415 protein-coding genes, 11 tRNA genes, 3 rRNA genes and 5 pseudogenes (2 of these 434 cut by a window edge) are annotated in these 459,329 nt (G+C 60.9%); 176 read left to right on the forward strand and 258 right to left on the reverse strand.

Annotation, left to right across the window (positions count from 1 at the left end; genetic code table 11):
* Positions 1-699, reverse strand: partial view of a hypothetical protein gene (locus ACA046_RS22430; protein ID WP_497674997.1) — the 5' portion only. The gene continues 543 nt to the left of window position 1, outside the view; 699 of the gene's 1,242 nt are visible here — the first part of the coding sequence; its start codon is at positions 697-699; its stop codon lies off the left edge, out of view.
* Positions 700-945: 246 nt separating this feature from the next.
* Positions 946-1,686 (reverse strand): AraC family transcriptional regulator, encoded by a 741-nt coding sequence (locus ACA046_RS22435; protein ID WP_497674998.1) that lies wholly within the window; start codon positions 1,684-1,686, stop codon positions 946-948.
* A 161-nt stretch (positions 1,687-1,847) separates the two neighbouring features.
* Between ACA046_RS22435 and ACA046_RS22440 the strand changes: the two genes are divergently transcribed.
* The 5 genes from ACA046_RS22440 to ACA046_RS22460 all read left to right on the forward strand — a co-directional run bounded on the left by ACA046_RS22440 (position 1,848) and on the right by ACA046_RS22460 (position 6,718).
* Entirely contained in the window at positions 1,848-2,648 is an 801-nt protein-coding gene (locus tag ACA046_RS22440; RefSeq protein ID WP_010166680.1) for a glucose 1-dehydrogenase, read from the forward strand.
* Complete coding sequence (locus tag ACA046_RS22445; protein WP_497674999.1) at positions 2,641-4,467, forward strand: glycoside hydrolase family 15 protein; 1,827 nt, start codon at positions 2,641-2,643, stop codon at positions 4,465-4,467. Before ACA046_RS22440 ends, ACA046_RS22445 begins: the two co-directional genes overlap by 8 nt.
* Positions 4,468-4,665: 198 nt before the next feature.
* Entirely contained in the window at positions 4,666-5,127 is a 462-nt protein-coding gene (locus ACA046_RS22450; RefSeq protein WP_497675000.1) for a cysteine hydrolase family protein, read from the forward strand.
* A gap of 411 nt (positions 5,128-5,538) precedes the next feature.
* Positions 5,539-5,727: a VOC family protein gene (locus ACA046_RS22455; protein WP_497675001.1), complete on the forward strand. Its 189-nt coding sequence runs from the start codon at positions 5,539-5,541 to the stop codon at positions 5,725-5,727.
* 82 nt (positions 5,728-5,809) lie between these two features.
* Positions 5,810-6,718, forward strand: coding sequence for an alpha/beta fold hydrolase (locus ACA046_RS22460; RefSeq protein ID WP_459022557.1), 909 nt, complete (start codon positions 5,810-5,812; stop codon positions 6,716-6,718).
* Here the strand turns inward: ACA046_RS22460 and ACA046_RS22465 are convergent.
* From ACA046_RS22465 to ACA046_RS22475, 3 genes are all read right to left on the reverse strand, one after another.
* Entirely contained in the window at positions 6,696-8,891 is a 2,196-nt protein-coding gene (locus tag ACA046_RS22465) for an ATP-binding protein (protein WP_497675002.1), read from the reverse strand. The genes ACA046_RS22460 and ACA046_RS22465 overlap by 23 nt on opposite strands.
* The gene (locus ACA046_RS22470) at positions 8,888-9,475 is read right to left on the reverse strand and encodes a biliverdin-producing heme oxygenase (RefSeq protein ID WP_497675003.1); all 588 of its coding nucleotides are present in this window, start codon (positions 9,473-9,475) and stop codon (positions 8,888-8,890) included. The genes ACA046_RS22465 and ACA046_RS22470 overlap by 4 nt, the downstream gene beginning before the upstream one ends.
* A 129-nt stretch (positions 9,476-9,604) precedes the next feature.
* On the reverse strand, positions 9,605-10,573 hold the full coding sequence (locus tag ACA046_RS22475; protein ID WP_497675004.1) for a GlxA family transcriptional regulator: 969 nt from the start codon (positions 10,571-10,573) through the stop codon (positions 9,605-9,607).
* A 90-nt stretch (positions 10,574-10,663) separates the two neighbouring features.
* On the opposite strand from ACA046_RS22475, the gene inhA reads away from it, so the two are divergent.
* Positions 10,664-11,344 carry an isonitrile hydratase gene (inhA, locus tag ACA046_RS22480; RefSeq protein ID WP_497675005.1) on the forward strand — a complete coding sequence of 227 codons (681 nt, stop codon included), beginning with the start codon at positions 10,664-10,666 and terminating at the stop codon, positions 11,342-11,344.
* Here inhA and ACA046_RS22485 read toward each other — a convergent pair.
* Positions 11,341-11,682, reverse strand: a complete 342-nt coding sequence (locus ACA046_RS22485) for an antibiotic biosynthesis monooxygenase family protein (protein WP_093207817.1) — start codon at positions 11,680-11,682, stop codon at positions 11,341-11,343. The genes inhA and ACA046_RS22485 overlap by 4 nt on opposite strands.
* Positions 11,683-11,709: 27 nt before the next feature.
* Positions 11,710-12,339 carry a LysE family translocator gene (locus tag ACA046_RS22490; protein ID WP_459022568.1) on the reverse strand — a complete coding sequence of 210 codons (630 nt, stop codon included), beginning with the start codon at positions 12,337-12,339 and terminating at the stop codon, positions 11,710-11,712.
* 94 nt (positions 12,340-12,433) lie between these two features.
* Here ACA046_RS22490 and ACA046_RS22495 point away from each other — a divergent pair, with 94 nt between their 5' ends.
* The 14 genes from ACA046_RS22495 (at position 12,434) to ACA046_RS22560 (ending at position 30,219) form a co-directional block, all read left to right on the forward strand.
* Positions 12,434-13,759 carry an aminotransferase-like domain-containing protein gene (locus tag ACA046_RS22495; protein ID WP_497675006.1) on the forward strand — a complete coding sequence of 442 codons (1,326 nt, stop codon included), beginning with the start codon at positions 12,434-12,436 and terminating at the stop codon, positions 13,757-13,759.
* Between the two features lie 303 nt (positions 13,760-14,062).
* Positions 14,063-14,365, forward strand: a complete 303-nt coding sequence (locus ACA046_RS22500) for a DUF6124 family protein (RefSeq protein ID WP_459022572.1) — start codon at positions 14,063-14,065, stop codon at positions 14,363-14,365.
* Positions 14,366-14,852: 487 nt separating this feature from the next.
* A complete protein-coding gene (locus tag ACA046_RS22505) occupies positions 14,853-16,292 on the forward strand; it encodes an undecaprenyl-phosphate glucose phosphotransferase (RefSeq protein ID WP_497675007.1) in 1,440 nt (479 codons plus the stop codon).
* Entirely contained in the window at positions 16,292-17,752 is a 1,461-nt protein-coding gene (locus tag ACA046_RS22510; protein ID WP_497675008.1) for a mannose-1-phosphate guanylyltransferase/mannose-6-phosphate isomerase, read from the forward strand. The genes ACA046_RS22505 and ACA046_RS22510 overlap by 1 nt, the downstream gene beginning before the upstream one ends.
* Complete coding sequence (locus tag ACA046_RS22515) at positions 17,752-18,663, forward strand: glycosyltransferase family 2 protein (protein WP_063028458.1); 912 nt, start codon at positions 17,752-17,754, stop codon at positions 18,661-18,663. The genes ACA046_RS22510 and ACA046_RS22515 overlap by 1 nt, the downstream gene beginning before the upstream one ends.
* Before the next feature lie 29 nt (positions 18,664-18,692).
* Complete coding sequence (locus ACA046_RS22520) at positions 18,693-19,457, forward strand: polysaccharide biosynthesis/export family protein (RefSeq protein WP_076014315.1); 765 nt, start codon at positions 18,693-18,695, stop codon at positions 19,455-19,457.
* 14 nt (positions 19,458-19,471) lie between these two features.
* Positions 19,472-21,463, forward strand: coding sequence for a GumC family protein (locus ACA046_RS22525; protein WP_497675009.1), 1,992 nt, complete (start codon positions 19,472-19,474; stop codon positions 21,461-21,463).
* On the forward strand, positions 21,463-22,653 hold the full coding sequence (locus ACA046_RS22530; RefSeq protein WP_497675010.1) for a glycosyltransferase: 1,191 nt from the start codon (positions 21,463-21,465) through the stop codon (positions 22,651-22,653). Before ACA046_RS22525 ends, ACA046_RS22530 begins: the two co-directional genes overlap by 1 nt.
* Entirely contained in the window at positions 22,643-23,971 is a 1,329-nt protein-coding gene (locus ACA046_RS22535; protein ID WP_497675011.1) for a GH39 family glycosyl hydrolase, read from the forward strand. The genes ACA046_RS22530 and ACA046_RS22535 overlap by 11 nt, the downstream gene beginning before the upstream one ends.
* An 8-nt stretch (positions 23,972-23,979) precedes the next feature.
* On the forward strand, positions 23,980-25,197 hold the full coding sequence (locus ACA046_RS22540) for a glycosyltransferase family 4 protein (RefSeq protein ID WP_497675012.1): 1,218 nt from the start codon (positions 23,980-23,982) through the stop codon (positions 25,195-25,197).
* The gene (locus ACA046_RS22545; protein ID WP_497675013.1) at positions 25,188-26,291 is read left to right on the forward strand and encodes a glycosyltransferase family 4 protein; all 1,104 of its coding nucleotides are present in this window, start codon (positions 25,188-25,190) and stop codon (positions 26,289-26,291) included. Before ACA046_RS22540 ends, ACA046_RS22545 begins: the two co-directional genes overlap by 10 nt.
* Before the next feature lie 2 nt (positions 26,292-26,293).
* Positions 26,294-27,721 (forward strand): O-antigen ligase family protein, encoded by a 1,428-nt coding sequence (locus ACA046_RS22550; RefSeq protein ID WP_497677124.1) that lies wholly within the window; start codon positions 26,294-26,296, stop codon positions 27,719-27,721.
* 2 nt (positions 27,722-27,723) lie between these two features.
* Positions 27,724-29,139, forward strand: a complete 1,416-nt coding sequence (gene murJ / locus ACA046_RS22555) for a murein biosynthesis integral membrane protein MurJ (RefSeq protein ID WP_459022587.1) — start codon at positions 27,724-27,726, stop codon at positions 29,137-29,139.
* A 15-nt stretch (positions 29,140-29,154) separates the two neighbouring features.
* Positions 29,155-30,219 carry an acyltransferase family protein gene (locus ACA046_RS22560; RefSeq protein ID WP_497675014.1) on the forward strand — a complete coding sequence of 355 codons (1,065 nt, stop codon included), beginning with the start codon at positions 29,155-29,157 and terminating at the stop codon, positions 30,217-30,219.
* Positions 30,220-30,331: 112 nt separating this feature from the next.
* On the opposite strand, the gene ACA046_RS22565 is transcribed toward ACA046_RS22560, so the two are convergent.
* On the reverse strand, positions 30,332-30,913 hold the full coding sequence (locus ACA046_RS22565; RefSeq protein ID WP_497675015.1) for a DUF4174 domain-containing protein: 582 nt from the start codon (positions 30,911-30,913) through the stop codon (positions 30,332-30,334).
* A 164-nt stretch (positions 30,914-31,077) separates the two neighbouring features.
* Positions 31,078-31,698, reverse strand: a complete 621-nt coding sequence (locus tag ACA046_RS22570; RefSeq protein WP_497675016.1) for a glutathione S-transferase N-terminal domain-containing protein — start codon at positions 31,696-31,698, stop codon at positions 31,078-31,080.
* Positions 31,699-31,768: 70 nt separating this feature from the next.
* Here ACA046_RS22570 and ACA046_RS22575 point away from each other — a divergent pair, with 70 nt between their 5' ends.
* Positions 31,769-31,984 carry an AbrB/MazE/SpoVT family DNA-binding domain-containing protein gene (locus tag ACA046_RS22575; protein WP_003208231.1) on the forward strand — a complete coding sequence of 72 codons (216 nt, stop codon included), beginning with the start codon at positions 31,769-31,771 and terminating at the stop codon, positions 31,982-31,984.
* On the opposite strand, the gene ACA046_RS22580 is transcribed toward ACA046_RS22575, so the two are convergent.
* On the reverse strand, positions 31,981-32,559 hold the full coding sequence (locus ACA046_RS22580) for a GNAT family N-acetyltransferase (RefSeq protein WP_459022594.1): 579 nt from the start codon (positions 32,557-32,559) through the stop codon (positions 31,981-31,983). The genes ACA046_RS22575 and ACA046_RS22580 overlap by 4 nt on opposite strands.
* A gap of 72 nt (positions 32,560-32,631) precedes the next feature.
* Positions 32,632-34,989, reverse strand: a complete 2,358-nt coding sequence (locus tag ACA046_RS22585) for a DNA polymerase II (RefSeq protein WP_497675017.1) — start codon at positions 34,987-34,989, stop codon at positions 32,632-32,634.
* A gap of 75 nt (positions 34,990-35,064) precedes the next feature.
* On the opposite strand from ACA046_RS22585, the gene ACA046_RS22590 reads away from it, so the two are divergent.
* The 6 genes from ACA046_RS22590 to ACA046_RS22615 all read left to right on the forward strand — a co-directional run bounded on the left by ACA046_RS22590 (position 35,065) and on the right by ACA046_RS22615 (position 40,631).
* A complete protein-coding gene (locus ACA046_RS22590; protein WP_459022598.1) occupies positions 35,065-35,250 on the forward strand; it encodes a hypothetical protein in 186 nt (61 codons plus the stop codon).
* A gap of 31 nt (positions 35,251-35,281) precedes the next feature.
* A complete protein-coding gene (locus ACA046_RS22595) occupies positions 35,282-36,163 on the forward strand; it encodes a LysR family transcriptional regulator (RefSeq protein ID WP_497675018.1) in 882 nt (293 codons plus the stop codon).
* Between the two features lie 120 nt (positions 36,164-36,283).
* Positions 36,284-37,390, forward strand: coding sequence for a tartrate dehydrogenase (locus ACA046_RS22600; protein ID WP_459022602.1), 1,107 nt, complete (start codon positions 36,284-36,286; stop codon positions 37,388-37,390).
* Between the two features lie 2 nt (positions 37,391-37,392).
* Positions 37,393-38,841, forward strand: a complete 1,449-nt coding sequence (locus tag ACA046_RS22605) for an aldehyde dehydrogenase family protein (RefSeq protein WP_497675019.1) — start codon at positions 37,393-37,395, stop codon at positions 38,839-38,841.
* A 32-nt stretch (positions 38,842-38,873) separates the two neighbouring features.
* On the forward strand, positions 38,874-39,632 hold the full coding sequence (locus tag ACA046_RS22610) for an SDR family oxidoreductase (protein WP_497675020.1): 759 nt from the start codon (positions 38,874-38,876) through the stop codon (positions 39,630-39,632).
* A gap of 27 nt (positions 39,633-39,659) precedes the next feature.
* A complete protein-coding gene (locus ACA046_RS22615) occupies positions 39,660-40,631 on the forward strand; it encodes a cyclase family protein (RefSeq protein WP_459022606.1) in 972 nt (323 codons plus the stop codon).
* A 9-nt stretch (positions 40,632-40,640) separates the two neighbouring features.
* On the opposite strand, the gene ACA046_RS22620 is transcribed toward ACA046_RS22615, so the two are convergent.
* The 5 genes from ACA046_RS22620 to ACA046_RS22640 all read right to left on the reverse strand — a co-directional run bounded on the left by ACA046_RS22620 (position 40,641) and on the right by ACA046_RS22640 (position 46,182).
* Entirely contained in the window at positions 40,641-40,955 is a 315-nt protein-coding gene (locus tag ACA046_RS22620; RefSeq protein ID WP_167665721.1) for a protealysin inhibitor emfourin, read from the reverse strand.
* 10 nt (positions 40,956-40,965) lie between these two features.
* On the reverse strand, positions 40,966-42,000 hold the full coding sequence (locus tag ACA046_RS22625) for a M4 family metallopeptidase (RefSeq protein ID WP_497675021.1): 1,035 nt from the start codon (positions 41,998-42,000) through the stop codon (positions 40,966-40,968).
* Positions 42,001-42,117: 117 nt separating this feature from the next.
* The gene (locus ACA046_RS22630) at positions 42,118-42,585 is read right to left on the reverse strand and encodes an SRPBCC family protein (protein ID WP_459022610.1); all 468 of its coding nucleotides are present in this window, start codon (positions 42,583-42,585) and stop codon (positions 42,118-42,120) included.
* Between the two features lie 92 nt (positions 42,586-42,677).
* A complete protein-coding gene (gene mrdA, locus ACA046_RS22635; RefSeq protein ID WP_076014338.1) occupies positions 42,678-44,570 on the reverse strand; it encodes a penicillin-binding protein 2 in 1,893 nt (630 codons plus the stop codon).
* Between the two features lie 196 nt (positions 44,571-44,766).
* Positions 44,767-46,182: an aldehyde dehydrogenase family protein gene (locus ACA046_RS22640; protein WP_497675022.1), complete on the reverse strand. Its 1,416-nt coding sequence runs from the start codon at positions 46,180-46,182 to the stop codon at positions 44,767-44,769.
* Between the two features lie 101 nt (positions 46,183-46,283).
* Here ACA046_RS22640 and ACA046_RS22645 point away from each other — a divergent pair, with 101 nt between their 5' ends.
* A complete protein-coding gene (locus ACA046_RS22645; RefSeq protein WP_459022614.1) occupies positions 46,284-47,174 on the forward strand; it encodes a LysR family transcriptional regulator in 891 nt (296 codons plus the stop codon).
* Between the two features lie 77 nt (positions 47,175-47,251).
* On the opposite strand, the gene rrf is transcribed toward ACA046_RS22645, so the two are convergent.
* The 5 genes from rrf to ACA046_RS22670 all read right to left on the reverse strand — a co-directional run bounded on the left by rrf (position 47,252) and on the right by ACA046_RS22670 (position 52,485).
* A 5S ribosomal RNA gene (gene rrf / locus ACA046_RS22650) occupies positions 47,252-47,367 on the reverse strand.
* 173 nt (positions 47,368-47,540) lie between these two features.
* A 23S ribosomal RNA gene (locus tag ACA046_RS22655) occupies positions 47,541-50,434 on the reverse strand.
* Between the two features lie 248 nt (positions 50,435-50,682).
* Positions 50,683-50,758, reverse strand: a tRNA-Ala gene (locus ACA046_RS22660).
* A 30-nt stretch (positions 50,759-50,788) separates the two neighbouring features.
* Positions 50,789-50,865, reverse strand: a tRNA-Ile gene (locus ACA046_RS22665).
* 83 nt (positions 50,866-50,948) lie between these two features.
* Positions 50,949-52,485, reverse strand: a 16S ribosomal RNA gene (locus tag ACA046_RS22670).
* Together the 16S, 23S and 5S rRNA genes with 2 tRNA genes alongside form the textbook arrangement of a ribosomal RNA operon.
* Before the next feature lie 698 nt (positions 52,486-53,183).
* On the opposite strand from ACA046_RS22670, the gene rhtA reads away from it, so the two are divergent.
* Positions 53,184-54,071 carry a threonine/homoserine exporter RhtA gene (gene rhtA / locus ACA046_RS22675; RefSeq protein ID WP_459022616.1) on the forward strand — a complete coding sequence of 296 codons (888 nt, stop codon included), beginning with the start codon at positions 53,184-53,186 and terminating at the stop codon, positions 54,069-54,071.
* A 167-nt stretch (positions 54,072-54,238) separates the two neighbouring features.
* The gene (locus tag ACA046_RS22680; RefSeq protein WP_076016657.1) at positions 54,239-54,520 is read left to right on the forward strand and encodes a hypothetical protein; all 282 of its coding nucleotides are present in this window, start codon (positions 54,239-54,241) and stop codon (positions 54,518-54,520) included.
* A gap of 12 nt (positions 54,521-54,532) precedes the next feature.
* Here the strand turns inward: ACA046_RS22680 and ACA046_RS22685 are convergent, their stop codons facing one another.
* The gene (locus ACA046_RS22685; protein ID WP_497677125.1) at positions 54,533-55,093 is read right to left on the reverse strand and encodes a TetR/AcrR family transcriptional regulator; all 561 of its coding nucleotides are present in this window, start codon (positions 55,091-55,093) and stop codon (positions 54,533-54,535) included.
* An 87-nt stretch (positions 55,094-55,180) separates the two neighbouring features.
* On the opposite strand from ACA046_RS22685, the gene ACA046_RS22690 reads away from it, so the two are divergent.
* Together ACA046_RS22690 and ACA046_RS22695 are read left to right on the forward strand one after the other, a co-directional pair.
* Complete coding sequence (locus tag ACA046_RS22690) at positions 55,181-55,912, forward strand: SDR family oxidoreductase (protein WP_076016655.1); 732 nt, start codon at positions 55,181-55,183, stop codon at positions 55,910-55,912.
* Between the two features lie 35 nt (positions 55,913-55,947).
* Complete coding sequence (locus tag ACA046_RS22695) at positions 55,948-56,538, forward strand: 2-hydroxychromene-2-carboxylate isomerase (protein ID WP_497675023.1); 591 nt, start codon at positions 55,948-55,950, stop codon at positions 56,536-56,538.
* Here ACA046_RS22695 and ACA046_RS22700 read toward each other — a convergent pair.
* Entirely contained in the window at positions 56,535-57,530 is a 996-nt protein-coding gene (locus ACA046_RS22700) for a zinc-dependent alcohol dehydrogenase family protein (protein ID WP_497675024.1), read from the reverse strand. The two genes, ACA046_RS22695 and ACA046_RS22700, sit on opposite strands and share 4 nt — an antisense overlap.
* 115 nt (positions 57,531-57,645) lie before the next feature.
* On the opposite strand from ACA046_RS22700, the gene ACA046_RS22705 reads away from it, so the two are divergent.
* Positions 57,646-58,554 carry a LysR family transcriptional regulator gene (locus tag ACA046_RS22705; RefSeq protein WP_497675025.1) on the forward strand — a complete coding sequence of 303 codons (909 nt, stop codon included), beginning with the start codon at positions 57,646-57,648 and terminating at the stop codon, positions 58,552-58,554.
* Here the strand turns inward: ACA046_RS22705 and ACA046_RS22710 are convergent.
* The 3 genes from ACA046_RS22710 to ACA046_RS22720 all read right to left on the reverse strand — a co-directional run bounded on the left by ACA046_RS22710 (position 58,547) and on the right by ACA046_RS22720 (position 62,050).
* A complete protein-coding gene (locus ACA046_RS22710; RefSeq protein WP_497675026.1) occupies positions 58,547-60,355 on the reverse strand; it encodes an aminopeptidase P family protein in 1,809 nt (602 codons plus the stop codon). The two genes, ACA046_RS22705 and ACA046_RS22710, sit on opposite strands and share 8 nt — an antisense overlap.
* A gap of 36 nt (positions 60,356-60,391) precedes the next feature.
* Positions 60,392-61,552 carry a cysteine desulfurase family protein gene (locus ACA046_RS22715; protein WP_076016650.1) on the reverse strand — a complete coding sequence of 387 codons (1,161 nt, stop codon included), beginning with the start codon at positions 61,550-61,552 and terminating at the stop codon, positions 60,392-60,394.
* Between the two features lie 228 nt (positions 61,553-61,780).
* The gene (locus tag ACA046_RS22720) at positions 61,781-62,050 is read right to left on the reverse strand and encodes a hypothetical protein (RefSeq protein WP_497675027.1); all 270 of its coding nucleotides are present in this window, start codon (positions 62,048-62,050) and stop codon (positions 61,781-61,783) included.
* Between the two features lie 397 nt (positions 62,051-62,447).
* Here ACA046_RS22720 and msuE point away from each other — a divergent pair, with 397 nt between their 5' ends.
* The 4 genes from msuE to ACA046_RS22740 are packed head-to-tail and all read left to right on the forward strand — an operon-like array spanning position 62,448 to position 66,516.
* Positions 62,448-63,011, forward strand: coding sequence for an FMN reductase (msuE, locus tag ACA046_RS22725; protein WP_017476818.1), 564 nt, complete (start codon positions 62,448-62,450; stop codon positions 63,009-63,011).
* A 9-nt stretch (positions 63,012-63,020) separates the two neighbouring features.
* Positions 63,021-64,166 carry an FMNH2-dependent alkanesulfonate monooxygenase gene (ssuD, locus tag ACA046_RS22730; RefSeq protein ID WP_459022631.1) on the forward strand — a complete coding sequence of 382 codons (1,146 nt, stop codon included), beginning with the start codon at positions 63,021-63,023 and terminating at the stop codon, positions 64,164-64,166.
* Positions 64,167-64,213: 47 nt separating this feature from the next.
* Positions 64,214-65,401 (forward strand): acyl-CoA dehydrogenase family protein, encoded by a 1,188-nt coding sequence (locus ACA046_RS22735; RefSeq protein WP_497675028.1) that lies wholly within the window; start codon positions 64,214-64,216, stop codon positions 65,399-65,401.
* An 11-nt stretch (positions 65,402-65,412) separates the two neighbouring features.
* Positions 65,413-66,516 carry a sigma-54 interaction domain-containing protein gene (locus tag ACA046_RS22740; RefSeq protein ID WP_076016647.1) on the forward strand — a complete coding sequence of 368 codons (1,104 nt, stop codon included), beginning with the start codon at positions 65,413-65,415 and terminating at the stop codon, positions 66,514-66,516.
* On the opposite strand, the gene ACA046_RS22745 is transcribed toward ACA046_RS22740, so the two are convergent.
* Positions 66,508-66,870, reverse strand: a complete 363-nt coding sequence (locus ACA046_RS22745) for an antibiotic biosynthesis monooxygenase (RefSeq protein WP_258346997.1) — start codon at positions 66,868-66,870, stop codon at positions 66,508-66,510. The genes ACA046_RS22740 and ACA046_RS22745 overlap by 9 nt on opposite strands.
* 90 nt (positions 66,871-66,960) lie before the next feature.
* On the opposite strand from ACA046_RS22745, the gene soxR reads away from it, so the two are divergent.
* The 5 genes from soxR (at position 66,961) to ACA046_RS22770 (ending at position 71,481) form a co-directional block, all read left to right on the forward strand.
* Complete coding sequence (gene soxR / locus ACA046_RS22750; protein WP_497675029.1) at positions 66,961-67,401, forward strand: redox-sensitive transcriptional activator SoxR; 441 nt, start codon at positions 66,961-66,963, stop codon at positions 67,399-67,401.
* A 90-nt stretch (positions 67,402-67,491) separates the two neighbouring features.
* Positions 67,492-67,953, forward strand: coding sequence for a VOC family protein (locus ACA046_RS22755; RefSeq protein WP_497675030.1), 462 nt, complete (start codon positions 67,492-67,494; stop codon positions 67,951-67,953).
* A gap of 258 nt (positions 67,954-68,211) precedes the next feature.
* Positions 68,212-69,087, forward strand: a complete 876-nt coding sequence (locus tag ACA046_RS22760; protein ID WP_497675031.1) for an alpha/beta fold hydrolase — start codon at positions 68,212-68,214, stop codon at positions 69,085-69,087.
* Positions 69,088-69,185: 98 nt separating this feature from the next.
* Complete coding sequence (gene dctA, locus ACA046_RS22765; RefSeq protein WP_003207293.1) at positions 69,186-70,490, forward strand: C4-dicarboxylate transporter DctA; 1,305 nt, start codon at positions 69,186-69,188, stop codon at positions 70,488-70,490.
* A 76-nt stretch (positions 70,491-70,566) separates the two neighbouring features.
* Positions 70,567-71,481 carry a LysR substrate-binding domain-containing protein gene (locus tag ACA046_RS22770; protein ID WP_201124923.1) on the forward strand — a complete coding sequence of 305 codons (915 nt, stop codon included), beginning with the start codon at positions 70,567-70,569 and terminating at the stop codon, positions 71,479-71,481.
* On the opposite strand, the gene ACA046_RS22775 is transcribed toward ACA046_RS22770, so the two are convergent.
* The 3 genes from ACA046_RS22775 to leuC all read right to left on the reverse strand — a co-directional run bounded on the left by ACA046_RS22775 (position 71,462) and on the right by leuC (position 74,919).
* Positions 71,462-72,697, reverse strand: coding sequence for an MFS transporter (locus tag ACA046_RS22775; RefSeq protein ID WP_497675032.1), 1,236 nt, complete (start codon positions 72,695-72,697; stop codon positions 71,462-71,464). The genes ACA046_RS22770 and ACA046_RS22775 overlap by 20 nt on opposite strands.
* 189 nt (positions 72,698-72,886) lie before the next feature.
* Complete coding sequence (gene leuD, locus ACA046_RS22780; RefSeq protein WP_459022641.1) at positions 72,887-73,501, reverse strand: 3-isopropylmalate dehydratase small subunit; 615 nt, start codon at positions 73,499-73,501, stop codon at positions 72,887-72,889.
* On the reverse strand, positions 73,498-74,919 hold the full coding sequence (gene leuC, locus ACA046_RS22785; RefSeq protein WP_497675033.1) for a 3-isopropylmalate dehydratase large subunit: 1,422 nt from the start codon (positions 74,917-74,919) through the stop codon (positions 73,498-73,500). The genes leuD and leuC overlap by 4 nt, the downstream gene beginning before the upstream one ends.
* 251 nt (positions 74,920-75,170) lie before the next feature.
* Here leuC and ACA046_RS22790 point away from each other — a divergent pair, with 251 nt between their 5' ends.
* From ACA046_RS22790 to ACA046_RS22825, 8 genes are read left to right on the forward strand one after another with little or no spacing between them, the layout of a single operon-like run.
* Positions 75,171-76,373 (forward strand): PepSY-associated TM helix domain-containing protein, encoded by a 1,203-nt coding sequence (locus ACA046_RS22790; protein WP_459022643.1) that lies wholly within the window; start codon positions 75,171-75,173, stop codon positions 76,371-76,373.
* A complete protein-coding gene (locus ACA046_RS22795; protein ID WP_459022644.1) occupies positions 76,370-76,909 on the forward strand; it encodes a PA2404 family protein in 540 nt (179 codons plus the stop codon). The genes ACA046_RS22790 and ACA046_RS22795 overlap by 4 nt, the downstream gene beginning before the upstream one ends.
* Positions 76,906-77,235, forward strand: coding sequence for a hypothetical protein (locus tag ACA046_RS22800; protein WP_459022645.1), 330 nt, complete (start codon positions 76,906-76,908; stop codon positions 77,233-77,235). The genes ACA046_RS22795 and ACA046_RS22800 overlap by 4 nt, the downstream gene beginning before the upstream one ends.
* A complete protein-coding gene (locus ACA046_RS22805) occupies positions 77,232-77,792 on the forward strand; it encodes a DUF6162 family protein (RefSeq protein WP_497675034.1) in 561 nt (186 codons plus the stop codon). The genes ACA046_RS22800 and ACA046_RS22805 overlap by 4 nt, the downstream gene beginning before the upstream one ends.
* A 25-nt stretch (positions 77,793-77,817) precedes the next feature.
* Positions 77,818-78,738, forward strand: coding sequence for a metal ABC transporter substrate-binding protein (locus ACA046_RS22810; RefSeq protein ID WP_459022647.1), 921 nt, complete (start codon positions 77,818-77,820; stop codon positions 78,736-78,738).
* On the forward strand, positions 78,735-79,481 hold the full coding sequence (locus ACA046_RS22815) for a metal ABC transporter ATP-binding protein (RefSeq protein WP_497675035.1): 747 nt from the start codon (positions 78,735-78,737) through the stop codon (positions 79,479-79,481). The genes ACA046_RS22810 and ACA046_RS22815 overlap by 4 nt, the downstream gene beginning before the upstream one ends.
* The gene (locus tag ACA046_RS22820; protein ID WP_497675036.1) at positions 79,478-80,377 is read left to right on the forward strand and encodes a metal ABC transporter permease; all 900 of its coding nucleotides are present in this window, start codon (positions 79,478-79,480) and stop codon (positions 80,375-80,377) included. The genes ACA046_RS22815 and ACA046_RS22820 overlap by 4 nt, the downstream gene beginning before the upstream one ends.
* On the forward strand, positions 80,377-81,324 hold the full coding sequence (locus tag ACA046_RS22825) for a metal ABC transporter solute-binding protein, Zn/Mn family (RefSeq protein WP_497675037.1): 948 nt from the start codon (positions 80,377-80,379) through the stop codon (positions 81,322-81,324). The genes ACA046_RS22820 and ACA046_RS22825 overlap by 1 nt, the downstream gene beginning before the upstream one ends.
* A gap of 149 nt (positions 81,325-81,473) precedes the next feature.
* Here the strand turns inward: ACA046_RS22825 and ACA046_RS22830 are convergent, their stop codons facing one another.
* The 5 genes from ACA046_RS22830 to ACA046_RS22850 all read right to left on the reverse strand — a co-directional run bounded on the left by ACA046_RS22830 (position 81,474) and on the right by ACA046_RS22850 (position 86,249).
* Entirely contained in the window at positions 81,474-81,698 is a 225-nt protein-coding gene (locus tag ACA046_RS22830) for an MbtH family protein (protein WP_003209001.1), read from the reverse strand.
* Positions 81,699-81,778: 80 nt separating this feature from the next.
* Positions 81,779-83,179, reverse strand: coding sequence for an aspartate aminotransferase family protein (locus ACA046_RS22835; protein WP_497675038.1), 1,401 nt, complete (start codon positions 83,177-83,179; stop codon positions 81,779-81,781).
* Between the two features lie 180 nt (positions 83,180-83,359).
* Positions 83,360-84,127: an N-acetylmuramoyl-L-alanine amidase gene (locus ACA046_RS22840; RefSeq protein ID WP_497675039.1), complete on the reverse strand. Its 768-nt coding sequence runs from the start codon at positions 84,125-84,127 to the stop codon at positions 83,360-83,362.
* A 122-nt stretch (positions 84,128-84,249) separates the two neighbouring features.
* Entirely contained in the window at positions 84,250-85,569 is a 1,320-nt protein-coding gene (locus ACA046_RS22845; protein WP_497675040.1) for an ATP-binding protein, read from the reverse strand.
* Positions 85,569-86,249, reverse strand: coding sequence for a response regulator (locus ACA046_RS22850; RefSeq protein WP_003209011.1), 681 nt, complete (start codon positions 86,247-86,249; stop codon positions 85,569-85,571). Before ACA046_RS22850 ends, ACA046_RS22845 begins: the two co-directional genes overlap by 1 nt.
* Positions 86,250-86,424: 175 nt before the next feature.
* Here ACA046_RS22850 and dsbD point away from each other — a divergent pair, with 175 nt between their 5' ends.
* From dsbD to ACA046_RS22870, 4 genes are all read left to right on the forward strand, one after another.
* Entirely contained in the window at positions 86,425-88,155 is a 1,731-nt protein-coding gene (gene dsbD, locus ACA046_RS22855) for a protein-disulfide reductase DsbD (protein ID WP_459022659.1), read from the forward strand.
* A complete protein-coding gene (locus ACA046_RS22860) occupies positions 88,155-89,024 on the forward strand; it encodes a TlpA family protein disulfide reductase (protein ID WP_497675041.1) in 870 nt (289 codons plus the stop codon). The genes dsbD and ACA046_RS22860 overlap by 1 nt, the downstream gene beginning before the upstream one ends.
* Positions 89,000-89,761, forward strand: coding sequence for a thiol:disulfide interchange protein DsbG (gene dsbG, locus ACA046_RS22865; protein ID WP_076015323.1), 762 nt, complete (start codon positions 89,000-89,002; stop codon positions 89,759-89,761). Before ACA046_RS22860 ends, dsbG begins: the two co-directional genes overlap by 25 nt.
* A gap of 848 nt (positions 89,762-90,609) precedes the next feature.
* Positions 90,610-91,737, forward strand: a complete 1,128-nt coding sequence (locus ACA046_RS22870; protein ID WP_497675042.1) for an IS481 family transposase — start codon at positions 90,610-90,612, stop codon at positions 91,735-91,737.
* 125 nt (positions 91,738-91,862) lie between these two features.
* Here the strand turns inward: ACA046_RS22870 and ACA046_RS22875 are convergent, their stop codons facing one another.
* Positions 91,863-104,807, reverse strand: coding sequence for a non-ribosomal peptide synthetase (locus ACA046_RS22875; protein WP_497675043.1), 12,945 nt, complete (start codon positions 104,805-104,807; stop codon positions 91,863-91,865).
* Positions 104,808-104,868: 61 nt separating this feature from the next.
* A complete protein-coding gene (locus tag ACA046_RS22880) occupies positions 104,869-105,627 on the reverse strand; it encodes a thioesterase II family protein (protein ID WP_497675044.1) in 759 nt (252 codons plus the stop codon).
* A gap of 277 nt (positions 105,628-105,904) precedes the next feature.
* Between ACA046_RS22880 and ACA046_RS22885 the strand changes: the two genes are divergently transcribed.
* Positions 105,905-106,456, forward strand: coding sequence for an RNA polymerase factor sigma-70 (locus ACA046_RS22885; protein WP_076953019.1), 552 nt, complete (start codon positions 105,905-105,907; stop codon positions 106,454-106,456).
* 916 nt (positions 106,457-107,372) lie between these two features.
* Positions 107,373-108,623, forward strand: coding sequence for an IS256 family transposase (locus ACA046_RS22890; protein WP_497674398.1), 1,251 nt, complete (start codon positions 107,373-107,375; stop codon positions 108,621-108,623).
* A gap of 73 nt (positions 108,624-108,696) precedes the next feature.
* Here the strand turns inward: ACA046_RS22890 and ACA046_RS22895 are convergent, their stop codons facing one another.
* The 3 genes from ACA046_RS22895 to ACA046_RS22905 all read right to left on the reverse strand — a co-directional run bounded on the left by ACA046_RS22895 (position 108,697) and on the right by ACA046_RS22905 (position 111,288).
* Complete coding sequence (locus ACA046_RS22895) at positions 108,697-109,710, reverse strand: GNAT family N-acetyltransferase (RefSeq protein WP_497675045.1); 1,014 nt, start codon at positions 109,708-109,710, stop codon at positions 108,697-108,699.
* Between the two features lie 66 nt (positions 109,711-109,776).
* A complete protein-coding gene (locus tag ACA046_RS22900; protein ID WP_459022668.1) occupies positions 109,777-110,565 on the reverse strand; it encodes a substrate-binding periplasmic protein in 789 nt (262 codons plus the stop codon).
* Positions 110,566-110,664: 99 nt separating this feature from the next.
* Positions 110,665-111,288 carry a TetR/AcrR family transcriptional regulator gene (locus ACA046_RS22905; RefSeq protein WP_167663524.1) on the reverse strand — a complete coding sequence of 208 codons (624 nt, stop codon included), beginning with the start codon at positions 111,286-111,288 and terminating at the stop codon, positions 110,665-110,667.
* A 154-nt stretch (positions 111,289-111,442) separates the two neighbouring features.
* Between ACA046_RS22905 and ACA046_RS22910 the strand changes: the two genes are divergently transcribed.
* The 8 genes from ACA046_RS22910 to ppnP all read left to right on the forward strand — a co-directional run bounded on the left by ACA046_RS22910 (position 111,443) and on the right by ppnP (position 121,373).
* A complete protein-coding gene (locus ACA046_RS22910; protein WP_497675046.1) occupies positions 111,443-113,221 on the forward strand; it encodes an acyclic terpene utilization AtuA family protein in 1,779 nt (592 codons plus the stop codon).
* Between the two features lie 12 nt (positions 113,222-113,233).
* A complete protein-coding gene (locus ACA046_RS22915; protein ID WP_497675047.1) occupies positions 113,234-114,106 on the forward strand; it encodes an SDR family oxidoreductase in 873 nt (290 codons plus the stop codon).
* A 3-nt stretch (positions 114,107-114,109) separates the two neighbouring features.
* A complete protein-coding gene (gene atuC, locus ACA046_RS22920; protein WP_497675048.1) occupies positions 114,110-115,726 on the forward strand; it encodes a geranyl-CoA carboxylase subunit beta in 1,617 nt (538 codons plus the stop codon).
* Between the two features lie 21 nt (positions 115,727-115,747).
* On the forward strand, positions 115,748-116,905 hold the full coding sequence (gene atuD / locus ACA046_RS22925; RefSeq protein ID WP_497675049.1) for a citronellyl-CoA dehydrogenase: 1,158 nt from the start codon (positions 115,748-115,750) through the stop codon (positions 116,903-116,905).
* On the forward strand, positions 116,902-117,675 hold the full coding sequence (locus tag ACA046_RS22930; protein WP_497675050.1) for an enoyl-CoA hydratase/isomerase family protein: 774 nt from the start codon (positions 116,902-116,904) through the stop codon (positions 117,673-117,675). The genes atuD and ACA046_RS22930 overlap by 4 nt, the downstream gene beginning before the upstream one ends.
* An 817-nt stretch (positions 117,676-118,492) precedes the next feature.
* Positions 118,493-120,427 (forward strand): acetyl/propionyl/methylcrotonyl-CoA carboxylase subunit alpha, encoded by a 1,935-nt coding sequence (locus ACA046_RS22935; RefSeq protein ID WP_497675051.1) that lies wholly within the window; start codon positions 118,493-118,495, stop codon positions 120,425-120,427.
* A gap of 71 nt (positions 120,428-120,498) precedes the next feature.
* Positions 120,499-121,041 (forward strand): 3'-5' exonuclease, encoded by a 543-nt coding sequence (locus tag ACA046_RS22940; RefSeq protein ID WP_459022684.1) that lies wholly within the window; start codon positions 120,499-120,501, stop codon positions 121,039-121,041.
* A 47-nt stretch (positions 121,042-121,088) separates the two neighbouring features.
* Positions 121,089-121,373: a pyrimidine/purine nucleoside phosphorylase gene (ppnP, locus tag ACA046_RS22945; RefSeq protein ID WP_014337306.1), complete on the forward strand. Its 285-nt coding sequence runs from the start codon at positions 121,089-121,091 to the stop codon at positions 121,371-121,373.
* A 65-nt stretch (positions 121,374-121,438) separates the two neighbouring features.
* Here the strand turns inward: ppnP and ACA046_RS22950 are convergent, their stop codons facing one another.
* Together ACA046_RS22950 and ACA046_RS22955 are read right to left on the reverse strand one after the other, a co-directional pair.
* Entirely contained in the window at positions 121,439-122,245 is an 807-nt protein-coding gene (locus ACA046_RS22950; RefSeq protein ID WP_497675052.1) for an MOSC domain-containing protein, read from the reverse strand.
* Positions 122,246-122,284: 39 nt separating this feature from the next.
* A complete protein-coding gene (locus ACA046_RS22955) occupies positions 122,285-123,220 on the reverse strand; it encodes a chemotaxis protein CheV (RefSeq protein WP_497675053.1) in 936 nt (311 codons plus the stop codon).
* A 551-nt stretch (positions 123,221-123,771) separates the two neighbouring features.
* Between ACA046_RS22955 and ACA046_RS22960 the strand changes: the two genes are divergently transcribed.
* The 3 genes from ACA046_RS22960 to ACA046_RS22970 all read left to right on the forward strand — a co-directional run bounded on the left by ACA046_RS22960 (position 123,772) and on the right by ACA046_RS22970 (position 126,088).
* Positions 123,772-124,218 (forward strand): hypothetical protein, encoded by a 447-nt coding sequence (locus ACA046_RS22960; RefSeq protein WP_497677126.1) that lies wholly within the window; start codon positions 123,772-123,774, stop codon positions 124,216-124,218.
* Between the two features lie 320 nt (positions 124,219-124,538).
* Positions 124,539-125,432 carry a sensor histidine kinase gene (locus tag ACA046_RS22965; RefSeq protein WP_497675054.1) on the forward strand — a complete coding sequence of 298 codons (894 nt, stop codon included), beginning with the start codon at positions 124,539-124,541 and terminating at the stop codon, positions 125,430-125,432.
* Complete coding sequence (locus ACA046_RS22970; protein ID WP_497675055.1) at positions 125,429-126,088, forward strand: response regulator transcription factor; 660 nt, start codon at positions 125,429-125,431, stop codon at positions 126,086-126,088. The genes ACA046_RS22965 and ACA046_RS22970 overlap by 4 nt, the downstream gene beginning before the upstream one ends.
* Here the strand turns inward: ACA046_RS22970 and yegS are convergent.
* Entirely contained in the window at positions 126,072-126,974 is a 903-nt protein-coding gene (gene yegS / locus ACA046_RS22975; protein WP_459022693.1) for a lipid kinase YegS, read from the reverse strand. The two genes, ACA046_RS22970 and yegS, sit on opposite strands and share 17 nt — an antisense overlap.
* Before the next feature lie 175 nt (positions 126,975-127,149).
* Between yegS and ACA046_RS22980 the strand changes: the two genes are divergently transcribed.
* The 3 genes from ACA046_RS22980 to ACA046_RS22990 all read left to right on the forward strand — a co-directional run bounded on the left by ACA046_RS22980 (position 127,150) and on the right by ACA046_RS22990 (position 130,956).
* Positions 127,150-127,326 (forward strand): hypothetical protein, encoded by a 177-nt coding sequence (locus ACA046_RS22980; RefSeq protein ID WP_167663519.1) that lies wholly within the window; start codon positions 127,150-127,152, stop codon positions 127,324-127,326.
* Positions 127,327-127,398: 72 nt separating this feature from the next.
* Positions 127,399-129,558: a mechanosensitive ion channel family protein gene (locus tag ACA046_RS22985; RefSeq protein WP_497675056.1), complete on the forward strand. Its 2,160-nt coding sequence runs from the start codon at positions 127,399-127,401 to the stop codon at positions 129,556-129,558.
* A gap of 51 nt (positions 129,559-129,609) precedes the next feature.
* Complete coding sequence (locus ACA046_RS22990) at positions 129,610-130,956, forward strand: amidohydrolase (protein WP_497675057.1); 1,347 nt, start codon at positions 129,610-129,612, stop codon at positions 130,954-130,956.
* Between the two features lie 866 nt (positions 130,957-131,822).
* On the opposite strand, the gene ACA046_RS22995 is transcribed toward ACA046_RS22990, so the two are convergent.
* Positions 131,823-132,536, reverse strand: coding sequence for a UTRA domain-containing protein (locus ACA046_RS22995; RefSeq protein WP_010166446.1), 714 nt, complete (start codon positions 132,534-132,536; stop codon positions 131,823-131,825).
* 351 nt (positions 132,537-132,887) lie between these two features.
* On the opposite strand from ACA046_RS22995, the gene ACA046_RS23000 reads away from it, so the two are divergent.
* The 6 genes from ACA046_RS23000 to ACA046_RS23025 all read left to right on the forward strand — a co-directional run bounded on the left by ACA046_RS23000 (position 132,888) and on the right by ACA046_RS23025 (position 138,280).
* A complete protein-coding gene (locus ACA046_RS23000) occupies positions 132,888-133,955 on the forward strand; it encodes an ABC transporter substrate-binding protein (protein WP_076015304.1) in 1,068 nt (355 codons plus the stop codon).
* A gap of 220 nt (positions 133,956-134,175) precedes the next feature.
* On the forward strand, positions 134,176-134,982 hold the full coding sequence (locus tag ACA046_RS23005; RefSeq protein ID WP_459022701.1) for an alkaline phosphatase family protein: 807 nt from the start codon (positions 134,176-134,178) through the stop codon (positions 134,980-134,982).
* Entirely contained in the window at positions 134,961-135,824 is an 864-nt protein-coding gene (locus ACA046_RS23010; RefSeq protein ID WP_167663516.1) for an ABC transporter permease, read from the forward strand. Before ACA046_RS23005 ends, ACA046_RS23010 begins: the two co-directional genes overlap by 22 nt.
* Positions 135,811-136,611 (forward strand): ABC transporter permease, encoded by an 801-nt coding sequence (locus ACA046_RS23015; protein WP_497675058.1) that lies wholly within the window; start codon positions 135,811-135,813, stop codon positions 136,609-136,611. Before ACA046_RS23010 ends, ACA046_RS23015 begins: the two co-directional genes overlap by 14 nt.
* Positions 136,608-137,597, forward strand: a complete 990-nt coding sequence (locus ACA046_RS23020) for an ABC transporter ATP-binding protein (RefSeq protein WP_003219745.1) — start codon at positions 136,608-136,610, stop codon at positions 137,595-137,597. Before ACA046_RS23015 ends, ACA046_RS23020 begins: the two co-directional genes overlap by 4 nt.
* A gap of 29 nt (positions 137,598-137,626) precedes the next feature.
* Positions 137,627-138,280: an HAD family hydrolase gene (locus ACA046_RS23025; protein ID WP_497675059.1), complete on the forward strand. Its 654-nt coding sequence runs from the start codon at positions 137,627-137,629 to the stop codon at positions 138,278-138,280.
* 836 nt (positions 138,281-139,116) lie between these two features.
* On the opposite strand, the gene ACA046_RS23030 is transcribed toward ACA046_RS23025, so the two are convergent.
* Entirely contained in the window at positions 139,117-140,079 is a 963-nt protein-coding gene (locus ACA046_RS23030; protein WP_497675060.1) for a zinc-binding dehydrogenase, read from the reverse strand.
* 138 nt (positions 140,080-140,217) lie between these two features.
* On the opposite strand from ACA046_RS23030, the gene ACA046_RS23035 reads away from it, so the two are divergent.
* Together ACA046_RS23035 and ACA046_RS23040 are read left to right on the forward strand one after the other, a co-directional pair.
* Positions 140,218-142,299, forward strand: coding sequence for a carboxy terminal-processing peptidase (locus ACA046_RS23035; RefSeq protein ID WP_173860379.1), 2,082 nt, complete (start codon positions 140,218-140,220; stop codon positions 142,297-142,299).
* A gap of 112 nt (positions 142,300-142,411) precedes the next feature.
* Positions 142,412-144,190: a bifunctional diguanylate cyclase/phosphodiesterase gene (locus tag ACA046_RS23040; protein WP_497675061.1), complete on the forward strand. Its 1,779-nt coding sequence runs from the start codon at positions 142,412-142,414 to the stop codon at positions 144,188-144,190.
* 1 nt (position 144,191) lies between these two features.
* Here the strand turns inward: ACA046_RS23040 and ACA046_RS23045 are convergent, their stop codons facing one another.
* The 5 genes from ACA046_RS23045 to bamJ form a co-directional block, all read right to left on the reverse strand.
* Positions 144,192-144,578, reverse strand: a complete 387-nt coding sequence (locus tag ACA046_RS23045) for a tetratricopeptide repeat protein (protein WP_076015297.1) — start codon at positions 144,576-144,578, stop codon at positions 144,192-144,194.
* On the reverse strand, positions 144,578-144,949 hold the full coding sequence (locus ACA046_RS23050) for a hypothetical protein (protein WP_010166435.1): 372 nt from the start codon (positions 144,947-144,949) through the stop codon (positions 144,578-144,580). Before ACA046_RS23050 ends, ACA046_RS23045 begins: the two co-directional genes overlap by 1 nt.
* Entirely contained in the window at positions 144,946-145,284 is a 339-nt protein-coding gene (locus tag ACA046_RS23055) for a helix-turn-helix domain-containing protein (RefSeq protein WP_497675062.1), read from the reverse strand. Before ACA046_RS23055 ends, ACA046_RS23050 begins: the two co-directional genes overlap by 4 nt.
* A 97-nt stretch (positions 145,285-145,381) precedes the next feature.
* The gene (locus ACA046_RS23060) at positions 145,382-145,837 is read right to left on the reverse strand and encodes a YkvA family protein (RefSeq protein ID WP_076015295.1); all 456 of its coding nucleotides are present in this window, start codon (positions 145,835-145,837) and stop codon (positions 145,382-145,384) included.
* A 321-nt stretch (positions 145,838-146,158) separates the two neighbouring features.
* Positions 146,159-146,899, reverse strand: coding sequence for a BamJ family beta-barrel-assembly machinery protein (gene bamJ, locus ACA046_RS23065; protein WP_167663547.1), 741 nt, complete (start codon positions 146,897-146,899; stop codon positions 146,159-146,161).
* Positions 146,900-147,145: 246 nt separating this feature from the next.
* Here bamJ and ACA046_RS23070 point away from each other — a divergent pair, with 246 nt between their 5' ends.
* From ACA046_RS23070 to ACA046_RS23105, 8 genes are all read left to right on the forward strand, one after another.
* Positions 147,146-148,957, forward strand: coding sequence for a di-heme-cytochrome C peroxidase (locus ACA046_RS23070; RefSeq protein WP_497675063.1), 1,812 nt, complete (start codon positions 147,146-147,148; stop codon positions 148,955-148,957).
* Between the two features lie 31 nt (positions 148,958-148,988).
* Entirely contained in the window at positions 148,989-150,119 is a 1,131-nt protein-coding gene (locus tag ACA046_RS23075; protein WP_497675064.1) for a catalase family protein, read from the forward strand.
* Between the two features lie 1,287 nt (positions 150,120-151,406).
* A complete protein-coding gene (gene kdpF, locus ACA046_RS23080) occupies positions 151,407-151,505 on the forward strand; it encodes a K(+)-transporting ATPase subunit F (protein ID WP_003219423.1) in 99 nt (32 codons plus the stop codon).
* Between the two features lie 107 nt (positions 151,506-151,612).
* Positions 151,613-153,319, forward strand: coding sequence for a potassium-transporting ATPase subunit KdpA (gene kdpA / locus ACA046_RS23085; RefSeq protein ID WP_497675065.1), 1,707 nt, complete (start codon positions 151,613-151,615; stop codon positions 153,317-153,319).
* 10 nt (positions 153,320-153,329) lie between these two features.
* A complete protein-coding gene (gene kdpC / locus ACA046_RS23090; protein WP_459022724.1) occupies positions 153,330-153,989 on the forward strand; it encodes a K(+)-transporting ATPase subunit C in 660 nt (219 codons plus the stop codon).
* Positions 153,990-154,000: 11 nt separating this feature from the next.
* Positions 154,001-156,073 carry a potassium-transporting ATPase subunit KdpB gene (gene kdpB / locus ACA046_RS23095; RefSeq protein WP_459022726.1) on the forward strand — a complete coding sequence of 691 codons (2,073 nt, stop codon included), beginning with the start codon at positions 154,001-154,003 and terminating at the stop codon, positions 156,071-156,073.
* A gap of 130 nt (positions 156,074-156,203) precedes the next feature.
* Positions 156,204-158,855 carry a DUF4118 domain-containing protein gene (locus ACA046_RS23100; protein WP_318302754.1) on the forward strand — a complete coding sequence of 884 codons (2,652 nt, stop codon included), beginning with the start codon at positions 156,204-156,206 and terminating at the stop codon, positions 158,853-158,855.
* The gene (locus tag ACA046_RS23105) at positions 158,852-159,544 is read left to right on the forward strand and encodes a response regulator (protein WP_003219430.1); all 693 of its coding nucleotides are present in this window, start codon (positions 158,852-158,854) and stop codon (positions 159,542-159,544) included. Before ACA046_RS23100 ends, ACA046_RS23105 begins: the two co-directional genes overlap by 4 nt.
* Here the strand turns inward: ACA046_RS23105 and ACA046_RS23110 are convergent.
* Positions 159,504-160,427, reverse strand: coding sequence for a LysR family transcriptional regulator (locus tag ACA046_RS23110; protein ID WP_497675066.1), 924 nt, complete (start codon positions 160,425-160,427; stop codon positions 159,504-159,506). The genes ACA046_RS23105 and ACA046_RS23110 overlap by 41 nt on opposite strands.
* Positions 160,428-160,532: 105 nt before the next feature.
* Between ACA046_RS23110 and ACA046_RS23115 the strand changes: the two genes are divergently transcribed.
* Positions 160,533-162,071, forward strand: a complete 1,539-nt coding sequence (locus ACA046_RS23115; RefSeq protein ID WP_497675067.1) for an MFS transporter — start codon at positions 160,533-160,535, stop codon at positions 162,069-162,071.
* Positions 162,046-162,816 (forward strand): APH(3')-II family aminoglycoside O-phosphotransferase, encoded by a 771-nt coding sequence (locus tag ACA046_RS23120; RefSeq protein WP_497675068.1) that lies wholly within the window; start codon positions 162,046-162,048, stop codon positions 162,814-162,816. Before ACA046_RS23115 ends, ACA046_RS23120 begins: the two co-directional genes overlap by 26 nt.
* Positions 162,817-162,900: 84 nt before the next feature.
* Here the strand turns inward: ACA046_RS23120 and ACA046_RS23125 are convergent.
* Positions 162,901-162,977 (reverse strand) — tRNA-Asp (locus ACA046_RS23125).
* A 19-nt stretch (positions 162,978-162,996) separates the two neighbouring features.
* Positions 162,997-163,072: transfer RNA gene (locus ACA046_RS23130), tRNA-Val, on the reverse strand.
* A 201-nt stretch (positions 163,073-163,273) separates the two neighbouring features.
* On the opposite strand from ACA046_RS23130, the gene ACA046_RS23135 reads away from it, so the two are divergent.
* From ACA046_RS23135 to ACA046_RS23145, 3 genes are all read left to right on the forward strand, one after another.
* The gene (locus tag ACA046_RS23135; RefSeq protein WP_497675069.1) at positions 163,274-163,792 is read left to right on the forward strand and encodes a sigma-70 family RNA polymerase sigma factor; all 519 of its coding nucleotides are present in this window, start codon (positions 163,274-163,276) and stop codon (positions 163,790-163,792) included.
* Between the two features lie 7 nt (positions 163,793-163,799).
* Positions 163,800-164,780: a FecR family protein gene (locus ACA046_RS23140; RefSeq protein ID WP_497675070.1), complete on the forward strand. Its 981-nt coding sequence runs from the start codon at positions 163,800-163,802 to the stop codon at positions 164,778-164,780.
* 77 nt (positions 164,781-164,857) lie between these two features.
* Entirely contained in the window at positions 164,858-167,281 is a 2,424-nt protein-coding gene (locus tag ACA046_RS23145) for a TonB-dependent siderophore receptor (protein WP_459022739.1), read from the forward strand.
* Between the two features lie 147 nt (positions 167,282-167,428).
* Here the strand turns inward: ACA046_RS23145 and ACA046_RS23150 are convergent.
* Positions 167,429-167,505, reverse strand: a tRNA-Asp gene (locus ACA046_RS23150).
* Between the two features lie 19 nt (positions 167,506-167,524).
* Positions 167,525-167,600, reverse strand: a tRNA-Val gene (locus tag ACA046_RS23155).
* A gap of 161 nt (positions 167,601-167,761) precedes the next feature.
* Here ACA046_RS23155 and rdgC point away from each other — a divergent pair.
* The 3 genes from rdgC to sugE all read left to right on the forward strand — a co-directional run bounded on the left by rdgC (position 167,762) and on the right by sugE (position 170,223).
* Positions 167,762-168,682 (forward strand): recombination-associated protein RdgC, encoded by a 921-nt coding sequence (gene rdgC / locus ACA046_RS23160; RefSeq protein ID WP_008430455.1) that lies wholly within the window; start codon positions 167,762-167,764, stop codon positions 168,680-168,682.
* A 155-nt stretch (positions 168,683-168,837) separates the two neighbouring features.
* On the forward strand, positions 168,838-169,803 hold the full coding sequence (locus tag ACA046_RS23165) for a bile acid:sodium symporter family protein (RefSeq protein ID WP_459022741.1): 966 nt from the start codon (positions 168,838-168,840) through the stop codon (positions 169,801-169,803).
* Between the two features lie 105 nt (positions 169,804-169,908).
* Positions 169,909-170,223, forward strand: a complete 315-nt coding sequence (sugE, locus tag ACA046_RS23170; protein WP_003190128.1) for a quaternary ammonium compound efflux SMR transporter SugE — start codon at positions 169,909-169,911, stop codon at positions 170,221-170,223.
* Positions 170,224-170,310: 87 nt separating this feature from the next.
* Here sugE and ACA046_RS23175 read toward each other — a convergent pair whose 3' ends face one another.
* The 4 genes from ACA046_RS23175 to ACA046_RS23190 all read right to left on the reverse strand — a co-directional run bounded on the left by ACA046_RS23175 (position 170,311) and on the right by ACA046_RS23190 (position 175,062).
* A complete protein-coding gene (locus ACA046_RS23175) occupies positions 170,311-172,185 on the reverse strand; it encodes an MFS transporter (RefSeq protein ID WP_459022744.1) in 1,875 nt (624 codons plus the stop codon).
* 69 nt (positions 172,186-172,254) lie between these two features.
* Positions 172,255-173,409: a TDT family transporter gene (locus ACA046_RS23180; protein WP_076015277.1), complete on the reverse strand. Its 1,155-nt coding sequence runs from the start codon at positions 173,407-173,409 to the stop codon at positions 172,255-172,257.
* Between the two features lie 106 nt (positions 173,410-173,515).
* Positions 173,516-173,827 carry a cupin domain-containing protein gene (locus tag ACA046_RS23185; protein WP_076015276.1) on the reverse strand — a complete coding sequence of 104 codons (312 nt, stop codon included), beginning with the start codon at positions 173,825-173,827 and terminating at the stop codon, positions 173,516-173,518.
* A 41-nt stretch (positions 173,828-173,868) separates the two neighbouring features.
* Entirely contained in the window at positions 173,869-175,062 is a 1,194-nt protein-coding gene (locus ACA046_RS23190; RefSeq protein WP_497675071.1) for an MFS transporter, read from the reverse strand.
* A gap of 91 nt (positions 175,063-175,153) precedes the next feature.
* Between ACA046_RS23190 and ACA046_RS23195 the strand changes: the two genes are divergently transcribed.
* On the forward strand, positions 175,154-175,699 hold the full coding sequence (locus ACA046_RS23195; RefSeq protein WP_497675072.1) for a TetR/AcrR family transcriptional regulator: 546 nt from the start codon (positions 175,154-175,156) through the stop codon (positions 175,697-175,699).
* 831 nt (positions 175,700-176,530) lie between these two features.
* On the opposite strand, the gene ACA046_RS23200 is transcribed toward ACA046_RS23195, so the two are convergent.
* The 4 genes from ACA046_RS23200 to ACA046_RS23215 form a co-directional block, all read right to left on the reverse strand.
* Positions 176,531-177,310, reverse strand: coding sequence for an ABC transporter permease (locus tag ACA046_RS23200; protein WP_003217229.1), 780 nt, complete (start codon positions 177,308-177,310; stop codon positions 176,531-176,533).
* Entirely contained in the window at positions 177,307-178,239 is a 933-nt protein-coding gene (locus tag ACA046_RS23205; protein WP_076015272.1) for an ABC transporter ATP-binding protein, read from the reverse strand. The genes ACA046_RS23200 and ACA046_RS23205 overlap by 4 nt, the downstream gene beginning before the upstream one ends.
* Before the next feature lie 135 nt (positions 178,240-178,374).
* A complete protein-coding gene (locus ACA046_RS23210) occupies positions 178,375-178,998 on the reverse strand; it encodes a glutathione S-transferase family protein (RefSeq protein WP_497675073.1) in 624 nt (207 codons plus the stop codon).
* A gap of 57 nt (positions 178,999-179,055) precedes the next feature.
* Complete coding sequence (locus tag ACA046_RS23215; RefSeq protein ID WP_497675074.1) at positions 179,056-179,715, reverse strand: transglutaminase-like domain-containing protein; 660 nt, start codon at positions 179,713-179,715, stop codon at positions 179,056-179,058.
* Positions 179,716-179,907: 192 nt separating this feature from the next.
* On the opposite strand from ACA046_RS23215, the gene ACA046_RS23220 reads away from it, so the two are divergent.
* The gene (locus ACA046_RS23220) at positions 179,908-182,355 is read left to right on the forward strand and encodes an acyl-CoA dehydrogenase (RefSeq protein ID WP_497675075.1); all 2,448 of its coding nucleotides are present in this window, start codon (positions 179,908-179,910) and stop codon (positions 182,353-182,355) included.
* A gap of 74 nt (positions 182,356-182,429) precedes the next feature.
* Positions 182,430-182,837: a PA2817 family protein gene (locus tag ACA046_RS23225; protein ID WP_003217220.1), complete on the forward strand. Its 408-nt coding sequence runs from the start codon at positions 182,430-182,432 to the stop codon at positions 182,835-182,837.
* Between the two features lie 106 nt (positions 182,838-182,943).
* On the opposite strand, the gene ACA046_RS23230 is transcribed toward ACA046_RS23225, so the two are convergent.
* Positions 182,944-183,876: a LysR family transcriptional regulator gene (locus ACA046_RS23230; RefSeq protein ID WP_459022756.1), complete on the reverse strand. Its 933-nt coding sequence runs from the start codon at positions 183,874-183,876 to the stop codon at positions 182,944-182,946.
* Between the two features lie 90 nt (positions 183,877-183,966).
* Here ACA046_RS23230 and ACA046_RS23235 point away from each other — a divergent pair, with 90 nt between their 5' ends.
* On the forward strand, positions 183,967-184,593 hold the full coding sequence (locus ACA046_RS23235) for an alanyl-tRNA editing protein (protein ID WP_497675076.1): 627 nt from the start codon (positions 183,967-183,969) through the stop codon (positions 184,591-184,593).
* Positions 184,594-184,773: 180 nt separating this feature from the next.
* Here ACA046_RS23235 and ACA046_RS23240 read toward each other — a convergent pair whose 3' ends face one another.
* Entirely contained in the window at positions 184,774-186,342 is a 1,569-nt protein-coding gene (locus tag ACA046_RS23240; protein WP_497675077.1) for an alkaline phosphatase D family protein, read from the reverse strand.
* Positions 186,342-186,896 (reverse strand): GNAT family N-acetyltransferase, encoded by a 555-nt coding sequence (locus tag ACA046_RS23245; protein WP_497675078.1) that lies wholly within the window; start codon positions 186,894-186,896, stop codon positions 186,342-186,344. Before ACA046_RS23245 ends, ACA046_RS23240 begins: the two co-directional genes overlap by 1 nt.
* A 189-nt stretch (positions 186,897-187,085) precedes the next feature.
* Between ACA046_RS23245 and ACA046_RS23250 the strand changes: the two genes are divergently transcribed.
* The 7 genes and pseudogenes from ACA046_RS23250 (at position 187,086) to ACA046_RS23280 (ending at position 193,463) form a co-directional block, all read left to right on the forward strand.
* Complete coding sequence (locus ACA046_RS23250) at positions 187,086-187,493, forward strand: ExbD/TolR family protein (RefSeq protein WP_017480231.1); 408 nt, start codon at positions 187,086-187,088, stop codon at positions 187,491-187,493.
* 2 nt (positions 187,494-187,495) lie between these two features.
* Positions 187,496-188,230 (forward strand): energy transducer TonB family protein, encoded by a 735-nt coding sequence (locus tag ACA046_RS23255; RefSeq protein ID WP_497675079.1) that lies wholly within the window; start codon positions 187,496-187,498, stop codon positions 188,228-188,230.
* Between the two features lie 24 nt (positions 188,231-188,254).
* Positions 188,255-190,536: pseudogene (locus ACA046_RS23260) on the forward strand (TonB-dependent receptor).
* 17 nt (positions 190,537-190,553) lie between these two features.
* Complete coding sequence (locus ACA046_RS23265) at positions 190,554-191,201, forward strand: MotA/TolQ/ExbB proton channel family protein (RefSeq protein WP_459022767.1); 648 nt, start codon at positions 190,554-190,556, stop codon at positions 191,199-191,201.
* Between the two features lie 58 nt (positions 191,202-191,259).
* Positions 191,260-192,477, forward strand: a complete 1,218-nt coding sequence (locus tag ACA046_RS23270) for a phospholipase D-like domain-containing protein (protein WP_497675080.1) — start codon at positions 191,260-191,262, stop codon at positions 192,475-192,477.
* A 117-nt stretch (positions 192,478-192,594) separates the two neighbouring features.
* The gene (locus ACA046_RS23275; RefSeq protein WP_497675081.1) at positions 192,595-192,921 is read left to right on the forward strand and encodes a hypothetical protein; all 327 of its coding nucleotides are present in this window, start codon (positions 192,595-192,597) and stop codon (positions 192,919-192,921) included.
* Positions 192,918-193,463, forward strand: a complete 546-nt coding sequence (locus ACA046_RS23280) for a hypothetical protein (protein WP_497675082.1) — start codon at positions 192,918-192,920, stop codon at positions 193,461-193,463. The genes ACA046_RS23275 and ACA046_RS23280 overlap by 4 nt, the downstream gene beginning before the upstream one ends.
* A 99-nt stretch (positions 193,464-193,562) precedes the next feature.
* On the opposite strand, the gene ACA046_RS23285 is transcribed toward ACA046_RS23280, so the two are convergent.
* The 4 genes from ACA046_RS23285 to ACA046_RS23300 form a co-directional block, all read right to left on the reverse strand.
* Positions 193,563-193,638 (reverse strand) — tRNA-Gly (locus tag ACA046_RS23285).
* 3 nt (positions 193,639-193,641) lie between these two features.
* A tRNA-Glu gene (locus ACA046_RS23290) sits at positions 193,642-193,717 on the reverse strand.
* A 104-nt stretch (positions 193,718-193,821) separates the two neighbouring features.
* Positions 193,822-193,897 (reverse strand) — tRNA-Gly (locus ACA046_RS23295).
* A gap of 3 nt (positions 193,898-193,900) precedes the next feature.
* A tRNA-Glu gene (locus ACA046_RS23300) sits at positions 193,901-193,976 on the reverse strand.
* A 370-nt stretch (positions 193,977-194,346) separates the two neighbouring features.
* Between ACA046_RS23300 and ACA046_RS23305 the strand changes: the two genes are divergently transcribed.
* Both ACA046_RS23305 and ACA046_RS23310 read left to right on the forward strand, forming a co-directional pair.
* Complete coding sequence (locus ACA046_RS23305) at positions 194,347-195,105, forward strand: hypothetical protein (RefSeq protein WP_459022775.1); 759 nt, start codon at positions 194,347-194,349, stop codon at positions 195,103-195,105.
* A gap of 122 nt (positions 195,106-195,227) precedes the next feature.
* Complete coding sequence (locus ACA046_RS23310) at positions 195,228-196,040, forward strand: alpha/beta fold hydrolase (protein WP_497675083.1); 813 nt, start codon at positions 195,228-195,230, stop codon at positions 196,038-196,040.
* 36 nt (positions 196,041-196,076) lie between these two features.
* Here the strand turns inward: ACA046_RS23310 and ACA046_RS23315 are convergent, their stop codons facing one another.
* The 4 genes and pseudogenes from ACA046_RS23315 to ACA046_RS23330 form a co-directional block, all read right to left on the reverse strand.
* Entirely contained in the window at positions 196,077-196,958 is an 882-nt protein-coding gene (locus tag ACA046_RS23315; protein WP_497677127.1) for a methyl-accepting chemotaxis protein, read from the reverse strand.
* A pseudogene (locus ACA046_RS23320) lies at positions 196,938-198,044 on the reverse strand (HAMP domain-containing protein); the annotation flags it as partial. The gene ACA046_RS23315 and the pseudogene ACA046_RS23320, both read right to left, overlap by 21 nt.
* A 115-nt stretch (positions 198,045-198,159) precedes the next feature.
* A complete protein-coding gene (locus ACA046_RS23325) occupies positions 198,160-199,584 on the reverse strand; it encodes an aminotransferase-like domain-containing protein (protein WP_459022779.1) in 1,425 nt (474 codons plus the stop codon).
* A 203-nt stretch (positions 199,585-199,787) separates the two neighbouring features.
* Positions 199,788-200,549: an SDR family oxidoreductase gene (locus ACA046_RS23330; RefSeq protein WP_497675084.1), complete on the reverse strand. Its 762-nt coding sequence runs from the start codon at positions 200,547-200,549 to the stop codon at positions 199,788-199,790.
* A 227-nt stretch (positions 200,550-200,776) separates the two neighbouring features.
* On the opposite strand from ACA046_RS23330, the gene ACA046_RS23335 reads away from it, so the two are divergent.
* Positions 200,777-201,784: an NADP-dependent oxidoreductase gene (locus tag ACA046_RS23335; RefSeq protein WP_017480213.1), complete on the forward strand. Its 1,008-nt coding sequence runs from the start codon at positions 200,777-200,779 to the stop codon at positions 201,782-201,784.
* Between the two features lie 139 nt (positions 201,785-201,923).
* Here the strand turns inward: ACA046_RS23335 and pyrF are convergent, their stop codons facing one another.
* Positions 201,924-202,622, reverse strand: coding sequence for an orotidine-5'-phosphate decarboxylase (gene pyrF, locus ACA046_RS23340; RefSeq protein WP_076015252.1), 699 nt, complete (start codon positions 202,620-202,622; stop codon positions 201,924-201,926).
* Between the two features lie 290 nt (positions 202,623-202,912).
* On the opposite strand from pyrF, the gene ACA046_RS23345 reads away from it, so the two are divergent.
* Together ACA046_RS23345 and ACA046_RS23350 are read left to right on the forward strand one after the other, a co-directional pair.
* A complete protein-coding gene (locus ACA046_RS23345) occupies positions 202,913-203,677 on the forward strand; it encodes a response regulator (RefSeq protein ID WP_076015347.1) in 765 nt (254 codons plus the stop codon).
* Positions 203,677-204,714 carry a sensor histidine kinase gene (locus tag ACA046_RS23350; RefSeq protein WP_459022784.1) on the forward strand — a complete coding sequence of 346 codons (1,038 nt, stop codon included), beginning with the start codon at positions 203,677-203,679 and terminating at the stop codon, positions 204,712-204,714. The genes ACA046_RS23345 and ACA046_RS23350 overlap by 1 nt, the downstream gene beginning before the upstream one ends.
* 28 nt (positions 204,715-204,742) lie before the next feature.
* On the opposite strand, the gene ACA046_RS23355 is transcribed toward ACA046_RS23350, so the two are convergent.
* The 9 genes from ACA046_RS23355 to ACA046_RS23395 all read right to left on the reverse strand — a co-directional run bounded on the left by ACA046_RS23355 (position 204,743) and on the right by ACA046_RS23395 (position 213,494).
* Complete coding sequence (locus tag ACA046_RS23355; protein ID WP_459022786.1) at positions 204,743-205,807, reverse strand: AI-2E family transporter; 1,065 nt, start codon at positions 205,805-205,807, stop codon at positions 204,743-204,745.
* 73 nt (positions 205,808-205,880) lie between these two features.
* On the reverse strand, positions 205,881-206,699 hold the full coding sequence (locus tag ACA046_RS23360; RefSeq protein ID WP_459022788.1) for a DUF4892 domain-containing protein: 819 nt from the start codon (positions 206,697-206,699) through the stop codon (positions 205,881-205,883).
* A gap of 102 nt (positions 206,700-206,801) precedes the next feature.
* On the reverse strand, positions 206,802-207,656 hold the full coding sequence (locus ACA046_RS23365; RefSeq protein ID WP_459022790.1) for an alpha/beta hydrolase: 855 nt from the start codon (positions 207,654-207,656) through the stop codon (positions 206,802-206,804).
* Complete coding sequence (locus ACA046_RS23370; RefSeq protein ID WP_076015247.1) at positions 207,653-208,462, reverse strand: alpha/beta fold hydrolase; 810 nt, start codon at positions 208,460-208,462, stop codon at positions 207,653-207,655. Before ACA046_RS23370 ends, ACA046_RS23365 begins: the two co-directional genes overlap by 4 nt.
* 98 nt (positions 208,463-208,560) lie before the next feature.
* Positions 208,561-209,004 carry a hotdog fold thioesterase gene (locus ACA046_RS23375; protein WP_076015246.1) on the reverse strand — a complete coding sequence of 148 codons (444 nt, stop codon included), beginning with the start codon at positions 209,002-209,004 and terminating at the stop codon, positions 208,561-208,563.
* A 31-nt stretch (positions 209,005-209,035) separates the two neighbouring features.
* Entirely contained in the window at positions 209,036-210,703 is a 1,668-nt protein-coding gene (locus ACA046_RS23380; RefSeq protein WP_497675085.1) for an AMP-binding protein, read from the reverse strand.
* Between the two features lie 961 nt (positions 210,704-211,664).
* The gene (gene sixA, locus ACA046_RS23385; protein WP_076015244.1) at positions 211,665-212,114 is read right to left on the reverse strand and encodes a phosphohistidine phosphatase SixA; all 450 of its coding nucleotides are present in this window, start codon (positions 212,112-212,114) and stop codon (positions 211,665-211,667) included.
* Positions 212,111-212,458, reverse strand: a complete 348-nt coding sequence (locus ACA046_RS23390) for a DUF4389 domain-containing protein (protein WP_063028225.1) — start codon at positions 212,456-212,458, stop codon at positions 212,111-212,113. Before ACA046_RS23390 ends, sixA begins: the two co-directional genes overlap by 4 nt.
* A gap of 10 nt (positions 212,459-212,468) precedes the next feature.
* Entirely contained in the window at positions 212,469-213,494 is a 1,026-nt protein-coding gene (locus tag ACA046_RS23395; RefSeq protein WP_459022799.1) for an NAD(P)H-dependent glycerol-3-phosphate dehydrogenase, read from the reverse strand.
* 195 nt (positions 213,495-213,689) lie between these two features.
* Here ACA046_RS23395 and ACA046_RS23400 point away from each other — a divergent pair, with 195 nt between their 5' ends.
* The 5 genes from ACA046_RS23400 to fabB all read left to right on the forward strand — a co-directional run bounded on the left by ACA046_RS23400 (position 213,690) and on the right by fabB (position 220,648).
* Positions 213,690-215,822, forward strand: a complete 2,133-nt coding sequence (locus ACA046_RS23400) for a TonB-dependent receptor plug domain-containing protein (RefSeq protein WP_497675086.1) — start codon at positions 213,690-213,692, stop codon at positions 215,820-215,822.
* Between the two features lie 20 nt (positions 215,823-215,842).
* Entirely contained in the window at positions 215,843-216,754 is a 912-nt protein-coding gene (locus ACA046_RS23405) for an ABC transporter substrate-binding protein (protein ID WP_459022801.1), read from the forward strand.
* Positions 216,751-218,652 carry an ATP-binding protein gene (locus ACA046_RS23410; RefSeq protein ID WP_076015240.1) on the forward strand — a complete coding sequence of 634 codons (1,902 nt, stop codon included), beginning with the start codon at positions 216,751-216,753 and terminating at the stop codon, positions 218,650-218,652. The genes ACA046_RS23405 and ACA046_RS23410 overlap by 4 nt, the downstream gene beginning before the upstream one ends.
* A gap of 248 nt (positions 218,653-218,900) precedes the next feature.
* Positions 218,901-219,416 carry a 3-hydroxyacyl-[acyl-carrier-protein] dehydratase FabA gene (gene fabA / locus ACA046_RS23415; protein ID WP_003210552.1) on the forward strand — a complete coding sequence of 172 codons (516 nt, stop codon included), beginning with the start codon at positions 218,901-218,903 and terminating at the stop codon, positions 219,414-219,416.
* Between the two features lie 11 nt (positions 219,417-219,427).
* Positions 219,428-220,648, forward strand: coding sequence for a beta-ketoacyl-ACP synthase I (fabB, locus tag ACA046_RS23420; protein ID WP_003210553.1), 1,221 nt, complete (start codon positions 219,428-219,430; stop codon positions 220,646-220,648).
* A gap of 894 nt (positions 220,649-221,542) precedes the next feature.
* Here the strand turns inward: fabB and ACA046_RS23425 are convergent.
* The 4 genes and pseudogenes from ACA046_RS23425 to ACA046_RS23440 all read right to left on the reverse strand — a co-directional run bounded on the left by ACA046_RS23425 (position 221,543) and on the right by ACA046_RS23440 (position 224,840).
* Positions 221,543-222,406 carry a methyl-accepting chemotaxis protein gene (locus tag ACA046_RS23425; RefSeq protein ID WP_404942412.1) on the reverse strand — a complete coding sequence of 288 codons (864 nt, stop codon included), beginning with the start codon at positions 222,404-222,406 and terminating at the stop codon, positions 221,543-221,545.
* Positions 222,398-223,168, reverse strand: a pseudogene (locus ACA046_RS23430) (MCP four helix bundle domain-containing protein); the annotation flags it as partial. The gene ACA046_RS23425 and the pseudogene ACA046_RS23430, both read right to left, overlap by 9 nt.
* 135 nt (positions 223,169-223,303) lie before the next feature.
* Positions 223,304-223,768, reverse strand: a complete 465-nt coding sequence (locus tag ACA046_RS23435) for a DUF3859 domain-containing protein (protein WP_459022805.1) — start codon at positions 223,766-223,768, stop codon at positions 223,304-223,306.
* Positions 223,769-223,835: 67 nt separating this feature from the next.
* Positions 223,836-224,840, reverse strand: coding sequence for an amidohydrolase family protein (locus ACA046_RS23440; protein WP_497675087.1), 1,005 nt, complete (start codon positions 224,838-224,840; stop codon positions 223,836-223,838).
* 140 nt (positions 224,841-224,980) lie between these two features.
* Here ACA046_RS23440 and ACA046_RS23445 point away from each other — a divergent pair, with 140 nt between their 5' ends.
* Positions 224,981-225,397 carry an OsmC family protein gene (locus tag ACA046_RS23445; RefSeq protein WP_017477540.1) on the forward strand — a complete coding sequence of 139 codons (417 nt, stop codon included), beginning with the start codon at positions 224,981-224,983 and terminating at the stop codon, positions 225,395-225,397.
* Between the two features lie 64 nt (positions 225,398-225,461).
* Positions 225,462-226,334, forward strand: coding sequence for a pirin family protein (locus ACA046_RS23450; protein WP_497675088.1), 873 nt, complete (start codon positions 225,462-225,464; stop codon positions 226,332-226,334).
* A 135-nt stretch (positions 226,335-226,469) separates the two neighbouring features.
* Here ACA046_RS23450 and ACA046_RS23455 read toward each other — a convergent pair whose 3' ends face one another.
* The 4 genes from ACA046_RS23455 to ACA046_RS23470 form a co-directional block, all read right to left on the reverse strand.
* Entirely contained in the window at positions 226,470-227,198 is a 729-nt protein-coding gene (locus ACA046_RS23455; RefSeq protein WP_459022811.1) for a dienelactone hydrolase family protein, read from the reverse strand.
* A 66-nt stretch (positions 227,199-227,264) separates the two neighbouring features.
* On the reverse strand, positions 227,265-229,169 hold the full coding sequence (htpG, locus tag ACA046_RS23460; RefSeq protein ID WP_003210561.1) for a molecular chaperone HtpG: 1,905 nt from the start codon (positions 229,167-229,169) through the stop codon (positions 227,265-227,267).
* Between the two features lie 89 nt (positions 229,170-229,258).
* Positions 229,259-229,711: a PaaI family thioesterase gene (locus tag ACA046_RS23465; protein WP_497675089.1), complete on the reverse strand. Its 453-nt coding sequence runs from the start codon at positions 229,709-229,711 to the stop codon at positions 229,259-229,261.
* The gene (locus ACA046_RS23470; RefSeq protein ID WP_497675090.1) at positions 229,708-230,184 is read right to left on the reverse strand and encodes a PaaI family thioesterase; all 477 of its coding nucleotides are present in this window, start codon (positions 230,182-230,184) and stop codon (positions 229,708-229,710) included. Before ACA046_RS23470 ends, ACA046_RS23465 begins: the two co-directional genes overlap by 4 nt.
* Before the next feature lie 157 nt (positions 230,185-230,341).
* Between ACA046_RS23470 and ACA046_RS23475 the strand changes: the two genes are divergently transcribed.
* A complete protein-coding gene (locus ACA046_RS23475; protein ID WP_010166269.1) occupies positions 230,342-230,584 on the forward strand; it encodes a hypothetical protein in 243 nt (80 codons plus the stop codon).
* Positions 230,585-230,954: 370 nt separating this feature from the next.
* On the forward strand, positions 230,955-234,113 hold the full coding sequence (locus tag ACA046_RS23480; protein ID WP_497675091.1) for a dermonecrotic toxin domain-containing protein: 3,159 nt from the start codon (positions 230,955-230,957) through the stop codon (positions 234,111-234,113).
* An 86-nt stretch (positions 234,114-234,199) separates the two neighbouring features.
* On the opposite strand, the gene brnQ is transcribed toward ACA046_RS23480, so the two are convergent.
* The 10 genes from brnQ to sdhC all read right to left on the reverse strand — a co-directional run bounded on the left by brnQ (position 234,200) and on the right by sdhC (position 247,238).
* Positions 234,200-235,513: a branched-chain amino acid transport system II carrier protein gene (gene brnQ / locus ACA046_RS23485; RefSeq protein WP_167663599.1), complete on the reverse strand. Its 1,314-nt coding sequence runs from the start codon at positions 235,511-235,513 to the stop codon at positions 234,200-234,202.
* Between the two features lie 328 nt (positions 235,514-235,841).
* Positions 235,842-236,723: a succinate--CoA ligase subunit alpha gene (sucD, locus tag ACA046_RS23490; RefSeq protein ID WP_076015228.1), complete on the reverse strand. Its 882-nt coding sequence runs from the start codon at positions 236,721-236,723 to the stop codon at positions 235,842-235,844.
* On the reverse strand, positions 236,723-237,889 hold the full coding sequence (gene sucC / locus ACA046_RS23495) for an ADP-forming succinate--CoA ligase subunit beta (protein ID WP_003210567.1): 1,167 nt from the start codon (positions 237,887-237,889) through the stop codon (positions 236,723-236,725). Before sucC ends, sucD begins: the two co-directional genes overlap by 1 nt.
* Before the next feature lie 214 nt (positions 237,890-238,103).
* Positions 238,104-239,540, reverse strand: a complete 1,437-nt coding sequence (gene lpdA, locus ACA046_RS23500; RefSeq protein ID WP_497675092.1) for a dihydrolipoyl dehydrogenase — start codon at positions 239,538-239,540, stop codon at positions 238,104-238,106.
* Between the two features lie 95 nt (positions 239,541-239,635).
* On the reverse strand, positions 239,636-240,868 hold the full coding sequence (gene odhB / locus ACA046_RS23505) for a 2-oxoglutarate dehydrogenase complex dihydrolipoyllysine-residue succinyltransferase (protein ID WP_497675093.1): 1,233 nt from the start codon (positions 240,866-240,868) through the stop codon (positions 239,636-239,638).
* A 44-nt stretch (positions 240,869-240,912) separates the two neighbouring features.
* Complete coding sequence (locus tag ACA046_RS23510) at positions 240,913-243,744, reverse strand: 2-oxoglutarate dehydrogenase E1 component (RefSeq protein WP_459022825.1); 2,832 nt, start codon at positions 243,742-243,744, stop codon at positions 240,913-240,915.
* A 262-nt stretch (positions 243,745-244,006) separates the two neighbouring features.
* Positions 244,007-244,711, reverse strand: a complete 705-nt coding sequence (locus ACA046_RS23515) for a succinate dehydrogenase iron-sulfur subunit (protein ID WP_076015224.1) — start codon at positions 244,709-244,711, stop codon at positions 244,007-244,009.
* An 11-nt stretch (positions 244,712-244,722) separates the two neighbouring features.
* Positions 244,723-246,498, reverse strand: coding sequence for a succinate dehydrogenase flavoprotein subunit (gene sdhA / locus ACA046_RS23520; protein ID WP_076015223.1), 1,776 nt, complete (start codon positions 246,496-246,498; stop codon positions 244,723-244,725).
* A gap of 3 nt (positions 246,499-246,501) precedes the next feature.
* Positions 246,502-246,870: a succinate dehydrogenase, hydrophobic membrane anchor protein gene (gene sdhD, locus ACA046_RS23525; RefSeq protein WP_003210573.1), complete on the reverse strand. Its 369-nt coding sequence runs from the start codon at positions 246,868-246,870 to the stop codon at positions 246,502-246,504.
* Positions 246,864-247,238 (reverse strand): succinate dehydrogenase, cytochrome b556 subunit, encoded by a 375-nt coding sequence (gene sdhC, locus ACA046_RS23530; protein ID WP_008433998.1) that lies wholly within the window; start codon positions 247,236-247,238, stop codon positions 246,864-246,866. The genes sdhD and sdhC overlap by 7 nt, the downstream gene beginning before the upstream one ends.
* Positions 247,239-247,601: 363 nt before the next feature.
* On the opposite strand from sdhC, the gene gltA reads away from it, so the two are divergent.
* Positions 247,602-248,891 (forward strand): citrate synthase, encoded by a 1,290-nt coding sequence (gltA, locus tag ACA046_RS23535; protein WP_003210575.1) that lies wholly within the window; start codon positions 247,602-247,604, stop codon positions 248,889-248,891.
* 163 nt (positions 248,892-249,054) lie between these two features.
* Here gltA and ACA046_RS23540 read toward each other — a convergent pair whose 3' ends face one another.
* On the reverse strand, positions 249,055-250,713 hold the full coding sequence (locus tag ACA046_RS23540; protein WP_076015222.1) for a cation acetate symporter: 1,659 nt from the start codon (positions 250,711-250,713) through the stop codon (positions 249,055-249,057).
* On the reverse strand, positions 250,710-251,021 hold the full coding sequence (locus ACA046_RS23545) for a DUF485 domain-containing protein (protein WP_076015221.1): 312 nt from the start codon (positions 251,019-251,021) through the stop codon (positions 250,710-250,712). The genes ACA046_RS23540 and ACA046_RS23545 overlap by 4 nt, the downstream gene beginning before the upstream one ends.
* On the opposite strand from ACA046_RS23545, the gene ACA046_RS23550 reads away from it, so the two are divergent.
* Positions 251,008-251,268, forward strand: a complete 261-nt coding sequence (locus tag ACA046_RS23550) for a hypothetical protein (protein WP_143503581.1) — start codon at positions 251,008-251,010, stop codon at positions 251,266-251,268. The genes ACA046_RS23545 and ACA046_RS23550 overlap by 14 nt on opposite strands.
* Here the strand turns inward: ACA046_RS23550 and ACA046_RS23555 are convergent.
* Positions 251,261-252,112, reverse strand: coding sequence for a glycine betaine ABC transporter substrate-binding protein (locus ACA046_RS23555; protein WP_076015220.1), 852 nt, complete (start codon positions 252,110-252,112; stop codon positions 251,261-251,263). The two genes, ACA046_RS23550 and ACA046_RS23555, sit on opposite strands and share 8 nt — an antisense overlap.
* 330 nt (positions 252,113-252,442) lie before the next feature.
* Here ACA046_RS23555 and ACA046_RS23560 point away from each other — a divergent pair, with 330 nt between their 5' ends.
* Positions 252,443-253,996 (forward strand): glycoside hydrolase family 17 protein, encoded by a 1,554-nt coding sequence (locus ACA046_RS23560; RefSeq protein WP_459022832.1) that lies wholly within the window; start codon positions 252,443-252,445, stop codon positions 253,994-253,996.
* A 125-nt stretch (positions 253,997-254,121) separates the two neighbouring features.
* On the opposite strand, the gene ACA046_RS23565 is transcribed toward ACA046_RS23560, so the two are convergent.
* Positions 254,122-254,490, reverse strand: a complete 369-nt coding sequence (locus ACA046_RS23565; RefSeq protein ID WP_076015219.1) for a hypothetical protein — start codon at positions 254,488-254,490, stop codon at positions 254,122-254,124.
* A 236-nt stretch (positions 254,491-254,726) separates the two neighbouring features.
* On the opposite strand from ACA046_RS23565, the gene ACA046_RS23570 reads away from it, so the two are divergent.
* Together ACA046_RS23570 and ACA046_RS23575 are read left to right on the forward strand one after the other, a co-directional pair.
* Positions 254,727-256,025, forward strand: coding sequence for a serine protein kinase PrkA (locus tag ACA046_RS23570; RefSeq protein WP_010166231.1), 1,299 nt, complete (start codon positions 254,727-254,729; stop codon positions 256,023-256,025).
* Positions 256,018-256,806 (forward strand): MlaA family lipoprotein, encoded by a 789-nt coding sequence (locus ACA046_RS23575; RefSeq protein ID WP_003210582.1) that lies wholly within the window; start codon positions 256,018-256,020, stop codon positions 256,804-256,806. The genes ACA046_RS23570 and ACA046_RS23575 overlap by 8 nt, the downstream gene beginning before the upstream one ends.
* 30 nt (positions 256,807-256,836) lie before the next feature.
* On the opposite strand, the gene ACA046_RS23580 is transcribed toward ACA046_RS23575, so the two are convergent.
* From ACA046_RS23580 to ACA046_RS23610, 7 genes are all read right to left on the reverse strand, one after another.
* Positions 256,837-258,828 carry an FUSC family protein gene (locus ACA046_RS23580; RefSeq protein WP_497675094.1) on the reverse strand — a complete coding sequence of 664 codons (1,992 nt, stop codon included), beginning with the start codon at positions 258,826-258,828 and terminating at the stop codon, positions 256,837-256,839.
* Positions 258,829-258,899: 71 nt separating this feature from the next.
* Positions 258,900-259,883 carry a GlxA family transcriptional regulator gene (locus ACA046_RS23585; protein ID WP_497675095.1) on the reverse strand — a complete coding sequence of 328 codons (984 nt, stop codon included), beginning with the start codon at positions 259,881-259,883 and terminating at the stop codon, positions 258,900-258,902.
* Positions 259,884-259,917: 34 nt separating this feature from the next.
* Positions 259,918-260,823, reverse strand: coding sequence for a DUF808 domain-containing protein (locus ACA046_RS23590; RefSeq protein ID WP_318303436.1), 906 nt, complete (start codon positions 260,821-260,823; stop codon positions 259,918-259,920).
* Between the two features lie 67 nt (positions 260,824-260,890).
* Positions 260,891-262,312 (reverse strand): efflux transporter outer membrane subunit, encoded by a 1,422-nt coding sequence (locus ACA046_RS23595; protein WP_497675096.1) that lies wholly within the window; start codon positions 262,310-262,312, stop codon positions 260,891-260,893.
* Complete coding sequence (locus tag ACA046_RS23600; protein WP_497677128.1) at positions 262,309-265,434, reverse strand: efflux RND transporter permease subunit; 3,126 nt, start codon at positions 265,432-265,434, stop codon at positions 262,309-262,311. Before ACA046_RS23600 ends, ACA046_RS23595 begins: the two co-directional genes overlap by 4 nt.
* A 5-nt stretch (positions 265,435-265,439) precedes the next feature.
* Positions 265,440-268,502: an efflux RND transporter permease subunit gene (locus tag ACA046_RS23605; protein WP_497675097.1), complete on the reverse strand. Its 3,063-nt coding sequence runs from the start codon at positions 268,500-268,502 to the stop codon at positions 265,440-265,442.
* 13 nt (positions 268,503-268,515) lie between these two features.
* Positions 268,516-269,643: an efflux RND transporter periplasmic adaptor subunit gene (locus ACA046_RS23610; RefSeq protein ID WP_497677129.1), complete on the reverse strand. Its 1,128-nt coding sequence runs from the start codon at positions 269,641-269,643 to the stop codon at positions 268,516-268,518.
* A 240-nt stretch (positions 269,644-269,883) separates the two neighbouring features.
* Here ACA046_RS23610 and ACA046_RS23615 point away from each other — a divergent pair, with 240 nt between their 5' ends.
* Together ACA046_RS23615 and ACA046_RS23620 are read left to right on the forward strand one after the other, a co-directional pair.
* The gene (locus tag ACA046_RS23615; protein ID WP_459022844.1) at positions 269,884-270,489 is read left to right on the forward strand and encodes a TetR/AcrR family transcriptional regulator; all 606 of its coding nucleotides are present in this window, start codon (positions 269,884-269,886) and stop codon (positions 270,487-270,489) included.
* Between the two features lie 194 nt (positions 270,490-270,683).
* On the forward strand, positions 270,684-271,142 hold the full coding sequence (locus ACA046_RS23620) for an REP-associated tyrosine transposase (protein WP_497675098.1): 459 nt from the start codon (positions 270,684-270,686) through the stop codon (positions 271,140-271,142).
* Between the two features lie 126 nt (positions 271,143-271,268).
* Here the strand turns inward: ACA046_RS23620 and ACA046_RS23625 are convergent, their stop codons facing one another.
* Complete coding sequence (locus ACA046_RS23625; protein WP_093207568.1) at positions 271,269-271,709, reverse strand: GlcG/HbpS family heme-binding protein; 441 nt, start codon at positions 271,707-271,709, stop codon at positions 271,269-271,271.
* A 267-nt stretch (positions 271,710-271,976) separates the two neighbouring features.
* On the opposite strand from ACA046_RS23625, the gene gcl reads away from it, so the two are divergent.
* From gcl to ACA046_RS23665, 8 genes are all read left to right on the forward strand, one after another.
* Entirely contained in the window at positions 271,977-273,752 is a 1,776-nt protein-coding gene (gene gcl, locus ACA046_RS23630; protein WP_076015203.1) for a glyoxylate carboligase, read from the forward strand.
* A gap of 10 nt (positions 273,753-273,762) precedes the next feature.
* On the forward strand, positions 273,763-274,545 hold the full coding sequence (gene hyi / locus ACA046_RS23635) for a hydroxypyruvate isomerase (RefSeq protein ID WP_497675099.1): 783 nt from the start codon (positions 273,763-273,765) through the stop codon (positions 274,543-274,545).
* A gap of 175 nt (positions 274,546-274,720) precedes the next feature.
* Positions 274,721-275,611 carry a 2-hydroxy-3-oxopropionate reductase gene (locus tag ACA046_RS23640; RefSeq protein ID WP_459022851.1) on the forward strand — a complete coding sequence of 297 codons (891 nt, stop codon included), beginning with the start codon at positions 274,721-274,723 and terminating at the stop codon, positions 275,609-275,611.
* A gap of 178 nt (positions 275,612-275,789) precedes the next feature.
* Positions 275,790-277,085: a glycerate kinase type-2 family protein gene (locus tag ACA046_RS23645; RefSeq protein WP_459022853.1), complete on the forward strand. Its 1,296-nt coding sequence runs from the start codon at positions 275,790-275,792 to the stop codon at positions 277,083-277,085.
* Entirely contained in the window at positions 277,075-278,490 is a 1,416-nt protein-coding gene (gene pyk, locus ACA046_RS23650) for a pyruvate kinase (protein ID WP_076015200.1), read from the forward strand. The genes ACA046_RS23645 and pyk overlap by 11 nt, the downstream gene beginning before the upstream one ends.
* 200 nt (positions 278,491-278,690) lie before the next feature.
* On the forward strand, positions 278,691-279,566 hold the full coding sequence (locus tag ACA046_RS23655) for an urea transporter (RefSeq protein ID WP_497675100.1): 876 nt from the start codon (positions 278,691-278,693) through the stop codon (positions 279,564-279,566).
* A gap of 31 nt (positions 279,567-279,597) precedes the next feature.
* Positions 279,598-280,422 (forward strand): ion transporter, encoded by an 825-nt coding sequence (locus tag ACA046_RS23660; protein ID WP_076015198.1) that lies wholly within the window; start codon positions 279,598-279,600, stop codon positions 280,420-280,422.
* Between the two features lie 106 nt (positions 280,423-280,528).
* On the forward strand, positions 280,529-281,533 hold the full coding sequence (locus ACA046_RS23665; protein ID WP_076015197.1) for a sulfate ABC transporter substrate-binding protein: 1,005 nt from the start codon (positions 280,529-280,531) through the stop codon (positions 281,531-281,533).
* A 141-nt stretch (positions 281,534-281,674) separates the two neighbouring features.
* Here the strand turns inward: ACA046_RS23665 and ACA046_RS23670 are convergent, their stop codons facing one another.
* Positions 281,675-282,289, reverse strand: coding sequence for a DUF5666 domain-containing protein (locus ACA046_RS23670; RefSeq protein WP_497675101.1), 615 nt, complete (start codon positions 282,287-282,289; stop codon positions 281,675-281,677).
* Positions 282,290-282,467: 178 nt separating this feature from the next.
* Between ACA046_RS23670 and ACA046_RS23675 the strand changes: the two genes are divergently transcribed.
* Positions 282,468-283,664 (forward strand): MFS transporter, encoded by a 1,197-nt coding sequence (locus ACA046_RS23675; RefSeq protein ID WP_497675102.1) that lies wholly within the window; start codon positions 282,468-282,470, stop codon positions 283,662-283,664.
* Here ACA046_RS23675 and ACA046_RS23680 read toward each other — a convergent pair whose 3' ends face one another.
* Genes ACA046_RS23680 through ACA046_RS23690 form a run of 3 tightly spaced genes read right to left on the reverse strand, consistent with a single transcriptional unit; the run spans position 283,665 to position 285,483 of the window.
* Positions 283,665-284,069 (reverse strand): type II toxin-antitoxin system HicB family antitoxin, encoded by a 405-nt coding sequence (locus ACA046_RS23680; protein WP_318301834.1) that lies wholly within the window; start codon positions 284,067-284,069, stop codon positions 283,665-283,667.
* 21 nt (positions 284,070-284,090) lie between these two features.
* Positions 284,091-284,279: a type II toxin-antitoxin system HicA family toxin gene (locus tag ACA046_RS23685; RefSeq protein WP_459022860.1), complete on the reverse strand. Its 189-nt coding sequence runs from the start codon at positions 284,277-284,279 to the stop codon at positions 284,091-284,093.
* 52 nt (positions 284,280-284,331) lie between these two features.
* On the reverse strand, positions 284,332-285,483 hold the full coding sequence (locus tag ACA046_RS23690) for a cytochrome P450 (RefSeq protein ID WP_497675103.1): 1,152 nt from the start codon (positions 285,481-285,483) through the stop codon (positions 284,332-284,334).
* 74 nt (positions 285,484-285,557) lie between these two features.
* Here ACA046_RS23690 and ACA046_RS23695 point away from each other — a divergent pair, with 74 nt between their 5' ends.
* Entirely contained in the window at positions 285,558-286,265 is a 708-nt protein-coding gene (locus ACA046_RS23695) for an ArsR/SmtB family transcription factor (RefSeq protein WP_497675104.1), read from the forward strand.
* Here ACA046_RS23695 and ACA046_RS23700 read toward each other — a convergent pair.
* The 14 genes from ACA046_RS23700 to phnC all read right to left on the reverse strand — a co-directional run bounded on the left by ACA046_RS23700 (position 286,241) and on the right by phnC (position 298,508).
* The gene (locus ACA046_RS23700) at positions 286,241-287,719 is read right to left on the reverse strand and encodes a M10 family metallopeptidase C-terminal domain-containing protein (protein ID WP_497675105.1); all 1,479 of its coding nucleotides are present in this window, start codon (positions 287,717-287,719) and stop codon (positions 286,241-286,243) included. The two genes, ACA046_RS23695 and ACA046_RS23700, sit on opposite strands and share 25 nt — an antisense overlap.
* A gap of 346 nt (positions 287,720-288,065) precedes the next feature.
* On the reverse strand, positions 288,066-288,815 hold the full coding sequence (gene phnP / locus ACA046_RS23705) for a phosphonate metabolism protein PhnP (protein WP_497675106.1): 750 nt from the start codon (positions 288,813-288,815) through the stop codon (positions 288,066-288,068).
* Positions 288,806-289,369: a phosphonate metabolism protein/1,5-bisphosphokinase (PRPP-forming) PhnN gene (phnN, locus tag ACA046_RS23710; RefSeq protein ID WP_459022870.1), complete on the reverse strand. Its 564-nt coding sequence runs from the start codon at positions 289,367-289,369 to the stop codon at positions 288,806-288,808. Before phnN ends, phnP begins: the two co-directional genes overlap by 10 nt.
* On the reverse strand, positions 289,369-290,517 hold the full coding sequence (locus ACA046_RS23715) for an alpha-D-ribose 1-methylphosphonate 5-triphosphate diphosphatase (protein ID WP_497675107.1): 1,149 nt from the start codon (positions 290,515-290,517) through the stop codon (positions 289,369-289,371). The genes phnN and ACA046_RS23715 overlap by 1 nt, the downstream gene beginning before the upstream one ends.
* Complete coding sequence (phnL, locus tag ACA046_RS23720; protein WP_459029375.1) at positions 290,507-291,226, reverse strand: phosphonate C-P lyase system protein PhnL; 720 nt, start codon at positions 291,224-291,226, stop codon at positions 290,507-290,509. The genes ACA046_RS23715 and phnL overlap by 11 nt, the downstream gene beginning before the upstream one ends.
* Entirely contained in the window at positions 291,226-292,035 is an 810-nt protein-coding gene (gene phnK, locus ACA046_RS23725) for a phosphonate C-P lyase system protein PhnK (RefSeq protein WP_459029377.1), read from the reverse strand. Before phnK ends, phnL begins: the two co-directional genes overlap by 1 nt.
* On the reverse strand, positions 291,996-292,862 hold the full coding sequence (locus ACA046_RS23730) for an alpha-D-ribose 1-methylphosphonate 5-phosphate C-P-lyase PhnJ (protein ID WP_063028151.1): 867 nt from the start codon (positions 292,860-292,862) through the stop codon (positions 291,996-291,998). The genes phnK and ACA046_RS23730 overlap by 40 nt, the downstream gene beginning before the upstream one ends.
* Positions 292,855-293,931 (reverse strand): carbon-phosphorus lyase complex subunit, encoded by a 1,077-nt coding sequence (locus ACA046_RS23735; RefSeq protein WP_497675108.1) that lies wholly within the window; start codon positions 293,929-293,931, stop codon positions 292,855-292,857. The genes ACA046_RS23730 and ACA046_RS23735 overlap by 8 nt, the downstream gene beginning before the upstream one ends.
* Positions 293,931-294,521: a phosphonate C-P lyase system protein PhnH gene (phnH, locus tag ACA046_RS23740; RefSeq protein ID WP_063028147.1), complete on the reverse strand. Its 591-nt coding sequence runs from the start codon at positions 294,519-294,521 to the stop codon at positions 293,931-293,933. Before phnH ends, ACA046_RS23735 begins: the two co-directional genes overlap by 1 nt.
* Positions 294,521-294,958: a phosphonate C-P lyase system protein PhnG gene (gene phnG / locus ACA046_RS23745; protein ID WP_318301840.1), complete on the reverse strand. Its 438-nt coding sequence runs from the start codon at positions 294,956-294,958 to the stop codon at positions 294,521-294,523. The genes phnH and phnG overlap by 1 nt, the downstream gene beginning before the upstream one ends.
* Positions 294,959-294,969: 11 nt before the next feature.
* Positions 294,970-295,674, reverse strand: coding sequence for a phosphonate metabolism transcriptional regulator PhnF (gene phnF, locus ACA046_RS23750; protein WP_497675109.1), 705 nt, complete (start codon positions 295,672-295,674; stop codon positions 294,970-294,972).
* 36 nt (positions 295,675-295,710) lie between these two features.
* The gene (phnE, locus tag ACA046_RS23755) at positions 295,711-296,493 is read right to left on the reverse strand and encodes a phosphonate ABC transporter, permease protein PhnE (RefSeq protein WP_003210621.1); all 783 of its coding nucleotides are present in this window, start codon (positions 296,491-296,493) and stop codon (positions 295,711-295,713) included.
* Positions 296,494-296,641: 148 nt separating this feature from the next.
* Positions 296,642-297,643, reverse strand: a complete 1,002-nt coding sequence (gene phnD / locus ACA046_RS23760; protein WP_497675110.1) for a phosphonate ABC transporter substrate-binding protein — start codon at positions 297,641-297,643, stop codon at positions 296,642-296,644.
* 31 nt (positions 297,644-297,674) lie between these two features.
* Positions 297,675-298,508: a phosphonate ABC transporter ATP-binding protein gene (gene phnC, locus ACA046_RS23765; RefSeq protein ID WP_497675111.1), complete on the reverse strand. Its 834-nt coding sequence runs from the start codon at positions 298,506-298,508 to the stop codon at positions 297,675-297,677.
* 368 nt (positions 298,509-298,876) lie between these two features.
* On the opposite strand from phnC, the gene ACA046_RS23770 reads away from it, so the two are divergent.
* From ACA046_RS23770 to ACA046_RS23780, 3 genes are all read left to right on the forward strand, one after another.
* Entirely contained in the window at positions 298,877-299,299 is a 423-nt protein-coding gene (locus tag ACA046_RS23770) for an NUDIX hydrolase (RefSeq protein ID WP_497677130.1), read from the forward strand.
* A 298-nt stretch (positions 299,300-299,597) separates the two neighbouring features.
* Positions 299,598-299,951 (forward strand): DUF6124 family protein, encoded by a 354-nt coding sequence (locus ACA046_RS23775; RefSeq protein WP_087694315.1) that lies wholly within the window; start codon positions 299,598-299,600, stop codon positions 299,949-299,951.
* Positions 299,952-300,409: 458 nt separating this feature from the next.
* Complete coding sequence (locus tag ACA046_RS23780) at positions 300,410-300,868, forward strand: HIT family protein (protein WP_459022883.1); 459 nt, start codon at positions 300,410-300,412, stop codon at positions 300,866-300,868.
* A 43-nt stretch (positions 300,869-300,911) separates the two neighbouring features.
* Here the strand turns inward: ACA046_RS23780 and ACA046_RS23785 are convergent, their stop codons facing one another.
* The 10 genes from ACA046_RS23785 to ccmA form a co-directional block, all read right to left on the reverse strand.
* A complete protein-coding gene (locus ACA046_RS23785) occupies positions 300,912-301,316 on the reverse strand; it encodes a hypothetical protein (RefSeq protein WP_459022885.1) in 405 nt (134 codons plus the stop codon).
* A gap of 15 nt (positions 301,317-301,331) precedes the next feature.
* Entirely contained in the window at positions 301,332-302,525 is a 1,194-nt protein-coding gene (gene ccmI, locus ACA046_RS23790) for a c-type cytochrome biogenesis protein CcmI (RefSeq protein WP_497675112.1), read from the reverse strand.
* A complete protein-coding gene (locus ACA046_RS23795; RefSeq protein ID WP_010166149.1) occupies positions 302,518-302,991 on the reverse strand; it encodes a cytochrome c-type biogenesis protein in 474 nt (157 codons plus the stop codon). Before ACA046_RS23795 ends, ccmI begins: the two co-directional genes overlap by 8 nt.
* Positions 302,988-303,524: a DsbE family thiol:disulfide interchange protein gene (locus ACA046_RS23800; RefSeq protein ID WP_497675113.1), complete on the reverse strand. Its 537-nt coding sequence runs from the start codon at positions 303,522-303,524 to the stop codon at positions 302,988-302,990. The genes ACA046_RS23795 and ACA046_RS23800 overlap by 4 nt, the downstream gene beginning before the upstream one ends.
* A complete protein-coding gene (locus ACA046_RS23805; protein ID WP_497675114.1) occupies positions 303,521-305,509 on the reverse strand; it encodes a heme lyase CcmF/NrfE family subunit in 1,989 nt (662 codons plus the stop codon). Before ACA046_RS23805 ends, ACA046_RS23800 begins: the two co-directional genes overlap by 4 nt.
* 3 nt (positions 305,510-305,512) lie before the next feature.
* Positions 305,513-305,968, reverse strand: coding sequence for a cytochrome c maturation protein CcmE (ccmE, locus tag ACA046_RS23810; protein WP_008434786.1), 456 nt, complete (start codon positions 305,966-305,968; stop codon positions 305,513-305,515).
* Complete coding sequence (ccmD, locus tag ACA046_RS23815) at positions 305,965-306,141, reverse strand: heme exporter protein CcmD (protein WP_008434788.1); 177 nt, start codon at positions 306,139-306,141, stop codon at positions 305,965-305,967. The genes ccmE and ccmD overlap by 4 nt, the downstream gene beginning before the upstream one ends.
* Positions 306,138-306,893 carry a heme ABC transporter permease gene (locus ACA046_RS23820; RefSeq protein WP_008434790.1) on the reverse strand — a complete coding sequence of 252 codons (756 nt, stop codon included), beginning with the start codon at positions 306,891-306,893 and terminating at the stop codon, positions 306,138-306,140. Before ACA046_RS23820 ends, ccmD begins: the two co-directional genes overlap by 4 nt.
* An 85-nt stretch (positions 306,894-306,978) precedes the next feature.
* Entirely contained in the window at positions 306,979-307,647 is a 669-nt protein-coding gene (ccmB, locus tag ACA046_RS23825) for a heme exporter protein CcmB (RefSeq protein ID WP_497675115.1), read from the reverse strand.
* Positions 307,644-308,225 (reverse strand): cytochrome c biogenesis heme-transporting ATPase CcmA, encoded by a 582-nt coding sequence (gene ccmA, locus ACA046_RS23830; RefSeq protein ID WP_497677131.1) that lies wholly within the window; start codon positions 308,223-308,225, stop codon positions 307,644-307,646. The genes ccmB and ccmA overlap by 4 nt, the downstream gene beginning before the upstream one ends.
* A gap of 252 nt (positions 308,226-308,477) precedes the next feature.
* On the opposite strand from ccmA, the gene fliK reads away from it, so the two are divergent.
* From fliK to ACA046_RS23850, 4 genes are all read left to right on the forward strand, one after another.
* Positions 308,478-310,061, forward strand: coding sequence for a flagellar hook-length control protein FliK (fliK, locus tag ACA046_RS23835; protein WP_497675116.1), 1,584 nt, complete (start codon positions 308,478-308,480; stop codon positions 310,059-310,061).
* A complete protein-coding gene (locus ACA046_RS23840) occupies positions 310,058-310,387 on the forward strand; it encodes an EscU/YscU/HrcU family type III secretion system export apparatus switch protein (RefSeq protein ID WP_003210638.1) in 330 nt (109 codons plus the stop codon). The genes fliK and ACA046_RS23840 overlap by 4 nt, the downstream gene beginning before the upstream one ends.
* A 163-nt stretch (positions 310,388-310,550) precedes the next feature.
* Positions 310,551-310,931: a Rap1a/Tai family immunity protein gene (locus tag ACA046_RS23845; protein ID WP_497675117.1), complete on the forward strand. Its 381-nt coding sequence runs from the start codon at positions 310,551-310,553 to the stop codon at positions 310,929-310,931.
* Positions 310,932-311,015: 84 nt separating this feature from the next.
* The gene (locus ACA046_RS23850) at positions 311,016-312,179 is read left to right on the forward strand and encodes an ATP-binding protein (RefSeq protein ID WP_459022902.1); all 1,164 of its coding nucleotides are present in this window, start codon (positions 311,016-311,018) and stop codon (positions 312,177-312,179) included.
* Between the two features lie 33 nt (positions 312,180-312,212).
* On the opposite strand, the gene ACA046_RS23855 is transcribed toward ACA046_RS23850, so the two are convergent.
* From ACA046_RS23855 to flhA, 14 genes are all read right to left on the reverse strand, one after another.
* On the reverse strand, positions 312,213-312,608 hold the full coding sequence (locus ACA046_RS23855) for a DUF2802 domain-containing protein (protein ID WP_076015167.1): 396 nt from the start codon (positions 312,606-312,608) through the stop codon (positions 312,213-312,215).
* The gene (locus ACA046_RS23860) at positions 312,609-313,094 is read right to left on the reverse strand and encodes a chemotaxis protein CheW (RefSeq protein ID WP_003210641.1); all 486 of its coding nucleotides are present in this window, start codon (positions 313,092-313,094) and stop codon (positions 312,609-312,611) included.
* Between the two features lie 73 nt (positions 313,095-313,167).
* Positions 313,168-313,983: a CheW domain-containing protein gene (locus ACA046_RS23865; protein WP_076015166.1), complete on the reverse strand. Its 816-nt coding sequence runs from the start codon at positions 313,981-313,983 to the stop codon at positions 313,168-313,170.
* Positions 313,984-314,125: 142 nt separating this feature from the next.
* Positions 314,126-314,914, reverse strand: a complete 789-nt coding sequence (locus ACA046_RS23870) for a ParA family protein (protein ID WP_076015165.1) — start codon at positions 314,912-314,914, stop codon at positions 314,126-314,128.
* Between the two features lie 51 nt (positions 314,915-314,965).
* Complete coding sequence (gene motD, locus ACA046_RS23875; RefSeq protein ID WP_076015164.1) at positions 314,966-315,853, reverse strand: flagellar motor protein MotD; 888 nt, start codon at positions 315,851-315,853, stop codon at positions 314,966-314,968.
* A 142-nt stretch (positions 315,854-315,995) separates the two neighbouring features.
* Positions 315,996-316,736: a flagellar motor protein gene (locus ACA046_RS23880; RefSeq protein WP_010166125.1), complete on the reverse strand. Its 741-nt coding sequence runs from the start codon at positions 316,734-316,736 to the stop codon at positions 315,996-315,998.
* Positions 316,736-317,857 carry a protein-glutamate methylesterase/protein-glutamine glutaminase gene (locus tag ACA046_RS23885; RefSeq protein ID WP_258347150.1) on the reverse strand — a complete coding sequence of 374 codons (1,122 nt, stop codon included), beginning with the start codon at positions 317,855-317,857 and terminating at the stop codon, positions 316,736-316,738. Before ACA046_RS23885 ends, ACA046_RS23880 begins: the two co-directional genes overlap by 1 nt.
* A gap of 49 nt (positions 317,858-317,906) precedes the next feature.
* Positions 317,907-320,129, reverse strand: a complete 2,223-nt coding sequence (locus ACA046_RS23890) for a chemotaxis protein CheA (RefSeq protein WP_459022910.1) — start codon at positions 320,127-320,129, stop codon at positions 317,907-317,909.
* 11 nt (positions 320,130-320,140) lie between these two features.
* Complete coding sequence (locus ACA046_RS23895; RefSeq protein WP_063028114.1) at positions 320,141-320,929, reverse strand: protein phosphatase CheZ; 789 nt, start codon at positions 320,927-320,929, stop codon at positions 320,141-320,143.
* 18 nt (positions 320,930-320,947) lie between these two features.
* Positions 320,948-321,322 carry a chemotaxis response regulator CheY gene (locus ACA046_RS23900; RefSeq protein WP_005790040.1) on the reverse strand — a complete coding sequence of 125 codons (375 nt, stop codon included), beginning with the start codon at positions 321,320-321,322 and terminating at the stop codon, positions 320,948-320,950.
* Positions 321,323-321,492: 170 nt separating this feature from the next.
* Positions 321,493-322,233, reverse strand: coding sequence for an RNA polymerase sigma factor FliA (gene fliA / locus ACA046_RS23905; RefSeq protein ID WP_010166121.1), 741 nt, complete (start codon positions 322,231-322,233; stop codon positions 321,493-321,495).
* On the reverse strand, positions 322,230-323,063 hold the full coding sequence (gene fleN / locus ACA046_RS23910) for a flagellar synthesis regulator FleN (protein WP_003192912.1): 834 nt from the start codon (positions 323,061-323,063) through the stop codon (positions 322,230-322,232). Before fleN ends, fliA begins: the two co-directional genes overlap by 4 nt.
* 120 nt (positions 323,064-323,183) lie before the next feature.
* On the reverse strand, positions 323,184-324,500 hold the full coding sequence (gene flhF, locus ACA046_RS23915; protein WP_017477470.1) for a flagellar biosynthesis GTPase FlhF: 1,317 nt from the start codon (positions 324,498-324,500) through the stop codon (positions 323,184-323,186).
* 11 nt (positions 324,501-324,511) lie between these two features.
* Complete coding sequence (flhA, locus tag ACA046_RS23920) at positions 324,512-326,626, reverse strand: flagellar biosynthesis protein FlhA (RefSeq protein WP_218585839.1); 2,115 nt, start codon at positions 326,624-326,626, stop codon at positions 324,512-324,514.
* A 452-nt stretch (positions 326,627-327,078) separates the two neighbouring features.
* Here flhA and ACA046_RS23925 point away from each other — a divergent pair, with 452 nt between their 5' ends.
* Positions 327,079-327,381: a DUF6124 family protein gene (locus ACA046_RS23925; protein ID WP_497675118.1), complete on the forward strand. Its 303-nt coding sequence runs from the start codon at positions 327,079-327,081 to the stop codon at positions 327,379-327,381.
* Positions 327,382-327,841: 460 nt separating this feature from the next.
* Here the strand turns inward: ACA046_RS23925 and flhB are convergent, their stop codons facing one another.
* From flhB to ACA046_RS24100, 35 genes are all read right to left on the reverse strand, one after another.
* The gene (gene flhB / locus ACA046_RS23930) at positions 327,842-328,978 is read right to left on the reverse strand and encodes a flagellar biosynthesis protein FlhB (protein WP_093207489.1); all 1,137 of its coding nucleotides are present in this window, start codon (positions 328,976-328,978) and stop codon (positions 327,842-327,844) included.
* A 3-nt stretch (positions 328,979-328,981) separates the two neighbouring features.
* Positions 328,982-329,758: a flagellar biosynthetic protein FliR gene (gene fliR / locus ACA046_RS23935; RefSeq protein WP_076015158.1), complete on the reverse strand. Its 777-nt coding sequence runs from the start codon at positions 329,756-329,758 to the stop codon at positions 328,982-328,984.
* 13 nt (positions 329,759-329,771) lie between these two features.
* Complete coding sequence (gene fliQ / locus ACA046_RS23940; RefSeq protein WP_003214552.1) at positions 329,772-330,041, reverse strand: flagellar biosynthesis protein FliQ; 270 nt, start codon at positions 330,039-330,041, stop codon at positions 329,772-329,774.
* Positions 330,042-330,044: 3 nt separating this feature from the next.
* Positions 330,045-330,788: a flagellar type III secretion system pore protein FliP gene (fliP, locus tag ACA046_RS23945; protein ID WP_003214554.1), complete on the reverse strand. Its 744-nt coding sequence runs from the start codon at positions 330,786-330,788 to the stop codon at positions 330,045-330,047.
* Positions 330,788-331,222 carry a flagellar biosynthetic protein FliO gene (fliO, locus tag ACA046_RS23950; protein WP_167663644.1) on the reverse strand — a complete coding sequence of 145 codons (435 nt, stop codon included), beginning with the start codon at positions 331,220-331,222 and terminating at the stop codon, positions 330,788-330,790. Before fliO ends, fliP begins: the two co-directional genes overlap by 1 nt.
* Position 331,223: 1 nt before the next feature.
* Complete coding sequence (gene fliN / locus ACA046_RS23955; RefSeq protein WP_063028102.1) at positions 331,224-331,691, reverse strand: flagellar motor switch protein FliN; 468 nt, start codon at positions 331,689-331,691, stop codon at positions 331,224-331,226.
* 34 nt (positions 331,692-331,725) lie between these two features.
* Positions 331,726-332,694 carry a flagellar motor switch protein FliM gene (gene fliM / locus ACA046_RS23960; protein WP_010166091.1) on the reverse strand — a complete coding sequence of 323 codons (969 nt, stop codon included), beginning with the start codon at positions 332,692-332,694 and terminating at the stop codon, positions 331,726-331,728.
* Positions 332,695-332,703: 9 nt separating this feature from the next.
* Complete coding sequence (gene fliL / locus ACA046_RS23965) at positions 332,704-333,204, reverse strand: flagellar basal body-associated protein FliL (RefSeq protein ID WP_459022918.1); 501 nt, start codon at positions 333,202-333,204, stop codon at positions 332,704-332,706.
* Between the two features lie 223 nt (positions 333,205-333,427).
* Positions 333,428-334,798, reverse strand: a complete 1,371-nt coding sequence (locus ACA046_RS23970; RefSeq protein WP_497675119.1) for a flagellar hook-length control protein FliK — start codon at positions 334,796-334,798, stop codon at positions 333,428-333,430.
* Positions 334,799-335,729: 931 nt separating this feature from the next.
* Entirely contained in the window at positions 335,730-336,077 is a 348-nt protein-coding gene (locus tag ACA046_RS23975; protein ID WP_076015153.1) for an Hpt domain-containing protein, read from the reverse strand.
* Positions 336,078-336,107: 30 nt separating this feature from the next.
* Positions 336,108-337,826, reverse strand: coding sequence for an ATP-binding SpoIIE family protein phosphatase (locus tag ACA046_RS23980; protein ID WP_459022924.1), 1,719 nt, complete (start codon positions 337,824-337,826; stop codon positions 336,108-336,110).
* Positions 337,823-338,128 (reverse strand): STAS domain-containing protein, encoded by a 306-nt coding sequence (locus ACA046_RS23985; protein WP_076015151.1) that lies wholly within the window; start codon positions 338,126-338,128, stop codon positions 337,823-337,825. Before ACA046_RS23985 ends, ACA046_RS23980 begins: the two co-directional genes overlap by 4 nt.
* 186 nt (positions 338,129-338,314) lie before the next feature.
* Positions 338,315-338,764, reverse strand: a complete 450-nt coding sequence (gene fliJ / locus ACA046_RS23990; protein WP_076015150.1) for a flagellar export protein FliJ — start codon at positions 338,762-338,764, stop codon at positions 338,315-338,317.
* 3 nt (positions 338,765-338,767) lie between these two features.
* Positions 338,768-340,126: a flagellar protein export ATPase FliI gene (gene fliI, locus ACA046_RS23995; RefSeq protein WP_167663648.1), complete on the reverse strand. Its 1,359-nt coding sequence runs from the start codon at positions 340,124-340,126 to the stop codon at positions 338,768-338,770.
* The gene (fliH, locus tag ACA046_RS24000; RefSeq protein WP_076015148.1) at positions 340,116-340,880 is read right to left on the reverse strand and encodes a flagellar assembly protein FliH; all 765 of its coding nucleotides are present in this window, start codon (positions 340,878-340,880) and stop codon (positions 340,116-340,118) included. The genes fliI and fliH overlap by 11 nt, the downstream gene beginning before the upstream one ends.
* A 10-nt stretch (positions 340,881-340,890) precedes the next feature.
* On the reverse strand, positions 340,891-341,910 hold the full coding sequence (gene fliG, locus ACA046_RS24005; RefSeq protein WP_017477457.1) for a flagellar motor switch protein FliG: 1,020 nt from the start codon (positions 341,908-341,910) through the stop codon (positions 340,891-340,893).
* A complete protein-coding gene (gene fliF / locus ACA046_RS24010; RefSeq protein ID WP_076015147.1) occupies positions 341,903-343,678 on the reverse strand; it encodes a flagellar basal-body MS-ring/collar protein FliF in 1,776 nt (591 codons plus the stop codon). Before fliF ends, fliG begins: the two co-directional genes overlap by 8 nt.
* 14 nt (positions 343,679-343,692) lie before the next feature.
* Positions 343,693-344,025 carry a flagellar hook-basal body complex protein FliE gene (gene fliE / locus ACA046_RS24015; protein WP_497675120.1) on the reverse strand — a complete coding sequence of 111 codons (333 nt, stop codon included), beginning with the start codon at positions 344,023-344,025 and terminating at the stop codon, positions 343,693-343,695.
* 130 nt (positions 344,026-344,155) lie between these two features.
* Positions 344,156-345,538 carry a sigma-54-dependent transcriptional regulator gene (locus ACA046_RS24020; protein WP_076015145.1) on the reverse strand — a complete coding sequence of 461 codons (1,383 nt, stop codon included), beginning with the start codon at positions 345,536-345,538 and terminating at the stop codon, positions 344,156-344,158.
* Positions 345,539-345,544: 6 nt separating this feature from the next.
* Positions 345,545-346,756: a sensor histidine kinase gene (locus tag ACA046_RS24025; RefSeq protein ID WP_318301521.1), complete on the reverse strand. Its 1,212-nt coding sequence runs from the start codon at positions 346,754-346,756 to the stop codon at positions 345,545-345,547.
* A gap of 110 nt (positions 346,757-346,866) precedes the next feature.
* A complete protein-coding gene (locus ACA046_RS24030; protein ID WP_497675121.1) occupies positions 346,867-348,342 on the reverse strand; it encodes a sigma-54 dependent transcriptional regulator in 1,476 nt (491 codons plus the stop codon).
* A 170-nt stretch (positions 348,343-348,512) separates the two neighbouring features.
* Positions 348,513-348,809, reverse strand: coding sequence for a flagellar protein FliT (fliT, locus tag ACA046_RS24035; protein ID WP_076015143.1), 297 nt, complete (start codon positions 348,807-348,809; stop codon positions 348,513-348,515).
* 24 nt (positions 348,810-348,833) lie between these two features.
* A complete protein-coding gene (gene fliS, locus ACA046_RS24040; RefSeq protein ID WP_076015142.1) occupies positions 348,834-349,223 on the reverse strand; it encodes a flagellar export chaperone FliS in 390 nt (129 codons plus the stop codon).
* Positions 349,224-349,366: 143 nt separating this feature from the next.
* A complete protein-coding gene (gene fliD / locus ACA046_RS24045) occupies positions 349,367-350,767 on the reverse strand; it encodes a flagellar filament capping protein FliD (protein WP_459022933.1) in 1,401 nt (466 codons plus the stop codon).
* An 80-nt stretch (positions 350,768-350,847) separates the two neighbouring features.
* Entirely contained in the window at positions 350,848-351,210 is a 363-nt protein-coding gene (locus ACA046_RS24050) for a flagellar protein FlaG (protein ID WP_459022935.1), read from the reverse strand.
* Positions 351,211-351,285: 75 nt separating this feature from the next.
* Positions 351,286-352,731, reverse strand: coding sequence for a flagellin N-terminal helical domain-containing protein (locus tag ACA046_RS24055; protein WP_459022937.1), 1,446 nt, complete (start codon positions 352,729-352,731; stop codon positions 351,286-351,288).
* 266 nt (positions 352,732-352,997) lie between these two features.
* On the reverse strand, positions 352,998-353,927 hold the full coding sequence (locus tag ACA046_RS24060) for a ketoacyl-ACP synthase III (RefSeq protein ID WP_076015138.1): 930 nt from the start codon (positions 353,925-353,927) through the stop codon (positions 352,998-353,000).
* Between the two features lie 301 nt (positions 353,928-354,228).
* On the reverse strand, positions 354,229-355,812 hold the full coding sequence (locus tag ACA046_RS24065) for a flagellar hook-associated protein 3 (protein WP_497675122.1): 1,584 nt from the start codon (positions 355,810-355,812) through the stop codon (positions 354,229-354,231).
* A 14-nt stretch (positions 355,813-355,826) separates the two neighbouring features.
* Positions 355,827-357,860, reverse strand: coding sequence for a flagellar hook-associated protein FlgK (gene flgK / locus ACA046_RS24070; RefSeq protein ID WP_459022943.1), 2,034 nt, complete (start codon positions 357,858-357,860; stop codon positions 355,827-355,829).
* A 10-nt stretch (positions 357,861-357,870) separates the two neighbouring features.
* Positions 357,871-359,133, reverse strand: coding sequence for a flagellar assembly peptidoglycan hydrolase FlgJ (flgJ, locus tag ACA046_RS24075; RefSeq protein WP_497675123.1), 1,263 nt, complete (start codon positions 359,131-359,133; stop codon positions 357,871-357,873).
* Between the two features lie 4 nt (positions 359,134-359,137).
* On the reverse strand, positions 359,138-360,226 hold the full coding sequence (locus tag ACA046_RS24080; RefSeq protein WP_032899355.1) for a flagellar basal body P-ring protein FlgI: 1,089 nt from the start codon (positions 360,224-360,226) through the stop codon (positions 359,138-359,140).
* 27 nt (positions 360,227-360,253) lie between these two features.
* A complete protein-coding gene (gene flgH / locus ACA046_RS24085; RefSeq protein WP_076015134.1) occupies positions 360,254-360,949 on the reverse strand; it encodes a flagellar basal body L-ring protein FlgH in 696 nt (231 codons plus the stop codon).
* Between the two features lie 53 nt (positions 360,950-361,002).
* Positions 361,003-361,788 carry a flagellar basal-body rod protein FlgG gene (gene flgG / locus ACA046_RS24090; protein ID WP_017477441.1) on the reverse strand — a complete coding sequence of 262 codons (786 nt, stop codon included), beginning with the start codon at positions 361,786-361,788 and terminating at the stop codon, positions 361,003-361,005.
* A gap of 62 nt (positions 361,789-361,850) precedes the next feature.
* A complete protein-coding gene (locus tag ACA046_RS24095; protein WP_076015133.1) occupies positions 361,851-362,591 on the reverse strand; it encodes a flagellar basal body rod protein FlgF in 741 nt (246 codons plus the stop codon).
* 306 nt (positions 362,592-362,897) lie between these two features.
* Complete coding sequence (locus tag ACA046_RS24100; RefSeq protein ID WP_497675124.1) at positions 362,898-364,463, reverse strand: sigma-54-dependent transcriptional regulator; 1,566 nt, start codon at positions 364,461-364,463, stop codon at positions 362,898-362,900.
* 265 nt (positions 364,464-364,728) lie between these two features.
* On the opposite strand from ACA046_RS24100, the gene phhA reads away from it, so the two are divergent.
* The 3 genes from phhA to ACA046_RS24115 all read left to right on the forward strand — a co-directional run bounded on the left by phhA (position 364,729) and on the right by ACA046_RS24115 (position 367,178).
* Positions 364,729-365,520 carry a phenylalanine 4-monooxygenase gene (gene phhA, locus ACA046_RS24105; protein ID WP_063028067.1) on the forward strand — a complete coding sequence of 264 codons (792 nt, stop codon included), beginning with the start codon at positions 364,729-364,731 and terminating at the stop codon, positions 365,518-365,520.
* A gap of 105 nt (positions 365,521-365,625) precedes the next feature.
* Complete coding sequence (locus ACA046_RS24110; RefSeq protein WP_003214616.1) at positions 365,626-365,982, forward strand: 4a-hydroxytetrahydrobiopterin dehydratase; 357 nt, start codon at positions 365,626-365,628, stop codon at positions 365,980-365,982.
* Complete coding sequence (locus tag ACA046_RS24115) at positions 365,982-367,178, forward strand: amino acid aminotransferase (RefSeq protein WP_497675125.1); 1,197 nt, start codon at positions 365,982-365,984, stop codon at positions 367,176-367,178. Before ACA046_RS24110 ends, ACA046_RS24115 begins: the two co-directional genes overlap by 1 nt.
* A 141-nt stretch (positions 367,179-367,319) precedes the next feature.
* On the opposite strand, the gene ACA046_RS24120 is transcribed toward ACA046_RS24115, so the two are convergent.
* Complete coding sequence (locus ACA046_RS24120; RefSeq protein ID WP_003214618.1) at positions 367,320-368,129, reverse strand: UDP-2,3-diacylglucosamine diphosphatase; 810 nt, start codon at positions 368,127-368,129, stop codon at positions 367,320-367,322.
* 133 nt (positions 368,130-368,262) lie between these two features.
* On the opposite strand from ACA046_RS24120, the gene ACA046_RS24125 reads away from it, so the two are divergent.
* Positions 368,263-369,030 (forward strand): helix-turn-helix transcriptional regulator, encoded by a 768-nt coding sequence (locus ACA046_RS24125; RefSeq protein WP_497675126.1) that lies wholly within the window; start codon positions 368,263-368,265, stop codon positions 369,028-369,030.
* A 206-nt stretch (positions 369,031-369,236) separates the two neighbouring features.
* Positions 369,237-370,127 carry a DMT family transporter gene (locus tag ACA046_RS24130; RefSeq protein WP_497675127.1) on the forward strand — a complete coding sequence of 297 codons (891 nt, stop codon included), beginning with the start codon at positions 369,237-369,239 and terminating at the stop codon, positions 370,125-370,127.
* On the opposite strand, the gene ACA046_RS24135 is transcribed toward ACA046_RS24130, so the two are convergent.
* Positions 370,121-370,408 carry an Rdx family protein gene (locus tag ACA046_RS24135; RefSeq protein WP_167663663.1) on the reverse strand — a complete coding sequence of 96 codons (288 nt, stop codon included), beginning with the start codon at positions 370,406-370,408 and terminating at the stop codon, positions 370,121-370,123. The two genes, ACA046_RS24130 and ACA046_RS24135, sit on opposite strands and share 7 nt — an antisense overlap.
* Positions 370,409-370,491: 83 nt before the next feature.
* On the opposite strand from ACA046_RS24135, the gene ACA046_RS24140 reads away from it, so the two are divergent.
* On the forward strand, positions 370,492-372,681 hold the full coding sequence (locus tag ACA046_RS24140) for a patatin-like phospholipase family protein (RefSeq protein ID WP_497677132.1): 2,190 nt from the start codon (positions 370,492-370,494) through the stop codon (positions 372,679-372,681).
* A gap of 297 nt (positions 372,682-372,978) precedes the next feature.
* Here ACA046_RS24140 and ACA046_RS24145 read toward each other — a convergent pair whose 3' ends face one another.
* On the reverse strand, positions 372,979-373,413 hold the full coding sequence (locus ACA046_RS24145) for a MarR family transcriptional regulator (protein WP_076015125.1): 435 nt from the start codon (positions 373,411-373,413) through the stop codon (positions 372,979-372,981).
* Between the two features lie 121 nt (positions 373,414-373,534).
* Positions 373,535-375,661, reverse strand: coding sequence for a DNA helicase RecQ (gene recQ, locus ACA046_RS24150; protein WP_497675128.1), 2,127 nt, complete (start codon positions 375,659-375,661; stop codon positions 373,535-373,537).
* Between the two features lie 330 nt (positions 375,662-375,991).
* Here recQ and ACA046_RS24155 point away from each other — a divergent pair, with 330 nt between their 5' ends.
* Entirely contained in the window at positions 375,992-376,579 is a 588-nt protein-coding gene (locus tag ACA046_RS24155; RefSeq protein ID WP_017477430.1) for a UPF0149 family protein, read from the forward strand.
* Positions 376,580-376,599: 20 nt separating this feature from the next.
* On the forward strand, positions 376,600-376,983 hold the full coding sequence (locus ACA046_RS24160) for a YbaN family protein (RefSeq protein ID WP_459022962.1): 384 nt from the start codon (positions 376,600-376,602) through the stop codon (positions 376,981-376,983).
* A gap of 155 nt (positions 376,984-377,138) precedes the next feature.
* Here ACA046_RS24160 and ACA046_RS24165 read toward each other — a convergent pair whose 3' ends face one another.
* Positions 377,139-377,825: an HAD-IA family hydrolase gene (locus ACA046_RS24165; protein WP_177043010.1), complete on the reverse strand. Its 687-nt coding sequence runs from the start codon at positions 377,823-377,825 to the stop codon at positions 377,139-377,141.
* A 136-nt stretch (positions 377,826-377,961) separates the two neighbouring features.
* On the opposite strand from ACA046_RS24165, the gene ACA046_RS24170 reads away from it, so the two are divergent.
* On the forward strand, positions 377,962-378,318 hold the full coding sequence (locus tag ACA046_RS24170) for a DUF2784 domain-containing protein (RefSeq protein WP_497675129.1): 357 nt from the start codon (positions 377,962-377,964) through the stop codon (positions 378,316-378,318).
* Here the strand turns inward: ACA046_RS24170 and ACA046_RS24175 are convergent.
* Positions 378,305-379,274: pseudogene (locus tag ACA046_RS24175) on the reverse strand (SDR family oxidoreductase). The gene ACA046_RS24170 and the pseudogene ACA046_RS24175 sit on opposite strands and share 14 nt — an antisense overlap.
* A 96-nt stretch (positions 379,275-379,370) precedes the next feature.
* Here ACA046_RS24175 and ACA046_RS24180 point away from each other — a divergent pair.
* The 5 genes and pseudogenes from ACA046_RS24180 to ACA046_RS24200 all read left to right on the forward strand — a co-directional run bounded on the left by ACA046_RS24180 (position 379,371) and on the right by ACA046_RS24200 (position 382,251).
* Complete coding sequence (locus ACA046_RS24180) at positions 379,371-380,255, forward strand: LysR family transcriptional regulator (RefSeq protein WP_497675130.1); 885 nt, start codon at positions 379,371-379,373, stop codon at positions 380,253-380,255.
* A 54-nt stretch (positions 380,256-380,309) separates the two neighbouring features.
* On the forward strand, positions 380,310-380,888 hold the full coding sequence (locus ACA046_RS24185; RefSeq protein ID WP_318302185.1) for a DUF4337 domain-containing protein: 579 nt from the start codon (positions 380,310-380,312) through the stop codon (positions 380,886-380,888).
* Between the two features lie 78 nt (positions 380,889-380,966).
* A pseudogene (locus ACA046_RS24190) lies at positions 380,967-381,122 on the forward strand (M24 family metallopeptidase); the annotation flags it as partial.
* 30 nt (positions 381,123-381,152) lie between these two features.
* Entirely contained in the window at positions 381,153-381,506 is a 354-nt protein-coding gene (locus tag ACA046_RS24195) for a gamma-glutamylcyclotransferase family protein (protein ID WP_497675131.1), read from the forward strand.
* Between the two features lie 67 nt (positions 381,507-381,573).
* Positions 381,574-382,251 (forward strand): T6SS immunity protein Tli3 family protein, encoded by a 678-nt coding sequence (locus tag ACA046_RS24200; protein WP_497675132.1) that lies wholly within the window; start codon positions 381,574-381,576, stop codon positions 382,249-382,251.
* A gap of 75 nt (positions 382,252-382,326) precedes the next feature.
* On the opposite strand, the gene ACA046_RS24205 is transcribed toward ACA046_RS24200, so the two are convergent.
* Positions 382,327-382,416 (reverse strand) — tRNA-Ser (locus tag ACA046_RS24205).
* Positions 382,417-382,749: 333 nt separating this feature from the next.
* Here ACA046_RS24205 and ACA046_RS24210 point away from each other — a divergent pair.
* From ACA046_RS24210 to ACA046_RS24220, 3 genes are all read left to right on the forward strand, one after another.
* Positions 382,750-383,439 carry a crotonase/enoyl-CoA hydratase family protein gene (locus ACA046_RS24210; protein WP_459022974.1) on the forward strand — a complete coding sequence of 230 codons (690 nt, stop codon included), beginning with the start codon at positions 382,750-382,752 and terminating at the stop codon, positions 383,437-383,439.
* Between the two features lie 215 nt (positions 383,440-383,654).
* On the forward strand, positions 383,655-384,410 hold the full coding sequence (locus ACA046_RS24215) for a lysophospholipid acyltransferase family protein (RefSeq protein WP_497675133.1): 756 nt from the start codon (positions 383,655-383,657) through the stop codon (positions 384,408-384,410).
* Between the two features lie 128 nt (positions 384,411-384,538).
* Positions 384,539-385,510 carry a magnesium and cobalt transport protein CorA gene (locus tag ACA046_RS24220; protein ID WP_459022978.1) on the forward strand — a complete coding sequence of 324 codons (972 nt, stop codon included), beginning with the start codon at positions 384,539-384,541 and terminating at the stop codon, positions 385,508-385,510.
* Positions 385,511-385,640: 130 nt separating this feature from the next.
* On the opposite strand, the gene ACA046_RS24225 is transcribed toward ACA046_RS24220, so the two are convergent.
* The 3 genes from ACA046_RS24225 to ACA046_RS24235 all read right to left on the reverse strand — a co-directional run bounded on the left by ACA046_RS24225 (position 385,641) and on the right by ACA046_RS24235 (position 389,831).
* Complete coding sequence (locus ACA046_RS24225) at positions 385,641-386,369, reverse strand: amidotransferase (protein WP_008434897.1); 729 nt, start codon at positions 386,367-386,369, stop codon at positions 385,641-385,643.
* 92 nt (positions 386,370-386,461) lie between these two features.
* Positions 386,462-388,609 carry a 3-hydroxyacyl-CoA dehydrogenase NAD-binding domain-containing protein gene (locus ACA046_RS24230; protein ID WP_497675134.1) on the reverse strand — a complete coding sequence of 716 codons (2,148 nt, stop codon included), beginning with the start codon at positions 388,607-388,609 and terminating at the stop codon, positions 386,462-386,464.
* Between the two features lie 16 nt (positions 388,610-388,625).
* Positions 388,626-389,831 (reverse strand): acetyl-CoA C-acetyltransferase, encoded by a 1,206-nt coding sequence (locus tag ACA046_RS24235; protein ID WP_497675135.1) that lies wholly within the window; start codon positions 389,829-389,831, stop codon positions 388,626-388,628.
* A 681-nt stretch (positions 389,832-390,512) separates the two neighbouring features.
* Here ACA046_RS24235 and ACA046_RS24240 point away from each other — a divergent pair.
* The gene (locus ACA046_RS24240) at positions 390,513-391,316 is read left to right on the forward strand and encodes a c-type cytochrome (protein WP_497675136.1); all 804 of its coding nucleotides are present in this window, start codon (positions 390,513-390,515) and stop codon (positions 391,314-391,316) included.
* A 208-nt stretch (positions 391,317-391,524) separates the two neighbouring features.
* Here the strand turns inward: ACA046_RS24240 and ACA046_RS24245 are convergent, their stop codons facing one another.
* The 14 genes from ACA046_RS24245 to ACA046_RS24310 all read right to left on the reverse strand — a co-directional run bounded on the left by ACA046_RS24245 (position 391,525) and on the right by ACA046_RS24310 (position 403,240).
* Positions 391,525-392,328: a transglutaminase family protein gene (locus ACA046_RS24245; RefSeq protein ID WP_318302142.1), complete on the reverse strand. Its 804-nt coding sequence runs from the start codon at positions 392,326-392,328 to the stop codon at positions 391,525-391,527.
* Positions 392,325-393,275, reverse strand: coding sequence for an alpha-E domain-containing protein (locus ACA046_RS24250; protein WP_063027996.1), 951 nt, complete (start codon positions 393,273-393,275; stop codon positions 392,325-392,327). Before ACA046_RS24250 ends, ACA046_RS24245 begins: the two co-directional genes overlap by 4 nt.
* Before the next feature lie 3 nt (positions 393,276-393,278).
* Complete coding sequence (locus ACA046_RS24255; RefSeq protein WP_076015106.1) at positions 393,279-394,688, reverse strand: circularly permuted type 2 ATP-grasp protein; 1,410 nt, start codon at positions 394,686-394,688, stop codon at positions 393,279-393,281.
* Positions 394,689-395,125: 437 nt separating this feature from the next.
* Positions 395,126-395,467, reverse strand: coding sequence for a ribonuclease E inhibitor RraB (locus tag ACA046_RS24260; RefSeq protein ID WP_003193463.1), 342 nt, complete (start codon positions 395,465-395,467; stop codon positions 395,126-395,128).
* Between the two features lie 213 nt (positions 395,468-395,680).
* Positions 395,681-395,941, reverse strand: a complete 261-nt coding sequence (locus ACA046_RS24265) for a hypothetical protein (protein WP_076015104.1) — start codon at positions 395,939-395,941, stop codon at positions 395,681-395,683.
* 79 nt (positions 395,942-396,020) lie between these two features.
* Positions 396,021-396,626, reverse strand: a complete 606-nt coding sequence (locus ACA046_RS24270) for an START domain-containing protein (protein WP_063027992.1) — start codon at positions 396,624-396,626, stop codon at positions 396,021-396,023.
* A gap of 44 nt (positions 396,627-396,670) precedes the next feature.
* Positions 396,671-396,925: a YkgJ family cysteine cluster protein gene (locus ACA046_RS24275; protein ID WP_076015102.1), complete on the reverse strand. Its 255-nt coding sequence runs from the start codon at positions 396,923-396,925 to the stop codon at positions 396,671-396,673.
* A gap of 162 nt (positions 396,926-397,087) precedes the next feature.
* On the reverse strand, positions 397,088-397,588 hold the full coding sequence (locus ACA046_RS24280) for a translation initiation factor 2 (RefSeq protein ID WP_497677133.1): 501 nt from the start codon (positions 397,586-397,588) through the stop codon (positions 397,088-397,090).
* Between the two features lie 104 nt (positions 397,589-397,692).
* The gene (locus ACA046_RS24285) at positions 397,693-399,132 is read right to left on the reverse strand and encodes an aminotransferase-like domain-containing protein (RefSeq protein ID WP_076015100.1); all 1,440 of its coding nucleotides are present in this window, start codon (positions 399,130-399,132) and stop codon (positions 397,693-397,695) included.
* 347 nt (positions 399,133-399,479) lie between these two features.
* The gene (locus tag ACA046_RS24290; RefSeq protein WP_497675137.1) at positions 399,480-400,292 is read right to left on the reverse strand and encodes an OmpA family protein; all 813 of its coding nucleotides are present in this window, start codon (positions 400,290-400,292) and stop codon (positions 399,480-399,482) included.
* Positions 400,289-400,651, reverse strand: a complete 363-nt coding sequence (locus ACA046_RS24295) for a DUF4398 domain-containing protein (RefSeq protein WP_258347194.1) — start codon at positions 400,649-400,651, stop codon at positions 400,289-400,291. The genes ACA046_RS24290 and ACA046_RS24295 overlap by 4 nt, the downstream gene beginning before the upstream one ends.
* Before the next feature lie 9 nt (positions 400,652-400,660).
* Positions 400,661-401,476, reverse strand: a complete 816-nt coding sequence (locus ACA046_RS24300) for a substrate-binding periplasmic protein (RefSeq protein ID WP_497675138.1) — start codon at positions 401,474-401,476, stop codon at positions 400,661-400,663.
* 82 nt (positions 401,477-401,558) lie between these two features.
* The gene (locus ACA046_RS24305) at positions 401,559-402,488 is read right to left on the reverse strand and encodes an electron transfer flavoprotein subunit alpha/FixB family protein (protein ID WP_169385996.1); all 930 of its coding nucleotides are present in this window, start codon (positions 402,486-402,488) and stop codon (positions 401,559-401,561) included.
* A 2-nt stretch (positions 402,489-402,490) separates the two neighbouring features.
* Positions 402,491-403,240, reverse strand: coding sequence for an electron transfer flavoprotein subunit beta/FixA family protein (locus ACA046_RS24310; protein ID WP_076015096.1), 750 nt, complete (start codon positions 403,238-403,240; stop codon positions 402,491-402,493).
* Positions 403,241-403,793: 553 nt separating this feature from the next.
* On the opposite strand from ACA046_RS24310, the gene ACA046_RS24315 reads away from it, so the two are divergent.
* Positions 403,794-405,458, forward strand: coding sequence for an electron transfer flavoprotein-ubiquinone oxidoreductase (locus ACA046_RS24315; RefSeq protein ID WP_497675139.1), 1,665 nt, complete (start codon positions 403,794-403,796; stop codon positions 405,456-405,458).
* A gap of 172 nt (positions 405,459-405,630) precedes the next feature.
* On the opposite strand, the gene ACA046_RS24320 is transcribed toward ACA046_RS24315, so the two are convergent.
* On the reverse strand, positions 405,631-406,521 hold the full coding sequence (locus ACA046_RS24320) for an AraC family transcriptional regulator (protein WP_004371227.1): 891 nt from the start codon (positions 406,519-406,521) through the stop codon (positions 405,631-405,633).
* A gap of 181 nt (positions 406,522-406,702) precedes the next feature.
* Between ACA046_RS24320 and ACA046_RS24325 the strand changes: the two genes are divergently transcribed.
* Positions 406,703-407,755 (forward strand): NAD(P)-dependent alcohol dehydrogenase, encoded by a 1,053-nt coding sequence (locus ACA046_RS24325; protein ID WP_167663949.1) that lies wholly within the window; start codon positions 406,703-406,705, stop codon positions 407,753-407,755.
* Positions 407,756-407,866: 111 nt separating this feature from the next.
* Here ACA046_RS24325 and ACA046_RS24330 read toward each other — a convergent pair whose 3' ends face one another.
* The 6 genes from ACA046_RS24330 to ACA046_RS24355 form a co-directional block, all read right to left on the reverse strand.
* Positions 407,867-408,670, reverse strand: a complete 804-nt coding sequence (locus ACA046_RS24330; protein WP_258347197.1) for an IclR family transcriptional regulator — start codon at positions 408,668-408,670, stop codon at positions 407,867-407,869.
* Positions 408,671-408,913: 243 nt separating this feature from the next.
* The gene (gene araH, locus ACA046_RS24335) at positions 408,914-409,879 is read right to left on the reverse strand and encodes an L-arabinose ABC transporter permease AraH (RefSeq protein WP_497675140.1); all 966 of its coding nucleotides are present in this window, start codon (positions 409,877-409,879) and stop codon (positions 408,914-408,916) included.
* An 18-nt stretch (positions 409,880-409,897) separates the two neighbouring features.
* Positions 409,898-411,406 (reverse strand): L-arabinose ABC transporter ATP-binding protein AraG, encoded by a 1,509-nt coding sequence (araG, locus tag ACA046_RS24340; RefSeq protein WP_421525384.1) that lies wholly within the window; start codon positions 411,404-411,406, stop codon positions 409,898-409,900.
* Positions 411,403-412,383 carry a substrate-binding domain-containing protein gene (locus ACA046_RS24345; RefSeq protein WP_497675141.1) on the reverse strand — a complete coding sequence of 327 codons (981 nt, stop codon included), beginning with the start codon at positions 412,381-412,383 and terminating at the stop codon, positions 411,403-411,405. Before ACA046_RS24345 ends, araG begins: the two co-directional genes overlap by 4 nt.
* Positions 412,384-412,414: 31 nt before the next feature.
* Complete coding sequence (locus tag ACA046_RS24350; protein ID WP_459023002.1) at positions 412,415-413,236, reverse strand: SDR family oxidoreductase; 822 nt, start codon at positions 413,234-413,236, stop codon at positions 412,415-412,417.
* A gap of 149 nt (positions 413,237-413,385) precedes the next feature.
* Entirely contained in the window at positions 413,386-413,865 is a 480-nt protein-coding gene (locus ACA046_RS24355; protein ID WP_010165922.1) for a GNAT family N-acetyltransferase, read from the reverse strand.
* A 112-nt stretch (positions 413,866-413,977) separates the two neighbouring features.
* Here ACA046_RS24355 and ACA046_RS24360 point away from each other — a divergent pair, with 112 nt between their 5' ends.
* From ACA046_RS24360 to ACA046_RS24380, 5 genes are all read left to right on the forward strand, one after another.
* Positions 413,978-414,637 carry an HD domain-containing protein gene (locus tag ACA046_RS24360; RefSeq protein ID WP_497675142.1) on the forward strand — a complete coding sequence of 220 codons (660 nt, stop codon included), beginning with the start codon at positions 413,978-413,980 and terminating at the stop codon, positions 414,635-414,637.
* A gap of 85 nt (positions 414,638-414,722) precedes the next feature.
* Positions 414,723-415,916, forward strand: coding sequence for an MFS transporter (locus tag ACA046_RS24365; protein ID WP_459023005.1), 1,194 nt, complete (start codon positions 414,723-414,725; stop codon positions 415,914-415,916).
* Positions 415,917-416,001: 85 nt separating this feature from the next.
* Positions 416,002-416,349: a hypothetical protein gene (locus ACA046_RS24370; RefSeq protein WP_010165919.1), complete on the forward strand. Its 348-nt coding sequence runs from the start codon at positions 416,002-416,004 to the stop codon at positions 416,347-416,349.
* 48 nt (positions 416,350-416,397) lie between these two features.
* The gene (locus ACA046_RS24375; RefSeq protein WP_017475797.1) at positions 416,398-416,664 is read left to right on the forward strand and encodes a hypothetical protein; all 267 of its coding nucleotides are present in this window, start codon (positions 416,398-416,400) and stop codon (positions 416,662-416,664) included.
* Positions 416,665-416,720: 56 nt separating this feature from the next.
* Positions 416,721-417,101 (forward strand): Rho termination factor N-terminal domain-containing protein, encoded by a 381-nt coding sequence (locus tag ACA046_RS24380; RefSeq protein WP_497675143.1) that lies wholly within the window; start codon positions 416,721-416,723, stop codon positions 417,099-417,101.
* A 128-nt stretch (positions 417,102-417,229) separates the two neighbouring features.
* Here ACA046_RS24380 and ACA046_RS24385 read toward each other — a convergent pair whose 3' ends face one another.
* The 21 genes from ACA046_RS24385 to ACA046_RS24485 form a co-directional block, all read right to left on the reverse strand.
* Positions 417,230-417,958 (reverse strand): class I SAM-dependent methyltransferase, encoded by a 729-nt coding sequence (locus ACA046_RS24385; RefSeq protein WP_497675144.1) that lies wholly within the window; start codon positions 417,956-417,958, stop codon positions 417,230-417,232.
* Positions 417,959-417,996: 38 nt separating this feature from the next.
* Positions 417,997-418,917: a PfkB family carbohydrate kinase gene (locus ACA046_RS24390; RefSeq protein WP_497675145.1), complete on the reverse strand. Its 921-nt coding sequence runs from the start codon at positions 418,915-418,917 to the stop codon at positions 417,997-417,999.
* The gene (locus ACA046_RS24395; protein ID WP_063027958.1) at positions 418,910-420,376 is read right to left on the reverse strand and encodes a purine-cytosine permease family protein; all 1,467 of its coding nucleotides are present in this window, start codon (positions 420,374-420,376) and stop codon (positions 418,910-418,912) included. Before ACA046_RS24395 ends, ACA046_RS24390 begins: the two co-directional genes overlap by 8 nt.
* A gap of 198 nt (positions 420,377-420,574) precedes the next feature.
* Positions 420,575-421,576 carry an ADP-ribosylglycohydrolase family protein gene (locus ACA046_RS24400; protein WP_497675146.1) on the reverse strand — a complete coding sequence of 334 codons (1,002 nt, stop codon included), beginning with the start codon at positions 421,574-421,576 and terminating at the stop codon, positions 420,575-420,577.
* Entirely contained in the window at positions 421,573-422,286 is a 714-nt protein-coding gene (locus ACA046_RS24405; protein WP_459023014.1) for a GntR family transcriptional regulator, read from the reverse strand. The genes ACA046_RS24400 and ACA046_RS24405 overlap by 4 nt, the downstream gene beginning before the upstream one ends.
* Before the next feature lie 70 nt (positions 422,287-422,356).
* Positions 422,357-422,917: a DUF1285 domain-containing protein gene (locus tag ACA046_RS24410; RefSeq protein ID WP_497675147.1), complete on the reverse strand. Its 561-nt coding sequence runs from the start codon at positions 422,915-422,917 to the stop codon at positions 422,357-422,359.
* Positions 422,918-422,934: 17 nt separating this feature from the next.
* Entirely contained in the window at positions 422,935-423,540 is a 606-nt protein-coding gene (locus ACA046_RS24415) for a DUF4823 domain-containing protein (RefSeq protein WP_063027950.1), read from the reverse strand.
* 75 nt (positions 423,541-423,615) lie between these two features.
* Entirely contained in the window at positions 423,616-424,584 is a 969-nt protein-coding gene (locus tag ACA046_RS24420; RefSeq protein ID WP_076015080.1) for a GTP 3',8-cyclase MoaA, read from the reverse strand.
* 139 nt (positions 424,585-424,723) lie between these two features.
* Entirely contained in the window at positions 424,724-425,377 is a 654-nt protein-coding gene (locus ACA046_RS24425; RefSeq protein ID WP_076015079.1) for a TetR/AcrR family transcriptional regulator, read from the reverse strand.
* 437 nt (positions 425,378-425,814) lie between these two features.
* A complete protein-coding gene (locus ACA046_RS24430; protein WP_017475806.1) occupies positions 425,815-426,600 on the reverse strand; it encodes a TatD family hydrolase in 786 nt (261 codons plus the stop codon).
* Between the two features lie 63 nt (positions 426,601-426,663).
* Positions 426,664-427,653: a DNA polymerase III subunit delta' gene (locus tag ACA046_RS24435; protein ID WP_459023018.1), complete on the reverse strand. Its 990-nt coding sequence runs from the start codon at positions 427,651-427,653 to the stop codon at positions 426,664-426,666.
* Positions 427,646-428,278 (reverse strand): dTMP kinase, encoded by a 633-nt coding sequence (gene tmk, locus ACA046_RS24440; protein ID WP_167663691.1) that lies wholly within the window; start codon positions 428,276-428,278, stop codon positions 427,646-427,648. Before tmk ends, ACA046_RS24435 begins: the two co-directional genes overlap by 8 nt.
* 19 nt (positions 428,279-428,297) lie before the next feature.
* A complete protein-coding gene (gene mltG, locus ACA046_RS24445) occupies positions 428,298-429,422 on the reverse strand; it encodes an endolytic transglycosylase MltG (RefSeq protein ID WP_167663692.1) in 1,125 nt (374 codons plus the stop codon).
* Between the two features lies 1 nt (position 429,423).
* Positions 429,424-430,239, reverse strand: coding sequence for an aminodeoxychorismate lyase (pabC, locus tag ACA046_RS24450; protein ID WP_459023023.1), 816 nt, complete (start codon positions 430,237-430,239; stop codon positions 429,424-429,426).
* Complete coding sequence (fabF, locus tag ACA046_RS24455; protein WP_076015073.1) at positions 430,239-431,483, reverse strand: beta-ketoacyl-ACP synthase II; 1,245 nt, start codon at positions 431,481-431,483, stop codon at positions 430,239-430,241. The genes pabC and fabF overlap by 1 nt, the downstream gene beginning before the upstream one ends.
* A gap of 110 nt (positions 431,484-431,593) precedes the next feature.
* Positions 431,594-431,830 carry an acyl carrier protein gene (gene acpP, locus ACA046_RS24460; RefSeq protein WP_010165887.1) on the reverse strand — a complete coding sequence of 79 codons (237 nt, stop codon included), beginning with the start codon at positions 431,828-431,830 and terminating at the stop codon, positions 431,594-431,596.
* 192 nt (positions 431,831-432,022) lie between these two features.
* Positions 432,023-432,766: a 3-oxoacyl-ACP reductase FabG gene (fabG, locus tag ACA046_RS24465; protein ID WP_076015072.1), complete on the reverse strand. Its 744-nt coding sequence runs from the start codon at positions 432,764-432,766 to the stop codon at positions 432,023-432,025.
* A 31-nt stretch (positions 432,767-432,797) separates the two neighbouring features.
* The gene (fabD, locus tag ACA046_RS24470; RefSeq protein WP_497675148.1) at positions 432,798-433,736 is read right to left on the reverse strand and encodes an ACP S-malonyltransferase; all 939 of its coding nucleotides are present in this window, start codon (positions 433,734-433,736) and stop codon (positions 432,798-432,800) included.
* Positions 433,737-433,862: 126 nt separating this feature from the next.
* A complete protein-coding gene (gene plsX / locus ACA046_RS24475; RefSeq protein WP_497675149.1) occupies positions 433,863-434,873 on the reverse strand; it encodes a phosphate acyltransferase PlsX in 1,011 nt (336 codons plus the stop codon).
* 4 nt (positions 434,874-434,877) lie between these two features.
* Positions 434,878-435,060, reverse strand: coding sequence for a 50S ribosomal protein L32 (gene rpmF, locus ACA046_RS24480; RefSeq protein ID WP_004371305.1), 183 nt, complete (start codon positions 435,058-435,060; stop codon positions 434,878-434,880).
* 13 nt (positions 435,061-435,073) lie between these two features.
* The gene (locus ACA046_RS24485) at positions 435,074-435,601 is read right to left on the reverse strand and encodes a YceD family protein (RefSeq protein WP_017475815.1); all 528 of its coding nucleotides are present in this window, start codon (positions 435,599-435,601) and stop codon (positions 435,074-435,076) included.
* Positions 435,602-435,706: 105 nt separating this feature from the next.
* Between ACA046_RS24485 and ACA046_RS24490 the strand changes: the two genes are divergently transcribed.
* A complete protein-coding gene (locus ACA046_RS24490) occupies positions 435,707-436,285 on the forward strand; it encodes a Maf family protein (RefSeq protein WP_459023031.1) in 579 nt (192 codons plus the stop codon).
* A 129-nt stretch (positions 436,286-436,414) separates the two neighbouring features.
* On the opposite strand, the gene ACA046_RS24495 is transcribed toward ACA046_RS24490, so the two are convergent.
* The 3 genes from ACA046_RS24495 to rluC are packed head-to-tail and all read right to left on the reverse strand — an operon-like array spanning position 436,415 to position 439,037.
* Complete coding sequence (locus tag ACA046_RS24495; protein WP_497675150.1) at positions 436,415-437,407, reverse strand: S49 family peptidase; 993 nt, start codon at positions 437,405-437,407, stop codon at positions 436,415-436,417.
* Positions 437,408-437,428: 21 nt separating this feature from the next.
* Positions 437,429-438,091, reverse strand: a complete 663-nt coding sequence (locus tag ACA046_RS24500; protein WP_459023035.1) for an HAD-IA family hydrolase — start codon at positions 438,089-438,091, stop codon at positions 437,429-437,431.
* Positions 438,078-439,037 (reverse strand): 23S rRNA pseudouridine(955/2504/2580) synthase RluC, encoded by a 960-nt coding sequence (gene rluC / locus ACA046_RS24505; RefSeq protein ID WP_076015065.1) that lies wholly within the window; start codon positions 439,035-439,037, stop codon positions 438,078-438,080. Before rluC ends, ACA046_RS24500 begins: the two co-directional genes overlap by 14 nt.
* A 747-nt stretch (positions 439,038-439,784) precedes the next feature.
* Here rluC and rne point away from each other — a divergent pair.
* On the forward strand, positions 439,785-443,033 hold the full coding sequence (rne, locus tag ACA046_RS24510; protein ID WP_497675151.1) for a ribonuclease E: 3,249 nt from the start codon (positions 439,785-439,787) through the stop codon (positions 443,031-443,033).
* Positions 443,034-443,100: 67 nt separating this feature from the next.
* Here the strand turns inward: rne and ACA046_RS24515 are convergent, their stop codons facing one another.
* The 10 genes from ACA046_RS24515 to ACA046_RS24560 form a co-directional block, all read right to left on the reverse strand.
* Complete coding sequence (locus ACA046_RS24515; RefSeq protein WP_497675152.1) at positions 443,101-443,688, reverse strand: nucleotidyltransferase family protein; 588 nt, start codon at positions 443,686-443,688, stop codon at positions 443,101-443,103.
* Entirely contained in the window at positions 443,685-444,671 is a 987-nt protein-coding gene (locus tag ACA046_RS24520; protein ID WP_497675153.1) for an XdhC family protein, read from the reverse strand. Before ACA046_RS24520 ends, ACA046_RS24515 begins: the two co-directional genes overlap by 4 nt.
* Before the next feature lie 150 nt (positions 444,672-444,821).
* Entirely contained in the window at positions 444,822-445,841 is a 1,020-nt protein-coding gene (gene murB, locus ACA046_RS24525) for a UDP-N-acetylmuramate dehydrogenase (protein WP_497675154.1), read from the reverse strand.
* Entirely contained in the window at positions 445,838-446,302 is a 465-nt protein-coding gene (locus tag ACA046_RS24530) for a low molecular weight protein-tyrosine-phosphatase (RefSeq protein ID WP_010165863.1), read from the reverse strand. Before ACA046_RS24530 ends, murB begins: the two co-directional genes overlap by 4 nt.
* Positions 446,302-447,066 (reverse strand): 3-deoxy-manno-octulosonate cytidylyltransferase, encoded by a 765-nt coding sequence (gene kdsB, locus ACA046_RS24535; RefSeq protein WP_497675155.1) that lies wholly within the window; start codon positions 447,064-447,066, stop codon positions 446,302-446,304. Before kdsB ends, ACA046_RS24530 begins: the two co-directional genes overlap by 1 nt.
* Positions 447,063-447,248, reverse strand: a complete 186-nt coding sequence (locus ACA046_RS24540) for a Trm112 family protein (RefSeq protein WP_003174668.1) — start codon at positions 447,246-447,248, stop codon at positions 447,063-447,065. Before ACA046_RS24540 ends, kdsB begins: the two co-directional genes overlap by 4 nt.
* Positions 447,249-447,272: 24 nt before the next feature.
* Positions 447,273-448,283, reverse strand: a complete 1,011-nt coding sequence (gene lpxK / locus ACA046_RS24545; protein ID WP_497675156.1) for a tetraacyldisaccharide 4'-kinase — start codon at positions 448,281-448,283, stop codon at positions 447,273-447,275.
* Positions 448,283-448,711: a flagellar polar localization protein PocB gene (gene pocB, locus ACA046_RS24550; RefSeq protein WP_004371361.1), complete on the reverse strand. Its 429-nt coding sequence runs from the start codon at positions 448,709-448,711 to the stop codon at positions 448,283-448,285. The genes lpxK and pocB overlap by 1 nt, the downstream gene beginning before the upstream one ends.
* A complete protein-coding gene (gene pocA / locus ACA046_RS24555; protein WP_063033914.1) occupies positions 448,708-449,343 on the reverse strand; it encodes a flagellar polar localization protein PocA in 636 nt (211 codons plus the stop codon). The genes pocB and pocA overlap by 4 nt, the downstream gene beginning before the upstream one ends.
* Before the next feature lie 31 nt (positions 449,344-449,374).
* The gene (locus tag ACA046_RS24560) at positions 449,375-451,666 is read right to left on the reverse strand and encodes a DNA internalization-related competence protein ComEC/Rec2 (protein WP_497677134.1); all 2,292 of its coding nucleotides are present in this window, start codon (positions 451,664-451,666) and stop codon (positions 449,375-449,377) included.
* A 147-nt stretch (positions 451,667-451,813) separates the two neighbouring features.
* Between ACA046_RS24560 and ACA046_RS24565 the strand changes: the two genes are divergently transcribed.
* Positions 451,814-452,329: a DUF2062 domain-containing protein gene (locus ACA046_RS24565; protein WP_076015057.1), complete on the forward strand. Its 516-nt coding sequence runs from the start codon at positions 451,814-451,816 to the stop codon at positions 452,327-452,329.
* Between the two features lie 3 nt (positions 452,330-452,332).
* Here the strand turns inward: ACA046_RS24565 and ACA046_RS24570 are convergent, their stop codons facing one another.
* Together ACA046_RS24570 and ACA046_RS24575 are read right to left on the reverse strand one after the other, a co-directional pair.
* Complete coding sequence (locus ACA046_RS24570; RefSeq protein WP_497675157.1) at positions 452,333-453,706, reverse strand: sensor histidine kinase; 1,374 nt, start codon at positions 453,704-453,706, stop codon at positions 452,333-452,335.
* Positions 453,693-454,421 carry a response regulator transcription factor gene (locus tag ACA046_RS24575; RefSeq protein ID WP_459023053.1) on the reverse strand — a complete coding sequence of 243 codons (729 nt, stop codon included), beginning with the start codon at positions 454,419-454,421 and terminating at the stop codon, positions 453,693-453,695. Before ACA046_RS24575 ends, ACA046_RS24570 begins: the two co-directional genes overlap by 14 nt.
* A 205-nt stretch (positions 454,422-454,626) precedes the next feature.
* On the opposite strand from ACA046_RS24575, the gene ACA046_RS24580 reads away from it, so the two are divergent.
* From ACA046_RS24580 to ACA046_RS24595, 4 genes are all read left to right on the forward strand, one after another.
* A complete protein-coding gene (locus ACA046_RS24580) occupies positions 454,627-457,380 on the forward strand; it encodes a response regulator (RefSeq protein ID WP_076015054.1) in 2,754 nt (917 codons plus the stop codon).
* 160 nt (positions 457,381-457,540) lie between these two features.
* The gene (locus ACA046_RS24585) at positions 457,541-458,530 is read left to right on the forward strand and encodes a 2-hydroxyacid dehydrogenase (protein WP_497675158.1); all 990 of its coding nucleotides are present in this window, start codon (positions 457,541-457,543) and stop codon (positions 458,528-458,530) included.
* A 71-nt stretch (positions 458,531-458,601) separates the two neighbouring features.
* The gene (locus tag ACA046_RS24590; protein WP_004371378.1) at positions 458,602-459,042 is read left to right on the forward strand and encodes a hypothetical protein; all 441 of its coding nucleotides are present in this window, start codon (positions 458,602-458,604) and stop codon (positions 459,040-459,042) included.
* On the forward strand, positions 459,039-459,329 hold the 5' portion of the coding sequence (locus ACA046_RS24595; protein WP_167663706.1) for an META domain-containing protein. It continues 114 nt past the right edge of the window; 291 of the gene's 405 nt are visible here — the first part of the coding sequence; the start codon lies at positions 459,039-459,041; its stop codon lies off the right edge, out of view. The genes ACA046_RS24590 and ACA046_RS24595 overlap by 4 nt, the downstream gene beginning before the upstream one ends.

Genomic DNA, 459,329 nt, shown 5'->3' on the forward strand with positions numbered 1-459,329 from the left:
CAGCGCCAGCGAGGTCACGCTGAAAGCCGCCCCGGTCTTTTCAGCGACTTTCGCAGTAGAATTCCCGGCACTATTGGGACAGTTGAGCGCGATCATGAGATTGCCTGATGCCGGCAGATTTACATCGACGGCGGCACAGCCGTCTCCCCAATCCGATACACGCTGCGGCGCACCTGTACCTGCTGGGTAAAACACCACAGTGCCTTGGCGGCTCGCGTTAAAACTTGACCCGACAACATCGCCTTGGCCGTTGATAGCAGTGCCTGTGGTGTCAACGTCCTTGGGGCGAAGCAGGGGAATCAGAAGTGTGGCAGGCAAAGAATCCAGCTTGAGCGGTGTGGTGGTTGGAGACACCGAGCTCCACACGACTGCAAAGGAGGCATTGTTGGCATCCGAGCAATCCCCCACTGCTTGCCCCGAATGCGCAAGCCCCCATACCGAGCAAGGCTGCCCACTGACCAGCGTCGCCAAGGGTGATTGAGCACCGTGGGCAGCGCCATCTCCGACCCAAGGTACATTATTGGCGGTGGTGCTGGCGGGCGTACAGTTGCCGACGGTCATACCACTGTTATTGATACTCGCCGGCGTGCACTGGGCACCTGCCGACGATGAAAACGCAACCCATGTCGCGGCCTGGACGCCCCCCAAACCCACAATCGAGAGACCGCTGACCAGTAAAAATCCATGTAGATGATTCATCTTCGATCCTTCCCTGAAAATAACTTTTAGGACTCATCCTGCTTGCCGCTGCGTTTACTAATGCCGCACAAACGAGATATTTACTACTGTCATTTCTAACAGGTACTAAACGAGTTAAACCGTGATTTTCTGGCCCCTCTTTCCCGATTAACCACTCTGGATCGGCCCCTCCGGCATCCCGCTGATTGCTCTGCACTAGCCCAACGAACTCAAAAAAGCGACTAACGGCAACCAGCGCATTGGTTATCAAACCGGCCGAAAATGACTCGGCGGATAGCCCAACGACTTGCGAAACATCGCACTGAACGCACTCGGGCTCTGATAACCATGCTCCAGCGCCACCTCTAGAATCGACACGCCCTGGGCCAGCAGTTTCAAGCTCAAGGCCAACCGCGCGCGCTTGCGCCATTCACCGAAACTCATGCCCAACTCGCGCTGGAACACCCGGCTCAGGGTGCGGGCGCTCATGTTCAGGCTGTCGGCCCAGGATTCAAGGCTGCTGTCATCAGACGGGTTGCGGATGAAATGCGTGCACAGCCTGGCTAGCCGTGCTTCGCCGGGCACCGGCACGTGCATCGCCACCACCGGCGCGGCGAGCAGTTCCATGCGGATCAACTCGATCATGGCCTGCAAACGCGGGCTGTGGTGCCCGGCAATCTGCGTGGCGGCGACGATCAGCTCCCGCAGCAACGCCGACACTTCGATCACCTGGCAGGTGCGCCCCAGCCCCGGCTCGGCCTCGGGCATCAGGAACAGCGTGCGCATATGCACTTCGCCGGCCATGCGGATCTCGTGCGGGGTTCCGGCCGGCACCCACAGCGCATGCCCGGACGGCACCAGCCAACTGCCCTGGGCGGTGCTGACCACCATCACCCCGGACACCCCGTGGATCAGCTGCGCCTGGGCATGGCAATGGGGATGCACCACGTCGTCGTTGCGGTAGTTGTCGGCATAGGCTTCAAGCCAGGGGCGGGTTTGGCGGTTCATCGGCTCAGGTCTCGCATCAATCAGGCGTTGATTCTAGCGAAAAATCCGGTGGCAAAAACGATAGATATAGACAGCCATCGTCGCATTCCAGACAGCCGGTGAACTTGTGGCCCACGCCATCAGTCAGCTAATTGGGCACTCTGAAAAAGGTTGGGTGGGCGATGCGCATTTCGTTGGAGCAACAAGTGGCGCTGGTAACCGGCGCAAGTTCCGGGATCGGCGCGGGGGCCGCCAAGGCCCTGGCGGAGGCTGGAGCTGCCGTGGTGCTGAACTACAACGCCCAGGCGGCGCCGGCTGAAGCACTGGCGGCGCAGATCAATGCCAACGGCGGTCGGGCGATTGCAATTGGCGCCGATGTGTCGAAAGAGGCGGATGTCGAGCGCCTGTTTGCCCAAACCCTTGAGGCGTTTGGGCACCTGGACATTCTGGTGGCCAACTCGGGCATGCAGAAAGACGCCGCTGCCGTCGACATGACCCTCGACGACTGGAACGCGGTGATCGGCGTTAACCTCACCGGCCAGTTCCTCTGCGCCCGCGCCGCCTTGCGCATCTTCAATCGCCAGGGCATCCGCGAAGGCGTTTCCCGGGCCGCCGGGAAGATTATCCACATGAGTTCGGTGCATCAGGTGATTCCCTGGGCCGGGCACGTGAATTACGCCGCGTCCAAGGGCGGTGTGGAAATGCTGATGCGCACCCTGGCCCAGGAAGTCAGCCAGCAGCGCATCCGCATCAACGGCGTTGCGCCGGGGGCGATTCGCACGGCCATCAACCGCGCCGCCACCGAAGGCGCGGCCGAGGTGGAGCTACTCAAGTTGATTCCCTATGGCCGCGTGGGTGACGTCGAAGATGTCGCCAATGCGGTGGTGTGGCTGGCCAGTGATGCCTCCGACTACGTGGTGGGCAGCACCTTGTTTATTGACGGCGGCATGAGCCTTTATCCGGAGTTTCGTGGCAATGGTTGATCTGAAAAACGAACCACAAAGTGCCATCGATGCCCACGGCATCATCGGCGACATGCGCAGCGCGGCGCTGGTGAATGACAAGGGCAGCATCGATTTTTTCTGCTGGCCGGAGTTCGACAGCCCGTCCATCTTTTGCTCGTTGCTGGACTCCCCCGCCGCCGGGATCTTCCAGCTCACCCCGGACTTGCCCGAGGCCCGCCGCGAACAGATCTACCTGCCGGACACCAACGTGCTGCAAACCCGCTGGTTGAGTAATGACGCGGTGGTGGAAATTACTGACTTCTTGACCGTCAGTGAAGAAGTTGACGACCTGCCGATCCTGATTCGCCGGGTGCGGGTGGTCAGCGGCAAGGCGAGCATCCATATGCGCTGCGCAGTGCGTCATGACTACGCCCGCGCCCAGACCCGGGCCACTCAAGATGACGGCGACGTGTTGTTTGAGGCCGCAGACCAACCCGGCCTGCGCCTGACCAGCAGCCACGCCCTGCAGCTGGATGGCGACGCTGCCGTAGCATGCTTTGAACTGGGCCAGGAAGAAGGCGCCGAATTTGTCCTCGGCGGGCTGGAAGATCCCCGAGTCAAAAACGACTGCACCGACCTGTGCCTGGATCGCACCCTGAAGTTCTGGCGCGGCTGGATTTCCCAATCCAACTACCGTGGGCGCTGGCGCGAGATGGTCAATCGTTCGGCCCTGGCCTTGAAGCTTTTGACCTCGCGCAAACACGGTGCAATCCTCGCCGCTGCCACCTTCGGCCTGCCGGAAACCCCCGGCGGCGAGCGCAACTGGGACTACCGCTACACCTGGATCCGCGATGCCTCGTTTACCGTCTACGCGTTTATGCGCCTGGGGTTTATCGAGGAAGCCAACGGCTACATGCGCTGGTTGAAAGGCCGCGTGGGTGACTGCTGCGATCAGCCGATGAAGATCAACATTCTGTACGGCATCGACGGCCGCCAGGAACTGCCGGAAACCGAGCTGAGCCACCTCAGCGGCCACGGTGGCGCGCAACCGGTGCGCATCGGCAACGAGGCCTACGACCAGGTGCAACTGGACATCTACGGTGAGCTGATGGACGCCGTATACCTGGTCAACAAATACGGTGAAGCCATCTCCCACGAGGGCTGGAAACACACGGTGGAAGTGGCCGACCAGGTCTGCGAAACCTGGAACCACAAAGACGTCGGCATCTGGGAAATGCGCGGCGAGCAGCATCACTTCCTGCATTCGCGGCTGATGTGCTGGGTGGCCCTGGACCGGGCGATTCGCCTGGCGTCAAAACGCTCGCTGCCGGCGCCGTTTGCCCGCTGGGACCAGACCCGCCAGGCGATTTACGCGGATATCTGGAGCAACTTCTGGAACGAAGAACGCGGGCACTTTGTGCAGCATATCGGCAGCACGGCTCTGGACGGCTCAATGCTGTTGATGCCGCTGGTGCGCTTCGTTGCGGCAACAGACCCGCGCTGGTTATCGACACTGGAAGCGATCCAGAAAAGCCTGGTGCGCGATGGGATGGTTTATCGCTACCGCAACGACGACAGCCAGATTGACGGCTTGCAAGGCACCGAAGGCGCGTTTGCGGCGTGCTCGTTCTGGTACGTGGAATGCCTGGCCCGGGCCGGGCAAGTGGAGAAGGCGCATCTGGAGTTTGAACAGTTGCTGCGCTACGCGAACCCGCTGGGGTTGTATGCCGAAGAGTTTGATAACCAGGCGCGGCATTTGGGCAATACGCCACAGGCGTTGAGCCATTTGGCGCTGATCAGCGCGGCAACGTTTCTGGACCGGAAGTTGAGTGGGGTGAAGACAGTTTGGCAGCCTTGAACCCGAGCACAATCTGAAGGCAAATGAGTAACCCTGTAGGAGCTGGCTTGCCTGCGAAAGCGGTGTCTCAGTCATTGATGTATGAGCTGATCCACCGCCATCGCAGGCAAGCCAGCTCCCACATAGACCGAGCCAGACTTGGAGACGAGGTGTACCCGGTGCACAATGCGTGGTCCTTCGATCCCTGCCAGGATTCCAATGCACCAGGTTCTGCTGATCATCGACGTACAACCCTCCTTCGCCCCGCCCGATTGGCTGGTGGGCGGCATCAACGCCCTGCTGGGCCGCATGCCTTCAGTGGCCACCATAGAGCGCCACGACGAAAGCATCACCCCGTTCGCTCGCCAACTCGGCTGGCAACCGGCACCTGACGACGACAGCCTGATCGCCGCCGATCATGTCTTCATCAAACACGGCTACGCCCCGACGCCCGAGACCATCAGCCACCTGAAAAGCCTCGCGCCAGACCGGGTGTTGGTGTGTGGCATCCAGACTGACACCTGTGTGCTGGCGGCCGGGTTTGCGTTGTTTGACGCTGGCTTGCAGCCAACGCTGATCAGCGATTTGACTGTGGGTTCGTCACTGGATCGCTCGGGGAAACTGGGCGCGGATTTGTGGCGGCATCACTTCAAACACGTCATCACCCACGCAGAGATTTAAGTCAGCGCCTCACTGTGGCGAGGGAGCTTGCTCCCGCTGGGTCGCGAAGCGGCCCCAAAAAGCTCATCGCCATCCAACTCAAAGAACACAGTCAACAAAACCTGGGGCTGCTGCGCAGCCCAACGGGAGCAAGCTCCCTCGCCACAGGGTATTTGGCAAAAAACACAAGATATGTGTATATCGGTCCCACCGTTTACGACACCGCTAAATATTCAAGGAAGGAATATGACCGCAATACCTGTGGCGAGGGAGCTTGCTCCCGCTGGGTCGCGAAGCGGCCCCAAAAAGCTCAACGCCATCTAACTCAAAGAACACAGTCAACAAAACCTGGGGCTGCTGCGCAGCCCGACGGGAGCAAGCTCCCTCGCCACAGGTTATTGGGCAAACATCATCGTTACCACAAGGCGCGTATTGATCGGCGCTCTGCCGACGCATTACTCGGCGTCACTGCCGGCCTGGTCGCCGACGGAAACATCAGTCACGTTAGGCGCCACGTTGTATCGCGGGCCAATGGAAATCCAAGGCGGCGAGTGGATGTGCCAGGTGCGCGACCCGTGGGGCAACTGCATCGGCTTGCGCCAGGCCGGTCTAGACAAGTAAAACAACTGCAGCCTTTCTGACGATGCTCAGTAACCCGCTTGGTCTACAGTTCCAACACTTTCCCTCCACCCTCGGAGCCTCCATGCCCACCCTTCACATCCGCACGCCCATGCTCGATATCGCCTACGAAGCCCATGGCCCGGAAGGCGGCGAGGTGGTGATTCTGCTGCACGGTTTCCCTTATGACCCTCGCGGCTACGACGAGATCGCCCCGGTAATCGCCGAACGTGGCTGCCGGGTTCTGGTGCCGTACCTGCGGGGTTATGGCCCGACGCGTTTTATCAACGATCAGGTGATGCGCTCCGGCCAACAAGCGGCGCTGGCCAAGGATTTGCTGGATTTCATGGATGCCCTCTCCATCGATAAAGCCACGTTGGTGGGCTATGACTGGGGCGGACGCGCGGCGTGTATCGTTGCGGCGCTATGGCCTGAACGGGTGCGGGGCCTGGTGACGGGCGATGGCTACAACATTCAGGATATTGCTGCGTCGGCCAAGCCTCGGGCGCCGGAAACAGAGCATCGGCTGTGGTATCAGTTTTACCTTCACACCCAACGTGGTGTCGACGGGTTGACCGCCAACCGGCGTGAGTTCTGCCAGTTGCTGTGGGCGCTCTGGTCACCGTCGTGGGCCGAGGGACCAAGCCTGTATGGCAAGACGGCACCTTCGTTTGATAACCCGGATTTTGTCGAGGTGGTGGTCCACTCTTACCGTCATCGCTTCATGTACGCGCCGGGTGATCCGGCACTGGAAAGCATCGAGCAGGCGCTGGTGCAGCCACCACCGATTTCGGTGCCGAGCATCTCGTTGTGCGGCGCCGATGACGGCGTAGGCCCGGCCCCGGTTGAAGATGACGACCTGGAAAATTTCAGCGGATTTTATCGGCGCGAGGTGTTGGCCGGCGTGGGCCACAACATTCCCCAGGAAGCGCCCCAGACGACCCTCGAGGCGATCTTCGAATTGCTGGACCTCAACCCCCAGCAGAGATTCTGAAGCTGAACACGCTGCCCTGCCCCAGCACGCTTTCAGCCCACAAAGTGCCGCCGTGGGCCTCGATGATGCCGTGGGAAATATACAACCCCAGCCCACTGCCGGTGGGGTTGCCCTCGCGGGAGGTCCAGTAGCGATCGAAGATATACGGCAGTTGCGCCGGCTGGATGCCGATGCCGTTGTCACACACCCGAAACAACACCTCGTCCCCCGCCGCCTCGGCAATCACCTCGATCACGCCGCCCACCGGGGTGAACTTCAGGGCGTTGCCCAGCAGGTTGGAAAACACCTGGAACAATCGCTCCGGGTCGGCCTGCACACACAGCCCCGCAGCAGAGCGCCAGGTCAGGTCCACACCCTTGGCGGCCGCCAGTGGCTGCCACATCGAGCAGATCTGCTCCTGGGTCGCTGCCACATCGAGCTGTTGCAGCGAAACGCTGTAGCGCCCGGCCTCGATGCGCGAGATATCGATCAAGTCTTCCAACAGCGTGTTCATGCGGGAAGTAGCGTTTTGCATGGTTTCAATCGCGGAGGAGAGCCGCCGGTTAGCCTTGCTGTCATCGGCGGGCACCATGCTGCGCATCATGCCGCATTGCATCAGCAGGATCGTCAGCGGGCTGCGCAGGTCATGGGAGACCACCGCCACCAGTTCATCACGCGCCTGTACAGCTTTATGTTCGCGCTGAACCTGGCGTGCGAGGTCGTGTTCCAGGGCATTGCGCCGCAGGCTCTCCACCGCATGCAACTCCGACAGCGACCAATACAGCGCGTTGCCATCGACCTGCTGTTTCCACAGTTCAAACGACAGGCGCGGGCTCAAGGTCGTGGCGCCCGGTTCCCGATGTTTGACCGGCTGGCCGCTCCACTCCACCGTGGACTTGACCTCCGGACGAAACCACATCACCGCGTTGTCCACTGGCTTGGGCAGACAGAATGCCAACAGGCCGCTGGCGTGGGCCTGATAAGCCGCCGCCGGCGGGAAATCCACAGACAATTGATGGCTGTGCACCACGCCTTTGCCCTGCCCGCGAACCCATTGGTACAACCCGTGGATCTCAACACGTGTGGGGCAAACACCGAACACATGCAGGCGCTCCTCCACCAGTATCGCCAGGCCACCGGCGGCGGTCAGGTCCAGCAGCGTTTGCGCATGCGGCAACAGGCTTTCCATCACATCGCACTGGACCGCCGTCATGGCAGAGACCAACGCTTCGACCATGGCGGCCTTGTCGCGTTGTTGGCGGCGCTCCTGCTGTTCCTGGAGCAAGGTGATCTGCATCGACAACAGCTGGCCGATGCTGGTGCAGGCGGTGCGCAGTTCATGGGGCACGCGCAACGGCTCACGATGACCACAGGTGATCAGGCCCCAAAGCTGGTCGTCCTTGAGCAGCGAAATGCTCATGGAGGAACGCACACCCATGTTCTTCAGATAGTGGCAGTGCACCGGCGACACGCTGCGCAATACGGCGAAGCTGAGGTCCAGGGGCTGGCCGGTGTCGGGGCGCAGGGCCGGCAGGATTGGCACCGGCTGGTAATCGGCGTCGGGAATCACCCGGATCCAGTTCAGCCGGTACAACTCCCGGGCTTGGGGCGGGATGTCAGACGCGGGAAAACACAAGCCCAGATACGGTTGCATGCCGTCGCTGAGGCTCTCGCCAATGACTTTGCCATGGCCTTCCTGCTCGAAGCGGTACAAGGTGACCCGGTCATACCCGGTGAGGCTGCGAATCTCGGTGACGCTGGTCTGGTACAAGCCCTCGAGCGACTTGGCCGATTGCAAGCGGCGCAACGTGCGAGCGAGTTGCCCGACGGCGCGGTGCTCAAGGGTCATGGCCCGCTCCAACTCCAGAAACAGCAGGCCCTGATGACGATGCAGAAGGATGTCGTAGGCATAGCCATCAAGCGTCAGTTGGTGCATCTCATCTTCATCAGCGTCCAGGTCCGCCAGGGCATGGCTCACCTGCGCCGCAGCCTCGCTGCCAAGCACATTGGCCAGCGCCTGGCCCGATGCGCTCTGCGCGCCCAGGCCCAACGCAACGGTCAGGTTGCTGCTGGCTTGCAGTACCTCAAGCGCCGGCTCGCTCAGCGTCAACAACAACCCGTGAGGCTGGATCGAGCCCGGAATATGGATGGGTTCGCTGGCGCAATCGTCGATCAGCGTATCGACCGGGCTCATCGCAATACCCCACAGTGGGCAAGCCACTGCTCGAAATACAGGAAGGTCGACTCGGCGACCTTCACCGCCTCCAAACGGTCGACCGGGGTTTGCAACGGGTAAAGACAATCAAGGAAGCGCTGCCACAGTGCGCTGGTTTGCGCTCCGTACACATTCATGAACGCGCCGCCGTTGGTGGAGCCCACGCCAATCTTGATCTCGATCAGGTCCCGCAACACCTGGCCGCCGAGGGTTGCGCCTTCCAGCACGTAGAGGGCGCCCAAGGCCTGGGCCACGTTGGTGATGGCGGGCAGTTCAGGGCATATCGGCAAGGCGTCGATCTGCGGGTTTTCCAGGCCCAGCGCCCGCAAATCAGCCTGCAAGTACGGGGTTTTGCTGCGCCGCCCCCATTCCAGGTCAGGGATGATTTCACCCCACGGCGCCAGGGCTCGCTCCAGCGGTTGATAGAAACCGTAGTAGGCGCCCATCAGCTCGCGATAAAGCGCCAGGTCCATGCGGGAAAACGGCAGCCGGGTATCGAGGCGTCGATGCAGCGCAGCGGTCGCCGCGCGTAATTCGACAAGGACAGGAGGTAGTGAATTCATGGGTGTGCGTACGCCGGAAGGGTCGAAACCGCGACGTAGAGGCCTAGGATCAAGACACTGCGCAATGGACTATGAGTAACATAGCACCTTGGTACAAAACCTTACCCATTCGTTCAAACAGGCTCAACTTCAACCGGGTGAGGAAAAACGTTCGCGATACGCCTGGGGCGTGATCGACACCGCCCGCAGGAAGCTGCGGCGCATGGTTTCTTCGCAGCCAAAGCCGCAGTGCACGGCAATACGTTTGATCGACGCGCTGCTGTCGGCCAGTTGCCGGCGGGCGGTCTCCACGCGGATCAACTCGACCGCCCGCGCGGGCGTCTGGCCGGTTTCGGCGCGGTAGTGGCGCACGAAACTGCGCTCGCTCATGCCCGCCTGGGCGGCCAGTGTGGCGATGTTCAAATCGAGGGTCAGGTGTTCGGCGATCCAGGCGTGCAACTCTGCAAAACGGCTGCCGCCCTTTTGCAGGGACAAGGTCACGCTGAACTGCGATTGCCCACCGGGGCGCTTGAGAAACACCACCAGGTGCCGCGCCACTTCCAGGGCCACGGCGCGGCCCAGGTCCTCTTCCACCAGCGCCAGGCACAAGTCGATGCCGGCAGTCACGCCGGCCGAGGTCCACAGGTTGCCCTGCTGGATGAAAATCGGATTGGCCTCCACCGTCAGTTGTGGGTATTTGCGCGCGAGTTCTTCGCAACGGGTCCAGTGGGTCACCACGCGGCGGCCGTCGAGCAAACCACTGGCGGCCAGCAGAAAGGCGCCGGTGCACACCGAGGCGATGCGCCTTGACTGGGTGGCTTTTTGGCGAACCCAGTCCACCAACGCCGAGTCTTCGGCGGCGCCGTATACGCCCCAGCCGCCGGCGATCACCAGCGTGTCGCACGGCGCGTCGGCGGCCGGCAGCGGCTCGGCCATCAGCGCCAGGCCCGCCGAGGTCATCACCGGCTCGGCCTGCGCGGCAATCACACTGACCGCATAGGGTAATGGCAAACCCTGCTGACGTGCCAGGTCATTGGCCGAAGCAAACACCTGCAAGGGCCCGGTGACGTCGAGCACCTGCACATTGGGGAACGCGAGTACGTTGATGATTCTGGGCATGATTGGCGTAATTCGTGGGCTCAATGGCGTATACGCCAAAGCCTAGGTGACTAGAGTGAAGCCGTCCATCCCTTTATCAGGCGTATTCCCATGACCTTGCAGATCGGCTTTTTGTTGTTCCCTGGCATCCAGCAACTGGACCTCACCGGCCCCTACGACGTGTTGGGATCGCTGCCGGACGTGAAACTGCACCTGGTGTGGAAGGACCTGGCGCCGGTCACCTCCAGCACTGGGTTAGTGTTTACCCCGAGCACCACCTACGACGAGTGCCCGACGCTGGATGTGATCTGCGTGCCCGGCGGAGCCGGGGTTGGGGCGCTGATGGAAGATGAGCAAACCCTGGCGTTTCTCAAGGTGCAGTCCCAGACCGCACGTTACGTGACATCGGTGTGCACCGGCTCTCTGGTGCTGGGCGCAGCGGGCTTGTTGCGCGGGCGTCGGGCAACCACTCACTGGGCCTACCACGACCTGCTCGCCCCGCTGGGCGCGATCCCGGTGCAGGAGCGCGTGGTGCGTGACGGCAACCTGTTGACCGGTGGCGGGATTACCGCCGGGATCGACTTTGCCCTGACCCTGGCAGCCGAGTTGTACAGCGAAGCGGCGGCGCAACTGGTGCAGTTGCAGATTGAATATGCCCCGGCACCGCCGTTCAATGCAGGCCGGCCGGAAACCGCGCCGCCGCATGTGCTGGAGGAAGCCCGCAAACGCACCGCCGAGTCGCGCAAGACACGAGGTGAAATCGTGGCACGCGCGGCTGCACGGCTGGGTTAAGCATTCGCATGCCCGTGGCGGTCGGCGGGCACCAGATGCCCGATCGTTCCGTCCCCGTAGGCCCGCTCCACTTTGGAAATCACCACGTGATAGCCGCCGTACCACCGGCGGTACAGGCGCTTGGCTTCCAGGTGGGTCGGGTGGCTGGCAAAGGCGCGGATTGACGCTTCATCACGCCAGTAATAACTGGCGTTGATCAAACGCCCATCCGCCGAGCGCCACGACTCGGCCCCCACGTATCCCGGCAGCCTTGCCGCCAGTGCGTCGATCAAATCCGTGAGGCGCTGGAACTCGTCATCCCGTTCACCAGGCTTGTAGATAAAGGCTGCGATGTACATGGGTAACGTCCTTTTATAAGTGGGATTTCACGTCGGGCGAGACATCAATGCCAACCGTATGGCCAGCACCATCAGCACGCTCGCCAGGCCCCATTTCTGTAAGCCTGCGCTGCCCGATTTGCCGGCAAAAAACCGGCTGAGCGCCCCGCCGAAGATCCCCAGCACGGCATGAAAGACACCGCTGATCAATGTCAGGATGATCCCCAGCACCACCAGTTGCAGCGCGATGGGCCCCGCCTTGGGGCTGACGAACTGCGGCAGGAACACCATGAAAAACAGCAACGCCTTGGGGTTGAGCAAACTGTTGAGCATCGCCCGCACAAACACCCGGCCCAACGGCACGCGGGTGACGTGGGCCGGGTCCAGGGCGGGCGTTTTTTGCAGGGTCTTGAACACCAGCCACAACAGGTACAGCACCCCGGCGTAGCGAATCAGGTCAAAGGCCGGCGGCCAACTAGCGACCAGTGCGGTCACGCCGGTCGCGGTCAATGCCGTGAGCAGCAGGTCCGCCACACTGATGCCCAACCCGGATGCCACCCCGCCACGCCAACCATAGGTCACACCGTGGCTGATGACGAAAGCCATGTTCGGCCCCGGGGATAACAACAGCAGCAGGACTGCGCCAGAGAAAACAGCCAGGGTTGCGAGGTCGATCATGCTCAAGCCATCCACCGGGAAAGCCTGTAGATTAATGAGCTCACCTGATACAAACAAAAAATTGATCTAGATACGCTTTACACGGGAACACGCCATGGCTCAGGTCCGCTACAAACTGATCGTCGATGAACTGGCCACGCGGATTCGCGCCGGAAAATTGCCGCCGGGCACCCAGTTGCCGACCGTGCGCAGCCTGATGAACAGCCATCGCATTGCTCTGGCGACGGCGTTGCGGGTGTACAGCGAGCTGGAGGCCAGTGGTCTGGTAGTAAGCGAGCCAGGGCGCGGCACGTTTGTGCGCGACACCACCCTGCTGCGAGGCATGGGCCTGGTTCAACAACCGCTGCAACCAGGCACCGTGGACCTGAGCCTGAACTACCCTTCGCTGCCCGGCCAGGCCGAAATGCTGCGAGACGGTTTGCGCGCCATCGCCGCCTCGGGCGACCTCGATGCCCTGCTGCATTCTGCCCCTCAGGGTGGCCGCGCCCATGAGCGGCAGACGGCAGCGCGGCACCTGCGTAATCGGCAGATTCGCGTGGGTGGCGAGCAGGTGCTGATCGTCAACGGGGCGCAGCAAGGTCTCTCTGTCAGCCTGATGGCGTTGCTGCAACCGGGGGATGTGTTGGCGGTTGATGCGCTGACGTATCCCGGGTTGAAAACCCTGGCCCAGTCCCAGCGCATAGACCTGGAGCCTCTGCCGCAACCCGCTGGCCATACTGATCTGGATGCGCTGGAGGCCTTGTGCAAACGGCGCCCGGTGCGGGCGTTTTACTGCATGCCCACCCTGCACAATCCGCTGGGCACGGTGATGAGCGAAACCGACCGCCAACGCCTTGCAGCGTTGGGTGAGCGCTACGATTTTCTACTGATCGAAGACGGTGCCTACGCCTTTCTCGCAGAGCCCGCCCCCAAGCCGTTGTTCACCTATGCGCCGTTGCGCACGGTGTACGTGTCCGGCCTGTCGAAGAGCGTAGCGTCGGGGTTGCGGGTAGGGTTTATCGTGGCGCCCAAAGCGTGGGTACCGGCGCTGGAGCAAGCGATTCGCGTCTCGACCTGGAGCACACCGACGCTCACGGTGAACCTGGCGTGCCGTTGGATCGAGTCCGGCGCGGTGGATACGCTGGAGCAACAGAAGCGTCAGGATGCTCGCCAACGCCAGGCGCTGGCCCGGGAGGTATTGCGAGGGTGTGAGGTGATTGCGCATCCGGCGTCGTATTACCTGTGGCTGGTGTTGCCGGAAGGTCTACGGGCGGATGCTGTGGTGGCTGCGCTGGAGGGCCAGGGTGTGCGGGTCACCAGTGCCGAGCCGTTTGCCTGTACGGCCCATGTGCCGCATGCGTTGCGGGTGGCGTTGGGGTCGATTGATTTGGCGACGTTGAGATTAGCCTTGGGGAAAATTCGCGAGGCAATTCGGATATGAATAAAGGGCCAGCAGGGTAAATCCCTTTAATTTGCGGGACGTTTCCGAGACAATCTTTCGGCCTTGTGCCTGTCGGAACCGGTGGCTAGTCTTCGCCCCTTCACTGCTCATCAGTGAACGGGTTTAGTCGCCCGAACCTTCACAAGGCGCATGGTTTCATCATGAGGTTTTATGGTGGCTGTGCGCAGGGCACCTTCGGGTGCGCCGGATTTTCCTTGTGGCCGGTCGACTAACCTGCGTACAGCCGCCACCCATCGTTTAGTCGCGATGGGGCCGGCTCCTGGTCTCATAAGGAGTTACACCATGAACAGATCTGTCCCCGACCCACCCAGCGACCTGCTGAAAAACCGCGCCGCGTTCAATCGCGCACTCGAACACTACCTGCCCTCCCAGGGCTTCCACACGGTAAACGAAGACCTGAGCTTCGAAGACTCCCTGCTCTACACCGCCAGCCTGCTCAGCAGCGCCTCGGCCACCGCCCTCGACTGCGGCGAACTGCTGCAAAGCCCCGAGCGGGCGAAGTTATTGGCGGTGTGGCATTTGCTGGAAATAGCCAAGACCACCGTCGACCGGTCGATTGAGTGCTTGCACTTGCGCAAGGCTTAGCAACATCCGAACTGACCGACATTTTTGAAAAGCGATCTTCAAGCTTAGTACCGCACCGATGTGGTGACGGACTCACGTCCTCACCACTCGTCGCTTGTCCCCGAAAAACCCCGCGTCCTACCTCCGTCAAAAAAAGGTTTTCCTCCCCGGCAGGAAATTTCCCAAATTTGTTCCTACACTCCAAAACGCCAGCATTTTGTTCTCGAAAAACCCGAGAGCTCGACCAAGACAGTCAACAATCTGTCACGTCGACGAGTAGATAATGTGTCTAGACCGATACCCTTATAAAAAAGTCAAAACCTTGACGAATAGGGAAAAGAGAACCATCATTTAGCCATTACCCCGCAAATTCCCTGCAAATAGATAGGTAATTGCGTATTACCCAGCGAAGCAAGCCGTTCGTCTGGCGCCACTTATAAAGCAAGCCCTGCCTTTATGGATGAGCAGCCAAACAAGGAAGCCCTGGTGTGCAATGAGGGATGTTTTTATGCGCGAGAAGTCGTCAGTCGACAGCCTGTTTTTGACCCGGGCCGGTTTTATTGAGTTTTTCGTTGTTTTCGTAAAGTTGATGCACGGTCTCACCGCCGTTTTGCCAGCGCTGATCCTCGTGTTTTATCCAGAACCGATGGCCTCCGAGTTGCGCGCGCACTTTCTCGGCTTGCTGCTGTTCTTCGCGATCCTGACGATTATTCTGTTCCAGGCCATGGGGGTTTACTCCGAGGAGTTGTTCAGCAACCGCCTGCGGTTTCGCACCATGCTGGTGGCCTGGTCTTCAGCGTTTTGCATCCTGCTGTTCATGTACCAGATTCTGCTGATGTTCCCGCAGTTAAGCCCGCGCAACCTGGCGTTCTGGTTTATCACGAGCCTGGGGCTGTTCGGGCTGGAACGGATCTTGATGCTGCGCCTGTTCCGCAACCTGATGGCCAACGGCAAATACTTGCAGCGTACGGTGATCCTTGGCTTCACCGACACCGCCGTGCACGTGGCCGACCACTTGCAACGCAACGGTGATATCCGCTCCGGCCTGATCGGTTTTATCGACGACCGCACCGAGCGCATCCCCAAGGAACTGAGCAACCTGCCGCTGCTGGGCAACACACGCGACCTGGAAAAACTGATCCGCTCCGAGCAGGTCAACCAGGTGATGATCACCCTGCCCTGGGCCGCCGAACAGCGCATCAACGGGCTGGTGAAGCGCCTGCGGCAGATGTCGGTCAACGTCATGCTGGTGCCCGACATGGCCGCCCTGCGTTATGGCCACAGCCGCATCACCGATGTCGGCGGCATCCTGATGTTCAACACCTCCCATGTGCCGCTGCGGGGTTGGTCGCCGTTTATCAAACGCTGCGAAGACCTGATTCTGGCGACCCTGGGCCTGGTGGCGTTGTCGCCGATCATGCTGATCACGGCGATTGCCATCAAGCTCGACTCCAAGGGCCCGGTGCTGTTTCGCCAGAACCGTTTTGGCTACAACGACAACGTGATCCGGGTGTTCAAGTTCCGCTCGATGTACGCCGAGATGAGCGACTTCAACGCCGACCGCCAGACCACCCGTGGCGACCCGCGTATCACCCGCGTGGGCCGGTTTATTCGCAAGACCAGCATCGATGAGCTGCCGCAGTTGTTCAACGTGCTGCTGGGCAACATGTCGATGGTCGGCCCGCGCCCCCACGCCACCGCGACCAAGGCCGCCGGCGTGCCCTACGAAGTCGCCGTCAGTGAGTACAGCTCGCGGCACCGGGTGAAACCGGGCATCACGGGCTGGGCGCAAATCAACGGCTATCGTGGTGAAACCGACACCCTGTTCAAGATTCAGAAACGCGTTGAGTACGACCTGGAATACATCTCGAAGTGGTCGGTGTGGTTCGACTTGTACATCGTTTTCATGACGGTCCCAGCCGTCCTTTCGACCAAGGAAGTCTATTGATGAACACCCTCAACGGCTTGATTCCCTGCATTATTTCCGGTGGCTCGGGCACCCGGCTGTGGCCGGTGTCGCGGCAGAACATGCCCAAGCCCTTCATGCGCATGCGTGACGACCAGAGCCTGTTGCAGAAGACCTTCCTGCGGGCCAGTCACTTGCCAGGCGTGGAAAGCGTGCTGACGGTGACCAACCGCGAGATGCTGTTTCGCACCCTTGATGACTACCGCGTGGTCAACAAGACCCACCTGGCCCTCGACCTGCTGCTGGAGCCATTCGGGCGCAACACCGCCGCTGCGATCGCCGTGGCCGCCCTGCACGTGCAGGAGAATTTCGGCGGCGAGGCGCAGTTGCTGGTGATGCCCGCCGACCACCTGATTCTCGATGAAAGCGCCTTCGCCGATGCCGTCACCCAGGCCCGCGAATTGGCAGAGGCCGGCTACCTGGTGACTTTCGGCATCCAGCCCGACCACCCTGAAACCGGCTTCGGCTATATCGAACAAGGCGATGCACTGGGCCAGGGTTTCCGGGTCAAGCGTTTCGTCGAGAAGCCCGACCTGGCCACCGCCCAGGGGTATCTGGACGGCGGCAAGCACCTGTGGAATGCCGGGATGTTCTGCTTCAAGGCGACCACGTTGCTGGACGAACTTGCGTTGCACGCCCCCGCCGTACTGGACGCCGCGAAAGCCGCCCTCGACCACAGCCACAGCCTGAATAACAACAACTGCCGCCAGCGCGAATTGAACGCTGAAGGCTTCGGGTCTGCGCCGGATATCTCGATCGACGTGGCGCTGATGGAAAAATCCGCGCAAGTGGCCGTGGTGCCCTGTGACATCGGCTGGAGTGATATCGGTTCCTGGGACGCAGTGCGCCAGCTCACCCCGAGCGACGCCAATGGCAACCAAATCAACGGTGAAGCCATCCTGCACGACGTGCACAACTGCTACATCGACTCGCCCAAGCGCGTATTGGGCGCGGTGGGCGTGAGCGACCTGATCATCGTCGACACCCCGGACGCGATCCTGATTGCCGACGCCAACCGCAGCCAGGATGTGCGCTACATCGTCGCCGAGCTCAAGCGCCAGAACCATCCGGCATTCAGCCTGCACCGCACCGTTACCCGGCCGTGGGGCACCTACACCGTGCTGGAAGAAAGCAGCCGCTTCAAGATCAAGCGCATCGTGGTCAAGCCACGCGCCTCGCTGTCGTTGCAGATGCACCATCACCGCAGCGAACACTGGGTAGTGGTCAGCGGCGCGGCGATGATTACCAACGGCGACCGTGAATTCCTGATCAACGCCAACGAGTCCACCTACATTCCGGCCGGGCACAAACACCGTTTGACCAACCCCGGCATCATCGACCTGGTGATGATCGAAGTGCAGAGCGGCGAGTACCTGGGGGAAGACGACATCGTGCGCTTTGACGACATTTACGGCCGGGCTCCGGCCGAAGTGAAAAGCTGATGCGTACCGCCCTGATCATCCCGACCCGCAACGCGGCCAGCCACCTCGACCGGCTGCTGCCGGCGCTGCGCATGCAAACCCTGCAACCGGACGAAACCCTGGTGGTCGACAGCGCCTCCAGCGATGACACCGTGGCGCGTTTTCGCGAGTTCGGCGTACGGGTCGAAGTGATCGATGCCAAGGATTTCAACCATGGCGGCACGCGCCGCTGGGCCAGCGAGCAAGTCGACGGCGACGCGCTGATCGTGATGACTCAGGATGCGATCCCTGCCGAACCCGAGACCTTCGCCAACCTGGTGGGCGAGCTGGAACTGGACCCGCTCAACGGCGTTGCGTACGGCCGCCAACTGCCGCACCCGGATGCCGGTGTGCTGGGCGCCCAGTCACGCCACTTCAACTACCCGCCGCAAAGCCGCAGCAAAAGCCTGGCGGATGCGCCTGAGTTGGGGATCAAGACCTGCTTCAGTTCGGATTCTTTTTCGGTGTACCGGCGCAGCGCCCTGCAAGCCGTCGGTGGCTTCCCCGCGGATGTGATCGGCAGCGAGGACGCCTACGTCGCCGCCCGCATGCTGCTGGAAGGCTACAAGGTGCGCTACGCCGCCACCGCGCTGGTCTATCACTCCCACGATTACCGTCTCATGGATGAGTTTCACCGCTACTTCGACATTGGCGTTTTCTACGGCCGCGAGCCGTGGATTCGCCAGGCTTTTGGCGATGCCGGCGGTGAAGGTAAACGCTATGTACTGGCCGAGCTTCGAGCGTTACGCGAAGCCGGTGCATTGCACCGCGTACCCGAAGTACTGGTGCGCAGCGCGTTCAAATTGCTCGGCTACCGGCTGGGCCATCTGGAGCGCCAGCTCCCCCTCGCCCTCAAGCGGCGCATCAGCATGTTCCCCGGTTATTGGAGGTGAGCATCATGACCTACAGGAAGACCCTTTTGATGAAACGAACCTTGCTCGTCCTGGCCATGATGGCATTGGCCGCCTGCAATACGCCCGCGCGGATCGTCGCGCCCGATGGCAAGACCGTGAACGAGGGCAAGCAGGCCCTCGATCGCATGGCCCAGTTGCCGCCGGCGGTGGAGCGGATCCGTATCGGCGACCAGCTGCGGATCGTCCGCGATGCCGGGGAAATGCCGACCCTCTCGGCGTTCAACGTCAGCACGATTTATGAGCTGACGCTGTACACCGTGCAGAACGACGGCAAGATCAACTACCCCTTCCTGGGCCCGATCCAGGTGGCGCGGCGCACGCCGGCGGAAGTCGCCGCCGAGCTGAGCCAGAAACTCGCGCCGGTGTATCGCGAGCCTCGGGTGACGGTGAATATCAACCAGGCGCCGGGTAACACGGTGATCGTCGGCGGCGCGGTGTTCAACCCGTCGGCGATCTCCATCGCCACGGCCCCGACCATGGAGCAGGCGATTCTCGGTGCCGGCGGCGTCAGCCCGGTGGGCAACGCGAGCATGGTCGCCCTGTTGCGTGAAGATGGCCAAGGTATCTATCACGCTTACTTCCTGGATTTCAGCCAGTACCTGAAGAACGGCGCACTGGGCCGCAAGCCCGTGGCGCTGCAACGCGGTGACGTGGTGTTTGTACCCAAGTCCAACGTCGGCGAACGGATCCAAGGCGTGGACACTTACCTGAACCAGCTGATTCCCTTCACCAAATCCATTGGTGTGGGCTACAGCTACACCACGAACCACTAAAGGAGCGACATCCCATGATCGAGATCCGTTCTTTTCGTGATCTTCTGCGCCTGTTCTTCATCTTCAAGCACGAGTTCAAACTGGCGGCGATTGCCGCGCTGGTGATCATTTTGCTGGGGGCGTTCCTGCTGCCGGCCAAGTATGAATCCACCGCGCGGTTGCTGGTAAAACCGGGCCGTGACTCGACGATGCCGATCGAGGTCAACAACCGTCAGCCGATCGTCATGCCGAGCACTCAGCGCGACCCGATTGTCGACGAAGAGCGCTTGCTGACCGGGCGCCCCATCGTACGTGCCGTGGCCGAGCATTACCTGGAGGTGATGGACAAGATGCAGCCGCCGGAAGGCGTGTGGAAACGCACCAAGTGGTACGTCAAAAAAGGCATCAGCGCCGTGTTTGACGGTGTGCGAGTGGTGCTGGAAACCGTCGGCATCGTCGAAGAAACCACCCCGGTGGAACGCCTGGCGAAAAGCCTGGAGAAGAACTTCGAAGTGACCCACGCCGTCGGCTCTACCGTGATGGACATCAGCTTCCGCTGGGATGATCCGCAAATCGCCCAGGCGGTGGTCAAGGATTGGGTCGAGACGTACATCGACGAGCGCACCCAGGCGTTGGGCCGCAAGAGCCTGTACGCGTTCTACGAAGGCCAGGTGTCTTCAAGCGCTGCCCAGATCAAGAGCTACAAGGACCAGATCCTCACGCACTTGAACCAGATCGGCGCATCGAGCATCACTGACCGCCTGGAAGACTTGTCCGAGCGGATCAACGTGCTGCGTGGCGAAGTGTTCAACTCCACCCGCCTGATTGCCTCGTCTGACAGCGCCATCGAAAGCACCCGCAATCAACTCAAGGGCCAGCCCAAAGAGGTGACCACGGTTCGCCAGATCGCGCTGAACCCGCAGCAACAAGACTTGCGTCGCCTGCTGAACCAGAAGCTCCTGGAAAAAGCCGACATGATGCGTACCTACACGGATAACGCGCCGCCGGTCAAAGCCCTGGACGCCTCGATCCGTGCCATGCAGGCTCAGGTCGCCGGTGAAAGCGACACGGTGCAAAGCTCGGAAAACCGTGCGCCAAACACCCTGGAAATCCACCTGCAACGGGTACTGCTGGATGAGACCAGCAACAACCTGGCGCTGCGCACTCAACTGACGCAACAGCAAAAGCAACTGACGGAACTGGAAGCGCAACGCAAGGACGCCCTGGCTATTGAGCCGGAACTGGCGCGCCTGGCCCGTGAGCTGAGCGGCACCGAGAAAAACTACGCGCTGTATGTCGACAGCCTGGAGAAATCGCGGATCGACCGTGAACTGGACAAGAGCCAAATCAGTAACATCGCGGTGATCGAAGAAGCCACCCTCAACCCTGGGCGCGTCTTCCCGAAAACCCTGTTGATGCTGTTGCTGGCAATCCCGTTCTCCATCGTGGTCGGGCTGCTGGTGATCTACCTGTGCTACCTGCTGGATCAGCGGATCCACGACGGCGGCCTGGTGGAAGGCAAATTCGGCCTGCCACTGTGGACCACCCTGCCGGAACTGGACACCAGTACCGCGCAAAGCACCAACGCCTTCAACGCGAGCATTTATCGCTTGTATGGCTTGCTGCCGCTGGAGCGTATTGCCGAGCAGGGCCTGACCCTGGGGCTGACCTCCGCGCGACACGGTGAAGGGGTGAGTTTTGTGGTCGAGCAGTTGCGCCAGTTGCTGGAAGAGAACGGCGTGCGGGTACGGGTCGGCGGGATTGAGCCGGCCGTTCCGGGCCAAGTGGTGTTGCTGGATGCCTCGGCGCTGCTGGACAACCGTGACGCGTTCATCAACCTGCGTCGTGCCGACCTGATTGCGCTGGTCGTGGAAGCGCAAAAAAGCACGGTACCGGTGGTGGAACATGCTCTGTCGATCCTCACCACGGCGTTCGGCAAGGTCGATGGCATCATCATCAACCGCCGCAAGTTCGAGGTGCCGGTCAAGGTGCTGAAAACCATCGCCAAATACCGGGGTTCGTTCTGATGCGCATCGCCCTGCTCGCTCCCCTGCCGCCGGAAAAGAATGGGATCGCCGACTACGCGAACCATTTCAAGACGGCACTGGAGCAACTGGGCGTCGAGGTGGCTACGCCCTTGACGGGCGTGGTCAGCAGCACGGCGTCGATCAAACAGGCGATTGCCGGTTTCGACTGGCAACGTGTTGACCTGGTCCACGCCGAGCTGGGCGGTGGGCGCCTGGGGGAATTTTTGGCCCTGCGCGAATTGCGCAAGGCCTACCCTGCGCTGCCACTGACTGCCACGGTGCATGACCCGGAACGCATGGTCTGGCGGCGCGAGCAATTGCCCTTTCCGCTGAACCTGCTGGAATCCTTGCCCAGCCCATTGCCGCAAGCGGCGGTGGTGCTGGCCGATCCCTTGACCCTGCGCGAAGAACGGCACGTCGCCCAGGGCCTGACCCGGCTGGTGACCCTCACCCGCCTGGGCGCCGACTGCCTGACGGCGCGCATGCAATTGCCCGCCGGCAAGGTGGCGGTGATCAACCACGCCAACCTGGATATCCCGCCCGTGGCCTTGCCGCCACTGGACACGCTGCACCTGCTGTACTTTGGTTTTATCTACCGTGGCAAAGGCATCGAAGACCTGTTGCAGGCATTGGCCGCCGTCTTTGAAAAAGCCCCCGAATTGCGTGACCGTGTGCGCCTGACCCTGGCCGGTGGCACTGCCGCCGAAATGGCGTTTGGCGTGGGCGGCAATTACCTGGAGCAGTTGAACAGCCAGATCGCCGAACTCGGCCTGGCCGGCTCCATCGACTGGCGGCTGAATTTGCCGGCCAGCGACATCCCGCAGACGATCCAGGCGCACCATGTGATGGTGCTGCCGTATCGCGAATCGAAAAAGCTCGGCCTGTTGGGCCGCCAGCGCGGCACCAGCGGTGCCTTGTCGTGGGCTGCCGCCTGCGGGCGCGGCGCGATCACCTCCGATGCCCGGGCGTTTGCCGAAGAAGTCGCCAGCGGCAATGGCGCCATCTATCCGCAAGGCGATGTAGCTGCCTTGAGCGAACAACTGTTGCTGCTCGCACGCAACCCGCAAAAGGCCCAGGACTGGGCCGAACGCGCCGCAGCAATGGGTCGTGAACGCCTGTGGCCGTTGACCGCGCAGAAGTTCGCGAAGCTGTTTAGTGACGCCATTGCAGGAGGCAACCATGGCACGTAAACGGACTTACCTGGCGACCCTCGTGGTCGTCGCCGCACTGGGCCTGACCGCCTTTCTCTGGGGCCGCCCGGCGGATGCCGAGAGCCATGTGCTCAAGGGCAGCAAAGAGATCGTGTGGAAAGATTTTCTGGGGGTGAACGCGCAGTTCCTGTGGTTCAGCCCCGAGCGTTATCAGAAGCAGATCGACCGCCTCAAGGCCCTGGGCCTGGAATGGGTGCGCCTGGACCTGCATTGGGACCAGCTGGAAACCGCCGAGAACCAGTACAACGTCGCGACCCTCGATGAGCTGGTGAACAAGCTGCAGCAGAACCAGATCAAGTCGGTGTTCTACCTGGTGGGCTCGGCGAAGTTCGCCACCACCGCGCCGGCCTCTTCGCCCTATCAGGACCAGTTCCCGCCCAAGGACCCGGGCATCTTCGCCAACCGCATGGCATTGCTGGCCCAGCGTTACCCCAGCGTGGACGCATGGCAGGTGTGGAACGAGCCGAACCTGTTGGGTTTCTGGCGCCCCGTCGCCGACCCGGCCGGCTATGCGAACCTCTTGCAAGTCACCGCTGCCGCGCTGCGGGTGGTGAACCCGAACAAACCGGTGGTGACCGCCGGCATGGCGTTCTTCAGCGAAATGCCCAACGGCCAGAATATGCTCGACGGGCTGCTGCAACTGGGCCTGCCGAGCCTGAACACCGTGGTGTCTTATCACCCCTACACCCAATTGCCCGAAGGCAACGACCCGTCGAACCTGGACTTTGTCGCCAAAACCAGCGCGTTCAACCAGAAACTGCGGGCCGCCGGGGTCAAAACCCTGTGGAGCACCGAGTGGGGCTGGTCGACCTATAAAGGCCCGAAAGAGCTGCAGGACTTCATCACGCCTCAAGGCCAGGCCGACTACATCGTGCGCCGCATCGCACTGATGAGCGCGCTGGATTTCGACAAGATTTTCCTGTTCACCCTGAGTGACCTGGACCAGCGCGCCAGCGTGCGCGACCAGAGTTATGGCTTGCTCGACATCGACACCAATCCCAAGCCGTCGTATACCGCCTTGAAGAATTTCCTGCAGGTGAGCGGGCCCAAATTGACCCCGGGCGATCCGCCCACCGCCGACCAATTGCCCGACGGTCTGTTCAGCATCGGCTGGACCCGTGCAGATGGGCGCAAGGTCTGGTTCTTCTGGTCGGCCCGTGGCGGCAACGCGCACTTGCCGGGCATGACCACCGCCACCTTGTACGACCCATTGCGCAGCACCGAAACACCGTTGAGTGGCACCAATGGACTGGATGTACCGGTCAAGCCCAACCTGCAAATTCTGTTATGGGATTGAAGCCACCCATGCGCATCCTCTGGATCCTGCCCTACTCGCCTTGGCCCGCTACCAGCGGTGGCAAGACGCGCCAGTTTCATTTGCTGCGCAGCCTGGCTGCGCGCGGGCACCGGATCACCTTGCTGTTGCATGACAAACAGGCGGTATCGCTGACGGATCGCCAGGTGCTGGAAGCCTTTCTGGAACAGCTGATCATCCTGCCGCGCCGCCCGCTGCGCAGCCTGAAAACCCTGCTGGCCGGGCTGTTTGCACCCTATCCGCTGCTGGCCAGTGTGAATGGTTTGTCGGGTGAACTGCAGGACACCTTCGAGCGATTGCTGACCGAGCATTGGGACGTGGTGCAGATCGAACACACCTACACCTTCCAGCCTTACGAAGCTGCGTTGGCCCGTCGCTCCCAGCCGTTTGTGCTGACCGAACACAATGTGGAATCGTCCCTCGGCGCCGCGACTTACGACCGCCTGCCCGGCTGGGCGCTGCCGTTTATTCGCTACGATCAATGGCGCTACGGCCGCTGGGAACGTCGGGTGATGCGCCAGGCCGCGCAAGTGGTCGCGGTGACTGACGCCGATGCCCAGACCCTGGCGCAGATTGCCGGCAAACCGGTGCCGGTGGTGGTCAACGGTGTGGATTGCGCGCACTTCGCCGCCGCCCGCCCTGACCCCGCAACCCGCCGCGTGCTGTTTCTCGGCAACTACGAATACGCACCCAACGTGGATGCCATCGAGTGGGCACTGGATGAAATCCTGCCGAAGGTCTGGGCCCGCTGCCCCGACGCACGCATGAGTGTCTGCGGCTTCGGCATGCCGGAAAGCTGGCGCGAACGCTGGAAGGACGGGCGCATCGAGTGGCAAGGTTTTGTGCCCAACCTGCTGGCCCTGCAATCGAGCTGCTCGGTATTTTTGGCGCCGTTGCGCCATGGTGGAGGCTCCAAGCTGAAGGTCCTCGAGGCCCTCGCCGCCGGCCTGCCGCTGGTGAGTACCGACCAGGGCGTGTCCGGGCTGGATGTGGTGGAAGGCCTGGACTACCTCGGCGGCCAGACCGCCGACAGCCTGGCCGACGCCGTGGTGCGCCTGCTGCAACAGCCTGAAACCGCAGCGCCGATGGGCGAAGCCGGTCGCGCCTATGTGCGCCGCGCCCATGACTGGAGCGTCGCTGCCAGCCAGCTGGAGCAGGTGTACGCCCAACTGTCGCCCCTGAACCAAAAGGAGCCGGCATGCGCGTAGGCCTCGATTACCGTACCGTCGGCACCTCGCCGCAATCAGGCATCAGTCGCCAGGTATACGCCCTGGAAGATGCCCTGCTTGCCATGCCCGGCATCGAGCTGGAGCGCTTTACCGTCGCGCCGCTGGGGGATGAACTGCGCCTGAATGCCCATTGCCCGGACTGGGGCTGCGCCAAGACCGCCATGCATCAACCCCATCAGCGCCTGCGTTTCGAGGCGGGATTCTTGCCCAAGGCCCTGCGCGATGAGCGCATTGATGTGTACATCAGCACCTTCAATATGGGCCTGCCGCTGCCGCCCAAACCCAAAGGCCTGCGTACCGTGGTGCTGTTGCATGACTTGTTTCAGATCACCCTGGACAACTACCACGCGAATCGCCTGAAGGCGATGATCTACAAGGCCAGCGATCGCCTGTCGATCACCTATGCGGTGCACACGGCAGACCGGGTGTGGACGCCTTCGCAGTACAGTGCCGATGAAACGGCGCGGCTGTTTCCCAAGGCGGCCGGCAAGATTCGTGTGTTGCCCAATCAGGTGGTCGGTTTTGTCGGCTTGCCGGCAGACCTCTCGGCCCGGCAACTGCCCGAGCGCTATTGGCTGCTGGTGGGCACCCGGGAATTGCGCAAGAACGTGCCATTCCTGGTGGACGCCTGGCAGCAGGCGCGCAGCCAATCGCCGAGCGTGCCGGAACTGGTGCTGGTGGGCAGCCTGGAGCATTTGCCCGAAGCACAGCGCAACTACCCCGGGATACGCGCGTTGAGCGGCGTCTCCGATGCCGAGCTGCACGGGCTCTATCGCAACGCCTCGCGCCTGTGGCAGCCTTCTTATGCCGAAGGCTTTGGTTTGCCGGTGATTGAAGCCCTGAGCGTCGGCACCCCGGTCGCGGTAGCCAGCGGTACCTCGCTGGACGAAATAACCCCGCCCCTGGCGCCACGGTTTTCACCCACCGACGGTGCGGCGCTGGTGCAATTGATGCTGCACCTGGCCGACCAACCCGTCGAACAACCACCTGAACAGTTACGCAGCTGGGCCGAACGTTTCAACCACCAGGCCTACCGTCGGCGCCTGGCCGAACTGATCGAGGAATTGAATTGAGAATCTCACTGGGTAGCCTCGTCGCCATTGTCTTCGGCCTGCTGTTTGGTGGGTTGATCCTGTTCCTTTCCCCGGCCAAGGCCGTGCTGGCGGTGATCGGCCTGGCCGCTGCCGTGACGATTTTGCGGTTCCCGTTCTGGGGGCTGCTGCTGTTCGCCCTGGTGGCAACGTTCATGCCCTACTCCACGCTTAACCTGGGGATTCGCAGTACGGTCAGTGAGGCGTTGATTGCGCTGACGTGGGCCGCAGTGATCTGGCACGGCTTCCTCTCGCGCCTGCCGGCTGCGCCACCGCTGTCCCGGCGCCCTACCGACCGCATGTTGATGTGGTTGATGATCTTCACAGTGGTGCCGTTTATCGTCGGCCAGGTGAGCATCACCGCCGAGGCCAGCGGCCTGGCGAACTGGTTGCGTTGGTTGCTGAACCTGTCGGTGCTGTTCCTCGCCGCCAAGCTGCTGGTTGAGCAGAAGAACCGCGAAGCGCTGGTGATTGCGCTGTTGCTGGGCACACTGGCGATGCTGGTGATGTCCATCGGCGTGTTTATCCGCTCGCGCTCGGCCTCGGGCATGCTGCCGATCCTGACCCTGATGAATTACGGCAGCCTCGACACCCTGTCCCTGGGCCTGGGCGCCATGGCCTCGCGGATGGGTTCGCCGTGGATGCACCCCAACGCCACCGGCGGGATCATGGCGTTGCTGCTGCCGTTGGCGTTCTGCTACGGCATCACCAACACCGGCTGGAAACGCGGCCTCGGCCTGGGCGTTGCCTGCCTGGGCGCGGCGGCCTTGCTGTTGGCCAGTAGCCGGGGCGCGATGGTCAGCCTGGCGTTGGTGCTGATCTGGATGGCGTCGCGGCGGGTGCCCTACACCGGGCGCTTGCTGATGATCGGCGTGGCATTGGCCGTGGCGCTGGTGCTGTCGTATCCACCGTTGCAGGAACGTCTGGCGACGATCTTTTCGACCCAGAACGCGAGTACCGAAGTGCGCCTGGACGAATACCGGATGTTCCCCCAGGCCGTGGCCAGTTACCCGCTGGGCATTGGCTTCAAGGTTGACCCGCCGGTGCCGGGCACGCACTTGCTGGGGATCTCCAACCTGTGGCTGAACTTCGTCTACAAGACCGGCGTGATCAGCATGCTGCTGTTTATCGCGGTGACCTGGCGCTGGTGGCGTGAGTCCAGGCCGGAAATCGGCCCGATCCGCCTGACCAAGGACAACGCGATCTGGCTGGGCAGCACGGCGGGGATTCTGTCGGCACTGGTCAGCGGCTTTTTTGACCACTACTTCAGTTTCGCCCTGGTGATGATTGCGCTGTTCTGGCTGATGGTGGGCATCAACGTGCTGGAGGCGCGGCGACTGTTTCCGGCGCGGCTGCCACAGGCGAAGACCGTGTCATATCGCAAGCCCGTGCTCGATAGCGTCGGACCCTAGGCATGCTCGGATCGGCGTTCTGGTTGACCCTGGCAACCCTGCTGGGACTGTGCCTCGGGTTTGCCCGTGAGTGGTTGTTGGTGGCCGCGTGGGGCGCGGGCGAGCGCAGTGATGCGTTCCTGATTGCGCTGTTTTTGCCCGAAGCCTTGCGTATGTCACTGGCCGGTGGCGTGCTGAGCGCCGCCGCCCTGCCGCTGTACCTGCAACGCAAGGACGGCGAGCGCCTGGACTGGCTGGCGGTGTTGTTCCCGGCGCTGCTGTTGATTGCGCTGGTGACCAGCCTGCTGTTGACGCTACTGGCGCCGTGGCTGGTGCAACTGCTCGGCCCGGGCCTCGCGGCAACGGCCACCAGCCTTGCCAGCAGCAACTTGCAGATCCTCGCCTGGAGCGTGCCGGGCTTGATGCTGCATGCGTTGTTCAGTATTCCGTTGCAGGCCAGCGAGCGCTTTGTGGTCGCGGGGCTCGGTTCGTTGCTGTTCAACCTGCCGCCGGTGACCTACCTGGCCCTCGCCGGCACCGCCACGCAACCGCACTCGCTGGCGTTGGCCTGCCTCACGGGTAGTTTGCTGATGCCGCTGGCGCTGTTGCCGTCGATGGTGCGCCTGGGCTGGCGGCCCTGGCGGCTACGGGCTTCGACCCTGGAATTGCGCGAGCTGGGCGGGCGCATCGGCCCATTGCTGCTGAGCAATGGCGCCAGCCAGGGTTTGGCATTGATTGAACGGTTGGTGGCGTCGTTGCTGGGCGAAGGCGCGGTGACCTGGGTCAACCTGGCCCGCAAGCTGATGAACTTGCCACTGATTGCGCTGATGAGCCTCAACCAGGTGCTGCTGGGCATGATGAGCCGGCGCCAGGGCGACGAGCGCCTGGCCCTGCTCAAGCGCGGCCTGGAAACCGCCAGCCTGCTGACCCTGCCCGCAGGCGTTGGCCTGGTGGCCGCAGCGCCGAGCCTGGTGGCGTTGCTGCTGCCCAAGCAGTCGGTGGATTCGCCGTTGCCGCTGCTGCTGGCCTGGTTTGCCGTGCCGCTGGTGTTCGGCGCCTGGAACGCCCTGTTGGCGCGTTATGCCTACGCCGCCGGCGACACCCGCCAACCGCTGCGCTGCGAGTTGCTGGGCAGCCTGGTGAACGTGTTGCTGCTGGGTGTGCTGCCGTTTGTGTTTGGCCTGGCGGGTATCCCGCTGGCCGCCCTCGCCGGCGTGCTGTGCACCGCGTTGCTGCTGATGCAACGCCAGGCCTTGCTCGGCGCCCTGCCCTGGAAGGGGCACTGGTTGCTGAGTGGGCTGGTGATGAGCGTGGCGGCGTTGGTGTTGTTTCGGGTTCAAGGTATTTGGCTGCAGTTGGGGTTGAGCACCCTGGCTGGGGCCGTGGTGTTGCTGGGCATGGGCCTGTGGCTCAAGCCGTGGCGCAAGGCAGATTTATAGAGTGGGAGCAGTCAGGTGAAAAAACGCTGGATTCAAATGGATATTGCCAAGGGCATTGGCATCCTGATCATCGTGTTCGGGCATGGTTGGTTCGTGGAGCACTCCCCGGATTTGCTGTACCCGATACTCGCGGTCTTTATCCTGCCGCTGTTCTTCTTCCTGTCCGGAGTGTTCTTCAAGCCCGAGCAGCCCTTCGTTGAAATGGCGGTGCGCAAGGCCGATGCCCTGCTCAAGCCGTTCTTTACCACGATGCTGGCATACGTGTTGGTGCGCGATATCCTGCGCGGCCAGCCGCTGCTGCCCGACATTGGCGGCGTGCTGTACGCCTCGGTGGATACCCTGCCCTGGCAGGCCTTGTGGTTTCTGCCGCACTTCTGGGCGGCAATGCTGTTTGGCTGGGTGATGCTGCGGCTGATGCAACGCCTGGGCCTGTCACTGGTGTGGAGTTGCGTGGTGGTGGGCGTGCAATTGCTGCTGGGGGTCTGGACCCTGGACTGGTTCTGGCAGGTACCGATCACCGTTGGCGGCCACACCTGGACGATGCCGGGGCTGCCCTTCAGCCTGGATGTCACGTTGATCAGCAGTACCTATTTCATCCTCGGTTACCTGCTGCGGGACGTCCTGCGCAAACACCAGAGCTCACTGCTGAGCATGGTGGTGGCGCTGGTGGTGTACTTCGCGATTTTCATCCCGACCTGGGACACCATGGACCTGGCCCAACGGCGCTATGACCATTGGTTGTGGACCAGTGCACTGGCGGTGATCGGTGTGTACATCTGCTGGGCGCTGGCCGGGTTGATGATGACCTCCGCGGTATTGACCCGCGCCATGACCTACATCGGCCAATCGACCCTGATCCTGTTGATTTTCCATGGCGAGATCCAGCACAAGACCATCGCCCTGCTGCAGCACCTGGGCCTGCCGGATGTGGCGGCGGCGTTTATCGGGCTGGTGGTGGCAGTGGTGGTGCCGTTGATGATCGGCGAGGTGATCAAGCGGGTGGCGTTCCTGCGGTTCTTCTACTTCCCGTTCCCGGTGCGCAAGGCGCCGGCGGTGGCCGGAGAAAAGCCTGGAGTTTGAGGCCTGATGTGGGAGCTGTCGAGCTTTAGCGAGGCTGCTATGGCATCACCGCGGTGTGCCTGAATTACCGAGGTGATGCTATCGCAGGCAAGCAGCTCCTACAGAAAAACGCTCAATCATCCAGTGCCGGTTGTGGCGCTGGATGCTTGGTGTTTTTGCCCGCCTTGGCGCCAGGCTTGCCAGCTGCAGGGGTAGCCGGTTCCGGTTCGGCCGGGGCGGCAAGCTCCTTTTCAGCCTGGGGCATCTGATCAATCGCGCTGAAGAAATCCGCCAGGTTGAGGGTATCCGGTGGCACGGTCTTCTCGAGTTTTTTCTCGCCGTCCTTGCCCACCAGAATCACTTTGGTACCACTGCCGGCACCCAACTTGAGTGCCCGGATCAGCGCATTGGTTTCAGGCGGGGCGAGCTTCTTGTTGTCCTTCGCCTCCTTGGCGAACTTCTCGCCTTCGGCGCCGATGCTGCCGAAGGACACGGTGTAGAGCACCATGCTGCGCTCTTCAAAGGACTGCTTGTTGGCAGGCTCTTCCAGCTGTTTCTTGAGGGTGGCCAACGTTGGGTTGCCGGAGTCGAGTTCCACCACCACCAACGGGCGTGACTTGCCCAGGTCCTGCTTGAGCGGATTGAGATCATCCGCGGCCAGCAGCGGCCCCGTAAAAGCCATCAAGGTAGCCAGGGTCAGCGACCGGATGAGCATGCACACCTCCTTTGAATTCCATGCAGGGTTCTTGAGTTTCATGTCTGCGACAGTCAAATTCAAGGATGATTCCTACGCCAGCTTCAGAAAGCGTAGGTCAGCACGCCCGCGACGCAAGGCGTTTAGCCACCTTGGGCCTCATTGTTTCTTCTGATTGCTAAGGCTTACAGCGGCCAATGCCGGGCAAATACTGGCGCCACGATGGGGTCGGCATCCACCTGCGCCAGCATCCGGGCAAACTCAGGCCGCGACTGTTGTATCGCCTCGCGTCCTCCCGCCCAGCGCGACACGGCCGCGGCCATGATCCCCAATGCATTTGGAGCCTGCTGCGGGGTGACCAGTTGGTCGGCGAATTGATCGGCAAACACTTCCCAGGCCCCATGCAGGCGGCGACGGGTGCCGCTGATCAACTGTCCATGCTCCTGCGCATCGGCGCTGTCAGTCCAGCGTTCCGGGTAGTCGATGATGCCAATCGCCGAATAACAGTTGGCGGCGATGTACACCAGGCCGCGAATGACTTGGGCGGGCTCCTCGGGCAGCAACGCCGAGGCGGGAAACTGCAGGCCCAGGTGAATCAGGATCGCCGCGCTTTCGGTCAACACGCTGCCGTCCGGCTGTTGCAGGGTGGGGATTTGCTTGAGCGGGTTGATCTGCGCCAGAGCCTCGCTGCCTGCGCTGTCTTCCCAGGAGCAGGCGTCGACCTGGCGCCACTCGACACCGCAACGCTGCAGGGCGATTTCGATGATGCACGAGCCGGTGCCTTGGGTTCCGTAAAGGGTGTGCACAGTGCTGAGCCTCCTGGCAGTGGATTGAGGTGTTAGGCTAGGCCGTTCAATCGTTCAACGGGAAGCCATCATGCACAGCAAACGCGTCACGATCGAAGACTGGGACGGCGACGGCGCCATTCGCCTGCCGGACGAAGCCTTGCAGGAATTAGGGCTGGATGTGGGCGACACGCTGTACATCGTCGAGACCTACGTAGGCACACAAAAAGGCTTTGTGTTGTCGACCACACCGAAAATTGCCGACCGGATGGATGAGCTGGTGGAAGAGCTGAGCCACAAGCCCTAGCGAGCCAGCCTGGCCAGCAACCCCGCCTTCACCTGCGGCCATTCCGGATCAATGATGCTGAAGCGCACCGAGTTGCGCTTGCGGCCATCGGGCATGATGCGCTCGTGGCGCACGATGCCTTCCTGTACCGCACCGAGGCGCAGGATCGCGGCCCGGGATTTTTCATTCAGTTCATCCGTCGTGAATTGCACCCGCACGCACTCCATCACTTCAAACGCGTGGGTCAGCAGCAACAGCTTGGCCTCAGTGTTGACCCCGGATTTCTGCACCGACTGGCTGATATACGTGTGGCCGATCTCCAGCTTGCGGTTGACCCGGTCAACCTTCCAGAACCGTGTGCTGCCCACCACCTCACCGGTGTCGCGGCGCACGATGACAAACGGCATCATGGTGCCCGCCTCCCGCCCGGCCAGGGCGATGTCCACGTACTTATCGACGGTGTCGGGACCCGGCACGTTGGTCACCTTGAGGTTCCACAGCTGCCCGTCGGCGGCGGCCTGTACCAAGGCGGCCGAGTGTTCGCGTTGCAGGGGGCGGAGTTCGACCGTGGTGCCGGTCAGGATGATTTCAGTCATGGGAGTGCTGCGCCGTCTGGTGGTCGTCAGTGGCCAAGATTGCAGGCTCTCGCCACTGCAAGGCAAGCCGTTTTAGAACAAGCCCATCTGGCCACCTACCAGGGTGCTGAAGTCGTCGTTTACAAACGGCAGGATCGCATCCGCCACCGGTTGCAGTTGCCGGGTGACGTAGTGGTCGTAGTCGATCGGTGCCTGGCGCACTTCCAGCGGTTCGGGTCCGTTGACGCTGATCACGTAGCTGATCCAGCCACCGTTCTGGTACTGGCGCGGGCGACCCTGGCGGTCGTTGTATTCGTCGGCCAGCCGCGCGGCACGCACGTGGGGCGGCACGTTGCGTTCGTAGTCGCCCAATTGCCGGCGCAGGCGTTTGCGGTAGATCAGCAATTCGTCGAGTTCACCGCTCAAGGTGCGACGTACGTAGTCGCGTACGTAGTCTTGATGAGGCTGGCGGTGGAAGATCCGCTGGTAGAGCTCCTGCTGGAATTGCCGGGCCAGGGGCGACCAGTCGCTGCGCACGGTTTCCAGGCCTTTGTAGATCATCTCTTCGCTGCCGTCGGCACGGGTGACCAGCCCGGCGTAGCGCTTCTTGCTGCCCTCTTCCGCGCCGCGAATGGTCGGCATCAGGAAGCGGCTGAAGTGGGTTTCGTATTGCAGTTCCAGGGCGCTTTGCAGGCCGAACTCATTCTGCAGGCGTTCACGCCACCAGGTGTTGACGTGCTGCACCAGGTCCAGGCCGATGCGCGTGGCGTCTTCCTGGGAGTGGGCGCTGCCGAGCCAGACGAAGGTGGAGTCGGTGTCGCCGTAGATCACTTCATAACCCCGGGCTTCAACCAGTTCGCGGGTCTGGCGCATGATCTGGTGGCCACGCAAGGTGATGGACGACGCCAGCCGCGTGTCGAAGAAGCGGCAACCGCTGGAACCGAGCACGCCGTAGAAGGCGTTCATGATGATTTTCAGTGCCTGTGACAGCGGCGCGTTGTGTTCGCGCTTGGCCACTTCGCGGCCTTCGGAAACCCGCGCGACAATCGACGGCAGGCAATGCCGGGTGCGGGAAAACCGCGCCCCGCGAAAGCCTTCCACTGACTCGCTGTCTTCGGGGTGACGCAGGCCTTCGATCAGGCCCACCGGGTCGATCAGAAAACTGCGGATGATCGACGGGTAAAGGCTTTTGTAGTCGAGTACCAGCACGGATTCGTAGAGGCCCGGGCGCGAGTCCATGACAAACCCGCCGGGGCTGGCCTGGGGTGGTTTGTCTCCCAGGTTCGGCGCGACGAAACCCTGGCGATGCATCAGCGGCATGTACAGGTGAGTGAAGGCTGCCACCGAACCACCGTTGCGGTCCGCTGGCAGGCCGGTGACGCTGGCTCGTTCGAGGAGGAATTTCAACAGCTCGGTCTTCTCGAAAATCCGCGTGACCAGCTCGCAGTCCTTGAGGTTATAGCGCGCCAGCGCGGGCTTGTCCTCGGCGAACATGCGGTTGATTTCGTCCATGCGCTGGTACGGCGTGGAGATCGATTTACCTTCGCCAAGCAAGGTCTGTGCGACGTTTTCCAGGCTGAAGGATTCGAAACTCCAGGTGGCCGAACGCAAGGCTTCGATGCCATCGATGATCAGCCGCCCGGCTGCCGCGGCGAAGTAGTGGTTGCGGCTGCCGTGTTCGCGCCAGCCCATGGCGTCGCCGCCACGGCCCAGCAGCAGCGGCACGTTCAAGCGTTGCGCATGCTCGTGCAGGACACGCAGGTCGAACTGCACCAGGTTCCAGCCGATGATCGCGTCGGGGTCATGGGTGGCGAGCCACAGGTTCAGGCGTTCGAGGAGTTCGGCGCGGGTGTCGCAGTAGTCGAGCTTGAAGTCCACTGCGTCAGTTTTGTTGGGCGGGCCGAGCATGTACACCTGGCGCTCGCCGCAACCTTCCAGGGCGATGGAATACAGGTCGCCCTGGGCGGTGGTCTCGATGTCCAGCGACACCAGCTTGAGTGGCGGGCGGTAATCCGGCGCGGGTTTCATCTGCGCCTCCACCAGCATGCCGCCCTCGCCCGCCGTACCGCCAAACCACACTGGCGCGGTGATGAAGCGTTCCATCATGTAGCGATCGGGTGGGCGCACATCGCCTTCGTAGACGTCGATGCCGGCTTTGCGCAGGCGCTTTTCCAGGTCCATCAATTGGCGATGTTGTTTGGTGTAGAGACCCAGCACCGTGCGATGGTGGAAGTCGCAGAGTGCCAGGTCGCGCAATTCGATGCCGCGCTCGCCTTTGAGCTGCAGCTCAGCCGGCTTGCGATGGGCCTGGGGGATGAACATCACGGAGGTCTGCACCGGCAAGCGCACAAACCTTGGGCCCTGATCGGTGGCCAGCCAGAAACTGACCTCCGTGCCCGCCGGGGTGTCGCGCCAATGCCGGGTCAGGACAAACCCCTGCTGTAAATCCACCTTGCCGCACCTCAAGAATCGCTTTCAGGGCGTGATTCTACTCGGCCTGTGACAAGGCGCGGCGATTTAACAGAAATGGCCTGCCTCAACGACAACTGGACCGCTTATAACGCCGGCGGCGCCAGGAGCGGGTGGTCGGAGGGTACGCCTAAGGGGCGGGGCCTCGGCGGTTACCTGACCCAGGGTGACCCACGCGCGGCCAAGTTGTCGGCCAACATCGACTTCTACCCCAGGTTGGACACCAAGGTCACAACTGCGTAGTTTCCCAACCACTGCGCACAAGGACTCCGGCATGTCCCCCGACCTCACTTCCATCGAGCTGTTCCTCAAGGCGGTCAAGCTGGGCAACCTGTCCCGGGCGGCCGAGCACTCCCATCTCTCCCTCTCTGCCGCCAGCCGGCGCCTGTCGCTGCTGGAGCAGCACTTCAAGGTCGCCCTGCTGACCCGCACCTCCACCGGCGTTTCGCCGACGGCGGCCGGGGACGTGTTGGCCCAGCATGCGCAGTCGATCCTTCGGGCAGTGGACAGCATGCACGCCGACCTCGCCGACTACGCCAAGGGCGCCACCGGACGCGTGTGCCTGTACGCCAACAGTTCGGCGATGAGCCAGGAACTGCCGCGCCAGCTGACCCAGTGGAACACGCTGCACCCGGGCATCCGCCTGGACATTCGCGAGGAGCGCAGCCGGGAAATTCTCCAGGCCGTGCGCGACGGCGTGGCAGATGTCGGTATCGTCACGACCCGGCCCAGCGAAGAGTTGCGCTTTGTACCCTACTGCCAGGACCGCCTGTGCCTGATCGTGCCCCATGATCATCCGTTGAAAATGCGCCATGCGCGCTTCGAGGATTTGCTCGGTTATGACTTCGTCGGGCTGGAAGACAACGCCGCCATCACGCCGTTGATTACCGAAGCCGCCGCTGCGATTGGCATGCCGTTGCGGTTGCGGATGCAGGTGCGCAGTTTCGAAGCGGTGTGCCGCTTGATCGCTGCCGGCCAGGGCGTGGGCGTGCTGCCACAGGGCGCGGTGCAGATTTTCCGCAAGGAGATGGCCTTGCGCTTTATCGAAATCGACGACAACTGGGCCGACCGCCAGATGTACCTGTGCATGCGCAAGGAACAGCCTTCGCTGACCAGCCTGGCGTTGTTCGACTACCTGAGCGCTAACCCTGCATAAACCTTCGGCCTTCGAATTTTGCGAAGGCCGATTCCACAATGAGCAATTCCCCTGCTGTAACAGCTGTGCCAAAAATGCCCTCGCCAGACCTTCCTATAAAAACAAGACAGGAGACACGGCGTGTCCCAATCCCACACCCGCCCCACCCATCGCATCGCCGTGATTCCCGGCGACGGCATCGGCCGCGAAGTGGTGCCCGAAGGCCTGCGGGTACTTGAGGCCGTCAGCCGGCGGTTCGGTATTCACTTTCACTTCGACCACTTTGCCTGGTGCAGCGAGCATTACCTGGCCCACGGTACGATGATGCCCGACGACTGGGCCGAACAGATTGGCGGCCATGACGCGATCTTCTTCGGCGCTGTCGGCGCGCCGGACATCATTGCCGACCACACCGCCGTGTGGGAGTCGCTGCTGAAGATCCGCCGCCAGTTCGATCAATACGTGAATATCCGCCCGGTGCGTCTGATGCCTGGCGTGCCCTGTCCGCTGGCCGGCCGCGTGCCGGGTGACATCGACTTTATCGTGGTGCGGGAAAACACCGAAGGCGAATACTCCAGTGTCGGCGGGCGCATGTGGGAAGGCACCTCGCGGGAAATCGCAGTGCAAGAGTCGATCTTCTCCCGGGAAGGCGTGGACCGCGTGGTGGATTACGCCTTCAAACTGGCGCAACAGCGGCCCCGGAAAAACCTGGTGGCGGCGACCAAATCCAATGGCATCTCCATCACCATGCCGTTCTGGGACGAGCGGGTGAACGAGATCGCCCGGCGCTACCCGGACGTGAAGACGGCCAAGTTTCATATCGACATTCTGTGTGCGCACTTCGTGCAGCACCCCGAATGGTTCGATGTGGTGGTGGCCTCCAACCTGTTCGGCGACATCCTTTCCGACCTTGGCCCGGCGTGCACCGGCACCATCGGCATTGCGCCGTCGGCCAACCTGAATCCGCAGCGGCATTACCCTTCGCTGTTCGAGCCGGTGCACGGCTCGGCGCCGGACATCGCCGGGCTGGGGGTGGCCAATCCTATCGGGCAGATCTGGTCGGCCGCACTGATGATCGAGCACTTGGGCGACGGTCATCCGCTTTACCAGGAAGCTGCGGCGGCGATCGTATCCGCCATCGAAACCGTGCTTGCCGAAGGCCCGCGCACCCGCGAAATGGGCGGCAACGCCAGCACCGTCGAAGTGGGCCGCGCCATCGCCGAATGCATCGCAGGGAACAGGAGTTGAACATGACCAACGCACATTACATCGCCAATCAATGGCTGGCATCGACCTCGTTGGAAGACATTCCAGTGATCGACCCGAGCACCGGCGAAACCTACTCGAGCATCGCCCCTGGCACGGCCGCCGATATCGATGCGGCGATCCGCGCGGCGCGCCTGGCACTCGGGGAAACCTTCGATGGGCCGTGGGGTACGTTATCTGCCGTGGAGCGCAGCCGCCTGCTGGCGAAGCTCGGCGTGGCAGTGTTGGACCATCATGAAGAACTGGCGCAGATCGAAGCGCGGGACACCGGCAAGGCATTGAAAGTCGCCCGCGCTGATGCCACTGCCCTCGCCCGCTACTTCGAGTACTACGCCGGTGCCGCCGACAAACTGCACGGCGAAACCCTGCCGTATCAGGCGGGCTACACCGTATTGACCGTACGCGAACCTCATGGCGTGACCGGGCATATCATCCCGTGGAATTACCCGATGCAGATTTTCGGGCGCAGCGTCGGCGCTTCGTTGGCGGCGGGCAATGCGTGTGTGGTCAAGCCGGCGGAAGATGCCAGCCTGTCGTTACTGCGCCTGGCGGAGATTGCTGCCGAGGTGGGCTTTCCGGCTGGCGCGATCAATGTGGTGACCGGTTATGGCTATGAAGCGGGCGCGGCGTTGTGCGCACACCCGGGCATCGATCACATCTCGTTTACCGGTTCCACTGCCACCGGCACCGCCGTATCGAAAGCCGCCGCCGAGCGCCACTGCCCGGTGACGTTGGAACTGGGCGGCAAGTCGCCGCAACTGGTGTTCGCCGATGCCGATCTGGAGGAAGCGTTGCCGGTGCTGGTCAATTCCATCATTCAGAACTGCGGGCAAACCTGCTCAGCCGGCAGCCGCTTGCTAGTGGAACGCAGCATCTACGAAAGCCTGCTCGCGCGCCTCAGCCAGCGTTTTTCCGAGTTGCGTGCCGGGCCTTCTGCGCTGGACCTGGACATGGGCCCGCTGATCAATCAGAAGCAGCAACGCCTGGTGCGGGAGTTTATTCGCGAGGCCGAACTGGCCGGGATCACCGTCGCCGCACGTGGCACGGTGGTGGCCGAGGCTGGCAGCGGCGGGTATTTCCAGGAGGCGGTGCTGTTTCGCGATGTGCCGCCAGACAGCCGCCTGGCGCAACAGGAAGTGTTCGGCCCGGTGCTGGCCGTGATGCCTTTCGACGATGAAGCCGAAGCGATTCGCCTGGCCAATGGCACCGAGTTCGGCCTGGTGGCCGGCGTGTGGACCCGCGACGGCGCGCGGCAAATGCGCCTGGCGCGCACGCTGCGTTGTGGCCAGGTATTCATCAACAACTACGGAGCCGGTGGCGGCGTCGAACTGCCATTCGGCGGCGTGAAGGCCAGCGGTTATGGCCGGGAAAAAGGCTTCGAAGCGCTGCTGGGCTTTACCACCTTGAAGACCATTGCGATCAAACACGGTTGATTCCTCACAACAACAAGAACGGAGAACACACCATGCGTTTAGCCAATAAAGTCGCGATCGTCACCGGCGCCGGTTCGGGTTTTGGCGAGGGCATCGCCAAGACGTTTGCCCGCCAGGGCGCCAAGGTCATCGTTGCGGACACGAACGCCGTGGGCGGTCAGCGAGTGGTCAATGAGATTGCCGAAAGCGGCGGCCATGCGCACTTTATCGAGGTCAACGTGGCCAACGATGAAAGCATGGGCGCGCTGCTACGCGGCACACTGGAGCAATTCGGTGGGCTGGACATCGTCATCAACAACGCCGGTACCACCCACCGTAACCGGCCGATGCTGGAGGTCGATGAGGCTGAGTTCGACCGGGTATTTGCGGTCAACGTCAAAAGCATCTTCTTGAGCGCCAAGCATTTTGTGCCGCACTTTCGCGGCCAGGGCGGCGGCGTGTTCGTCAACATTGCCTCGACGGCAGCGATCCGCCCACGCCCGGGACTGGTCTGGTATAACGGCAGCAAGGGCGCAGTGGTGGTCATGAGCAAGACCATGGCGGCAGAGTTGGGGCCGGACAATATCCGCGTCAACTGCGTGAATCCGGTAGTCGGTGCCACAGCATTGCTCAGCGAATTCATGGGCGTGCCGGACACCCCGGAAAACCGCCAGAAGTTCATGTCGACCATTCCCCTGGGGCGCTTTTCCACCCCGCAAGATGTGGCCAACGCCTGCCTGTACCTGGCGTCGGACGAAGCGGCGTTCATCACCGGCACCTGCCTGGAAGTCGATGGCGGCCGCTGCGTGTAACTCACTTTCACAGGGACCGGAATTGCTATGTGTGATCTTCATAATAAGAACGAGCCGAACACCCGGAAATTGCTTGAAGGCCTGCCAAAGAATTGGGGTAAATGGGGACCGGACGACGAAGTCGGTGCCCTCAATTACCTGACTGAAGCCGAAGTGCTGCGCGGCGTCGCCTCGGTACGCCAGGGCAAGACCTTTACCTTGCAAGTGCAGATCGGTCACCCCGACGGCGACCCGATGTGGCCGGCGCGCAACCCGTCGATGCGCTTCAACACCCTCGACCACAGCCATTACCACTTCGGCAAACAGCCGCACATGACCGGTGGCGCGGCGTACTCCGACGACGTGATCTTCATGCAACTGCAAGGCTCGACGCAGTACGACGCCCTCGGCCACGCCTGGTACGACAATCAACTGTGGAACGGCTACGACGCGCAGACTACCGTCGGCGGCATGGCCAAGGCCAGCGTGCTGGCCATCGCCGAACGCGGCGTTGTGGGCCGCGCCGTGCTGATCGACATGGCCCGCCATCGCGGCAAGAAATGCCTGGGTCGCGGCGAAACCTTTAACCACCTGGACTTGCTCGACGCCGCCAAGGCCCAGGGCGTGACCATTGAAAAGCGCGACATCCTGATCATCCGCACCGGTTCCATGGGTGCGTTTTATGAGCTGGGCAAGACCGAGTTCTTCAAAGACCTGATGGAGCCAGGGCTGACCTACAGCCGCGAGCTGGTGGAGTGGTTCCATGAAATGGAAATCCCCAACCTGGTGACCGATACCATCGCCAACGAAGTGATCACCGACCCGGTGTCCGGGGTGCAGATTCCGCTGCATTGCGCGCTGATGCGCAACCTGGGAATCGCCTTTACCGAGATTGTGTTGCTGGAGGAACTGGCCGCCGATTGCGCGGATGACGGCCAGTGGAAGTTCCTCTACACCGCCGCCCCGTTGAAGATTGTCGGGGGCAGCGGCGCGCCGGTGAATCCGGTGGTGATCAAGTAGACCGAAAGATCAGACCTGGCCTTTGTCCCACAGCCGGACTAACTCTCCAGGTGCCAGGTCTTCCGGCACCTGGAGCAGTAACCGGTCATCGCGATCATCCTGGCGAAAACGCACTTCGATTTGATAGAAGCGCTGGTCGCCCCTTCCTGACTCAGCCGAGGCCAGCGGCAGGCAACCATTGAGCAGCGTGAAGATCTGTTCGCGTTCATCCAGGTTGCACTGGGCAAACTCGATCTCTCGCGGCCGGCTCAGCATCGCTGTCACCCCGCCTTGGCGGGACAGACGCACCGTGGCATCGCTGCCCAAGGGTGGTAGCTGTTTCATCACATCCTCCTCATCCAGGACTCACGCCTACCGCGGCCCAGGCTTCCTCCACGGCCTTGGCCTGGGTCGCACCGAAACGTTCGCGGGCATGGGCGACGGTCAAGGCGGCAAAGCCTTGGAAGTCCGCATCGTTATCGAGTTTTCCATCGCACAGGGTGTCATACCAGACTTGCCCAGCCTGCTCCCAGGCCGAGCCGCCCAAGGCGGTCGCCGCCAGGTAAAACGCGCGGTTGGGGATCCCGGAGTTCAAGTGCACGCCACCATTGTCATCCTGGGTGACGACGAAATCCCGCATATGCGCGGGCTGCGGGTCCTTGCCCAGCACCGGGTCGTCATAGGCGGTGCCGGGATGGGACATGGAGCGCAGGCCCTTGCCCTGAACCTTGTCGGTAAGCAAATCCGCGCCGATGAGCCAGTCCGCCTGCTCGGCCGTGTGCTTGAGTACGTATTGCCGGGTAAGTACGCCGAACACGTCGGAGATTGATTCGTTGAGCGCCCCGGACTGATTGCGGTAAACCAGGCCGGCTTCGCTCTCGATGATGCCGTGGGTCAGTTCGTGGGCGACCACGTCCAGGGACCGGGTAAAGCGCTGGAACACCTCACCGTCACCGTCGCCGAAGACCATTTGCGCGCCGTTCCAGAAGGCGTTGTCGTAGCCTTCCCCATAATGCACGGTGCCGACGAGGGCTAAACCACGATTGTCGATAGAGTCGCGTCCGTAAACCTGCCAGAAAAAATCGTGGGTCGCGCCCAAGGCGTCATATGCCTCATCTACCGCCGCATCGCCGCTGGCCCGCTGCCCTTCGCCGCGCACCAGGTCACCGGGGAGCACCGTCAGGTGGCCGGCATCGTAGAGGTTGCGTTGCAACGCGCCGGCGATTGGCGCCACCGGAGCCGGGCCAGGCTTGCCCGGGTTGGGCCGCAACTGGCGAACGTGCGTCAGGGTATTCAGGGCTCGCGAGCGCTGCCACTCGGAACCATGGTCGATCAGCCGATGGAGAATGTAGGGCGGGATAAATCCCGGGCATGAACCTTGACTGGGCATGGGCGTTCTCCTTGTCAGATAGCGGTCTGGGTTGACCAGGGCGTGCTGGTAACCTACACCGATACCCTGGAAATCAGCACCGCCCACGAGAGCTGATGATTGCGGCATCCCATCCGCTTACGGCTGATGGGGGTTCGCCAGGTAGTTTTCGATGTTGTTCATCTGATCGTCCCAGCCTCGGGAGTTCTTCTTGTAGGCTTTCTGGCGGCGAGCGTCCGGGATCGCGTCAAAACCTGACTCCACCACCCGCAACAAGATACCTTCGGCGTGATCCTCAAGGGTGAACTCCACCAAGGTGGGCGTTTCGGTGTCGTAATCGACATCCTTGTCTACGGCGTAGGGATGCCAACTGAAAGAGAAGCGCGTTTGCGGCTCAAGGCGCTCGATTTTCGCCTTCCAGACCACATGCTCGTAACCGGGGTAAGTGATTTGGGCTTCAATGGCCCGGCCCTGGGCAAACTGCTTGCCCTTGAGAGCGATGCCAAACCAACTGCCGAATTGCTCGGCGTCGGTCAGTGCTTCCCAGACGCGTTGACGTGGAGCGTTGAGCAGGACTTTACGTTTGATTTCATTTGATTCGTGCATGAGACACCTCCTGTATTGACAGTAGGCGACATCGACCAATGCGCAACCTTTAAAAAAGGATGGGGCATGACCAGCGTCATGCCCTCGTGACCTCAGACGTGAGGATCACCCGGCGCCTTGCTTGGCGTCGCGTATTGCGGCTTCAAATGGCCTTCCTGATCAAGCAGCCAGGCGTCCATGATCTGGCGCACCACCGGGCCCGCCACCCGGCCACCGGCCTCGCCGTTTTCAATCATCACCGAAATCACGATCCGCGGGTGCTCCGCCGGGGCGAAGCCAACGAACAAGGCGTTGTCGCGGTTGCGTTCCAGGGTCTTGAGACGGTTGTAACGCTCGCCCTGCTTGATCGCCACCACCTGTGCGGTACCACTCTTGCCGGCAATCCGGTATTGCGCGCCGGCTGCAGCCGCCCGGGCGATACCTCGTGGGTCGTGCATGACCAGTTGCATGCCGTGGTTGACCTGTTCCCAGTCGCGCGGGTCTTTGAGGACAACGTTGGGCATCGGGTTTTCATCCACTGGCGCCACGCCATTGATGGTCTTGGCCAGGTGCGGGCGGTTCCACACGCCTTTGTTGGCGATCAGCGCAGTGGCCTGAGCCAGTTGCAGCGGGGTGACCTGCATGTAGCCCTGGCCGATGCCGAGGATCACGGTTTCACCCGGGAACCACGGTTGGCGTCGGGTGGCGCGCTTCCAGGCCTGGGACGGCATCAAGCCGGCCGACTCTTCGAACATGTCGAGGGACACTTTCTGCCCGAGGCCGAACTCGGCCAGGTAGTCGTGCAGGCGGTCGATGCCCAGCTTGTGGGCAAGGTCGTAGAAGTAGGTGTCGTTGGAGCGCATGATCGCCGCGTCCATGTCCACCCAGCCGTCGCCGCTGTGGTTCCAGTTGCGGTATTTGTGGTCGAAGTCCGGGAGTTGGTAATAGCCGGGGTCGAACACGCGGGTCTGGGCGGTGACCACACCGCTGTCGAGGCCGGCGATGGCCACTTCCGGCTTGATCGTCGAGCCCGGTGCGTAGAGCCCGCGCAGCACGCGGTTGAACAGCGGACGGTCGAGGGAGTCGTGAAGCGCTGCATATTCCTTGAAGCTGATACCGGTGACGAACAGGTTCGGGTCAAAGCTTGGTTTGCTGACCATTGCCAGGACTTCGCCAGTTGCCGGATCGAGAGCGACCACCGAGCCACGCCGGTCGCCGAGGGCTTCTTCGGCCGCTTCCTGGAGTTTGACGTCCAGGCTCAAAACGATGTTTTTGCCGGGGATCGGGTCGGTGTGCTTGAGCACTCGCAGGACGCGGCCCTGGGCGTTGGTTTCAACTTCTTCATAGCCCACGTGGCCATGCAGCTCGGACTCGTAGAAACGCTCGATCCCGGTTTTACCGATGGACTGCGTGCCCCGGTATTCCACAGAGTCGAGGGCCTTGGATTCTTTTTCGTTGATCCGGCCTACGTAGCCAATGGAGTGGGCAAAGTGCGCACCCAGCGGGTAATGGCGGACAAATTGCGGCTCGACATCCACGCCCGGCAGGCGGAATTCGTTGACGGCCAGCACGGCGATCTGTTCTTCGGTCAGCTCGTAAAACAGCGTGACGGGTACAAAGGGATGACGCGCCTGCTTGAGCGCTTTATCAAATACGCCGCGGTCTTCGGCGGGCAGATGCAGGAGGCTGACGATGGCGTCCAGCTCACCCTTGAGATCAGTGGTGCGCTCGCGGGTGATCGTCAAGTTGTAGCTGGGGCGATTGTCGGCAAGTACTACGCCATTGCGGTCATAGATCAGACCGCGCGTCGGGGTAATCGGTAGGACGTGGACGCGATTGTTCTCGGAAATGGTGGAGTGATAGTCGTACTGCACCACCTGCAGGAAGTACATCCGGCCTACCAGTGCGCAGGTGATACCCACTACCAGCAGCGCGCAGGCCAACAGCCGCTTGTTGACCAGGCGGTTTTCTTTTTCGTGATCCTTGATCGGTATCGGTTCAGGCATTTCTACAGCATCTCGTTGAATAAGGTCGACGCCGCTTCCTGCGGAGGAGAAATCAGTCCTTGTGAAAATGTGCTGCACCATACCAAAAATGCAGAAACACTTTGCATCGATTTCCCTGAACGGTGTGCTTATGGGGTCTGTTCATGCACTTTGGTTTGGCTGGTTGACCTTATTCATACGTTTTCATGCTGAGGAATCAGCTGAGGATCGATTTGGGTTCCAGGAAGGCTTCCAGGCCGAATGTGCCGTACTCGCGGCCAATGCCCGATTGTTTAAAGCCGCCAAACGGTGCGAGTGGCTCATGGGCGAGGGTATTGATCAGGACCCGCCCTGCGTCGATACGGCTGGCTAGCCTGCGGGCACGTTCGGGATTTGATGACAGGATGTACGCGTGGAGGCCGTAGGGCGTGTCGTTGGCGATGGCCAGTGCTTCTTCCTCGGTTGCATAGGTAATGATCGATAGCACCGGACCGAAAATCTCCTCACGGGCGATGGTCATTTGATTGGTCACGCGGCTGAATATGGTGGGTCTTACGAACCAGCCCGCCGTGATGCCTTCTGGCAGACCGGGGCCTCCCGCTAGCAGGTGAGCGCCCTCCTCGATCCCGATCTGAATGTAGCGTTGCACGCGCTCCCATTGTTTAAGGCTGACCGTGGGGCCCACGGCCGTGGCTGGATCACGAGGATTACCGGCTTGTACTTTGGTCACTTCCTCGATCATCAGCGCTTCGATTTCAGCCAGGCGACTTTCAGGTATCAGGATTCGGGTGCCGGCGATGCAGGCCTGGCCACTGTTCATGAAGCCTGCCTGGAGAGCCATGGGCACGGCCACCTTGAGGTCCGCATCATCGAGAACCAACACCGGTGATTTGCCGCCCAGCTCCAGGGTGATGCGTTTCAGTGTCTCGGCTCCGGTACGCAGGACTGTTTTGCCGACAGCGGTCGAGCCGGTGAAGGACACTTTTGCGATGTCAGGATGGGAGCTCAACACGGTGCCTACGGTTTCGCCACGACCGGTGACGATGTTGAACACTCCAGGAGGTAAATCCGCTTCATGGAGTGCGCGGGTGACTATGGAGGTCTGGATTGCGCTCATTTCGCTGGGTTTGATCACCGCGGTACAGCCGGCGGCCAGCGCAGCAGCGAGCTTGCCGCAGATAAAACCGGCGTTGCTGTTCCAGGGGGTGATCAACCCGGCCACACCCAAGGGCTGCATGACCACCTCGGCAATACCGATGCGTCGGGAGAAGTTGTAGTTCTCGAGTACAGAAGCAGCATCCTGCAGGACGCTGGCCGCGTGCTTGGCCATCCATCGCGCACGGGAAACCGGAGCACCATACTCCTCGATAATCGCGTCGGTGAGTTCGTCCTCAATGGATTCAACGGCAGCGTGCATGCGTTTTAGATAGCCGATGCGTACGTCTTTCGAGCTGTGGGAAAACTTGATAAACGCTCGTTTGGCGGCAGCGATGGCATCCAGAGCGTCCTGTTCATTTGCCAACCGAACCTGGCCGATACTCTGGCCTGTGGCGGGATTGAACAGGTCAAAAAGCTCTTCGCCATGGGGAGTTACAAAAGCGCCGTTGATGTAAATCTGGTTGATGCGTTGCATAGGTCCTCCGGGACGCTGAGCTAGTGCGTCATACGGTAAGTCACTATGATTGAGCTGATAAGCCGTACAAATCGGCATGAGTTGATGAGTGATCAAGGACAATGAACACATCCGGACTGAATGAACTGGAAGCCGTATTGGCAGTGGCGCGGCATCGAAGTTTTCGTGCGGCGGCGACTGAGTTGAATGTGTCGACGTCGGCGCTGAGTCACTCTATTGCAGGGCTTGAAGCGCGGATGGGGGTGAGGCTGTTCAATCGCACAACGCGCAGTGTGTCTTTATCTGAAGTGGGCGCAGAGTTTGTCGAGACAATTACGCCGGCACTCTTGAGCATCCGCACAGCCTTGGAACAGGCGGGAAATCGCAGCGCAGAACCCAGCGGTACCTTGCGCCTGAATACCTCGGCGGGTGCCGCAAAGCAGGTGATGCCGCTGCTGCTGGAATATCTGCGGCGTTATCCGCGGATGAAACTGGATATCGTCACTGAAGGGCGCCTGGTGGATATCGTTGCGCAGGGGTTTGATGCAGGGATTCGTCTAGGTGACACGGTTCCTCAAGACATGATCGCGGTCGATATCAGCCAGGCTCAGCGTTTTGCGGTATTGGGCAGCCCGGAGTATTTTGCCAATCACCCAGTCCCCGTCAGCCCCATAGATCTGCGGGCCCATCAGTGTATTCGCAGCCGAATGCCTAGCGGTGCGATCTACCACTGGGAGTTTGAGCGTCATGGCGAAGCTATTGCCGTAGAGGTGCACGGGGCTTTGACCCTGGATAATCCGACGTTGATGCTTGAGGCAGCCAGGGCGGGGCTGGGCTTGACCTATCTTACGGAATGGAATGCAGCTGATGATTTGGCGAAAGGCGCGTTAGTGCGCGTACTGGAGGAATGGACACCGTCTTTTGACTGTTTACGTCTCTACTATCCAGGTAGGCGTCATGTGCCGGCCGGGTTGAGGGCACTGATTGAGTTGATTAGGGAGAAAGGATTTTAAACGGCATTTCGTTAAGTTTCCGACCGCCCAAAACAAAACCCCTGATTGCGTTAGCAATCAGGGGTTTCGGAATTTAATCTTGACGATGACCTACTCTCACATGGGGAAACCCCACACTACCATCGGCGATGCATCGTTTCACTGCTGAGTTCGGGATGGGATCAGGTGGTTCCAATGCTCTATGGTCGTCAAGAAATTCGGGTACTGAGTCGTGACCGGTTGGTCTCGCTTCAGCAAATTGGGTATGTGATAGCTTTGGTGTTTTGTGAGCATCTCGAACTTTCGGTTCGTTTCGTCTTCACACACCGCAATCTGATGCTTCTACTTGTTTCCAAGTCAGGAGTAGTCAAATTGCTTGGGTGTTATATGGTCAAGCCTCACGGGCAATTAGTATTGGTTAGCTCAACGCCTCACAGCGCTTACACACCCAACCTATCAACGTCGTAGTCTTCGACGGCCCTTCAGGGAACTCAAGGTTCCAGTGAGATCTCATCTTGAGGCTAGTTTCCCGCTTAGATGCTTTCAGCGGTTATCTATTCCGAACATAGCTACCCGGCAATGCCACTGGCGTGACAACCGGAACACCAGAGGTTCGTCCACTCCGGTCCTCTCGTACTAGGAGCAGCCCCTCTCAAATCTCAAACGTCCACGGCAGATAGGGACCGAACTGTCTCACGACGTTCTAAACCCAGCTCGCGTACCACTTTAAATGGCGAACAGCCATACCCTTGGGACCGGCTTCAGCCCCAGGATGTGATGAGCCGACATCGAGGTGCCAAACACCGCCGTCGATATGAACTCTTGGGCGGTATCAGCCTGTTATCCCCGGAGTACCTTTTATCCGTTGAGCGATGGCCCTTCCATACAGAACCACCGGATCACTAAGACCTACTTTCGTACCTGCTCGACGTGTCTGTCTCGCAGTCAAGCGCGCTTTTGCCTTTATACTCTACGACCGATTTCCGACCGGTCTGAGCGCACCTTCGTACTCCTCCGTTACTCTTTAGGAGGAGACCGCCCCAGTCAAACTACCCACCATACACTGTCCTCGATCCGGATAACGGACCTGAGTTAGAACCTCAAAGTTGCCAGGGTGGTATTTCAAGGTTGGCTCCACGCGAACTGGCGTCCACGCTTCAAAGCCTCCCACCTATCCTACACAAGCAAATTCAAAGTCCAGTGCAAAGCTATAGTAAAGGTTCACGGGGTCTTTCCGTCTAGCCGCGGATACACTGCATCTTCACAGCGATTTCAATTTCACTGAGTCTCGGGTGGAGACAGCGCCGCCATCGTTACGCCATTCGTGCAGGTCGGAACTTACCCGACAAGGAATTTCGCTACCTTAGGACCGTTATAGTTACGGCCGCCGTTTACCGGGGCTTCGATCAAGAGCTTCGCGTTAGCTAACCCCATCAATTAACCTTCCGGCACCGGGCAGGCGTCACACCCTATACGTCCACTTTCGTGTTTGCAGAGTGCTGTGTTTTTAATAAACAGTCGCAGCGGCCTGGTATCTTCGACCGGCATGAGCTTACGGAGCAAGTCCTTCACCCTCACCGGCGCACCTTCTCCCGAAGTTACGGTGCCATTTTGCCTAGTTCCTTCACCCGAGTTCTCTCAAGCGCCTTGGTATTCTCTACCCAACCACCTGTGTCGGTTTGGGGTACGGTTCCTGGTTACCTGAAGCTTAGAAGCTTTTCTTGGAAGCATGGCATCAACCACTTCGTGTTCTAAAAGAACACTCGTCATCAGCTCTCGGCCTTAGAATCCCGGATTTACCTAAGATTCCAGCCTACCACCTTAAACTTGGACAACCAACGCCAAGCTGGCCTAGCCTTCTCCGTCCCTCCATCGCAATAACCAGAAGTACAGGAATATTAACCTGTTTTCCATCGACTACGCTTTTCAGCCTCGCCTTAGGGACCGACTAACCCTGCGTCGATTAACGTTGCGCAGGAAACCTTGGTCTTTCGGCGTGGGTGTTTTTCACACCCATTATCGTTACTCATGTCAGCATTCGCACTTCTGATACCTCCAGCAAGCTTCTCAACTCACCTTCACAGGCTTACAGAACGCTCCTCTACCGCATCACCCGAAGGTGATACCCGTAGCTTCGGTGTATGGTTTGAGCCCCGTTACATCTTCCGCGCAGGCCGACTCGACTAGTGAGCTATTACGCTTTCTTTAAAGGGTGGCTGCTTCTAAGCCAACCTCCTAGCTGTCTAAGCCTTCCCACATCGTTTCCCACTTAACCATAACTTTGGGACCTTAGCTGACGGTCTGGGTTGTTTCCCTTTTCACGACGGACGTTAGCACCCGCCGTGTGTCTCCCATGCTCGGCACTTGTAGGTATTCGGAGTTTGCATCGGTTTGGTAAGTCGGGATGACCCCCTAGCCGAAACAGTGCTCTACCCCCTACAGTGATACATGAGGCGCTACCTAAATAGCTTTCGAGGAGAACCAGCTATCTCCGAGCTTGATTAGCCTTTCACTCCGATCCACAGGTCATCCGCTAACTTTTCAACGGTAGTCGGTTCGGTCCTCCAGTTAGTGTTACCCAACCTTCAACCTGCCCATGGATAGATCGCCCGGTTTCGGGTCTATTCCCAGCGACTAGACGCCCTATTAAGACTCGCTTTCGCTACGCCTCCCCTATTCGGTTAAGCTCGCCACTGAAAATAAGTCGCTGACCCATTATACAAAAGGTACGCAGTCACCCAACAAAGTGGGCTCCCACTGCTTGTACGCATACGGTTTCAGGATCTATTTCACTCCCCTCTCCGGGGTTCTTTTCGCCTTTCCCTCACGGTACTAGTTCACTATCGGTCAGTCAGTAGTATTTAGCCTTGGAGGATGGTCCCCCCATATTCAGACAAAGTTTCTCGTGCTCCGTCCTACTCGATTTCATGACTAAGAGATTTTCGCGTACAGGGCTATCACCCACTATGGCCGCACTTTCCAGAGCGTTCCGCTAATCTCAAAGCCACTTAAGGGCTAGTCCCCGTTCGCTCGCCACTACTAAGGGAATCTCGGTTGATTTCTTTTCCTCAGGGTACTTAGATGTTTCAGTTCCCCTGGTTCGCTCCATACACCTATGTATTCAGTGTAAGGTAACCATCTTATGATGGCTGGGTTCCCCCATTCAGACATCTCCGGATCAAAGTCTGTTTGCCGACTCCCCGAAGCTTTTCGCAGGCTACCACGTCTTTCATCGCCTCTGACTGCCAAGGCATCCACCGTATGCGCTTCTTCACTTGACCATATAACCCCAAGCAATCTGGTTATACTGTGAAGACGACATTCGCCGAAAATTCGATAATACTCAATTAAGAGCAACTCACAAATTTTACCTTAGCCTGATCCGTTACCAGTGAAAGTAACGTTCAGTCTATCTTTCTATCACATACCCAAATTTTTAAAGAACGATCTAATCAAAGACTAGAAATCAACATTCACCATCACAACGATGGAATGCTCATTTCTAAGCTTTACATGACAGAAGCAGTAGTGGTGGAGCCAAACGGGATCGAACCGTTGACCTCCTGCGTGCAAGGCAGGCGCTCTCCCAGCTGAGCTATGGCCCCGTATTTCTACAGGCGTTTCCCACACAAAATTGGTGGGTCTGGGCAGATTCGAACTGCCGACCTCACCCTTATCAGGGGTGCGCTCTAACCAACTGAGCTACAGACCCAATTTCGGGCTGCTTCTTTATCGTCTTCTTCAATGAATCAAGCAATTCGTGTGGGAACTTATGGAGCAGCTGATGTCGTCGATTAAGGAGGTGATCCAGCCGCAGGTTCCCCTACGGCTACCTTGTTACGACTTCACCCCAGTCATGAATCACACCGTGGTAACCGTCCTCCCGAAGGTTAGACTAGCTACTTCTGGTGCAACCCACTCCCATGGTGTGACGGGCGGTGTGTACAAGGCCCGGGAACGTATTCACCGCGACATTCTGATTCGCGATTACTAGCGATTCCGACTTCACGCAGTCGAGTTGCAGACTGCGATCCGGACTACGATCGGTTTTCTGGGATTAGCTCCACCTCGCGGCTTGGCAACCCTCTGTACCGACCATTGTAGCACGTGTGTAGCCCAGGCCGTAAGGGCCATGATGACTTGACGTCATCCCCACCTTCCTCCGGTTTGTCACCGGCAGTCTCCTTAGAGTGCCCACCATTACGTGCTGGTAACTAAGGACAAGGGTTGCGCTCGTTACGGGACTTAACCCAACATCTCACGACACGAGCTGACGACAGCCATGCAGCACCTGTCTCAATGTTCCCGAAGGCACCAATCTATCTCTAGAAAGTTCATTGGATGTCAAGGCCTGGTAAGGTTCTTCGCGTTGCTTCGAATTAAACCACATGCTCCACCGCTTGTGCGGGCCCCCGTCAATTCATTTGAGTTTTAACCTTGCGGCCGTACTCCCCAGGCGGTCAACTTAATGCGTTAGCTGCGCCACTAAGAGCTCAAGGCTCCCAACGGCTAGTTGACATCGTTTACGGCGTGGACTACCAGGGTATCTAATCCTGTTTGCTCCCCACGCTTTCGCACCTCAGTGTCAGTATCAGTCCAGGTGGTCGCCTTCGCCACTGGTGTTCCTTCCTATATCTACGCATTTCACCGCTACACAGGAAATTCCACCACCCTCTACCATACTCTAGCTCGTCAGTTTTGAATGCAGTTCCCAGGTTGAGCCCGGGGATTTCACATCCAACTTAACGAACCACCTACGCGCGCTTTACGCCCAGTAATTCCGATTAACGCTTGCACCCTCTGTATTACCGCGGCTGCTGGCACAGAGTTAGCCGGTGCTTATTCTGTCGGTAACGTCAAAACAGCAAAGTATTAATTTACTGCCCTTCCTCCCAACTTAAAGTGCTTTACAATCCGAAGACCTTCTTCACACACGCGGCATGGCTGGATCAGGCTTTCGCCCATTGTCCAATATTCCCCACTGCTGCCTCCCGTAGGAGTCTGGACCGTGTCTCAGTTCCAGTGTGACTGATCATCCTCTCAGACCAGTTACGGATCGTCGCCTTGGTGAGCCATTACCCCACCAACTAGCTAATCCGACCTAGGCTCATCTGATAGCGCAAGGCCCGAAGGTCCCCTGCTTTCTCCCGTAGGACGTATGCGGTATTAGCGTCCGTTTCCGAACGTTATCCCCCACTACCAGGCAGATTCCTAGGCATTACTCACCCGTCCGCCGCTCTCAAGAGAAGCAAGCTTCTCTCTACCGCTCGACTTGCATGTGTTAGGCCTGCCGCCAGCGTTCAATCTGAGCCATGATCAAACTCTTCAGTTCAAACATCTTTGGGTTTTTAAGAAACCCTAAACTTGGCTCAGCAATCGTTGGTTACATCTTTGATTTCTCGCGGAGTAACTTGTGATGCTGATAATCTTGTTGACTATCAGTCTGACTCCACAAGCACCCACACGAATTGCTTGATTCAGTTGTTAAAGAGCGGTTGGTTAAGATCTTTCGTCTCAACCGAGGCGCGCATTCTACAGCAGCCTCTGTTGCTGTCAAGCGGTTTTTTTAAGAAGTTTTCAAAGTTTCCTTTGTAACTTCAACCACTTGCGCTTCCGATCTCTCGTTAGCGGGAGGCGAATTCTACAGCGTTACACGCTGCTGTCAACACCTCTTTTTCTCCGCTTTCGACCGAGAAGATCGAACCGTTAATAGGGCTAAACAACACGTCCTTACTAACTCCTTCTGGGCTTCGATGATCTGAAGCAGCTCGCTATCGAAACCTACATAACTCTTTGTTTACCAAGGAGTTTTCCGTTTCGACTGCGCCGGAAGTGGGGCGAATTATAGACTTCCAGAATCTGCCGTCAACCCTTAATTCAGCTTTTCTATCAATCAATCCCGACAACCAGAAAATCCACCTATATATAGAGGAATACCGGGCAGGTTGAGCAATATATTGCTCATTGCTGAACAGTTAAGCATCATAGCCACTTCTGCTTCTTTAAATACGACCTTGGACGAACACCCTAATGACCACTTCAACCCGTAGCCTGGCCTCGGCATTATTTCCAGTCGGCCTGCTACTCATTGCCATGGCCTCCATTCAATCAGGCGCATCACTCGCCAAAAGCATGTTCCCCATTGTGGGTGCCCAAGGTACCACCACCCTGCGCCTGATTTTCGCCAGCGTGATCATGCTGCTTCTATTACGTCCCTGGCGCGCCAAGCTCACAGCCAAGTCCCTCCAGACCGTGGTCGTTTACGGAATGGCCTTGGGCGGGATGAACTTCCTCTTCTATATGTCACTGCGGACCGTTCCACTGGGCATCGCAGTAGCCCTGGAGTTCACCGGCCCACTGGCCGTCGCTATTTATGCTTCGCGGCGGGCCGTGGACTTTCTCTGGATAGCCTTGGCCATCATTGGCCTTCTGCTGCTGATCCCCATGGGAGAAGCCAGCAACGGCATTGACCTGACAGGCGCCGCTTACGCACTGGGCGCAGGTGTGTGCTGGGCGCTCTATATTTTGTTCGGCCAAAAGGCCGGCGCTGACAACGGCGTACAAACCGCCGCGCTGGGTGTAATGATTGCCGCACTATTTGTCGCGCCGATCGGAATTGTCCACGCGGGCGCGGCATTACTCACTCCCTCCCTGATCCCGATTGCCATTGGTGTCGCCATTTTATCCACCGCCCTGCCCTACACCCTGGAGATGGTCGCCCTGACTCGCCTGCCCGCCCGCACATTCGGAACCTTGATGAGTATCGAGCCCGCGTTCGGCGCACTGTCCGGCCTGTTTTTCCTTCAAGAACACTTGTCCCTGGCGCAGTGGCTGGCGATCACCTGCATCATCCTGGCCTCCGTTGGCGCAACCCTGACCATGCGTAACGAATCAAAGCCACTCGTTCCTGCCGATTGATTCAGGATTTGACGTAGCTCTGGCATTTGCCGCTCAATTAGGCCATGTTTAGACCGTAACCCAGTGTCAGTCATGGAGAATTTAGATAAGGACATCATGAACGCTACAGTCGAGAGCGAGCAAAGCCAGCTTCGTGCTGTTAAGCGAGGCGGCTATTAAGGATAGGAATGAAGCGAATTTTGATGCTGTTGATGATTGTGGCGATTGCAGGTTGTGCCGCAACCACCAAGACCGAAGTGAAACGGGGAAAAAAGGGCCTGCATATCAACTGCTCGGGACTGTCCTCCTCCTGGGACAAGTGCTATGCCAGCGCAGCTAATTCATGTGGAGCCAAAGGCTATAAGGTCATTGCCAAGTCAGGCGACAACGCCGAAGACCCGGGCGACTACCCGTTCGGCCTCAACCCCGCCGGCTACACCAGCCGAAGCATGATTGTCATCTGCAAGTAGCTGTCGACGCTCTCATAGCTTCGCCAGCTGTTGACTGAGTACATCGTAGTTCGATGACAGGACCTGCGCCTGCACCTGTGGGTTGACCATCATCCGTGCCACTACCAGGGCGCCGATGCATTGCGACAGAATCGACCACGCCAGGTCCTCGCTGCCCAACGTTGCAGCCCAGCCCGCCTGCAATCGGCAAATCCACTCCTGCGCCTGTTGCCGTACCGCCACATCAGACCGCGCAATCTCCGCTCCCAGGCTCGGCAACGCACAGCCCGCTTCCGACTGCTCCACATGGGCCATGCTCAAATAGAACTTCAGACAGCGATCCAGCCGTTCCCGACTCTGCACACCATTGCCATTCAAGCGCTCAAGGCTATGGCTCAACTCACGTTCGACAATCGAGCTGAACAGCTCGTCCTTCGAGGCGAAGTGGCTATAAAACGCACCGCCACTCAAGCCAATGGCTTTCATCAAGCCATCCACCCCGACACTGGCAAACCCTTCTTTCTTCGCCAAGGCCGCGCTGCTATCCAGCAGCTTCTCTCTGGTTTCCTGCTTATGACTGGCCGAATATCGCATCACTTCCCTCTCTGTTGGCAGCTTGACGCATGTCGGATCGTAGCATAACGTTCGTTTGGCTAACGATCGTTTACCAAAGGATCTCCCATGACGAACAACAAGAAAATCGTACTGGTAGTGGGTGCCGGCGATGCCACAGGTGGCGCCATCGCCAAGCGCTTCGCCCGAGAGGGTTACGTCGCCTGCGTGACCCGCCGCAGCGCCGATAAGCTGCAACCTCTAGTGGAAAGCATCCAGGCAGCAGGCGGTGAGGCGCATGGCTTTGCCTGCGATGCCCGCAAGGAAGAGGACGTAATCGCCCTGATCGAACAGATTGAAACCGAGCTGGGGCCCATCGAAGCCTTCGTCTTCAACATCGGCGCCAACGTGCCGTGCAGCATCCTGGAAGAAACCGCCCGCAAGTACTTCAAGATTTGGGAGATGGCCTGTTTCTCAGGCTTCCTCAACGCCAGGGAAGTAGCCAAGCGCATGGTCACCCGTAATCGCGGGACCATCCTGTTTACCGGTGCCACCGCCGGCCTGCGTGGCGCCGCCGGCTTTGCTGCATTTGCTGGAGCCAAACACGGGATCCGCGCGCTGGCGCAAAGCATGGCCCGCGAACTGGGCCCGCGAAATATCCACGTCGCCCACGTAGTCGTCGATGGCGCCATCGACACCGACTTCATCCGCGACAACTTCCCGCAAAAGTACGCCCTCAAGGATCAGGACGGCATTCTCAACCCTGAGCACATCGCCGATAACTATTGGTACCTGCATAGCCAGCCGCGGGACGCCTGGACCTTCGAGCTGGACCTGCGCCCTTGGAATGAACCCTGGTAAGCACGCCTCATAACAATAAACAGCGAGTACACAGCATGAGTAAAACCGTGGAGTTTTTTTTCGATCTCGGCAGCCCTGCCACCTATTTGGCCTATACCCAGCTTCCAGCTCTGTGCGCGGCAAGCGGCGCCCATCTGATGTATAAACCAATGCTGCTGGGCGGCGTATTCAAGGCCACCGGCAATGCGTCACCGGCCACCGTTCCCGCCAAAGGCCGCTACATGTTCCAGGACTTGGCGCGCTATGCCCAGCGCTACAACGTCCCGCTCAAGTTCAATCCGCACTTTCCCATCAACACCTTGCTGCTGATGCGTGCAGTCACCGGCATTCAGATGCACCAGCCCGAGCGCTTTCTCGATTTTATCGACTGCCTGTTTCGCGCGCTTTGGGTAGACGGCCGTCACTTGGGAGACCCGGCCGTAGTAGCCGCAGTACTCGCTGAACGCGGCTTCGACCACGAACACGTCCTGGCGTTGACCAATGACGACGTCGTAAAAGCCGCCCTCAAGGACAACACCGAGCATGCCATCCAGCGTGGCGTATTCGGAGCCCCGACCATGTTCGTCGGCAACCAGCTGTTCTTCGGCCAGGATCGACTGGAGTTTGTACGCGAAGCGCTGAGCTAAATTTCAATCACCAAACGCCCTTTAGCGCTGCCCGCGAGTAACTCGTACGCGGCGTGTGCCGTATGCAGGTCGAAATGACGCGCATCAAGGATCGGCTTGAGCTTCCCGGCGTCGATCAAGCGCGCCGTCTCGGCAAGTATGTGCCCGTGGTGCTCGCGCCCCTTGCCCGTCAGCATCGGCAGAAGGGTAAACACCCCGGAATACGTTGCTCCGCGAAACGACAACGGCGCCAGTCGATGGGAGCCCCAACCAAGACAACTCAGCACATGACCGAAATAGGTCCTCGCCGCCCGGAAGGACGCATCCAGTGTCGGCCCACCCACCGTGTCGTAAACAATGTCAAAACCCTCGCCCGCTGTGTGCGAAGCCACGTACTCCTCAACGCTCATCTGTTGATAGTCGATAAACGTCGCGCCGAGCCCTTCAATCAACGCCCGTTGCCTGCCCGAACCGGTCGCAAACACCTCTGCGCCAAACGCGTTAGCCAATTGCGCCGCGACATGTCCTACACCGCCCGCACCACCCTGAATCAAAACTTTATGCCCGGGCCCTACATGGGCACGGTCCACCAACCCTTCCCATGCAGTAATCAGCACAAGCGGCAATGCCGCCGCCTCACGCATGCTTAGTGTCACAGGCTTTCTCGCCAACAGAAGCGCATCAACCACCGCAAATTCCGCCAAAGAACCCTGGATACCTCCAACTCCGGTTGCCAAGGCGTAAACCTCATCGCCCACTTTCCACTCGCAGACATCCGGGCCAACCCCCTCAACAATCCCCGCCAAGTCCAAGCCCATCACTGCCGGCAGCGGCTGACGGGCATGGGCCGCCTCACCGGCACGTATTTTCCCATCCAGCGGGTTGAGTCCACTGGCCTTGATCCTTACCAGAACCTCACCGGCACTCGGTATTGGCCGTGGAATCGTGACCAACCGTAACGGCCCATTCGCCACATCCACCATCAGAGCCTGCATTTGAGTTGTATCAGTCATGGTCGTGATCTCGGTTCATCAGGAAGTGAACGCCATGATGTCCCGGCCCATTCATGCCGATAAGGCGCAAAATCGCTATAGTGACCATGCTAATAAGGCATGAATTGGTAGCCCCATGGATAAGCTCAACGCAATGGCCATTTTCGTCCGGGTGATCGAGCGCGGGAGTTTTTCTGCGGTAGCCCGGGAGCTGCAGACCACTCAGCCAACCATCAGTAAAGTACTGCGTGCCCTGGAAACCGAACTGGGAGGCAAGCTGATTTCCCGCAGCACTCGCAAACTCTCCCTGACGGATGAAGGACAGCGCTACTACGGGCACTGCCGCCAAATCCTCGCGGCGGTGGATGCCGCGGAGCACAGCTTCCAATCCGGCAAGGAAGCGGTTGCCGGGCCGTTACGCATCGGCTCATCGGTCAGCTTCGGACGCCTGCACATTGCTTCGCGCCTGGCGGGATTTCTCGAACGATACCCGCAGGTAAACATCGACCTGCAACTCAACGATCAGAATCAGGACCTGGTCAGCGAAGGTCTGGACGTTACCCTGCGCATCGGCGAGCTACGCGACAGCGGCCTGATCGCCCGGCAGATCAGCACCACCCACCGAGTCACCCTCGCCAGCCCGGCCTATCTGGCCCGACACCCTGCACCGCAAACCCCGCAAGATCTGGCCCAGCACAATTGCCTGCTCTTCAACTTGCTCAGCAGTCAGAACCAATGGGTTTACGAAAAGGACGGGATGCGACACAGCGTCAAGATCATGGGCAACGCCCAGAGCAATAACTCCGAGGCCGTACGCGAGATGGTATTGGCGGGGCTCGGCATTGCGCTGTCGCCCCTGTGGTTGTTCTTTGATGACCTGACGGCCGGCCGAGTGGTTGCCGTACTACAGGACTACACCCCGCAGTCGCTTCCGATTCACGCCGTTTCGGCGCCGAATCGTCGCCAGTCCGCCCGGGTCAAAGCCTTTATCGACTACATGGCCGATGCCTTGACCCAGGCGCCCGAGCTGCAGCCCCTCAGATAGCGGCTGTACGCACCTGCAACCATTCCAGTGCCGCGCCACTGAGCAGCGGGCTCAGGCGCTCACGGACTTGCGCATGGTAGTCGTTGAACCACTGGCACTCTTCCACCGTCAGCAGCGAAGGCTCCAGGCAGCGGGTATCGATCGGGCACAGGGTGAGTGTCTCGAACTTGAGGAACTCGCCAAACTCGGTCTTGCCCGCTTCACGGTTCAACACCAGGTTCTCGATGCGTACGCCCCAACGGCCCGGACGGTAAGTGCCCGGTTCGATGGACGTAATCATGCCCGCCTGCATCGCCGTTTGCGGCGCAGCGACGGCTTGGTAGGCGATCACCTGCGGACCTTCATGCACATTTAGGAAATAACCTACGCCATGGCCGGTACCGTGGCCGTAGTCCACGCCTTCAGCCCAGATCGGAGCGCGAGCGATGGAGTCCAGCAGCGGCGAAAGAATCCCCTTGGGGAAATGCGCGCGGGACAACGCGATCACACCCTTGAGCACACGCGTGCAATCGCGCTTCTGCTCTTCGCTTGGCGTGCCGATAGGCACCATCCGCGTGATATCGGTCGTGCCGCCCAGGTACTGGCCACCCGAGTCGATCAGCAGCAAACCATCGCCTTCGATCAGCGCGTGCTCTTCTTCAGTCGCGTGATAGTGCGGCATCGCACCGTTGGCGTTGAACGCGGCAATCGTATTGAAGCTCAACGACACATAACCCGGACGACGGGTACGGGCCGCGGTCAGGTGTTCATCAATGGTCAGCTCGGTGATGCGTTCGCGACCCAACGCGCTGTCGAGCCAGGCGAAGAATTCGCACAGGGCCGCACCATCCTGCTCCATGGCCTGACGAATATGCTCGGCGTCCGCCAGGCTTTTGCGCGACTTGGCCAAGGTAGTAGGGTTCAGGCCTTCGATCAGCGTCACGCCACTGCCGAGGTTTTCCAGCAAGCCAGCGGTCACCCGTGCCGGGTCGACTTGCACACTGGCGCCCGAAGGAATGTCCTTCAAAGCCGCCGCAACGTCGCTGTAATCCCGCAGGGTCACGCCATCCTGTTCCAGCACGGCGCGAAGCTCGGCGTCGACCTTGCTCAAGGCCACAAACAACGTCGCCTGCTGCTGGCCAATCAAGGCAAAGGATACAAACACCGGGTTGAACGAAACGTCACCGCCGCGCAGGTTAAACAGCCAGGCAATGTCGTCCAGGGTCGCGATGAAATGCCAGTCGGCGCCTTTCTCCTGCAGGCTGGAACGCAAGGCGGCGAGTTTTTCGCCACGGCTCACGGTGGCCTGCGGCGGCAAATGCTGATAGATCGGCTGGTTCGGCAACGTCGGACGGTCTTGCCAGACTTCATTCAACAGGTCGATGTCCGTACGCAAGCGTGCACCACGTGCCTCCAGCTTGCTGCCCAAGGTACGTGCCGATGCAACGGCCATGACCGCGCCATCCACAGCCACCACACCGCCTTCCGGCGTCTGTTCCGCCAGCCACTCCAGCGGTCCGGGCTGGCCGGGTTGCAGCTTGACCAACTCGATACCACTGCCTTTGAGTTCCTTGGTCGCCTGTTCCCAGTAACGGCTGTCGGCCCACACACCGGCAAAATCAGCGGTGACAATCAGCGTGCCCACCGACCCATGAAAACCCGACAACCACTGACGGCCCTGCCAGTAACCCGGCAGGTATTCGGACAAATGCGGGTCGGCCGACGGCACCAACAGGGCATGAATACCCTCGCGGCTCATCAGTTCGCGGGTGCGCGCCAGGCGCTGGGGAACCGTTCCATGGGTCAAAGGCTGTGTGCTCATCGTGTCTCCTGCTAACCACTAATAATTGTTATGGGGTCAAACGGCCCAGAAAGCCGGTGCGCTGGCCAGTGCGGCCTTGATCAGCTGAACCGCCTGATCGATGTCCTGCTCGGTGGTAAACCGCCCGAGGCTCAAGCGTATGGTGCGACCTGCGCTGCGGGCATCATGGCCCAGTGCCAGAAGCACATGGGACGGTGCATTGCTCGCCGAATTGCAGGCCGAAGTAGCCGAGAAGGCAATGCCCGCGCTCAACGCGGCGGAATTGAACTCACCCTCGCTGAACGTCAGGCTCAAGGTATGGGGAATACGTTGGGTAAGACTGCCATTGAGGCGCACCCCGGCAATCGTATTCAGCTGTTCCAGCAAGCGCTCGCGCAGGGCAACAATGGTCGCCTTTTCTTCAGCAAAGGACGCTGCCGCCAGTGCGAACGCCGTGCCCATGCCGGCGATCTGGTGAGTCGCCAGGGTTCCGGAACGCAAGCCGCCTTCATGGCCACCGCCGTGAATCTGCGCCAGCACTTTCTGCTGCGCACGTGGGCCGACGTACAGCGCGCCAATGCCCTTGGGGCCATAGAGTTTGTGGGCGGAAAATGACATCAGGTCCACCGGCCACTCAGCCAGGTCAATCGCGACCTTACCGGCGCCCTGCGCCGCATCCACATGAAACAAAGCACCGTGTTCACGCACTCGCGCGCCAATCGCCTGGATATCGTTGAGGGTGCCCAGCTCGTTGTTCACCAGCATCAGCGATACCAGGAAGGTGTCCTCACGCAACGCTTCGCTCACCGCCTCGACGCTGATCAAACCCTCGGCGTCCGGCACCAGGTACGTCACCGCAACCCCGGCTTCCTGCAGCTGGCGGGCGGTGTCGAGCGTGGCCTTGTGTTCAATCTGGCTGGTGATGATATGCCCACCGGCCACGCCCCGCGCCTGGGCGACGCCCTTGATGGCGAGGTTGTTGGACTCGGTGGCACCGGAGGTCCAGACGATCTGTGCCGGCTCCGCGCCAACCAGTTCGGCCACTTGGCCCCGCGCCTGCTCAACCGTTTGCCGGGCCTGTTGGCCGAACGCATGGGAACTGGACGCAGGGTTACCGAAGTTGGCGTTGAAGCCCAGGCACTCGACCATCACCTGGATGACCCGCTCATCCACCGGCGTGGTGGCGGCGTAGTCGAAATACAGCGGACGTTTATTCATGACGTTAAAGACTCGCAGAGCATGTTCCCGAGAACAACGTCTCAGGGGCAGCGATCAGGAAGGAAGATGGTTTACCTGATTCAGTGCCGTTAAAGAAAGACCACTTTATTTAAAAGTGCGTAGGAACGCTCCTGAAATTCAGCTTAACAGGCTCCGGGAAACGGATGGCAAACAAAAAGCCCGAGGTTCCTGTGGGAAACCTCGGGCTTTTCAGACCTCGCCACTGACTCAACCGGGGCGACCGTGCAGCGTCATGCCGCGCTCGGCATTCATTTCACCCTGACGGTCGAAACCGAAGGTTTTCTGTGGCAGGCCGGTCAGCTCGGCTTTCTTCTGTTGGTATTCATCAAACGACAGGCCTCGACGGCTCAGGGCTTCCAGCGCCAGCTCCTTGCTCTCCTCAGCCGAGTAGGCACGCAGTTCAGGCGACGAATGTGTCGCGCAACCGGCAAGGACTGAGGTGACAAGCAATACGGAAATGGCGAGAAAACGGTTCATGGCGAAGGTCCTGCGAAACGGGTTGAAGTCAATGAGCACAGGCTACTCCCGCCCCTGCACGGTGAAAAATCATCAGCCGTGATAGTCGCTATCAACCTTCGCGACCCCCGTGATAGTCAATCCGCATATTCCATACAGATCTATAAATATGGAAATACGTTCATTTACGGAATAAACACAACCCTCTATAAATGGCTTCAACGCTCACGCCACTGTTCGCCTGGAAACTGTTGCCCAGGCAACAGTCATTCAACAAAACACCAGGCAGACAACACCGTCATTTTCCAACACCTGGCCCACAACCCGCGCCAGTCAAGGCCTGCGCAGCTTGGTACAGCTCTTGCTCAAGCCCTGCTACTGCTCTTGCCCTGAGCCACTGTTGAAAAAGGAACTGTTGATGACCCGTCCACTGAATGTCGTTGCCCTCTCCGGCGGAACCTGGCGCCCGTCCCGCACCCTGGTGTTGACCCAGGCGGTGCTGGCCGAACTGGCCAATCAATTGCCGATCCAGACCACCCTGATTGAACTGGGCGACATTGCCCGGCCACTGGGCGGCGCACTGTCCCGCCAGGAATTGCCCGCCGATGTCGAGGCGCAACTGCACGCCATCGAACAGGCCGACCTGCTGATCGTCGCCGCGCCGGTGTATCGCGGTTCCTACCCTGGCCTGCTCAAGCACCTGTTCGACCTGGTCGACCTCAACGCCCTGATCAACACCCCGGTGTTACTGGCGGCCACCGGCGGCAGTGAACGCCACGCGCTGGTACTCGATCACCAGCTGCGCCCGCTGTTCAGTTTCTTCCAGGCCCTGACTTTGCCGATCGGCGTGTACGCCACTGAGGCCGACTTCACCGACTACCAAATAACCAGTGAGCCCTTGAAGGCCCGCATTCGCCTTGCTGCAGAACGCGCCGCGCCGTTGTTTGCCGCGCATCCCACCTCTCTGCTGAAAATCGCTTAAGGATTTGTCATGGATGTTTTCTGGTTTCTGCCTACACACGGTGACGGCCATTACCTGGGCACCACCCAAGGCGCTCGCCCGGTCACCCTCAACTATTTGAAACAAGTCGCCCAAGCCGCAGACAACCTCGGCTACCACGGCGTGCTGATCCCCACCGGCCGCTCCTGCGAAGACTCCTGGGTGATCGCCTCGGCGCTGGTGCCTTTGACCGAGCGCCTGCGCTACTTGGTAGCGATTCGCCCGGGGATCATTTCGCCGACCGTCTCCGCACGCATGGCCGCCACCCTAGACCGCCTGTCCAATGGCCGCCTGTTGATCAACGTGGTGACCGGCGGCGACCCCGACGAAAACCGCGGCGACGGCAGTTTCCTCGATCACAGCGAACGCTACGAAGTGACCGACGAATTCCTCAAGATCTGGCGCCGCGTGTTGCAGGGAGAATCGGTGGACTTCGAAGGCAAACACCTGCGGGTGCAGAACGCCAAGGCACTTTACCCACCGGTGCAGAAGCCGTATCCACCGCTGTACTTCGGCGGTTCCTCCGACGCCGCCCACGACCTCGCCGCCGAACAAGTCGACGTGTACCTGACCTGGGGTGAACCACCGGCTGCCGTCGCCGAAAAACTCGCCGATGTGCGTGAGCGCGCCGCCCGCCACGGGCGCACCGTCAAATTCGGGATTCGCCTGCATGTGATCGTGCGCGAAACCGAAGAAGACGCCTGGAAGGCCGCCGCCAAACTCATCGAACACATCAGCGACGAAACCATCGCCGCCGCGCAAAAATCCTTCTCGCGCTTTGACTCCGAAGGCCAGCGGCGCATGGCTGCGCTGCACGATGGGCGCCGCGACAACCTGGAAATCGCCCCTAACCTGTGGGCTGGCGTCGGCCTGGTGCGTGGTGGCGCGGGCACGGCCTTGGTGGGCAACCCCCGGCAAGTCGCCGAGCGGATCAAGGAATACGCGGACCTGGGCATCGAAAGCTTCATCTTCTCCGGCTACCCGCACCTGGAAGAGGCGTATCGCTTTGCCGAACTGGTGTTCCCGCTGCTGCCGGAACCCTACGCGAGCCTGGCCGGGCGCGGCGTCACCAACCTCACCGGACCGTTCGGCGAAATGATTGCCAACGATGTCCTGCCGGCAAAAGCCAAGGCCTGACTTGCCGTCTGCCGGGGTACGCCCCGGCACACCATGAGGAATCCCGCGTGACAGCCAAACCCAACAGCGTCCTGCCCTCACCGTTGCAGACAGCCAAACTGCTGGCCGCCGAATTCGCCCTCACCGCCGTCGAACGCGACGAGCGCGGCGGCACACCCAAGACCGAACGTGACGCCCTGCGCCAAAGCGGCTTGCTGGCCCTGAGCATCCCCACCCAATACGGCGGCCTCGGCGCCCGGTGGAGCGAGACCCTGGAGATCGTGCGCGAATTCGCCAAGGTCGACAGCTCCATCGCCCACGTCTTCGGCTTTCATCACCTGATGCTCGCCACCGTGCGGCTGTTCTCCCGCCCGGAGCAATGGCAACCCTGGTTCGAACAGACCGCGCGCAAAAACTGGTTCTGGGGCAACGCCCTCAACCCGCTGGACACGCGCACGGTGGTCAAGGCCTTCGGCGGCTGGCGCGAGTTTTCCGGCAAGAAAAGCTTCTGTTCAGGCGCCAGCGACTCGGAAATGCTGATCGCCTCGGCAGTGGATGAAAGTGCCGGCGGCAAGCTGCTGATCGCGGCCATCCCCAGCGGGCGCAGCGGCATCACCTTGCACAATGACTGGAACAACATTGGCCAACGCCAGACCGACAGCGGCAGCGCCAGCTTCGAACGGGTACGCGTGGAGGAGTCGGAATTACTCCTCGATCCCGGCCCGCTGAGCACACCCTTCGCCTGCCTGCGCCCACTGATCGCCCAGTTGACCTTCACCCACATGTTCCTCGGCATCGCCGAAGGCGCTTTCGAAGAGGCAAGAAATTACACCCTGACCGAAACCCGGCCCTGGCATAAATCCACGGTGCAGGACATTCGCCAGGACCCGTACGTGCTCAACCACTACGGCGAATTCTGGGTCGCCCTTGAAGGCGTGCGCCTGCTGGTAAAGCGTGCCGCCGAGCTGCTGGACCAGGCCTGGGCCAAGGGCCACAGCCTCAGCGAAAGCGAGCGCGGCGAACTGGCCATTGCCATCGCCACGGCCAAGGTCGCCGCCACCCGCAACGGCCTGGAACTGTGCAGCCGCCTGTTCGAAGTCACCGGCGCGCGTTCCACCCACGCCTCCCTGCGCCTGGACCGGCACTGGCGCAACCTGCGCACACAAACCTTGCACGACCCGGTGGACTACAAACTCCAAGAACTGGGGGACTGGGCGTTGAACCAGTCCCTGCCGACTCCCACGTTCTACTCCTAGAAGAGGTGCCCATGCAGCTTTTAACCCTACCGCCCTCGCCCGCGCTTGCGACCTCGATCCGCGCCACCGCTCAGGTCTTCGAAGACCCGAAATCCCAGGCGCTGCTGGCGCACATCCAGCAAGTCGCGCCCAGCGAAGCCAGCGTGCTGATCATCGGCGAAACCGGCACCGGTAAAGAGCTGGTGGCGCGCCATATCCACAATCTCAGCGCGCGGCGCAACCGACCGTTCGTGGCGGTAAACTGCGGCGCGTTTTCCGAATCCCTGGTGGAAGCCGAGCTGTTCGGCCATGAAAAAGGCGCCTTCACCGGCGCCCTCGGCGCCAAGGCCGGCTGGTTCGAGGAGGCCGATGGCGGCACCTTGTTCCTCGATGAAATCGGTGATTTGCCGATGGCCATTCAGGTCAAGCTGCTGCGAGTGCTCCAGGAGCGCGAAGTGGTGCGCCTGGGCTCACGCAAAAGCATTCCCATCGACGTGCGGGTATTGGCGGCCACCAACGTTCAATTGGAAAAAGCCATCAACGCCGGGCATTTCCGCGAAGACCTGTACTACCGCCTCGACGTGGTCAGCCTCGAACTCAGCCCATTGCGGGATCGGCCCGGCGATATCCTGCCACTGACCCGACACTTTATCGAAGCCTACAGCCAGCGCCTGGGTTACGGCCCGATCACCATCAGCCGCGAGGCCGAGCAGAAACTCAAAAGCTACAGCTGGCCGGGCAATATCCGCGAGCTGGAAAACGTGATTCATCACACCCTGCTGATCTGCCGCAACGGCGTGATCGAACGCGACGACCTGCGTCTGTCGAACATGCGCATCGAGCGTCAGGACGACAGCCAGCACGGCATCGACAACAGCGCTGAAGCCCTGCTGGAACGCGCCTTTCAAAAACTCTTCGAGGAACAGGCCGGGGCCTTGCATGAAAAGGTCGAGGATGCGCTGCTACGCGCCGCCTACCGCTTCAGCCATTACAATCAGGTGCACACCGCCAACCTGCTGGGCTTGAGCCGCAACGTGACGCGTACGCGCTTGATCAAGATCGGCGAGCTGGCAGTGAACAAGCGCCGCCCCGGCGAGAACGTGCAGGGCGAGCGCATGTTGCACCTGTCAATTTAGTCGGCAGTGCAAAGCGTTGTCATGGCTGCGCTCGATACTGCGCAGCACCTGAAACGAACCAAAGGTCACCGCCGTGGCCTGGTGGGCGCGTATCAGCGTCCAGAAATCTTCCTCACCGTGCTCAAAACACTTGAAGGCCGCCTCACCGTCCTCGCGGGAGCGCCATTGCAAGTAGCTGAGCACCCGGCGTCCATCATCGCTGACCTGCACGCTGGCATTGATAAAGCCGCCATGGCCCTGGGCCAAACGCTCGCTTTGGGATGACAGGGCGGCTACCAACGCGGATTGCTGCTGAGGTTCGATCTGGAACTCGACCATCTGGGTAAAACTCAGACTCTTCTCTAATACCTGCATGAACAATCCCCTCTCACTGTAGGCACAATCTTGCGATTCGATGCCACGCAGGGTAAAACCTCTAGTTAAGTCAAGGTCAAGGGCTATTTCATGGTCACCAAAGAACTCACCGTCGGCCAATTGGCGGCTCGCAGCGGCGTGGCCGTCACCGCCCTGCACTTCTACGAAACCAAGGGCTTGATCAAGAGCAGCCGCAACGCCGGCAATCAAAGGCGCTACTCGCGGGACGTGTTGCGCCGGGTGGTGGTAATCAAGATTGCCCAGCGTTTGGGCATCCCCCTGGCGACGATCCATGAGGCGCTGCAAACCCTACCCGATGGCCGCACGCCTAACGCTGCCGACTGGGAGCGCCTGTCTGCAATGTGGCGCGAAGACCTGGACCAGCGCATCGACAAGCTGATGCTGCTGCGGGACAAACTCAATGGCTGCATTGGCTGCGGGTGTCTGTCGCTGGAGGCGTGCCCGCTGCGCAATCACGACGACGTACTTGGTGAACGCGGGCCTGGCGCTCAGCTGTTGGAGCCCAGCTAGACGCCCCTCGTCGGCATAGCCCAAACCCTTGATTGGCGTGGCCTATAGTGAAAAGGCCGTCCCTCCATAACCACAATCAAGGAGAACGATATGAGCGTTAAACCCATTCCCGAGGGCTATCACAGCATCACGCCGTACCTGGGTATCGAAAAAGCCGCTGAAGCCATCGAGTTCTACAAGAAAGCCTTCGGCGCCACCGAAGTCATGCGCCTGGACATGCCCGACGGCAAGATCGGCCATGCCGAACTGCGCATTGGCGATTCGGCGATCATGATGGCCTCACCCTGTGGCGAGATGTCTTTTGGCAGCCCGGGAAAAGAACATCCCAGCGTGTGCCTGCATCTGTATGTGCAGGACGTCGACCAACAGTTCGCCCAGGCGATCAAGGCTGGCGGCACGGCGATCTCAGAACCCAAGGATCAGTTTTACGGTGACCGCTCAGGGACGCTGAAAGACCCGTTCGGGCATGTGTGGTTTTTGGCCACGCGCAAGGAGGATTTGACCGAGGCGCAGGTTCGCCAGCGTGCCGAGGAGATGTTCAAACAAGGCTAGAACCTTGCATAAACCCCGTGGCGAGGGGGCTTGTCCCCCGTTGGGCTGCGCAGCAGCCCCCAAAAAAAGCGGGAGCGCTTCGCACTCCAACGGGGGACAAGCCCCCTCGCCACAGGTAAGCCTGACCTCAGCAAAAGCCTGACCAGAGCCAGAAAGCCGGCTTCAACACACTTCATGAACAACCCCTCCACGCTTTCCCCCTTGCCCCGAGCGCCGTGTGATTTCAGGATGCAGGCAATCATCACAAGGAGTCATTCCATGTTCGCCGGATTCCAAAAAGACCAGCGCCACGTCAACGGTGTGGACATCTGCTACCGCAAAGGCGGCACAGGTCCTGGCCTGCTCCTGCTGCACGGGCACCCGCAGACCCACGTCATCTGGCACAAGGTCGCCGAGCAACTGGCCGAACACTTCACCGTGGTCGCCGCCGACCTGCGCGGTTACGGCGACAGCAGCAAACCCGCCGCCAATGACCAGCACACCCACTATTCCAAACGCGAAATGGCCCGCGACGGCGTCGAGCTGATGAAGGCCGTGGGCTTCGATGAGTTCTCGGTATTGGCTCACGACCGTGGTGCCCGCGTCGCCCATCGCCTGGCCCTGGATCACCCCAAGGCTGTACAGCGCATGGTCCTGCTGGACATCGCACCGACCCTGTCCATGTACGCCCAGACTGACGAAGCCTTCGCCCGCGCGTACTGGCACTGGTTCTTCCTGATCCGCCCGGCGCCCTTGCCCGAGAGCCTGATCGAAGGTAACCCTGAGCTATACCTGCGCAGCGTCATGGGCAGCCGCAGTGCCGGGCTCAAGCCGTTCACCGACGAAGCCTTCGCCGAATACCTGCGCTGCCTGAAACTGCCCGGCACCGCCACCGGCATCTGCGAAGACTACCGCGCCGCTGCCGGCATCGACCTTGAGCACGACCGCGCCGATATCGACAAAGGCAATCACCTGGAACTGCCGTTGCTGGTGATGTGGGGCGCCGAAGGCACCGTCGGCCGCTGCTTCGAACCCCTCAAGGAATGGCAGAAAGTCGCTACCGACGTACGTGGCAAGGCCCTGCCGGCCGGCCACTATATCGCTGAAGAAGTCCCTGAGCTGTTGCTCGGCGAAGTCCTGACCTTCCTTCGCTGAGCCTTTATGCACCGCTGATCTGACCGCTCCCGCCCCGCAGGCTTGAAACAGCCTGCGACGGGAGCTGCTTGCCCAAAAAACGTCTCGAGATAATAAAAATGACAATCAGAAAACTGCTGGGAACCCTGTATGTGCAGGTGATCATCGCCATTGTGCTGGGCGTGCTGATCGGCAACCACTGGCCCCAGGTGGGCATCGACCTCAAGCCGTTGGGCGACGGCTTTATCAAGCTGATCAAGATGATCATCGGCCCGATCATCTTCTGCACGGTGGTCTCCGGCATCACCAGCATGCACGACGTAAAGCAGGTGGGCCGCGTGGGTGGCAAGGCGTTGCTGTACTTCGAGATCGTCTCCAGCATCGCCCTCGTAATCGGCATCCTCGCTGCGCACCTGCTGCACCCGGGCGTGGGTTTCAACATCGACGTGAAGACCCTCGACACCTCGGCCATCGCCGGTTTCGTCGGCCAGGCCGAACACGGCGAAGGCGTCACCGGGTTCCTGATGCATGTGATCCCGACGACCTTCTTCGACGCTTTCTCCAAAGGCGAAATCCTGCCGGTACTGTTTGTATCGGTGCTGTTTGGCCTCGGGCTGGTGATGATCGGCGAGAAGGGCCGGCCCCTGGTGGGCGTGATCAACCAGGCCAGCGAAGTGTTCTTCCGTATCGTCGGCATGATCAGCCGCGTCGCACCAATCGGTGCGTTCGGGGCGATCGCCTTCACCATCGGTAAATACGGCCTGGGCTCGCTGCTGCCGCTGTTGAAACTGGTGGGCACGTTCTACGTCACCGCGTTTTTCTTCGTCGCCGTGGTGCTGGGCAGCATTGCCCGGTATGTGGGGTTCAGCATCTTCAAGCTGCTGACCTACATCAAGGCCGAGCTATTGATCGTGCTGGGCACCAGCTCATCCGAATCGGCCCTGCCGCAACTGATCCAGAAACTCGAAAGCCTCGGCGCATCCAAAGGCGTGGTGGGGATCGTGGTGCCCACCGGCTACACCTTCAACCTGGATGGCACCAACATCTATATGACCCTGGCGGTGCTGTTCCTGGCCCAGGCGACCAATATCGACCTGACGCTGGAGCAACAACTGACACTGCTGGCGGTGGCGATGCTCACCTCCAAAGGCGCGGGTGCGGTGGTGGGTGCAGGTTTTGTCGCGCTGGCCGCGAGCCTCGCGGTGGTGCCCACGGTGCCGGTGGCGGCGATGGTGCTGATCCTGGGTGTCGACCGCTTCATGGCCGAGTGCCGTTCGCTGACCAATATCATCGGCAACGCCGTGGCTGCGCTGGTGGTGGCCGCCTGGGAAGGTGAACTGGACCGCGAGAAAATGGCCCCCATCGCCCTCAAGCATGGCCGCCATGCGCGGGCCGCCGCACAGGCGAAGATCGCTGCCGAGTGAGCGCACCACCGGGCGGACCTTATGGCTTGCCCATCCGGTGCTATTCTGGCGGCTCATGCCGCCACGCCTGCTTCTGATGACTAACAAGAAAGATACCGTGCCCCTACCTGAAGACCTGCGGGTATTCCTGACTGTGATCCGCAAGGCCGGCTTTGCTGCGGCTGCCGATGAGCTGGGGTTATCCCCGGCCTATGTCAGCAAGCGTATCCAGATTCTCGAAACCACCCTTGCCACTCGCCTGCTGCACCGCACCAGCCGCCGCATTGCCCTGACCGAGGACGGTGAACGGGTGCAGCGCTGGGCCGTACGTATTCTCGAAGATTTCCAGCAGCTGTCCGACGAGCTTTCCGACGCCCACGACAGCCCCCGTGGCCATCTGCACTTGTGCAGCAGCTTTGGCTTCGGCCGCAACCATGTGGCGCCGGCCCTGTCGTTGCTGGCCGAACAGTACCCGGACCTGGAAATCCGCCTGGACCTGTTCGACCGGGTGGTGGATATCGTCAGCGAGGGTTTCGACCTGGAGATCCGCGTAGGCGATGACATTCCCGGCCAACACATCGGCCGCCGGCTGGTGAGCAACCGCCGGGTGCTGTGTGCGGCGCCCGCCTACCTCGAACGCCGTGGCACACCGCAGCACTTGAGTGACCTGGAACAGCACGATTGCCTGGTGCTCAAGGAGCGGGACAACGCGTTTGGCATCTGGCACCTGGAGCGTGATGGCGTGCAGGACAGCGTGCGTGTGCGCGGGCCGCTGTCATCCAACAATGGCGAAATTGTTTTGCAATGGGCCCTCGACGGGCGCGGGGTGTTGCTGCGTTCGATGTGGGATGTGAAGCCGCTGCTGGAACAAGGGAAACTGGTGCAGGTGCTGCACGACTACACCCAGAGCGCCAACGTGTGGGCGGTGTACCCGACGCGGTTGGCGTACTCCGGGAAGTTGCGGGCGTGTGTGGAGTTTTTGCAGGAGCACTTCAAGGGGTTGTCGATCTGACGCCCCGGTGAGCCCTGAATCCCATCCATAACCCCATGACCACCAGGGCGCTTAACGGCAGCCCATGGAACAACACAATCACCTGGGCCGGCGTCCACGTCAGGTAGAACGGCCCGACCACCAGCATGCCCACGCCGAAGCCGGCCATCTGGATCAGGGTCAATAAACTGAACAGCGGCAGGCGCAGGCTATCGGGCTCATTCTGGGCCCGGGAGATAAGGGCCACCTCGGACACACCGTCCCCCAGCCCGGCCCACACCACCAGCATCAATGCCAGCCAAAGCTCGGTTTGCTGGAAGGTCAGGATAAAGCCGCTGGACATCAGCGCTACGCCGGCCATGAACAGGCGCTCCATGCCTGGGTTGCCACGGTTTTTTAAAACCGCACTGGCCAGGCGCGCGCCGACGAACTTGCCACAGGCCCACACCGCCAGCAGATAACCCATGACGGTTTTTGCGGTATCGGGAGAAATGTACTGGGACAGGACCGGCCAGCCGACGTTATGGGCGGCGCTGCCAAGCGTATCGAGCATGCTGATCAGCAACATGGCGGCCAACACCGGCGCGCCCCGTAGTCCTTTCTTCAGCTCATGCCATTCCGCCGAGAGCCCCCGATGCACGGCAATGGCGGCGGAGTAAAGCCCGCGCAGCGGCAGAATCAGGCAAGCAGCGACGACATAGGTGCCGATGTTGACGGCAAACACCGCTTCAAATCCACCGGTGGCGATCAACAGTCCGGACAGCAAACTGCCGAAGACCGCACCGGTAGCGGCTGCTGAAGTAATCCACGCATTGGTGGAAACGCGGTGCTCCAGCGCGACCCAGGTCGGCAACTGACTGTTGAGGCCAATGGCAAACAGCGAATTGCACAAGCCGATCCCGAAGGCGATGAAGGGCAGAACGCTGAGCTGATGGGCCGGGATCAACAGCAGCAGCGGCGTCAGCAGCAGCGCCCGGGCAAGGTCCAGCCCGGCTAATGTGCCACGCCCGGCAAAGCGCCTGAAAAATGGAATGCCAAACAGGCTCGCGACAATACCGCCGGTGACGCGGCATGCCAGGAAGAAACTGACAAACACCACGCTTTGGCTGAGCCAATAGACGTAGGTGGACAAGGCCACCATGTTGAGGAACGCGCCGAAATCCGAAACGCCCCTGGCGAAGATTATCAGCCGGGCGTTTCGGGTCGAAAGCGCGAACTCGGGATTGCGGTTACACACGCTGAAATTCCTTTTTCCGTGACGGGCCAACCTCCTTGTCGCGCCCCACTTAAGCCCACAGGTCTTGAAGTGTCAACTTGTAGGCGCTGAATCACCGCGGTGCACCTGCGAGAACGCAGCGCCTGCATCGCAGCCTCGCTAAAGCTCGACAGCTCCCACGATTAATCCTGCTTGCCTTGAGTAAGGTCGTCAGTTGAGCCAGGGATTGGCCGCCAGGTGCTCGCGCTCAAACGACTTGATCTGCTCGCTGCGCTGCAACGTCGTGCCAATGGCATCCAGCCCCAGCAACAACGCTGTCTTGCGCAACGTATCAATCTGGAACGCAATCACCTGCCCGTCCGCCAATCGAATCTCCTGCGCCTCAAGGTCCACGCTGATCTGCGCCTGCTCGGGCTGGCTGACGGTCTGCCCCAATCGCTGCAACACCGCCTCCTCCAACGTGATCAACAACACCCCGTTGCGCTGGCAGTTGTCATAGAAAATCCCGGCAAAGCTGCTGCCGATCAGCGCGCGAATGCCCATCTGCTTCAAGCCCCACACCGCATGCTCCCGGCTGGAACCACAGCCAAAATTCGGCCCCACCACCATAAAGCTCGCGCCCTGCCAGGCTGACTGGTTCAACACAAACTCCGGATTTGGTTCGCCCGACGCCAAAAAGCGCAAATCAAAGAACAAACCGCGATCCAGCCCGTTACGGTCGATGCCCTTGAGAAACTGCTTGGGCATGATCACGTCGGTGTCGATATTGGCCGCGAGCATCGGCGCGGCCCTGCCGGTGATCCGGGTGAAAGGTTGCAGGCTCATGTGCGGTCTCCAAAGTGGCGAATGTCCGTCAGGCGGCCGGTGATGGCGGCGGCTGCAACCATGGCCGGGCTCATCAGATGTGTGCGGGCTCCCGCACCCTGGCGGCCTTCGAAGTTGCGGTTGGTGCTGGAGGCGCAGCGGTCGCCCGCCTCCAGCACGTCGTCGTTCATTGCCAGGCACATCGAGCACCCGGACTGACGCCATTCAAACCCGGCCTCGATAAAGATCGCAGCAAGGCCTTCGGCTTCGGCCTGGTCACGCACTTCGGTGGAACCCGGCACGATCATCGCCCGCACATGGTCGGCCACGTGCTTGCCGCGCACCACGCTGGCGGCGTCGCGCAGGTCTTCGATGCGGGCGTTGGTGCAGGAGCCGATAAACGCGTGGCTGATGACGATCTCGCTCAGCGGCATGCCAGCTTCCAGGCCCATGTAGTTCAAGGCGCGGCGCATGTCCTGGCGCAGGATCAGGTCGCTGACGTCATGCGGGTCTGGCACGCGGGCGCCGATGGGCGCGGCCTGGTCGGGGCTGGTGCCCCAGGTGACCATCGGCTCCAGGCCGGTGGCGTCCAGTTGCACTTCGAGGTCGAACACCGCATCGGCATCCGAGTGCAGTTGGCGCCAGCCCACCAGAGCGTGCTCCCACAACTCGCCCTTCGGCGCGCGGGGTTTGCCCTTGAGGTAGGTGAACACTTTTTCGTCCGGCGCCATGAAGGCGCCGCGGGCGCCCGCTTCCACCGCCATGTTGCAGATGGTCATGCGCGCCTCGACGCTCAGGGCATCGATGGTCGAACCGCAGAACTCAATGGCGTAGCCGGTGGCTCCCGAAGCGCCGATCTTGCCGATCAGCGCCATGATCACGTCTTTGGAAGTCAAACCGTGGGCCAGTTCGCCGTCCACGGTCACGCGCATGCTTTTCAGGCGCTTGTAGACCAGGGTTTGCGAGGCCAGCAAATGCTCGATTTCCGAGGTGCCAATGCCAAAGCCGAACGCGCCCAAGGCTCCGTAAGTGGTGGTGTGGCTGTCGCCGGCGGCGATCACCATGCCCGGCAGGATAAAACCCTGCTCCGGGGCGATCACATGTTCGATGCCCTGGCGCTTGTCGAGAATATCCAGCAGCTCAATCCCGAAGTCACGGCAGTTTTCCGCCAGGTACGACACTTGGCGTGCGCCGCCCGCATCCGGCATGGTCGCGATGCGCTTGGGCGTGGTGGGGTTCACATGGTCGACCACCGCCAGCGCCGTGCCGGGGCGCCATACGCCACGCCCCGCCTCGCGCAAGCCGCTGAAGGCTTGCGGGCTGGTGTATTCATTGATCACCTGGCGGTCGATGTACAGCAGCACATGGCCCTGGTCATCCAGGCGGCACACCGTGTGGGAGTCAATGTGTTTGTCGTAGAGGGTTCTGGCAGAAGTCATTATTGGGCTCGCTCAACGGTATGACCCCATCATAGGCAGCGCCCCCGCCCCATCAATCCCGCCTTGGTGATGACTCGGAACATGTTTCGTGTTGCATGAATGAGTATCTGAAACATTTACTTTCATATCCGCCTTAGGGTTTTGCGTTTCTCATCCGTCTTAACTTAGATACAGCCGCTCGCGTCAGCAAAAGCTACGGGCGGCGTTTTCCGGGCCTTTACTGCCCCCCTCCGATCAAGACCCTCATTCACATGTCGAAGAAGTCACGCTCAAAACTCTGGTTTCTCGTGCACAGCTGGCTGGCATTGCCCATCTGGTTCTTTGTGCTGATCGTCTGCGTCACTGGCACCCTGGCGGTGGTCAGCCAGGAAATCGTCTGGCTAGCCAACCCGGACATCCGCGCCAGCAAGCCGTCGGACGATGCCGAACTGCTCAGCTACGAACAAGTCATCGAGGCCATGAACCGCGCCGAGCCGCAGACCATCGTCAAATCCCTGAGCCGCCCCGACGAGTCGCATTTCGCCCTGACCTCGAACGTGGCCTATCCCGACGGACGAACCGTAGAAGTGTTTGTCAACCCCTACACCGGGGTGATCCAGGGGATCGCCCCGGCGTTCGACTTCCAACAATTCACCCGCGCACTGCACGGCTGGTGGCTGGTGCCGTTCACCAACGGTTTCAGTTGGGGCTGGTACCTGGTCTCGTTGCTGGGTTTGCCGCTGCTGGCCTCGCTGGTTACGGGCCTGGTGGTCTACAAGCGTTTCTGGAAAGGCTTTTTCAAGCCGACCCTGCGTTTCAACCATGGCGCGCGAATCTTCTGGGGTGACTTTCACCGATTGAGCGGGATCTGGTCGATCTGGTTTATTGCAGTCATTTCCATAACCGGCACCTGGTTTCTGATTCAGGCGATTCTCTTCGATAACCAGATCTCGATTTCCAGTGAACCAATTGTCCCGGTGATCACCCGGGACAAGGTGCCACTGTCCAGCACGGGCGTGCGCGCGCCGATGATTCCTCTAGACGAGGCAATCGACATCGCCACCCAGCGCATTCCAGGCCTGGAAGCCAGTTTCGTCAGCCTGCCGGCGACGGCCTATAGCCATTTGATGATTGGTGGCCGGGGCTGGTACCCACTGATGTACCAAACCGCGCAAATCAACCCTTACAACGGCGAAATCGCCGCCTCGCACCTGCTGTCCGACCGCTCCGGCCTGGAGTTCGTCACCGAATCCATGCGCCCGCTGCACACCGGGGATTTTGGCGGACTGTGGATCAAGATGATCTGGTTTTTCTTCGGTCTGGTACTGAGCATGATGGTCTTGAGCGGTCTGCTGATCTGGAGCAAACGCACAGCGCTGGCCACGCTCAACGCACTCAAGCGTAGCGCCAAGGTGCGCCGGCAACCGCTGGAAAATCCGCTTGGACAGGCTGAAACCACGGAGGGCAACCGATGAACAAGGCCACGACGATTAACCCGCCCTCTCCCCTGCATGCCTTCTGGCTAAGGTGGCGCTTCCACATCAATATCCTGCTGATTTTGGTGCCCCTGGGCTTTATGCCCAAGTACTTTGCCGACGCCGCGCTGTTTCGCGGTGACAGCGGTCTTGGCGAGCGGGAGATAGGCGAAGTGCAGGTCGGCCCGTGGAGCGTGAAGCTCGCCGAACTGCGTAACGAGGCCCCGCGCCCCGACCCGGCGGGGCCGATGAAATCCTTCAATGCCGCCCTGTGCGCCACTTGCATCGACCAGGTCAAGGCGACCTACCTGCGCATCGGCAAGCCTCGCAGCCTGCGGGCCGCCGGGGTGATCTTCTTCGGCACACCGTATCGCATGGGCGCCATGCTGCCGATCCCCGAACGCACCCCACTGGACGCCGAAGTGTGGATCACCATGGAAGGCTGGGACGGCGCCATGCACCAGGCTTCCATTCCCTTGAGCCAGGCATCGCCGGCCACCATCGACTGGCTGAAAAAACGAGGAGTTAAACCATGACTTTGCCGCAACTGGCCCGCACCGTTGGCGCGCTGATCCTCAGTGCCGGCTTCAGCACCGTTGCCCTGGCCCACAACCCGATGTGCGAATGCAAGGAAATCCCCGGCGAGCAGATCCAGTGCACCGGCGGTTTCTCCGATGGCAGCGGCGCCCCCGGCGTGACCCTGGACGTGATCGGCTACGACGAGACCATCCTGGTGCCCGGCAAGCTGGGTGAAGACTCGAAGCTGACCTTCAAGAAACCCTCCGCCGAGTTCTACGTATTGTTTGATGCGGGCCCCGGCCACGTTGTGGAAATCGACCAAGCGGATATCCAGCCCCAATGAGCCGTACAACCCAAGTCGTGCGCCCTGCCGGTGCCGGCCACGAAACCCTGTATGTCCTGCTGTTGTGCCTGATCATCCTCGCCGTTGCCGGCACCGTGGTGGCCATGCGCGGTGAAAGCCAGGAGATCGCCGCCGTGCCCAGCCACCAACTAGACGCCCGCCGCGACCTCAGCGCCGCCGAGCAAGGCATCTATGCCGACCTGCGGGTGACCCTGGATGAAATCCACTTGCTGCAGGAGGAACACAGCGCCCTGCCGACGCCTGAACAGCTGGCCGAAGAGGGATTCGCGCCCTTCGCCCAGGACGCCAGCTCGGTGAGCCGCGGCGACCACCGCTGGCAGTTGCTGGACGCGGCCTACCTGGGCCTGAGCCAGACACCGGACCTCAGCGGTTCGTTGTTGATGCGCATCCGTGGTGCCGAGCCGGATATCTGGCTCAACCGCAGCGCCAACCTCACCGCCCCCACCGACCTCACTGACCAGGCGCTGATCAGCGCGGGCTGGCAGCAAGTGGTCGCGCAATTCGATGCCGGTGTCACCCGCCAGCATCGTCATTGAATTCACGCTGTAGCGAGAGAAGACCATGTCTATTTCATCTCCATTATTACGCCTGGTGCTGGTCGGCCTGATTACCGTGCTGCTGGCCCCATTCGCGAGTGCCGACCCTGCCAAACGCCTGCGCATCGGCATCACCCTGCATCCTTATTACAGCTACGTGGCCAATATCGTCGGGGACAAAGCTGAAGTCGTGCCGTTGATTCCGGCCGGCTTCAACCCCCACGCCTACGAGCCCCGTGCCGAAGACATCAAGCGCATTGGCACCCTGGATGTGATCGTGCTCAATGGTGTCGGCCATGACGATTTCGCCGACCGCATGATCGCCACCAGTGAGCGCCCGGACATCCCGGTGATCGAAGCCAACGCCAACGTGCCGCTGCTGGCCGCCACCGGCAACGCCGCGCGCGGTGCCGGCAAGGTGGTCAACCCGCACACCTTCCTGTCCATCAGCGCCTCGATTGCCCAGGTGAACAACATTGCCCGGGAACTGGGCAAACTCGACCCGGACAACGCCAAGACCTACACCCAGAACGCCCGCGCCTACGGCAAGCGCCTGCGCCAGATGCGCGCCGACGCCCTGGCCAAACTCACCAGCGCACCCAACCCCGACCTGCGGGTGGCTACGGTGCACGCGGCGTATGACTACCTGCTGCGGGAGTTCGGCCTGGAAGTCACTGCCGTGGTGGAGCCGGCCCATGGGATCGAGCCGAGCCCCAGCCAGTTGAAGAAAACCATCGACCAACTGCGGGAGCTGGACGTGAAAGTGATTTTCTCGGAGATGGACTTCCCGTCCAGCTACGTCGACACCATCCAGCGTGAATCCGGGGTGAAGCTGTACCCGCTGTCGCACATCTCCTATGGCGACTACAGCCCTGAAAAGTACGAAGTGGAAATGACCGGCAACCTCAATACCGTGGTGCGGGCGATTCAGGAGTCCGGGGCATGACGGCGGCTGAACACTTGAGCGTGGCCAGCGTTGGCCCGACCCTCGACTTCAAAAATGTGGCACTGACCCTGGGCCGTACCGTGATCCTCGACGCGGTGAGCTTCCAGGTCCAGCCCGGCAGTATTCATGCGCTGGTGGGGCCCAACGGCGGCGGAAAAAGCTCGCTGATCAAGACCTTGCTGGGGCAAACGCCGCACCAGGGCCAATTGAGCCTGCACTGGCCGGAGGCACCCGGCACCATCGGCTACGTGCCCCAGGCGCTGGAGTTCGACCGGGGCTTGCCGATGACTGTCGACGATTTCATGGCTGCGATGTGCCAGCGGCGTCCGGCCTTTCTCGGGTTGTCCAAACACTACGCTGCCGCGATTGGCGACGCACTGGAGCGGGTCGGCATGCAGGACAAGCGCAAACGGCGCATGGGTGCCCTGTCGGGTGGTGAACGCCAGCGCGTTCTGCTGGCACAAGGCTTGATCCCGGCGCCGCAATTGCTGGTGCTGGACGAACCGATGTCGGCGCTGGATGAAGCCGGTATCCAGGTGTTCGAGCGCTTGCTGAGCGACTGGCGCCAGGCCGGGATCACCGTGCTGTGGATCGAACACGATCTGGAAGCCGTCGGCCGCCTGGCTGACCGCGTCACCGGGCTGAACCGCCGCGTGCTGTTCGACGCCACGCCCAAGGAGGCGCTGACCCCGGACCGCCTGCTGACCCTGTTCTCCACCCACCCACGGAGCCCGGCCTTATGAGCTACGAAGCCTTTCGCTTGATGGTCCAGGGCTGGGCGTCTTCCGGGTATTTACCGGAAGCACTGGCCTATGGGTTTGTGGTCAACGCGCTGCTGGCCGGGCTGCTGATCGGCCCGGTGCTGGGCGGTTTGGGCACCCTGGTGGTGGTCAAGCGCTTTGCGTTCTTTTCCGAAGCCGTGGGCCATGCCGCACTGACCGGCGTGGCCGTGGGCATTCTGCTGGGTGAACCCTACACCGGGCCTTACGGCAGCCTGTTTGGCTACTGCCTGTTGTTCGGGATCCTGCTCAACTACTTGCGCAACCGCACCGGCCTGGCGCCGGACACCTTGATCGGCGTGTTCCTGTCGGTGTCCCTGGCCCTGGGCGCGAGCCTGCTGCTGATTCTGGCGGGCAAGATCAACGTGCACATCCTTGAAAACGTGCTGTTCGGCTCGGTGCTGACAGTGAACGGCAATGACCTGCTGGTGCTGGCGATTGTCGGCTCACTGGTGATGGCCCTGGCCCTGCCGCTGTACAACCGCATCATGCTGGCCAGCTTCAACCCGCAACTGGCGGCGGTGCGCGGGGTAGCGGTGAAAACCCTGGATTATCTGTTCGTGATCCTGGTGACGCTGATCACCGTTGCGGCAGTCAAGGTCATCGGCGCGATCCTGGTGGGTGCGTTGCTGGTGATTCCGGCGGCCGCCGCACGCCTGTTGAGCCAGTCGCTCAAGGGGTTCTTCTGGATCTCGGTGGTGATTGCCACCGTCAGCACCCTGTGCGGGATCCTGCTGCCAATCATCTTCGACCTGCCGATTCCGTCCGGTGCCGCAATCATTCTGGTAGCTGGTATCGCCTTCGCCCTCGCCGCCATCGCTCGCGGCACGCTCCCCAGCCTGAAAGGGAATCTTGGATAATGCGCCCGATTTTTCGACCACTGCTGCTGGCCCTGGCAATCGCCACACCGGCGTTCGCTGCCGACGGCGTCAAGCCGTTGCAGATCACCGCCAACCAAGGCGTTGGCCATGCCGCCCTGAACAAGGCCCACGGGTTAAAGCCGGTGAAAGTACTCGCCGCACTGCCGATTACTTACGGCCTGGCGCAGGTGCTGCTCAAAGGCACCGATGTGCAACTTGAACGCGCGGCACCGGCCAACCTGCCCGGCTCGCGGCAAGTCGCCTATTTCACCGGGCGCGGTGCGCAGGCATTGAACACCCTGGCGCTGGACGCCGACGCGGCCATCGGCCTGCGCTCGTTGTGGCCGGATGACCCGCTGTATCCGGTGGCCCGGCGCAGCAATATCCGCATCATAGAAGTCGACGCTGCCCGCCCGGTGGACGGTGGTTTACCGGGGATTGCCGTGCAGCCGGGCGCCATCGACGGTTTGAACAGCCAGCCGTGGCAAGCGAGCAACAACATGGGACGCATGGCCGATGTGATGGCCGCCGACCTGAGCCGCCTGGCACCCGAGGCCAAGCCGCAGATCGAGGCCAACCTGGCCGGCCTCAAGCAACGCCTGCTCAAGCTCACGGCCGACAGCGAGGCGCGACTGGCCAAGGCCGACAACCTGACGGTGGTCAGCCTGAGCGATCACTTTGGTTACCTCGTCAGTGGCTTGAATCTGGAGCTGGTCAGCACCGATGCGCGGGCTGATACCGAATGGACACCCGAGGCGTTGCAACAACTGACTGCAAGCTTGAAGGAAAATGAAGTAGCCGTGGTGTTGCATCATCGCCAGCCAAGCGATGCAGTGCAGGCAGCTGTTGCGGCGGGCGGGACGAAGTTGCTGGTGCTGGGCACCGATGGCGGCGACCCGGTGGCAGAGCTGGAAGGCAATGTGGATCAGGTGATCAAGGCCCTTTAACGCGCCTCTCACAGGCGAAACACAGTAAATGTGGGAGCGGGCTTGCTCGCGAAAGCGGTGTGACAGTCAATACAGACAGTGACTGACACGACGCCTTCGCGAGCAAGCCCGCTCCCACATTGGGTTCTATGTGATGCCCGAGACCTGGCTCAGCCCGCCAACGCCTGGCTGTCCATCTTCTGGCGCAGGCTCAACGGACGCATGTCGGTCCACACTTCTTCGATGTAGGCCAGGCACTCTTTCTTCATCCCGCTCTTGCCCACGGTGCGCCAGCCTTCCGGCACGGCCTTGTAGTCGGGCCAGATGGAATATTGTTCTTCATGGTTGACCACTACCTGAAACAGGATGTCTTCGCGGTCGAATACTGAGGTCATTGCTGTTCTCCGTCGGTGTAAGGCTGGCTGCGCACCACGCACAGCTGATGTAAGAAAGAACGTGCCAGCCCGGTAAAAAATTAGAGGCTGGCGACCGCTGCCGCCAGGGCGCGACCAAATATCTCGGCCACACGGTCGATTTCTGCGGCGGTAATCACCAGCGGCGGCAGGAAACGCACAACGCTGCCATGGCGCCCGCCCAGTTCGAGAATCAACCCGCGCTTGAGGCATTCGCGCTGTACCAGTGGCGCCAGGTGGCGATGCACCGGCGGGTGGCCCTGGGTATCAGGCACACCGGCGGGGTCCACCAGTTCCACCCCGAGCATAAGCCCACGGCCACGAATGTCCCCCAACTGCGGGAAGTCGCGCTGCAGGATGCGCAGGTGTTCGCCGAGGCGCTCGCCCATCGCCGCCGCGTGGGCGGGAATGTCGTGATCCTTGAGGTAGCGCATCACCGCCGACCCGGCGGCCATGGCCATCTGATTGCCACGGAAGGTCCCGGCATGGGCGCCTGGCAACCAGGTGTCGAGCCAGTCGCGATACACCACCACCGCCAGCGGCAGGCTGCCGCCGATAGCTTTGGACAGCACCACCACGTCCGGGACGATGCCGGCGTGTTCGAAAGCAAACATCTTGCCGGTACGACCAAAGCCGCTCTGGATTTCGTCAACGATCAGCGCCACACCGGCTTGTTCGGTAACACGGCGCAGGCCACGCAGCCAGTCGAGATCGGCCGGGATCACGCCGCCCTCGCCCTGCACCACTTCAACAATCACTGCTGCCGGCAGCAAAACACCGGCCTCGGGGTCGTTGAGCAGGTTTTCCAGGTAATGCAGGTTGACCTTGACCCCTTCCGCCCCACCCAGCCCGAACGGGCAACGGTAGTCGTAGGGAAACGGCAGGAATTGCACGCCATTACTGAGCAAGGCACCCAGCGGCTTTTTCGGCCCCAGGCTGCCCATCAGGCTCAGGGCGCCCTGGCTCATGCCGTGATAACCGCCCTGGAATGACAACACCGTGCTGCGGCCGGTGGCGGTGCGCACCAGTTTCAGCGCGGCTTCTACCGCATCGGTACCGGTTGGGCCGCAGAACTGGATCTTGGCTTCCCGCGCCAACGCCGGCGGCAACAGGCCGAACAGGTCCTGCACAAACTGATCCTTGACCGGCGTGGTCAGGTCCAGGGTGTGCAACGGCAATTCATCGCTCAACACCTGGCGAATGGCCTCGATCACCACCGGGTGGTTATGCCCCAGCGCCAGCGTGCCGGCACCGGCCAGGCAGTCGATAAAGCTGCGGCCTTCGACGTCCTCGACGTAGATCCCGCGGGCGCGCTTGAGCGCCAGGGGAATGCGCCGTGGGTAGCTGCGGGCATTGGATTCCTGCTGGCGCTGGCGGGCCAGCAGCGGGGTTTCGTCGAACTGGTAGAGCGTTTCCGCAGGGACCGCTTGGGTCTCTTCAATACGGCTGGTAGCGACTGACATTTCCAGATCCCTCAATACGCTGATGATGGTGACCAAACTGCCAACCCGTTGGCGTCTGGCCCAAGGGCAACGCACGGATTTCCTGTTCTGGAAACGCATCAGCGAGGGGAGGATTTACACCCACAGAGTTAAAACCCACATTTACGCCAGTCTATCCCCACAGGAATGTGGGAAATACCCTCATAGTCCTGTGTACTTTTCATTCAAGGCATACAGAATCGCGCAGGTCTGCGCATCCAGCCGCCCGCTGTAGTCAGAGGGCCGAAAATGCATCTGGAACGCACGGACACGCTGCTGGAAACCCAGGCGATTTTTCGCCGGGGCATAACCGTAGCGCTGGAACGCCCGCTCCACTTCAACCTCTGGCGGCAGGCCGATGTCGAACCGGCGTTGATAGGCCATCTTGGCCACCTCTTCATACCAGGCCCCCACGCCCGCCTCGAACAGGCAGCGCCATGGCAAGCGGGGGCCGGGGTCGCTCTTGCGCCAATAGGAAATGTCGGAATGCCCGAGGATGTCGGTAGGACCGATCGCCGGGTAACGCCCCTGAATGTCGCGAATCAGGGCAATCAACACGTCGATCTGTTCAGGGCCATACGCGGGAAAGGTAAACACACCGGCTTCATCCCGGGCCTGATTGACAATTTCAATCCCGATCGAGCGGCTATTCAGGTTCTCGCGCCCGGCCCAGTGGCTGGCGCCGGCATGCCAGGCGCGCTGCGCTTCATGCACCAGGCGGAACACCCGCAGTTCGTCGTAGCCGGCGGCGCGGTAGCTGGCGTCATGGGGATCAGGCAACAGGTAGTGCGCACTGACACCGTCACGGGTCAGCGTACGCAATGACGAAGCAAAAGGCGCGGCGGTGTAATGCACAATCACCTGGCGCACGGCTTCGCCATTGCGCTGGTTAAAGTCTTTTGCGGGAAACGTGGAATCGATGACCAACATAGGCGCTGTCCTTTTCAACACAGGCTGAGTCATTCAGCCCGTTCAAACACAAAAAAATGACCGCCATCCTGAAGCGTTACGCTTGAAGATGGCGGTAGCTATTTGTGCCGTGAAAAGAAGGTTCAGCGACGCAACGGCATGCCCAGGTCGACGCGCATGCCATCTGCCTGGCTGTCGAACTTCAAGGAGCACGAGCAGCGCTGCACGATTGCCTGGACAATCGCCAGCCCCAGGCCGCATCCCGGGCTGTTGCCGTTGCGCCAGAAGCGCTGGGTCAAGTGTTGCAAGTCTTCACTGGAAATCGGCGCGCCGTGGTCGCGCACCCGGAACACCACATTATCGCCAGTGCTGGACACACTCAGTTCCACCCGGGTGTCAGGCGGGGTGTGGCGCAAGGCGTTGTCCAGCAGGTTGCGCAAGGCGGCGACGGCCAGGCCCACCGGCATTTCCACCGGTTTGTCGGACAGGCCATCTGCCAGGATCAGGTCAATGCGCTGATTTTCGCCGCCATTGGCGTCCTGGATCGCCAGTTGTGCAACTTGTTCGGCACTCGATTGCAGGCCGTCATCAAACGACAGGCTGCCTTCGACCCGCGCCAGCAGCAGTAACTGCTCAAGTGTGCGGTGCAAGCGATCGGCGCCTTCTTCGGCGTGGGCCAGGGACTGGTCACGGGCAGCGCCTTCGGTCATGCGCGCCACTTGCAGGTGGGTCTTGATCGCCGTCAACGGGCTGCGCAACTCGTGGGCCGCATCGCCGGTCAAGCGGCGTTCGCGCTCGATGGTCTTGGCGATGCGTTGCAGCAGTTGGTTCTGAGTGTCGAGCAGCGGTTTAAGCTCGCTGGGCAGCGGGCTGATCTGCAAGGGTTCGAGGGAGTCGGCACTGCGGCGCATCAAGGCGTCACGCATGCGGTTGAGCGGCAACAGGCTTTGGCCGATCCCCAGCCACAACAGGCATAGGCAGCCCAACAGCGCCACACCCACCGGCACCGAAGCCGCCAGCAGGATCGACAGGTTCAAGGCTTCACGCTCCACCTGCCGGTCGGCGGTGGTGATAAACAAATCGCCACGGGACAGGGTGAAGCTGCGCCAGCCCACGCCATCAATCATCTGGTCGCGAAAGCCGCTCTTGCGCGACTCCAGGCCCTGGTCCGGCGTGGTGTGGCTGCGGGCGAGGACCACCCCGCGCACCGAGCTGACCTGGCACGCCATACCACCCGGTACATTCAGTTGTTCGGCGCTGAAGTGCGCGCCCTCACCCGTGCTGGAAAGGCCCGGCATCTGCTCCATCAGCCCGGCAACCATGCGCGCCGACGCGACCAGGCGCTGATCGAGGGAGAACATCATCTGGTTGCGCAAGTCGTTGAGCATCCACGCGGCCGCCAGGACCCAGATCAGCACAAAGGCCGCGCCGAGCTTGAAGGTCAGCCGCAGGCGCAGGCTCATCACGAAGCGTCCTCTCCACCGTCAGCCGGGCCCAGGCGATAGCCAAGGCCACGCACGGTCTCGACGATGCCATTACCGAGTTTGCGCCGCAGGTGGTGGATGTGCACGTTGAGGGCGTTGCTTTCCAGTTCGTCGTTAAGCCCGTAGACGCTGTCTTTGAGCTGCTCGCTGGACAGCACCCGGCCGCGGTTTTGCAGCAAGGCCTGCAACAACGCCTGCTCGCGGCGGGACAGGTCAACCGACTCGCCACCCAGCAACGTTTCGCGGCTGCTGGGGTTGTAGGTCAGCCGCCCGTGTTCGATCAGGTTGACGCTGCGCCCGGCCACCCGACGCAACAAGGTGTGCAGGCGCGCGGCGAGTTCCCGCAGGTCGAAGGGCTTGAGCAGGTAATCGTCGGCACCGGCCTGCAGGCCGTCGACGCGGTTGGTCACCGAGTCCCTCGCGGTGAGGATCAGCACCGGAATCTCCAGGCCCTGGCTGCGCAATTGCTGCAACAGCTTCAAGCCGTCTTCATCCGGCAGGCCGAGGTCGAGTACCATCACGTCGAACTCCGCGACCTTGAGCATCGCCCGGGCAGCGGCGGCGGTGCCGACGCGCTCGACGGTCAGCCCTTGGGCGCTGAGCCCGGCAACAATGCCGCTGGCGATCAGCTCGTCGTCTTCACAGACCAGTACGTGCATGGTGAACCCTTTGCAAAATGTGAGGGTGATTAAAAAGGCAGTGGATTAAGCGCGCATTATGCCGCCAGCACGCGTAAACCCGGATAATCCCTACTGTCTAGGATAGACCGGTTAATCATCGGTTAATCAACACCACACATTGTGTGTCCCACTTGCTTCGAACTAAGGCTTGATCATGCGGCATCTGTTTATCTTTCTGCTGGTAGTGTTTGCTGGATTCGCCCAGGCCGCGCCGGGCAACAATCCGTTCGAGACCAAACCCGACTTCCTCCCGGTGGGCAAAGCCTTCACCTTTACCTCCGAGCGTCTGGCCTCCGGCGAAACCCAGCTGTATTGGCAGATTGCCGACGGTTACTACCTGTACCAGCAGCGCATGAAATTCGATGGCCTGGCCGAGAAGCCGACGCTGCCTCAAGGCGAAGCCCACAGCGACGAGTTCTTCGGTGAGCAGCAAGTCTATCGCCAGGGCCTGGAAGTGAAGATTCCCGCCGGTGCCACCGGCCAGCTCAAGCTCGGCTGGCAAGGCTGCGCCGATGCCGGCCTGTGCTACCCGCCGCAATCGATCACCGTTGACCTGGGTGGCAACCCCGCCGTAGCCGCTACCGGCCAGGCCCAGGACCAAAGCCTGGCGAGCGGCCTGCAACAGCGCAGCCTGGGCTGGAGCCTGCTGGTGTTCTTCGGCCTGGGCCTGCTGCTGGCCTTTGCCCCGTGTTCCTTGCCGATGCTCCCGATTCTCGCCGGCCTTGTGGTAGGCAGCGGCGCCAGCCCACGGCGCGGCTTTGCCCTGGCCGCCAGCTACGTGGTGTGCATGGCGCTGGTGTACGCCGCCCTCGGCGTATTGGCCGCACTGCTCGGCGGCAACCTCGCCGCCCTGCTGCAAACGCCGTGGATCCTCGGCAGCTTCGCCGCGTTGTTTGTGATCCTGGCCCTGCCGATGTTCGGCTTCTTTGAACTGCAACTACCGGCCTTCCTGCGGGACCGCCTCGACAACGTCAGCCGCAACCAGAGCGGCGGCAGCCTGGTGGGTGCCGGGGTGCTTGGCGCCTTGTCCGGATTGCTGGTGGGCCCGTGCATGACCGCGCCCCTGGCCGGCGCCCTGCTCTACATCGCCCAAAGCGGCAATGCCCTGCACGGCGGCTTGATCCTGTTTGCCATGGGTATTGGCATCGGCGTGCCACTGTTGCTGCTGGTGACCGTGGGCAACCGCTTCCTGCCCAAGCCCGGCACCTGGATGAACATCCTCAAGGGCATCTTCGGTTTCCTGTTCCTCGCCACCGCCGTGCTGATGATTCGCCCGGTGGTCGGTGAAACCCTGTGGCTTGGCTTGTGGGGTGTGCTGGCACTGATCATGGCTTATTGTGGCTGGCGCCTGGCCCAGGATTTCGGGCGCACCGCCATGCTGTTCGGTGCCGGCTCGCTGGTGCTCGGCCTCTGGGGCAGCGTATTGGTGATCGGCGCGGCCGGCGGCAGCGACGACCTGTGGCAACCGCTGAAGGTCTACAGCGGCTCGCGGGTGGCCGGTGCCCCCAGCGCCCACGACGCCTTCATGACCATCAACGACCCGGCCGTATTGCAAAGCCAACTCGACAGCGCCAAGGCCCAGGGCCAATGGGTGCTGGTGGACTATTACGCCGACTGGTGCGTGTCGTGCAAGATCATGGAAAAACAGGTGTTCGGCAAACCCGAAGTCATGGACGCCCTCAAGGAGGTGCGCCTGCTGCGCCTCGACGTCACCGCCGACAACACCGCCAGCCGCGAGCTGCTGGGCCGCTATAAAGTCCCCGGCCCGCCGAGCTTCGTCTGGATCGGCCCCGACGGTGAAGAGCGCCGCGCCCAGCGCATCACCGGCGAAGTCGACGCCGCCGCCTTCCTGCAACGCTGGACCCAAGCCCGGGAAGCCCTCTGATGCTGACACTGACCATCGGCACCTTCGCCATCGCCCTGAACCACTTGCTGCTGATCACGGCGTTGATCCTCGCCACCCTGGTGGGCTGGCGGGTGGCCAAGCGCGGCGGCGAGAACCCGGAGTCGGTGCTGTTCACCCTGTTTCTGGTGGGCATGCTCGCCGCACGCGTCAGCTTCGTGCTGATGTACTGGTCGTATTACCAGAATGACCCGCTGCAAATCGTCGACCTGCGGGACGGCGGCTTTCTCGCCTGGCCCGGCGTCATCGCGCTGATCCTTGGCGCCCTGATCTACGGCTGGCGCCGCCCGCTGCTGCGCAAGCCACTGAGCGCCAGCGTGATCACCGGCCTCGCGTTCTGGGCCCTGACCAGTTTGTCGTTGACCCTCTACGAAAAAGGCACGCACCTGCCGGACATCACCCTGCGCAACGCCAATGGCGAAACCGTGCAACTGGCCGACTACAAGGGCGGCCCGCTGGTGATCAATCTCTGGGCCACCTGGTGCCCGCCGTGCCGGCGCGAAATGCCGGTACTGGAAAGTGCCCAGCGCCAACGCCCGGACGTGACCTTCCTGTTCGTCAACCAGGCCGAAAGCATGCAAAGCGTCGCCACCTACCTCGCAACCCAAGGCCTGAACCTGGACAACGTGCTGTTCGACGCCAGCGGCCGCCTCGGCCAGGCCGTCGGCTCCATGGCTTTGCCTACCACCCTGTTTTACCAACCGGACGGTCGCCTGATCAACAGCCACCTGGGCGAGTTGTCCCAAGCCAGCCTGGCCCGCGCCATGGAGCGCTTCGAACCGATCAACGCTAAACCGGCCCAGCCGGCTACCACAAGGAATTCGCCATGCTCCGCCTCCGCCACCTGCTGACCCTGTTACCCCTGACACTGGCTGCCACCCTCGTCCAGGCTGAAGACTGGCCGGCGCCGATCAAGAACATTGAAGCCAAGGGTGCCAAGATTATCGGCAAGTTCGATGCCCCCAGCGGCCTCACGGGTTATGCGGCGCAATACCAGAACCGTGGCATGGCGTTGTACCTGACTGCCGACGGTAAAAGTGTGATCGCCGGCAACCTGTACGACGCCGACGGCAATGACCTGAGCACTGCGCCCCTGGAAAAGCTGGTGTATGCGCCGATGGCCAAGGAGGTCTGGGCCAAGATGGAACACAGCAACTGGATCCAGGATGGCAACAAGGATGCGCCGCGCATCGTTTACCTGTTCAGTGATCCGAACTGCCCGTACTGCAATATGTTCTGGGAACAGGCGCGGCCATGGGTGAAGTCGGGCAAGGTGCAGCTGCGGCATATCATGGTGGGGATTATTCGTGAGGACAGCCCGGGCAAGTCGGCGGCGCTGTTGGCAGCCAAGGATCCGCAGCAGGCGTTGGAAGCCCATGAGTCAGCCGGTAAAGGCAGCAAGTTGCAAGCGCTGGAGAAGATTCCGGCGGCTATCCAGGCAAAGCTTGATTCGAATATGAAGCTGATGGATGAGCTGGAGTTGTCGGCCACGCCGGCGATTTTCTATCTGGATGACAAGGGTGGGTTGCAGCAACAGCAAGGGGCGCCTTCGCCGGATAAGCTGGTGAAGATTCTGGGGCCGAAATAGTTTTTGGTTGAGTGATCGGGGGGGGGCATATCCGTTATTTGGGTGATGGCTGGTATTGGTTCCGCTCTTACAGCGGCTCACTTTTGAAAAGCGCAAAAGTAAGCAAATCGCTCTTGCCCCACCACTCGGCACCTCGCTAATGCTCGGTGTGCCCTCAGCTCCGACAGCACGAAGCGGGCCGCCGCGACGGGGCGTCCCTGCCCCGTCGCGGCTAAACCGGCGTCCTGCCGGTTTACCCGCTCCGTACTGCCTACGTTCGGCCAGCGTGGTTTAACGGGGCGCCTAAGATCAAGATCAAAAGCAGATCAACAGCACAGCGGCCTACCGGCCGGCTTGAGTGTGGTGAAGCAACAGCCAAATCAAAAGCTAAAGCGGGCACGGTTCAAATGTGGGAGCGGGCTTGCTCGCGAAGGTCGTTAACGATGACGTTGGCATCCTGACTCAACGCGGCGCCCTCAGGTTTTTCGCGAGCAAGCCCGCTCCTACAGAAAACAGAAAAGCAGCTTTGCTTTTGCTCTTAACACTCAAGCCGGCCGGTAGGCCGCTGTGCTCTTGCTTTTGATCTTGATCTGACTGCCCCATTCAGCCCGAGGCCGAACGCAGGCAGTGCGGAGCGGGTAAACCGGCAGGACGCCGGTTTACCCGCTCCGGGCCATGGATGGCCCGTCGCGGCGGCCCGCTTCGCGGTGCCGGAGTGAGGGAACGCCGAGCCCTAGCGAGGCGCCGACAGGCGGGGCAGAGCGTTTTGGTTACTTTTGCGCTTTTTGTACGGACCGGACACATGGTTGACGGGTGTACGGGGACATGGTGGACACTTTTCGGCGAGCTAACTACGCCGGAAAACCATCATGCCCTGGAATACGAGAGACGCCATGAGCCTGAAAAAAGAGTTCGTTGCCTTAGCCCGGCAACCCGGCAGCAATAAACGAGAACTGTGTCGACGGTTCGGTATCAGTCCCCAAACCGCGTACAAGTGGCTCGGTCGCTACGAAGAACAAGGCCAGCAAGGTCTGCTGGAGAAATCCCGCAGGCCAGCCACTAGCCCAAAACTTACCGAGCCCGCGCTGGAGACTGAAGTCTTGGCAATTAGGCGGGAGCATCCAGCCTGGGGCGGCCGCACGATCAGCAATCTGTTAGATAAGCGTATCGCTCCTAGCACTGTCACCAATGTCTTACATCGCCATGGTTTGGTTCAAACGGTCCCGAAAGAGTTACAGGCAGCAAGGTTGAGGTTTGAACACGACGCGCCCAATGATCTTTGGCAGATGGATTTCAAAGGGCATTTCCCAACGCAACAAGGCCGATGCCATCCGCTAACTGTTTTGGACGACCATTCTCGTTTCAACTTGGCAATCAAAGCCTGTGCCAACGAGCGCACAGCCACGGTACAGGAGCAGTTGATCGCGGTTTTTCGGCGCTACGGTTTACCAGCTCGCATCAACGTCGATAACGGGCCCCCATGGGGCTCTCCGCGTAATCAGGGGGAGATCACGGAACTGAGTATCTGGCTTGTTCGCCTAGGTATCAGAGTAAGTTTCAGTCGGCCTTTCCACCCTCAAACCAATGGAAAGATCGAACGATTTCATCGGTCACTCAAGGCTGAAGTGCTCAACGGCCGCCATTTTCGGACGCTTGCAGAGGCGCAAACAAATCTCGATCAATGGCGAGAGGTTTATAACCATCAACGCCCTCATCAAGCCCTGGGTTACAAGGTTCCAATGGACCGATACCGAGAAAGCCCCTGGGCTTATCCGGAGACGCTTTTGGCGTTTGAGTACGGGCCGGACGATTTAAAGGCCAAGGTTTATCACAGCCGATTTAAGTTTCAGAAGCGCTATTTCAGGATCGCCAAAGGCCTGGCCGGACATCACATCGCACTACGTCCCAACACTGAAAGTGACGGGCTATTTGACGTCTATTTCTGCCATCATTTTTTGCGAACGATCGACGTGAAACAGCCTGATTACGGTTCATAATGTGTCAACCATGTCCCCGCACATGTGTCCGGTCCGTACACGCTTTTGCAAAGTGACCCGCTGTAAGAGCGGAACCCTCAGCGGCCGTTACCCAAACAACGGATATGCACGCAACCCCATCCGCCCTACAACCCCTCCAACTCCGCCATCAAATCACTCAGCCGATCCACTTTCTCCGCACTGATCTCATTCGCCGCAAGCCCGTCGATATACCCCGCCAACTCCTCCACCGTGCTGCACTCGAACATCGCCCGCAACGGCACATCCCGCTGCAGCGTCTTCTGCACCCGTGAAGCAATCTGCGTGGCCAGCAACGAATGCCCGCCCAGCTCAAAGAAATTATCCTGCACCCCCACGCGCTCAACTTTCAGCACCTCGGCCCAAATCCCGGCCAATGTCTGCTCCAGCTCATTACGCGGCGCCAGATAATCCTGGCTGTGCAACTGACCAATCTCCAAAGCAGGCAAAGCCTTGCGATCCAGCTTGCCGTTGGCATTCAGCGGCAAACGCTCAAGCCACAGCCAATGCAGCGGCACCATGTACTCCGGCAGCTCCGCACGCAGGCGTTGCTTGATCCGATCAAGGCGCTCGCCTGGATTCAACAGCGCATCCGCCGCCACCAGGTACCCCACCAGATGCTTACCGTTGACCCCCTCCTGCACGCCCACCGCCGCATCCCGCACTTCCGGTTGCTCGTGCAGGCGCGCTTCGATTTCCCCGAGCTCAATCCGGTATCCGCGAATCTTCACCTGATGGTCGATACGCCCGACGTACTCCAACACACCATCGCTGCGCCGACGCGCCAGGTCGCCGGTGCGATACAACCGCTCCCCCGCCACACCAAACGGATTCGGCACAAACACCTGGGCCGTGCGCAGCGGGTCACTGACATAACCACGACCCACGCCGGTCCCCGCGACGCACAACTCGCCGACCGCACCTTGGGGCACCAATTCCAGCGCACCATCCAGCAGGTACAACCGGTTGTTGTCAGTCGGCGTGCCAATCGGCAGGTAAGTGCCACGGGTCGACGCCAGGTCGACGCGGAAGAACGCCACGTCATCCGAGCATTCCGCCGGGCCATACGCATTGACCAGGCCAATCTCCGGATAGCGCAACAACCACTGATGCGCCAGCTCCGGGGGCATGGCTTCGCCGGTCGGCAGCATCCAGCGCAAGCCGTCCAGGGTCATGCGTTCCTGGGCAAGCATGCCCTGGATCAGAGACGGCACGCTTTCCAGCACGGTGATGCCTTGGGCCTGGACATGCGCCAGCAAGCCTTGCGGATCATGGGCAATCGTATTCGGCACAATATCTACCCGCGCGCCGAACAGCGGCGCGGCGAGGAACTGCCACACTGAAATATCGAAACTTTGCGAGGCGGTTTGAGCGATCACATCGTGCTCAGTCAGCTGCAGATACGGCACCTTGCTCAGCTGGTTATTGAGCATGCCGCGCTGCTCCACCATCACGCCCTTGGGCAAGCCGGTAGAGCCGGAGGTGTAGATCACGTAGGCAAGGTTGTCCGCTGCGCTGTAGATCCCGGGGTTTTCCTCAGACCCGGCCAAGGCGTCCCAAACCAGTAGCTTCGGCCGACCGGAGCAGGCGAACTCTTCCAGCAGCAACTGCGCCTGTTCACGGCACGCCTCGGTGCACACCAGCAGCGGCGTGCGGCTCAGGTCGATAATCCGGCTCAAGCGCTGCGTCGGCAGCCCCGGGTCCAACGGCAAGTAAGCGGCACCGGCCTTGAAGCTGCCGATGATCATGCCCAGCAAATCCAGATTACGTTCGGCCAGCAACGCCACCGGTTGATCCGGCCCGACACCGGCCGCGATCAATGCATGGCCCAGGCGGTTACCGCGCCGGTTCAGTTCGGCATAGCTCCATTGCTGATCCAGGCAACTGGCAGCAATCCGCTGTGGATGCTGCTGCACCTGGGCTTCGAACAGCTCAACATAGCTGCGCTCCAGCGGATATTCATGCTCGCTCTGGTTGCAGCCTTCCACCAGGAACTCACGTTCCTGCTCGCCAATCAGCGGCAAGTCGGCCATGTCGCCATGGAAGCCCTGCACCAGCGCCAGCAGCAGGCGCTTGAATTCGCCGAGCATGCCTTGCACGGTGGTTTCATCGAAGTAACGCTGGTCGTAGGACAGGTGCAGGCCCAGGTCATCGCCCGGATAGCACACGGCGGTCAGCGGGAAGTTGGTGTGGGTACGCCCGGAATCCGAGGTGGCATTCAGGCTTTGCGCACGGTCCAGCACCGAGACTTCCACCGGGGCGTTTTCGAACACAAAGAGGCTGTCGAATAGCGGATGGCCCTTGGGCAGTTCGCTGTTCTCCTGGATGGTCACCAGCGGCAGGTATTCGTACTCACGCAGTTGCATGTTGCTGTCGAGCAGGCCACTCAACCACTGGCGTACGCTGCACGTCTGATCGTCCTCCGGCAGCTTGACCCGCAAGGCGATGCTGTTGATAAACAGCCCGACGGTGCGCTGCATCTCGGGCATTTCCACCGGGCGCCCGGCCACGGTGACGCCGAACAGCACGTCGCGATCGCCACTCAAGCGCCGTAGCACCAGGGCCCACGCCGCCTGGGCGAAGGTGTTCACCGTCAGTTGATGGGCCTGGGCCAGCTCGCGCAATTGCGCGCCGTCGCACACATCCAAGCGGGTGTAGCAGTCGCCCACCACCATGCCGCCGCTATGGCCTGCATGTTCCCGCAGGAACGGCCGGTCACTCGGAATCGGCGTGGTGCGTTCAAACCCTTGCAGGTTCTGCTGCCACCACTGGCGCGCCTCGGCGAGGTTCTGGCGTTGCAGCCAGGCGATGTAGTCGCGATAACGCGGTGGCGTCGCCAACTGCGCGTCGCGGCCTTCGCCGAGGGCCGTGTAGATGTCGAAGAAATCGTTCATCAGCAGCGAGCGGCACCAGGCATCGATCAGGATGTGGTGATTGCTCATCATGAACCAGTAGCAGGCTTCGCCCACGCGGATCAGCCGCAGGTGGAACGGTGCCTGATTGAGCAGATCGAAGCCGGCCTCACGCTCGCTTTTCAGCAACGCTTGCAGACGCGGTTCCTGTTCGCTCTCCGGCTCCTGGCTCCAGTCGAGGTACTCGATCGGCGTGCTGCCGGGCTTGTGGATAACCTGCAGCATGTCTTCGCCGACGTTCCAGCAGAACGAGGCGCGTAACGCTTCGTGACGGGCAATCACCGCCTGCCAGGCCTGGGCGAAACGCTCGGGGTCCAGGGCGCTGTTGATGCGGTAGCGGTCCTGCATGTAGTAGAGACCGGTGCCCGGTTCCAGCAAGGTGTGCAGCAGCAAGCCTTCCTGCATCGGGGTCAGCGGGTACACGTCTTCGATGGCATTGGCCGGCACCGGCAGCGCGTCGAGTTGCCCTTGGGTGAGGTGCGCCAGCGGGAAGTCCGACGGCGTGAGACCGCCCGCGTCTTCCTTGAGGCAATGCTCGATCAGGCTTTGCAGTTCCGCCAGGTAGGCGTCCGCCAGTTCAGCGATGGTCTGGCTGTCGTGACGTTTGCGGCTGAAGGTCCAGCGCAGAACCAGTTCGCCGCCGTACACCTGGCTGTCGACGCTCAGCTCGTTGGGCAGCGGCGCGTCCGGGTCATGGGCGATCCCGGCGGATTCGTCCAGCGGGTGAAAGAGTGCGTCAGCGCCAAAGCTCTGGTCGAACTGACCGAGGTAGTTGAAGGTGATACTGGCGCTCGGCAACGCGGCCATGGTCTGGCGACACAGGTCGTCAGCCAGGTAGCGCAGCACGCCGTAACCCAACCCTTTGTGGGGCACGCCGCGCAGTTGCTCCTTGATCGCCTTGATCGAGGCGCCTTGCCCGGCGGCTTCTTCGATATGCAGCGGGGTCAGGCGCAACGGGTAGGCGCTGGTGAACCAGCCGACGCTGCGGGTCAGGTCGATCTCGTCGAACAGGGTTTCGCGGCCGTGGCCTTCCAGCTGGATGAGTGCCGATTCATGGCCACTCCAGCGGCACAAGACTCGGGCCAGGGCGGTCAGCAGCAAGTCGTTGACCTGGGTGCGGTAAGCACTCGGCGCCTGTTGCAACAGCTGGCGGGTACGCTCGGCATCCAGGCGCACGCTGACGGTATCGGCGTCGCGATTGCGCAGCGAACCTTGCGGACGATCCACCGGCAGTTCAGCGGCGGGACCGGCCAACTGCTGCTGCCACACGTCCAGTTCTTCACGCAGGGATTCGCTGCCGGCATAGGCCTGCAAGCGTGCCGCCCAATCGCGCAGGGCACTGGTCTTGGCCGGCAAGCTGACGGGTTGGCCGTCGCTCAACTGGCGATACACGGTCTGCAGATCTTCCAGCAACACCCGCCAGGAAACCCCATCCACCACCAGGTGATGGATCGCGATCAGCAGCCGGCGCTGGCCTTGCGGGCCGTCCACCAGCAGCGCGCGCATCAGCGGGCCGTGGGCGAGGTTGAGGCTGCGTTGAGTGTCGGTGAACAGCGCGCTGCACTGCTCCATATCCGCCACCTGGGCTTGCAACAGCAGGCCGCCTTCCGGCACCGCCAAATGCTCGGCGTGCCACTGGGCGTCGCGCCGGGTGAAGCTCAGGCGCAGGGCGTCGTGGTGTTCCAGCACCGCCAGCAGCGCCTGTTCCAGGCGATGGGGTTCGAGGGCCTCAACCGGCTCCAGCAGCAGCGCCTGGTTCCAGTGTTGGCGCTCGGGGATGTCGGTGTCGAAAAACCAGTGCTGGATCGGGGTCAGCGCGGATGCGCCAGTCAGCACGCCTTGTTCGGCGATAACCTGCTCGGTGCGGGTCGCCACAGCGGCCAAGGTTTGCACGGTCTGGTGCTGGAACAAGTCACGCGGGCTGAAATGAATCCCTGCCTGCCGCGCGCGGCTGACCACCTGGATAGACAGAATCGAGTCGCCGCCCAGCTCAAAGAAGTTATCGTCGAGGCCCACCTGCTGCACGTTCAATACCGCGCACCAGATCGCCGCCAGGGTTTGCTCCAGTTCGTTACGCGGCGCCACGTACTGTTGGCGATTCGCCTCGGGATCCGGCTGCGGCAAGGCGCGGCGGTCGAGTTTGCCGTTGGCAGTCAGCGGCATGCTGTCGAGCACGATCAGGTGCGCGGGCACCATGTAGTCCGGCAGCTGCGCTTTCAAATGCGCCTTGAGGGATTCACGCAGTGCACCGTGTTCTTCGTTGCTGACCAGATAGGCCACCAACTGTTTGCCGCTCGGTGAATCCAGCGCCAACACCACCGCTTCACGCACCGACTCGTGTTCCAGCAGGCGGGTTTCAATTTCCCCCAGCTCGATGCGGAACCCGCGAATCTTCACTTGATGGTCAATACGGCCAAGGTACTCCACCAGGCCATCGGCACGCTGGCGCACCAGGTCGCCGGTGCGATACAGACGACCGCCGTTCGTGGCAAACGGGTCCGCGACAAACCGCTCCGCCGTCATCCCCGGACGCTGGTGATAACCCTGTGCCAGGCCGGCACCGCCGACGTACAGCTCACCCGTCGCGCCCTGCGGCACCAACGCCAGGTCCGCATCCAGAATATAGGCCACACGCGCGCCGATGATGCTGCCGATCGGCACGCTGCCGGCGCCCTCTTCCAGTGTTTCCGGAGCAAGACTGGCGAGTGGCATCACCACCGTTTCAGTCGGGCCATAGGCGTTGAAAAACAGCGCCGGCTTGAACGCAGCGCGGATACGCTGCAAGTGCTCGCCGGTCAAGGCTTCGCCGCCGGTGATGCACATGCGCACCGGCAAGGTCTGGTTTTGCGTGGCCAGCCATTGCGCCAACTGGCTGCCGTAGCTCGGGGTGAAACCGAGGATGTTGATGCGGTGCTGACGAATCAGCCCACAGATTTCTTCCGCGTCCCATTGGCCCTGGGCACGCAACACAACCTGGGCGCCGCTGAGCAACGGCACCAGCAAGCGCTCGGTGGCGGCATCGAAGTTGATGGAATAGAAGTGCAGCTCGCAGTCATCCGGGCGCATGCCGAAGCGTTCGATCACCGCCTGGCAATGCATGGCGATTTCACCGTGGGACACCACCACGCCCTTGGGCTTACCGGTGGAACCTGAGGTGTAGATCAGATAGGCCTGATGTTGCGGCAGGCTGATGAAAGGCAACTCGCTGGCCGAGTAGTCGACCAGGGTCGGCAGGTCATCTTCCAGGCACCAGCGGCCGACGCTGGCGGGCAGCTCGCCCAACGCGTCGAACATCGCAGCGTCGCTGAGCAACAGGCCGATGCCACTGTCTTCGATCATGTAGTGCAGGCGGTCCAGCGGGTATTCCGGGTCCAGCGGCACATAGGCGCCGCCGGCCTTGAGGATCGCCAGCAGGCCGACCACCATCTCCAGCGAACGTGGCAGCGCCAGGCCAACCCGCACCTGCGGGCCCACGCCACGCTCGCGGAGCATCCAGGCCAGGCGATTGGCGCGGCCGTCGAGTTCGCTGTAGCTCAGGGTCTGCCCGGCGAAGGTCAACGCCGGGGCATCCGGGCGGGCCAGGGCCTGCTCGCTGAACAGGTGGTGAATGCACTGGTCGAGACTATGCTCGCCGGCCTCCATGCCAAGGCTATCTTGCAACGAGCGTTGCTCGGCCGCTTCCAGCAACGGCAACTCACTCAGGCGCTGTTGCGGATCGGCAAGCAAGGCTTCCAGCAGGTTTTGCCAATGGGCGGCCATGCGCGCAATGCGCGGCTCGTCGAACAGGTCGGTGCTGTAGGTCAGGCAGCAACCCAGGCGATGGTCGAGGTCGGTGACTTCCAGGTTGAGGTCGAACTTGGTGGCGCGGGCATCGTTGGCCAGGTACTCGACGGTCATCCCGGCCAATGTACGGCTCTGCTGGAACTCCCAGCGTTGCACGTTGCACATCACCTGGAACAGCGGGTTGTACGCCGCGCTGCGGGGTGGTTGCAGGGCTTCTACCAAGTGGTCGAACGGCAGGTCTTGATGGGACTGGCCTTCGATCACGGTGTGGCGAACCTGGTCGAACAATTCGCCGACGCTCATCTGCCCGTTGAGCTGGCAGCGCAGCACCTGGGTGTTGAGGAACGCGCCAATCAGCCCTTCGCTTTCCGGACGAATCCGGTTGGCGACTGGCGCACCGATACGCAGGTCGGTCTGGCCGCTGTAGCGGTACAGCAATACCGCGAGGGTGGCGGTCATGGTCATGAACAGGGTCAGACCGCGTTCGGCGTTGAAGGCCCGCACGCGGGCGGCGAGGTCATCGCTCAAATCGAAACGGAACAGCTCGCCCTGGTGACTTTGCACCGGTGGTCGCGGACGGTCGCCCGGTAGTTCCAGCAGCGGGTGTTCGGTACCCAGTTGCGCGGTCCAGTAATCCAGTTGGCGCTGGCGCTCGCCGGATTCCAGCCACTGGCGCTGCCACACGCTGTAGTCGAGGTACTGCACCGGCAGCGGTGCCAACGGCGATTCGCGGTCGTCGATAAAGGCTTCGTACAGGGCGCTGAGTTCACGGGCAAAGATATCCATGGCCCAGCCTTCGGTGACGATGTGGTGCAGGGTCAGCACCAGGTAATGTTCCTGCTCGCCGGCCTTGACCAGGCAGGCGCGCAGCAGTGGGCCGGTCTCCAGATTGAACGGCGTGTGAGCTTCATGATCGGCCAGTTGCTGCACACGCTGCTGGCGCTCGGGCTCACTGAACGTCGAGAAATCCTGCCAATCCATGCGCACGCCGGTTTGCGCCGCAACCTTCTGCTGCGCCACGCCATTGATGCTCGGGAAAGTCGTGCGCAGGGTTTCATGACGCATGATCAAGGCCTGCAACGCCGCCTCGAAACGCCCCACGTCCAGCACCCCGCGAAAGCGCGCCATGCCGCCGACGTTATACGCCGGGCTGTCGGGTTCCATCTGCCAGAGGAACCACATGCGCTGCTGGGAATAGGACAGCGGCACCGGTTGGCTGCGGTCGACCTTGCCGATTGCCAGTTGTTGGTTGCGCTGGCCCGAGGCCTGGATCAGGCTGACTTGCTCGGCGAAAGCCCCCAACTCGCTGGCTTCGAACAAGGTGCGCAATGGCAGTTCGACGTCGCAGGCCTGGCGGGTGCGGGAGATGATTTGCGTGGCCAGCAACGAATGGCCGCCGAGGGCGAAGAAGTCGTCCCGCAGGCCGACGCGTGGCAGGGCCAGGACTTCGCGCCAGATCGCGGCGATTTGCTGCTCCAGCGCTGTTTCGGGTTCAACGTGCTCACGCACCTGCCACACCGGCTCCGGCAAGGCACGGCGATCCAGTTTGCCGCTGGGACTCAGGGGCATCGCGTCCAGGCGCATCAATTGCGCCGGGACCATGTACTCCGGCAGCTCGGCGGCCAGGGCGGTTTTTACATCCTGCTCATCCAGCGGTTCGTTGGCGGTGTAGTAACCGATCAACTGCGCACCGGCAGCGGTTTCACGCACCAGCACCACCGCTTGGGCGATGCCATCAAGGGCCAATAGACGGGCTTCGATTTCTTCAGGCTCGACACGGAAGCCCCGCAGTTTGACCTGCTGATCCAGGCGTCCGAGGTATTCCAGCGCACCGTCGGCGCTCCAGCGCACGCGGTCACCGGTGCGATACAGGCGTGCGCCCGCCTCGCCCAACGGGTCGGCGACAAACCGTTCAGCGGTCAGCCCCGCACGCCCGAGGTAACCCCGGGCCAGGCCGATACCGCCGATGCACAGCTCACCCGGCACACCTGCCGGCAGTGGGTTGAACTGATCATCCAGCACCCGGCAAATCACATTGCCCAGCGGACGGCCAATCGGCGAACGCTCGCCGTCCTCCGCCTGGCACTGCCAGTGCGTCACGTTGATCGCGGTTTCAGTCGGGCCGTAGCGGTTGTGCAACTGCACTGCCGGCAACTGCGCCAACACCCGGTTGCGCAGCTCGGCAGGCAGCGCTTCACCGCCGGAGAACAAACGACGCAGGCTGGTGCATTCGGCGGCCAATGGCTCGTCGACAAACAGCTGCAACAACGGCGGCACAAAGTGCAGCGTGGTCACGCCGTGCTCCTGCACCAACTGGGCAATGCGATGCGGGTCGCGATGCTCGCCGGGGCCGGCCAGTACCAGGCGGCAACCGGTGATCAGCGGCCAGAAACACTCCCACACCGAGACGTCGAAACTGATGGGCGCCTTTTGCATCAGCACATCGGTTTCATCCAGCTTGTAGGTAGCCTGCATCCACAGCAGACGCTCGGCCAGCGCGGCATGGGTGTTGCCCACGCCCTTGGGCTGGCCGGTGGAGCCGGAGGTGTAGATCACGTAGGCGAGGTTGTCGCCGTTCAGGTGCAGGCCCGGCGCGTGGGTCGGCCAGCTTTCCAGCTTGAGGCTGTCCATGGCGATGACGCAGACGCCTTCAGCCGTGGGCAGTTGCTCCAGCAGCGAAGTCTGGGTCAACAGCAGTTGCACGCCGCTGTCCTTGAGCATGTAGGCCACGCGTTCTGCCGGGTAGTCCGGATCCAGCGGCACATAGGCACCGCCGGCCTTGATGATTGCCAGCAGGCCGATCAGCAGTTGCGGCGAACGCTCGGCGGCGATGGCCACGCACACGTCCGGGCCGACGCCCTTGTCCCGCAGGTAATGGGCCAGGCGGTTGGCCTGGGTGTGCAGTTGGGCGAAGGTCAGGCTGCCGTCCTGCCACACCAGTGCGGTGCGTTCCGAGACCTGTTGGTTGAGTTGTTCCGGCAGCCAGCTCTGCGCCGGTGTGCACGGCGCGGCGCTCCACTGGCGTTGCTGGGTGTGTTCGTCGGTGTGCAGCAGCTTCAGGTCACCGATGGCCTGTTGCGGTTGCTCGCAGATGGCTTGCAGCAGGTTGATGAAGTGTTCGGCCAGCCGCTCGATGGTGGCGGCGTCGAACAGTTCGTCGGCGTAGTCGAAGGACAGGCTCAGGCGGCCGTTGCGGTCTTCTTCCGAGTGCAGTTGCAGGTCGAACTTGGCTTCGCGGCTGTGCCACGCCAACTCGTCGGCAAGCAGGCCCGGCAGGCGGCGCAAGGCACTGAGGTCGCGTTGCTGATGGTTGAACATCACCTGGAACAGGCCCTGCTCCCGGGCTTGCGGGAAGGCTTCCAGCAGTTGCTCGAACGGCAAGTCCTGATGGGCCTGGGCGTCCAAGGCAGCGGTTCGCGTCGCGGTCAGCAAGTCGGCGAATGGCAGGCGCGCATCCAGTTCGGCACGCAGCACGAGGGTGTTGATAAAGAACCCGATCAGGCCTTGGGTTTCCTGGCGCGGACGGTTGGCGTTGGGCACTCCGATGCGGATATCGCGTTGGCCGCTGTAGCGATAGAGCAGGCTCTGGAACGCTGCGAGCAACAGCATGAACGGCGTGGATTCGTGGGTTTGGGCGGTTTTGCGAATAGCTTCGCTGAGGCTCGCGTTCACCCGCACGCTGTGGCGTGAAGCACTGCGCAGATGCTGCGCCGAGCGCGGGTGATCGGTGGCCAGGCTCAGGGTTGGGTGGTCGTCCCCCAGCTGTGCTTTCCAGTAAGCCAGTTGCCGCTGGCCCTCGCCTTCGGCCAGCCACTGGCGCTGCCAGCTGCCGTAGTCGGCGTATTGCAGGGCCAGCGCCGGCAACTCCAGGGCTTGGCCTTGGGACGCGGCGGCGTACAAGCGGGAGAATTCGTCGATCAACACGTTGAGCGACCAGCCGTCCGCGATGATGTGGTGCATCGTCACCAGCAGTTGGTGGTCTTCGTCATCCAGGCGCACCAGCGTTACCCACAGCAGCGGGCCTTTCTCCAGGTCGAACTGGGTGCGGGCTTCGTCTTCGCGGATCTGGTTGGCCCGGGCATCGCGCTCGGCGGCGGGCAGGTCGCTGAGGTCGATGACTTGCAGGTCGAAATCGGCCTTGGCGTCGACCCGCTGGAAGCCTTGGCCATCGCGTTCAAAGAAGCGCGTACGCAGGGCCTCGTGGCGCTGGATCAGTTGCTGGAAGCTTGCGCGCACCGCGTCTTCATCCAGCTCGCCGCGCAACCGCAGGGCGCCGGGGATGGTGTAGGCGCTGCTCTGCGGGTCGAGTTGCCAGGTGATCCACAGGCGGTTCTGCGCGAGGGATTGCGGCAGGTCTTCCTGGCGTGACAGTGCATGGATCGCGCCTTGGGCCACGCCGCCGTCCTGCTGCAATTGCGCGACGCTGGTGGCGAAGGCAGCCAGGGTTGGCGCTTCGAACAACAGGCGCAGGTTCAGCTCCAGGCCGAGGGTTTCCCGCAGGCGGGCGACGACCTGGGTGGTGCTGATGGAGTTGCCGCCCAGCAGGAAGAAGTGATCGTCGGCGGCGACCTGCGTCACCTGCAATTGCTCGCACCAGATCGCGGCAATCTGGTTTTGCAGTTCGGATTGCAGGGCAGCATCGCCGACCGGCGCCTGCACGCCGGGGAACTGCGCATAACTGTCGAGGCTGCCATCCGCCAACCGTGTGCGGCAGGCCGAACGCTGCACCTTGCCGCTGGAAGTTTTCGGCAAGCCGCCGGGGTTGAGCAATATCACCACGCTCGGCGCTTCCTGGCAGGCCTCGGCCACTGCTTGGCGAATCGCCTTGATCAGCGCTTCAGGCGGCAGGATTTTCTGCACGCTGCGGCTGATTTCGGCGGCGATGCCGATGCCTTCCAGGCCCTGGTCATTTACCGCAAACGCGGCGACCCGACCCTTGCGCACCACTTCCACTTCACGCTCGATGGCTTGCTCGATGTCTTGGGGATACAGGTTGTGGCCCCGCACGATCAGCAGGTCTTTCAAGCGACCGGTGATGAACACTTCACCTTCGCGAATAAACCCCAGGTCGCCGGTCCGCAGCCAGGTACGGCCTTCATGCTGGACGAAGGTCTTGGCGGTGGCTTCAGGGTTGCGCCAGTAGCCGTGGGCGATGCTCGGGCCGGTGGCCCAGATTTCACCGACGGCATTGTCAGGGAGCGTCGCCAGGGTGGCGGGGTCGGCAATCAGCACCGCGTGTTCGGGCTGGCTGGTGCCGCAACTCATGATCGCCGCGCCCTGCCCTGGCTCGGCGCGATTGGCGGCAAGAGCCTGTTCGTCCAGGCACAGGGCCGGGATGCCGTGGCCACGGGTGCCGCCGGCAACGAACAAGGTGGCCTCCGCCAGGCCATAGGATGCGAAGAAATTATTCGAGGTAAAACCGCAGGCGGCGAACTTCTCGGCAAAGCGTTCCAGGGTGTCGAGGCGGATCGGCTCGGAGCCGGAATACGCCACGCGCCACTTGCTCAAATCCAGGCGATCCAATGCCGATTCACTGACTCGCTCGCTGCACAGCCGATAGGCAAAATCCGGCCCGCCGCTGATGGTGCCACCGTATTCGCTGATCGCTTCCAGCCAGCGCAATGGCCGGCCGAGGAAGTACGCCGGCGACATCAACACACACGGCACACCACTGAAGATCGGTTGCAGCAGGCCGCCGATCAGGCCCATGTCGTGGTACAGCGGCAGCCAGCTGACGATCACGTCGTCGGGGTTCAGGTCGATGCCGAAGCCCCGGCGAATCAGCAGCTCGTTGGCTACCAGGTTGCCGTGGGTGACTTGCACGCCCTTGGGCAACGCAGTGGAACCGGAGGTGTATTGCAGGAAGGCGATGTCATCGTCTTGCAAATTGGGCGCGAGCCAATTGCTCGCGATCTCGGCCTGAAGGCTGTCGACGCACAGCAACTGCGGTGCACCTTCGAGTTGCAGCAGCGAATCACCGAGGCTGGCGGTAGTCAGCAGCAACCGTGGCTCGGCGTCCGCGATGATCGACAACAGGCGCTCCTGATGATGGCGGCGGGTGGACTCAGGCGGGTAAGCCGGCACCGCAATGACCCCGGCATACAGGCAGCCAAAGAACGCCGCGACATAATCCGGCCCGCTGGGAAACAACAGTACCGCGCGGTCGCCCAGGTTTGCGTTGGCCTGCAAGGCGGCGGCGATGGTGCGGGCGCGCAGGTCGAGGTCGCGGTAACTGAGGACGACGCTTTGCTCGGCCGTCTCGGCCAGGAAGCGCAACGCCAGTTGATCCGGGGTTTGTGCGGCGCGGCGCTGAAGGGACTGGACCAGGGTGCGGGGAAGTTCGAAGGCGTCCATCATGGGGTTCCTGCCTGAAATCGGCTTACTGGGAAATCGGGGAATGTGTGGCGGAGGGGCTTGTTCAGCCGGCGGCCCGGGCCATCTGCCGCGCGGCGTCATTGCGCCAGCGGGCCAAGTGTTCGTCGGCGTAACGCCGCACACAGCGCAGTACAGAACTCTCGTGCTGCATCAGGAAGAAGTGGTGACCGTCGAACATGTCGAGGGAGAAACCGCTGGCGGTGTCTTGCTGCCAGTCCAGCAGTTGGTCGGCACGCACACTGTCCTGCTTGCCGCCAAAGACATGGATCGGCAGGGGCAGCGGCTCGCGCTCGCCATACTCGAAACTGCCGCAAAGAAGGAAGTCGGCCCGCAGGATCGGCAACATCAACTGCATCAGTTCGGCATTGGCCAACACCTCTTCGCCGGTGCCCTTGAGTTCACGCAGGCGGGCGATCAGTTGCTCGTCGTTTTTCTCGATGGCGTATTCGCTGACATCGCGACGGGCCGGGCCGGCGGTACCCGACGCAAACAGCGCCAACGGCTGCGGCACACCGCGCTCACGCAGGGCATGGGCCAGCTCGAACGCCAGCAGACCGCCGAGGCTGTGGCCGAACAAGGCGTAAGGCTCGTCCAGTTCCGCGCTGATCTCATCAGCCAGTTGCGCGGCCAATGCCTTGATATCGCGCTGCAACGGCTCGTCCATGCGCATGCCGCGCCCCGGCAGTTCCAGCGGCCGCACCTGCAACCACTCGGGCAGCGCCCGCCGCCAACGGCTGTAGACCATGGCGCTAGCGCCGGAATACGGCAGGCAAAACAGGCGTAATCGAGCCGGCGTGTTCATTTCAGACCACTCCCGCTCACACGATAAAAACCCATTTTGTCCTCCTCCAGGCGCTGATCCTTGGCCGGTTTGTTAACTGGCCTGTCACCCATGAGAACGGATGGCACCTGGAAATAATTAGTCAGCGAGACGCGGTTCACACCTATCGATAAAGCATAAGATTAGTTCGTCTTCTCATTTGACAATCATTATCATTAAGCATAATTTGTTGCCCGATGTGTAGGAGGCCTCAGCAAGGACGCCCTCCCCCAACCTCTTTTGCAGCAAGGTGATTTCCATGACGGAACAAGTATCCACAGGCAGGTGCGACTCACCCCTACTCCAGGCTTTCGTCGACAATCGACTGATCCTGGTCAAGATCGCAGCACGCATTACCGGCTGCCGCTCCCGCGCCGAAGACGTGGTGCAAGACGCGTACTTCCGGTTGCAATCGGCACCCACCATTACGTCGTCGTTCAAGGCGCAGCTGAGTTACCTGTTTCAGATCGTGCGTAACCTGGCCATTGATCACTACCGTAAGCAGGCGCTTGAGTTGAAATACTCCGGCACTGAAGAGGAAGGCTTGAATGTGGTTATTCACGGGGCTTCGCCTGAGACATCGCACATCAACTTTTCGACGCTGGAAAATATCGCGGATGCGTTGACGGAGTTGCCTCAACGCACGCGCTATGCGTTTGAGATGTACCGGTTGCATGGGGTGCCGCAGAAGGATATTGCCAAGGAGCTGGGGGTTTCGCCGACGCTCGTGAACTTCATGATTCGGGATGCGCTGGTGCATTGCCGGAAGGTTTCCGGGACTCATAGCGACACGTTTGCGCGGCGGGTTTGATTGGCTCTGCTGCTGGGTGAATATCCGTTATTTGGGTGATGGCCGCCTATGGTTCCGCTCTTACAGCGGCTCACTTTTGAACAGCGCAAAAGTAAGAAAAACGCTCTTGCCCCACCACTCGGCACCTCGCTTAGGCTCGGTGTGCCCTCACTCCGGCAGCACGAAGCGGGCCGCCGCGACGGGGCGTCCCTGCCCCGTCGCGGCTAAACCGGCGTCCTGCCGGTTTACCCGCTCCGTACTGCCTACGTTCGGCCAGCGTGGTTTAACGGGGCGCCTAAGATCAAGATCAAAAGCAGATCAAGGGCACAGCGGCCTACAGGCCGGCTTGAGTGTGGTGAAGCAACAGCAACAGCAACAGCAAGATCAGAAGCTAAAGCGGGCACGGTCCAAATGTGGGAGCGGGCTTGCTCGCGAAGGTCGTTAACGATGACGCGGGCATCCTGAATGAACGCGGCGCCCTCAGGTTTTTCGCGAGCAAGCCCGCTCCCACAGAAAAGCAGCCCTGCTTTCGCTCTGGATCTTGCCTCTGCTTCTAACACTCAAGCCGGCCGGTAGGCCGCTGTGCTCTTGCTTTTGATCTGCTTTTGATCTGACTGCCCCATTCAGCCCGAGGCCGAACGCAGGTATTGCGGAGCGGGTAAACCGGCAGGACGCCGGTTTAGCCGCGCCGGGCCATGGATGGCCCGTCGCGGCGGCCCGCGGAGTAATGCCGGAGTGAGGGAACACCGAGCCTAAGCGAGGTGCCGACAGGCGGGGCAGAGCGTTTTGGTTACTTTTGACTGGGCCGGCATTCCGGCTTTTCAAAAGTGACCCGCTGTAAGAGCGGAACCATAGGAGGCCGTGACCTAAATAACGGATATGCCCGGGGGTGTCAGAAATTTTGTGTTCGGGCATACCATGAGCAAGAGGTGCATGTATGCCAACCAAAAAGAAACCACCGCTGCGTGAACTACCAAAAATCCCGAAAGAGCTGCTCGAGCAGTTCGCTGACGGCATGATGACCGCCGAGGCCATCGAAGACGCCTCAGCGGCTTTCAAGAAGGCTCTGATCGAGCGAGCCTTGAATGCCGAGCTCGGCCATCACCTGGGCTATCCGCCGGGCGCGCAGCGCCCAGAGGATGAAACCAACCAGCGTAATGGCAAAAGCGGCAAGACGGTTCTCACGGGCGATGGGCCGCTCCGGCTGGATATTCCGCGTGACCGGGACGGCAGTTTTTCGCCCATTCTGATCCCCAAGCACGAACGCCGTTACACCGGTTTCGATGACAAGATCATCGCTATGTACGCCCGCGGCATGACGGTCAGAGAGATCCGCGCGTTTCTCTCCGAGCAGTACGGTACGGACGTTTCGCCTGATTTCATCAGCTCGGTGACCGACGAGGTCATGGCTGAGATCGGCGCATGGCAACAGCGGCCCTTGGAGCCGATGTATCCGGTTATTTTCTTCGATGCCCTGCGGGTCAAAATCCGCGAAGAAGGACTGGTGCGTAATAAGGCGATCTACTTGGCACTGGGTGTTCTGCCTGACGGCACACGGGATATTCTCGGCATTTGGATCGAAAATACCGAGGGCGCCAAGTTCTGGATGAAGGTGTTCAACGACCTCAAAACACGCGGTATTGAAGATGTACTGATCGCCGTGACAGATGGACTCAAAGGCATGCCAGAAGCCCTTGGCGCTGTCTTTCCAGCGACGACACTGCAAACCTGCATTGTTCATCTGATCCGTAACAGCCTTGATTACGCAGCGTGGGATAAGCGTCGCGAACTGGCCAAGGCGCTCAAGCCGATCTACCAGGCGGTCACCGCCGAAGCGGCTGAACAGGCGCTGGACGCGTTTGAAACCGGGCCCTGGGGCAAGCAATACCCGACGGTAGTGGCTGCTTGGCGAAGGGCCTGGGATCGAGTCATTCCATTTTTCGTCTTCCCGCCAGCAATCCGAAAAGTGATCTACACCACCAACGCCATCGAGAGCATCAACGCTCAGCTACGAAAGATCATCAAGACTCGCGGCCACTTCCCGACCGACGATGCGGCAACCAAACTGATCTGGCTCGGGCTGCGAAATATCACTGCAAACTGGGGCTCGGCGGCCCATGACTGGAAAAGTGCGATGAATCAATTTGCGATTCTGTACGGAGATCGATTTATCAGGCCAACCTGGTAAAAGCACGGCCTGCCTGACTGCAGGCCGTTACCGGCCCGCACACAAAAAAACTGACAGTCCCATATGCCCCCGATCAAATCAACCCACACCGCTCAAAAAACCGCTCCCGCCCCAGGATCATCAACGCCGCCCGCTTATGCGGAAAATCAAACTCCTTCTCACAGTGGAAACACTGATTCTGCATATGCCCAATCATCCGCCCGTTATCCGCCCGAGGCTCCGCCACCACACGCTGCGTACGCGGATCATCAAGAAACAGGTAATGCACCAACGCCGACAACCAACTCGCAACCTTATGCGGCCCCCGGTGATGCTCCTCACCCACCAGCATATGAATCCCGCGATCGTAATCCGCCACCTCATAGAACGGCGCAATCCGATCCTCCTTGGCCCAATACGCCTCGAAATACGCAAACGGCTCATCGTCGAAACACCCGATCAACGTCAACGCATGGGGATCCGCGTCCAGCTTGTCCAGATACTCCCGATGCTGCTCCAGGCTGCCGGTCTCCTGCCAGAAATTCGCCACCCGCACACTGTTCTGCCAACGATTGAATCGCGCCAGATCAACATCAATCTCAACCGTGCGCAGCGAAATCCAAGCCCCCAACCGCGCATCAAACCGCCGATAAACCTCACCCCGAGGCTTCGGCGCTCGAGCGGGATGGCGCTTGCCACCACTGATCACCATCTGCTGCGGATAAGTCCCTGTGAGCGACTGCCCCAACCACGGTTGCGGCAACTGCCAAAACAACGTGCGCTCACAATAAAACTGCCCGGCAACCTCGGTCGCCACCAGCAACCCACTGCGCAACGCATCCTCCGGCGCATGCTCAAGCCGCCAGGCCAGCCGTTGACGCTCAGGCTCTTTGGCAAACAACCAGTAACAGGCCGCCCACAAAGCACGGGCAGCCGGCACACGGTCGGGCTCCTGCAAATGCACCAGCAGCTCATCACCCCATTCAAGGCGCAAACGAATCAGCGGCTGCCCCTCAAGGGTCAGGCTCAGACGGCTGTCAGTTTCATCAGCATTCAGGGCAGGCCCCGCCGGCAACGGCAGGATAGACAGGTCATTCAGATTGGACATGGGATGGGCTCACGAATCGTCGACAGTTCAACAAGTGACGTGAGCCAGGGGCAAAAATTTAGACGATCACGGCACCGGCATCACATCGATGCGGTAAGGCTCGAAGATCTTCAGCAACTGGCCATTGTCCCGCAGTTGCTTGAGCAGCCCGGCGAACACCGGCCCCGTGATCGGCGCCTTGGGCCGCAGCAGCGCGAAATGGTGGTACACCTGGTCAATCCGCTCAGACACCAGGAACTGCCCCGCCGTCTCGGTGTTGCGCACCAGGAAATCGCTGAGGTAGGAGCGTGTTACCAATGCAATGTCGGCGCGGCCCCGGGCGACCATCAACAGGTTGCTGTCGTGGGAATAGGTCAAGGTGGCGTTGAAGTGCTCCGCCATATTCCTGGGGTCGGGGTTGAAGTTCGCGAACGCGTAGTGATAGCCGCTGAACACCGCCAGGCGCTTGCCGGTCAGGTCAGTGAAGTACGATTGGTCGCGGCCGGGCTCACGCTGGGCGACGAAGATTTCCGCGTCTTCCAGGCCCATGTCGACCGCCGTGTGGGGGATGTCCTGCCAACCCCATGCCGGATTTTCGAAGATCGCCATATCCACCCGGCCTTGCTGGAAATCGCGAAAGCGCCGGGGGATCGAGGTGGGCACCAGCACAAACTGGTAATCGGTTTGCAGGGCATTCAAGGCTTCCAGCAATTGCGGCAGCAACCCGGTGTCGGCGCCCTGCTCCGGGCGCACGGTGTAGGGTGGAAAATGCGCAGCCCCCACCCTCACCAACTGAGCGGCCGAAGCCGGCATCAGCCACAGTGTGCCAAGTGCCAATATTGAGAGTCCTGCAGCCAATCGCCAGGGCGAAAACATCAAGGCACACACCGTCGAAAACATTGATCCCGCTAAGCTAGGCGTTTTTGTCTATCGAGACAACTTTCCGCCACACAATTAATAGCTTGCACGAACGGGCTAGTCAGCTTTCAAAACCATTAGCAAGGCTTCGTCGGCCAGTTGCTCCAGGGTCATGCTGCCCTGGGCGCGAAACCAGGTGGTGGTCCAGGACAAGGCGCCAGTCAGGAAGCGCCGGGTGATAAACACATCGCCCCGGATATAACCGACGTTTTTCGCCTCCCCTAGCACCTGCAACCAGATGTCTTCGTAGATATCGCGCAAGGCCAGTACCTGGGCCTGGCCCTCGGCCGACAGTGACCGCCATTCATACACCAGCACCGCCATCGCCTCACCACTGCCGCCCATGATCGACTGCAATTCGCAGCGAATCAGCGCCAGCACCCGCTCGCGCACGTTGTTCGCCTCGGCCAGGGACGCCCGCATCAGGGCGGTGTTGTAGTGGATGGTTTCCTCCATCACCGCCCGCAGGATTTCGTCCTTGCTCTTGAAGTGATGAAAGATGCTGCCGGACTGGATCCCGACCGCGCCGGCCAGGTCACGCACGGTGGTGCGCTCAAAGCCTTTATTGCGAAACAGGTGGGCCGCGGTTTGCAGCAACTTGCCACGGGCACTGTCGGGGTCGGTCAATTGGCCGGCGTCGACCATGGTGCGCATCACCCGCAGGGCTTTTTGCTCATCCATGCTGCTCTCCTTAACTTCTGGTTACGTCTTGGGCGGCAATTTAGGCCGTGGCAGCCAACCAAGCAAGCGCTTGGGGCAAAGTTGTGACCAGAGTTTACAAACCAAGCGCTTGCTTGGTAGTCTCGGAACCAGCCAACCAGAGGAAGGACGCCCCATGAACAAGACGGTACGCATCGGCTGCGCCAGCGCCTTCTGGGGCGACACCTGCACCGCCGCTGCGCAGTTGGTACAGGGCGGCGCGCTGGATTACCTGGTGTTCGACTACTTGGCAGAAGTCACGATGTCGATCCTCGCCGGGGCACGGATGAAAGATCCCCAGGCCGGCTATGCCACGGATTTCGTCGAGGTGCTGACGCCGCTGCTGGCCGATATCCAGCGCCAGGGCATCCGCGTGATCAGCAATGCCGGCGGCATCAACCCCCAGGCCTGCGCCGTCGCGTTGCAGGCGGCCTGCGACCAGGCGCAAATCCCGTTGAAGATCGCCGTGCTGCTGGGGGATGACCTGCAACCGCAGTTCAAGCAACTGCACGGCATCACCGACATGTTCAGCGGCGCGCCTTTGCCGGCGATGTGCGTGTCCACCAACGCCTACCTCGGCGCGCCCGGCATCGTACAGGCGCTGAAGCTGGGCGCTGATATCGTCATCACCGGCCGTGTAGTCGACAGCGCGGTGGTCAGCGCGGCGCTGGTGCATGAATTCGCGTGGTCCTGGCAGGACTACGACCGCCTGGCCCAGGCGGCATTGGCCGGGCATATCATCGAATGTGGCGCCCAGTGCACCGGCGGCAACTTCACCGATTGGCGCGAGGTGCCGGACTACGAACACATCGGTTTCCCGATTGTGGAGGTCAATGCCGACGGCCAGTTCACCGTCAGCAAGGTCGACGGCACCGGCGGGCTGATCAGCGAACTGAGCGTCGCCGAGCAACTGCTGTATGAAATCGGCGACCCGCGCGCCTACCTGTTGCCCGACGTGATCTGCGACTTCAGCCACGTAAAGCTCCAGCAACAAGGCAAAAACCGCGTGCACCTGCACGGCGCCAAAGGCCTGCCGCCCACCGATCAGTACAAGGTCAGCGCCACTTACCCGGACGGCTTTCGCTGCACCGCCAGTTGCCTGATTGCCGGGATCGACGCGGTGGCCAAGGCCGAGCGGGTCAGCCAGGCGATCATCAACAAGACCTCAGAGCTGTTCAGCCAGCGCGGCTGGGCGCCCTACACCGACGTCAACATCGAACTGTTGGGCAGCGAAGCCACCTACGGCCCCCACGCCCAACGCCAGGACTGCCGCGAAGTGGTGGTGAAACTGGCGGTGCGTCACCCGAGCAAACAGGCGCTGGTGCTGTTCGCCCGGGAGATCGCCCAGGCGGCCACCGGCATGGCGCCAGGGCTCACCGGGATCGTCGGCGGGCGGCCCACGGTGTATCCGCTGATTCGGCTGTTTTCGTTCCTGATCGATAAAAGCGCCTGCCAATTGCAGGTCGATTTTCTTGGCGAGCGGCATGCCTGCGAACTGCCTGGCACCGAACCGCTGAACACTCCCATCGCCTTGATCGACCCACCCAAACCCCAAGGCCGCGCCGACGCCAACGTGCCGCTGATCAAACTGGCCGTGGCCCGCTCTGGCGACAAGGGCAACCACAGCAACATCGGCGTGATCGCCCGCGAGCCCGAATACCTGCCGTGGATCGCCGAAGCGCTGACGCCCGAAGTGATCGTCGACTGGATGAGCCACGTGCTCGACCCGATCCACGGCCGTGTCGAGCGCTGGTACTTGCCCGGCAGCCATAGCCTGAACTTCCTGCTGGAAAACGCCTTGGGCGGCGGCGGGATCGCCAGCCTGCGCATCGACCCCCAAGGCAAGGCCTTCGCCCAGCAACTGCTGGAAATACCGATTGCCGTGCCGCAGCACATTGCCGATCAATTCACTTAAAGGACCCACGCCGTGGCCTTCGACTCGATCTTCAAAGCCGACTTGTTCCAGGGGCAGACCATCATCGTTACCGGCGGCGGCAGTGGCATTGGCCGCTGCACTGCCCACGAGCTGGCAGCCCTCGGCGCCCATGTGATCCTGGTGGGTCGCAAGCCGGAAAAACTGCAAACGGTCGCGGCGGAGATCAGTGAAGACGGCGGCCGCGCCAGCTGGCAGGCCTGCGATATTCGTGATGAAGAAGCGGTCAAGGCGCTGGTCAGCCAGATCCTCCAGGAGCACGGCCCGGTTCATGGCCTGGTGAACAACGCTGGCGGCCAGTACCCCTCGCCGCTCGCGTCGATCAATCAGAAGGGCTTTGAAACGGTGTTGCGCACCAACCTGGTGGGCGGCTTCCTGATGGCCCGGGAATTGTTCAACCAGTGCATGAGCAAGCACGGCGGGTCCATCGTCAACATGCTCGCCGACATGTGGGGCGGCATGCCGGGCATGGGCCACTCCGGCGCGGCACGTTCGGGCATGGACAACTTCACCAAGACCGCTGCCTTCGAATGGGGTTACGCCGGGGTGCGGGTCAACGCCGTGGCGCCCGGCTGGATTGCATCGAGCGGCATGGACACTTACGAAGGCGCGTTCAAGGCGGTGATCCCGACCTTGCGCGAGCATGTACCGCTAAAACGCATCGGCACCGAATCGGAAGTCAGCGCGGCGATTGTGTTTTTACTCAGCCCCGCCGCCGCGTTCGTCAGCGGCAGCACCTTGCGCATCGACGGCGCCGCCAGCCTCGGCAGCCGCGCCTGGCCGCTGCACAAGGCGCAACCGCCGAATGCGTCCTTTAACGGTTTCCACCGGGCGTACTTGCCGGACGTGCTCAAGGAGGAGAAATAAGCCATGCCGGTGATCGACTCGCAACTCGACGCCCACAGCCCGCAATTCGCGCAGAACCGCGAAGCACTGCTCACAGGCGTCAATCAACTGCGCCAGCTGGAGCAAAATCTGTTGAGCAAGGCGGCTGAAGCCAAGGCCAAGTTCGACAAGCGCGGGCAACTGCTGCCACGGGAACGCCTGAATTTACTGCTGGACCCTGGCGCGCCGTTCCTCGAGCTGGCGAGCCTGGCCGGCTACAAACTGCACGACGACAAGGACGGCAGCGCTGCCGGTGGCGGGTTGATCGCCGGCATCGGCTACGTCAGCGGCGTGCGCATGCTGGTGGTGGCCAACAACAGCGCGATCAAGGGCGGAACCATTTCCCCCTCGGGCCTGAAAAAATCCCTGCGCCTGCAACAGATCGCCATGGAAAACAAACTGCCGGTGGTGACGCTCGCAGAAAGCGGCGGCGCCAACCTCAACTACGCCGCCGAGATTTTCGTCGAAGGCGCACGCAGCTTTGCCAACCAGGCGCGGATGTCGGCCATGGGTTTGCCGCAGATCACCGTGGTGCATGGCTCGGCCACGGCGGGCGGTGCGTATCAGCCGGGGCTTTCGGATTACGTAGTGGTGGTGCGCGGCAAGGCCAAGCTGTTTTTGGCCGGCCCACCGCTGCTCAAGGCCGCCACCGGCGAAGTCGCCACCGATGAAGAACTGGGCGGCGCCGAGATGCACGCGCAAACCGCCGGCACTGCCGAATACCTGGCGGAAAACGACGCTGACGGTGTGCGCATCGTGCGTGAGATCGTCAGCCTGTTGCCGTGGGATGACCGCTTGCCGCCTCTGCCAAAGCGCGCTTATAGCGAGCCGCTCTACCCGATTGAAGAGCTGCTGGGGCTGATCCCCGACGACCCGAAAAAGCCCTACGACGTGCGCGAAATCCTCGCGCGACTGGCGGATGGTTCCAACTTCCTGGAGTTCAAGGGCGAGTTCGATCCGCACACCGTCTGCGGCCATTTGCATATCCAGGGCCGTGCCTGTGGTTTCATCGGCAACAACGGGCCGATCACACCGAAGGGCGCGAGCAAGGCCGCGCAATTTATCCAACTGTGCGACCAGAGCCTGACGCCACTGCTGTTCTTCCACAACACCACCGGTTTCATGGTGGGCACCGAGTCGGAGCAGCAAGGCGTGATCAAGCATGGCGCGAAGATGATCCAGGCGGTGGCCAATGCCCGGGTGCCGAAATTGACCATCGTCGTCGGTGGTTCCTACGGTGCCGGCAACTACGCGATGTGCGGCCGCGGCCTCGACCCGCGTTTCATCTTCGCCTGGCCCAACAGCCGCACCGCCGTGATGGGCGGCGCCCAGGCGGGCAAGGTGCTGCGGATCGTCACCGAAGCCAAGCAATTGAAAGACGGCCTGGTGCCCGACCCCAAGGTGCTCGACATGCTCGAACAGGTCACCGCACAGAAACTCGACAGCCAGTCCACCGCCCTCTACGGCAGCGCAAACCTGTGGGACGACGGGCTGATTGATCCACGGGATACACGAACCTTGCTCGGGTTTCTGCTGGACATCTGCCAGGAGGCCGAGGTACGGCAATTGCAGCCCAACAGCTTTGGTGTGGCGCGGTTTTAACCCTTCAGGAGAACAATAAAAATGATCTTCACCCAGGAACACGAAGAACTGCGTCGCACCGTCCGAGGCTTTGTCGAGCGCGAGATCAATCCGCACGTCGATGAATGGGAAAAGGCCGGACGCTTCCCGATCCACGAGATTTTCCGCAAGGCCGGCGACCTCGGACTGCTAGGTATTTCCAAGCCGGAAAAATTCGGCGGCATGGGCCTCGAGTACAGCTACTCCATCGTCGCCGCCGAAGAGTTCGGCAGCATCCGTTGCGGCGGCATCCCGATGTCCATCGGCGTGCAAACCGACATGTGCACCCCGGCCCTGGCCCGTTTCGGCTCCGATGAGTTACGCGAAGAGTTCCTGCGCCCGGCCATCAGCGGCGAGCAAGTGGGCTGCATTGGCGTCTCGGAAACCGGCGCCGGCTCCGACGTAGCCGGGCTGAAAACCCATGCCCGCAAGGACGGCACCGACTATGTGATCAACGGCAGCAAGATGTGGATCACCAACTCACCGAGCGCCGACTTTATCTGCCTGCTGGCCAACACCTCCGACGACAAGCCGCACATCAACAAGTCGCTGATCATGGTGCCGATGAACACCCCGGGTATCAGCGTCAGCCCGCCCCTGGAAAAGCTCGGCATGCACAGCTCGGAAACCGCCCAAGTGTTTTTCGACGACGTGCGCATCCCCCAGCGCAACCGCATCGGCCATGAAGGCGCGGGGTTCATGATGCAGATGCTGCAGTTCCAGGAAGAGCGACTGTTTGGCGCGGCCAATATGGTCAAGGGCCTGGAGTACTGCATCGACAGCACCATCGAGTACTGCAAGGAGCGCAAGACCTTCGGCAAGCCGTTGATCGACAACCAGGTGATCCACTTTCGCCTGGCCGAACTGTCTACCGAAATCGAATGCCTGCGGGCCTTGGTGTACCAGGCCACCGAGCAGTACATCAAGGGCCAGGACGTGACGCGACTGGCCTCCATGGCCAAGCTAAAGGCCGGTCGCCTGGGCCGGGAAGTGAGTGACAGTTGCCTGCAATATTGGGGTGGCATGGGGTTCATGTGGGACAACCCGGTGGCCCGGGCTTATCGGGATGTGCGGCTGGTGTCGATTGGTGGTGGGGCGGACGAGATCATGCTGGGGATCATCTGCAAATTGATGGGCACCTTGCCGGGGAAAAAGTCGTGAATACGTTGTTGCTGGAGCCGCATAACGGGGTGTTGCATGTGACGCTCAATCGGCCTGACAGCCGGAATGCCATGAGCCTTGAGATGGTGACCGAGTTGCGGGCGGTACTGGCCGATGTGTCAGGGGACAAAGCCTTGCGGGCGGTGGTCATCAGTGGCACCGGTGGGCATTTTTCGGCGGGTGGGGATGTGAAGGACATGGCTCGCGCCGGGGCCACCGGTGGGTTGCAGGCGTTGAATCGGGCGTTTGGCACACTGCTGCAGGAAGTTGAGGCGTTGCCGCAGGTGGTGATTGTGGTGCTCCAGGGGGCGGTGCTGGGGGGCGGGTTGGGGTTGGTGTGTGTCAGTGATGTGGCGATTGCGGATCATCAGGCGCAGTTTGGGTTGCCGGAGACCAGCCTTGGGTTGTTGCCGGCGCAGATTGCGCCGTTTGTGGTGAAGCGTATCGGGTTGACTCAGGCGCGGCGGTTGGCTTTGACGGCGGCGCGGTTTGATGGGGTTGAGGCGCTGCGGTTGGGCTTGGTGCATTTTGTGGAGCACGATCCGCAGGCGTTGGCGGAGCGGGTGGATGAGGTGTTGGGGCAGGTTTTGCGTTGTGCTCCGGGGGCTAATGCGCGGACCAAGGCGTTGGTCTTGGCCAGTGATGAGCAGGCTTTGGGGCCGTTGCTGGACCAGGCGGCTGAGTGGTTTGCCGAGGCGGTTAGCGGAGAAGAAGGGATTGAGGGGACTCAGGCTTTTGTGCAGAAGCGCAAGCCGCGGTGGGCGCGATGAATTGGGGGCATATCCGTTTCTGCGGTTATGGCCGCTATTGGTTCCGCTCTTACAGCGGCTCACTTTTGAACAGCGCAAAAGTAAGCAAAACGCTCTTGCCCCACCACTCGGCACCTCGCCTAGGCTCGGTGTGCCCGCACTCCGGCTTTGGACCGTGGGCCGCCGCGATGGGCCATCCTTGGCCCAGCGCGGCTAACCCGGCGTCCTGCCGGGTTACCCACGCTCCAAAGCCTGCGTTCGGCCAGCGTGGTTTAACGGGGCGCCTAAGATCAAGATCAACAGCAGATCAAGGGCACAGCGGCCTACAGGCCGGCTTGAGTGTGGTGAAGCAAAAGCAAAATCAGAAGCTAAAGCGGGCACGGTTCAAAATGTGGGAGCGGGCTTGCTCGCGAAGGTCGTTAACGATGACGCTGGCATCCTGGATGAACGCGGCGGTCTCAGGTTTTTCGCGAGCAAGCTCGCTCCTACAGAGAAGGAAGCCGGCCGGTAGGCCGCTGTGCTTTTGCTTTTGATTTTGATCTGACTGCCCCATTCAGCCCGAGGCCGAACGCAGGCAGTGCGGAGCGGGTAAACCGGCAGGACGCCGGTTTAGCCGCTCCGGGCCATGGATGGCCCGTCGCGGCGGCCCGCTTCGCGGTGCCGGAGTGAGGGAACGCCGAGCCACAGCGAGGCGCCGACAGGCGGGGCAGAGCGTTTTGGTTACTTTTGACTGGGCCGGCATTCCGGCTTTTCAAAAGTGACCCGCTGTAAGAGCGGAACCATAAGCGGCCGTTACCAAAGAAACGGATATGTACCCGACAAGCCAAGGGACACCACCATGCCGATGTTCAACAAAATTCTCATAGCCAACCGTGGCGAAATCGCCTGCCGCATCCAGCGCACCGCCCAAACCCTGGGCTACCGCACGGTAGCGATCTACAGCGACCCCGACGCCAACGCCCTGCACGTCCAGATGGCCGACGAAGCCGTCAACATCGGCCCGGCCCCGGTCAACCAGTCCTACCTGAACATCGAAGCCATCCTCAACGCAGCCCACCGCACCGGAGCCGACGCCATCCACCCCGGCTACGGCTTCCTCTCCGAAAACCCCGACTTCGCCCGAGCCTGCGCAAACGCCGGCCTGACCTTCATCGGCCCCAGCCCCGAAGCCATCGAATTGATGGGCAGCAAACGCCTTTCAAAAGTCGCCATGCTCAACGCCGGCGTCCCCTGCATCAAAGGCTACCAAGGCCCCGACCAGGACGACCCAACCCTGCAACAGCAAGCCGACCAAATCGGCTACCCGCTGATGATCAAGGCCAGCGCCGGCGGCGGCGGTCGCGGCATGCGCCTGGTGCACAGCCCCGACACCCTGCTGGAACACCTGCGCACCGCCCGCTCCGAAGCACAAAACGCCTTCGGCAGCGCCGAACTGATCCTCGAACAAGCCCTGATAGACCCCCGCCACGTCGAAATCCAACTGTTCGGCGACACCCACGGCAACCTGATCTACCTCGGCGAACGCGACTGCTCGATCCAGCGCCGCCATCAGAAAGTCATCGAAGAAGCCCCCTGCCCCGTCATGACCTTTGAGCTGCGCCAAGCCATGGGCGAAGCCGCCCTCAAGGCCGCCCGCGCCGTGAATTACGTCGGCGCCGGCACCGTCGAATTCCTCCTCGACCGCAACGGCAACTTCTACTTCCTGGAAATGAACACTCGCCTCCAGGTCGAACACCCCGTCACCGAACTGATCACCGGCCTCGACCTCGTCGCCTGGCAACTGCAGATCGCCGCCGGCCAGCCGCTTCCCCTGAGTCAGGACCAAGTAACCCTGAGCGGCCACGCCATGGAAGTACGCCTGTACGCCGAAGACCCGGCCCAGGGTTTCCTGCCACAAACCGGCGATGTGCTGCGCTGGGAACCGGCGGCCGGTGTGCGCATCGACCATGGCGTGCTCGAAGGCCAGCGCATCACCCCGTTCTACGACCCGATGCTGGGCAAGATCATCGCCCACGGCGCCACCCGCGAAGAGGCTCGGCGCAAGCTGGTCAGGGCCGTGGAAGACTGCGTGCTGCTCGGCGTATCCACCAACCAGCGCCTGCTGGCCAGCCTGCTCAAGCATCCAGACTTCATCGCCGGCGAGTTCAGCACCGGCTTTATCGCCGAGCATTTCAGCGACATCGCCCGAACCCACGCGACCAACGACGAACTGGCCCTGGCCGCCGCGCTGCTTTACCAACACAGCGCCAGCACTCACACCCAGCCGCTATCCGGCTGGCGCAACAACGCCAGCGTGCCATGGCGTTATCAGTTGGCCGACCAGGATGAGCCACGGGCAATCAGCCTGAGTGTGCTGGCGGACAATTGCCTGCAAGTCGAGATTGATCAGCACGCCATCGAAATACGCGACCTCAGCATCGACGGACGCTGGGCCATAGCCGTGGTCAACGGCATTCGCCGCCGCATCGCCTATCACTTGCAGGGCACACAGCTTTGGCTGCCCGGCATATGCATCACCAACCGAACCCAAACCGTTGCCAGCCGCCAGGCCGAGGCCAGTAACGGCATGGTCAAGGCGCCGATGGATGGGGCGATTGTTGAAGTTCAGGTCAGCGAAGGCGATTCGGTCAGCAAGGGCCAGCTTTTGCTGGTGCTGGAAGCGATGAAAATGGAGCACCCACTCAAGGCCGGCATGAGTGGTGTGGTCAAGCGAATCCAGGCCGTTGCAGGAGATCAGGTCAGGAGCCGTCAGATTTTGCTGGAGATCGAGTAACTGCTGGGCGGAACTAGCAGGCTTGGCTACGCTCTATCCCCATCAGGACGGGAAGAGTACGGGAACCTGCGATGCCTCATTGGCTGATTATTGATCTTGAAGCCACAACGGATGAAGGCGGCTGGCCCGTGACCGAGATGGAAATCATCGAAATCGGTGTGAGCCTGGTCAACCGCCGGGGCCGTGAACTGGACCATTTCCAGCGTTTCGTGCGGCCGTTGCGCAGGCCGTTGCTGACGCCGTTCTGCCGCCAGTTGACCCACATCACCCAAGCGAATATCGATGCTGCCGCACCGTTGATTGAGGTGTGGCCACTGTTCGAACGCTGGCTCGGTCAACACCAGGCACGCCTGGAAGGCTGGGCGAGTTGGGGCGATTACGACCGCCAGCAACTGGAACTGGAGTGGCAGCGCCATGGCTTGAGCAGCGTGCTGGGCCAGACGCCCCACGTGAACCTCAAGCAGCGCTTCGCCAAGGCCCGGCGCCTGGACAAGCCGCTGGGGCTCAATGGCGCGCTGCAACTGGCCGGCATGCAGTTCCATGGCCAGCAGCACCGGGCGCTGGAAGACGCGCGCAATACCGCACGGCTGCTGCCGTTGATTTTGCCCGTGTAGAAGGCATACTGGCCGACCTTTCTTGACCCTTTTCCGAGGATTCGCCCATGTTTAAAGTCAACGAGTACTTCGACGGTACCGTCAAGTCGATCGCTTTCGGCACTGCAGAAGGTCCGGCGACCATCGGCGTCATGGCCCCGGGTGAATACGAATTCGGCACCGCCCAGCGTGAAATCATGCACGTGGTGTCGGGCGCGCTGACCGTCAAGCTGCCAGACAGCACAGACTGGGAAACCTTCGAAGCCGGTAGCCAGTTCAACGTGCCTGCCAACAGCAAGTTCCAGCTGAAGGTAGCGGTCGACACGGCTTACCTGTGCGAATACCGCGGCTGATCTTTGCGCCGGCCATAAAAAATGCCCGTCTCGCAAGAGACGGGCATTTTTCATTTCAGCGCGGCTTACTCCAGGATCGTCACCGGCATGCCGACTTCCAGACGACCCACACCATCGTTGACCAGGTTCTGCCCAAACATCACATCACCCTCTCGCTCGCGGTAGGTTTTGAGGGTGGCCAGCGGTTCGCGGTCGGCGCTGCGTTCGCCGCTCGCCGGGTCGATGGTGGTCAGGATGCAGCGTGAGCAGGACTTGACCACGCGAAACTCCACGTCGCCAATCCGTACCCGCTTCCAACCGTCTTCGGCAAACGCTTCGCTGCCCTCGATCACCAGGTTGGGACGAAAACGCAGCATTTCCATCGGCCGGCCGACCCGCTGCGACAAGTCATCCAGCGACGCCTGGCCGATCAGCAGCAATGGAAAACCATCGGCAAACGCGACCTTGTCATCGTCATTGCCGTAACCGGCCTCGGTAGTCCGCGCACGTGCCAACGGTACCTGCACCAGGCGCGTGGGTTTGCCGATGAACTCGCTGACCCAGGCGCCCGCTTCATCACCGGCGTCGGGCACGCGCAAGGTGTCGCGCCAGATGGTCACGCCGCGCAACTCGGCATCGCTGCCGGGCAGTGGCACGTCGAGGGCGGGTTGGCCTTCGGCGCTCAAGGTCAGGCCACCGGCACTGTTCCACAGCGCCGACAGCTGGCTCATTTTGGCCACGGCCCGCTGGGTCAGGAACCGCCCGCTGGCCTCGTCCACCAGCATCCAGCGTCGATCCCCGTCGAGCCCCAGCTTGTCCAGGCCAATCTGCTGCAAGGTTTCACCCTTGCCGGACTTCAAGGGGTATCGGTACAACGCGCTGAGACGAAGCATGGGCCTGCATTCCTGAGGGGCAAAGCCGTCACCCTAAGCTCAAGCCGGTACTTCGTCCAGCATCAGGCGCTGACGCACCACGTCCACCAACTTGTCGGGCTGGAACTTGGAGAGGAAGTTGTCGCAGCCGACCTTCTTCACCATCGAATCGTTGAAGCTGCCGGACAACGACGTGTGCAGCACCACGTACAGGCCACGCAGGCGCGGGTCGTTGCGAATCTCAGTGGTCAGGCGGTAGCCGTCCATCTCGGGCATTTCGGCATCGGTAAAGATCATCAACAGCTTGTCGGTCATCACTTGGCCGCTGTCGGCCCAACCCTTGAGCAGGTTCAGGGCCTTGAGGCCATCACTGGCGATGTGCATCTTCACCCCCAGTTGGCCGAGGGTGTCACGCAGTTGCGAGAGAGCGACGTTGGAGTCATCCACCAGCAGCACTTCACGGCCGCGGGCGCGCTCCAGTACCGGGTCTTCGAGTTTCTCGCGGGAAACCTTGGCGTTGTAGGGCACGATTTCGGCGAGGACTTTTTCCACGTCGATGATTTCCACCAACTGGTCATCGACCTTGCTGATGGCTGTCAGGTAATGCTGGCGCCCGGCACTCGCCGGGGGTGGCAGGATCGCCTCCCAGTTCATGTTGACGATCCGGTCGACGCCGCCCACCAGGAATGCCTGCACCGAACGGTTGTACTCGGTGACGATAATGGTGCTGTTGGGCCCCGGAATCAGCGGGCGCATGCCAATCGCCTGGGACAGGTCGATCACCGGCAGCGTCTGGCCACGCAGGTTGACCACGCCGCAAACAAACGGATGGCGCTGGGGCATCAGGGTCAACTTGGGCAGTTGCAGCACTTCCTGCACCTTGAACACGTTGATCGCGAACAACTGCCGCCCGGCCAGGCGAAACATGAGGATCTCCAGGCGATTCTCACCCACCAATTGTGTGCGTTGATCTACCGTGTCGAGAATGCCGGCCATTAAAGACTCCTGGGTTTAGCGGATGGATAGTGCGGGTCACTGAAGCAGGTTATCGGCGGCAAACGCCGGACCTTGACCCCCATTAAAATGCCATGCAAATCCATTGATGTCACACTGACATCATGCTTTACTGAGCCAGCTTCAACACAACACCCATCACCGCCGTCGCGTGACCGCAAAGTCAGCGCGAGGTTCCCCTATGTAAGGGATTCCCCTATCCACAATCAGGACCAACCTGATATTCGCGATATCTAATAGCCATTAATGTGACGCCATTCTCATTGCATGAATGGAGTCAGGCTTTTGTTGGCTATCGCAAGCCCACGGCCCACGGGTCGTCCTAAGACTTACGTCTTGGCAACCAAAGAAGTTGTGCGGATGCCCTTGAGCAATCAGGGGGGTTCAAACGATCGCGGCGATCAATCAAATAAAAGTCCTACTGGAAAGTCGGAAGCAACCTACAGATATTCGTCATATTTCAGCAGTACTTTGAAGCCATTCACCCGGTGCGACATCTCATTATCCGACCGTATGTTTTGGAGACTTGCATGATGAACGACGGCACAGAGTGGCAACTTGCACTTCCCGAGTTTCTCCTGGAGGCGGAAATGCTGCTGGCCAAGTCCCAGGAGTGCTTGAGCCACCTGCATTTGATCCGTAACGACAGCGACGCGATCGACTGCATGAAAAGCAGCCTGATCAAGCTCGCCGAAAAATCCGACGCCCTTGCCCTACGGGCCATTGGCGAGTTCTCCCGGCATGTACAGTACTTGATCAGCAATGCTGCCAGCCCACTGCAACTGCATGACCAGGCGCTGGATGCGCTGAATGCGTGCCTCACATTGCTGGCCTGGCAACTGGAGTTGATCGACGCAAAAACCGGCAAACTCAGCCTGGATGAAACCGAACAAACCGTGCTGATTGCCACCGTCGTTCAACACATCCCGCAAAGCGACTTTGGCTACACACAACAGCATCACAGGCCTTACGCGATTTGAGCCTTCTTCGCATTTACTCGACAAAAATGTCGCATTCAATCGCTGACTTATCCAAAAACGACAGCCACAACTAATCATGCATGACGTCGTCGTTAGCAGAAAAATATCAATAAGCCACTAACGACAATACCGATACAAAACAACTTCAATGATACAACTCCCCCACTCTTTGAACTCCGGGACTGCCTCCCGGGGCGTTGCCATGATTAATACGCCTCATCAAGCTCGGCGAAAGGCGACCAACGGTAATAGTGGTGGTACCATGCCCCGCTCGAAGTGACTCAACTTCATGATGCATATAAACGTGAAATGCGCCTCCTATGTACGCCAGCCTGAAGTCACTCATCGCAAGGTCCGTGTCCCGAAGCAATGCACGCAGGATGACCCTCGCGCTATGCCTGTGCGCGTGCCTGCTCAGCCTGTGGGCTTATGCACGCTCGGCCGATCTGCCTCTGGCCTTGCTGCTATTGAACCTGGCCACCCTGTTGGTGGTGGGCCTGCAACAGTGGCGCTCACGCAAGTCCATCAAGTTCCAGCCCCAGGAACTGGCCGAACGCCTGTTGCAGGTTCAGGAAAACGAACGTCATCGCCTGAGCCGTGAATTGCACGACGATATCGGCCAACTGTTGACCGCCGCCAAGCTGCAAAGTGAATGGCTCAAACGCCGCCTGCCGGAAGACCTGCAAGGCCATTGCTCAGTGCTGTGCAACACCCTGAACGAAACCCTGGCCAAGGTGCAGGACGTGTCGGCCATCCTCAATCCCCGGCAGTTGGCGAGCCTGGGGTTGGAGGCGAGCCTGCGGGCGCACCTGCTCAAGACACTGGAAAACACCCGCGTGAGCTGGAGCCTGGAATGCCATCAACGGCTGACCGGCATCCCGGAAGAAATGGCCGTTGCCGCCTTTCGCATTACTCAGGAAGCCGTCACCAACATGCTGCGCCATGCCCAGGCACGCAACCTGCTGGTACGCCTGCAACGCCTGCCCGAAGGCCTTTCACTGTTTATCAGCGATGACGGCCTGGGCTTTTCGCCCGCCATCAACCCCGCCCAGGAAGGCCAGCGGGGCATGGCCGGGATGTCCGAGCGGATTGATCAACTGGGCGGCACATTGTCCGTCAATAGCCAGCCAGGCTTTGGCACACGGATCGAAGCGCTTTTCCCCTGGGCGCCCCGCGCCCTCGAACGGGCCAACCCCCATAAGGTTCTAGAGTGACGTGCAATTTACTCCTGGTGGATGACCACTCCCTGATCAGGGCCGGCGTGCGTGCGCTGGTCATGGATATTCCCGGCTACACGGTGATCGGCGAGGCGAACGACGGCGCCCAGTTGCTGGAGCGATTCGACGCGCTGCAACCCGACATCGTGCTGCTTGACCTGTCGATGAAGCACACCGGTGGGCTCGATGCCTTGAAGAGCCTCAAGCAGGCCTATCCAAAGAGCAAAGTGCTGATCCTCTCGATGCACACCGACCCGGAACTGATCATGTGCGCCCTGGAGTCCGGCGCCCATGGCTACCTGCTCAAGGACACCACCGCCAATGAGCTGGAGCACGCGCTGCTGGCCTTGCGCAACAACGAACGCTACCTGAGCCCGGCCATCGCCCACACGGTGATCAACCAGGCGCTGGTCCGCAATCAGGCCCAGGCCAATCCACCGCCCCACAGCCACAACCTGACCGCGCGCCAACTGGAAATCCTGCGCTTGATCGTGCGCGGCAAGTCCACCCGGGAAATCGCCAATGGCCTGGGCTTGAGCATCAAGACCGTGGAAGCCCACCGCTCGCAAATCATGAAGCGCTTGCAGATTTTCGATGTGGCGGGCCTGGTGTTGTTCGCGGTGCGCGAACAGATCATCAGTCTGGACGATTAGTCAGCAACGGCGAATCCGCCGGCAAATGCACCCGAAGCGCCTGGGGCAAGGCCGAAAAGTGCAAGTCATCACCCTGGAGCGGCTCGCCGTCGAGGTTGATCGCCAGCCCCTCGGCCACCTTGATTTCGACCCACGGCAAGCGCGCCCGCACAAACATGTTGTCCAGGCCCCAGCCGTCGGTCATCAGGCTACGCAGGGTGCCGACCACTTCCTGAGGCGCCGGCAGAATGCTGATATCCAGCAAACCATCATCGGCCAGGGCATCGGGGCACAGCACATGGCCGCCGCCGGCCTGGCGCCCGTTGCCGATGCCCAAGGCCAGCAGCTCGCCGCGCCAGTGGAAGTCGGGGCCCTGCAATTCACCGTAGGCCGCACGCAACTCGCTGAAACGTGACAGGCCGGTAAACAGATACGCTGCGCCGCCAAGGACCTTCTTCAGGTCTTCGGAGGTGTTGGCGGTGACTTGGCTACCAAATCCGCCGGTGGCCATATTAAGGAAGATCTGCCCACCCACTTCGCCCAGGTCGATGGCACGGGCCGGCACGTCCAGCAGGTCCAACGCCTGCTCAGGCTCCAGCGGCACACCGGCGGCACGGGCAAAATCGTTGGCGGTGCCGAGGGGCATCAGCACCAGGCTGGCCTCGGTCTTGGCCCGGGCCATGGCCTCGGCCACATCCCGCAGCGTGCCGTCACCGCCGCCGGCAATCAGCCGCGTGTAGCCATCGGCGAGGGCCTGATCGACAAACCGCTGGGCATCGCCGCCCTCCCATGTCACCCGCACGGCCAACTCCCAACCCTGCTCGCGCTTGCCCTGCACTGCCGCCCGCACCTCGTCGTTGAGGGCTTGTTTGCCGTGCAGAATCAACAGTGCCTTGGGTGTGCTCATGGATGAATGCTCCTGGGTTTAAGGTTCCTGGGGATGTTGACCGTGGCCAATCGAAAAAAAGCCATTGGTTTTGGAAATTAACCGGGGTTTGTGGCGTTTCTGACACGGATCAACTCGCATTTCGCGAAATCCGCCTAGACTTGCACCCATTCTTACCCGACAAGGCCGTCGCACCATGATCACCATGTCCGCCTTCCACTCCATGCTCATCCCGATCCTGACCGGCATGATACTCCTGGCCGTAGGCTTCAACTTTCGCGACAAAGCCATCGGCGTATTCGGCATGTGGATCGGCATGCTGCTGATCCTCGGCACCGTGGTTTACAAGATCCTCGCCAAACTCGCGGAATGACAATCTCACTCGCATTGCACTTGACGGCCTCGTACACTCGGCCAATTCGTCGTTTTTAAGGTTGACCGCCTCGTGCTTGCCCGTCTGTTTGCCCTGCCCTGTTGCCTGTTTTTCTGCCTGCTGACTTTGCTGCCCATGGCGCCTGCCCACGCCGTGAGCCTGCCGGGCCTGCTGGGCAGCACTAACAAAACCCAACCACAAGCCGACGTCCCGTTGGGCCAGTCACTGGACGAGGTGATCAAGACCCTGGAAAACGACCAGCAGCGCACCAAGCTGCTGAGCGACCTGAAAAAGCTCCGGGAAACCACACAAAAAGCCCAGCCCGCCGCCGAATTGGGTGTACTCGGTTTGATCGGCGGCACCCTGTCCAGCCTGGAGCAACAGTTCTCCGGCGCCGACAGCCCGATCAATCGCTGGTCCAACGAGTTTGACCTGGCCAAGGACGAACTCACTGCATTGATGCTGCCGGCCAGCGAATGGCTACCGATCATCTTTGCGTTTGCCATGATCCTGATGCTCTGGAGCCTGCTGGCCGCCGTACTGATCTGGCTCAGCCACCGGGTGCGCGAGCGCTTCGGCCTGACCGAAGAACTGCCCCAACACCCCAAGACCTGGGACCTGTTGCGCTTCGCCCTGCGCAAGCTCGGGCCATGGCTGATCGCGTTGGTGATCACCGTCTACATGAGCTACGCGCTGCCATCGTCCCTGGGCAAATCCCTGGCGATGGTGCTGGCCTACGCGCTGGTAGTGGGCACCTGCTTCTCGGCGATCTGCGTGGTCGCGTTTTCCGTGCTGGACGGCCCGCACCGTCACCGCGCGCTGTACATCCTGCGCCACCAGGCCTTTCGCCCGTTGTGGCTGATCGGCAGCTTTGCCGCCTTTGGCGAAGCCGTCAGCGACCCGCGCCTGGCCGAGAGCCTGGGCCAGCATTTGTCCCATGTCGCCGCGACCATCGCCAATGTCATGGCCGCGCTGTCCACCGGCGTGTTCATCCTGCGTTTCCGCCGGCCCATTGCGCACCTGATCCGCAACCAGCCGCTGTCCCGCCGCCTGACCCGCCGCGCCTTGAGCGATACCATCGAAATCGTCGGCACGTTCTGGTACCTGCCGGCGTTGCTGCTGGTGGGCATCTCGCTGTTCGCCACTTTCGTCTCCGCCGGCGACACCAGCACCGCCCTGCGCCAATCACTGTTGTGCACAGTGTTGCTGGTGCTGTGCATGGTGATCAACGGCTTGGTGCGCCGCCATTCACTCAAGCCTCAGCGTGGGCACAAGCGCCATGCGCTGTACTCCGATCGCCTGAAAAGCTTCGTCTACACCCTCGCCCACCTGGTGGTGTGGCTGGTGTTTATCGAACTGGGCCTGCGGGTCTGGGGGCTGTCGCTGATCCGGTTTACCGAAGGCGACGGCCATGAAATCAGCGTCAAGCTGTTCGGTCTTGCCGGCACGTTATTGTTCGCCTGGCTGATCTGGATCCTCAGCGACACCGCCATCCACCACGCCCTCACCCGCTCGCGCAAAGGCTTGGCCAATGCGCGTGCGCAGACGATGATGCCGTTGATTCGCAACGTGCTGTTCGTGACCATCTTCATCATTGCCGCCATCGTCGCCCTGGCGAACATGGGCATGAACGTCACGCCACTGCTGGCCGGTGCCGGTGTGATCGGTTTGGCCATCGGTTTTGGTGCACAGTCGCTGGTGGCGGATTTGATCACCGGCCTGTTCATCATTATCGAAGACTCCCTGGCGATTGATGACTATGTGGATGTCGGCGGCCACCTGGGTACGGTCGAAGGCTTGACCATCCGTACGGTGCGCCTGCGGGACATCGACGGGATCGTGCATACGATCCCGTTCAGTGAGATCAAAAGCATCAAGAACTACTCCCGGGAATTCGGCTACGCGATCTTCCGGGTAGCGATTCCGTACAACATGGAAATCGACGACGCCATCAAGCTGATGCGCGACGTCGGGCAGAAGATGCGCAACGATCCGTTGCAGCGGCGCAATATCTGGTCGCCGCTGGAGATTCAGGGTGTAGAAAGTTTCGAGTCCGGCAGTGCGATTCTTCGCGCCCGCTTCAAGACCGCGCCGATCAAGCAGTGGGAGGTTTCGCGGGCGTTCAACTTGTCGCTCAAGCGTCACCTCGATGAAGCCGGGCTGGACCTGGCCACCCCGCGCTTGAGCGTGCAAGTGGTGACGGCGGCGGGAGGCGTGCAGGAGAAAGAATAAGCGCTGCCCGGACGACGTCAGGATCAACAACAATAATCATGGAGAGTCCTTATGCGTTTGACCGGTCTTACACACCAATGGGTATTCGGCCTGCTGTGGGGTGTCGCCAGCAGCGCGGTCATCGCCGCCAGCAGCGGCCAGGACAGTGCCCGCGAAGAAATCGCTGCCCAGGCGAAAGTGCTGGAACCAGCCTTGCTGGAAACCCGGCGCGACATCCACGCCCATCCTGAACTGGGCAACACCGAAAAGCGCACCGCAGAACTGGTGGCCAAGCAATTGCGGGAGATGGGGCTGGAGGTCAAGACCGGCGTCGCCCGCACGGGTGTCGTCGCGATCCTCAAAGGCGCCCTGCCCGGCCCGACCGTCGCCTTGCGCGCCGACATGGACGCGCTGCCGGTCAAGGAAGTGTCCGGCCTGCCCTTTGCCTCGAAGGCCAAGGGCGTGTACCTCGACAAAGAAGTCGACGTGATGCACGCCTGTGGCCACGACGCCCACACGGCCATCCTGCTGAGCACGGCGAAAATCCTGACCGGCCTGCGTGATCGTCTGCCGGGCACCGTGGTGTTTTATTTCCAGCCGGCTGAAGAAGGCCCGAGCGACTTTATCCCCGATGGCAAGAACACCTGGGGCGCGAAGATGATGGTGCAGGAAGGGGTGATGAAATCGCCCAAGCCGGATGCGGTATTTGGGCTGCACGTCTGGGCGGGTGTGCCTGCGGGGCAGATCGCGTATCGGCCGGGGCCTACCCTGGCGAGTTCGGATGACCTGCGGATCAAGATCCTGGGCAAACAGACCCATGCGGGGAGGCCGTGGGACGGGATTGATCCGATTACCGTGGGGGCGCAGGCCATCGTTGGGTTGCAGACGGTGGTGAGTCGGCGTACCGACATTTCTTCGTTTCCGGCGGTGGTGAGTATTGGCACCATCAATGGGGGGACGCGGTACAACATCATTCCTGAGTCGGTGGATATGAGTGGGACCATTCGCTCTTACGACTATGGCATTCGCCAGAAACTGCATGCGGATGTGCGGCAGACCGTCGAGAAAATCGCCGAGAGTGGTGGGGCGAAGGCTGAGGTTTCGATTATTGAGAAGTATGATCCGACCATCAATAACCCGGCGCTGACCGAGAAGATGCTGCCGAGTTTGCATTGGGCGGCGAAGGGTGATGTGGTCAACGCCCCGCTGGTAGGTGGCGCTGAGGACTTCTCGTTTTATGCCAAGGAGGCACCGGGGTTGTTTGTGTTTTTGGGGGTGACGCCGAGGGATCAGGATATGAGTAAGGCGGCGCCCAATCATAATCCGGGGTTCTTTGTGGATGAGTCGGCGCTGGTGGTTGGGGTTAGGACGCTGGCTTCGTTGGCGACGGATTATTTGTATGCCAATGCGGCGCCTTGAGGGGAGCATATCCGTTATTTAGGTAACGGCCACTTATGGTTCCGCTCTTACAGCGGCTCACTTTTGAACAGCGCAAAAGTAAGCAAAACGCTCTTGCCCCACCACTCGGCACCTCGCCTAGGCTCGGTGTGCCCTCAGCTCCGGCAGCACGAAGCGGGCCGCCGCGACGGGGCGTCCCTGCCCCGTCGCGGCTAAACCGGCGTCCTGCCGGTTTACCCGCTCCGTACTGCCTACGTTCGGCCAGCGTGGTTTAACGGGGCGCCTAAGATCAAAATCAAGATCAAAAGCCAGAGCACAGCGGCCTACAGGCCGGCTTGAGTGTGGTGAAGCAACAGCAACAGCAACAGCAACAGCAACAGCAAAACCAGAAGCGGGCACGGTCCAAATGTGGGAGCGGGCTTGCTCGCGAAGATCGTTAACGATGACGTGGGCATTCTGGATGAACGCGGCGTTCTCAGGTTTTTCGCGAGCAAGCCCGCTCCCACAGAAAAGCAGCCCTGCTTTCGCTCTGGATCTTGCCTCTGCTTCTAACACTCAAGCCGGCCGGGAGGCCGCTGTGCTCTTGCTTTTGATCTTGATCTGACTGCCCCATTCAGCCCGAGGCCGAACGCAGGTATTGCGGAGCGGGTAAACCGGCAGGACGCCGGTTTAGCCGCGCCGGGCCATGGATGGCCCGTCGCGGCGGCCCGCGGAGTAATGCCGGAGTGAGGGAACACCGAGCCTAGGCGAGGTGCCGACAGGCGGGGCAGAGCGTTTTGGTTACTTTTGACTGGGCCGGCATTCCGGCTTTTCAAAAGTGACCCGCTGTAAGAGCGGAACCCTAAGCGGCCGTGACCTAAACAACGGATATGTACACAGAAAACCCGTCAAACCACATCCACCCCCACATGAATCGCATCATGCCGCCAAAACTCCAGATCACAATCAATCAACCGCTCATGCTGATCATAATTAACCCGAGCAATCCGCAACCCCGGGCTCCCCACCGACACCCTCAACGCCGCAGCCGCCTCAACCTGTAATGACGTCGGCACAATCTCAAACCGCACCCGCCCGTAATGCAAGTCATACACCCGCGCATACAACTCCGTAATCGACTGATTCAAATCACACTCCAGAATCCCCGGAAAATACTGCGGGTTCAGATAGTGCTCCACATACAACACCAACCGCCCATCAATCCTGCGCCCCCGGCAAATCTGAATCACGCTGGACAACGCCGGCAACTGCAACCACGCACACACCGCCGCCGAAGCCGGCTGCAACCGCGCCGAAATCACCTCAGTCGACGGCACCCGCCCCTGCGCACTCACCATCGCGTGAAAGTGACTGCGCTGCATCAGGTTATAGGCCAGCCTCGGAGGCGAAACAAACCACCCCCGCCGCTCCTCGCGATAAATCTGCCCTTGGGCCTCAAGTTGTAACAAGGCTTCCCGCACCGTAATCCGGGTGGTACCAAACAACTCGCTCAGCTTGCGCTCGGCTGGCAGTTTACTGGCAGGCGCCAACAACCCATGGTCGATCTGCTCTTGCAGCGCCAGGCCAATGGTTGTCACCGCCTTGGTTGCCTCATCACGCATCAACGTTACCTATCTGGACTAGACCAGCACTATTCAGGTGCACAAAACGCCCGCTAAACGCGCCTCTGCTATTGCGTGCAAGCCTAGGCATTGCACATGACCGACAGATGACAGCGCCGCGCGACGTCTTGCCACAAGACCTGCAATACATCGGCCAAGTCCAAGGCTTCCGGGCCGTTTGGCATGGTCTACGCTTACCCGGCAACCCCTCGTCCAGGCCAACAAAAAACGACATCGACATGAAACTGTCATCCCCCGCGCCTAAATTGGCTCGTGTATTGCTGACCTAGACCAACACCTTCGCAATCGTTCATAAAAACGCAGCGTTGAAAACGCCCAAAGGAGCTTCGGATGAAACAGCTTTTCCTGGCATCACTGTTAGGCTCGACCATTGCCATGTGCACCGCCGCCATGGCTGCTGATACCGATTTGAAAACGCTCGAAGCCGCCGCGAAAGCGGAAGGCGCCGTCAACAGCGTCGGCATGCCCGATGACTGGGCCAACTGGAAAGGCACCTGGGAAGACTTGGCCAAGATCTATGGCCTCAAGCACATCGACACCGACATGAGTTCGGCCCAGGAAGTCGCCAAGTTCGCGGCAGAAAAAGACAACGCCAGCGCCGACATCGGCGACGTTGGTGCAGCCTTCGGCCCGATCGCGGTGAAACAGGGCGTAGTGCAACCGTACAAACCGACTACCTGGGCACAAGTCCCGGATTGGGCGAAAGACAAAGACGGTAACTGGGCACTGGCCTACACCGGCACCATCGCCTTTATCGTCAACAAAAAGCTGCTGCACGGCTCCGAAGCCCCAAAAAGCTGGGCTGACCTGAAGACCGGCAAATACAAGGTTTCCATCGGTGACGTGAGCACCGCCGCCCAGGCTGCCAACGGCGTACTCGCCGCTGCACTGGCCAACGGTGGTGACGAGAAGAACATTCAGCCTGCATTGCTGATGTTCGCCGACATCGCCAAGCAAGGCCGCCTTTCGCTGGCCAACCCGACCATCGCCACCATGGAAAAAGGCGAAGTGGAAGTGGGCGTGGTCTGGGACTTCAACGGCCTGAGCTACAAAGCCAAGATGGCCAACCCGGACGACTACGTGGTGCTGATCCCGTCGGACGGCTCGGTGATTTCCGGCTACACCACCATCATCAACAAATACGCCAAGCACCCGAACGCCGCCAAGCTGACCCGCGAATACATCTTCAGCGATGCCGGCCAGACCAACCTGGCCCGTGGCAACGCGCGGCCGATTCGTGCCGAGCACCTGACCTTGCCAGCCGACGTACAGGCCAAGCTGCTGCCTAACGAGCAGTACAAGAAAGTAACGCCGATCAAAGACGCCGACGCTTGGGAGAAGACCTCCAAGGCACTGCCGCAGAAGTGGCAGGAAGAAGTCATCATCAATATGCAATAAGGCTGTAACCCACATTGGAGATCCGCTGGAGATCCAATGTGTGAGCGGGCTTGGGTGGGAGCGGGCTTGCTCGCGAAAGCGCAGTGTCAGTCAATACATGTGTGACTGACCCACCGTCTTCGCGAGCAAGCCCGCTCCCACAAAAGCCCACTCCCACACTTAACTGCGTTCCCTCAGGGGAAATTGAGTCAAGCCTATTTGTTGCGGAGCCCCAGCCCCTATGAAGCACAACGTCATCCTTGTCGTGCTCGACGGCCTGAATCACGAGGTTGCCCGACACGCCATGGGGCACTTGCAGGCCTACGTCGGCGCAGGACGCGCAGCACTGTACAAACTGGAATGTGAACTGCCGGCCCTGTCCCGGCCTCTGTACGAATGCATCCTCACCGGCGTCCCGCCGATCGAAAGCGGCATCGTCCACAACAACGTCTCGCGCCTGTCCAACCAGCGCAGCATTTTCCATTACGCCACCGACGCCGGATTATCCACCGCGGCGGCGGCTTATCACTGGGTCAGCGAGTTGTATAACCGCAGTCCCTTCATCGCCGCCCGCGATCGTCATACCAACGACCCGGCGCTGCCGATCCAGCACGGGCATTTCTACTGGAATGACCATTACCCGGACTCGCACCTGTTTGCCGACGCCGAAAGCCTGCGCCTCAGACACGCGCCGAATTTCCTGGTGGTGCACCCGATGAACATCGACGACGCCGGCCACAAGCACGGCCTCGACACCCCGCAGTACCGCAACAGCGCACGCTCGGCCGACATCATCCTCGCCGACTACCTGCAAGGCTGGCTCGACGCCGGTTACCAGGTGCTGGTGACGGCCGACCACGGCATGAACAACGACCGTTCCCACAACGGCCTGCTGCCGGAAGAACGGGAAGTGCCACTGTTTGTGCTGGGTGATGCCTTCAGCTTCGACGCCCACGCCACGCCCAAGCAAACCGAGCTGTGCGGCACCGTCTGCGAGCTGCTGGGTGTGCCCCACGACAAACCTGTATGCCGGGAGCTGTTGAAGTGAATTCAGTGATCCGCGGCAAATGGCTGGCGGCCTTGTGCCTGGTGCCCTTCGCCCTCTTCTTTATCGTGTTCGAGATCGCCCCGCTGGTGTGGGTGATGATCAGCAGCGTCCAGTCGGAAGAGTTCGGCTGGGGCCTGGCCAACTTCAGCAAAATCTTCAGTTCGAAGTTCTACCTGCAGGCAATCCAGTACAGCCTGGAGATCAGTTTCTACTCCAGCGTATTCGGGATCATCATCGCAGTGCTGGGCAGCTACTCGCTGCGCCGGGTGGACGGACGGCTGCGCAATTTCGTGACCGCATTCGCCAACATGACCAGCAACTTTGCCGGCGTGCCATTGGCCTTCGCGTTCATCATCCTGCTGGGGTTCAACGGCAGTATCACCATCATGCTCAAGCAGGCCGGGATCATTCAGGACTTCAACCTGTACTCCAAGACCGGCCTGATCATCCTTTATACCTATTTCCAGATTCCCCTCGGCGTGTTGCTGCTCTACCCGGCCTTTGACGCGTTGCGCGAAGACTGGCGCGAATCCGCTTCATTGCTCGGCGCGGACGGTTGGCAGTACTGGCGGCATATCGGTTTGCCGGTGCTGACCCCGGCGCTGCTGGGCACCTTCGTGATCCTGCTGGCCAACGCCCTCGGCGCCTACGCCACGGTGTACGCGCTGACTACCGGCAACTTCAACGTGCTGCCGATCCGCATCGCGGCGATGGTCTCCGGCGACATCTCCCTGGACCCGAACATGGCCAGCGCCCTGGCCGTGGTGCTGGTGGCGCTGATGACCGTGGTGACCGTGGTCCATCAACTGCTGCTCAAGAGGAGCTACCATGTCTCGCGCTGAACCTGGCTCGGCCGCCCTCTACCACCGCGTAGTGGTGTACCTGTTGTTTGCGATCCTGGTGCTGCCGTTGCTCGGCACCCTGGTCTACTCCATCGCCAGCAGTTGGTCGGCGACCATCCTGCCGTCCGGGTTTACCTTCAAGTGGTACACCCAGCTGTGGAGTGACCCGCGTTTCCTGAATGCCTTCGGCCAGTCATTGCTGGTGTGCGTCGGCGCGCTGATCTTGTCAGTGGTGCTGATCCTGCCGCTGCTGTTTGTGGTGCATTACCACTTTCCGAAACTCGATGCGCTGATGAACATTCTGATCCTGCTGCCCTTCGCGGTGCCGCCGGTGGTGTCGTCGGTGGGGCTGTTGCAGCTCTACGGGTCGGGACCGTTTGCGATGGTGGGTACGCCGTGGATCCTGATCGGTTGCTACTTCACCGTGGCGCTGCCGTTCATGTACCGGGCGATCACCAACAACCTGCAAGCGATCAACCTGCGGGACCTGATGGACGCTGCCCAACTGCTCGGCGCCAGTACCTTCCAGGCCGCGTTCCTGGTGGTACTGCCCAACCTGCGCAAGGGCTTGATGGTGGCGTTGCTGCTGTCGTTCTCGTTCCTGTTCGGCGAGTTCGTGTTCGCCAACATCCTGGTGGGCACCCGCTACGAAACCCTGCAGGTGTACCTCAACAACATGCGTAACAGCAGCGGCCACTTCACCAGTGCCCTGGTGATCTCCTATTTCTTCTTTGTGCTGGTGCTGACCTGGGCCGCCAACATCTTGAACAAGGACAAAAGCCAATGAGCTTCGTCAGCGTCCAACACCTGCAAAAAGGCTACGCCGGCACGCCGGTGTTCAGTGACATCAACTGCGAAATCGCCAAGGGCGAATTCGTCACCCTGCTCGGCCCGTCGGGTTGCGGCAAGTCGACCTTGCTGCGCTGCATCGCCGGCCTGACCTCGGTAGATAGCGGGAAAATCCTGCTGGATGGCCAGGACATCGTCCCGCTGAGCCCGCAGAAACGCCATATCGGCATGGTGTTCCAGAGCTACGCGCTGTTCCCCAACATGACCGTGGAACAGAACGTCGCCTTCGGCCTGCGCATGCAGAAGGTCAATGCCGACGACAGCCACAAACGTGTGCAGGAAGTGCTGCAACTGGTGGAGCTGAAAGAACTCGCCGGACGCTACCCGCACCAGATGTCCGGCGGCCAGTGCCAGCGCGTGGCCCTCGCCCGCTCTCTGGTGACGCGCCCGCGCCTGTTGTTGCTGGATGAACCGCTGTCGGCCCTTGATGCACGGATTCGCAAGCACCTGCGCGAACAGATTCGCCAGATCCAGCGCGAGCTGGGCCTGACCACCATCTTCGTGACCCATGATCAGGAAGAAGCCCTGACCATGTCCGACCGGATCTTCCTGATGAACCAGGGCAAGATCGTGCAGAGCGGCGATGCCGAGACCCTCTACACCGCGCCGGTGGATGTGTTCGCCGCCGGTTTTATCGGCAACTACAACCTGCTGGATGCCGATAAGGCCAGCAAACTGTTGCAGCGCCCGATCACCGGGCGCATCGCCATTCGCCCGGAAGCCATCGAACTCAGCCGCAGCGGCGAGCTCGACGCATTGGTGCGCAGCCACAGCCTGTTGGGCAACGTGATTCGCTACCGCATCGAAGCCCGTGGGGTGGAACTGGTGGTCGATGTACTCAACCGTTCGGCCGACGATTTGCACCCGGACGGTCAGCGATTGGCACTTTCCATCGACCCAAGTGCGTTGTGTGAAGTAGCCTGACGCACGATTTATTTGAGAGAGCGTGACTGATGGCATTGGTAATTTTTGATCTGGACGACACCCTGATCCACGGCGACTGCGCCACCCTGTGGAGCGAGCAGATGGGCCGCCTGGCCTGGGTGGATGGCGAGTCGTTCATGCGCAAGAACGACGAACTGATGGCGGCCTACAGCCGCGGCGAGCTGGCCATGGAGGACTATATGGACTTCAGCCTGGAGCCGATGATCGGGCGCACGCCGGAAGAGATCGAACACCTTGTAGAGCCGTGGGTGGAAGATGTTATCGAGCCGCTGATCTACAGCGAAGCCACCCGGACCATCGCCCAGCACCGCAAGAACGGCGACCGGATTCTGGTGATCTCGGCGTCGGGGACGCACTTGGTCAAGCCGATTGCGGCGCGTATTGGCATCGATGAAGTGCTGGGGATCGAGCTGGACGTTGCGCATGGGGTGTACAGCGGCAAGACCACCGGTGTACTGACGTACCGCGAAGGCAAGATCACCCGGCTGATGGAATGGCTGGAGCAGGAAGGCGAGCACCTTGATGGGGCGTACTTCTACTCGGATTCGCGCAATGATTTGCCGCTGTTGCTGAAGGTGGAGAACCCGCAGGTGGTGAATCCGGACCCGGTGTTGCGGGCGCATGCTGAAAAGGCTGGGTGGCCGATTCATCATTGGGTCTGACGTTTTGCGCTGGTTTGAGGTGAGTACATATCCGTTGTTTAGGTAACGGCCGCTTATGGTTCCGCTCTTACAGCGGCTCACTTTTGAACAGCGCAAAAGTAAGCAAAACGCTCTGCCCCGCCTGTCGGCGCCTCGCTGTGGCTCGGCGTTCCCTCACTCCGGCACCGCGAAGCGGGCCGCCGCGACGGGCCATCCATGGCCCGGCGCGGCTAAACCGGCGTCCTGCCGGTTTACCCGCTCCGCACTGCCTGCGTTCGGCCTCGGGCTGAATGGGGCAGTCAGATCAAAATCAAAAGCAAAAGCACAGCGGCCTCCCGGCCGGCTTCCTTCTCTGTAGGAGCGAGCTTGCTCGCGAAAAACCTGAGACCGCCGCGTTCATCCAGAATGCCAGCGTCATCGTTAACGACCTTCGCGAGCAAGCCCGCTCCCACATTTGGACCGTGCCCGCTTTTGATTTGGTTTGTGCCTTTGCTTCACCACACTCAAGCCGGCCTGTAGGCCGCTGTGCTCTTGATCTGCTTTTGATCTTGATCTTAGGCGCCCCGTTAAACCACGCTGGCCGAACGCAGGCTTTGGAGCGTGGGTAACCTGGCAGGACGCCAGGTTAGCCGTCCTGGGCCAGGGATGGCCCATCGCGGCGGCCCACGCTCCAAAGCCGGAGTGAGGGCACACCGAGCATTAGCGAGGTGCCGAGTGGTGGGGCAAGAGCGTTTTGCTTACTTTTGCGCTGTTCAAAAGTGAGCCGCTGTAAGAGCGGAACCATAGGCCGCCGTTACCTAAATAACGGATATACACACAGCCCAACTCCCCCCCAAACACAAATGATGCATCTGAAATCAGGTCAGACTCTCGTCAATCACCAACACCAGCTTCCCGGAAATCTGATTAGTCGCCAGTTCCGCAAACGCAGCCTCGGCATCCTTGATCGCAAAAGTCTTGGCCAATTGCGGACTCAAACGGCCCTCAGCAAACAACGGCCAAACATGCTGGCTCAAGTCACTGAACAGGTCAGCCTTGAACTGATCATCCCGGCTACGCAACGTCGACCCCAACACCTGCACACGCTTGGCCAACACCTGCGCCAAATCGATCTGCGCCTCACGGCCGCCCATCAAGCCAATCAACACCCAGCGCCCATCACGCGCCGCGAGCTTGAGATTCAACGCAGCATAGCTCCCGCCCACCGGGTCAAGAATCACATCGAACGGTCCGAAATCACTCAGCCCCTCGATGCCGTCAGTACGTACCACACCCCCCTGAGCCCCCAGCGTTTCACAGTACGCCAGGCGATCCGCCGACCCCACACTGACCCAGCAAGGGCTACCAAACGCCTTGCACAACTGAATCGCCGCCGACCCCACGCCGCTGGCGCCAGCATGCAACAGCACCTTCTCACCAGGCTTGAGGCCCGCCAACTGGAACAGATTCAGCCACGCGGTGCTGTACACCTCGGGCAACCCGGCAGCTTCCACCAGCGAAACGCCCTCCGGCACCGGCAGCACATGCCGCGCATCCACTACCACTTCTTCAGCCATCCCGCCGCCAGCCAGCAGGGCGCAAACGCGATCACCTACTTGCCACGACGAACCAGCACCGACTTCGCTGATCACCCCGGAACACTCCAGGCCCAGCACCTGACTAGCTCCTGGAGGCGGTGGATAGAGCCCTGACCGCTGTAATAAATCGGCCCGATTCAGGCCCGCAGCCGCCACACGAATGCGAACTTGGCCTACATCACATGTAGGACTCGGCTCATCTTGCCACTCCACATGACCTTCAACGCCTTGCAATGCTTTCACAGTGCCTCCATAGTGAGTCTGGACTGAGCCCGTTGCTGTAGCGCCGGGCTTTTTGCATTATGCGACCGGCCCATATGGAACCGGCGACTTCAAAGACGGCCTAATATGCGTTATCAATTGCCCCCGCGTCGAATCAGCATGAAGCATTTGTTCCCCAGCACCGCCCTCGCTCTTTTTATTGGTATCGGCCTTCTGCCGCTATCGAGCAATACGTTCGCAGCCAACAGCTGGGACAATCTTCAGCCTGATCGCGATGAGGTGATTGCCAGCCTTAACGTCGTTGAGTTGCTCAAGCGCCACCATTACAGCAAGCCGCCGCTGGACGACGCTCGCTCGGTGATCATTTACGACAGCTACCTCAAGCTGTTGGATCCCTCGCGCAGCTATTTCCTGGCCAGCGACATCACCGAGTTCGACAAGTGGAAGACGCAGTTCGACGACTTCCTCAAGAGCGGTGATTTGCAGCCCGGCTTCACCATCTACAAGCGTTACCTGGACCGCGTCAAAGCGCGTCTGGACTTCGCCATTGGTGAGCTGAACAAGGGCGTCGACAAGCTCGACTTCACCAAGAAAGAGACCTTGCTGGTTGACCGCAAGGACGCTCCTTGGCTGACCACCGAAGCCGAACTGGACGACCTGTGGCGCAAACGCGTCAAGGATGAAGTCCTGCGTTTGAAGATCGCCGGCAAAGAGCCGAAGGCCATTCAGGAACTGTTGACCAAGCGCTACAAGAATCAGCTGGCACGTCTGGATCAGACCCGTGCCGAAGATATCTTCCAGGCCTACATCAACACCTTCGCAATGTCCTACGACCCGCACACCAATTATCTGTCCCCAGATAACGCGGAAAATTTCGATATCAACATGAGTCTGTCGCTGGAAGGCATCGGTGCCGTCCTGCAAAGCGATAACGACCAGGTGAAAATCGTGCGTCTGGTGCCGGCAGGTCCTGCCGACAAGACCAAGCAGGTTGCTCCGGCCGACAAGATCATCGGTGTGGCCCAGGCCGACAAAGAGATGGTCGACGTGGTCGGCTGGCGTCTCGATGAAGTGGTCAAGCTGATCCGTGGTCCGAAAGGCAGCGTGGTGCGCCTGGAAGTGATTCCGCACACCAACGCGCCGAACGACCAGACCAGCAAGATCGTGTCCATCACCCGTGAAGCGGTGAAGCTCGAAGACCAGGCCGTCCAAAAGCAAGTCCTCAACCTCAAGCAGGATGGCAAGGACTACAAGCTGGGCGTGGTTGTGATCCCGGCGTTCTACCTGGACTTCAAAGCGTTCCGCGCCGGTGATCCGGACTACAAGAGCACCACTCGCGACGTTAAGAAAATCCTGACAGAACTGCAGAAGGAAAAAGTCGACGGCGTGGTCATCGACCTGCGCAACAACGGCGGCGGCTCCCTGCAGGAAGCCACCGAGCTGACCAGCCTGTTTATCGACAAGGGTCCGACCGTACTGGTGCGTAACGCTGACGGCCGTGTAGACGTGCTGGAAGACGAGAACCCGGGGGCCTTCTACAAAGGGCCGATGGCGTTGCTGGTCAACCGCCTCTCGGCATCGGCTTCGGAGATTTTCGCCGGCGCGATGCAGGACTACCACCGGGCGCTGATTATCGGCGGCCAGACCTTCGGCAAAGGCACCGTGCAGACCATCCAGCCGCTGAACCATGGCGAGCTGAAACTGACCCTGGCCAAGTTCTACCGGGTTTCCGGGCAGAGCACCCAGCATCAGGGCGTACTGCCCGATATCGATTTCCCGTCGATCATCGACACCAAGGAAATCGGCGAGAGCGCCCTGCCCGAGGCCATGCCGTGGGACACCATCCGTCCTGCGATCAAGCCGGCGGTAGACCCGTTCAAACCGTACGTGGCGCAGTTGAAAACTGATCACGATACCCGCTCCGCCAAGGATGCCGAGTTCATCTTCATCCGCGACAAACTGGCCCTGGCCAAGAAGTTGATGGAAGAGAAAACCGTCAGCCTGAACGAAGCCGACCGTCGTGCGCAGCACACCGACATCGAGAATCAGCAACTGGTGCTGGAGAACGCCCGCCGCAAGGCCAAAGGCGAAGCTCCACTCAAGGAACTGAAGAAAGAAGACGAAGACGCGATCGCCGCCGAGCCTGATAAAACCAAGCCGGAAGATGATGCCTACCTGAGCGAGACCGGGCGGATCCTGCTGGATTACTTGAAAATCAGTAAGACGGTGGCCAAGCAGTAAATGATGGCAATTTAATGTGAACGCTCCCCGGAGTGTCATCAAATAGACATCATTCTGTCGTGAAATGAAGGACCTGCCCAAGCAGGTCCTTTTTTTTCGACCCGAGAAAATCATGACCATGACCGAACAGCTGAATGCATTGGGCTCAATCCTGGCTCAAGGCAGTTTGCACAGCCTGTTCCAACCGATCATTTCCCTGTCCGAACGCCGCGTCGTCGGTTACGAAGCCCTCAGTCGCGGCCCGTCCAACAGCCCACTGCACTCGCCTATCGCGCTGTTCTCCGTGGCCCGCCACGCCGGGCGCCTCAGCGAGCTGGAGATGGTCTGCCGGGAAAGTGCCTGCCGACGGTTCAGCGACCAGAAGCTGCCGGGCAAGCTGTTCCTTAACGTCTCGCCCGAATCCCTGCTGGAAACCGCGCACCAGCCCGGCCGTACCCTGCAACTGCTCAGCGACTTCGGCATCCCGCCCAGCCAGGTGGTGATCGAACTGACCGAGCAAACCCCGACCGACGATTTCCAACTGCTGCAAACCGCGCTGCATCATTACCGCGCCATGGGCTTTTCGATTGCCCTGGATGACCTGGGCGCCGGCTATTCCAGCCTGCGTCTATGGTCGGAATTGCGCCCGGACTACGTGAAGATCGACCGGCATTTTATCGACGGCATCCACCAGGACGCCCTCAAGCGCGAGTTTGTCGGCTCGATCCTGCAAATCGCCAAGGCCTCCCGGGCCCAGGTCATCGCCGAAGGCATCGAATTGCCGGAAGAGTTGGCGGTGCTCACCGAGATGGGCGTCGACCTGGTGCAGGGCTACCTGCTCTGCCGCCCCCAGGAACATCCGCCGCAGGAAGCCCGGCTGATGCTGCCAAAGCCGGACAGCGCCAACGTCGCGCTGAATGACGAAGGCAGCGACCTCAGCGCCCTGCTCAACGAACAACCGGCGGTGGGCCAGCACACCGCCACGGCGCAGGTGCTGGAAGCTTTCCGGCGCCAGGCCAACCTCAACTCCCTGGCGGTGCTGGATGAGCGTGGCCATCCAATCGGCATCGTGCACCGGCACTCGTTGTCGGACGCCCTGCTCAAGCCGTTTGCTACCGACCTGTTCGCCCGCAAGCCCATCAGCCGTTTGATGAGTGATGACTTCCTCGCCGTGGAACTGAGCCAGTCCTTGCAGCAAGTCAGCCGCCTGCTCACCAGTCGCGCACGCCAGCGCATCGAGGAAGATTTCATCATCACCCTCAACGGTGATTACCTGGGGCTGGGCCGGGTAATCGACGTGCTCAAGCTGATTACCGAGCTGAAAATCCAGCAGGCGCGCTACGCCAACCCGCTGACCTTGCTGCCGGGCAACGTACCAATCCAGCAGTGCCTGACGCGGTTGTTGCAGCAACAGCGTGAGTCAGTGATCTGCTACGTGGATATCGACAGTTTCAAGCCATTCAACGATATCTACGGCTATGGCCGCGGCGATGAAGTGCTGCTGTGCCTCGCGCAATGCCTGAACGACCGGGTAGACCCCAGCCGCGACTTTGTCGGGCATATCGGCGGGGATGATTTTTTGCTGGTGTTGGGGCCGCAGGATTGGCGCAAACGGCTTAACCAGCTGCTGGACGACTTCCACACTCAATGCCGGCGCTTCTATCGCAGCGAGCATCTGGACGCGGGCTGTTTCGTTGCACTGAACCGCCAGGGTGTGCGCCAGGAGTTTGCGTTGCTGTCGCTGTCCATCGGCGTGGTGCATTTGTATCCACAGGCCTGTGGACAACTCGATGCCAGCCAATTGGCAGAACTGGCCTCGCAAGCCAAGCACCACGCGAAGAACGTGGCGGGCTACAGCATTCATGTGATCGACAGTCTGGAGTTGGGCCAGGCAGAACCGGAGCCGCTCTAGATCAGAGTTGTTCCAGGCGAATCTGCGCCAGCGGGTGCCCGGCTCGGGCGGCGATTTTCCACCAGCGTGCCGCTTCCAGCGGATCCGGCGCCTTGCCAAGGCTGCCCGCGAGGCTCAACACCCCAATCTGGTACGCAGCCTTGCCATCTCCGGCCTGAGCCGCCAGGCGCAACAGCCGCACGCCCTCTTCACGGGCGCCGAGGCCCTTGCCACGAAATGTCAGGATATGTCCGTAGAAACTCTGTGCCCCTACGTCGCCCAGATTGGCCATGCGTGCAAACTGACCTTCAAGCCATTGCCAGCAACGAGGCTGCCGCATGAACCAGGACCAATGAAACAATTTGCGCGCCAGCCAATAACTGACATACGCCTTAAGCTTCCAAAACACTAAGCCTCCGCTGACTCGGGATAATCGTACTCAAACACCCGCACCACCTCCGATGCGTGCCACGACGCTGCTGCCACGCCATCGGACGGCCCGCAGAAGCGTCCAAGACGCTCCACACATTCAAAGAAACCGGTACGTGGCAGACGGCTGGCGCCCTGGCTAATCACCAGGGAACTGCGCAGCGGTTGGTCGGCCTTGGCATCCAGCGCCGCCAGGTGTTCCAGCGCGGCCGTCAGGGTCTGCATGGCCGGCGTGGGAAATTGCAGACGCTCCAGCAATGCGCGGTAGGTCAAGAGATGGCGCTGTCGGCGCGCCTGATCAAGTTCGTTGATTAACCCATCCCAATGCTGACGGCTGATGCGTACGCTCACGTTTCGTCCCTCCAACCTGCGACGCCCAGTTCCCAGGCCAGGCTGCGGCGGATGGCTGCGTCCGGCTGGCGTTCACCACTTTCGATCAAGCCCAGGTAAGACGGGCTGATGCCCACTGTGCGCGCCAGAGCCTCGATGGCCAGGCCCTTGGCGTCGCGCAGGCTTCGCAGCTGCTCCAGGGGGCGTAGATCGGGTTCGGCAGCGGTTTGGCTAAGGGTCGAAGCAGGAGGTGTGGGCTGTTGCTGCCCGGCGGCTTTTAACAGCGCCTGATACTGAGCCCATGGCAGAACCGCATATTCGGGTTCGCCATCCTTTCTAATTATCTGAATATCCATGAATGCCCCGTAGGATCACAACACTTACTTCGTAAGTACTTTCCTTAGGAGTGTAATCCTAACAGCCACAAAGAGCGCAGGGGGATATTCGCAAGCTTCAGTTTTTTTTCAGGTGTTCCTGCTCAAGCAACAGAGGCGTCGCTGGCAGGCGCTCAACCACCGCGAGCTTCTCCGGGACCTGACGCTCGCGCCAGGCGCGAAAAGCGCTCAGCTCACCGTTCAGGGTCTTCATGACCCACGCCAGCACGGCAATGTCGTCGAGCATGCCGAACACCGGGATAAAGTCCGGGATCGCGTCAATCGGGCTGAGGAAGTACATCAGCCCCGCCACCACCGAAATCAGCGCCTTGGGGCTGATGGCCCGGTACTCGCCGCGCCAGTAGGCCAGGCACAAGGCCTGGAGCAGTTTGAGGTCGTCCTTGAGCTTGCCCAAGCGGTTGCCCTGGCTCGAGCCTTTGGCGGCAACGGCGAACAGCAATGTAGGCAAGCGCCCTCGGCCAAGCAGGCGGGCGGCCATGGGCAGGAAACGGGTGAAATTAAACGGTGCTTTCATCGTCACTCCAGTTCCAGACGACAGAAAAGGTTATCCACACAAATTGTGGATAACCTTGTGAACAGAGCCTATTTTCCAGGCTGAAAGCCACGTAATACAAGGCCTACAGTCAGATCGGGCGTTTTTTGCGCACATAAAAAAAACCCAAGAATTCATTGACTTGGAGATAATCTGCGTCTACCCGTACTCAGGTCTTTTATCAGACTGCTCTAGACCGCGTGGGTTCGGTTGATTTTGGCCGGGATCCAAATGGAAAAGTTATGCACAGGCCAGAAACAACAACGCCCCGTCGAGACGGGGCGTTGTGTGTTCAGGCGCTGATTACTTCTTGGCAGCCGGTGCAGCCGGTGCGTCAGGTGCTTCAGCCTTGGACGGGTCCTTGATGGCCAGCAGTTCCAGGTCGAATACCAGCACGGAGTTGGCTGGAATCGCCGGGCTCGGGCTCTGGGCACCGTAGGCCAGGTCGGACGGGATGTACAACTCGACCTTCTCGCCAACGTGCATCAGTTGCAGGCCTTCGACCCAACCTGGAATCACGCCGCTGACCGGCAGGTCAATCGGGCTACCGCGATCCACGGAGCTGTCAAAGGTGGTGCCGTTGGTGAGCTTGCCGGTGTAGTGAACAGTCACTACGTCGGTAGGCTTGGGTTGAGCACCGTCAGCTTTCTTCACGATCTTGTATTGCAGACCGGAAGCAGTGGTGACAACGCCGTCTTTCTTGGCGTTCTCTTCGAGGAATTTCTTGCCGGCGGTTGCCGACTCTTCGCTCATCTTGGCCATACGCTCTTCAGCACGTTTTTGCAGTGCGGCGAAGGCTTCGACCAGCTCGTCGTCTTTCAGCTTCTGTTCTTTCTTGCCGACGGCATCTTCGATGCCTTGGGCTACGGCTTTGGAGTCCAGGTCATCCATGCCTTCTTGAGCAAGGCTTTTGCCCATGTTCAGGCCGATACCGTAGGAAGCTTTTTGCGCCGGGGTTTTCAGCTCTACGCTGGTTTGCGAATCACAACCCGCAAGTACCAGGCTAACCAGGGCCACCGCCGCCGCCAACCGATGCTGTTTCATGCTATTTCCTTGTTCGTGTGCCAAAAGGGCATTCGAGTAAAGTCGCGAGCTTATCAGGCGGCCACGACCAATGGCTACCGGCATGTGAGCAGGAAATTTCTGATAAGTTCACGTGTTTAAAAGCATTTTCATTCAATCCACGACCCTGCAACGGACAGCTGGAGCGCTGGAACCAAGCTCATGGCCACTTGCCGCACTGCTGGCCTGATGGCATAAGAACGCTAGAACTCGACAAGGATAGTTATCTTGCGCATTTTTTCCCGTGTTTTGCTGATGATTTTCATACTGCTGGGCCTGATCCTGGCGGTGGTGCTCTATTACGTGGTCAACCCGAAGCTGCCGGTTTACGTGCCGGTGGAACAGGTGCATTACCAGGATCAATGGAGCGCCGCAGATCGCCAGACGTATTACTTCACGCCCCAGGGCACCCAGGTCAAGGGCCTGCGCTATGACTGGTTCACTGCGCTGGAACTGCCGTTCTCCGAACAGCGTTTCGCCACACCCGAATACCTGGCGCGCTTCGGTTTCCTGGTAGACCCCAATCAAGTGCCCACCGCGCAAAACCCCGGCAACCTGCCGGTGGGTTTCGCCCGGCATAAAAACGCTGGCAGCAATGATGAGTTCCTCGACATCACGTGCGCCGCCTGCCACACCGGCCAGTTGAACTTCAAAGGCCAGGGCCTGCGGGTCGACGGTGGCCCGGCGCAACATGTGCTGCCGTCCAGCGTACCGACCCTGCGCGGCGGCAGCTTCGGCCAGGCAATGGTCGCCAGTTTGGCCTCGACCTACTACAACCCTTGGAAATTCGAGCGCTTTGCCCACACCGTGCTGGGCCACGACTACAACGACCAGAACGCCGCGCAACTGCGCCAGGACTTCAAGAAGTCCCTGAACAACTTTCTGAAAGTCGCCTGGAACGACACCCACCGCGGCCTCTACCCCACCGAAGAAGGCCCGGGCCGCACCGATGCCTTTGGCCGTATCGCCAACGCCAGCTTCGGCGACGCCATTTCCCCCGACAACTACCGCATCGCCAATGCACCGGTGGACTATCCGCAACTGTGGGACATCTGGACCTTCGACTGGGTGCAATGGAACGGCTCGGCCCAGCAACCCATGGCCCGCAATATCGGCGAAGCCCTGGGCGTCGGCGCCACCCTGGACTTCTTCGACAGCGCCGGCCAGCCTCTCAAGGGCGATGCGCGCTACGCCTCCAGCGTGCGGGTACGTGACCTGAACACCATCGAAGAAACCCTGCAACGGCTCAAGCCACCCACCTGGCCTGAAGACCTGTTCGGCGCCATCGACAAACCGTTGGCGGCCCAAGGCCGCGCGTTGTTCACCGAAAACTGCGCCGGCTGCCACGTACCGGCAGTTTCCCAAGTCGATGGCCGCCCGGTGCGCCAGTTGAAAATGCTCCCGGTGGAAGTCATCGGCACCGACCCCACTACCGCCAACAATATCGCTGACCACCGCTTCGACCTCAGCGCCCTGCAATGGGACCCGGCGGAGTTGGCGAAAATGAACGTCGAACTGCACCCCACCCCCACCGAGCCGCTGGACCTGCGCGGCATTTCTTCAGCCAAAGGCTTGGCGTACATCACCGCCTTTGTCGAAGACCACGCCTACCGTGCAGCCGGCGTGACACCTGCCGAACGTCCGCGCCTGGACGGCTTCGGCCTGCCCATTGGCGTGCGCGAATTGCGTGCCTACAAGGCACGGCCACTGGCCGGGGTATGGGCGACACCGCCGTTCCTGCACAACGGTTCGGTGCCGACGATCTATCAATTGCTCTCGCCTCAGGACGAGCGCAGCCCGACCTTCTATAAAGGCACCTTCGAATACGACCCGCGCCACCTGGGCTATCAAACCGCGGCGTTCCCCAACGCGTTCCTGTTCGATACGCGCATCACCGGCAACCACAACAGTGGCCACGAATTCCGTGCCGGGCAGCGTGGCAACGGGGTAATCGGCCGAGGCTTGCTGCCTCAGGAACGCTGGGCGCTGCTGGAATATTTGAAAGTGCTGGGTGGCCCGCTGGAACAGCAGCTGCCCTGACTCAACCGACTTCGCAGAAAAGGATTTTTAAATGCTCGCTCGACTTTGGCTGCGCCTCGGCGCGTTTCTTGGCAAGACCCTGTTGTGGCTGTTGGGCCTGGGCCTGCTGGGCTGGTTGCTGTCCACCCTGTGGTTCGCCTGGCAACACAGCGGCCCGGTGTCGCCGGATGAACAGATTCCACCGGGTGAAGCCGCCATGACCCAGGGCATCATCCAGACCGCGGTGCGCATCGTCGACCAACATCGCGAAGGCACGCGTTACCTGCGGGATGCGCATGCCAAGGCCCATGGCTGTGTAAAGGCCGAGGTCAGCGTACTGCCGGACCTCGACCCTGCATTGCGCCAGGGGGTGTTCGCGGAGCCCGGCAAGACTTGGCAGGCGATGATGCGCTTGTCCAACGGCAATGCGTATCCGCAGTTCGACAGCATCCGGGATGCCCGTGGCATGGCGATCAAATTGCTGGATGTGCCGGGCAAGCAACTGCTCGCGGATCAGCAGACGCGGGGTGAGCAGGACTTTGTGATGTTCAGCCATCCGAACTTTTTTGTCAGTGATGTGGCGGAGTATGCGCAGAACGTTTCGGCTCAGGCGGATGGCAAGAAGGTCCTGGCGTTCTTCCCCGGGGTGGATCCGCGCAGTTGGCAGGTGCGGCATCTGTTTATCGCGCTGGCGACGTTGGCACCGCCGCCGGTGAGTCCTACGCAGACGACTTATTTCTCGGTGTCGCCGTATAAGTTCGGGGCGGCGAATGCGAAGTTTCGGGTGGCGCCGGATCCCCAGGGCTGTCCTGCGTATGTGCTGCCTAAACAGAATCAGGACCTGCCGAACTTTTTGCGCAGTGCGTTGAATCAGCAACTGTCGACAGACCGGGTGGCGGCGTGTTTTGTGTTGCAGATTCAGCGGCAGAATCAGCAGAAATTTATGCCGATCGAGGACACCAGCATTGAGTGGAAAGAGAGTGATGCGCCGTTTGAGACGGTGGCCAAGGTGGTGATTCCGGCGCAGGATTTTGATACGCCAGCGTTGAATCTGGCTTGTGATAATCAGTCGTTTAATCCGTGGTTTGGAGTGGAGGCGCATCGGCCGATTGGGGGGATTAATCGGTTGCGTAAGGCGGTGTATGAGGCGGTCAGTGATTATCGGCATAGCCGGAATTTGTAGCTCTGCGGTGTTGGGTGCATATCCGTTGCTGCGGTCAGGGCTGCTATTGGTTCCGCTCTTACAGCGGGTCACTTTTGGAAAAGAGCCCCAAAAGTAACCAAAAGGGCTCTTGCCCCACCACTCGGCACCTCGCTTGGGCTCGGTGTGCCCTCACTCCGGCTTTGGAGCGTGGGCCGCCGCGATGGGCCATCCTTGGCCCAGCGCGGCTAACCCGGCGTCCTGCCGGGTTGCCCACGCTCCAAAGCCTGCGTTCGGCCAGCGTGGTTTAACGGGGCGCCTAAGATCAAGATCACAAGCAGATCAACAGCACAGCGGCCTACCGGCCGGCTTGAGTGTGGTGGAGCAACAGCAACAGCCAAATCAAAAGCTAAAGCGGGCACGGTCCAAATGTGGGAGCGGGCTTGCTCGCGAAGGTCGTTAACGATGACGCGGGCATCCTGAATGAACGCGGCGCTCTCAGGTTTTTCGCGAGCAAGCCCGCTCCCACAGAAAAGCAGCTCTGCTTTCGCTCTGGATCTGGCCTCTGCTTCTAACACTCAAGCCGGCCGGGAGGCCGCTGTGCTCTTGCTTTTGATCTTGATCTGACTGCCCCATTCATCCCGAGGACGAACGCAGGTATTGCGGAGCGGGTAAACCGGCAGGACGCCGGTTTAGCCGCGCCGGGCCATGGATGGCCCGTCGCGGCGGCCCGCGGAGTAATGCCGGAGTGAGGGAACACCGAGCCTAAGCGAGGTGCCGACAGGCGGGGCAGAGCGTTTTGGTTACTTTTGCGCTTTTCAAAAGTGACCCGCTGTAAGAGCGGAACCCTAAGTGGCCGTTACCTAAAAAACGGATATACACACAACAGCCACGTAAAGATTCCGTATAGATTCAACCCCAGCCATAACGTTTATGTCGTCTCTATTGAGCAACTAATCCCCCCTCCACTACTGTGAACTCCACACCAATCACTCCCGTAGGAAGTCATCGTGGAAAGTTCAACTTTAGGCATGATCGTCCTCTCAATGATCGCCCTGTTCGGCGCCGCCGCCTTCTGCTTCGAACAACTCGCCACCCGCGAATCAAAGAAAAAGAAAGCCAAATAAGCTGATCATCAAAAGCAGCAGAACCCCAGACTTTCAAGGGATACCCCGCCCCCGGGCTATCCCTTGTTTTCGTTCGTCCACCACAAAACTATCTATACACCGTCTCAATACCCAAACCCGCAATCAGTGCCCGAACTTGATACCCAACCTCTTAACCTCCCCGCGTCCGCAATCGCGGCTTATTAATCAGGGGAGTTCCACCGTGCTCACACTCAAGTTCATCTATATCGCCAGCGGCTTATGCGCCGTCGGGCTGTTCGCTTATCTGGGCTATGCCCTCATTCGCGCCGAAAAGTTCTAGGGAGCCCGCCATGTACGACGTGATTTTTGTAGGCCTCTCCCTGGTGTTTTTCGCCACGACAGCCATGGCCATTGTCGCCATGGGCAAGATTTGAACGGAGCCTCGACATGCTAAGCACTTTGCTGGAATTTGCGCTGGTCCTGGGGTTGATGACCGGGCTCGCCGTGCTGATGGGCAAGTGGCTGACCCGGGTGTTTACCGGAACCCGCCACGCCCTGCCGGAACGTTATACCTATCGCCTGCTGGGCATCGACCCGCTGGAAACCATGGGCTGGGCCCGCTACGGTTCGGCCCTGCTGTTGTCGAACGCGGCGATGATGCTGCTCGGCTATATCATCCTGCGGCTGCAAGCCGTCATGCCGATCAACCCACTCGGGCTGGCCGCGCAAACCCCGGACCTGGCGTTCAACACCGCCGCGTCCTTTATCACCAACACCAACTGGCAGGCGTACTCGGGCGAAACCAGCCTGTCGAACTTCAGCCAGATGGCGGTGATTACGTTCCTGATGTTTGTCGGCGCCACCTCGGGCGTGGTCGCCGCTGCGGGTTTTATCCGTGGCTTGAGCCGCTCAAGCTCGGCGGATATCGGCAACTTCTGGGTCGACTTCACTCGCACCCTGTACCGCGTGATGCTGCCGCTGTGCGTGGGCATGGCCCTGGTATATGTGTGGCAAGGCATGCCGCAGACCTTTTCCTCCCAAGCCTTGGCCACAACGCTTGAAGGCGCGCAGCAACAACTGATTGTCGGCGCCGTGGCGAGCTTTGAATCGATCAAGCATATCGGCACCAACGGCGGCGGTTTCTTCAGCATGAACGCCGCGCACCCGTTCGAAAACCCGACGCCGCTGACCAACACCCTGCACATCCTCAGTATGTTGCTGATCCCTTCAGCACTGACTTACACCTTCGGCAGCATGCTGCTGCAACGCCGTCAGGGGTGGGTGTTTTTCGGCACCTTCCTGGTGATGTTCATCGGTTTCCTCGCACTGGTGTATGGCGCCGAGCAAAACGGCAACCCGCTGCTGACCCAGGCCGGTGCCAACCAGACGCTCTCCATCGAGCAAAGCGGCGGCAATATGGAAGGCAAGGAGCTGCGTTTCGGCATCGCCGACAGCAGTCTGTTTATCGCCACCACCACCGCGGCCACCACCGGTTCGGTCAACGCGATGCACGACTCATTGACCCCCATGGGCGGCTTCGTGCCCCTGGCGCAGATGATGCTCAACTGCGTGTTCGGCGGCGACGGTGTGGGCTTTATCAACCTGATCCAGTACGCGCTGCTGACGGTGTTTCTGGTGGGCATGATGATCGGCCGCAGCCCGGAATTCCTCGGCAAGAAGATCGAGGCCCGGGAGATGAAACTGGTGATGCTCTCGGTGCTCGCGCACCCCATCAGCATCCTCGGTTTCACCGCCCTCGCCGCCCTGTGGCCCGACACCATGGCCAGCCTGAATAACCTCGGCCCCCACGGTTTCAGCGAGGTGCTCTACGCCTACACCTCGGGCACCGCCAACAACGGTTCGGCGTTCGCCGGGCTGAACGCCAACACGCCGTTTTTCAACACCACCATTGGCCTCGCGATGCTGGTCGGGCGCTTCTTCACCATGCTGCCGATGCTCGCCGTGGCCGGTTCCCTGGCGATGAAAAAGACCGTGCCTGCCGGTGCCGGGACCATTCCCACCGCAACCCCGCTGTTCATGGTGCTGGTGGTGTTTGTGGTGCTGGTAGTCGGCGGACTGACTTTCCTGCCGGCGCTCGCGCTCGGCCCGCTGGTGGAGCAACTGCAGTTGCTGTCCGGCCAGACGTACAACTAAGGACACGTTGATGACGACTCAATCGATATTCAAAGGGCTGTTGCGCCCGGTGCTGGTTTCGGCGGTGTTTTTCATGGCGCTGACCGGCCTCGCCTACCCTATCTTCACCACCTTTGCCGCGCAGTTGCTGTTCCCGTTCCAGGCCCAGGGTTCGCTGATTGAACGCGACGGCCTGGTGATCGGCTCGGCGTTGATCGGCCAGGACTTCACCAAGCCCGGCTACTTCCACGGCCGCCCGAGCATGACCCTCGGCGCAGACCCGCAAGACCCGAGCAAAAGCGTGTCGCAGCCTTACAACGCCGGCTCCAGCGGCGCCAGCAACCTGGGCCCTACCAGCCAGAAACTGGTAGACCAGGTCGCAGCCCGAGTTAAAGCCTACCGTCAGGACAACGGCCTCACCGCCGACGCCCAGGTGCCGGTGGATGCGGTCACCGCTTCCGCCTCTGGCCTGGACCCGCATATCTCCGTGGCCAACGCGCGCATCCAACTGGCCCGGGTCGCCCGCCTGCGGCAGATCCCCGAAGCCGAACTGCTGCAACTGGTGAATGAAAACACCGCCGCCCGCACCCTCGGTTTGCTCGGCGAACCACGAGTCAATGTGCTGCAACTCAACCTTGCGCTGGACGCCCGCCTGCCTTCGCGCCAGCCCCCCATTGCGGCCAGTGAGTAAGAGATTCCCCCATGATCAAGAATGCTCGTTTACCTCTGTTTGATCGCGCCATCGTGCTCACCGCTTGCGGGGATGCGTTCAAGAAACTGCTGCCCCAGGCGCAGTGGAAAAACCCGGTGATGTTCGTGGTGTACCTGGGCAGCCTCCTCACCACGCTGCTGTGGTTCCAGTCCCTCAGCGGCCAGGGTGAAGCCCCCAGCGGGTTTATCCTGAGCATCAGCTTGTGGCTGTGGTTCACCGTGCTGTTCGCCAACTTCGCCGAGGCCCTCGCCGAGGGTCGCAGCCGCGCCCAGGCCGCCAGCCTGCGGGGGATGAAACGCCAGACCCTGGCCAAACTGCTGCAGCAACCCAAGCACGGCGCGGCGTGGCTGCCGACCGAAGCGACGCTGTTGCGCAAGGACCAGGTGGTGCTGATCGAAGCCGGCGACCTGGTGCCGCTCGATGGCGTAGTGATCGAAGGCGTGGCCTCGGTGGATGAAAGCGCAATCACCGGCGAATCAGCACCGGTGATCCGCGAAGCCGGCGGCGACTTTTCCTCGGTCACCGGCGGCACGCGGGTGTTGTCGGACTGGCTGGTGGTGCGCATCAGCGTCAACCCGGGTGAGTCGTTCCTCGACCGCATGATCTCGATGGTCGAATCCGCCAAGCGTCAGAAAACGCCCAACGAAGTCGCGCTGACGATTTTGCTGGTGGGCCTGACATTGTTGTTCCTGCTGGTGATCGCGACGCTGAGCCCATACTCGATCTTCGCCGTGGCCATGAGCGGCAGCGGCAGTGTGATCAGCGCCACGGTATTGGTGGCGTTGCTGGTGTGCCTGATCCCCACCACTATCGGCGGCCTGCTCTCGGCCATCGGCGTGGCAGGTATGAGCCGCATGATGTCGGCCAATGTGATCGCCACCTCTGGCCGTGCGGTAGAGGCGGCGGGCGACATCGATGTATTGCTGCTGGACAAGACCGGCACCATCACCCTGGGCAATCGCCAGGCCAGCAGTTTTCTGCCGGCGCCGGGCATCAAGGAAGCCGACCTGGCCGACGCTGCACAACTGGCGTCCCTGGCCGATGAAACCCCGGAAGGCCGCAGCATTGTGGTGCTGGCCAAGCAGAAGTTCGACATCCGTGCGCGGGACATCAATGCCCTCGGCGCAAGCTTTGTGCACTTCACCGCGCAGACTCGCATGAGCGGCGTCGACCTGCCCGAAGGCCGTGGTATTCGCAAGGGCGCCGCGGATGCCATCCGCAGTCATATCGAAGCGTTGGGCGGGAGTTTTCCGGCAGCGTTGCAGGCCAAGGTCGACGAAGTGTCGCGACGCGGCAGCACCCCGCTGGTGGTGTCCGACGGTTCAAAAGCACTCGGCGTGGTAGAGCTAAAGGACGTGGTCAAGGGCGGCATCAAGGAGCGCTTCGCCGAACTGCGGCGCATGGGCATCAAGACCGTGATGATCACCGGCGACAACCGCCTGACCGCCGCCGCGATTGCGGTGGAAGCCGGCGTGGATGACTTCCTCGCCGAGGCGCGCCCGGAAGACAAGCTGCAACTGATCCGCGACTACCAGGCCCAGGGCAAGCTCGTGGCCATGACCGGCGACGGCACCAACGACGCCCCGGCACTGGCCCAGGCCGACGTGGCAGTGGCGATGAACAGCGGCACCCAGGCGGCGAAAGAAGCCGGCAACATGGTCGACCTCGACAGCAACCCGACCAAGCTGATCGAAGTGGTCGAGGTGGGCAAGCAGATGCTGATGACCCGTGGCGCACTGACCACCTTCAGCGTGGCGAATGACGTAGCGAAGTACTTCGCGATCATCCCGGCGGCGTTTGTCGCGACCTATCCGCAGCTCGGCGCGCTGAACGTGATGCACCTGACCAGCCCCAACTCGGCGATTCTCAGCGCGGTGATTTTCAACGCGTTGATCATCGTGGCGCTGATTCCTCTGGCCCTGCGCGGCGTGACGTACCGGGCGATTGGCGCGGCGGCGTTGCTCAATCGCAACCTGCTGATCTATGGCCTGGGCGGGGTGCTGGTGCCGTTTGCCGGGATCAAGCTGATTGACATGGTGCTGACCGGGTTAGGTCTCGTGTAGCACCCGATCCACTGTAGGAGCGAGCTTGCTCGCGAAGGGCGTCAACGATAACGCGGGAAACCTGACACCCAACGGCGCTCTCCGGTTTTTCGCGAGCAAGCTCGCTCCTACAGTCCACTTGAGGAATGACATGCCCGCATTAAACGAAGAACGCCCCGACCCCGACGCCCTCCTCGCCCGGGTCCAGCAGGAAGAACAGGCCGCCTTGCGCGGCAAATTGCGTATCTACTTCGGCTCCAACGCCGGCGTGGGCAAGACCTGCGCCATGCTCGATGCGGCGCAACGGGAAGTCAGCCTGGGCCGCGACGTACTCGCCGGCGTGGTGGAAACCCACGGCCGCCAGGAAACCGCCGAGCTGCTCAACGGCCTCGAACAACTGCCCCGGGCCCACCGTGTGCACCGCGACTTTGCCCTCACCGAATTCGACCTCGACGCCGCCCTGCAACGCCATCCCGCCGTGGTGCTGGTGGATGAACTGGCCCACAGCAATGTGCCCGGCTCACGCCACCCGAAACGCTGGCAAGACGTGGAAGAACTGCTCAGCGCCGGCATCGATGTGTGGACCACCCTCAACGTCCAGCACCTGGAAAGCCTTAACGATCTGGTCAGCGGGATCATCGGCATTCGCGTACGGGAAACCGTACCGGACCATGTGTTCGACAACGCCCACGAAGTGGTCGTCGTGGACCTGCCGCCGGATGATCTGCTGCAACGCTTGAAGGACGGCAAGGTGTACCTGGGCCCCCAAGCCGAGCGCGCATCGCGGCATTTTTTCCGCAAGGGCAACCTGTTGGCCCTGCGGGAACTGGCCCTGCGCCGCACCGCCGACCGGGTCGACACGCAGATGCGCGTGTACCGTCGCGAACAATCGATCAAGACCCTCTGGCCCGCCCGCGAGCGGTTGCTGGTAGGCGTGGCCGGTGACGCCGGTGATGAGCGCCTGGTGCGTGAAGCCGCACGCCTGGCGCAAAAGCTTGAGGCGGACTGGATCGTGGTGCACGTCGCCTCCGCCCAGGGGCGCGGCGCCAAGCGTTACCTCACGGCGATGAAAACCCTGGCCCTGGCCAGCGAGTTTGGCGCCGACACCGCAACATTGCCGGGCATGGACGTCGCCGAAGCGCTGGCCGCCTGCGCCCGGGAACACAACGCCAATCGCCTTGTGCTCGGCCATCATCCGCGCCGGGCATGGCGGTTCTGGCACCAGTCGGTGGGCGACCGGATCAGCCGGCACCATCCGCAGATCGACCAGATCGTGATTGCCCACGGCGTGTTGCCGGGCACTGTTCCTGCCATTGAAAAACCCACGCCAGCGCCCGGCAGAACCCTGGCCTACCTCTGGGCCACCCTCGCCTGTTTCACCGCCAGCGCCATCGCCTCGCTGCTGCTGCAAGTGTTCGAGTTGGCCAACGTGGTGATGCTGTTCCTGCTCACGGTGGTGCTGGTGGCCCTGCGTTTTGGACGCGGCCCCGGCGTGTGGGCGGCGATGCTGGCGGTGCTGTGTTTCGACTTCTTTTTCGTCCAGCCGCGTTACTCATTTACCGTCAACGACACCCAGTATTTCTTCACCTTCGCGCTGATGCTCGGCATCGCCCTGATCACCGGGCAACTCACCGCGCGCCTGCGCCACGAAGCGCGCACCGCCGCCGCTCGAGAACGCCGCGCAACCTCACTGGCACGCCTGGCCCGGGACCTGTCGGCGGCGTTGACCGTGGAGCAAATCAGCGAAGTGGCGCTGCGCACCTTCAGCGGCGTGTTCGAAGCACGGGTCGGCCTGGCCTTGCCGGACGCCGCCGATGGTGTGCACAGCGTGGGGGCGGGCGGGTTGCCGATCGACGACAGCATCGCCCAATGGACCTACGACCACGGCCAATCCGCCGGCCAGGGCACCGACACCTTATCCGCCGCCAAGGGGTGCTACCTGCCGCTCAAGGCGCCGATGCGCGTGCGCGGCGTGCTGGTGCTGGAACTGGCGCAAAGCGAACGCCTCAACGAGCCCGAAGAACGCCGCCTGCTGGAAGCTTGCATGAGCCAACTGGCGATTGCCCTGGAGCGCGTGCACTTTGTCGAAGTGGCGCAAAGCACGTTGGTGCAGATGGAAGGCGAGAAGATGCGCAACACCTTGCTCGCGGCGATTTCCCACGACTTGCGCACGCCCCTGACCACACTGATCGGCGCCGCCGACACCGCCCTGCCCCATGCACCGCCGGGCCCGCTGACCGAGTTGCTGCACGGTATTCATGAGCAGGCGACCTCAATGCAACGCCTGATCGAAAACCTGCTGGACATGGCCCGCATGCAAGAGCGCGGCGTGCGGCTCAACCGGCAATGGCATTTGCTGGAAGAGATCGTCGGCAGCGCCCTGCGCCAGTTGCGTGAACCACTGGCCCGGCATGTGCTGCACACGACGCTGGATCCGCAATTGCCGCTGGTGGAAGTCGACGCGCTGTTGATCGAACGGGTGTTGGTCAACCTGCTGGATAACGCCGCCAAGTACACCCCGCCGGGCACGGTCATTACCGTGGCCGCCCGCGCCGTTTCGGACAGCATCCTGCTGGAAGTCAGCGACACCGGCACGGGCAGCGCGCCGGCCAATCTGTTCGAACCGTTTGCCCGTGGCCAGCAGGAATCCTCGGTCGCCGGGATCGGCCTGGGGCTGGCCCTGGCCAAACGCATCGTCGAAGCCCACGGCGGGCGCATCGAAGCCAAACCCGGCCGCGAGTGCGGCATGCATTTCGTCATCACTTTACCGGCGGGCACCCCGCCCCCAATGGACGCCCTATGAGCACTGCACGCATTCTGATTGTTGAAGACGAGGCCAATATCCGCCGTTTTGTCGGCATTGCCCTGCAGGATGAGGGCTTCCAGGTGTTCGAGGCCGACAGCGTCAAGCGAGCGTTGATCCACGCCTCCAGCCGCCAGCCAGACCTGGTAATCGTCGACCTCGGCCTGCCGGACGGCGACGGCAAACAGTTGATCAGCGAGCTGCGGGGTTGGCTGGCGGTACCGATCCTGGTGTTGTCGGCGCGGGATCGCGAAGAGGAAAAAGTCGCCGCACTGGACGCCGGCGCCGATGACTACCTGACCAAGCCCTTCGGCGTGCCCGAGTTGCTCGCGCGCATCCGTGCGCAACTGCGTCGGCACGGGCAAACCGGCACCGTGGCGGCCACCAGCAAGGTGGCGTTTGGTGATATCGAAGTGGACCTGGCGACCCATGAAGTGTGGCGCCAAGGCCTGCCGGTGCACCTGACGCCCATCGAATACCGCCTGCTGTGCGCGATGATTCGCGGGCAGAGTCGGGTGCTCACCCATCGGCAGTTATTGCTCGAAGTGTGGGGCCTGGATTACGTGGACCGCGCCCACTATCTGCGGGTGCATATGGCGCATCTGCGGCAGAAGCTGGAGGCCGACCCAGCCCAGCCGCAGTACTTCATTACCGAGTTGCAGGTGGGCTACCGACTGGTGGGCTTGTGAACAGGTGCGCGGCAGCGAAGTCGACAAACACGCGGATCTTCGGCGAGAGATGCCGGCTGGACGGCCACAGCGCCCAGAACTGCCCCTGGTCGTCGGAATGGCCGTCGAGCACGGTTTCCAGCTGGCCTTGGGCGAGTGCTTCGCGCGCCAGGAAGTCCGGCACGTAGGCAATGCCATGGCCGTCCATCGCGGCCCGGAGCATGGCTTCCATGTTGTTCAAGGTCAGGGCGGTGGGCAGGCGCAACTGGGTAATGGCCGGGTTGGCGGATAAGGTCCAGTCCAAGATTTTTCCGGTGGTGGCGAAGCGGTAACGCAAACACGGGTGATGCTCCAAATCGCTCAGGGACTCTGGCCGACCGTTGGCCCGCAGGTACTCGGGTGATGCACACAGCACAAACCTGAACGGTCCCAGTTTGCGGGCCATCAGGGTCGAGTCCGCCAGGCCGCCGCTGCGGATGACCACGTCGAAGCCCTCTTCGATCACGTCCACCAGGTGGTCGTTGAAGTCCAGCTCCAGCTCGATCTCCGGGTAGGCTTTGCGGAACGCCATCATGTGGGGAAAGAGGAAGCGATAGCCGATGGTGGGCAGGCTGACCCGCAGCTTGCCCCGAGGCGCCTGCATCGCATGGGAAAGCATGGCGCGGGCGTCTTGCAAATCATCGAGAATTTTCCGACACCGTTCGTAGAACAGCAGGCCTTCGGCGGTGAGGCTGACCTTGCGCGTGCTGCGGTGCAACAGCCGAACATTCAGTGACGCCTCAAGCTTGGCGACATTCTTGCCCACCGCCGACGCGGAAATCCCCATTGCCCGGGCCGCACCGGTGAAGCTCAGGGCCTCTGCCGTTTTGACGAAGGCGATCACGCCGCTCAGGTTATCGGTCACGTCATTGCATCCATCAAGTCCGTTATGAACGGAATGTAAGCCCGTTTATCTGTGATTGCATCCTGATTAGAGTCTTTTAATTTTCAGACTCGCGGGAATGCCCCTATGAACACGACAACCGAATCTGCGCCCGCCCATGGCCGATATTCCATCCTGGCCGCGATTTGCCTGGCTGCCCTGGTATTGCCCATGAGCTTTACCGGTGGCGCCGTCGCCACGCCTTTTATCGGCCAGGCATTTGCCGCCCAGCCCAGCCAACTGGCGTGGATCACCAACGCGTTCATGCTGAGTTTCGGCAGCCTGTTGATGGCCGCCGGCACCCTCGCCGACCTGTATGGGAGAAAGCGTCTTTTTTTGTGGGGCATGGCGCTGTTTACCGTGGTCTCCTTGCTGCTGGCAGTGGCACCGGGAATTTTCTGGCTGGATGTGTTGCGTGGTGTGCAGGGCGTCGCGGCAGCCACGGCACTGGCCAGTGGCTGTGCGGCGCTGGCCCAGGAGTTTGACGGCCATGCCCGTACCCGTGCCTTCAGTTTGCTGGGCACTACGTTTGGTGCAGGCTTGGCGTTTGGGCCATTGCTGTCGGGGGTGCTGATCGAACACTGGGGCTGGCGCTCGATTTTTCTCGGCAACGCGCTATTGGCCGGTATTTCGCTGCTGTTTGCCGCGCCCAAAATGCGCGAAAGCCGCGACCCGCAAGCGCTGCGGCTGGACACATCAGGCGTACTGACGTTTTCCGCGATGCTGGTGGCCCTGACCACGGCGGTGATCCTCGCCCCGGAGCACGGCTGGTCATCGCTGATGGTTGAATCTCTGCTGATAGCGGCGGCAGTGTTTTTGCTGGTGTTTATCCTCGTCGAAAATCACTCAAGCCAACCGATGCTGGAGCTGCGGCTGTTTCGCTTCCCGCGCTTTATTGGCGTGCAGCTCCTGCCGATCGGCACCTGTTACTGCTACATCGTGTTGATCGTGTTGCTGCCCCTGCGGTTTATCGGCGTGGAAGGCGCAAGCGCGCTGGACGCGGGTTTGATGATGCTCGCGTTGTCGGCACCGATGCTGGTGGTGCCGATGATCGCCGCATCGCTGACGCGCTGGCTGTCGGCAGGTGTGTTGTGTGCCATTGGCTTGCTGATCGCAGCGGCGGGCCTGTGGGGATTAAGCCTGGCCGACCAGCCTGGGCAGACTGTCGCTGCGATGCTGGTCATCGGGATCGGCACCGGGCTGCCGTGGGGCTTGATGGATGGCTTGGCGATCAGCGTGGTACCCAAAGAGCGCGCGGGAATGGCGGCGGGGATTTTCAATACCACCCGCGTGGCCAGCGAAGGCGTGGCGCTGGCGATCACGATGGCGGTATTGGGCGCATTGGTTGCGCACCACTTGCGCGGGAGCGCAGCGGCGGATGTTTCGGTGATTGCCCAAGCGCTGGTGATGGGCGATGTCCTGCAGGCCGGCACGACGATTCCGCTGGCGCAATTGCGCGCGGCCTACACGGCCGGGTTCAACACATTGCTCCAACTACTGGCCGGTTTCACGCTGGTAACGGCCTTGGTGGTCTTGGTGTTTTTACGGCGCCAGGATGCGGTGGATGGAAGCAATATGAAGAAAATGGAAGAATGCGCGCATGACTATTCCAAAAAAATGGCGTGACCAATTCCCCAACGCACTCATCGAGCCACAGACCATCGGCGAGTCGGGAGCCGACGTCTTCCGCCTGCGCTGCGGCAACGGTGAGGACCTGTTCCTGAAATCCGAGCCCATCGGCCCACTCGCCGAATTGCCCGACGAGATCAAGCGGCTGCGCTGGCTCCAGCAATCGAACTTGCCTGGGCCTGCCGTGCTGGATGTGCTCACGGAAAACCATCGCCACTGGCTGCTGATGAGCGCCGTCCCGGGGCAGGATCTGGCCAGCGCCAGCGACCTATCTGCGCCGCAGGTCATCCGCCTGGTGGCGAGCGCACTGCGCAGCCTGCACCAGGTGTCGATTGCACAGTGCCCGTTCGACCACTCACTGGAACACCGTATTGCGGCCGCCGGTAATCGCGTGAACGCAGGGCTGGTTGACGAGACCGACTTCGACGATGAACGCCTGGGCCGAACCGCCACGGATGTATTCGCCGAACTGCTGTCGACGCGCCCCGCCGCCCATGACCTGGTGGTGACCCACGGCGATGCCTGCCTGCCAAACTTCATGGCTGAGGGCGATCACTTCAGTGGTTTCATCGATTGCGGCCGCCTGGGCATCAGTGACCGTTATCAGGACCTTGCACTGGCCACCCGTAGCATCGAGCGCAATCTCGGAGCGGCCTGGGTGGCGCCGTTCTTCGAGCAGTACGGCGTCGAACCCGATGAGCAGCGCATCGCGTTCTACTGCTTGCTGGACGAGTTTTTCTAAACCCAAACCCCAGACAGCCAAAAGCCCGCTCAATGAGCGGGCTTTCCGTGGTACCTGGCGTTCAGCGTTCCAGGTGACCGAATATGGCGCAGCGGACGGGACTCGAACCCGCGACCCCCGGCGTGACAGGCCGGTATTCTAACCGACTGAACTACCGCTGCGCGTAACACTGGAAGCGAATGGTGGGTGATGACGGGATCGAACCGCCGACATTCTGCTTGTAAGGCAGACGCTCTCCCAGCTGAGCTAATCACCCTTCACTTTCGGTGTGGGGCGCATTCTATAGCAATTTTTCGTAATGTCATGATTTAAATGCAATTTATTTAAAATATTTTGCCTTCGACCCTGCGAACCCCGCAAAACCGGCGTTTTGCGCGCAAACGCGAGTCTATTGCGTTTGCACAAGCCTTGGCCCCACAATTAACAATTATTCTCAATAACACCTGAGCCGCGCCTTATGCCTGTGGGTGAACCGCCGTTCCAACGGGAGATTACCGAGCTGTACAGCGAGCATCACGGCTGGCTGTTCACTTGGTTGCGCCGAAAACTGGGTTGTACCCACAACGCCGCCGACGTGGCGCAGGACACCTTTGCACGGATTCTGCACGCACGGGAGTCGGTGACCGGCATCCGCGAGCCCCGCGCCTATTTAAGCACCACCGCCAGGCGGCTGATCATCGACCAGGCCCGGCGCAAGCAGATTGAGCACGCCTACCTTCAGGAACTGATGCTGACGGTGGAAACCCTGGAGGGTTTTCAGTCGCCGGAACAGATCCACACCACCCTGGAAGCCCTTGAGCACATCGCCTTCATTCTTGAAGGCATGCACGACAATGTGCGTCAGGCGTTTGTGCTGTATTACCTCGAAGACCTGACCCAGCAGCAAATCGCCCGCCACCTGAAATTGTCGGAACGTACGGTACGCAAGTATTTGATCCAGGCCCTGCTGCATTGCAGCCACAGCGTGGATATCTGAACCGCACATGCCCGCCTCCCGCCAACAGATCGACGAACAAGCCGCCGAATGGATGATTCGTCTGCACGAAGGCGAATTGACCGAGGCCCAGCGGCAGGCGTTCGAGCGCTGGAAGCAGCAAAGCCCGCAACACGCGGCTTCAGCGGCGCGCATGGAAGACGTGATTGCGCGAGTGCAGGCCCTGCGTGGGCGAAAAGCACCGGCCCGGGCGGCCTTGAGCGCGGCCTTTCCTCGGCAGGGGAAAGCCCGCAAAAATTACGTCCGCGCGTTGGTATTGGCCTGCAGCCTGGCCCTTCCCGCCGCGGCGCTGCTCTACAGCCCTTACCCGCAACAGTGGATGGCCGATGTGCACAACGGCCCCGGCGAATGGAAAACCCTGCGCCTGGCAGACGGCTCCACGCTGACCTTGAACGGCATCAGTGCGGCGAACCTGTATTTCGACAGCCGGCAGCGGCGCATTGAACTGCTGCAAGGCGAGATCCTGGTGGAAGTGGCCCACGACGGCGACCGTCCGTTTGTGGTGCAGACGGCCCAGGGCTCCCTGCGTGCGCTGGGTACGCGGTTTGTGGTCAGGCGCGAAGGTGATGTCACCGTACTGAGCATGCTCGAATCCCGCGTTGCCGCCCAAAGCGCGAATGGCCAGCAGACGCTGGAAGTGGACGCAGGCTCGCAGGCGCGGCTCAGCAAGGATGCCGTGCGCCTCTCCGGCAGCATCGATACGGCGAGCATCAATGGGGCCTGGCGCCGCCATCAACTGGTGGTGGACAACCGGCCGTTGCCGGAAGTGCTGGATGAGATCGCCCGCCACCGCTCGGGCCACTTGCAGTTTGATCGAGCCGCACTGGCAAATCTCAAGGTCTCGGCGGTACTTCCCCTGGGTGACACCGACCGCACCTTGCAGATGCTGGCTCAAACCCTGCCGATCAAGCTGAAAACCTTTACCCCATGGCTGATAATTGTCAGCCCGGATACCGAGAGCAAAAAATAATTATTCGCATTGCTTCCGCTTTTTTTCGGGTTGCCCGTCAAGGAAGGTATATCGATGACTAAAGGACTGCCCTCACCATGCCCTTCCCTTCCAAGCCTCGCAGACGCCTGCTGAGCAGCGCGCCGCTGACCCTCACACTGCTCGCGACGACGCTGCTCAATACCCACTTGGCCCAGGCCGACACGGTAAACGTTGCGGCCCAAGCCTACGACATACCTGCAGGGCCGCTGGGCGCCACACTCAACCAGTTCGCCCAGCAAGCGGGCGTGGCCATTGTGTTCCAGTCCCAGAACCTGCAGGGGCTGAATGGGCCGGGGTTGAAAGGCACTTATAGCGTGGACGCAGGGTTCGACAGGCTGTTACAGGGCAGCGGCTACCGCGTGATCAAAAGTGATCAGGTGTACGCGCTGGAAGCTAACCCCGCGGCTACCGACGCCATGGAACTGGGCCCGACGCAGGTAAGCGCCAACCAGTTGGGCAACGTCACCGAAGGCACTGATTCCTACACCCCAGGCAGCATCGCGACGGCGACGCGGCTGGTGCTGACTCCCAAGGAAACCCCGCAATCGGTGACCGTCGTCACCCGCAAACACATGGATGACTTCGGTCTGAATAACGTCGACGACGTGATGCGCCACACCCCGGGCATCACCGTTTCGGCCTTCGACACCGACCGCACCAACTACTACGCCCGCGGTTTCTCCATCAACAACTTCCAGTACGATGGCATTCCTTCCACCGCGCGCAACGTCGCCTATTCAGCGGGTAATACCCTGAGCGACATGGCGATCTATGATCGGGTCGAAGTGCTTAAAGGCGCCACGGGTCTGCTCACCGGTGCCGGCTCGCTGGGCGCCACGATCAATCTGGTGCGCAAGAAACCCACGGCTGACTTCCAGGGCCATGCCAGCCTCGGCGCGGGCTCCTGGGACAACTATCGCAGCGAACTGGACGTCAGCGGCCCGATGACCGAAAGCGGCAACGTGCGTGGCCGGGCCGTCGCGGCGTATCAGGACAAGCGCTCGTTCATGGACCGTTACTCGCGCAAAAGCCCGGTGTACTACGGCATCATGGAATTCGACCTGTCCCCAGACACGATGCTGACCGTGGGCGGCGATTATCAGGACAGCCTGCCCACCGCCTCAAGCTGGTCCGGCAGCTTCCCGCTGATCAACGCCAATGGCGATCGCAATAGCGTAAAGCGCTCGTTTAACAACGCGGCCAATTGGAGCAGTTGGGAGCAATACACCCGCACCGCCTTCGCCATGCTCGAGCATGACTTGGGTAATGGCTGGGTCACCAAGTTGCAACTGGATCACAAGATCAACGGCTACCATGCACTGATGGGCTCGATCCAGGGCGATGAGCCACGGGCAGATGGCACCGCACATATCACTTCGGGCAAATACACCGGGGAGACTGTCAGCGACTCCGCCGACCTGTATGCCAGCGGCCCGTTCAGCTTGGGCGGCCGCGAGCATGAGCTGGTGGTGGGCGGCTCCATCGGCATTTCGGACTGGAACGGCAAGGGTTACTGGAACCTCACCCCCAACATGGTGGACTTCAATAACTGGCACGGCCACGCCACACAACCCGATTGGGGCGCGCCGCAGCAATATATCGACGACACCATTCGCCAGACCGGCGCCTATATGACCACGCGCCTGAACCTGGCCGATGACCTGAAGCTGCTGCTCGGTGGCCGCGTGGTCAATTACCACCTGACCGGCAATAACCCGTCCTACCGCGAGACCGGACGCTTCGTACCGTATGTCGGCGTGGTGTACGACCTGAATGACACCTACTCGGTCTACGCCAGCTACACCGATATCTTCATGCCCCAGGAGAACTACAACCGCGACCGGCAAAACCAGTTGCTTGAGCCGGACGAAGGCCAAAACTACGAGCTGGGCATGAAGGCTGATTTCTTCGACGGACGCCTGAACGCCAGCGCGGCGTACTTCGAGATCCATGAAAACAACCGCGCCGTTTCCGACGACGACTACAACAACCTGAAACCTACGCCGCAGAACTATGCCTACAAAGGCACGAAGGCCGTCACCAAGGGCTACGAGCTTGAAGTGTCCGGCGAGTTGAGCCCGGGCTGGCAGATTCAGGCCGGCTACACCCACAAGGTGGTGCGTGACGACCAGGACCTGAAGATTTCCACGTTCGAGCCTGAAGACCAGGTCAAGCTGTACACCACTTATAAGCTCAAAGGCGACCTGGACAAGCTGACCGTCGGCGGTGGCGTGCGCTGGCAAAGCGTGGGTTGGCAGGACATCTACAACAACCCCCATGGCGGTTATGAAGAATTCTCCCAAGAGGCATACTGGCTGGTGGACCTGATGACCCGCTACCAGATCACCAAGAACGTGTCGGCGACGCTGAACGTCAACAACATCTTCGACAAGTCCTACTACACCAACATCGGTTTCTATAACTCCGCGGCTTATGGTGAGCCGCGCAACTTTATGGTCACCACCCGCTGGGATTTCTAAACCCAATAAAAAACGCCCCCGATCACTGCACATGATCGGGGGCGTTTTTTAGACCGGCGGTTTTAGCAAACCCCAGACAGCAAAAAGCCCGCTCAATGAGCGGGCTTCCTGTGGTACCTGGCGTTCAGCGTTCCAGGTGACCGAATATGGCGCAGCGGACGGGACTCGAACCCGCGACCCCCGGCGTGACAGGCCGGTATTCTAACCGACTGAACTACCGCTGCGCGTAACACTGGAAGCGAATGGTGGGTGATGACGGGATCGAACCGCCGACATTCTGCTTGTAAGGCAGACGCTCTCCCAGCTGAGCTAATCACCCTTCACTTTCGGTGTGGCGCGCATTCTACGGAGCGACCCATGGTCTGGCAAGCACTTTCTTAAATAATTTTTTTCAGGCCTTCCAATGGCTTAGCGAGGGTTGGCCTATGACGCCATGAGGAGAATAATGCCCCCCTTTGTATATAAGGAGAGACTCACCCCATGTGGTTCAAAAACCTGCTTATCTATCGCCTGACCCAAGATCTGCCTGTTGATGCCGAGGCGTTGGAAACTGCACTGGCCACCAAACTGGCGCGCCCTTGTGCAAGCCAGGAGTTGACCACTTACGGTTTCGTCGCCCCTTTCGGTAAAGGCGAAGACGCGCCACTGGTGCACGTCAGCGGTGATTTCCTGCTGATCGCTGCGCGCAAGGAAGAACGTATCCTGCCGGGCAGCGTGGTGCGTGATGCGGTGAAGGAAAAGGTCGAAGAGATCGAAGCCGAGCAAATGCGCAAGGTCTACAAAAAGGAACGCGACCAGATCAAGGATGAAATCATCCAGGCCTTCCTGCCGCGTGCGTTTATCCGTCGCTCGTCGACCTTTGCCGCCATCGCGCCGAAACAGGGCCTGATCCTGGTGAACTCCGCCAGCCCGAAACGCGCCGAAGACCTGCTGTCCACCCTGCGTGAAGTGATCGGCACCCTGCCGGTACGTCCGCTGACCGTGAAAACCGCGCCAACCGCGATCATGACCGACTGGGTCACCACCCAGAAGCCGGCCGATGACTTCTTCGTCCTCGACGAATGCGAACTGCGCGACACCCACGAAGACGGCGGCATCGTGCGCTGCAAACGCCAGGACCTGACCGGCGAAGAGATCCAGCTGCACCTGACCACCGGCAAAGTCGTGACCCAATTGTCCCTGGCCTGGCAGGACAAGCTGTCCTTCATGCTGGACGACAAAATGACCGTCAAGCGCCTGAAGTTCGAAGACCTGCTGCAGGATCAGGCGGAACAGGACGGCGGCGACGAAGCACTGGGCCAACAGGACGCCAGCTTTACCCTGATGATGCTGACGTTTGGCGACTTCCTGCCGGCGTTGGTGGAAGCACTGGGTGGCGAAGAGACCCCACAAGGCATCTAAAGCCTTGTGAAGATCAAATTGTGGGAGCGGGCTTGCTCGCGAAGGCGGTGTGTCAGCCAAGAAGGTATCAACTGACAGGACGCCTTCGCGAGCAAGCCCGCTCCCACATTTGATCGCATTTGCACTTCCAAAATCGAATAACAAGGACCAACCCCATGCGCGCACTCGCCACCTTGAGCCGTTTTGTCGGCAATACCTTCGCCTACTGGGTGCTGATTTTTGCCGTGGTTGCGTTCCTGCAACCCGACTGGTTTATCGGCCTGAAAGGCGCCATCGTGCCGCTGTTGGGCCTGGTGATGTTCGGCATGGGGCTGACCCTCAAACTTGAAGATTTCGCTGAAGTCGCGCGCCACCCGTGGCGCGTGGCATTGGGTGTGGTCGCGCATTTCGTGATCATGCCCGGCGTGGCCTGGCTGCTGTGCCAGGTCTTTCACCTGCCACCGGAAATTGCCGTGGGCGTGATCCTCGTCGGCTGTTGCCCGAGCGGCACGTCCTCCAACGTCATGACCTGGCTGGCCCGGGGCGACCTGGCCCTGTCGGTGGCCATCGCCGCCGTCACCACCCTCCTCGCCCCGCTGCTGACGCCCGCGCTGATCTGGCTGCTGGCCTCGGCCTGGTTGCCGGTGTCGTTCATGGAGTTGTTCTGGTCGATCCTGCAAGTGGTGCTGTTGCCGATCGTGCTCGGTGTGGTGGCGCAGCGGTTGCTAGGCGCCCGGGTACGGCACGCGGTGGAGGTATTGCCGCTGGTGTCGGTGGTCAGCATCGTGGCGATCGTGGCCGCCGTGGTGGCGGCCAGCCAGGCGAAGATTGCCGAGTCGGGCCTGCTGATCATGGCGGTGGTGATCCTGCATAACACCTTTGGTTTCCTGCTGGGCTACTTCACCGGCCGCGTGTTCGGCCTGCCGCTGGCGCAACGCAAATCCCTGTCGCTGGAAGTGGGCATGCAGAACTCCGGCCTGGGCGCCGCGTTGGCGAGTGCGCATTTTTCGCCGCTGGCTGCGGTGCCGAGTGCGCTGTTCAGCGTCTGGCACAATATTTCCGGGGCTTTGTTATCGACGTACTTCCGGCGGATGAGCGAAAAGGAAGATCGCGAACTGTTGGCGAGCAAGTCCGAAACTTGATCACCTGATCAATATTCGGCACTCTACCGGGCTTCGCGGGGACGACCTCGCGACGCAATCAAGCGATTAATCCGGGGACGACCCCACCTTGGAAGGGAGGTCATCATGTCCTGGATCATTCTGTTTTTTGCCGGACTGTTTGAAGTCGGCTGGGCCGTCGGACTGAAGTACACCGACGGTTTCAGCAAGCCACTGCCCACGGCCCTGACGATTGCCGCCATGGCCGTCAGCCTCGGGCTACTGGGGCTGGCCATGAAGGAACTGCCACTGGGTACCGCCTATGCCATCTGGACCGGAGTCGGTGCGGTGGGCACGGTGATTGCCGGGATTATCCTGTTCGGGGAATCCATGGCGTTGTTTCGCCTGGCCAGTGTGGCGTTGATTATCTGCGGGCTCATTGGGCTCAAGATCAGCGCTTAGGCCACTACCGCCTTCGCGGGCAAGCCCGCTCCCACATTTGTGTGGGAGCGGGCTTGCTCGCGAAGAGGCCCTCAAACACACCAAAAACTACCTGACACCCCCGCGCAATTCCCCCACCAACCCATGCAACGCCTCAGGCGTCGCCGCCTCCACCGTCACCGGCGCACCGGCCACCAAGGTCACCCGCGACCAGATCCGGTGAAAGAAACCCTTGTTTGGGTCACGACTGAAGAAACTCCCCCACAACCCCTGCAACGCCATCGGAATCACCGGCACCGGCGTCTCTCCAAGAATCCGCGTCACGCCGCTTCGGAATTCGTTCATCTCGCCATCGGAAGTCAGCTTGCCTTCCGGAAAGATGCACACCAGTTCACCGTCTTTCAGATAGTGAGCAATCCGCTGGAACGCCTTTTCGTAGATCTGAATGTCCTCATGCCGTCCGGCAATCGGAATCGCTCCGGCGGTACGGAAGATGAAGTTCAGCACCGGCAGACGGTAGATCTTGTAGTACATGACAAAGCGAATCGGCCGACGCACCGAACCGGCAATCAACAGCGCGTCGACAAACGACACGTGATTGCACACCAGCAATGCCGCGCCCTCGTCCGGGATCAGCTCAAGGTTTTTATGCTCGACCCGGTACATGGAGTGGCCGAGCAGCCAGATCATGAAACGCATGGTGAATTCGGGCACGATCTTGAAGATGTAGGTGTTGACTGCGATGTTCAGCAGCGACACCACCAGGAACAACTCGGGGATCGTCAGCTTGGCCATGCTCAGCAAGACGATCGACACAATCGCCGAGACCACCATGAACAACGCATTGAGGATGTTGTTGGCCGCGATCACCCGCGCCCGCTCGTTCTCGGCGGTACGCGACTGGATCAGTGCGTACAGCGGCACGATATAGAAACCGCCGAATACGCCGAGGCCGAGGATATCGAACAACACCCACCACGCCTGGCCGTAGCTCAGCACGGCGATCCAGTCATTCGCCTGGACGTTCTGCGGGAAGCCGCCGGAATGCCACCACAGCAGCAGGCCGAACACGGTCAAACCGAACGAGCCGAACGGCACCAGGCCGATCTCGACTTTGCGCCCGGAGAGCTTCTCGCACAGCATCGAACCCAGGGCGATGCCCACCGAGAACACCGTGAGGATCAGCGTGACCACGGTTTCGTCGCCGTACATCCATTCCTTGGCGTAGGCCGGGATTTGCGTCAGGTAGATCGCGCCGACAAACCAGAACCACGAGTTGCCGACAATCGAGCGCGACACCGCCGGCGTCTGCCCCAGGCCCAGCTTGAGGGTGGCCCAGGACTGGCTGAAGATGTTCCAGTTCAGGCGCATCTCGGGGCTGGAAGCCGCCGCGCGGGGAATGCTGCGGCTGGCCAGGTAACCCAGCACCGCGATGCCGACGATGGCGGTGGAGACTACCGGCGCGTAATGGGTGGAAGACATCATGATCCCGGCGCCGATAGTGCCGGCCAGAATCGCGAGGAACGTGCCCATCTCCACCAGGCCGTTGCCGCCCACCAGCTCATCTTCGTGCAACGCCTGGGGCATGATCGAGTACTTCACCGGCCCGAACAGGGCCGAGTGGGTGCCCATGGCAAACAGCGCCAGCAGCATCAGTTCCAGGTGGTTGAACATGAAGCCCACCGCGCCCACCGACATGATCACGATCTCGCCGATCTTGATCAGCCGGATCAGCGCGTCCTTGTTGAACTTCTCGCCAAACTGCCCGGCCAGGGCCGAGAACAGGAAGAACGGCAGGATAAACAGCAAGGCGCAGAGGTTGACCCAGATCGAGCGGTCGCCCTCGATGCTCAGCTTGTAGAGAATCGCCAGGATCAACGACTGCTTGAAGATATTGTCGTTGAACGCCCCAAGAGACTGGGTAATGAAGAACGGCAGGAAACGCCGTTTGCGCAGCAATGTGAATTGCGAGGGGTGGCTCATCGTCCGTGTTCCTGCGTGGCCTGAAGACTGTTATTGGTTTTTCCAGGCCACGACTTTACCTAATCCCGCTTACTTATTCGCTAGTCCTGCAATGCACGGCGATACAAAAAGCTCACCTTTATAGGCACCTTGCACCGTGCGCTTGGCAACGATCAGCCACATCAGCGCCAGCGCCGCCACCAGCACACTGCCGACGATACTGAAGAAACCCAGGTGCAAGGTGCTCGCCAGTTTCAGCGTGGCCAGCGAGTACACGCCCAACGGGAAGGTAAAACCCCACCAGCCAAGGTTGAACGGAATGCCGGCCCGCAGGTAACGCACGGTGATCAGCACCGCGATCAACATCCACCACAAGCCGAATCCCCACAGGGTGATCCCAGCCACCAGGCCAATGCCGTTGGCCATCTCGCCAACACCGGGCAAGCCATTTGCCGCAAAGATGGCCGGTGCATCACCGCCCAACACCAGCATGCCCAAAGCGCCGGTGCCGATGGGGCCGAGGGCCAGCCAGCTCGACGCGGCCATATTGGCGTGGGGCAGTTTATGCAAGGCCATGCGCAGCATCAGGATGGTCAGGATGCTGAACGCCACCGGCAGGGAAAACGCCCACAACACGTAGCTGGTCACCAGCATCACCAGTTGCGAATGGGCATCGGCCAGGTGCGGCGCCAGCAGGCCACCACTGGCAGCGGCGACTTCAGCAGCCACCACCGGCAACAGCCATACGGCGGTCATCTGGTCGATGCTGTGTTCCTGGCGGGTGAACATCATGAACGGGATCAACACCCCGCAGGCCAGGGCCATCGCCACGTCCAGCCACCACAGCACCTCGGCCAGCTGTACCACGCCATCGCCCCAGCGCGGTAGGCCGAATACCAGGAAGCCATTGATGATGGTCGCCAGGCCCATGGGAATGGTGCCGAAGAACATCGACACCGTGGAGTGCCCGAAAATACGCCGTGCCTCGTGGAAAAACATTACCCAGCGCGCCGCGTACAGCACGCTGAACAACACAAACAGGCCGATGGTAAACAGCCACAGCCCTTCGGCGACGGCATGCAGCCCTGGCACGCTGACCGGCAATTGCGCCAGCGCCAACGCCAGCACTCCGGTGCCCATGGTGGCGGCAAACCAGTTGGGGGTGAACTGTCGAATCACTTCCCGGGGACGGGTCAGGTGACTGAAAGGTTTCAAGCTGCTGTGAAGGGTATTGGGGCAAGTCATGGTGAATTCCTCTTCCTCGCATGAGGTTGAGACCATGGTAGAACCCAATCGAATATCTATATAACGGGTAATATCTCTAACTGTTATCTGTTTTGTAGATATACAGTCAAACACTGCCTTCGGATTCAATCACCAGAATCCGTGCCGGGCCCTGTGGATGGGCCACATGCTCGGTGCCGACGCTGGCGTAGAAGATGTCACCGACGTGCAGCAAGACGATCTGCTCGGTGCCGTTTTCGCGATAGTGCATCTGCACCTGGCCGTCGAGCACTACGAACACTTCTTCCCCGTCATTGACGTGCCAGCGGTACGGCTGGTCGGTCCAGTGCAACCGGGTGGTGATGCCGTTCATGTTGGCGATGTCCAGCGCCTCCCAGGCGCGGCTGCCGGTGAAGTCCTTGCTGCGGATGATCTTCATGTGTGAATCCCAAGGCGTACGGGTGGCGGATTATTACCGAATCAATTGCCCGCCGTCGCCCTGCTCCGCGCCAAATCCTGCAATAGCAACGCCACCAACGCGCCGAGCGCCAATACGATCAGCACCACGCCGTAACCGTCGGTGGTGGCGATCAAGCCGAAGGTGCGCGTCAAGTTGCCCGCCAACAGCGACGGCACGCAAAACGCCAGGTAACTCAGCACATAGAACGCCGACATCAAGCCGGCCCGCTCATGGGGCAAGGCCAACGGTAAAACGCTGCGCAGTGCGCCGAGGAATCCCGAACCAAAGCCTGCGCCAGCGATCAGCGTGGCCATGAAGAACAACGGTAGGCTGGCGCTATGGACGGCCGTAAGAATCAGTGCAACCCCCACCGCCAACAACACGGCGCCCAACCTCAGGACCTTGTCTGCGGGGCGGTTGCGCAGGCTGAAAATCATCACCGCCCCGCTCAGCGTCAACACCGCGACCAGCCCGCCGCCGATCAGGTTCGAGGTGGACCCAGTCGCTGCCCGCACCAGCGAGGGCGCCAGGGACAGGTAAAAACCGCCCATGGCCCACACCGCCACATCTACCGGCAACGAGATCCACAGCGCACGACGCGCCTGGGGCGGCACATGCAAGGTGGGCCACAGTGAGGCCAGTGCGCCTGGAATCCGGCTCACCGTTTCCGGCAGGCGCCAGACGTAGAGTGCCTGCAGCATCATCAACACGAGCAGGGTCCAGTAAATCAACGTGGTCGGCATTGGCGCGAACTCCACCAGCAGGCTGCAGCCCATAGCGCCACAGGCCATGCCCAACAAAGGCGCTACGCTGTTGATCAGCGGGCCTTGCTGGCGGTCGGTGTCGAGCAGCGCGGCGCCCAATACGGCGGTGGCCATACCGGTGGCAAAGCCTTGTACAGTGCGAGCGGCAATCAGCCAGCCAACGCTGTCGGCATTGATAAACAGCAACATCGCCAGCATATCGAGGAGCAGCGCGGCAAAAATCACCGGCTTGCGCCCCAGGTGGTCCGACAGTGAACCCACGGTCAGCAGGGCAGCCAGCAGGCTCAAGGCGTAGACGCCGAACACCAGGGTCAGCATTGCCGCCGAAAAATGCAGGCCTTCCTGATAGAGGTGGTACAACGGCGTCGGCGCGCTGGAGGCGGCGAGGAACGTGAGCAAGGTGATCGCGAGAAACACCAGGCTGGAACGATGGGAAGTAACGCTGGACATGGGCACGCTCCGCTAAAGCTAATATTTTGCTTTTGCGGAGTGTGCTACTGGATGGCGCTTAAAGCAAATTCTTTGTGTTAAGGTTTTACGCATGGCGATAAAAGAAGGGCTCCGCCCGGGGGGCCGTAGTGCCCGGGTTCAGGAATCAGTGCATTCGGCGGTGCGTGAATTGCTCGACGAGCAGGACCGTTCCAGCGTGACCGTGCCGCAGATAGCCACGCGCGCCGGGGTCACGCCCTCGACCATCTACCGCCGTTGGGGTGACCTTGCTGCGCTGTTGGCGGATGTCGCCATGGCTCGTCTGCGACCGGACAGTGAGCCGGCTGACACTGGCAGCCTGCGCGGAGACCTGCGGGCCTGGGGTGAGCAATATCGCGATGAAATGAGCTCGGATCTTGGCCGGGAGATGATGCGCGATGTGCAATGCAGCCAGGCGCCGGGGTATTGCGTGGGGATCCTTACCGGGCAGTTGGAGACGATCCTGGAACGTTACTCCATCGACGCCGGCACTTTGCCCAGCGTGGATCGGCTGATTAATCTGATCGTCGCGCCCACTGTGTTTCGCAGTTTGTTTTCTACTGTACCGTTGGAGGTTGAGGAGCTGCATGAGCTGATTGAGTTGGCGTTGGGGGGGTGAGGTGGTTTTTGGGTTTGGGTGTATATCCGTTGCTGCGGTAACGGCCGCCTATGGTTCCGCTCTTACAGCGGCTCACTTTTGAAAAGCGCAAAAGTAAGCAAAACGCTTTTGCCCCACCACTCGGCACCTCGCCTAGGCTCGGTGTGCCCTCACTCCGGCTTTGGACCGTGGGCCGCCGTCATGGGCCATCCCTGGCCCAGGACGGCTAACCTGGCGTCCTGCCAGGTTACCCACGCTCCAAAGCCTGCGTTCGGCCAGCGTGGTTTAACGGGGCGCCTAAGATCAAGATCAAAAGCAGATCAAGAGCACAGCGGCCTACAGGCCGGCTTGAGTGTGGTGAAGCAAAGGCACAAACCAAATCAAAAGCGGGCACGGTCCAAATGTGGGAGCGGGCTTGCTCGCGAAGGTCGTTAACGATGACGCTGGCATTCTGGATGAACGCGGCGGTCTCAGGTTTTTCGCGAGCAAGCTCGCTCCTACAGAGAAGGAAGCCGGCCGGGAGGCCGCTGTGCTTTTGCTTTTGATTTTGATCTGACTGCCCCATTCAGCCCGAGGCCGAACGCAGGCAGTGCGGAGCGGGTAAACCGGCAGGACGCCGGTTTAGCCGCGCCGGGCCATGGATGGCCCGTCGCGGCGGCCCGCTTCGCGGTGCCGGAGTGAGGGAACACCGAGCCTAGGCGAGGTGCCGACAGGCGGGGCAGAGCGTTTTGGTTACTTTTGACTGGGCCGGCATTCCGGCTTTTCAAAAGTGACCCGCTGTAAGAGCGGAACCCTAAGCGGCCGTTACCGAAGAAACGGATATGTACTCCCCCAAAAACGCAAAATCAACGCTTAGGTGCGCATCCCACGCCCACTCACCAGCAACCGCGCACACCCCACATACAGCACCACAGTCGCCACCAGCATAAACGTGATCGCCACACTGATCTTGATATCCGAAACGCCCAAGATGCCATACCGAAACGCGTTAACCATATGCAACACCGGGTTAGCCAACGACACCGTCTGCCAGAACGGCGGCAGCAACGTGATCGAATAAAACACCCCACCCAGGTACGTCAACGGCGTCAGCACAAACGTCGGAATAATCGAAATATCATCAAAGTTGCGCGCAAACACCGCGTTGATGAAGCCCAGCAACGAAAAGATCGTCGCCGTCAGCACCACCACCAGCAAAGTGATCCCCAGGTGATGCACCTGCAAATGGGTAAAGAACAACGACAGCAACGTCACAATCACCCCAACCATCAACCCGCGCAGCACGCCGCCCAGGGTGTAGCCGATCAGAATCGTATGAGGCGACACCGGCGACACCATCAATTCCTCGATGGAACGCTGGAACTTGCTGCCAAAGAAACTCGACACCACGTTGCCATAGGAGTTAGTGATCACCGACATCATGATCAACCCCGGCACGATGTATTCCATATAGGTGAAACCACCCATATCACCAATCTGCCGACCAATCAGGTTGCCGAAGATCACAAAGTACAAAACCATGGTGATCGCCGGCGGCAGCAGGGTCTGCGGCCAGATTCGGGTGAAGCGCTTCACTTCGCGGTAGACGATGGTCTGCAGCGCGACAAGGTTGGGTTGCAGTTCCGAACTCATACCGCCACCTTCGCCAGATTTTTCTCCACCAGGGACACGAACAACTCCTCAAGGCGATTGGTTTTGTTACGCAGGCTCAGCACTTCGATGTTCTGGGTGGCCAACTGGCCGAACAACGCGGTGATGCCCACGGCTTTGTCTACCTGGACTTCCAGGGTGTGGCTGTCCACCAGGCGATTCGGGTAGCCGATCAGCTGGGGCGCAACCGTCATGTCGTTTTTCAGGTCGAGCAGGAAGGTCTCGACGTGCAACTGGCTCAGCAGTGAACGCATGCTGGTGTTTTCGACGATGGTGCCGTGGTCGATGATGCCGATGTTGCGGCACAGCTGCTCAGCCTCTTCCAGGTAGTGGGTGGTGAGGATGATGGTGATGCCTTTCTGGTTCAGCTCGGTGAGGAAGGTCCACATCGAGCGACGCAGTTCGATGTCCACACCCGCCGTCGGTTCGTCGAGGATCAGCAGGCGCGGTTCGTGAACCAGGGCGCGGGCGATCATCAGACGGCGCTTCATGCCGCCGGACAGGGAGCGTGAAGGCACGTCGCGCTTGTCCCACAACCCCAGTTGCGTGAGGTATTGCTCGGCACGTTCCTTGGCGATCTTCGGCGGGATGCCGTAGTAACCGGCTTGGGTCACAACGATGTCGAAGGTCTTTTCGAACTGGTTGAAGTTGAACTCCTGGGGCACCACACCAATGCTGCGCTTGAGCGCCGCCGGGGATTTATCCAGGTCGTGGCCAAAGATATTCACCGTGCCGCTGGTCTTGTTGACCAGGGTCGAGAGAATACCGATGGTGGTGGATTTGCCGGCGCCGTTGGGGCCGAGCAAGGCGAAGAAATCACCTTCGGCGACGTCCAGATCGATACCACTCAGGGCCTGGAAACCGTTGCCGTAGGTTTTGGTTAGCTGCCGGATGGACAGAGCGGAACTCATATCTGATTACGCACCAAAGAAGAGGAATAGAATTGTTACATGAGGGCAGACCGCACGGAATACAACGGCTGCGCGTGACAAGCATGGTGCTTGTCCGCGCCGCACAAGTACAGTCACCCGTATTAATAGTGGGTATCAGGTCAACGCGGTCATGACCGATTTTTGATAGGCCAGGCGCTGGCGCAGGCGCTGGTACCAGTCCTCCAGATTCGGCATCGACGGGCGCTCGATGGGCATTTCGAACCAGGCATAAATGAAGCTGCCCAAGGGAATGTCGCCCATGCCGATCTCGCTGCCGGACAGGTACGGTTGCGTGTCCAGGGCCTGCTCCACGGTTTGCAGCACGTCGATACAGGTTTGGCGCCCGGCGTGGATGGTGTCCCAGTTCTGCTTTTCAGAAGGGGTACGCAGTACGCCCCAGAACACGGTCTTGAAGGGTTCGGCCAGGGTCGAGGTGGTCCAGTCCATCCACTTTTCAGCGTTGGCGCGGGCTTGCAGGTCGCCGGGGTACCAATTCGAATCCGGTGCATGTTTGGCAGCCAGATAGCGCACGATGGTGTTGGATTCCCACAGCACAAAGTCGCCATCTTCAATCATCGGCACGCGGCCATTGGGGTTCAACGCGCGGTACTGCGGCGTGTCGACCACACCAAAAGCCCCGCCCGCATCAATTGCCTCATAGTCCAGGCCGAGTTCCTCGGCGCACCACAGTGCTTTCCTGACATTTGACGAATTTTTACGACCCCAGATTTTCAGCATGACCGCCCCGATTTTGAAAAAGATGGTTGGATGAATGCCGGGGCAGCATACGCCGGATCACGTCCGGCTTAAATCACTCTGCATGTCCCCCAGCAACATCGGCATCTGCTCGCCAAACAGGTGTGGGTAACATTTTTGAATGTGGGCAAAGAAGAATTCTTCGGGCACCTCGGCGAACTGCCCATGGTCCACCACATACTCCATGGAGCGCTGGCCCTTGCGGTTGAAGGCGTGGAAGACACTGTCGTGGATGCCGTCGAACTCCAGGGGCGGCACGTCGAACAGTTCACACAGTTGCTGGTTGAACGCGGGCGTGGCCTTGACCCAACGGCCGTCCAGATATAGCTCGGTGTAGCCGTGCATGGCAAATACGTCACTTCTGAGCAGTTCAATCAAACGCGGCGTCGAGAGGTGGTTGCGCACGTCAGCCAGGCCGATGCGTGCCGGAATCCCGCAGTGCCTTGCACATGCCGCCAACAGCGTCGCCTTGGGCACGCAATAACTCTCGCCGGCCGCCAGGGCGAAGCTGCCGCTGAGGGTTTGCGGGTCGCGGCTGAACGTGTAGGGGTTGTAGCGCACCGCCTCGCGAACGGCGTAGTAAAGACTGACTGCCTGGTCACGGGGCGCGGCACTCGAACCGCGATGTTTTTCGGCGAACTCCACCACCGCAGGGTGGTCACTATCGATGAAGCGGCCGGGATTCAAGTACGCATTCATGAGGTTAATCTCAGATAGCAAACCCTGAGTCTAACCACAGGCCTGCACCTGGGATAACGACGATTCGGCCAATTGTCGGCGCCTGGTGCTGATCATTGCCGGCACACCACGTAACACCCTCGTCACCCCGCTTGTTCGGATGCCGACTAAGCTCTGAGGTGATTTCGCATCTGGTTTCACGGAGGATTGAATATGCTGTTGTTGTGGATACTGGTTCTGGTGGTGGGCATTGCCTACCTGGCGCACCGGCGCATCGCGCCCCTGCCCGCCATCGGCGTGGTCGCCGTCTACCTATTGGCGATGGGCGCCTTCAGCCACGCACCAGGCTGGTTGCTGCTGATCTTCTGGGTGCTGATCGCCGTGGTGGCCGCCCCGCTGCTGCTGCCTGACCTGCGTCGCAAGTACTTCACCGCGCCGCTGTTCAACTGGTTCCAGAAAGTCCTGCCGCCGATGTCCGAGACCGAGCGCGACGCCATCGACGCCGGCACCGTGTGGTGGGACGGCGAGCTGTTCAGCGGCCGCCCCGACTGGGACAAGCTGCTGGCTTATCCCAAGGCGCAACTGACCGAAGAAGAACAAGCCTTCATCGACGGTCCCACCGAAGAACTCTGCGCCATGGTCACCGACTGGGAAATCGGCCAGGCCATGGACCTACCGCCTGCCGCCTGGGAACACATCAAGCAGCATGGCTTTTTTGCGCTGATCATCCCCAAGGAGTTCGGCGGCAAGGGCTTCTCCGCCTACGCCCACTCCCAGGTCGCGATGAAGCTGGCGACCCGCAGCGGCGACCTCGCCTCCACGGTCATGGTGCCCAACTCCCTCGGCCCCGCCGAATTGCTGCTGCACTACGGCACCGATGAACAACGCAACCATTACCTGCCACGCCTGGCCCGTGGCGACGATATCCCGTGTTTTGCCCTGACCGGTCCGCTGGCCGGCTCCGACGCCGGCTCCATGCCCGACACCGGGGTAATCTGCAAAGGCGAATGGGAAGGCAAGGAAACCCTCGGCCTGCGCCTGAACTGGGAAAAACGCTACATCACCCTCGGCCCGGTGGCGACCTTGCTTGGCCTGGCCTTCAAGGCCCACGACCCGGACCATCTGTTGGGCGACAAAGAAGACCTCGGCATCAGCCTCGCGCTGATCCCCACCGACACACCGGGCGTTGAAATTGGCCGCCGTCACCTGCCACTGGGTGCCGCGTTCATGAACGGCCCCAACTCCGGCAAGGACGTGTTCATTCCCCTGGAGTTCCTGATCGGTGGCCAGGAAATGCTCGGCAAGGGCTGGATGATGCTGATGAACTGCCTGTCGGTAGGCCGTTCGATTTCCCTGCCAGCAGTTGGCACCGGCGCGGCCAAGTTCACCAGCCTGGTGACCGGTCAATATGCCCAGGTGCGCGAGCAGTTCAACGTACCGCTGGCGGCCTTTGAAGGCATCCAGGAAGCCCTGGCCCGCATCGGCGGTAACGCGTGGCTGATGGACAGCGCGCGAATGCTCACCGCCAATGCCGTCGACCTGGGGGAAAAACCCTCGGTGCTGTCGGCGATCCTCAAGTACCACCTGACCGAACGCGGCCGCGAGTGCATCAGCCATGCAATGGATGTGCACGGCGGCAAGGGCATCATCATGGGGCCCAACAACTACCTGGGCCGCAGCTGGCAAGGCGCGCCGATCTTCATCACCGTGGAAGGCGCGAATATCCTCTCGCGCAACCTGATGATCTTCGGCCAGGGTGCGATTCGTTGCCATCCGTTCGTACTCAAGGAAATGGCCCTGGCCGGTCGCGAAGACCATGACCAGGCCCTTAAGGAATTCGACGGACTGCTGCTGCAGCACATCGGGTTTGCCGTGAGCAACGCCGCCAGCACCCTGGTGTTGAACCTCGGTTTCGGCCACTTCGAAAAAGCCCCGGGCAACCGCTTGAGCCAGGGCTACTTCCGCGCACTCAACCGTCAGGCCGCTGCGTTCGCAATGCTGGCTGACCTGAGCATGATGCTGCTGGGCGGCGAATTGAAACGTCGCGAACGCCTGTCGGCGCGCCTCGGTGACGTGCTGAGCCATATGTACCTGGCGTCGGCGGCGCTCAAGCGTTATCACGACCTGGATTCGCCAGACCACCTGGAACCGCTGTTCGCCTGGGCCATGGAAGAAAGCCTGGGCCACTCCGAGCGTGCACTGGACGAACTGCTGACCAACTTCCCGAGCAAGGCGCTGGGTTGCCTGTTGCGGGTGATCGTGTTCCCGCTCGGTCGTCGCCATAAGGGCCCGTCCGATGCGCTGGATGCAGAAGTGGCCGCGGTGATTGGTCGCGCCAAGGGTGACCCGGCCCTGGAAGCAGTGCTGGCGGGCTGCTATCGCCCACAGTCCGCAGAAGATCCGGTGGGCGCCCTGCAACATGCCTACGACCTGTTGGCCGACAGCCATCTATTGCAGAAAAAACTCCACGAAGGCCTCAAGAGCGGCCAGGTCAAACCGACCGCAGGCGAACATGCGATCGACGCCGCGCTGCATGCCGGCGTGCTGCAACCGGCCGAGGCGCAAACCCTGCGTGACGCCGAAGCAGCGCGACGCAAGGTGATCGACGTGGATGATTTCAGCAAGGAAGAGCTGAGCCAGGCTGAGGGAAAAGTCCGCTGAGTCCAGCGGTCATATAAAAACGGGCGCTTGAGCTATATACTCTCGCGCCCGTTTTGCTCTTGAGGACTTATCTCGTGTCCAATGTCGTTGCCGATCATCTCGTCTTGCTCGACCACCTGCGCAGCATCCTGGTTGCCGTCGGCGAAGCCGAACAGGTTCCCGAGGAAAGCCACCTTCTGTTCCTGGAGCGCTTCGATGAACTGCGCGCCCTGCTGCCGATCGACCCGATCGAAAGCCAGTACCTGGGCCAGGACATGATGAGCCAGGTCATCCTGCGCTACCCGCAAATTGCTCACCTGGTGCCGCGCGACCTGCTGTGGTTCTTCGGTGGCGACTGCCTGCACTTCATGCCCGATGACGAGCTGGACCTGTACCAGGCCCTGGAAGAGCGTCGCTTCGAAGCTGAACAGAACGACGAACCGTTCGACTGGAACCAGGAAAAGCAGTTGTTGGCCATGTCCAATGACCAGCCCAAGCACTAACACGGGCCGACTGTAGGAGCGAGCTTGCTCGCGAAGGACTCAAAGGCGCCGCGTGCATTCAGGATGCACGCGTTATCGTTAACGTCCATCGCGAGCAAGCTCGCTCCTACAGTTTCTTCAGCGTCGGCTCTTTAGCCATGCACTCCACCAAATAATCAATAAACACCCGCAACTTCGGCGGCAGATACCGCGTCGGCGAATGCAGCAACCAGGCATCCCCGTGGTACGACGCAATAAAATCCCACCCCGGCAACACCTGCACCACCTCCCCCGCTTCCAGCGCATGCCGCGCCGTGAAATACGGCAAGCTGCCAATTCCCACATGTTGCAACACCGCATCCAGCCGCACCCCGGTGTGATTGGCCGCATACCGCCCGCGCACCCCGACTGTCACCGCCTTGCTGCCCTGGCGAAACTTCCAGCGCGCATCCCCCGGCGTCTCGCCCAGGTAGATGCAACTGTGCTCCAGCAAATCATGGGGATGCTGCGGCGTACCATGCTCGGCCAGGTACTGCGGTGTGGCGCAGATCAAATGCTCGATTGGCAGCAATTGCCGCCCCACCAGGCCCGGCGGCGGGCTGTCGGTGATGCGGATGCTCAGGTCGACATTGTCATCAATCAGGTCAACATGCCGGTCCTCAAGGATCAATTGCACATCGACCTTGGGATAACGCCGCAAAAACTCCGGCATATGCGGATGCACCACAAAACGCCCCACCGCCTTGGGCACGCTGACCCGCACCAACCCTTCAGCTTCATGGGTGTACTGCCCGCTGATTTCCATTACCGAACGCGCGGCGCTGACCATTTCCTGGCAGCGCTTGAACACCTCTTCGCCGCCTTCACTGAGGCGCAACTTGCGTGTGGTGCGTTGCAGCAGGCGAGTCGCCAGGGCTTTTTCCAGGCGCGAGATGCTGCGGCTCACGGAGGAAGGCGATGCACCCAACTGTCGCGCGGCTTCTGAGAAGCTGCCGGTTTCCACCACCTTGACGAAAATCGCCATTTCACCGAGCAGTGGCAAGGGAAGATTGATGCTCATGACGCACAAGTCCATTGAGATTTGAACGGATTATCACCCATTGGCGCACTTCTTATACTGCCGGATAGAAACCCTGATGCGGATGTAGAGATGACCCAGCGCCTGTTTTTTACCCATGACCACCTGAATGCCGAACTTGAAGTGCTGGGATGCACGCCTTTTGATAACCAATTTGCAGTGACCCTGCACTCAACGATCTTCCACCCCCAAGGTGGCGGCCAGCCTTGCGACACCGGCTGGCTGGGAGAAAGCCAGGTGTTGAAGGTCGTGCAGGAAGGCGATCGCATCGTGCATTACGTCGACCGCCCCGTAGCACCCGGCGCGATACAGGCACGCGTCGATGAAGACCGCCGCACCCTGCACACGCGCCTGCACTCGGCCGGGCACCTGATCGGCAATGCCGGCGAAACCTTGGGCTGGATGCCGATCAAGGCCCATCACTGGCCGGGCGAAGGCAAGATCACCTTTATTCGCGGTACTTCGGCTCAAGCCATGGACGCCGAGGTGATTCAGCGGCAAGTCGACCAATGGATCGCCGCCAACCTGCCACGCCATATGGCACTGGATGAGGGCACGCGGGAAGTGGGTTTTGGCGAGCTGCCGGCGTATGCCTGCGGCGGTACGCATGTGCAGGCATTGGGGGATGTGGGCCAGATAAAGATCCTGGCCCTTTCGGAAAAAAAAGGGGCACTGTCGGTGCGATACAGCCTGGATTGAGAAACATCTTCTGGCTGGCAAACAACCTGTGGCGAGGGGCCTTGTCCCCCGTTGGGCTGCGCAGCGGCCCCAGAAGGCAATCAGCTTCTCCTCAGGAAGAGCTCGACATGAGATTTTCGGGGCCGCTTCGCAGCCCAACGGGGGACAAGCCCCCTCGCCACAAAAGCCCTCCTCAGCTAGTCAAACCGCAATCGCTCCCGCCCTGCCCGGCTCCACCACAAACGACTTGAGGGTCGAGACGCTGGCATTCGGATCCTTCGGATCGGAAATCACCCGGAAGTGCGTCAGCATGCTCTTTTCCTCAAGCGCCACCGACACATAGCCGCGCTGGCGGCTGTCGAAAAAATTCACATGGGGATTGAGGGGCAGGATCGCACTGAACGCCTTAAACGGCGGCCCGTCAGAGGTCACCGACGTGCCGACAAACTCGGTAGCGACCACCGGCGAATCCAGATTCCCTCCGTCAGCGTGCAGGTCCGTCGCCCAGAACGAGTGAATATCGCCGCCCCAGAACACCGGGTTATTCACCTTCCTGCGCACCATCGAAGCGAGCATCCGTTCACGGTTGGCCATGTAACCATCCCAGCCATCGGTCCAGCGGCCGGGCTTGTGGTTGGTCAGGTCTCGTTGTGTGAGCGGCGCGACCAACAGGTCCTGGGCGATCACGTTCCATTGTGCCCGGGACTCGGCAAAGCCCTGATCCAGCCACGCTTCCTGCTCCCAGCCGAGCATGGTGCGGCGGGGATCGCGCAGGTCGGCACAGGTATTCGCGGCGACATGCCCCTTGTGGCTGCCATTGGCCAGAATGCACGGCTGCTCGGAACGGTACTGGCGACCGTCCAGCACGTGGAAACGCGCTAGTCGGCCGTAATCCAAACGCCGATAAATGCGCATGTCCGGCCCTTGCGGCAAGCTGCTCAAACGCAGCGGCATATGTTCATAGAACGCCTGGTAGGCCGCCGCCCTCTGCTTGAGAAAACTCGCCACCGGGATGTTCGGGTCCTGGGACCACTGACTCGCGTAGTCGTTTTGCACCTCATGATCGTCCCAGGTGACCACACTCGGCGCCGCGGCATGCAGTGCCTGCAAATCCGGATCGGTCTTGTACAGGGCGTAACGGTTGCGGTAATCCACCAGGTTCAGCGCATTGCCGCTGCCGTGGGGGCGAATGATCTTGCCGGAGTCGGCCGCGTAGGAACTGTCGTAGATGTAATCACCGAGAAAAAACACCAGGTCGGGCTGCTCGGCCGCCAAGTGACGATAGGCGCTGAAGTAGCCTCGCTCCCAATGGGAGCAGGAGACAAAACCCAATTGCGCCGACGCCATGGCATACACCGCCGGGGCCGTGCGCGACTGCCCCACCGGGCTCTGCGCACCGAGGCCTTCGAACTGGTACCAGTACGGTCGACCCGCTTCCAGCCCGGCGACTTCCACATGCACCGAATGGGCGAAACGCTCGCTGGCCATTACCTCGCCCTGGCGCACAATCCGCGTCATCGCCGCATCACTGGCCACCTTCCAGCGCACCGGCACTGCTCGGTTCAATCCGCCGCGACCGTCTGCGGCATTGAACAACGGCGCGAGGCGCGTCCAGATCACGAAACCATCGGGCAACGGATCGCCTGAGGCCACACCGAGGGTGAAGGGATAGTCGATGCCTGCACTGCGGGCAAAAGGACTGAGGATCGAAAACGCGGTGGCAACTGCAAGCCCGCCCAGTACGCGACGGCGGTCGTGATCGACGCTCATCAACCGCGCTCCGTCCAGTCGGCACTCACCAGGCCATACAACAACATGTCCTCGTGGACCCCGTTCTTGAGGAAGGCGCCCTTCATGCACCCTTCGTAACCCAAGCCGATTTTTTCCATGACCCGAGCGGACCCTTTATTACGGGCAAAGCACTGGCTGCCCACACGCTGCAGCGCCAATTCGCTAAACCCAAACGCCATGATCTGAGTCGCTGCTTCGGCGGCATACCCCTGACGTCGACGATGCGCGGCCACCCAATACCCGAGGTGTCCACTCCTATGAGCCGCAGACAACCTGAGGCTGATCACGCCGATCAATTCGCCGGTTTCCCGCAGATGAATACCCAGTCCCAGTGAATGACCCGAGCGGTAATTCTCTGCCTGCCCGTCAATAAAGGCGTGTGCAACTTCCAAGGTGTAAGGCGATGGAATCGCAGCCGTGTTGTTCGCAATATCGGGACCGTTGGCCAGCACCGACAACGTCTCGGCCTGCTCCTTTTGCAGAGGCTTCAACAGCAGGCGCGGGGTAGATAAATGCGGCAGTGCAATGCTCATGCAGAGGGACTCGCGAAATAAATTCTCCAAGAATGTACTCGCGTCGTGTCAGTTTCATTACGTAGATAAATAGACCCGCGAGTTGTCTGTAAGACGCGTCCTAGAGCCTTAAAAGCTTAAATTAAAGTTAACCATTCGGTCATTTTTGGTTGCTAGCGTGTCGCCCCTAATCAACGGCGAGGTAGCGGAATGAGAACTTGGGATGAACCCAAAAAGCGCAAGGCACACATCGAACTGATCCCGATGATCGACGTGATGATGTTCCTGTTGGTGTTTTTTGTACTGGTGAGTTTGAACGTGATTCCGGCCCTGGGCATGAAGACTCAGTTGCCGAGCGCCAGCAGTTCACAACAGCTCAAGCCGCAAAATAAATTCATCCTGACCCTGGGTCTGGAAGGCCAGCTGCAGCTCGATGGCAAAGACATGAGCGTCGAGGCGTTGGTGCCGGCACTCAAGGCTGCCGAGAAGCCTGACACCAAGTCGACGATCATCGTCAACAGTGACAAAGGCGTCGAAGTTTCTCGCCTGGTCGAGGTGATGGACACCCTGCGCGTGGGTGGCTTTACCTCTGTCTCCATCGCTACGAAAAAGTCCTGATCATGTACGCCTTGTTTCGTGCGCGTCGGCTGCTGGGCAGTGTCCCGGCCCTGATCGCCCTGGTGCTGATTGCACTGGGTATCCAGTCCCAACCCCTGAAGATCCAGCCGCAGTACGACGAGTCTGCGGTTGAACTTGCCCTGGTGGAGCCCGAGCCGGAAGTGGTCCCCGAGCCCGTGATGGAGCAAGAGCCACCGCCGCCGGTGATCGAAGACGAAGAGGCCGAACCCGCCCCACCGCCTCCGCCACCCAAACCGGTGCCAAAGCCACTGCCAAAACCTGAGCCCAAGCCGAAACCCGTGCCCAAGCCCGTGGTCGCCAAACCGACGCCTGTGCCTGCACCCGCGCCGGTCGCCGCCAAGCCCGTGCAAGCCGCTCCCGCGCCCACGCCGGCACCCGCAGCACCGCCCGCACCGCCGAAAGTCGACGGCCAGGCACTGGAAGGCGGCTACCTCAAGGGTTTGCGCAACGAGCTGGACACCTACAAGCAATACCCCACCGGGCGCCAGGCGTCCCTCGAGCGCCCGAGTGGCGAGGTGGTGGTCTGGTTAATGGTGGACCGTCAAGGCCGCGTTCTCGACTCCGGGATCCAGACCCCAGGGCCGAGCATGCTGCTCAACCGGGCCGCCACCAACAGCCTGCGCCGTATCAAGCAGGTGAAACCGTTCCCCGAACAAGCCTTCAGTGGACGTAACGAGCAGCGCTTCACCGCCACCTTCAACTACAGCGTGCAATAAGCACACACCACCAGGACGACAGTGATGAAGTTCACCCGGATTCACCTGGCACTCGTTGCCGCGACGAGCATGACCCATGGAGTGGTCATGGCAGACACCAGCGACAGTGACGTCGGGACCATTGGGGTACAGGGCAAGGCAACCGCGGGGGGCGGTTACATGGTCCAGGAGGAGAGCGCCAAGGGCCGCTCGACCATCACCAAGGAAGCGCTGGACAAACAGACGGCCACCGGCAACGCCATCGACAAGCTCAAGTACACCCCGGGCCTGAACATCTCCAGTGAAGACAACACCGGCCTCTCGGGTTTCCGCTTCACCATGCGCGGCATGAACTCCGACCAGGTGGGCATGTCGGTGGACGGCATGCCGATCAACGACTCCGGCAACTATGCGTTGTACTCCAACCTATTGGGCGACCCGGAAAACATCGACCAGATCTTCGTGACCCAAGGCTCGTCGGAAGCCGACGGCCCGCACATCGGTTCCAGCGGCGGCAACATCGGCATCGTGACCATTCGCCCCACCAGGAAACCGGTGCCTTCGTCAAGCAAGTGGTCGGCAGCAACGCCACCCGCAAGACCTTTGCCCGCCTCAACACCGGTGAAGTCAACGGCCTGAGCAACTGGCTGTCGGCCTCCCACACCGAAGGCCAGATGTGGCGCGGTTCGGGTGCCGTGCGCGCAGACAAGGTGGAGTGGAACAGCTTCTTCGACGCCGGCAACGGCAACACCGCCAACCTGATCCTCAAGTACCACGAGCAGGACAACAACAGTTACAGCCAGTTGACCAAGTCGCAGTTCCAGCAGTACGGCCGCAAGTACGATCCGTACCCGGCGACACCGGCGGTGGGTTCCAACGGCAAGATCAGCAGCTACTACGACCTGGCGCAGAACCCGTTCCAGACCTTTACCGCCGTGCTCAACACCCAGTACAAACTGAGCGACAACCTGTCCCTCTCGGTGATCCCGTATTACTACTACGGCAACGGCAGCGGCGTGGGCTCCTCCGCCTATGCGCTGAACAGCGGCTCGAACAAGGGCGGTGTTTTCGACCTCGGTAACCTGCCGACGCAGGCCCAATACAACGCCGACGGTTCCGCAACCACCGGCGTCTACTACCGCCCTTCGCGCACCCAGACCTGGCGCCCGGGCATCACCACCAAGCTGAACTGGGACCTGGGCGACCACAGCCTGCAATTCGGCTACTGGTACGAACGCGCCCGCCAAAGCCAGACCCAACCGTTCATTGCCCTGAAGAACAATGGCAAGCCGAGCGACACCTGGCCGGACGGCAACTCGGTGGTCGACGCCAATGGCAACACCGTCCAGGGTCGCGACCGCTACACCGTCACTCCGGCACAGAAAGTCTGGGCCCAGGACACCTGGTACATCAACTCGGACTGGACGCTGATCGCAGGCATTGCCTACATGAATGTCGAGCGTGAAGGCACCAACCACGGCAGCCTCACCGAGCAACCGGGCAAGGCCAACCAGACCTACAACAAACTGCTGCCCAACGCCGGCCTGAAGTACCAGATCGACGAGCGTGACCAGCTGTTCTACAGCCTGTCGCGCAACATGCGGATTCCACAGAACTACGTGCTGTACGACAAAGGCGTCGGCTCCCTCGACTCCAAGCCGGAACTCAGCTGGAACCAGGAACTGGGCTGGCGCTACACCGGCGAAGACAGCACCCTCGCCGCCACCCTGTTCTACATGCAGTTCAAGAATCGCCAGCTCACCTCCCTGGACAGCAATGGTGATTCAGCCGACATCAACGCCGGCACCGTCATCAACAAAGGCCTGGAGCTGGAGTGGAGCGGCAAGCTGCCGCACAACTTCAACTACTACACCTCCTACACCTACACCAGCTCCAAGCAGCAGGATGACCTGACCGTCTACAGCGGCGGCAAGCCGATCGTGCTGCCTACCAGCGGCAAGCAATTCGCCAACGTGCCGACGAACATGCTGGCAGCCAACGTCGGCTATGACGACGGGCGCTTCTACGGCACCTTCGGCGGCAAGTTCACCAGCAAGCTCTATGGCGACCTGACCAACGACGAAGCCATCTCCGCCCGCACCATTTTCAACCTCGGCGCCGGTATCTACCTGCCGGTGGACAAGAAAGTCGTCAAGGACGCAACCCTGCGCCTGAACGTCGACAACCTGTTCGACAAGAAGTACCTGGACGGCGTGTACACCACCAAGACCAACGCGGCGAGCTACAGCGGGTTCCGCGATGGCGACCCGGCTTACATCGTTGGCCTGGACCGCACCGTCACCGTTTCCCTGGAAGCCAATTTCTAACTGCGAGGCTCAGCATCATGGACATGAACCTGCTTCACCAAATCACCTTTTATGTGATGTACGCCGCACTGGCAATTGCAATCTTCATCACCATCGAACGTGGCATCTACTTCGCCTACGTGCGCCGTCAGGCACGTGCGTTGACTGAAGTGCTGGGCGCCAATGTGCACAGCGAGCGCGACCTGCCGGAAACCCTGACCCGCCGTGACAGCCTGCCGCTGAGCATGGTGCTGCCGATCCTGGCGCAGAAGGCTTCCCATGGTTCGCGCAAGGACCTGGACGACGAGATCGAAACCCAGTACCTCAAGACCCGCGCGCCGCTGTCCCGCAGCCTGTGGATCATCGAAACCATCACCACCGCCGCGCCACTGCTCGGCCTGCTGGGCACCATTCTCGGCATCATCGACACTTTCAAGGCGCTGGCCACTGCCGGCGTGTCCGACCCGGGGCAGATTTCCGGTGGTATCGGTACGGCCCTGTTCGCCACGGGTTTGGGTATCGCCATCGCGCTGTTCTGCGTGGTGTTCCACAACTTCTTCCAGGACAGCCTGGAGCGCATCAACGACCAGCTGAAAATCCTGCTGATCCGCGCTGCAACCGGTGCCCGCGTACAGGGTGAAGTGCCGCACCTGGTGCCGGCGCCGCTGCACAGCCGCACTGCGTGAATTTCCCGGGGCGGGCGCATCATGCGCCCGCCCTTTCTTTTTGCCCGATGAGACGCCTATGTCCATATCGTTAAAGTTACGTATCGCCGGCCTTGCAGGCCTGCTCCTCAGTCCGCTTGCCCAGGCGGACTTTTTAATTCCGGGGTTTGAGTTGGTGCATACCGTGCCGGTGGACACGCAACTGGGAACGGCGGACCTGCGCCAGCCCGGCCCGGTATGGATCGGGCTGTTTGACGGCGCGAAAAGCCGCATCGACATCGGCCAGTTCTACGCGGCAGATCATCCTGGCTCGGTGATGGACAAGGTGATTGAACACCTGGAAGCCGCCGGTAAACGCGGGGTGAAGATTCGCTTCCTGCTGGAAGAAAAAGGCGTGCGGCTGTCGGAAGCTTCCACCTTGGACCGCTTGCGGGCGATTCCCAATTTGACCTTCCGCATCCTGCCCTATGGCAAGCTGAGTGGCGGGATCATCCACGCGAAATACATGGTGGTGGACGGCAAGCAGGCGTTTATCGGCAGCCAGAACTTCGACTGGCGTTCGCTGGAGCATATCCACGAAACCGGGCTGTTGATCAGTGATGCAACCGTCGTGGCGCAGACCCAGGCGATTTTTGAACAGGACTGGCAGGCCCAGGCAGCGTTGGCCGCCAACAAGCCTGTCGCCCTGCCCGCCGCGGGCGCTACACCGGCGCGCACCGGCAACTACCTGGTGGCCAGCCCCCAACGCTACAACCCGCCGGGCGTGGGTGATTCACAGCTGGAGCTGCCACGCCTGCTGGGCGAGGCGAAAAAGGAAGTGCGTGTACAACTGCTGGACTACGCGCCGCTCTCCTATGGGCCCGACAGAACCCGCCCTTATTACGCGGTGATCGACAACGCCGTGCGTGCGGCAGCGGCGCGCGGGGTGTCGATCAAGTTGATGGTGTCCAACTGGAACACCGAAGCGCTGGAATTGCCGTACCTGAAAAGCCTGGCCGTGCTGCCGAATGTCGAGGTCAAGATCGTTACGTTGCCCGAGGCCAAGCAGGGATTTATTCCTTATGCGCGGGTGATTCACAGCAAAACCATGGAGATCGATGGGCAAGTGGCCTGGGTGGGGACCAGTAACTGGCTGGGCGGCTATTTCGATAACTCGCGCAACCTGGAAGTGGTGATGCGCAGTGAAGCGATGGCCAAGCGTGTGGGAGATTTACACGAGCAGCTGTGGGACGGGCCGTATGCCAAGGCACTGGAAGTGACGAGCGAGTACCCGGAGCCGCATCCGGGCAAGTCGTGAACCGTTGCCCGCAAAGAGCATGACTTTGCGGGCAATGTCACATTGCCAGATATGAATGTTGCACTTTTTCGCCTTTGCGCTGACCAACCCTGCATAACTCATGGATGGAGAGCAGGGATGAACAACATACGCAATGGACTGTACGGAGCCGCGCTGCTTTTGGCGGCCATCGGGCTGACAGGTTGTGCCAACTCCATGACCTCCACCGGTGTGCCGGGCGTGAAGATGGGCGACAGCTATGAGCAGGTACTCGCCGTGGTCAGCCGCGATAATACGGTGACCAAGAAGATCGACGGGGAGGGATTCCGGGCTGAGGGTTACTCACAGGCGTTCAGGGATTGTCGCAGCACCTATTTTATTTTCCAGGGCGCCGACGGCTTGCAGATGGTTAGTCATGAGCCCGCGCCGAATCTGTCGGTCAGCCAGAACTGCCGCCAGCCATGAGCACTTTACGCGTAATTCCCGCCCTGTTCCTCGTGCTCCTCAGCGGCTGCGGCCAGGTGTATAACATCCGCTCCCTCAACACCGCCTACACGGCGCCGCCATCCACCGAGACGGCGCACGTGCGCGTGATCAGCGACGGCATGGTGCGCGCGGTGCCAGGGCATGATTGCCTGGACTGGAACGTCCCCGGCGCCGGCGTGATGGTGTCGGCCAAATCCGGCTTCTCCGACCGCAATGGCGCAAGCCTCGGTATGCCGGGGCCGACTTACACCTGGGACGGTGCGGTGTCGTCCGAACTGGTGATTCCGGCGAACATGCCCATCGCCTTTCACTACCTGGGGCTGCCGCAAGCTGGCCGGCAATGTTTCAACACCATGACCTTTATCCCCAAGCCCGGCATGGATTATATGGTGCGCGCGTCCCTGTCCCGCAGTTGCGCGTTCGAGTTGGCCGAGTTGCCGAAGGGCGCTGAACGGTGGAACCCGATTGAACCGACGCCGTCGGGAAGGCTGTCCATGTGCCACGCGATGGATAACTTCTAACGGCCCAGGCGCAACGTGGGATGGGGCGTTGCGCCCCAGCCCATAAAAAATCCACAAACAAAAACGCCGATCATTGCTGATCGGCGCTTTCGTTAAATATGGAGCGGGAAACGAGACTCGAACTCGCGACCCCGACCTTGGCAAGGTCGTGCTCTACCAACTGAGCTATTCCCGCAAATGGCGTCCCCTAGGGGACTCGAACCCCTGTTACCGCCGTGAAAGGGCGGTGTCCTAGGCCACTAGACGAAGGGGACACGCTACTGAAACAAATGGTGTGTATTTCAGTGCCCAGAGATTAAATCCGAAGATTATGCCCTGGTTTCACTCAGTGCCGCCCGAGAGCAACACTGCTTAAATTTGGAGCGGGAAACGAGACTCGAACTCGCGACCCCGACCTTGGCAAGGTCGTGCTCTACCAACTGAGCTATTCCCGCATATGGCGTCCCCTAGGGGACTCGAACCCCTGTTACCGCCGTGAAAGGGCGGTGTCCTAGGCCACTAGACGAAGGGGACACACGTACAACATTCACTCCCTACCGCGTTTCGCTGTGTGCTTTACGCTGTAAGTGGCGCGCATTCTATGGATGGATTGGGAGGTCGTCAACCCCCAAGGATAAATTTATTTAAATCAATGACTTCGCCGTGGTTTACGGGGGTTGCAAGGGTTTCTCGCCGTCCAAGCTTTGGCGCCTATATTCTGGCGTTCCACAAGGCGCTATAGTTGGCAACAGCAAATGATGGCAATGTGCATCCATGCAGGGACTGCCCAGCTATATAGAAGAAACTACTGACGCAACTGGTCGCTCAGTCCTATCCGGCCACTGCACCAGTCACTACACTTCAACGCAAACCCCATAAAGAGGTCACACCGGTGACACCACTCATGATCACCCTGCTGGTAATAGCCGGGATCGTAATACTGATCGCCATTGGCTACATGAACCACGTGGTGGAAAACAATAAACTGGAAAAGAACCGGACCCGGATCGAACTCAATGACCGGCTGCGTCGCTGCGGTGAAATCACCGAGACCTTTCCAGGCCAATTGATGACGCCGCGACTCAAGTTGCTGCTGACCCGCCTGGAGCTCAACGTCAACCAGCGCCTGTTGAACCTGGACAAGTCGAATGCGTCGCTCAAGGCACGCATCACCGAGCTCAACGCACTGGTGGCCCAGGGCGAATCGATTCCGGTGAACAACCCGCCCGGCCCGATCCAGACCGAAGCCAAGGCCAAGGATGTACGGTTCCTGCTGGAAGCCCTGCATGGCCAGGTAACTCGCGCGGCCCAGGACGGTTTCCTGCCGACCAATGAAGCCAAGCACTGGATCAAGGAAATCCGCCACATCCTGGTGCTGTTGCACATCGAGTTCTTCAACAACCTGGGCCAGCACGCGCTGCAACAGGGCCAGCCGGGCCAGGCACGCCTGGCGTTCGAACGCGGCGTGCAGTACCTGCGCAAACAGCCAGAGCCCGTGGTGTACAGCCAGCAACTGCAATTGCTGGAGAAACAACTGGCGCGCGCCAACTCCATGGTGCTGACCAACCTCGAGCCGGCTGAAGACGAGGTCAACGAATTGACCCAAGGCTTGAAAGAGGTGGATGCGGACGCGGACTGGAAGAAGAAAGCCATCTACGACTGATCCCCGGCCATTGTGGTGGGCGGTAAACCCGCTCGCCACATGCCATCACTCTGCATCTATCCCCCTCCCGCCGAATAGCGTAAAAAAGGCCCCCTCTCTCCGTTAACGAAAAGGGCCTCGCCATGCCTGTCGTGATCATCGATGGACAACCGCTGCACTACCTCGACCAGGGCACCGGCCCCGCCGTTCTCCTCGGTTCCAGCTACCTGTGGGACAGCCAGATGTGGGCGCCGCAGATAGAAGCCCTTTCGCAACAATACCGAGTGATCGTCCCCGAGTTATGGGGCCACGGCGAGTCCGGCCCACTGCCTGCAAACACCGCATCCCTGGACGACCTCGCACGCCAGCACCTGGCCCTGCTGGATCATCTGGACATCGCCCAAGTCAACCTCGTAGGTTTGTCGGTCGGCGGCATGTGGGGCGCACGCCTGGTGCTGCTGGCACCCGAGCGGGTCAACAGCCTGGTGCTGATGGACACGCACCTGGGTGCCGAGCCGGAAGCCACTCGCCAGTACTACTTCTCGCTGTTCAAGATGATCGAAGATGCCGGTGCCATTCCGGAACCGCTGCTGGACGTGGTGGCGCCGATCTTCTTCCGCCCCGGCATCGACCGGGAATCGGCCTTGTACCAGGGCTTTCGCAACGCACTGAAGGCCTTCCCCAAAGAGCGCCTGCTGCAAAGCATCGTGCCCCTGGGCCGGATAATCTTCAGCCGCGCCGATGTGCTGGAGCAGCTGTCGCGCCTAAACGCTGACACCACCCTGGTGATGTGTGGGGAGCAAGACAAGCCACGCCCACCTGCCGAATCAGAAGAAATGGCAACCTTGATCGGCTGCACGCTGACGTTGATTCCGGAAGCAGGGCATATTTCCAGCCGGGAAAACCCCGACTACGTCAACGAGGCGCTGCTGACTTTCCTGGTCAACAACGCCTGACGGCCCTGCCCTTTGATCGCCGCAGGCTTGCGGTGATCAAAGGCGGAAGTGCCCGACCATCCCTTTAAGCTCCGTACCCAACTGCGCCAGCTCAATGCTCGACGCCGCGTTGCCCTGCATGCTCAACGCCGATTGATCGGCACTGGCACGGATGCTGGTGACGCTGCGGTTGATTTCCTCGGCCACCGAACTTTGCTCTTCGGCCGCCGCGGCAATCTGCTGGTTCATCTGCTGGATCAGTGACACCGCCGCCGCAATGCTGCCCAGGGCACTTTCAGTCTCCAGGGCATCACTGACCGCCAGCTTCACCAGTTCGCCACTCTGTTTGATCTGCTGCACCGAAGACTGTGCCGCGCTGCGCAAGGTGCTGACCAGTCGCTCGATCTCCTCGGTCGATTGCTGGGTACGCTTGGCCAGTGCCCGAACTTCATCGGCCACCACCGCAAAACCACGGCCCTGCTCGCCCGCACGGGCCGCCTCGATGGCCGCATTCAGGGCGAGCAAGTTGGTTTGTTCGGCCACGCTTTTGATCACCTCGAGTACCGTGCCGATATTCTGGATTTCCGCACTCAGGCTTTCGATGCTGGTACTGGCAGAGGTCGCAGAACTGGCCAGCAATTCGATGCGCTGCAAGCTCTGGCGCACCACCTGCTGGCCGCTGTCGACCTTGTCATCTGCGGTCTGCGCAGCCTGGGCCGCTTCTTCGGCGTTGCGCGCCACGTCGTGCACGGTGGCGGTCATCTGGTTCATGGCCGTAGCCACCTGCTCGGTCTCTTCCTTCTGGCTGCTGACCTCGATGTTGGTCTGCTCGGTTACGCTGGACAGCGAATGAGCCGAGCTGGCCAGTTGCTCGATACCCGCCTGCAACCCGCTGACCATGTTGCTCAAGCCGCTGCTCATCTGCTGCATCGCGAGCATCAACTGGCCCATTTCGTCCCGACGGCTGACTTCCATGCGCCCACTGAGATCACCGGCGGCGATCTGCTGGGCCACTGCAATCACACGGCGCAGCGGCGCCACAATCAACCGGGTAATGATCCACGCGGCAATCAGCCCCACCAGCAACGCCAACGCGGAGGAGCCAATGATCAGCAATGCGCTTTTCTTCAACTGTGCCTGCATCGACAGGTCTTCTGCGTCATAGGCCTGATTGACCCGCGTGACCACCTCGGCAGCACGCTCGTGCAGTTGCTTATAGACGACCTTTTCCTGGGCCAGCAGGCCGGTGTACTCGCCGAGTTTTTCGCTGAAGGCCGCGATATGCCCGGACACCTCGTTGAGCACGGTTTGATAACCGGAATCCTTGACCGTGGTTTTCAATTGCTCGACCTGGGCCAGGGCCTGGTCGGCCTGCTCGATCTTGCCTTGCTCGGTGTTCTCGTCATCGCCCTTGCGGCTTTGATCCAGACGCACGTGCGCTTCGTTCATGGCTTGCAGCATCAGGCGCGATACCTGGCTGACCTGCCCCGCCTGCTCGATAAATTCGGCGCCTTCCTTGCCCTGGCTTTCCTTGAGGCCATAGGCGCCGTCGTCCGCCAGCCCGGCCTGCAACACATCGAGGTTGTTGGCGACACTGGAGACCGACCAACTGGCCATTTCCAGGGCCAGGTCCTTGGTCTGGGTCAGCTCGACAAACTCATCGAACGCCTTGCGGTAGGCCGCCAACGCCTGCTCGACGTCGGTCATCACCGGGACGTTGGCGGGCGACTGGCCCTTGAGAATCGTGGCCTGGGCGGCCAATGCGTCGACGCTTTCGTGCAAGGCATCCACCGACTTGGGGTCAGCATGCAGCGCGTAGTCCTGCTCGATCAAGCGCACCTTGAGCAGGTCGCTGTTGAGCGCCGACATGGCTTTAAGGCCCTCGAAACGCTGGCCAACGGTTTGCAGCGACCACACGCCAATCGCGGCCACCAGCGCCGTCAACAGCAACACCAAGGCAAAGCCCAAGCCCAGTTTCTTTGCCATACCGAGGTTGGCAAAACGTCGTTGCACGGCAGAAATCATTGCACTTGAGTCCTCTTGCAATGGCGGGTGCCATCAAGCCCGGTTTCGATGCAGCGAGATTCGCAACCCCGGGGCACTGAACACAAGCGTTTGGCGCCACAATAATGGCAAAAAGCTACATCCTCGTCGTTTTCAGAATGGTAGAGGTCGATCCTGCCGGGCCCATGGCCTTGAACAGCGCGAGGGCGCGCTGATCAGAAGCATAGGCCACGTTGATGCGCAGCCAGTCACTGTGTTCACCCGTCGGGCTGAAAAGCGCCCCTGGCGACAGCAACACCCCAAGCCGACGAGCCTGCGCGTGCAGCGTCGAACAGTCACCCACGCCAGGCCGCGCCCACACAAACATGCCACCCGCCGGCACCGCAAACACCTCCCACTCCTCGTCTTCCAGCACCTGCAAGGTGACGGCCATTTCGGAGCTCAAGCGCCTACGCAGGCGTTGCACCCACTTGCGGTAGGCACCATTGGCCAGCAATGTGGCCACGACCGCCTCGGCGAACCGCGAGGTGCCGATACCGGTCATGGTCTTGACCTTGGATAACTGCGCGATGATCGCCCCGCTGGCCGTGAGGTAGCCCACGCGCAAAGCGCTGCTGAGGGTCTTGGAAAAACTCGAGATATAGATCACCCGGTCCTCGTGGGGCAACGCCGACAGCCGGGTACAGCTGGCATGTTGCAGATCGCCATAGACGTCTTCTTCGACAATGAAGAAGTCCCGGGAATGAGCCAATTGCAACAAGCGCTCGGCCACCGCCAGGGACAGGCTGGTGCCGGTGGGGTTGTGATACAGGCTGTTGATGAACAGACACTTGGGCCGATGCCCGTGCAACAGCGCCTCCAGTGCAGGCATGTCCGGACCACTGCGTGTGCGCGGCACTTCCAGCAGCTTGATACCGTGAAAGGCCAGCTGGCGGTACAGGTTGCCGTAGCCCGGGCTTTCCACCACCACGGTGTCGCCAGCCTTGAGCAGTGTGCGGATCAGCAGGTCCTGGGCATGGCTCGCGCCCTGAGTGATAAGGATATGGTCGATCCGGGCCGCCACATGAATGTGGGCCAGTCGCTTGAGCAACTGTTCGCGCAGCGCCGGCAGGCCCAGCGGCGTGCTGTAGTTGAAGACGGCGGCGGTATCGGTGCGGGTGACTTCACGAATCGCGTAGCTGATGTCGTCGCTTTCGCGCCAGGTGTCCGGCAGCCAGCCGCATCCCAGTTTCAGTCCACCCAGTTGATTATCGACGAAGGCGCCCCACCCGGACTCGGCGCCCTCATACCATTGGTTTTCGCAACGAAGGCCGCGCTCGGCGGGAGGCTGGGCCACACAGAAACCCGCGCCTTGCCTTGATGCCAGCACGCCTTGGGCAACCATCCGCTCAAACGCCTCGATCACGCTGGACTGGCTGAGCAGGTTCTCGTGGGCCAACTGCCGAACCGAAGGCAACCGCGTCCCGGGCCTGGCTCCGCTCTCGCGAATCCAGGCGGCCAACGCGCTGACGATTTGCTGCACTACCGGTACAAGGGCTTGTCGATCGATCCCTAAATCCATGAGCCACTCACTTAAACTGTTGTCATTTAACCCAAACCAGTTAAGCACAGAAGCCCAATGACAGCCGTGGTGAAGATTTATTAAATCATTGATTTAATTAGATTATTTACCTACTGATACACATTCGACCAAGGCATCTGGCCATCTGCGGAAAAGCCTCACAGCGCGGCCAACGCTTTTCTGAATGGCATCAGCGTCAGTTCCTAAATGGCAGTCGCGCCACCGTCCACCGCCAATGCCTGGCCTGTGGTAAACGCAGCACCGTCGCTGCACAGGTAAAGCACCGCGCTGGCGATTTCCTCGACCTTGCCGATACGCCCGACCGGGTGCATGGCGGCGGCAAACTCCGCTTTGCGCGGGTCGGCCTCATAGGCACGGCGGAACATATCGGTGTCGATCACCGCCGGGCACACCGCGTTGACGCGGATTTTCTTTTTCGCGTATTCGATCGCCGCCGACTTGGTCAGGCCGATTACCGCGTGTTTGGACGCGGCATAGATGCTCATCTTCGGCGCCGCCCCCAGCCCCGCCACCGAGGCCGTGTTGACGATGGCACCACCGCCCTGGGCCAGCAGCAACGGCAATTGATACTTCATGCACAGCCACACACCTTTGACGTTGACCCCCATGATTGCGTCGAACTCATCCAGGCTGCCATCGGCCAACTTGCCCTTTTCGATCTCAATCCCGGCGTTGTTGAAGGCATAGTCCAACCGACCATAGGTGGCCACGGTCTGCTGCATCAACTGCTGTACGTCCGCTTCGAGGGTGACATTGCAGCGTACAAACACCGCTTCGCCACCGGCCTGATGAATCAGCGCCACAGTGCCCTCGCCGCACGCCGCGTCCAGGTCGGCGACTACGACCTTCAAGCCTTCAGCGGCGAACGCCAGCGCAGTGGCGCGGCCAATGCCCGCGGCCGCGCCGGTCACCAGGGCTACCTGGCCGGAAAATGTCATGCTCATGGTGATGTCCTTCGATGGGGATGCTCGATGACCCCAGTCTAGCCAGAGCCGCCCCGGGCACGTCAGCACTATCAAACGCCCGGTTGGGGAACCATGAGCCGCAGTGATAACGACACCGGCGTCACTATCATTGCAGTGGATCGACGGGCATTCGCAGGTGCCGCGCACCTTGCCGGTGCGGCTCGAAGGGTCTATCACTCAAGGTCCACTTCTCAAGAGTCCCTGCCATGACTGCCCAGACCAACCGCCAATTCCTGCTCGCCAAACGCCCGGTCGGCGCTGCCACGCGGGACACCTTCACCTACCAGGAAGTACCGGTGGGCACGCCCCAGGACGGGCAGGTGCTGGTGCACAACGAATACCTGTCCCTGGACCCGGCCATGCGTGGCTGGATGAACGAGGGCAAATCCTACATTCCGCCGGTAGGTATCGGCGAAGTCATGCGCGCTTTGGGCGTAGGGAAGGTCATCGCGTCGAACAATCCGAAATTTGCCGTGGGGGACTACGTCAACGGTGCCTTGGGTGTGCAGGATTATTTCGTCGGCGAGCCACGGGGTTTCTACAAGGTCGATCCGAAACTCGCACCGCTGCCGCGCTACTTGTCGGCACTGGGGATGACTGGCATGACCGCCTACTTTGCCCTGCTGGACACCGGCGCACCCAAGGCCGGAGATACCGTGGTGATTTCCGGCGCGGCCGGTGCAGTGGGCAGCATTGCCGGGCAGATCGCCAAGATCAAAGGCTGCCGCGTGGTGGGCATTGCCGGCGGCGCCGACAAATGCAAGTTCCTGGTGGATGAGTTGGGTTTTGATGCGGCCATCGACTACAAGAACGAAGACGTGCACGCCGGCCTCAAACGCGAGTGCCCGAAAGGTGTGGACGTGTATTTCGATAACGTCGGCGGTGACATTCTCGACGCCGTGCTCAGCCGCCTGGCATTGAAAGCGCGCGTGGTGATCTGCGGTGCCATCAGCCAGTACAACAACAAGGAAGCCGTCAAAGGGCCGGCCAATTACCTGTCATTGCTGGTCAATCGTGCACGTATGGAAGGGTTTGTGGTGATGGATCACGCGGCGAATTTTGCCGCTGCCGGGCAGGAAATGGCCGGGTGGATGGCTCAGGGCAAGCTCAAGAGCAAGGAAGATATCGTCGAAGGACTGGAGACGTTCCCGGAAACGTTGATGAAACTGTTCAACGGCGAGAACTTTGGGAAGTTGGTACTGAAAGTCAGCTGACGCACCGCAGATCGTTCTGCACACACGGTTAATGTGGGAGCCGGGCTTGCCCGCGATGCAGGCGACTCGGTGTTTCAGTGATACCGAGGCGATGCTATCGCAGGCAAGCTAGCTCCCACAGAGACCGTGGCTGCTTTAGTCAGGCGATCTCGGCAACCACCGCCGCCAGCGCCTTGGCCGGGTCGGCCGCCTGGCTGATCGGGCGACCGATCACCAGGTAATCGGAACCGGCGTCCAACGCCTGGCGCGGCGTCAGGATGCGACGCTGGTCGTCCTGGGCGCTGCCCGCCGGACGAATCCCCGGGGTCACCAGTTGCAGCGACGGGTGGGCGGTCTTCAACGCCTGAGCTTCCAGCGCCGAGCACACCAGGCCGTCCATACCCGCCTTTTGCGCCAGGGCGGCGAGGCGCAGCACTTGTTCCTGTGGCTCGATATCCAGGCCGATGCCGGCCAGGTCTTCACGTTCCATGCTGGTCAGCACGGTGACGCCAATCAACAATGGCTTGGGGCCGGTGCGCTGATCGAGCACTTCACGGCACGCGGCCATCATGCGCAAACCGCCGGAGCAGTGCACATTGACCATCCACACGCCCATTTCGGCGGCGGCCTTGACCGCCATCGCGGTGGTGTTGGGGATGTCGTGGAATTTCAGGTCGAGGAACACCTCGAAGCCTTTGTCACGCAAGGTGCCGACAATTTCTGCCGCACAACTGGTGAACAATTCCTTGCCGACCTTGACCCGGCAAAGCTTGGGGTCCAACTGGTCAGCCAGCTTCAGTGCGGCGTCACGGGTGGGGTAATCCAGGGCGACGATGATAGGAGTCTGGCAGACGGACATTGGAATGGGCTCTCAGGCAAGTCGAAATCGGCGCGGATTGTAGCGCAAGCAGCGCGTTTGCGGGATCCGATGATCGGTAATTCGCGATTTAGCCGCCAGATTGCGGGCTCCCTGGCAATTGTGTCGAAACCGATACATTCCCGACATGCCTGCAATACCCCCGAAGATTAGCCTCGCACACGTGAACCACCGTACAGAACTTCCAGCCCCGGGGCTGGGCGCCTATGCTGAACGCAACAACCTCGCCGCCGATCTTCGGCCCGGCGGCCCACCAGGTAGATGATCGCACCATGCAAACCCTGACTCCTGCGCTGAATGACGATCAAAAAGGCTCGCTTGTGGGTGAAGACAAGCGCTGGAACACCCGCGCGCTGATCGTCGACGACGACGTGCCGATCCGCGAACTGCTGATCGATTACCTGGCGCGCTTCAATATCCTCGCCAGCGGCGTGACCGATGGCGCCGCCATGCGCCAGGCCATGCAAGCCGAAACCTTCGACGTGGTGGTGCTCGACCTGATGTTGCCCGGTGAAGACGGCTTGTCACTGTGCCGCTGGCTGCGAGCTGAGTCGGACATCCCGATCCTGATGCTCACTGCCCGCTGCGAACCCACCGACCGCATCATCGGTCTGGAACTGGGAGCCGACGATTACATGTCCAAGCCCTTCGAGCCTCGCGAGCTGGTGGCGCGTATCCAGACCATCCTGCGTCGCGTGCGGGATGATCGCACCGAGCAACGGGCGAATATCCGCTTCGACAACTGGCGCCTCAACAGCGTGCTGCGCCAACTGGTGGCCGACGATGGCCTGGTGGTGCCGCTGTCCAACGCCGAATTCCGCTTGCTGTGGGTGTTTATCGAGCGCCCGCGCCGGGTGCTGAGCCGCGAGCAATTGCTGGATGCGGCCCGTGGCCGTTCCATCGAAGCGTTTGATCGCAGCATTGACCTGCTGGTCTCGCGCCTGCGCCAAAAACTCGGGGATGATCCCAAGGCTCCGCAGTTGATCAAGACCGTACGCGGTGAAGGCTACCTGTTCGACGCCCGGGATATCGGCTGATGCGCAACGCCTTCAACACCCTGTTCGGGCGGCTGTTCGGTGTGTTGCTGGTGGCGATTGTGTTGGCCCACGCGCTGGCATTTTTCTGGTTTCACCACTATGGCCCGCCGCCGCCACCGCCACACGAAACCTTCATCGAGGAACCGGACGGCACCCTGACGCCAATGCCCAAGGCGCATCGCCGTCCCTGGTTCGGCGGGCCTGTGGTGCCGCTGACGTTTCAGTTTTTCTCGCTGATCATCGCGGCCTGGTATGGCGCCAAGTTACTCAGCCGGCCGATCCAGCGCCTGAGCGCCGCAGCCGAACGCCTGAGCCTGGACCTCGACAGCCCACCGCTGAACGAGTCCGGCCCACGGGAAGCACGGCAGGCGGCGTCGACCTTTAACCTGATGCAAAAGCGCATCCGCGAACAGGTCACCCAGCGTGCGCGGATGCTCGGCGCCGTGTCCCATGACCTGCGCACCCCGTTGTCACGGCTCAAGCTACGCCTGGAACAGATCGAAGACACCAAGCTGCAGGGCCAGATGCGCCAGGACCTGGATGACATGATCGGCATGCTCGACGCCACCCTGAGCTACCTGCACGAACAACGCACCAGTGAAACCCGGCATTGGCTGGATGTGCAGGCGCTGGTGGAATCCCTGAGTGAAAACGCCCAGGACCGCGGCTCCGACGTGCAATGCAGTGGTGAATGTGTGCCGCTGCAGGTGCAACCGATGGCCCTGCGTTCGAGCCTGAACAACCTGATCGACAACGCCTTGCGCTATGCCGGCACCGCGCGCATCGAACTGGCGGACAGCCCGCAGGCGCTGGTGATCAAGGTGATCGACCATGGCCCGGGGATTGCGACGGATAAACGCGAGGCGGTGTTTGAGCCGTTTTATCGGCTGGAAGGCTCGCGCAATCGTAACTCCGGCGGCGTGGGGTTAGGGATGACGATTTCCAAGGAAGCGGTTGAACGCCTCGGTGGACGGCTGAGCCTGGAGGAAACGCCGGGCGGTGGCCTGACGGCAGTGATGTGGCTGCCGAGGGCGTAGGAATGATCCCTACGCCCTGCATGAACCCTTACTGCCCGGCTTTATCCTCCCGCCGTACCTGAGCCTGGCTGGCGCTCCAGTCCGTCAGCAAGCTATACGCCACCGCGAGCAATGTCGGGCCGATAAACAGACCGATGAAGCCAAACGCAATCAACCCGCCAAACACCCCCAGCAACACGATCACCAGCGGCAGGTTGCCGCCACGGCTGATCAGGTACGGCTTGAGCACGTTGTCCACGCCGCTGATGATGAACGTGCCCCACACGCCCAGGAATACCGCATAGGTGTAGTCGCCCTTCCACGCCAGCCATGCGGTGGCCGGGATCCAGATCAGCGGTGGGCCCATGGGAATCAGGCTCAGCAGGAACGTTACTATGCCCAGCACCAATGCCCCCGGCACCCCGGCAATCCAGAAGCCGATCAGCGCCAGCAGGGCTTGGGCGGCAGCGGTGCCGATCACACCGTTGACCACCCGCTGCACCGTGCCCGCGACCAGTTCGATGTAGTAACCCGCACGATCGCCGATCAACCGCTCCAGCAGACGATGGACAAACATCGCCAGACGCGGCCCGTCACGGTAGAAAAAGAACACAAATACAAGGCTCAGGGTCAGCTCCAGAATCCCGCCGCCAATCTGCGCGCTTCGGGCCAGCAACCAGTTGCCCACCTGCCCCAGGTACGGCTTGAGGGTGACCATCAACGCCGCGCCCTGCTGGTCGATGCTGTCCCACATCGCCACCAACCGCTCGCCGACAAAAGGAATTGAGCCGAGCCAGGTAGGTGCCTCGGGCAAACCATCCACCTGGATATCCTTGATCAAGCCAACGGCGTCGCGCACATGGTCAGCCAGGTTGAACCCCAGCCATACCAGCGGCAACGCCACCAAGAGCATCCAGACCAGGGTCAGGATTCCGGCAGCCAGGGATTCGCGTCCACCCAGCCAGCGGGTGAGCAGGCGCATCACCGGCCAACTGGCAAACGCCAGCACCGCGCCCCAGAACAGCGCCGACCAGAACGGCGCCATCACCCAGAAGCTGGCACCAAACAACACCAGCAGCAGGATCTGCACCAGCAGGCGATCGTTATTGAGCATGTGGTTTCTCGAAAAGAAGTCTGTAAGAGGAAGAGCTTAGGCGAACGGCGCGGGTCCGTTCGCCCTGGAACGGTCAGCGTATCAGATGCAGGTGCAAACCCTTCGCTTCGCCAGTGCCGGTTTCCAGCCGGGCCGCACGTACGCCCTGATCAATCAAGCCCTGGCGCCATGCTTCGGCGGTGGGCCCGGTCAAACTGACCCGCAAGGTGGCATCCAGGTTCAGTCCACGGGAAATAAGGGTGAGCCAGGTGGCGTCAGGTTCGGTACCCAGCTTGGGGAAGTCCAGCTCGCCAGTGCTTTTCAGCTCCCGCAGCAGCGTGGCGGAAGTCGGTAGCAAGTCACCCAGCGGTGCGCTGGCGTCCAACTGCTCTACATGCAGATACGCCCGGCGATTGCCCCGGGTGATGCCGTACAGCGCGACCAGGGAATTGTCTTGGGGCGCCGCCAGGCGCAGCAACAGGTATTCCTGCTGGCCGTCGGCGCCTACCAGCTTGGCGTTGCCGAAGACTTCATTGGCCCACAGGCTGCTTTCGCCGCAATCGCGGGCCTGGCACCAGAACAGCAACTGCGCGCCCTGGGCCTGCAAGGCTTCGCGGGTGGCGGTGAATGCAGCGCTGGAAGTGTGTTCGGCAGGCAGTTCATAGGTGATGGCGGTGGTTTGGCCGCGGGCGGTGGCCTGGCCTTCGTAGCGCAGCTGGCCGCTGATCTTGCGGATCGAGCCCAGCGGGTAGATGCGTTCTTTATCTTCAGCGGGGCGGTAGTCGACGATCTGCGCGTCGGCCTGACGGGCCACGGCGGGCAAGTCCTGGCTACCCGGTACGTCGGCGGCGAACACCAGCGGGCTGAAACAGCACAGCCCCAGAATACGGATAAATCCCTTCGGCATACTCATCGGATGAGCGCGCCCTGGCCATTGGGGTGCGCTGCGGTGTTGAGATCGTTCATGGTTGACTCCCTTTCGATCCGCCCAGCCTCGGCAGTTGACCCCGCCAAGTCAAGGCGTGGAGAAGAACCGATTGAAACAGTCTGCAACAAGGGTAGCGCCTGACTCGTCGTTCAGGTGCAAATGATGGCCACCGGGCAAGGTGGTCACCTGGAATGGAAGCCCGGAAAGCAATTCGGAATGTTTCGCCAACATGCCGTCTTCGGCGACCACCAGTTGCGTCGGACAGCCGACTCGACGCACGAAGGCCATCGCCTGCTCTTCTGTCAGACGCATAGGGGAAGCCAGGGTCAGCCGGCTGTCGCTGCGCCAGGTGTAACCTCCGGGAACTGGCATAAGGCCGCGTTGGGCCAGCAGTTCGGCGGCTTCGCGACTGACCGCCACCACGCCTTTCATCCGCGCTTCCACCGCCCGATCGAGGGTGCTGTACACCGGTTTGCGTTTGTCCTGCAGGTTCAATTGCGCCTGCAACGCCATGCCGAGGCGTTCGGCCGAGTTGTCTGCGGTGCCGGTCGGCGGGATCACGCCATCGATCAATCCCAGGTGTGTCACTCGCTCCGGCAAGGCGCCGGCCAACACCAGGGAAACGATGGCGCCGAGGGAGTGGCCAAGTAATGCAAAACGTTTCCAGCCCAGTTGCTCGGCGACTTGCAGCACATCGTGGACGTAATCCCACAGGGAGTAACCGGCACCGACGGGACGATGAGCCGAATGACCATGGCCGGCCATGTCCAGCGCAACGATGCGCAGGCCATCGAGTTTCGGCGCCAGGCGCGCGAAGCTGTTGGCATTGTCCAACCAGCCATGCAGGGCAATCACCGGCAAGCCGTCTTCAGGGCCAAACAGATGCGCCGCCAACTCGATGTGCGGCAACGCCAGGCGGACTTCTTCGACGGGCGCGGTCATGCGCAACTGCGCTCGCGCTGGCGAGCTTCCCAACGGGCAAACAGATTCTTGATCAAGGTGGCAGTGTCCTGTGGGCGCTCAAGAGGAAACATGTGGCCACCGGGCATGGTCAGCATTTCGCCCATGGGCATGCGTCCAACACCGCTGGCATGGTGACGCATCACTACCCGGCTCTGGCGGCCACGCACCACCGCCAGCGGCACTTTCAATTGCCGGGCCTGGCCGGGACTGGTGTGGGGCACACCACGGTAAATGCTGATCTCGGTGGCCGGATCAAAGCGCAGGCGCAGGCGGTCACCCACCTGCTCCAGGCCATGTTGCAGGTAAGCGTCGAAACACTCGGGATCAAAGCCGCGAAACAGGGTCTTGCCAGCAAAGTACTGGCGCGCTGCCGCCAGGTCGGCGAACTCTTCACGCCGCCCCAGGGTACGACCCGCCGGGGTCAGCCGGTCGATAAAACCGAAGCGCTTGGCCGCACGGATCACCCAGCGATCGGCCAGGGTCAGCACCGGGGAATCGAGCATCACCACGCCGCGATATAACTGCGGGCAACGCATGGCCGCGTGCAGGTGCAGCACGCCCCCCAACGAATGGCCCACCCCCCACACCGGTTCCGGTTGTTGCTCAAGGTGGTGGATCAGTTCGTCCACCAGGTTCTGCCAGTTGTCATCCACCGGAAACCTCGGGTCGTGACCGTGCTGCGGCAAATGCGCGACGGCGTACTCCGGGGCCAGGGCGGCAAACAACTTGCCGTAGGTCGCCGAAGGAAAGCCATTGGCGTGAGCGAAAAACACGTGCTGCGACATACCTGATCCATCACCCTAAACAGAGCGTTGATTCTCCCCAGACCGGGCAGTCACGGCAATGACTGTAACTGCCAGGAATGATGACACTCACGCCACACCTATCGAGCCGGCGGGTTCTCGCCCAGCGGCACCACGGCCATGGTCAGGCGCGATACGCAGCTGGCCTTGCCTTCATCGCTGGTCAGGCGGATGTCCCACACGTGGGTGGTGCGCCCGATATGAATCGGCTTGGCCACCGCCGTCACCCGCCCGCTGCGCAAGCCGCGCAGGTGGTTGGCGTTGATTTCCAGGCCCACGCAATAGAACTTGCTGGCGTCGATGCACAGGTAACTGGCCATGGAGCCCACGGTTTCCGCCAGCACCACCGACGCGCCGCCGTGCAGCAGGCCGTAGGGTTGATGGGTGCGGTGGTCGATCACCATGCTGGCGGTCAGGGACTCGTCGTCAAAGCTTTCGAAGCGAATATCCAGCACTTCACCGATGGTATTTTTCTGGATCGCATTGAGTTGTTCGATATTCGGTTGGGTGCGCCACAGGCTCATTGATCGGTCCTTATTGGTTTTATGTCAGTGCTCAATCCTGCCACAGCACGGCTTCGGAGCGCGCGCTCCAGGCCGGAAACTGCGACCCGTAGACGGCTTCAATCACGTTACGCTTGATCTTCAAGGTCGGCGTGAGGAAACCGTTTTCCACCGCCCAACTGTCTTTCACCACCACCAGTTGGCGCAAGCGTTCATGTTTATCCAGCGCCTGGTTGACCTCTTCCAGCAGGCGCTCGAGGCTGACCTGCAACGCCTGACGCCCCTGGCCATCGGCATCTTGCAGGCCCACCACGGATAACACGCACAGGCCTATGGGCGCGCTCAAGCCATCGCCTACCACGCACACCTGCTCGATACGCGCATGCTCGGCCAGGCGGTTTTCAATCGGCGCCGGGGCCACGTATTTGCCTTTGCTGGTCTTGAAGATTTCCTTGAGCCGTCCGGTCAACCGCAGTCGGCCATCGGCGTCCTGCTCGCCCTTGTCGCCGGTGCGCAGGAAGCCGTCGGCGGTAATGGTTTCGGCGGTTTTCACCGGGTCCTTGAAATAACCGAGCATGGTCGCGCCGCTACGCACCTGGACTTCGCCGTCGTCACCGATGCGCACTTCAACGTCCGGACATGGCGGGCCGATCCAGCCGAGTTTCTGCTCGCCGGGGCGGCACACGTGGGAGTAACCGCAGCTTTCAGTCATGCCGTAGACCTCCAGCACATCCAGGCCGAGCCTGCGGTACCAGACCAACAGGGCTTCGGGCACGGGGGCTGCGCCGGAGATTGCCACGCGTACGGCGTCCAGGCCCAACCCGGCGAGCACTTTGTGGCCAACGCGTTTGCCGATAAAGGGCAGGCGTAGCAAGGTGTCGAGGCGGCTTGCGGGGATTTTGCTGTAGACGCCCATCTGGAATTTGGTCCAGATGCGCGGTACGCCGAACAGTGCTGTCGGCCTGGCCCGCTTGAGGTCTGTCAGAAACGTGTCGAGGCTCTCGGCGAAAAATACGGTTTGCCCGGTGTAGATCGAGGCCATTTCCACAAACATGCGCTCGGCCACGTGGCACAGCGGCAGGTAGGACAACAGGCGATCGCCCTCCCCCAGGCCGAACAATTCAGTGCCGCGAGTGGCCGCGAAAGCCAGGGCGCCGAAGCTGTGCATCACGCCCTTGGGCAGGCCGGTGGTGCCGGAGGTGTAGATGATGGTGGCCAGGTCCGAAGCGGCTGGCGCGGGGTTGTCCTGGATGGGTGAGCAGGCTTGCAGGTCAGCCCAGGTGAAGTCGAATTCGCCTTCGGGGCACAGCGGCAGGCTGATGGTGGGCAGGTCGGCCTTTACTCCGGCGGACATGGCGGGCCAGTCGTCCAGTTTGCCGATAAATGCCAATGCGGATTCGGAGTGTTCAAGTACGTGGGCGACGGAGTCGGCGGTGAGGTTGGGGTAGAGCGGCACGGAGACGTGGCCGGCCATCCAGATGGCGAGGTCGGCGATGATCCAGTGGGCGCAGTTTTTGGAGATCAGGGCGATGTGGGAGCCCTGGGGGAGGTCGCGGGCGCGCAGCCAGTGGGCGGCGCAGCGGGCTTGGTGGCCGGCGTCGGCCCAGGTGAGGGTTTCAACCTCGCCGCCTTTGATGGGCTGAACCAGGAATCGTTGCCGTGGGTGGCGGGCTTCGCGGTCGAAGAAGACTTGCAGCGGCAAACGAATAGCGACAGACATGGACGCGCTCCTTTGTGTTCCGATGGTAGCCAACCAAGCACTTGCTTGGGCTGACTATTTCATGGGAGCGCGGGGGGTGCAAGTTCTGCTGTTTTTGGGGGCATATCCTTTATTCAGGTAACGGCCGCTTATGGTTCCGCTCTTACAGCGGCTCACTTTTGAAAAGCGCAAAAGTAAGCAAAACGCTCTTGCCCCACCACTCGGCACCTCGCCTAGGCTCGGTGTGCCCGCACTCCGGCAGCACGAAGCGGGCCGCCGCGACGGGGCGTCCCTGCCCCGTCGCGGCTAAACCGGCGTCCTGCCGGTTTACCCGCTCCGTACTGCCTACGTTCGGCCAGCGTGGTTTAACGGGGCGCCTAAGATCAAGATCACAAGCAGATCAAGAGCACAGCGGCCTACAGGCCGGCTTGAGTGTGGTGAAGCAACAGCAACAGCAAAATCAGAAGCTAAAGTGGGCACGGTCCAAATGTGGGAGTGGGCTTGCTCGCGAAGGTCGTTAACGATGACGCGGGCGTCCTGATTCAACGCGGCGTTCTCAGGTTTTTCGCGAGCAAGCTCGCTCCTACAAAAAAGCAGCTTTGCTTTCGCTTTTACCACTCAAGCCGGCCTGTAGGCCGCGTGCTCTGCTTTTGATCTGCTTTTGATCTTGATCTGCGGGCCCCGTCAACCACGATGGCCGCAAGCAGGCACGGTGGAGCGGGTAACCCGGCAGGACGCCGGTTTAGCCGCGCCGGGCCATGGATGGCCCGTCGCGGCGGCCCGCGGAACCGGGCCGGAGTGCGGGCATGCCGAGCCTAGGCGAGGCACCGAGTGGTGGGGCAAAGACCTTTTGGTTACTTTTGGCTGGGCCGGCATTCCGGGCGTTTGCCAAAAGTGACCCGCTGTAAGAGCGGAACCATAAGTGGCCGTTACCGAAGAAACGGATATGTACCCAATCCCAAACCCAAACCCAAACCCAACCTTAAGGATTCCGAACACTCAAAAGACTCATCAACCCCGCCAACGGAAAATCCCCCTCCAACTCCGCCAAACTCGCCGTACTCATAGCCTGCGGCTGCCGCAAATGCCCATGCTGCAAATAACTGATCAGCCCCCCCACAAACGGCTGATGACTGACCAACAATACATCATCGTCATTATCGAGATGCTTGAGCACCTCCAGCGGATTACTCTCGGGCGTCAACCAAGGCACAGTGCGGATTTCAGGCTCAAACCCCAACGCCTCCCGCACCAACTGCGCCGTCTGCTGCGCCCGCACATAAGGACTGGCAATAATCGCCCGCACAGGCTGCCCAATCAGATGCCCCGCACTGCGCAAAACCTCCTCACGCCCATGCGCCGTCAAATTGCGCTCAGCATCCGTACGCGCATGCCCCTCGGCCTCACCGTGACGCAACACCCACACCTTCATAGCTTCGGTTCCTCATCACGCACAGGATGCGGCGCCGGCGGCACGCTGTGAGCAGCCTCACCTTCCGGTGCACGGGGCGTCGGCCAATCAGCAAACGGCCAAGGCTTCTGATCACTGTGAAAACTGCCAAACCGCCCAATCTGCGCCAAAAACTGACTCAGGCTGTCACCAAAATTCATCAGCCCAAGGTTCGGCGCGCCGTACACCAACCGGTAAACCAGTTGCACTACCACCAGCGCACCCAGCAGAAACTGCGCCACTTGCCACACCAGGGCAAACACCAGCATCCACAGGACACGCAGGCCGATGGATTCGTATTTGGGAGCTGCTTTCGGATCGTTCATGACGCGTTCCTCAGTTGAAACCACTGGTGGAAATAAAGTCGACATCGGTCTTCGGCTCGGCCCGCATCAGCAACTCGATGACCTGGTTCAAGGTGCGCCCTTCGAACAGGATCGCGTGCAAACCGGCGACCAGCGGCATGTACACCCCGACTTCCTGGGCCTTGGCCTTCAGCACCTTCAGGGTGTTGACGCCTTCGGCCACTTCGCCCAAACGCGTCACGGCGTCTTCCAGGCTCAGGCCCTGGCCGAGGGCGAAACCTACCTGATAGTTGCGGCTTTTCGGTGACGAGCAGGTGACGATCAGGTCGCCCACGCCAGCAAGCCCGAGGAAGGTCATCGGGTTGGCGCCCTGGTTGACCGCAAAGCGGGTCATCTCGGCCAAGGCACGGGTGATCAGCATGCTCTTGGTGTTTTCACCCATGCCCAGCGCAACCGCCATGCCGGCGATGATCGCGTAGACGTTTTTCAACGCCCCGCCCAGCTCGACGCCGAAGCGGTCGGCACTGGCGTAAACACGGAAAGTGCGACCGTGCAGCACTGCCTGCACCCGCTCGCAAAGTTCTTCGTCTTCACTGGCGATCACGGTGGCGGTCAGCGCGTGCTCAGCCACTTCCCGCGCCAGGTTCGGGCCGGACAACACGCCAATGCGTGCCTCGGGGGCGATTTCTTCAAGGATTTCGCTCATCAACTTGAAGGTGTGCGCCTCGATGCCCTTGGTCAGACTGACCAGCAGCTTGCCCGCCAACCGCTCGGCGTGGGGCGCGAGCACCGAACGCAAGGCGCTGGATGGCAGGGCGACGAAGCACAGGTCGCACTCGGTCAGCGTCGCCTGCAAATCAGTCACCGGCTCCACGGCCGGCAGAATCTTGATGCCTTTAAGGTAACGGGGGTTTTCCCGGTTGACCCGGATGGCCTCGGCTTGCTCGGGGTCACGCATCCATTGACGCACCTGGTGACCATTTTCAGCCAGCAGATTAGCCACGGCGGTACCAAAACTTCCGCCTCCCAGGACCGCAATAGGGCGCTGTTCAGTCATATGCAATCCGTTAATCCATAGCAGTGGCGATGGCCGCATTATACGGAGCGACCCGCTTGCGGCCAGCCCCCGCGTCAATTCAAACGCTTGTCGGAAAATGCGACATTTGTGCGAAGTAATTACAGGGCCGACGACTGGCAAAAGGCCCCGCCTCAGTTAACATGGGCGGCTATCCGTAATTATCAAGGCCGTGCCGTGTATTTGGGCCCTCCTCCTCGCTCATCCCTTCTGCTGACGCTGTTGTGCATGCCGTGGTGCAGTGCACCGTTGCTGGCCGACGATCTGTTCCTCGACAGCCAACCGCTGCCGCAGGTACTGACCGCTACGCGGCTCAAGCAATCGGCCGCCGCCGTGCCCGGTAGCATGACGGTGATCGACAGCGAGTTGATCAAGGCCAGCGGTGCGCGGGATATCCCGGAACTGCTGCGGTTGGTACCCGGGATGATGGTCGGCTACACCACCGGCAACCAGGCCGCCGTGAATTACCACGGCACCCAGGCCGGCGACGCCCGGCGCATGCAGGTGTTGATCGATGGTCGCTCGGTGTACCGCGCGGGCCTGGCGACGGTTGACTGGAGCGATATTCCGGTGGCCCTGGAAGACATCGACCGCATCGAAGTCTTCCGTGGCCCCAACACCGTCAGCTACGGTGCCAACGCGCTGATGGCGGTGGTCAACATCCTCACCCGCTCGCCGGCCAACAGCCACGGTACCCGGATGAAACTCACCCAGGGCGGACGCGGGATCAACGACTGGTACGCCAGCCAGGGCATGGGCTGGGAAACCGGCGACTTGCGCCTGTCACTGTCCGGCCAACAGGACGATGGTTTTGACAGCGACCGTGTGGGCGCCGACCGCCGTGACAGTCGCCGCCTGAGCCGCTTCAGCCTCGCCGTGAGCCAGACCCTGAATGCGCAACAAAGCATCGACTGGCAACTGGACGCCAAGGAAGGTACCAACCAACGCCCGTACACCTACCAACCGGTGTTCGACGGGATTACCGAAGGCGGTACAAATTCCGACGTCAGCGCCAAGGATTACGCCGGCTCCCTGCGCTGGAACTTCGACTTCAATCCTGATCACAGCCTGTATATCCAGGGCTCGGCCCAGCAGTGGGATCGCCGGCAGATCTGGCGCGCCTGCGACGCCAAGGTCTCGTTCAGCCCGGAGTTGACCCAGCTGTGGCAACTCAATCCCAACTATGCCGAGCGACTTGCCCGGCACATGAACAACTTCAACCCCGGCAACCTTCCACCCGGCAGCCCCGCCGAACAGGCGCTGGCCCGGCAGGTGCTCCAGCAATGGGGTGACGGCGGCAAGGACCCGGTTTGCGGCAACATCGACCAAAGCACCAAGGAAAGCCGCTACGACCTGGAGATTCAGGACACCCTCAGCCTGTCCGACAGCCTGCGCCTGGTCAGCGGCATGAACTACCGCTACGACCGCGCCGACTCCGACACCTACTTCAACGGCATCCTGGACGACACCACCTGGCGCATGTTTGGCCATCTGGAATGGCGTGCCAGCGAACACTGGCTGCTCCAGGGCGGCGCAATGTATGAAGACACCCACCTGAGCGGCAACTCGCTGACGCCCCGGGTGGCCATCAACTACCTGATCAACCCGCGTCACGGCCTGCGTGCGGTGTACTCCGAAGCCATCCGTTCGCCGGACATGTTCGAGAACAACGTCAACTGGAGTTACCGCGTCACCAACCTCAGTTCGCCGGCCTACGGCCAGAACTCCGGTCAATATTTCGTGGTAACCCGCGGCCCGGGCAACCTCGACAAAGAGCTGATGCGCTCCCGGGAGCTGGGCTACAACGGCTTTTTTGCCGACATCGGGCTGAACGTCGACGTGAAGCTGTTCTATGACGAAATCAGCGACATGGTCAGCGAGCCGCTACGCAACAACCAGTACATCGCCAGCAACTCCAACAGCTCGCGCTTTACCGGCACTGAAACCCAACTCGACTGGCACATGAGCACCGCCGACCGGCTGCGGCTGACCTATGCTTACGTAGACGCCAGCGCCACCAACCCTCTGGACAGACAGCAAACCGCCCGCAACAGCGGCTCGGCCGGCTGGATGCGGGAATGGGGCCATGGCTGGTCCAGTGCGGTGTTCTACTATGGCGACGACGCGCTCAACCAGTATCGCTTCGAACGGGTCGACCTGCGGGTGGCCAAGCGCATTGCCTTGGGCAAAGCCAACGTGGAGCTGGCCGGCATGTTGCAACAACGTCTCGACAATCAGCCCACCACCTGGCCCGACAACAACTATGACCAACGCCACGTGCTCTACTTCAGTGCGGAGTTAGAGTTCTAGTGGATAGCGACTTGTCACGGATGACCCTCTCCTTTACCGCCCGACTCTGGCGGTGCTGTGTGTTGTTTGGGGTTTTACTGTTTGCCGCACCGACATGGGCGGCGGAAATCCTGCTGACTGCCGACGAAGACGGCCCGGGCGTACAAGCATTCGTCCAGGCCCTGAGCGAACAGCGCCCCGAAGACCATGTGAAGTTCACCCCACTCAAAGACCTTCCCGCCCCCGCGCACTTGCCCGCCAGTACCCGCCTGATCCTGCTGGACCTGCCCAGCCTCGACTGGCGCCTGCAAGACACCCAGGGCCCGCCGACCCTGGTGCTGCGCATCAGCCGCCTGCAAGCCCGCCAGCGCCTGGGCGACAGCGTGCCATCGAAGATCAGCCTGTTGTGGAGCGACCCGCCACTGGACCGCCAACTGCGCCTGATCACCGGCATCCTGCCCCAGGCCCGGCGCATCGGTGTGCTCTATGGGATCGACAGCGAATTCCTGCTCCGCGAGTTGCGCCAGCATGCGGCGCCGATGGGGCTGGAGATCGTGCCCCAGCTTTGGGACAACACTAACGACAGTCGTCCGCTGCAAAGCCTGTTCAAGAGCAGCGACGTCTTGCTGGGGCTGGATGATCCCCAGCTGTACAACCCGAAAACCGCGAAAAACCTGCTGCTCAGCAGCTACGCCAGGCAATTGCCACTGGTCGGGCCCAACGCCGGGTTCGTCAAGGCCGGCAGCCTGGCCAGCACCTACAGCGATCAGGCCGACTGGCTGAATGTACTCGACCGGCTGCTGGACCATGCGCCCGCCAACTGGCCGCGCTCGTTGTACCCGGAACGCTTCAAAGTCGTGGGCAACCCGCAGGTTGCGCGCTCACTGGGGATCGAACAGGTGGACGAAACCAACGTCGCCGCCCGCCTGGCCGAAGGAGAAAAACGCCCATGACATTTCGTCGCCGTTGGGACATCAACACCCGAACCCAGCTCATCACCCTGGGCCCGGCACTCCTGTTGACGCTGCTGTTGATCAGCTTCTTTACCTTCGTACGGATCCAGGACTTGCGCCAGGAGCTGGACCACACCGGCCAATTGATCGCCAACCAACTGGCACCGGCCACCGAATACGGGGTTATTTCCGGCAACAACGACGTGCTCGAAAGCCTGTTGCGGGCCACCCTGGCCACGCCGCATGTGCGCTTTCTGGAGATACAGGACAGCACGGAAAACATTCTGGTGTACGTCGAGCAACCGTCGGAGAAGCACGACCGCTCGCTGTCGGTGAAAGTGTTCCAGGCGCCGATTCGCCTGCAACATATCCAACTGGGCAATGACTTCTTCCAGGACAACATCGCCGAGCCCAAGGCGCCTCGTGCGGATTACCTGGGCCGGGTGATTGTGGGTATGTCCAACGATGCGTTCAGCCAGCGCCAGCAGGAAATCCTGTTCAAGGCCGGGATTCTCGCGCTGTTCGCCCTGTTGTTTACTTTCTTGTTGGCCCGGCGCCTGGCGGCCAGCCTGTCGCAGCCGATCAGCGCCATGGGCAATGCGGTCAAGGCGATCCAGCAGGGCGATTACCAGACGCCACTGCCCATTGTCGATGACTCGGAACTGGGCGACCTGTCGCGTCACATCAATAACCTCGCCGACGGTTTGAACCAGGCCAGTCGCGAACAGCACCAGGCCATGGCCCAGTTGATCCAGACCCGCGAAGAAGCCGAGCGGGCGAACAATGCCAAGTCGGATTTCCTGGCAATGATGAGCCATGAACTGCGCACGCCGATGAATGGGGTGCTGGGCATGCTGCAGTTGCTGGAAACCACCGACATGACCGAGGAGCAGACCGAGTACGCGGCGCTCGCTTCGGAGTCCACCGAACACCTGCTCAAAGTGATCAACGATATCCTCGACTTCTCGCGCATCGAGCGCGCGGCCCTGGAGCTGGAGCACATTCCGTTCGACCTGATGGAGCTGATCAGCAGCTGCGCCCAGGCCTTCCAGCATGCCGCCCAGCAACGCGGGCTGGCGCTTGAAGTGCCGATTCCGCAGGGCCTGGACTCGCTGCAGGTGCAGGGCGACCCGACGCGTATCCGGCAGATTCTGGTGAACCTGATCGGCAATGCCCTCAAGTTCACCGAGCACGGCACCGTCACCGTCGAACCGCACTGGCAAACCCTGGACCATGAACTGTTGTGGTTCACCTGCACCGTGCGCGACAGCGGGATTGGCATCTCGGCCGAGCGCCTGGAATTGATGTTCGATGCGTTCCAGCAAGCTGACAGTTCCATTTCAAGACGTTACGGCGGCACCGGACTGGGCCTGCCTATCGCACGCACCCTGGCCGAACGCATGGGCGGCACCCTTCGCGCCCAGAGCGAAGAAGGCCAGGGCTCGGTGTTCACCCTGGAAATTCCGCTGGCGATTTACCAGCAGAGCTTGCCGGTGATCGTGCCGAACGCCGAAGGCAGTGCCAGTGCAGGCGAAGGCCGTAACGTGTTGCTGGTGGAGGACAACCCGGTCAATCGCACCGTGGTTGAAGCCATGCTGCGCAGCCTTGGATTTGAAGTCAGCATTGCCACCGACGGCGCCGAAGCGATTCGCAGTGCCGAGAGCCTGATTTTTACCGCGATCCTGATGGACTGCCGACTGCCGGGCATCGACGGTTACGAGGCCACCCGGCAGATTCGCCAGTTGCCCGGTTGCGCCGACCTGCCGATCATCGCCCTCACGGCCAACGCCTTGCAGGGCGACCGCGAAGCCTGTTTGGCGGCTGGAATGAACGATTACCTGGCAAAGCCGTTCAAACGCACGGATTTACAGCAAATCCTGCAGCGATGGGTGCAGTAACACGGTGCCATCAGCCAACTGCGACTGGCGTGAAAGACGAAAGTGCGGCAGTCTTAGGCACCCGAACGGGCCCGTAAACCGGCCCGGTTTATAATTTCAGTGCACAAGTGTACATTCATGACCTTGACGCTGTGACTTTCACTACAACGCAATAGTCTATGTGTAGGCTGCCGATATGAGGCATGAACGCTTCAGTCGGCCGGGAAGATTTGCCCTGCCCTGCCGCATGGGATTATTGAGGAGCTCGCATGACCAAACAAAACGCCTTTACTCGGGAAGACCTGCTGCGCTGCAGTCGCGGTGAGCTGTTCGGCCCAGGTAACGCGCAACTGCCCGCCCCGAACATGCTGATGGTGGATCGCATCACCCATATCAGTGAAGAGGGTGGCAAGTACGGCAAAGGTGAATTGGTCGCCGAGCTGGATATCACCCCTGACCTGTGGTTTTTCGCCTGCCATTTCGAAGGCGATCCGGTGATGCCGGGCTGCCTGGGCCTCGACGCCATGTGGCAGCTGGTTGGCTTCTACCTGGGCTGGCAAGGCCTGCCGGGCCGCGGTCGCGCCCTGGGTTCGGGCGAAGTGAAGTTCTTTGGCCAGGTCTTGCCGACCGCCAAGAAAGTCACCTACAACATTCAAATCAAGCGCGTCCTCAAGGGCAAGCTGAACCTGGCCATTGCCGATGGTTCGGTGACTGTCGACGGTCGCGAGATTTATACTGCCGAAGGCCTTCGGGTCGGCGTATTTACTTCCACTGACAACTTTTAAGGGTTATCCGCATGCGCCGCGTCGTTATCACTGGTCTGGGCATCGTTTCGTGCCTGGGCAATGACAAAGAGACCGTCTCCGCTAACCTGCGTGCAAGTCGCCCTGGCATCCGCTTCAACCCGGAATATGCCGAAATGGGTCTGCGTAGCCAGGTTTCCGGCTCCATCGACCTGCCCCTCGAAGAGCTGATTGATCGCAAGATCTATCGCTTCGTCGGCCACGCAGCCGCTTACGCCTACCTGGCCATGAAGGACGCGATCACCGATTCCGGCCTGAGCGAAGACCAGGTTTCCAACGTACGCACCGGCCTGATCGCCGGTTCAGGTGGCGCGTCGACCTTGAACCAGATGGAAGCGCTGGACATCCTGCGCGAGAAAGGCGTCAAGCGTGTTGGCCCGTACCGCGTCACGCGGACCATGGGCAGCACCGTTTCCGCCTGCCTGGCCACGCCGTTCAAGATCAAGGGCGTGAACTACTCGATCTCCTCCGCTTGCGCCACCAGTGCTCACTGCATCGGTACCGCGGTTGAGCAGATCCAGCTGGGCAAGCAAGACATCGTGTTTGCTGGTGGCGGTGAAGAAGAACATTGGAGCCAGTCGTTCCTGTTCGACGCCATGGGCGCCCTGTCGACCCAGTACAACGAAACCCCGGACAAAGCCTCCCGCGCCTATGACAAAAACCGTGATGGTTTCGTCATTGCTGGCGGTGGCGGCATGGTGGTGGTAGAGGAGCTGGAACACGCCCTGGCCCGTGGTGCGAAGATCTACGCGGAAATCGTTGGCTACGGCGCGACTTCCGACGGCTACGACATGGTTGCGCCAAGCGGCGAAGGCGCCATCCGCTGCATGCAGATGGCCATGTCCACCGTTGATACTCCGATCGACTACCTGAACACCCACGGTACTTCGACTCCGGTCGGCGACTCCAAGGAAATGGAAGGTGTGCGTGCGGTATTCGGCGACAAGGCTCCGGCGATCAGCTCTACCAAGAGCCTGTCGGGTCACTCCCTGGGCGCCGCTGGCGTTCACGAAGCGATCTACTGCCTGCTGATGATGGAAGGCAACTTCATGGCAGGTTCTGCCAACATCGAGGAACTGGACCCGGACGTGGCTGACATGCCGATCCTGACCAAGACTCGTGAAGATGCGACCATCAACACCGTGATGAGCAACAGCTTTGGCTTTGGTGGCACTAACGCTACCTTGGTGCTGAAACGCTGGCAGGGTAAGTAAAAGCCCTCGCGCCTTGATCGTCTGAAAACGCCCCGACTGGTTCGGGGCGTTTTTTTTGCGTTGGTTGTTGGGTGTATATCCATTATTTGGGTAACGGCCGCTTAGGGTTCCGCTCTTACAGCGGCTCACTTTTGAACAGCGCAAAAGTAAGCAAAACGCTCTTGCCCCACCACTCGGCACCTCGCTTAGGCTCGGTGTGCCCTCACTCCGGCTTTGGACCGTGGGCCGCCGCGATGGGCCATCCTTGGCCCAGCGCGGCTAACCCGGCGTCCTGCCGGGTTACCCACGCTCCAAAGCCTGCGTTCGGCCAGCGTGGTTTAACGGGGCGCCTAAGATCAAGATCAAAAGCAGATCAAAAGCACAGCGGCCTCCCGGCCGGCTTGAGTGTTGAAGAGCAAAATCAAAAGCTAAAGCGGGCACGGTCCAAATGTGGGAGCGGGCTTGCTCGCGAAGGTCGTTAACGATGACGCGGGCATTCTGGATGAACGCGGCGCTCTCAGGTTTTTCGCGAGCAAGCCCGCTCCCACAGAAAAGCAGATCTGTTTTCGCTCTGGTCTTTGCTTTTGCTTTTAACACTCAAGCCGGCCGGGAGGCCGCTGTGCTCTTGCTTTTGATTTTGATCTGACTGCCCCAATAAGCCCGAGGCCGAACGCAGGCAGTGCGGAGCGGGTAAACCGGCAGGACGCCGGTTTAGCCGCGCCGGGCCATGGATGGCCCGTCGCGGCGGCCCGCTTCGCGGTGCCGGAGTGAGGGAACGCCGAGCCACAGCGAGGCGCCGACAGGCGGGGCAGAGCGTTTTGGTTACTTTTGCGCTTTTTCAAAAGTGACCCGCTGTAAGAGCGGAACCCTAAGCGGCCGTTACCGCAGCAACGGATATGTACACCGTCCAGCAACCTAAACCGAAAACCTAGCCACCATGGTGTTGAGATCCACCGCCAACCGCGACAACTCCTGACTCGCCGCACTGGTCTGATTCGCCCCCGCCGACGTCTGCTGCGCCAAATCGCGAATATTCATCAAATTGCGATCCACCTCCCGCGCCACCGCCGCCTGCTCTTCAGAGGCACTGGCAATCACCAGGTTGCGCTCGTTGATCAGCGTAAACGCCGAAGCAATCTCCTCCAGCGCCGTCCCAGCCGACTTGGCAATGTCCAGCGTCGACCGCGCCCGGGTGTTGCTCTGCTGCATGGAGCTCACCGCCTGATCAGTCCCCTGCTGAATCCCGCTGATCATCTGCTCGATTTCCTGCGTCGACTGCTGGGTCCGATGGGCCAGCGCCCGCACCTCATCCGCCACCACTGCAAACCCACGCCCGGCGTCCCCGGCCCGCGCGGCTTCAATGGCAGCATTCAACGCAAGCAAATTGGTCTGCTCGGCAATCGAGCGAATCACATCCAGCACCTTGCTGATGCCATACACCTTCTGCGCCAGGTCCTCCACCTGCGTCGCATTGGCCGTCACATCATCCGCCAAGGACTCAATCGACAACACCGTCTGATGCACCTGCTCGCGACCATGCTGGGCAATACGGTCCGACTCACGGGACGCCTGTGAAGTGGCCACCGCATTGCTCGCCACCTCCTCCACCGCCGCCGTCATCTGGTTCACCGCAGTAGCTGCCTGTTCAATTTCCTGACTTTGCTGATGCAGCCCACGGGTGGCATCTTCCGTCACACAACTGAGTTCTTCGGAAGCCGACGCCAACTGGCTCGACGAATCAGAAATACGCCGAATGGTTTCCCGCAGGCTCTCCTGCATGCTTTTCAGCGCCTGCTGCAAACGCGCCGGTTCATCGTTGCCGCTGACGGTAATCACACCCGTAAGGTCGCCACTGGCCACGCCCTGGGCGACTTTCAGCGACTGGGATAACGGCAGCACGATACTGCGGGTCAGCAGCAGTGCCAGGCCAATGGTGATCAGCGCCGTCACGGCAATCATGCCAACCACCCAACTGCGCGATTGGGTAAACACGCTTTGGGCCAGGCTCGCCGCCTGATTTGCACTGACCTTGTTCAGCGTCACCAGCTCACGCAGGGTGCCGGCCAACTCATCGGCCAACTGGTTCATCTCGCCGTTGACTACCTTGATCGCGTCTTCCAGCTGATTGGCCCGGGAAAATGCCAGCACTTGCTCTTGGCGTTGCAGGTAGCGCGCTTCCTCGGTCTTGAAGCGATCGAACAGCACCCGTTCTTCCGGCAGCACAATCAAGCCTTCATAGAGCGACTGAGCCTTATGCAGGCCGTTTTTCAGTTCGGTGATTTTCTGTTCATTCTGCGTGATTGCCTGCGGGTCGCGGTTAAGCAGCAGGCGCAGCGTCAGGGCCCGTACCCGCAGCAGGTCCTGATTCATCTCGCCGACCGCCATCACGCTGGGCAGCCAGTTGTTTTCCACCTGGTCCGACTGCTGGCGCATATTGCCCATCTGCGACAAGGCAAACCCACCCAGGGCAAACACCATCAGCGCCAGCAAACCAAACCCCAGGCCGGCGCGAGGGGCGATATTCAGACTTCTGATATTCATGTTCGGAATCCTTCCAAAAGCGCTGCATCCACCTGCAGCGGGCTCTTGAAAGGTATCGGCGAAGAACGAAGTTTGCGTAAGACGAAAACGCGATATCAAAACGCCTTATGATCGCCCGGCCCCGGCTGTAGCGATTCAGCGAACGGTAAAGCTCTTTTGCGTGAGCAGACGATCACCCTGGAACACCATGAAACGCCACTCGCCCGGCACCACTTCGTGGTTTTCGGTGAACTCATAGGCCATCACGTCCTGTGGGGCACCGGGCACCAGCTTCTGGGTTACTTCTAATTTGTCGTGACGCACACCATCCGGCGTGCGGACGCCCGGGGTGAAGTAGAGCAAGGTCAGCGGCGTGCCTTCGGCGACTTTGCCGAGCAGTTGATAACGCAGGCCGAATTTGGTGCCCAGCTTCGCCGGCACCACGGTGGTGGACTGAATCTGTTCGTTGCTGCGGCGCAGCACGCGCTCTCCGGCCTGCAACTCGGCTTTCGGGCCATCAAACACGCCGTACTCCACCGGGCCTTCGATACGCACTTCGGCACTGGCGAGGCTGCTAATCATCATCAGCGCCGCCAGGGCGCCTGAACGGGTGAATTGCATGCTGCACTCCTTGTTTGAGAAGGCCGCAGCTTATGACGCAGGGATGACGACAGGATGACAAACCCCATCACTTGGGCTTGGGCAGAATCGCCAGGAAATTGTCCCGCGCGACCTTTTTGGCCACGTCTTCAGGCAGCGCATCAAGGAACGGGTCGAAGCTGCGCATTTCCTTACCCAGCTTGTTGAAGCGTCCTACCACGTCCGAGCCAAGCATGAAGCGGTCCGGGAAGCGCTCTACCAGCTTTACCCACTCAGGGCGTGGCGTTCCCGCCTCATCCAGCAAGTAAGGCGTGAGCACGCTCCAGGACAGGTCGACGTACAGGTTCGGGTAAGCCTCCAGCAGGCGTGCCAGGGTCGGCAGCAGGAAATCCATCTGCGTCTGGTGCCGATGGATTTCCATGCTGCTGCCCGCGTGAGCCCAGATAAACCGGGTGTGCGGATGGTTGCGCAGCGGCTCTTCCATTTCCGCGAGGTACAACGGATTTTTCTCACGCTTGGAGGTGATGTTGGAATGCACCATCACCGGCAGATCGTTCTCCGCCGCCAAATGATAGATGCGGGTCATCGCCTCGTTGTTGGCTCTTGGGGTGTCGCCGGAGGTCAGTGCAGTCAGGTCGTCGTGGCGGGTGAAGACTTCGCCGATGCCTTGCCACAGCCCTGGATTGAGGTCGAGCATGCGCTGGATGTGGGACGCGGCGTTTTTATCGTTGGGGTTGAAACCGCTGAGGAACGGGTGAAAGCGCTGGCGTTGCTCCGGGGTGAGCTTATTCACCGCATCGGCGACAAACACGTCAGTGGCGCTGTACCAATACGCGTCGGCATCGTCGCCAGCGTAATAACGCGGGCGCTTGGGCTCGTCTTCGTGCCATTTCTTGGCCACGGGAATGCCGGAAATCATCACGTGTTCAATCCGATTATCGGCCATGGCCTTGAGCAACTTGTCCATGCCCGCCGACTCCTGGAAGAAGTCGACGTAATGCAGGTGTGCATCGCTGTAGGCATAGTCGCGGGCCTGCGCGGCAAGGCTCGCGGCGGCCAGTAACAGGGCAATACTCAGGCGGGTACGGCGCACGGTGGCATCTCAAACAAGGGCTAATGAAGGTAGACCTCAGGCCGCGCCTACGGGTTCAGCGGTAAACAATGGGGAACACCCAGCTGCCAGCATGCTCTATAACTGCATGAGCTTCTTCCTGCCACCCTGTGAGGTTTGCCATGCCTGTTACCGTGAATACGCTGAACGCCGAAAACTTTCGCCACAGCGTCAACATCAATAACCATGAGCTGTTTACCGACCTGCCCAAGAGCCTGGGCGGCGACGATTCGGCGCCCTCTCCCCACGATTACTTCGATGCCGCGCTGGCGTCGTGCAAGGCGCTGACGGTCAAGCTCTATGCACAGAAAAAAGACATTCCGCTGACCGGCGTCACCGTGGAAGTCACCCACGACAGCACCGAAGAGCAAAAGGGCAAATACAAGCTCAGCGTCAAACTCACCCTCAAGGGCGTACTCACCGACGAGCAGCGGGATGAATTGCATCGCGTGGCGGATCGCTGCCCGGTGCATAAGCTGATGACCACCGCCGAAGTCACCATCGAGACCAAACTCTCGGAAGGCGCCTTCAGCCAGTAGCGGCAACCTCCCGTCGAGCGGGTTATGCTCATTGCCATCTAACCCGCTCAGACTGGGATGCACCATGACCACAGTGACCGTGATTCGCCCGCGTGCCGAAGATGTGGAAGGCCAAACGATCCTGCGCCCGCTGCCGTCCAGGCAATGCCGCAGCGTCGGGCCGTTCGTGTTTTTCGACCACATGCTGCAAACCCGCTATGCCCCGGGCACCGGCATGAATATTCGCCAGCACCCGCATATCGGCCTTTCCACCCTGACCTACCTGTTTGAAGGCGAACTCCTGCACAAGGACAGCCTCGGCTCCGACCAGGTGGTCAAGGCCGGGGATGTCAGCTGGATGACAGCCGGCAGCGCCATTGCCCACGTTGAACGCAGCCCTGAGGCGTTGAAGGCCAGTGGTTTCAACCTGCACGGCTTGCAAGTGTGGCTGGCCTCGCCCAGGGAACATGAGCAAGGACCTGGGCATTACAGCCATCACCCCGCCGCCAGCTTGCCGGTCAGTGACAACCTGGGCGTGCAGATTCGCCTGATTGCCGGCAGCGGCTTTTGCCTGGAGTCTCCGGTGCCGGTGTTGTCACCCACGCTGTATGCCGAAGTGCGGATGCAGACGGCTACGACGCTGCTGATCCCGGATGAGCATGCGGAACGGGCAGTGTATGTGCTGGAGGGTGAGGCGCAGTTGGAGGGCGAGGTGCTGGAGGTGCATAGCCTGGTGGTGTTGCCGGCAGGCGAAAGCATGGCGCTGTTTGCCGAGACCGATTGCCATCTGGTGGTGTTCGGCGGCGCGGCGCTGGATGGGCCACGGCGGATTAACTGGAATTTTGTGGCGAGTGATCCGGCGTTGATCGAGCAGGCTCGGCAGCGTTGGGCGGCTGGGGATTGGCCGACAGTGCCGGGGGAAACCGAGCGGATTGAGTTGCCTGAAGGTAAGGCTTAAGCGCTTTATTGCCTATGAAATAGCCTTCGCGAGCAAGCCCGCTCCCACATTTCGACCGCGTTCCTTCAGGAAGTACACGGTCGAAATGTGGGAGCGGGCTTGCTCGCGAAGGGGCCAGCTCAGGCAACCGAACTATCAGCCCTTGAACACTTCATCCAGCAAGTTATGCATCGACTGGAAGGCTCGTGCAGCGGTCTTCGCGTCATACATCATCTTGCCCGGCACGTTCGCGTGCGGGTCGGTAAACGAGTGCACCGCACCGCCGTAGCTCAGCAATTGCCAATCCACACCGGCCGCGTTCATTTCATCTTCAAACGCCGGCAGTTGCTCTTTCGGCACCAACGGGTCGGAAGCGCCGTGCAACACCAGCACTGAACCCTTGATGTTTTTCGCGTCGGCCGGGGTCGGTGTGTCGAGGCTGCCATGGAACGAAACTGCCGCTTTCAACGGAGCACCGGTACGCGCCAGCTCCAGGGAGCAGCAACCACCGAAGCAGAAACCGAAGGTTGCCAGCTTCGAGGTATCCACCGCGGCTTCGGTCTGGGTTTTCAAGTGATCAAGCGCGACCTGCATGCGCTTGTTCAGCAACACCCGGTCGTTCTTCAACGGCATCATTGCTGCGCCTGCTTCATCGCCGTTCGACGGGCGAACCGTTTGCCCGTACAGGTCGGCGAGCAGCACCACGTAGCCCTTGCTGGCTACGCTCCTGGCGATCTCTTCAGCGCCGGCGCTGACACCCATCCAGTTCGGCGCCATTAACAACCCTGGCAGCGGGCCCTTATGACTGGCATCAAATGCCAGGCGACTTTCATAAGACTGGCCATCAATCTGATAGACCACGGAACGCACGGTGATTTGGCTCATCATTTACTCCAGGTGAAAGGCTCTAAAACGAAAAAACCCGCCGAAGCGGGTTTTTCTACAACGGTGTTAAACCGACAGTTCAACCAACAGCTTGTTCAGTCGGCGCACATAAGCGGCCGGGTCTTTCAGGCTGTCGCCGGCAGCCAGGGCTGCCTGGTCGAAGAGGATGTGCGACAGGTCGCCAAACCGCTCTTCGCTCTGCTCGCCGTCGAGTTTCTCGATCAACGGGTGAGCCGGGTTGAATTCGAAGATCGGCTTGGAGTCCGGAACCTTCTGGCCGCTGGCTTCCAGGATCTGACGCATCTGCATGCCCAGGTCCTGCTCGCCGATGGCCAGGATCGCCGGGGAATCGGTCAGACGGTGGGAAACCCGCACTTCGCTGACAGCATCGCCCAAGGCGGTCTTGATTCGCTCAACCAGGCCCTCTTTGGACTTGGCCACTTCTTCGGCAGCTTTCTTGTCTTCTTCGGAATCCAGGTTGCCCAGGTCCAGGTCGCCGCGGGCGACGTCAACAAAGCTCTTGCCGTCGAAGTCGCTGAGGTAGCTCATCAGCCACTCGTCGATCCGGTCGGTCAGCAGCAGCACTTCGATGCCTTTCTTGCGGAAGACTTCCAGGTGCGGGCTGTTCTTGACCTGAGCGTAGGTTTCGCCGGTCAGGTAGTAGATCTTGTCCTGACCTTCCTTGGCGCGAGCCAGGTATTCGGCCAGGGAAACGTTCTGCTCGCCATCATCACCGTTGGTCGATGCGAAACGCAGCAGGCCGGCGATTTTTTCCTTGTTGGCGAAATCTTCTGCCGGGCCTTCTTTCATGACCTGGCCGAAGTTTTTCCAGAAGCCCTTGTATTGCTCAGGCTCGTTCTTCGCCAGCTTTTCCAGCATGTCGAGGACACGCTTGGTCAGCGCCGACTTCATCGAGTCGATGATCGGGTCTTTCTGCAGGATTTCCCGCGACACGTTCAGCGACAGGTCGTTGGAGTCGACCACGCCTTTGATAAAGCGCAGGTACAACGGCAGGAAGGATTCCGCCTGGTCCATCACGAACACGCGCTGCACGTACAGCTTCAGGCCTTTCGGCGCTTCACGCTGGTACAGGTCGAACGGCGCACGGGCCGGGACGTAGAGCAGCGAGCTGTATTCCAGCTTGCCTTCGACCTTGTTGTGGCTCCAGCTCAGCGGGTTTTCGTAGTCGTGGGCGATGTGCTTGTAGAACTCCTGGTATTCCTCGTCTTTGACTTCGGTACGAGGACGGGTCCACAGGGCGCTGGCACGGTTGACCACTTCCCATTCCTGGGCAGGCGCCTCTTCGCCTTCGGCCGCCGCTTGTTCTTTCGGCAGTTCGATCGGCAAAGCGATGTGGTCGGAGTATTTCTTGATGATATTGCGCAGGCGCCAGCCATCGGCGAACTCGTCTTCACCGGACTTCAGGTGCAGCACGATGCGGGTACCACGGTCTGCCTTGTCGACGGTGGCGATTTCAAATTCGCCCTCGCCCTTGGAAGACCAGTGCACGCCTTCGCTGGCAGCAAGGCCGGCGCGGCGGCTGAATACTTCAACCTTGTCAGCAACGATGAAGGCCGAGTAGAAGCCCACGCCGAACTGGCCGATCAGGTGCGAATCTTTCTTCTGGTCGCCCGACAGGTTTTTCATGAAATCAGCGGTGCCGGATTTGGCGATGGTCCCCAGATGGGTGATCGCATCGTCGCGGCTCATGCCGATACCGTTGTCTTCGAGGGTGACGGTTTTCGCGTCCTTGTCGAAGCTCACACGGATTTTCAGTTCCGCGCCGCCTTCCAGCAACTCAGGCTTGGACAGGGCTTCGAAACGTAATTTGTCGACAGCGTCAGAGGCGTTCGAGATCAATTCGCGAAGGAAAATTTCCTTGTTGGAATACAGCGAATGGATCATGAGGTGCAGCAGTTGCTTCACCTCGGTCTGGAAGCCCAGGGTTTCCTTTTGAGTTTCCACACTCATGGTCATCAAACTCCAATTGGATGGCAGTGGCCGCGCCCTTGAGGGTTGGCGGCGGGTTGTCATCAAAGTTGGGGGCTAAGACCAGGATTTCAAGGGCGGGCCGATTCCTCAATCTTGAAATGCGCACGGGCGGTGGCAATCGGTTCGGCCGGGGTGCTTTGCCAGGCAGTAATCGCCACATTGGCCACCCGTCGGCCCTGGCGCCACACCTGGCATTTGGCGTAAGTGTCGCGAAACTGGCCGGCGCGCAGGTAATCCAGGGAGAAATCGATGATTTTGGGGACGCCAGGTGCACCGGTAAAAACCAGCAAATGCAAGGCTGCGGACAGCTCCATAAAGCCTGCGATCACCCCACCATGGATCGCCGGTAATATCGGGTTACCAATGTTGTCCTTGTTGGCTGGCATGCGGAACAGCAATTCGTCCCCCAGCCGCGTGCATTCGATGCCGATCAGCTTGGCGTAGGGAATCAGGTTGAGCAGCGCCTCATAGTTGCCGCGTTCATGGGCTTGCTGCAGACGGGTCTTGAACTGATGCTTCATGGCTGTTCTCCCTTGATCGAATTGCCCAGGCCCTGGCTGCCCTTGAGGCGCTTGCCCATGCGCATGAAGGTGCCCACCACATGGGCAATGGGTTGCTGCGGGTCGTCCTGATAGGCGAAGCCGCGGGTGAAGATCACGTCGGTGGTCACCCGGTAGCACTGGGCAAAACCGAATACCGGCTTGTGGGGTTCGGCCGGGTGCATGTAATCGACGCGCAGGTCCAGGGTCGGGCAAACCTCGAACTCCGGCAGCACACACAAGGTGGCCATGCCGCAAGCGGTGTCCATCAACGATGTGAGGGCGCCGCCATGGATCACTCCGGTCAGCGGATCACCCACGATATGCGGACCATAAGGCAGTATCAGGGTCATGCCGTCTTCACTGGCGGCATGGACCTGGATACCCAGCACCTGACAGTGGCGCAAGGCTGAAACGAAGCGTGTGGCACGGGACAAAAGAAGATTTTCGGTCATTCGTTAAAGACTCTTATTAGTGTGGATCCGACGAAATAGACAACCCTAGTGAAAGTTCCCTGGAAAAACGTCTTATATATCTGTGAGATTTAAGGAACTAAGCGTTGGGCATAGGCTCGAAAGGCCAGTAGATATCTTCAATAAGGAGAAACACCCCATGCGCAAGACTTTAGCTATTTCCTTGATGTTGGCCGCTGCCCTCGGCCTCGCTGCCTGCGATAAAAAATCCGAGGACAAAGCTCAGGATGCCAACCAACATGCTGAACAAGCTCAAGAAAAAATGAGTGAAGCTCAGGATAAAGTGAACGACGCTGCAAAAGAAAACGCTGAAGCTGCCAAAGCCCAGCAGGAATCGAACAACGCAGCCGCGAAAGAAGCAGCACCTGCAACCGGTTCTTGAGTCTGACGACTTGAACACCGTGGTTTGAAAAACCATGTTGCAAAGTAAAGCCCGCCAAGTGCGGGCTTTACTTTGTCTGCTGCTTTTATCAGCCCAGTAAAGTGCGAAAAATCGGACTAAGCCTTAATCAGCCCAAGGAACCAGCCCCACACTTTGAATCACTCAATTGACGCCCCGAGGGTACGGAGCTCCGCCATCGCTGGAATAGAAGGGAATGCCATGCTACTTCAGAGATAGAACCACCATGCTCGCCCCCTCCCAGCTCTCCAGTCCGGCATCCACCCCACCCGTTGCCCCGCCGCCCATCAGCAAACCGACGGCGCCCGCTCAGCCGTCATCGCGACCCGTTACGCAGCCTCATCCAGCGGGCTTGAATCACAATGATTTCGTCGCGCCCACTGTGCGCGGCATAACGCCTGTCGTCGCGGATAGCAACCGCCCTGCCACAACCACCGTCCAATCCCAATTGATTGACCAGCACACGAAACTGAACAAACAGATCACAGAACTGCTTAGCCACCAGACGACATTCCATCGGTTTGTTCAGGTCCAGTTGAAAAAAGCCTTTCCCGAGTTCGAATCAATTGAACCGAATTCAATTCACGTCAAAACCTACCGGCAACAGCCCGAAGGAGATCGCCAAACGCTGTCCCAGGCACTGTTTGACAAGATCATGGAAGTGAACCTGAACGCGCTCACAGGTTCGCCTGACAAAGAAACCGAGGCCGCTTTTTATATCGATGCACCAGGCGGAGGTGCTCAGCGCAAGCTCGAGCCCCGATGTTCATTGCTCACGATCGCCCGGAACATTGCGACCCGGCTGCCCATCGCACTCAGCAGCTATTGGAAAAAACCACCCTCAGGCCATGCCCTCCAAGCGCCGCGACAAGAGCAGTTGCTGGCCTTGCACCGGCAGATGCTCTCTACAGAGGCTGCACTACGCGTTGAAGATGGAACACTTAGCCATCCCGCCAAACAACTGGTCGACACTGCGTTTCAGTTTCCCACCCTTGCAGCACGCGAAGGTGCATTTGCATCAGGCAGTCGGCCGGGGGTGTACCCCATCAGGATTGATGACAACACTACCAATGGTGCGCTTTTAGCCGGTTGCTTCCTTATCACCAGTAAAGACGGGTCGTCGGCTGACGCGCCGTACACAGCAACGGACATCCGGACTATCGCGCTCGACGCACCTAACGGGCCGGTTGTGCTTTACACCCCCTGCGACGGTTTCGAAGAGTTCGCGACCCCGGCTGATGCCCGTGAAGCTTTGTTACACCGGATCAATGACGATGACGAGAAAGCCAGCGTGCTGCTGAAAAGTTTGCCGCTGTCGGTGCAGCACAGTCGCAATCCACAATGGGGGAATGACTTGATGTTGGGGTTCGCTCCCGTATCGGGCGACGTGGTGGCCCAGGCATTGCCGCTGTTGATGAAACGCCAGGCAGACGAGGTCAAGGAAACGCTGCAGTACGCCTTCACCGCCGCGCCTGACAAAGCAGGCACCGGGAATTTGCTCGATCCCGCAATCGTCACGGATATCAATGACGCCGCCGACCTGTCGCTGCACTTTGATGGCAGCAATGCCATGCTCGCACGCAACGAAAAATTAATGGAAAAGCTCCAGCCGCCATGGCTCAAAGAACTGACCCCAGGGCAGGAAGCACACTACCGGGACCTGGAGCAGGCAGAGCAGTCGAGTTTTGCCCGCCTGAAACCGCTGCTGGAGAAGCTTCCCTCCCTGGGACATTTTGCAAAAGAATTGCTGGTTCAGGCACTGAAAGACAAATTACAAAAGCGATACCCGAAGGAGGACATCGACCCCGACAAGCTCATGGTCTGGGTAACGAGAGAAAAAACAGTCCACCTTGGGCTGGCTGCGCTTCCTCGTGTCGCTTTGCCTCCTACCACCGAAATGATAACGCTGACCGATCTGGCCCTCAGGAACACCTCGGCCTGGGACGCTGGCTCTCCACTACTGTCGACCCAGACAACCTGGAAAGCGCACGTGGTCGGTGCAGACGGAAAACGCATAACGCTGGACACGCAGTGGCTTGAGGAACTGATCAAACCCACCGATGTGGGTGGCAAATACCTGACCTTGCTCGGTGAAAAGCTGGACCCGAGTGCCACATCGGGAGAGGCCGTCGCATTGCGCAGTGCCTGGAAGCAAAACCAACGGGCGAGCCTGGCCAAGGACGCTTTATTGACCTCCCTGGACCCGGAAGCCTATCTGAACAGGCAAAAAATCGCAGAACAGTGGATCAACGCAACGATAGAGCATACAGATCCCACAAAATGGCCCGTTGTGAATGGATCCTCAATCATCTCCCATAGTGTCATCAGGGATGGAAAGCCGATTCAAGGCATGCTGGTCATCAAGCCGACCGACCATCCATCGTTGGTGCTATACAGCCCGGATGCTCCCGACGGACGTGTCTTCAGGGAAATAGTCAGCCAAGGCCAGCTTCACGCTTTGCTGGCCAAGCCCGAGTGGCAAACCTATATGGACCGCCGGGTCTCGCCGGCTGACAAGTACTCGACTCACGACAAACTATTCATACACCCGGTCAGCATGATTCTGAAGCAGCTGGCAGTCGACCATGAAGCCGGTATTGCACTCAAACCGATCAAAGGCTCCCTCGGCGACCATCTCTACGCGCAAAACGTGGCCCTGGTCGCAGCCAAAGCCGGTGCCCAGTTCACCACGAGCACTGAAGTAGCGGCCCAAAGCGCTACCAACCAGTTGGTATTTGCCGGTGAAGTGGCAACGTTAATACTGGACCTGATCCCTGTCACCAAAGGAGTTTCCGCCGTCAACAGGCTCTCCAAAGCCGCCTTAAAAGCCCTGCGCGTTCCCGGCCGAAGCTTGCCTAAACTACTTACCCAGCCGGGCCGATGGGGCGCTGTCTATTCGGACTTTGCCATGGCGGCGTCAGGTTTCCCGCTGCTTCGAAAAACACCGTTGCGCCCGGTGTTCAGGGCGCCAACTGCTTTGCAGAGAGACGTCAAACTGCCTGAAAACTTACTGTCTCCAAGCAGCTCTTCCAATGCCGGCAGTTGGCAATCAACGTCGTCGTCTCAAAAAACACTTCCAGTGTTGGCCAATACCAAAGCTCGTGACCTGAATGCCGAGAAACATCTGGCCGGCGGGGCATTGAACACCAGAGCTCCCCGAGCGGAACTGGTGTCGATCACAAAGCCGGAGGACCTGAACGTTGTATCCAAGCCCAATACCGTCAGCAAGTTCGTCTTCACGCAAGACAACCAACTGATCGTCGGCAATATCGACAAAGGTGTGCCGCCAAAATGGTTATCCCACCCTGCCATTGCGGAAATCGGCGCTGGCACTGGTCAATCAGAACAGGTGATCAGCGCAGGCTACATAAGGAAAGACCGCATGGGAAAAACCCACCTTTCCAATGTATCTGGACACTATCTACCTAAACAAAGCGATTTGAAGCCTGCCCAGGAATATTTGAAAAACATGGGAGTGGGTTCGACAAAGAGCAAACTCCCGATCCCCTGAAACAGGCAGCTTGTCCTGACACCGCGCATAAAAAAGCCCCGGAGCATTTGTTCCGGGGCTTTTCGATTACGGCAGGACCAGAGGCGTTAAGCGATCGCTTCGCTACGCTTGCCCAGAAGACGGTCAACCACTACCGCAACGACCAGGGTCATCACCGAAGGCACCAGCCACGCCAGGCCCTGCTCGCTCAGCGGCAGGTGAGCCAGTTGCGATGGCATCCAGTCTGCCAGGCCAGCGCCCTTCAGCGCATCAATGCAGCCGAAGATGAACGACACCAGCATCACCGGGCCGACGATCCGGCCCTGCTCCTGCCAGAAGTCCTTACAGAAGCTCAGGGCCACCAGCACGATGCACGGCGGGTAGATCGCGGTCAGTACCGGGATCGAGAAGGCGATCAGCTTGGTCAGGCCCAGATTGGACACAAACAGCGAGAACACCGCTAGGATCACTACGAGGGTCTTGTAGGACAGCGGCAACACACGGCTGAAGTACTCGGCGCAGGCGCAGGTCAGGCCTACAGCGGTCACCAGGCACGCCAGGGAAATCAGCACGGCGAGGAAGCCGCTGCCCAGGGAGCCGAAGGTGTGCTGGACGTAAGCGTGCAGCACGGCGGCGCCATTGGCGGCACCGGCGGCCACTTCATGGCTGCCGGAACCGAGGCGGAACAGGCTGATGTACACCAGCGCCAGGCCCACGCCGGCAATCAGCCCGGCAATGATCGCGTAGCGGGTAATCAGCTTCGGCGACTCGACGCCACGGGAGCGAATCGCGTTGACGATCACGATGCCGAACACCAGGGCGCCCAGGGTATCCATGGTCAGGTAACCATTGATAAAGCCTTGGGAGAATGGCGCAGCGACGTATTCAGGGGTGGCAACCCCCACATCACCGGCCGGCAAGGCGAAGGCAGCAATGCCCAATACGGCCAGGGCGATGATCTTCAACGGTGCCAGGAATCGACCGACGGTATCCAGCAAACGGCCTGGGTACAGCGAGATGAAGAACACCAACAGGAAGTACACCGAGCTGTAGAGGAACAGCGCCAGCGGGCTTTCACCAGTCAGCGGCGCCAGGCCCACTTCAAACGACACGGTCGCGGTTCGCGGGGTGGCGAACAACGGGCCGACGGCCAGGTAGGCAGCCGCTGCCAGCAAGCCACCGGCGATCTTGCCGATCGGGCTGCTCAGCGCGTCCATGCCGCCACCGACCTTGGCCAGAGCGACAACGGTGATCACCGGCAAACCGACGGCGGTGATCAGGAAGCCCAGCGCCGCCATCCAGACATGTGGCCCGGACTGCAAACCGACGATAGGCGGGAAGATGATGTTGCCGGCGCCCACGAACAGGGCAAAGGTCATAAAGCCCAACGCCAGGATGTCCTGGCTTTTCAACACTTTCATTTGAGGAAATACCACACTACTGAATCGGAATTTAGAGAGGGCTTCCCTATGGATGAGGGAAATACTGCCGGTCCTGATGGGGACCGACCGGTCTAGCGCGAGGCTTCCTTTTGGGATGCGTACGCATAAAGAGGCGGCTAGCCTAACGAATTTGCGGGTCAAACGCACTGTTGCGGGGCGAACTGTCCGATAAGCGACATTTTTATGTCGCGTTTTTATATTTAAATTTTGAAATGCTCCCACATGTTGATCTCTACCAACCTGCAGAATGCACAAAGGCCACCCGAAGGTGGCCTTTGTGTGGTGAAGCGTCAGTTAAGCGCGAGGCTTACTTGACAGCCCAACCAGTCAGCTCGGCCAAAGCCTTGCCGATGTCTGCCAGCGAACGCACGGTTTTAACGCCTGCGTCTTCCAGGGCAGCAAACTTCTCGTCTGCAGTGCCCTTGCCGCCAGAGATGATTGCGCCAGCATGGCCCATGCGCTTGCCAGCAGGGGCAGTCACACCAGCGATGTAGGAAACAACCGGCTTGGTCACGTGTGCCTTGATGTAGGCAGCCGCTTCTTCTTCAGCCGAACCGCCGATCTCACCGATCATCACGATCGCTTCGGTCTTCGGGTCTTCCTGGAACAGTTTCAGGATGTCGATGAAGTTCGAACCCGGGATCGGGTCACCGCCGATGCCGACGCAAGTCGACTGACCGAAACCGGCGTCAGTAGTCTGCTTGACAGCTTCGTAAGTCAGGGTGCCGGAACGGGAAACGATACCGACTTTACCTGGCAAGTGAATGTGACCTGGCATGATGCCGATCTTGCATTCGCCTGGAGTGATCACGCCTGGGCAGTTAGGGCCGATCAGGACTACGCCCAGCTCGTCGCACTTAACTTTAGCGTCCAGCATGTCCAGGGTAGGAATGCCTTCGGTGATGCAAACGATCAGCTTGATGCCGCCGAATGCTGCTTCCAGGATAGAGTCCTTGCAGAAAGGAGCTGGAACGTAGATCACGCTGGCGGTGGCGCCAGTGGTAGCTACAGCTTCTTTCACGGTGTTGAACACTGGCAGACCCAGGTGCTCGGTGCCGCCTTTACCAGGAGTAACGCCACCGACCATCTTGGTGCCGTATTCGATGGCTTGCTGGGTGTGGAAACTACCTTGCGAACCGGTAATACCCTGGCAGATAACCTTGGTGTCTTTATTGATCAGGACGCTCATTATTTGCCCTCCGCAGCTTTGACAACTTGTTGAGCAGCGTCGGTCAGGCTGGTAGCAGCGATGATGTTCAAACCGCTTTCTGCCAGTACTTTAGCGCCCAGTTCAGCGTTGTTACCTTCAAGGCGAACAACAACCGGGATTTTAACGCCAACTTCTTTCACTGCACCGATGATGCCTTCGGCAATCATGTCGCAACGAACGATGCCGCCGAAGATGTTGACCAGTACTGCAGCGACGTTGGAGTCGGACAGGATGATCTTGAACGCTTCGGTAACGCGTTCTTTGGTGGCACCACCGCCTACGTCGAGGAAGTTGGCTGGTTTGCCGCCATGCAGGTTGACGATGTCCATGGTACCCATGGCCAGGCCAGCACCGTTGACCATGCAACCGATGTTACCTTCCAGGGCTACGTAGTTCAGTTCGAACTTGGCAGCGTGCGCTTCGCGCGGATCGTCTTGCGACGGATCGTGGAAAGTCTTCAGCTTAGGCTGACGGTACATGGCATTGGCGTCGATGTTGATCTTGGCGTCGAGGCAATGCAGATCGCCGTCAGCCTTGATCACCAGCGGGTTCACTTCCAGCAGGGCCAGATCGTGATCCTGGAACAGTTTGGCCAGACCTACGAAGATCTTGGCGAACTGGGCAACTTGCTTGCCTTCCAGACCCAACTGGAATGCCAGCTCGCGACCCTGGAATGGCTGAGCGCCAACCAATGGATCGATAGTGGCTTTCAGAATTTTTTCTGGGGTTTCTTCGGCGATCTTCTCAATGTCCACGCCACCTTCGGTGGAGGCCATGAACACGATGCGACGGCTCGAACGGTCAACGACAGCGCCCAGGTACAGCTCTTTAGCGATATCAGTGCACGATTCAACCAGGATCTTGGTGACTGGCTGGCCATTGGCATCAGTCTGGTAAGTCACCAGACGCTTGCCCAGCCACTGCTGAGCGAAGGCTTTGGCGTCTTCTTTGCTGCGAACCAGCTTAACGCCGCCCGCTTTACCGCGACCACCAGCGTGAACCTGGGCTTTGACAACCCACTCGGTGCCGCCGATTTTGTCGCAAGCTTCTGCTGCTGCTTCCGGGGTGTCTACTGCGTAACCCTTGGATACTGGCAGGCCGTACTCAGCGAACAGCTGCTTACCCTGATACTCGTGAAGATTCATGCTTATTACCGTCTTCGTTAGGTACTGCGCATTCGGCGCTGCGCTCTTTATTGAGTGCCGCGCCACCTGTGACTGCTGCTTGCACAGTCAAACCACCAAAGGCCTGAACCCTGGGTGGTGAAACTGCGCAAGACTGCGTCCAGCGGATATTCCGCGGTGAGTCTTGCGCACAAGGCTCACGACGGGCAACCGCCGTGGTTTCTTATTATCTCGCTTAGCGCTTCTTCTTGTTGGCGATGTGGATGGCGCCGCCATTCACTGCCAACGCGGCTTCGTGCAGCGCTTCAGACAGGGTCGGATGGGAGAAAACCATCATGCCGATGTCTTCGGCGCTGGTGCCGAATTCCATACCGATTGCGCCTTGCTGAACCAGTTCTGCAGCGCTCGGGCCAATCACGTGGACGCCCAATACGCGGTCAGTCTTGGCATCAGCGATGACTTTGACAAAACCACCGGTGTCGTTGGCTGCCATGGCACGGCCAGAAGCGGCAAACGGGAAGGTGCCGACGTTAACTTCAACGCCTTCAGCTTTCAACTGCTGTTCGTTCTTGCCGACCCATGCAATTTCCGGGTGGGTATAGATAACAGATGGGATCAGGTCGTAGTTCATCTGGGTCTTGTGACCCTTGATGCGCTCGACAACCATGATGCCTTCTTCGGAAGCCTTGTGCGCCAGCATCATGCCGCGAACCACGTCGCCAATGGCGTAGACGCCCGGCACGGTGGTAGCGCAGTGATCGTCAACGTGGATGAAGCCACGCTCGTCGATGTTCACGCCGCTGTCGGAAGCCAGCAGATCAGTGGTCACCGGACGGCGACCAACGGCTACGATCAGCTTGTCGAAAGTGATGGTTTTTTCGCCATCCTTGTCGGTGTAGGTCACGACGACTTCTTCGCCGTTAACCTTGGAGCCGGTAACGCGAGCGCCCAGCTTGATGTCCAGACCTTGTTTGGTCAGGGTTTTCAACGCTTCTTTGGACACTGCGGTGTCGGCAGCCAGCAGGAACGTGTCCAGGGCTTCAAGGACGGTCACTTCGGAACCCAGACGGGACCAGACCGAACTCAGCTCCAGGCCGATCACGCCAGCGCCGATCACGCCCAGACGTTTTGGAACCGATTGGAATTCCAGGGCGCCGGTCGAATCGACGATCACGTTCTGGTCAACTGGAGCCGGTGGAATGTCGATTGGACGCGAACCTGGAGCCAGGATCACGTTCTCGGCTTCGATGACTTCTACCGAACCGTCAGGCTTGGTGATTTCAACTTTCTTGCCGGCCAGCAGTTTGCCGTGGCCTTGCAGGGAAGTAACGCCGTTGGCCTTGAACAGGGTAGCAACGCCGGAAGTCAGGCCTTTAACGATGTTGGCCTTGCGGCCGACCATTGCTGGCACGTCCATGGTAACGCCAGCGTGGTTGATGCCGTGGATGGCAAAACCGTCTTGCGCTTCGTGGAATTTCCAGGAGCTGTCCAGCAGCGCCTTGGAAGGAATGCAACCAACGTTCAGGCAAGTACCGCCCAGAGCCAGTTTGCCTTCCTTGTCGGTGTATTTTTCGATGCAAGCAGTCGAGAGGCCCAGTTGTGCGGCCTTGATGGCGGCAACGTAGCCGCCAGGGCCTGCGCCAATCACTACAACGTCAAATTTCTGCGACATGAAAAAAAATCCTCTTTAGCTAAAAGCTTCAAGCCGTGAGCCGCACTCCGGCCTGCCTTGCGGCAGACCGGGTGGTGCGGCGCACCGCCGCTTTATCAGATATCCAGCAGCAGACGAGCCGGGTCTTCCAGCAGGTTCTTGATGGTCACCAGGAAAGTCACGGCTTCTTTACCATCGATCAGGCGGTGATCGTACGACAGCGCCAGGTACATCATCGGGCGGATAACCACTTGGCCGTTGATCGCCATAGGACGCTGCAGAATGTTGTGCATGCCCAGGATCGCAGCTTGTGGCGGGTTGACGATCGGAGTCGACATCATCGAACCGAAAGTACCACCGTTAGTGATAGTGAAGGTACCACCGGTCATCTCGTCGATGGTCAGTTTGCCGTCACGGGCTTTCTTGCCGAAGTTGGCAATGCCGCCTTCGATTTCAGCCAGGCTCATCAGTTCGGCGTTACGCAGAACCGGTACCACCAGGCCACGGTCGCTGGACACGGCAACGCCGACGTCAGCATAACCGTGGTAAACGATGTCGCTGCCGTCGATGGAAGCGTTGACTGCCGGGAAGCGTTTCAGCGCTTCGGTGGCCGCTTTCACGAAGAACGACATGAAGCCCAGGCGCACGCCGTTGTGGGACTTCTCGAACAGGTCTTTGTACTTCGAACGCAGGGCCATGACTTCGGTCATGTCGACTTCGTTGAACGTGGTCAGCATCGCCATGTTCGACTGTGCTTCAACCAGGCGCTTGGCCACGGTGGCACGCACGCGGGTCATCGGTACGCGCTTCTCGGTGCGGTCGCCAGCGGCGAACACAGGAGCAGCGGCAGCCGGGGCAGCAGCCTTGGCAGGCGCGGCAGCTGGAGCGTTTTTCTTGGCTTCAACAGCGGCAACCACGTCTTCCTTGGTCACACGGCCGTCTTTACCGGTGCCTTTGATGGAAGCCAGGTTGATGCCGTTTTCATCAGCCAACTGACGTGCAGCCGGTGCAGCGATTGGATCTTCGCCACCCGCAGCCGGTGCAGCAGTTGGAGCTGCGGCAGCAGCGGCCGGTGCAGGAGCGGCGGCAGCAGGAGCAGCGGCAGCAGCGCTGCCCTCTTCGATCGAGCCCAGAACCTGGTTCGACAGAACGGTAGCGCCTTCTTCGGCAACGATTGCGCCCAGCACGCCGTCAGCTTCAGCCAACACTTCGAGCACGACCTTGTCGGTTTCGATGTCGACGATCAGGTCGTCACGCTTGACGGCCTCGCCTGGTTTCTTGTGCCAGGTGGCAACGGTGCCATCGGCAACCGATTCCGGGAATGACGGGGCTTTGATTTCGATAGCCATTATCTGTGGGTCCTTAAAATTCGGTTTCAGTCAGCGCGAAGGCGTTAAACAGTGAAAGCATCTTTCAGCAGTTTTTCCTGCTGTTCGGCGTGCATCGACGCATAACCACACGCAGGTGCAGCAGAAGCATCACGACCGGCGTACTCCAGGCCCAGGGCCTGTTTGTGGTTGCCGATGCTGCGACGCAGATGATGCTGACTGCTGTACCAAGCGCCCTGGTTCATCGGTTCTTCCTGACACCACACCGCATTGGTGAGGTTGGTGTAAGGCGCGATGGCCTCCATCAGGTCGTCTTCCGGGAACGGGTAAAGCTGCTCGATCCGCACGATGGCGATGTCTTCGCGGCCCTCGCTACGGCGTTTTTCCAGCAAGTCGTAGTAAACCTTGCCGCTGCACAGGATCAGGCGAGTGACCTTGGCCGCGTCCAGGGTGTCGATTTCTGAAATAACGGTCTGGAACGAACCATCCGCCAGATCTTCCAGGGTCGAGATGGCCAATTTATGACGCAACAGCGATTTCGGGGTCAGCACTACCAGCGGCTTGCGCAGCGGGCGGATCACCTGGCGACGCAGCAAGTGGTAGATCTGGGCCGGGGTAGTCGGCACGCACACCTGAATGTTGTGCTCGGCGCACAATTGCAGGTAACGCTCCAGACGGGCCGAGGAGTGCTCCGGACCCTGACCTTCATAACCGTGTGGCAGCAGCATGGTCAGACCGCACAGACGGCCCCACTTGTGCTCGCCGCTGGTGATGAACTGGTCGATAACCACCTGGGCACCGTTGGCGAAGTCGCCGAACTGGGCTTCCCAGATCACCAGCGCCTGAGGCGTGGTGGTCGAGTAACCGTATTCGAACGCCAGTACGGCTTCTTCGGACAGGAACGAATCGTACAGGTCGAAACGTGGCTGGCCTTCGTACAGGTTCTGCAACGGGATGTAGGTACCCGCGTCTTTCTGGTTGTGCAACACAGCGTGACGGTGCGAGAACGTACCGCGGCCGATGTCCTGGCCGGTCATGCGAATCGGGTGACCTTCGAACGCCAGGGTCGCGTACGCCATGGTTTCAGCGTAACCCCAGTTGATCGGCAGGCCGCCGGCTTGCATTTTCTGACGGTCTTCGTAGATCTTCGCAACCTGGCGCTGTACGACGAAACCGTCTGGAATTTCCAGCAGCTTGGCCGACAGTTCCTGCAGGGTTTTCAGATCGAACGAGGTGTCGTGACGCGCAGTCCAGGCGTGGCCCAGGTACGGACGCCAGTCAACGAACAGCTCTTTGTTCGGCTCTTTAACCAGGCTTTTTACTACATGCAGACCGTTATCCAGCGCGTTGCGGTATTCATCGATCTTCGCCTGAACACGTGCATCGTCCACCACGCCGGCCTTGATAAGGCTATCGGCATACAGTTCACGGGTGGTGCGCTGCTTGGTGATTTGCTGGTACATCAACGGTTGGGTGCCGCTAGGCTCATCCGCTTCGTTGTGACCGCGACGACGGTAGCAGACCAGGTCGATGACCACGTCACGCTTGAACTGCATGCGGTAATCGATGGCCAACTGGGTCACGAACAACACGGCTTCCGGATCATCACCATTCACATGGAGGATCGGCGCCTGGATCATCTTGGCAACGTCGGTCGCGTACTCGGTAGAGCGTGCGTCCAGCGGGTTGCTGATGGTGAAGCCCACCTGGTTGTTGATGACGATGTGAACCGTACCGCCCGTCTTGAAGCCGCGAGTCTGCGACATCTGGAAGGTTTCCAGGACCACGCCCTGACCGGCGAATGCCGCGTCGCCGTGGATGGAAATCGGCAGGACCTTCTCACCGGTGGAGTCATTACGACGGTCCTGGCGAGCACGTACCGACCCCTCGACCACTGGAGAAACGATTTCCAGGTGGGATGGGTTGAACGCCATGGCCAGGTGAACTTCACCGCCGGTGGTCATTACGTTGGACGAGAAGCCCTGGTGGTATTTAACGTCACCGGAACCCAGCTCGACCTTCTTCTTGCCTTCGAACTCGTCGAACAGCTCGCGCGGGTTCTTGCCGAAGGTGTTGACCAGCACGTTCAAACGGCCACGGTGGGCCATGCCGATCACGATTTCCTTGGTGCCGTAGGAACCGGAACGCTGGATCAGCTCATCGAGCATCGGGATCAGGCTTTCGCCGCCTTCCAGGCCGAAACGCTTGGTGCCCGGGTATTTGGTGCCCAGGTATTTTTCCAGGCCTTCCGCTGCAGTGACGCGCTCGAGCAAGTGGCTCTTGACGTCCGCAGACAGCACCGGGCGACCACGCACGCCTTCAAGACGGTGCTGGAACCAGTGGCGCTGCTCGGAATCAGTGATGTGCGTAAATTCGGCACCGATGGTGCGGCAATATGTCTGCTGCAACGCTTCGTGAATTTCGCGTAGGCTCGCTTCCTCTTTGCCGATGAACAGGTCGCCGGCACGGAAGGTCGTATCAAGATCGGCATTGGTCAAGCCGTAATGATTGATCGACAGGTCTGCAGGTGCAGGACGCTGCCACAGCCCCAGCGGGTCAAGCTGGGCTGCCTGGTGGCCACGCATACGGTAGGCCTGGATCAGTCGCAGTACTTCAACTTGCTTCTTCTCGTGCTCACTGCTCACGCTTGCGGCAGAAACCGGCTGGGCGCGGCGCTGGTTCTTTGCCAGCAGCACGAACTGATCGCGAATTGTTGCGTGCGATACATCGGTGGCAGCGTTGCCGTCTGAAGACAACGTCTGAAATTTGGTGCGCCATTCTTCTGGCACAGCGTTAGGGTCGTGCAGGTAGAGCTCATAAAGCTCTTCCACATAGGCAGCGTTACCACCTGAAAGATAGCCGCTGTTCCACATGCGCTGCATCACGCTTTCTTGCATGCTTGGTCACCCTCGATTTGGGGACACCACCGGCGAAAACACCGAGTTTGCTTGCAAAAGGCCAAGTGCAGCGACCAAAACAAGCCACTTAGGATCACGCTGATAGTTCGGGTACCAACCCGAATGCCCCTGCTTGTCTCATTTCTTCAAAATAAGAGCCGCGTCTTTGTAAGTCGCTGCTCAAGTTAAAACTACGGCGCCGGTTGAAGCCTGCGCCGTAGCATCTACGGGCACAACGGTCCTGCTTTTACTACAACGTCGGTTACACGCCGCTTTGCAGCAGCATGCTACGTACGTGACCAATGGCCTTAGTCGGGTTCAGGCCTTTAGGACATACGTTGACGCAGTTCATGATCCCGCGGCAGCGGAATACGCTGAACGGGTCATCCAGTGAAGCCAGACGCTCGGCAGTCTTGGTATCACGGCTGTCTGCCAGGAAGCGGTACGCTTGCAGCAGGGCAGCTGGGCCCAGGAACTTGTCGGGGTTCCACCAGAAGGACGGGCAGGAAGTCGAGCAGCAAGCGCACAGGATGCACTCGTACAGACCGTCCAGCTTCTCGCGCTCTTCCGGCGTCTGAAGGCGCTCGATGGCCGGAGCCGGAGTGTCGTTCAGCAGGAATGGCTTAACCTTTTCGTATTGCTTGTAGAAGATGCTCATATCGACGACCAGGTCACGGATAACCGGCAAACCTGGCAGTGGACGAACGATCAGCTTGTTGCCTTTGACCACGGCAGACAGCGGCGTGATGCACGCCAGGCCGTTTTTGCCGTTGATGTTCATGCCGTCGGAACCGCAGACACCTTCACGGCAAGAGCGACGATAGGAGAAACCTTCGTCCTGCTCTTTAACCAGGGCCAGTACGTCCAGCACCATCAGGTCTTTACCACCGGTATTGACCTGGAATTCCTGCATGAACGGCGCGGCGTCCTGATCAGGGTTGTAGCGATAAACACTGACTTTCAACATATCGGCCACCCTTAATAAGTCCGAATCATTGGTTCAAACGTAGGGACTGTTTTTGGCGAGAAGTTCACGGCACGCTTAGCTACGCGCTTGTCACCCGGGAAGTACAGGGTGTGGCACAGCCAGTTAACGTCGTCGCGCTCTTCGAAGTCTTCACGGGCGTGAGCGCCGCGGGACTCTTTGCGAACTTCTGCGGCGATGGCAGTTGCTTCAGCCACTTCCAGCAGGTTTTGCAGCTCAAGGGCTTCGATACGAGCGGTGTTGAACGCTTGGCTCTTATCGTTGATCTTGACGTTGGCGATGCGCTTACGCAGGTCAGCCAACTGGGCAATACCTTTCTGCATGTATTCGCCGGTACGGAACACACCGAAGTAGTTCTGCATGCAGCTTTGCAGCTCTTTGCGCAGGGAAGCAACGTCTTCGCCGTCAGTACGCGAGTTCAGGCCATCCAGACGTGCCAGGGCAGCGTCGATGTCGGACTGGCGTGGACGAGCGTAATCAACGCCTTCCTTCAGGGTCTGCTCCAGGAACAGGCCGGCGGCGCGACCGAATACCACCAAGTCGAGCAACGAGTTGCCGCCCAGACGGTTGGCACCGTGAACCGATACGCAAGCCACTTCACCTACCGCGAACAGACCAGGGATGATCTGGTCAACGCCGTCGGCGTCCTGGGTGATCGCCTGGCCATGAATGTTGGTGGCAACGCCGCCCATCATATAGTGGCAAGTTGGAACAACCGGGATCGGCGCAACAGCCGGGTCAACGTGGGCAAAAGTCTTGGACAGCTCCATGATGCCTGGCAGACGGCTATGCAGAACTTCTTCACCGAGGTGATCGAGTTTCAGCATTACGTGGTCGCCATCAGGACCACAGCCGTTACCGGCGATGATCTCTTTAACCATGGAACGGGCTACAACGTCACGACCGGCAAGGTCTTTGGCGTTCGGAGCATAACGCTCCATGAAACGCTCGCCGTTCTTGTTGATCAGGTAACCACCTTCACCACGGCAACCTTCTGTAACCAGTACACCGGCGCCGGCGATGCCTGTGGGGTGGAACTGCCACATTTCGATGTCTTGTACCGGAACGCCTGCACGCAGGGCCATGCCGATACCGTCACCGGTGTTGATCAGGGCGTTGGTAGTGGACGAGTAGATACGGCCTGCACCGCCGGTCGCCAATACGGTGGCGTTAGCCCGCACGTAAGAGGTTTCGCCGGTTTCGATGCAGATAACGATCATGCCTACAAAGGCACCGTCTTCGTTCTTCACCAGGTCGACGCCGTAGTATTCGTTGAGGAATACGGTGCCGGCCTTCAGGTTGGCCTGGTACAGGGTGTGCAACAGCGCGTGACCGGTACGGTCGGCTGCGGCGCAGGTACGAGCGGCCTGGCCACCCTTACCGAAGTCTTTGGACTGACCGCCGAACGGACGCTGGTAGATGCGACCCTGTTCGGTACGGGAGAACGGCAGACCCATGTGTTCCAGCTCGAAGACCGCTTCCGGGCCTACGGAGCACATGTATTCGATAGCGTCCTGGTCACCGATATAGTCGGAACCCTTGACGGTATCGTACATGTGCCAGCGCCAGTCATCGTTTGGATCGGCAGAGGCGATGGCGCAAGTGATGCCACCCTGGGCCGAAACGGTGTGGGAACGGGTCGGGAACACCTTGGTGATCACGGCAGTCTTGTGACCGCCCTGGGCCAGTTGCAGCGCAGCGCGCATGCCGGCACCGCCGCCGCCAATGATGATGGCGTCGAATGAAAGCGTATTAACTGTGTTAGCCATGAATCAGATACCCCAAAGAATCTGCACACCCCAGACGAAGTAAGCGAACATCGCAACGCCGCATACTGCCTGGAAGAGAAACCGTACTGCTGTCGCGGACTTGCCCAGCGCCATTGGCGTCAGGTAGTCGGTCGCGATGGTCCACATGCCAACCCAGGCGTGAGCGCCCAGGGCTACAAGGGCCAGCAGACTGAAGATGCGCATCCCGTTGTGAGCGAACAGGCCGTGCCATTGGGCGTAGCCAATGCCAGGGTTCGCCGCGAGGTACCCGATCAGGAAGATGAAATAAGCCGCGAGAACAACCGCAGACACACGTTGCGCCATCCAGTCATAGAGGCCCGAACGCGACAGGTTCGTAACGCTGGTTACCATATCCAAACTCCCGCCAGAACGATCAGCACCACGGAAATGGCGATGACGATTTTCGAGCCCAGCTTGCCGCCTTCCAGCGTCTCACCGATACCCATGTCCATGATCAAGTGGCGAATACCGGCCACAAGGTGATAAAGCAGAGCGGACAGGAGGCCCCAGGCGACGAATTTGGCCAGCGGACTGGTCAAGCATGCCTTCACCTCGGCGTACCCTTCTTCCGAACCCAGGGATTTGCTCAATGCATAAAGCATGATGCCCAGGCCAAGAAACAGGATGATGCCGGATACACGGTGCAGGAATGACGTTACGCCGGTGATGGGGAGTTTGATGGTCCTTAGGTCTAGGTTTACAGGTCGTTGGCTATTCACGGCTTTTTTTCACACTGAAGAGCCCCTAACAATCAGGGCAAAGTTGTTGGGGAGTGCACTGGTCAGGTAACCACCACCCAGGGAGTGCGACCCCCATCAAAACGGGCCCAAAAGCCCCTGGCGGTCGGAGGCCGAGTATAGACAGTTAGGCAACTAATGACAACGCGCACTCCTCACCCTAATAGCGCATTGCGCTGGCGGCATAAAAGGCGTAAACGGCAGGTAATTTCGAGGAAAAAGTACGGTTAAAGCCTTCTGGAGCAAGACTTTAGGCAAATTGACATCTGAATTTATCTCACTATAGTGGTGCGGGCCCTGCGTGGGGGGTCTGTCTGATGATTTGAAGCATAAATAGGAGGCCACATGGCTGACAAAAAAGCGCAGTTGATCATCGAGGGCGCAGCCCCCGTCGAGCTGCCCATTTTAACCGGCACCGTTGGTCCCGATGTTATCGACGTACGGGGCCTGACGGCCACGGGCCGTTTTACATTCGACCCAGGCTTCATGTCGACCGCCTCTTGCGAGTCGAAGATCACCTATATCGACGGTGATAACGGTATCTTGCTGCACCGCGGTTACCCGATCGAACAGCTTGCTGAACAGTCGGACTACCTGGAAACCTGCTATCTGCTGCTTAATGGCGAATTGCCAACAGCCGAGCAAAAGGCCCAGTTTGTCAGCACCGTGAAGAACCACACCATGGTTCACGAGCAGTTGAAGACCTTCTTCAACGGCTTCCGTCGCGACGCCCACCCTATGGCCGTCATGTGCGGCGTAGTCGGCGCCCTGTCGGCCTTCTATCACGACTCCCTGGACATCAATAACCCGCAGCATCGCGAAATCTCCGCGATCCGCCTGGTTGCCAAGATGCCTACCCTGGCCGCAATGGTTTACAAGTACTCCATGGGCCAACCCATGATGTACCCGCGCAACGACCTGACGTACGCGGAAAACTTCCTGCACATGATGTTCAACACCCCGTGCGAGATCAAACCGATCAGCCCGGTGCTGGCCGCCGCGATGGACAAGATCTTTATCCTCCACGCCGACCACGAACAGAACGCCTCGACGTCTACCGTACGCCTGGCGGGCTCTTCGGGTGCCAACCCGTTCGCCTGTATCGCCGCCGGCATCGCCGCACTGTGGGGCCCTGCCCACGGCGGTGCGAACGAAGCCGTATTGACCATGCTCGATGAGATCGGCGATGTCTCGAACATCGACAAGTTCATCGCCAAGGCCAAGGACAAGAACGATCCGTTCAAGTTGATGGGCTTCGGTCACCGGGTCTACAAGAACCGCGACCCGCGCGCCACTGTGATGAAGAAGACCTGCGACGAAGTGCTGAAGGAACTGGGGATCAAGAACGATCCGCAACTCGAACTGGCCATGCGCCTGGAAGAGATCGCCCTGACCGACCCGTACTTCATCGAGCGCTCGCTGTACCCGAACGTCGACTTCTACTCGGGGATCATCCTCAAGGCGATCGGCATTCCAACCAGCATGTTCACCGTGATCTTCGCCCTGGCGCGGACCGTGGGCTGGATCTCCCACTGGAAAGAAATGCTCTCCAGCCCGTACAAGATTGGCCGCCCGCGCCAGCTGTACACCGGCTACGAGTCGCGTGACATCACCAAGCTGGAAGACCGCAAATAAGCATTGTCTTGCGATAACCGCTTAGCTGCACCGAATACGGCCTCCTTATGGAGGCCGTATTTGTTTGTGCCCCATGCACCGCTCTCCCCCATAAAAAATGCCCCGGTCTCTCGACCGGGGCATTTTTGTCAGTGCAACTTATATAGCTATCTCGATACAACCCTTAGTGAGAAACCGCCCCACTCGCCCCAAGACCCGTCTGCGAACGCACAAACTGCGGGAAGTACAGCGCTCGTTCCTTCTCTGCCGCCGCCGATTTGTCGGTGATGGAGAAGAACCAGATACCGACGAACGCAATGATCATCGAGAACAGCGCCGGGTACTCGTAAGGGAAAATCGCCTTCTCATGGTGCAGGATCGAGACCCAGATGGTCGGGCCGAGGATCATCAGGCCAACGGCACTGACCAAGCCCAACCAGCCACCAATCATTGCACCGCGGGTGGTGAGATTTTTCCAGTACATGGAAAGCAGCAGCACAGGGAAGTTACAGCTCGCCGCAATGGAGAACGCCAGGCCCACCATGAACGCGATGTTCTGGCTCTCAAACAGGATACCCAAGCCAATCGCCAGCACTGCCAGGGCGATGGTGGTGATCTTCGATACGCGAATCTCATCCTTCTCGTTGGCCTTGCCTTTCTTGATCACGCTGGCGTACAGGTCATGGGACACCGCCGAAGCACCCGCCAGGGTCAAACCGGCAACCACTGCCAGGATGGTGGCAAACGCCACGGCCGAGATGAAGCCCAGGAAAATACTGCCGCCCACCGCGTTGGCCAGATGCACCGCCGCCATGTTGTTACCGCCGAGCAAGGCACCTGCAGCATCCTTGAACGCCGGGTTGGTGCTGACCAGCAGGATCGCGCCAAAGCCGATGATAAAGGTCAGGATGTAGAAGTAGCCGATGAAGCCAGTGGCATACAGCACGCTCTTGCGAGCTTCTTTTGCGTCACTCACGGTGAAGAAGCGCATCAGGATGTGCGGCAGGCCAGCGGTACCGAACATCAGTGCCAGGCCGAGGGAGAACGCCGAAATCGGGTCTTTCACCAGGCCGCCCGGGCTCATGATCGCTTCACCTTTAGGGTGAACCTTGATCGCCTCGGCAAACAGCATGTTGAAGTCGAAGTTGACGTGTTTCATCACCATCAGCGCCATGAACGAGGCACCGGACAGCAGCAGCACTGCCTTGATGATCTGTACCCAGGTGGTCGCCAGCATGCCGCCGAACAACACATAGAGGCACATCAGGATGCCCACCAGGATCACCGCAACATGGTAATCAAGGCCGAACAGCAGCTGGATCAGCTTGCCCGCGCCGACCATCTGCGCGATCAGGTAGAACGCCACCACCACCAGCGAACCACACGCCGACAGGCTGCGGATCTGGGTTTGCCCGAGGCGGTAGGACGCCACGTCGGCAAAGGTGTATTTGCCCAGGTTACGCAGGCGCTCGGCGATCAGGAACAGAATGATCGGCCAGCCCACCAAGAAGCCGATCGAGTAGATCAGGCCGTCGTAGCCGGAGGTGAACACCAGCGCGGAAATCCCCAGGAAAGACGCCGCCGACATGTAGTCACCGGCAATCGCCAAACCGTTCTGGAACCCGGTGATCTTGCCGCCGGCCGCATAGTAGTCAGCCGCCGACTTGTTGCGCTTGGACGCCCAGTAGGTGATGCACAAGGTCGCGCCAACAAAGGCCACGAACATCAGGATCGCTGCGATATTCAGCGGTTGTTTATGCACTTCGCCGGTCAATGCATCTGCCGCCCAAACGGCAGGTGCAAAGGCCGAGGCGCCGAGTACAGCCAATAGACGACGGATCATTGCGCAGCCTCCTTGAGAATCGCATTGTTCAGGTCGTCGAATTCGCCGTTGGCGCGTCGTACATAGATGCCAGTGAGGATGAAGGCCGACACAATCAGCCCGACCCCGATAGGGATCCCCCACGTGATGGACGAACCGGGGCTGATCTTGGCCCCCAGTATTTGTGGCCCATAGGCAATCAGAAGAATGAAAGCGGAGTACAGCCCAAGCATGATTGCCGAGAGAATCCAGGCGAATCTTTCCCTTTTACTAACCAGCTCCTTGAAACGCGGGCTGTTTTGAATCGAGAGGTAAATGCTGTCGTTCATTGTTTTTATCCTCGCAGCACAGCTTTTTATTATTGGAACATATCCACTGTATGCGGCTGAGGAACAGGTTCCAGACGACCTTAGTAGTAGAAGGAGTGTAGCGAGGGTTTACGGGTGTGCAGAAACAATTGCAGGAGCGAGCTTGCTCGCGAAAAACGTCAACGATAACGCGTTCATTCTGGATGATCGCGGTGCCCTTGCCTTCTTCGCGAGCAAGCTCGCTCCTACCGTTTTGGGTATTACTTAGCGGTCCACTCGGCGACACGTTCAGGGTGCTTGGCCACCCAATCCTTGGCCGCCGCTTCAGGCTTGGCGCCCTCTTGGATCGCCAGCATGACTTCACCGATTTCATCCTTGGAGGCCCACTGGAATTTCTTCAGGAACGCCACGACTTCCGGGGCTTTCTTTTCCAGGCCTTTGCTGCCGATGCTGTTGACGGTTTCAGCAGCACCATAAATTCCTTTTGGGTCGTCCAGGAAACGCAGTTTCCACTTGGCGAACATCCAGTGTGGCACCCAACCGGTGACCGCAATGGATTCCTGTTTGTCTTCGGCACGGGTCAGCTCGGCGATCATCGCCGCGCCCGAACTGGCTTGCAGCTTGTAGTCCAGGCCATAGGCCTTGATCGCTTCGTCGGTCTTGAGCATCACGCCTGAACCGGCGTCGATACCGACGATCTTGTTCTTGAAGGTGGTGTCGGTCTTGAGGTCTTCGATGGATTTGGCTTTCACGTACTCAGGCACGATCAGGCCGATCTTGGCGTCCTTGAAGTTGGGGCCGTAGTCGACCACCTTGTCCTTGTTCTTGGTCCAGTATTCACCGTGGGTCACAGGCAGCCAGGCGGAGAGCATGGCGTCGAGTTTGCCGGTGGCCACGCCTTGCCACATGATCCCAGTGGCGACCGCTTGCAGTTTCACGTCATAACCGAGCTTCTGCTTGATCACTTCTGCCGCCACGTGGGTGGTGGCGACACTGTCCGACCAGCCATCCACATAGCCGATGCTCAGGGTTTTGCTGTCGGCGCTGGCCAGTGTGGAGCTCATCGCAACTACCAGCGTGGCAGCTGCGCCCAAGAGTCGTCGCATTTTCATAGTGCTTCCCCGAAAGTGCTGCGCCCGACGGATGCCGAGCGACGTCAATCTGTTGTTATGTGGTGCACCGCGCCCCCTTCACGCGCATCGATCACGTGGGTGCCTCATCAGTGGAGGGCTGACACTTCGATAATCAACCTGCTGCCACAAGCGACCTGCTCTGACTACGACCTCAGGTGAGCAAGAAACGACATCACATCGCCAGCAGGACGATTTGTAGGATATTCACCGACGATCCCGCCCGAACTTTGCATGTCAAAATTATGCTGCCCCACTGGGAGGGCACAAATCCGGGTAAGATGCGCGCCTTTGCCCCCAGACGGCCTGATCATGCCCGCGACTGCACGTTTCCCGCTCCTGCCTTATTTATTTGCCCTGATCCTCGGTGTGTTGGCCCTCGGCGGCTATTGGTACGGCCTTGGCCAACCGGTGGTGCTGCCGGACGTGGCGAGCGCCAGCCACAAGCTGCAATGCGCGTCCTACACGCCCTTCGACAAAGACCAATCGCCGTTCGACCAGCCGTTCAAACTGCGCCCCGAGCGCATGGACGCCGACCTCGCTTTGCTGTCCACACGCTTTGAATGCATCCGCACCTACTCCCAGACCGGCCTTGAAGCCTTGCCCGAACTGGCGCGCAAACACGGCCTGAAGCTGATGAGCGGCGCGTGGGTCAGCAGTGATCCGGTGGCGACGGCGAAAGAAGTCGATGCGCTGATCGCTTCGGCCAACGCCAACCCCGACGTCATCACGTCGGTGATCGTGGGTAACGAAACCCTGCTGCGCAAGGAAGTTACCGCCGCGCAGTTGGTCAAGTTGATCCACCAGGTCAAAAGCCAGATCAAGCAGCCGGTCACCTATGCCGACGTGTGGGAATTCTGGTTGCAACACCCGGAAATCGCCCCGGCGGTGGATTTCCTGACCATTCACTTGCTGCCTTACTGGGAAGATGACCCGTCGGGCATCGACCAGGCGCTCAAGCATGTGGGCGATGTTCGCCAGACCTTCGGCAACAAGTTTGCGCCCAAGGACGTGATGATCGGCGAGACGGGCTGGCCGAGCGAAGGCCGCCAGCGGGAAACCGCAGTGCCGAGCCGGGTCAACGAAGCCAAGTTCATGCGTGGGTTCGTGGCCATGGCTGAAGCCAATGGCTGGCACTACAACTTGATCGAAGCGTTTGACCAGCCGTGGAAACGCGCCAGCGAAGGTGCTGTGGGTGGTTACTGGGGTCTGTTCGATGCGGATCGCCAGGACAAAGGCGTGCTGGCAGGGCCGGTGACCAATGTGCCGTACTGGCCGGTTTGGCTGGGGGTTGGCGGGATTATCCTGCTGGGTACGCTGCTGCTGGGCGGCCGCGTGCGCACCACCCGTGCTGCGTTGTTGTTGCCGTTGCTCGGGGCCGTGGCTGCCTGTTCGATCGGCACTTGGGCCGAATTGAACCGGGTCACAGCGCGCTTCGCCGATGAGTGGGTTTGGGCTGGATTGCTGGTGGCCTTGAACCTTGCGGTACTGGCTCACGCCGCCCTGGCGTTGAGTGCACGTGAAGGTTGGCGTGAACGCACCTTCAACTGGATCGAGCAACGCGCTGGCTGGCTGGTAGCAATCGCCGGGTTCGCCGGTGCGGTCATGATGCTGGCGCTGGTGTTTGACCCGCGTTATCGCAGCTTCCCGAGTGCCGCGCTGGTGCTGCCGGCGCTGGTGTACCTGGTGCGTCCGGTGAGCGGGCTGCGTCGGGAGATTGCATTGCTGGCGTTCATCATCGGTGCCGGCATTGCGCCGCAGCTGTACCGTGAAGGGGTGATGAACCAGCAGGCGTGGGGTTGGGCGGTGGTGAGCGGGTTGATGGTGGCAGCGTTGTGGCGGTGCCTGCGAGTGCGCAAAACCTGACACCCGTTACTTGTAGGAGCGAGCTTGCTCGCGAAGGTCGCCAACGATAACGCGGGAAACCTGATACCCCGCGTTGTATTGAAGCCTTTCGCGAGCAAGCTCGCTCCTACAGGGTTAGACGTCTGTCAGGCTGCCCGAGGCGCCCTGACCAACCGCAACCCCGCTATCACCACCGCAAACACCGCAAACGTCGTGTTGTACAACGCCAATGCCGGAAAGCCGAACACCAGCGCCAATACCGCCAACCCCCACCCGGCCCGGCCCGGCACAAAAAACGCCAGCACCGACGTGACCAACGCCGCCCAGCCCAGCACCTTGAAGTGAATCATCAACCCCAGGTTGGAACGCACCTGGCATTCCCAGCGGCTGGCTTCGTCAGCACAAATGCCAACCCAGCGGCCATCCTCCATGAATCCATAACGCGCGCCATAACTGGCGGCCAGCCAAAGCGGCAGGGCAATAAGCAACAGGATCAGCGGAAAACGGCGGGACATGGGGCACTCCGATAGACGAAAACGGCGCCCAGCTTAATCCCCCGGCAGCCGTTGGCAAGGCTTGGAAACAGATAAGTATTCAATAGTGCCTGCCAAAGTGTATCGTCTCGCTACTATTACCCCGATTCCGACGTTTTTTCCGACTTTTAGTGCCGAGGGCTGGCACTTCGGCAGCAACGCGGTGGTCATAGCCTGCGAACTCCAATTCAGCACATTTTCCTCTTAGGGATTTAGTCATGCTCCGTTCCTTGCGCTGTGCGGCCCTGTTGGGCAGCCTTTTTCTGAGTGCGTCAGCACTGGCGGTCGATATCGACCAAGCCAGCTATGGCTACCCTTTGACCAACCCGTTTGAAGCGACCATCGCGACCACCCCGCCGAACCTGCGGCCGGAACTGCCGTCCGACGATGAAATCAATCAGTCCGACTACACCCTGACGATGCGCCCCGAGCGCGAGTTCAGCCTGCCCGACAACTTCTGGGCGGTGAAGAAACTCACCTACCGCATCGCCAAGCAAGACCGTGCCGCACCGCTGATCTTCCTGATCGCCGGCACCGGCGCACGCTTTGACAGCACCATCAACGAATACCTGAAAAAGCTGTACTACAAGGCCGGTTACCACGTCGTCCAACTGTCGTCCCCCACCAGCTTCGACTTCATCGCCGCCGCCTCGCGCTTCGCCACCCCCGGCATCAGCCAGGAAGACGCCGAAGACATGTACCGCGTGATGCAGGCCGTACGCGCGCAAAACCCGACGCTGCCCGTGACCGACTTCTACCTCACCGGCTACAGCCTCGGCGCCCTCGACGCAGCCTTTGTCAGCAAGCTGGACGAAACCCGTCGCAGCTTCAACTTCAAGAAAGTCCTGCTGCTGAACCCGCCGGTCAACCTCTATACCTCAATCACCAACCTCGACAAGCTGGTGCAGACCGAGGTTAAAGGCATCAACAACAGCACCACCTTCTATGAACTGGTGTTGAACAAACTGACTCGCTACTTCCAGCAAAAGGGCTACATCGACCTGAACGATGCCCTGCTCTACGACTTCCAGAACTCCAAGGAACACCTGACCAACGAACAGATGGCGATGCTGATCGGCACCTCGTTCCGCTTCTCGGCGGCCGACATTGCCTTCACCTCGGACCTGATCAACCGCCGCGGCCTGATCATCCCGCCCAAGTACCCGATCAGCGAAGGCACCAGCCTCACGCCGTTCCTCAAGCGTGCGCTGCAGTGCGACTTCGACTGCTACCTCACCGAACAGGTGATCCCGATGTGGCGCGCCCGTTCCGACGGCGGCAGCCTGTTGCAACTGGTTGACCAGGTCAGCCTGTATGCCCTCAAGGACTACCTGCACGACAGCCCGAAAATCGCCGTCATGCACAACGCCGACGACGTGATCCTGGGCCCGGGCGACCTTGGCTTCCTGCGTAAAACCTTCGGCGATCGCTTGACCGTCTACCCCCTGGGCGGCCATTGCGGCAACCTCAATTACCGCGTCAACGCCGACGCCATGCTGGAGTTCTTCCGTGGCTAAATATCTTCTGCTGCTCGCCGCCCTGATGTGCGCGGGCGTGGCCAATGCCGACAACAGCAAGGCTCACACGCCGACCGTAGTCGACTCCGACGGCTTCAAGGAGCCACTGAGCCATCTCAAGTTCAACCCTGGCCTGGACCAGCGTGAATTCGAACGCTCGTCGGTCAACGCCCTGAATGTCTACGACCCGCTCGAGTCGTGGAACCGCCGGGTCTACCACTTCAACTACCGTTTCGACCAGTGGGTGTTCCTGCCGGTGGTGGACGGCTACCGCTACGTCACCCCGAGTTTCCTGCGCACCGGCGTCAGCAACTTCTTCAACAACCTGGGGGATGTGCCCAACCTGTTGAACAGCCTGCTGCAACTCAAGGGCCATCGTTCCCTGGAAACCACCGGCCGCCTGCTGCTCAACACCACCATCGGCATCGCCGGCCTGTGGGACCCGGCCACCGCCATGGGCCTGCCGCGCCAGAGCGAAGACTTCGGCCAGACCCTGGGCTTCTACGGGGTACCGGGCGGCGCCTACCTGGTGCTGCCGCTGTTTGGTCCGTCGAACCTGCGCGATACCACCGGCCTGCTGGTGGACTACGGCGCCGAGACCGAGATCAACTTCCTGAACGTGTCCAAGGTCAGCGAAAACCACCCGGAAATCTGGGCCCTGCGCGCTGTCGACAAGCGCTACCAGACCAGCTTCCGCTACGGCCAGATGAACTCGCCGTTCGAGTATGAAAAGGTGCGCTACGTGTACACCGAGGCGCGCAAGTTGCAGATCGCCGAGTAATGCCCCCCGTAGGCGCTGGCTTGCCAGCGCCTACATTCCCCGCCGACACCACTTACGCCACGTAAACCTCAACTGCAGCACGGCCGCCCTGGCCATTTCCCGATCCTGTTCCGTCAATACCGAGGGCTGCTCAAGCGCCTCCAGCATCGCAACGCTGGCCGCATCCATCAGCGACTCATTCGCCACGCTCGGTCCGCCCTCCTCCAGCGCCGCCTCCAACGCCCGCAAGTAGCGATCACGCTCAATCGCCAACCCGCCACGACTGCCCGCCAAGCACGCGCGCAACTCCAGCAACTCATCCCCCAGGTCCAACCCCAACAATCCATTGTCCCAATGCGCGCGGCGATCAGCAGGCAAGGTTTCGCTATAGCGCGACAGGCGAATCAGCCGGTCCGCCATGCGCCCGCCAAACCAGCTTTCCGCCTGTTCCAGCGGGCGCGAGGTCAATTGCGCCAGGTCGAACAACGACGCCTTGAACATCCGCCGATAGTGATGCTCGCCGGGATTAAGCTGGATCAGCCGAAACACCACCACGGCAATCCCGACACCCACCAGCGTCGCGATAGCCTTATTAAGGAAGGCGGCGAAGTCGTAGGTCATCACATTGCTGGGCCCGACGTTGTTGACGAAAAAGATGCAGAACGCCGAAGCCGTCGCCGCCAGTTTGATGCGGCTCATGCACAGCGAGGCGAAAAACAGCGGCACGCCCAACGCCAGGCATAACAAGGGAAAGCCATCGAAGCCGGGTAGGAGCACGAAACACACAAACCCCGCCACCGGGATCGAAAGCGCAATGCCCTTGAGGAAATTCAGGCTTGAGGCCGACGGGTTTTCCCGTGCCGCAAACAGGCTCAGCACCACACCACAAATCGACACCGCGCCCAAACCCGAAGGCCATGCTGTAAAGATCCAGAACGCCGCCACCGCCAGGAACGCCAACGCACTGCGCAACCCACCGAGCACGCCCTGCTCAATATCCCGGTGCCAGGACATCGCCCCCGGCGCGCCGGGCGGCACCCTGCCCTGTTCGACCGCGACCAGGGTCAATCCCCCCAGCTCAATCAAACGCAGTACCCGAGCCAGTTGCATCAGGCAAAAGTGCGCCTCCTGGCCAAGACGCGGATCCTGCAACGCCAGGCCGAGCCGTTGCGCCAGCTCGGGCAAGTCATCGAGACGCTCTTGCTGCAATGCGCCCGCCACCTCTTCAATCAATGGCAGCACCGCAGCCGTCTCATCGAGCATCATCCGCTGGCGCGCCACACCCCGCGCCGCCCGCAGCAGGCTGAGCAGGTCACGGCTGAGCACCCGCAAGGCCTGGGAGCGCCGCCGGCCCTTGGGCCCTTCAAACCAGGCGTGGTCGCGCTGGCTGTCCACCGCCACCAGGCGGCTCAACGCGTCGAGCAACCCTTTACGCTGATCGTTACCCAACAGCTCCGAAGCGGCGGCACGCACCCCGGCCTGCCAGGCGGCGCGCGCTTGAACCGCCAGGACCTGCTCGACCCGGCGCGGCCACAAAATCGTGCTGGCGATGGAGGCGCAGAGGATCCCCAGGCTGATCTCCTGACAGCGCGCCACCGCCTCATCGAACACCCCCAGCGGCGCCGCCGTAGCGGGCAGCGCAATAATCGCCGTGGTGTAACCCGCCAGCACAAAGCCATAGGACGCGTGATTGCGCAGCAACGAAGCCCCGGTGGTACAGAACGCCAGCCACAGCGCCATGCACAGCAGGAACAACAACGGCGCCTGGCCAAACACACCGATCATCGCAATGGAGACCATGGCCCCGACAAACGTGCCCACCAGTCGATACGCGCCTTTGGCCAAGACCATGCCGCTGGTGGACTGGCCAACGATGAATACAGTGGTCAAAGCCCATTGCGGCTGCTGCAAGTCGAAACAGAAGGCCAGGTACAACGCGACCCCGCCGGCGATCATGTTGCGCAAGGCAAACAGCAGATCGTTGCGGGACGGGGCCAGCGTCACTTGCCAGAAATCAGGGAGCTCAAAGGTGGAGGATTTCATGAAACCCGCATATAGATAGCAAGCTAATGATTAGCATCGTATCTATATTTGCCGCGAATGCCAATTCCCGGCTATTTGACCAGGCGCTTTTCCTTGGACGGCCTGTAGCCAAAGTACGCGCTGTAGCACTTGCTGAAATGGCTCGGCGAGACAAACCCGCAGGCCACCAGCACGTCGACCTGGGACAGCTCGGTATGTTGCAGCAGCCGGCGGGCCTCGGTGATGCGCAGTTCCAGGTAATAACGCTGGGGCGTGGTGCCAAGCTGCTCCTTGAACAAACGCTCCAACTGGCGCCGGGAACGGCCGGCATACACCGCCAGTTGTTCAAGCTCCAGGGGTTCTTCGAGATTGGCATCCATCAGGTTGACCACCTCGCGCAACGGCGCGCTCAAGCAGACGTTCTCGGTCGGTTTCACCCGCCGGTAGCGCGACTCCTCAAACGCCAGGATGTCCTCGATCCCCTCGACCAGCGCTTTGCCGTAAAGCCCCTTGATCCAGTCCAGCGCCATATGAAACGCACCGGAAGGGCTTGATGCCGTCAGCCGGTCGCGATCAATCACATAGGGTTCGCTGCTGACCTGCGTCGCCTTGCAGAAATCGGCCAGGGCCGGGCGATGTTCCGGGTGCACGGCGCATCGATAGCCGCTCAGCAAACCCGCACGCCCGAGGAACCACGCGCCATTCCACAAGCCGGCGAGGTGCACACCCGGCTCCGCAGCGCTTTTCAGCAGATGGATGAATTCGTCGGAGGCCTTCAGTTCGGTGCGGTAACCACCGCAAATCACCAGCAGGTCCAGCTCTTTAAGCACCGAAGACTCAAGCCGCGCATCAGGCCGGATCACCAGCCCCAGGTCGCTGGTCACCTCGCCTTCCTGCAAGCCGAAGGTCGAGGTAGAAAACGACGAAGGCCGCAGCAGGTTCGCGGTGATCAGTGTATCCAGCGCCTGGGTGAACGCCGGCAGCGAGAAATGTTCGAGCAACACAAATCCCGCACGCACCGTTTGACGGGCCTCGCCGGGATTTTCATTCAGATAACGGAGGTTCTTGCCTTTCATGCCCCCGCTGAATTGCCGCCGCTCGATCAAGTGCCTACGCCCTCACCCGCTTCCAAAGGTTACCCACCACGCTGACCACCGCCAATACCGCGGCCCCGGCAATGATCCCCGCCACCGCATTGAGCAACGTCGGCATCAACCACGCCAGGCCGCCGGTACTCTGGCTCACCGTCTCGATCCAGTGATGCACCACCGGCACACCGTGGGTCAGGATGCCGCCGCCGACCATGAACATCGCCGCCGTGCCGATCACCGACAGGCTTTTCATCATGTACGGTGCGGCCCGCAAGATCGCTCCGCCAATACTGCGCGCAGCCTGGCCGGGCTTCTGAGTGAGCCACAGGCCCAGGTCATCGAGTTTGACGATACCGGCCACCAGCCCATAGACGCCGATGGTCATGACGATGGCAATACCCGACAACACGATCACTTGCTGCATCAGCGGCGCATCGGCCACGGTGCCGAGGGTGATGGCGATGATTTCGGCGGAGAGGATGAAATCGGTACGGATCGCGCCCTTGATCTTGTCCTTCTCGAAGGCCACCAGGTCCGTGGCCGGATCCGCCACGGCTTCTACCAAGTGCGCCTGTTCTTCGGTGCGTTTGTGAAAGAAGGTATGCGCGAGTTTCTCGAAACCTTCAAAACACAAATAAGCGCCGCCCAGCATTAACAGTGGCGTCACCGCCCACGGCGCAAATGCGCTGATCAGCAACGCAGCCGGCACCAGGATCAGCTTGTTGACGAACGAACCCTTGGCCACCGCCCACACCACCGGGATTTCCCGCTCGGCGCGCACCCCGGAGACTTGCTGGGCGTTCAGCGCCAGGTCATCCCCCAACACGCCGGCGGTTTTCTTCGCGGCCATCTTGGTCATCAATGCTACATCGTCGAGCACCGCGGCGATGTCGTCGATCAATACCAGCAAACTGCTTCCTGCCATGGCTCAGGCTTCCCGTGATTCAAAGTGTGCCGAGAATAACGCGGCGCACACCGGGTTAGCGAGCCGTTCAGTGCTGAGGGGTTTGCCAACCGCCGCCCAGGCTCTGGATCAGCGCCACACTGCCCTGGCTGAGTTGGCCCTGGGTGTCGCGAAGATTCTGCTCGGCTTGCAGCAGCACCAGTTGCTGGGTCAGCACATTCTCCTGGCTCACAGTGCCGGCGCGCAGTTGCGCTTCCTGGCTGCCGAACAGTTGCTGGTTGCGCTGGTACACCTGCTGGAACGCATCGGCCTGGGTTTGCAGATGGTTGATTGCCGAGAGGTTGTCTTCGACGTTCTGCAGGGCGCTGAGCACGGTGCCGCGGTAGTTGGCGGCGATCTGGTCGTAGCTGGCCTCGGCCTGCCTGACCGCCGCTTCACGGGCGCCGCCGTCAAATAGCGTTTCCGCCAGCGCCGGCCCCAACGTCCAGATGCGATTGGGCAAGGAGAACAATCCGCCCAGGGCGCTGCCGCGATAGCCGGCCTCGGCGGTGAGGTCCAGCGTCGGGAAAAACGCGGCTTCGGCCACGCCGATTTTCGCGTTGGCCGCCGCGGCCGAACGCTCCGCCGCGACCACATCGGGACGCCGTTGCAGCAAGGTCGAAGGCAGGGTCAAAGGGGGACGCGGCAGCACGAAGCGGTAGTCATCCCGCGCAGCTACGGCAAACTCGCTCGGCGCCACGCCCACCAGCACCGCCAGCGCGTGTTCGTATTGCTCGCGGTCGCGCAGCGAGGTCTGCAGGTCGGCAATCGAAGTGGTCAGTTGATCCTGGGCCACCAGCAACTGGTCGTTGGTGGCGACGCCCTGGGTGAACTGCACCTGGATCATGTCGAGCAACTTCTGGTTGATAGTCTGTTGCTGCTGCAACAGGCGCACGTCGATATCCATCTGCCGCAGGGCGAGGTAGTTGCTGGCCACGCTGGAGCTGATGGACAACCGTACTCCGGCCAGCAACGCATCGGATTGCTGGGCCGTGGCCTGGCTGGACTCAATCCCGCGCCGCACCAGGCCCCACAGGTCCGGCTCCCAACTGGCGGTCAAGGTTGCGCTGACGCTGTTCGCCACTCCACCCGACGTACTGCCGGTAGTCGACGTACCGCTGCCGCTGCCCGCCGTCCCCCGCGAACCCGACAACCCTACGCCAACGGTGGGCCACAACCCCGCCCGGCTGGACGCCACCTGTGCCTGGGCCAGACGATAAGCCGCCTCCGCCGCGATGATCGACTGGTTGGCCTTGGCCGAGCGCGCCACCAGGTCGTTCAGCACCGGATCCTGATAAGCCAGCCACCACTGACTGTCCATCGCCCCTTGGGGGTTGGCCGCCGCGCGCTGCCACTGCGCGCCTTCCTTGAAGGTCTGCGGCAGTTCCATGGCGGGCTTCTGGTAATCGGGCCCGACCATGCAGCCGCCGAGCAGCAGGCTGATGCAAAGCACGCTGTATTTCACGTTCATAACTTTGCTTCCTTACGCCGACCCAGGCGCTGTGACGCCCGGTCAAGCCACAGGTAAATCACCGGGGTGGTGTACAGCGTCAGCACCTGGCTGAACAGCAGGCCACCAATAATCGAAATCCCCAACGGCCGACGCAACTCCGAACCGTAGCCGGTACCGAGCACCAGCGGCAGCGCGCCAAGGATCGCCGCCAGGGTGGTCATCATGATCGGCCGAAAGCGGATCAGGCAGGCCCGGCGAATCGCTTCCTTGGCCGTGAGGCCGAACTCCCGCCGCTCGGTGATCGCGAAGTCGATCATCATGATCGCGTTCTTCTTCACGATACCGATCAACAGAATCACCCCCACCAGCGCAATGATCGACAGCTCGGTGCCGGTCAGCAGCAAGGCGATCAACGCACCGACACCGGCCGAGGGCAAGGTCGAGAGGATGGTCAGCGGGTGCATCAGGTTTTCGTAGAGGATGCCCAGCACGATATACACCGAGAGCAGCGCGGCGACGATCAGCAACGGCTCGCTGGCCACCGACGACTGGAACACCTGGGCCGTACCGGCAAACTGGCCGACCACACTGGCGGGCATGCGCAGTTGCTTCACTGCATCGTCCACCATCGCCGTCGCCTGGCCGATGGACGTGCCGGGGGCCAGATTGAACGAGATGGTCACCGCCGGGAACGTGCCCTGGTGACTGATGGAAATCGCGGTGCGCGCCACCGTGTTGTCCGCCAGGGCCGACAGCGGCACCAGCGTCTGTCCGGTGGTCAGGTTGGGCGCTGCCGTAGTGCCTTTGGTGGTCGTGGCCTGGGTGCCCGTCGGCACGTAAATGCCCTTGAGCGCGGAAGGGTCGGTCCAGTATTCCGGGGCGATTTCCATCACCACGTGGTACTGGTTGGCCGCGCGATACAGGGTGGCGACCTGGCGCTGGCCAAAGGCGTCGTACAGCGCCTGGTCGACCGCCGAGATACTCACCCCGAGGCGCGCCGCCGTGTCGCGATTGATCTGCACATTGGCCAGCAGGCTGTTGTCCTGCTGGTCGGTATTGAGGTCGGTCAGTTGTGGAAACTTACGCAGCACCGCCACCACCTTGGGCACCCATTCATCCAGCGATTCCTGGTCATCGGCGGTCAGGGTGTATTGGTACTGCGCGCCACTTTGCCGGCCACCCACGGTGATGTCCTGGGCCGACTGCAAATACAGCTTGGTGCCGGGCAGGTCGCCGAGGCTGCGACGGATTTGCCCGATGACTTCGGTAGCGCTGTCCTTGCGCTCGCCCAGCGGCTTGAGCAAGACAAACATCTGCGCGCTGTTGACCGCCCCACCACCGCCGCCTCCGCCGCCGACAAACCCGGCGGCGGTTTCGATATTCGGGTTTTTCATCACCTTGCGGTTGATCTCGGTGAAGTCCTTCTGCATCGCCCCGTAGGAAATGCTCTGGTTCGCCAGGATGCTGCCCTGCAAGCGCCCGGTGTCTTCCTGGGGGAAAAAGCCCTTGGGCACCAGCACATACAAAACGCCGGCGAGGACGATCACCAACACCGTGCCGAACCCCATCAGCACCGTATGGTCGATCACCCAACCCAGGGTGCGATCGTAGAAGCGGTGAAAACGTGAATCCGGATGTTCGTTGCCTTGGTGAATCTCCTTCGGCGCGCGCAACAGCACACTGGCGAGCATCGGCGTGACCGTCAGGGAGATCACCATCGAAATCACGATGGCCACCGACAACGACACCGAAAACTCACGGAACAGCCGCCCGACAATCCCGCCCATCAGCAGCAGCGGAATAAACACCGCCACCAGGGACACGCTGATGGTCAGTACCGTAAAGCCGACTTCACGGGCCCCTTCCAGCGCGGCCTCCACCCGGGTCTTGCCGCGCTCCAGGTGGCGCATGATGTTTTCCACCACCACGATCGCATCGTCCACCACAAAACCGGTGGAAATGGTCAGCGCCATGAGTGACAGGTTGTTCAGGCTGTAGCCGAGGAAGTACATCGCGCCAAAGGTGCCGAGCAGCGACAGCGGCACCACGATCGCCGGCACCAGGGTGCTGCGCCAGTCGCGGAAGAAGCCGAACGTGACCAACGTCACCAACAGGATCGACACCAGCAACGTGATCTCGACGTCGTGCAATGAGGCGCGAATAGTGGTGGTGCGGTCCATCAGCAAGTCGAGCTTGATCGTCGCTGGAATCGAGCTTTGCAAAAACGGCAGCGAGGCTTTCACCGCGTCCACCGTCTCGATCACGTTGGCCCCCGGCTGCTTGAACACCACCAGCAGCACCGCCGGCTTGCCGTTGGACAGGCCGAAGTTGCGCAGGTCCTGCACGTCTTCGCGCACGTAGCCCAGGTCGGAGATATGGATCAGGTCGCCGTTGTGGGCCTTGACCACCAGCGGCCCGTAGTCCTCTTCGTTGAGCAACTGGTCGTTGGCGGCAATGCCGTAGTTACGGTCGCCGATGGCCACGTTGCCCTTGGGCAGGTTGACGTTGGAGGCGTTGATCACCTGGCGCACCTGCTCCAGGCTCACGCCGTACTGGTTGAGCCGGTCGGGGTTCAACTCCACCCGCACCGCCGGCAGCGCGCCGCCGCCCACCGTCACGTCACCGACGCCGGTGGTCTGCAACAACTTCTGCTCCAGCAGGGTCGAGGCCACGTCATACATCTGCCCCGGCGTGGCGCTGTCGGAGGTCAGGCTGATGATCAAAATCGGCGAGTCCGCCGGGTTGACCTTGCGGTACGTCGGGTTGCCCGACAGGTCGCTGGGCAGGTTGCTGCGGGCGGCGTTGATCGCGGCCTGCACGTCCCGGGCGGCGCCGTCAATGTCGCGGTTCAAGTCGAACTGCAAAATGATCCGTGCCGAGCCCAAGCTGCTGGACGACGTCATCTGCGTGACCCCGGCAATCTGCCCGAACTGCCGCTCCAGGGGCGTGGCCACCGAACTGGCAACCGTAGTGGGATCGGCACCGGGCAACGAGGCGCTGACGCTGATGGTGGGGAAATCCACCTCCGGCAGCGGCGCCACCGGCAGCAACATAAAGGCCAACGCGCCAAACAGCGCGAGGCCGGCCGCCATCAAGGTGGTTGCAATCGGGCGGCGAACAAACGGCGCGCTGAGGTTCATCGCCATCAGACCGCTTCAGCCGGACGGCGGCTGAAGCGCTGCCCCAGGCTGTGCATGGCAAGAAAGATCACCGGCGTGGAAAACAGCGTCAGCAGTTGGCTGAGCAACAACCCGCCGATAATCGCGATGCCCAGTGGATGACGCAGCTCCGAGCCAATCCCCGTCCCCAGCGCCAGCGGCACCGCGCCGAACAGCGAGGCCATGCTGGTCATCAGGATCGGCCGGAACCGCAACTCCGCCGCCTGGCGGATCGCAGCCGTCGGGCTCAAGCCGCCCTCGCGTAATAACTCCAGGGCAAAGTCGACCATCATGATGCCGTTTTTCATCACGATGCCGATCAGCAACACAATGCCGATCAAACCGATAATGTCGAACTGCGTGCCGGTCACCAGCAGCGCCAGCAAGGCCCCGAGTGCCGCCGAGAGCAGCGTCGAAAGGATCGTCACCGGGTGCACGAAGCTCTCGTACAGAATCCCCAGCATCAGGTACACCACCACAATCGCCGCCACCACCAGGAACACTTGGTTGGACAGCGACTGCTCGAACGTCGCCGCCGCACCTTCGAGGTTGGCCTGCACCGACAGCGGCAAACCGACCTTGGCCTCGATGTCCTTGAGCCGCGTCACCGCCGCGCCAAGGGTCTGGCCGGGGGCGAGGTTGAACGACACGTCGGCATAGGGAAACTGGCCCAGCCGGTTAATGGTGACGGGGGCCCGCACCACCTGCAGCGTCGCCATGCTCGACAACGGCGCAACCCCGCCGCCCGGGATGTCCACGTACAAGCCCGTGAGCAGGTCAGGCAAGTTGCGCGGCGGATGGTCGGTGGCGATTACCACGTGGTACTGGTTGAGTTGGGTGTAGATCGTCGACACCTGGCGCTGGCCGAAGGCGTCGTACAGCACGTCATCGATCGCCTGGGGCGTGATGCCCAGCCGCGAGGCGGTGGCGCGGTCGAACGTCAGCTGGATCTGGTTGCCGAACTGCATCGCCTGGCTTTGCACGTCGGTGAACATCGGGTCTTGCTTGATCGCGGCCAGCAGCTTGTTGGTCCACGTTTCCAGTTCGTCCGGGTCGGTGGCTTGCAGGCCCAGGCGGTAGCTGGTGGTGGACACCGTGGCGTCGAGGGTCAGGTCCTGCACCGAGTGCAGGTACAGGCGGATGCCGGCGTCGTCGGCGTTGGCATCGGAGAGCCGGCGGATCACTTTGGTGGCGCTGTCACGTTCACCCCGCGGCTTGAGGTTGATCAGCAGGTTGCCCTGGTTGATGGTCGGGTTGGTCTGGTCAATCCCGACGAAGGACGACAGGTTTTGCACGGCCGGGTCCTTGAGGATTCGGGCGGCGAGACGTTGTTGTTCGGTCTGCATCTGCTGGAACGAAACCGTCGGCGCCGCCTGGGAAATACCCTGGATCAGGCCGGTGTCCTGGTCGGGGAAAAAGCCCTTGGGCATGATCACCAGAATCATCAGGGTCAGCGCGGCGGTGAGCGCTATCGAGATCAGCGTTAACGTGCGGTGTGCCAGTACCCAGTCGAGGCCACGCACATAGTGGGTGTTGATGCGGTCGAAGAAATCCGCGCGGCGCTCCTGGTGCTTATTCTTCAGCATTCGCGCGCACATCATCGGCGTCAGGGTCAGCGAAATAAACGCTGAAATAACAATAGTCACGGCCACGGTCATGGCGAATTCACGGAACAGCCGGCCGACCACATCGCCCATGAACAGCAGCGGGATCATCACTGCGATCAGCGCGATGGACAGCGAAATAATCGTGAAGCCAATTTGCTCCGAACCCTTGAGCGCCGCCTCCAGCGGTGAGTCTCCCGCCTCGATATAGCGCGTGATGTTTTCGATCATCACGATCGCGTCGTCCACCACGAATCCGATGGCGATGGTCAGCGCCATCAGCGTCAGGTTGTTCAGGGAGAAGCCCAGCGCATAGGCCACCGCCAGGGTACCCACCAGCGTCAACGGAATGGTGACGGCGGGAATGATCGTAGCCGGCACGTTGCGCAGGAACGCAAAAATCACGATCACCACCAGCCCGATGGCCATGGCCAACTCGTACTGCACATCAGTGACCGAGGCGCGGATGGTTTGCGTGCGGTCGGTCAGCACCTCGACCTTCAAGGTGCCCGGCAAACTGGCCCGCAGCTTGGGCAGCAATTGCTGCACGCGGTCGACCACTTGAATCACGTTGGCGCCGGGTTGGCGCTGGATATTCAGCACAATCGACGGCGTGCTGTTGGTCCACGCGGCCTGGCGCGGGTTCTCCGGGCCCTGGGTGGAAGTGGCGATCTGCGACAGGCGAATCGGCGCGCCGTTTTTATAGGCGATCACCAGGTCGCGGTATTCCTCGGCCGATTGCAGCTGGTCGTTGGCACCGATGGAATACGCCTGGAACTTGCCGTCGATATTGCCCTTGGCCTGATTGACGTTGGCCGTGCCGAGCGAGCTGCGCAGGTCGTCGATGGACAGGCCAAGACTGTTGAGCGCCGAGGTATTCGCCTCGACCCGCACCGCCGGACGCTGGCCGCCGCTGATGGTCACCAGACCGACGCCGGTGATCTGCGAGATCTTCTGCGCCAGGCGCGTGTCGGCGAGGTCTTCGACCTTGGTCAGCGGCAATACGTCGGAGGTCAGGGACAGGGTCAACACAGGTGCATCCGCCGGGTTGACCTTGCTGTACACCGGCGGGTACGGCAGGTTGGCCGGCAGGAAAGTGCCGGCGGCGTTAATCGCGGCCTGCACCTCCTGTTCGGCGACGTCCAGGGACAGCGACAGGTCGAATTGCAGGGTCACCACCGAAGCGCCGTCGGAGCTGGTGGAGTTCATGGATTTCAGGCCCGGCATTTCGCCGAGTTGACGTTCCAGCGGCGCGGTAATCGACGAGCTGACCACGTCCGGGCTCGCGCCGGGGTATTGGGTGAAGACCTGGATGGTCGGGTAATCGACTTCGGGCAAGGCCGACACCGACAGCAAGTGATACCCCAACAGGCCGAGCAACAGCACCGCCACCATCATCAGGGTGGTGGCGACGGGACGTTCGATAAAGGGCCGCGAAATGTTCATGCTCGGCAGCTCCTCACTGGGCGACGACCTTCACAGCCGAACCGTCATCCAGTTTGTCGGCGCCTTCGGTGATCACCTGCTCCCCCGGCTTGACCCCGTTCTCGAGCACCGCCGACACATCGCCCATGGACGGGCCGGTCTTGATGTTGCGCAGGCTGGCCTTGTCGCCATTCACCACGAACACGAAATCCCCCTTGCTGCCATGCTGGATCGCCCGGGTGGGCACCACGGCGACCTGGGTCAAGGTGTCGGCCTTCAGGCGCGCATTGACGAACTGGTTGGGGAACAGCGCATTGCCCGAATCATCGAACTGCGCCTTGACCTTGATGGTGCCGGTGGTGGTGTCTACCTGGTTATCCAGGGCCAACAGGCTGCCGGTGGCCAGCAGGGCTTTCTTGTTGCGGTCGTAAGCCAGCACCGTCACGGCGCCACGGCCCAGGGCCTGGTTGATAGCGCCCAAGTCGTCCTCGGGCACCGCGAACACCACGGTGGCCGGGTTCATCTGGGTAATTACCACAATGCCGGTGGTGCTGGTGGTGGTGACGTAGTTGCCCGGGTCTACCAGGCGCAGGCCCACCACACCGTCGACCGGCGAGGTAATGGTGCAGTAACCGACCTGCACTTCAAGGTTCTGCACATTGCCTTGGTCGGCGGCCACGGTGCCCAGCTGTTGCTGAACCTGGGACGCCTGGGTGTCGACAGTTTGCTGGCTGGTGGAGCCGGCCTTGACCAGTTCGCGGTAGCGCGCCAAATCCCGCTGGGCATTGCTCAACACGGCCTGGTCGTGGGCCAGGGTACCCTTGGCCACGGCCAGTTGGGCCTTGAGGGCACGGTCATCGATCCGCGCAATCACCTGGCCCTTGCTGACGTGCTGGCCTTCCTTGAATTCCACGCTGCTGAGGATGCCATCGACCTGGGAGACCACGGTCACACTGCGGGTCGGCGTGACGGTGCCGAGGGCATCGATGTAGACCGGCACGTCCTGCAAGGCGACAGGCACCACGGCGACCGGTTCACCGGGTGCGGGTGGCTTGCCTTTGTGCCCACCTGCAAAGAAGTGCAAACCCAGGGCAATCAACAACGCTAGCAGTAACAACGTGCCAACTGCCCAGGCGAACGTACGTCGTCTGCTGTTCTCCACGGTTTCTCTCTCGAACGCCGAAATCAGGATGGGGCGAGCCACCTGATCGGCCGCTCGCTGCCCTGAACTCTAGCAGCGCGCCCGGCCTGTGCCTGTACGACCGTGAATGCGTTCAGCATCAAGACAGACAAAGTCAGCTGAGCGCCCGCAGAGCAAGGGCTACAGCGGGATTCTTGAGCCCTGCGCAAAGCCGGTGCTACCATGCCCGACCGCCTGTCTTGGCAAGGAATGACCTGGTCTATGAGCACCATTCGCGAGCGCAACAAAGAACTGATCCTGCGGGCTGCCAGTGAGGAGTTTGCCGACAAGGGCTTCGCCGCGACCAAAACCAGCGACATCGCCGCCAAGGCCGGGCTGCCCAAGCCCAACGTCTATTACTACTTCAAGTCCAAGGACAACCTCTACCGCGAGGTGCTCGAAAGCATCATCGAGCCGATCCTGGCGGCGTCCACACCGTTCAATCCCGATGGCGACCCCAAGGAAGTGCTGAGCGGGTACATCCGCTCGAAAATCTGCATTTCCCGGGATCTGCCGTTTGCCTCCAAAGTGTTCGCCAGCGAAATCATGCACGGCGCCCCGCACCTGAGCGCCGAACAGGTGGAACAGCTGAATGCCCAGGCCAAGCACAACATCGACTGCATTCAGAGCTGGGTGGACCGAGGGCTGATTGCAGAGATTGACCCGCATCATTTGATGTTCAGCATCTGGGCGGCGACGCAGACGTATGCGGATTTTGACTGGCAGATTTCAGCGGTGACCGGGAAGGTCAAGCTGGATGAAGCGGATTATGAGGCGGCGGCGCAGACGATTATTCGGTTGGTGCTTAAAGGGTGTGAGCCGGACTGAAAGGCATCGCAGGCAAGCCAGCTCCCACACTGGATGTGTGCCAGACATAAATTGTTTAAACGACGCAGATCCAACGTGGGAGCGGGCTTGCTCGCGAAAGCGCCCTCCCAGACACATCCTGCACAAAGCCAGACCATCATCCCCAGATTCCCCAACCTAGCCTCTCAGGACACTTTCTGAAGAGAGGCAAAGGAATGCCTGATCCAGCTACTTCACATCGCCTGCGTATCGGGCGATTCAGCGAATCCAACCGCATTTACCTGATCACCACCAACACCCACGAACGCGTGCCAATATTCAGTGACTTTTATCTGGGCCGGCTGGTGGTCTGGCAATTCAGGGTCGCCCAATACCAAGGGTTGGCGAACTCCCTGGCCTGGGTGGTCATGCCCGACCACTTTCACTGGTTGATCGAGCTGCAAAAAGGCTCATTGGGAGACCTGATGTGCCAGGTGAAGTCCAAAAGCACTCGAACCGTTAATGGCGCTACCCGCCGCAAGGGGCGGCTTTGGCAAACCAGCTTTCATGATCGGGCGCTGCGCAAGGACGATGACTTGGTGAAGATGGCTCGGTATGTAGTGGCTAACCCATTGAGAGCCGGGTTGGTGGAGCGGATTGGCGACTATCCTTTGTGGGATGCGATTTGGGTTTAGAGCCGGGACCGAGTTGCCGCTTTCGCGAGCAAGCCCGCTCCCACATTTGACCGCACTCCAAAGCTGGAACTCGGTAAAATGTGGGAGCGGGCTTGCTCGCGAAGAGGCCCTCCCAGTCACCTCAAATCAAGCCGAAACCCCCGCATCCGCCCACAACCCCTGCCCCTCAATCGCACTGATCGCACACTGCTCATCAATATCCGACGTATCCCCGCTGATCCCGATGGCTCCCAGCACCACGCCCTCCTGATCCCGAATCAACACCCCGCCCGGTGCCGGCACCACGCTGCCCTGCCCCAGGCTGTTCAACGCCGCAATAAACGCCGGCCGCTGCTGCGCATCCAGTGCCAGTAGCCGCGAGCCCTTGCCCAGGGCAATCGCACCCCAGGCCTTGCCGATCGCGATCTGCGGGCGCAACAGGCTCGCGCCATCTTCGCGCTGCAACGTAATCAAATGCCCGCCGCTGTCGAGTACCGCAATGGTCAGCGGCGCTGACGAAATGGTGCGGCCTGCCGCGATGGCATGACTGGCCAGGTTGACTGCGACTTTCAAGGTTAAAGCGCTCATGGGTGCCGTCCTTATCTTGTTATGGGAAAGCCGTGGGGCTCTGTTTGATCAGAAGCCGGATCAAACAAATAGAACACAATAGATTTATTTTTTGTATACAATATTTCTAAACATACGCACCACACGTCGAAATATTCCTGTCCAAAAGCCTTCCGACGAACGTAAAGGCCACCCAAGAAAATGGATTGACCTGCCCCGCTCGCCGTGAATACACTTCGGACCAACACCACTTGTATACAATTACAAAACGCAAGAGGCACCAAAACCATGAGCAAAATGAGAGCAATCGAAGCCGCTGTCCTGGTGATGCGCCGTGAAGGGGTCGACACCGCCTTCGGTATCCCGGGCGCCGCGATCAACCCGCTGTATTCGGCCTTGCAGAAGGTCGGTGGCATCGATCACGTCCTTGCTCGCCATGTTGAAGGCGCCTCGCACATGGCCGAGGGCTACACCCGCACCAAGGCCGGCAATATCGGCGTGTGCATCGGCACGTCGGGCCCGGCGGGCACTGACATGGTCACCGGCCTGTACAGCGCCTGGGCCGACTCGATCCCGATCCTGTGCATCACCGGCCAGGCGCCCCGTGCTCGGATGCACAAGGAAGACTTCCAGGCTGTCGACATCACCAGCATCGTCAAGCCGGTGACCAAGTGGGCAACCATGGTGATGGAGCCCGGCCAGGTGCCGTATGCCTTCCAGAAAGCCTTCTATGAAATGCGCTCCGGTCGCCCAGGCCCAGTGCTGATCGACCTGCCATTCGACGTACAAATGGCCGAGATCGAATTCGACATCGACGCCTACCAGCCGCTGCCCCTGGCCAAGCCGTTGGCGACCCGCATCCAGGTGGAAAAAGCCCTGGCCCTGCTGGACCAGGCCGAACGCCCATTGCTGGTGAGCGGTGGCGGTGTGATCAACGCCGACGCCAGCGAGTTGCTGGTGGAATTCGCTGAATTGACCGGCATTCCGGTGATCCCGACCCTGATGGGCTGGGGCACGATTCCGGACGATCACCCGCAGATGGTAGGCATGGTCGGCCTGCAAACCTCCCACCGTTATGGCAACGCGACGATGCTCAAATCGGACGTGGTGCTGGGCATCGGCAACCGCTGGGCCAACCGTCACACCGGTTCGGTGGAGGTGTACACCGAGGGCCGCAAATTCATTCACGTGGACATCGAGCCGACGCAAATCGGCCGCGTATTCACCCCAGACCTGGGCATCGTTTCCGACGCTGGCTCAGCCCTGACCATGTTCATTGAAGTGGCCCGCGAGTGGAAAGCCGCCGGCAAGCTCAAGGACCGCAGCGCCTGGCTGCACGACTGCCAGCAGCGCAAGGCCACCCTGCACCGCAAGACCCACTTCGACAACGTGCCGGTCAAGCCGCAACGGGTGTACGAAGAGATGAACCAGGTGTTCGGCAAAGACACCTGCTACGTCAGCACCATCGGCCTGTCGCAGATTGCCGGCGCGCAGTTCCTGCACGTGTACAAACCCCGTCATTGGATCAACTGCGGCCAGGCCGGCCCGCTCGGCTGGACGATTCCAGCGGCGCTGGGTGTGGTCAAGGCTGATCCGACCCGCAAAGTCGTGGCGCTGTCCGGCGACTATGACTTCCAGTTCATGATCGAAGAACTGGCGGTGGGCGCGCAGTTCAAGCTGCCGTACATCCACGTGGTGGTGAACAACTCCTACCTGGGCCTGATCCGCCAGGCCCAGCGCGGGTTTGAAATGGACTACTGCGTGCAGCTGTCCTTCGACAACCTCAACGCGCCGGAACTCAACGGTTATGGCGTCGACCACGTGGCTGTCGCCGAAGGCCTGGGTTGCAAGGCCCTGCGCGTATTCGAGCCAGGTCAGATCCAGCCTGCACTGCGCAAGGCTCAGGAAATGATCGAAGAGTTCAAGGTGCCGGTAATCGTTGAAATCATTCTGGAGCGGGTGACCAATATTTCCATGGGAACCGAGATCAACGCCGTCAACGAATTCGAAGATCTGGCACTGGTGGGCAACGACGCACCGACTGCCATTTCACTGCTCGATTAAGGAGAAACCCATGCCGCGTTTTGCCGCCAACCTGTCCATGCTGTTTACCGAACAGGACTTTCTTGCCCGTTTCAAAGCCGCCGCCGACGCGGGCTTCAGTGGCGTGGAGTACCTGTTTCCCTATGAGTTCAGCTCGGCTGAAATCAAGGCGCAACTCGATGCCCACGGCCTGACCCAAGTGCTGTTCAACCTGCCGGCCGGTGACTGGGCCAAGGGCGAACGCGGCCTGGCGTGCCACCCGCATCGGGTCGAGGAATTCCGTGCCGGGGTCAACCTGGCCATCGCCTACGCCCAGGTGCTGGGCAATACCCAGATAAACTGCCTGGCGGGGATTCGTCCTGCCGGTGTGGATGACGCCACCCTGGAAAAAACCTTCGTCGCCAACCTCAAGTACGCCGCCGACAAGCTGCAAGCGGTGGGCATAAAGCTGGTGATGGAGATGATCAACACCCGCGACATTCCGGGCTTCTACCTCAACAACACGGCGCAGGCCCTGTCGATTCGCGAACAGGTGGGCAGTGCCAATCTGTTCCTGCAATACGACATCTATCACATGCAAATCATGGAAGGCGACCTGGCCCGCACCATGGCCGCGCACCTGGGTGAGATCAACCACATCCAGCTGGCGGACAACCCGGGCCGCAACGAGCCGGGCACCGGTGAGATCAACTACCGCTTCCTGTTCGAACATTTGGACCGCATTGGTTATCAGGGTTGGGTCGGCTGTGAGTACAAGCCGTTGACCACCACTGAAGCCGGGCTGGGATGGCTCAAAAGCCACAACGCGATCTAACTGAACACACACAGCACCCAATGTGGGAGCGGGCTTGCTCGCGAAAGCGGTGGATCAGTCGACATCAATGCTGAATGTCGGCCCCATTCGCGAGCAAGCCCGCTCCCACATTGGATCTCCTGTGTTTAGCAGGCCGCGCCAGGCCTGCACACCTAACAATAAGAGGATTTTCATCATGGCTAAAATCGGATTTATCGGCACCGGCATCATGGGCCAACCCATGGCCGCCAACCTGCAAAAGGCCGGTCACCAACTGTTCCTGTCCGAGCATCACGGCAAGGCCCCGGCTGAATTGATCGACGCTGGCGCGGTGGCACTGGCCAACCCGCAGCAAGTGGCTCAGGAAGCCGAGTTCATCATCGTCATGGTGCCCGACACCCCGCAGGTCGATGATGTGCTGTTCCGCGCCGACGGCGTTGCTGCAGGCCTTGGGCCGAACAAAGTAGTGATCGACATGAGCTCGATCTCGCCCACCGCCACCAAAGCCTTCGCCGCGAAGATCAACGAGACCGGCGCACGCTACCTCGACGCACCGGTATCCGGTGGGGAAGTCGGCGCCAAGGCCGGCACCCTGAGCATCATGATCGGCGGCGACCCGCATACCTTCGAACGCGCCCTGGCGCTGTTCCAGGCCATGGGCAAGAACATCACCCTGGTGGGCGGCAATGGCGATGGCCAGACTGCCAAAGTGGCGAACCAGATCATCGTTGCCCTGAACATCCAGGCGGTGGCCGAAGCGCTGCTGTTCGCCTCGAAGAACGGCGCCGACCCGGCCAAGGTGCGTGAAGCGCTGATGGGCGGTTTTGCCTCCTCGAAAATCCTCGAAGTGCATGGCGAGCGGATGATCAAGGGCACCTTCGACCCGGGCTTCCGCATCAGCCTGCACCAGAAGGATTTGAACCTGGCACTGGCCGGTGCCAAGGAACTGGGGATCAACCTGCCGAACACCGCCGGCACCCAACAGGTGTTCAGCACCTGCACCGCAATCGGTGGCGGCAACTGGGACCACTCGGCGCTGATCAAGGGCCTGGAACATATGGCGAATTTTTCGATTCGCGATAAATAACGCCCGTTGAAATGCGATCGAATGTGGGAGCGGGCTTGCTCGCGAAAGCGGTGTATCAGTCAGCATGGATGTCGAATGGTAGACCGCTTTCGCGAGCAAGCCCGCTCCCACATTTTTGACCGCATTTCACATCGAATTTGAGTCACCCCTAATAACAAGAATCCCCGGGAGCCCGCTTATGTCGGTCGATCCGCAACACCTGCTTCGCGAGCTGTTTGCCACAGCCATCGACGCCGCCCACCCCCGGCAAGTCCTCGAACCCTATCTGCCCGCCGATCGCAGCGGCCGTGTCATCGTGATCGGTGCCGGCAAAGCCGCCGCCGCCATGGCGCTGGTGGTGGAAAACTGCTGGCAAGGCGAAGTCACAGGCCTGGTGGTCACCCGCTACGGCCACGGCGCGCCCTGCAAGAAAATCGAAGTGGTCGAAGCCGCGCACCCGGTGCCGGATGCCGCAGGCCAGGCCGTAGCAAAACGTGTGCTGGAACTGATCAGCAACCTCAGCGAAGACGACCGCGTGATCTTCCTGCTCTCCGGCGGTGGCTCTGCGCTGCTCGCCCTTCCGGCCGCCGGTATCACCCTGGCGGACAAGCAAGCGATCAACAAAGCCCTGCTCAAATCCGGCGCTGCCATTGACGAGATGAACTGCGTACGCAAGCACCTCTCTGCGATCAAGGGCGGTCGCTTGGCCAAGGCCAGCTGGCCGGCCACGGTCTACACCTATGCGATTTCCGATGTGCCGGGTGACCAGGCCACCGTCATCGCTTCGGGCCCCACCGTCGCCGACCCGAGCACCTCGCAACAGGCGTTGGCGATCCTCAAGCGCTACCAGATTGAAATCCCGGCGTCCGTACGCACCTGGCTGCAAAGCCCGGAGTCGGAAACCGTCAAGCCCGGCGACCCGGTGCTCGCCCGCAGCCATTTCCAGCTGATCGCGCGCCCGCAGCAATCCCTGGAAGCCGTGGCGGTGAAAGTCCGCCAGGCCGGTTTCAGCCCGCTGATCCTCGGCGACCTGGAAGGCGAAGCCCGAGACGTGGCCAAGGTGCACGCCGGGATCGCCCGGCAAATCATCCAGCACGGCCAGCCGTTGGCGGCGCCTTGCGTGATCCTTTCTGGCGGTGAAACCACCGTGACCGTGCGCGGCAACGGCCGTGGCGGACGCAATGCCGAATTCCTGCTGAGCCTCACCGACAGCCTCAAGGGCCTGCCCGGCGTCTACGCCCTGGCGGGTGACACCGACGGCATCGACGGTTCCGAAGACAACGCCGGCGCAATCATGACACCCACCAGCTACGCCCGCGCCGAAGCCCTGGGTTTGAGCGCCCGCGATGAGCTGGACAACAACAATGGCTACGGCTACTTCGCGGCCCTCGACGGCTTGATCATCACTGAGCCGACCCGCACCAACGTCAACGATTTTCGCGCCATTCTGATTCTAGAGAGCCCTGAAAGAGAGTCCCCTGAACATGACGCCTGACAAGAAGGTCAAGATCCTCGCCACGCTGGGCCCCGCCACCGACAGCATCGACGACATTCGCGAGCTGGTGGAAGCCGGGGTGAACATCTTCCGGCTGAACTTCAGCCATGGCGATCATGCCGATCACGCCCAGCGCTACCAGTGGATTCGCCAAGTGGAGCGCCAGCTCAACTATCCCCTCGGCATCCTCATGGACCTGCAAGGCCCGAAGCTGCGGGTCGGACGTTTTGCCGAAGGCAAGGTGCAACTGATTCGCGGCCAGGCCCTGCGCCTGGACCTGGACCCGACACCCGGTGACCAGCGTCGGGTCAACCTGCCGCACCCGGAAATCATCGCGGCCCTGAAGCCCGGCATGGACCTGCTGCTGGACGACGGCAAGCTGCGCCTGCGGGTGATCACCAAGCACGCCGACGCCATCGACACCACCGTGCTCAATGGCGGCGAATTGTCAGACCGCAAAGGCGTGAACGTGCCCCAGGCGTTGCTGGAACTCAGCCCGCTGACCCCCAAGGACCGCCGCGACCTCAGCTTCGGCCTGGAACTGGGTGTGGACTGGGTGGCGCTGTCGTTTGTGCAACGCCCGGAAGATATCCGCGAAGCCCGCGAGTTGATCGGTGACAAGGCGTTCCTGATGGCCAAGATCGAGAAACCGTCGGCGGTGCAGCGCCTGCGGGAAATCGCCGAGTTGAGCGACGCGATCATGGTCGCCAGAGGGGACCTGGGGGTGGAAGTGCCGGCGGAGAGCGTGCCGCAAATCCAGAAGGACATCATTGGCGTCTGCCGTCAGTTGGGTAAACCGGTGGTGGTGGCCACACAGATGCTCGAGTCCATGCGCTTCTCCCCGGCGCCGACCCGTGCCGAGGTCACTGACGTGGCCAACGCGGTGGCGGAAGGCGCGGATGCGGTGATGCTCTCGGCAGAAACCGCTTCCGGCGAATACCCGCTGGAAGCGGTGTTGATGATGAGCAAGATCATTCGGCAGGTGGAAAACGGCCCGGACTACCAGACGCAACTGGATGTCAGCCGGCCCAAGGCGGACGCCACGGTGTCGGACGCCATCAGCTGCGCGATTCGCCGTATCAGCAGCATCCTGCCGGTGGCGGTGCTGGTGAACTACAGCGAGTCGGGCAGCTCCAGCCTGCGGGCGGCGCGGGAACGGCCGGCGGTGCCGATTCTCAACCTGACACCGAACCTGTCGACGGCGCGGCGCTTGAGCGTGGCGTGGGGCGTGCATTCGGTGGTGAATGATCGGCTGCGGCAGGTGGATGAGGTGTGCTCCACGGCGCTGGAAATTGCCCAGGCACAAGGTATGGCGCAGCGCGGGGATACGTTGGTGATAACCGCGGGGGTGCCGTTTGGGCAGCCGGGGTCTACTAACTCGTTGCGTATCGAGACGTTGATCTAATCCCCTGTGGCAATGCTTTCCTTGTGGTGAGCTGGCTTGTTGTGGCGAGGGGGCTTGTCCCCCGTTGGGCTGCGCAGCGGCCCCAAAAAAAGCGGGAGCGCTACGCACTCCAACGGGGGACAAGCCCCCTCGCCACAACAGCCCTTCAACACAATAGCCTCCTCACCACAGGGTTCGGCTCTTTCCTGCAGATTATGCTCATGCCCAACCAATCCTGCCCCGACTGGGCCGAAGCCTTGCTCAACGGCTTCAGCCAGATTTTCCTCCAGCGCCACCCGCTGTGTGGCCTGCTCTGCCTGCTGGCAATCCTGATCGGCGCCCCGACCCTGCTCGGCGGTGCACTGCTGGGCGGGGTCGCCGGTTTGCTGACCGCCCAACGCCGCGGCTATCCCAAGGTCGAGCGCCAGGCTGGCCTTTATAGCTATAACGGTGTGCTACTCGGCTTGCTGATCAGCCAGCATTTCACTTGGTCCGCACTGCTGCCGCCGCTGATCCTCGCCTGCGGCGGCCTCAGCGCAATCCTCACCCGCCAATGGCTCAAACGCGCCGCCAACCCTGACGACCTGCCCGCCTACACCACACCGTTTGTCGTACTCGGCTGGCTGCTGCTGGGCACCACCGCGCCCGCCGCATTTGCCGCCAGCGAACCCGGCACCTGGGCGCTACTCTGCGCGCCGTTCAGAGGCCTCGCCCAAGTCATCCTGCTGAACCAACCCTTGGCCGGCCTGTTGATCGCCCTCGGCCTGCTGCTCGCCAGCCGCCACGCCGCGTTGTGGGCGCTGGCCGGTGCGAGCCTCGGCGTGCTGGTCGCCCTGCTGATGGACGAACCCGCCACCGCCCTGCTTGGCCTGCACAGCTATAACCCGGCACTGGCGGCATTGGCCCTCAGCCGGCATCGCCGCCAACCCTGGCTGCCGCTGATCGGCATCCTGCTGGCGATCATCCTCACGCCTGGCTTCGCCGGCCTGAACCTGCCTGCGCTGACCGCGCCGTTTATCCTCGCCACCTGGCTGGTGCGCGCCAGCCATCGAGTGATGCACAAAGCCCGCATGGACAGCCCCTTCGAATCCCCCTAGGCTTGCTCGACATTCGATTCAGGCGGGTTTTATGGACAGCAACAACGACTGGCGTCAGCGGCTCTACGTCATGGTATTCCAAAGCGACACCGTCGCCGGGCGGCGCTTCGATGGCATCCTGCTGCTGATCATTCTCGCCAGCCTGGTGATCGTGATGCTCGACAGCATCGACCAGGTACACCAGAACTACGCTGATGTGCTGGCCTATATCGAGTGGGGCTTCACGCTGATCTTTCTGATCGAGTACGGGTTGCGTCTGTACTGCTCGCCCAAACCCTTGCGCTATGCCTTCAGCTTCTACGGGCTGGTGGACTTGCTGGCCATTGTCCCCGGCATCCTGGCGCTGTATTACAGCGACGCGCAGTACCTGCTGATCATCCGGATCATTCGGATGCTGCGGATTTTCCGTGTGCTCAAGCTCAGCCCGTACCTCAAGCAAGCCAACTACCTGATGGCGGCGCTGCGGGGCAGCAAGCAGAAGATCGTGGTGTTCCTGGTCAGCGTCTGCACCCTGGTCACGGTGTTCGGCACCTTGATGTACGTGATCGAAGGCCCGGAACACGGCTTTACCAGCATTCCCAAGGGCATCTATTGGGCGATCGTGACCCTGACCACCGTAGGGTTTGGCGATATCGTGCCGAAGACCCCGCTGGGCCAAGTGATTTCGTCATTGGTGATGATCACCGGTTACTCGATCATCGCCGTGCCCACCGGGATCTTCACTGCCGAACTGGCCAATGCCATGCGGGGTGACGCGCTGCAAACCGATTGCCCGGTGTGCAAGAAAAACAGCCATGAGCCGAACGCCGCGTTTTGCTCACGCTGTGGTAACGGGCTTTTCAAGAAAGTGGAATAAGCAAAGTTCTTTTTAATCTTTAAGCGACTATGCGCCCCCCCGTTATAGTCGCTGGCATATTGCCCCTACATCGTCGACAACCTTCTCGAACAACAAGGAATGAGCAGTGAAAAAACTCGTTAGCGCCTCTCTCCTGGCCGCCGGCCTTGCACTGGCTGGCGTCGTCCAGGCCGCCCCGGTCACTCTGCTCAACGTCTCCTACGACGTGATGCGCGACTTCTACAAAGACTACAACGCCGCCTTCCAGAAGCACTGGGCCGCCGAGCATCCAGACGACAAGCTGACCCTGCAGATGTCGTTCGGTGGCTCGAGCAAACAGGCACGCTCGGTGATCGACGGCCTGCCGGCTGACGTGATCACCATGAACATGGCCACCGACATCAACGCCCTGGCCGACAACGGCAAGCTGGTGCCGGACAACTGGGTTACCCGCCTGCCGAACAACAGCGCGCCGTTCACCTCGGCCACGGTGTTCATCGTGCGTAAAGGCAACCCGAAAGCCCTGAAAGACTGGCCGGATCTGGTCAAGGACGGCGTACAAGTCATCGTGCCGAACCCGAAAACTTCCGGTAACGGCCGCTACACCTACCTGTCGGCCTGGGGGTATGTGCTGAAGAACGGTGGCGACGAGGAGAAGGCCAAGAAGTTCGTGGGCGACCTGTTCAAACACGCACCCGTGCTGGACACCGGTGGCCGTGCCGCTACCACCACGTTCATGACCAACCAGATCGGCGACGTACTGGTGACGTTTGAGAACGAAGCAGAAATGATCGCCCGTGAATTTGGCCGTGATCAGTTCGAAGTGATCTACCCAAGCGTCTCCGCCGAGGCTGAGCCGCCGGTGTCGATCGTCGACAAAGTGGTCGAGAAAAAAGGCACCAAAGTGGCTGCCGAGGAATACCTGAAGTACCTGTGGTCGCCAGAAGGCCAGGAAATTGCCGCCAACAACTACCTGCGTCCACGTGACCCGAAAGTACTGGCCAAGTACACCGACCGTTTCCCGAAAGTCGACTTCCTGTCGGTAGAGAAGACCTTTGGTGACTGGCGCACCGTGCAGAAGACCCACTTCAATGATGGTGGGGTTTTTGACCAGATCTACTCCGGCCAATAAGCAGTTCTGACTGGAGAAACCTGGTCAAACATGTGGGAGCGGGCTTGCTCGCGAATGCGGTGGATCAGTCGGTACATCCGGTGACTGTCACACCGCATTCGCGAGCAAGCCCGCTCCCACATTTGTTTCAGTGTTCAGCCGTTACATCGGCGGCGTCACGCCATCCTTACCCGCAGAAATCGCCTGGGCCGTCACGCTCCCATCCGCGCCCTTCGCCGCAAACATCACCACTTTCACCCCCGGCTTCAGCAAGCTGCGATCACCCGGCTCCAGGTTGACGATCGGCACATCGTCCGGCACCACGATCTTCTGTTCGCCGCCCTTGTACTTGACGGTCAACGTCCGGCCATTGCTCACCACCAGGTCACCCACGGTGCCGTTGGTCATGCTGCTGCCTTCCTTCAGGTCGAACGCCCGGTGCCCGTCGCCGGTACCTGCCATTGCCGGTGGAAACACATGCACTTCCAGCGCCGTCAGGGTGCCATCCGCGTTCGGCATGGCCGCCGAACCGATGTAACTGCCCGGCTTGATGTCTTCGATCTTGGCCAGGGTAACGGCGCGCACCAGGGTGTCTTTGGTCAAGTGAACAGTGACGTCTTCGCCGCTGTTGACCTTGACCTGCATCGCGTCGCCGTCCATCGCGGTAATCGCACCCCGCACGCCGACACGCGGGGCATCCTGGGCCTGGGCAACACCCACGGTCATCAGCGCGGCCAGGCTTGAGGCCAAGAGCATCTTGTTGAATATCGTCTTCATGGCAGTCGATTTCCTGTTTAAGCAGTTGTGACTAAATGTATCATCGAGCCTCAGCCCGAAAGTTAACGTTTCAGTCATTAATTCCCGGCATGAGTGTTATCACCACAGACAGGCTACTCGCCCCCAGGCTCAATCATTATTCTCGCTCGCCTCTTTCCTTCGCTTTTATGAGAACGCCATGAACGCCACGCCCCACGCTACAAGCACCATGACCCGAGGCATGGTGATGCTGTTTGCGTTCTGTTGCGGCGCCATCGTCGCCAACATCTACTACGCCCAACCGATCATCGAGCTGATCGCCCCGGATATCGGCCTCACGCCGGCCATGGCCAGCCTGATCGTGTCCCTGACCCAGATCGGCTATGCCCTGGGCCTATTCTTCCTGGTGCCATTGGGCGACCTGCTGGAAAACCGCCGGCTGATGATCATCACCACCGTGGTGGCCATCGCCAGCCTGCTGGGTGCGGCGTTCACCGAACAGCCCAACCTGTTCCTGCTGGTGTCGCTGCTGATCGGCTTCAGTTCGGTGTCGGTACAAATCCTGATTCCGCTAGCGGCACACCTGGCGCCGGCTGAATCCCGTGGCCGGGTGGTCGGCAGCATCATGGGCGGTTTGCTGCTGGGTATCCTGCTGGCGCGGCCGGTGTCCAGCGTGGTGGCCGACCACTTCGGCTGGCGCGCCATGTTCATGGCCGCCGCGGCCCTGATGGCGTTTATCAGCGTGGTGCTGATGCTGACCATCCCCAAGCGTCAGCCGGATCACGCCGCCAGCTATGGCCAGTTGCTCGGTTCACTGGGCACCCTGCTGCGCCGCCAGCCGGTGCTGCGCCAGCGGGCGTTTTACCAAGGCTGCATGTTCGCTACCTTCAGCCTGTTCTGGACCGCCGCCCCGCTGGAACTGTCCCGCAACCATGGCCTGAGCCAGAGCCAGATCGCCCTGTTTGCCCTGGTCGGTGCCCTTGGCGCCATCGCCGCCCCCATCGCCGGGCGTCTGGCGGATGCCGGCCACACCCACCGCGCCTCATTGCTGGCCATGCTGTTTGCCGCGCTGAGCTTTCTGCCGGCCTTCGTGCACCCGTTGTACAGCGTGATTGGCCTGGCGGTGACCGGCGTGGTCCTGGACTTCTGCGTGCAGATGAACATGGTCCTCGGCCAACGCGCCATCTACGCCCTCGACGCCAACAGCCGCAGCCGCCTGAACGCGCTGTACATGACCAGCATCTTCATCGGCGGCGCCTTCGGCTCGGCGATTGCCAGCAGCGTGTACGAACACGACGGCTGGCTGGGGGTGATGCTGGTGGGCAGCGCCTTCCCGCTGGTGGCGTTGTTGCGCTTCTTGAGTGCATCGCGGCAAGGGGCGGTAGCGACTGCCTAGTTACAACCGCACCAACTTCTCCAAAGCCGCATCGGCCAGAAATGACGAGCGGCTTTTCACTTTGTGCTCGCGCACATAACGGTCGATACGCTGGATCACATAGCCGGGCAAGGTCACATTGACCTTCTCGGTCTTGCCCAGATACGGCGAGATGTCGAGCTCCAACATCCCCCAGCCCATGCCGGCGTAGTCCTCATTATCGTGATGGGCGGCCACCGACGTTGGCATCGGAATCACCCGGCCTTCTGCCGCGATCTCCTGCAACAGGATGTGCGCCACTTCAACCGCAGCGTTGTAAGCCTCTTCAAAACTGTCCCCGGCAGTCACAGCACCTGGAATATCGGGGATCTGAATACCGGTGGCGACAAAGTCATCACCCCATTCGATACAGATTGGGTATTGCATGGAAAATCTCCTTAAACCGTCCTAAAACGAAAACAGCCCGGCACGTTTCCTGATACTTCGCACGGTACCCATGGGCAGATCCTTCTTGGGATGGGGCACCGGTATCGTGTACGGGTTATAGCGATGGGTGAAAATATGATGGCTGCCCGTCACCCGATCCAGCACCCAACCTGCCTCTTGCAGCTCTTTGATCAATAGCCTGCTTTGCACCACAGCCTCCTTGCTCCGGCTCGAATAAAGGTAACTCCAGAGTTATCTTTACTCAAGCACAGAATTCATCAGGCTGACTGGTGGCTGTTTTACCGGATGTTTGGAGTCGAGGAATACGACCGTTCAGCGATGGCCAGTAGGTGAACAGGCAAGGACCGGCCAATACTGCTGGGCGAAGACGCAGCAACTCACCGATGGCTTGCGCGGCAATATTCAATGCAAGGCGCTGGCCGGGACATTGATGTTTCCCGGCACCGAAACTGAAGACTCGGCGTTGTACTCGCTCAAGCAAAAAACTATCGGGTTGCGGGTTCGCATCGGGATCCCGATTGGCAGACGCCAGCAGCACCAGAACAGTATCGCCCGCCTCCAACACGCGGCCGCCAATCGTGCAGCGCCTGGCCACAAATCGCCGGGTGTTCTGCACCGGCGAATCGTAGCGGGCCACCTCCTCGACCAACGCGATGGCCAGGGTCGGCATGTGCTGAATCTTCTCAAGCAGCTCAGGCTGTCGATGCAGCGCAACCAGCGTATTGCCGATCAGCCCGGCGCTGGCTTCGCAGGTTTGCGAAAGCAGTCCGATCAGATTGGCAATCAGCGCGTCCGGGTCTTGCCACTCGCTGGCTTCGTAGTTACGACGGATGTGCGCCAGCAACGCTGTCGGCTCCAACGGTGCGCTGAATATCTGCCTTAGCCAGGTAGCACCGGCATCGGCATCCTGCCGTTGAGTTTCACTACTCAAGGGCGACAGGCAGGCGACGAAATCCCGTGTCCGCCTGGCGACTTCCTGCAACTGCTCACGCGGGACACCCAGCAAAGACGCAATCACCGACACGGGCAGCGTGAACATGAGTTGATTGAGGTTATCGACGGGCCCAACGACTTGCGCGACCACATCAGCAATGCTCGCCGAGGCCAACGCTGGCTCGATGATCGCCCGGGGGCACCGATGGCCCGGGCCTTCATTCATGCGCATCAACGATGCAAACACCTGCCCCGCCGCACCTTGCGCAATGGCAGCGGGCACTGGCTCGTGCAGCGGCCGGACCCGGCAATCGGGATGCGCCAGAACAGCCTCGACCATCCTGGCACTGCTGGCTATCCATAACCCCAGACCTTCATCGAACAGCAGTTCGTCGTTGAGCCTCAAGCAGGCGTAATAATCATAGGGATCGTTATGTGTAGCGGCTTCCAGCGGTGTCATTCAGTACGTCCTGTGTCTAAAGAACCGCTACTATCAGCTACCGTCTACGGTAACGATTCGTTCAGGAACGAAATATGAACGCCCACAACGATGACTGCGCTATTTCCCAGGTCGCCGGCGCCATTGCGGAACCTGCCCGGACGAAAATGCTCTGCGCACTGATGGACGGCCATGCGCGCACCAGCACGGAAATGGCGGTGATTGCCGAGGTCAGCGCCTCCACCGCCAGTGCCCACTTGGCGAGGCTCAAGGAAGACGGGCTGGTCAAGCTGCACACTCAGGGCCGGCATCGGTATTACAGCCTCGCGGGCCCTCACGTTGCCCAGGTGATTGAAGCGCTGATGGTGATCAGCAGAAACACTGCAACGGCGTTTGTTGCGACCACGCCCAATCGCTTGCAGTTCGCACGGACCTGCTACGACCACATGGCGGGGACGTTGGCCGTGCGCCTGCATGATCATTTCATCGAGTCTGGCTGGCTGGTTGGCGACGGCACCTACCAGCTCACTGTGGACGGCGAAAAAGCGATGAGCGAATTGGGTGTCGATGTGGCAGCGCTTCGCGCTCAGCGGCGTCGTTTTGCGTGTTCGTGCCTGGACTGGAGCATGCGCCGCCCGCACCTGGCTGGCGCGTTGGGGGCCGCGTTGCTGGAAAGCGTTATCCGGCGTAAATGGGTGACCCAGGACCTTGATAGCCGTGCCCTTGGACTCACACCCAAGGGTCGAAAGGAACTGGCTTGCCGATTTGGCCTTACCGCTCAAGACGGTTTGGCGAGGCGTTGAAACAACTGCAGCAAGGCTGACAACGTCTTCGTGACCATCTCGCTTAGCTGTGAAAGCAGATCCGGTTTCACATCAATCGACGGCGTCGGCTCCGGAGCCGGTTGCGGCACTACGGTCGGCACTGGCTGCACATTTGGCTTTTGCCCTTGCCACTGCACATCCGCAGGCTTGATCTCGCCAATGCCCTTGACCAGGAAGTCGGCAGTGCCACTGCCCCTCAGGTCGATCTCCAGGCTTGAACGCCCCGTCGCAGCATCATGCTTGAGTATCGCCTCGCCCGCCCGGCCACTGAACCGATCAGTAAACACAAGGCCGCTGACACCCGCCCCTTTCAAAACGCCCGAGACATCTATTTTGTCGGTGCCACTGGTAAAGTTCTCGATCAGGTCAGGGTTCTGCGGCGTGGAATCACTGGCCTTGTCGTAGGTACAAACGTCCGCCCCGCCGCCGCCGCGCAACGTGTCGCCACCCGCGCCACCCTTGAGCCGGCAGCCACCCTGATTAGCGATCAGCAGATCGTTTCCCGAACCGCCTATGGCGTTCTCGACCAAACAGTCCTTGGCGATGGAAACATTGCCCTTCAAACCACCCACATCCGAAAACGACTCGGCGTTCAAATTGATTGTCTGGTTTTGGGAAAATCCGGAAAAATCCAGCGTATCGTCGCCGCCGCCGTCCCATACGCAGAAGATGGGTTTGTCGCTGGCACCCTTGAGGGTCATTGCCTCGCGCTCGGTATTGGAATTAAAACCGTAGGTCGTGTCGGTATTACGGGTTTGGCGATTGGCCCCGTAAAGCCGTTGGGCCGCCGCAATATCATCCATCATCGGCGCGGACGGGTTCAGCGCCTGGAAGTTGTGACCGGATTGGTTTTTCTCCGACCAGTAACTCATCACGCTGCGCGCCTTGGTATCTCCGGCATACACCGCGCCACTGTTGTAACTGGAGCCACGACCGTTGTAGTTACCCGGATGTTGAAGGCCGATGGCGTGGCCGATTTCATGCACGGTGGTCACCGAAAAGTGGCTGCCCAGCGCTGGTGAACCACCGGCCCTCTGTGTGCCGATGGTCGCCGATGTACTACTGGTGGAACGCGTGGGTAAGGTAGCGACGCCACTGTCACCGCGGCGGTTGTTTTTGATGTTTACCGTACCATCCACACCGGTGGCCCGTTCCTTGAAGGTAATGTTTGCAACATCCTGCCAGGACTGCACCGCGTCGCGTACGCGTCGCTGCTGCTGTGCAGTGAAACTCGGATCGACGGTGTAGGACAGGTCAACTTTCTTGTCGCCGTTTCGGTCGTGAAACCGCTGGCTGTCCCGCGTTATCTGCTTGCCGGCCTGATCCGTGGTGTACGTCGGCTTTGTGTTGGCGCCGAAGCCAATCGGATCAGGCTCAAACTCCGGCAAGCTTTGAAGCATGGGCCTGAGGGAAACCGCGTCAAAAGTATTCATGAGACAGAGCACTCTTCCAATTAATAAACGAGCCGGAACAATCGGCATCAGCTATTAAATTCCCATGCATAAAAAGCTTGGGACAGCGCTTATTTGGTTCTCGCTGAAACACTTTAACGCGGTGAAACACCCATTAAGACATTCAATAAATTACTTGCAATTCAAACAATTCAACACACACGCGCACGGTAAGCACCCGATTGGTTTATCAGGAAAAAAATAAACACCTACAAAGTGGCGCCCATTTGAATACGCCAAATCGGTATTAACAAAGACACATCCCTTCAAACTTTTCATCCAAATACCCTTGTGATCAGGACTTCACCGTTTGACATGAATTCCCACGCTAAAGCACGCGCCCGTCCCACCCTACCGTCACATGGCGCGGCAACTCCCGCCGATGCTGCAACAACCACGCATCCAGCGTATGCCCCACATGAGTCAGCACACCCAACTGCGCCTTCACCTCGTCAATACACTGCAACGCCAACGTCAGGTCATTGTGATTACGCGGTAACTGCGGTTGCGGCGGCATGGAGCAGTCGATCACCAGCACATCCAGCGGTTCGCGTTGCAGCCAGTCGCGAGTAGCGGGTGGCAGGCCGACGGTGTCGGTGAGGTAGGCGATGCGCCGCCCTTCGCCTTCCAGCAGATAACCCAAGGTGGGTTTGGAATGCACCAACGGCAATGCAGTGACGCTCAGCTCGCCCAGCCGGCGGGTTTCAAACTCGGCAAACGGCTGGCTGAAATCGAGGATGCCGGGGTGCTTGTACAGGTCGGACAACCCTTCCGGATCCAACGGCCCATGCACTGGAATCACCAGCCCTTGCCCCCACCGCAAATGCAGCAGGCCTTGGGCGTGATCGGCGTGGTAATGGGTCTGGAGAATCCCGTTGAAACTGCGCGGCGGGAAGCGTTCGGTGAGGTCGGGCAAACCGCTGTCGATCAACCAACGCTGGTCGCCGCACTCGATCAACGCGCTGCATGGGCGACGCCGCAGGCTCTCGTCGCGTCGGGCCAAATCACAGGCCGCGCACTCACAGCCATACACCGGGACTTGCCGCGCATCGCCGGTGCCCAGCAGGGTCAGGCGCATGCCGGTTGCCCGTCGAGGCAGCCCAGCAGGCGCTCGACCGTGTGTTCCAGTTGGCCGGAGTTGTCGAGCAGGAACACATCCGGTGCCGTGCTCAAACCTTCAGCGAATCGCGCATTGCGTGCCAGCCGCTGATCAATCTCCGCCAGGGATTCGCGGGCCCGTGCCAGCAAACGCTGGCGCAAAACGCCTTGATCCACCGTCAGCAACACCACCAGCAGGTTCGGATAACGCAACCGGGTTTGCGCCAGGTGACCGCGAGAACCGTTGACCAGCACGTCGTCCCCCGCCGCCAGCCACCCATCGATTTCCCGGGGTATGCCATAGGACAAGCCGTTGGCATGCCAACTGAGGGCAAAGGCGCCCTCGGCCTCCATCGCGGCATACTGCGCGGGGCTCACACCCTGCGCGGCTTCTCCCACCGCTTCCGCAGAGCGGGTAATGACCCGCCGCACAATGCGGCAGCCACGCTCGGCCAAACGCGGGCGTGCGGCATCCAGCAGGCTGTCCTTGCCCGAACCCGATGGTCCGATGAGATAGATCAACCTGCCTGCCATCAAAACACCCTCTTCGCTTGTCGCCAGACTTGTTGGACCACTGGCAGTCCGTCGCGGCTTTTTTTGGCTTGCACCAGGTCGGCCCGCAGACCGATAGCGATTTCGCCGCGATCCCTCAGGCCCGCCGCGTGTGCAGGCGCCAGGCTGATCATCTTGACCGCCCGGGAAAGATCGCCGCCGTCCTGTTGATCGGCCAGCACGAACGCCGCCTGCAGCAGGCTGGCCGGGTAGTAGTCACTGGAAAGTATATCCAGCAATCCTTCGGCAGCCAGGCCGGCGGCGGCCACATTACCCGAGTGGGACCCGCCACGCACCACGTTCGGCGCACCCATCAGAACTTTCATGTTCAGTTCCTGGCAGCCACGCGCCGCTTCCAGGGTGGTGGGGAATTCAGCGATGGTCATGCCATAGCGCGCCGACTCCTCGACATGCGCCAACGTCGCGTCGTCATGGCTCGCCACCGACAGCCCGCGTTCCAGGCAATGCTCGACGATAGCGGCGCGGTAGCGGTCGCTGTATTCCTTCGAGTTGGCCATTTGCAGCTTGATGAACGCGTCCATGGTCTCGTCATTCAGGTGGTACTTGCCCATGTAGTACTCACGGTACTTGGATTCGAGCACGAACTGGCGCTGGCCCGGCGAGTGGTCCATCACCGACACCAGGCGCACCAGCGGGTTTTCCACCAAGTCGCGGAATACGCTCAAGGTGTCGGGGTGGCACAGCTCGCAGCGCAGGTGCAGGCGGTGTTCGGCGCGTGTCAGGCCGGCGCTTTCTGCCGAGGCGATGGCGTTGAGCATCGCTGGTAGCTTCTGCATGCGGTTGCCCTTGGGATTCACATCGCCAATGGACACCGCGTCGAACACCGTGGTTATGCCGGCCGCGATGATCTGCGCGTCGTGGCTGAGCACCGCCGAAGTCGACGGCCAGTCCACGCCGGGGCGCGGGGTCATGTGTTTTTCCAGGTTGTCGGTGTGCAATTCCACCAGGCCCGGCAGCAGGAAGTCACCGTCCAGGTCCTGGGCCTGGGGCAGTTGGCTGCGGCCTTCGGCGATGTCGACGATCAGCCCGTCGCGCAGCATCACGCTGCCAAGGAACACACGGTCAGCCGTCACCAGCTGGGCATTGCTGAGGATCTGTTCAGCGGGCATGGGCGTATTCCTCTTGGGCAACAGGCGCAGGGGTCATGTCGAAATGACGGTCGGCAACCGCTTCACGGGCGGCGCGGTCGTGGAAGATGCCGATCAGTGCGGCACCGCCGGCCTTGGCTTCGTTCATCAGCTCCAGCACGACCTGACGGTTGCTGTCGTCGAGGGACGCGGTGGGTTCGTCCAGCAGCATCACCGGCCAATCCACCATGAAGCCGCGGGCGATGTTGACCCGCTGCTGCTCGCCACCGGAGAACGTGCCGGGTGCCAGTTGCCACAGGCGTTGCGGAATGTTCAGGCGGGTCAACAGATGTTCGGCGCGTGACTGTGCATTGGCCTTCGACCAGCCACGGGCCAGGGCCGGCTCCATCACCACATCCAGGCACGCCACGCGCGGGATCACCCGGAGAAACTGGCTGACGTAGCCCAGGGTTTGCTGGCGTACTTGCAGAATTTCCCGAGGCTCGGCGCCTACCAGTTCCAGCCACTCACCGGCATGCCGCACACGAATGCTGCCGCCCGCCGGCAGATAGTTGCCGTACAAGGTGCGCAGCAGCGTGCTTTTACCGGCGCCGGACTGGCCGTGCAGCACCAGGCACTCACCGCCTTTCACACTGAATTCCACCCCGCGCAGCACGTTCAGCACCACGCCGTTCTGCTGGTGCAAGGTGAAGGTTTTCGAGAGGTCACGGACCTCGATCAAGGCATTCATCATGGCTGCAATACCGAAGACACCAGCAGTTGAGAGTAAGGGTGCTGTGGATCGTCGAGGATCTGGTCCGTCAGCCCGGTTTCCACCACACGGGAACGGCGCATCACCATCAGGCGGTCCGCCAGCAGGCGCGCCACGGCGAGGTCGTGGGTCACGATCACCACGGCCAAATCCAGCTCGCGAACGAGGCCGCGCAGCAGGTCGAGCAAGCGCGCTTGCACCGACACATCCAGGCCACCGGTGGGTTCGTCCATAAACACAAGGCGCGGGCTGGAGACCAGGTTGCGGGCGATTTGCAGGCGCTGTTGCATGCCGCCGGAGAAGGTACGGGGCAAGTCGTCGATCCGCTGCGGGTCGATTTCTACCTGGCCGAGCCAGTCGAGGCCGGCGCCGCGCAGTTGCTGATAATTGCGCACGCCCTGGGCCATCAGGCGCTCGCCGATGTTGGCGCCGGCCGACACGCCCATGCGCAACCCGTCCCGCGGGTTTTGCTCGACAAAGCCCCACTCGGTGCGCAGCAAGGTGCGGCGTTCGGCTTCGCTGGCGCTGTACAAATCCAGCCATTCGCCGTCCTTGCTGCGATAGCCGATGTTCCCGGCCTGCGGCGGCAAACGTCCGCTGAGCAACGAGAGCAAGGTGGACTTGCCCGAGCCGGACTCGCCGACAATCCCAAGCACTTCGCCGGGGTACAAATCGAAGCTGACGCCTTGGCAGCCCTTCTCTTCGCCGTATAACAACGACAGGTCACGCACTTGCAAAAGAGGCTGGCTCACTGGTTGTTCTCCTTCACCCGTTGGGCGCAGTACCAGGTGTCGGAACACACAAAACTCTGGGTACCGGCGTCGTCGAGAATCAGCTCATCGAGGAACGATTCATGGCTGCCGCAGATCGCGCAGTTGTGTTCCCACTTCTGCACTTCGAACGGATGGTCTTCAAAGTCCAGGCTGGTGACCTGGGTGTACGGCGGCACCGCGTACAAGCGCTTTTCGCGACCGGCACCGAACAGCATCAGCGCCGGGCTCATGTCGAGTTTCGGATTGTCGAATTTCGGGATGGGCGATGGGTCCATCACGTAGCGTTCATCCACCATCACCGGGTAGGCATAGCTGGTAGCGATATGGCCGAAGGTCGCGATGTCCTCGTAGAGTTTGACGTGCATCACCCCATAGTCGTTGAGGGCGTGCATGGTGCGGGTCTCGGTTTCCGACGGTTCGATAAAGCGCAGCGGCTCGGGAATCGGCACCTGGTAGACCATGATCTGGTCGGCGTGCAACGGGGTTTCCGGGATGCGGTGACGGGTCTGGATCACCGTGGCGTCCGGGGTGCTTTCAGTGGTGGCGACGCCGGCGGTGCGCGCGAAAAAGCGGCGGATCGACACGGCGTTGGTGGTGTCGTCGGCGCCCTGGTCAATGACCTTGAGCACGTCGTCAGCTCCCAGAATCGCGGCGGTCAGTTGCATGCCGCCGGTGCCCCAACCGTAAGGCAGCGGCATCTCGCGGCCACCGAACGGCACCTGGTAACCGGGGATCGCCACGGCCTTGAGCAAGGCGCGGCGGATCATGCGTTTGGTCTGCTCGTCGAGGTAGGCGAAGTTGTACGCCGGGTCACGCGCAGGTGTTTGGGTCAGGTCATTCATGGCGCGTGCCCTCGGCCGGTTGGCGCAGTTTGCGGATCAGTTCCAGCTCGGACTGGAAGTCCACGTAGTGAGGCAATTTGAGGTGGGAAACGAAGCCCGCCGCCTCGACGTTGTCGCAGTGGGACAGCACGAATTCTTCCTGCTGGGCCGGTGAGACGATCTCTTCGTTGAACTCGTTGGCGCGCAAGGAGCGGTCCACCAGCGCCATGCCCATCGCCTTGCGCTCGGCATGCCCGAACGCCAGACCGTAGCCCCGGGTGAACTGCGCCAGCTCGGTGGCCGAGCCGACGAACTGGTTGACCATCTCGCACTCGGTGACTTCGATACTGCCCAGGCAGATCGGGAAACCCAGCTCTTCCGGGTCGATCCACACCTCGACGTCGCCGATGCGAATCTCACCGGCAAACGGGTGGTTGCGGCCGTAACCACGTTGGGTCGAGTAACCCAGCGCCAGCAGGAAACCTTCGTCGCCACGGGCCAGGGCTTGCAGGCGCTGGGCGCGGTTGGCCGGGTATTCCAGCGGGTCGCGGGTGATGTCGGCGACGCTGCCGGTGTCGTCGGATTCGTTCTTGATCAGGCCTTCCTTGGCCAGCAAGCCGAGAACCCTCGGGCACGGTTCAAGGGTGGCGTCCGGTGTGGTTTGCGGGCCCGGATATTCACCTTCGGCCAGCAGCGCGAAGTCCAACAGACGGTGGGTGTAATCGAAGGTCGGGCCCAGCAGTTGCCCGCCTGGCACGTCCTTGAAGGTGGCCGACAACCGCCGGCTCAGTGACATCTGCGCGGTATCGATCGGCAGGCTCGGGCTGAAGCGCGGCAACGTGGTGCGGTAAGCCCGCAACAGGAAGATCGCTTCCACCAGATCCCCCGCCGCCTGCTTGATCGCCAGCGCGGCCAGCTCCGTGTCGTACAGCGAGCCTTCGCTCATCACCCGGGCGACCGCCAGCGGCAATTGCTCGCGGATCTGCTCCACGCTCAGTTCCGGAATGGAGGTATCGCCCCGGCGTTTTTTCGCCAGCAGGCGGTGGGCATTGTCGATGGCCTGTTCGCCACCCTTCACGGCTACGTACATCAGGCATGCTCCTGTGCAATTCGGGTGCTGCGTGGCAAGCCGATCAGGTGATGGCCGGCGGCGAACAACACGTCCAGGCCACGGGGAAACGTCTCGCGGCGTTGACGTTCGAGCCAGAATGCTTGAGGCACCGGCAGGTTGACCTGACGCTGGGTCTTGATCCCCGGACCGCGCCAGTTCAAGGCGCGACCGGCTTCCAGGTCGGTCAACTGGACCAGCAAGGTGCAGGACTGATCGGGGTAACGGTCGTTGCCGTGGTCGAAGCCGCTGAGGTCGAGCAAGTCCTGTTCACCGAGCAAGGCGAACGCGGCCTCTTCACGGTTGGCGGTCAGCGGGCAGCCGCAGTGGAACGCCAGGTTGGCGCGAATCAGCGGTGTGTCGAAGCACGGTGCGAGCCACAGCGGCGTGTCCATATCCAGCAGCGCGAGGCACAGCGCGTAGGTGGCCGGCGCCAGGCCTTCAAGGCTTGGGGCGGCGGGCAAGGACTGGATCAGGCCGGGCTCGGCGAGAGCCTTGAGGGCGCCGCGAAAACCGCGCTGGGCATCCAGCACCGGGTCTACAAACGCCGGTTGCAAGCGTTGGGCATTCATCAGTTTTCTCCTCGAACCAGGGTGAAGAACTCGACCTTGGTGGCGGCGGTGTCGGCCTCTTTTTGCGCCCGGCGCTCGGCCTGGGCGTTGGCCAGTGAGCCGATCAGATCGCTGAGCCAGGGGCTCGGGTGTGCCCCCTGCAAATGCGCATCCGCCAGGGCCGCCAGTTCGGCATGGACCTTGTCGCGCCCGGCCAGGTAGCTGTAGCCGGTGCGCCCGTCAGCCAGGCGCACCACGCAGCGGGTCACGCTCATTTCACCAACGTTGAACGGCGCGCCGTTGCCGCCCATGCGGCCGCGTACCAGGGTCATGCCGATTTCCGGGGCGCGGATCAGTTGGTAATCCACGTCGCGCAGGGCGTCTTCATGGGGCAGCAATTCACTGCGAAAGGCGCGGGCGAGCACGCCGATCCAGTGTTGACGCGGGGACAGGTTCATCGGGGTCTCCATCAGGTCACCACTTGGTACTGGAAGCGATCCGAGCGGCTGGTGGACTGCGCCAGCTCCACCGGGCGGCCGTCGCGATCGCGGGAAAGAGTGAATACAGTCAGCGCCGGCAAGTGCCGGGGCATCATCAGCAGCGCGGCTTCGTCGCGGTTGGGCAAGCGCGCGCCGATCAGGCTTTGGGTGCGGGTCAACGGCATGTCGCGTTCCCGCAGGTAGTGGCGCAAGGAGCCGCCGCTGTAGTCCGCCAGCAGCGGCGCATGGCTGGCGCAGTAGCGGTGGCGAATCAGGCTGACCGGCTGGTGGTCGAGCTTGCGCAGGGTTTGCAGCTCGATCATCGGCGCCATCTCGGCGATGCCCAATTGCTGCGCCTCTTCGCGGCTCGCGAAGCAGTAGCGGCGCTTGAGCAACATCGCTTCCACGCCCACGCCTTGGGCCGACAACGACTGGCTGTAGGAGGTCTCGGCGCCCATCGGGTAAATCAGCGGGCGGTCCAGCACCTGGGTGCCCTTGCCCTGGCGGCGCAACAGGCTGCCTTCGAACACCAGCTCATCGATGGCGCGGCGCAGGGTGTGGCGGTTGACACCAAAGCGTTCAGCCAACTGCACCTCGCCCGGCAGGAATTCACCGGCCTGGTAGCTGCTCAGTTCGCGGCGCAGGATGTCGGCGAGTTCGCGGTACACCGGCTCATCTTGTCTAGACAACTGCATGCTTAAAAAAAAGCGCCCTGGGGCACCCCTCCGACGTCAGATGAACTGCTTGCGCAGGCGTTGGGACAACACGTCGATACAGCTCACCACCACGATGATCACCAGCAGCACCGCGCAGGTCTGCACGAACTGGAAGGCGCGGATGTTCTCCCAGAGGATCACGCCGATCCCGCCGGCACCGACCATCCCCACTACCGTCGCCGAGCGCACGTTGGCTTCGAAGCGGTAGAGCGCGTAGGACACCCACAGCGGCATCACTTGCGGGATCACGCCGTAGATCACTTCCTGCAAGGCACTCGCGCCGGTGGCTCTTACACCTTCAACCGGGCCCGGGTCGATGGCTTCGACGGCTTCGGCAAACAGCTTGGCGAGGACGCCGGTGGTGCTGATCCACAAGGCCAGGACACCCGCGAAAGGACCGAGGCCCACCGCGACCACGAACAACATGGCGAACACCATTTCGTTGATCGAACGAAACGCATCCATCACCCGGCGCAGTGGCTGGTGAATCCACCACGGCGTGATGTTGTCGGCACACAGAATGCCCAGCGGCACCGAGCAGACAATCGCCAGTACCGTGCCCCAGAGGGCGATTTGTACGGTGACGATCATTTCCTTGAGGTAGGAGCGCCATTCGTGGAAGTCCGGCGGGAAGAAGTCGGCGGCGAAGGTCGCCATGTTTCCGGAATCGCGGTACAGCGCCAGCGGGTTCATCTCGGCGCCGTGCCAGGCCCAGGCCAGCAGGATCAGGAACAGGCCCCAACCGAGGTACTGCGGCCAGGTGCGTTTGCCTACGGCTTCAGCGTGCAACGTAGTCATGGGTCACTCTCGGTGTAGAGTTGGAACTGGGCTCAATGTGGGAGCGGGCTTGCTCGCGAATGCGGTGACTCAGTCGCCGGATGCGTTGAATGACGCACCGTATTCGCGAGCAAGCCCGCTCCCACATGAACCCGATTCCTACAGGGGGTTAGCCGTTGGCGGCGGTCTTCTTGTCCAGTTCGGTGATGCGCTGTTGCAGCTTGGCGAGGTCGGCGTCGATATCCGCGAGCTTCTTGGTCTTGTCGGCGGCTTCCAGCTTGTCGTCGGCGCTGATGGTGGTGCGCTGCTTGAACAGTTCCAACTGGCGGATCGGCAGCAGTTGGTCGTCGCTGGACTTGAGGAACTTGCCCAGTTGCATGTTCTTCAGCACGGCCTTCTCTTCGTCGGTGTCACCGTAGTTGGCGAAGAAGTCGCGGATCTTGGTCTTCTCGCTGTCGCTCAGGGCCTTGCTCCACACCATCGGGTCGGCCGGGATCAGCGGCGACTTCCAGATCACCTTGAGCATCGCGGCCTTGTCTGGCTGGGTAACTTCCAGGCGGTCCCAGCTTTCGGTATTGAAGGTCGCGACGTCCAACTGCCCTTTGGCCACGCTCAGTGCGTTGACTTCATGGCTGGAGTTGAGGGTGCGCTTAAAGGCGGTGGCGGCGTAGACGTGGTTCTTGGCGAACACGTAGTAGCCGGGTACCAGGTAGCCCGAGGTGGAGTTCGGGTCACCGTTGCCGAAGGTCAGGTTCTTGGCGTTCTTGAGCATGTCTTCAACGTTGTTGATCGGGCTGTCCTTGCGCACGATCAGCACGCTCCAGTAACCGGCAGCCCCGTTGGCCGCGGCGGTCTGGGCGAAGATTTCGCCGTTGGAACGGTCTACCGCTTCCATCGCGGCCTTGTTGCCCAGCCAGGCCACGTCGACCTTGTTGAAGCGCATGCCCTGGATCAGGCCGGCGTAGTCGGAGGCGAAGGTGGCGTTGATGGTGAGGCCGGTCTTCTTGTGCATGTCATCCAAAAATGGCTGCCAGATGCTCTTGAGGTTCTGCGAAGACTCGGTGGACATAATGCCGAAATTGATCGCCTTGTCGGCGGCCTGGGCATTGCCCATGGCCACGCTGGCTAACAGCACGGCGGACAGAAACACATGACCGATACGGTTCAACATGGAGAGGATTCCTGTGGGTCGTTGGAGGGTTTCAAGCGCGAGCCAGGGCCAACCGTGCAGGGACGACGGGTGTGCGGGTCTGGTCGGAAAACATCAGGCTGGTGTCGACATCGGCACCGTACAAATCGTTGAGGAACTGGCTGCTCAGCTCGCTGGCGTGGCCATCGAAGTGAATCCGCCCGCCCTTGAGCGCCACGGCGCGGGGGCAATAACGCATGGCGTAATCGACTTGGTGCAGGGTGACCACCACGGTCTTGCCGTCGCGGCCGTTGATGTCGGCGAGGATCTCCATGACCTTGCGCGCCGACTCCGGGTCCAGCGAAGCGATGGGTTCATCCGCCAGGATCACTTCGGCGCGTTGCGTCAAAGCGCGGGCAATTGCTACGCGTTGCTGCTGGCCGCCGGACAAGGTAGAGGCGCGTTGCGCGGCCAGGTCAGCCAGGCCGACGCGGGCCAGGGATTCCATGGCGAACTGTTTTTCCTCGGCGTTGAACAAACCGAGGTTGCCACGCCAGCGCGGCATGCGGCCCAGACAACCGAGCAGCACGTTGTCGAGCACGCTCAGGCGGTTGACCAGGTTGAACTGCTGGAAGATGTAGCCGATGTCGGCGCGCAGGCGCCGCACCTTGCCATTCAACCGCCCGCCGGCCTGCACTTCCCGGCCCAGCACCTTGACGCTGCCGCCGTTGCTCTTGTCGCAACAGGCCAGGCCCGCGAGGTGGCGCAGCAAGGTCGACTTGCCGGAACCGGAAGCGCCAATCAGCGTGACCATCTCACCGGTGGCGACGGTGAGTTCGAGGTCGACCAGTGCGGACTTCTTCGCAAAGGTCTTGTTCAGATGATCGACATGGATAGCTGGAGTCATGGGCTTCTCTGTCTGGTTGAACAGCCATCCGTGGCTGCGTTTGAGTTCAAACGACAGTAGGCGCGGGCTGTGTCAGCCCTATGACTTGCACATGACTGGAGTAAAACCGTTTGATGAAGGTTTGATGAAAGGTTGGAACTGACGCTGAATACCTAACCTGTGGCGAGGGAGCTTGCTCCCGCTGGGCTGCGCAGCGGCCCCAAGCCTGGGTGACACGGTCTGTCAGATGTACTGAAGTGGCTGACTTGGGCCTGCTTCGCAGTCCAGCGGGAGCAAGCTCCCTCGCCACAAGGTCTTCGCCCGGCATTGGAAATGTGCCGGACTGTGGTGCAATAGCTGGCCGCCAATATGTGCAAGAGGGCAACGTGATAGGAAAAGACAAGGCATGTCCGGTCGTTCTGCGAACCCGCCAATCGCTGGAAATCCTCGCATTCAAACACCCCCTGGCAGGCCTTCAACTGGTCAAGGGCAGCGTGGAGCCTGGCGAAAGCACCGACGCAGCTGCGATTCGGGAATTACAGGAAGAAGCCGGGATAACCGGCAAGGTGATACGTGACCTGGGCACTTGGCACTCAGCGTCCACAAGGCATACATGGGCCTTTCATCAATGCCAGGTCGCAGAAGAGACACCAGATACCTGGACCTATTTTGCAGAGGATGATGGAGGCCATGAGTTCCGGTTCTTCTGGCACTCGCTGGCGAGCGAACCGTCAGAAGAGTGGCATCAGGTGTTTAAAGATGCCCTGGAGTTTCTAAAGCCGCGTCTTGCCGAAGTATCGCTTCAGGAATAATCAAGATCCCGGTAGATCGGTGATTTTTCCTACGATCTCGATGGCTTGCAGCAGCCTTAACTCGCCGCTAGCCTCTCCAAGTCGCTGCTCATCAGCGATCGGGTTTGGTCGCCCGGGTTAGAATGGCGCACAGTGCCGCGCAAGCGGCATTATCGTGTTCGCTTTATGGCGAGCTGTGCGTGGGAGGGCCCTGGCCCTGCCGGGTTTCCATTCCCTGGTCGACCAACCTGCGTACAGCTCGCCACCCACCTGCTTGGTCGCAGATGTGGTGAGCTCCAACTGAATGGAGAGTCATTGCATGTACAAGGTCACGCCCAATCCGCCAGAAACGTCTGGCTCCAAGTCTGAAAAAAACAAGCTTCAGGACGCCGCCCAGCGGGCCATCGATCACTACCTGAAACCCGCCGAAACCAAAGCGTCCACCAATGAAAAAAACCACTTCAGTCTGTTCACCGTATCAGCCAACGTTGAAACGGAAGCACTGCTGAGCAACGCCTACGAAACACTCCAGTCTGCCAATGCAATGGCGTTGGACCTTTCCGAAAACATTGATGGCAAAGACCGCAGCCTGGTATTGGCGATGCAACAACTGCTGGAGTTGGGATTGTTGTTGGTGGATAGAGCGCTGGATCGAGAGTGCCCGGTGGCCTGATCAAAACCGAAATCCAACTGGCAACGTAAATACAATGTGCACAAGCGGGCTTGCTCGCGAAAGCGGTGGATCAGTCACCAGATGTATTGACTGACCCTCTGCATTCGCGAGCAAGCCCGCTCCCACATTTTTGATCTTCACCAGGTTCAAATTACCCGGTGTTATTGGGCGGGGCGAGTATCGGTATTGTCACCTTGGCATTCCTGGTGCTGGCGCTGGGGGTGATGGCCGGGGGTATCCATTGGCTCAGTGCACCGCGCCAGGGAACGGTACTGACGCTATCGCGGGAATCCTCCGATAACGACGTATGAAAAACCGCGAACAGCAGTAAACACCCGACTTATCCGGTGCCAGTCCTAGGAAACTTCGGAAGTTTTCTGTTTATTTTGCCTGGCAAGAACAACTGGGCTATATCTCATCACGAAGTACTATTCCGCCCCATGAGAGAGATAGACAGAATGAGCTGTATTTTTTGCGACATCGTTCAAGGAGTATCCCCTTCGCATGTCATATGGGAAGACGATAGGCACATGTCGTTCCTATCAATCTTCCCAAACACGCAGGGCTTTACGGTAGTTATCCCAAAAATTCATCATGACAGTTACGCATTCAAGCAGTCGGACTCGACGCTGTGCGAACTCATTGTTGCAGCCAAAAAAACCGCGCTACTGATAGATAAATCCCTGCCAGATGTCGCCCGTACCGGGTTGATCCTAGAGGGATACGGGGTAGACCATCTACACGCGAAGTTATTTCCAATGCATGGCACCGGCCAAGACAGCACATTCAAAAAGATCAGCTCACGGGTGGACAAGTTCTATGAGGTGTATGAGGGTTATATTTCCTCACACGACTCAAACAGGGCAGATGACGGTGAACTCGCTGAACTCGCCGCGCATATAAGGTCGTTTAAATAAACGACCTTATCGGGTCAGTATCAGTCCCGATAAACAGCCAAGTTCATTGCGCGTACTGCTTGCTCAACCCCGGCGGTACGCCATGGATGTCGGTCTCTTCCCAAGGCCCATTCGGGCTGATGGAGCGGCTCCAGCCGTTGCTCCAGCGGTAGTAGGTGCGCTGGCGGTAGAACGTATCGTCCTGCTCGTCCAGCACGTACACCTGCATCTTGCCGTCCCAGTGGCTGGCCGCACCCGGTGGCGGAGCGAAGGTCGGCGAGGAGGTCGGCACCGGCTTCGACGGTTTAATCACCGGGCCCGAAGGCTGGGTGCCTGGCTGGGTGCTCGGCTGGGTCGACGGCCCTGTCGGTGGAATGGTCGGCCCGGTGGGCGACGGAGGCCGATGGACCGCACAAGCACTCAACCCCAATACCAGGCTGAGCAGGGTGATACGTGCGATAGCGGTCATGGGCATTTCCTCGAATTATTTATCCGGACTGTCGATGGTCAGCTGCTGCAGCGCAGTGGTGCTGCTGGCCAAGGGTTGGCTGCGGCCGATCCACTCGCCAGCTGTCGGAACACCAGCCCGGGATATGCGCGCAACCAGTTGGACTTCGGGAAAGTTGGACAGTTTCAACTGCGGCATCATCGCATCGCTGTCGCCCAACTCGACGGTGATCGGCAGGTCGGCGACTGTCACACGCTTGGCCGCCAATGGCGCCGGCGGGCCTTTGACGGCACGGGCGAAGATGAACACGCTGTCGGTCGGCAAGGCCTTGGCCTTCACATCCGCTGCCAGGTCCACACGCACTTGCATCTGCTTTTGTGCCTTCACTGGTGCCACGCTACCGCCGCTCTCTTTGAGCTTCTCGGCCGCACGGTCGATCCCGCCTTGCAGCGCGGCCCGGGAGTTGTCTTCCGGCGGCAGTTGCGCCAGCAGGCGGTTCCAGTAGTTGATCGCTTCCTGGTAACGCTGGCCTTCAAAGGCGGCGATGCCCAGCAGGCCGAGGCTGGTGACTTCTTTCGGGTCGAGTTTCAGTGCTTCGTCGGTCAAGGCCTGGACCTTGGGCGACCACTGTTTGTTGTCGGCAAAGTATTGGGCCTGGGCCCACTGCCCGAGCAACTCGGGCTGGCGACCGGCCAAGGCCACGGTGCGCTCGAAGATCTTGGCCGCATCGGCCGAACGGTCCTGGGCCATGTAGGCGCGACCGAGGAAGTACAGGCCTTCCGGCGAATCCGGTTGGGCGGCAGCGGCGCGCTCCAGACGGCGGGTCATGTCTTCCATGGACACCGGCGGCTGGGAGAATTCGCGGGTCAGTTCGACCTTGTCGCTGGCCCCGTAATGCAGGTACAGCGCAACGCCCAGCACCGGCACCAGAAAGGCCGCGAGCAACGGCAAGGGTTTGCCGAGGCGCGACTCCCGAGGCTTTTCCACACCTTCGGTATCGGCCAGCAACTCGCGAGCCGCTTCAGCGCGACCGCTGTCCAGTTGGGCCGCATCCAGCACGCCTTCGGACTGCTGGGTTTGCAGTTCCGCCACACGTTCTTGATACAGCGCCACGTTCAGCGCGGTGCGATCCTCTTCACGCTGGGCACGGCGGCCGCGTAACACCGGGATCAGCAGGAAACTCAAGGCAATCAGAAGCAGCAGACCGGCTGCGAGCCAGAAATCAATCATCAGTTTTTTTGTCCAGCAGTTGGTCGAGGCGTTGACGCTCATCGACGGAAAGCGAGTCCGAGCCATCGGCCGGAGCGACACGACGGCGGCGCACAATCACCGCCATGACCACGACACCGGCGAGCAACAACCCGGCCGGGCCGAACCACAGCAACGCAGTCTTGCCGGTGAGCGCCGGCTTGTAGCGCACGAAGTCACCGTAGCGGTCGACCATGAAGTCGATGATCTGCTGATTGTCCTTGCCCTCGCCGAGCATGCGGAAAATCTCTTTGCGCAGGTCGGCGGCGATCGGTGCGTTGGAGTCGGCGATGTCCTGGTTCTGGCACTTGGGGCAGCGCAGTTCCTTGGTCAGTTCGCGAAAACGCTCGCGGTCACCGTCCTTGGCAAATTCGTAAGTGTCGATGGCGGCGTGAGCCACGCCGACCATGCTCAAGCCCAATACAGCGGCGGCTAACCAACGCTTCATGGCTTGGCCTCATCCACCAGCGCCTGGTACTTGGCGGCCAGTTGCTCGCGCCACACCACTTCGTCGATCACGCCTACGTACTTGTCGCGGATCACGCCCTTGTCGTCGATGAAGAAGGTTTCCGGGGCGCCGTATACGCCGAGGTTCAGGCCGAGGTTGCCGTCTTCGTCGCGGATATCCAGCTGGTACGGGTTGTGGAATTCCGCCAGCCACTTCAGGGCGGCAGCGTTGTCGTCCTTGTAGTTGATGCCGTAGATCACCACGCCCTTCTCCGCCAGCTTGTTCAGCACCGGATGCTCCACGCGGCAGGAAATGCACCAGGTACCCCACACATTGACCAGCGCCGGTTTGCCCAGCAAGTCAGCCTGGGTCAGGGTTTTGTCGCCCTGCACCGTCGGCAGCGAGAACGCCGGGAATGGCTTGCCGATCATCGCCGACGGCAACTCGGCCGGGTCCAGGTACAACCCGCGATACAGGAACACCGCCACCACCAAAAACGCCGCCAGCGGTAACACCATCAACCAACGCTTCATACCGCCGCTCCTTGCAGGCCGAGGGCTTCACGCACCCGGCTCTTGACCTTGACCCGGTAGCGCCGGTCCATTGCCGCCAGCAAACCACCGAACCCGGTGAGCAGGCCGCCGAACCAGATCCAGCGCACAAACGGTTTGACGTGGACCCGCACGGCCCAGGCGCCATCGCCCAGTGGTTCACCCAGGGCGACGTAGAGGTCGCGGGTGAAACCGGCGTCGATCCCGGCTTCGGTCATCATCGAGCTTTGCACGGTGTACAGGCGTTTTTCCGGGTGCAGCACCGCGATTTCCTTACCGTTGCGCACGACGCGTACGGTGCCTTTGTCGGAGGTGAAGTTCGGCCCTTCGAAGTGCTTGGCGCCTTCGAAAATGAAGTGGTAACCGGCCAGGTCCATGGACTCGCCGGGTGCCAGGCGCAGGTCGCGCTCGGCACTGTTCTGGCTGGACAACACCACGCCCAACGCACACACGGCGATGCCGATATGCGCAACCTGCATGCCCCAGTAGCTGCGGGTCATGGTCGGCAAGCCTTTGATCAAACCTTTGTGGCGGGTCTTGTCGATCAGGTCACGTACGCCGGCCAGCAACACCCAGGCAGCCAGCATGAAGGTGGCGAGCACGGCCCAGTTGAAGTCGCCGTAGGCAATACCGGCGATCACGCCCAGCGCGGCGCTGCCGAGCAGTACCGGCGCGAGCATGCCCACCAGCCATTTCACCGGAGTGTCTTTCCAGCGCACCAGCATGCCGACCGCCATCACCACCATCAACAGCGCCATCAACGGGATGAACAGTGCATTGAAATACGGCGGGCCGACGGACAGTTTGGCGCCGCTCAGGGCATCCAGAGCCAGCGGGTACAGGGTGCCGAGCAGGATCATCGAAGCCGCGACCACCAGCACCAGGTTATTGCCCAGCAGCAGGGTTTCACGAGACCACAGGTTGAAGCCGACATGGCTCTTGACCACTGGCGCGCGCAACGCAAACAACGTCAACGAGCCGCCCACCACGAACAGCAGGAAAATCAGGATGAACACGCCGCGCTCCGGGTCGGAGGCAAACGCGTGAACCGATGTCAGCACGCCGGAACGCACCAGGAACGTACCCAGCAGGCTGAGGGAAAACGCGGCGATGGCCAGCAATACGGTCCAGCTTTTGAACACGCCGCGTTTTTCAGTGACTGCCAGCGAGTGAATCAACGCCGTGCCCACCAGCCATGGCATGAAGGAGGCGTTTTCCACCGGGTCCCAGAACCACCAGCCGCCCCAGCCGAGCTCGTAGTAGGCCCACCATGAGCCCAGGGTGATGCCGATGCCGAGGAACGCCCAGGCGACGATGGTCCATGGCCGCGACCAGCGCGCCCAGGCCGCATCGAGACGCCCGCCAAGCAACGCGGCGATGGCGAAGGCGAAGGCGACCGAGAAACCGACATACCCCATGTAGAGCATCGGCGGGTGCACGATCAGGCCGATGTCTTGCAGCAACGGGTTGAGGTCATGGCCGTCTACCGGGATCTGCGGCAGGATGCGGGTGAACGGGTTGGAGGTCATGATCAGGAACAGCAGGAAGCCGATGCTGATCATGCCCATCACCGCCAGCACCCGGGCCAGCATGACTTGCGGCAACTGCCGGGAGAACACTGATACGGCAAAGGTCCAGCCACCGAGGATCAACGCCCACAGCAGCAATGAACCTTCGTGGGCCCCCCACACGGCGCTGAACTTGTAGTACCAGGGCAAGGCGCTGTTGGAGTTGTTGGCGACGTAGGCGACGGAAAAGTCGTCGGTCATGAAGGCGTAGGTCAGGCAACCGAAGGCGAACAGCAAAAAGGCGAACTGGCCCCAGGCAGCCGGCTGGCCCAGGCTCATCCACAAACGGTCACCACGCCAGGCACCCAATAACGGGACCACGGCCTGGACGATGGCAAAGCACAGGGCGAGGATCATCGCCAACTGGCCCAGCTCTGGAATAAACAATGCGGACGTCATGATTTAGCCCTCCTTGGCTGGGGTCGGGGCGGATTGGCCGCTGTCTTTCAGGGCCTTGGTGACTTCCGGCGGCATGTATTTTTCATCGTGCTTGGCCAGCACTTCGTCGGCCACTACCACGCCGTCGGCGTTGAGCTTGCCGAGGGCGACGATGCCCTGCCCTTCGCGGAACAGGTCCGGGAGGATGCCGCGGTAGGTGATGGTCACGGATTTGTTGAAGTCGGTGACGATGAATTTTACGTCCAGGGAGTCGCCGGAGCGTTGCAGCGAGCCCTTCTCGACCATGCCGCCGGCACGAATTCGCGTGTCCAGCGGCGCTTCGCCGTTGGCAATCTGGGTCGGGGTGTAGAACAGGTTGATGTTCTCCCGCAGGGCACTCAGGGCCAGGGTCACGGCAATGCCGACACCGGCCATGATGGCCAGGATGATCAACAGACGCTTTCTACGCAGCGGATTCACTTTTCGGTCTCCCGGCGCAAACGACGCGCCTCTTGTTGCAGGTAACGCTTGCGGGCCAGGATCGGCGCGGCGACGTTGAGGGCCAGCACCGCCAGGCAGATGCCATAGGCCGTCCAGACATACAGGGCGTGATGGCCCATGGCGAGAAAATCACTGAAAGAGTTGAAGCTCATCCACGGGCTCCCAGGCTGTTTTGCACTTCGGCCTTGACCCAACTGGTGCGGGCTTCACGCTTGAGCACTTCGAGGCGCATGCGCATCAGCAGCACGGCGCCGAAAAAACAGTAGAACCCCAACACCATCAGCAGCAGCGGCGCCCACATTTCCACGGGCATGGCCGGCTTTTCGGTGAGGGTGAAGGTGGCCCCCTGGTGCAGGGTGTTCCACCACTCCACCGAGTATTTGATGATCGGGATGTTGATCACGCCGACAATCGCCAGCACCGCGCAGGCCTTGGCGGCGCTGTCGCGGTTGCTGATGGCGTTGCCCAGGGCGATCAGGCCGAAATACAGGAACAGCAGGATCAGCATCGAGGTGAGGCGCGCGTCCCAGACCCACCACGAACCCCAGGTCGGCTTGCCCCAGATCGCGCCGGTGACCAGCGCCACGGCGGTCATCCAGGCACCGATGGGCGCGGCGCATTGCAGGGCGACGTCCGCCAGCTTCATCTTCCACACCAGGCCGACGATGCCGCACACCGCCAGCATCACGTAGCAGGACTGGGCCAGCATCGCGGCGGGAACGTGGATGTAGATGATGCGAAAGCTGTTGCCTTGCTGATAGTCCGGCGGCGCGAAGGCCAGGCCCCAGACCAGGCCGATGCCGATCAGCAATACCGCGGCGATGCTCAACCACGGCAGCAGTTTGCCACTGATGCCGTAAAACCATTTGGGCGAGCCGAGCTTGTGAAACCAGGTCCAGTTCATGCTGTTTCCATCACGGTTGCTTCTCGTCGTTGCGAGAAGCTTAGGGTCTTTACTGGTTAAGGTTCTATCGCTTAACCAGACCTCATTATTCGCCGACGCTGATCTTCAGGCCAGCCGCTATAGCAAAGGGTGTCAGGGTTACCGCCAGGGCGGCCAGGCTGCCAAGCCACAGGAGGTAACCGCTCGCCGGCATGCCCTGGAGCGCGGCTTGCAAAGCGCCGCTGCCCAGGATCAACACCGGGATATACAAAGGCAAAATCAGCAGGGCCAACAACAGGCCGCCGCGTTTCAAGCCGACCGTCAGCGCCGCACCCACGGCGCCCAGTAGACTGAGAACCGGCGTGCCAAGCAACAAGGAAAGGAGCAACACCGGCAGGCACTCGGTAGGCAATCCCAGCATCATTGCCAGCAACGGCGCGAGCAATACCAGCGCCAGGCCGGAAAACACCCAGTGTGCCAGTACCTTGGCCAATACCAGAAGTGGCAGGGGGTGCGACGAAAGGACCCACTGTTCAAGGGAACCATCTTCAAAATCACTGCGAAACAGCCCGTCCAGCGAGAGCAGGACCGACAAAAGTGCCGCCACCCAGACCAGTCCCGGAGACAAGGTTTGCAACAGTTTAGTCTCGGGGCCCACCGCCAACGGGAACAGCGCGATCACAATTGCGAAGAACACCAGCGGGTTGGCCAATTCGGCCGGGCGGCGACAGAGTAACCGCGCTTCGCGGGCGACCAACAGGGCAAAAACACTCATACCGCCCACCGGCCCAGGTCCAGGTCGCGGTAACCGGCGGGCATGCGCGCCAACGTGTGGTGAGTGGTCAGGACCACCATGCCGCCCTGCTCGCAGTGCGCGGCCAGGTGTTCTTCCAGCTGGGCGACGCCTTGTTTGTCGAGGGCGGTGAAGGGTTCGTCGAGAATCCACAACGGCGGGCCGTCCAGATACAAACGGGCCAGGGCCACGCGGCGCTGTTGACCGGCGGACAGGGTGTGGCAGGGAACGTCCTCGAAACCCTTCAGGCCAACGGCGGCGAGGGCTTGCCAGATCGCCTCGCGACTTGCGGGATGATGCAGGGCGCTGAGCCAGCTGAGGTTTTCTTCGGCGGTGAGCACATCCTTGATCCCGGCGGCGTGACCGATCCAGATCAGGTTGCGCGCCAGCTCGGTGCGTTGCTCGTGCAACGGTTTGCCATTGAGCCGCACTTCGCCCGCCGTCGGCTGCATCAGGCCGGCCAACAGGCGCAACAGGCTGGTCTTGCCGCTGCCGTTGGGGCCGCTGACCTGCACCATGTCGCCGCCCGCCAGACGCAGTTCGAGGTGTTCGAACAGCATCCGCAGGTCACGTTCACAGGCGAGCGCTACGGCTTCTAGAAGAGGGCTGGTCAAGAGATCGCGGGCCTTTACGGTTCAAGTCGGCGGTGGAACGGCCGTTAAAGAGATGCACATTAACTGCTTTGGCGACCGTTTTTAGAGAGCTGGATCAATCAGTTGTGTTGTTTTTAACGCTCTCTTTGAAGACGGGCGGCATTATACATGTGATGCCCTACTCTAAAGAGGGCAATTTCCCTTGAGACGGCGCGCACGATGACCGGTGAGATCAATCTTCCCACGCTTCCTCCCACGCTGCCGGCCGGGCCTGCGCCCGCGCCTGCGACAGGTGAGTTGCTGAAACTCCTGGAGCCGCAGACCGGCCTGATTGACCCAGGGAAAACCGTGAACGCCGAGGTGCTGGCGCTTAAACAAGGCGGCGATGCCTTTCAGTTGCTGCTCAAGCTGACCCTGGAAGGCGGCCGGCAAACCCTGGTGCAGGCCAGCAGCAGCCAGCCGCTGCCGCTGGGCACCCAGGTGGAGGTCAGCCAGACGTCGTCGGGCAACTTGTCCATCAGCTTGCAACAGGCGTTGAGCTCCAGCGTCGCCGCGCTGACACGCATCGACACCAGCCAACTGCCGGTGGGCACGCTGCTGCAAGGCAAGGTGCTGACCACCCAGGCGCTGCCCCAGGGCGCCAACCAGCCGGTGGTGTATCGCTCGCTGGTGTCGGTGCTCAATAACGTCCTCAGCGGCGCGACCCTGACCGTCGAAAGCCCGCAGCCATTGCGCATCGGCAGCCTGCTCAGTGCCGTGGTGCAAAGTGCCCAGACCTTGAGCTTTGTGCCCCTGAGCGGGCGCCAGGACCAACTGGCCGTGGCCCAACAACTCTCCACCCAACAAAGCCGCCAGGGTTCGCTGGACGTCGTGTTCACCGCGTTGCAAAGCTTGCCGGCGACCCGTAGCGACAGCACCTCAGTCGATTTGCGTGCCGCCGCCGAGCGATTGCTGGCGAGCCTGCCCGACCTGGCCCAGGCCAGCAATCCGAAAGTACTGGCGCAACTGATCCAGAACAGCGGCACATTCCTCGAAGCCAAACTGCTCGCCGGGCAAAACCCGCAGATACCGCCGCTGGACATGAAAGGCGCCCTGCTGCGCTTTGTCGCCGACGTGCTGCCTAACCTGCCCGCCAGCACCAACCTCAACGCGATCCTGGCCGCCAACACCCTGGCGCAACTGCTGCCCAGCTTCGTGCGCAGCCCGCTGGGCACCCTCGGCCAGGTCGGCGCCCGCCAAGCACCCGCGGGCTTCCCGCTGCCGGATCGACTGATGCAACGCCTGGAAGGTGAGAGCGATCTGGAAAACCTGCTGCGCCTGGCCGCCGGCGCCATTTCCCGCTTGCAAAGCCATCAGCTGTCGAGCCTGGAACAAACCGGCACCACCGCCGATGGCAAGCTCTTGACCACCTGGCAGCTGGAAATCCCGATGCGTACCTTGCAGGACATCGTGCCGTTGCAGGTCAAGTTCCAGCGTGAAGAACCGGCCCCCGACAAGGAACAGCCGGAACGCAAGGACAGCAAGGACCCCAAGCAGATGCTCTGGCGCGTGGAAATGGCCCTCGACATGGAGCCCCTGGGCCCGTTGCAGGTCCAGGCGCAACTGAGCCAGGGCAAACTGTCGAGCCAACTGTGGGCAACCCGTCCGTTCACCGCCAGCCTGATCGAAAGCCACCTGGGCAGCCTGCGCGAGCGCCTGGTGTCGTCGGGGCTCAACGTTGGCGACCTGGACTGCCACCTCGGCACCCCGCCGCGCGGCCCGAAAACCGGACTGGAACAACGCTGGGTGGATGAAACCGCATGAAAAACCCCAACCCGCCCCGCCAGGCCATTGCCCTCAAATACGACGGGCAACAAGCACCGACCCTGACGGCCAAGGGTGACGACGCCCTGGCCGAAGCCATCCTCAAGCTGGCCCGGGAAAACGAAGTCCCGATCTACGAAAATGCCGAGCTGGTCAAATTACTGGCGCGCATGGAGTTGGGCGACAGCATCCCGGAAGAGTTGTACCGCACCGTCGCCGAGATCATCGCGTTTGCCTGGACGTTGAAGGGCAAGTTCCCGGTGGGATATGACCCGGATGCAGGGCCGGTAGAGCGGGATGTGACGGAAAGAGGCGACGATTATTAATGTGGGAGCGGGCTTGCTCGCGAATGCAGAGTATCAGTCAATACATCTGTAACTGATCCAGCGCTTTCGCGAGCAAGCCCGCTCCCACACTTGATTTGCCCACATTAAGCCGTAACAACGGCGGATTAATCTGTCGCGAACCCTTAATCCCGGAGCGCGGCAGTTGAAACGGATTTCAATCCTGGTGGCACTGAGTCTTTGTGTCTTTCCCCTGACGGCAACGGCCAGCAACGAGGCCCATGAATACCTTGCGGCCTGCCGCGAAGCCACGAAGATGCCGTCGGGTGCGCCGCCTTCCTACCAGGCTGCCTATTGCCTTGGCATCACCACGGGCGTGCTGAGAACGCTGGAGTACAAGGACGAATTCACCCGCAGCAACCGCCGCCTTTGCCTGCCGGAAAACCTGGAGCCAGGGCGTTTGGTCGATTTGGTTCTGGAGTACAGCAAGAAATACCCTGCGGCAGAGCAAAGTGGCACGACCCGGCTGGTGCGGGGTGCAATTACCGAACACTATCCGTGTCCGAAGAGAAACAACACTCTTTAGCAGGAAGTAGCAGGCGCTGATGTATAGCAATTATATCTTTCAAGGTATAGATTATCCCGAACTCGATAGTTCAGGATAAAACCCATGAGCCCTACCCGCCCGATCCTCAGTCGAAAGCTACTCGCCGAAGCGCTGGCCCGTGATTTGGCGGGCGAGTCATTTGCCGATTACAGCTCCGGGATGTTCCTCGCGGCGCCTCGTCGTACGGGCAAGAGTACGTTCCTGCGTAACGACCTCATCCCCGAATGCAAGGCCCGAGGCTGGCTGCCGGTGTACGTGGACCTCTGGATGAACCGCGAAATCGACCCCGCCGAGCTGATCTCCGGGGCCATCGGCAAAGCCCTGGGCGAGTTCGAAAGCGCAGTGAGCAAAGCGGCCAAGAAGGCCGGTATCGAGAAGATCAGCCTGCTGCGCACCTTGAGTTGGGACTTCACCAAACCTCAATTGCCCGCCGGCACCACGCTCACCCATGCGCTGGACGTGCTGCACCAAGTCTCGGGGCAGATGATCGTGTTGATCGTCGACGAAGCCCAGCACGCCCTCAACAGCGAGGGTGGCGTGAACGCAATGTTCGCGCTCAAGGCTGCACGGGACCATCTCAACGGCAGCAACACCACAGATGGCCTGCGCCTGGTCTTCACCGGGTCCAGCCGCGACAAACTGGCCAACCTGGTACTCAAGAGCAAACAACCGTTTTTCGGCGCCCACATCACGCCATTCCCGTTGCTGAGCCGCGACTTTGTGGAGTTCGTGACGGACCTGTGGAACCAGCGCCTGGCCGCGACCAACCAGTTCAACCTTGAGGATATGGACTATGCGTTCCAGCTCGTCGGCCGGCGCCCGGAAATGCTCAACAAACTGTTGACCGAAGTCAGCGTTGGTCTTGGCGAAGCCAGCAACCTTGGCGAGTTGCTGAGGACGGGAGCACTGAATCACCAGGCCGGAATCTGGAGCGACTACGAGAGCGCCTACAACGACCTGTCACCCTTGCAACAAGCGGTGCTGGAAGTGATGGGCGAACGAACCCTGGGCAAGCAAGCGTTCTCGCCTTTTGCGGAAAAAACCTTCCAGGATGTGAACCGCAAACTGGAGTTGGCCCAGGTCGAGCCGAATGCAAGCACGCCAAACGTTCAGAAAGCGCTGGAAGTGCTGCGGGAGAAGGAGTTGGTCTGGAAGGCCAACCGTGGTGAATATGCGCTTGAAGACTCGACCATGGCCGAATGGCTGAGCAACCGGCATCAGCTATAAGCGGCAAGCAAACCCGCTTGCCGCTCGTAACCTTCAGCTGTCCTTGTGCAACCGGCTCATCAACTGCGCTTCAGCCTGGGTCAACCCGCAGGACTGGGTCAGCTCATCCACCGTCGCGCCCATACCTACCAGCTTCGCCGCCTGGGCGAATGACAGGCTCGACGGGTCACGCTGCTCCAGCGCAGACAGCTTGTCCGGCAACGGCGCCAGCACCGAACGCAGTTCGTGCACTTCATCCCCTACACGTACCGCGCTCTGCTGGAAGTGGTCGACCCGCTTGACCAGTTCCAGGATGCGCCGGTCGCGCACGGCGTCGCGCTCGGCCTGTTGCATGGCCAATTCCCGTTGCTGGCGCACGTAGCGCAGCAGGAAGCCCAAGGTCCCGGCCCATAGGATGGCCAGGACGATCACCGCTACCTCAAGGAACAATCAGATATTCTCCAGATCCTGCCATTCTTCTTCGCTCATCATCTTGTCCAGCTCAACCAGAATCAGCAGCTCGCCGTTCTTGTTGCAGACACCCTGGATGAACTTGGCCGATTCTTCGTTGCCGACGTTCGGCGCGGTTTCGACTTCAGATTGGCGCAGGTAAACCACTTCCGCCACGCTGTCGACCATGATCCCGACCACTTGCTTGTCGGCTTCGATGATCACGATGCGGGTGTTGTCGTTGACTTCGGTCGGCACCAGGCCAAAACGCTGACGGGTGTCGATCACAGTTACAACGTTACCGCGCAGGTTGATGATGCCCAGCACGTAGCTTGGGGCACCCGGAACCGGAGCGATTTCGGTGTAGCGCAGCACTTCCTGCACACGCATCACGTTGATGCCGTAGGACTCGTTGTCCAGCTTGAAGGTGACCCATTGCAGGATTGGATCATCCACCAGACCTTGTGCGGACACTGACTTGTTCATACTCCAGACCCCTTCAAATACCGTTGGTTACGGTGTGTGTTCTTGGGCAGCGCCGTAGCGCTGCTGCTTGTTATCAAGTGCGCTTGTTGAGCGGCATCGCTTTTACCGCGCCGCTGGCAATCAGCTCCGCCAGTTCGGCGACATCCAGCAACGCGCACATGTGTTCGATCACGGTGCCCGCCAGCCATGGCCGCTGGCCCCGGTGGCTGCGCCATTTGATTTCGTTCGGGTCCAGGCGCAATGAGCGGCTGACCTGATGCACTGCCAGCCCCCACTCGTAGCCCTGGACCGAAATAACGTATTGCAGGCCCTGGCGGAAATCATCCCGATAGCGGTCAGGCATCACCCAACGCGCAGTGTCCAATACCTTCAAGTTGCCCTGCTGGCTCGGCAGGATCCCGAGAAACCATTCCGGCTGGCCGAACAGCGGCGTTAACTCCTGGCCTTCCAGGGAGTAGATCGAGCCCAGGCACACCAGCGGCACCGCCAGGGTCAACCCGGCAACGTCGAACAGCAAACATTCGAACGGCTCGGCGGCCCACGCCGGCCGACCATCGCCCTGTACCGGCGGCGGCGTGATGCTCGGCGGGAGATGAACCTCAACCACCGGCTCGACCACCACGGGCGCGATCACCACAGGCGCAACAGGCACGGGCACGGGCACGGCAACCGGTGCCGGAACCGCTACGGGGACCACCAACGCATCTCGGGCCTGCTCTTCCAGGACCGCCAGTTGAAACTCGTCCAGGGCCGCAGGTTCAGGCTCGATGACTTCATCGAGGATCAGAATCGGTTCCGGCATTTCCTCGGTCGCGTCCTGGAGCAAGGCGTCCAGGTAGGACTCCAGCGCCAGTTGCGGCCGGGTCTTGAAATCAACGGGACGGTTCATCTGTATGCCCACGCGCAAGCCCCATCAACCCGGTGTTTAGAGGTTATCGGCCTGTGGGTGTCCGGACTTGAATCGAGAGCCGGTTTTGTCGCGAAAACTGCGGCGTCTGCATCGCTGGCAAGCCAGGCTCCTACAATGATCATCACGCCACCTGCGCCACAAGTTGCTGGGACAACAGGTGCTTGAGCAACGCCCGATACGCCAGCACGCCACGGCTCTTGCCGTCGAACTGCGAAGGCGTCAGCCCTGCCCGGCTCGCGTCCCGCAGGCGCGTGTCCACCGGGATGTAGCCTTGCCAGATGGTGTCCGGATACGCGTCGCGCAATACCCGCAAGGTGCCGAGGGACGCCTGGGTACGGCGGTCAAACAGGGTCGGCACGATGCTGAACGGCAACGCCTGTTTGCGCGAGCGGTTGATCATCGCCAGGGTGCTGACCATGCGTTCCAGGCCTTTGACGGCCAGGTGCTCGGTCTGCACCGGGATCACCAGCTGTTGACTGGCGGCCAGGGCGTTGACCATCAGCACGCCCAGTAAAGGCGGGCTGTCGATGATCGCGTAGTCGAAGTCCTGCCACAGCTGCGCCAGGGTCTTGGCAATCACCAGGCCCAGGCCGCTCTGCCCCGGAGACTGGCGCTCAAGGGTAGCCAGGGCGGTGCTCGACGGCAGCAACGAGATCTTTTCATTACTGGTAGGCAGCATCAGCTGGCCCGGCAAATCCGCCGGCACACTGCCCTTGTGCAGGAACAGGTCGTAGCAACTGTGCTCCAGGGCATCCGGGTCGTAGCCGAAATAGCTGGTCATGGAGCCGTGGGGGTCCAGGTCGACCACGACCACACGCTTGCCGGCCTCTGCCAGCAAGCCGGCCAAGGCGATGGAAGTGGTGGTTTTACCGACACCACCCTTTTGATTGGCAACTGCCCAGACTCTCATTCGGATTGTTCCTCCCGGCAGGCACAGGCTCGACCGAGAAATTGCATAGGGTTATAGAGCCGGTGACGGAGAATTGACGGCACTCCCGCGAACCGGCGCCTTTACGGGCGCTGGTGCAGTTTGTGTGCCAGCCCGCTTCAAGGCGGCATCCGGTGTTGCATTGGCGGTGCCGGTACCGGTCAGGCTGCGGCGCACATCGAGGTTGCGCGACACCACCAGCACCACCCGACGGTTACGCGCACGGCCTTCTGCCGTGGCGTTATTGGCCACCGGCTGGAACTCGCCGTACCCCACCGACGCCAGGCGCCCGGGATTCACGCCCTGCATCGCCAGCATCCGCACAATACTCGCCGCGCGGGCCGAAGACAGCTCCCAGTTGGTTGGATACTGCGCCGTGCTGATCGGCAGGTTGTCGGTAAACCCTTCAACGTGGACCGGGTTTTCAAACGGCTTCAGGATCGCCGCCACCTTGTCGATGATGGTGAACGCCTGGTCGCTGGGCATCGCATCGGCGCTGGCGAACAGCAGGCTGGAATTAAGCTCGATTTCCACCCACAACTCATTGCCGCGCACGGTCATCTGGTTGGAGCTGATCAGGTCGCCAAAGGCTGCGCTGATGTCATCGGCGATGCTTTTCAGCGGGTCGCTGGTGCCACCGATGCCGGCGGCGGTTTCATCACTGTCGTTGACCAGCGGTTTGGCCGGGGTCACGGTCTTGGGGCGTTCTTCGCCGATCGGGATCGGCTTGAGGGCGCGGTCAGCGTCGTTGAACACGCCGATCAGCGCCTGGGAAATGACTTTGTACTTGCCTTCGTTGATCGAGGAAATGGAGTACATCACCACAAAAAACGCGAACAACAGCGTAATGAAGTCGGCGTAGGACACCAGCCAGCGTTCATGGTTGACGTGTTCTTCAGGCTCGCGGCGGCGACGGCTCACAGGCGATTACCTCCGCAAAACAAATCAACTGTAGGAGCGAGCTTGCTCGCGAAAATCGTCAACGATAACGCGGGCATCCTGGATGAACGCGTTGTTCTCGGGTTTTTCGCGAGCAAGCTCGCTCCTACAGGGTTCATGACCATCAATCCATGAAGCCCTGGAGCTTCAATTCGATGGAGCGTGGGTTTTCACCCTCGGCAATCGAGAGGATGCCTTCCAGCAACATCTCGCGATAACGCGACTGGCGCATGGCGATCGACTTGAGCTTGCTGGCCACCGGCAACAACACCAGGTTGGCACTGGCCACGCCGTAGATGGTGGCGACGAACGCCACGGCAATCCCGCTGCCCAGTTGCGACGGATCGGCCAGGTTGCCCATCACGTGGATCAAGCCCATCACCGCACCGATGATGCCGATGGTCGGCGCGTAGCCGCCCATGCTTTCAAAGACTTTGGCGGCGTTGATGTCGCGGCTTTCCTGGGTGTAGAAATCCACTTCCAGGATGCTGCGAATCGCTTCCGGCTCGGCGCCGTCCACCAGCAATTGCAAGCCTTTGCGTGCGTAGCTGTCGGGCTCGGCATCGGCCACGCCTTCCAGGCCCAGCAGGCCTTCCTTGCGCGCTGTGAGGCTCCAGTTAACCACGCGGTCGATGCCACCCGGCAAGTCGACACGTGGCGGGAAAATAATCCAGATAAGGATCTGCATCGCGCGCTTGAACGAACTCATGGGCGATTGCAGCAAGGCTGCGCCCACGGTGCCGCCGATCACGATCAACGCCGCCGGGCCGTTGGCCAGGGCACCCAGGTGGCCGCCTTCGAGGTAGTTGCCGCCGATAATCGCGACAAACGCCATGATGATGCCAATCAGGCTCAATACATCCATTACAGGCAGGCCTCCACCAGATGCTTGCCGATGTCGTCCAGGCTGTAGACGGCGTCGGCCAGGTCGGCTTTGACGATGGCCATGGGCATGCCATAGATCACGCAGCTGGCTTCATCCTGGGCCCAGATCGCGCTGCCGCCCTGCTTGAGCAAACGTGCGCCTTCGCGGCCGTCGGCACCCATGCCGGTCAAGACCACCGCCAGAACTTTGTCGCCGTAGGACTTGGCTGCGGAACCGAAGGTGATATCCACACACGGCTTGTAGTTCAGGCGCTCGTCACCCGGCAGGATTTTGATCGCGCCACGGCCATCGACCATCATCTGCTTGCCGCCAGGGGCCAGCAGCGCGAGACCCGGGCGCAGGATGTCGCCATCCTCGGCTTCCTTGACGCTGATGCGGCACAGCTTGTCCAGGCGCTCGGCAAAGGCCTTGGTGAACGCGGCCGGCATGTGCTGGATCAACACGATCGGGGCCGGGAAGTTGGCCGGCAGTTGGGTCAACACCCGCTGCAAGGCAACCGGGCCGCCGGTGGAGGTACCGATGGCCACCAGCTTGTAGGCTTTGCGCTTGGGAGCAGGCGAATGCGCCGTGGGCGCAGCCGTACGCACAGGCGCTGCGGCCGGACGCGCAACCGGCGCAGGCGCCGGGCGACCAAAGGTGCTCGGGGCTGCCGGGGGCGGTGTAACAGGTGCCGGCGCCGGCGCACTGAACAGGCTGCGACGGTTACTGCGGGAGATGCTGTGCACCTTCTCGCAGAGCATCTGCTTGACCTTCTCGGGGTTGCGCGAGATGTCTTCGAAATTCTTCGGCAGGAAGTCCACCGCGCCGGCGTCCAGCGCATCCAGGGTGACCCGGGCGCCTTCGTGGGTCAGCGAGGAGAACATCAACACCGGAGTCGGGCAGCGCTGCATGATGTGCCGCACCGCCGTGATGCCGTCCATCATCGGCATCTCGTAGTCCATGGTGATCACGTCTGGCTTGAGGGCCATGGCCTGATCGATCGCCTCTTTGCCGTTGGTGGCCGTACCGACCACCTGGATATTGGAATCCGATGAAAGAATTTCCGAGACGCGGCGGCGGAAGAAACCTGAATCGTCCACCACCAGGACCTTGACTACCATAAACACTCCGTTAGGCCGGGCGAGGGACAACCGCCCTGCCCGGGCCGAATCAAATACGCCGTGCGGCGTAACGCTTGAGCATGCTCGGAACATCCAGAATCAGCGCGATCCGACCGTCACCGGTAATGGTCGCACCCGACATGCCCGGGGTTCCCTGCAGCATTTTGCCCAAAGGCTTGATGACCACTTCTTCCTGGCCCACCAGTTGATCGACGACAAAGCCGATACGCTGGGTGCCCACGGAAAGAATCACCACATGGCCTTCGCGCTGCTCTTCATGCTTGGCCGAAGCCACCAGCCAGCGCTTGAGGTAGAACAGTGGCAGCGCCTTATCGCGCACGATCACCACTTCCTGGCCGTCCACTACGTTGGTGCGCGACAGGTCGAGGTGGAAGATTTCGTTGACGTTGACCAGCGGGAAGGCGAACGCCTGGTTGCCCAACATCACCATCAGGGTTGGCATGATCGCCAGGGTCAACGGCACCTTGATGACGATCTTCGAGCCTTGGCCCTTGGTCGAGTAAATGTTGATCGAGCCGTTGAGCTGGCTGATCTTGGTCTTCACCACGTCCATGCCCACGCCACGGCCCGACACGTCGGAAATCTCGGTCTTGGTGGAGAAGCCCGGGGCGAAGATCAGGTTGTAGCACTCGGTGTCAGTGAGACGGTCGGCGGCGTCCTTGTCCATCACGCCACGCTTGACCGCGATGCCCCGCAGGATATTCGGGTCCATGCCTTTGCCGTCATCGGTGATCGACAGCAGGATATGGTCGCCTTCCTGTTCGGCCGCCAGGATCACTTTGCCCAGACGGTTCTTGCCCGAAGCTTCACGTTCTTCCGGGGACTCGATGCCGTGGTCGACAGCGTTGCGCACCAAGTGGACCAGCGGGTCGGCCAGGGCCTCGACAAGGTTTTTGTCGAGGTCGGTTTCTTCACCCACCAGTTCCAGGTTGATCTCTTTCTTGAGCTGGCGTGCCAGGTCGCGAACCAGACGCGGGAAGCGGCCGAAGACTTTCTTGATCGGCTGCATCCGGGTCTTCATGACAGCGGTTTGCAGGTCGGCGGTGACCACGTCGAGGTTCGACACGGCCTTTTGCATGGCCTCATCGCCGCTGTTCAGGCCCAGGCGCACCAGGCGGTTACGCACCAGCACCAGTTCGCCGACCATGTTCATGATGTCGTCCAGGCGCGCGGTATCAACCCGCACGGTGGTTTCGGCTTCACTGGCTGGTTGCTTGTCTGCGGCCGGAGCAGCAGCGGCACGCGCGGGCGCGGGCGCCGGTGCAGGTTTTGCAGCCACCGGTGCAGCGGCCTTGGCAGCCACCGGAGCCGGCGTTGCAACCGCAGTGGCCGCTGTAGCAGCCGGTGCAGCAGCGCCGGCCACTTCGGTGAACTTGCCCTTGCCATGCAGTTCATCCAGCAGGGCTTCGAATTCGTGATCGGAGATCAGTCCATCGGCAGCCGGTGCAGCGGCAGCAGCAGCGGCGGGTGCGGCAGGTGCAGCGACTGCTGCAGCAACTTCCGGCAGTGCATCGGCAGCAAACGAGCCTTTGCCATGCAACTGGTCCAGCAACGCTTCAAATTCGTCATCGGTGATTTCGTTGCTGGCAGGCGCCGCTGCTTCCGCTGGCGCTGGCGCTGCGGCCACCGCGTCCGGGGCAAACTGGCCCTTGCCGTGCAACTGGTCGAGCAATGACTCGAACTCGGCGTCGGTAATGTCTTCGGTGGTCGGCACCATGGCCGGCGCACTGGCCGCCGGAGCTTCGGCTTCGGCCTTGACGGCGTTCAGCGAGTCCAGCAGTTGTTCGAATTCGCTGTCGGTCACGTCGCCCGCAGGCTCGGCGACAGGCTCAGCCACCGCCTCGACCACCGGCGCATTGGCCGCAGGTTCTGCCAGGCGCGCCAGGGCGGCCAGCAGTTCCGGGGTGGCGGCCGTGATCGGTGCACGTTCGCGCACTTCACTGAACATGCCGTTGACCGCGTCCAGCGCTTCCAGGATCACGTCCATCAGTTCCGAGTCGACGTGCCGCTCACCCTTGCGCAGGATGTCGAACACGTTCTCGGCGATGTGACAGCACTCCACCAGCTCGTGGAGCTGGAGGAAGCCGGCGCCCCCTTTTACAGTGTGAAAACCGCGAAAAATTGCATTGAGCAGGTTCGCATCATCCGGTCGGCTTTCCAGCTCGACCAGTTGTTCGGACAGTTGCTCTAAAATTTCGCCGGCCTCTACAAGGAAATCCTGAAGGATTTCTTCATCGGCGCCGAAGCTCATGGGTGTGCTCCTTAGAAGCCTAAACTGGACAGCAAATCGTCTACGTCGTCTTGCCCGGATACAACGTCTTCACGTTTATCGGCATGAATCTGCGGACCTTCACCCTTGGCGAGGTGTTTTTGTGGATCTTTTTCAGAAAGGATCGCTTCGCGGTCATGTTCGATGCCGGCAAACCGGTCAACTTGACCCGCCATCAACACCAGTTTGAGCAGGTTGCTTTCCACTTCGGTGACCAGTTGGGTCACGCGCTTGATCACCTGACCGGTGAGGTCCTGGTAGTCCTGGGCCAGCAGAATGTCATTGAGGTTGCTGGAAACCGTGCGGTTTTCCTGCTCGCTGCGGGACAAAAAGCCTTCAACCCGACGCGCCAGCTCACGAAACTCTTCAGCGCCCACTTCCCGACGCATGAACCGGCCCCAGTCAGTGCTCAGGGCCTTGGCTTCACTGGCCATACCGTTGACCAGAGGCGTGGCGTTTTCCACCAGGTCCATGGTGCGGTTGGCCGCCGCCTCAGTCAGCCTGACCACATAGGACAGGCGTTCGGTGGCATCCGTGATCTGCGAGATTTCTTCGGCCTGGGGCATGTGCGGGTCAATCTGAAAATTGACAATCGCACTGTGCAACTCACGGGTGAGCTTGCCCACTTCCTGGTACAGGCCGCGGTCACGGGTCTGGTTGAGCTCATGGATTAACTGCACCGCGTCACCGAACTGGCCTTTTTCTAGGCTTTCGACGAGTTGGTGGGCATGTTTTTTCAGGGTCGACTCGAAGTCGGCCTGCGATGATTCTTTATGCTCCATAGCTCCCCCGTGGCAGCATCAATGACCGATGCGTTCGAAGATCTTTTCGATCTTCTCTTTCAAGGCCAGTGCAGTGAATGGCTTGACCACGTAGCCGTTAACCCCGGCTTGGGCGGCTTCGATGATCTGTTCACGCTTGGCTTCAGCGGTCACCATCAGCACAGGCAGGCTGCGCAGTTTTTCATCCGCGCGCACGTGGCGCAGCAGATCGATACCGGTCATGCCCGGCATGTTCCAGTCCGTTACCAGAAAGTCAATGCTCCCGCTGTTGAGGATCGGAATCGCCGTAATGCCGTCATCCGCCTCGACCGTGTTAGTGAACCCAAGGTCACGCAACAGGTTTTTTATGATCCGCCGCATCGTTGAGAAGTCATCAACGATGAGGATTTTCATGTTCTTGTCCAATTCGACCTCCAAGCAGTCTTAAACGCGCCCAGCACCTGGGCGCGCCATATCAATCAACAGGCGTTACACAAAAAGGACTACCGGGGGCGCACCACGGGCCAAGCCCGTCCGGGCGCAGCGCCCGGACGGTATCGTTCGCAGTGTCCCCACACTGCCTGTCAGCGCGCTCGCCACTCTCCCAAACGCCCCCGCAAGCGGGCCGCGCACTGGCTGTGTAACTGGCTGACTCGCGATTCGCTGACTCCCAGGACCTCACCGATTTCCTTGAGGTTCAGCTCTTCGTCGTAGTACAGCGCCAACACCAGTCGCTCACGCTCCGGCAAATTGGCAATCGCGTCCGCCAGCGCAGTCTGGAAGCGTTCATCTTCCAGATCGCGTGACGGTTCGAGATGAGCACTCGCGCCGTCCTCGTGCAGCCCTTCATGTTCGCCGTCCTGCAAAAGGTCGTCGAAACTGAACAGGCGGCTGCCCAAGGTATCGTTCAAAATCCCGTAGTAATCGTCGAGACTCAATTGGAGTTCGGCCGCAACTTCATGATCTTTAGCGTCGCGACCGGTTTTTGCTTCAATTGAGCGAATTGCGTCACTTACCATGCGCGTATTGCGGTGTACCGAACGCGGCGCCCAATCACCTTTACGCACTTCATCGAGCATGGCCCCACGGATACGAATACCCGCGTATGTCTCGAAACTTGCGCCCTTGCTCGCGTCGTATTTGGTCGACACTTCGAGCAAGCCGATCATCCCGGCCTGGATCAAGTCTTCGACCTGGACACTGGCGGGCAGGCGCGCCAGCAAGTGATAGGCAATGCGCTTGACCAGGGGCGCATAGCGCTCGATCAATTCGACTTGACTGTCACGTGCCGACTTCTTGTAAAGGTTGTAGCCGCTGGCTGTCATAGCACCGGTCCTGCGCTCGTCTGATGCACCAATCGCTCGACGAAAAACTCCAGATGCCCACGCGGGTTGGCGGGCAACGGCCAGGTATCGACCTTCTGGGCAATAGCCTTGAACGCCAATGCGCACTTCGAACGAGGGAACGCTTCATAGACCGCACGCTGCTTTTGCACGGCCTTGCGTACGCATTCGTCGTAGGGAACTGCGCCAACGTATTGTAAGGCGACATCGAGGAAGCGATCTGTGACCTTGGTCAACTTGGCGAACAGATTCCGGCCTTCCTGGGGGCTTTGGGCCATGTTGGCCAGCACGCGGAAGCGGTTCATGCCGTAGTCGCGGTTGAGCAGTTTGATCAGCGCGTAGGCGTCGGTGATCGAGGTCGGTTCGTCGCACACCACCAGCAACACTTCCTGGGCTGCGCGCACGAAGCTGACCACGGACTCGCCGATCCCGGCGGCGGTGTCGATCACCAGCACGTCGAGGTTGTCGCCAATGTCGCTGAACGCCTGAATCAGGCCGGCATGCTGCGCCGGGCTCAGGTGCACCATGCTCTGGGTGCCGGACGCGGCCGGCACGATGCGAATCCCGCCGGGGCCTTGCAACAGTACGTCGCGCAGCTCACAGCGGCCTTCGATGACATCGGCCAGGGTATGTTTGGGCGTCAGTCCCAGCAGAACGTCAACGTTCGCCAGACCCAGGTCAGCATCCAGCAGCATGACGCGACGGCCAAGCTCTGCCAGGGCCAGGGACAAATTCACTGACACGTTAGTTTTTCCGACGCCACCTTTGCCGCCGGTCACCGCGATCACCTGTACGGGATGCATGCTGCCCATTTTATTTCTTTACCTTGTCTTGCTTAGACGCAGGCTACATGACTTGGCCGCGCGAACTGCTGGCAGACCATCGATGTAGATACTTTGCACTGTCATTTGTAAATTAAAGGCCATGTTGCCTCAGCCGACACGTTTGTTCGGGCTGTGGTAGAGGTCAGCAAACATGTCAGCCATCGCTTCCTCACTGGGTTCTTCCTGCATTTGCACGCTGACAGCCCGGCTGACCAACTGATGACGGCGCGGCAGATGCAAATCATCCGGAATCCGCGGCCCGTCGGTCAGGTAAGCAACCGGTAATTCATGACTGATGGCCAGGCTCAACACTTCGCCCAGGCTCGCCGTCTCATCCAGTTTAGTCAGGATGCAGCCCGCCAGCCCACAGCGCTTGTAGCTGTGATAGGCGGCGGTCAATACCTGCTTCTGGCTGGTGGTAGCAAGTACCAAGTAGTTTCTGGATTTGATCCCGCGCCCGGCCAGGCTTTCCAGCTGCATGCGCAGGGCCGGGTCGCTGGCTTGCAGGCCGGCGGTGTCGATCAGCACCACGCGCTTGCGCAGCAGTGGATCGAGGGCGTTGGCCAGGGACTGGCCCGGGTCGACGTGGGTCACCGGCACATTGAGAATGCGGCCCAGGGTCTTGAGCTGTTCCTGGGCGCCAATGCGGTAGCTGTCCATGCTCACCAGCGCGATGTTCTGTGCGCCGTACTTGAGCACGTAACGTGCGGCCAGCTTGGCCAGGGTGGTGGTCTTGCCCATGCCGGCAGGGCCGACCATGGCAATCACGCCGCCTTCTTCCAGGGGTTCGATTTCCGGGGTGACGATCATCCGCGCCAGGTGGGCCAGGAGCATGCGCCAGGCCTGGCGAGGTTCTTCAATTTGCGTGGTCAGCTGTAGCAGGTCGCGGGACAACGGGCCGGACAGACCGATGCGTTGCAGGCGACGCCACAGGTTGGCCTGTTGCGGCTGGCTGCCCTGCAACTGGTTCCAGGCCAGCGAGCCCAATTGCACTTCCAGCAGTTCACGCAGGCCGTTGAGTTCGAAACGCATCGAGTCGAACACTCGCTGGTCTACCGCTGCCGCCGGGGCGGGCGCAGCAGGACGCGGCGGCTCAACAAAAGTCGGTTCTACCAGAGGCTCGGACGCCGTCAGCGGCAACCCGGCAAACAGCTGGCGATTGGTGGAGGCGTCGCTGTCGCCACGCATGCTCAATTCAGCCTGGGCCGAGACAATGCGCGAAGCGGTCTTGCGCAGCTCGTCTTCCAGTTCCATGTTCGGCACACGCGGCGCCAGGGCCGAGGGTTTGTAATCGAGGGCAGCCGTCAGCTCGACACCGCCGGCAATACGACGGTTACCGATAATCGCAGCGTCGGCGCCCAGCTCATCACGTACCAGTTTCATGGCCTGACGCATATCGGCGGCGAAAAAACGCTTCACTTGCATATCCCACTACCTCAGCCGTTGGGCCCTACTGTCGCGACGATAGTCACTTGCTTATTGTCAGGAATTTCCTGGTAAGCCAATACATGCAAATTCGGTATAGCCAGGCGTCCAAACCGCGACAACATCGCCCGGACGGGGCCAGCCACCAGCAGGATCACCGGATGGCCTTCCATTTCCTGGCGCTGCGCGGCCTCAATCAACGAACGCTGCAGTTTCTCAGCCATGCTTGGCTCCAGCAACACGCCTTCATCAGCGCCCTGCCCAGCCTTCTGAATACTATTGAGCAATATTTGTTCCAACCTTGGTTCCAAGGTGATCACAGGCAGCTCAGAGTCAAGCCCTACAATGCTTTGGACGATTGCACGCGACAATCCGACGCGCACTGCGGCCACCAGGGCGGCAGTATCTTGACTCTTGGCGGCGTTGTTGGCGATAGCTTCGGCAATACTGCGAATGTCCCGTACCGGCACCTGTTCGGCCAACAGCGCCTGCAGCACCTTGAGCAGTTGCGAGGTAGACAGCACGCCCGGCACCAGTTCTTCGGCGAGCTTTGGCGAGGCTTTGGCCAGCAATTGCAAGAGTTGCTGGACTTCTTCGTGGCCAATCAGCTCGTGGGAATGCTTGTACAGAATCTGGTTGAGGTGCGTCGCGACCACGGTGCTGGCGTCGACCACGGTATAGCCGAGCGACTGCGCCTGGCTGCGCTGGCTGATTTCGATCCAGACCGCTTCCAGGCCAAAAGCCGGATCTTTGGCGGTAATGCCGTTGAGCGTACCGAACACCTGGCCCGGGTTGATCGCCAGTTCGCGGTCCGGGTAGATCTCGGCTTCGGCCAGGATCACCCCCATCAAGGTCAGGCGGTAGGCGCTGGGGGCCAGGTCGAGGTTGTCGCGGATGTGCACGGTGGGCATCAGGAAGCCCAGGTCCTGGGACAGCTTCTTGCGCACGCCCTTGATCCGCGCCAGCAATTGGCCGCCCTGGTTGCGATCCACCAGGGGAATCAGGCGGTAGCCGACTTCCAGGCCGATCATGTCGATCGGGGTCACGTCGTCCCAGCCCAACTCCTTGGTTTCCTGGGCCCGGGCCGGTGACGGCAGCAGTTCCTGCTGGCGTGCGACTTCCTGTTGGGCAATCACTTTGATGTTGTTTTGCTTTTTCCAGAACAGATACGCACCGCCTGCCGCCAGCGCCGCCATGCTCAAGAAGGAGAAATGCGGCATACCCGGGACGATGCCCATGATCGCCATGATGCCAGCCGCCACGGCCAATGCCTTGGGCGAGGCAAACATCTGCCGGCTGATCTGCTTGCCCATGTCTTCGGAGCCCGAAGCACGGGTCACCATGATCGCCGCTGCTGTAGATAACAACAGTGATGGCAATTGCGCCACTAAACCGTCACCGATGGTCAGCAGGGCGTAAACCTTGCCGGCGTCGCCGAAGGTCATGCCGTGCTGGAAGATGCCGACTGCCATGCCGCCGATCAGGTTGATAAACAGAATCAGCAGGCCGGCGATGGCGTCACCGCGCACGAATTTGCTGGCACCGTCCATGGAACCGTAGAACTCGGCTTCCTGGGCGACTTCAAGACGGCGGGATTTGGCCTGGTTCTGGTCGATCAGGCCGGCGTTGAGGTCGGCGTCGATGGCCATCTGTTTGCCGGGCATCGCGTCGAGGGTGAAACGCGCGCTCACCTCGGAAATCCGCCCGGCGCCCTTGGTCACTACCACGAAGTTGATGATCATCAAGATCGCGAAAACGACGATACCGACCACGTAGTTACCGCCGATCACCACCTCACCGAAGGCCTGGATCACCTTGCCTGCGGCGGCGTGGCCGTCCTGGCCGTGGAGCATCACCACCCGGGTAGAGGCCACGTTAAGCGCCAGCCGCAGCAGCGTGGCGATCAGCAGAATCGTCGGGAATACCGCGAAATCCAGCGGTCGCAGAGCGTACACGCACACCAGCAGCACGACCACGGACAGCGCGATGTTGAAAGTGAAGAACACGTCCAGCAGGAACGGCGGCATTGGCAACATCATCATTGCCAGCATCACCAGCAACAACAACGGCACACCCAGATTGCCTCGCGAGAGGTCAGTCAGGGTGCCACGTGCCGTGTTGAGCATTTGAGAACGATCCACCGGTATTCCTCGTTTCCTTGAAGCAAACTTTTGACGCCGGGAGGCGTCCTGGAGGCGGTATTGCAAGAAGCCTTCCAACTTTTGCTTGAGGGAGCAGATCGGCCTCGCGGGCAGCAAAGAGCTACCGCCGTACACACATCACCTGTGGCGAGGGAGCTTGCTCCCGTTGGGCTGCGCAGCAGCCCAAGAACGGCATACGCGTTTTGCCTGAATAACCGCGATAACTTTATTTGGGGGCGCTTCGCACCCCAGCGGGAGCAAGCTCCCTCGCCACACAAGCCCGTTCGCGGGAGATGGCGAAACATCCGACAGGTATTTAGAGTTGCTGGTGGGAAAGTCGATCTCTAGTCTTCGGGCACCGCTGCAAACGCAGCGGGCGGGCGTCGCGGCCCGAGTGAATTCAGGGTACCTCCAGCATATTCTCCAGGAGCGTCACCATGACCAAAACAACTTCCCATAACCTGCGCAACGCCGAAAAAGGCGCTATCGAAGATAGCCATTCCTCCTCCCACAACGCCCCCGTCGTGCTATTCACCGTCATTGATGGCCTCAGCACCGAAGACCTGCTGGTCAACCTCACCGAAACACTGGCTTCAGCCCATGCGCTGACCTGCGACTTTGCCTTTGAACTGGAAGGATCGCGGCGGGAAGGCGCGCTGGGGATTGCGCAGTTGATTGAGGTTGGGCGGTTGCTGGCTGATCGGCTACTGGATGACATAGCGCCCTCGCCAGCGACTTAAACGTTGCCATAGGCAATTCCGGGAACACCCAGGAGATTTTTTGTTGCCTTGACGGACGCCTTCGCGAGCAAGCCCGCTCCCACATTGGACCGTGTACCTTCTGTAGAAACGCGGTCGAATGTGGGAGCGCCCTCGTCTGCGATTTAAACGTTGCCAGATGCAATTGCGGGAACGCTCAGGAGTTCTTTGTTGCCTGGGCGGACGTCTTCGCGAGCAAGCCCGCTCCCACATTGGACCGTGTACCTTCTGTAGAAACGCGGTCGAATGTGGGAGCGCCCTCGCCAGCGAGTTAAACGTTGCCAGATGCAATTGCGGGAACGCTCAGGAGTTTTTTGTTGCCTGGGCGGACGCCTTCGCGAGCAAGCCCGCTCCCACATTTGACCGTGTACATTCTGTAGAAACGCGGTCGAATGTGGGAGCGGGCTTGCTCGCGAAGAGGCCGGCACAGACGCTACAAAACTCAGGAATCCCGACGCAAATCCGGTGGAATCGGCAGGTCTTTGAGCGGATCCGGACGCTTACCCTTGCCCGCGCGGTACTGGCGGATCTGATACACGTACGCCAACACCTGAGCTACCGCCAGATACAACCCGGCCGGAATCTCCTGGTCCAGGTCGGTGGAGTAGAAAATCGACCGCGCCAACTCCGGCGACTCCAGCAGCAGGATGTCATTGGCCACGGCAATCTCACGGATTTTCAACGCCGTGAAATCACTGCCCTTGGCCAGCAACATCGGCGCCCCGCCCTTCTCCGGGTCGTACTTGAGCGCCACGGCGTAGTGAGTCGGGTTGGTGATAACCACGTCGGCGTCGGGAACGGCAGCCATCATCTTGCGCTGGGACATCTCGCGCTGCAGTTGGCGAATCCGCTGTTTGACCTCGGGCCGGCCTTCCTGGTCCTTGTGCTCGTCGCGCACTTCCTGCTTGGTCATCAGCAGTTTCTTATGGCTTTCCCACAGCTGGATCGGCGCGTCCACCGCGGCAATGATGATCAACCCACAGGCCATCCACAGCGAACTCCAGCCCACCACTTGCACGCTGTGGATGATCGCCAGCTCGATCGGCTCATGGGCGATGCGCAGCAGGTCGTCGATGTCGGACGACAACACCGTCAACGCCACAAACAGGATCAGGATGAACTTGGCCAAGGCCTTGAGCAGTTCCACCAGGGCCTTGGTGGAAAACATCCGCTTGAGCCCGGGCCCCGGGTTCATGCGGCTGAATTTGGGCGCCATGCTGCCGGCGGCAAACAGCCAGCCACCGAGGGAAATCGGGCCGATCAGTGCGGCCAGCAACAAGGTGATCAGGATCGGTTGCACCGCGAGGATCGCGATCTTGCCGGAGTGCAGCAGGTACAAGCCCATGGCACCCGGGCTGAGCAGCACCTCACGGGGCAGAGAGAAGTTCAGGCGCATCAACTCCATCAGGTCCAGGGCCAGGCCACCGCCGTAGATCAGCAGGCCACCGGAGCCGGCGAGCATGATCGCCAGGGTGTTGAGCTCTTTGGAACGGGCAATCTCGCCCTTTTCCCGGGAGTCCTTTTTACGTTTCTCCGTGGGGTCTTCTGTTTTGTCCTGGCCACTCTCGCTCTCGGCCATGGCTTACCGCGCCCGCGCCAAGTCACGTAAAAACTGCAGGGCGTCAGTCGCAAGCGGTTGATACTGATTGAGAATGTCAGCCATGCCGACCCAGAAAATCCCCATGCCCAGCACCAGGGTCAACGGGAAACCGATGGAGAAGATGTTCAACTGCGGCGCCGCCCGGGTCATCACGCCAAAGGCAATGTTGACCACCAGCAGCGCGGTGATCGCCGGCAATACCAGCAGCAACGAGGCGCCGAGCACCCAGCTCAGGCGCCCCACCAACTCCCAGAAATGATTGACCACCAACCCGCTACCCACCGGCAAGGTGGTGAAGCTTTCGGTCATGACCTCGAAAACCACCAGGTGGCCGTTCATGGCCAGGAACAGCAAGGTCACCAGCATCGTCAGGAACTGCCCGATCACCGCCACCGACACGCCGTTGGTGGGGTCGACCATGGACGCGAAGCCCATGCCCATCTGGATCGAGATGATTTGCCCGGCAATCACGAAGGCCTGGAAGAACAGCGTCAGCGAGAAGCCCATCAAGGCGCCGATGATGATTTGCTCGGCGATCAGCATCAGCGCACTGAGGTCCAGGGCATTCACCGGCGGCATCGGCGGCAACGCCGGCACAATCACCACAGTAATTGCCACCGCGAAATACAGGCGAATGCGCCGCGGCACCAGGGTGGTACCGAACACCGGCATGGTCATCAGCACCGCCGTGACCCTGAACAACGGCAGGATGAACGAGGCCACCCAGGTGCTGATCTGGGTGTCGGTCAACGCCAGCATCGAATTCACGGGGTCAGCCGATCAACTGCGGAATACTGCCGTACAGCTGCAGGATGTATTCCATGAAGGTTTGCACCAGCCACGGGCCGGCAACGATCAAGGTGATCAGCATCACCAGCAGGCGCGGCAGGAAGCTCAGGGTCTGTTCGTTGATCTGGGTCGCGGCCTGGAACATCGCCACCAGCAGGCCCACCAACAGGCTCGGCACCACCAGCACGGCGACCATCATGGTGGTCAGCCACAGGGCTTCACGAAACAGGTCGACCGCTACTTCTGGCGTCATCGTCTACACCCCACCGAAACTGCCGGCCAGGGTGCCGATAATCAGCGCCCACCCGTCCACCAACACAAACAGCATGATCTTGAACGGCAACGAAATGATCAGCGGCGACAGCATCATCATACCCATGGCCATCAGCACACTCGCCACGACGAGGTCGATGATCAGGAACGGAATGAAGATCATAAAGCCGATCTGGAACGCAGTCTTCAGCTCCGAGGTCACGAACGCCGGCACCAGGATGGTCAGCGGCGCCATGTCGGGGCTGGCGATGTCGGTACGCTTGGACAGCCGCACGAACAACTCAAGGTCGCTGGAGCGGGTCTGCGACAGCATGAAATCCTTGATCGGGCCCTGGGCCTTGTCGATCGCATCCTGGGCGGTCATTTTCTCCGCCAGGTACGGTTGCAGGGCTTGCTGATTCACCTTGTCGAACACCGGCGCCATGATGAACAGCGTCAGGAACAACGCCATGCCGGTCAGGATCTGGTTCGACGGCGTCTGTTGCAGGCCGAGGGCCTGACGCAGAATCGAGAACACAATGATGATGCGGGTGAAACTGGTCATCAGCATCACGAACGCCGGGATGAAGCTCAGCGCGGTCATGATCAGCAGGATCTGCAGGCTGACCGAATACTCCTGTGCGCCCGCCGCGTTGGTGCCCAGGGTGATCGCCGGGATCGACAACGGGTCCGCCGCGTACGCCAGCGGCGCTGCCAGCAACAGCATGAGCGTCAATAAAACGCGCATTACTTCTTATCCTTCTGATCCTTGCCCAGCAACTCCATGAGGCGCTGGGCGAATTCCGGCGTGGCCGCTTGGGTCTGCGCCACTTCCACAGGCTGCTTGAGCACGTGCAACGGTGTGATGCGGCCGGGGGTGATGCCCAGCAGGATCTGCTCTTCGCCGACTTGCACCAGCACCAGCCGGTCCCGCGGGCCAAGGGCGCGCGAACCCACCAGCTCAATCACCTGAGCATTGCCCGGGCCGATGCGCTGTACGCGGCGCAACACCCAGGCGAGCACGAAGATCAGCCCCACCACCAACAACAAGCCCAGCACCAGTTGGGTCAGTTGCCCGCCAACGCCACTGCCGAGCGCCGGCGCGGCCGCCTGGGCGACCGGTTCTGCTGCCAGTACGCTCAAAGGCAGCGTCGATAACAGTCCTACCAATGAGCGCTTCATATCAACGCAACTTCTTGATGCGTTCGCTCGGGCTGATCACGTCGGTCAGGCGGATGCCGAACTTCTCGTTGACCACCACCACTTCGCCATGGGCGATCAGCGTGCCGTTCACCAGCACGTCCAGCGGCTCGCCGGCCAGGCGATCCAGCTCGATCACCGAACCCTGGTTGAGTTGCAGCAGGTTGCGGATGTTGATTTCGGTGCTGCCGACTTCCATGGAGATCGACACCGGGATGTCGAGGATCACGTCCAGGTTCGGACCGTCCAGGGTCACCGGCTCGTTGTTCTTCGGCACGCTGCCGAACTCTTCCATGGGAAGGCGGTTGCCCACCGGTGCGGTGGCCGCATCGGCCGCCAGCAGCGCGTCGATATCGTCCTGGCCGACATCGCCGGTTTCTTCCAGCGCAGCCGCCCACTCGTCAGCCAGGGCCTGGTCTTCGGCGGAAGTGTTTTCGTGTTCAGTAGCCATTACATGTCCTCGGCGGAGCAGAAATTAGTGTGGATCAGCGACGGTTGATCGGCTCAATCACTTGCAACGCGAGGTTGCCTTTGTGAGAACCGAGCTTGACCTTGAACGACGGCACGCCGTTGGCGCGCATGATCAGTTCTTCCGGCAGTTCGACGGGAATCACGTCCCCCGGCTGCATGTGCAAAATATCCCGCAAACGCAACTGGCGACGGGCCACGGTGGCGCTCAGGGGTACGTCGACGTCCAGCAGGTCTTCGCGCAGGGCCTTGACCCAGCGTTCGTCCTGGTCGTCGAGGTCGGACTGGAAGCCCGCATCGAGCATTTCGCGCACCGGCTCGATCATCGAGTACGGCATGGTGACGTGCAGGTCGCCGCCGCCACCATCGAGTTCGATGTGGAAGGTGGAGACCACAATGGCTTCGCTGGGGCCGACGATGTTGGCCATGGCCGGGTTCACTTCCGAGTTGATGTACTCGAAATTGACTTCCATGATCGCCTGCCAGGCTTCCTTCAAGTCGATGAAGGCCTGTTCCAGCACCATGCGCACCACGCGCAATTCAGTCGGGGTGAATTCACGGCCTTCGATCTTGGCGTGACGACCGTCACCGCCGAAGAAGTTATCCACCAGCTTGAACACCAGCTTGGCGTCGAGGATGAACAACGCGGTGCCGCGCAGCGGCTTGATCTTGACCAGGTTGAGGCTGGTGGGCACGTACAGCGAGTGCACGTATTCACCGAACTTCATCACCTGCACACCGCCCACCGCCACGTCCGCCGAGCGGCGCAGCATGTTGAACATGCTGATGCGGGTGTAACGGGCGAAACGCTCGTTGATCATCTCCAGGGTCGGCATACGTCCACGGACGATGCGATCCTGGCTGGTCAGGTCGTAGCTTTTGACGCTGCCGGGCTCGGCAGCCATTTCGGTCTGTACCAGACCATCGTCGACGCCGTGGAGCAGCGCATCGATTTCATCCTGGGACAGCAGGTCCTGCACGGCCATGTCGTGATCCTACTGCAATACGAAATTAGTGAAGAGCACCTGCTCGATCACCGGTTTGCCGACTTCCTTCTGGGCCACTTCCTGCACGCTGGCAGTGACCTTCTGGCGCAGCATTTCCTGGCCCACCGGAGTGGCGAGGGTGTCGAAGCCTTGTGCGGAGAACAGCATCACCAGGTTGTTGCGGATCACTGGCATGTGCACCTTGAGGGCATCCAGGTCTGCCTGGTTCCGCGCCAGCAGGGTAATGCTCACCTGCAGGTAGCGTTGACGGCCGTTCTGATTGAAGTTGGCGACAAACGCCGGAAGCATCGGCTCGAAGATTGCCGGTTGCTTGACGTTAGGGTTGACCTCGGCCGTCGCGGCCGGTTTGCTCTGGGCACTGTGCATGAAGTACCAGGTAGCCCCCACGGACAGGCCAATCGCCAGGAACAAGGCCAGGACAATCAGCAGGATAAGCTTGAGCTTGCCCTTGCCTGCGGGTGGTTTTGCTACGTCGTCGCTCTTCGCCATGCCAATAATCCGTCACTATTCAGGGATTCATAGTTCTGGGGAAAGGCAAGAGCAAGTGTTATGCCAGAGTTGTCTGTTTGATCACGGTTTCGCCGACACTGCAAAACCAATGTGGGAGCGGGCTTGCTCGCGAAAGCGGTGGGTCAGTCTATAAAAAGGTGACTGATCCACCGCTTTCGCGAGCAAGCCCGCTCCCACATTTCGATCATCGCCAGGCTTTGGATCAGGCGTAATAGTCCACGGCGCTGGAGCCAATCACTGACTGCAACACCGGCGCGGCAACTTCAGCCACCTCACCGATGCCACCCCCATCAGCCCCATCGCCCCGCCCGCCACTGCCACTGACGCCACGTGCCTGGTTCTGCTGTTGTTGGTCCTGGCCCTGCTGACCCTGCCAGCCACGGGACTGGTCGGACACGTTGACGTCGACCTGGCCCATGCCCTGCTGGGCAAACATCTCCCGCAGGCGGCCTGACTGGCTTTCCAGTGCTTCACGAACCACCGCATGACCACTCATGAAGGTGACCTGCGCCTGTTGATCGGCGGACATTTTCACACTGATGTCCAAACGACCCAGCTCAGCCGGTTGCAGCTGGATTTCTGCCGACTTGAGGTTGGCGCTGGACAGGTACATGACCCGGTTTACCACCTCGTCGGTCCAGCCGCTCTGGTGCATGGCCAGTGGTGCGTTGGCCACCGGTGGCAGGGCATTTGCGGTTTTCGGGGTGGCGGCCTGGGTCAGCGCGGCGAGGCGGTTGGCGAAATCGTCGACACGGGTGTCGCTGCGGGCGTCTTTCAGGTCTTTGAGGCCGCCATCGATCAGGCCGGTGAAGGCTTTGTCGCCGCCCTGGTCGGTGCTGTCCTTGGTCGCTTGCTGGTCGACCATGCTGGCCAGGCCAGTGGCGAAGTTTTGCGCGGCCGTTGGCTGGTCCTGGGTCGGGGCCGGCGTGCCTTTGGCTGGCGTTTGGCTGCTGGCGGACACGTGACCGCCCTGTTCCATGGCCAGGCGTACGGCGGGCATTGCGTCCAGCGGGTCGGCTTCTGGGTCGAAGGCCGGCTTGGCGTCGTCGGTAGCGGCCAAGGGTGGCGCTACTACTGGCGGGGACTTGTCATCTTTCGCCGCGACCGGTGCCGGTGTTTCGACGGGTGCTGGCGTTGCGGGTACCGGGACAGGCACTACCGCGGCCATCAGCGCCGGGTCGACGGCTGGGTCGACCGGGGGTTGCTGGGCCAGGGTTGGGTCGTCTGCCGGGGCCGGGTCGTCGGTCTTGGCGGTGGTGTCCGGGGTGTCGGACTTGGCCGGCGGGGTGGCAGGCAAAGTCTTGCCGTTATCGGCAACTGATGGAGTGCCGGCGGCAGGCTTGTCGTTGTTGGCGGCGGGCTTGGTGCTGGCGTCCGCAGGTTTGTCGCGGGTCGATTTGGTGGTGGTGTCGGTGGGTTTTGCCGAGGGCGCGGGGGCTTGCTTGGCGAACACCTGAGCGAAGCCCGGGGCCTTGTCCCGCGGGTCCGCAGCCACTGCCGGTGGATTGGCAGCGGGCGCTTGAGGCTTGGCCGCTGGGGCCGCCTGCAGGAGCGAATTCGGGGTGATTGCCATAGATAAGAGTCTCCGCCGCACAGGGGTCGAGGGTGCGGTTACAGGAGGTAGAGCAAGAGTTGGGCCAGGTTTTGGTTTGGGGGTGTATATCCGTTATTTGGGGGATGGCTTGTATGGGTTCCGCTCTTACAGCGGGTCACTTTTGAAAGGAGCCCAAAAGTAACCAAAAGGCTCTTGCCCCACCACTCGGCACCTCGCCTAGGCTCGGTGTGCCCTCACTCCGGCAGCACGAAGCGGGCCGCCGCGACGGGGCGTCCCTGCCCCGTCGCGGCTAAACCGGCGTCCTGCCGGTTTACCCGCTCCGTACTGCCTACGTTCGGCCAGCGTGGTTTAACGGGGCGCCTAAGATCAAGATCAAAAGCAGATCAAGGGCACAGCGGCCTACAGGCCGGCTTGAGTGTGGTGAAGCAACAGCAACAGCAACAGCAAAACCAGAAGCGGGCACGGTCCAAATGTGGGAGCGGGCTTGCTCGCGAAGGTCGTTAACGATGACGCGGGCATCCTGAATGAGCGCGGCGCCCTCAGGTTTTTCGCGAGCAAGCCCGCTCCCACAGAAAAGCAGCCCTGCTTTCGCTCTGGATCTTGCCTCTGCTTCTAACACTCAAGCCGGCCTGTAGGCCGCTGTGCTCTTGCTTTTGATCTTGATCTGACTGCCCCATTCAGCCCGAGGCCGAACGCAGGTATTGCGGAGCGGGTAAACCGGCAGGACGCCGGTTTACCCGCGCCGGGCCATGGATGGCCCGTCGCGGCGACCCGCGGAGCAATGCCGGAGTGAGGGAACGCCGAGCCACAGCGAGGCGCCGACAGGCGGGGCAGAGCGTTTTGGTTACTTTTGACTGGGCCGGCATTCCGGCTTTTCAAAAGTGACCCGCTGTAAGAGCGGAACCATAAGCCGCCGTTACCCAAATAACGGATATACACACCAAAAGCGTCAAAGCTGAAACCGCCCCCGCTCATGCTCATACAACGGCCGCACCAGCGAAAACTCCTGGTCAATCTCGTCCACCAACCCCCCAAGGTCCGCATGCACAGGCTTGGCCGACGTATCCTCGAGCAACTGACAAAGCTCAGCCAACCGCACCGCCCCAAGGTTACCGCTGCTCCCCTTAAAGCTATGCGCAATCCGCCCCAACGCCTTGGCATCATCACGAGCCCTGCGCAGCGCCTCTACCCGCTTCTGCGAGTCATCGAGAAACGTGTCGAGCAACTTCGGATACTCACCCTCCATGACCTCCTGCAAGCCAGTCAGCACATCGGGGTCCAGATGAATCTCTGCCACTTGTTCGCTCCTTGATCAAGAATCGGCGGATTATGCCAGAGCCTTCCATGAAAACTCCACGCACACACACCGCCCGCCGTCCGACCAGCCTACCTGGCTGCTCAACTGCCGCACCAGGCTCAACCCCCGACCAGACAGACGGTCAACATCCAGCGGCCTGGCCAGCACCGCCTCCACATCAAACCCCGGCCCGCTGTCCTCGATCCGCAAGGTCAGACAACCACCCTCCCCGGTCGGCACTACATCCAGGTGCACCCGCACAAACCCGCTGTCCAACCGCGCCAGCCGCTCATTACGCTCACGGTAATACGCCGCAAACCCCTGAGCATCACGCTTGAGCCGCGAATCCAGCCCCAGCACCCCATGCTCCAGTGCATTGGAATACAACTCAGCCATCACGCTATACAACGCCCCGCTCTGCTCCCGCAGCCCGTGGATCTCCAACAGCAGCTGCAACAAATACGGCAAAGGGTTGTAGGACTTGAGCGTCTCGGCACGAAACTCAAAGCTCACCGACCAATCCAGCGGCGACGACTGGCCACTGTCGGAATACACCACCGACGGCGAACGCAAGGGCTCACCCGCCTGCAGGCTGATCTCCACCATGCTGACGTCATCGCGCACCTCGCCACGAAAAGCCGCCAGGGCCTGCTCGATCTCCTCGAACAACCGGTCCGGCTCACGGTTGGCCTCAAACACCTGCTGCAAACGCTCGGCGCCAAACAATTGCTCATGGACATCAGCGGTATCCAGCACGCCATCCGACAGTAGAAACACCCGGTCGCCCAGCGCCATCGGCCAGACTTCAGTGCGGTCATCAAACGCCTCGGCCGCCAATACGCCCAACGGCAAATGCCGCGACACCAGCGGCGTGCGCTTGCCGGTGGCGAGGTCATGCACATAACCCTCGGGCATGCCGCCGTTCCACACTTCCACCGCGCGGCGCTGGGCGCTGAGGCATAGCAAGGTGGCGCAGCAGAACATGTCCACCGGCAGGATGCGCTTGAGCTTGGCGTTCATCTCCCGCAGGGTCTGCGCCAGGCCGTAACCCTTGGCAGTCATGCCGTAGAACACTTCCGCCAGCGGCATCGCGCCGACCGCCGCCGGCAAACCATGACCGGTAAAGTCGCCCAGCAGCACATGCATATCGCCCGATGGCGTGTAGGCAGCCAGCAACAGGTCACCGTTGAACAGCGCGTAGGGCGATTGCACGTAGCGAATATTCGGCGCGGCATTGATGCAGCCGGAATGCGCGACCTTGTCGAACACCGCCTTGGCGACCCGCTGCTCCTGCAGCAGATAGTCGTGGTGCCGGGCGATCAGGTCGCGCTGCTGCAACACCGTGGCCTGCAAGCGACGCAGGCGGTCCATGGCGTTAATCTTCGCCGCGAGGATCACCTGGTTATAGGGTTTGGCCAGGAAGTCGTCGCCGCCGGCATCCAGGCACCGGGCCAGGGCTTCGCTCTCGCGCAGGGAAGTCAGGAAGATGATCGGCACCAGCGCCTCCCCCGCCAGTTGCTTGATCTGCCGGGCCGCTTCGAAGCCGTCCATTACCGGCATCAGTGCGTCCATCAACACCAATTGCGGCCGCTCGCGGATGAACACTTCCACAGCTTCCTCACCGTTGCTGGCGGTCAGTACCTGGTGGCCCTGACGGCGCACGATGCTCGACAGCAATAGCAAATCGGCGGCGCTGTCTTCCGCGATCAATACCGTCAGCGCCTCAAGGACCGGGGCCAGGACGCTCAAGTGAGATCGAACAGTTTGTCGAAGTTGGAGATGGCGAGGATCTTGCGCACGTCGGAGTTGCTGTTGACCACCTGCACTTCGGCATTGTCACCCCCGGCATGGTCCCGCAGCAGCAGGAGCATGCCCAGGGCCGAGCTGTCCATGTAGGTGGTTTCCTTCAAGTCCACCACGTAGATCTCGGGCACCTTGTAGAACTTTTCGTAGGCATCACGAAAAGCCTGGTGACTACCGAAATCGAATCGCCCCTTAACGGTGATCGTCGCTTTCTTCCCATCCAGGGACACTTCTGATTCGACTGACATACGACTGCTTCCTTGTCATTGGCAATGTGCAACAAGGTTTAGCAGGTGATGGGGAAGTGGGCAAATCCATGTAGGAGTGAGCTTGCTCGCAAAGAACGCAAGACCAGCGCGTAAATCCTGATTGCCCCGCGTTATCGTTGACGACCTTCGCGAGCAAGCTCGCTCCTACAGGGGGTTGCGGCGCGGTTAATACTGGCTCTGACGCGGCAGGCGCTGGGACAGCTCATCAAGCAGTTTCTGCTCGCGCTTGTCTTCCAGTGCGCGGGCTTCGTCGATGTAGCGTTGCACCAGTTTGCGCAGGCCTTCGACCCGGGCGTAGGCCTGTTGCCAGCTGTCGCGGGCCTTGTCGACGTTCGCCTGGTGCCACGCCAGGCTCTGGCGCTGTTGGCCGACGGCGGTTTCCAATTGATTGAGGAAGCCCTGGTAGCCCATCAGCCATTGGCCGGAGACGCCCTTGCTGCCGCGCTCGATCCACTGTTGCTGATACTCGCCGCGAAAGCGTTCCAGGTCGCCCAGCTTGCTTTCCGCCAGGCGAACCTGGCCCTGGAAGTAACCCAGGCGCTGGACGGCGGTTTTTTCAGCTTTTTCGGCCATGTCCACCACCGGGGCAAGGCGTGCGGCGCGGGTATTGGCCATGGTTTATCCGCCGGGTGCCGGAGCGAAGATGCTACCCAGGTGCGCCTCGCTCTCACCCATGCTGATCTTGTCGTTGAGGCCTTGGCGCAGGTAGGTCACCAGTTGCGGTTGCAGGGCAATCGCCAGGTCGGTCTCGCGATCACCGCCAGCCACGTAGGCGCCGACGCTGATCAGGTCGCGGCTCTGTTGATAGCGTGACCACAGCTGCTTGAAGTGCTGCGCCCGCATCATGTGCTCAGGCGTGACCACCGACGGCATCACCCGGCTGATGGAAGCTTCGATGTCGATGGCCGGGTAGTGCCCTTCCTCGGCCAAGCGCCGGGACAGCACGATGTGCCCGTCGAGCACGCCCCGCGCCGAGTCGGCAATCGGGTCCTGCTGGTCATCGCCCTCGGAGAGTACGGTGTAGAACGCCGTGATCGAACCGCCACCGGCTTCAGCATTACCGGCACGCTCCACCAGCTTGGGCAGCTTGGCGAATACCGACGGCGGATAGCCCTTGGTGGCCGGCGGCTCGCCGATGGCCAGGGCGATTTCCCGCTGGGCCTGGGCGAAACGGGTCAGGGAGTCCATCAGCAACAGGACGTTTTTGCCCTTGTCGCGAAAATATTCGGCAATACGTGTGCAGTACATCGCGGCACGCAGGCGCATCAGCGGTGCGTCATCCGCCGGTGAGGCGACCACCACTGAACGCTTGAGGCCTTCTTCACCGAGGCTGTGCTCGATGAATTCCTTCACTTCGCGGCCCCGCTCGCCGATCAGCCCCACCACGATGATGTCGGCCTCGGTGAAGCGGGTCATCATGCCCAGCAACACCGACTTACCCACGCCGGTACCGGCGAACAGGCCCAGACGCTGGCCGCGGCCCACCGTCAATAAACCGTTGATGCTGCGAATGCCCACGTCCAGCGGCACGCTGATGGGGTTGCGCTTGAGCGGGTTGATGGTCGGGCCGTCCATCGGTACCCAGTCTTCAGCCTTCATCCCGCCCTTGCCGTCGAGGGCACGGCCAGCGCCATCCAGCACCCGGCCGAGCATGCTCATACCCATGGGCAGGCGACCGGTATCGGCCAGCGGCACCACGCGAGCGCCGGGCGCGATGCCGGCAACGCTGCCGACGGGCATCAGGAATACTTTGCTGCCGGAAAAGCCCATCACTTCGGCTTCGACCTGCACCGGGTGGTAGCTGTCGTCGTTGATCACCATGCAGCGGCTGCCCATGGCGGCGCGCAGGCCTTCGGCTTCCAGGGTCAGGCCGACCATGCGCAGCAGGCGGCCCTCCAGGATCGGCTGGCCCGGCAACTCGGTGACTTCGGCATAGCCACCCAGGCGCTTGGCGAAGCTGGTGCGATCAAGGCGCATCGGGGGTGTCCAGCTCGACGCTCAAGTCCGGCTCTGCCGGGTGCAGCGCCTGCTCGTGCAATTGATCAAACAGCTTGGCCATGATCTGGGTGATTCGGGTTTCCACCGTAGCGTCGATGCGGCTGTGTTCAGTCTCGACCCGGCAACCACCGGGCAACAGCGCGGCGTCTTCGACGATGCGCCAGGTTTCTTCATGGCGCTCGCGCAGGGCTTTGACCTGTTCGAAATCCTGGGGATTGATGTACAGCCGCACATTGCCGACGCCCAGAGGCAGCAGCTTGAGGGCTTCGCGCATCACGCTTTCGATTTGCGTGGAGTCCAGGGCCAATTCGCGCTGAATCACTTGGCGAGTGATGTGCTCCACCAGCCCGACCATGGCTTTTTCGATCTGCGAATCCTGCTCGGCGATCGGCTCGAACAGGCTGCCCATCAAGGTTTCCAGGCTGGCGAGCTTGACGCTCAGCGCCGCCTCGGCTTCCTGCCGGACCTTGAGGGTGGTGCTGCGAAAACCGTCTTTCTCGCCGGTGGAAAAACCTTCGTTGTAGGCTTCCTGACGAATGCTTTCGAGCTCTTCCAGGGTCAGTGGCTGGACTTCTTCCAGCGGCACTTCTTCCATCTCGGCCGGGGTTTCTTCTACCGGCTCGGGCTCTGGCTCCGGGCGATGCGGGTCGAAACTGGGCAGCGACCAGACGTCGAACCCTCCGACGTCCCGTGCGCGAATCAGATCGCTGGGCGTCTCATCTTTGTTCGACATGCGCGGCGCCTTAAATCATTTCTTCGCCGCCCTTCCCACCGAGAACGATTTCTCCGGCTTCGGCCATACGGCGGGCAATGGTGAGGATTTCTTTCTGCGCAGTTTCCACGTCGCTGACGCGCACCGGGCCCTTGGCCTCGAGGTCGTCGCGCAACAGTTCGGAAGCCCGCTTGGACATGTTCTTGAAGATCTTTTCCTTGACGCCTTCGTCCGAGCCTTTGAGGGCCAGCACCAGCACGTCGGAGGAGACTTCACGCAGCAACGCCTGGATGCCACGGTCGTCGACATCGGAGAGGTTGTTGAACACGAACATGAGGTCTTCGATCTGCACCGACAGGGTATCGTCGATCTCGCGGATCGAGTCCATCAACTGGCCTTCCACCGAACTGTCGAGGAAGTTCATGATGTCGGCCGCACGCTTGATGCCACCCAGGGTGGTACGCGAAGCGTTGGAGTTACCCGAGAACTGCTTCTCGAGAATCGTGTTCAATTCTTTCAGGGCCGCCGGCTGTACGGTGTTCAACGACGAGACGCGCAGGATGATGTCCAGGCGCACCTTGTGGTCGAAATGGCCGAGCACTTCGCCGGCCTGGTCGGGGTCGAGATACGCCACCACGATTGCCTGGATCTGCGGGTGTTCGTAGCGGATCACGTCGGCCACGGCCCGCGGTTCCATCCACTTCAGGCTGTCGAGGCCGCTGGTGTTGCCACCCAGCAGGATGCGGTCGATCAGGCCGTTGGCCTTGTCTTCGCCCAGGGCCGAGGTGAGCATCTTGCGAATGTAGCTGTCGGAGCCGACGCCCAGGCTGGTCTGGTCGCCGACGATCTCGACGAACTCGCTCATCACCTGCTCGACTTGCTCGCGGTGCACATTGCGCATTTGCGCCATGGCCACGCCGACACGCTGAACCTCTTTGGGCCCCATGTGGCGCAGCACTTGGGCGGCGTCGGTTTCTCCGAGGGACAGCAACAGCACGGCGGCTTTGTCGACCCGGGAGAGTTTGGCTACTGCAGCTCGGCTATCACTCATCTGCGTTAATCCACTCTTTCACGACCTGGGCCACACGACCCGGGTCTTCGGCCACCAGGCTCTTGATTGCGTTCAACTGAGCGTCATAACCCTCGCTCGGGCTCGGCAACAGAATGCTTTGCGGGCCACCGAGGCTCACGCGGTCGTTGGCCAGTTCGCCATCCAGGCCGCCCATGCCACCCAACTCGACGTCGCCACCGGCCAGGGCCAGTTGTTTTTTGCCGTGACCGGTAATGTTGTTGAGCACCGGACGCAGCACGCCGAACACCAGCACCAGGATGAACAACACACCCAGCACTTGCTTGACGATGTCCCAGAACCACGGCTGAGTATAGAACGCTGCCTCGGCAATCACCTCGCCCCGCTCGGCGGAAAACGGCATGTTGATTACGCTGACGCTGTCGCCACGGCTGGCATCGAAGCCCACCGCGTCCTGCACCAGGCGGGTGAAGCGCGCCAATTCGTCGGCGCTCCACGGGGCACGGGTGACGGCGCCGTCGGCAGCGTTGATCTTGACCTGATCATCCACGACCACCGACACCGACAGGCGGTTGATCCGGCCCTGCTGCTGCTTGGTGTGGCTGATGGAGCGGTCGAGCTCGAAGTTCTTGGTGGACTGGTTGCGCTTGTCGGCCGGGTACGGCGCGAGCATTGGCTGGCCGGTGGCCGGGTCCATGATCTGCTGACCGTTGGCGTCCAGCAGCGGCTGGCCAGGTTGCACCGCGCCTGCGGTAGCAGCAGCGCCACCGGTGGTTTGCGGAGCGGTGGCCGGGGTTGGCGGCTGGTTGCTCAGGGCACCCGGCACGCCTTGCGGGCCATTGCTGGCGGTACGTTGTTCGGTGGTCGATTGCTCGCTGCGCAGGGCCGGCTGGTCCGGATTGAACTGCTCGGAGGTGGATTCGACGGCGCTGAAGTCCACGTCGGCAGACACTTCCGCCTTGTAGCGATCATTGCCCAACACCGGTTGCAGAATGTTGTGCACGCGCTGGGTCAGCATGCTTTCCATGCGACGGCTGTAGTCGAACTGCTTGCCAGCCATGGTCAGCGAAGAGTTTTCCGCGAGGTCCGACAGCAGGTTGCCCTTCTGGTCGACCACGGTGATTTGCGACTTGCTCAATTCGGGAACGCTGGTGGCCACCAGGTTGATGATCGCCAACACCTGGCCAGGCTCCAGGGAGCGGCCAGCAAACAATTCGACCAGTACCGAAGCGCTGGGCTTGCGCTCATCGCGCACAAACACCGAGCTTTTCGGAATCGCCAGGTGCACGCGGGCGCCCTTGACGTTGTTCAACGCAGAAATGGTGCGCGCCAGTTCGCCTTCCAGGCCACGACGGTAGCGGGTGGCTTCCATGAACTGGCTGGTACCCAGGCCCTGGTCCTTGTCGAGGATTTCAAAACCGATGTTGGCGTCGGACGGGGTGACGCCGGCTGCCGCCAGTTTCATCCGTGCACGGGCCACATCGTCGGCCTTGACCAACAGGGCGCCGGAATTCGGTTCGACGGTGTAGGCGATGTCTGCCGCCGCCAGGGTTTCCATGATCTGCTTGGAATCCATGCCCGCCAGGCTGCCGTACAGCGGGCGGTAATCCGGTTGCTGGGACCACAGCACCACGGCAAAACCAATCGCCACGCTGGCAGCCAGGCCGACCATCAGGCCCACCTGACGCAGCATGGTCATCTCGGAGAGGTTTTCCAGGAACGACAGGCCGAACAGCGGCGGCTTGCCGTCTGCCTTGGCGGGTGCGTTATCCACGACTGCTTCTGCCATGACTCAAATCGTCCTTAAACCGGCATCTGCATGATGTCTTGATAGGCTTGAACCAGCTTGTTGCGCACCTGGGTCAAGGCCTGGAATGAAACGCTGGCTTTCTGCGAGGCGACCATCACGTCGGTGAGGTCCACGCCGCTTTTGCCGATCTCGAAGGCGGTCGCCAACTGACTGGATGCCTGCTGGGTATCGCTGACCTTGTTGATGGCCTGGCCGAGCATGTCGGCAAAGCTGCTCTGGCCCAATTCCGGCGCGGCTTGCGCGGCGGATTTCGGTTGGGCCATGGCATCCATTTGCATGGACCGCATATCCAACATCAACCGATTGAACTCAACACCTTGGCTCATGACCTTCTCTCTCCGACGACCCGCAATTTTTTGACACTACACAGCGCTTACAGGGGTGGTAGCAACAAGGGTGCCAGCTCCGTGGCAATTCGTAAGAAAAGGCGACTGACCCTGTCGGCTTTGAGAGTTTTCAGGTGGCGTAGAGGTAGGCTTCCACATCCATCCCGGCATCGCGCATCTGCGCCAGCTTGTAGCGCAAGGTGCGCGGGCTGATGCCCAGGCGCTCGGCGGCTTCTTTGCGGCGGCCGCGCTCGGAGCGCAAGGTGTCGATGATCATCTGGAATTCGCGGCGGCGCAGGTCGTCGCCCAAGGCACCGGCCGACTCGGCAGGCGCAGCTTCGATCTGTGGCGCGGCCGCCAGGCTCGGCAACGGCGCGGCGCCGGTGCCCATGGCCAGGCAGAAGTCCTGGGGCTGGATCAAGCCGCCCTGCTGCAAAATCAACGCACGCTGGATGGCATTGTCCAGTTCCCGCACGTTGCCGGGCCATGGGTAGCTGATCAGGCAGGCCTGGGCGTCGGCCGACAGGCGCGCCTGGGCATGCTTCATTTTATTGACGTGCTTGCTCAGCAGGCGCTCGGCCAGCGGAATGATGTCTGCCGGGCGCTCGCGCAACGGGCGCCAGGCCAACGGGAACACCGAGAGACGGTAGAACAAATCCTCACGGAAGCGCCCCGCCGCCACTTCGCCCGCCAGGTCGCGGTTGGTGGTGGCAACCACACGGATGTCCAGTTGGATCGGCTTGCGTGCGCCCACCCGCTCCACTTCGCGCTCCTGCAATACCCGCAGCAATTTGGCTTGCAGGCCAAGGGGCATTTCGGAGATTTCGTCGAGCAGGATGGTGCCGCCGTCGGCCTGTTCAAACTTGCCGGCCTGGGCGGCGATGGCGCCGGTGAACGAGCCTTTCTCATGGCCGAACAAGGTGGCTTCGAGCATGTTGTCGGGAATGGCCGCGCAGTTGATCGCAATGAACGGCTGGCTGGCACGATGGGACTGCTGGTGGATATAGCGCGCCAGCACCTCCTTGCCGGTGCCGGACTCGCCGGAGATCAACACGGTGGAGTCGCTGCGGGCGACCCGGGCCGCCAGTTCCAGCAATTGCGCACTGGCCGGCTCGAAGGCAATCGGGCCTTCGCCGTCGGCGGCGCCCAGAGTGCCGAGGGCATGGCGCGCGACCAGCTCGATCAAGGCTTTGGGCTCGAAAGGTTTGACCAGGTAATCCGCAGCGCCCTGGCGCATGGCGTCGACGGCGCGCTCCACCGCACCGTGGGCGGTCATCAACAGCACCGGCAACTGCGGCTGGCGCGCGCGCAACAGCCCGAGTAACTGGTGGCCGTCCATACCCGGCATGTTCACGTCGCTGACCACCAGGCTGAAGGACTCCTGCTCCACTGCCTCCAAGGCTTCTTCGGCAGACCCCACCGCCCGGTAGTCATGGCCCGCCAGCAACAGCGTGTCAGCCAATGCTTCACGCAGGGCGCGATCGTCTTCAACCAATAAAACCTTGATAGCCATGACCTTTTACTCCGCGCTGACGGCGCATGAAAACAGCGGCAGCGTGATCAACGCGCACGTGCCGCGACCCAACCGGGAATGCAGCTGCAATTCTCCCTGATGGGCACGGGCGACTGCCTTGACCACGGTCAGGCCCAGGCCGGTACCGTTGGTTTTGGTGGTGAAAAAAGGTTCGCCGAGGCGTTGCAGCACCACCGGGTCAATCCCGCTGCCACTGTCGCTGATGCTCAGGCGCAGGGTGTCGCCACGGTTGTACAGGTGAACCTTGAGCCGCGCCCCGGGGCCGCTGGCCTGCGTCGCGTTTTCGATCAGGTTGAGCAGCGCGCCTACCAGCGTGTCGCGGTTGCACAGCAACTCGCCGTGATGGCTGTCGCACTGCCAACGGACTGACGCTTCCTGGATGTGGGTGGCGGCGGCGGCTTGCAGGGACTGCATCAATACGGCCGGGGTGACGCGATCGGTCAGCGGCAATTCGCCGCGGGCAAACACCAGCATGTCGCGCACTTGATGCTCCAGCTCGTGCAAACGCTCCTTCAAGCGACCGGCAAAACGCTGGTGAGTGGCTGCCGGCAACTGCTCATCAGTCAAATGACTGGCGTAAATCAGCGCAGCGGACAACGGCGTACGAATCTGATGGGCCAGGGAAGCAACCATCCGCCCCAGGGACGACAGGCGCTCGTGGCGTGCCAACTGGTCTTGCAGGTGGCGGGTTTCAGTCAGGTCGTTGAGCAACACCAACTGGCCGGGCTCGGCGTCCAGGGAACGGGTGGCGATGGACAAGCGGCGGCCGTCCTTGAGAGAGATTTCGTGGCCGTCGTCTTCCCGCGGCGCGAAGCAGCGGGTGATGACCTCGCGCCACAGCTCGCCTTCCAGCGGCAGGCCCAGCATGTCGCAGGCGGCCGGGTTGGCTTCGCGCACGCGGCCTTGGTCGTCGATGACGATCACGCCACCGGGCAACAGGTCGAGGAGATTTTGCAGGCGGTTGGCCAGGCGCTCTTTCTCGGCCAGCTCTTCCATGCGCTGGGCACTGACCACCGCCAACTCGCCTTTAAGCTCGGAAACCCGCGCTTCCAACAGGCTGTAGGAGTCAGTCAACTGGCTCGACATCTGGTTGAACAGGGAAAATGCCTGTTCAAGCCCAAGGCGGCTGATCTGCTCTACGGAGGGGGCAGGCCCCTGAATGTCAGGGACCGAAGATAGTTGGGCGGCGTGGGGCATCATGCTCTCTCGCTTGGCTGACCGTCAGTTAAACGGAACGTTGCGAGTGCTGTAGCAATACCCGTGCCGAAAAAAAACCGCTGATTAATCAGCGGCTTGAAAAACAGGCGTCAATCATCCGCCTGTTCATCACCTTCTTTGCGGCTCATGCCGTACTTGCGCATCTTCTCCACCAGGGTGGTGCGGCGGATGCGCAGGCGTTCGGCGGCACGGGCGACGATGCCGTTGGCGTCGTCGAGGGCCTGTTGGATCAGGCCTTGTTCAAGGCTACCGAGGTAGTCTTTCAAGTCCAGGCCTTCCGGCGGCAGCATGGCGGTGGAACCGAGGTCCGGCGTATGGCCGTTGATGGCCACGCGCTCTTCCAGGTCGCTGCGCAGGCTGTCTACCAACTGCTCGTCTTCATCGTCGACGTAGCGGAATTTCTTCGGCAGTTCGACCACGCCGATCACCCCGTACGGGTGCATGATCGCCATGCGCTCCACCAGGTTGGCCAGCTCGCGGACGTTGCCCGGCCAGCCGTGGCGGCACAGGGACATGATCGCCGCCGAGTTGAAACGGATCGAACCTCGCTTTTCGTGTTCCATGCGCGAGATCAGTTCGTTCATCAGCAGCGGGATGTCTTCGACGCGCTCGCGCAGGGGCGCCATTTCGATCGGGAATACATTGAGGCGGTAGTACAGGTCTTCGCGGAAGCTGCCAACCTCGATCATGCTTTCGAGGTTTTTGTGGGTGGCGGCGATGATGCGCACGTCGACGCTTTGGGTCTTGTTGCTGCCCACGCGCTCGAAGGTGCGCTCCTGCAGGACCCGCAGCAGCTTGACCTGCATCGGCAGCGGCATGTCGCCGATTTCGTCGAGGAACAGGGTACCGCCGTTGGCCAGCTCAAAACGCCCGGCACGGCTGGTGATCGCCCCGGTAAAGGCGCCCTTCTCGTGGCCGAACAGTTCGCTTTCCAGCAACTCTGCGGGAATCGCTCCGCAGTTGACCGGCACAAATGGCCCGTCGCGGCGCTTGGAGTGGTAATGCAGGTTGCGCGCGACCACTTCCTTGCCGGTGCCGGACTCGCCGAGGATCAGCACGCTGGCATCGGTGTCGGCGACTTGCTGCATCATCTGGCGCACGTGCTGGATCGCACGGCTGGTGCCGACGAGGCTGCGGAACAGGTTGGGTTCGCGGTGACGGCCGCGCTCGCGGGCCTGGTCGTACATCTCGCGGTAGACCTGGGCACGGTGCAGGGAGTCGAGCAATTTGCTGTAGCTGGGAGGCATTTCGAGGGTGGAAAGGACACGACGGCGCTGGTCTTCCGGCAGGTCGACAGAAGAAATATCGCCCATTAGCAACACCGGAAGGAACTCATCCCAGGTTGACAGTGTCTTTAACAAGCCCAGAACGGAGCCGGGAGCGCTAACCGTACCGATCAGCACGCAGATGACTTCACGACTCGACGACAAAGAGCTGACCGCCTGCTGCCAATCATGGCTGCCGCAGGGTAGATTTTCTTCGCCAAGAAAATTCAGGATCACCGCCAGATCGCGGCGCCGAACGCTATCGTCATCGATCAGCAGAATTTTGGTTTCACGCCACATGCAATAGCAACTTCCCTAGTAAAACTTAATGCCCTCGAGTTGGGGCAATCTAGATAGCTGTAGGCGTTTTCTGCGCTACAGCTTTCTGACGTCTGAAAATAGCACTAGTTAAGTCAAAAATATGTGCACAGTCAAATTTATGACGCGCCTTGTTCGGATTAACTGAGCCTTCAGCCGAACAGATGGTAAACCTTTGACGCACTTTCCGCTCGGTTGATCTGCGACATCTCCTCGAATATCGCTTGGCGCTCTCCGGTTGTCACCTCAAGCAGCTGCTGATAAACCGCCAGCAAACTCTCCAGTTTCTCCCGCAGGGCATCCTCGTCCACCGGCGCATTGCTCAGCGCCTCATCAATTACCGCACGGCACCCCAGGTCCAGCTCGCCAATGGCGTCCCAGTTGCGGGCGACCAATGCGTCCATCAAGGCTTCGCGGGTTTCGTCAATCCGTTGCAGGGCGTGACTCATGACATCTTCCTCAGGCCAGCAGGCCTACAGTGTTGCAATACCGTCCCAGCCTTCCTTGAGCGTAATCATCAAGCCTGCCACTTCGTCGATCATCTCGACATCGTTCTTGGTATTGGCTTCAAGCAAACGCGTAGTCATGTAGGCGTACAGGTTATCCAATTGCTGCAAGGCGGCCGGATCGTCGGTTTTTTCCGGGTTCAGGCCGTCACGTAGACCAATCAGGATATCGATCGCCTTGCCCAGCAACAGGCCTTTTTGCGCGATGTCACCACGAGCCATGGCGCCCTTGGCCTGGGCCATGCGGTCCAGCGCGCCTTCCATCAACATCTGAACCAGACGGTGCGGGCTGGCCTCGGAGACCTGGGCATGGGAATTGACCTTCTGGTATTGGCGAAGGGCTCTCATGGGATTCATGTTTCTACCTCGTGACAGGCAACAGCTAAAAAGAATGGGCTCTGACTATTATGTCGACGGTGTCGCAAAAAACTTTAAGCCGGCGGTCTGCTGAAGGTGCGCCCGGTGAAGGTTTTCACTTCACCGGGCGGCTTCATTGAGGATCAATCGGTCTTGGGATTGTTCAGCGCATTGAGCGTAGTCATTACGCTCGATCGTTGAGCGGTGAGCTGTGCCACCAGGCTGTTCATCGTAGTGTACTTGGCAGTCAGGCTCGTCTTGAGTGCAGCCATGCGCGCGGTCAGGCTGTCCTGCTGGACTTGCAGGTCCTTGATGTTCGCCGTCAGCGTCGTGGAACGCGAGGCCAGAACCCCGGTACCGCTCAACGCGTAGCTGTCAGTCGCCGTTTTCATACGCGCAAGCAGGCCTTTGTCGCCGTTGAAAATGCCGCCGATGTCAGTGGGGTTGCTAGCAATCGCCGCACCAAACACCTTGTCATCAATGCTCAACTTGCCGGTTGTCTGGTCAGTGTTTACACCAAACTGAGCCAGGGACTTCAACGTACCCGAGCCCCCCAATGCGTTCAGCTCGTTACGCAGGGCCGACTGCAAAGAACGCATCGTGGCATCGCCCGTCAGCGCAGAAGGCGTGGTAGAACCATCCGCGTTAGTGGTGACTTTGGTCTCAGTGCCGATCGCTGTCATCAAGGCGTTATAGGTATCGACAAACCCCTTTACCGAACTCTTCAGGGTGTCGTTACTGCGGGTGACCGTAATGGTCGAGGCGACTCGTGCAGCATCAGGGTCGGTGACACCTGAGGGCAGTGGCGATACGGCGGTCAGCTTGATAGACACGCCACTGATTGCTTCGGTCAGGGTATTGCTCTTGGATTCTTGGGGGGTACCGTCAATGGTGTATTTCGCATTCACCGGCGGGCCGCCGACAACTGTAGTGCCGGCTTCCAGTCCGGTGTTACCACCAAGGGTAATGTCTGTACCGGCGCCGGTATTGGTCGACGTTACGACCAGACGGGAACCGGTGGAGTCGGTCAGGATGTTGGCACTCAGGCCAGCGCTGCTGTACTGCGCGTTGATCGAGTCACGCACCTGCTGCAACGTTGCGCCAGGAGGAACGCTCACCCCATAACTCTGACCTGACTGGGAGATCTCCAGGGTCGTCGCCGTAGAACCGCTATTGACGACGCTCTTCGCCCCACCCGGGAAGTTCTGGGTAGCAATTTTCGAGGCGGTCGCCAATTGATTGACCACCAACAGATAGCTCCCCGCCGAAGCGCCGGAACCCAAGGTAACAGTGGACACGTTGGCATCCGAGGTCGCCGCCGTCAGGCCGCCGATACTGGCGTCCTTGGCCATATTGTCCATAGCGCCGCGGAACGCATCCAGAGCCGCTTGAATCTTGCCGATCGAGGACAACTGGGCGGTCTGCGTCTGCGACTGCTTGTTGATCTGCGACTGCTTGGGCGCCTGCTCAGCGTTCACCAAGGCCGTAACGATAGACTGGGTATCAATGCCCGTTACCGGGCCGCTGACGGATATATCACCCATGATGTTTCTCCTGATACGGGGCTGGCGCTTTCTTGACGGACGGCGCCTCAAGCAGCTACAGCAACAAAATTCATGCCAGCTCAGACTTTAGCGTCAAACAACACATTGCTGGCGTCGTGAAGGCTTTGTGCAAGTTTCAATGCGGTTTCCGACGGGATCTGACGAATGACCTCGCCACTGTCGGTCGCAATGACCTTGACCACCACCTGATGGGTGGAGTCATCAATGGAAAAATCCAGGTTGCGCTGGGCAGCCTGGACGAATTTGCGAATATCGTTGACGGCCTTTTCCAGGTCGTCCGGTTTCGTTTCCTGCTTGGGCTTTACTGCTGCGACCGTCGCATCGACCTTGGGAGTCTGCGAGTCGGCAGTCACAGGGGCAGGCGCACTCTGCGGCGTTGGGGCAGCAGGATAAGACAGGTTCAACTTGACGCTCATGTCCATGTCCAATCTCCTCATCACGCAAAAGACAAAAGGGCACGTAAACGCGCCCTTCCGTCAGTCATCTACCGTTGGCTATTACTGAAGCAGCTTCAGTACAGCGGATGGCAGTTGGTTGGCCTGGGACAGGATCGCAGTGGAAGCCTGTTGCAGGGTTTGTTGCTTGGTCAACTGAGCAGTTTCAGCAGCGTAGTCAACGTCCTGGATCTGACCGCGAGCGGCGCTGGAGTTGTCCGAGATGCTCTGCAGGTTGGCAACGGTGTTGTCGAAACGGTTTTGTACAGCACCGAGACCGGCACGCTGGGAGTCGATGTCGGAGATCGCTTGAGTGATCACGTCGATCGCGTTTTGCGCGTTGGCAGCGGTGGTAACGTCGGTGTTGTTGACGGTGGTTTTGGCAGAGTTGGCAGTGGTACCTGCCGAGAACACACCAGTAGCACCTGCGCCGCTCAGCGAGTAGCTGGAGCTGGAGTTCAGGGATACAGCACCATTTGCCTGCAGGGTGGTTGCGTTCAGCGCAACATCGGCGCTGTAGGTGGCACCGTCGCCGCCCAGGGAGGCAACCTTGATGCCGGCCTGAGCGGTAGCATCGGCAGCGCTGAAGGTCAGGTTTTCACCGGTGTCGGACTTGACCGACAGGCTATTGGTCGACGAATCGTAGTTAACGCTGATGCCCAGTTTGGCAGCGTTGGACTTCAGTTGGTCAGCCAGGTCGGAAGTGCTGGTCACACCGGTGAACTGCACCGCTGCGCCGGTGCCAACTTGCAGCTTGAAGTTGGCATTGGTTGGCGTGCCAGTAGAAATGGCCGTCGCGTCAACAGTGAACTTGACGGTTGTGCTGGCAGATGCGCTCAGGCCACCGACTGCACCATTCATCTGAGCAGCGATAGCTTTGGCAGACGCGCCTGGAGCGATAGTCAGAGTATTTGCCTGGCCGCTACCGGTCACGGTCAGCGGACCACCCACAGCACCGGTGGCGCTTGGAGCCTGAACAATCGACTTCAGCTGCTGCGAACCAATGTTGTTGGCTGCAACGTTACCGATGCTCATGTCGATGGTCTGGTTGGCGTTGGCGCCGACCTGGAACGAAGTAGTACCGAAAGAACCGTCCAGCAGGTTCTTGCCACCGAAAGTCGTGGTGGTAGCGATACGGGTCAATTCAGCGGTCAGAGCAGCGTACTGAGCGTTGTTCGACTTACGGTCTTCAGCGCTTGGCGAGCCGTTGGCGGATTGCAGAGCCAGGGTACGCATGCTTTGCAGGATGTTGGTGGACTGCTGCATGGCGCCTTCAGCGGTTTGAGCAATCGAGCTGCCGTCGTTGGCGTTTTTGATTGCAACGCCCAGGCCGTTGATCTGGCTGGTCAGACGGTTGGAGATTTGCAGGCCGGCCGCATCGTCTTTGGCGCTGTTGATACGCAGGCCAGAGGACAGACGCTGCATGGAAGTTTGCAGGGCGCCGGAAGCCTTGTTCAGGTTGTTCTGAACGTTCAACGAAGCAAGGTTAGTGTTTACTGTTAAAGCCATGACGAAATCCTCGTGGGTTGTTTACTGCGGCTTCCGGCCCTGGCAACCGCCGGGTGTGGCCTAGAGAACCTTCGTAATAGTTATCGTCGTGAAAGCAGGTTGCTTGAGGACTTTTTTGATTTTTTTTACTAGCACGATGCCACCCCTTGTAATTCAAGCATTTACGATAGCTCAAACCCCCGCAATTGCTGGCTTTTTGGCGCCAAATAAAAAACGCCCATGATCTTTCGATCATGGGCGTTTTTTTGTGCAGCGCCTTTAAGGCATCAAGGGCGATGCAAAATCGCCGAGCCCCAGGACAGGCCTACGCCAAAACCACTGATGGCGACGCGCTTCCAGGTGGAGTCGAGCATGTGTTTTTCCAGCAGCAGCGGAATGCTCGAGGACACGGTGTTGCCGGTCTCGACCATGTCCTTGATGAACTTGTCCACCGGTGCATCTTCAAAACGCCGGGCCACGGCGTCGACAATCGCCGCACTGCCCTGGTGGATGCAGAACGCATCAATCTCGTCAGCCTTGAGGTCCGATTCGTTGAGCAGCTCATGCAAATGCGCCGGAACCTTGAGCAAGGCGAAGTTGAATACCTGGCGGCCATTCATGAAGAACACGCCATCACTGACCTTCAAGTGCGGCGCACCCGAACCGTCAGTACCGAACTTGGCCTTGCCCAACTGCCAGGGCGCGTCTTCGCCCATCCAGGTGGCCGTCGCGGCATCACCAAACAGCATGGTGGTGTTGCGGTCTTCCGGGTCGACGATCTTCGAGTACGGATCGGCGGTGACCAATAGGCCGTTTTTCAGGCCAGTGGCTTCCATGAAGCCCTTCATCGCATAGATGCCGTAGACATAACCCGAGCAGCCCAGGGAAATATCAAAGGCCGCCACGTTCGTCGTCAGGCCCAACTTGTCCTGGACGATGGCGGCGGTGTGAGGCAAACCCTCTTCGTCGCCGTTCTGGGTGACGACGATCAGCACATCAATGGATTCGCGCTTCAAATCCGGGTTGTTGGCAAACAAGGCGTTGACCGCCTCGACGCACAGATCGGAGGTTTCCTGTGCAGCATCCTTGCGCGGCAGGAACGCCGAACCGATCTTGCCAATGATGAACTCTTCATCCTTGGCGAATTTGGCACCCTGGGCGTAGTTATCGATCCCGTCTGCCGGCACGTAACTGGCGATGCTTTTTATGCCAATCATTGTGGCTTCCCAATACTAAATAGCTGGAGAACACCCCGCGGAACACATCGCCGGGTGCTGACAATAATGGGGATAACCCCGCAAAAAACTCGCCGAAAACCGCCTTTAACCCTGGCGGCAGGCCCTCGCGGAGACCTGGCGACGACCTATCCTTTTCACACGATACAGTGAAGATGCGCTTTATGACTCACAGGTCACTCAATTTTCTGCGCTTTGTGCGAAACACGGGGACATACAAACGCCAGAAACGACAACGGCTCACCCCGTTTCCAGGGTGAGCCGCAAGTTTACAGCCGCCGAATCACATCTTGCTGAACAGGCTCAGCTGGGAGATTTTCACGAACGCCAGTTGCGAGGCCTGCAGCATGGTCTGCTGCAAGGTCAGGTCAATTGCCGCTTGCCCCATATCAACGTTGGCCAGGGACGACATGGTGGACGTGTTGGCCAGGCCCAGGCTGGTGTTTTCCGTGCTCTGGATATCCATGGCGTTCTGCCGCGCACCAATGGAGCCGCGTACCTGATCGATCTGCGCCGAAGCATTACCCAGGTTGCCAATGCTCGTGGCGACCACGTCCTTGAGGTTATTCAAGGCAACCGGATTGCCGTCTGCCGGGGTTTCCAGGGCCTTGCGCAATTGGCTGAGGGTATCCAGGGCATTCATGTTCTTGTTGCTGGTGGCGCCGACCGAGAACTGATCACCGGCGCCTGGCGTGCCACTCACGCCAAAGGTCAGGCCGACCGTGGTGATCGACGTCGCGCCGGCGGCCATGGTGCCGCTGGCAATGGCCTTGCTGTCGGCGCTATACGGCTGGGCGAACACCTGGTAATCGGTGCCGCTGGTGAACTTGATGACCGCCCCCGAGTTGGGAAAGGTGCTGGTATAAGCCGCCTGGTCCGTGACGCTGCCGCCAGTCAGTTGCGCGGTGGACGGATTGCTTGCCGTACGCGAGATACTGAAGCTGTCGGGCTTGGTTGCCAGGGAGAATTCCTTGCCTGCCACCAGCGCATCGGACGCCGCGCCGGGCGCAACGTCCTTGCCCAGGTTCAACCGGATGTCGAAGGTGACGCCCCGCAGGCTAACGCTGGAGGAGCCTTCCTTGGTGGAGTCAAACGTACCGTTGCCAGTGATCTCCGACGTGACGTCGTTGCCGTCCTTGTCAGTCACGCTGTATTGGGTGCTGCTGGCGAAGGTCAGCTTGTACGGCTGGCCATCGGAAAAGCTGTTGGCAAACTTCGTGCTCGACGTGATCAGGCCCGCCGAGATCCCCACCGTGCCGTCGTTCACGGCAGGCGGCAGCAACGTTGCCTGGGTGCGACCGGTGTTGGACGAGCTTTCAAGCAAAGCCTTGCCGGTATCGCCCATGGAGATCGAGAGGTTGTTCGAAATCTGCAGGCTCAGGGGCGTCTCGTCACCCTGATAGGTGTAGGTGCCGTCATTATTGCGGGTGTACGGCGGCGTATCGGTCTTGGCACCGGAGAACATGTAGTTGCCGCTGGAGTCCTTGGAGTTGAGCAAGCCCAGCACCTGGTCCTCAAGCGCGCCGACCTGGGCGGCAATCGCCTTGCGATCGTCATCGCTCTTGCCGATGTTACCGGCCTGCTGCGCCAAGCCCTGGGCTGTCTGCAACGCGGTATTGATGCTCTGCAGCACGCTTTCTTCGTTGGTCAGGGAGTTTTGCAGGGTGGTGATGTTGGTGTTGTATTGCCCCAACATGTCTTTCTGCTGCTGCAACATCAGCAGCTGGGCAGCGGCCACCGGGTCATCGGAAGCGGTCTGCACTCGAACCCCGGAACTCGCCTGGTCCTGGGCCTTCACCACACCGGAATAGTTGTCCTGGTATTTGGCGGAGCTGGTGTCGAAATACTGCTGTGTAGAAATACGCATCGTCCCAGACTCCCTTAAAGTGCGTTGATCAGTGTGCTGAAGGTTTCCTGCGCCGCCTTGATGATCTGCGACGACGCGGTGTAGTACTGCTGGAACTTGATCATGTCGCCCGCCTCTTCATCCAGGTTGACCTGGGACACCGAGTTGGCAGCCGCCTTGTTCGCCGTCAGCAGCGCGCCCGTCGCGGTACTGTCGGTATTGGCCTGGGCGGCCTTGGAGCCCACTTGGGACACCAGGCGGCTGTTGGCACTGACCAGGCTCACGCCCCCGTTGCCGTCCGTCACGCCGACGGTTGCCTTGGTTTGCAGCGCCAGCAGCGACTGGGCGTTGCGGCCGTCGGAGGTGGCGCCACTGTTGAAGGAGAAGGTGGTGCTGTCGTTATTGGCCGGCGAGCCGCCAACGGTGGTATCAAAACTGAAGCTCTTGCCGGTGATCACGGCGCCGCTGGCATCGCGCATCGGCACATTGATGGTGATCTTGTTGCCCTGGCCCGGAATGATGCTGCCGGTGCCGATCTTGAAGCCTTGGGCGTCGGTGACGGTGTACGGCTGGGTGCCGTCCGCGGCCTTGTCGCCGAATACCATTTTCACTGGCATCGAGTTTTCGATCCCGGTGCGCAATTGGGCGGTATCGGCACCGCCGTGAATATCCAGCGGCACCGTCAACTGCGGCGGCGTGAACGTGCCGGTGCCGGTGTTCTTGCCGGCAACACCCGCCAATGGGCCGGCGAACGCGAGTTTATTCGGGTCCGTCAGGTCGACGCCGATCCCGCTGGCGCCATTGCTGGTGGGGCTGACCTTGAAGCTGTCACCCGCCGCCATCGGCCCTTTGCCATCCAGCGCCAGGGTGAAACCGTCAATCACCGGCGGCGGCGTGGTAGCGGTATCGAACGAGCCCATGGCTTTGCCGTCGGAACGCACCACGTTGTACAGGTTGCCGCTGGTGAACGTGACCTTGTAGTCGTAGGTCGTCAGCTTGCTGCTGTCGGCAATCGACACATTCAGGTTGCCGGAGCCAGCGCTATTGCCCGCGGTCCCCTGGCTACGCTGGGAGATGGCCGCTGCACTGTTGATATCGCTGAACAGCGAAGAGCCGAAATCACCGTTCAGGTCCAGGCCCTGGCCCAACTGGTTGTTGATGGTATCGGCGGTGACGATGGCCAGTCGGCCAAGGTCATTGATCGCGGGCATCAGCACATCACTGCGATAACGCATCAGGCCGCCAATGCTGCCGCCGCTGACCACCGAACCGATGTCCATGGACGTGCTGCCCATGTTGATCTGGATGGTGTACTGGCTGCTGTCGTTCTTGCTCGGCACTGCGGAAATGGTATTGGCGACATCACCGTCTACCAGCGACTGCCCGGTGCCGGTGGTGATGTTGACCTGGCCGTCCTTTTCAGTGGCCGTGACACCGATCAGCTCATTGAGCGAGCGCACCGCTTCGTTGCGCGCATCCAGCAGGTTGGCGGGCGCGTTGCTCGTCGAGCCCTGGACCTGGGAAATTTGCTTGTTCAAAGACGCAATCGAGGAGGTCAGCTTGTTGACCTGATCACTCATGGTGCTCAACTGGCCGTTGATGCTTTCTTTCTGTTGGGTCAACTGCGAGGAAATCGCGTTGAACCGGTTGCTCAAGGTCTGGGCACTGGTCACCAGCAATTGCCGGGCGGACACGTCACTGGGGGTGGCCGCAGCAGTCTGCGCTGCCGCGAAAAAGGCGCTGAGCACGGCCGACATGCCGGTGCTCTTGTCCGACAGGGTCTTGTCGATCGCACTGGCCTGGCCCAGGTAGGCGTTGGCGTCGCTATTAAGGGCGGTGCTGTTCTGGTAAGCAGTGTTCAGGAAGTCGTTGTACACCCGGCGCACATCCGCCAGGGTCGTACCGGTGCCGATGAACACACCGCCGAACGCATTCGACGCACTGGCGTTCTGGGTGGTCTGCTGACGCGAGTATCCCGGGGTGTTGACGTTGGCGATGTTGTTACTTAAGACCGACAACGATCCTTGGGCGGCATTGAGCCCCGACATCCCGATATTGAGCAAACTCATGATTCAGACCTTATAAATGAGTGGAAGCGCCCGCGGCAGCGTAGTTCTGGTAGCTGTTCATCGTTTTTGCGATCTGCGAAATCTTGCTGGCGTAATCCGGGTCGGTTGCATAACCGGCTTTTTGCAACTCGCGCACAAACTGTTCCGGGTTGTCGGCTGATTTCACAACTTCTTTATAGCGATCATTGCTTTGCAGCAACGTCACCAGGTCATGGAAGCTGTCCTGGTAGGAGTTGTAGGAACGGAACTGCGCCGTCTCCTTGACCATCGCCCCGTCGCGAAACTCGCTGGTGATTGCCCGGGCCTGTTCGCCCTGCCAACTCTGGCCGGCCTTGATGCCGAACAGGTTGTGGCTGCTGGTGCCATCCGTGGCACGCATCACCGATTTACCCCAACCGGTTTCCAAAGCGGCCTGGGCCACCAGGTAGCGTGGGTCGATGCCAATCCGTGCGGCGGCCTGCTTGGCCATTGGCAACATGGTGGCGACAAATTCGTCCTGCGAGCTGAAGGCTTTTTTCGCTGGTGCCAGCGGCGGCTGAGCCACAGCGCGACCGTAAACCTGCATCTGTCCGTGAGGGGGCAGTGCGGCAAGGCCTCGGGCGGAACTGTTGACCACACCGTCATCGGCGGCGCTGTTACGTAGCGGCGCGGCTTTGGCGGTGGTGGTGGCCTCGGCACCCGGCACGATGCCGGCCAGCAGGCGATCCGTCAGTTTGCTCGGCAACGAGATGCGGCGCTGGTTCATCAGCGCCATGTCGTTGGCGTGGGAGCTGGTGCCCTCAGGCACCGCCACGCGGTACGCCCACAATGGCCGCTGACCATTGCTGCGGCCCAGCGGGCCATCGGCTTTGGTACCGGCGGCAATTTCGGTCGGCACATCCACCTTCTTCGCGGGAACCGCCGGGCCTTGCAAGGTGGCCGCCTGGGCGTCCACCGGTTTGTTCTTCTGCATCTGGCGCAGCAGCACGTCCGCCAGGCCAATACCACCGCCCTCGCGAGACAGGGAGACCGCCAACTGCTGGTCGTACATTTCCTGGTACTGCTTGGCCGCCGGTGTATTCAGCGGGTTGTCCTTGCCCAGGGCTTCGGTGGCCGAGCGCATGGACTTGAGCATCTCGCCGAGAAACAGCGACTCGAATTCCTGCGCGACCTTGCGCATGTTGCCGTCGCTGTTCTTGTCGCCGAACTTCAACTGGTTGAGCCGGTTGAGGTCGGAATAAGAACCCGAGTCCGCCGTGCTGGTCAGGCCGCTTTTGCGCATGTCCATGGCCATGGCGTCAGATCACGATCAGGTCGGCTTGCAAGGCGCCGGCCTGTTTCAATGCTTCGAGGATCGCCATCAAGTCGCCGGGCGCTGCGCCCACCTGGTTCACCGCGCGGACAATCTCGTCCAGGGTGGTACCAGGGCCGAACTTGAACATCGGCTTGGCTTCTTGCTGGGCATTCACCCGCGAACGGGGTACCACGGCGGTCTGGCCGTTGGACAGCGGGCCAGGTTGGCTGACGATCGGGTCTTCGGTGATGGTCACGGTCAGGCTGCCGTGGGTCACCGCCGCTGGCGAAACCTTGACGTTCTGGCCGATCACGATGGTGCCGGTCCGCGAATTGATGATGACTTTCGCCACCGCCTGGCCCGGGTCAACCTCAAGGTTTTCCAGCAGAGACAGGTAGTCAACACGCTGGCTTGGGTCCAGCGGTGCGGTGACACGCACCGAACCGCCGTCAATGGCCTGGGCCACGCCCGGGCCGAGCAGTTCATTGATCTTGTCGACCACGCGCTTGGCGGTGGTGAAGTCCGAACGGTTGAGGTTCAGGGTCAGGCTGTTGCCCTGATTGAAGCCGCTGGGCACGGTGCGCTCCACCGAGGCACCGCCGGGAATCCGGCCGGCCGACGGCACGTTGACGGTGATCTTCGAACCGTCACGGCCTTCGGCGTCAAAGCCGCCCACCACCAGGTTGCCTTGGGCAATCGCGTAGACGTTGCCGTCGATACCTTTGAGCGGGGTCATCAGCAAGGTGCCGCCCCGCAGGCTTTTCGAGTTACCCATGGACGAGACGGTGATGTCGACCACCTGCCCCGGCTTGGCGAACGGCGGCAAGTCAGCGCTGATGGACACCGCCGCAACGTTCTTCAACTGCACGTTGCCCGAACCCGGCGGTACCTTGATGCCGAACTGCGAGAGCATATTGTTGAAGGTCTGCAGGGTGAACGGGGTCTGGGTGGTCTGGTCACCGGTGCCGTTAAGCCCCACCACCAGGCCGTAGCCGATCAACTGGTTGGACCGTACGCCGGAAATGCTCGCGATGTCTTTCAAGCGCTCAGCCTGGGCGCCTGCGCTCAGGGCCAGCAGCAACATCGCAGCCATCAGCTGTTTGAAGTTCAAAGTGATCACCTAGAAAGGGAACAGCGGGCTAAGGAAGAAACGGTCAAACCAGCCCGGCTGACTGGCGTCAGCAAACGAACCCGTACCCGAGTAGGTGATGCGTGCATCGGCAATCCGTGTCGACGGCACGGTGTTGTCGGTGGAGATATCGTCGGCGCGAACCATGCCCGCAATGCGCACCAGTTCGTCACCGGTGTTGAGGGTCATCCACTTCTCGCCACGGACGGCAATGATGCCGTTGGGCAGCACGTCGGCCACGGTCACGGTGATCGAGCCGGTCAGGCTGTTGCCCTGCCCCGCCGCACTTTTGCCGTTGGTGGCGCGGTCGCCGCTGTAGCCGGCGTCGAGGCTCAAGTCACCGCTGCCTACCGGGTTGTTGGTATTGAGGCCACCGCCAAACAACGAGGTCAGGCCGATGCTGGTCTTGCTGGTCTTGCCGATCTGCGAGTTGGCGTTCTTGCTCGCCTGGGTCTTCTCGTTCAGCGTGATGGTGATGATGTCACCCACCCGGAACGCCTTGCGGTCGCTGTACAGGTTCTGTTCGAAACCGGCCTGGTAGATCGAGCCATTGTTGGCGGCAGCCGGCAGCGGCGTGCGCGGCAGCACCGGCGCATAGTACGGGTCATTGGGCTTTGGCGTCGGGGCGACACAGCCCGCGAGCACAGCAATCCCACTCAATGCCAAAACAGAAACATAGCGATTCATGACCCATACCTCACGGTGTTGCAGGCGCCTTCAAGGACGCCCCATAGACTTGATTACAGATTCTGCGTTACGAACGAAAGCATCTGGTCGGCGGTGGAAATCACCTTGGAGTTCATCTCGTAGGCGCGCTGAGTGGTGATCATGTTGACCATCTCTTCAACGGTGCTGACGTTGGATGTTTCCAGGGTGCTTTGCAGGGTGGTACCAAAGCCGTTGAGGCCCGGGGTGCCGATTTGCGGCGCGCCGCTGGACGCGGTTTCCAGGAACAGGTTGTTACCAATCGCCTGCAGGCCGGCCGGGTTGATGAAGTCGGCGGTTTGCAGGTTGCCGATCACCTGGGAGGCCGGGTTGCCGGCCACGGTGATCGACACGGTGCCGTCGTTGCCGACGGTGAAGGTCTGGGCGTTGTTCGGCACCACAATCGCCGGCTCCAGCGCGAAGCCGTTGGCCGTCACGACCTGGCCGTTGGCGTCCAGGTGGAACGTACCGTCGCGAGTGTAGGTGGTGGTGCCGTCCGGCTGCAGGATCTGGAAGAAGCCCTTGCCGTTGACTGCCAGGTCCAGCGGCTGACCGGTTTGCTGCAAGTTACCGGCGCTGAAGTTTTTCTGGGTGCCAACAATCGCCACACCGGTACCCAGTTGCAGGCCCGACGGCAATTCGCTGTCCTGGGTCGACTGGGCGCCAGGCTGCTTCTTGATCTGATAGAGCAAGTCCTGGAACTCGGCGCGGTCACGTTTGAAACCCGTGGTCGACACGTTGGCCAGGTTGTTGGAAATGGTGGTCAGGTTGGTGTCCTGGGCGGACAAACCGGTTTTGGCAACGTATAGAGCCGGAAGCATGTTCTTCTCCTTCGTGCGCCTGTTTTATGGCGCCGCGCTACAAAATTAGTGTGTGGCTGCTATCAGCTCATTGCCAGGACGCGGGTCATGGCCTGGTCGTCTTCTTTGGCGCTGTTCATCATCTTGATGTGCAATTCGAACTGCTTGGACAAAGCCAGTACCGCCGTCATTTCTTCAACCGCGTTCACGTTGCTCGCCTGCAGGAAGCCCGACGTCAGCTTGACGTTGGCATTGGCTTGCGCCGGCTGGCCATCCTTGGTGTGAATGGTGCCGTCGAGGCCCTTGGTCATGTTCTTGAGGTCGGGCTGCACCAGCTTGATCCGGTCTACTTCAGCCATCACCCGTGGGCCTTCGCCCATGGCGCGGATGCTGATGGTGCCGTCCTGGCCGACTTCGATCTGCTGCTGGGGCGGCACGGCAATCGGGCCACCGTTGCCCATGATCGGCATCCCGTTGCCGGCCCGCAGCACGCCCAACGCATCGACGTTCATGCTGGCGCTGCGCACATAGGACTCACCGCCATCCGGGGTTTGCACGGCCATCCAGCCATCGCCGCTGACGGCCACGTCGAGGTCACGGCCGGTTTCAATCATCGCGCCAGGGGAAAAGTCCGTGCCTGGGCGCTCGGTCAAGGCAAAGGCCCGCGCCGGAAAGCTGTCACCGAACACCGGCATCGAACGCGCCTGTTCCAGGTCACGCTGAAAACCATTGGTGGAAACGTTCGCCAAGTTGTTGGCGTGGGCCTTCTGCGCCAGTGCATTCTGGCTGGCGCCGGTCATTGCCACGTAAAGGTACTTATCCACGCTCTTTCCTCTTTCTGACGGACGCTTGCCGTCCACCGCTGTACTGATGAGGCTTAAGCAATTTGCGAACCAACTTTTGCAAATGCGCAAAAGTCCAGGCGGGGCGGGGGTTTGCGGTTTGAGTTGCGCAAATGACGGCTGGAGGAAAGTCGAAAAAACGGCGGACTTATGCCGCTAACGGCAAGTACAGGTATCAAGACCGACAAAGATCAACTGTAGGAGCTGGCTTGCCTGCGATGGCGGTGTATCAGCTACCACTTGTTTTGCTGACCCACCGCTATCGCAGGCAAGCCAGCTCCCACAGGTTTAACCGCGTTCGGCTTTGACGACTTCGTAGTCGCGCAACTTGTTGGCGATGGTGGTGTGGGATACGCCCAGCCGCTTGCCCAATAGACGGCTGCTGGGATGCTCGGCATACAATTGCTCCAGCACCGCCTTCTCGAAGCGTCCGACGATCTCCTCCAACCCGCCTTCCAGGGAGAAATCCCCTAGCGGCTGGCGCACGCCATAGTCCGGCAGGCGAATGTGCTCGGCCTTGACGGTGCCGCCCTCACACAACGAAACCGCCTGGAACAGCACGTTCTCCAACTGCCGCACATTCCCCGGCCAGTGGTAATGGCTGAGCCGATCCATCGCCGCCGGCGCCAGCTTGGGCAGGGGGCAGCCGATTTGCCGGCTGGCCTGATCCAGAAAGTGTTCCACCAGCGGCGGCAAACCATCGAGGCATTCGCGCAGCGGCGGGATATGCAGCGAGAGCACATTGAGACGATGGTAAAGGTCCTGGCGAAATTCGCCCCGGGCGCACAGTTCGGAAAGGTCCACCTGCGTCGCGCAGACCACCCGCACATCCAGGTACACCTCTTCATCGCTGCCTACCCGGCGAAAGCAGCCGTCCTGCAGAAAGCGCAGCAACTTCACCTGCAACCGCGCACTCATTTCCCCGACACCGTCGAGAAACAACGTGCCGCCCGCCGTCAGCTCCAACAGCCCCAACTTGCCTTCTGCCCTCGCCCCTTCAAACGCGCCAGGCCCGTAACCAAACAACTCGGTCTCAGCCATCGACTCCGGCAACCCGGCGCAATTAAGCGCCATCAACGGCGACTGCCCGCGCGGGCTGGCCAGGTGACAGGCGCGAGCCAGCAACTCTTTACCGGTGCCGGTTTCGCCTTCTATTAATAGAGGGGCATCCAACGGCGCCATGCGCCGGGCTTCACGCACCACGGCGGCCATGACTTTGGAGCTTTGGAAAATGCTGTCGAAGCCCCGCAGCTCCTGCTTGCGCACATTGTAGATACGCTCACCCACGCGGTCGGCGCGGTGCAGGGTCAGCACCGCGCCGGCCATGGCTTCGCTGTCGTCATGTTCAGAGGATTGCAGCGGGGCAATATCGGCCAGGAACACATCGCCCTTGACCTTGACCCGCAGGCCGTTGATCCGCGATTTGCTGGCCCGTACCAGTTCCGGCAAATCGAAGTCTTCGGCATAACGCGACAACGGAATGCCCGGCACCTCATCCACCCGCACCCCGAGCAACTGCGCCGCCGCACGGTTGGCGGCGACGATGGAGCCGCCCATGTCGATGGACAGCACCGGAAACTCCAGCGCACCCAGCAGCGCATTCAGTTCCATATGCCGACGCTCGCTGGGCATCAGCCCTACCCGCTTGACGCCAAATACCCCGGCAATCGCTTCGAACTGCGGGCGCAATGCCTGGAATTGAAGGTTCACCAGGTTCGGGCAGTACAGGTAGATGGCGTTGCCGTGTTCGCCGCCGACCTCGCCCTTGGCGACGTTGACGCCGTACTCCACCAGCAGGTTGAGGATGTCCCGCAGGATGCCGATGCGGTTCTGGCAATGCACTTTGATACGCATGAGAAGGCCCGAAGAGGTGGAGGCGCTGCGTCTATTTGCCGCTGGACGCAGATAATCGTCAAGATTATGTGACAGCTGCGAGGCGATTCACACCCAAAATACGCCCATGGAGAACGAATCGCCTCATCCGTAACGAAAACTTTACGAATTCCGGTAACTTTTCCTACGGAAGCGTGGCGCAGGAGGATGGTTTCCTTGACCAGGCGGCGTATCAATAGGCTCATCCCAGGACATAACAAGAACGAATGCCTAGCAGGAGAGCAGTATGAAGCAGACGCAGTACGTGGCCCGCGAGCCCGACGCGAACGGTTTTATCGACTACCCGCCCGAAGAACATGCGGTGTGGAACACCCTGATCACGCGCCAGCTGAAAGTGATCGAGGGCCGCGCCTGCCAGGAATACCTGGACGGCATCGACAAGCTCGGCCTGCCCCATGACCGCATTCCGCAACTGGCGGAGGTCAACAAAGTGCTGGCCGAGACCACCGGCTGGCAAGTCGCCCGGGTCCCGGCGCTGATCCCCTTCCAGACCTTTTTCGAATTGCTCGCCAACAAGCAGTTTCCGGTGGCGACGTTTATTCGTACCCGTGAAGAGCTGGATTACCTGCAGGAACCGGACATTTTTCACGAGATCTTCGGCCACTGCCCACTGCTGACCAACCCCTGGTTCGCGGAATTCACCCACACCTACGGCAAGCTCGGCCTGGCCGCCACCAAGGAACAGCGCGTGTACCTGGCGCGCCTGTACTGGATGACCATCGAGTTCGGCCTGGTGGACACGCCCGAAGGCCGGCGCATCTACGGCGGCGGCATCCTGTCTTCACCCAAGGAGACCGTGTACTGCCTCTCGGACGAACCCGAGCATCAAGCCTTCGACCCGCTGGAAGCGATGCGCACGCCGTATCGCATCGACATCCTGCAACCGCTGTACTTCGCCCTGCCCAACCTCAAGCGCCTGTTCGAAGTGGCGCAGGAAGACATCATGGGCATGGTTGAACGCGGGATGCAGCTGGGCCTGCACGCACCGAAGTTTCCGCCCAAGCCAAAAGCGGCTTGAGCTGCGGCTTTCAGGGCCAGGTGAGTCTGTTCCCTGGCCCCGCGTTGCTTTAGGGTGACGCCACTGACGACCGTTTTCCAAACACTCGATTTCAGGAATCCCCACATGACCACCTTGAACCAAGCCCACTGCGAAGCCTGCCGCGCCGACGCCCCGCAAGTCAGCGACGAAGAGTTGCCGGTGCTGATCAAACAGATCCCGGACTGGAACATCGAAGTACGCGACGGCGTGATGCAACTGGAAAAGGTCTTCCTGTTCAAGAATTTCAAATTCGCCCTGGCCTTCACCAACGCCGTGGGCGTGATCTCCGAAGCTGAAGGCCACCACCCGGGCCTGCTCACCGAATGGGGCAAAGTCACCGTGACCTGGTGGAGCCACTCCATCAAGGGCCTGCACCGCAACGACTTCATCATGGCCGCGCGCACCGACGAAGTGGCCAAGGATGCCGAGGGCCGAAAGTAATGCATTTTGACGCGATTGGCCGGGTGCCCGGAGACCCGATCCTCGGGCTGATGGAGCTGTATGCCCAGGATCCGAGCCCGAACAAGTTCGACCTCGGCGTGGGCGTGTACAAGGACGACCAGGGCCTGACGCCGATCCCGTATTCGGTGAAACTGGCCGAGCAGCGCCTGGTGGAGCAACAAACCACCAAGACTTACATCGGCGGCCATGGCAATGCCGCGTTCGGCACGCTGGTCAGTGAGTTGGTGCTGGGCGCTGGTTCGCCGCTACTGAGTGAACGCCGCGCCGGCGCCACCCAGACGCCTGGCGGCACCGGCGCGCTGCGCCTGAGCGCCGACTTTATCGCCCACAGCCTGCCCGGCCGTGGCGTATGGCTGAGCAACCCGACCTGGCCGATTCACGAAACCATCTTCGCCAAGGCCGGGCTCAAGGTCAGCCATTACCCGTATGTGGGCAGCGACAATCGCCTGGATGTAGCGGCGATGCTGGCCACGCTGTCCACGGTACCCAAGGGCGATGTGGTGCTGCTGCACGCCTGCTGCCACAACCCGACCGGCTTCGACCTGTCCCAGGATGACTGGCGCCAGGTGCTGAAGATCGTGCAGGAGCGCGAGCTGATGCCGCTGATCGACTTTGCCTACCAAGGTTTTGGCGATGGCCTGGAACAGGATGCGTGGGCGGTACGGCTGTTTGCGGCTGAGCTGCCTGAAGTGTTGATCACCAGTTCCTGCTCGAAGAACTTCGGCTTGTACAGTGACCGTGTAGGCGCGCTGATTGTGTGCGCCGCGAACGCCGAGAAGCTGACGGATGTGCGCAGCCAACTGGCGTTTACTGCGCGGAACTTGTGGTCGACGCCGCCGGATCATGGTGCGGCAGTCGTGGCGACCATTCTCGGTGATGCTGAGCTGAAAAAGCGCTGGGCTGACGAAGTTGAAGGGATGCGGGCGCGGATTGCGCAGCTGCGTTCCGGGTTGGTGGAGGCGCTGGCGCCCCATGGGTTGTCGGAGCGGTTTGCGCATATCGCAGCTCAACGCGGGATGTTTTCCTATACCGGGTTGAGTGCGGAACAGGTGAAGCAACTGCGGGAGAAGCACAGCGTGTATATGGTCAATTCCGGGCGTGCGAACGTGGCGGGGATTGATGCGACGCGGTTGACGCTGTTGGCCGAAGCCATCGCGGATGTTTCCCACACCTAACTGAAGAAACCGGATCCAAATGTGGGAGCGGGCTTGCTCGCGAATGCGGTGTGTCAGTCGAATTATCTGGTGACTGACCCACCGCATTCGCGAGCAAGCCCGCTCCCACATTTAGACCGAGTGAGTCTGTGGGTTTGAGGCTTAGCCCGCAACCATTTCGGCTTTGAGCTGCGCCTCTTTCGCCTGGGCATCCGCCAACCGATACAACTCGATATGCCCGTCCCAGTGTTCGATCAGCGCCGTGCACGACTCCACCCAATCCCCGCAATTGAGGTAATCCACCTCGCCCACCTTGCGAATCTCCGCATGGTGAATATGCCCGCACACCACGCCGTGCAATTCGCGCTTGGTCACTTCATGGGCAATCGCTTCCTCAAAATCACTGATAAAGCTGACCGCCGTCTTGACCTTGTGCTTGAGGTACGCCGACAACGACCAGTAGCCGTAGCCATAACGCGCCCGCCAGTGGTTCAGCCAGCGGTTGAGCGTGAGGGTGAACTCGTAGGCCGAATCGCCGAGGAACGCCAGCCAGCGGTGATACCGGGTGATCACGTCGAACTGGTCGCCATGGATCACCAGCAAATGCCGGCCATCGGCCGTCACGTGCACCGCTTCATCCACCAGCTGGATATTGCCGAGGATCAACTTCGAGTAACGCCGCAGAAACTCATCATGGTTGCCGGTGACGTAGATCACCTCGGTGCCGCGCTTGCTCATGGTCAGCAGGCGGCGGATCACGTTGGTGTGGGCCTGGGGCCAATACATGCCGCTGCGCAGTTTCCAGCCGTCGATGATATCGCCCACCAGGTAGACCTTGTCGGCGTGGTAGCCCTTGAGGAAGTGCGAGAGGTGTTCGGCCTGACAATCCCGTGTGCCCAAATGCACATCGGAAATCCACAGGGTACGCACGCGTTGCTTGCGGCTGGGTTTGGCGAGTTCGGCGCTGGTCATGGGCATGCCTCACGGGGTTTTCGCGAGCTTGCGCCCACGGGATTAATAGCCCATGACAGTGTTGCGTCAGTCTGATGACAGCGCCCAAGGCGGGCGAAGCGATGTAAACTGCGGGCCTGCCCAGGAGACTGCGATGAGACCCAACCTCACGCTACGCCACTACGTCGAAGAGCCCATCGCCCACAGCCATGACCACGCGCAGCTGGTGTTCGGCCTGTCCGGGCATCTGGACTTCGAGGTGGATGGCCGTGGCAGCCAGGTGCAACACAGCAGCGTGATGGTGCTGCCCTACGCCGCTCATCACGCGTGTATCAGCCGCGATGGCAGCCGCTGCCTGGTGCTGGACGTGCCCGATGAGCACTGGTTGGCGCAGTCCCTCGGGGAGCATGCCGACGCCAGCCGGCGCTTGCTCGACCGGTCCGCCCACCTCACCCTCGACAATCGCCAAACCCAACTGGTGCAGTGGCTGGCGAGCAGCCCGGTGGACGATCCGTTGATCGCCCAGCAAGGCGCCGTGTTACTGCTCGCCAGCCTGAATTTCGTACAGCCGCTGGCGATCAAGCGCCTGCCGTATGCCGCGTTCGATGCGCACATCCAGCGGCACGCCGCACACCCACTGCAAGTGGCCGACCTGGCGAAGATCGCCGACCTGTCCGTCGCCCGTCTGCATGCGCGGTTTATCGCGGAGTGCGGGCAAACGCCGATGGACTACATCCGTACCCGGCGCTTGCAGATGGCGCGCGACCTGTTGCGCAACAGCCAATTGCCCATCGGCGAGATTGCCGCGCGGGTTGGCTATGGATCGCAAAGTGCTTTTGCTGCGGCGATGTTGCGCGAGTTTGGCCTCTCGCCCCGAGCCTTCAGACAAGCACCGCCCAGTGTAGGAGCTGTCGAGCCTTAGCGAGGCTGCGATGCAGGCTCCGCGGTCCAGCAGGCACACCGTGGCGCCCCCTTCGCAGCCTCGCCAAGGCTCGACAGCTCCTACAGTTGATCCAGGCTGCTTTTGGCGCAAGAGCCCTGCGACAAAACCCGCGAGCCCAACGACAGACGCAAATGCCTACAACCCTCTAGACTGCGATCCTGTAAACCCGTCGTTTAAGGATCGCAATGACTCCCCGCACAGCCCTCGGCGCCCTGCATATCGGCGCATTGATGTTTGGCCTCACTGGCGTGTTCGGCAAACTGGCGGCCGCCTCGCCGGCAATCATCGTGTTCGGACGCGCCGCCTTCGCGGTGCTTGCCCTGGCGATCTTCGCGCGTTTCGCCAGCAACACCACCTGGCAGAAGCTGCAAGCCCGCGACTGGCGCCGCCTGCTGGTCAGCGGCCTGTTGCTGGCCGGGCATTGGGTGAGTTTCTTTATTGCGGTGAAGGTCGCGGGTGTCGCCATCGCCACCTTGGGCTTCGCCACCTTCCCGGCCTTTACGGTGATCCTCGAAGGCCTGATTTTCCGCGAGCGGATACGCGCCAATGAAATCCTGCTGGTGGTGCTGGTGAGCATCGGCCTGGTGCTGGTCACGCCGGACTTCAACCTCGCCAGCCAGGCCACCAGCGGTCTGTTGTGGGCGGTTGGCTCCGGCTTGCTGTTCTCGCTGCTCTCACTGAACAACCGCGCCAGTGGGGGCATTCCGCCGGTGCAGGCGGCCTTGTGCCAGAACGTCGTGGTAGCGCTGTGCCTGTTGCCGGTGGCTGCGCCTGAACTGGCGCAGGTGCGCGCATTGGACTGGCTGTGGATCGGCCTGCTGGGTGTGTTTTGCACGGGTCTGGCCCACAGCCTGTTTGTCGCCAGCCTCGCGGTGCTCAAGGCGCGCACCGCCGCGGTGGTATTTGCCATGGAGCCGGTGTACGGCATCACTATGGCCTGGCTGCTGTTTGCCGAAACCCCGACCCTGCGCATGCTGATGGGCGGCGCGCTGATCATCGTCGCCATCGTGGTGTCCGGCCTGATGGGCAGCGCCAAACCAGCCAAGCAGCCGGCCACCACGGCCGAGGTTCACTGAGTACGGTCGTTGTGCCCCAGGTCCCGTTGCGGGTCGATCTGGTCGCGCACCCGTTGCTTGAGCACCTTGGCTTCCGGAAAGCCGCCATCCGCCTTGCGCTCCCAGATCTGCACGCCATCGCAAGTGATGCGAAACGCACCGCCAGTGGCCGGCTCCAGGGCCACTTTGCCGAGGTCATCGGCGAACGTGCTCAACAGCTCCTGGGCCAGCCAGGCGGCGCGCAGCAGCCACTGACACTGGGTGCAATAAGTAATGACAATCTCGGGTTTGGCCACTGACATGAATTGAATGGCTCCTGCTTGGCGGGTTGAAAGGATCGAGTGGCTATAATACCGGCCTTTATCGTCCAGCCTTGAGATTGATGATGCGCCGCCTGTTGTCCTGCCTGTTGCTGTGCCTGCTCCCTGTCCTCGTCCAAGCCGTCGAAAACCCGCGCCCGAAGATCGGCCTGGTGCTTTCCGGCGGTGCCGCCCGTGGCCTGGCGCACATTGGTGTGCTCAAGGCCCTGGAAGAACAAGGTATCCACATCGATGCGATTGCCGGCACCAGCATGGGCGCGGTGATCGGCGGGCTGTATGCCTCGGGCTACAAGATCGACGAGCTGGAAAAACTCGCACTGAACATCGACTGGAAGCTCGCCCTGTCCGACGCACCGCCACGGGAAGACGTGCCGTTCCGGCGCAAGCAGGATGACCGGGATTTCCTGGTCAAACAGAAACTCAGCTTTCGCGACGACGGCAGCCTCGGCTTGCCACTGGGGGTGATCCAGGGCCAGAACCTGGCCTTGCTGCTGGAAAGCATGTTCGCCCACAGCAGTAACACCCGGGATTTCGACAAGCTGCCCATCCCCTTCCGCGCCGTGGCCACCGACATTACCAGCGGTGAAAAGGTGGTGTTCCGAAAGGGCCACTTGCCCCAGGTGATCCGCGCCAGCATGTCGATCCCGGCGGTGTTTGCCCCGGTGGAACTGGATGGCCGGCTGCTGGTGGACGGCGGCATGACCGATAACATCCCGCTGGATGTGGCGCGGGAAATGGGGGTCGACATTGCCATCGTCGTCGACATCGGCACCCCACTGCGCTCGCGCAAGCAACTCAACACCGTGGTCGACGTGCTCAACCAGTCCATCACCCTGATGACCCGGCGCAATTCCGAAGAACAACTCAAGGCCCTGGCCCCCCGCGACGTGCTGATCCAGCCGTCATTGGCCGCCTACGGGGTGACGGATTTCGGCCGCGCCAAGGACATGATCGACGCCGGCTACCGCGCCACCCGCGCCCTCGATGTACGCCTGGCGCACCTGCGCCCGGCCGAGCCGGTGGACCCGTCCCTGGTGGCCGCCCGCACGCCCGGCGAGCGCAACCCGGTGATCACCGCGATCAAGGTGGAGAACGACTCCAAGGTGGGCGACGAGGTGATCCGCTATTACATCCGCCAGAACCTCGGCGAGCCCCTGGACATGACCCGCCTGCAAACCGACATGGGCACCCTGTACGGCCTGGATTACTTCGAGCAGGTGCAATACCGCGTGGTGAAAAAGGGCAAGGACAACACCCTGGTCATCAGCGCGCGGGGCAAGCGCAGCGGCACCGATTACCTGCGCCTGGGGCTCAACCTGTCGGATGACATGCGCGGCGACAGCGCCTTCAACCTCGGCGCCAGCTACCGCATGAATGGCATCAACCGCCTCGGCGCCGAATGGCTGACCCGGGTGCAGATCGGTGACAAGCAGGAGCTTTACAGCGAGTTCTATCAGCCGATGGACACCGGCTCGCGCTACTTCGTCGCGCCCTATATCAGTGCCCAGGCGCAAAACGTTGAGCTGATCGAAGACAACAACCCGATCTCCGAGTACCGCCTGGAACGCTACGGCTTCGGCCTGAACGTGGGCCGGCAGATCGGCAACAGCGGCGAGATTCGTTTCGGCGTCGGCGAGGCCTGGGGCAAGGCGGATGTACGCATTGGTGACCGGGATTCACCGAGCATCAACTTCAGCGAAGGCTTCTATGAGCTGAAGTACTCCTTCGACTCGTTCGACAACGTGTACTTCCCCCATACCGGTGAAGACATCGGCCTGGCCTTCCGTGAGTTCGAACCGGGACTGGGGTCGGACCAGCGCTATCGCCAGTGGGAGTTCAAGCTGGACAAGGCCATGAGCAGCGGGCCGGACACGCTGATCCTCGGCGGGCGTTATGGGCGCACTCTGGATAATTCGGACGTGGTGATTTCCAGCTTCTTGCTGGGTGGCGCCCGGCAGTTGTCGGGCTTTCGCGAGGATGCGATCGCCGGGCAGAACATCAGCCTGATGCGCGCGGTTTACTATCGCCGACTGACACCGCGGTCCTATTTACCGCTGGATTTCCCGCTGTACCTGGGCGCGTCACTGGAACGTGGGCGAGCGTGGAACAACGACAATGAGTACGACAGCGGGTACATCAACGCCGCCAGCATTTTCCTGGGGTTTGATACGCCGCTGGGGCCGTTGAATTTCAGTTACGGGTTTAACGATGACAATCAGCAGGCGGTGTATCTGAACCTGGGGCAGACGTTCTAAGTACCAGCCCTTTCAAGGTCTTTGGAAAAAGCCTCAAAACATGATCATTTTTTGACCAAAAGAGATGCTAACTGAACCAAATTCAACTCGTTTTTTTCTTAATTTCAGCCCGGAATAGGCGTAGGACGCGATTTAGGCAAAGACCTTGAAAGGGCTGGTTCTAAGTACGCCGCAAAACAAATGTGGGAGCGGGCTTGCTCGCGAAGGCGGTGTGTCAGTCAGCACATGCATTCACTGACACTCCGCCTTCGCGAGCAAGCCCGCTCCCACATGTTTTGATCTTCGGCGTTTCGAAAATCAGGACTTCTCGAGATTTCCGAGGATGTGTTCATGCACCCGCATGCACACCCGCAGATCCTCTTCATCGACGCCCACAAACAGCTCATGGCGCAAGGCCGTGGCGATGGTTTCAATCTGTTCGATCAACGGCTTCGCGGTGTCGCACAGTACGATGCGCTTGGCACGGCGATCTTCCACCACGGCCTGGCGTTGCACCAGGCCCTGGCCTTCCAGACTGTCGAGCAAACGCGCCAATGTGGGCCCTTCTACCCCGACACTTTGCGCCAGCTCACGCTGGGTAGGCGGTTCGGTAAAACGGGCCAGGTGCAGCAGCACCAGCCAGCGTGCCTGAGACAAGCCCAAACCTGCCAGGCGACGATCCAGCTCGGCACGCCAACCTCGAGACATCTGCGCCAACTGCATGCCAAAACGGTGTTGATCGGTTAACGGCATAAAAAACTCATGGATTAGACTGAAAATAAAGTGTGGCTAATTATTAGTCAGCTAAGCATGACCCATGCCAGTAGGCAAGACCCGGTATGTACTGATTCGTTACATTGTCGTAATTGGCACATCAAATCTCGAATTCCGACTGCAAAGCGGCCCTGACGCAGTACAAAACGCCTTCAGGCACACGCCCGGTAAACAGCGGCGCAATCTCGGAAACCGGTGGCAATTCGCCTTCTCCGTCCAGGAATGCATCCTGGATTTCGCCGAGCAAATCTTCCGGCAAATCAAGCGCCTGCTCCAACGACAACTGCTGCTTGCCGATGGACTCGGCGAGCAAGGTGTAGACGTTCTTTTCCGAGCACTGCAACTGCCCGGCGATCTGGATTGGGGTCATGCCGGCACGGGCCAGGCTGATCAGCTCGTGGCGGATATCGGCGACCTCTTTCGGCGCCTCGACCTGGCCGCCGAGCACTTCGAGGAACGCCTGGCCATAACGCTCCAGCTTGCGCGCACCGACGCCGCTGACCCTGCCCATTTCGCCCAAGGTGGTGGGATGCTCGCGGAGCATTTCCAGCAAGGTGGAGTCGGGGAAGATGACGTACGGCGGAACGCTGTGTTCCTGGGCGAGCTTCTTACGCAGCGCACGCAAGGCTTCCCACTGTTCGCGCTCTTCGAAGCGCACCAGTTGGCTGGCCTGGCTGGTGCTGGATTTGGGGGTGGTTTGCGGCTTGAGGTCGCGGCGCAGCTCCAGGCTGACTTCGCCCTTGAGCAGCGGCCGGCAACTGTCATTCAGGCGCAGACCGCCGTAGCCTTCAAGGTCGATGTCTACCAGGCCACGGGCGACCATCTGCCGGAACAGCGAGCGCCATTCGCCTTCAGCGCGGTCTTTGCCGACGCCGTAGACCGAGAGCTTTTCGTGGCCGAAGCTGCGAATCTTTTCGTTGTCCTTGCCCAGCAACACATCCACCAGATGGCCGACGCCATAGCGCTGGCCGGTGCGGTAGATCGCCGACAACGCCTGGCGAGCCGGTTCGGTGGCGTCCCAGGTCTGCACGCCGTCCACGCAATTGTCGCAATGGCCACACGGCTGCGGCATGTCTTCGTCGAAGTAGGCGAGCAAGGTCTGGCGACGGCAGCGGGTTTCTTCGCACAGCGAGAGCATGGCGTCGAGCTTGTGCTGTTCCAGGCGCTTGTGGCGCTCATCGCCTTCAGAGTTCTGCAGCATCTGCTTGAGCATCACCACGTCTTGCAGGCCGTAGACCATCCAGGCATCCGCCGGCAGGCCATCACGGCCCGCACGTCCGGTTTCCTGGTAGTACGCCTCGAGGGATTTGGGCAGGTCCATGTGGGCCACGAAGCGCACGTTGGATTTGTCGATGCCCATGCCGAACGCGATGGTAGCGACCATGATCAGGCCCTCCTCGTTGAGGAAGCGCTTCTGGTGATACGCCCGCAGCTCATTGGGCAGGCCCGCGTGATACGGCAGCGCCGGGTAGCCTTGCTCACTAAGGAATGCGGCGACCTCGTCGACCTTCTTGCGCGACAGGCAATAGACGATGCCGGCGTCGCTGCGCCGATCGGAAAGGAACGCCAGCAACTGCTTGCGCGGCTGTTCCTTGGGCACGATGCGGTAAAAAATATTCGGCCGGTCGAAGCTCGAGAGGAACCGTTCGGCGTTTTGCAGGTGCAGACGCTCGACGATTTCTTCGCGGGTGCGCTTGTCGGCGGTGGCGGTCAGGGCGATGCGCGGGACGTTGGGGAACAGCTCCGCCAATTGGCCCAGTTGCAGGTATTCGCGACGGAAATCGTGGCCCCATTGGGACACGCAGTGGGCTTCGTCGATGGCGAACAGGGAAATTTCCAGGCTCTGCAGGAACGCCAGCATGCGCGGCTGCACCAGGCGCTCGGGAGCGAGGTAAAGCATCTTCACTTCGCCGCGCTTGATGCGGGCGGCGAGGTCGCGTTGCTGTTCGGCGCTGAGGGTGGAGTTCAACGCGGCAGCCGCCACGCCGAGCTCTTCCAGGGTGGCCACCTGATCGTCCATCAAGGCGATCAACGGCGACACCACCACTGCAAGCCCCTCACGAAGGAGTGCCGGCACCTGGAAACACAGCGACTTGCCGCCGCCGGTAGGCATCAGTACCAGGGCGTCACCGCCGTTGGCCACGCGCTCAATGATTGCACCCTGGCGGCCACGAAAACTGTCGTAGCCGAAGATGTCCTTGAGGACGCGTTGAGCCTGCTCGAGCATGAAAAACTCCAAATATCGCCGAAATCCCTCTGTACAGGCTGGTCGAAAAAGCACGCTTGGGCGGGAAATAATCCGTAAGCGAACTTTTCCCGCGACTGGCGCTTGGCCTGTAGGGGCATCACAAAACGCGGCAGTATACCCGAGGGTCACCCGGCAAAGGGTGCCGTTGGTGAATTGCACAGGCCCATTAAATGGCCCGAAATGCTGGGAATTCATTCCGTCAGGCAGACCCAATTGTCCCCTTCGCGAGCAAGCCCGCTCCCACAAGCTGGCCTGGCAGCTCAAGAAAGCCTAGAATTGCCCATCGTTTATTCCCAAGGTAGTCCGTCAATGTCCTTCGCTGAGCAACTAACCCGCCTGCAAGCCTTCCTCGATGCCGATGAGCTGCACGACGAGGCGCTGGACTACGTGGCCGCCCACGGCTATCTGACCGCGCTGTCGATCTGCTCCGATGTCGTGCCTGATCGTGAATGGATCGACGCACTGTTCTCTGAAGAGCCTCACTACAGTGATGCCGCCCAGCGCGAAGAAATCGAATCCACCCTGCTGGCCCTCAAGGCTCACATTGGCCGCCAACTGGCGTCCGATGAAGAGTTCGAACTGCCTTGCGACCTGGACCTCGGTGAAGACCCGGACGATTCCGAACTGCGCGGCTGGTGCATCGGCTTCATGGAAGGTGTGTTCCTGCGTGAAGAGGCCTGGTTCGAAACGGCTGAAGAAGAAGTCAGCGAAATGCTGCTGCCGATCATGGTCGGTTCCGGCCTGTTCGACGAGCAACCTGAGTTCTCGGACATCGCCTCCGACGCCAACCTGATGGACGACATGATCGTTCAGATCCCGGAAGCGCTGACCGCCCTGTACCTGCTGTGCAACGCACCTGACGAAAAGCCGGCGATCCTCAAGCCTCGCCACCACTAAGACCGTTGCCCGTGGCGCCCATGGGCAATCGCTCTGTGATCACGCGCTACGTTCTGCTGGCCATCGGCTGGCTGAGCGTAGTGCTTGGGGTGATCGGCATATTCCTGCCGGTGCTGCCCACGACTCCCTTCCTTCTGCTGGCTGCCGCCTGCTTCGCCCGTAGCTCCCCGCGCTTCTATCAATGGCTGGTGGAACACCCGCGCCTGGGGCCGTGGATCCGTGACTATCTGGATGGCAATGGGATTCCGCTCAAGGGCAAGGTGTATGCCATTGGGTTGATGTGGGTGAGTATCGGGTTTTCCTGCTACCTGGTGCCGCTGGTTTGGGCGCGAGGGTTCATGCTGACCAGTGCGGTGTTGGTGACGGTTTATATTTTGCGGCAGAAGACATTGGCCAAGCGCTGAAGCACTCTCAAGGCGAATAGTGGACCTGTGGCGAGGGAGCTTGCTCACGCTGGAGTGCGCAGCGCTCCCGCTTTTCTGGGTCTGCTGCGCAGCCCAGCGGGAGCAAGCTCCCTCGCCACAAAAGCCCCCCACCAAAAAGGCTCACCGGCGGGCGTTTAGCGCATTGGCGGCAACCCATACGCCGCCAGATCAAACTCCGCCAACTTGCGAATAATTTGGTCAGCATGGTGGTACTTGCTGTCCGCCATCGCCTCATCCGGCACGGCAATCGCGGTCATGTGCGCAGCCTTCGCCGCCGTCACGCCAAACGGCGAATCCTCAAACACCAGGCAATCCTCTGGCGCCACACCCAACCGGCGCGCCGCCGTCAGGAAGATATCCGGCGCAGGCTTCGCAGCTCCCACTTCCGGGTCATCCGCGGTCACGATGGTGTCGAACAGCCCAAACCACTCACGGTGCAACGTGGTTTTGTGACCAAACGAATTGCGCGACGAACTGGTGCCCACGGCAATCGGAATGTTATGCGCCTTCAAGTGCCGCACCAGCGCTTCAGCGCCCGGCATGCCCAAGGCCTTGGGGAAACGCTCGCTCATCAACGGCTCGCGGATCACCAGGAATTCTGCGGGCGTAATCGGCAGGTCCAGGGCCTTGACCACGTAATCCGCCAGGTCCTGGGCGCCGCGACCAATGATGTGCTGCTTGATCCCCCAGTCATAGGTACGGCCGTAACGTTCGGCGATGATCTGCGTGACTTCGGTGTAGATGCCTTCTGTGTCCAGCAACAACCCGTCCATATCGAAAATGACAGCCTTGATCGGGACAGCGGTACGCGGTGCATTCATCACTACAGATCCGTGGGCAAAAGGACTAAAAGGATTCAGCACAATAACGGCCCGCCTTGCCTGCAGGCAACCGTTAAGCTTCCGACCGGCTGTCCTGCCCTTTAGAATATCTGCCTTACCCATGGAAGTGCCCCCAATGCTCTACCGCCTTTGCGCCGACGGCCTGGTACTGTTTCATTTGTCGTTTATTCTGTTCGTGCTGTTTGGCGGTTTGCTCGCCCTCAAATGGCGGCCCGTGATGTGGCTGCATTTGCCCGCTGCTGCCTGGGGCGTTGCGGTGGAAGTGTTCCACCTGCCCTGCCCGCTGACCCGCTGGGAGAACCTGTTTCGTCATTTGGCCGGGCAGGATGGTTATGGCGGCGGCTTCATCGAGCATTACATCCTGACCCTGATTTATCCGGCCGGGCTGACGCCGCAGATTCAATTGGGGCTGGGCGCGCTGGTGCTGTTGATCAACATCGCGGTGTATGTGCGCCTGATCAGTCGCTCCTAGGCAGGCAACCAATACCAACTAACGTCGCCTCAACCGCCTCGTCCAACGGTGTGTGGGGTTCGCTGCACAGCACCTGCACCAAATGACGGTTATCCATGCGCACCTCGGTTTGCCACAGGTAGCGCATTTCCTGCATCTCGCGGAAGGTGGTGACAAAGGGCGCGGCCAGTTTCAGCAGCCACCATGGGAAAGCCCTGACAGAAGGGCTGGCGGCCCGTCCTGCGTGACACCACCCGCTGAATCGCCTGGCTCATCTGCCGCCCATCAGCGTCTATGTGCCCCGCCATATGAAAACGGGCGAAGGCATCAAGGGTGTCGCGGCGTGCAATCAACTCGACCATGGTTCTCGCCACGTCAGGCAGGTAAGCCCACTGATGCCCCACGCCTGGCGCCCCTGGATAGCTCACGTTGGCCACCGGCTTTGCGGGCTTGACCAAGCCTTGGGAAAACCAGCTGCTGCCGGCCTTGGCGCCGAAAAAATCGCCTGCCCGCACGATCAACACCCGGGCGCCCCGTTGGGTAGCCTCAAGCAAACGCTGCTCCATCTCCACCCGGATCGCGCCCTTGCGGGTAAGTGGATGCTGCGGCGAATCTTCCTCCAACCGCGCAAATGCATCAGGCCCGAAGTTGTACACCGTACCCGGCAGGACAATTGTCGCCCCTTCAGCGATTGCCGCCGCGATGCTGTTATCGATCATCGGCAACACCAGCTCTGACCAGCGCTGATAACCAGGCGGGTTGACCGCATGCACGATCACCGAACACCCCTTGGCCGCCGCGACGACTTCCTCACGGTTCAGCGCATCACCTTTTATCCAGGTGAAATCGGCGTTCTGCTTGTGGGCCTTATCCATATCCCTCGTCAGGGCGCACACCTGCCAGCCGGCAGCAAACAACTGCCGCGCCACTTCGCCACCAACCCCGCCTGTCGCGCCCAACACCAGAACCTTGTTCATGCTTTTTCCCCTGATGGTTGTTTGATGCAGCGATTCTGTTCGCCGGCAGGCTATAGAGGAATTGCCGAAGATGATCCAGACGCTATACATTTATGCATGGCATCAACTATTGGTTGGGAGCTTTACCGGTCGTTCCTCGGGGTACTCAAGGAAGGATCGTTGTCGGGGGCCGCACGGCAGCTCGGCATCACTCAACCCACCGTCGGGCGGCACATCGCTGCGTTGGAGAAATCCCTGAACGTGGTGCTGTTCACCCGTTCCGCCAGTGGCCTGCTGCCCACGGCGGTCGCCCTCACGCTACGCACCCGCGCCGAAACCATGGAGACCACCGCCGCCGCCCTTGAACGAGCCGCTTCGCCCCAAGGCCCCGAAGTACGCGGCGTGGTGCGGGTGTCCGCCAGCGAAGTGATCGGCGTTGAAGTCCTGCCGCGGATCATCACCCGCCTGCGCCAGCAGCACCCGCACCTCAAGGTCGAACTGGTGCTGAGCAACCGCCTGCTGGACCTGCTGCAACTGGAGGCCGACATCGCCGTGCGAATGGTCCGACCCAGCCAGGAACAACTGCTGGCGAAACGCATCGGCGTTATCGAAGTCGGCCTGCACGCACGCAACGACTACCTGCAACAACACGGCACGCCCCAGAGCCTGAATGACCTGACGGCCCACTCAGTCATCGGCTACGACCAGGAAAGCGCCTTCATCCGCAGCCTAGCCGTCAAAGGCTTCGACCGCAGCGCCTTTTCCCTCAGCAGCGACAGCGACCTCGCACAACTGGCCCTGATCCGCGCCGGCGCCGGCATCGGTGGCTGCCAGGTCAAACTGGCCCGGCAAGACACCCGCCTGAGCCGGGTCCTGCCGGACGCATTTGCCCTGCAACTGGACACCTGGGTCACCATGCACGAAGACCTGCGCAACAGCCCGCGTTGCCGCGTCACCTTTGATGCCCTGGTGACCGGTTTGCAGCATTACGTACAGGATTGAGACAGCTTCACTGGTGAAGAATCAGACTCCCTCAGTCCCTTCATAGACGCCCCTATGTCCGAAGCCTTCGAAGTCCCCAGCCCCCACGAAAAACACGTCGAACACACCACCGAACATGCCCACGGTCGCGGGGACAATTTCGCCAGCCGCATTGCCGTGATGACCGCCATCATGGCCACCGTCGGCGCCATGCTCAGCTACCAGGCCGGCTCCACTGAAAGCGAAGCGGCGATGGACAAAAACAACGCCGCCATCTTCAAGACCGAAGCTGCCAACCAGTGGAACTACTACCAGGCCAAATCCAGCCGGCAGAACCTTGCGGAACTGGCCACGCATATTCCCGGGGTTGATGCGGCGCACTACAGCGACGAGATCCAACGCTACAAAACCCAGAAGGAAGAAGTACGCAAACAAGCGGAAAAGCTCGAGGCGACGTCGAAGGAATGGGATGAAAAGTCAGAGCAGGCATTGCATCAACATCACCGCTGGGCGCAGGCGATGACCGCGATTCAGATCGCGATTTCGTTGGCGGCGATCACCTTGCTGACACGTAAGGAATGGTTGAAGCGCATGGCGTATACCGCTGGTGGCGTGAGTGTGGTGTTGGGCGGGATGGCGTGGCTGCATATTTGAGGTCACCCGCTCAGCACCTTGGCACCAACACCCTCACAGCCTTCAACCAACACTCCGACGGCAGCCCGGTGCTAGGAGAAACGGCACCGCGTCAGCGATTTCCCCTTTGCGATTTATCGAGGCGGTGATATTCGGGACTTTGACCAGTATCCTAATGAAGGACTTTGGATCCGGGATATCCAGATAGCGCACCCGAGCGAGGCTTATGGTGCGTTTTACGAAGATTTGTTGGCTGAACCCTTAACGCTCTATCAAGGAAGTGAAATGGAACGCTCGACCGAATTTCCCGTGCTGTTGTTTTCTTACGGCACGTTGCAGGACAAGGCTGTGCAGTTGGCCAACTTTGGTCGGGAGTTGGTGGGCCAGCAGGATGCGATGCTGGGGTATTCGACAAGTTGGGTGGAGATTACCGATCCTGAGGTGTTGGCGGCCAGTGGCAAGACTCATCATCCGATTGTTTCACCGAGCGGGCGGGATGAGGACAGTGTTGAGGGGATGGTGTTTCAGATTACCGAGAAGGAACTTGCAGCGGCGGATGCGTATGAAGTGTCGGACTATAAGCGGGTTTCGGTGGGGTTGGCTTCGGGGTTGACGGCTTGGGTCTATGTGCAGGCTTGAGAAGGTGCGGCTCTTCAATCGGGGCAATTTCCCGCAGATCACTCGGAAAGCGTGCACTGCCGGATCTGTGAAGCTGTCGTTCCTGATCTCGTGCGCGTTACTCGCGGCCTGCAGCAATACCCCCGAGCCGGTCCAGTATCTGCCTGGCCGAGTCATCTACCGCATCGACTCCTCGCGCTTCTTCGAGATCGACCAGACCACCCTCAAGCTCTGCAACGGCTCTGCACCTTCCATCGCCGACTCAGGCGACATGGTGTACTACACCGACACCCGACTCGGCATTCATAGCCCGGTAGCGCGATTTGGCTCGTTCAATGGTATTACCGTTCGGGGCAAAGGCGCCCCATTGATGATTGATGCTGCCAACTCGAACTACCTGGCCATTCCAATTGTTCGTCCACCGAGTTTCAGCAACGGTGGAGGCGGTCTGCCGCGCCTGTATTTTTCCCAGGATGCCGGGCGCACCTGGCTGCGCGTCACTGCGCCCATGTACCTGGAAAACCCGGACGGGACCTGGCTTACCGGCTCCATCCTTTCGGTCGAAGGCCCCCTCCTGTTCGGAGCCGCGCAGATAGATATCTCCTTGAACTACGAATCGCTCAAGGACAATTCTCCCTATTCGAGGCTGTCTTACCCACAACGCTGGCAACGTACCGAAAACCGTCTCACGCCCGGGTACTTCGAGCCTCCTCGCCAAGCGCCTATTGATGATCGGTTCAATTGCGCGACCGGGGATAAGCCATAACAGGCTTTTTTGTCCCGCAGAAAACACAAAACCCCTGGTTTCTCTCGAAACCAGGGGTTTTGTTTACATCGAATTTGGCGGTGAAGGAGAGATTCGAACTCTCGATACAATTTCTTGTATACACACTTTCCAGGCGTGCTCCTTAAGCCACTCGGACACTTCACCGTATCTCGTCAAACTGATTCAGTCTGTCGAGGCGCGCTAATGTAGTCGAAAGCTTTTCCGATGGCAAAGGTTTTTTTCAGAATTTTCATGCGCTTAGGCGGTTATGCCGTTCCAGACCTCTCCGGTGCCATGCACACCAAGGCGATTCTGCCATTCTCGGGCACTCGCGGCGCTTGTCTATAGTAGCTGCTGCGCCTTGCCGAAGGCCGCCTGCGGGCGGGCATGAGGGAAAAGTCTGACTGGGTAGTCAGTCACGGCGCTTTACCAGGGCGGGCGTGGTGGGTAACGTCTGCCGTCTGTCCTTCTATTACAAGCATTACAAGGAATCGCGTCATGAGTGAGTTGATTGCCTACCACCTCGAAGACGGTATCGCGACCCTGACCCTGAGCAACGGCAAGGTGAATGCCATTTCGCCGGCAGTGGTCAGTGCGTTTAATGAAGCGCTGGATCAGGCCGAGAAAGATCGGGCGGTGGTGATCATCACGGGCACGCCGGGGATTTTGTCCGGTGGCTATGATTTGAAGGTGATGACCGCCGGCCCTAAAGAAGCGGTGAGCCTGGTGACGTCGGGTTCGACCCTCGCCCGCCGCCTGTTGTCGCACCCGTTCCCGGTGATCGTGGCGTGCCCAGGGCACGCGGTGGCCAAGGGGGCATTCCTGTTGTTGTCGGCGGATTACCGGATTGGTGTGGACGGGCCTTTCAGCATTGGCCTGAATGAAGTGATGATCGGCATGACCATGCACCACGCTGGTATCGAACTGGCGCGGGATCGTCTGCGTAAGTCGGCCTTCCACCGTTCGGTGATCAATGCCGAGATGTTTAACCCGCAGGACGCGTTGAGCGCCGGGTTCCTGGATAAGGTGGTCGCGCCGGAAGAATTGCAGGCCGCGGCGCTGGAAGCAGCTCGCCAACTGAAGAAGATCAATATGAACGCCCACAAGCACACCAAGCTGAAGGTGCGTAAGGCGCTGCTGGATGCGCTGGATGACGCGATCATTCAGGACCAAGGCCACCTGGGTTAATCAAACCTACGCCTGCTGAATAGAAGCCCGACCTTGAGTCGGGCTTTTTCTTACAAAGAATTCCGGATTGCCTACAACCGCTCTAGGCGGTGTCTGTCACGGCACGTTGAAACATGCGCTTAAACATCGCCTATCTTCCGACTCTACAGGGGCAATTGCCGAATACAGTGCACATCCGTACACTGCGCCACCTTTTGTCCCGATGGGCTGTGTCGATGCTTTTTTTGTTACGCATGTTGTTGATGGGCCTGCATTTTATGATTGCGGGCGTGCTGGGCGTGCTACTGGGGATCTGTCGGCCGTTCAATCCGGACAACAGCCGTTACTGCGCGCGCCTGTATGCCGTGCCGGCGATGTGGCTGTTGCGCCTGCGGGTGAAGGCTGAGGTCGACTCGCTGCGCAACAAGCCCAGCAGTTGCGTGATCATCGCCAACCATCAGTCCAACTATGACCTGTTTGTGTTCGGCACCGTGGTGCCCTATCGCACGGTGTGTATCGGCAAGAAGAGCCTGAAGTGGGTGCCGTTGTTTGGGCAACTGTTCTGGCTGGCGGGCAATGTGTTGATTGACCGGGGCAATGCTCACAAGGCGCGGCGCTCAATGCTGACCACCACACACACCTTGCAGCATAAGGACACGTCGATCTGGGTGTTTGCGGAAGGTACACGCAACTTCGGCGAAACCCTGTTGCCGTTCAAGAAAGGCGCGTTCCAGATGGCGATCGCTGCGGGCGTGCCGATTGTGCAGGTATGTGTCAGCACGTACGTGAAGCAGATGAAGCTCAACCGCTGGAACAGCGGCAATATTCTGATTCGCTCGCTGCCGCCGATTCCCACGAAGGGGCTGACGATGGATGACATGCCGCTGTTAATGCAGACCTGCCGCGAGCAAATGAAATATTGTATTGAAGCAATGGACCGAGAGTTGGAAATCGCCCCCTGTAGGAGCGAGCTTGCTCGCGAAGGACGTTAACGATTACGCGCTCATTCTGGATTAACCCGCCGCTCTCAGGTTTTTCGCGAGCAAGCTCGCTCCTACAGAGGGCGCGTTCAGGCTAAGCTGCGCAACAACTGTCATCCAATAAAGAAGCGATCAGCACTATGGGTAGAGTTGTTGCGGCCGCCGTCTATAGCGCCGGAAAGAAAGTCACCGATATCACCCTCGACGAAGGCGCCGCGTGGGCCGCCAAGCCCGAGCATTTTGTGTGGATCGGCCTGGAAGAGCCCAATGCCCATGAGCTGGCCAACCTGCAACGCCAGTTCAACCTGCACGAACTGGCCATCGAAGACGCCCTGGAAAAACACAGCCGCCCCAAGCTTGAAACCTTCGGCGACGCGCTGTTTATCGTGACCTACTCGCCGGTACGCGATAACGGCAAGCTGGAGTTTATCGAGACCCATATCTTTGCCGGCAGCGGCTATATCATCACCGCCCGCAACGGCCACTCGGCGTCCTACGGCTACGTGCGCCAGCGTTGTGAGGCGCGGCCGCTGTTGCTGGAGCATGGGGAAGATTTCGTACTCTATGCGCTGCTGGATTTTGTTACCGAGAACTACCAGCCAGTGAGCGAGGCGATTCATGCCGAGGTCGATGAGCTGGAGCGCAACGTGTTGTGCAACTCCCTGAGTGAAGCGGATATCCAGAAGCTCCACGGCCTGCGCCGCGACGTGCTGCGGCTGAAGCGCTACGTGGCGCCGATGGTGGAGATCAGTCAGGAGTTGCAGAAGCTGAGCTTCCCGTTTATCGACAAGAACATGCGCCCGTACTTCCGCGATGTGCAGATTCACGTCACGCGGCAGATGGAAGACCTGACCACCCTGCGGGATATCGCCAGCCAGACCATCGAAATTGGGGTGCTGCTGGAAGCGTCGCGCCAAAGCGTGGTGCAACGCAAGTTTGCCGCATGGGCAGCGATTCTGGCGTTCCCGACGGCGGTGGCCGGGATCTACGGGATGAACTTCCAGAACATGCCGGAGCTGCAATGGCACTACGGCTATTTTGCGGTGCTGGGGTTTATTGGGGTGGGATGTACGAGTTTGTGGGCGAGTTTCAAACGTTCAGGCTGGCTGTAGGAAAACTGCTGTTGTGGCGAGGGAGCTTGCTCCCGCTGGGGTGCGAAGCTCCCCCAAAATCTTGCGGCTGCTGCGCAGCCGAGCGGGAGCAAGCTCCCTCGCCACAAAAAGCTGTCCAAACCCGAATTGATTAGGCCACGTCCGCTTTCGGTTTGTGCGCCACAAACCGCATCATCCATTCCGCTACGGTCACACCGTGGTGATCTCTTTCCAGACTGGCCACACCATTGGTGTAGACCTTCTCCCCCAGCGTTGTCTGAAGAATCTCCAGCAGCTCGCGGGAATAGTCGTGGATAAATTCCGGGTGGCCCTGGAAGCACAGCACCTGGTCTTCGATGTGGTACGCCGCAAACGGGCAGAACTCGCTGGAGGCGATCACCGTGGCGTTTTCCGGCAAGGTGGTGACCTGGTCCTGGTGGCTGATCAACAGCGTCAACTCTTCCACCACCGGGCTCATCCACGGTGCCTTGGCGTTCAGTTTGTAGTCATGGATACCCATGCCCCAACCCTTGGTCGCCCGCTCGGTCTTGCCGCCCAACAACAGCGCCAGCAACTGGTGGCCGAAGCAGATGCCGATCAGTTTGTCGCCGCGGGCATGGCGGTCCAGCAGGTAGGTCTTGAGGGTCTGGATCCAGGGATCGGTGCCGAAAGAGTCAGCTTTGCTGCCCGTCACCAGGTACGCGTCGAACACTTCTTCATCCGCCGGGTATTCACCCTGCACCACGTTATAGATGACGAATTCCGCGGCAATCGGCTGTTTGGAAAACAGGCGCTTGAACATCTGCCCGTACCCTTGGTACTGATCGATCAGTCCAGGACGCAGGATATCGGTTTCCAGGATGCACACGCGTAACGACATAAAAAATACCTGACACGGCGATGGGAATAATGAACACCCCCAAAGCCTGCCTTGAAATACCCTTCTAAGGCAAGCCCGCTCCCACATTTCGATCACCGAAACGCTTCACCCTTTGCGGCTTTCTCCAACAGCAGCGCCGGTGGCGTGAAGCGCTCACCGTATTGCTCGGCCAGGTAACGGGCGCGGGCGATGAAGTCGTTCAGGCCGTACTGGTTGATGAACTGCAGCGCCCCGCCGCTCCAGGCGGCAAAGCCGATACCGAAGATCGAGCCGACGTTGGCATCCGCCGTCGACATCAACACGCCCTCCTCCACACAACGCACGGTTTCGATGGCCTGAATGAACAGCAAGCGGTCACGCACGTCCTGGGCCGAGATCCGTTGCTCGGGCTTTTCAAAGCGGCTTTTCAACTCCGGCCACAGGTGCTTCTGCCCGCCCGCCGGGTAATCGTAGAAGCCACCACCCGCGGCCTTGCCCGGGCGTTTGTATTCGTTGAGCAACAGGTCGATTACGGCAAATGCCGGATGCTGGGGTAACGGCTTGCCCTCGACCTGTAGGTCCTTGGCCGTCTGCTGGCGGATATGGCTCATCAGGCTGAGGGAAACTTCATCAGAGACCGCCAGCGGTCCCACAGGCATGCCGGCCTTGCGTGCCTCGGTCTCGATCATCGGCGCCGCCACGCCTTCGCCAAGCATGGCGATGCCTTCGTTGGTGAAGGTGCCGAACACCCGCGAGGTGAAGAAGCCGCGGCTGTCGTTGACCACAATCGGGGTTTTCTTGATTTGCAGGACGAAATCGAAACCTCGGGCCAGGGTTTCGTCGCGGGTGTGGGTCCCCTTGATGATTTCCACCAGGGGCATTTTGTCCACCGGGCTGAAGAAGTGCAGGCCGATAAACTTGCCCTGGTCGGGCACCGCCGTGGCCAGGCCGCTGATGGGCAAGGTGGAGGTGTTGGAGGCGATGACTGCGTCGGCCCCCACCACGCTTTGCGCAGCAGCCGAGACCTTGGCCTTGAGTTCCCGGTCTTCGAAGACGGCTTCGATGATCAGGTCGCAGCCGGCGAGGTCGGCATCGGATTCGGTCGGAATAATCCGCGCGAGGATGGTTTCCCGCTGCTCTGTGGTCAATTGCCCACGGCCGACCTTCTTGTCGAGCAACGCTGCCGAGTGGGCCTTGCCCTTCTGCGCCGCCGCCAGGTTGACATCCTTCAGCACCACCTCAACGCCCGCCGAGGCACTGACGTAAGCAATGCCCGCGCCCATCATCCCGGCGCCAAGCACACCGACCTTGCGTGTCACATACGGCGCGAAACCCTTGGGTCGCGAGCTGCCGGCGTTGATTTCATTGAGCTGGAACCAGAAGGTGCCAATCATGTTTTTCGCCACTTGCCCGGTGACCAGTTCGGTGAAGTAGCGGGTTTCGATCAGGTGCGCGGTGTCGAAATCCACTTGGGCGCCTTCCACGGCGGCGCAGAGGATTTTCTCCGGGGCCGGGAAGCAGCCGTTGGTTTTGGCGCGCAGTATCGATGGCGCAATGGCGAGCATTTGCGCGACTTTCGGGTTGGACGGCGTGCCGCCAGGGATCTGATAACCCTTGATGTCCCAACGCTGTTTCGCCTCGGGATTGGCGAGAATCCATGCCCGGGACTTGGCCAGCAACTCGTCACGATCTGCCGCCAGCTCGTCAATCAATCCAGCTTGCAGCGCCTGTTGCGGCGTAGTCTTTTTGCCTTCCAGCAAGTAGGGCAAGGCCTTTTCCAGCCCGAGCATCCGCACCATGCGCACGACACCGCCGCCACCCGGCAGCAGGCCGAGGGTGACTTCCGGCAGGCCGATCTGTACCGACTTGTGGTCCAGCGCCACGCGGTGTTGGCACGCCAGGCAAATCTCCCAGCCACCGCCCAGTGCCGCGCCGTTGATGGCGGCCACTACCGGTTTGCCGAGGGTTTCCAGGGCGCGCAGTTGCGCCTTTAGCACCAGCACGCTGTGGTAGAAATCCTTGGCGTGGGGCTTGTCGACCTTGATCAATTCATTGAGGTCACCGCCGGCAAAGAAGGTCTTTTTCGCCGAGGTGATAATCACGCCCGCAATCGAATCCTTCTCGGCCTCCAGGCGGACGACGGCGGCCGCCATGGCTTCGCGGTACACCCCGTTCATGGTGTTGGCGCTCTGGCCGGGCATGTCGATGGTCAGCACCACGATCTGGTCCTGGCCTTTTTCGTAACGAATGGCATCGGTCATGACTGATTCCTTAGGCTCAGAGGCGTTCGATGATGGTGGCGATACCCATGCCGCCGCCGACACACAGGGTGGCCAGGCCATACCGCTGCTGGCGCACCTCCAGTTCGTCGAGCAAGGTGCCGAGAATTGCGCAGCCCGTGGCGCCCAGCGGATGCCCCATCGCGATGGAGCCGCCGTTGACGTTGACCCGGGCGGCGTCGATGCCCATGTCCTTGATGAACTTGAGCACCACCGACGCAAACGCCTCGTTAACCTCGAACAGGTCGATGTCTTCAACCCGCAGGCCAGCCTTGGCCAGGGCCTTGCGGGTGGCCGGTGCCGGGCCGGTGAGCATGATGGTGGGGTCGGTGCTGGTGACCGCGGTGGCGACGATCCGCGCCCGGGGTTGCAGGCCGAGTTCGCGGCCACGGGCGGAAGAGCCGATCAGCATCAGCGCCGCGCCATCGACAATCCCGGAACTGTTGCCCGGTGTGTGCACGTGGTTGATACGCTCGACGTGGCTATAGACCCGCAAAGCAGTGGCATCGAAGCCCATCTGGCCCATCATTTCGAAGCTGGGCTTGAGTTTGCCCAGGCCTTCGAGGGTGGAATCGCCACGGATAAATTCGTCCTGGTCCAGCAGGACGATGCCGTTTTGGTCCTGCACGGCGATCAGCGATTTGTTGAAGGAACCGTCTGATCTTGCCCGCGCCGCTTTCTGCTGTGAGTGCAAGGCAAAGGCATCGACGTCCTGACGGGTGAAGCCTTCCAGCGTGGCAATCAGGTCGGCGCCGATGCCCTGCGGGGTGAAGTGGCTGTGCAGATTGGTTTGCGGGTCCAGCACCCAGGCACCACCGTCGCTGCCCATGGGCACACGGGACATGGACTCGACGCCGCCGACCACCACCAGGTCTTCAAAGCCGGAGCGCACTTTCATCGCGCCAAGGTTCACGGCTTCCAGGCCCGACGCGCAAAACCGGTTGATCTGCACACCGGCGACGCTGACGTCCCAGTCCGCCACCAGGGCGGCGGTCTTGGCGATGTCGGCGCCCTGGTCGCCCACCGGGGTGACGCATCCCAGGACGATGTCATCCACTTGCCGGGTATCGAGGTCGGTGCGCTGTTGCAGCGCGGTCAGCAACCCGGCCACCAGGTTCACCGGCTTGACGCTGTGCAAGGCGCCATCGACCTTGCCTTTGCCACGGGGCGTGCGTATCGCATCAAAGATGAAAGCTTGGGTCATGACGTCCTCGAATCACTGGGCAACGAATCGTGCTCTTACCTTAGGCGCCGGGGCGCCGGATTCAATGACCGAACCGCTCATTGACCTTGACGCTCACGCTCAGACGAACGGTAGGAGGCTATGGGAATTGGCTGATTAATCGTTTTAGCTGTCTAGCCATAGGGCTGGCGTCTGGCTGGCACTTGGCCTCATGCCTTTTTAATAAGATTTCTTCAGGCAATGAGATGAAATGGATCTAAGCCATGCAGAACCAGGGCTCTAAGGTTGAATCTGTAGGAGAAGTAAAAGGTTGCTGCCGGGTTTTGCTGGAGCACCTGTGAGAACTGTAAGAAAAAAGTCATGTAGCACCGTCATAGTGAAATCGACCGGCACGCATTTGACGCTCAGGAATAACAACAAAAGGCAGTCAGCCATGTTCAAACAATCGAAAGTACGTCAGGCGGGACTTATTCTTTTCGCCACCACACTGATTCTGATCTTGCCCAATCTAACCAAGGTTATTGGTTGACCTCTCACACCCCACATTCTGCGCAGACACAGCGCCAGGATCGCAGCCTTTGGCAGCGCCTTTCGGGATATTGCGCATAGCGATCCCGTCAGGGGCTGCCGTTTTGCGCGCCGGTTTCAGGTGGTTTTGCGGTATCGTGATACCCGCATCGTCACTCAAACACGGGCCCTTCCTTGAAACAGATCATCGTCCTCATAACCCTGCTGCTGGCCCTGCCGGCGTCTGCCGCACAGCTGGCCATCGAGCTGGATCACACCCGTAAAACCTGGGAAACCGCCGAGCTGCTCAAGCGCCCGGATGCGCAGACGGTGCAGATCGTTGATGACGTTTCCTACAAGCGCAACATGACGTATCGCGCGGTACCGCTGGCCGCACTGTTGCCCGGCATCAAGCCGGAAAATCATCTGCAGGCGGTGGCGCTTGACGGCTTTGCCGCAGAACTTGCGGCGGCGCCGCTGCTGTCAAAAAGCGGCTCGCAGGCCTGGTTGGCGGTAGAAGATCCGGCGCATCCCTGGCCGCCGCTGGCGGACGGCAAACCCAGTGCCGGGCCGTTTTATCTGGTGTGGACGGACCCGCAGGCCGGGCATATCAGCCCTGAACAATGGCCGTTTCAGATCTCCGGAATCAAGCAAATGACAACGGTTGCGGAGCGCTTCCCGGCGTTGCTACCGGACCCGAAACTGGCGGCGGACGATCCGGTAAATCAAGGCTTCGCGTTGTTCCAGAAGAACTGCCTGGCGTGTCATCGCCTCAACGGGGCCGGCGATGCGCAGGTGGGGCCAGACCTGAATATTCCTTACAACCCCACTGAATATTTCGCCGGGGATTTCCTCAAGCGTTACATTCGCGACCCGCAAGGCATGCGGCATTGGCCACAGGCGAAGATGCCAGCGTTTGCGGCCAGTGTGCTGCCGGATGCGGACCTGGATCTGCTGGTGGGGTACTTGAAGCATATGGCGGGCAGAAAGCAGCCTTAAGGCTCGGGTAAATCTGTGGCGAGGGAGCTTGCTCCCGCTGGGCTGCGCAGCAGCCCCAATCAGACAATCACATTTCGCCAGACAGAACTCGGGGGCATGCTTTGGGGCCGCTTCGCAGCCCAGCGGGAGCAAGCTCCCTCGCCACAAAAAGCTTTCCTGGCACAGAGAGCTTTCCTGCTACACAAAGCTCCCTCTCTCTCCCGGATTCCTACTGCTGCTGCACCGAAATCACCGGTGTCGGCGCCACAAATACCTTGGCATGCATCTGCTCATGCCCTCCCCCACGGCGCATGCCCCGCACCGGGCAGGCGTCCAGGTAATCCAGGCCCACCGCCAGCTTCAAATGCCGTTCCGGCCGGGCCAGTTGGTTGGTCACATCAAAGCTGTACCAGGCGTCATCCAACCAGGCTTCGGCCCAGGCATGGCTGGCCAGGTGCTCGCAGTCTTCGCTGTACAAATACCCCGACACATACCGCGCCGGAATGCCCAGGCTACGGGCACAGGCGAGGAAGGCGTGGGTGTGGTCCTGGCACACCCCGGCACGCCCGGCAAACGCCTTGGCCGCACAGGTGTCGACTTCGGTAGAGCCTGGCGAGTAGGTCATGTACTGGTTCAGCGCATGCATTAAATCAATCAACGCACTGCGGTCGCGGCGCTGGTGGCAATGCTTTTCGGCAAAGCTGCGCAAGGCATCGTCCGGCTCAGTCAAACGGGTGCAGCGCAGGAACGGAAACGCCGACTGGCTTTCATGTTCGGCTTCGCGCAATTCGTCGATATCCACCTGGCCACGGGCGCCGATGATGATGGCTTCGTGGGGCTCGTCCATGGTTAGCACGTGCAGGATATTGCCGAACGGGTCCAGTTGCGCCCGCACCGGCCGGGGCAGGTCCAGCTGCCAGCTAAGGACGTGCTGGCGCTCGCTGTCGTGGGGCGTGAGCCGCAGGTACTGGATGCTGGCGCGCACCTGGTCTTCGTAGTGGTAGGTGGTTTCGTGGCTGATGGAAAGTCTCATGCCGCCTCCAGGTAGGAACTGTAAATAGCATCGCCCAGCTCGCGCACGAGGGGGATGAAGTCGGTCAGCCAAGCGTGCAGGCCTTCCTCGAGAATTTCGTCGATTGCGGTAAAGCGCAGGCGTGCATCCATTTCGGCCGCCAGGCGCTGGGCCGGGCGACCGTTGATGCCGGGCAGGCTGCCAAGGATCTGGTCGATCTCTTCACTGCACGCCCGCAGCGAACGCGGCACGTCGGCGCGAAGCAGCAACAGCTCGGCGACTTGCCGGGCGCCTGGGGCGTCGCGGTAGATCTCGGTGTAGGCCTCGAAAGAGGACAAGGCCCTTAAGAGCGCACTCCACTGATAGTAGGCGTGGGCGGTGCCATCGGTGACCGCTTCGGCCTGGTCGCCGGCCATTTCATAGCGGGCATCCAGCAGGCGAAGGGTGTTGTCGGCCCGTTCGATAAAGGTACCGAGGCGGATAAAACGAAAAGCGTCGTTACGCATGATGGTGCCGTAGGTGGCACCACGGAACAGGTGGGAGCGCTCCTTGACCCACTCGCAGAACCGACTCATGCCGTAACGACTCAGGCCTTGCTGGGCGATGTCGCGAATTTCCAGCCAGGTGGCGTTAATGTTTTCCCACATGTCCGCGGTAATTCTCCCACGTACCGCATGAGCACTAGCCCGCGCCGCACCGAGGCAGCTGTAGATGCTCGCCGGGTTGGCCGCATCCAGAGCGAAGAAGTGCAGCAGGCGCTCGGCGTGCAGCTCACCGTGACGCTCGCGGTAATCGTCGAGGGTGCCGGTGATCAGCAGCGGCATTGCCAGTTCATGCAAGCCATCGCCGCGCCCGTCCTGGGGCATCAGCGACAGCGAATAACTGACATCGAGCATCCGTGCGAGGTTTTCCGCACGCTCCAGATAGCGCGACATCCAATACAAATCCGAGGCAGTTCTACTCAACATATTTCAATCCTCGACCACCCAGGTGTCTTTGGTGCCGCCGCCCTGGGACGAGTTGACCACCAGCGAACCTTCCCGCAGGGCCACACGGGTCAGGCCGCCCGGCACTACGCGGGTTTCCTTGCCTTGCAACACGAACGGGCGCAGGTCGATGTGGCGCGGGGCGATGCCGTTTTCGACGAAGGTCGGGCAGGTGGACAGGCACAGGGTTGGCTGCGCGATATAGGCGTGGGGCTTGGCCTTGATGCGTGCACGGAAGGCTTCGATTTCCGCCGCCGAGGCGGCCGGGCCGACCAACATGCCGTAGCCACCGGAGCCCTGGGTTTCCTTCACCACCAGTTCCGGAAGGTTGGCCAGCACGTGGGACAGTTCACTGGGATTACGGCACTGGAACGTCGGAACATTCTTCAGGATCGGCTCTTCATCCAGGTAAAAACGGATCATCTCGGTGACGAAGGGGTACACCGACTTGTCATCCGCCACCCCGGTGCCGATGGCATTCGCCAGCACCACATTGCCCGAGCGGTAAGCCGCCAGCAGGCCCGGCACGCCGAGCATGGAGTCCGGGTTGAAGGCCAGCGGGTCGAGGAACGCGTCGTCGAGGCGGCGGTAAATGACATCCACCGCCTTGGGGCCGTCGGTGGTGCGCATGAACACACGGTCATCACGTACAAACAGGTCGGCGCCTTCCACCAGTTCCACGCCCATTTCACGGGCCAGGAACGCATGTTCGAAGAACGCACTGTTGAAACGCCCCGGAGTAAGTACCACCACGCTGGGGTTATCCAACGGGCTGGAGCTTTTCAGGGTGTCGAGCAACAGGTTGGGGTAGTGATCGATGGGTGCGATGCGCTGAGCAGCAAACAGCTCGGGGAACAGGCGCATCATCATCTTGCGGTCTTCGAGCATGTAGCTGACACCGCTGGGGGTGCGCAGGTTGTCTTCGAGGACGTAGTAAGTACCGTCGCCATCGCGTACGAGGTCGACGCCGGAGATGTGGGAATAGATATCGCGGTGCAGGTCCAGGCCCTGCATCGCCAACTGGTATTGCTCGTTGGCCAGCACTTGCTCGGCAGGGATGATCCCGGCCTTGATGATCCGTTGTTCGTGGTAGAGGTCGGCGAGGAACATGTTCAGCGCCTTGACCCGCTGGATGCAGCCGCGCTCGACGATCCGCCACTCACTGGCCGGGATGCTGCGGGGAATCGTGTCGAAGGGGATCAGGCGCTCGGTGCCTTGCTCATCGCCGTACAGCGTGAAGGTGATACCGGCCCGGTGAAACAGCAAATCGGCTTCACGCCGGCGCTGGGCCAGCAGTTCCGCAGGCGTCTCGGCCAACCAGCGGGCGAATTCGCGGTAATGGGGGCGCACAAGCCCTGCCCCGTCGTACATCTCATCGTAATAAGTGCGGATCATGCCGTACTCCTTGTCACCCGGACGCCAGAACCATCGCAAGGCCCGTGCCAGCGGCATAAACACTTAAGTATCAATCAGTTGGATATAGGCGCAGGTCTCACCGCACCATCCCGGTGCAGCAAATGCCCGCTGTCATGGGCGACGCCTCATTGAAATGCAGGCCATGACTATCACCAGCATAGTCAGAGTTGATTTCACTGCCCGGCAAACCCTGGGGATAATCACCTCCATCGGCTGAACAGGACATGTCCTACAGCCTCACCCTTTGCTTGATGGGTAACGTGATACGGCATGTACCGATCGGTTCCCCTTCGCTCCGATCTTCCCTTTGGCCACCCTGCTCGGGTGGCTTTTTTTTGTGCAGGTTTTTTCCCAAGCCAGAAACAAAAACGGCCGACCCAAAGGTCAGCCGATACGCTGTGTTATTGCTCATGCCGCTACATGGGTAACCCACGCACCTCCTGTTTGACGCCCCATCCCTCAATGATCCCGCCCAAGGGCTCGACCACCGCCTCAAAGTCCTGCTCGAAGTCTCCTATGCCGTCGTAGGTGGCGAACATGATTTTGCTCAGTTCCAGGTACCAGGCGCCGTCATCCCGCGCGCTGACCTGGGCATTCAGGGATTCCCCACGAAACCGACCCGCAGCCCGGCGCGCACGTTCCTCATCCGGGAAAATGGCGTAGAACTCGATGGGGTGGAAACGTGAGAAGTCAAAGCCGCCCTCTTTCATGCGGCGCAACACGTTGGTGCTGATGTCTTCTTGATAGGCTGTGCTCATGAAACGTCCTCCTCAAACCGATGGATAGACTTTCCGTGCTTCCCAAGGCCCGCGCTGTAACGGCGCGGGTGTTACGGCAATGACGTCGCCGCTGGGACACAAGCATGTAGCTGACAAGACCAGACCTTAGCGATTCATTCGCTGATCTCGATTGCAGAGTAACGCGAAGCTTTCAGCTCCACCAGAGTCTGTTTAAGGGCGTACAGGAAATGTTCAGGCGGCGGGGTCGACCTTGAGGTCTTTAATGCTGTTTTGATCTTTCAGGATCTTCACCGTCGGTTCGGCGATCCGCCCTTCGAGATCGTTGAGATCCAATTCCTTCAGCACCGGAGACACGCGGGCGCGAACCAGGCGCGCAGCCTCTTCAAGGGTCGGTTTTTGCTCACATTCGAATTGCTCGACTACCGACTCACCATGATCATCAGTGAAGGAAACGTTCCACTTTGGCATCAGAGCCTCCTCGATAAAACCCATGGGTGGGCTTACCTCTATCTGGACCTTGAGGGCTTGGAAATCGTTCCACTCAAGGCAGGAGGCACCTGATCAGCTGCAGTTATTTTTCAGCGTGTTCTTTCAAAGCTTTCAAGGTGTTGAACGGTGCGTCCACCACAAACTTGTTGGCCAACCACGACGGCACGCTGCCACCTGGCTCGGTGTGCACCTGGTAGGTCACTTCGGTCAGGTTGTCGCCTTTAGGTACCAGCTTCCAGTAACCGTCAACCTGGGCTACGCGCACATAGCCTTTGACTTCGGGCTGGTAAGTCGGCACTTCCAACAGCTTGCGGGTCACGCTGCCGTCAGCGGCCTTGGTGGTGGTGATTTCCAGGATCGAGTCACGGTCGGTAACCGGGAACGGCGCCTTGAACTGGGTGTAGGTCCAGCTCTTGTCACCTTCTTGCTTAAGCAGTTTTTGCGATTTGCATTCGTGGATCCAGGAACAGGCCCCGGCCACGTCTTCCTGCAACGCCTGGATCTTGGCCAGCGGTGCCTTGATGGTGGTCACACCGCGATAAGCCTTGTATTTGGAGCCGGCAATTTCACTCAACGACACTTTGATGCCGTCTTCATCCTTGGCAGTCTGCCAGTCTTCAGCGTGCGCTGCGGCAGCAAACATCACGGTAAAACCGCACAACACAGCAATTCGTTTCAGTGAACCCATGGTCTTATTCCTTATTGTTGAAGTTCAGTACTTTGAACAGCCCACTAAGCCGCGGTCATCTGTTCCCACCAGCCGATCAACTTGATCGCTTCTGCCTGGCTGTTGCCACAGACCTCGATATCCGCCTGGAACGAACTGCACACCGCCGGCCGCTCTGGCTGACCAAACAACTGGCACAGTTGTTCGACCGAAAGATGCAGGCAGCGTTCGCCCGCAGGTTTGCCGGCAGGCATTCCCGGCAACGGAGAACTGATGGATGGAGCAATGCAGCAAGCGCCACAGCCTTCACGGCATTTCATGACGAACAGATCCTCGACAACTCAGTGTTGATGGCCACGTAAGACTACGCCCTTAAACAGACGTTTTAAATTGGCTTAACAGGGGTTTTTCACCCAAAACAAAAGTGACTGACCAGTCTGCGACAGAAGGTCAGGAGTGCGCGTCACTTTTACTCGTCGGGTTTATTGCTTGAATTCGAAATCCAGCGCCGCACCTTCTACTTCGCGGCGTTCTTCGTTGCGCAATTGCAGCTGCATTTCATTGCTGAGCAGGCGCCCGTTGATCTGGAACGCGCTGTTATCCGTGGGCTTCTCGGCAAACATCGGCGGCAGCAGCGGCACGTTCTTTGGCTGCGGCATGGTGCCGAGGGGTTGCAGGTGGCGGACCATATTGGACGGCAGGCTCAAATCCAGCTCTGCCGGCGGCAACTTAGTTTTGGCCACTTCGTGGGCCGATTTTGATTTGCTGGCGATAGGCGCACGTTTTTTAGTAGGCGCGGCTTTCTTTGCCGGAGCTTTCTTTGCCACCGGTGCCTTCTTTACGGGAGCGGCTTTTTTTGCTGTTACTTTTTGCTGGGTGCTGGCCGCAGGCGCCGTTTCACCGGCAGGAGCCGCCAGGACGGCGCCAGCGTTCCCCAGGCTTAACAGACAGACCAGCAGCGCAGCAGGAAAGGTATAAGTCATATCGCCAGCAGCATTAACGGCAGAAGGCCATATGCTCGCTTGTTGAGGACGGTATGACAAGCATGGTAATTAGCCAGCTACCCTTCGTGTCCCCTTTCCACGCCTCATAAACCCGCTGCAGTCTCCTGGCATAACTGGCTTGCCAGCATGCCAAGGGTCATCAACGCGCGCTCGGCCTCGCGGTTCCACGGCGTGCCGCAGTTCAGGCGAATACAGTGGTTGAACTGTTCCGTATTACTGAAGATCAGCCCCGGTGCAATGCTGATGCCCTGCTGCAATGCGCGCACGTGCAGTTCCTGGGTATTGACCCGTCCCGGCAAACTGACCCACAGGATAAAGCCGCCTGTCGGCCGGGTCATCTGGGTGCCTTCGGGGAAGTATTGCTGCACTGCCAGCTGGAAGGCGCTGAGGTTCTTGCGGTATTCCTGGCGGATATAGCGCAAATGCCGGTCGTACCCACCGTTTTCCAGGTACGCCGCCGTGCCCATCTGGGTCACGCTGCAGGCCGAATGGGTGCTGAACATTTGCAGGCGCTGGATTTCCTGCTGGTACTTACCGGCAATCATCCAGCCGATGCGGATGCCCGGTGACAAGGTCTTGGAAAAGCTCGAGCAGTAGATCACCCGGTCCAGGCGGTCATAGGCTTTCAGGGCTTTGGTGCGGCCCAGCTCGAACATCAGTTCGCCGTAGATATCGTCTTCCACCACTTGGATGTCGAAATCCGAGGCCAGGCGCAGCAACTGTTTCTGCCGCTCTTCGGGCATGGTGCCGCCCAGGGGATTGCTCAGGCGCGTGGTCAGCACCAGAGCCTTGATCGACCATTGGTTGGCGGCCAGTTGCAGGGCTTCCAGGCTCATGCCGGTGGCCGGGTCGCTGGGGATTTCAATGACCTTCAGGCCGAGCAAATCCGCCAGTTGCAGCAAGCCGTAATAGGTCGGCGACTCGGCGGCGATCAAGTCGCCGGGACGGGTCAATACCCGCAACGACATCTGCAATGCGTCGACACACCCGTGGGTGATCACCACTTCGGACGGATCGACCACCACCCCGGCATCCCGCATACGGATTGCCACCTGGCGCCGCAGCGGTTCAAAACCCGGGCTGAACATGTAGCTGAACGCCCGCGGGCTCTGGAAGCGCGTGACCTTGGCCAGTTGCTGATGCAACGCACGCACCGGCAAGTAGTCGACACTCGGCACGGCGGCTCCCAGCGGGAACACACCTTCGCGACGGGATTCGACCAACACCTGCTGAATAATGCTGCTGCGGGTGACCAACCCTGGACGCTCGACCCGGGCGATGTCCGGCGTCGGCGCGGTGAGCGCAGGCGTCTGGTGCACGTAATACCCGGACTGCGGCCGCGCGCGAATCAAACCCTGGTCTTCCAGGTTCGCGTAGGCCTGTAACACGGTGGCGTGGCTGACGTTGAGCTGGGAGCTCATTTTGCGCACCGAAGGCACGCGCTCGCCCGGTTGATAGACACCGCGGCGGATATCCTCAGCCAGTTGCTGGGCGATACGTTGGTAGAGCAACAGATTGGTCATGACGCAGCACTCGATTTCACGGGTATTTTATTTTTGTGTGAAACATACCGGCACAGTTTAGAAGTGTACGGGGACAGTTGCCACAATAGTCGAGCGCGGGCGGCAGTGATAGAAAAAACTGTAAGGGTTGCGAACTGAATCGCGGGCACAAAAAACCCGATCAGCGACCGGGCTATTTGAAACATTCTATCAATGACACCACAAACCAATTGTAGGAGCTGTCGAGCTTCAGCGAGGCTGCGATGCAGGCGCTGCGGTCTCGCAGGTCCACCGAGGCGATCCTATCGCAGCCTCGCTGAGGCTCGACAGCTTCCACAGGAATCACCCCTTCACCTTGAACAACAGGTTTAGCGAGCAGCGCCCAGCTGGCCTTTCTCGTCGGAGAACACAATCTCTACCCGACGGTTCTGCGCCCGACCACGCTCCGAAGCGTTGACGTCAACCGGGTACTGATCGCCGTAGCCTTCGACCTGGATGCGTTTTTCATCGATGCCCAAGTCGCTCAGCAGATCCGCCACTGCTTGGGCGCGGTCCCGGGACAGTTTGAGGTTTTCCGGCTCGCCACCGGTATTGTCCGTGTAACCCTCGATGCGCACCACGCGCTTGGGGTTCAACTGCAGAAACTGTACGACTTTGAGCACCGTGCGGTTGGCCGAGTTTTGCAGCTCTGCCTCGCCAGTGTCGAACAGCACGTCACCCAGCGTCATCACCAGCCCGCGATCAGGCTGGACGGTGGTCAGGCTGGAAATCTGCGCCTCAATCCATTTGCCCTGTTGCTGCACGCTGGCCAGCTTGGCTTCACGCAGGGCCAGTTGCAGGCGCTGGCGTTCCAGCTCCAGCTTGACCCCGCGCTCCTGATTGAGTGCCTGCTCGGTGTGTTCCCGGGCAATCGCGCTGTAGCGCTGGCTCAGATAGGCGTAATGCGCCACATCGGCACCGCTGCCCCAGAAGCTGGAGAAACGGTCGGCACGGGCCAGGGACTCACCGGCGCGAATCACGTCCTTGGGCGCGATACGCAGCACGTTCGAGTCTTCCTTGACCTTCTGGAAGTCACTGCTCGCTTGTTGCAAGGCAAGGTTACTGTCGGGATGGGTCGCGCAACCACCGAGCGCACTGCCCAGCAACACCACACAGCTCAACCCACGAATCAACGGGCTCATTGGGCGTCTCCCAGCTGCAACTGCTTGCGCAAGCGGGTGATACGGGTGTTGAGCACGTTCAGTTGCTCCTGGCTTTTGCGGGTCAGCACCCGGGCTTCTGCCAGGCGGGCGTCCAGCTCGGCTTCTTCAGCCTGCATGCGGGCGTCCTTGTAGGATTCATCGGCCATGTCGGCCTTGGCCTGGGTGAACTTGTCTTCAGCCAGCTTCAACTCGGGCGAGTCATCGGCCACGGCGCCCACGGCGTTGGCTTGCTCCAGGGCTTGCTGGGTCAGGCGCATTTGTTCATTCGGCGCAGGATCGGCTGCACATCCCGCCAGAGCTACAACGGCGAGGGCCGCGAAAAGAGGTCGAATAGTCACTGAAAATCCCTACTTTGTTGGGGTGCCGACGGGTTGCTGCAACTGCGCTTTCCAGCGCTCGAGATTGCTCTGCAGCGCGATTTCCGCCAGACCGGACGCGGGCAATTCTGTCATCTTTTTGGCGAGCTGTCCGCGCAACCACGGATCGTTGCAGGCGGAGTTGTGGGAAATCGCCAGGTACAGGCCCGGTTGGTCGATGGGTATTTCCCGCGCCACCAGGTCGTTGCTCATGCCCAGGGTCTGGGCCATGGCCATACCGGAATACCGTCCGGCGAGTACGTAGTCCACTTCCCCCAACAGCAGTTTCTGGAATGCAGGGGTCAGGCTGGGCAAGCGTTGCAAGGTCAGTTGCTCGGCAGCCAAGGTTTCAAAGTCGCGGCTCAGGCGTGCCCTTTCCGACACCGCGCCCTTGTGGCCATGCAGGTCGCCGGGTTGTTTATAGTCCAAGGTCGAATCCTTGCGGGTCCAGACCAGGTAATCGGTTTGCACCAATGCCGGGTGGATGTAATCGAAGGCGTCCAAGGCGTCGAGGGTCAACGGCGCGTCGGCGAGGATGTCCATGCGCCCACTGCGCACTTCGTCCAGAGCCACGGAGCGCTTGCCGCCGTACAGCAGGTCGATTTTCACCCCGATGTCTTTGGCCACTTGCTGCAACATGTCGGCGGTGGCGCCGATCAAGTGCGTGGGGTCTTGGGGATCACGCCACAGATAAGGCGGTGCGTCCGGGCTGCCGGTGATCACCAGGCGATCACATTTGCCAGCCGCCAGCGACACCGTCGGCAGCAGTGACAGGGCCAGCAGTACAGTCCAGGGACGCAATTCCATGGCAGGGTTCTCCAATTGAAAATTACCGGGCAAAAAAAAGCCCGGTCAAAAGACCGGGCTCTTTATAAGTGAAGCGGCTGGATTAGACCAGCTTCTCCAACTCGGGTACGGCTTCGAACAAGTCTGCCACCAGGCCGTAATCAGCCACCTGGAAGATCGGCGCTTCTTCGTCCTTGTTGATCGCAACGATCACCTTGGAGTCTTTCATACCAGCCAAATGCTGGATCGCGCCGGAGATACCGACGGCGATGTACAGCTGTGGCGCAACGATTTTGCCGGTCTGGCCGACCTGCATGTCGTTCGGTACAAAACCTGCGTCGACGGCAGCGCGGGAGGCGCCGACCGCAGCGCCCAGCTTGTCAGCCAGGGCGTACAGGTGCTTGAAGTTGTCACCGTTCTGCATGCCACGACCGCCGGAAACGACGATCTTGGCAGCGGTCAGTTCCGGACGATCGGACTTGGCCAGCTCTTCGCCTACGAAGCTGGAAGTGCCAGCGTCGTGAGCAGCAGCGACCGCTTCAACCGCAGCCGAACCACCTTCAGCCGCAACCGGGTCGAAACCGGTGGCACGCACGGTGATGACTTTTACCGAGGCCGTGGACTGCACGGTAGCGATGGCGTTACCGGCATAGATCGGACGCTTGAAGGTGTCGGCGCTTTCAACCGAAACGATCTCGGAGATCTGGTCAACGTCCAGCTGCGCAGCAACGCGCGGCAGGATGTTTTTGCCGTTGGAGGTAGCGGCAGCCAGGATGTGGCTGTAGCCAGCGCCCAGTTCTGCAACCAGAGGGGCAACGTTTTCCGGCAACTGGTGAGCGTAGGCCGCGTTGTCGGCGACCAGTACTTTGCTCACGCCAGCGATTTTTGCAGCGGCTTCAGCCACGGCGCCAACGTTTTGGCCAGCGACCAGCACGTGGACATCACCACCGATTTTGGCGGCGGCGGCAACAGTGTTCAGAGTGGCCGGGGCCACAACCTTGTTGTCGTGTTCTGCGATTACCAAGATAGTCATGGTTAGATTACCTTCGCTTCGTTTTTCAGTTTCTCGACCAGTTCAGCCACCGACTTGACCTTGATGCCCGCGCTGCGTGCAGCCGGCGCTTCGACTTTTACGGTCTTGTTGGTGGAGGCGGTGGAAACGCCCAAAGCGTCCGGAGTCAGCACTTCGAGAGGCTTCTTCTTGGCTTTCATGATGTTTGGCAGGGACGCGTAGCGCGGCTCGTTCAAACGCAGGTCGGTGGTGACGATGGCTGGCAGTTTCAGGGAAACGGTTTGCGCGCCGCCGTCGATTTCGCGGGTCACGGCAACGTTGTCGCCGCTCACTTCGACTTTCGAGGCGAAGGTGCCCTGGCCGTAACCGGTCAGTGCAGCCAGCATCTGGCCAGTCTGGTTGTTGTCGCTGTCGATGGCTTGTTTGCCGAGGATCACCAGCGATGGCTGTTCCTTGTCGACAACAGCTTTCAACAACTTGGCAACGGCCAGGGAAGTCAGCTCTTCAGCGGATTCGACGAGGATGGCGCGATCGGCACCCAGCGCCAGGGCGGTACGCAGCTGCTCTTGAGCAGTGGTCGGACCGATGGAAACGACGACGATTTCAGTCGCAACGCCTTTCTCTTTCAGGCGTACGGCTTCTTCCACGGCGATTTCGCAGAAAGGGTTCATCGACATCTTGACGTTAGCGAGATCGACGCCGGAATTGTCCGCCTTGACGCGAACTTTCACGTTGTAATCGACAACGCGTTTGACAGCTACAAGAACCTTCATGGATTCCTCGTTACTCTCCGGTGAAAAGAAAGTCGCCTAGGCGAACCTGGCGGTTGATGCTCATCGGCACACAAGGGCACCTCCAAAAACACAGGCAATCGTCGGCAGGGGACCTTGCTCACGGGAGTGATGACCGTTCGTCAGTGGTGACTGAGAGGTCATTCATTATCGTGGCGTGTAAACTGCGCGCCATCGTGGCTCGCGCGTCACCCTTATTTGCCTTCAGCCTGTCTTTCGAGGTGGCCTTGAAACCCACAGTCTGCCTACGGGATGCGCAAAACCGACCGTATATTGACCGGAACGCCTATTCCGGTCAATACGGCAAAATGGTCAGTTATAAGCCGCGTTGCTTTGATTTACCTAGCTTGCGGGCAATTCAAACAAACGTTTGTATTGGACGCTGAGAGTGGTGTAGATATAATGCGCCACCTAGAGAGAAAGGTGGGTCGTCCCCTGCCCCTTGCATGAGATTTATGCAGGCATTGCCGGACGAATTACCGAACCTCCACCCATTAGAAAAAAAAGCCGTTGAGCCTTGAGTAGGAGATAGCCTGTGGAACGCGAATACATGGAATTCGACGTGGTCATCGTCGGCGCTGGCCCGGCAGGCCTGTCTGCCGCCTGCCGATTGAAGCAGAAGGCCGCCGAAGCCGGTAAGGAAATCAGCGTCTGCGTGGTCGAAAAAGGCTCCGAAGTCGGCGCTCACATCCTGTCCGGTGCCGTGTTTGAACCCCGTGCCCTGAACGAATTGTTCCCGGACTGGAAAGAACTCGGTGCACCGCTCAACACCCCTGTTGTGCGTGATGACATCTATGTACTGCGCTCCAGCGAAGCCGCCACCAAGGTGCCTGACTTCTTTGTGCCCAAGACCATGCACAACGAAGGCAACTACATTATCTCCCTGGGCAACCTGTGCCGCTGGCTCGCCCAGCAGGCCGAGAACCTGGGCGTGGAAGTCTACCCGGGCTTCGCCGCCCAGGAAGCACTGTTCGACGAAAACGGCGTGGTGCGCGGGATCATCACCGGTGACCTCGGCGTCGACCGTGAAGGCCAGCCAAAAGAAGGCGTCTACACCCCTGGCATGGAACTGCGTGGCAAGTACACGCTGTTCGCCGAAGGTTGCCGTGGCCACATCGGCAAGCAACTGATCCAGCGCTTCAACCTGGACAGCGACGCTGATGCCCAGCACTACGGCATCGGCCTGAAAGAAATCTGGGAAATCGACCCGGCCAAACATCAGCCAGGCCTGGTGGTGCACACCGCCGGTTGGCCGCTGGACATCATGAGCAACGAGAACACCGGCGGCTCGTTCCTCTATCACCTGGAAAACAACCAAGTGGTGGTCGGCCTGATCGTCGACCTGTCCTACAGCAACACTTTCCTGTCGCCGTTCGACGAGTTCCAGCGCCTCAAGCATCACCCGGTACTGGCCCAGTACCTGGAAGGCGGCAAGCGCATCAGCTACGGCGCCCGCGCACTGGCCAAAGGTGGCATCAACTCGCTGCCTAAAATGGTATTCAAGGGTGGTGCATTGATTGGCTGCGACCTGGGCACCATGAACGTGGCCAAAATCAAGGGCAGCCACACCGCCATGAAGTCGGGCATGCTCGCCGCTGACGCCGTGGCCGAGCGCCTGTTCGCCGAATCCGAAGGCGGCGACGAGTTGACCAACTACGTCGACAGCTTCAAGAACAGCTGGCTCTACGAAGAACTGTTCGCCAGCCGCAACTTCGGCCCGGCGATGCACAAGTTCGGCCCGATCATGGGTGCCGGCTTCAACTGGTTCGACCAGAACATCCTCGGCGGCAAAATGCCGTTCACCCTGCACGACACGAAGCCGGACTACGCCTGCCTCAAGCTGGCCAAGGACAGTAAGAAAATCGACTACCCGAAACCCGACGGCAAGCTGAGCTTCGACAAGCTGAGCTCGGTGTTCATCTCCGGTACCAACCACGAAGAAGAACAGCCGTGCCACCTGAAGCTGAAAGACCCGAGCATCCCGATCGGCACCAACCTGCCGCTCTACGATGAACCGGCGCAGCGCTACTGCCCGGCCGGCGTGTATGAAGTGATCACCAAGGAAGACGGCGAGAAGCGCTTCCAGATCAACGCCCAGAACTGCGTGCACTGCAAGACCTGTGACATCAAGGACCCTTCGCAGAACATCACCTGGGTGACACCGGAAGGTGCGGGCGGGCCGACTTACCCGAACATGTAAATCCGCTGCTTGAACAGAAGGCTCCCAAATGGGGGCCTTTTTTGTAGCCCATTGTTCGTAGCAGCTGTCGAGCCCCAGCGAGGCTGCGTCGGGCGCGCCACTGATTTGGAACCGAGTCGCGGCTGACGCAGCCTCGCTAAGGCTCGACAGCTGCTACGGGAATCAACAAGAGTTATGCCGCCCGCTCATCCCCGGGGCTGCGCTCGAAGTAGCGCTTGTACTCCCGGCTGAACTGCGACGTGCTCTGATAGCCCACACTGTGCGCCGCCTGCGCCACGCCCATACCCTCCACCAACAGCAACTGCTGCGCCTTGAGTAACCTCAACCGCTTGAGGTACTGCACCGGCGACAACAGCGTGCAGCGCTTGAAGTGTTCGTGGAAGGTCGACGCACTCATGTGCGCATAACCCGCCAAGGTCTCGATATTCAGCGGCTCGGCGTAATGGGCATGCAGGTGGTTCAACGAGGTCGCCACCCGGGAAAACTGCCCTTGCTGCTCTACCAGCGCCCGCAACACATCCGCCTGTGGCCCGCGCAACGCGGTGAACAATAATTCCCGCACCCGCGCCGGGCCCATGATCCGACTCTCCAGCGGATCGTGCAGGCACTGCAACAGCCGTTCGACACAGCCACGCATGGCGTCATCCAACACCACTGAACTCATCGACTCCAACGTCTGCGCCGCTGGCGGTGGCCCGGACTGGATCCCCATCGCCATCACCAACTCACCCAGCACCACCCGGTCAATGCCCACCGTCACCCCCAACAGCGGCGCATTCGGCATGGCAAAGGTCTCGCATTCGAACGGCACCGGCATCGCCTGGATCAGGTAATGCCCGGCGCCATACTCCAGGGTTCGCGGGCCCAGGTAGGCGACCTTGCTGCCCTGGGCGACGATCATCAGGCTCGGCTCATAAATCTGCGGGCCCCGCGCCACATCGCAACTGGCGCGTAATACCTGCACGCCTGGCAAGTTCGTGGGCGAGAAACCATCACGGGGTGTCAGCGGTTCGATCAGGGCAACCAACGCGGCATTGGCATCGACATGGCGGGTCAACAACATGGCAAAAACTTCGCGAAAAAGGGGATGACACCATCATCGCAGGTCTGGCGCCACAGTGATCCAATCCAGGGGCACTCCCGGACGAATAGGCATGAGACTCGGAGCAATCGCCATGGCTGCCCCGAGGCACGGCGAGGAGAATGCCCCACCTCACCTGTTACTGCACCTGCGAGGTTTCTCCATGTACACCGCCATCGGTTACGCCGCTCAATCGGCCACCACTCCCCTCGCCCCCATGTCCTTCGAACGCCGTAGCCCGCGCGCCGATGACGTGGCGATCGAAATCCTCTACTGCGGCGTTTGCCACTCCGACATCCACCAGGCACGCAACGAATGGGGCATTGCCGTGTACCCGCTGATGCCGGGCCACGAGATCGTCGGCAAGGTCACTGCCGTCGGCGCCAGCGTTACCGCGCACAAAGTCGGCGACCTGGTGGGTGTTGGCTGCATGGTCGACTCCTGCCGTCACTGCGACGCCTGCCACGCCGACCTCGAGCAATACTGCCTTGAAGGCCCGACCATGACCTACGCCACCCCGGACCGGGTCGATGGCAGCAACACCATGGGCGGCTACTCCGACAGCATCGTGGTCAGCGAGCACTTCGTGGTGAAGATCCCGGCCAAGCTCGACCTGGCCAGCGCCGCGCCGATCCTCTGCGCCGGTATCACCACCTATTCGCCGCTCAAGCACTATGGCGTGAAGGCTGGCGACAAGGTTGGGGTTCTGGGCATGGGCGGTTTGGGCCATATGGGCATCAAGTTCGCCAAGGCCATGGGCGCCGAAGTGACGCTGTTCACCCGTTCCGCGAGCAAGGCCGAAGAAGGCCGCCGCCAGGGCGCCGATCACGTGATCGTGTCCACCGACGAAGCACAGATGAAAGCCGCCGCCGGGCATTTCGACTTCCTGCTGGACACCATTCCGGTGCAGCACGACTTGAACCCCTACCTCGATGTGCTGCGCTTTGACGGCGTGCACATCCTGGTGGGCTTGATCGAGCCGGTCGACCCGCCCGTCAATGCCGCCAAGCTGGTGATGGGCCGCAAGGTGCTGGCCGGTTCGTTGATCGGTGGGATTGCCGAAACCCAGGAAGTCCTGGATTTCTGTGCCGAGCACGGCATCACCTGCGACATCGAAATGCTCGACATCCGCCAGATCAACGAAGCCTACACCCGCATGATTGCCGGGGATGTGAAGTACCGCTTCGTGATCGACATGGCGACCCTGAAGGCCTGACAAACCGCCCCCCCGTAGCAGCTGTCGAGCCTTGGCGAGGCTGCGTTCGCGGTGTACCTGATACACCGCAGACGCAGCCTCGCTGGGGCTCGACAGCTGCTACGGGGGAGATCAGGCCTTCGCGCCCAACTCCGCTGACAGCCGTGCTGCGACCTGTTTGATCACAGGGATCAGCTCGGCCATTTTTTCCAGCGGCATGTAGGGCACGGTACTGGCGATGCTGATGCCGGCGACGATTCGCCGGCTGGCATCGCGCACCGGTGCCGCGACACAACGGATCGACGGTTCGTTGTCTTCCAGATCAAACGCATAACCGCCCGCCACGTATTCCTGCATGCGCTGTTCAAACTGCGCCCAGGATTGCTCGGGGTGCTGCGGCCATTGCAAGTTTTTCCCGCCTGTGGGCAAGCTGACCTGATACAGGCGCTGCCACTCTTCCACCGTGTCATCCAGCAGCAACGCCTTGCCGATCCCGGTACGCGCCAGCGGCATGCGATGGCCTACGCGCGAGCGCATTTCCGGGCCATTGCGGCCAGGGTTCTTGTGCAGGTACAGCACATCATCGTATTCGCGGATCGCCAGGTGGATGGTGTCGCCGGTCAGCGCCGACAGCTCGTCCAGATACGGCACCGCCAGGCTCACCAGCGGTAATTCCTCCCGCGCCTGAAAACCCAACTCGATCAACTTGGGACCCAGCAGGTAGCCGACTTGCGGCACCACGCGCAGGTAACGCTCTTCCACCAGGCAGCTGGCCAGGCGGTGAGTGGTGCTGCGGGTGGTGCCGATGCGCTTGGCAATCTCCTTGAGATCCCGCGCGCCGGCCGCCACCGCCTGCACCACGCCCAGGCCACGGAGCAGGGTTTGAGTGCCGGTGGGGGCGGCGTCTTTGACGGGAGTGTGGGCGTTTTCCTGCATATCGGGCCTATTGGGAAGTACGAAAACGGCGAGCATTATGGGCGGTCACGACTGTTGTGGCGAGGGAGCTCTGTGGCGAGGGGGCTTGTCCCCCGTTGGGCTGCGCAGCGGCCCCAAGAGAGTTACCCGATTTTTCCAGACAGATCAGAGTTGCCTGGCTTTGGGGCCGCTTCGCAGCCCAACGGGGGACAAGCCCCCTCGCCACAACAAGCCCGCTCCCACATTGGTCTTGTGGCGCCCTTTTTATCGTTGCTTCATCCTGTCGATAATGACCGCCAGCAACAGGATCGAGCCGCGAATCACGTATTGGTAGAAGGTATCGATGTTCTTCAGGTTCATCGCGTTCTCGATGATCGCCAGAATCAGCACCCCGGCAATCACATGCCGGATCATCCCGATCCCGCCGCTCAGCGACACCCCGCCCAGTACGCACGCCGAGATCACCGTCAGCTCAAACCCCTGGCCAATCATCGGTTGCCCCGAGGTCATCCGTGACGCCAGGATCACCCCGGCCAACGCACCGATCACCCCGTGCACGGCAAAGATGATGATCTTGGTACGGTCGACATTTACCCCGGCCAACAGCGCCGCTTCCTGGTTGCCACCGATGGCCATGGTGTTGCGCCCGTAGGTGGTGTAGTTCAGCAGCCAGCCAAAAAACACAAAGCACAGCACGGTGATGATGATCGGCACCGGCACGCCAAACAGTTGGCCGTTACCAAAGACGAAGAAGTTTTCGTCCATCACGCCAACCGCCTTGCCGTTGGAAAAGATATACGCCAACCCACGCACGATCTGCATCGTCGCCAGCGTGGCAATCAACGCGTTGATCCGCAGCTTGGCGATCACGATGCCGTTGATCAGCCCCACCACCAGCCCCATGGCCAACGCGGCCGACACGCCGAAGAACACGCTGTCGGTGTCGCGAATCACGATCCCCGCCACCACGCCCGAACAGGCGATCACCGAGCCCACCGACAAGTCGAAGTGCCCCGACGCCAGGCAGAACAGCATGGTGCAGGCTGCAATGCCCACGGTGGAAATCGCCAGCCCCAGGCCGCGCATGTTCAGCGGCGAGAGAAAGTTGTCGATGAAAATGGCGCTGAGCAAAAAGATGCTCAAGGCCGCCAGCAGCATGACCCAATCATCGAGAAACTTGCGCTGGTTGAACCCCGGCCAGAAGCTTCTTGCGGTTTTTACCTGTGACATACCTACCCCTCGTATTCTTCAGTCCCGCGTACGCGGAAGAGCCAGTTGCAGCAGTCGTGCTTCGTCCGCTTGATCGCGGGTCAATTCGCCGGTCAGGGCGCCTTCGCTCATCACCAGGATGCGGTCGGAGATGCCCATCACTTCCATCAGGTCGCTGGACACCACAATCACCGCAATGCCACTGGCCGCCAGGTTGTGGATGATCTGGTAGATCTCCGACTTGGCACCGATATCGATGCCGCGCGTCGGCTCGTCCAGCAGCAAGACTTTCATCGGCATCGACAGCCAGCGACCGAGAATCGCCTTCTGCTGATTGCCCCCCGACAGGAACAGAATCGGTTGATCGGCAGACGGCGTGCGCACGTTCAGCGCGCTGATCTGCCGCTGGGCGTTGGCGCGTTCCCAACCGCCCTGGATCAGCCAACCGAAGCGCGCATGGTCGCGGCGCGCACTGATATTGATGTTCTCCGCGACACTGGCGCGGGGCACGATGCCTTCCTTCTTGCGGTCCTCGGGGCAGAGCAATACACCCGCCGCAATCGCATCCCGTGGCGTCTTGAACGTCTGCGCCTGGCCATGCAACACCAAGGCACCCTGGGTACTGCGCGACAGCCCGGCCAGCAGGCGCAACAGCTCGGTGCGCCCTGCCCCGACCAGGCCAAACAGCCCAAGAATCTCGCCCTTGTTCACCTGCAGACTCACCGGTTCCTGCAAGCCTGGCCCGAGCAAACCTTCGACTCGCAGCGCTTCACCGGAGTGCTCACGCGGCCTGTAGTCATAGATGTCCTGGATATCGCGCCCGACCATGCAGTTGACCAACTGGTCGACGTTCAACTGCGCCATGTCCTCGAAGGTGCGCACGAAGCGCCCGTCCTTGAACACCGTCACCGCATCGCAAATCCGGAACACTTCTTCCATGCGGTGCGACACGTAGAGGATCACCCGGCCTTCATCCCGCAGCCGGGCGATGATCACCATCAGCCGCTCGATCTCGCGGGCCGAGAGGCTACTGGTCGGCTCATCGAACGCGATCACATGGGCATTGCGTGACATGGCCTTAGCGATTTCCACCAGTTGCCGCTGCCCGAGGGACAGGCTGCCCAGGCGCATGTTCGGATCGATTTCATCCGCCAGTCCTTTGAGCAATTCCCGCGCCTTGCGCACCATCGCGCCGCGATTGACCACGCCAAAGCGCGACGGCATATGCCCCAGCAGCAGGTTCTCGGCGACGGTCATTTCCGGCACCAGTTGCAGCTCCTGGTGAATCACCGCGATGCCGCTGGCGATGCTGTCGGCCGCCGATTTGAAACTCACACTGCGTTCGCCCAACTGCAAACTGCCGCTGTTGGGCGGATAAAAACCGCCGAGGATTTTCAGCAAGGTCGACTTGCCCGCGCCGTTCTCGCCCATCAGCGCATGCACCGAATGGGGCCGCGCTTCAAAGCTGATCTGCGCCAAGGCTTTCACCCCGGGAAACTCCTTGCCGATGCCGTTGAAGCGCAGGCTTTCTGCTGCAGCGCTGTTCATTTCCACAGACCGATCTTGCTCAACTCTTCCTTGAAGTTGGCGCGGGTGATCAGGGTCACGTTATCCAGTGCGGTGAACTTGGCCGGCTCTGTGCCTTTGGTCACCCACTCGAACATCGCAGTAGCGGTTTTATAGCCGGACGCATCGGGGCTGAGCAGCATCGAGCCGTAGAAACCGGTGTCGGATTTTTTCAGCTCTTCGATGGCGTCGGTGCCGTTGATGCCCACGCCGATGACATTCGGCGCCTTGAAGCCGGCGCTTTCGGTGGCGCGTACGCCGCCCAGTACGGTGCTGTCGTTCATGCCGCCAATCAGCAGGTTTTTCGCGCCGCTGGGCAGTTTCACCAGGGCCGAGTTGGTGGAGTCCATGGCGCCCGGCACGTCGAGGGTTTTCTGCGCGGTGAACAGGATATGGTCAACCGGCAGGCCGGCAGCCTTGAGGCCTTCTACCGAACCGTCGGTGCGTTTCTTGCCGGTCTCGAGCTCGTCAAACGTATTGATGACGGCGTAGGTGTCCTTCCAGTCCCAGTTGCGATGCTTGGCTTCGGTGGCCATGGCTTCGCCTTGTTTCTGGCCGATCTTGTAGGCGTCCAGGCCGACGTAAGGCACGTCTTCCATGGGCTTGCCCTTGGCGTCGACGAATCGGTCGTCCACCGCCAGCACTTTCAGGTTATTCAGCTTGGCCTTCGCCATGATCGCCGGGCCGAGGGACACGTCCGGCGGGCAGATGACGAAGCCCTTGGCGCCGTTGGCAGCGAGGGTGTCGATGGCGGAAAGGGTTTTCTCGCCGTCGGGCACGGCGATCTTGATCACGGTGAAACCATGGTCCTTGCCGGCTTTTTCAGCGAAGGCCCATTCGGTCTGGAACCAAGGCTCTTCCGCCTGCTTGACCAGGAAGCCGATCTTGACTTCTTCGGCAGAGGCCAGGCCGTTGAGCGCCATCGTGAGTGCAAGGGTGCCTAGTGTCTTCTTGAGCATGAACCACCTCTTCTTGTTATTTGGAAACGTGTTAATCGTGGTACATCACCGACCGCCCGCCATCGATCATCAGGCAGGTGGCATTGATAAAGGGCGCCTCATCGGTCGCAAGAAACAGTGCCGTCATCGCCACTTCAATCGGCTGGCCGATGCGCTTGGGCGGGTGCAGGTCGAAGGCACGCTGACGCTCGGCGTGCGGGTCGGCAAAGCCGTTCCAGTAATCGACGTTGAGTTGGGTTTCGATATAGCCCGGCGCGATGGCATTTACGCGGATGCCCTTGGGCGCGTATTCGATGCCCAGTGCGCGGGTCAGCCCCAGCAGGCCGTGCTTGGCCACCGGGTACGGGAAGCAACCGGGAATGATGTGGCTGGAATGGGTGGAGGCGATGTTGATGATGTTGCCGATGCCCTGCTCGATCATGTGCGGCAACACGGTGCGGCAGCCGTACCAGGCGCCGTCGAGGTCGATGGCGAAACAGCGGCGCCAGTCTTCGTCGGTCATTTCCAGCGGGTCGCGGAACACGTTGACGCCGGCGCAGTTGACCAGTACATCGACGCGGCCAAAGCGTTCGATGGCCACGTCCACCAGGGAGCGCCATTGGTCCTTGGAAGTGATGTCGACGGGTTGTGCGTAAATCTCGGCGCCGCGTTCACGCCAGTGAGCGGCGACCTTCTCGACCTTCTCGCCCTGGATATCACCGATTACCAGGCGCGCCTGCTGGGCCTGGAAGCAAGCGACGATTGCCTCGCCAATGCCTTGGGCGGCACCGGTAATGACCACGACTTTGTTCTTCAGTCGCTCGCCGTAAGTCGGCTCGGGCACCGGAGGTAACGACAACGGTTGTGCCTGCATCGCTTCACCTGTTTTGTTTTTGGTAGTGAGTGCTGATGCGCAAGACTATAAACCCAGAAACCAAAACATCTCAATATATAAATTATCATCCCACATAGTGAACAAATGTATAAAAAAACCGGCTGTGATAGCCGGCTCTTTATAGGCCTTCAACCTTGGGCGAAATCCCTCAAGGCATCGCCCTCCATGCGGTAGCGCACCCACTCTTCCTGTGGCTGGGCGCCGATGGATTTGTAGAACGCAATGGCCGGCTCGTTCCAGTCCAGCACGCTCCACTCGAAACGCCCACAGCCGTTGTCGCAGGCGATTTTCGCCAGGTGGCGCAGCAACTTCTTGCCCGCCCCGCCGCCGCGTTGCTCGGGGTTGATGTACAGGTCTTCGAGGTACAGGCAGTTGCTGCCGAGCCAGGTGGAGTAGCTGAAAAAGAACACCGCAAAGCCGATCGGCAAACCGTCCCGCAGGCAGATCAGGCCGTGGGCGGTGGCGCCTTCGCTGAACAGGCTGCGCTCGATGTCCACCACGCTGGCGATCACTTCGTGGCGGGCTTTTTCGTAGTCGGCAAGCTCGGTGATGAAGGCCAGAATTTGCGCAGCATCGCTGGGCACGGCGGGGCGAATCTCGATGGTCATGGACTGGCCTTGTCAGGGAAATAAAGCACACATACTAAGGCGCTTTAATGACCGATTGCAGTGCAATTTGATTCGCGGCTAACCTACAGGCCGTCGACCTTTGAGAATCCCCATGCCCTTCACGCCACTGACCGACCTCGCCGAGACTTTATTGCCTCGCGCCCTTGAGCCTTCGGAAGACGGTGCCCACGACCTGTCCCATTTGCAGCGGGTGTGGCACAACGTGCGCTCGATCCAGGCTGAGGAAGGTGGCGAGCTTGAGGTGCTGCTGGCAGCCGTGTTGCTGCATGACTGCGTGGCGGTGGAGAAGAATTCACCGTTGCGGTCCAAGGCGTCGAAGCTGGCGGCGGACAAAGCCGGGGAGATTTTGCAGGGGCTGGGCTGGCCGCCCGCAACGATTGCTGCGGTGACGCATGCCATCGAGACCCACAGCTTTTCGGCGGGCCTTACTCCAGTGACACTTGAAGCAAAGATTATGCAGGATGCCGACCGCTTGGATTCCCTGGGCATGATCGGCGTGGCCCGCACGTTTTACATCGCCGGGCGTATGGGCAGCGGGCTGTATGACCCGGCGGACCCAACGGCAAAGCATCGCGAGTACGACGACAAGCGCTTCTGCCTCGACCATTTCCAGACCAAGCTGCTGCATCTGGCGGGCGGATTTCAGACGCCGACGGGGCAACGCATGGCCCTGGCGCGCCATGAGCGGTTGAAGGGTTTCATGGACCTGTTCATCGAAGAAATCGGCACGCCATACTCCGCTGTGGGCTAACGCAAGAACCGCGAACCACAGAACAATCCCACGCGCCGTGCATGGTAAAAGTTGGGCATAAATCCAACAGACGCAAGGCTTTTCCATGCACTCCTCACCTGCGGTTGGCGGAAAACTGTTCGCCCTTTTCTGCCTCGCCAGCTACCTGCTTTCCCTGTCCTACGGCTCGACATTCTTGCTGTCGCTGCTGATCCATTCGCGTGGCGGCAACGAACACGACGCCGGCAGCGTGATCTCCATGGCAATGCTCAGCACCTTTGTGGCGGTGCTGGTTTCCGGGCATCTGGCGGACCTGCTGGGAGCCGCCAAGTCCATCGCCCTGCTCGGTGTATTGCTGGTGGTGGCGTGCCTGGGCTTTGCGCTGACGCCGGGATTTGGCGAGGGACTAATGGTCTTCGGCTTGTCGTTGGGGTTGGGCTGGGGCGTGTTCTATACGCTGGGGCCGATCATCGTCGCGATGCTGGTGGAACCGGCGCAGCGGGCCAAATATTTCGCCCTGCTGTCGGGCAGCATGATGACCGGGATCGGCTCCGGGCCGCTGCTGGGGCGGGCGGCAAGTGCGCTGGATTTTTCGCTGACGGCGGCGTTTTATATCGCGGCGCTGGCGAGCCTCACGGGCGTGGTGATTTTCTGGCGGCTGGGTCGCGCCCTCAGTCAGCACACCGCGCCGGCGTCGAAGATTTCCTGGTCGGCCACGCGCCAGGTGCTGTCATCGAAAGCGGTGTTCGCGATCATCATGGTCGGCCTCGGCGGTTGCGTGTTTGGCGGATTGTCGAGTTTCCAGACCAGCTACGCGGCGCTGCACGGGCTGGACTATTCGCTGTTCTTCCTGGGCTTTATGAGTGCGGCGATTACCAGCCGCCTGCTGATCGCCGGCATCGTGGTCAAGCGTGATCCGTATTGGGCGGCGTGTGTGTTGTCGGGGTTGATGCTGGTGTCGATTTTCCTGTTCGGGTTCAGGGTCGGCGGCAACTACAGCTACCTGCTGGCAGCCGTCACCCTGGGCGTCGGTTATGGCCTGACGTATTCGGTGATCAATGGTTTGGCGGCGAACGAGGCGCCCGCCGGCACCACTTCACAAGCGCTGCTGTTGTTCAGCCTGGCGTACTTTATCGGGGTGTTCGGTTTCCCGTTGCTGGCGGGCAAGGTCATCGTCGAATACGGCATGCCGACCCTGTTGATGAGCGTGCTGGCCGTGGCTTTGCTCAATTGGCTGATCACAGTGGCGCGGCTGGTCTGGCGCCGAATCGTGTCACACAAAATCTTACAAGCGACGTAAGACCGTTCGTCGGTATCGAGGCACGAATCGCAAACGGGGGCGGACCAATATCAGGTAAGGACATTAATCATATGGAGACACCATCATGACGACTTCCAAATTTGCCGCCCTCGCCCTCACCGGTTTGCTGTCTGCCGTTTCGCTGAGCAGCTTTGCCGCCACCACAGGCTCCAGCACCGGCCCGACCGACCCTGTCGGCAGCCCGCCCAACCCCGCTACCCAAGAGTCGAAGGACTCGATGGGCACCGGCATGGACACCAATGGCGGCGCCATCATCGACAACAGCAAAGACCCACGCACCCAGGGTGACGACACCAATCGCAACAGCGGTGCAGTACCTAACGGCAAAATGGGCCCAGGCGCCACTTCGCCTTCGATCAATAAAGGCGATGACTCAAACATTCCTGGTGCACCAAAACAGCCAGCGCCTTAACCCACGAAAAAGACGAACACCCAACCATTTCCCAGTGAAGAGGTATGCATGAACGTCGATCACAACCTTGAAAAAGAAGTCCTCACCCGTCTGCTCCATGCTCATCCCAGTGGGCTGGGCAAGGAAGTGCTGGACAACTACCGAGGTGAAAAAGTGGTGGCCAGCGCCTTGGCCACCTTGCAGGACCGCGGGTGGATCAAGGAAGGCCATGTGACCTGCAACGATGCCGGGGAACACGCGCTGAACCTGCCGATCAAGCTCACCGCATCCGGCGTGGAAGCGGCTCGCAAGCTGGAAAGCGAAGCGGGCCAGTAACGCACTTTGTCTGGCCTGGCCCTTCGCGAAGGGCCAGAACCAGAAGGAGTATCGCAATGCCTCGTGGAAGCAAAGCCAAATACACCACCGAACAGAAGCGCAAGGCCGCTCATATCGAAGATAGTTATGAGCACAAGGGCTTGTCGAAAGAAGAGGCCGAGGCCCGGGCTTGGGCCACCGTCAACAAGCAGTCGGGTGGCGGCGAAAAGGCTGGCGGTTCAGGTCAGCGCAAGGCGCCGGCGAAGAAGTCTCAGGACCGGCATAAGTCGGCCAAACGGGCTGCGGCCAGTCGTGAAGGGCATCCGAGTAACAGCAGGATGTCGCTGGGCACGCAGACCAAGGAAAGCTTGCTGAAGGAAGCGCGCGCCAAGGACATTCCCGGGCGTTCGACCATGCGCAAGGATGAGTTGATTGAGGCGCTGAAAAAGGCCGGTTAACGCGGATCAAAATGTGGGAGCGGGCTTGCTCGCGAAGGCGGTGTATCAGTGCCAGATTCATTGGCTGACCCACCCCATTCGCGAGCAAGCCCGCTCCCACATTTTTGATCGGGTTTTCAGCCACGGAATCAACGGTGGGCGGCCACCAGTAGCATCATCGGCCGCTCCAGCTCTTCTGCCAATGCGGGGCGGGCCTTCAGGTCTGCTTCGCTGGGGCCCCACTCGTCTACATGGGTCAGGGTGAACCCCGCCTGGATCAACAGCGTCAGCAACGTGCCTACCGTGCGATGCTGCTTGATCACGCCATCTGCCAACCAGTTGGTGACCCGTGGCCCTTCGATCTGATAGCTGTCCACCGGCCAGCTCTTGCGCCCTTGCTCATCAATCAGCCAGCCCGGCTGCCGAGGCGCCATGAAGATCGGGTGCTCGATGGAAAACACCAACCGTCCGCCTGGCACCAACGCCTGATGGATGCGCGCGAACAGGCCTTTCAGATCGACGATGTAATGGAACGCCAATGAGCTGTAGGCCAGGTCGAAAGCGGCATTCGGAAGGTCGAGTTTTTCCAGGTCGGCGATGCCGTAGGTGATGGCCGAAGACGCAGTCATCTCCTTCGCACGCGCCAGCATTTTTTGCGACACATCCAGCCCCAGCACTTGTTCGGCGCCCTGCTCCTGGGCCCAGCGACTGAACCAGCCGTAGCCGCAACCGAGGTCCACCACTTTCGAACCCGACATCGGCGGTAGTATGGCTTGCAGAGCCGGCCACTCCGGAGCGCCGGCGAGGCCTTCTACCGAGCGGCCCATTTTGCTGTAGCCCTCGAAGAAAACCTCGGTGTCGTAGATGTTCTGGGTCATGACGTTGCTCCGTGCTGAATGGCGACTATTCTGCCGAATCAGCCCGTGCTCAACAACGCATCCACTTCAGCCGTGCCCGGTGAGGTTGCCGGCCCCCAGCGCGTGACCGCTAATGCCGCCGCCGCATTGGCGCGACGTGCCGCGACAACTGGCGCCAAACCATTGGCCAGGCCGGCGATAAACACCCCGGCGTGAGCATCACCCGCACCGTTACTGTCCACCGCCTTGACCTTGAATCCCGGCACATGCTCGGCCTGGCCGTTACGGCTGACCCAGCAGCCATTCGGCCCGTCCCGCACCACCAGCAAGGTGTCGGCGGGCAAGTGCTCGTTAAGCTTGAGCAATGCCCCCGCCAGATCGCTCGCGCCGGTGAATGCCAGGGCTTCCGGACCGTTGCTGGTCCAGATGTCGATACGCGGCAACAAGGCGACCATCAAGGCCGAGTCCGGCGCCTTCACCAGCGGGCCCGGATCGAACGCCACGGTGATCTGGCGCGGCAACGCCAACAGCCAATCGAGCAACGCTTGGGCCTTGCCTTCAAGCAGCAGGCTGTAGCCGCTGACGTACACATAGTCATCGGCGTTGGGTACCGCGCTGGCCAGGTCTTGCGCGAGCAAATCACCTTCGGCGCCGATATGGGAAATGAAGGTACGCTCGGTAGTGGCTTCGGTCAGGGACACACACAGGCCAGTGTCCTTGTCGTCGCTGGCAGCCAGGGCCATTTCAATGCCTTCGGCCTGCATTGCCGCACGTGCCAGGTCGCCAAAGCGGCCGTTGCCATGACGGCCCAGGTAGACCACCGGCAAGCCGTTGCGTCGGGCGGCGGCCATCACGTTGAAGCCGCCGCCGGCTTCGAAGCTGGCGGAATTGGCCAATACATCGCCGCCGGTGGCGGGCAATGTGTCGAGGGACATGACCAGGTCGACGATGACCTGGCCGCTGTGCAGCAATCTAGACATTAGCGCTCTCTACCAAAGCCGGACGACGATCAGCCGCGCCACCCAGTACCGCATAAATCCCACCGGCCACCAGGAAGGTGACGATCCAGCCCAGGCCGTTGTGGCCCAGCCACGAATCGGACAACGGCCCGGCGAACCAGATGTTCTCGGCCGTGGTGCCGATGGTGGTGAAGCTGAAGCCCAGCACAATCGCAATCGCCCAGGCGCCGAACGCACGCCATTCAACCCCGCCGCGGTACCAGTAGGCGCTGCTTGGCGTCACGTCCAGCAGGTCTTTGGGGCTGTAGTAGTGACGATGGATCAGGTCGACCACAAAGATCCCGACCCAGGCGGTAATCGGTACCGCCAGCAACGAGATGAACGTGATGAACGGACCGTAGAAGCTGTCGGCGATCAGCATGAAGTAGATCGAACCGGCGAAGATCGCGACGATGTCGACGATCACCGCGTGCACGCGCTTGACCTTCAAACCGAGGGTCAAGGTGGTGAGGCCCGCCGAGTACACCGACAGGTTGTTGGACAGCAGCAGTCCGCCAAACGCGGTGATCAGGTACGGCACCGCCATCCAGGTCGGCAGCATGTCGCGGATCGCGATGATCGGGTCAGTGGCCGACGCCAGGTCGTTGTTGCCCACCGACAGCAGGCCGCCGAGGGTGATCAACAGCACCAGCGGAATCCCCGCACCGAAGGCGGCAGAGGCCACCAGGCGCACGGCCTTGACGCTGCGGTGCTGGTAGCGCGACATGTCGGCACCGGCGTTGGCCCAGCCGATGCCGGTACCAGCGGCCATGGTGCCGATGCCGATGATCATCGCGCTCAACGGCGCAGGCGTGGCGTTAAACACCGCACTCCAATCGATGGTGGCGCAGAGGAAACCGCCCACCAGGATATTCAGTGCGCCGAACACGTAGGTGGCCCACTTCTGGATCACCAGCAAGGTGGCGTGGCCCAGGCCCGATACGGCGAGGGTCAGCAGCACGAAAATGCCAATGAACAGCAGGGTCAGTACCGGCGCGCTTTTGGCCGCAACCGGCGAGTTGAACAGGATCGAGCACAGCGACAGCAGCACGAATGCAGCAGTAGTGGTGTTGACGGTTTCCCAGCCCAGGCGCGACATCAGTGACACCAGGGTCGGGCCGATATTGCCGCGTACGCCGAAGATCGCCCGGGACAGGGTCAAGCTCGGTGCACGGCCACGACGGCCGGCGATGGAGATGATGCCGACCACCGCAAACGAACCGGCGGCGCCGAGGATTGCGACGATGATCGCCTGCCAGATCGCCAGGCCGCGAAACGCCACGAGGGTCGCGCCCAACGGCAAGCCGAGGATGCTGATATTGGCCGCAAACCAGACCCAAAAGAGTTGCAGCGGATGGCCGTTGCACTCACCTTCCGGGACCGGCTCGATGCCGCGTGTTTCCAATTGCCCGGCGCTTTGGCCGGAAGAGGACGTACTCATGGTGGGGTGCTCCTGATGCCTGTTTTTTTGTGGTTGTGGCAGGTTGGCAAGTTGAATCTGTGTTCCGGTCTTCCTGACTCGACTGGATCAATGTGGGAGCGGGCTTGCTCGCGAAAGCGGTGTGTCAGGCAACGCATGTGTCACTGATGCACCGCTTTCGCGAGCAAGCCCGCTCCCACATTTTTTAATCTGCGGTGCTCAGCGCAGATCGAGCAGGCCTTGGACCAAGGGTTCCAGGTCCAGGCCGTTAACCTGCTTGACCTGCTCGATCATCGCCTCAGGCCAGCACTGCATCCCCAGGCACGCACCGAGCATCGCGCCGAGAATCGCGGCGATGGTGTCGGTGTCGCCGCCAAGGCTGGCGGCCATGCACAAGGCTTCGAAGGCGTTCACTTCACCCACCGCGACTTGCTGCGCGAGGGCAAACGACACCACCACCGATTCCTGGGACGCCACCGAAGTGCCGATCAATTCGTAGAGCAGGTCGGTAAACAGCGCCTTGTCGCCGCTGTCGACGCTCAAGGTGCGCGCCCAACTGATGCGGGTGGCGATGCGCCCACCGGCAATCCAATGGCCGTGGTTTTCCGCCTGTTGGGCGATCTGGGTGCCGATGTTCAGCGCTTCGCCCAGGTCGACACCGTTGATCCCGGCGGAAACCACCGCGGCCACGGCTGCGGCGCTGGAGATGCCCAGGTTGGTGTTGTGGGTGACCTGGCAGGCCTGGATCACCGCCTGGATAAACTGCGCAGGGTCATTGACGTTCGCCGCGATACCCACCGGGGTGATGCGCATGGCGGCGCCGTTGGTGGTGCCGTAGCGCCCGGATTCTTCCGGGGTATGGCCCGCCAGGATCATGTCGATCGCGCGTTTGGTCGACGGGCCCAGCAAATCCTGGGAACCCTTGGCGCGCATCACCGCTTCCCAGTCGATCAGGCGCTGGGCCAGCTCGGTGGGTTCAATTTTGCCCTGGCCGTCCACCAGCAACTGACCGACGAGAATCGCCTGTTCGGTGTCATCGGTGATCGAACCCTTGGGCATGTTCGGCGCGATTGGCTGATCGGCGTCGGCATCTTCCAGGGCCGTGATCGCACCGAAACGCGCCTTGACCTGCTCGCGGCTCAGGGACTGGGTGGGCATGCCCAACGCATCGCCCAGGGCCAGGCCGTAGAAGGCGCCGAGGGCGCGATTGGTGGCGGTCATGTCGGTGTTCCAAATTGAAGGTGCAGGCGAAAGTGCAGAGGGTCGAGCAGGCTTTCGACGGATTCCATGAAGCGGTCTTGCCGGTCGTAGGTGGTGCGCAGGGCCTTGAGGAACACCGTGCCCACCGGGCGACCCAGCAATTGGGCGTCTTCCTCGTTCAATGGCTCGGCACCGATCCATTGGCTGCCGGTGGCGCCGATGTAACCGTAGGCGGCCAGGGTGATGGTCAGGGAGTTATCGATCAGGCCGACTTGCGGCAGGCTTTCCAAGCCCCCGGAGGCCGGCATCAGCGAGCGCTCCAGGGACACGAACGTGCCGTCGGCGGCGCGACGGCGGCGATCGAGGGCGATGAATTGGTCACTGCCGTGACTGCTGAGCAGGTCCGGACGGGTAACCGCTTCCAGGCGCAGGATTTCTGAGGTCACCACTGCGCCGGTGTCGGCGAGGGCCTGGGCCCAGCCGCTGCGCTGGTCGAGCACCATCCCGTCGAAGGTGACGATGGAGCCCACGCCGCTTTGGGTGGCGATGTAGCTGCGGCGCTTGAGTTCGGCCAGGGCTTCACGCAGGGTGCCGCGGCTGACGGAAAACTCTTCGGCCAGTTGGTGCTCGCCGGGCAACAGGACACCGTCAGCCATCACTCCGCCCTCGATACGGCGGATCAGCTCGTCGACGACGCGTTTTTTCTTATCAAATCGGACATGTCTAATCATGTACAAATTGATAACCGAAAGCGCCCGACTACAGCAAGCGAATTATTTCAGAGGAAGGGAAAAATCAGCCTCAGGGCTCCAGGCCGATAGGGAAAAATACCCCGCCGCTCCAGACGCCAAGCCAGTTCTTACCGTTGATCGGACGGGTCACCGCCAACTCCACCAACTGATAGAACGCATTGCGGTGGACCAAGGCTTCGAGGTTGGTGCGCACCCGCAGGTACGGCGAAGGTTCCTGAGTGTCAGGGTCAATCACCACCCGCAGCGGATGTTCGATACCGGCCTCGACCTGTTCATCGACATTGGTGGTAAAGCGCAGCACCTGGCTTTCGCCCTGCCCTTCGACTTCCAGGGTGACGGCGACAAAGGGCGCGTCATCGACCTTGATCCCGACCTTTTCCACCGGGGTGATCAGGAAGTAATCATCGCCGTCGCGGCGGATGATATTGGAGAACAACTTGACCATCGGCTTGCGGCCAATCGGCGTGCCCATATAGAACCAGGTGCCGTCGCGGGCGATGCGCATGTCGATATCGCCACAAAACTCCGGATTCCACAGATGCACCGGTGCAGGCCCCTTGCCCTTGGGCAACTGCGCCAACAGGTCATTGGCCTTGGCCGAATCGGTCATGCTGTACTCCTTGTGTCTTACTGATCGCTCATGCCCAACAGGCTGCGCGCGTAGTGCGCCAGGGGCTTGCCGATCAGATCATCAGGCTTGTTGTCGTGGAACGTCAGTAAACCGCCACGGCTGTGAATCCGCACAGTATCAATCAAATACTGGGTGCTGGTCTCGATCAACATGACCTGAATGGTGCCGGTGTCGATACCCAGGCGATCCACCGCCTCCTGGTCAGACCATTCATCGGCGTTGCCGATCCGGTCATCCGCCTGGGCAAAGCGGCAGTACAACAGGTAATGCGCGCCGGCCGCACGGGCTTCAGACATCGCCTGCTCCAGGCCTTCGGGCTTGCGGGCGCGGCGGACCATCGGGAAGTATTCGACAAAGCCGTTGAAGGCTTCCTCGGCCACCACGTTAGGCCGTGGATAAGCGCTGCCCGGAGGGGTGAAGGCGCCCTGAGCGATGAAGACGAAGGAGTCCGGCTGTATGCGGACCGAATTGACGCGGCGAGTATCGCTGTGGTCCAGCAGCCCGGCGTCGCTCATCTGATAGCGCGTGCCCTCGGCCATATCACTGACGGTCATGCAGCCACCCAGCGCGAGTGACGCCAGCACCAAAACCAGACTACGCATCCTAATTCTCCAAAGGCCGGTGACGGAAAACCGGCGAATGGGCACGAGATGCAGATTTTGCGCCAGCTTGCGGGACTAGCCGCCGATGATCTTCATGATGGTGGCGCCGCCGGAGAATGCCACTTCCTGCTTGTCGCCCAGAGCCTTGACCAACAAGCGCTGCAAGGCCGGCAGAGCCTGGTGGCGGGGTTTGTCCAGCAGGTCGCCGACGTAGTGGCGGTTGCTCGACGACAGGCAGCCATGCAGCCAGCCGGTGGACGACAGGCGCAAACGCGAGCAGGTCCGGCAGAACGGCACGCTTTCATTGGCGATAACACCGAAGAAACCTTTGCCGGGCACTTCGTAGCGCACGGCTGTGGCGTCCACCGGGGCGTTGGCTTGCAGGTATTCGTGCTGTTCGCCGATCAGGCTGAGCAATTGCTGGAGGCTGACGAATTGCTGCAGGAACGCGTTGGAATCGTTGGCCAAGTGGCCCATGCGCATCAATTCGATAAAGCGCAGCTCGTAGCCACGCTCCAGGCAGTAGTCGAGCAGCGGCATCACCTGGTCGAGGTTCTGGCCGCGCAACGGCACCATGTTGACCTTGATCTTGATTCCGGCGGCGCTGGCTTGGTCCATGCCATCAAGCACGGTGGCCAGGTCGCCACCGCGAGCGATGCTGCGGAAGGCGTCGGCGTCCAGGGTATCGAGGGAGACGTTGATCCGGCGAATGCCCGCATCCACCAGCAGCGGCAGTTTGCGCGCCAGCAGTTGGCCATTGGTCGTCAGGCTGATATCACTCAGGCCCATCTGCCCCACGGCGCCCATGAAGGCCTCCAGCTTGGGGCTGACCAACGGCTCGCCGCCGGTAATGCGCAGGCGCTCGATGCCAGCAGCCTCGATCAGGTACTCGACGCCACGAGCCATTGCCTCGGCCGACAGTTCGTCCTGCGCAGCCACCAGCCGCTTGCCGTTGGGCACGCAGTAGGTACAGGCGTAATTGCAGGCTGAGGTCAGGCTGATCCGCAAATTGCGGAATCGCCTGCCTTGACGATCAACGATCATGGATCACTCCGGCAGAGGATAATTCGGGCGCGCTAAAACCTGACTGAAAAATCAAGTTTTAGCAAGGTCCTTGCCTGAGTATATTCCTGGGTTACTGCGCTGGGCAGGAAATCATATCGCCATCACGCTGGCGAATGATTCAAGTGGCCGGCGTTTCAGCGTTCGGCAAATCGGTGCTGTGCTTGCGCTTGTTGCCCATGCGCACGCCGATATCCATCAGGAACTGGAAGAAACCTTCCTGGTCTTCCAGCACATTGCTCCAGAACGGCGAGTGGTACAGCGCGACGGCGCCGTGCACCAACGCCCAGGCGGCGCAGTAGTGGAAATACGGTGGCACGTCTTCCAGCTTGCCCTCGCTGATGCGGCCCTTGATCAGCAGGGTCAGGCGCTCGAAGTTCGAGGCACGGATCTTGTGCAGTTCCTCGACCATTTCCGGCACCTGATTGCCCTTGACCACTTTTTCTTCCAGGCGATCAAACAGGCGGTAGCGCTGCGGGTCACGCATGCGGAACTCGAAGTAGGCGCGGGACAGCGCCTCCTTGTCCTTGTCGACATCGGCCGAGTGCAACAGCTCGTTCAAGTCGCGCTCGTAGTCGAGCATCAGGCGCAGGTAGATCTCGGCCTTGGACTTGAAGTGCTTGTAGATGGTGCCTTTGCCGATACCCACGGCATCCGCAATCATCTCGACGGTGACGCTGTCTTCACCCTGGTCGAGGAACAGCTTGAGTGCGGTGTCGAGAATTTCCTGCTCGCGGCGGCGAAACTCACGGACCTTGCGGGGTTCTTTGTGCATAAGAAAAAGGTCTGCAGAGATGGATATTGGGAGGGTGGCGTGCCCCAAGCCGTGCTTGTCGGAACGTTTTACCCGGTGCGCGGGATTATCCCGACTGAACGGTCGTTGGGCAACGCCTATATGAACAACCTTTGCACTTAACTTACAGCGCGCCAACGAATAAGCCGGTTTGAGTCAGAAATAAAACAGGCCATTGGCGCATGTGCATCGCAACCAATGAGAACTCAACCGAAGCGGGCGTATTCCAAATCTGTTTAAAAAACGATCAGATGCGGCTGGACTGAATCGGATACTGATCAATACTTGAACTGTCGGCGTGGCATCTCCCCCAAGTGACGCGTCGACCTGGGTACCGACGGACTGCGTACCCTTGTTTTACTCCTAATGGTCTTAACCCGGATTCACCCCCCAGAACCCGGGTTTTTTTTGCCTGCGATTTAGTGGCCGACGTGAGCCAGCGGGAACAGACGCTTGAAGTTCTCGGTGGTCTGTTCGGCGAAGCGCTCGTAGGACTCGCCCCGCAGCATCGCCAGGTAATCCGCCACATCCCGTACGTATTCCGGCAGGTTGGGTTTGCCGCGATGAGGAATTGGCGCCAGGTACGGCGAATCGGTTTCCACCAGCAGGCGGTCTGCCGGGACCTGGCGCGCGACATCCCGCAGGGCATCGGCGTTGCGGAAGGTCACGATGCCCGACAAGGAAATGTAGAAGCCGAGGTCGAGGGCGGCCTTGGCCATATCCCAGTCTTCCGTGAAGCAATGCAGCACACCGGCCTGGGGCAGCGCAGCCTCGCGCAGCAGGGTCAGGGTGTCGGCACGGGCGCCACGGGTGTGGACGATCACTGGTTTGCCAGTCTGCTGGGCGGCTTGCAGGTGCAGACGGAACGACGCCTGCTGCAACTCGGCGGCTTCCGGTTCGTAGTGGTAATCCAGGCCGGTCTCGCCGATAGCCACCACGCGTGGGTGATTGAGTTCGCCGAGCAGCCAGTCGAGGGCCGGGGCTTCGCCGGGCTTCAGGTCCAACGGGTGAATGCCCACCGAGCAATCGACGTCGGCATAACGATCGGCCAGGGCTTTGACGTCGGCGGCGTTTTCCGCGCTGACGCCGATGCACAGGAAGTGCCCTACCCCGCGCTGACGCGCGGCTTCGAGGGCGGCGTCGAGGGAGCCGCCGTGCTGGGCCAGGTCGAGGCGATCAAGGTGGCAATGGGAATCTACGAGCATAGGGATCTACAACTTGAGTCACGGAAAGTGTCTGGCCAACGATACACCCGTCGGCCACTGAAATTAACGGCGGCCGAGCAAGCCGACCCATTGCACCAGCAAGGCCTCAAGCAACAACACGCGGTTGAGGTTGGCCTTGCCCAGGACCTTCTGGCGTTGGGCGAGGATCCAGTCCTGAATGTTCAGAACCTTGTCCTGGGCACTCTTCTGCGCGAGGTATTGCACCACTTTGCGCATGTCCGCCAGGCCCAGGCCGTTTTCGTCCTGGGTCAGCTGGTAGCGCAGGATCAGGCTCGACCAGTCGCAGAACCAGTCGAACAGCAGCAGCAAGGGAATGTCTTTCCAGGCGCTTTCGGCCAGTTGCGTGGCGGACATCTCCTGCTTGAGCAGCTTCTTCACTCCGTCCACCACCAGCGCACGCTGTTCACGTACGCCTTGGGCCTGGAGTTTGACCGCCGCCAAGGGCGAGCCGGCCGCCAGGGTCAGCAACTCGACGCGCTCGGCCTCGCCACACTCCGGCAGTGCCTGGGCCAGCCATTGCAGGCTCATGGCTTCGCTCGGCAACGGGCAGGCCTGTTGCACGCAGCGGCTGCGGATGGTCGGCAGCAGGCGGCTGGACTGGTGGCTCACCAGCAGCAGCACGGTATCGCCGGAAGGTTCTTCCAGGCTCTTGAGCAAAGCGTTGGCCGCGTTGATGTTCATCGATTCCACTGGCTCGATCAGCACCACTTTGCGCCCGCCCATCTGCGCGGTCTGCACCACGAAGCTGACCAGATCACGCACCTGATCGACTTTGATTGCCTTGTCGGCTTCTTCCGGTTCCAGCAGGTAGTTGTCCGGGTGGCTACCGGCCTTGAGCAGCATGCAGGCTTTACATTCCCCGCAGGCTTCCAGGCCGTTGGGCCGCTGGCATAACAAGCTGGCCATCAGCCGCTCGGCCAAGGCGCGCTTGCCGATACCCACCGGGCCGTGGAGCAAGTAGGCGTGGGCGTGCTGGGCACGGCCCGCCAGTTGCTGCCAGAGGCTGTCCTGCCACGGGTAGGCTTCAGCCACGGACACGCTCCACGAGTTTCGGCAACAGGGCATCGATGGACTGCTGAACCTGAGTCAGGGGCTGTGCGGCGTCCAGCAGGTGATAACGGGCAGGATCGGCTTCGGCGCGCTTGAGAAACGCGCCGCGCACAGCTTCAAAAAACACTCGGGTTTCCAGTTCGAAACGATCGAGGCGACCCCGGGCGGTGGCGCGGGCCATGCCGACTTCCACCGGAAGGTCGAACACCAGGGTCAGGTCGGGACGCAAATCGCCCTGGACGAAGGTTTCCAGCGTCGCAATGCGCTCGAGGGACAAACCACGACCGCCGCCCTGATAGGCATAGGTGGAGTCGGTAAACCGGTCGCAAATCACCACCGCGCCACGGGCCAGGGCCGGGCGAATGACTTCGGCCAGGTGCTGGGCGCGGGCAGCAAACACCAGCAGCAGCTCGGTGTCGGGGTTCATCTGTTCGTCGCCCGGGGTCAGCAGCACTTCACGGATGCGCTCGGCCAGCGGCGTGCCGCCGGGCTCGCGGGTCAGCAGCACCTCGATACCTTCGGCGCGCAGGCGCTCGGCCAGGTATTCGCGGTTGGTGCTTTTGCCGGCGCCTTCCGGGCCTTCCAGGGTAATAAACAAGCCAGTCACAGGCAGTCCTTAGTCAGAGTCATTGCGGGCTTTGCGGCGCGGTGTCGTCGGGTGCAGAGGACGGCTCGGCGGGCGTATCAACCGGCGCGTCCGCAGGTTTTGCCGTCGGTGCTGGCGCCGGGCTGGAACGGTAATCGGCGCGGCGCTTCATCTGGTACTCACGCACCGCAGCGTTATGCGCATCCAGGTTATCCGAGAAAATATGGCTGCCGTCGCCACGGGCGACAAAATACAGGCTGCTACCGGCCACCGGGTTCAGCGCGGCGTGAATCGCCTCACGTCCGACCATGGCAATCGGCGTCGGCGGCAGGCCGGCGATCACGTAGGTGTTGTAGGGCGTGGATTCCTTGAGGTGCGCACGAGTCAGCTTGCCGGTGTAGCGCTCGCCGAGGCCGTAGATCACCGTCGGGTCGGTTTGCAGCAGCATGCCGATCTGCATGCGCCGTACGAACACTCCGGCTATCTGGCCGCGCTCTTCCGGCACGCCGGTTTCTTTCTCGACCAGCGAGGCCATGATCAACGCTTGATAGGGTTCGGTGTACGGCGCGTCAGCGGCGCGTTTGCTCCACTCCTGGGCGAGGACGTCGTCCAGACGGTTGTAGGATTTCTTCAGCAATTCCACATCGCTCATGCCGCGAACGAAGCGGTAGGTGTCGGGAAAGAAGCGGCCCTCGGGGAACACGCCGGGGTGGCCGAGTTTTTCCATGACCTCACTGTCACTCAGGCCCGACAGGGTTTGCTCTATCTTTTCATGTTTGGCCAGGGCGGCGCGCACCTGGCGGAAGTTCCAGCCTTCCACCAGCGTGATGCTGTACTGCACCACTTCGCCACGCTGCCACAAACCGATCAGGCCCTCGGCGGTGAGGCCTGGGGTCATGCGGTATTCGCCGCTGTGCAGCGGCTGGCCGTCGAGGTTGAAGCGCCAGTAGAGACGCAACCAGAACGCATCCTTGAGCACGCCGTCATTTTCCAGGCGATTGAAGGTGCCGGTGGGCGTCGCGCCGGCCGGCACGTCCAGCAATTGCTCCTGGGTCAGATTCAGGGGCTGCTCAAGGGCCGAGTTCAGCTTCCAGGCCGAAGCGCCCAGCAGCAAACCCGCCAGGACCAGACCGATCTCCAGCAACAATACAAATTTACGTCTCAAATCAAATATCCAATAGTGCGCGAACAATGCCCTGCAGTTTACGGGTGAGCGGCCCAACCGGCCAGCTCATCGCAGCACATCCGCGCACCGGCCAAATGCCATATACGCTGTTGCACACAAAGACTTCGCCGGCCTGGTGCAGCTGTTCAAGGCTGATATCGGCCACGCTCGTCGGAATGCCCAACTGCTGCGCCTGGGCCAACACCTCGGCCCGCATGACGCCCGCGACGCCACAGCGCTTCAGATCAGCGGTCAGCAACACGCCGTCACACACCATAAACAGATTACTGAACACGCCTTCGACGACTCGACCGGACATATCCAGCATCAAACCTTCGGCGTGATCGGCATCCTGCCACTCGGCGCGGGCGAATACCTGCTCCAGGCGATTGAGGTGTTTGAGGCCGGCAAGCAAAGGTTGTTCGGACAAACGCGTGGTACACGCAAACAGGCGAATGCCTGACGCTGCATGTTCCGGGGGATAAGCGGCAGGCGGACTGCCTTGCAGAATGCGCCGCGCGGGAGCGCCAGCGCTGATGCCGTAACCGCGCTGGCTGTCGCCACGGGTCAGGATCAACTTGAGTACACCCTCGCCCAAGGCGGCGGCATAGGCCAGCAATTCGCTGCGGATCAGAGATTGATCCGCAACAATCGCCAACCGCCTGCAGCCCTCATCCAGGCGCTGCAGGTGGCGGTCGAGCAACACGGGCTGCCCGGCCTTGACGGCAATGGTCTCGAACAACCCATCACCGTACGCCAGGCCACGGTCTTTCAGGGGCACTGCGCCCGCCGGCTGACCGTCAACCCAGCTTTCCATCACTCGGCGAACCGGCGGAACACCAGGGAACCGTTGGTACCACCAAAACCGAATGAGTTGGACAACACTACGTCGATCGGCATCTTCTGCGCTTCATGCGGTACGAAGTTCAGGTCGCAGCCTTCATCCGGCTCATCGAGGTTGATGGTCGGCGGAGCGACCTGATCCTTGATGGCCAACACGCTGAAGATCGCCTCGACCGCGCCCGCCGCACCCAACAGGTGGCCGGTCATGGACTTGGTGGAGCTGACCGCCAGCTTGTAGGCGTGCTCGCCGAACACCGACTTGATGGCCTCGGCTTCCGCCAGGTCGCCCGTCGGGGTCGAAGTGCCGTGGGCGTTGATGTATTGCACCTGGTCAATGTTGACCTTGGCATCACGCAACGCGTTGGTGATGCAGCGCGCAGCACCTGCACCGTCAGACGGCGGCGAGGTCATGTGGTACGCATCACCACTCATACCGAAGCCAATCAGCTCGGCGTAGATGGTGGCGCCACGGGCCTTCGCGTGCTCCAGTTCTTCGAGGACCAGGGCACCGGCGCCGTCGGCCAGTACAAAGCCGTCACGGCCTTTGTCCCACGGACGGCTGGCACGGGTCGGCTCGTCATTGCGGGTCGACAGTGCACGGGACGCGCCGAAGCCACCCATGCCCAAGCCGCAGGCAGCCATCTCGGCGCCGCCGGCGATCATCACGTCAGCTTCGTCATAGGCGATGTTGCGTGCCGCCATGCCGATGCAGTGAGTGCCGGTGGTGCACGCCGTGGAGATGGCGTAGTTAGGCCCCTGGGCACCCAAGTGGATGGACAGGAAACCGGAAATCATATTGATGATCGAGCCAGGCACGAAGAACGGTGAAATTCGACGGGGGCCAGACTCGTGCAGCGTGCGGCTGGTTTCTTCGATATTGGTCAGACCGCCAATACCCGAACCCATGGCCACGCCGATGCGCTCACGGTTGGCGTCGGTGACTTCCAGGCCGGCATTACGCACCGCCTGAAAACCGGCTGCCAGGCCGTATTGAATGAACAGGTCGAGTTTGCGGGACTCTTTGACCGAGAGATATTCCTCGACATTGAAGTCCTTTACCGAGCCGCCAAAACGGGTGGAATAGGCAGAAAGGTCCGTGTGTTCGATCAGACCAATACCACTGCGGCCAGCCAGAATGCCCTGCCAACTGCTCGGCACATCCGTACCCAGTGGCGACAACATACCCATACCGGTGACTACGACGCGTCTACGCGACACAGCACTCTCCTTTTTCTAATGACGACACTTTGCATCAGGCTTAAAGGAAAAAACCGCACGCCGTAGGGCAGTGCGGTTTTTCCATCACAGCAAGCGACGATTACAAACTATTACGCCTGGTGGCTAGTAACGTAGTCGATAGCAGCTTGAACGGTAGTGATTTTTTCAGCTTCTTCGTCCGGGATTTCGGTCTCGAATTCCTCTTCCAGAGCCATCACCAGCTCAACGGTGTCAAGGGAGTCGGCACCCAGGTCTTCAACGAAGGAAGCAGTGTTGGTCACTTCTTCTTCTTTAACGCCCAGTTGCTCAGCAACGATTTTCTTGACGCGCTCTTCGATGGTGCTCATACCGTGTTTTCACTCCTAATGGACAAATTCAGGCAGCTGGCCAGTGGGTAAGTGTATAGAAAGACTTTTCAGCTTTTCAACTGAAAGCTTCACCCTCGTACCCTATTGGCCATCTGCCTATAAATAGATTGCAGCTTTATAACGGATTTTAGACAGCTCGTATGACATTTTTTTGAAGCGATCCGTCACAATTTAACTCATGTACATCCCGCCGTTAACCGGGATTGTAGCCCCAGTCACGTATGCCGCACCGTCGGATGCCAGGAAAGCGACCACATTCGCGATCTCTTGAGCCTGGCCCAGACGGCCCAGCGGAATCTGCGTCAGCAACGCTTCACGCTGCGCTTCAGGCAATTCGCGGGTCATATCGGTATCGATGAACCCTGGGGCCACCGAGTTGACCGTAATCGACCGCGAGCCCACTTCACGCGCCAGTGCACGGCTGAAACCTTCCAGACCGGCCTTGGCGGCTGCGTAGTTTACTTGGCCTGCGTTGCCCATGGCACCCACAACAGAGCCAATATTGATAATTCGACCCCAACGAGCCTTGGTCATGCCGCGCAAAACGCCCTTGGACAGGCGAAACAGACTGTTCAGGTTGGTATCAACGACGTCATGCCACTCGTCGTCTTTCATGCGCATCATCAGGTTATCGCGGGTAATACCGGCATTGTTCACCAGAATAGCCGGTGCACCGAATTGCGCCGAGATTTCAGCCAATACGGCGGCCACGGACTCATCACTGGTTACATTCAGCTCAAGACCGGTGCCCTGAACGCCGTTTTCCTTCAACGTCGCGGCAATACGCTCGGCGCCGGCGGCGGAGGTTGCGGTACCGATGACCACAGCGCCCAGACGACCCAGCTCCAGGGCGATCGCCTGGCCAATGCCACGGCTTGCGCCGGTGACCAGTGCAACTTTACCTTGCAGACTCATGCAGGCTTCTCCTAGGTTCGGAAATTAAAGGTCAGGCCAGAGCTGCACGAGCGGCAGCGAAGGCATCCGGGGTATTGAGGTTGGAAGTCGATACGCCTTCGGCGCAACGCTTGTTCAGGCCGGCCAGGACTTTGCCCGGGCCGCACTCTACCAATTGGGTGGCGCCGTTGGCGGCCAGGGCCTGCACCGACTCAACCCAGCGAACCGGCTTGTACAGCTGTTCCAGCAGGTCGCGCTTGAGGGTTTCCAGGTCGGGAGCAACCGCGGCACTGACGTTCTGCACCAGCGGGATCTGCGGCGCCTGCCAGTTGATCGCAGCGATCGACTCGGCAAAACGCTCGGCAGCCGGGCGCATCAGTTCGCAGTGGGACGGCACGCTGACCGGCAATGGCAACGCACGCTTGGCGCCACGGGCCTTGCAGCCTTCGATGGCGCGCTCTACCGCAGCCTTGGCACCGGCGATCACCACCTGGCCAGGGGAGTTGAAGTTCACGGCGCTGACCACTTCGCCTTGGGCCGCTTCGGCACAGGCAGCGATCACGTCAGCATCTTCCAGGCCGAGAATGGCGGCCATGCCGCCCTGCCCGGCTGGAACCGCTTCCTGCATCAACTGGCCACGACGCTCGACCAGCTTGACCGCTTCACCGAGGGTCAAGCTGCCAGCGGCCACCAGGGCACTGTATTCGCCCAGGCTATGACCGGCGACGTAGGCCGGACGCGCACCACCATCAGCCAGCCACAGGCGCCACAGGGCGATGGAGGCGGTCAGGATGGCCGGTTGGGTCTTGTCGGTTTGGTTGAGCAGCGCTTCCGGCCCATGTTGGGTCAGTGCCCACAGGTCGTAACCCAGGGCATCGGAAGCTTCCTTGAAAGTTTCCAGGACCAGCGGATGTTCCGCGCCCAGCTCGGCCAACATGCCGAGGGACTGCGAACCCTGCCCTGGAAAGACGAATGCGAGGGATGTAGACATGTAACAAGCCCCTAATGATCTGGTCGTCGGAAATTGGCGCCCCACAGGTGAGAGCGCAAGAAACTGACAGATTGGATGGTCAATTGAACTGGCCGGTCACATTTAAGCATTTCCGGCCCGATTCGCCTAAGGCAACAGATCCTCAAGGCGACCGTGCAAGCGTTGCGGCAAGTTTTCCTGGATCTCGATCAAGGCTCGCTGGATGGCACTTTGAAAACCCTGCACCCCCGCCGAACCGTGACTTTTTACCACGATGCCCTGCAACCCCAGGAAACTCGCGCCATTGTGCCGCGCCGGTGCCAGGTCCGCCTGCAAGCGCCGCATCAATGGCAGCGCCAGGGCGCCCACCACGCGTGACGCGAGGTTGCGCTTGAACAAGGCCTCGATGCGCGCAGCAATCATCGTCGCCAGGCCTTCGCTGGATTTGAGCAGGATATTGCCGACAAACCCGTCACACACCACCACATCCGCTTCGCCGCGGTACAACCCGTCACCTTCGACAAAGCCGATGTAGTTCAAGCCTCGCGCGCTTTGCAACAGCGTCGCCGCCAGCTTGACCTGCTGATTACCCTTGATGTCTTCGGTGCCGATATTCAGCAACGCCACCCGAGGCCGAGCCACGCCCAGCGCTTCGGCCGCCACCGAGCCCATCAACGCAAAGTGCAGCAGATGCTCGGCACTGCAATCGACGTTCGCCCCCAGGTCCAGCAACTGGCAATAGCCTTGCTGGGTCGGGATCGCCGCGACCATCGCGGGCCGATCAATGCCCGGCAGGGTTTTCAACACATGCCGGGACAACGCCATCAACGCACCGGTATTGCCGGCACTGACACAGGCCTGGGCCTTGCCGTCGCGCACCAACTCCAGGGCCACCCGCATCGAAGAATCAGGTTTGCCGCGCAAGGCCTGGGCAGGCTTTTCATCCATGGTGATGGTTTCGCTGGCCGGTGTAATAGTCAGGCGCGCGCGTTCCACCGCCGGATGGCTGGCAATCAGTTCTTCAAGTAAGGAGGGTTGACCGACGAGGGTCAGGTGCAGCGAGGGCGTGGCAGACAGGCAAGCAATGCAGGCCTGAACAATGCTGCGGGGACCGAAGTCCCCGCCCATTGCGTCAATCGCGATGACTTGAGCAGACAAGTGATTACTCGTCAGCGCCCTTGTCGATCACTTTACGGCCACGGTATACGCCTTCTGGCGATACGTGGTGACGCAGGTGAACTTCACCGGTGGTTTTTTCTACAGACAGAGTGCTCGCCGTCAGGGCGTCGTGCGAACGACGCATGTCACGGGCAGAGCGGGATTTTTTGTTCTGCTGAACAGCCATAATTGATTAACTCCTAAACGTTTGGGTCACGCTTTAACTGCGCCAATACACTGAACGGGTTGGACCGCGTTACCTCGTCCTCGCTCGGTTCGGGCTCATCGAGACCCGCCGGCTGCTGGCATTCTTCCGGATGATGAGCAGGCACAATGGGCAAGGCGAGCAAAAGCTCCTCCTCGATCAGTGACTGCAGATCCAAAGGATCTTCGCCCAGTTCCAGCACGTCATAACCTTTCGGCAACGACTGGGTATTCGCACCCTCTTTCACCACAGCATAACTGCATTCGCTGTGGATCGGCAGGGTGACCAGCTCAAGACAACGCTGGCAAACCATTTTGACTTCGGTGTCGATAAAGCTGTGGATTACCACAGACTTACGTTCATCTCGTTCAAAAACGAATTTGGCCTGCACCGTACCGACAGTGTCGGAAAGCGGGTCGCAGAGTCTCTCCAAATCGGCCAGCAGCACTTCACCTTGAAGGGTAGTGCCACGATCAGCCAATTTGCGCGGGTCAACGTGAGGTGGAATCGGGTCATTCAACATAGGCGCAGCATTATAGGGATGCACCCAGCCATGTCAAAGGAAATTCAGCCCTGTCCGTCACTGGACCTCCCCGCTAGAATCCGCGACTGCCTTGAGGAGACGTCCATGCTGCCTTTATTACTCGCTTCCAGCTCGGTTTATCGCCGGGAATTGTTGAATCGCCTGCACCTGCCGTTCATCTGCAGTTCGCCGGATATCGACGAAAGCCACCGCCCGGACGAGTCCGCCGTGGAACTGGTGAAGCGCCTCGCCGAAGAAAAGGCCCGCGCCCTCGCCGGCAGTCATCCGGGGCACCTGATTATCGGCTCGGACCAGGTTGCCGCGCTCGACGGCCAGATCATCGGCAAGCCCCACACCTTCGAGAAGGCCCGTGAGCAACTGCTGGCGGCCAGCGGCAAGCGGGTCAGCTTCCTCACCGGCCTGGCCGTACTGAACAGCACCACCGGCCACTGCCAGGTCGACTGCATTCCCTTCACCGTGCACATGCGCACGCTGGACGCAGCACGCATCGAACGCTACCTGCGCATCGAGCAGCCCTACGACTGCGCTGGCAGCTTCAAGGCCGAAGGGTTGGGGGTGAGCCTGTTTCAAAGCACCGAGGGGCCGGACGCTACCAGCCTGGTCGGCCTGCCACTGATTCGACTGGTGGACATGCTGCTGGCCGAAGGCGTACAGATTCCCTGAGAACATCACAAACAAAGGTGGGAGCTGGCTTGCCTGCGATGCAGACACCTCGGTACATCAGTCGCACCGAGGTGATGCTTTCGCAGGCAAGCCAGCTCCCACACGTTGAGCCATGTCGCGCTCAAGATCTTAGCGCAGGGTCGGCCCCTGGAAGCCCATGTACAGGGCCAGCTTCTCGGCCACACTGGCGCCGAGTTTTTTCGAGAAGCGGTCAAACGGCGATTCCTGAACGGTGAAGTCCACCAGTTCTTTCTCGCCAATCACATCCCGCGCCACCGAACTGGCACTGCCCAGGCCGTCGATCAAACCCAATGGCAGCGCTTGCTCACCGGACCAGACCAGGCCGGAGAACAGTTCCGGATGCTCTTTATCCTTGAGCCGGTCACCGCGCCCCAGCTTGACGCTGGCAATAAACTGCCGATGAGTGGTGTCCAGCACGCCCTGCCAGAACTGGGTCTCATCAGCCTTTTGCGGCTGGAACGGATCCAGGAACGACTTGTGCTCGCCAGACGTGTACGTACGCCGCTCAACCCCGAGTTTCTCCATGGTGCCGACAAAGCCGTAACCGGCCGCCGTCACACCAATGGAACCCACCAGGCTGGCCTTGTCGGCGTAGATCCGGTCGGCAGCGCTGGCGATGTAATAGGCACCCGAGGCACCCAGGTCGGAAATTACCGCATAGAGCTTGATGTCCGGATGCAAGGCGCGCAGGCGACGAATTTCGTCATATACATAGCCTGACTGCACCGGACTGCCGCCCGGGCTGTTAATGCGCAGAATCACAGCCTTGACCTTGGTATCTTCGAAGGCGGCCCGCAGGCTGCTGACGATATTGTCGGCACTGGCGGATTCCTTGTCGGCAATCACCCCACGCACTTCGATCAATGCCGTGTAATTGCCGCTTCGGGTGGCACTCTTTTCCATGTCCATCAGCGGACTGAACAGTGCAAGCATGCCCAGCAGATAAATAAAGGTCAGGAGCTTGAAAAAGATCCCCCAACGCCGTGAACGACGCTGCTCCTGGACACTGGCCAGCAGCGTCTTCTCCAGCAACTTCCAGCTTCTGTCATCACCATTGTTATCAGCATTGGCCTTCTCAGGCGCTTTCCACTCGTCGGTCATGCCATCTACCCCAGCAAAGACTTAATGGGCCCGGCTGAGCCAGGCCTGCAATTCAGAAAAACGGTCAATCGTCAGTCTCGGCTCGTACGCTTGCAACGCTTCGGCAGACTGGGCGCCATAGCTGACCGCCACGGAATCCATGCCAGCATTGCGCGCCATCATCAGGTCGAACGACGCATCACCCACCATCAACGCCTGCCGAGGCGACACGCCACATTGAGCGAGGATCTGTTCGAGCATCAGAGGATGAGGCTTGCTGGCGGTTTCATCCGCCGCACGGGTCGCGTCGAAATAATCTTCCCAGCCATGGGCCTTGAGCACCCGATCCAGGCCGCGACGGGCCTTGCCGGTCGCCACAGCGAGGTGATAGCCATCCGAACGAAACGCTTCCATGGCCTGCGCCACGCCTTCAAACAGCGGCGAAGGCTGGGCATCCAGCGCCATGTAGTAATCGGCGTAATGCTGACGAAACGCTATCAGCTCGTCATCGCCAATCTCCGGATACAGGGTGCGGATCGCCTCCGGCAGACCCAGGCCAATAATGCCCTTGACCGCCAGGTCGTCGCACAACGCGTAACCGGAACGAGTCGACGCGGCGTGCATCGACTCGACAATCCGACCAATGGAGTTACACAGCGTGCCATCCCAATCAAAGATCAGCAGCTTGTAGTCAAGGTGCGACACTCAGGCGCTCCACGGTCTTGGCCCACATCTCGTCGACAGGCGCTTGCAGCTTCAATTCGCCGCCATCCGGCAGCGGCACGGTCAGCATGTAGGCGTGCAGGAACAGGCGTTTGCCGCCCAGATCGCGAATTTCCTTGGAGAAATCCTCGTCGCCGTATTTGGTATCGCCGGCGATGCAGTGGCCCGCGTGCAACGTATGCACACGAATCTGGTGGGTACGGCCAGTCACAGGCTTGGCCTCGACCATGGTCGCAAAGTCACCAAAGCGACGCAGCACCTTGAACAGGGTCAGCGCCTCCTTGCCCTCTTCGTCCACCTCGACCATGCGCTCGCCGGAGCGCAGGTTGCTCTTCTGCAACGGCGCGCGGACGCTCTTGATCGAGGTCGCCCAGTTGCCACGCACCAGCGCCATGTAGCGCTTGTCCACGCCATCACCGCGCAGGGCGGCATGCAGGTGGCGCAACATGCTGCGTTTCTTGGCAATCATCAGCAAGCCGGAAGTGTCACGGTCCAGACGGTGGACCAGTTCCAGCTCCTTGGCATCCGGGCGCAACTGACGAAAGGCTTCGATCACCCCGTAGTTCAAGCCACTGCCGCCATGGACGGCGATGCCGCAAGGCTTGTTGATCACGATCAGCTTGTTATCTTCGAAGACAATCGACGCTTCGAGGCGCTGCAACAGGCCTTGAGCCAGAGGGACCGGTTCGTCCCGCTCAGGCACCCGCACCGGCGGCACGCGGATGATGTCACCCGCCTGCAGCTTATACTCGGGTTTGATCCGACCCTTGTTCACGCGCACTTCGCCTTTACGCAAAATGCGGTAAATCAAGGTCTTGGGCACGCCTTTGAGCCTGGCAAGAAGAAAGTTGTCGATGCGTTGGCCGGCATATTCCGGCGAGACCTCGAGCAGCTGGACGCTGGGGGTCTGGGGGGCGGTAGTCGTCATGGTGGCGATGATAACAATTTTTTATGGAATTGAAGCACTTAATCATTGCTGCTATAGTCGCGAACGCCGCCAAAAGCGGCCTGGACAGAGGACTAGCGGCAAACTGCCGGCCCTGACCATCGCAATTCATCAGGACGCGAGGCCGTCCTACGGGGCTTTCGCCACCTTGGAAGGCTCGAGATTGTAACAAGCGCAGGTGACATGAGGCCTGAAGCGAGTGCAAAAAGCAGAGTGATTACTCGCCTTTTGCGCCGATATTTACGGCCAGTTCACAAAGTGCAGTCAGTCTTGAGCCGGACCACGGCGAATGCTTCGGAAACAACGCCTGTTACGAGCTGAGTGAGAGCACAGTCGCCCACACCCGGTCTTGTTTAGCCATGAGCGTGTTCTCCCCATTGGAGAACACGGTAAATGCCAACCCGCTGCGGATTCTGCGCGCGGCAGCACCCGAATTATCAGGGATACGTGTAGGGTGGAGATGCACAACCGTCGGACTGTGTAGCACTAGGCTTATATTTAGACGCTTCATCTCGTCCACAGTCGCCGGTTGATTCCTCCTCCTGACTGAGTGCTTAAGTCACCACAGCAAGCAGGAAGCGTACGTCGCGATATCGCCCATTTTGGCGGGTATTGCTGGACACTGGAGTGGCCAACCACTCTTGACGCACCTGACACCGACCGTGAGAAGTCGTGTGTGCCGAACGCCGTTTCCGGCAGCCCGGAAACCGACGGTACAACATGAAAAGAATGCTGATTAACGCAACTCAACCCGAAGAGTTGCGTGTTGCACTGGTAGACGGCCAACGCCTCTACGACCTGGACATCGAGTCCGGTGCACGCGAGCAAAAGAAGGCCAACATCTATAAAGGCCGGATTACTCGTATCGAACCAAGCCTTGAGGCTGCCTTTGTCGATTTCGGCTCCGAGCGCCATGGCTTCCTGCCCCTCAAAGAAATCTCCCGCGAATACTTCAAGAAAGCCCCAGAAGGCCGCGTGAACATCAAGGACGTCCTGAGCGAAGGCCAGGAAGTCATCGTTCAGGTGGAAAAAGAAGAACGTGGCAACAAGGGCGCCGCCCTGACCACCTTCATCAGCCTGGCTGGCCGCTACCTGGTCCTGATGCCGAACAACCCGCGTGCCGGCGGTATCTCCCGTCGCATCGAAGGCGAAGAGCGCAACGAACTGCGTGAAGCGCTGAACGGCTTGATCGCTCCGGCCGACATGGGCCTGATCGTGCGCACTGCCGGCCTGGGCCGCAGCAGCGAAGAAATGCAGTGGGACCTCGACTACCTGCTGCAACTCTGGACCGCTATCAAAGAAGCGTCCCTGGATCGTTCCGCGCCATTCCTGATCTACCAGGAAAGCAACGTGATCATCCGCGCCATCCGCGACTACCTGCGCCAGGACATCGGCGAAGTGCTGATCGACAGCGTTGAAGCCCAGGACGAAGCCCTGACCTTCATCCGCCAGGTGATGCCGCAGTACGCCAGCAAGATCAAGCTGTACGAAGACAGCGTTCCGCTGTTCAACCGTTTCCAGATCGAAAGCCAGATCGAAACCGCTTTCCAGCGCGTAGTCGAACTGCCTTCCGGCGGCTCCATTGTTATCGACCCGACCGAAGCTTTGGTGTCCATCGACATCAACTCGGCGCGCGCTACCAAAGGTAGCGACATCGAAGAAACCGCCCTGCAGACCAACCTGGAAGCGGCTGAAGAAATCGCCCGCCAGCTGCGCCTGCGTGACATCGGCGGCCTGATCGTGATCGACTTCATCGACATGACCCCAGCCAAGAACCAGCGCGCCGTGGAAGAGAAAGTCCGCGAATGCCTGGAAGCTGACCGTGCCCGCGTACAGGTTGGTCGCATCTCGCGCTTCGGCCTGCTGGAAATGTCCCGTCAGCGCCTGCGTCCATCCCTGGGCGAAAGCAGCGGCATCGTTTGCCCGCGTTGCAACGGCACCGGCATCATCCGTGACGTTGAATCGCTGTCCCTTGCGATCCTGCGCCTGATCGAAGAAGAAGCCCTGAAAGACCGCACTGCTGAAGTGCGCGCCCAGGTGCCAATCCCGGTGGCTGCGTTCCTGCTCAACGAAAAACGCAACTCGATCACCAAGATCGAACTGCGTACCCGTGCCCGCATCGTCATCCTGCCGAACGATCACCTCGAGACGCCGCACTTCGAAGTGCAGCGCCTGCGTGATGACAGCCCGGAAGCCCACGTCAACCAGTCCAGCTACGAAATCGCTGCTGCCGCTGCCGAAGTGGAAGAAGTCCAGCCAGCCGCCGCGACCCGCACCCTGGTTCGCCAGGAAGCCGCCGTCAAGACCGCGCCAGCCCGTGCCAACGCACCGGTTCCGGTTGAAGCTGCCGCGCCGGTTGCCGCACCTGCTGCCCTGCCTGAGCCAAGCCTGTTCAAGGGCCTGGTGAAGTCGCTGGTCAGCCTGTTCGCCACCAAGGAAGAGCCAGTGGCTCCAGTTGTGGTCGAGAAGCCTGCCGCTGAACGCCCTGCACGCAACGAAGAGCGTCGCAACGGTCGCCAGCAGAGCCGCAATCGCAACGGTCGCCGTGACGAAGAGCGCAAGCCTCGTGAAGAACGTGCGCCGCGCGAAGATCGTGCCCCACGTGAAGAGCGCCAGCCGCGCGAGGCCCGTGAAGAAACGCCAACCGTAGCCCGTGAAGAGCGTGCACCACGCGAAGAACGTGCACCGCGCGCTCCACGCGCCCCGCGTGAAGACCGCAAGCCACGTGGCGAGCGTGAAGAACGCGTGCGTGAACTGCGCGAGCCGTTGGATGCCGCTCCAGCCGTTGCCGCTGCTGCTGCCACCACTGCCGTTGCCGAAGAGCGTCCAGCTCGTCAGCCACGCGAAGAACGTGCGCCACGCCCTCCTCGTGAAGAGCGTCAACCACGTGCCGAGCAAGCGGCTCCAGCTGGTGAAGAAGAAGAGCTGCTGTCCAACGAAGATCAGCAACAGGAAGACGGTCAGGACAACGCCGAAGGCGATCGTCCACGCCGCCGCTCCCGTGGCCAGCGTCGTCGCAGCAACCGTCGTGAGCGTCAACGTGATGCCAACGGCAATGAAATCGAAGGCTCGGAAGAGACCGGCGAAGCTTCCGCTACTGGCGAACCGACTGGTGCCGAACTGGCTGCCGGCCTGGCCGTTACCGCTGCCGTTGCCAGCTCGGTCATCAGCGCACCTGCTGAAGCCCAGGCCAACGAGCAAGCTGAAGCCGCTACCGCTGCCATCCAGGAAACCCCTGTTGTAGAGACGCCAGTCGTCGAAGCACCTGTGGTTGAAGCGACGACGCCAGTCGAAGCCCCGGTTGTTCCGGAAGTGGAAGTAGCGCCAGCTCGTCACGTTCGTGAAGTTCGTGAAGTTCGCGAGCCTCAGCCTGAAGCTGAAGTGGTTGCCGAACCTGCAGCTGTTGTTGAACAACAGCCAGTGGTTGAAGCCGCCGTTGAAGCACCGGTTGCCGAGCCAACCCCTGAAGTGCGTGAAGTTCGCGAAGAACAGACCGCCTTCCAGTGGGCTGCCGAGCCAGCCCCAGTGATTGAAGCGGTTGAAGCGCCAGCGCCTGCTCCAGTGGTCGAAGAAGCTCCAGCGCCAGTCGCTGAAGTGGTTGTCGCCGCTGAACCTGTAGCCGTGGTTGCCGAGCCTGCTCCAGTGGTTGAAGCACCCGTGGTTGCCGAAGTGGCAGCACCGGTGGTTGAAGCCGCTCCGGCGAGCGCCCTGACCGAAAACGGCCGTGCGCCGAACGACCCGCGTGAAGTGCGTCGTCGTCGCAAGGAAGCTGAACTGGCTGCCGCTGCCGCCAAGCTGGCTGCCGAGACCGCCCCGGCAGTCGCTGAAGTTACCGAAGCAGCCCCTGCGCCGGTCACCGAAGCCGTGGTTGAGCACACTGCCCCTGCTATCGACGAGAACCAACGCTCCGTTGAAGAAGTGGTTGAGCACAACCCAAAAGCCCTGGAAGAAGAGCACGAGCCTAAACCCCTCGTCTGATTCCATCGGCCAATAAAAAGCCCCGCCTGAGTGATCAGGCGGGGCTTTTTTATGCCTGCGCTATCCGCTAGCGGTAGTTCAACAACGCCGGCACATCCACATCCCACAACACACCGGGATCATCGACTGCCACTTCCTGCACCGAAGCCTTGGCAAACAATGGCTTTGCACCACGATCTCCCGTCAGCGCCATCAAGGCTGGGCCGAATGAACGGCCAAACCCCACAGGATGCCCATACTGGCCGGCATGCACCGGGACGCTGATACCGTCGATCTCAAGACCTGCCATCACCTGCTCGATACTCGCCGGCAGGATGAACGGCATATCCCCGAGCACCACCAGCCAGCCATCGGACGTGCCGCTAGCCGCCACTGCCGCCGCGATGCTGTCACCCATTCCAGGCGAGCACAGCAAGAGCACTTCACAACCATGCAACTGCGCCAGCCGGATGACTTCGGTGCGATCCGGCGACGTCACCAACCAGCGCCTGGTAACCGCCGTAGGCAAATTCACCAGTACCTGTTCGATCACCGGCCGTGTGATGCCATCCCGGCCCATGCAGGGCGCCAGCAACTTATCCTGATCCGCCCCGGCCTCAGCCCGAAAACGACTGCCCTGCCCCGCCGCCAGGATGATCGCGGTGATGCCCGTCAACTGACCGCAGCCTGCAACGGCTTTTTCTGCAACAGATCAATCCCGTTCTTGATGGCGACGATTTCCGCCATCAACGACAGGGCGATCTCCGCTGGCGTATGGCTGCCGATATGCAGGCCAATCGGCCCATGCAGCCGCGCAATGGCGTCCGCACTCAACCCCAGCGCCGCGAGGTTTTCCCGGCGCTTCTGGCTGTTGACCCGCGAGCCCAGGGCGCCAATGTAGAACGCCTTGGAATTGAGGGCCGTCAACAGCGCCATGTCATCCAGGCGCGGGTCATGGGTGAGCGCGACAATCGCGGTGCGTTCATCGGTCTGGATATTCAGCACGGCTTCATCGGGCATGCCCGGCACAAAACGCCCGTGCTGCTCTTCCCAGCCATAGACAAACTCCTGGCGCGGGTCGCAGATCAGCACTTCGAAATCCAGCAGCCGGGCCATTTCTGCCACATAGCGTGACAGCTGGCCGGCGCCGATCAGCAGCAGACGCCAGCGCGGGCCATAAATCGCCCGCAAACGCTTGCCATCGAAGCTGACCACGTCGGTCTTGCTCGCACCGCTCAACACCACTTCACCAGTCGCCAGATCCAACTCACGGGCGACAATCTCATGCGCCTCGCAACGCGCCAGCAATTCAGCGACCCAACCTGGATCACCCACCCGCTCTTCGGTCAGGCGCAAGGTGCCGCCGCACGGCAGACCAAAACGCGCCGCTTCGTCCCGGGTGACGCCATACATCACAAGCTGCACCGGCGGCCCGTCATCAGGCAGCCGACCATCCCGCAAACGGGCGATCAAGTCGTCCTCGATACAGCCGCCAGACACCGAGCCAATCACCACTCCGTCGCCGCGCAAGGCCAGCATCGCCCCCGGCGGACGCGGCGCGCTGCCCCAGGTCTGAACCACGCTGTAGAGCACCACCCGCTGCCCGGCGCGGCGCCATTCCAGCACGCTGCGCAACACATTCAGATCAACACTGTCCATCAGGCCTTCGCCTCCTGCCAAACACGTAGCTGGTTTTGATAAACAGCATCTATGAGTTGATAAAAAATATCGGTAGTCAGCTAAGTTAACTCAGCGGCAATAAAAAAGCCCCGCAATGCAGGGCTTGGTGCGTCAAAAAACGAGCTTAGTTCAATAGCGGTTGGGCTCCATCTCCAGCACAACCTTGAAACGCTTTTCGATGTCCTGCTGGATGCGTAGCGCGAGCCCCGCAATCTCCTGGCCGGTGGCCGCGCCATAGTTGACCAACACCAGCGCCTGCAAGCGATGCACGCCAGCATCGCCATCGCGAAAACCCTTCCATCCCGCCTTGTCGATCAGCCAGCCAGCGGCCAGTTTCATCTGCCCGTCTGCCTGGGGGTAAGCCACCAGGTCCGGGTGTTGCAGCTGCAACTCGGCAGCCAGCGCCTGGGACACCAACGGGTTCTTGAAGAAGCTGCCGGCATTGCCGAGCACCGCCGGGTCAGGCAGTTTCTCGCTACGGATGCTGCAAATCGCCCGACTGACATCGCTGGGAGTGGCCTGCGTAATGCCTAGCTCGGTCAGGCGCTGTTGCACCGGCCCGTATTCAAGCTTCAGGTGCACGGCGCGACTCAAGGCAAAACGTACCCGCAGGATCAGCCAGCGCCCGACTTCGTGCTTGAACAGGCTGTCGCGGTAGGCAAAGTTGCATTCGGCCAGGCTGAAATCCCGCAGTTCGCCGGTCTGGCGATCAAGGGCGGTCAGGCCGGCGAACACGTCCTTGATCTCCACACCGTAGGCGCCGATGTTCTGCATTGGTGCGGCGCCAACCGTGCCGGGGATCAGGCTGAGGTTCTCCAGTCCGGAAAAGCCCTGGGCCAAGGTCCACAGTACAAACGGATGCCAGGCTTCGCCGGCTTCGGCTTCAACCACCAGCTGGACGCCATCGTCTTGCACGACCCGAATGCCCTGGCTGGCCATGCGCAGCACCAGCGCGTCGATGTCCTGGGTCAGCAACAAATTGCTGCCGCCGCCAATCACCAGCAACGGCAGTTGTTGTTCGGCGGCGTAGGCCAAGGCCTCATGCACGTCGGCATCGTTGTGGGCCTCGGCGAACAGCCGGGCACGCACGTCGATGCCAAAGCTGTTGAACGGTTTGAGCGAAACCTGTGCCTGTACCTGCAATGTCATAACCGGCCCTTCAATTCAATCACCAACAGGTCACACGCGCGCTCGATCAGGTCGAGTACGGTTTCGAAGCCCTGGTCGCCTTCGTAGTACGGGTCCGGCACTTCATCCACCACCGAGTCATAACGGCGCAGGAACAAGTCCAGGTCCGCCTTGCCCTGTGCTGGCTGCATGGCCTTGAGGTTGCGCAGGTTGCTCTGGTCCATGGCGAGGATCAGGTCGTAGCGGGAAAAGTCGGCACGCGACACTTGTTGTGCACGCTGGGCCGACAAGTCGTAACCCCGTTGCAGCGCCGCCCGCTGGCTGCGCTTGTCCGGTGGATTGCCAACGTGCCATTCACCGGTACCCGCGGAGGCCACTTCAACCTGATCAGCCAGGCCGGCTTCACGCAATTTGTGGCGCAACACACCTTCTGCCGTAGGTGAACGGCAGATATTGCCCAGGCAGACGAACAGAACCTGCATCAGGCCCCCAGCAGGCGACGGACGCGCTCGAGGTCTTCTGGCGTGTCGACACCGGCCGGCGGCGCTTCCAGGGCATCGCCCACATGAATGCGCACGCCGTGCCACAGGGCACGCAGTTGTTCCAGGGATTCGGTGTTTTCCAGCCAGCACGGGCCCCAACTGACGAAGTCATGCAGGAACCCGGCGCGGTAGGCGTAGATGCCGATGTGGCGGCGGTAAGGCACGCCCGCCGGCAACACGTCGGGTTGCTTGGCGAATGCATCCCGCGCCCACGGCAACGTGGAGCGGCTGAAGGTCAGCGCCAGGCCATTGATGTCACTGACCACTTTCACCACGTTGGGGTTGAGCAGGGTCTGGATGTCTTCAATCGGCTCGGCCAGGGTTGCCATGCGGGCTTCGCCATGGGCTGCCAGGTTGGCCGCCACCTGGTCGATCACGCTGGGCGGAATCAACGGCTCGTCACCTTGGACGTTGACCACGATGGCGTCCGCTGCCAGCCCCAGCTTGGTGGCCACTTCAGCCAGGCGGTCGGTGCCGGAATTGTGGTCTTCACGGGTCAGCACCGCTTCGGCGCCAAAGCTTTTGCAGGCCTCGATGATGCGCGGATCATCGGTGGCCACCACCACCCGTTCGGCGCTGCTTTTGCAGGCCTGTTCCCACACCAGCTGGATCATCGGCTTGTTGCCGATCAGCTGCAGCGGTTTGCCGGGCAGGCGAGTTGACGCATAGCGGGACGGGATGACAACGGTGAAGGCGGTGGTCATTTATCCAGGCGCTCGTCGGTGGTCAGGGTGCGGGCTTCGCTTTCAAGCATTACCGGAATGCCATCACGGATCGGGTACGCCAGGCCGGCGCCCTTGCTGATCAGCTCGGTTTTGTCGGCGCTGAGCTTGAGCGGACCTTTGCAGATCGGGCAAGCGAGGATATCGAGCAGTTTGGTGTCCATGAGTATGTCCTGGAGAGCAGCGTTTTAAGGCAAAAGGCGAGCGGGCAGCAAGCGCATCAACTGCGTGTCGAACCAGGCGGTAAACGCCGGTGACGGTGCCGCGTCCACCGCAAGGTACCACCAGTCGGGCCTGGCAAAGGCGCGGCACTTCACCGCGTCCTTTTCAGTCATGACCAACGGCAGTGCCGGTGTGAAATTCAAGACCTCGGCGCTGTAGGGCGCGTGGTCGGCGAAAGCATGGGGTATTGGGCGCCAGTGTAGCGTTTCAAGGGTATTGAAGAAACGTTGCGGGTTGCCAATGCCAGCCACCGCATGCACCTGCTGCCCCACCGGAAAGTGATCGACGGTTTTGCGCTCGCCGGTGTGAAGATTGACCAGCGCAGTGGGTAGCAGACGGAAGGCAAAGCCATCTTCACGGTCTGAACTGGCGCCGTTATAAAGCAGCGCATCGACGCTGTGCAAACGCTCGACTGGTTCGCGCAATGGGCCCGCCGGCAGGCAGTGGCGGTTACCGAGCCCTCGGGCAGCATCAATCAGTACCAGTTCCAGGTCGCGGGCCAGACGGTAATGTTGCAGGCCGTCGTCGGAGAGAATCAGGTCCAGGGTTTCGCTGGCCAGCAATGCCTTCACGGCGCGGCTGCGGTCCGGGTCGATCATCAGTGGCACGCCGCCGCGTTGCACGATCAACAAGGGTTCGTCCCCCGCCACCGCTGCGGTGTGACTGGCTTCGACGCGCCATGGAAACGCTGGCGGCTTGGCGCCATAGCCGCGACTGACCACACCCACGCGCAAACCGCTGCGCTGGCAATGGTCGATCAGCCAAAGAATCAAGGGGGTCTTGCCGGTGCCACCGACGGTGATATTACCGACGACCACGACCGGCACCGGCGACTGGTAGATCTCGCCCTCGCCCGCCAGGAATCGCGCGCGTTTGCGCTGCACTACCCGGCGATAGAGGGATTCCAGCGGCCGCAACAACGCGAGCGCCGGATGGCCTTCGTACCAGGCCTTGAGCAAACGATCGGTGATGGCCATCAGGGTTGGCTCGCCGCCTCGACGGTGGTCATGCGCAAATGGCTGAAACCGAGCTTGCCGGCAGCGTCCATCGCAGTGATCACGGCCTGGTGCTTGGTGTTGCCGTCGGCGCTGATGGACAGTGGCAAGTTAGTGTCGCCACCGGACTCTTTCTGCAACGCCTCCATCAGGCTGGCCAGGTCGTTTTTCTCCAGCAACTGGTTATTTACCGAAAATACGCCATCGGCGCTGATGGCGATGTCCAGTTGCTTGGCCTGCTGGTCTTCCGCCGGAGAGCCGCTGACGGCTTCCGGCAGGTCGACGCGCAGTTGAGTTTCCCGGGTAAAGGTGGTGGTGACGACAAAAAACAGCAGCAGGATAAACACCACGTCAATCAACGACGCCAGGTTGATATCGACGTTTTCCCGTTGTTTGCGGCGAAATTTCACGCTTTGCCCTCAACCAGGTCCACGTCACGGTCGCCCTGCACCACTTCCACCAACTTGATGGCTTCCTGCTCCATGCCCACCACCAGCTCATCGATGCGCCGTTGCAGGAAACGGTGGAAGAACACCGAAGGAATACCGACCATCAGGCCCGCCGCCGTGGTGATCAAGGCCTTGGAAATACCACCGGCCAGCACTGCGGCGTTGGTAGTCATGCCCGAGCCCATGAAGGAGCTGAAAATATCGATCATGCCCAGCACCGTACCGAGCAAGCCGAGCAACGGCGCCATGGCGGCAATCGTACCCAGGGCATTGATGTAGCGCTCCAGCTCGTGGATGACCCGGGCGGCGGCCTCTTCGATGCATTCCTTCATGATCTCGCGACCATGCTTGGAGTTGGCGAGGCCGGCGGCGAGGATTTCACCCAGGGGCGAGTTGGCGCGCAGCTCCTTGAGTTTTGCCTTGTCCAGTTGCTTGTTCTTGATCCAGCCCCAGACCTGGCCCAGCAGGTGGTCAGGTGTGACACGGCTGGCACGCAGGGTCCACAGGCGTTCGGCGATGATGCCGAGTGCGGCGATGGAACTCAAAATGATCGGCAACATCATCCAGCCGCCGGATTTGACCAATTCCCACACAGTGAATGTCCCCTCGAAAAAGTGCGCCACTTTACCATAAGGGTTTGGCGGAAGGGCTGACCTGCCCCAGAGCATCCTGTCGCAGGGGCCGGTCTTTGGTAACTCTGTTTTGCGGCGCAGGCTCACGCCAGAAACGGCGCTGGCTGCGCGCGGCCTCCGGCGTCTGGAAAGTGCCCAGTTGCAGGCGGAGCGCGCCTTGTTCGGCACTGTCATAAATCAGGCTGCCCAAAGCCTGGTAACGCTCCAACACCTGGGGATGCGGATGGCCGAACGCATTGCTGCGGCCACGGGAAATCAACACAGCCTTGGGTGCGAGGCGCTGTAGAAACCGCCATGACGACGAACTGCGGCTGCCATGGTGCGGCGCTTGCAGCCAATCGACAGGAGCACCCAGGGGCGTGGCCAGTAATGCCCGCTCGGCGTCACGGTCAATATCACCGGTCAGCAACAACCGCTCGCCATTGGCCTGCACCAGCAACACACAGGACATCTGATTACCGTCCGTCGCATCCGGCCATTGCCATAGCTCGAACGTCACGCCATCCCATTCCCACCGCTCGCCACTGACACAGGCTTGCGTACCGAGAGCCGCTGGCAGCCGCTTTGTCTCACCCCCTACCACACGTTTGATCGGCAACCCTTGAGCAACGGCCAACGCACCGCCGGCATGATCGGCATCGGCATGACTGAGCAGCATCACGTCCAGCCCCGCAACCCCCAGCTTGCGCAGCGCAGGCAGCACGACGCGAGCGCCGAGATCAAACTCACCGGAGCGCGGCCCGGCGTCATAGAGCAGAACGTGGTTGCGGGTACGCAGGATGATCGACAAACCCTGGCCTACATCCAGTTGCACCACATCCACTTGCCCGAGGGGCACCGATTCCGGAGGCGGAAACACCGCCAGCAGCAACATGGGCCAGCCCAGCAGGCGAAACGGGATGCCCTTGGGGAGCAACAACAGCACCGCCCCCAGCAGGCTCACCAGCCAATAGCCAACGGGCACTTGCGCCGGCAGCCAGGCCGGCAAGTACTGCGCCAGCAACGCCAGGGCCTTGAACAGCCAATCCAGCGTGCCGCCGGCCAGCCATAACAATCCCTCACCTATATAAGGCAGCGGCAGTAACACCGTACCCAGCAAGGCCAAGGGCAACACCACCAGGCTGATCCACGGCACCGCAACCAGGTTGGCCAGCGGCCCGCTCAGGCTGATGGGCAAACCGAGCACCAGCAGCAACGGAAACAAACCGATGGCAATCAACCACTGGGCCCGGGTCCAGGCCTGCCAGGCACGCCAGGGACCCAGCCGGCCACTGAACGCCAGGATCAGCACCGCCACCGCCGCAAAGGACAGCCAGAACCCCGGTTGCAGGCTGGCCAGCGGTTCGAGGATCAACACGGCATTGAGTGCCAGCAACAGCGGCCACCAAATCCCCAGGTGACGAAACCGCAAGCGCCACAGCAACACCAATCCCACCATCACGCAGGCCCGTTGCACAGGCACCTCGAAACCCGCCAACAAGCCGTAGCCCAGCGCGGCGGCAAATGCCAGGCCGCAGGCCCAAGGCAGCCACGGCAAGGGTTTCGGCCAGCACCCGTAGCGGGCCAAACCGGCGACCAGGCCATAGATCAACCCTGCCAGTAGCCCGATGTGCTGCCCGGAAATCACCAATAAGTGCACGGTGCCGGTGTCTTGCAGAATCCGCCAATCCTCGGCGGCCAGCCCGGAACCATCCCCGAGCACCAGCGCCGCCAGGCCCGCCTCTCGCCCTTGGGCATCCACCGCCAACAGCCGCTGGCGAATTCCGTCGCGCCAGGCATGCCGCGCGGGCGCCAGCTTCTGGCCGTCCTTGACCGAACCGGTGGCGCCAATCCGCTGCGCCAGCAGCCAGGCTTCATAGTCAAAACCACCGGCATTGAGCAAACCGGACGGACGCTTGAGGGTGACGGCCAACCGCCAGCGCTCACCGCTCTGAACTTGCGGCCCGCCGCGCCAGGACAGCCGAATACGCTTAGGAAGCAGGTCCTTGCGTGACCGGCTGTCGGTCAGTTCAAAGCGCACACCGTCGCCTGTCTGCTGCGGTAACCCGGTCACACGCCCCTCCACCCAGCGGGTCTGGCCATCCAGACGCGCGGCCAGCCGGTCATCCAGCGCCCACTGCGCACTGAGGCACGCCCAGCCCAGCCCGAGCAGGAAAAACGCCAGCGGATAGGTACGAAAAGGCAACAGCATCAGGGCCAGCACCGGCATCAACAGCAGCCAGCCGCTGGACGGCAACGCGGGTAAAAAGCGCAAGGCGAGCAGCCCCAGCGCGAGTGCGAACATCCCTGTTCTCATGGATCGTTCCTTGAAAGCGACCCATTGAGTCTTAGTCGGGCTCCCGATGCTGCCTATTATTATTTGTCACAAAGTCTGAATTTCCCGTTCGTAGAATGCGGGCATACTTGCCCCTCGAATTGACCTGGACCCCTTATGCCACGGCGCTTATTCAAACGGTACATGCCCGATCCGACCAGCATCCGGGAACACAAGTCCTTACGCTTTCTCGGCAAATTGCTGCATGACCCGAACCTCTGGCACCTCAATCGGCACTCGGTCGCGCGGGCGATGGCCGTTGGTCTGTTCGCGGCATTTATCCCCATTCCCTTGCAGATGCTGCTGGCGGCAATCCTTGCCATCAGCGTGCGCGGCAATATGCCGATTGCCGTCAGCCTGGTGTGGCTGACCAACCCGATCACCATGCCGCCGGTGTTCTTCTGCACCTACATGACCGGGGCCTGGCTGATGAATGTGCCGCCCCGCAGCATGCCCGACGAGCTGACTTGGGAATGGATCAGCGGGCAATTATCGACGCTGTGGCAACCTTTCCTGCTGGGCTCTGTTGTATTGGGGTTGGTGATGGCGGCGCTGGGCTATTGCCTGACCATGGGCTATTGGCGCTGGTGGGTGGCGCGCCAGTGGAGAAAACGCAAACAGCGTAGGTTGTAGGCGTCAGCGGGCGAGCAAGCGCATATGTACACGCAGTCCCAGGCCGGTATTTTCCGCCCACAGGTTGCCGTCCTGGCGCTGCACGGCGTTGCGCGCAACAATGCTCAAGCCCAGGCCAAAACCGCCGTCGCCGGGCCGTGAACCGTCCAGCCGGGTGAATGGCGCAAAGATCCGGTCCAACTCCACCTCATCAATCCCGCCGCCCTGGTCTTCCAGCCACAAGTGCCAGTGATCACCCTCTCGTTGCCCGCCCAATTGCACGGTGCCGTATTGCGGAGAATGCCGGATGGCATTGCGCAGGATGTTCTCCAATGCCTGGGCCAGCAGGTTCAGATGGCCGCGCACCCAGCAGTCAGCCCCAAGCTCGCACTGCAAGCGTGAAGCCGGCCAGCCACTTTCAAAACAGGCGTTTTCCCGGAGCATGTCCCACAGTGCCTGCACCTGGATGTCTTCCTTGGGCAACGGCGCACGTTCAGTGTCGAGCCAGGCCAGTTGCAGGGTGTCTTCCACCAGGCGCTGCATACCGTCGATTTCCCTCCCCAGGCGCTCGCGCAGTTGGGTCAGGTCTTGCTCGCTGTCGCAGGCGACGCGCAAACGGCTCAGTGGTGTGCGCAACTCATGGGACAAATCCCGCAGCAGTTGCTGTTGCAGGGCTACGGTGCCTTGCAGGCGTTCCGACATCTGATCAAACGCGCGGCCCAACTCCCCCAATTCATCCTGGCGGCTGGTGGTATCGCGGGAAAGCCGGGTGCTCAGTTGATCGGCGCGCCAGGCGTTGGCCTGCTCCCGCAGGTGATTGAGGGGCATGATCAACAGCCGGTAAAGGCCGATGCAGAGCAACAGGGTGAACAGGCCGGGAATCAAGCCATTGGTGACGATGCGCCAGAACAGCTGGTTTTGCCCAGGCATGAAACGCCGTGGCAATTCGATCACCAGGGAACCCGCGCCCGGGTCGAGCGGGAACGGGATTTTCAACCACGGCAAGCCCTTGGCATGTCGGCTGACAGGCCAGTCCAGGCCGCGCAGGAAGGTCAGGCGCTGGCTTTCCTTGTCCGTCAGCGGGTAGCTGCTCAGGGATTGCAGGTCGTTACCGATGACGCCTAACCAGGTGCGCTCGCGCTGCCCAAGGGTGTGCAGCCATTCGTCCACACCGGCGTTGCCGCCCTTGTTCCAGGCCAGTTCCGCACCAGCTGCATAACCGCTCAACGTGGCGCGGGCTTCGTTGGACAGAAAGGCATTCTGCTCTTCCATGTACCGGCCCCAGGACCAACTGAGCCAGATCATCAGCAAGCAGAACGCGATCAGCAGGCAGGCCAGTTTCCAGAATAACGAATGCTTGCCAGGCAGCCGTTTGAGCGCGGCCTTAAAGCCCGTCATCGTGACCGCTCAACACATAGCCCTTGCCCCACACCGTGCGCACTTCCCGCTCGCTGTAGCCGATGGCCTTGAGTTTGCGACGAATCTGGCTGATGTGCATGTCCAGGCTGCGGTCATGGGACGCGTAGCCGCGCTGAAAGACATGCTGATAAAGGAAGGCCTTGCTGAGGACTTCTTCGCCGTTGCGGTGCAGGGTTTCCAGCAGGCGGTATTCACTGCGGGTCAGGCCGGCCCACTGCTCCCGGTGAAACACATCACACCGCTCATCATCGAAACGCAGGCTACGGGCATCGTCGCGCACCGCCGCCAGGGCCGGCAAAGGCCGCCGATCCAGGGCGACCCGGCGCAGGATCGCCTCAATACGCACCCGCAACTCCGCCATGCTGAACGGCTTGGGCAGGTAATCGTCCGCCCCCAGGCGAAAGCCGCTGATACGGTCGGCTTCAGCACCCAGGGCCGACATCAGGATCACCGGGATCGAATGGCTCTGGCGCAAATGCGTGAGCACCGACAAGCCGTCCATACCCGGCAACAGGATATCCATCAACACCACGTCGAAGCGTTGATCGCGGGCCATTTGCAGGCCCTGCTGGCCGTTCTGGCACCAGGTCACTTGGAAGCCACAGCGGCCCAACTGCTCATGGACATAAGCGCCAAGCACAGGATCGTCTTCTATTGCCAGGATACTGGGTAAGCCAAGTGCTACGGGATTCATTAGCGTCTGCAAGTCATTCTCAATGACTGATTATTCAAGATTGGCCCCCCACGAGCAACTGCCGTCGGGCGTCCAGCGGCCCGCGGTTTGCCGCAGGTCATTAATTTTGCAAGATTCCACGCCGCGCAAATGGCTACACTGCGCAGGTGGCGCGGGCCGGATGCCTGCGTGGAATTCGACAACAGTGTGGTAGCAGGAGAGTGGCGTGCTTACGAGAATGGGAATAAAAGGCCGCGTACTGTTGCTGACCTTATTGCCTACCAGCCTGATGGCGTTGCTGCTGGGCGGCTATTTCACCTGGATGCAGCTTTCGGAGTTGCAGTCGCAGTTGCTGCAACGGGGCGAGATGATCGCCGAGCAACTGGCACCTTTGGTCGCCCCGGCCCTGGGCACCAAAAACACCGACCTGCTGGAACGCATCGCCACCCAGTCCCTGGAGCAAACCGACGTACGCGCCGTGTCGTTCCTGGGGCCTGACCGCACACCCCTGGCCCACGCCGGCCCGACCATGCTCAACCAGCCGCCGATTGGCAACAGCTCGCACCTGTTGCAGCGCACCGGCAATGACGCAACCCGCTATCTGCTGCCGGTATTCGGCCGCCATCGCAACCTCGCCGGCGAACTGATCCCGGACGAATCCGATCGCCTCCTGGGTTGGGTCGAGCTGGAGCTGTCCCACAACGGTATGCTGCTGCGCGGCTACCGCAGCCTGTTCGCCAGCCTGCTGCTGATCGCCATCGGCCTGATCTGCACGGCTGCCCTCGCCTTGCGCATCAGCCGTACGATCAACTCACCGATCGGTTTGATCAAACAGGCCGTCGCGCAGCTCAAGGACGGCAATCTGGAAACCCGCTTGCCACCCCTGGGCAGCCAGGAACTGGATCACCTGGCCTCGGGCATCAACCGCATGGCCGAGACCCTGCAAAACGCCCAGGAAGAATTGCAACACAGCATCGACCAGGCCACCGAAGACGTGCGGCAAAACCTGGAAACCATCGAGATCCAGAACATCGAGTTGGACCTGGCCCGCAAGGAGGCCCTGGAAGCCAGCCGCATCAAATCGGAGTTTTTGGCCAACATGAGCCATGAGATCCGCACGCCGCTGAATGGCATCCTTGGCTTCACCCACTTGTTGCAGAAAAGCGAGCTGTCGCCTCGCCAACTGGATTACCTGGGCACCATTGAAAAGTCCGCCGACAACCTGCTGGGCATCATCAACGAAATCCTCGACTTCTCGAAAATCGAGGCCGGCAAGCTGGTACTCGACAGCATCCCGTTCAACCTGCGGGACTTGCTGCAAGACACCCTGACCATCCTTGCCCCGGCCGCCCACGCCAAACAGCTCGAGCTGGTGAGCCTGGTCTACCGCGATACACCGCTGTCCCTGGTGGGTGACCCGCTGCGGCTCAAGCAGATCCTCACGAATCTGGTGAGCAACGCGATCAAGTTCACCCGCGAAGGCACTATCGTTGCCCGCGCCATGATTGAAGACGAACAGGAAGACAGCGTGCAACTGCGCATCAGCGTGCAGGACACCGGCATCGGCCTGTCGAACCAGGATGTGCGGGCGCTGTTCCAGGCATTCAGCCAGGCGGACAATTCGTTGTCACGCCAACCTGGTGGCACCGGCCTGGGGCTAGTGATTTCCAAGCGCCTGATCGAACAGATGGGCGGTGAGATTGGCGTCGACAGCACGCCGGGAGAAGGCTCGGAATTCTGGATCAGCCTGAACCTGCCAAAAACCCGTGACGATATCGAAGACCTGCCCTCCGCGCCGCTGCTGGGCCGGCGCGTGGCCGTGCTGGAAAACCACGAGCTGGCGCGCCAGGCCCTGCAACATCAGTTGGAAGACTGCGGCCTGGAAGTCACGCCGTTCAACAGCCTGGAAAGCCTGACCAACGGCATCACCAGCGCCCACCAGACCGAACAGGCCATTGACCTGGCGGTGCTGGGCATCACTGCCAACGACATCCCGCCGGAGCGTTTGAACCAACACCTGTGGGACCTTGAGCACTTGGGCTGCAAGGTATTGGTGCTGTGCCCGACCACCGAACAGCTGCTGTTCAACCAGTCGGTGCCCAACCCCAACAGCCAGTTGCAGGCCAAACCCGCCTGCACCCGCAAACTGCGCCGTGCCCTCGCCGACCTGATCAGCCCGCGCCCGTTGCGCAGCGAACCCGGCGAGCCATTGTCCAGCCGCGCGCCGCGGGTGCTGTGTGTCGACGACAATCCGGCCAACCTGCTGCTGGTGCAAACCCTTCTGGAAGACATGGGCGCCAAGGTCCAGGCGGTGGAAAGCGGTTACTCGGCCATCGAAGCGGTGAAGCAGGAAGCCTTCGACCTGGTGCTGATGGACGTGCAGATGCCCGGGATGGACGGCCGCCAGAGCACCGAGGCGATCCGCACGTGGGAAAGCGAACGTCATGGCACGCCGCTGCCCATCGTCGCGCTGACGGCCCATGCGATGGCCAACGAAAAACGCGCCCTGCTGCAAAGCGGCATGGATGACTACCTGACCAAACCCATCAGCGAGCGGCAACTGGCCCAGGTGGTGTTGAAATGGACCGGGCTGGCCCTGCGCAACCAAGGCCCGGACCGCGGCACCGAGAGTTTCGGGCACGCCGCGCAATTGCCGGTGCTGGACCACGAAGAAGGTTTGCGCCTGGCGGCCGGCAAGGCGGATCTGGCGGCGGACATGCTGGCGATGCTGCTGGCTTCCCTTGAAGCCGACCGCGAAGCGATTCGCGTCGCCCGGGACGCCAACGACCGCAACGCCCTGATCGAGCGGGTGCACCGCTTGCACGGCGCCACCCGGTATTGCGGCGTGCCGCAACTGCGCGCGGCCTGCCAACGGGCCGAAACCCTGCTCAAACAGGACGACGCCAAGGCCATGCCGGCCCTGGATGAACTGGACATGGCGATTGCCCGGCTGGCCAGCGAGGCGCGGGTCAGCGCGTAAACTTTCGGGGCAATGTGGCGAGGGAGCTTGCTCCCGCTGGAGTGCGAAGCGCTCCCAGGATTTTGGGGCCGCTGCGCAGCCCAGCGGGAGCAAGCTCCCTCGCCACAGACAAGCCTCCTCACCACAAAAGCAGCTTTCCATCATCAAGAAGGAATATTTGATGCGCATCATCCTCTTCAGCAGCCAGACCTACGACCGCGAGAGCTTTCTCGCCCAACCGTTGCCCGAGGGCATGCAGCTGCAATTCCAGCCGGCCCGGCTGAACCTCGACACCGTGGCCCTGGCCGAACACCACGAAGTGGTCTGCGCCTTTATCAATGACGACCTCAGCGCCCCGGTGCTGGAGCAGTTGGCCAGCGGCGGCACTCGCCTGATCGCCCTGCGCTCGGCCGGTTACAACCATGTCGACCTGCCCGCCGCCAAACGCCTGGGCCTGACCATCGTGCGGGTGCCGGCCTATTCGCCCCATGCGGTGGCCGAACATGCGGTCGCGCTGATCCTGGCCCTCAATCGTCGCCTGCACCGCGCCTACAACCGTACCCGCGACGGCGACTTCAGCCTGCATGGCCTGACCGGTTTCGACCTGGTGGGCAAGACCGTCGGCGTGGTCGGCACCGGGCAGATCGGCGCCACGTTCGCCAAGATCATGGCCGGGTTCGGCTGCCAGTTGCTGGCTTACGATCCTTACCCCAACCCGCAGGTCGAGGCCCTCGGTGCGCGCTACGTGAACCTGCATGAGTTGCTGGGCGAGTCGCAGATCATCAGCCTGCATTGCCCACTGACAGCGGACAGCAAACACCTGATCAACGCCCAAAGCCTGGCCCATATGCAGCCCGGCGCGATGCTGATCAATACCGGGCGCGGCGGTCTGGTGGACACCCCGGCGCTGATCGACGCGCTCAAGGACGGCCAGCTCGGCTATCTGGGGCTGGATGTGTATGAAGAAGAGGCCCAGCTGTTTTTCGAAGACCGCTCGGACTTGCCCCTGCAAGACGACGTACTGGCGCGCCTGCTGACCTTCCCTAACGTGATCATCACCGCCCACCAGGCCTTCCTGACCCGCGAGGCCCTGGGAGCGATTGCCGGCACGACCCTGGCCAACATCGCTGCGTGGGCCGGCGGGCAGTCGCAAAACCTCGTCGAAGGATGATCAGCGGTCACATAGCCGCGCCATGATGGGTGGCGGCCCGTGATAGGATGCCGCGCCTATTTGGAGGATCCATGGCCGAACACGATTTCCGCTTCAGCTTGCTGAGCCCGCAACACACTCTGATCGAATGCCGCGCCCTGGTGCCGGGCCGTTATCAAGTCACCGGCAACGGTGGCTCGATCAAGAACGGTGACGTTCTGATCGTCACCCTGCGCGGCAGCAAAACCCTGTCGATGCGCCTGACCGTCGAAGGCGATGCGCGCTACTCCATCCGCCCAGCGGGCCAGTGGGTCGCCATGGCCCAGGGGCCGAAGTTCGGCGAGTTGGAGATTCACACCTGGAAGGTCAACTGCGACAGCTGCGACAACGTGCTGGAATTTGAATTCGCGGTGGAAACCAAGCTGACCAAGGAACCGCTGCAACCGGCCGCTACCGCGCGGGTCACCGAGTTGGGCTGGGCCACCCTGGGTGACAAGCACCGCTGCCCGAAATGCCAGCAGGCCGCGCAATGAAAGCCCCGCTGATGCTGGCCGTGCTGGGTGCAGGCCTTGCGGGCTGCGCCAGCGACGAGGCCAAGCTCAAGCAGGATCACAGCTACGTGGTGGAATGGATCGGTGAGCGGCCGCTGATGGATTACGCGCACCTGACCGTGACCCTCGGCGCCGATGGCCGGGCCTACGGCAATGGTGGCTGCAACCATTGGTTCGCGCCCTACACCCTGGACGGCGACAAGCTGAGCTTCGGCAAGGTCGGCAGCACCCGCAAACTCTGCGCCGAAGCGCTGATGGAGCAGGAGCAC

The sequence above is a fragment of the Pseudomonas sp. LBUM1641 genome (assembly GCF_059716235.1).

What these genes read in the sequence shown, in the direction of transcription:
- ACA046_RS24145 (WP_076015125.1), bottom strand. Translation starts at nt 373,413, where the DNA reads ATGCCGTTAACCGATCAACACCGTTTTGGCATGCAGTTGGCGCAGATG.
- fleN (WP_003192912.1), bottom strand. Translation starts at nt 323,063, where the DNA reads ATGGGCAGCATGCATCCCGTACAGGTGATCGCGGTGACCGGCGGCAAA.
- ACA046_RS23680 (WP_318301834.1), bottom strand. Translation starts at nt 284,069, where the DNA reads ATGCAATACCCAATCTGTATCGAATGGGGTGATGACTTTGTCGCCACC.
- ACA046_RS23115 (WP_497675067.1), top strand. Translation starts at nt 160,533, where the DNA reads ATGAACACGACAACCGAATCTGCGCCCGCCCATGGCCGATATTCCATC.
- ACA046_RS23345 (WP_076015347.1), top strand. Translation starts at nt 202,913, where the DNA reads ATGCAAACCCTGACTCCTGCGCTGAATGACGATCAAAAAGGCTCGCTT.
- pabC (WP_459023023.1), bottom strand. Translation starts at nt 430,239, where the DNA reads ATGGAAAGCTGGGTTGACGGTCAGCCGGCGGGCGCAGTGCCCCTGAAA.
- fliA (WP_010166121.1), bottom strand. Translation starts at nt 322,233, where the DNA reads ATGACAGCCAGCGGCTACAACCTTTACAAGAAGTCGGCACGTGACAGT.
- ACA046_RS23165 (WP_459022741.1), top strand. Translation starts at nt 168,838, where the DNA reads ATGCGCGCACTCGCCACCTTGAGCCGTTTTGTCGGCAATACCTTCGCC.
- ACA046_RS24080 (WP_032899355.1), bottom strand. Translation starts at nt 360,226, where the DNA reads ATGGCTGCGATGTTGCTGCTGGCCCTGAGCGCAGGCGCCCAGGCTGAG.
- bamJ (WP_167663547.1), bottom strand. Translation starts at nt 146,899, where the DNA reads ATGAAACAGCATCGGTTGGCGGCGGCGGTGGCCCTGGTTAGCCTGGTA.
- flhB (WP_093207489.1), bottom strand. Translation starts at nt 328,978, where the DNA reads ATGGCCGAGAGCGAGAGTGGCCAGGACAAAACAGAAGACCCCACGGAG.
- ACA046_RS24230 (WP_497675134.1), bottom strand. Translation starts at nt 388,609, where the DNA reads ATGACCGATGCCATTCGTTACGAAAAAGGCCAGGACCAGATCGTGGTG.
- phnL (WP_459029375.1), bottom strand. Translation starts at nt 291,226, where the DNA reads ATGAATGCCTTGATCGAGGTCCGTGACCTCTCGAAAACCTTCACCTTG.
- ACA046_RS23555 (WP_076015220.1), bottom strand. Translation starts at nt 252,112, where the DNA reads ATGAAAATGCGACGACTCTTGGGCGCAGCTGCCACGCTGGTAGTTGCG.
- sixA (WP_076015244.1), bottom strand. Translation starts at nt 212,114, where the DNA reads ATGAAGGTGTGGGTGTTGCGTCACGGTGAGGCCGAGGGGCATGCGCGT.
- ACA046_RS23235 (WP_497675076.1), top strand. Translation starts at nt 183,967, where the DNA reads ATGACCCAGCGCCTGTTTTTTACCCATGACCACCTGAATGCCGAACTT.
- ACA046_RS23180 (WP_076015277.1), bottom strand. Translation starts at nt 173,409, where the DNA reads ATGACTTGCCCCAATACCCTTCACAGCAGCTTGAAACCTTTCAGTCAC.
- ACA046_RS24360 (WP_497675142.1), top strand. Translation starts at nt 413,978, where the DNA reads ATGCCCTTCACGCCACTGACCGACCTCGCCGAGACTTTATTGCCTCGC.
- ACA046_RS23435 (WP_459022805.1), bottom strand. Translation starts at nt 223,768, where the DNA reads ATGCAATTCACCCGTTCAGGCGCCCTGGCGGCGCTGATGATGATTAGC.
- ACA046_RS23370 (WP_076015247.1), bottom strand. Translation starts at nt 208,462, where the DNA reads ATGTCGCAGCACGTGTTTTTCGCTCACGCCAATGGCTTTCCTTCGGCG.
- fliK (WP_497675116.1), top strand. Translation starts at nt 308,478, where the DNA reads ATGACCGGTGAGATCAATCTTCCCACGCTTCCTCCCACGCTGCCGGCC.
- ACA046_RS24250 (WP_063027996.1), bottom strand. Translation starts at nt 393,275, where the DNA reads ATGTTGAGTAGAACTGCCTCGGATTTGTATTGGATGTCGCGCTATCTG.
- rluC (WP_076015065.1), bottom strand. Translation starts at nt 439,037, where the DNA reads ATGACGACTACCGCCCCCCAGACCCCCAGCGTCCAGCTGCTCGAGGTC.
- ACA046_RS24285 (WP_076015100.1), bottom strand. Translation starts at nt 399,132, where the DNA reads ATGACCAATCTGTTGCTCTACCAACGTATCGCCCAGCAACTGGCTGAG.
- yegS (WP_459022693.1), bottom strand. Translation starts at nt 126,974, where the DNA reads ATGAGCACACCCAAGGCACTGTTGATTCTGCACGGCAAACAAGCCCTC.
- ACA046_RS22980 (WP_167663519.1), top strand. Translation starts at nt 127,150, where the DNA reads ATGATCACCATGTCCGCCTTCCACTCCATGCTCATCCCGATCCTGACC.
- araH (WP_497675140.1), bottom strand. Translation starts at nt 409,879, where the DNA reads ATGTCACAGGTAAAAACCGCAAGAAGCTTCTGGCCGGGGTTCAACCAG.
- ACA046_RS23735 (WP_497675108.1), bottom strand. Translation starts at nt 293,931, where the DNA reads ATGTACGTAGCCGTGAAGGGTGGCGAACAGGCCATCGACAATGCCCAC.
- brnQ (WP_167663599.1), bottom strand. Translation starts at nt 235,513, where the DNA reads ATGAAAGTGTTGAAAAGCCAGGACATCCTGGCGTTGGGCTTTATGACC.
- ACA046_RS24570 (WP_497675157.1), bottom strand. Translation starts at nt 453,706, where the DNA reads ATGACGGGCTTTAAGGCCGCGCTCAAACGGCTGCCTGGCAAGCATTCG.
- ACA046_RS23135 (WP_497675069.1), top strand. Translation starts at nt 163,274, where the DNA reads ATGCCTGTGGGTGAACCGCCGTTCCAACGGGAGATTACCGAGCTGTAC.
- ACA046_RS24520 (WP_497675153.1), bottom strand. Translation starts at nt 444,671, where the DNA reads ATGGACAGTGTTGATCTGAATGTGTTGCGCAGCGTGCTGGAATGGCGC.
- flgK (WP_459022943.1), bottom strand. Translation starts at nt 357,860, where the DNA reads ATGAGTTTGCTCAATATCGGGATGTCGGGGCTCAATGCCGCCCAAGGA.
- gcl (WP_076015203.1), top strand. Translation starts at nt 271,977, where the DNA reads ATGAGCAAAATGAGAGCAATCGAAGCCGCTGTCCTGGTGATGCGCCGT.
- ACA046_RS22625 (WP_497675021.1), bottom strand. Translation starts at nt 42,000, where the DNA reads ATGCCCAGTCAAGGTTCATGCCCGGGATTTATCCCGCCCTACATTCTC.
- ACA046_RS23005 (WP_459022701.1), top strand. Translation starts at nt 134,176, where the DNA reads ATGAAGCACAACGTCATCCTTGTCGTGCTCGACGGCCTGAATCACGAG.
- ACA046_RS23850 (WP_459022902.1), top strand. Translation starts at nt 311,016, where the DNA reads ATGAGCCCTACCCGCCCGATCCTCAGTCGAAAGCTACTCGCCGAAGCG.
- flhA (WP_218585839.1), bottom strand. Translation starts at nt 326,626, where the DNA reads ATGCTCAACACGGCACGTGGCACCCTGACTGACCTCTCGCGAGGCAAT.
- ACA046_RS23580 (WP_497675094.1), bottom strand. Translation starts at nt 258,828, where the DNA reads ATGAAATCCTCCACCTTTGAGCTCCCTGATTTCTGGCAAGTGACGCTG.
- ACA046_RS22850 (WP_003209011.1), bottom strand. Translation starts at nt 86,249, where the DNA reads ATGCACGTACTGGTCTGTGAAGACGACGAGCTGATCGCCAGCGGCATT.
- ACA046_RS23860 (WP_003210641.1), bottom strand. Translation starts at nt 313,094, where the DNA reads ATGAACAAGTCAGTGTCCGCACAAGGTCTGGTGGATGATCCAATCCTG.
- ACA046_RS23970 (WP_497675119.1), bottom strand. Translation starts at nt 334,798, where the DNA reads ATGGCAATCACCCCGAATTCGCTCCTGCAGGCGGCCCCAGCGGCCAAG.
- ACA046_RS22820 (WP_497675036.1), top strand. Translation starts at nt 79,478, where the DNA reads ATGAGCTACGAAGCCTTTCGCTTGATGGTCCAGGGCTGGGCGTCTTCC.
- ACA046_RS23560 (WP_459022832.1), top strand. Translation starts at nt 252,443, where the DNA reads ATGCCCGCGACTGCACGTTTCCCGCTCCTGCCTTATTTATTTGCCCTG.
- ACA046_RS23880 (WP_010166125.1), bottom strand. Translation starts at nt 316,736, where the DNA reads ATGGATGTATTGAGCCTGATTGGCATCATCATGGCGTTTGTCGCGATT.
- fliM (WP_010166091.1), bottom strand. Translation starts at nt 332,694, where the DNA reads ATGGCCGTGCAGGACCTGCTGTCCCAGGATGAAATCGATGCGCTGCTC.
- ACA046_RS23550 (WP_143503581.1), top strand. Translation starts at nt 251,008, where the DNA reads ATGCTGTCGTTCATTGTTTTTATCCTCGCAGCACAGCTTTTTATTATT.
- ACA046_RS24120 (WP_003214618.1), bottom strand. Translation starts at nt 368,129, where the DNA reads ATGACCAGCGCCGAACTCGCCAAACCCAGCCGCAAGCAACGCGTGCGT.
- fliP (WP_003214554.1), bottom strand. Translation starts at nt 330,788, where the DNA reads ATGCGCGTTTTATTGACGCTCATGCTGTTGCTGGCAGCGCCGCTGGCG.
- ACA046_RS23515 (WP_076015224.1), bottom strand. Translation starts at nt 244,711, where the DNA reads ATGTTGAAAGTCAGTGTTTATCGCTACAACCCTGATCAGGACGCCGCG.
- ACA046_RS22910 (WP_497675046.1), top strand. Translation starts at nt 111,443, where the DNA reads ATGAACAAGACGGTACGCATCGGCTGCGCCAGCGCCTTCTGGGGCGAC.
- ACA046_RS22885 (WP_076953019.1), top strand. Translation starts at nt 105,905, where the DNA reads ATGACGGAACAAGTATCCACAGGCAGGTGCGACTCACCCCTACTCCAG.
- ACA046_RS23025 (WP_497675059.1), top strand. Translation starts at nt 137,627, where the DNA reads ATGGCATTGGTAATTTTTGATCTGGACGACACCCTGATCCACGGCGAC.
- ACA046_RS22840 (WP_497675039.1), bottom strand. Translation starts at nt 84,127, where the DNA reads ATGTTGGTCATCGATTCCACGTTTCCCGCAAAAGACTTTAACCAGCGC.
- ACA046_RS24025 (WP_318301521.1), bottom strand. Translation starts at nt 346,756, where the DNA reads ATGCCCCACGCCGCCCAACTATCTTCGGTCCCTGACATTCAGGGGCCT.
- ACA046_RS22595 (WP_497675018.1), top strand. Translation starts at nt 35,282, where the DNA reads ATGTCCCCCGACCTCACTTCCATCGAGCTGTTCCTCAAGGCGGTCAAG.
- ACA046_RS22460 (WP_459022557.1), top strand. Translation starts at nt 5,810, where the DNA reads ATGCCCACCCTTCACATCCGCACGCCCATGCTCGATATCGCCTACGAA.
- ACA046_RS22830 (WP_003209001.1), bottom strand. Translation starts at nt 81,698, where the DNA reads ATGACCTCAGTATTCGACCGCGAAGACATCCTGTTTCAGGTAGTGGTC.
- ACA046_RS22880 (WP_497675044.1), bottom strand. Translation starts at nt 105,627, where the DNA reads ATGAACACGCCGGCTCGATTACGCCTGTTTTGCCTGCCGTATTCCGGC.
- ACA046_RS23730 (WP_063028151.1), bottom strand. Translation starts at nt 292,862, where the DNA reads ATGAATGACCTGACCCAAACACCTGCGCGTGACCCGGCGTACAACTTC.
- ACA046_RS22770 (WP_201124923.1), top strand. Translation starts at nt 70,567, where the DNA reads ATGACTAACAAGAAAGATACCGTGCCCCTACCTGAAGACCTGCGGGTA.
- fabD (WP_497675148.1), bottom strand. Translation starts at nt 433,736, where the DNA reads ATGTCTACATCCCTCGCATTCGTCTTTCCAGGGCAGGGTTCGCAGTCC.
- ACA046_RS24210 (WP_459022974.1), top strand. Translation starts at nt 382,750, where the DNA reads ATGAGTGAGTTGATTGCCTACCACCTCGAAGACGGTATCGCGACCCTG.
- ACA046_RS23175 (WP_459022744.1), bottom strand. Translation starts at nt 172,185, where the DNA reads ATGAGCCACCCCTCGCAATTCACATTGCTGCGCAAACGGCGTTTCCTG.
- ccmI (WP_497675112.1), bottom strand. Translation starts at nt 302,525, where the DNA reads ATGATTGATTTCTGGCTCGCAGCCGGTCTGCTGCTTCTGATTGCCTTG.
- ACA046_RS23590 (WP_318303436.1), bottom strand. Translation starts at nt 260,823, where the DNA reads ATGGCAGGAAGCAGTTTGCTGGTATTGATCGACGACATCGCCGCGGTG.
- ACA046_RS22645 (WP_459022614.1), top strand. Translation starts at nt 46,284, where the DNA reads ATGAACACATCCGGACTGAATGAACTGGAAGCCGTATTGGCAGTGGCG.
- ACA046_RS23010 (WP_167663516.1), top strand. Translation starts at nt 134,961, where the DNA reads ATGCCGGGAGCTGTTGAAGTGAATTCAGTGATCCGCGGCAAATGGCTG.
- ACA046_RS23840 (WP_003210638.1), top strand. Translation starts at nt 310,058, where the DNA reads ATGAAAAACCCCAACCCGCCCCGCCAGGCCATTGCCCTCAAATACGAC.
- ACA046_RS23270 (WP_497675080.1), top strand. Translation starts at nt 191,260, where the DNA reads ATGTCCATATCGTTAAAGTTACGTATCGCCGGCCTTGCAGGCCTGCTC.
- ACA046_RS23335 (WP_017480213.1), top strand. Translation starts at nt 200,777, where the DNA reads ATGACTGCCCAGACCAACCGCCAATTCCTGCTCGCCAAACGCCCGGTC.
- ACA046_RS23395 (WP_459022799.1), bottom strand. Translation starts at nt 213,494, where the DNA reads ATGACTGAACAGCGCCCTATTGCGGTCCTGGGAGGCGGAAGTTTTGGT.
- ACA046_RS23035 (WP_173860379.1), top strand. Translation starts at nt 140,218, where the DNA reads ATGAAGCATTTGTTCCCCAGCACCGCCCTCGCTCTTTTTATTGGTATC.
- ACA046_RS22935 (WP_497675051.1), top strand. Translation starts at nt 118,493, where the DNA reads ATGCCGATGTTCAACAAAATTCTCATAGCCAACCGTGGCGAAATCGCC.
- dctA (WP_003207293.1), top strand. Translation starts at nt 69,186, where the DNA reads ATGACAATCAGAAAACTGCTGGGAACCCTGTATGTGCAGGTGATCATC.
- ACA046_RS24490 (WP_459023031.1), top strand. Translation starts at nt 435,707, where the DNA reads ATGCTGCCTTTATTACTCGCTTCCAGCTCGGTTTATCGCCGGGAATTG.
- ACA046_RS22960 (WP_497677126.1), top strand. Translation starts at nt 123,772, where the DNA reads ATGAACGACGGCACAGAGTGGCAACTTGCACTTCCCGAGTTTCTCCTG.
- ACA046_RS24215 (WP_497675133.1), top strand. Translation starts at nt 383,655, where the DNA reads ATGCTTTTTTTGTTACGCATGTTGTTGATGGGCCTGCATTTTATGATT.
- ACA046_RS22475 (WP_497675004.1), bottom strand. Translation starts at nt 10,573, where the DNA reads ATGCCCAGAATCATCAACGTACTCGCGTTCCCCAATGTGCAGGTGCTC.
- ACA046_RS23820 (WP_008434790.1), bottom strand. Translation starts at nt 306,893, where the DNA reads ATGAACTGGACCTGGTTTCACAAGCTCGGCTCGCCCAAATGGTTTTAC.
- lpxK (WP_497675156.1), bottom strand. Translation starts at nt 448,283, where the DNA reads ATGGCCATCACCGATCGTTTGCTCAAGGCCTGGTACGAAGGCCATCCG.
- ACA046_RS22800 (WP_459022645.1), top strand. Translation starts at nt 76,906, where the DNA reads ATGACTTTGCCGCAACTGGCCCGCACCGTTGGCGCGCTGATCCTCAGT.
- ACA046_RS24300 (WP_497675138.1), bottom strand. Translation starts at nt 401,476, where the DNA reads ATGGAATTGCGTCCCTGGACTGTACTGCTGGCCCTGTCACTGCTGCCG.
- fliT (WP_076015143.1), bottom strand. Translation starts at nt 348,809, where the DNA reads ATGAGTCACGCCCTGCAACGGATTGACGAAACCCGCGAAGCCTTGATG.
- ACA046_RS22500 (WP_459022572.1), top strand. Translation starts at nt 14,063, where the DNA reads ATGAACAGATCTGTCCCCGACCCACCCAGCGACCTGCTGAAAAACCGC.
- ACA046_RS24305 (WP_169385996.1), bottom strand. Translation starts at nt 402,488, where the DNA reads ATGACTATCTTGGTAATCGCAGAACACGACAACAAGGTTGTGGCCCCG.
- ACA046_RS23360 (WP_459022788.1), bottom strand. Translation starts at nt 206,699, where the DNA reads ATGAGTATGCCGAAGGGATTTATCCGTATTCTGGGGCTGTGCTGTTTC.
- ACA046_RS24540 (WP_003174668.1), bottom strand. Translation starts at nt 447,248, where the DNA reads ATGGACACCAAACTGCTCGATATCCTCGCTTGCCCGATCTGCAAAGGT.
- ACA046_RS23350 (WP_459022784.1), top strand. Translation starts at nt 203,677, where the DNA reads ATGCGCAACGCCTTCAACACCCTGTTCGGGCGGCTGTTCGGTGTGTTG.
- leuC (WP_497675033.1), bottom strand. Translation starts at nt 74,919, where the DNA reads ATGACTTCTGCCAGAACCCTCTACGACAAACACATTGACTCCCACACG.
- kdpB (WP_459022726.1), top strand. Translation starts at nt 154,001, where the DNA reads ATGATCAAGAATGCTCGTTTACCTCTGTTTGATCGCGCCATCGTGCTC.
- ACA046_RS22835 (WP_497675038.1), bottom strand. Translation starts at nt 83,179, where the DNA reads ATGTCAGTCGCTACCAGCCGTATTGAAGAGACCCAAGCGGTCCCTGCG.
- ACA046_RS22875 (WP_497675043.1), bottom strand. Translation starts at nt 104,807, where the DNA reads ATGATGGACGCCTTCGAACTTCCCCGCACCCTGGTCCAGTCCCTTCAG.
- fliH (WP_076015148.1), bottom strand. Translation starts at nt 340,880, where the DNA reads ATGTCGAACAAAGATGAGACGCCCAGCGATCTGATTCGCGCACGGGAC.
- ACA046_RS24245 (WP_318302142.1), bottom strand. Translation starts at nt 392,328, where the DNA reads ATGAGACTTTCCATCAGCCACGAAACCACCTACCACTACGAAGACCAG.
- flgH (WP_076015134.1), bottom strand. Translation starts at nt 360,949, where the DNA reads ATGAATCGCTATGTTTCTGTTTTGGCATTGAGTGGGATTGCTGTGCTC.
- ACA046_RS23195 (WP_497675072.1), top strand. Translation starts at nt 175,154, where the DNA reads ATGGCGATAAAAGAAGGGCTCCGCCCGGGGGGCCGTAGTGCCCGGGTT.
- ccmB (WP_497675115.1), bottom strand. Translation starts at nt 307,647, where the DNA reads ATGAGTGTTTTTGCCCTGTTGGTCGCCCGCGAAGCGCGGTTACTCTGT.
- ACA046_RS24100 (WP_497675124.1), bottom strand. Translation starts at nt 364,463, where the DNA reads ATGCGTATCAAAGTGCATTGCCAGAACCGCATCGGCATCCTGCGGGAC.
- ACA046_RS23600 (WP_497677128.1), bottom strand. Translation starts at nt 265,434, where the DNA reads ATGAACCTCAGCGCGCCGTTTGTTCGCCGCCCGATTGCAACCACCTTG.
- fliR (WP_076015158.1), bottom strand. Translation starts at nt 329,758, where the DNA reads ATGCTGGCGTTGACCGACACCCAGATCAGCACCTGGGTGGCCTCGTTC.
- ACA046_RS22890 (WP_497674398.1), top strand. Translation starts at nt 107,373, where the DNA reads ATGCCAACCAAAAAGAAACCACCGCTGCGTGAACTACCAAAAATCCCG.
- ACA046_RS23380 (WP_497675085.1), bottom strand. Translation starts at nt 210,703, where the DNA reads ATGTCTGTCGCTATTCGTTTGCCGCTGCAAGTCTTCTTCGACCGCGAA.
- ACA046_RS23655 (WP_497675100.1), top strand. Translation starts at nt 278,691, where the DNA reads ATGCCCAACCAATCCTGCCCCGACTGGGCCGAAGCCTTGCTCAACGGC.
- ACA046_RS23510 (WP_459022825.1), bottom strand. Translation starts at nt 243,744, where the DNA reads ATGCAAGAAAGCGTGATGCAGCGCATGTGGAACAGCGGCTATCTTTCA.
- ACA046_RS24170 (WP_497675129.1), top strand. Translation starts at nt 377,962, where the DNA reads ATGCTCTACCGCCTTTGCGCCGACGGCCTGGTACTGTTTCATTTGTCG.
- ACA046_RS24115 (WP_497675125.1), top strand. Translation starts at nt 365,982, where the DNA reads ATGCATTTTGACGCGATTGGCCGGGTGCCCGGAGACCCGATCCTCGGG.
- ACA046_RS24405 (WP_459023014.1), bottom strand. Translation starts at nt 422,286, where the DNA reads ATGATTAGACATGTCCGATTTGATAAGAAAAAACGCGTCGTCGACGAG.
- ACA046_RS23230 (WP_459022756.1), bottom strand. Translation starts at nt 183,876, where the DNA reads ATGAGCATCAATCTTCCCTTGCCACTGCTCGGTGAAATGGCGATTTTC.
- ACA046_RS22870 (WP_497675042.1), top strand. Translation starts at nt 90,610, where the DNA reads ATGCCCTGGAATACGAGAGACGCCATGAGCCTGAAAAAAGAGTTCGTT.
- ACA046_RS24140 (WP_497677132.1), top strand. Translation starts at nt 370,492, where the DNA reads ATGCGCCGCCTGTTGTCCTGCCTGTTGCTGTGCCTGCTCCCTGTCCTC.
- ACA046_RS22795 (WP_459022644.1), top strand. Translation starts at nt 76,370, where the DNA reads ATGAACAAGGCCACGACGATTAACCCGCCCTCTCCCCTGCATGCCTTC.
- ACA046_RS24390 (WP_497675145.1), bottom strand. Translation starts at nt 418,917, where the DNA reads ATGTCTAGATTGCTGCACAGCGGCCAGGTCATCGTCGACCTGGTCATG.
- fliO (WP_167663644.1), bottom strand. Translation starts at nt 331,222, where the DNA reads ATGAAGCGCTCATTGGTAGGACTGTTATCGACGCTGCCTTTGAGCGTA.
- ACA046_RS23280 (WP_497675082.1), top strand. Translation starts at nt 192,918, where the DNA reads ATGAGCACTTTACGCGTAATTCCCGCCCTGTTCCTCGTGCTCCTCAGC.
- ACA046_RS24160 (WP_459022962.1), top strand. Translation starts at nt 376,600, where the DNA reads ATGGGCAATCGCTCTGTGATCACGCGCTACGTTCTGCTGGCCATCGGC.
- pyk (WP_076015200.1), top strand. Translation starts at nt 277,075, where the DNA reads ATGACGCCTGACAAGAAGGTCAAGATCCTCGCCACGCTGGGCCCCGCC.
- ACA046_RS23200 (WP_003217229.1), bottom strand. Translation starts at nt 177,310, where the DNA reads ATGAGTTCGGAACTGCAACCCAACCTTGTCGCGCTGCAGACCATCGTC.
- fliF (WP_076015147.1), bottom strand. Translation starts at nt 343,678, where the DNA reads ATGGCAGAAGCAGTCGTGGATAACGCACCCGCCAAGGCAGACGGCAAG.
- ACA046_RS24235 (WP_497675135.1), bottom strand. Translation starts at nt 389,831, where the DNA reads ATGACCCAAGCTTTCATCTTTGATGCGATACGCACGCCCCGTGGCAAA.
- lpdA (WP_497675092.1), bottom strand. Translation starts at nt 239,540, where the DNA reads ATGTCGCAGAAATTTGACGTTGTAGTGATTGGCGCAGGCCCTGGCGGC.
- ACA046_RS24065 (WP_497675122.1), bottom strand. Translation starts at nt 355,812, where the DNA reads ATGCGTATTTCTACACAGCAGTATTTCGACACCAGCTCCGCCAAATAC.
- ACA046_RS22825 (WP_497675037.1), top strand. Translation starts at nt 80,377, where the DNA reads ATGCGCCCGATTTTTCGACCACTGCTGCTGGCCCTGGCAATCGCCACA.
- ACA046_RS24350 (WP_459023002.1), bottom strand. Translation starts at nt 413,236, where the DNA reads ATGCAGGCACAACCGTTGTCGTTACCTCCGGTGCCCGAGCCGACTTAC.
- ACA046_RS24310 (WP_076015096.1), bottom strand. Translation starts at nt 403,240, where the DNA reads ATGAAGGTTCTTGTAGCTGTCAAACGCGTTGTCGATTACAACGTGAAA.
- kdsB (WP_497675155.1), bottom strand. Translation starts at nt 447,066, where the DNA reads ATGACCACCGCCTTCACCGTTGTCATCCCGTCCCGCTATGCGTCAACT.
- ACA046_RS23870 (WP_076015165.1), bottom strand. Translation starts at nt 314,914, where the DNA reads ATGAGAGTCTGGGCAGTTGCCAATCAAAAGGGTGGTGTCGGTAAAACC.
- murB (WP_497675154.1), bottom strand. Translation starts at nt 445,841, where the DNA reads ATGACATTGCAGGTACAGGCACAGGTTTCGCTCAAACCGTTCAACAGC.
- ACA046_RS24185 (WP_318302185.1), top strand. Translation starts at nt 380,310, where the DNA reads ATGTCCGAAGCCTTCGAAGTCCCCAGCCCCCACGAAAAACACGTCGAA.
- sucD (WP_076015228.1), bottom strand. Translation starts at nt 236,723, where the DNA reads ATGAGCGTCCTGATCAATAAAGACACCAAGGTTATCTGCCAGGGTATT.
- ACA046_RS24110 (WP_003214616.1), top strand. Translation starts at nt 365,626, where the DNA reads ATGACCACCTTGAACCAAGCCCACTGCGAAGCCTGCCGCGCCGACGCC.
- ACA046_RS23205 (WP_076015272.1), bottom strand. Translation starts at nt 178,239, where the DNA reads ATGAGTTCCGCTCTGTCCATCCGGCAGCTAACCAAAACCTACGGCAAC.
- ACA046_RS23255 (WP_497675079.1), top strand. Translation starts at nt 187,496, where the DNA reads ATGTACGCCTTGTTTCGTGCGCGTCGGCTGCTGGGCAGTGTCCCGGCC.
- fliL (WP_459022918.1), bottom strand. Translation starts at nt 333,204, where the DNA reads ATGGCGAAGAGCGACGACGTAGCAAAACCACCCGCAGGCAAGGGCAAG.
- ACA046_RS24530 (WP_010165863.1), bottom strand. Translation starts at nt 446,302, where the DNA reads ATGCAGGTTCTGTTCGTCTGCCTGGGCAATATCTGCCGTTCACCTACG.
- ACA046_RS22740 (WP_076016647.1), top strand. Translation starts at nt 65,413, where the DNA reads ATGCAGCTTTTAACCCTACCGCCCTCGCCCGCGCTTGCGACCTCGATC.
- fliE (WP_497675120.1), bottom strand. Translation starts at nt 344,025, where the DNA reads ATGAGCCAAGGTGTTGAGTTCAATCGGTTGATGTTGGATATGCGGTCC.
- rhtA (WP_459022616.1), top strand. Translation starts at nt 53,184, where the DNA reads ATGACCACTTCAACCCGTAGCCTGGCCTCGGCATTATTTCCAGTCGGC.
- ACA046_RS24130 (WP_497675127.1), top strand. Translation starts at nt 369,237, where the DNA reads ATGACTCCCCGCACAGCCCTCGGCGCCCTGCATATCGGCGCATTGATG.
- ACA046_RS23185 (WP_076015276.1), bottom strand. Translation starts at nt 173,827, where the DNA reads ATGAAGATCATCCGCAGCAAGGACTTCACCGGCAGCCGCGCCTGGGAG.
- ACA046_RS23595 (WP_497675096.1), bottom strand. Translation starts at nt 262,312, where the DNA reads ATGAACGTGAAATACAGCGTGCTTTGCATCAGCCTGCTGCTCGGCGGC.
- ACA046_RS23450 (WP_497675088.1), top strand. Translation starts at nt 225,462, where the DNA reads ATGACCACAGTGACCGTGATTCGCCCGCGTGCCGAAGATGTGGAAGGC.
- fliG (WP_017477457.1), bottom strand. Translation starts at nt 341,910, where the DNA reads ATGAGTGATAGCCGAGCTGCAGTAGCCAAACTCTCCCGGGTCGACAAA.
- ACA046_RS22575 (WP_003208231.1), top strand. Translation starts at nt 31,769, where the DNA reads ATGCACAGCAAACGCGTCACGATCGAAGACTGGGACGGCGACGGCGCC.
- atuC (WP_497675048.1), top strand. Translation starts at nt 114,110, where the DNA reads ATGCCGGTGATCGACTCGCAACTCGACGCCCACAGCCCGCAATTCGCG.
- ACA046_RS23055 (WP_497675062.1), bottom strand. Translation starts at nt 145,284, where the DNA reads ATGGATATTCAGATAATTAGAAAGGATGGCGAACCCGAATATGCGGTT.
- odhB (WP_497675093.1), bottom strand. Translation starts at nt 240,868, where the DNA reads ATGGCTATCGAAATCAAAGCCCCGTCATTCCCGGAATCGGTTGCCGAT.
- ACA046_RS23105 (WP_003219430.1), top strand. Translation starts at nt 158,852, where the DNA reads ATGAGCACTGCACGCATTCTGATTGTTGAAGACGAGGCCAATATCCGC.
- ACA046_RS24030 (WP_497675121.1), bottom strand. Translation starts at nt 348,342, where the DNA reads ATGTGGCGTGAAACCAAAATTCTGCTGATCGATGACGATAGCGTTCGG.
- ACA046_RS24195 (WP_497675131.1), top strand. Translation starts at nt 381,153, where the DNA reads ATGGAACGCTCGACCGAATTTCCCGTGCTGTTGTTTTCTTACGGCACG.
- ACA046_RS24365 (WP_459023005.1), top strand. Translation starts at nt 414,723, where the DNA reads ATGCACTCCTCACCTGCGGTTGGCGGAAAACTGTTCGCCCTTTTCTGC.
- ACA046_RS22435 (WP_497674998.1), bottom strand. Translation starts at nt 1,686, where the DNA reads ATGAACCGCCAAACCCGCCCCTGGCTTGAAGCCTATGCCGACAACTAC.
- ACA046_RS22490 (WP_459022568.1), bottom strand. Translation starts at nt 12,339, where the DNA reads ATGATCGACCTCGCAACCCTGGCTGTTTTCTCTGGCGCAGTCCTGCTG.
- ACA046_RS22905 (WP_167663524.1), bottom strand. Translation starts at nt 111,288, where the DNA reads ATGGATGAGCAAAAAGCCCTGCGGGTGATGCGCACCATGGTCGACGCC.
- ACA046_RS22495 (WP_497675006.1), top strand. Translation starts at nt 12,434, where the DNA reads ATGGCTCAGGTCCGCTACAAACTGATCGTCGATGAACTGGCCACGCGG.
- ACA046_RS22760 (WP_497675031.1), top strand. Translation starts at nt 68,212, where the DNA reads ATGTTCGCCGGATTCCAAAAAGACCAGCGCCACGTCAACGGTGTGGAC.
- ppnP (WP_014337306.1), top strand. Translation starts at nt 121,089, where the DNA reads ATGTTTAAAGTCAACGAGTACTTCGACGGTACCGTCAAGTCGATCGCT.
- ACA046_RS22605 (WP_497675019.1), top strand. Translation starts at nt 37,393, where the DNA reads ATGACCAACGCACATTACATCGCCAATCAATGGCTGGCATCGACCTCG.
- pyrF (WP_076015252.1), bottom strand. Translation starts at nt 202,622, where the DNA reads ATGTCCGTCTGCCAGACTCCTATCATCGTCGCCCTGGATTACCCCACC.
- araG (WP_421525384.1), bottom strand. Translation starts at nt 411,406, where the DNA reads ATGAACAGCGCTGCAGCAGAAAGCCTGCGCTTCAACGGCATCGGCAAG.
- ACA046_RS23900 (WP_005790040.1), bottom strand. Translation starts at nt 321,322, where the DNA reads ATGAAAATCCTCATCGTTGATGACTTCTCAACGATGCGGCGGATCATA.
- ACA046_RS22485 (WP_093207817.1), bottom strand. Translation starts at nt 11,682, where the DNA reads ATGTACATCGCAGCCTTTATCTACAAGCCTGGTGAACGGGATGACGAG.
- ACA046_RS24325 (WP_167663949.1), top strand. Translation starts at nt 406,703, where the DNA reads ATGTACACCGCCATCGGTTACGCCGCTCAATCGGCCACCACTCCCCTC.
- ACA046_RS22955 (WP_497675053.1), bottom strand. Translation starts at nt 123,220, where the DNA reads ATGGCCGGCATTCTCGACACGGTAGATCAACGCACACAATTGGTGGGT.
- phnC (WP_497675111.1), bottom strand. Translation starts at nt 298,508, where the DNA reads ATGACTCCAGCTATCCATGTCGATCATCTGAACAAGACCTTTGCGAAG.
- ACA046_RS23470 (WP_497675090.1), bottom strand. Translation starts at nt 230,184, where the DNA reads ATGACCGAAAATCTTCTTTTGTCCCGTGCCACACGCTTCGTTTCAGCC.
- ACA046_RS22520 (WP_076014315.1), top strand. Translation starts at nt 18,693, where the DNA reads ATGAAACGAACCTTGCTCGTCCTGGCCATGATGGCATTGGCCGCCTGC.
- phnE (WP_003210621.1), bottom strand. Translation starts at nt 296,493, where the DNA reads ATGACTACGTTGCACGCTGAAGCCGTAGGCAAACGCACCTGGCCGCAG.
- ACA046_RS22950 (WP_497675052.1), bottom strand. Translation starts at nt 122,245, where the DNA reads ATGCTTCGTCTCAGCGCGTTGTACCGATACCCCTTGAAGTCCGGCAAG.
- phnN (WP_459022870.1), bottom strand. Translation starts at nt 289,369, where the DNA reads ATGGCAGGCAGGTTGATCTATCTCATCGGACCATCGGGTTCGGGCAAG.
- ACA046_RS24265 (WP_076015104.1), bottom strand. Translation starts at nt 395,941, where the DNA reads ATGGGTTTTATCGAGGAGGCTCTGATGCCAAAGTGGAACGTTTCCTTC.
- ACA046_RS23545 (WP_076015221.1), bottom strand. Translation starts at nt 251,021, where the DNA reads ATGAACGACAGCATTTACCTCTCGATTCAAAACAGCCCGCGTTTCAAG.
- ACA046_RS22860 (WP_497675041.1), top strand. Translation starts at nt 88,155, where the DNA reads ATGCTGACACTGACCATCGGCACCTTCGCCATCGCCCTGAACCACTTG.
- ACA046_RS23675 (WP_497675102.1), top strand. Translation starts at nt 282,468, where the DNA reads ATGAACGCCACGCCCCACGCTACAAGCACCATGACCCGAGGCATGGTG.
- ACA046_RS22610 (WP_497675020.1), top strand. Translation starts at nt 38,874, where the DNA reads ATGCGTTTAGCCAATAAAGTCGCGATCGTCACCGGCGCCGGTTCGGGT.
- ACA046_RS24575 (WP_459023053.1), bottom strand. Translation starts at nt 454,421, where the DNA reads ATGAATCCCGTAGCACTTGGCTTACCCAGTATCCTGGCAATAGAAGAC.
- ACA046_RS23690 (WP_497675103.1), bottom strand. Translation starts at nt 285,483, where the DNA reads ATGACACCGCTGGAAGCCGCTACACATAACGATCCCTATGATTATTAC.
- ACA046_RS24565 (WP_076015057.1), top strand. Translation starts at nt 451,814, where the DNA reads ATGCCACGGCGCTTATTCAAACGGTACATGCCCGATCCGACCAGCATC.
- ACA046_RS23060 (WP_076015295.1), bottom strand. Translation starts at nt 145,837, where the DNA reads ATGAAAGCACCGTTTAATTTCACCCGTTTCCTGCCCATGGCCGCCCGC.
- ACA046_RS22640 (WP_497675022.1), bottom strand. Translation starts at nt 46,182, where the DNA reads ATGCAACGCATCAACCAGATTTACATCAACGGCGCTTTTGTAACTCCC.
- ACA046_RS23355 (WP_459022786.1), bottom strand. Translation starts at nt 205,807, where the DNA reads ATGCTCAATAACGATCGCCTGCTGGTGCAGATCCTGCTGCTGGTGTTG.
- ACA046_RS24585 (WP_497675158.1), top strand. Translation starts at nt 457,541, where the DNA reads ATGCGCATCATCCTCTTCAGCAGCCAGACCTACGACCGCGAGAGCTTT.
- acpP (WP_010165887.1), bottom strand. Translation starts at nt 431,830, where the DNA reads ATGAGCACCATCGAAGAGCGCGTCAAGAAAATCGTTGCTGAGCAACTG.
- ACA046_RS22845 (WP_497675040.1), bottom strand. Translation starts at nt 85,569, where the DNA reads ATGAGCCTGCGCCTGCGGCTGACCTTCAAGCTCGGCGCGGCCTTTGTG.
- kdpC (WP_459022724.1), top strand. Translation starts at nt 153,330, where the DNA reads ATGACGACTCAATCGATATTCAAAGGGCTGTTGCGCCCGGTGCTGGTT.
- ACA046_RS22525 (WP_497675009.1), top strand. Translation starts at nt 19,472, where the DNA reads ATGATCGAGATCCGTTCTTTTCGTGATCTTCTGCGCCTGTTCTTCATC.
- ACA046_RS24395 (WP_063027958.1), bottom strand. Translation starts at nt 420,376, where the DNA reads ATGAGTACGTCCTCTTCCGGCCAAAGCGCCGGGCAATTGGAAACACGC.
- ACA046_RS23100 (WP_318302754.1), top strand. Translation starts at nt 156,204, where the DNA reads ATGCCCGCATTAAACGAAGAACGCCCCGACCCCGACGCCCTCCTCGCC.
- ACA046_RS24050 (WP_459022935.1), bottom strand. Translation starts at nt 351,210, where the DNA reads ATGGACATGAGCGTCAAGTTGAACCTGTCTTATCCTGCTGCCCCAACG.
- ACA046_RS23695 (WP_497675104.1), top strand. Translation starts at nt 285,558, where the DNA reads ATGAACGCCCACAACGATGACTGCGCTATTTCCCAGGTCGCCGGCGCC.
- ACA046_RS23220 (WP_497675075.1), top strand. Translation starts at nt 179,908, where the DNA reads ATGCTGTTGTTGTGGATACTGGTTCTGGTGGTGGGCATTGCCTACCTG.
- htpG (WP_003210561.1), bottom strand. Translation starts at nt 229,169, where the DNA reads ATGAGTGTGGAAACTCAAAAGGAAACCCTGGGCTTCCAGACCGAGGTG.
- fabA (WP_003210552.1), top strand. Translation starts at nt 218,901, where the DNA reads ATGACCAAACAAAACGCCTTTACTCGGGAAGACCTGCTGCGCTGCAGT.
- kdpA (WP_497675065.1), top strand. Translation starts at nt 151,613, where the DNA reads ATGCTAAGCACTTTGCTGGAATTTGCGCTGGTCCTGGGGTTGATGACC.
- ACA046_RS24125 (WP_497675126.1), top strand. Translation starts at nt 368,263, where the DNA reads ATGAGACCCAACCTCACGCTACGCCACTACGTCGAAGAGCCCATCGCC.
- sucC (WP_003210567.1), bottom strand. Translation starts at nt 237,889, where the DNA reads ATGAATCTTCACGAGTATCAGGGTAAGCAGCTGTTCGCTGAGTACGGC.
- ACA046_RS23000 (WP_076015304.1), top strand. Translation starts at nt 132,888, where the DNA reads ATGAAACAGCTTTTCCTGGCATCACTGTTAGGCTCGACCATTGCCATG.
- hyi (WP_497675099.1), top strand. Translation starts at nt 273,763, where the DNA reads ATGCCGCGTTTTGCCGCCAACCTGTCCATGCTGTTTACCGAACAGGAC.
- fliJ (WP_076015150.1), bottom strand. Translation starts at nt 338,764, where the DNA reads ATGGCCAATACCCGCGCCGCACGCCTTGCCCCGGTGGTGGACATGGCC.
- ACA046_RS24280 (WP_497677133.1), bottom strand. Translation starts at nt 397,588, where the DNA reads ATGACTTATACCTTTCCTGCTGCGCTGCTGGTCTGTCTGTTAAGCCTG.
- ACA046_RS23985 (WP_076015151.1), bottom strand. Translation starts at nt 338,128, where the DNA reads ATGTCAGTCGAATCAGAAGTGTCCCTGGATGGGAAGAAAGCGACGATC.
- ACA046_RS23310 (WP_497675083.1), top strand. Translation starts at nt 195,228, where the DNA reads ATGCCTGTCGTGATCATCGATGGACAACCGCTGCACTACCTCGACCAG.
- ACA046_RS23805 (WP_497675114.1), bottom strand. Translation starts at nt 305,509, where the DNA reads ATGACGTCCGCATTGTTTATTCCAGAGCTGGGCCAGTTGGCGATGATC.
- ACA046_RS24180 (WP_497675130.1), top strand. Translation starts at nt 379,371, where the DNA reads ATGGCATCAACTATTGGTTGGGAGCTTTACCGGTCGTTCCTCGGGGTA.
- ACA046_RS23425 (WP_404942412.1), bottom strand. Translation starts at nt 222,406, where the DNA reads ATGCAGGAGAGCCTGCGGGAAACCATTCGGCGTATTTCTGATTCGTCG.
- ACA046_RS22445 (WP_497674999.1), top strand. Translation starts at nt 2,641, where the DNA reads ATGGTTGATCTGAAAAACGAACCACAAAGTGCCATCGATGCCCACGGC.
- ACA046_RS22695 (WP_497675023.1), top strand. Translation starts at nt 55,948, where the DNA reads ATGAGTAAAACCGTGGAGTTTTTTTTCGATCTCGGCAGCCCTGCCACC.
- ACA046_RS22745 (WP_258346997.1), bottom strand. Translation starts at nt 66,870, where the DNA reads ATGCAGGTATTAGAGAAGAGTCTGAGTTTTACCCAGATGGTCGAGTTC.
- ACA046_RS23715 (WP_497675107.1), bottom strand. Translation starts at nt 290,517, where the DNA reads ATGCCCGCTGAACAGATCCTCAGCAATGCCCAGCTGGTGACGGCTGAC.
- ACA046_RS23325 (WP_459022779.1), bottom strand. Translation starts at nt 199,584, where the DNA reads ATGGATTTAGGGATCGATCGACAAGCCCTTGTACCGGTAGTGCAGCAA.
- ACA046_RS24560 (WP_497677134.1), bottom strand. Translation starts at nt 451,666, where the DNA reads ATGTTCGCACTCGCGCTGGGGCTGCTCGCCTTGCGCTTTTTACCCGCG.
- gltA (WP_003210575.1), top strand. Translation starts at nt 247,602, where the DNA reads ATGGCTGACAAAAAAGCGCAGTTGATCATCGAGGGCGCAGCCCCCGTC.
- ACA046_RS23780 (WP_459022883.1), top strand. Translation starts at nt 300,410, where the DNA reads ATGAGCTGTATTTTTTGCGACATCGTTCAAGGAGTATCCCCTTCGCAT.
- ACA046_RS23625 (WP_093207568.1), bottom strand. Translation starts at nt 271,709, where the DNA reads ATGAGCGCTTTAACCTTGAAAGTCGCAGTCAACCTGGCCAGTCATGCC.
- ACA046_RS23660 (WP_076015198.1), top strand. Translation starts at nt 279,598, where the DNA reads ATGGACAGCAACAACGACTGGCGTCAGCGGCTCTACGTCATGGTATTC.
- ACA046_RS23585 (WP_497675095.1), bottom strand. Translation starts at nt 259,883, where the DNA reads ATGAAAGGCAAGAACCTCCGTTATCTGAATGAAAATCCCGGCGAGGCC.
- phhA (WP_063028067.1), top strand. Translation starts at nt 364,729, where the DNA reads ATGAAGCAGACGCAGTACGTGGCCCGCGAGCCCGACGCGAACGGTTTT.
- ACA046_RS23265 (WP_459022767.1), top strand. Translation starts at nt 190,554, where the DNA reads ATGGACATGAACCTGCTTCACCAAATCACCTTTTATGTGATGTACGCC.
- flgG (WP_017477441.1), bottom strand. Translation starts at nt 361,788, where the DNA reads ATGCTTCCGGCTCTATACGTTGCCAAAACCGGTTTGTCCGCCCAGGAC.
- sugE (WP_003190128.1), top strand. Translation starts at nt 169,909, where the DNA reads ATGTCCTGGATCATTCTGTTTTTTGCCGGACTGTTTGAAGTCGGCTGG.
- leuD (WP_459022641.1), bottom strand. Translation starts at nt 73,501, where the DNA reads ATGAGCCTGCAACCTTTCACCCGGATCACCGGCAGGGCCGCGCCGATG.
- ACA046_RS23405 (WP_459022801.1), top strand. Translation starts at nt 215,843, where the DNA reads ATGACCCTCTCCTTTACCGCCCGACTCTGGCGGTGCTGTGTGTTGTTT.
- phnG (WP_318301840.1), bottom strand. Translation starts at nt 294,958, where the DNA reads ATGAACCTGTCCCCGCGTCAACACTGGATCGGCGTGCTCGCCCGCGCC.
- fliI (WP_167663648.1), bottom strand. Translation starts at nt 340,126, where the DNA reads ATGCGCCTTGATCGCACCAGCTTCGCCAAGCGCCTGGGTGGCTATGCC.
- ACA046_RS23215 (WP_497675074.1), bottom strand. Translation starts at nt 179,715, where the DNA reads ATGAATGCGTACTTGAATCCCGGCCGCTTCATCGATAGTGACCACCCT.
- ACA046_RS24270 (WP_063027992.1), bottom strand. Translation starts at nt 396,626, where the DNA reads ATGGGTTCACTGAAACGAATTGCTGTGTTGTGCGGTTTTACCGTGATG.
- ACA046_RS24225 (WP_008434897.1), bottom strand. Translation starts at nt 386,369, where the DNA reads ATGTCGTTACGCGTGTGCATCCTGGAAACCGATATCCTGCGTCCTGGA.
- ACA046_RS23615 (WP_459022844.1), top strand. Translation starts at nt 269,884, where the DNA reads ATGAGCACCATTCGCGAGCGCAACAAAGAACTGATCCTGCGGGCTGCC.
- ACA046_RS23605 (WP_497675097.1), bottom strand. Translation starts at nt 268,502, where the DNA reads ATGAACATTTCGCGGCCCTTTATCGAACGTCCCGTCGCCACCACCCTG.
- ACA046_RS23015 (WP_497675058.1), top strand. Translation starts at nt 135,811, where the DNA reads ATGTCTCGCGCTGAACCTGGCTCGGCCGCCCTCTACCACCGCGTAGTG.
- ACA046_RS24055 (WP_459022937.1), bottom strand. Translation starts at nt 352,731, where the DNA reads ATGGCTTTAACAGTAAACACTAACCTTGCTTCGTTGAACGTTCAGAAC.
- ACA046_RS22530 (WP_497675010.1), top strand. Translation starts at nt 21,463, where the DNA reads ATGCGCATCGCCCTGCTCGCTCCCCTGCCGCCGGAAAAGAATGGGATC.
- flgJ (WP_497675123.1), bottom strand. Translation starts at nt 359,133, where the DNA reads ATGGCCATGGACATGCGCAAAAGCGGCCTGACCAGCACGGCGGACTCG.
- ACA046_RS22535 (WP_497675011.1), top strand. Translation starts at nt 22,643, where the DNA reads ATGGCACGTAAACGGACTTACCTGGCGACCCTCGTGGTCGTCGCCGCA.
- ACA046_RS24255 (WP_076015106.1), bottom strand. Translation starts at nt 394,688, where the DNA reads ATGATCCGCACTTATTACGATGAGATGTACGACGGGGCAGGGCTTGTG.
- fabB (WP_003210553.1), top strand. Translation starts at nt 219,428, where the DNA reads ATGCGCCGCGTCGTTATCACTGGTCTGGGCATCGTTTCGTGCCTGGGC.
- ACA046_RS24260 (WP_003193463.1), bottom strand. Translation starts at nt 395,467, where the DNA reads ATGAGCACAGCCTATCAAGAAGACATCAGCACCAACGTGTTGCGCCGC.
- ACA046_RS23365 (WP_459022790.1), bottom strand. Translation starts at nt 207,656, where the DNA reads ATGACCGCGCCCGTCGAAGAAGTCCGCCTGGCGTTGCCGCACATCGAG.
- ACA046_RS22710 (WP_497675026.1), bottom strand. Translation starts at nt 60,355, where the DNA reads ATGAGCACACAGCCTTTGACCCATGGAACGGTTCCCCAGCGCCTGGCG.
- rpmF (WP_004371305.1), bottom strand. Translation starts at nt 435,060, where the DNA reads ATGGCTGTTCAGCAGAACAAAAAATCCCGCTCTGCCCGTGACATGCGT.
- ACA046_RS23120 (WP_497675068.1), top strand. Translation starts at nt 162,046, where the DNA reads ATGACTATTCCAAAAAAATGGCGTGACCAATTCCCCAACGCACTCATC.
- msuE (WP_017476818.1), top strand. Translation starts at nt 62,448, where the DNA reads ATGACCCGTCCACTGAATGTCGTTGCCCTCTCCGGCGGAACCTGGCGC.
- ACA046_RS23800 (WP_497675113.1), bottom strand. Translation starts at nt 303,524, where the DNA reads ATGAAGCGTTGGTTGATGGTGTTACCGCTGGCGGCGTTTTTGGTGGTG.
- ACA046_RS24355 (WP_010165922.1), bottom strand. Translation starts at nt 413,865, where the DNA reads ATGACCATCGAGATTCGCCCCGCCGTGCCCAGCGATGCTGCGCAAATT.
- ACA046_RS22940 (WP_459022684.1), top strand. Translation starts at nt 120,499, where the DNA reads ATGCCTCATTGGCTGATTATTGATCTTGAAGCCACAACGGATGAAGGC.
- ACA046_RS22580 (WP_459022594.1), bottom strand. Translation starts at nt 32,559, where the DNA reads ATGACTGAAATCATCCTGACCGGCACCACGGTCGAACTCCGCCCCCTG.
- ACA046_RS23315 (WP_497677127.1), bottom strand. Translation starts at nt 196,958, where the DNA reads ATGCTCGCGATGCAGCAGATGAGCAGCGGCTTGAGCAACATGGTCAGC.
- ACA046_RS23390 (WP_063028225.1), bottom strand. Translation starts at nt 212,458, where the DNA reads ATGAACGATCCGAAAGCAGCTCCCAAATACGAATCCATCGGCCTGCGT.
- ACA046_RS24330 (WP_258347197.1), bottom strand. Translation starts at nt 408,670, where the DNA reads ATGCAGGAAAACGCCCACACTCCCGTCAAAGACGCCGCCCCCACCGGC.
- ACA046_RS22685 (WP_497677125.1), bottom strand. Translation starts at nt 55,093, where the DNA reads ATGCGATATTCGGCCAGTCATAAGCAGGAAACCAGAGAGAAGCTGCTG.
- ACA046_RS23475 (WP_010166269.1), top strand. Translation starts at nt 230,342, where the DNA reads ATGCGCAAGACTTTAGCTATTTCCTTGATGTTGGCCGCTGCCCTCGGC.
- phnP (WP_497675106.1), bottom strand. Translation starts at nt 288,815, where the DNA reads ATGCGCCTGACCCTGCTGGGCACCGGCGATGCGCGGCAAGTCCCGGTG.
- ACA046_RS23275 (WP_497675081.1), top strand. Translation starts at nt 192,595, where the DNA reads ATGAACAACATACGCAATGGACTGTACGGAGCCGCGCTGCTTTTGGCG.
- rne (WP_497675151.1), top strand. Translation starts at nt 439,785, where the DNA reads ATGCTGATTAACGCAACTCAACCCGAAGAGTTGCGTGTTGCACTGGTA.
- ACA046_RS22590 (WP_459022598.1), top strand. Translation starts at nt 35,065, where the DNA reads ATGGCCTGCCTCAACGACAACTGGACCGCTTATAACGCCGGCGGCGCC.
- ssuD (WP_459022631.1), top strand. Translation starts at nt 63,021, where the DNA reads ATGGATGTTTTCTGGTTTCTGCCTACACACGGTGACGGCCATTACCTG.
- sdhD (WP_003210573.1), bottom strand. Translation starts at nt 246,870, where the DNA reads ATGGTAACCAGCGTTACGAACCTGTCGCGTTCGGGCCTCTATGACTGG.
- ACA046_RS24420 (WP_076015080.1), bottom strand. Translation starts at nt 424,584, where the DNA reads ATGATCGTTGATCGTCAAGGCAGGCGATTCCGCAATTTGCGGATCAGC.
- ACA046_RS24415 (WP_063027950.1), bottom strand. Translation starts at nt 423,540, where the DNA reads ATGCGTAGTCTGGTTTTGGTGCTGGCGTCACTCGCGCTGGGTGGCTGC.
- ACA046_RS24425 (WP_076015079.1), bottom strand. Translation starts at nt 425,377, where the DNA reads ATGCACAAAGAACCCCGCAAGGTCCGTGAGTTTCGCCGCCGCGAGCAG.
- ACA046_RS24275 (WP_076015102.1), bottom strand. Translation starts at nt 396,925, where the DNA reads ATGAAATGCCGTGAAGGCTGTGGCGCTTGCTGCATTGCTCCATCCATC.
- ACA046_RS24320 (WP_004371227.1), bottom strand. Translation starts at nt 406,521, where the DNA reads ATGTTGTTGACCCGCCATGTCGATGCCAATGCCGCGTTGGTTGCCCTG.
- ACA046_RS23240 (WP_497675077.1), bottom strand. Translation starts at nt 186,342, where the DNA reads ATGAGCGTCGATCACGACCGCCGTCGCGTACTGGGCGGGCTTGCAGTT.
- ACA046_RS23865 (WP_076015166.1), bottom strand. Translation starts at nt 313,983, where the DNA reads ATGAACCGTCCCGTTGATTTCAAGACCCGGCCGCAACTGGCGCTGGAG.
- ACA046_RS23190 (WP_497675071.1), bottom strand. Translation starts at nt 175,062, where the DNA reads ATGTCCAGCGTTACTTCCCATCGTTCCAGCCTGGTGTTTCTCGCGATC.
- ACA046_RS23775 (WP_087694315.1), top strand. Translation starts at nt 299,598, where the DNA reads ATGTACAAGGTCACGCCCAATCCGCCAGAAACGTCTGGCTCCAAGTCT.
- sdhA (WP_076015223.1), bottom strand. Translation starts at nt 246,498, where the DNA reads ATGGCTAACACAGTTAATACGCTTTCATTCGACGCCATCATCATTGGC.
- ACA046_RS23890 (WP_459022910.1), bottom strand. Translation starts at nt 320,129, where the DNA reads ATGAGCTTCGGCGCCGATGAAGAAATCCTTCAGGATTTCCTTGTAGAG.
- mrdA (WP_076014338.1), bottom strand. Translation starts at nt 44,570, where the DNA reads ATGCCTGAACCGATACCGATCAAGGATCACGAAAAAGAAAACCGCCTG.
- ACA046_RS23645 (WP_459022853.1), top strand. Translation starts at nt 275,790, where the DNA reads ATGTCGGTCGATCCGCAACACCTGCTTCGCGAGCTGTTTGCCACAGCC.
- ACA046_RS23445 (WP_017477540.1), top strand. Translation starts at nt 224,981, where the DNA reads ATGCCTGTTACCGTGAATACGCTGAACGCCGAAAACTTTCGCCACAGC.
- ACA046_RS24060 (WP_076015138.1), bottom strand. Translation starts at nt 353,927, where the DNA reads ATGATTGGCATAAAAAGCATCGCCAGTTACGTGCCGGCAGACGGGATC.
- atuD (WP_497675049.1), top strand. Translation starts at nt 115,748, where the DNA reads ATGATCTTCACCCAGGAACACGAAGAACTGCGTCGCACCGTCCGAGGC.
- phnF (WP_497675109.1), bottom strand. Translation starts at nt 295,674, where the DNA reads ATGCAGTTGTCTAGACAAGATGAGCCGGTGTACCGCGAACTCGCCGAC.
- ACA046_RS23640 (WP_459022851.1), top strand. Translation starts at nt 274,721, where the DNA reads ATGGCTAAAATCGGATTTATCGGCACCGGCATCATGGGCCAACCCATG.
- ACA046_RS24410 (WP_497675147.1), bottom strand. Translation starts at nt 422,917, where the DNA reads ATGACCGATTCGGCCAAGGCCAATGACCTGTTGGCGCAGTTGCCCAAG.
- soxR (WP_497675029.1), top strand. Translation starts at nt 66,961, where the DNA reads ATGGTCACCAAAGAACTCACCGTCGGCCAATTGGCGGCTCGCAGCGGC.
- phnH (WP_063028147.1), bottom strand. Translation starts at nt 294,521, where the DNA reads ATGAATGCCCAACGCTTGCAACCGGCGTTTGTAGACCCGGTGCTGGAT.
- ACA046_RS23620 (WP_497675098.1), top strand. Translation starts at nt 270,684, where the DNA reads ATGCCTGATCCAGCTACTTCACATCGCCTGCGTATCGGGCGATTCAGC.
- ACA046_RS23885 (WP_258347150.1), bottom strand. Translation starts at nt 317,857, where the DNA reads ATGGTAGTCAAGGTCCTGGTGGTGGACGATTCAGGTTTCTTCCGCCGC.
- inhA (WP_497675005.1), top strand. Translation starts at nt 10,664, where the DNA reads ATGACCTTGCAGATCGGCTTTTTGTTGTTCCCTGGCATCCAGCAACTG.
- ACA046_RS22965 (WP_497675054.1), top strand. Translation starts at nt 124,539, where the DNA reads ATGTACGCCAGCCTGAAGTCACTCATCGCAAGGTCCGTGTCCCGAAGC.
- ACA046_RS24135 (WP_167663663.1), bottom strand. Translation starts at nt 370,408, where the DNA reads ATGTCAGTGGCCAAACCCGAGATTGTCATTACTTATTGCACCCAGTGT.
- ACA046_RS22690 (WP_076016655.1), top strand. Translation starts at nt 55,181, where the DNA reads ATGACGAACAACAAGAAAATCGTACTGGTAGTGGGTGCCGGCGATGCC.
- ACA046_RS23375 (WP_076015246.1), bottom strand. Translation starts at nt 209,004, where the DNA reads ATGAGCCTGTGGCGCACCCAACCGAATATCGAACAACTCAATGCGATC.
- ACA046_RS24375 (WP_017475797.1), top strand. Translation starts at nt 416,398, where the DNA reads ATGAACGTCGATCACAACCTTGAAAAAGAAGTCCTCACCCGTCTGCTC.
- ACA046_RS22705 (WP_497675025.1), top strand. Translation starts at nt 57,646, where the DNA reads ATGGATAAGCTCAACGCAATGGCCATTTTCGTCCGGGTGATCGAGCGC.
- ACA046_RS24495 (WP_497675150.1), bottom strand. Translation starts at nt 437,407, where the DNA reads ATGACCGACGAGTGGAAAGCGCCTGAGAAGGCCAATGCTGATAACAAT.
- ACA046_RS22700 (WP_497675024.1), bottom strand. Translation starts at nt 57,530, where the DNA reads ATGACTGATACAACTCAAATGCAGGCTCTGATGGTGGATGTGGCGAAT.
- fliN (WP_063028102.1), bottom strand. Translation starts at nt 331,691, where the DNA reads ATGGCTACTGAACACGAAAACACTTCCGCCGAAGACCAGGCCCTGGCT.
- ACA046_RS24370 (WP_010165919.1), top strand. Translation starts at nt 416,002, where the DNA reads ATGACGACTTCCAAATTTGCCGCCCTCGCCCTCACCGGTTTGCTGTCT.
- ACA046_RS23040 (WP_497675061.1), top strand. Translation starts at nt 142,412, where the DNA reads ATGACCATGACCGAACAGCTGAATGCATTGGGCTCAATCCTGGCTCAA.
- ACA046_RS24345 (WP_497675141.1), bottom strand. Translation starts at nt 412,383, where the DNA reads ATGCTCAAGAAGACACTAGGCACCCTTGCACTCACGATGGCGCTCAAC.
- ACA046_RS23455 (WP_459022811.1), bottom strand. Translation starts at nt 227,198, where the DNA reads ATGAGCCAAATCACCGTGCGTTCCGTGGTCTATCAGATTGATGGCCAG.
- ACA046_RS22900 (WP_459022668.1), bottom strand. Translation starts at nt 110,565, where the DNA reads ATGTTTTCGCCCTGGCGATTGGCTGCAGGACTCTCAATATTGGCACTT.
- ACA046_RS22505 (WP_497675007.1), top strand. Translation starts at nt 14,853, where the DNA reads ATGCGCGAGAAGTCGTCAGTCGACAGCCTGTTTTTGACCCGGGCCGGT.
- ACA046_RS23245 (WP_497675078.1), bottom strand. Translation starts at nt 186,896, where the DNA reads ATGAGCATTGCACTGCCGCATTTATCTACCCCGCGCCTGCTGTTGAAG.
- ACA046_RS23330 (WP_497675084.1), bottom strand. Translation starts at nt 200,549, where the DNA reads ATGAGCATGACATTTTCCGGCCAGGTAGCCCTGGTGACCGGCGCGGCC.
- ACA046_RS24165 (WP_177043010.1), bottom strand. Translation starts at nt 377,825, where the DNA reads ATGAATGCACCGCGTACCGCTGTCCCGATCAAGGCTGTCATTTTCGAT.
- ACA046_RS22510 (WP_497675008.1), top strand. Translation starts at nt 16,292, where the DNA reads ATGAACACCCTCAACGGCTTGATTCCCTGCATTATTTCCGGTGGCTCG.
- ACA046_RS24220 (WP_459022978.1), top strand. Translation starts at nt 384,539, where the DNA reads ATGGGTAGAGTTGTTGCGGCCGCCGTCTATAGCGCCGGAAAGAAAGTC.
- fliS (WP_076015142.1), bottom strand. Translation starts at nt 349,223, where the DNA reads ATGAATCCCATGAGAGCCCTTCGCCAATACCAGAAGGTCAATTCCCAT.
- ACA046_RS23565 (WP_076015219.1), bottom strand. Translation starts at nt 254,490, where the DNA reads ATGTCCCGCCGTTTTCCGCTGATCCTGTTGCTTATTGCCCTGCCGCTT.
- ACA046_RS22995 (WP_010166446.1), bottom strand. Translation starts at nt 132,536, where the DNA reads ATGCGTGATGAGGCAACCAAGGCGGTGACAACCATTGGCCTGGCGCTG.
- fabG (WP_076015072.1), bottom strand. Translation starts at nt 432,766, where the DNA reads ATGAGTCTGCAAGGTAAAGTTGCACTGGTCACCGGCGCAAGCCGTGGC.
- fliQ (WP_003214552.1), bottom strand. Translation starts at nt 330,041, where the DNA reads ATGACGCCAGAAGTAGCGGTCGACCTGTTTCGTGAAGCCCTGTGGCTG.
- flhF (WP_017477470.1), bottom strand. Translation starts at nt 324,500, where the DNA reads ATGCAAGTGAAGCGTTTTTTCGCCGCCGATATGCGTCAGGCCATGAAA.
- ACA046_RS22615 (WP_459022606.1), top strand. Translation starts at nt 39,660, where the DNA reads ATGTGTGATCTTCATAATAAGAACGAGCCGAACACCCGGAAATTGCTT.
- ACA046_RS23140 (WP_497675070.1), top strand. Translation starts at nt 163,800, where the DNA reads ATGCCCGCCTCCCGCCAACAGATCGACGAACAAGCCGCCGAATGGATG.
- ACA046_RS24400 (WP_497675146.1), bottom strand. Translation starts at nt 421,576, where the DNA reads ATGACCGCCACCAATCGCGCCCTCGGCGCCTTCTACGGCCTGGCCCTG.
- ACA046_RS22990 (WP_497675057.1), top strand. Translation starts at nt 129,610, where the DNA reads ATGCGTTTGACCGGTCTTACACACCAATGGGTATTCGGCCTGCTGTGG.
- ACA046_RS24430 (WP_017475806.1), bottom strand. Translation starts at nt 426,600, where the DNA reads ATGCTCGTAGATTCCCATTGCCACCTTGATCGCCTCGACCTGGCCCAG.
- ACA046_RS24385 (WP_497675144.1), bottom strand. Translation starts at nt 417,958, where the DNA reads ATGACCCAGAACATCTACGACACCGAGGTTTTCTTCGAGGGCTACAGC.
- phnD (WP_497675110.1), bottom strand. Translation starts at nt 297,643, where the DNA reads ATGTTGAACCGTATCGGTCATGTGTTTCTGTCCGCCGTGCTGTTAGCC.
- ACA046_RS24485 (WP_017475815.1), bottom strand. Translation starts at nt 435,601, where the DNA reads ATGTTGAATGACCCGATTCCACCTCACGTTGACCCGCGCAAATTGGCT.
- ACA046_RS22440 (WP_010166680.1), top strand. Translation starts at nt 1,848, where the DNA reads ATGCGCATTTCGTTGGAGCAACAAGTGGCGCTGGTAACCGGCGCAAGT.
- ACA046_RS23210 (WP_497675073.1), bottom strand. Translation starts at nt 178,998, where the DNA reads ATGCTGAAAATCTGGGGTCGTAAAAATTCGTCAAATGTCAGGAAAGCA.
- ACA046_RS22540 (WP_497675012.1), top strand. Translation starts at nt 23,980, where the DNA reads ATGCGCATCCTCTGGATCCTGCCCTACTCGCCTTGGCCCGCTACCAGC.
- ACA046_RS22465 (WP_497675002.1), bottom strand. Translation starts at nt 8,891, where the DNA reads ATGAGCCCGGTCGATACGCTGATCGACGATTGCGCCAGCGAACCCATC.
- ACA046_RS22720 (WP_497675027.1), bottom strand. Translation starts at nt 62,050, where the DNA reads ATGAACCGTTTTCTCGCCATTTCCGTATTGCTTGTCACCTCAGTCCTT.
- ACA046_RS24380 (WP_497675143.1), top strand. Translation starts at nt 416,721, where the DNA reads ATGCCTCGTGGAAGCAAAGCCAAATACACCACCGAACAGAAGCGCAAG.
- ACA046_RS22755 (WP_497675030.1), top strand. Translation starts at nt 67,492, where the DNA reads ATGAGCGTTAAACCCATTCCCGAGGGCTATCACAGCATCACGCCGTAC.
- ACA046_RS23785 (WP_459022885.1), bottom strand. Translation starts at nt 301,316, where the DNA reads ATGACCGCTATCGCACGTATCACCCTGCTCAGCCTGGTATTGGGGTTG.
- murJ (WP_459022587.1), top strand. Translation starts at nt 27,724, where the DNA reads ATGCTCGGATCGGCGTTCTGGTTGACCCTGGCAACCCTGCTGGGACTG.
- ACA046_RS23570 (WP_010166231.1), top strand. Translation starts at nt 254,727, where the DNA reads ATGCTCCGTTCCTTGCGCTGTGCGGCCCTGTTGGGCAGCCTTTTTCTG.
- dsbG (WP_076015323.1), top strand. Translation starts at nt 89,000, where the DNA reads ATGCTCCGCCTCCGCCACCTGCTGACCCTGTTACCCCTGACACTGGCT.
- recQ (WP_497675128.1), bottom strand. Translation starts at nt 375,661, where the DNA reads ATGCTCGAGCAGGCTCAACGCGTCCTCAAGGACATCTTCGGCTACGAC.
- ACA046_RS23250 (WP_017480231.1), top strand. Translation starts at nt 187,086, where the DNA reads ATGAGAACTTGGGATGAACCCAAAAAGCGCAAGGCACACATCGAACTG.
- ccmA (WP_497677131.1), bottom strand. Translation starts at nt 308,225, where the DNA reads ATGCTGTTCGAACACCTCGAACTGCGTCTGGCGGGCGGCGACATGGTG.
- ACA046_RS23145 (WP_459022739.1), top strand. Translation starts at nt 164,858, where the DNA reads ATGCCCTTCCCTTCCAAGCCTCGCAGACGCCTGCTGAGCAGCGCGCCG.
- ACA046_RS22810 (WP_459022647.1), top strand. Translation starts at nt 77,818, where the DNA reads ATGTCTATTTCATCTCCATTATTACGCCTGGTGCTGGTCGGCCTGATT.
- ACA046_RS22565 (WP_497675015.1), bottom strand. Translation starts at nt 30,913, where the DNA reads ATGCTCATCCGGTCGCTGACCCTGGCTACCTTGATGGCTTTTACGGGG.
- ACA046_RS23465 (WP_497675089.1), bottom strand. Translation starts at nt 229,711, where the DNA reads ATGAAGCATCAGTTCAAGACCCGTCTGCAGCAAGCCCATGAACGCGGC.
- fliD (WP_459022933.1), bottom strand. Translation starts at nt 350,767, where the DNA reads ATGGGTGATATATCCGTCAGCGGCCCGGTAACGGGCATTGATACCCAG.
- ACA046_RS23795 (WP_010166149.1), bottom strand. Translation starts at nt 302,991, where the DNA reads ATGAAGCGTTGGTTAGCCGCCGCTGTATTGGGCTTGAGCATGGTCGGC.
- ACA046_RS22790 (WP_459022643.1), top strand. Translation starts at nt 75,171, where the DNA reads ATGTCGAAGAAGTCACGCTCAAAACTCTGGTTTCTCGTGCACAGCTGG.
- ACA046_RS23410 (WP_076015240.1), top strand. Translation starts at nt 216,751, where the DNA reads ATGACATTTCGTCGCCGTTGGGACATCAACACCCGAACCCAGCTCATC.
- ACA046_RS24590 (WP_004371378.1), top strand. Translation starts at nt 458,602, where the DNA reads ATGGCCGAACACGATTTCCGCTTCAGCTTGCTGAGCCCGCAACACACT.
- ACA046_RS23700 (WP_497675105.1), bottom strand. Translation starts at nt 287,719, where the DNA reads ATGAATACTTTTGACGCGGTTTCCCTCAGGCCCATGCTTCAAAGCTTG.
- ACA046_RS23020 (WP_003219745.1), top strand. Translation starts at nt 136,608, where the DNA reads ATGAGCTTCGTCAGCGTCCAACACCTGCAAAAAGGCTACGCCGGCACG.
- ACA046_RS22470 (WP_497675003.1), bottom strand. Translation starts at nt 9,475, where the DNA reads ATGAATTCACTACCTCCTGTCCTTGTCGAATTACGCGCGGCGACCGCT.
- ACA046_RS22680 (WP_076016657.1), top strand. Translation starts at nt 54,239, where the DNA reads ATGAAGCGAATTTTGATGCTGTTGATGATTGTGGCGATTGCAGGTTGT.
- ACA046_RS24020 (WP_076015145.1), bottom strand. Translation starts at nt 345,538, where the DNA reads ATGGCTATCAAGGTTTTATTGGTTGAAGACGATCGCGCCCTGCGTGAA.
- rdgC (WP_008430455.1), top strand. Translation starts at nt 167,762, where the DNA reads ATGTGGTTCAAAAACCTGCTTATCTATCGCCTGACCCAAGATCTGCCT.
- ACA046_RS22805 (WP_497675034.1), top strand. Translation starts at nt 77,232, where the DNA reads ATGAGCCGTACAACCCAAGTCGTGCGCCCTGCCGGTGCCGGCCACGAA.
- ACA046_RS22815 (WP_497675035.1), top strand. Translation starts at nt 78,735, where the DNA reads ATGACGGCGGCTGAACACTTGAGCGTGGCCAGCGTTGGCCCGACCCTC.
- ACA046_RS22895 (WP_497675045.1), bottom strand. Translation starts at nt 109,710, where the DNA reads ATGTCCAATCTGAATGACCTGTCTATCCTGCCGTTGCCGGCGGGGCCT.
- ACA046_RS22715 (WP_076016650.1), bottom strand. Translation starts at nt 61,552, where the DNA reads ATGAATAAACGTCCGCTGTATTTCGACTACGCCGCCACCACGCCGGTG.
- ACA046_RS22515 (WP_063028458.1), top strand. Translation starts at nt 17,752, where the DNA reads ATGCGTACCGCCCTGATCATCCCGACCCGCAACGCGGCCAGCCACCTC.
- ACA046_RS22450 (WP_497675000.1), top strand. Translation starts at nt 4,666, where the DNA reads ATGCACCAGGTTCTGCTGATCATCGACGTACAACCCTCCTTCGCCCCG.
- ACA046_RS23305 (WP_459022775.1), top strand. Translation starts at nt 194,347, where the DNA reads ATGATCACCCTGCTGGTAATAGCCGGGATCGTAATACTGATCGCCATT.
- ACA046_RS24155 (WP_017477430.1), top strand. Translation starts at nt 375,992, where the DNA reads ATGTCCTTCGCTGAGCAACTAACCCGCCTGCAAGCCTTCCTCGATGCC.
- ACA046_RS23895 (WP_063028114.1), bottom strand. Translation starts at nt 320,929, where the DNA reads ATGGAGCATAAAGAATCATCGCAGGCCGACTTCGAGTCGACCCTGAAA.
- ACA046_RS23925 (WP_497675118.1), top strand. Translation starts at nt 327,079, where the DNA reads ATGACCAAAACAACTTCCCATAACCTGCGCAACGCCGAAAAAGGCGCT.
- ACA046_RS22545 (WP_497675013.1), top strand. Translation starts at nt 25,188, where the DNA reads ATGCGCGTAGGCCTCGATTACCGTACCGTCGGCACCTCGCCGCAATCA.
- ACA046_RS23540 (WP_076015222.1), bottom strand. Translation starts at nt 250,713, where the DNA reads ATGATCCGTCGTCTATTGGCTGTACTCGGCGCCTCGGCCTTTGCACCT.
- dsbD (WP_459022659.1), top strand. Translation starts at nt 86,425, where the DNA reads ATGCGGCATCTGTTTATCTTTCTGCTGGTAGTGTTTGCTGGATTCGCC.
- ACA046_RS24290 (WP_497675137.1), bottom strand. Translation starts at nt 400,292, where the DNA reads ATGAGCCCGTTGATTCGTGGGTTGAGCTGTGTGGTGTTGCTGGGCAGT.
- ACA046_RS22630 (WP_459022610.1), bottom strand. Translation starts at nt 42,585, where the DNA reads ATGCACGAATCAAATGAAATCAAACGTAAAGTCCTGCTCAACGCTCCA.
- ACA046_RS22620 (WP_167665721.1), bottom strand. Translation starts at nt 40,955, where the DNA reads ATGAAACAGCTACCACCCTTGGGCAGCGATGCCACGGTGCGTCTGTCC.
- ccmD (WP_008434788.1), bottom strand. Translation starts at nt 306,141, where the DNA reads ATGAGCTTCAACTCTTTCAGTGATTTTCTCGCCATGGGCCATCACGCC.
- ACA046_RS23075 (WP_497675064.1), top strand. Translation starts at nt 148,989, where the DNA reads ATGCTCGCTCGACTTTGGCTGCGCCTCGGCGCGTTTCTTGGCAAGACC.
- ACA046_RS23670 (WP_497675101.1), bottom strand. Translation starts at nt 282,289, where the DNA reads ATGAAGACGATATTCAACAAGATGCTCTTGGCCTCAAGCCTGGCCGCG.